The following is a 453,511-nucleotide window of genomic DNA, read 5'->3' as shown; positions in this document are numbered from 1 at the left end:
GGTCGGGCGACAGCGTCGCCACCTCGGTCGTCAAAGCGGTGGGCCTGCAACCGGCCGGGACCGAGAACCGCACGTTCAACTACCTGGACCTGGTGAAGGTCCTCGCCGCCGACAATCTCAACCCGGCGCCGCTGGGCTATGTCGGCGGATCCGATGTCTTCCAGTCGATCACTCCCGCGGCTGCCCAGGGGATCGCCGCGGCATTCAACGCGTTCCCCAGCGGAGCCGGCCGACCCTTGGTGATCATGCACGCCCTCGACGGGGCGCTGGCCACTGTGGGTCCGGGGGACACCGCATTTCCGTGGCGGCGGCAGTCCGCTCTGGTGCAGTGGTATGTCGAGACCTCCGGTTCGCCTGCGCCGGCAGCCAATTGGCTCGCCACCGCGCACCGAGCGGTGGCACCGTATTCGGTCGGCGGGTACGTGAACTACCTCGAAGCCAACCAGCCCGCGTCGCGCTATTTCGGCGCGAACCTGCCGCGGCTGGCCGCCATTCGGCAGAAATATGATCCGGGCCGGATCATGTTCTCGGGCTTGAACTTCTGAGTGAGAGTGCGATGGACGAGACCGGTCCGCAGACGCCGGCGGGCGCAGCGGCGACGCTCGCGGAAACCGGATTCCCGGCAAGACCACCGACACAGGCCTAGCCTCGAGACGTCGAGTTTCACCTGCCGTGTGGACGAGTGAAGGAACTGAGCATGCGAGCAACCGTGATGTATGGGGCTGGTGACGTGCGGGTCGAAGATGTGCCCGACCCGATCCTGAAGGAGCCGACCGACGCCATCGTGCGCGTCACCCGCGCCTGTATCTGTGGCAGCGACCTGTGGCCGTACCAGTCGATGCCGCACAAGGACGGCGGGCGCCGGATGGGCCACGAGTTCATCGGCATCGTCGAGGACGTCGGCTCCGACGTGTCCGGCTTGCGCAGTGGAGACCTCGTCGTGGCCCCGTTCGTCTGGGCTGACAACACCTGCGACTTCTGCCGAGAAGGGCTGCAGACGTCGTGCCGCCATGGCGGTGGGTGGGGTGCGCCCGGCGTCGACGCCGGCCAGGGCGAGGCCGTGCGCGTCCCGCAAGCGCAGGGCACGTTGGTGAAGCTCCCGGTGGCCGAGGACGCCGCGTTGATGCCGTCCCTGCTGACCCTGTCGGACGTGTTCTGCACCGGTCACCACGGCGTGGTGACCGCCGGGGTGGGGCCGGGCTCATCGGTGACGGTCATCGGCGACGGTGCGGTCGGGTTGTGCGCGGTGCTGGCCGCCAAGCGGCTGGGCGCCGAGCAGATCATTCTCAACGGACGTCACCAGGTCCGAACCGACCTGGGCCGCGAGTTCGGCGCCACCGACGTCGTCGCCGAACGCGGCGACGAAGCCGTCGAGAAAATCCGCGAGCTGACCGGCGGTGACGGCACCCATGCGGTGATCGAATGCGTCGGTACCGAGCCCTCGGTCGCCACCGCTCTGGACGCGGTCCGCTCCGGTGGCCGGGTGAGTCGGCTCGGGGTGTCTCAATACACCGAGGTGCCAATGGGTTTCGGAACGTTCTTCCGCAACGTGACGCTCACCGGCGGAGTGGCGCCGGCGCGTGCCTACATCGAGGAACTCATGCCCGACGTTCTCGACGGCACCATCGAACCCGGCCGGGTGTTCGACCGCACCGTAGGCCTCGACGAAACCCCCGACGGATACCGGGCGATGGCCGACCGTGAAGCGCTCAAGGTGTTGATCGAGCCATGACACCGCTGCTGCAGGATCGCGACGACCGCGGGGTGGTCACGCTGACACTGAACCGGCCCCAGGCGTTCAACGCGCTGTCGGAGGCGATGCTGACCGCGCTCGGTGAGGCCGTCGAGGCGCTGGCCGAGGACGAAACCGTGCGCGCGGTGGTGCTCGGTGCATCCGGCAAGGCGTTCTGCGCGGGCCATGACCTGAAAGAAATGCGGGCCGAGCCGTCCCTGGAGTACTACGAGCGGTTGTTCGCCCAATGCACCGCGGTGATGCTGTCGATTCAGCGGCTGCCGGTACCGGTGATCGCGCGAGTCCAGGGGCTCGCGACGGCAGCAGGCTGCCAGCTCGTCGCGATGTGTGACCTCGCGGTGGCCAGTGAGGACGCCCGCTTTGCGGTCAGCGGCGTCAACGTCGGGCTGTTCTGTGCCACCCCGGGCGTGGCGCTCTCTCGCAACGTGCCGCGCAAGGCCGCGTTCGAGATGCTTGTCACGGGCGAATTCGTCTCTGCGGCAGAGGCCGAACGGCTTGGCCTGGTCAATCGGGTTGCGGTGCCGGATGCCCTGGACGACGAGATCGAAGCGCTCGTCGCCAGCATCGTCGCGAAACCCCGAGTCGCTGTTGCGATGGGCAAGGCCTTGTTCTACCGCCAGATCGAGGTCGACATCCGATCGGCCTACGCCGACGCCGCTGCGACCATGGCCTGCAACATGATGGACCCGACTGCACTCGAAGGTGTGCAGGCATTCATCGACAAGCGCCCACCGATGTGGCCGGGCGTCAGCGGCGTTGCAACTCGATGACCGGGATGACGCGGTCGGTCTTTTCCTGGTATTCGCCGAATCCGGGTGCCTTCTCGACGATGCGTGGATAGGCCGCGTCACGCTCGTCCCGTGGCATCTCCCGTGCCCGCACGTCGTAGGCGTCAGTACCGATTTCGATGTGAGCATCCGGATGCGCACGCAGGTTGTGTAGCCACGCGGGGTCGACATCGGCGCCGGCGTACGAACCGACGATGGCGAGCTTTCCGTCGAGGTCGAATGCCATCACCGGATTGACACGCTCTTTGCCGGATTTGGCCCCGGTGGTGTGCAGCAGGAGCAGTGTCGCACCTTCGAACGGTCCGCCGACCTTGCCTCCGTTGGCTCGGAACTCGGCGATGATCTTGTCATTCCAGTTGTCGGTCATGACTTCTTTCCTACGCCTCGGGGCCGCGACGGTGCGCTCAGATCACGAAATCGCCGTCGTGGTGATGTGCACGGACGAGGTCAGGGTCTGATGTACCGGGCAGCGCTCGGCGATGTCCATGAGACGCTGGCGCTGGGTGTCGTCGAGCTCGCCGACCAACTCGATCTCGCGATCGACATGGTCGATCATGCCCTTGGTGGTCTCGCAGTCGGCGCAGTCTTTGGCATGAATGCGTGAGTGCCGCAACGATACTCGCACCTGTTCAAGCGGCCAGCCCTTCCGGTTGGCATACATCCGCACCGTCATCGACGTACAGGCGCCCAGGCCGGCCAACACCAGGTCATAGGGATTCGGGCCGGCATCGTCGCCCACCGGAAGAGGTTCGTCGGCGACGAGTTGGTGACGTCCGGCGGTGATCTGCTGGGTGTAGGTCCCGGTGTGTGCTTCCGTGACGGTCACGGTGGCGGGCTCGGCTTGTCCAGATGTCATGCGACTCTCCTGATCAGGTCGTCCGATCGATTCGGGTGGGATCGTCGCACGGAGAACCGCCTAAATCGCCTCAGTTGCCCGATCGACGCGGGGTGGTGTTCAACCATTGATCGCTTGGCGCCGCGCACAAGCGTTCAGTCCGCCAACACGATTTCGGCCGCTGCCAACCGGTCCGGATCACCGATGATGTCGATGACGCGAATCCGCCCGTCCTGGATGTCAAGGCGCAGTAGGGACTTCAGCCGGCCATCTGGGGCGATGACGATACCGGCGGCGCCGTCGACGACGGCGACCTCGCCGCCCCGCGCGACCGCGGCGAACATCTTCGACTCCTCGACGAACTCCTGTGCGCCGCGCAGCTCGGTGGGGATCCGCCCGCCGACGAGCACGCGGTCGACGCGGCGCAGCACATCGGGGTCCAGGATGGCCAGCAGTGCCTCCAGGTTGCCCTGCTGCGAGGCAGCCAGGAAAGACCGGGCGATGTCGAGGTGCTCGGCAGTGGGGCGGGTCGCGGGGAGCTCAGCACCGTGAACGCGGGCGCGGGCCCGGCTGGCCAGTTTCTTGGCGGCCGCCGGTGTGCAGTCGAGCAGCGTGGCGATCGCGTCGAAAGGTATGGCGAAGGCGTCGTGCAGCACGAACGCGACGCGTTGGGCAGGTGAGAGCCGGCCGAGCACCACGAGCAGCGCACGGCCCACCGACTCGGCCATGGCCACCTGCTCGTCGGCTGCGGGGGAGACGGCGTCGGGAAGCAGTTCTTCGCCGCCGAGGACTTCGGCGCGTCGCTTCTGTTCGCGCAGCCGGTCGAGGCATTCGCGTGCGGTGACCGTGGTGAACCAAGCCGTCGGGGTGTCCACCCCCTTGATGCCGCGGCGGCTGATCTTGAGCCACGCCGCTTGGACCGCGTCCTCAGCGTCATGCACCGAGCCGAGCAGTCGATACGCCACCGCGCGCAGTCGGTGCCGATCCTCCTCGAATCTTTCGGCCAGCATTTGTTGGTCGGTCATGTCGTCACCTTTCGCGCACGGCGAGCGTCAACAAGGTGAAGCCCTTGGCAATCGAACATCGGAGGCGACCATCATGACCCTACAACTCGGTTTGATCGCGACGTTGATCGTCGCTGTCACCATCGTGGCCAACGCGGTGATGGCGCTCGCCGACCTCGTCGGCGCGAGTTTCGTGCTGGCCAACTCGGCGGAAGTCGGCGTCGGAAGGACCTGGGTTCCGGTGCTCGGACTTCTCAAGGGCGCGGGGGCCGTCGGACTGCTCGTGGGTCTGGTCGCGTTCCCACCGCTCGGCATCGCCGCCGCGGTCGGATTGGTGGCATTTTTCATCGGCGCGGTGATCACCCACATCCGCGCGCAGGTGTTCTACAACATCGCGTTCCCGGCGGCGTTCCTCGTCCTCGCGGTCCTGTCGCTGGCGGCCTTTCTCGCGGGCTGACCACCTGAACCGGACAACCGAAAAGGCCCCACCCCGCGTGGGATGGAGCCTTTTCAGATCGGCGTATGGAGTTTGGTGTACGGCTCAGGCGCTGCGGCGGATGCCCCGCTTGAGCAAGAGCTCGCGTTCGGACTCGCTCAACCCGCCCCAGATGCCGTACGGCTCACCGACAGCAAGAGCGTGGGAACGGCACTGGGTGATCACGGGGCAGCTGCGGCACATCTCCTTGGCGCGGAGCTCACGCTGAGCCCGAGCCCGTCCGCGTTCACCATCGGGGTGGAAGAACATCGACGAATCGACACCACGGCAAAGTCCCTGCATTTGCCAATCCCAGATATCCGCATTGGGTCCGGGAAGCTGCTGCGGCTGCGGCATATGGAAAACCCCTCTCTGCTCGCCCATTTCGCCAAATTGGGCGGGTATGAGTCGGTGGAACCGAACTGAGCTCGTGTCGCCGATGACCGCTCGTGCACACAAACTAGGGGGACTGAATAAAGCGAGTCAATAGGCTCACGGTGTGCTAAAGGGCATATTCGCAGGTCCAGAATTTACATCACGTTCATCGTTGTGACGCTTGGACCAGGGATCGCATGTTAAGGCCGTGGCAAGCATGTTCGGGTTTTCCCTGTTCGCGCTGGCGGGGACGCTGTGCGCTATTCGGAGCGGGCGATAGTTAGTTGACACGCCATTAACATTCACGCCACCAATTGTTAACTGATGCTTATATTGCAATATTCAATACCCGGTTCCGCCGGTATCCGGTACCCGGTGCTTGGTTCCCGCGGCCCTGCGTCGAACGCCATGTTGATAGCGTCGCGAACCGATGACTGCATTCCCGGTGGCTGTTGCGGCCCTGGCCGACGCGGCCTTCGGGGCCGACCCTGGCCAGTGGCCGCTGCCCGGCGCCACCACACCGTACGAGCGCTGGCTGCGGGCCGTCGCCGCCGGCGGGCAGGGGCGCTACGGCTGTGCCCTCACCGAACTCGACGCGATCCTGCGGGCCCGGTACTCCGGCCCGCTGCTATCGCTGGCGCACAGCACCCGCGCCTCGTTTCTGCGCCAGCTCGGCGGGCACGCACGGGCCCGCGCCGCCGACGGCCGGGCGTTGGCTCACTGCGGTGAGGACCACGAGGCTGCCGCCGACGCGTTCGTCGGGCTGGCCGCCGATGCCCTCGGACTCGGCCGCTTCGGTGTCTCGGCCCGACTGCTCGATCGGGCCCGTGCCGTCGACACGCCCGACAACTCGCGTCAGCGCATCCGGCTGGAGTGGGTGAGCGCCGAGCTGGCGATGGTGCAGGGCGACGGTGCCGCGGCGGTGGAACATGCCCGTCGCGGGGTCGCGGCGGCTGCCGGTCACCGCTCGACACGCCACGCCGTCAAATCAGACGTCGTGCTGGCCGCGGCACTGTGCAGCGCCGGCGAGTTCGACGCTGCCCGCGAGGTCGCCGACGCGGCACTGCTGGCCAGCGAGAAATCCGGGCTGGTCCCGCTGCGCTGGGCTTTGGCCTGCGTGCTGGCCGACATCGGGAGCGCCGCGCACGACGCTGAACAAATATGCAGAATCCGGGACCTCAGCGCCGATACAGTGCGTCGCAGAGGCGGGGTGTGGGCCGGCGCCTAGAACCGGCCACTGATCACGGCTACCCCGCCCGGATCGTTATTGTTTAGCTCAGCCAATCGCCGCGAGTGTCGGTGCAACGTAACGCTGGAGAGATCGCCCACGATGACAAGTTCGGGAGACCGTCTCGACATTGTCGTTGCTGAGGCAGTGGCAGGTGATCGGAACGCGCTCTCGGAAGTGCTGGAGATCATTCGGCCGATCGTCGTTCGGTACGTGCGGGCGAGGGTGGGGGCGACCGAGCGTAGTGGTCTGTCAGCTGATGACGTTGCGCAGGAGGTTTGCTTGGCCGCCATAACGGCGCTGCCGCGCTACAAAGATCAGGGACGCCCGTTCCTGGCCTTTGTGTATGGCATCGCTGCGCACAAGGTTGCTGACGCGCATCGCGCGGCGGCCAGGAATCGTTCCGAGCCCACTGATGTGGTGCCCGAGCGGTTCTCCCTTGACGCGGGGCCCGAACAGTCCGCGCTCGACTCCGAGTCTTCGGAACGGATGGCCCGGCTGCTGTCGGTGTTGCCCGAGAAGCAGCGCGAGATCCTGATCCTGCGGGTCGTTGTCGGCATGAGTGCCGAAGAGACCGCCGAGGCAGTCGGCAGCACGGCCGGAGCGGTGCGTGTAGCGCAGCACCGGGCTCTGGCCCGGCTCAAGTCCGAGATCATGGCGACGGGACGTGACCATGCCTGACTTCGGCCGCTGGACCTCAAACGGTGGTGATCCGTCTCTCAACGAGATCAACAGGTCCGAGAAGTTCATCGAGGCACTGTCACTCGAGCGCCAGGTGTACGCCACCGACCGGGAAGAGGCCGAACTGGCCGTCCTGCTGGCCGGGTGGCGTGACGAGGCGCGGCGTGCACCGATGTCGGGTATCGCGACACCCCGCGAGGCCGTCGCAGCACTCAACAAGGCCACGTCCAAGGGGCGTGTGCGGATGCCGATGGCGCTGGTGGGTTCGATGGCTGCCGCGTTGCTGTGCCTCGGTGGGTTCGGGGCGGCCGTCTACGGCTCCGGACCCGGAGACGCGCTCTACGGTGTGCGCGGGCTGGTCTTCGGGTCGGCGCCGGTGACGCGCGACGTCGGCGTCGAGTTGGCGTCTAGTGAGCTCAAGCAGGTTCAGCAGCTGATCGACGAAGGGCAATGGGAGCAGGCGCAGCAGAAGCTGCAGACCCTGACCACCACAGTCGCCACCGTCGGTGACGAGCAGCGCAAGCAGGAGCTCGTCGACCAGTGGCAGCAGCTGTCGGTGAAGGTGGAGAACCGCGACCCGCACGCGACCGTGCCGCCGGATGCGCCACCGGTGGTGTTGCCCGAGGTCACCGTGACGACCTCGCCGTCGTCCCCCGTCGAGAGCCCGTCGGAACAGAGCTCGACGTCACCGACACCGACGACCGGACCCTCGACCTCGCCGACTTCACCGACGGAGACCTCACCTGGTTCGGAGACCGCCGGCCCGTCGGCGACTCCCACGCCGTCGGACACATCGGCTCCGACAACCACCCAACCTTCGCCGTCGCCCTCCTCGGCGGCCCCGACGAGCAGTGCCGAGCCGACCACGAGCGCGTCAGCCCCGGCGACGGCTCCGTCCTCGGCGCCGCGCACGACGTCGGCGCCGGCCACCTCGGCCGCTCCTGCGGCTGAGGTGCCCACCACTACCGCTGCACCGGTGGTGGAGCCCACGTCGGTGCCGTCAGCACCCCCGGCGCACAGTGCGCCGGCGGCACCTGCCGAGAAACCTGCCGAGAATGAGGGCGGCGCGAGCCGCCAAGGCCCGTCGGGAGGGCACGGCGGAGAAGCCCCGGCATTGCCGGGAATCGAGCTGCCCCTGTTGCCGGGGCTAGGCGGTGCTCAGCGGTAGCCGTCGGTGTCCGAGGTGGCCTCGTTGAGAGATGCGTCGGCGTAACCGCGGCAGTAGTCCCACGTCACATAGGCGTCGGGTTCGGGGTCGTAGGCCGGCTCGTGCGGGCGTACCGTGCCGTCGACGAGCAGCTGCAGCAGGTTGGCCCGCAGCATGTCCCAATCGTGGTAATGGTCCTGCTGGCATTCGTCACAGCAGACGACGAGACCGCGAATTCCCTTGTGCGCCAACAGCGCTTCGTATACCGCGAGATCGGCTAGATCAGCCTCGACTGCCGTCCGTTCCTGGGGGTCCAGAGGCTGGCCCGGCTCGATGGCGTCCAGAGCGGCCGACGGATCGCACGGATCGTCGGCAAACGGATCGGGCGGCAAACCAGGGGGGAGGTGGTCACGCACGGGTCCCACACTACGCAGCCGTCCTCCCATCGCGCCAGCCGTGCTGATGTGCGAGCTGACGTGCGAGGAGCGGCAACATCACTGTCAATATCCGAGCCGATAGAATCGGGTTATACGCCCCACGCCTGCCACTGGAGGCCCCACCCATGTCGATCGCTGAAAGCAGCGTTCCCATCGCCGTACCGGTGCCGACCGGCGGTGACGACCCCACCAAGGTCGCAATGCTCGGCCTCACCTTCGATGATGTGCTGCTGCTGCCCGCGGCCTCCGATGTGGTTCCCGCCGCTGCCGACACGTCGAGTCAGCTGACCCGCAACATCCGTCTGCGCGTGCCGCTGGTCAGCTCTGCGATGGACACCGTCACCGAGTCGCGGATGGCCATCGCGATGGCCCGCGCCGGCGGCATGGGCGTGCTGCACCGCAACCTGCCCGCCGCCGAGCAGGCCGCCCAGGTCGAGACGGTGAAGCGGTCGGAGGCCGGCATGGTCACCGACCCGGTCACGTGCTCGCCGACCAACACCTTGGCCGAGGTCGACGCGATGTGCGCCCGGTTCCGGATCTCCGGGCTGCCCGTTGTCGACGAGGCCGGGCAACTGGTCGGGATCATCACCAACCGCGACATGCGGTTCGAGGTGGACGAGAACAAACCGGTCGCCGAGGTGATGACCAAGCCGCCGCTGATCACCGCACAGGAAGGTGTGTCGGCCGAAGCCGCGCTGGGCCTGCTGCGCCGGCACAAGATCGAGAAGCTGCCGATCGTGGACGGTCACGGCAAGCTGACCGGCCTGATCACGGTCAAGGACTTCGTCAAGACCGAGCAGTTCCCGCTGGCCACCAAGGACAGTGACGGCCGCCTGCTGGTCGGCGCCGCGGTCGGTGTCGGTGACGACGCGTGGGCCCGGGCCATGAACTTGGTCGACGCCGGTGTCGACGTGCTGATCGTCGACACCGCTCACGCCCACAACCGGGGTGTGCTCGACATGGTGGCGCGGGTGAAACAAGCCGTGGGTGACCGCGTCGAGGTGGTCGGTGGCAACGTCGCGACCCGCGCAGCGGCCGCTGCCCTGGTGCAGGCCGGTGCCGATGCGGTCAAGGTCGGCGTCGGCCCCGGCTCGATCTGCACCACCCGCGTCGTCGCCGGTGTCGGCGCCCCACAGATCACCGCGATTCTCGAAGCCGTCGCGGCCTGCAAGCCTTACGGCGTGCCGGTGATCGCCGACGGCGGTCTGCAGTACTCCGGCGACATCGCCAAGGCACTGGCCGCCGGTGCGTCGACGGCCATGCTGGGCTCGCTTTTGGCCGGCACCGCCGAGTCGCCCGGTGAGCTGATCTTCGTCAACGGCAAGCAGTTCAAGAGCTACCGGGGCATGGGCTCATTGGGCGCCATGCAGGGGCGCGGCGGTGGCAAGTCCTACTCCAAGGACCGCTACTTCCAAGACGACGTGCTCTCCGAGGACAAGTTGGTGCCCGAGGGCATCGAGGGCCGGGTGCCGTTCCGCGGTCCGCTGGGCACGGTGATCCATCAGCTGACCGGCGGTCTGCGCGCGGCGATGGGCTACACCGGCTCGGCGACCATCGAGCAGCTGCAGCAGGCGCAGTTCGTCCAGATCACGGCGGCCGGGTTGAAGGAAAGCCACCCGCACGACATCACCATGACTGTCGAGGCCCCCAACTACTACACCCGCTGAATCGGTGGGGCAGGAGACTAAGAACACGTCATGCGCGACATGGTTGAAATCGGCATGGGCAGAACCGCCCGCCGCACCTATGAGTTGGACGACGTCACGATCGTGCCCTCGCGGCGCACCCGCTCGTCCAAGGACGTCTCGACGGCTTGGCAGCTCGATGCCTACCGGTTCGAGGTTCCGGTCGTGGCACATCCGACCGACTCCCTGGTGTCGGTGGAGTTCGCGATCGAGATGGGCCGCCTGGGCGGGCTCGGTGTGCTCAACGGCGAGGGGCTGATCGGCCGGCACGCCGATGTCGAAGACAAGATCGCGCAGGTTCTCGATGTTGCCGCGACGGCCTCGGACGACACCGCCGCCACCCGCATGCTGCAGCAGCTGCACGCGGCGCCGCTGGATCCGGAGCTGCTCGGCGCGGCGGTGGCCCGCATCCGTGAGGCCGGGGTGACCACTGCGGTCCGGGTCAGCCCGCAGAACGCCCAGGCGCTGACGCCGACGCTGGTGGCCGCAGGCATCGACCTGCTGGTCATCCAGGGCACCATCATCTCCGCCGAGCGCGTCGCGCAAGATCACGGGGGCGGCGAGCCCCTCAACTTGAAGACGTTCATCTCCGAGCTCGACGTGCCGGTGGTGGCCGGCGGCGTGCTCGACCACCGCACCGCACTGCACCTGATGCGCACCGGCGCGGCCGGGGTGATCGTCGGCTACGGCTCGACGGCCGGAGTGACCACCAGCGACGAGGTGCTGGGCATCAGCGTGCCGATGGCCACCGCGATCGCCGACGCCGCGGCCGCTCGTCGCGAGTACCTCGACGAGACCGGCGGACGGTATGTGCACGTGCTGGCCGACGGCGACATCCACACCTCGGGCGACTTGGCCAAGGCGATCGCCTGCGGTGCCGACGCGGTGGTGCTGGGCACGCCGCTCGCCATCGCCGACGAGGCGCTGGGTGGCGGGTGGTTCTGGCCGTCGGCGGCCGCGCACCCGTCGTTGCCGCGCGGTGCGCTGCTTCAGGTGGCGGTCGGCGAACGCCCCGGCCTGGCGCAGGTGCTCAACGGTCCGTCCGACGATCCGTTCGGCTCGCTGAACCTGGTCGGCGGTCTGCGCCGGTCGATGGCCAAGGCGGGCTACTGCGACCTCAAGGAATTCCAGAAGGTCGGGCTGACCGTCGGCTCGTGATGGCCGCGGCATCGAGGAATTCGTCTTTACAAGTTAGGGCCTCCTGTCTAGAAGTTACCAATCGGTAGCGTCATACTGATCACATGAAGCCTGACTATGACGTCTTGGTGATCGGTTCCGGGTTCGGCGGCAGCGTCAGTGCGCTGCGACTGACGGAGAAGGGCTATCGAGTAGGTGTACTCGAAGCCGGCCAACGGTTCGCCGATGCGGACTTCGCCAAGACCTCGTGGGATCTACGCAAGTTCCTGTGGGCGCCGAAGTTCGGCATGTACGGCATCCAGCGCATCCATCTGCTGCGCAACTGCATGATCCTGGCCGGTGCGGGTGTGGGCGGCGGCTCACTGAACTACGCCAACACCCTGTACGTGCCGCCGGACCCGTTCTTCAACGACCCGCAGTGGAAGGACATCACCGACTGGCGGGCCGAGTTGATGCCGCATTACGACCAGGCGCAGCGGATGCTCGGCGTGGTCACCAACCCGACGTTCACCGACGCCGACCGGGTCATGAAAGAGGTCGCCGACGACATGGGGTGTGGCGACACCTTCGTGCCGACGCCGGTCGGTGTGTTCTTCGGGCCCGACGGGCAGAAGACGCCCGGCAAGACCGTGCCCGACCCGTTCTTCGGCGGGGCCGGCCCCGCCCGCACCGGTTGTCTGGAGTGCGGCGAGTGCATGACCGGATGCCGCCACGGCGCCAAGAACACGCTTGTCAAGAACTACCTCGGGCTGGCGGAATCGGCTGGGGCGCAAGTGCACCCGATGACCACGGTGACGAGCTTCGAGCAGCGCCCCGACGGCTTGTGGGAAGTCAGCACCGTGCGCACCGGCAGCAAGTTGCGGCGTAAGCGCAAGACGTTCACCGCGACGCATCTGATTCTGGCCGCGGGTACGTACAACACCCAGAAGCTGCTGTTCAAGATGCGCGACACCGGAAAACTCAACCGGCTCTCGGCGCGCCTGGGCGTGCTCACCCGGACCAACTCCGAATCCATCGTCGGTGCGGGGCGGCTCTCGGTCGCGCCGGATCTGGATCTGACCCACGGCGTCGCGATCACGTCGTCGATTCACCCCACCGCCGACACCCATGTCGAACCCGTGCGGTACGGCAAGGGCTCAAATGCCATGGGTCTGCTGCAGACGTTGATGACCGACGGCGCCGGGCCGAAGGGGACCGATGTGCCGCGCTGGCGGCAGTTCTTCGACCAGGCCGGCGAGAATCCCCGCGAGCTCTTGCGCCTGCTCAACCCGAAGCAGTGGAGCGAGCGCACCGTGATCGCGCTGGTGATGCAGCACCTGGACAACTCGATCACCACGTTCACGAAGCGAGGTCCGCTGGGCGCCCGGATCATGTCGTCCAAGCAGGGCCACGGTGAGCCCAACCCGACGTGGATTCCGGTCGGTAACGAGGTCACGCGGCGCATCGCCAAGAAGATCGACGGCGTCGCCGGCGGTACGTGGGGTGAGCTGTTCAACATCCCGCTCACGGCCCACTTCCTCGGGGGTGCTGCCATCGGTGACAGTGCCGAGCACGGCGTCATCGATCCCTACCAGCGGGTGTACAACTATCCGACGCTCTATGTGATGGACGGTGCGGCCATCTCGGCGAATTTGGGGGTGAACCCGTCGTTGTCGATCACCGCGCAAGCAGAGCGGGCGGCATCGTTGTGGCCGAACAAGGGGCAGGACGACCAGCGTCCGGCGCAGAATGAGCCGTACCGGAAACTGGCGCCGATCGCGCCCGACCATCCCGTGGTGCCGGCCGAAGCGCCCGCCGGGTTGCGCCGGCTGCCGATCGAGCCCGTCAACTCAGGCGGTTAGCGCACGGCCCTTCCGGGTACTTGACCCTCGCCGGACGGCGAGGTCCGGGGGGAGGGGATGTGAGGCATGCGGCAGGCTTTTCACGACGAGTTGACGCAGCTGTGCGATCAACTCGCCGAGATGTGTGCTCTGGCGGTGAGTGCGATGCAGCGGGCCAACGAGGCGCTGCTCGAATCCGATCTGTCGCTGGCCGAGCAGGTCATCGCCGACCACGAACACATCGCCGCCTATAACCGCCGCATCGAAGAGTCGGCGTTCCGGCTGCTGGTTCTGCAGCAGCCCGTTGCCAGCGAGCTCCGCACGGTCGTCGGTTCGATGCACATCGCGGCCGATATCGACCGGATGGGCGCGCTTGCGGTGCATGTCGCCGACATCTCCCGGTTGCGCCATCCTGAGTGCGCGCTGCCGGATGAGGTCCGCGCGAGTTTCACCGACATGGGATCGCAGGCCGTGCGGCTGGCGCAGACCGCGCAGGAGGTGCTGGTATCCCGGGATCCCGAGGCTGCCGCGCGCCTGCGCGACGAGGACGACGCCGTCGACGCAGAGCACCGTCACCTGTTCACCTTGCTGCTGGACCGTCAGTGGGAGGACGGGGTGTGCTCGGCTGTCGACGTCGCGTTATTGGGCCGCTACTACGAGCGGTTCGCCGATCATGCGGTCGAGATCGGCAAGCGCGTGATCTTCGAGGCCACCGGCGGCAGGCCGCTGCACAAGAAACTGGCCTGAGCGCCTACTGCCCATCGGGGGTGGATTCCAGCAGCGCGGTGAACAAGCGGGTGAGGGCGTCGATGTCGACAGTTCCCGGCTGGAGTACCTCCTCGGTCGCGATGCCCGAGATGATGGTGACGACCAGTTGGGCGAGTGCCGCCAACTGCTTGCCGGGCAGTGACGTGCCGGCCTGCTCGACGATGTGCAGGGCTTGATCGGCCGCCGCGCGGCGACGCGCGACCAGGCGTTCCCGTAACTGCGGATCCCGGACCGCCCGCAGCCAATACTCCATCAGCACGATCTGGTACTCGGTCTGGTCGTGGATCGAGTCGAGCGTTGAGGAGCTCAATGCCGCGGCGATCGCGGCGGTGTCGCCGTGGCCGCTGTCGAGCGCGCTCGCGATGAGTGCGCCGCGACTCTCGAACTGCCGGTCCAGCAACGCCAGGAACAACTCGTCCTTGGATTCGAAGTTCGAATACACCGCGCCCTTGGTGAATCCGGCGGCGTGACCGATGGCGTCGATGGTGGCGCCGGCGAATCCCTCCGCCGCGAAAACCTTGAGCGCCGCGTCCAGGATCCGGTCGCGCACCTCGTCACGGGTGGGGCGGATGCGGGTGGGTTTGACAGCCGACATGCCCAACAGAATACTCGCTAGTATCGTATGGATACCAGTGAGTATCGAAAGGTCGGAAATGGAAGACAAGGACGACGCACAGGACGCGCCGCAGATCACTGCGGCCGGACTGGGTGTCGACGGCGAGCACGGGCCGCTGTTCTCGGACATCGACCTGGAGCTCACCGCGGGATTTCACGCCATCCAGATGCCAGGGGGATGGGGTCAGACCGCGCTGTTGCTCACGCTGGCCGGGCGTTTGGCCCCAAGCCATGGCACGGTGACCGTCTGCGGCCAGACGCGCCCGCGCGACATCCGGCGGCACTGCGCCATCGCCGCATTCGCCGACATCGACGAACTCGAGGATTCGGTCACCGTTCAGACGGTGCTCGCCGAGCAGCGGCGGTGGTTGTCCCCGTGGTATCGACGCGTGCCGGCAGACGCCGGAGAGGCCGAGCTGCGCGAGGTCTTCGGAGAACTGACGCCCCCGGCGCCTGACACCTACATCAGCGAACTGTCCGATCTCGACCTGTTCCTGCTCAAGGTCACCCTGGCGCTGTTCTCGAACCGGCCGATCCTGGTGGTCGGCGACCTCGAACAGGTACGGGACAACTGTCGGCGTGCGATCGCGGTCGAACGGCTCGGTGCGATCGCCGCGCAGCGCAGTGTGATTGTGGGAGTGACCAATCCGCTCGGCCATGAGGCTCCCGACCACGACCTGCACGATCACCGCATCCTTACCGGAAAGAACGCCTGATGCTGAAACGCCTTCGCGCAAACGGCTCATCCCCGGCTGCTGGTCTCGCCTTCGGCTCTCCGGCTGCTGGTCTCGCCTTCGGCTCGGAAATCAAACGCTTCGGCCGCAGCCGCATGACCCGTGCCGCCATCGTGGTGCTCATGCTGCTGCCGCTGGTGTACGGCGCCCTCTACCTCTGGGCGTACTGGGACCCCTTCGGCCAGGTCGACAAGATGCCGGTGGCGCTGGTCAATTCCGATCGTGGGGTGGAGGTTTCGGGCCAGCACGTCAATGCGGGCGCCGAGATCGCCAAGAGTCTGACCGACGATGCCAGCTTGAACTGGCATGTAGTGGACGAAGAACAAGCCCGTCAGGGCGTCGAGCACGGCACCTACTACTTCATGCTCGAGCTCCCACCGGACTTCAGTGAGGCGATCGCCTCACCGCTGACCGGGCAGCCCAAACGAGCCAACCTGAACGCGGTCTACAACGACGCCAACAACTACATCTCGTCGAACATCGGTCGCACCGCCATCGACCAGGTGCTCAACGCGGTGTCCACACGGATCTCCGGTCAGGCCGTCAACCAGGTGCTGTCCGTCGTGGTCAGCTCCGGTGCCGGGATCAAGCAGGCCGCCGACGGCGCGGCCCAACTTGCCGACGGCGCAGCCAAAGTCGACGACGGTGCAGGCCGGCTGGCGACGGGGCTGCACAGCGCCCGGTCCGGCTCGGCTCAATTGGCCACCGGCGCCAAGCAGCTTTCCGACGGGATCACCAAGGCCACCGATCCGCTGGTGGCGGTGACCTCCGCGCTGTCGAAGATCGGTGGCGACACCCAGAAGCTGGAAGACGGCACCGCTGCGCTGCGGCAGGCCAATGACCAGATCGGTGCCATCACCGGGGCGCAGGATTCTGCCGCGACCGCGTTGAATTCGGTGATCGACCAGCTTTCGGCCAGCCCGGACCCCATGGCCAACAACGCGGCCGGGATGCTGCGTGGCGTCCAGGACGATCTGCGCGCCCACCAGTTCACCCCGCAGATTCGCCAGCAGCTCACCGACGCCGAGAACGCGGCGATCTCGATGACGTCGTCACTGCGCAACCCGGGCAGCCCGCTGAACTCCGCGCTCGATCAGGTGGGCAGCAAGAACTCCGACCTCAACGCCAAGCTGAACCAATTGCGCGGCGGTGCCCAACAGCTCGCCAAAGGCAATGCCGAATTGGCAAGCGGTATAGCCCAACTCGATACCGGAGCCGGGCAGTTGAAAGCCGGCACCACCCAGTTACGGAGCGGATCGGCCGAATTGGCGACCAAGCTGGCCGACGGCGCCGGCCAGGTCCCTGATTGGACTCCCGCGCAGAAGGACGCGATCGCCGACACCATCGGTGGTCCCGTACACCTGCAGAACTCTGCAGAGAACGCCGCACCGAACTTCGGCACCGGTATGGCGCCGTTCTTCATCACACTGGCGTTGTTCTTCGGCGCGCTGGTGCTGTGGATGGTGTTGCGGCCGTTGCAGAACCGCCCGATCGCGGCGGAGGTGCCGGCGATCCGGGTGGTCCTCGCCAGCTACCTGCCTGCCGCGGTCATCGGGGTGTTCCAGGCGATCATCCTGTACTGCGTGGTGCGGTTCGCGCTCGGCATGCACGTGGTGCATCCGGTTGCGATGCTGGCCTTCATGATCCTGGTGTCGTGCGCCTTCGTCGCCGCGACCCAGGCGGTCAACGCCCTTGTCGGTCCCGCGGTGGGCCGGGTGCTGTTGATGGCGCTGCTGATGCTTCAGCTGGTCAGCGCCGGCGGGATGTATCCGGTGGAAACTACGTCACGGCCGTTCCAGCTGTTCCATCAGTACGACCCGATGACATACGGTGTCAACGGATTACGCCAGCTCATCCTCGGCGGAATCGATCATCGGTTGTGGCAGGCGATCGCCACGCTGTTGGTGATCTGGGTCGGTGCCCTGACCATCTCGGCCTTGTCGGCCAGGCGTAATCGACAGTGGAACATCATCAGGCTGATGCCGGCGATCAAGATGTGAGTCAGACCGCGTGCAGCAGAGCGGCATCGGCGAGCGGCCGGCTCTTGTGCCCGTGGATGTCGACGGGCACGTCGCCGGCAAGCGTCACGCGGTGCATCACCCGGCGCTGGTCGTCGTAGTCGTCGACCGCCCGGTGCTGGGTGGCCCGGTTGTCCCACATCGCGACGTCGCCGGGCGCCCAGTTCCAGCGAATAGTATTCTCCGGAAGGGTGATCCGGCGCTGCAGCAACTCCAGCAAGGTGGCTGATTCGTAGCTGTCCAAACCGAGGAATCCGCGGGTGAAGTCGCCGGCGACCAGGGTGCGCTCGCCGGTCTCCGGATGCACCCGGACCACCGGATGCTCAGTTCGGAAGTCGGGCTTCTCGAACGCGGCCCGCATCAGCTGCTGCTCCTCGCTGAGCGCAATAGATTGTGTCGCAGCGTAATCGAACCGGTTGCTGTGGACTGCCCACAGGTTCTCGGTGAAGGCTTTCAGCGGTGCGGGCAGGGCGTCGTAAGCGGCCGCGGTAGAAGCCCACAGGGTGGATCCGCCGTACTCCGGCAGTGTCACCGCTCGCAGGATCGATATGGCCGGGTAGTCGGGCACGAACGTGACATCGGTGTGCCAGCGGGTTGCCTTGGCGTACTCCGAGTCCAGCGGGGTGATCAACGGGGCGTCGTCCTGCTTGAGTGCGTGGTGTCCGACCGGCTTGCCCATCAGCCGTGCGAAGGCGTGGTGCTCCTCATCGGTGAGGCCGTGCTGGCCGCTGAAGAAGACCACCTTGTGCTCGAGTAGTGCTCGCCGGATCTCGGCGACGGTGGCCTCATCGAGGTCGCCGCCCAGCGTTACGCCGTCGATGCGGGCGCCGATACGGCTACCGAGCTTCTTGACGCTGAGAACAGGGGTGGTGGGAGCAGTCATCGCCGGGTCCTTTTCGCTGGTGGAAACACTGTAGTCAAGTGACTACAGCTGCATGTGGGCTAGTGTAGCCACATGACTACACCCACGCCACCGGCCAAGGCTGAGGCCGGTCCGGTCGGCAAGGACGAGGTGGTGGCGGCCACGCTGTCGGCAGCCGCAGAGCTGTTCGCCGAACGCGGTCCGGCCGCCACGTCGATCCGGGACATCGCCACCCGGTCCAAGGTCAACCACGGGCTGATCTACCGGCACTTCGGCACCAAGGAGCAACTGGTCGGCGCGGTGCTCGAGCATCTGGGCGGTCGGCTCACCGCGCTTCTGGACGGCGAGGTATCCGACGGAGAGATCGAACAGAACATGGACCAGCACATGCGTGTGATGGCCCGCGCCCTGCTCGACGGTTACCCGATCGGTGAACTGCAGACCCGGTTTCCGGGGGTCGACAGGCTGCTCGACGAGGTGCTGCCCCGATTCGAGGATGAGCGCAACGGCAGGCTTGCGGTCGCCAATGCCGTTGCCTTGCAGCTGGGTTGGCGTTTCTTCGAGCCGTTCCTGCGGTCAGCGGCGGGACTCGCTTCGATCAGCGACGACGAGGTGAGGACGGCGGCGGGCGCCGAGATCGCCCGGATCCTCCAGCCCGGCGCCGCCGCCGATTAGTCAGCCGCCCTTGTTGAACTCGGCCTCGACCTTCTCCCCGAGCTGCTTGTCGACGTTCTTCCAGTACTCGAACGCCCGCTCCAGCACGTGGTCGGAGACGCCCTTCGACAGGTGACCGGCGATGTTGGAGACCAGCCGGGCCCGCGCTGCGTCGTCGAGCACCTCGCGCACCATCGTCCCGGCCTGCCCCCAGTCGTCGTCCTCGGCGTGCAGGGTGTAGGCGGCGCGAACCATGTCACCGTCGGCGCGCCACAGCGACTCGGCGGTGCGGGCGGGATCGGCCTGCGGGCCGCCGTACGAGTTCGGCGCGTAGACCGGGTCGGAGACGTTCTTGATCCGCATGGCCCCGTCTTTCGAGTAGCTGTTCACCTCGACTTTCGGCGCGTTGACCGGGATCTGCTTGTAGTTGGTGCCCAGCCGGTGACGGTGGGCATCGGCATACGAGAAGTCGCGCGCCAGCAGCATCTTGTCCGGGCTCAACCCGGTCCCGGGAACCCGGTTGTTCGGTTCGAACGCCGCCTGCTCGATCTCGGTGTGGTAGTCGGTGACGTTGCGGTCGAGCGTCAAGGTGCCGACGTCGATCAGCGGATAGTCGCCGTGTGGCCACACCTTGGTCAGGTCGAAGGGGTTGAACCGGTAGTCCTTGGCCTCCTCGAACGGCATGATCTGAACCTTCAGCGACCACGTCGGAAACTCGCCGCGCTCGATCGCCGAGTACAGGTCGCGCTGGTGGGCATCGCCGTCGATGCCGGCCATCTCGTCGCCTTCCTCTTGGGTGAGAAATTCGACGCCCTGGTCGGTCTTGAAGTGATATTTGACCCAGAAGATCTCTCCGGCGGCGTTGATCCAGCTGTAGGTGTGGCTGGAGTAGCCGTTCATGTGGCGCCAGTCGCGGGGGATACCGCGATCGCCCATCAGCCAGGTGACCTGATGTGCGGATTCGGGCGACAGGGTCCAGAAGTCCCATTGCATGTCGTGATCGCGCAGGTTGTTCCCGGCGCGGCGCTTCTGCGAGCGGATGAAGTGCTGGAACTTCAGCGGGTCGCGCATGAAGAACACCGGGGTGTTGTTGCCCACCATGTCGAAGTTGCCTTCGGTGGTGTAGAACTTGGTCGCGAATCCCCGAGGGTCGCGCCAGGTGTCTGGGCTGCCGCGCTCACCGGCCACCGTCGAAAACCGGGTGAGCGTCTCGGTTTTGACGCCGGGCTGGAACAATGCGGCTTTGGTGTAGGCGCTGACGTCGTTGGTCACCTCGAAGTGACCGAATGCGCCCCCGCCCTTGGCGTGCGGCTGGCGCTCCGGAATGCGCTCCCGGTTGAACATCGCCATCTGCTCGATCAGATAGTGGTCCTGCAGCAGGATCGGTCCGTCGGGCCCGATCGTCAATGAGTGCTCATCGCTGTACACCGGGATTCCGGCGTCGGTGGTTGTCGGCTTGGGCTGGGTACCGGTCACCCCGTCGCTCCTTTCGCTGTTCAGCAGGCGGAGCTGCGCGCGTGACAGCGCCACCGCTGGAGGTACGAGTGCCGGGTACCCGCCGAGGTTCCGGTTCCAAACCCTTTCCGGGTGCCGTTTATCGCTCGGCGGGACCCGTGCGACGGCGTACCGGTTCCTTGCCGGGGGGTTGCGGCGGGGCCGGCAGCAGTGGGTGCCGGGGCTTGATGGTGACGGTGGTCGGTCCATTGGTGTTGAGCACGACGTCGTCACCGGCGTGGCGGATGGTGAGCGATCCGTCGGGGCCGTCGCGCAACGTGTAGGTGACGTTGTCGTGATGCGCGTCGACCGTCACCCGAAAACCCTTCCACAGCAACCGGAACCGCAGGCAGGAGATGCCGTCGGGAAGGTGAGGGTCCAGTGACAGGATGCCCTCGTCGTCACGCAGCCCGCCGAAACCGGCCACCAACGCGGTCCATGCCCCGGCCAGCGAGGCCATGTGCAGACCGTCGCGGGTGTTGCGGTGCAGATCGCGTAGATCGATCAGCGCGGCCTCGTAGGCGTAGTCGTGGGCCAGCTCGAGGTGACCGACCTCAGCGCACATGACCGCCTGCGTACATGCCGACAGCGACGAGTCCCGGGTGGTGCGCCGCTCGTAATAGTCGACATTGCGGGCCTTCTGTTCCGGGGTGAACGCATGGCTCTGCCATTGCATTGCCAGCACGAGGTCCGCCTGCTTGAGCACCTGGGCCGGGTAGAGCCGGACATAGGGCTCGTGCAGCAGCAGCGGGTAGGAGGTATTGGCCGAGAAATCCCACTCGGCCAACGTGGTGAAGCCCTGGCACTGCGGGTGCACACCCAACTCGTCGTCGTAGGGAATGTGGGCGGCGTCGGCGGCATCACGCCAGGCCGCGGTCTCCTCGGTGGTCACGCCCATCGCATACGAAGCGTCGGGGTGGCGGGTGCACGCGTCAGCGGCTACCCGAAGGTTGTGCGCGGCCATCAAGTTGGTGAAGATGTTGTCGCGCACCACGGCGGTGTATTCGTCGGGTCCGGTCACACCGTCCAGATGCCAGATGCCGTGGCGATCATGGTGACCCAGCGACATCCACAGCCGGGCGGTGTCCACGAGCACGGCGAGGCCACATTCCTGCTCGAGCGAGCCATCGCCGGTGACCACTCGATAGCGCTCGAAGGCGGCGGCGATGTCGGCGTTGATGTGCCATGCCGCGGTGCCCGCCGGCCAGTACGCCGAGCATTCCTCGCCCCGGATGGTGCGCCACGGGAAACTGGCTCCCTTCAAGTCCAGCTGTTGGGCGCGTTCGCGGGCCAGGTCCAAGGTCGAGGCCCGCCACCTCAGCGCGTCGGCCGCGGCTTGGGGTTTGGTGTACGTCAGTACGGGCAGCACGAAACCCTCTGTGTCCCAAAAAGCGTGGCCGTCATAGCCGGTGCCGGTCAGTCCCTTGCCCGCGATCGCCCGCCGCTCGGCGCGGGCGCTGGCCTGCAGCACGTGGAACAGCCCGAATCGCACCGCCTGCTGGCAGTCCGGGTCGCCCTCGACCTCGACGTCGGCGCAGTCCCAGAACTCGTCGAGATACGCGCGCTGAGAATCGAGGAGACCCTGCCACCCGCTGTAGCGGGCGCCCGTGATCGCTGCAGCCGCCTGATCACGCAACGCGGGACGTGATCGCAGGCTCGACCAGCCGTAGCCCAAATACTTGACGATACGTAGCTTCTGGCCGGGGCGCAGCCCGCAGATCACGGTGGTCCGGGCCAGGTCATTGCGGGCGTCGGTGTGGACCTCGACCCGGCCGGGCACCTCGACGTCATGGTCCATCGCGGCTGCCATCATCAGGCCACTGCCAACGGTGCGGTGTACCAGAAGCGCACCACTGTCGGTGTTTTCGTGATGAACGGCGTGCAGCGGGTGTTTGAGCACCGCCGAAACCCGGGGATCGTCGGAGGTCTCGGGCTGGTCTTCGTTGGTGACGAGCTCGGATTGCACCGTTACCCGGACGAATTCGTCCAGCGCCTCGACGCTGTACTCGATGGCGGCGACGCCGCGGTGCGCGAACGACACCAGCCGGGTAGAGACGACCTTGACCTGTTTGCCCGCCGGAGAACGCCAGTGGGCGTGGCGGGTCAGGGTCCCGGCGCGCAGGTCAAGGGTGCGCTCGTGATCGATCAGGTCGCCGTATCGCACGTCGAACGGCTCGTCATCGACAAGCAGGCGCAGCAGCTTGCCATTGGTGACGTCGACGACGGTCTGTCCGGCCTCGGGATAGCCGAATCCGGCTTCGGCGTAGGGCAGGGGACGGACCTCGAAAAATCCTGCCAGATAGGTGCCGGGCAAGCCGTAGGGCTCGCCTTCGTCGAGGTTGCCGCGCAGCCCGATGTGGCCGTTGGACAGCGCGAACAACGATTCGGACTGCGCCAGCAGGTTGAGGTCCAAACGGGTTTCGCGCACCTGCCAGGGCTCAACCGGATACGCGTCGTGGGTGATCATCATGCTGCTACATCAACTCCGCCAAGTCGGTGACGACGACGTCGGCGCCGTCGCGGCGCAGCTGCCCGGCCTGCCCCACCCGGTCCACGCCGACCACGAATCCGAATTCTCCGGCGCGGCCCGCCGCGACCCCGGCCAGCGCGTCCTCGAACACCGCGGCCTGGGCGGGGGAGACGCCGAGCAGTTCGGCGGCACGTAGGAAGCTGTCCGGCGCCGGCTTGCCCGGAATGTTCTCGTCGCGCATGGTCACGCCGTCCACCCGTTGCTCGATGAAGGTGTCCAATCCGGTGATCCTCAGCACCTCCTCGGTGTTGGCGCTGGACGACACCACGGCGCGGCGCAGCCCAGCTTCGGTCACGGCCTGCAGGTAACGTCGCGACCCCTCGAACACCTCGACGCCGTCCTTCTCCAGGGTCTTGTGAAACATCGCGTTCTTCCGAGTGCCCAGGCCCTCTATGGTCTCGGCGTCGGCTGGGTCATCCGGCGTCCCCTCCGGCAACTCGATCCCGCGACTGGCCAAGAAGGATCTGACACCGTCCTGGCGGCGCTTGCCGTCGACGTAGGTCAGGTAATCGACATCGATGTCGAATGCCGTGAACGGTTCACCGGTGCGTTCGGCCCGGCTTTTGAGGTACTCGTCGAACATGGCTTTCCAGGCCTTCTTGTGCACGCTGGCCGTATCGGTGAGCACGCCGTCGAGATCGAACAGGCACGCGGTGATCTGCTCGGGCAGGCCCAGCACAGCGTCCTCGCTTTCGCCGACGTCTTCTTCCATCATGCGTAATGACCGCGCGGTGTGCGGTCTTAAACACGGCTTCGGTCGCGAGCAATCCATTTGATCCGCGCGTTGTCGCCGTGAGGATCACCGTGCTGCGCGAGAGTGATTCGGGCATAGGCGCGTTCGTCGAGCGATGCTCCGCGACCCGACGAATGTCACAGCAGAGCAGTAGACATCGATTCGTGACAGATTGATCTAGTGAGTACCCTGGGCCTGTGCCTCCGACTTCCGCGGCCGGCAAGCCGGTCGAAACGCGCGTCCGTCTGTTGGAATCCGCCACGGATCTGTTCAGCCGGCAGGGCTTTGGTGCCACCGGCATCAAAGCCGTCCTCGCGGCGGCCGAGGCGCCGTACGGGTCGCTCTATCACTTCTTTCCTGGCGGCAAGCAGGAACTCGGTGCTGCTGCACTCACCTACGGCGGGGAGCGCTACCGCGACCTTTTGGAGACGGTGTACCCCGAGGAAGTCGATGTTGTCGAGGCGACAGCGGCCGCATTCCGTCAGGCCGCAGAACGGCTGGAAGGCGCCGACTACGGCTACGCCTGCCCGGTCGCCACGATCGCATTGGAGGTGGCGAACAACGACGAACTGATGCGGAGCGCCGCCGCCGAGGTATTCGAATCGTGGCTCGCGGTACTCCGGCAACGTTTCACTGCTGCCGGTATGACCGACGAACGCGCCCGCGAAGTTGCGGTGGAGATCTTCTGTCTGATCGAAGGTGCGGTCCTGCTCTCGCGCACGACACGGTCGTCGGTGCCGATGCACACCGCCGGGCGGGCCGCGGCCAATGCGGTTGCTGCCGGGCTGGCCGACGCCCCCAAGCGGCGATCGGCGCGTGGCACGGGTACCCGGGCGTCGCGCTGAATCTGGCGGATCAACCTGCCCTGAGGCGCCGGTTACCAAGTTTTCCGGCACGTCGAGCACGCTCTGACCAGCCCACTAGACTGTTGCGGTGGCTTCTCCATCACCTCGCCCTGTCCTCGTCGTCGACTTCGGCGCTCAGTACGCACAGCTGATCGCCCGCCGGGTCCGTGAGGCGCGGGTGTTCTCCGAGGTCGTCCCGCACACCGCCACGGTTGAGGAGATCAAGGCCAAGGATCCGCAGGCCATCGTCCTCTCGGGTGGGCCGGCCAGCGTGTACGCCGAGGGTGCTCCGCGCCTGGACCCTGCGCTGTTCGATATCGACGTGCCCGTGTTCGGCATCTGCTATGGCTTCCAGGCCATGGCGCAGGCGCTCGGCGGCACCGTCGAACACACCGGGACCAGCGAATATGGACGCACCGAGCTGAAGGTCACCGGCGGTGACCTGCACTCCGAGCTGCCGGCCAGTCAGCCGGTGTGGATGAGCCACGGCGACGCGGTCACCGCGGCACCGGACGGGTTCGACGTGGTCGCCTCCAGCGCGGGCGCTCCTGTCGCCGGCTTCGAGAATCGCGCCCGGCGGCTGGCCGGCGTCCAGTACCACCCCGAGGTGCTGCACTCGCCGCACGGCCAGCAGGTGCTGAGCCGGTTCCTGCACGAGTTCGCCGGCATCGGGGCGAGCTGGACCCCGGCCAACATCGCCGAGCAGTTGATCGAGGCCGTGCGCGCCCAGATCGGTGACGGTCAGGCGATCTGCGGTCTGTCCGGCGGCGTGGATTCCGCAGTGGCCGCCGCGCTGGTGCAACGTGCCATCGGGGACCGGCTCACCTGTGTTTTCGTCGACCACGGTCTACTGCGGGCGGGAGAACGGGCGCAGGTGCAGCGCGATTTCGTCGCCGCGACCGGTGCCAAGCTGGTGACCGTCGATGTCGCCGACCGTTTCCTTGAGGCTTTGACCGGCGTGACCAACCCCGAGGGCAAGCGCAAGATCATCGGCCGGGAGTTCATCCGGGCCTTCGAGGGCGCGGTGCGTGACACCCTCAGCGAGGCGGACATCGAGTTCCTGGTGCAGGGCACCCTGTACCCCGACGTGGTGGAATCCGGCGGCGGCACCGGTACGGCCAACATCAAGAGCCACCACAACGTCGGCGGTCTGCCCGACGACCTCAAGTTCAAGCTTGTCGAGCCGCTGCGGCTGCTGTTCAAGGACGAGGTACGCGCAGTGGGCCGGGAGCTCGGACTGCCCGAGGAAATCGTTGCGCGCCAACCCTTCCCGGGTCCGGGGCTTGGCATCCGCATCGTCGGCGAGGTGACGGCCGACCGGCTCGACACCCTGCGCCGCGCCGACGCGATCGCCCGGGAGGAGCTCACCGCCGCCGGCCTGGATCAGCAGATCTGGCAGTGCCCGGTGGTGCTGCTGGCCGATGTCCGTTCGGTCGGTGTGCAGGGTGATGGGCGCACCTATGGCCATCCGATCGTGCTGCGCCCGGTGTCCAGTGAAGACGCGATGACGGCGGACTGGACGCGGGTGCCTTACGAAGTGCTGGAACGGATTTCGACGCGGATCACCAACGAGGTACCCGAGGTCAACCGGGTGGTGCTGGATGTCACCAGCAAGCCGCCGGGCACCATCGAGTGGGAGTGATCAGCGCCGAGAGTCCCCGCGCCAACGAAAACTGTTGACGTACTTGCCCATATCCAAGGCAAGGTCCAAGTTGGCGCCGGACGGAATTCCCGGGCCGAAATCCGGACCGTAGGCATGATATGGACCGGTTGCTACGGCGATCAGGGCCAGATCGTCTTTCACCGCGGCCAGAATGACCACCCGCATCCTCAGGTAGCCACCGGTGGCGTTCTGTGGCCAGCTGTCGAGGACCATGCCGTACCCGGGTTGATAGCCGACCATGGCATTGGGAATCTCGTAGTCCAGATCTGCGTCGGGGTAGGTGTCCTCGACCAGAGCGGTGGAGATTTCCTTCGGCGTCTGCCCGGCCGCGGGCTTGCCGATGAGCTGCATCGTGCCACCGTCCCCGGCCAGGAAATCCGCTGTCACACCCTCGTCGGTGGTGGTGACCGAGTAGGCCGCGCCGGAGGCGGGATACGCGACCGAGAACGCGCCGTCCGGGGCGGTGAATCGAGGATTGGTCGCCACGGGCTCCATGGTCGGTGGGCTGCCACAATCCGGCGGGCATACGTAGCGCGCGGGCGGAGTGCTGACCGATGCCGACAGACCGACCAAGGCAGCCGCCACCAGCGTGACCCCGACCGCCCATGCCCCCAGCAATCGCCGATCGTCGGCTCGGTGCGGTGGTCGCGACAACGCCCGGATCGCTGTTCCACAGTTCAGGCAGAACGTCATATCCGGAACGGTGTGACCGCACTGCCCGCACAGCATCGACTCGTCGGCGTTGACCGCGTCGTGTGCCTCGTACAGCAAGGCCAGTTGCAGCCCGACTCGCAATGCCAGCAGTGCCAGCGCCATCACGACGAAATGCACTGCCAGGACCCATAACTGTGACACCGGCGCGACGTCGATCAGACCCAGGACGGCATAGCATGCCGGAATGACCGCGATGGTCAGTACCAAACCCGCCCGCACGTGGTTCGGACGGTGCGGCGCACCGGTCGACGCCGGGGTGAACCACAGGGCGATGCCGACGGCAGCGCCGGCGGCCGCGGCGGTCAACGGCACCGCCACGCCCTGGATTCCGGCCTGGACCAACAGCCCGCTCAACGGGCGGTCATGGTCCACCATTCCGTCGTCGAACTGAGGGGCCAATCGGCTCAGGGTGGCGGCCGCGGTGAAGGCCAGCGCGCCCAAGGCGCCGATGACGAAGCCGTCCAATGATTCTCGTGTTCGCGTCCCGGCCGATCGGATCACCACTGCCGGGGTGAGCATCAGCAGCATGGCCCCGAGTGGTATCCCCAGGCCGTCCCTGACGATCCGGAACCGCGGGATGTCGACGCCCATCGCCATGTCGTACTCGCGGGCTACCGCGGTTCCGGTCATCAGTGTCCAGACGACACCCAACCCGACGCCAAGGGCGGCGGTCAGGAGCAGAGTGCGGGTCGGAACACTCTTGAGAACAAGGGATCGCCACAGATAGGCGACGAACAGCAGAGGCACTCCGAACGCGGCGAACGCGTTCATCGCCGCGGGCAGTCGCAGCAGGGCGCAAACGACCACCGCGACCAGGAGCGCGCCGAGCGCGAGCCGGAACGGTGCGCGCGAACGCTCGGGCAACTGTGGGAACAGCGAACTGACCACCGACGGCCGTAGCAGGTGCTCGCGTCCTGCGCAGTAGGCCCGGCTTCGCAACCACCGGGGCCCATCGCCCGACGGGGACAGGTATGCCCCGCACCGGCCGCAGTAGCTGCCCGCCGGAACATGTGTTCGGCACGCCCGGCATTCGACGTCAGTCACGGGCGCGGCGGCCGGGTCCCGGTGGCGCTATTGCCGATGTGGGCTGCCGATCCCATGGCGCCCGGTGGGCGGTGCCGGCGGTTCGACATGGGTGGGCGTGAAGCGGTTGGCGCCACCGGGGGTGACCTGCTTCTCGGTGGGCGCCGCAGGCGGCGTTGTCGTGGTTGTCGTTGTGGTGGTCGGGGAGGGGCTCGTGGTCTCGGGCGCCTTCTCGCCGGTACCGCAAGCGCTCAGCCCGACCATCCCTATGATCGCGGCGGCGGCTGCGAGGCGACATGTTGATCGGCGTGATCTCATGATTCGTCCTAACTGTCCCCCGGCGGGCGGTTCAGAAGCAGCATCTGAATCGGTTTGCTGGCAAACGTTAACCCAATGCGGGCCGACATGGGCGTCAATTGCCGGTTTTCCTTTCCGGGACTGCCCTCACCTGCGGCGCATCAGCGATCCGGGTCTCCACGCCAGCGGAAGCTGTTGACGTATTTACCCATGTCCAGTGCCAACTGCAGGTTGGCGCCCGAGGGTTTACTGGCGCCGGATCCGGGGCCGAATTCGCGGTATGGCCCGACGGCTGACGCGACCAGCGCGAGGTCGTCTTTGACCGCGACCAACACCAGGACCCGCATCCGCATGTAGTTGCTCGTGGCGCCCTGGGGCCAGCAATCGGCGACCAGGCCGAAACCCGGTTGGTAGCCCACCATCGCGTTGGGGATGGTGTAGGCGGTCTTGGTATCGGGAAACGTCTTCTCGACAAGAGAATTGGCGATGTCCTCGGCGCTGCGCCCGCCGGCCTGCTCACTGAACAGCTGCAGCATGCCACCGTCGCCTGCCTGGAATTCCGCGGTGACACCGGTCGGGTTGGTGGTGACCTTGTACGCCGAGGAGGACACGGGGTACGAGACCGAGAAGCTCTGGTCGGGGGCGGTGAACACCGGATTGATCGCCACCGGCCGCCCGGTGGGCGGCGTTCCGCAGTCGGGAGGACACATGTAACGGGCCGGGGATTCGCTGGTCGTGTGGGAGATCCAGGCCAGTACACCGGCCACCAGGGCGATTCCGGTGACCAGGACGGCCAGCAGTTTCAGCGCTGAGGTGCCGCGGACGGCCCGGGTTCTGCCCGTCGAAACAGGTACCGCATAGCCGGGAAAGAACGTGCTCATCCGGCGTCCGACCCCGGATCACGCACGGGGCGGTTCTCGCGGCGTTCTTCCCGGGACGTGCGTGAGGACGCGTGCGTGGCCGCGCCGCAGTGGGGACAGAACGACATGTCGGGCACGACATGGCCGCACCGTGGGCAGAAGATGGGTTGGTCGGAAGCGATCTCGTCCTGAGCTTCGTGCAGCAGTGCCAGATGCAGGCCCACGCGCAATGCCAAGACCGCCAGCAAGGCAACCGTGATGTGCACAGACAATTGGACCCACTGCGGGATGCGGGCCACGTCGACCAAACCCAGTGCCGCGTAGACGATCAGTACGGCGAACGCGCAGGAGAACATCACCAGCCGGACGTACCCGACGTGTTTGTCGACCTTGGTGGGCGGGCGGGTGAACCACAACGCCGCACCGATCAGTCCCCCGATGGAGGCTGCGGTCAACGGCACTGCGATACCACGGATCCCGGCTTCGACGAGCAGCCCGGACAGTGGACGGTTGTGTGCAATCATCCCGGTGGTCAGCTGTGGCGCCAGCCGGGTCAGCGTGGCCGCCGCGGTGAAGGCCGTCGCACCGAGCGCGCCGATCATGAAGCCGTCCAGGGATTCCCGGCTCGCCGGGCGCGACAGTCGGACGACGACGGCGGGCACCAGCATCAGGATGGCACCGCCCAGCGGAATCCCCAAGCCGTTGCGCATGATCCGCGATCCGGTGATACCCGCGCCGAGCGGGACGCCGTAGGACTTGGCCATGACGTGGCCGGTGAGCAGCACCCAGCCCACGCCCAGCGCGACTCCCAACACGGCGGTCAGCACCAGGTTGGCGCGGTGCAGGTCGCGGAAGGCGTCGGACTCATAGAGATAAATCAGGAAGAGCAACGGAATGCCCAGCGCCGCGACGGCGATCAGGGCCGCGGGCAGGCGCAACAGCGCACACGCCACCAACGCGGCGAGCAGTACCAGCATCGCGACGCGGAACGGCGTGCGCGATTGATGCGACAGGTGTGGGAACAACGAGCTGGCTATCGACGGGCGCAGCAGATGTTCGTCGGGTGCGACACAGGATGCGCTGAGGCGCAACCATTCCGGCCCGTCTCCCTGCTCCTTGTCGAGCGGCACCCCGCACAGGCCGCAGTACTTGCCGTCGGGCACGTCGACCTTGCAGACGCGGCATTCGGTGGTCGGGACGTCAGTGCCCTCAGGCGTGTCGGTCATCGGTTCGCCTTCTGCAGGACGAGGAGATTCTTGACGAGGTTCTCTACGTTGGGTGTGCCCAACCCGGTCGCCATGTCGTAGCCGGGTGCGGCGCTGGCCACCGCGTTGCCACCGAGAGTGATGTCGCGGAAAGCCGGAAGCGGTGCCCCCTTGGCGATGCGGTACAGCATCGGGTTGAGATCGCCGAGCGCACGGCCACCGTTGGCGGTCAGGTACTGATTCATCACCGCAGCCATCGCGGCCCACAGCGGTGCGGATTGTGAGGTGCCGCCACCGACCAGAACCTGGCCGTTCAGCACGATCTTCACGCCGGTGAACGGATCGGCGACAGCCGAAATGTCGGGGGTCAGCCGTTTCTGGTCGCCACCGGATTCGGTGCTACCGGGTGCGGAAAGCCCGCGCTGCCAGTCCGGGCGGTCGAACAGCGAGGACACTCCGCCGCCGGTGCCCTGCGACAGCGGGACGTCGAACCAGGCCTGTTCGGCCAGCCAGTCGCCATCGGCGTCGGTCGACAGCGTCGTGCCGCCGACGTCGGTCATCTCCGGCAGCGAGGCCACCGAGTCCAGGCCGACGTCGTCCTGGCCTGGCGCGGACGACCAGTCTTGTCCGCCTTTGCATTCCAGGCCGGCCAGGTCTCCGCTGGCGTTGAAGGCCGTGGTGCCGTGGGTGTGTGCGGTGGCCAGCGCCGAGCGAACCGGGGCGAGGTCGGCGGCGGTGATCAGCTTGTCGCAGCCCCAGCCGATCGAGAAGCTCCACACCGCACCGGGGAATTGCTGGTCGGCTGACTCCAGCATCTTGCCGATCTTCTCGTAGGCGCCGTCGCCCTGAACGGTCGGCCGGGCGTTGACCACGACCTTCTGCGCATCCGGCGCGATGGCATGGGCGACCTGCAGATCCATGGTGGTCTCACCGCGCGGTGCACTCGGTTGCCCGCCGACCACCGTGGGGGTGAACCTGGGTAGGTCGAAGGTGGTGGCGAACGTGTCCAGATCGGACTGGTCGAAACCGTCGAATGCGAAGAACACGATGGTGGCGCCCTTGCCGGTGAACCCCTGTTTCGCCAGATTGGCGAGGTTGTAGGTGTTGAGCACGCCCTGTGGTGTCAACCCTTGGTCCGGGACATCGGTGGGCAGGTTCCGCAGGTCGGGCAATGACATCCGGTGCGGCGTGTAGCCCAGGATGCGGCCGACCTCGCTGACCTCTGCGGTCAGCGGTTCGGGCACCGAGGGTTGTTGCGGTGAGGCATAGAACTCCTGACCTCGCCGCCCCCGGTAGTCGTGGATGTTCACGCCGAAAGCGGTTGCCATGTCGGAGGATCGACCTTCGGTGATCGCCCAGGCGTCACCGGGCCGCCAGCGCACCGACAGTGCGTGCTGCTGGGCCCAGTCGAACAGGGCCGTCGGCCGAGCGGCATGGTGCAGCGTCATGGTGAGCTGCGCCGAACCGTTGTCGGCCGGGCCGAGATCGGTTGAGGCGGAGAGCAGTTGGGCGTACGGGCCGCTTATCTGAGCGGACCCGTACGCCCGGTCACCCGTGGTGGGAGTGGCTCGCAGGTCGGAGACCAGCAGGGCACTGAACAGGATCAGGGCCAGTAACGCCCGGGTGGGGGCGTGGTTCATCCCGGCCATGGGTGAACGACCGACTTTCTGTTGCTCCGCGTTCAGTTGTCGCCGGGAATGGCGGTCGGTGCAGGCGGTGCCTTCACACCGGGGGTGAAGAGATTGCCGCCGGTGGGGTTGATCGACTTCTCGGTGGGCTCGACCGATGGCGGCGGAGCGGGAGTGGCCGGCGGCGTGGTGGTTGTGGTCGTCGTCGTGGTGGTCGGTGTGGTGGTCTCGGGACCTTTCTCCTCGGTACCGCACGCCGCGGTGAACGAGATCATCCCGATGACTGCCGCACCGCCCGCGATGACGGTGAGCCGACGAGTCAACTGCCCAGACTTCATGATGTTGTCCTCACTGTCCCCCGTGCTGTTATAGAGCTGGCCTTCGGCGAATCGCGGTGGATCCCCACTACTTGCAACGCAAATCGTGGCCCAGCCCCATCCCGAAGAGGGTTCTGGTGAACGGAACTCTAACCGAAGGCGTGCGCGGTCGCAGAACCATTGCGACCGGTACGGCTTGCCGTAGCGGCGACCGTCGCCCGCAGCTTGACGCTGTCGGAGGCTGGGTGTTTACTCGAGCCATCGAACATATATTCGAAAACGGCTGATGCGGGAGGTGTTCTTGTGACTGTTGTGGCAGAACGGGAATTGCACCTGCTTACCCGCTCTGAGCAGGTAGAACACCTCCGCCGCAAGATCGCCTCGGTGTCGGGAAAGGTCGGCCCGGCGCATCGCGGCGCACCTCGCTCCACGGCGGTGATATCGCCTCCGGAATCTTTGCTGTCGCCGTCTGAAACCCTGGTTGACGCGTTGCCCGAGGGCCTACCGGCGATGCTGCCACGCGGGTCCGTCGCGGTGGCCGTGGGTGCCCGGTCGCTGTCGCTGGGCATGGTGGCGGCGGTGACGGCGGGGGGCGGGCATGCGGTGATCATCGGCCAGCCCGATGTCGGCTTGCTGGCCGCGGTGGAGATGGGTGCCGATCTGAGCCGCCTCGCGGTGATCCCCGATCCAGGTGCCGATCCTGTCGAGGTGGCTTCGGTGCTGATGGACGGGATGGATCTGGTGGTGCTCGGGCTGGGCGGGCGCTCGGTGCCGCCGAGCCGGGCCCGGGTGATGGTGGCGCGGGCTCGGCAGAAGGGCTGCACTCTGCTGGTCACCGACGGTGACTGGCAGGGGGCGTCGGCTCGGCTGGAGGCGCGGGTATCCGGCTACGAGGTGGTCGGTGCCGGTCAGGACATCCCGATGCCCGGCCGTGGCCGGATCAGCCGGGTCCGGCTGGCCATGCGTGCCAGGGGCCGGGGCGTCGGCTCGGGTCGTGCGGCAGGCGGGTAGCTCATGCCCGCGGATTCCAGGGTGCTGGCTCTCTGGTGTATGGACTGGCCGGCGGTGGCCGCGGCCACGGCGGCAGGTTTGACGTCGACGGTGCCGGTCGCGGTCACTTTGGCCAACCGGGTGATCGCCTGCTCGGCATCGGCGCGCGCGGCCGGGGTCCGGCGTGGGCTGCGTCGCCGTGAGGCGCAGGGCCGGTGCCCGCAACTGCATGTCGTCACCGCCGATCCGGCCAGGGACGCCCGCCATTTCGAAAACGTGACGCTGGCAGTCGATGATCTGGTGCCGCGTGCCGAGGTGCTGCGTCCGGGGCTGCTGGTGCTTTCGGTACGTGGCGCGGCACGGTACTTCGGGTCCGAACCGGTTGCGGCCGAACGATTGATCGATGCCGTCGCCGCGGCCGGGGCCGAATGTCAGGTCGGCATCGCCGATCAGCTTTCCACCGCGGTCTTCGCCGCCCGGGCGGGGTGCATCGTCGAACCCGGGGGCGACGCGCGGTTTCTGTCCGGTCTGTCGATCAGGCAACTGTCCACTGAACCGGCCCTGGCCGCCCCGGGCCGCGAGGACTTGGCAGACCTGTTGTGGCGGATGGGTATCCGAACCCTCGGGCAGTTCGCCGAGTTGTCCCGCACCGACGTCGCCTCCCGGTTCGGAGCCGACGCGGTGACGGCGCACCGGTTCGCCTGCGGGGAGCCGGATCGGGGGCCTTCCGGAAGGGATCCGGCCGCCGAACTCGACGCGGTGATGAACTGTGACCCGCCGATCGAGAGGGTGGATGCCGCAGCGTTCGCGGGGCGGTCACTGGCCAGTGATCTGCACCGTTGCCTTGAGTCGGCGGGGGTGGGCTGCACCCGGTTGGCCATCCACGCCGTCACCACCAACGGTGAAGAGCTGGAACGGGTCTGGCGATGTGCCGAACCACTGACCGAGGATGCCACCGCCGACCGGGTTCGTTGGCAGCTGGACGGCTGGCTGAACCGGCGCACCATTGATCGGCCTAGTGCGCCCCTCGTCATGTTGCGCTTGCGCCCGGTGGAGGTGGTGTCGGCGGCGGCACTGCAGCTGCCGTTGTGGGGCGGCCTGGGAGAGGAGGATCGGCTGCGGGCCCGACGGGCGCTGCTGCGGGTCCAGGGTCTGCTCGGACAGGAGGCGGTTCAGGTTCCGGTGCTCAGTGGCGGGCGTGGGCCGGCCGAACGCATCACCTTCACCCCCCTGGGGGATGAGCCGGTGCCGCGAGCCGATCCTCGGCAACCCTGGCCCGGTCAACTGCCCGAGCCCTCGCCGACCGTGTTGCTCGACGACCCGGTGGAACTGCTTGATGGACAAGGAAATCCGGTGCGTGTCACCAGCCGCGGGTTGTTCTCCACCGATCCGGCGCAACTGACCGGTGCGGGCCGCCGGGACGGCAGGTTGCGCTGGTGGGCCGGCCCATGGCCGGTCGACGAGCGGTGGTGGGATCCGGAGAACCGAGGGGCCGGACGTACGGCGCGGGTCCAGGTGCTGCTGGGCTCTGGAGATAGGGAAGGGGGAGATCTTGCCCTGCTGCTGTGTTACCGGCAGCGCCGGTGGTATCTGGAGGGTGCCTATGAATGAGTGCCGTGGCGGGCTCAGCCCATTCGCTGGGCGAATTCCCCGACCCGGCTGATGAATCGGTCGAAGAACACCGTCGGGTCGACTTCGGTGCCGATCAGCGCGTTGGGTGGGCGGCCCCAGTGTCCGCGCCAGTCGGCCACCGTCATACCGCGGGTCAGCGTTCCGGCCAGCTCGACATCGACCGTGGTTTCCCGGTAGCTCACCAGTTCCGGGTCCAGGGCGACGGCAGCGGCCAGGGGATCGTGCAGGTGTGCCAGGTACCCGTCGCCGGTGTCGAAGTGGAACTCGAAGTAGAACCGCATGGCGTCCTCGAGCACGCGGATCAACGGATTGTCCGCGCTCGACCGGGTGCCCCGCTCGTCGAGCACGCTCATCGGCGCCGAAGGTGAGCCGGCTGCGGCCGCCAACCGGTTCAGCAGTGCGGGCGTCATCGCGATGTTCTCGGTCAGATTGAGGCCCAACACGATTGGCACATGTGCCGCGTCGTCGAGACCCCAGGCGGCGTTCCAACCACTGAACACCTCGGCGGCGGACTCGGGGTCGACGCTGACGTTCCACTCCGACACCGGGGTGGTATTGCCCCGGTAGTCGAACGCACCGCCCATGATCACCAGCCGACGCAACAGCTTGGGCAGGGCGGGTTCGGCGCGCATGGCCAGTGCCAGGTTGGTCAGCGGCCCGGTGGCCAGCCCGATCAACTCACCCGGGTATGCGCGGGCGGCGCGTACCCAGGCCTCGGCGGCATCGTGCGCGGTGAGCATCCGGTCGCTGCTCGGCAACTGCGCATATCCCAGGCCCTGCGGCCCGTGGGTGTCCTCAGCGGTGCGCAGGGGTGCGCTCAACGGCTGCTCGGCCCCCTTGGAGACCGGGATCCCTGCCACCCCGCACAGCTCCAGCAGCCCGAGGTTGTTGGCGCAGACCTGTTGCACCGGAACGTTTCCCGCCGTGGAGGCGATACCGACCAATTCGGCCTCAGGGCTGGCGAACAGATATGCCAGCGCCATGGCATCGTCGACACCGGTATCGACGTCGGCGAACACGGGAATTGCGGAGGACGTCACCGTGTCAACGATAAGCCAACGACAGGACGCAGATCGGTTACCAGTGCACCCCGGGCACCAACCGCACCGCGCGCTTGACCGGGCGCGTCACAGCGCGCGGGACCCGCAAGTTACGGCTGCTGCGGGCGGGCCGCTTCGGCCGTCGTAGCGCCTCACCGCCATCCGGTATATCGGTGCCGCCGGCGCTGAGCCCTTGCGCGGCCGCCGAGTCCGGATAGCCCAGATACAGCTGGTGCAGCACACGGCGAGACAGTTTCGGGGTGAGGTAGTTACCGAAATCCGCCACGGTGCCCAGCGGGGTGTCGATCCGGGCCGGCTTGTCCACCAAGCCTCGCACCACCATGGCCGCGGCGTGTTCAGCCGAGATCGGCGGCACCGGGTTGAGCTTGCGTGACGGTGCGATCATCGGCGTCTTCACCAGGGGCATATGGATATTGGTGAAGGTGATGTGATCCGAGAGGGTCTCGGTGCCCACCACTTCGGAGAACGCATCCAGTGCGGCCTTGGACGGCAGGTAGGCACTGTATTTCGGGGTGTTGGCCTGCACCCCGGCGCTGGACACGTTGACCACGTGGCCGAACCGGCGTTCGCGCCAGTGCGGCAGCAGTGCCAGCACCATACGGACCGAACCGAAGTAGTTGACTGCCATCACCCGCTCGTAATCGTGCAACCGGTCCGTCGAGTTGGTCACCGAGCGGCGGATGGACCGACCGGCGTTGTTCACCAGGTAGTCGACGTGGTCGAAGCGGCCGAGGATGTCCTTGACCGTGTGCTCGACCGACGCCGAATCGGTGACGTCGCAGGTGAATGCGTAGGCCTGCCCGCCGTTCGCGCGGATCTCGGCGACCAGGTCGTCGAGCGCCTCACCGTTGCGGGCCAGGGCGAAGACGCACGCGCCGCGCTCGGCGACGGCGATTGCCGAGGCCCGGCCGATGCCGCTGGAGGCACCGGTGATGATGACGTGCTTGCCGACCAGGGGACCGGCCGGGTCGTCGCGCCGCGCTCGGTCTGGATCGAGGTGCTCGGCCCAGTACCACCACAGTTTCGGTGCATACGAGCCGAATTCGGGTACGGCGATCCCGGTGCCGCGCAAGGCGTCGGTGGTGTTGTCCGCGGTGAAGGTGGGCCGCAACTCGACCACGTCGAGCACGTCGCCTGGGATGCCCAGCTGGGTGGCGACGATGTTGCGCACCGCCTTGACCCGGCCCCGTGCCCGCACCACCGGTGCCGCTGTGGCCCGCGGCAGCGAGCCGCGCAGCGGCGGTAGTCCCGCCTCGGCGGCCACCCCGCGGTAGATGTCGCGCAGCCCGGTGGTCTTCGGCGCGGTCAGGTGGAACGTCTCACCGTCCTTGCCTTCGACATGCATCAGCGCGACCATCGCTTCAACCACAAAGTCCACCGGCACGACGTTGGTCCGGCCCGAATCCGGCAGCATCATCGGCGTGAACTTGGGCAGCGCGGCCAGCCGGGCCAGTACTCCGAAGAAGTAGTAGGGGCCGTCGATCTTGTCCATCTCGCCGGTCTGCGAATCGCCGACCACAACCGCCGGCCGGTACACCCGGTAGCGCAGTCCCGGCGCCGAGCGCACCAGCAGTTCGGCCTCGAACTTGGTCCGGTGATACGGCGTGGGTAGGTCCTGGGCGACGTCGAAATCGGCCTCGGTGAACACTCCCCGGTGGTTGCCGGCCACCGCGATCGAGGACACGTGGTGCAGCGTGGCGTCCAGGCGCCGAGCCAGTTCGATCACCGCGCGGGTGCCCTCGACGTTGGCGGCCCGCTGCTCGGATTCACCGACGGTCATGTCGTAGATGGCCGCGCAGTGCACCACATGTGAGACATCGCCCAGGTCGGCGATATCGGTGTCGGAGAGCCCAAGGTCAGCTGCCGTCAGGTCGCCGACCAGCGGTTTCACCCGCTCGTCCCAGTGTTGGGCCAGCCTCTCGAACCGCGTCAACGATTCCCGGCGCACCAACACCCACACTTCGGCGCCGGGATCGCGGGACAGGATCCGGGTGATCACTCGGCGGCCGATAAACCCGGTACCGCCGGTAACGACATAACGCATGCGAGCCATCGTGGCCCGAGATTGAGCAAACGTCAACAGGGGCGGTCACCTCAACTATCGTCGGCACCCATGCCCCTCAATCCGGACGCCATAGGCGAGAAGACCGATCCGATTCCGTTCGAATGGACCGACCGCGACACCCTGCTGTATGCCATCGGCGTCGGTGCGGGAACCGACGACCTCGCCTTCACTACCGAGAACAGCCACGAGATCGAGCAGCAGGTGCTGCCGACGTATGCGGTGATCGCTTGCTCGGCGTTCCCGGCCGCTCTGAAGATCGGCACCTTCAACTTCAGCATGCTGCTGCACGGCTCTCAGGAGATCCGCCTGCACCGACCGTTGCCTCCCGCCGGAAAACTGACCGTGGTCTCCGAGGTCGCCGACATCCAGGACAAGGGGGAGGGCAAGAACGCGGTGGTCATGCTCAAGGGCATCGGGACCGATCCGGCCACCGGCGAGGTGGTCGCGGAAACCCTTACGACCGTGGTGATTCGGGGTGAAGGGGGATTCGGCGGCCAGCCCGGGAAGCGCCCGGAGGCACCGCAGATTCCCGACCGTGCGCCGGACGCCCAGGTGGCGTTGCCCACCCGCGAGGACCAAGCGCTGATCTATCGCCTCTCGGGGGACCGTAACCCGTTGCACAGTGATCCGTGGTTCGCACAGAATCTCGCCGGGTTCCCGAAGCCGATCCTGCACGGGCTGTGCACCTATGGGGTGGCCGGGCGAGCGCTGGTGGCCGAACTCGGCGGCGGTGACGCCACGAAGGTTCATGCGGTGGCCGCGCGATTCAGTTCGCCGGTGTTTCCGGGCGAGACGCTCACGACGTCGATCTGGCGTACCGAACCGGGCCGGGCGGTGTTCCGCACCGAGGCGGCCGGGCCCGACGGTGGTGACGCCCGCCTCGTCCTGGAGGACGGTGTCGCCGAGTATTCCGGCTGATCCGGGCAATTTCGTAGAAGCCCTGCACGCCGGGTAGTGGGTTGACAGGATCGAGCCACTACGTCGCACGGCGCGGTGCGGGATGGGTGGTGGCAGATGACGCGGACGAACCTGGTCGTTGGATATCTGGCCACCCCCGGAGGGGCCGATGCGTTGGCCTTGGCAGTCCGGTTCGCCCGGACTCTGGATGCCGAGATCAACATCTGCATCGTGCTGCCGCCCGACACCGCGCCACCGGGCACCGTGCCCAAAGGCGGTGGCTACGAAGACGTCGTCGCCGGGCAGGCGCAGCGCTGGCTGGACGATGCGCGGGCCCTGGTGCCCGACGATGTTGTGGCACACACACATCTCAGCTTTGACGAGTCGTTCACCGACGGCCTGATCCGCGAAGCGCTGCGGTTGCACACGAGCGCGATCGTGGTGGGCGGTGCGGGCGGGGGACTGGCCGGCAGTTTCTCGCTGGGCTCGGTGGTCAACGAGTTGCTGCACTCCGCGCCGCTGCCGGTTGCGGTGGCGCCGCGCGGGACACGCTTCTCCAAAGTTCAGCGGGTGCATGAGATCACGTGCGCCATCGGTCAACGGCAGGGCTCGGATTTGTTGCTCGACACCGCGGTACGGGCCAGCCGGGCCGCGGGTGTGCCGCTTCGGCTGGTGTCGCTGGTGGCGCTGGACCCTGCCTTCGGCTCGCTGCGTGGCGACGCCGAGGCGGTGCGGGGGCGTGCGCGCGCGCATGCCGAACGGACCCTGGATGCGGCCAGAGACGAACTGCCGGCTGATTTTCCGGTGACGTCCACCATTGTGAACGGTCCAACCGTCGAAGCGGCCGTCGAGCAGTTGGCTTGGGATGACGGCGACATCATCATGGTCGGATCCAGCCGGCTCTCCGCGCCGCGCCGGATCTTCCTCGGTTCCACGGCAGCGAAGATGTTGCGGGTGTTGGACGTACCCATGGTGGTTGTGCCTCGCGACGAACTGAAAGACGGCGAGGACAAGTCATGAGCGAGTCCGCATCGGAACACGAGTCCCACCGCAAGCTCGAGGAGGCCGAACACTCAGCGGGGTTGGTGTCCAAGGGGCTGGCCGCAGGCAAGGTCGGCACGTTGTCTGGGGCGATCCTCGGGATCTCGTGTGTGGCACCCGGATACACGCTGACCGCCAGCATCGGCCTGATCGTCGCGGCGGTCGGTCTGAAGATGCCCGCGATCTTCATCGCCGGGTTCATCCCGATGTTCCTGACCGCCTACGCCTATCGCGAACTGAACTCGCGCGCGCCTGACTGCGGTGCGTCGTTCACCTGGTCCACCAAGGCATTTGGCCCGTACGTCGGATGGATGTGCGGCTGGGGCATGGTGGTTGCGTCCATCATCGTGCTGTCCAATCTCGCCGCCATCGCCGTCGAGTTCTTCTATCTGTTCATCGCCCGGATCGCCAACGAGCCCTCGATCGCCGAGCTCGCCGACAACAAGGCCATCAACATCGTCACCACACTGGTGTTTTTGGCCATTGCGACCGCCATCGCCAGTAGAGGCATCACCACCAGTGAGCGGGTGCAGTACGTACTGGTCGGTTTCCAGATGGTGGTGCTGCTCGCATTCGCGGTCATGGCCTTCGTCCGGGTGGGGCGCGGTGACGCGCCGGCCGGGTTGTCGTTCGACCTGGACTGGTTCAACCCGTTCAGCGGGCTCGCCTTGAGCGCCTTCGTAGTTGGTGTCACGGGATCGATCTTCGCGTTCTGGGGCTGGGACACCTGCCTGACGCTGGGGGAGGAATCGAAGGACCCGACGAAGGTGCCGGGCCGGGCCGGGCTGCTGTGCGTGCTGTCCATCCTCGCGACGTATCTGCTGATCGCGGTCGCGGTCATGATGTATGCCGGTGTCGGGGAAACCGATCTCGGGCTGGGCAACCCGGACAATGCCGAGAACGTGTTCGCCGCGCTGGCGGATCCGGTGCTGGGAACGTGGGCCGGCCCCTTGCTGTTCCTGGCGATACTGGCCTCGTCGGTGGCCAGCCTGCAGACCACATTCCTTCCTGCCGCACGGGCGATGCTCGCGATGGGGGCCTACAAAGCCTTCCCGTCACGCTTCGCCGAGGTCAGTCCGCGCTACCTGGTGCCGAGCTTCGCGACCATCACCGCGGGCGTGATCACCGGCGTTTTCTACACGGTGGTGAGCCTGCTGTCAGAGAGCGCCCTGCTGGATACCATTGCCGCCCTTGGCATCATGATCTGCTGGTACTACGGCATCACAGCGTTCGCATGTGTCTGGTATTTCCGCCGTGAGTTGTTCACCAACGCCCACAACCTGGTGTTCAAATTCCTGTTTCCACTCCTCGGCGGAATCGTGTTGGCGGCGGTGTTCGTCATCTCCATCGGCGAGAGCATGAACCCGGACAACGCCAGCGGTGCGGCGATCGGCGGCATCGGCCTGGTGTTCTTCATCGGCTTCGGCGTGCTGCTGCTCGGTGCCGTGCTCATGCTCGTCTGGCGGTCGGTGAATCCGGCCTTCTTCCAGGGCGAGACGCTGCGCTACGACACCCCGTCGCTCGTGGAGTAGACGCGCGGGCTATCCGGCCGCGTCGCCGGTGCCGGATCTGTCCGGCCGGTTGTGGGCCAACTCGAACGGGTCGAGCAGGTCCCACGCCCCTCCGATGAATTGCTGCTTGACGCGGGCAGCCGGGTCTTCCAGATTGATCAAGTCGGCGATGATGTCGTAGCCGTAGTACACCGCCGAGCCGGGCGGAGTGGTCTTGATGAGCTCCATGACAATGGTCTGTCGGGCATCGCGGGCGGCGTCGTCATCGCCCAGTGCCGGGGCCAGCTTGGGCAGAATCTTGCTGACGGGGATCACCGCGTTGACCCACGGCACGATCTGGCTGCCCCGGTAGATCTGCTCGGTGGCTTCCCGCACAAAGGGGGCGAGCGGATCGGGGGAAGCGTCGAGCAGCGCCTGACGGAGCTCCATGATCGGATCGGGGAAGTCCGTCGGCGCCGGATCATCGGACCGGAACGGGTTGGGGTTCCACGCCGTATCACCGCTCGGACTGTCGGCCTGGGTCTGTACCGCACCAATCTTCGGTGTGGCCAAGGTCTTGCTCTCCGGCTGCGCGACGGCCTCGCTCTCGGCCTTTGGCTTGGGCGCGGCGGCCTGCTTGGGGTTGAACAGGTCCTTGAGCTTGGCGACCTCGCCGGCCTCGAACTCCTCGGCGCTGGGCTTCGGCTTGGGCTTGACCGCTACCGGCCTGGCGGGCTTGGCAGCCTGAACGGTCTTGGTGACGCGGGCGGCCGTTTTCTCGATCTTGGCGGCCTGCTTGTCGACGGCTTCCTTGACGCTGTCCTTTACGGTGGACAACGGCTTGGGCCGCTTGGCCTCAGCGCGCTTGGGCCCGGCTTTGACGTGCTGTGAGGTGCTGCTGGTCGACCCTGTGGCAGAGCCGTCGGTCGAATCGGCGTGGGCGGTGCCCTGACCGGCCACGGCGATCGCCGCCCCGACTCCTGCCGCTACTGCGACACCACCGACATAGCCGATGTACTTGGTTGACGGTGACGTCGACGCCATTACTTGTCCTCTCACAGCCGATCCCCAGCCCACGGGCATCGTAGGGGGTGGCGGCGTGATCGGCATCACGAGGTATCTACACGCCGGAGCCGGGTTCGCCGGCCGAGGAGGCGATGCGGCTGTTGGCGGTGCTGGGCACCCAGCGCATGGACGTACCCGGCCGAGCCTGTTCTTCCGTCTGTACCCGCCGCTTGAGTTTCATGGCGTGCTTCTCGACGAGGAACCAACTCGCTGCCGCCAGTGGAATGGTGAGCGCGGTCGCGACGACAAAGAACACCCCGGGTGGCAACCAGGTCAGCCCGATCATCGCCAGCAGTTGTTGGACCGGCCAGCCGTAGATGTAGATGCCGTACGAGATGTCGTTGCGCAGTTGTGGCCGAAACCGTTTCAGCAACGCGCCGGACACGACGACCGCGTACGCCAATGGCAGTGCGGCGAAAACACGGTAGTTCGGCAGCAGGCCGGCGGCCACGACCAGGAGTACGCACAGCGCGACCAACGGCCAGTTCGCGGGGAGCCTGTCGCGGAACTGATAGAGCAGGGCACCGGCGCTGAACGTCAACGCGAAACGGGTCACCATCTGTGGAATCGTCTCGACCGCGAGCACGGGGTAACCCACCGCGGCAGCGCCGATCAGCGAGATGACGAACGCCGTCGGGATGGTCCAGCGCTTGCTCATCAGCCCGGCCACGCCCAGCACGGCGACCGCGGCGTAGCAGATCAGCTCGAAGATCAACGTCCACAGCGGTCCGTCCCAGACCCCGGGCCATGGCACTCCCAAGGGCGTGCCGTCGATGTCGCCGTGAAAGACGTTCAGCAGGCCGTTGTTGAGTGCCCAGGAGAGCTGTGACGAGAACGCCAGCGGTTCCCCATGCTGTACGAGCACGCCGATGGGCGCGATGACGAACGCGACGACGAAGACGCAGACCCACAGGCCCGGAAAAATCCGCAGCAACCGCGCCGCCAAATATTCACGCAGCTGGGCCGCCGCATCCAACTCGAAGTGATCAGGTATCCCGAGATCACGAAGAAGCCGTCGACCCACACTTCAGTGAGCAACTGGGTGAAGGGGCCACTCATCCGGCGGCCCGTAAGCGGCCACGAGTGCTGCATGATCACCATCGAGGCGAAGATGAGCCGCCAGACGTTGAGTGCGTTGGCGTGCGGATCGAAGACCGTGCCGAGTACCTTGGCCCGTTGCCTCTCAAGCTGCGACGCCATTCGCGAATATTACTGCCACTGGCTAATGGCGCAGTGTGGAACCGCGCGAACATTTGGGAATTTCGAACATGCGTTCGATACACTGATCTGGTGGGTTGGCACAACGGGCCGCCGAGCTGGTCGGAGATGGAGCGGGTGCTTACCGGCAAGCCGCGCCGTTCCGGCCTGCCCTTGGAGCCCGCGGGTGACGGCGGCGACAGCCCGGCCTGGTCACGTAAGCGCGGTAGCTATCAGCCGCCGGAGCTTGACCGGCCGCGAACCTCGGTGCCGTATGCCGAGCTGCACGCGCATTCGGCGTACAGCTTTCTCGACGGCGCGAGTACGCCGGAGGAATTGGTAGAGGAGGCGGCGCGGCTGAACCTGCGGGCGGTCGCGCTGACCGATCATGACGGGCTCTATGGCGTGGTCCGATTCGCCGAGGCGGCCCGGGAGTTGGACATGGCCACGGTGTTCGGTGCCGAACTGTCGTTGGGCAACGTTCCCCGCACCGAAGACCCCGATCCGCCCGGCCCGCATCTGCTCGTGCTGGCCCGCGGGCCGGAGGGCTATCGGCGGTTGTCCCGCGAGATCGCCAAGGCGCACCTGGCCGGTGGTGAGAAGGGCAAACCCCGGTACGATTTCGACGGCCTCACCGAGGCTGCCGGCGGGCACTGGCACATCCTCACGGGATGTCGTAAAGGCCATGTCCGCCAAGCGCTCTCGGAAGGCGGTCCGGAGGCGGCAGCTGCCGCACTGGCTGATCTGGTGGACCGCTTCGGGGCCGGCCGGGTCAGCGTCGAGCTCACCCATCACGGCCATCCGTGTGACGACGAACGCAATGCCGTGCTGGCCGGGTTGGCCCGGCGGTTCGGACTGCCGCTGGTGGCCACCACCGGTGCGCACTTCGCGACCCCTGACCGGGGTCGGCTGGCCATGGCGATGGCCGCGATCCGGGCCCGCAACTCGATGGACACCGCGGCGGGCTGGCTGGCTCCCCTCGGTGGGTCTCATCTGCGCTCGGGGGAGGAGATGGCACGGCGGTTCGGTGCCGAGATCGTGACGGCCGCAGCGGAACTCGGTGAGCAGTGCGCCTTCGGGCTGGCGCTCATCGCCCCGCAGTTGCCGCCGTTCGACGTCCCGGCCGGGCATACCGAAGACAGCTGGCTGCGGCATCTGGTCATGGCGGGTGCGGCCGAACGGTACGGTCCCGTCGAAAGCGCAACCAAGGCCTACGCGCAGATCGAGCACGAGCTGCGCATCATCGAGCAGTTGAAGTTTCCTGGCTATTTTCTTGTGGTACATGACATCACCCGGTTCTGCCGGGAGAACAACATCCTGTGCCAGGGCCGGGGCTCGGCGGCCAACTCGGCGGTCTGCTATGCGCTGAAGGTCACCAACGTCGACCCGATCGCCAACGAGCTGCTGTTCGAACGTTTTCTGTCCCCGGCGCGTGACGGACCACCCGACATCGACATCGACATCGAATCGGACTTGCGCGAGAACGTCATTCAGTACGTCTATGAACGCTACGGCCGGGACTACGCCGCCCAGGTCGCCAACGTCATCACCTACCGCGGGCGCAGTGCGGTCCGCGATATGGCCCGGGCGCTGGGATTTTCCCAGGGGCAGCAGGATGCCTGGAGCAAGCAGCTCAGCCGGTGGAACGGACGTCCGGACTCGCCGGAGGCGGAAGACATCCCGCAACCGGTGATCGAGTTGGCCACCCAGATCGCCAACCTGCCCCGGCACCTCGGCATCCATTCGGGCGGCATGGTGATCTGCGACCGTCCGATCGCCGACGTGTGCCCGGTGGAGTGGGCGCGCATGGCCAACCGCAGCGTGTTGCAGTGGGACAAAGATGACTGTGCGGCAATAGGTTTGGTGAAGTTCGACCTACTGGGCCTCGGAATGCTCTCGGCGTTGCACTACGCGATCGACCTGCTGGCCGAGCACAAGGGCCTCACCGTCGACCTGGCCAAGCTGGACCTGTCCGAGTCGGCGGTCTACGAGATGCTGCAGAAAGCCGACTCTGTCGGGGTGTTCCAGGTGGAATCGCGCGCGCAGATGGCCACTCTGCCCCGGCTCAAGCCGCGCAAGTTCTACGACCTGGTGGTCGAGGTGGCGCTGATCCGTCCCGGCCCGATCCAGGGTGGCTCGGTGCACCCCTACATCAAGCGCCGCAACGGGTTGGAGGAAGTCACCTACGAGCATCCCTCGATGAAAGCCGCGCTGAAAAAGACTCTGGGGGTACCGCTGTTCCAGGAGCAGCTCATGCAATTGGCGGTCGATTGTGCGGGTTTCAGCCCGGCCGAGGCCGATCAGTTGCGCCGGGCGATGGGTTCCAAGCGCTCCACCGACAAGATGCGGCGGCTGCGCAGCCGGTTCTACGACGGCATGCGAGACCTCCACGGCATCACCGGCGAGGTGGCCGAGCGGATCTACGAGAAGCTGGAGGCGTTCGCCAATTTCGGCTTCCCGGAAAGTCATTCGCTGAGCTTCGCGTCACTGGTCTTCTATTCGTCGTGGTTCAAACTGCACCATCCGGCGGCGTTCTGCGCGGCCCTGCTGCGGGCCCAGCCGATGGGGTTCTATTCCCCGCAGTCCCTGGTCGCCGACGCGCGGCGACACGGGGTGGTGGTGCACGGCCCCGACGTCAACGCGTCCTTGGCGTACGCGACGCTGGAGAACGCCGGTATGGAGGTGCGGCTGGGGTTGGGCAGCGTCCGCCACATCGGTGACGAGCTGGCCCAGCGGTTGATCGACGAACGAAATGCCAACGGGCCGTTCACCACCCTGATCGACCTGACCAACCGGGTACAGCTGTCGGTGCCGCAGACCGAGGCGCTGGCCACCGCCGGGGCGCTGGGGTGTTTCGGGATCAGCCGGCGCGAGGCCCTGTGGGCCGCCGGCGCGGCGGCCACCGAGCGACCGGACCGGTTGCCCGGGGTGGGGACCTCGTCGCATGTCCCGGCCTTGCCGGGGATGAGCGCTCTGGAACTGTCGGCGGCCGACGTGTGGGCCACCGGCGTCTCGCCGGACAGCTATCCCACCCAGTACCTGCGAGCCGACCTCGACGCGCTGGGAGTGATTCCCGCGGACAAGTTGCTGGATGTCGTCGACGGAACCCGGATCCTGGTTGCCGGGGCGGTAACTCACCGGCAGCGGCCGGCCACCGCGCAGGGGGTGACCTTCATGAACCTGGAAGACGAGACCGGGATGGTCAACGTGCTGTGCGCGCCGGGGGTGTGGGCGCGCTACCGCAAGCTGGCCCAGACCGCGCCGGCGCTGGTGGTCCGCGGCATCGTGCAGAACGCCAGCGGTGCGGTCACCGTGATCGCCGACCGGATGGGCCCGGTCCAGCTGAGGGTCGGTTCCCGGTCACGCGACTTCCGTTGAGCTCTGTGAGACAGCGCAGGTGTCACGGAGCTGTCGCACTTACCAGACGGGGTGGTTGCTGCGAAATACCCCGTCGGGATCTCGGTGGTGTTTGACCTCCCGCAGCCGGGCGAGCGTGCCTGCGTCGAAGGCGTCGGCCGCGCTTTGTTCCGGCGTGAGGAAGTTGAACGGGACCTTGGCGGTGTTGACCGGTGCCAGCGTGTCGAGTAACGCGTTGGTCCGGTCTTTTCAGGGCGGCCTCGCTGGTCGAGTCCGGCTGCATACCAAGGAAACTGACGAGGTAAGGAGCTGCGACCGGTCCCGCGGCACTATCCGACGGCCGTTGCAGCGCTCCGCCGAGGTGGCGGATCTGAACGGTCATCAGTGGTTCGATCGGCTGCGTGACCAGCGCATCGACGAATTGGTCGGTCAAGTCGTCGACGAGGGTGGCCTCTTGCCGTGAGGGTGCCGGCTCCGTGGGTTCATCGGTGATGCCTCCGATCTCGGCGACCGGAAGCACTGTCCGGGTATCCGAAAGCTTTCCCTCGATGCGGTCGAACGGTTGTAGCAGAGGTGCCACCGCCTCCGCCGTCCCGAGGTAGGTCAGGTCGATGCGTACGAGTGGGGGAGCGCCCGGGAACCGGGTCAGACTGCACCAGGTCGTCAGCTGGTCGGGCGCTGACGTGGCGACCTGACGAAACGCCGAAATGACGGCCGCTGTGTGGCTCGCCGGCCAGGTCATGGTGCCGCCGTACACGGATGGTGCTGGTTTGAGGGCGAATTCGATCGAGGTGACGAATGCGTAGTCACCGCCGCCGCCGCGCAGAGCCCAGAACAAGTCAGGTTCGCTGGTGCCGGTCACGGTCAGACGTTCCGCGTCGGCGGTGATGACTTCGAAAGCGCTCACGCTGTCGGCCGCCCATCCGTACTTTCGGCCGAACCAGCTGAGGCCGCCGCCGAGCAGGTACCCGGTGACACCGACAACGGGTGCGCTACCGGCCACCCCGGTCAGGCCCGCGGGGCCGGCGAGTGCCTGCACCTCGGCCCAGGACACACCCGGACCGACCCGGGCGGTACGGGTGGCGGTGTCCACGTGGGTCGAGTTCAGTGCGGCTGTGCGGGCCAGGATCGTGCCGGCCATCGCATTCGAGGCGCCGTGCCCGTTGGGCTGTACCGCTATCGGCACACCGACCTTTCGCGCGAAGCGGATCAGGGCCGCCGCGTCGTCGACGTCGGCAACGTCGACCACCGCCTGTACCGACTGATCGACCGCCAGATTCCACGGCGCCCGGGCGGCGTCGAAGCCGGGATCGCCGCTCAACAGCACCCGCCCGCGCACCGCTGAGCGGAGACCGGCCAGCCCTTCCGCTCGCGGGCCGGAACAACCCACCGACGCCGCGGCGAGGGCCAGTCCGCTGCCGATCAAGAGGCTTCGACGACTGAACGCCGCATCCGTCATCGTCATTTCCTCAGTTTCAGTTCGTATTTCTCATCGGGAGTCGCAACACCGGATACGGTCAGCTCGCCCCTGGCTTCGGCGTACTCTCCGGTTCCGCCGGTAATTGCCATGGTGAAAGGCGCAAGGGTGTGCGGAGTCAGGCTGCGAGCGAAAATCTGACCCTCGTCGAGCTGAATCGTCAGTTCGCAATAGGTCATCGGTTCATCCGGTGTCACATTGGTGAAAAAGCACGCGCCACCGTCGTATCCGACCTGTTTGCCGTTCACCGAAAGGATGTCGGAGAAGATATCCATGTCACCGACATCCATGCCGGGCTTGCCGAAGTCGTGCTTGGCCACCTGGTCGTTCTTCACCTCCAGGGTGAGCGCGACCGGCTCCGGAGTGGCCCGGCTGTCGGGAGCGTCGATGACAAACCACGAACCGATAGCCGCCGCGGCCAGAACCATCACGGCGAGACTTCCGAAAATGGTTACTTTCATCCGTCCCGTCATATGTGCCTCCTGCATAAGGCGAAACCATTCAGGCGCGCTTTTGCGCACCTGGGACAACCATGCTTCATGGCACTTCTTGTCGTCCAACATCGAAATGTGCTGACTGCTATCATTTTTAGTTATGGAGCTGCGGCAGCTGGAATACTTTGTGGCCGTCGCAGAAGAGGGCAGCTTCACCAAGGCGGCCGCACGAATGCACATCGCGCAGTCTGGGGTGAGTGCTCAAATCCTGCTGCTGGAACGCGAACTCGGTCAGCGGCTGTTCGACAGGTCGCGATCACCGGTGCGGCTCACCAAGGTCGGCACCGCCCTGATGACCCACGCCCGGGCCGCGCTGGCCGCTGTGACCGATGCCAAGCAAGTTGCCGATGAGTACAGCGCCGCGTTGCGTGGGCATGTCAGCGTCGGCCTCGCGGCATCGTCGTCGCTCGCCTTCGATCTGGTCGACATGCTCGCGGAGTTTCACCGCGAACATCCGATGGTCGAAATCGCTCTGCTTGAGGCCAACACCGACGATCTCGTCAACGGTTTGCTCGACGGACGCCATGACATGGCGATCATTTCGCCGCCCGCGACGGTGCCCGCGGACCTTCGGCTGCAAGTGGTCGCGGACGAGTCGATTGTCGCGGCGGTGAGTCCGGACCATCCGTTGTCGGAGTACACGAGCGTGTCTCTCGAGGAGCTGAGTGGCCATCCGCTGATCACGTTTTCGTCGATGATCGGTACCCGTAGCACCATCGACGCCGCCTTCAGCGCCGTCGGGCTTGAACCTCAGGTAGGTATCGAGGCGAGTGATCCCAACGTGCTTGCCGAACTGGCCAGTGGGGGACTGGGCGTCGCGCTGGTGCCGGAGCCGTACGCGCGGGCCCGCGGCCACAGGCTGCATGTCATGCCGATCTCCGGCCGGAATCTACGCGGGACTCTCGCGTTGGTGTGGAACAACGCCAGGAAACCGACTGCCAGTGCCGCTCGTTTGATCGACCACGCCCGGCGGTCGTTGCAGTCAGGTCAGACGCTGTCGCCCTGATCCTCGGTGCTCTGCGTGCTTTCCGTGAGCCCGTTTCGCAACAACGACCATGCCAGTCGCCTCGCCGCAGTGGCCCGCTCCTGCAGCAGCCGCTGGACCGCCGGGATCGGGTTCGGTTCGGGAGTGCGCCCCTCGACCACGTCGGAGTGCACGTCCTCGGCGACCTGGATCGCCATCAGCACCGCATCGTTGACCCGGTTCAGCGCGTCCTGCAGGCGGTCGTCCTGGCTGAGCAGGTGGGCGTTGTCCAGCTCCACCGAGACGTCGTTCACCACCTGGCTGATCTGTTCGAAGAGCGCGTTCATCGCGGCTTCGCGCTCGGCACGGTCCGGGTTGCGCAATTGCGTCGCAGCTTCGTTCCACAGTGTCGCGAGCATCCGGGTGTGCGCGCCGACCGCCCGCGACATCTCGATCATGGCTTGCTTCTGCAGTTGTTCGAGCAGGTTGTTGCGCTCGATCCGGGCCAGTTCCTGCTGAGCCACCAGCTCGGCGTGGTGCAGTTTCTGCTGGGACTCCATCTGGGCCCGATGCCATTTCTGGTTCAAGGCGATTTCGAGCGCCGACCGTTCGTCGGCGGCCGCCAGCTCGCGGCGTAGCCGTTCGTCGGCTTGGGCGCGGTCGTAACGGGCCTGACGCTGGATGGTGAGGATCAGCCACATCGTCACCATCACGACGACGAAGACGACGGCACCGAAGAACCACTCGGCCTTGCTTCCCGACTCTCCCGGGCCGAACACCAAGTATCCGACGATGGCCAGGCCGACCAGGGCGGCGCACACCAGCCAGCCGATGCTGACCTTGGTCATGCCGGCTTTGGTGTCGATCGACGTGGCGTCGGGGATCCGGTCTGGATGCACTGCAGCCACCCGCATGGGCTCGGTTGTTTCGCCGATCTCGCTGTAATCCAACGGGGCACCCCCTGAAGGCTCAGCGACCCTAGTCGATTCAGTTAGTCCGGCCATGTCGACCTCCCGTCGGCCAAGCCTGCCACCGTGCGGCGTTCAGAGTAAGGCCATCCTCGGCGGCGGATGCTACCGGCCGGTGGCATCGGCATTCGCATACCCTGTTTTTCGCGATTCTTCAAGTGCCCCTAGCGATGACGGACCGCGTCGAAACCGCTAGTGTCATCCCGAACTCAACCGCGAGCGGCGGCGAATCGGACCATCAGACCGAGCAGTCGGCCGTTCACCATGTATCTATTGCACTCGCTGGAGAATTGAGGCCTCATGGGACAAAAAGCGACACTGGAAGGTGATTCGGCGGTCATCGTCAGTCTGTCGGAAGCGGCGATGCACATGTACTCGGCCGCCATCGACGCACTGCCGTTCCCCGAGGACAAGAAGTTCCACAAGCGCGCCGACGTCGTCCTGTCCGGCCTGCGCAAGCTGCGGGCTTCCCTGACCGAGGCGGCCAGCAGCGACCGTCCTTCGCCCGCGGTCATCGTGGCGCTCAGCGGAGTCCGTCAGCGGTACGACTCCCTGATGGCGCACGCCGCTGCGGCGCCGGGATCCTCTCTGGGGCAGCAGATCTACGTCACGCGTGTCCACGCCAAGCTGTCGGCCCAGGAAGTCGCCAACGGCGCCGGGCTGCGCGACGGCCTGCTCGACGAGCTCGAAGCCGGCGCAACGCCGACCGATGCCGAGGCGCAGAAGATCCGCGACACCATTGCCGCGCTCGGCGGGTTGCCCGGCGACGATCACGGTATCCACGCCGTGCCCAACCCGGTCGACTACGCCTCGGCCGACGATTCCCAGGTCAACGGCTGGGAGCCCGTGGTGGTCTCGGAGAACGCCGGCTGATCGGCCCGTGCGCCGGCGCCTCGGCGGCGTCGGCGCGCAACGTTCATCGGTTAGCTGAGTTCTACTGCGGCGCACGATGATTGAAGCTCCCCAGCAAACTGCTGGGGAGCTTCTCTGTTGGGTGGCGCGGTAGTCTCGCGGACATGACAGCCGAACCAGCCCTGAACCTGACCGTCGACGAGCTCCTCACCACCACCCGCTCGGTGCGCAAACGGCTCGACTTCTCAAAGCCGGTGTCGCGAGAGGTGATCATGGAGTGTCTCGACCTGGCCCTACAGGCCCCCACAGGGTCGAATGCACAAGGCTGGCAATGGGTTTTCGTGGAGGATCCGGCAAAGAAGAAGGCGCTGGCCGACATTTACCGGGCCAACGCCAACCCGTATCTCGACCAACCGAAGCCGGAGCGCGGGGACATCCGCGATGAGCAGATCGGCGCGGTGATGAGCTCGGCCCGCTACCTGGCCGACAACTTCGAGAAGGCGCCGGTGCTGATGGTGCCGTGCCTTGAGGGGCGTCCCGACGGTGCGCCCGCCGGGATGAGCGCGTCCTTCTGGGGTTCGCTGCTGCCCGCGGTGTGGAGCTTCATGCTGGCGCTGCGCTCCCGGGGCCTGGGGTCGGCCTGGACGACCCTGCACCTGCTCGGGGAAGGGGAGAAGCAGGCCGCCGAACTATTGGGGATCCCGTTCGATCGGTACTCCCAGGCGGGCCTGTTCCCGATCGCCTACACCGTGGGCACCGACTTCAAGAAGGCCAAGCGTCTTCCGGCCGAGCAGTTCTCGCACTGGGACAGCTGGTGACTCGGGGAGCACTGAGACGGCTGTTGCCCCCGATGTAATTGTGAAGCCGGTGTATGAACTCTCTGTGAGATTCGGGCGTGGGCCGCGGGGCGGCCCACGCCCGAGGCGTAACTAGACCCCGCCGGCGAACCCGTGTTGACGCCACGCCTCATAAGCGGCAACTGCCGCGGCATTCGACAGATTCAATGACCGTCTGCCGTCGAGCATCGGAATACGCACCTGTGCGGTGATATTCGGGTCGGCCAGAGTGTGCGCGTCCAGGCCGGTGGGTTCCGGGCCGAACATCAAAACGTCGCCCGGTTGGTAGGCGATGTCCGCGAATGAGGTCGACGCGTGCGCGGTGAACGCGTAAACCCGGGCCGGCATCAATACCCGCCACGCGGCCGCCAGATCGGCGTGCACGGTCACCGATGCCAGGTCGTGGTAGTCGAGGCCGGCGCGGCGCAGCTTGGGCTCGGAAAGGTCGAAGCCCAACGGCTCGACCAGGTGCAGCTCGCACCCGGTGCCCGCCACCATCCTGATCGCATTGCCGGTGTTGGGTGCGATGCGCGGCGAAAAGAACAACACCCGAAACATCCGACGATGATCGTACGAAGGCCGGCCGCCGGGCCAATCGGGTTGCAAATGCGGGCGAAATCGGCACCCGTAATCGGAACCGCAAATCGGCACACGATCGGCAAGGATGGCGCTGTTTGCTCGATTACCACACAACTGCGCTACAGCTCGGTCACGAACTCTGTCTGTTCAGTAAGAATTGTGGAAACGCTCGCGGGAGACTGTCATACTCGTGCAATTGCCAAGGCGTTTGACGCCCGCCCCAGCGTGGGCGGAAACAGCAGGAAGTCTTATGAATCACGCCCCACGAGTGAATTGCGGCCACGCAGCCGGTAGTGCGGTTGGGCGCCGATGACTGCCTTTACGCAGCTGAAACAGGCTGACGGCACCCTCGTCGAATTCTCCCCAGCACCATCGGCTCCGGCCAAGCGCCCCTCGCGTTGGTCGCCGGCGAACTGGCCGGTCACGCGGAAAGTCCTTGCCATCGTCGTCGTGCCGTTGATCCTGGCGGCCACATTCGGTGGCTTGCGCATCTATGCCAGTGCCAGCGCTGCCGGAGACCTGCGGCTGGCGGCCGACCGCGCCGAGCTGATCCCCGACATCGACAGCTACATGGCTGCGATGGAGGGCGTGCTGATCGCCGCCACCGAAGGTGGTGACGGGGAGTCGGCCATGTCGACGTTCAAAGAGCGCAAATCCGACCTGCAGCAACGGGTGGATGCCACTGACCTGCCCGAAGACGTCGATCAGGCGGTGGCCGGCCTGCTCGGTAAGGGCCAGCAACTCGTCGACGCGGTGATGTCCAATTCGATCGACCTGCGGCAGCGCATTCTCGATTACGGTCCGCTGCTGCTGACCGGCGAAGCCGCCATCACCGGTTCGGTGCACAGCAATCAGCAGTCGGTCCAGGCCCAGGTCGAGGCATTGGCTCGCGCGGTCGGTGCCCGTGGGCAGATGGCGATCCAGCGGATGCTGGTCATCCGCGGCGGTGATGAGCCGGAGCCGTTGCTGCGCACCTCGATGATCACGATGGCCGGCACCGAGCCGTCCACGGTCGCGGCGTTGACGAAGGTGCTCGGGGGTGGCTCCGAGGAGGCGGCCACGCTGCGCGCCGAGATGGTCAAGCGCATGGCGATGATGTCCAATCCCGCTATCCCGCTCGTCGGGAACCCGGACATGCTGGCCTCGCTGGACGCGACCAACAAGATCGCCGGGAAGATCATCGAAGACACCACGACGTCGATCCCGGCCGCCGTGGAGGCCCAGGCCGCCGACGCCCGCAACGACGCCATCCGCGACGCCATTCTGGTGGCGACCGCGATCGTCAGCGCCATGGTCATCGTCTTGCTGGTGGCCCGATCGCTGGTGCGCCCGCTGCGCACGCTGCGTGACAGCGCGCTCAAGGTGGCCCACCAGGACCTGGCCAAGGAGATCGAACGCGTCCGAGCCGGTGGCGAGCTGGTGCCGGTCAACCCGATCCCGGTGCAAACCACCGAAGAGGTCGGGCAGGTGGCCCATGCCGTCGACGAACTGCACGAGCAGGCGGTGTTCCTGGCCGGCGAGCAGGCTCAGCTGCAGCTTCAGGTCTCGGACATGTTCGAGACGCTGTCACGGCGCAGCCGCTCCTTGGTCGACCAGCAGTTGTCGCTCATCGATCAACTCGAGCGCAACGAGGACGACCCGGAACGTCTGGAGAGCCTCTTCCGGCTCGACCACCTGGCTGCCCGCATGCGCCGGAACGGCGCGAACCTGCTGGTGCTGTCCGGTTCCAAGCTCGCCCGCGAGCACAGCCGGCCGGTGCCGCTGGCGACGGTGATCAACGCCGCCGCCTCGGAAGTCGAGGATTACACCCGCGTCGTCACCGCGTCGGTGGCCGACGTGGAGATCACCGGCGCCGCAGCCGGTGACCTGATCCACCTGCTGGCCGAGCTGCTCGACAACGCCCTGCGCTATTCGCCACCGATCTCGCAGGTGCGGGTATCGGCTGTGCATGCGGCCAAGGGCGCGTTGGTGATCGAGGTCAGTGACGTCGGCCTGGGCATGACCGAGGCCGACCTGCGGGTCGCCAACACCCGTCTGCAGTCCGGCGGTGAGGTCAACCCCTACACCGCGCGTCACATGGGTCTGTTCGTGGTCGGGCGGCTGGCCACCCAGCACGGCCTGGTGGTGCGGCTTCGCAGCACCGTCGCCGAAGAACCGAGCTCAGGCACCACGGCTGGGGTGTACATCCCGGCCGCGCTGCTGGCCCGCGACGGGGGCGACCCGATCGACGAGCTGCCCTACGGCAGGCCCGTCGACGCCCACGCCGGGATTTCGACCGCGCTGTCGTTGGATTCCGATCCGGCCGACACGGCGGGGTTCGGCTCCGAATCGGCCGAGCCCCACGTCAACGGCGCGGAGGTGCCGTTCGACCTGCTGCCGCAGCGCAGCCCCGGCGCCAGCGGGATCTCGGAGCTGCCGGGCACCCTCGCCCCGCAACCGGAACCGGAACCGCAAGCCGAGGCGCCGGTCGAGGAACCTGAGGACGAGCCGGTCAGCGAGTGGCCACAGCAATGGCCGGTGCACACCGAAGAGAGTGCCGCGCTGGCCAAGGGCGAAGTCAAGGGTGAGGCCAGCCCGCCGGCCGCTGACGCGGACGACGCGGAGGCCGGACGTCAGACCCCCACCAACACCTCGTCGTTCTTCGCGTCCCGCGGGCAGGCCGCCGCCTACGGCGTCAACGGTGTCAACGGTCTGAACGGTGCGGCTCATCAAACCGCGCCGGAACCCGAGGCGCCTGTCGAGCCCGCAGCCCACACCGAGAGTCCCGACGTTCAGGGCGACTCCATCTATCAGTCGATGGTCTCCGAATTCGAGATCGACCCGACGACCCACGTGCGCAGCGCCGACCTGGACTGGAAGACGGTCTGGGAGAAGGGCTGGTCGGTGGCCGCGGCCGCACAGGACGCGCCCGTCGAGCAGCACACCGAGGAGGGGCTGCCCATGCGTACGCCGGGCGCTCGCCTGGTGCCCGGCGGCGTGGCCGCAGCCGTGGGAGCCGGCGGCGAGTCCAACGGCCGTCACCGCAACGGTGGAGTACACCGTAACGACGACAGCTTCGAGACGGTAGCATCGGCAGACGAACCTGACAGCGGCATGTTCGCGGCGTTCAAACCGCGTGATCCCGAGGCTGTCCGTACGAGCACCAGCAACCTTTTCGGAGGCGTGCACGCCGGTCGGTCGCATGCCCGTGAGACCAGAGGAACCGATAACGAATGACCCGTCCGACCCAGCGCGACTCCCTGGACTGGCTCGTGTCCAAGTTCGCCCGCGAGGTTTCCGGGGTGTCCCACGCGGTGCTGGTTTCGGCCGACGGACTGTTGATGGCGGCCAGCGAACACATGCCGGTGGAGCGGGCGGATCAACTCGCCGCGGTCTCCTCCGGCCTGGCCAGCCTCGCCACGGGCGCATCCCAGTTGTTCAACGGCGGTCACGTGATGCAGTCGGTGGTCGAGATGGAGAACGGTTACCTGCTGCTGATGCGGGTGGGCGACGGCTCCAACCTGGCCACGCTGACCGCCCCGTCATGTGACATCGGACAGGTCGGCTACGAAATGGCGATCTTGGTCGAGCGGGTCGGCGCGGTGGTGCAGTCGTCGCGCCGTACGCCGCAGCCGTCCTGAGTCCTCTGTCCCCTTCTGCCTTCGCGAGGTGCCTGTGGACGAACCAGAACCCACCGATCGACCGAGTTTGGTGCGGCCGTACACGTTGACGGCCGGCCGTACGGACTCGCGCGTGCACCTTCCGCTGGAAGCGCCGGTGCAAAAAACCGACACGACGCGCGAACCGCGTTGGACGGGGCACGATGTGCGCGCGCAGATCGTAGAGTTGTGCACCGGCACCCCTTCGGTTGCCGAGATTGCCGCACATTTATCCCTCCCGCTCGGCGTGGCGCGCGTGCTGATCGGGGACCTGGTGACGCAGGGTTATCTACGGGTGGAAGCCACCCTCGACGACTCGGCTAGCTTCGACGAACGCCGCGAATTGATTGGAAGGACCCTGCGTGGCCTACGAGCACTCTGAACCCCGCTCGGCCTCCGGCGGTGGCGCCCCCCGACGTGGGGCCGCCTCGACGAAGATCGTCATCTCAGGCGGGTTCGGCGCAGGCAAGACGACCTTCGTCGGTGCGGTCTCCGAGATCATGCCGCTGCGCACAGAAGCGTTGGTTACCAACGTGTCTGAGGGCGTCGACGCCCTGGACGGCACCCCGGACAAGCGCACCACCACGGTCGCGATGGACTTCGGCAGGATCACCCTGGACGAGGACCTGGTGCTCTACCTGTTCGGCACGCCCGGCCAGCGCAGGTTCTGGTTCATGTGGGACGACCTGGTGCGCGGTGCGATCGGCGCGATCATCCTGGTCGACGTGCGCCGGCTGCAGGACAGCTTCGCCGCAGTCGACTTCTTCGAGGCCCGCAAGCTGCCGTTCATCGTCGCGGTCAACGAGTTCGACGATGCGCCAAAGCATCCCACTCAGGCCGTGCGCAAGGCGCTGGCCCTGCCGGAGCACATTCCGGTGGTGGCCGTCGATGCCCGTGACCGCAACTCGGCCAAGGCCGCACTGATCGCGGTAACCGAATACTCGTTGAGCACGCTGTCCGCGTTGCCCGGCTGAGGCGTGGCAGCCGACGAGACCACCTGGGCGGACCGTGAATTCACCGGTGTGGACTTCCGTGCCGAGGAATACGACGGAGTTCTGAGCCGGTTGCGCACCGAGCGGGTGGTGTTCACCGAGTGCGACTTCAGCGGTGTGGACATGTCCGAGTCGAAGCATCTCGGCTCGGCGTTCCGCAATTGCACGTTCCGCCGCGCCACACTCTGGCACAGCGAGTTCACCAACTGCAGTCTGCTCGGTTCGGTATTCAGCGAGTGCCGGCTGCGGCCGATCAAGATCGTGGAATCGGACCTGACCCTGACCGTGCTCGGCGGCTGCGACCTGCGCGGCGTCGACCTGTCGGACTGTCGCTTGCGAGAGGCCAGCCTGGTCGGGGTTGATCTGCGCAAAGCGGTGCTACGGCAGGCGGATCTGACCGGCGCGCGGGTGCAGGACGCGAAGCTCGACGAGGCCGATCTACGCGGCGCGCGCGTCGACCCCACCTTCTGGACCACCGCGAAACTGCGCGGTGCCAAGATCGACATCGCCCAGGCGCTGGCTTATTCCGCCGCCCATGGTCTCGACGTCCACGGCGGGTAAGACTCACTCACCGCTCTCGCACGCCGTTTGTCACGCCAGAGTGACTGCCGTCGTCCAGTGTCACGCCAGCGTGGCAGCCCGATTTGCTTTGTCACGCCAGAGTGGCGCCCGAAGCCGAGCGCCACTCTGGCGTGACAAAGACAACGACAAAGACAACGACAAAGAGCGGGCGATACTCAGCCGGCCTTCAGCCGGATCCGCCAGCGCACGAAGCCGGTGTAGACGATGCAGAGCAGCAGCAGGATGCCGATGTTGACCAGCCACACGGTCGGGGTGTGCTTCCAGTGCGAGTCGGCGGGCAGCAGTGGCGGCGGCACCAGGCGGGTCAGGTCGATGGTCGACGCGGACGCCGCGAAACCCCAGCGCGCCGGAGTGATCCACGACAGCTGATCGAGCACCACGCGGTCCGTCACCGGGATCATGCCGCCGGAGAACACCAACTGGCTCATCACGGTGACCACCAGCAGGGGCATGATCTGCTCGGCGGAGCGGGCCAGTGCCGACAGCGCCAGGCCCACCATCGCCGAGGCCACACACGTCATGGAGATGTCGATGAACAGCTCCAGGTTGCGGCCGCTGATGAAGGCCCCGCTCTCGGCGGAGCCCGGGCCCCAGCCCTTTCCGATGATCGTGATCACCGTGACGATGGCGGACTGGAGCACCGCGAACACGGCGAAGACCGCGATCTTCGCAAGCAGGTAGGCCGTGGTCGACAGGCCGACTGCCTGCTCACGACGGAAGATGGCCTGCTCGCCGATCAGCGCCCGGATGGTCAGCGCGGTGCCCATGAAGATGGCACCGACGTTGAGCATCACCAGGATCTGGCCCGGCTCGTTGGGTGCGGCGCCGCCCTGGACGGCCGGCACCGGCAGGCCGAACCCGACATCACCGGGTACCGACAGCGACAGCACGCCCATGATGAACGGCAGCATCAACAGGAATGCGGTGTAGCCGCGGTCGGACACGATCAGCCTGACTTGGCGCCGGGCGATCGTGGACAGCTGCCGGAACAGGCTGGTCTTGGCCGGCTCGCCCAGGTCGCCGGGCTGTGCCGACGACGCCGCGGCCGCGGGCGCCGGACCGGTCCGGGCCAGATACTTGCGGTTGGCCTCGGCCGGGTCGCCGGCGACGGTGCTGAAGATGTCGGCCCAGTTGGTGGTGCCGAGCTCAGGGCCGATCTGGTCGGGTGGGCCGCAGAACGCGGTCTTGCCGCCGGGGGCAAGCAACAGCACCTGATCGCACACGTCGAGGTAGGTCAAGGAGTGCGTGACGACCAGCACCACGCGGCCGGCGTCGGCCAGCTGGCGCAGCATCGTCATCACCTGGCGGTCGAGCGCGGGGTCCAGACCCGAGGTGGGCTCGTCGAGGATCAGCAGCGACGGGCCGGTCAGCAGTTCGAGCGCGACCGAGGCGCGCTTGCGCTGCCCGCCGGACAGCTTGTCGACCCGGGTGTCGAGATGCTTGGTCATCTCGAGCTCCTCGAGCACCTGCATGACGACCTGTTCGCGGTCTTCCTTCGTGGTGTCCGGCGGCAGTCGCAGCTCGGCGGCGTACATCAGGGCCTGCCGGACGGTGAGCTGGCCGTGCACCACGTCGTCCTGGGGGACCATGCCGATCCGGGACCGCAGCGAGGCGTACTCGGCGTGCACGTCGTGGCCCTCGAACGTGATGGTGCCGCTGGTCGGATGTGTGTAGCCGGCGACCTGTTTGGCGAACGTCGACTTGCCCGCACCCGACGGGCCGATCACGGCGGTGAGGGTGCCGGGCCTGGCATCGACGGAGATGTTGTCGAGCAGCGTCTTGTTGCCCTCGATGGTCCACGTCAGTCCGCGCACCTCGAGGCCGCCGGTGCGGGTGTCGGCCTCGGTCTCGCTGCGGCGCACCAGGGTGCCGCCGGTGAACACCAGGTCGACGTTGCCGATGGTGACCACGTCACCGTCGTGCAGCACCGCGGACTCCACTCGGGCGCCGTTGACGAACGTGCCGTTGATGCTGCGCTCGTCACGGATCTCGGTGCCGCCGGTCATCGGGATCAACGTCGCGTGATGCCGCGAGGCCAGCACGTCGGGGATGACGATGTCGTTGTCGGTCGCGCGGCCGATCTTCACCGCACCTGCGGGCGCCGGCGCGGTGCGCCCTGGCCGCAGGATCTTCATCATGCTGGTGGCGATGTTGCCGCCGGCTTCGCTGCTGCCGCGAGCCGAGCCGGCGGCCGGTGCCATCGAGGTCGGTGCCGCGGACGGGTTCGGGGCGCTGCGGACCGGCTGGGACTGATAGGCCTGTGGCCCGCTGGGGTGGCCGGTCTGCGGACCGCTCGGGTAGCCGGTCTGCGGGCCGCTCGGGTACCCGCCCTGGGGTCCGCTGGGATATCCGGTGGGTGCGGTGGGGTAGCGCGGCTGCGGCCCCGAGGAGTAACCGGGACGCGGCGCCGCGGGCGGCTGACCGTATTGCGGACGCCCGGGTGCGGCGGCCTGAGTGGGCCAGGCGCCGCTGGGCCGGTTGCCGACGGGTACGGCCGCGGTCGGGGTCCGGCCGACCGACCCCTGGTGTCGTCCGACCTCGAACGTCAACTGGGGCCCGTCCGGGTTACCGATGTTGACGACCTGGCCATCGTGGATGTCGATCGAGGGCACCCGACGGCCGTTGGCATACATGCCGTTGAGGCTGCCGTTGTCGATCGCGACCCAACGACCTTGGTCGAAGCGCAGCACCAGGTGCGCGCGTGAGATCAGCGGGTGGGCAATGCGGACGTCGGCGCGGAGGTCTCGGCCGATGACGACATCGTTGCCCGGGGCAAAGGTACGGGTCGATCCGTCGTAACGAACGGTCAGCGCAGGGCTCATCGCGCTCAACTCTATCGGTAGTTCTCACCGGGGCTGGGCCGTTGCGGAGGTGTCGCGGCGTGTGACGATGGCTCACATGGTTTCTGAAGGGGCGCAGAAGACGGCCGGCCGGGTGCTCGGCGTGCTGCGGACGCTCGGCACGATGCTGGCCGGGGCGGCGGTGGTGTGGTTGGTGTGGGCGGCAGTGTTGGGTGCCTGGGCGAGGTTGGGCGCGGCACGCAGCACCGGCGAAAGCGCCTGGTACGTCGTCGGCCTGCACCGGTGGGGCGAGGCCCTGCCCAACCGCATGGCGCTGATCGTGGGCATCGTCGCGGTGGTGCTGATCGCCGCGATGGCCTACAGCGTCTGGCGCGGCCACACGGGCCGGGATCTGGCGGCTACGCCGGCCGGAACCGCGGGCGTGGCTGCGCTGCTGGTCATGGCTTACGTCACCCAGGGCATTCCGGCGTTCTACCGCGCAGCGATGGACAACTCACCGGTGACCGCGGCTCTGCCGGCCGGGATGGCGTCGTGGTGGTTGGGGCTGGCCGGAGTGGCGGCGACCTTCCTGGCGGCACGGGCTTTCCCTCTGTTGGAGCGCACCGCGGTGAAGTTGCTGGCTGTCGGCGCAGCGATCGCGGTGGTGGTTGCCGCGGTGGTGACGGTGGGCGCGTTTCGCGCGGGCGACGACGCGCGCTTCCTCGATGCGACGACGGCGCCGGCTACCGGTGTGCCCGCCGTGCCCGACGCGCTGGGCAAGCGAACGTTCACGGTGTCTGTGCCCGACGCCTTCGAGGGGGACAAGCACGAGCCCGGCCGCCAGATCGTGGCTGCGGGAGCCGGTTTCGTGGTCTACGGCGATCACCGCATCACCGCGTACGGCGCCGACGGCAAGGAACGCTGGCACTTCGCGCGCACCGGACCCGGCGGCGTGACGGTCAACGGCATGCGGGTGTTCGACAACGGGGCCACGGTGGTGGCCTTCGTCGACAAGGGTCTGGTGGGACTCGACGCCACCACGGGCGAGCGGCTGTGGGCCAATGCCGACGACCAGATGATGTACGCGCTGGCCGAAGTTCCCGGCTACAACCTGGAAGCGCCATTCGTGGTGTATCGCGACGACCGGGTGTGGGTGCGCTTCGACACTCGCACCGGCGCCCCGAAGTGGTCGGTGCCCGCACCGCACGCTGATTGCGCCTTCCCGCCGCGCGCGGTGGACACCCGTGCGTGGTTGGTGTCGGTGGTGCAATGTCCGTCCGAGCAGGGCAACGCGATCCGGGTGCTCGCACTCAACCCCGACAACGGCGAAACCGTCTGGGACCACGAGGTGTTCAAGGGGCAGGCCGACGCCACCGCGGTGGCCACCCCGGCCAATGCGGTGGGCATCTTCGTTCAGTTCGGTGGGGCCGGTGCACCGCCCGGGATCTCCTACGTCAACGTCGTGGACAAGACGGTGACCGCGCTGCCGGAGCGCGGCACGGGCGAACCTTCACTCGGCCCGGGTGACGACTTCCTGTTCTCCGGCCGCGACGGCGGCCGTCAGCTACTGCTGTTCGGTCCCGACGGCAAGCAGAGATGCGCCGGCGCCCAAGGCATCCGCGGCAGCCAGACCCGCCTGGTGGGACAGGGGGGAGGCTTGGCGTACTTGTCGTTCGCGAACGGCTTCACCCTCGCGGACAGCTCAGATCAGGGCTCGTTGCGCACCTTCGACGCGAAAACCTGTGCTCAGACCTCGGCTGTGCCCGCGGCGTCGGTCGAGGGTTTCGTCCCGGTGCCGGGTGCGGTGCTGGTCCTGCGGCGTGACGGGCAGTCCCTGCAGATCGACGGGTACACCGGCTAGGCGGGCGTATTGGCAAGGGCCGGAACGGCTTCTTCCGGGTAGCGGTCCTGGGCGTCCCAGACGTCGGCGGTCTGCACCGCCCAGAACACCGCGAACAGCACGATGAGAATGAGTTCGACGGTGATCACGCCGAAGTGCCAGCCGAGGACCAGCAGCACGACGCCGGCCACGATCGTGATGAGCATGAGCGCTGCGATGGTGGCGTAGAACCGCGCCAGGTGCTGGCGCACGGCCGCCCTGGCATAGCACGCGTGGTAGACCGCCACCAGGGTGATGGCCAGAAACATTGCCACGGAGGCGATTACGTGTGCGTGCTGGGCGAACCAGCCCCACAGCATCAGCGGCGCCCCGGCCACGGAAATGACCAGCAGCGCCGCCGGAAGCCACTTTTCCACCCGCAACAGCGCGGTGGCGATGGTCTTCCACAGGGTGGCGGCCTCGGCGCAGGAAGGCTCGGACGCCACCGGTGGCTCTTGCGGTCGCCGCCAGCGGCCCAGCGCCAGATACATTCCGGTGCCCGCGGCGACGGCCACGAACAGCGCGGCGACGTTGTTGGCGACGCCGCCGAAGGGGTCGGCGACGGTGGGAAGCCACGGCCGGCACAGGTCACCGGGGCCGGTGGGCACCAACGCCACGATGAAGGCCATGAACCCGGAGTAGTTCAGCAGCGCGTCTTCACCGATGCGGCTGCCTTTGTAGGCGATCAGGCAGATTCCGATCGCGCACAACGAGGCCAGGAAAACCGCGTGTGTGCGGGTGTAGAAGAACGCGCTGATGGACCCCTGCGGGCAAGTGTCCGCCCACGTCAATGCCAGTGAGGTCAACAGGAACACCACCAGCGCAACGAGTCCGACGCGCACATAGCGGTAGGTCACCATGGTGTCGCTGGGGTCGTTACCAACCATGGAGCTATTAGCTCACGAGCGAGTCCGGGGCCCCCGTCACCACGCAGTGGGTATGGCGGTAGATCGTGGGCATGCACTCATTGCAGTGCGTGCACAGCGATTTCACGGAACCCTTTTCGCTTTCGGCCTTGATCCGGTTGAGCAGGTCCGGCTCGGCCAGCAGTGCGCGGCCCATCGCGACGAAGTCGAAGCCCGCCGCCATCGCCCGGTCCATGGTCTCGCGGTTGGTGATGCCGCCCAGCAGGATGATCGGCATGGTCAGCTCGGCGCGGAATTTTTCGGCGTCACGCATCAAATACGCCTCGTGATACGGATATTCGCGGAAGAACTTGTTGCCGCTCATCCGGATACCCCAGCTGATCGGGGGTTTGAAGTTCGCCGCGAACTCCTTGACCGGGGCGCCGCCACGGAACAGGTACATGGGGTTGACCAGCGAGCTGCCCGCGGTGAGTTCGATGGCATCCAGCCCGCCGTCCTCCTCGAGCCACTTCGCTGTCTGCAGGGACTCGTCGATCGGGATGCCGCCGCGGACTCCGTCGCTCATGTTGAGTTTGGCGATGACGGCGATCTTGCGGTCACCGTGTTTGTCGACGGCGTCGCGCACCGCGCGCACCACTCCACGGGCCACCTTCGCCCGGTTTTCCAGCGATCCGCCGAACTCGTCGGTGCGGCGGTTGATCAGCGGGGACAGGAACGAACTGGCCAGGTAGTTGTGGCCGAGGTGCACCTCGACGGCGTCGAATCCGGAGTCGATGGCCAGCCGTGCGGCGTTGGCGTGTGCGGCGGTGACGTCACGAATGTCGTCGATCGATGCCTTCTTGGCGAATCGCATCGACAGCGGGTTGAAGAACCGCACCGGCGCCAGCGCCGGGGCCTTGTTGGTTCGGGAGTTGGCCACCGGCCCGGCGTGGCCGATCTGGGCGCTGATGGCCGCGCCCTCGGCATGGATGGTCTCGGTGAGCTCGGTCAGGCCGGGCACGGCCTCGGGCCGCATCCAGATCTGCCAGCCGTCGGTGCGGCCACCGGGGGCCACCGCGCAGTAGGCCACGGTGGTCATGCCGACGCCTCCGGCCGCGGGCAGGCGGTGGTAGTTGATCAAATCCTCGGTGACCAGCGCGTCAGGCGTGGACGCTTCGAAGGTGGCGGCCTTGATGATGCGGTTACGCAGCGTCACGGGGCCGAGTTTGGCCTCACTGAAAACATCAGTGAACACATTGGGCTGAGTGTTCATAGGTGGAGCTTGCCACGCCACCTGACACAATGGCACCCGTGGGTGCGATTGTTTTGGACGGTAAGGCCACGCGTGACGAGATCTTCGTCGACCTCAAACAGCGCGTAGCGAAGTTGGCCGAAGCGGGGCGGACGCCCGGGCTGGGCACCGTGCTGGTCGGCGACGACCCCGGATCGCAGGCCTATGTGCGCGGCAAGCATGCCGACTGCGCCAAGGTCGGCATCAACTCGATCCGCCGCGACCTGCCCGCCGATATCACGCAGGCCCAGCTCGACGCGACCATCGACGAGCTCAACGCCAATCCGGACTGCACGGGCTACATCGTGCAGCTGCCGCTGCCCAAGCACCTCGATGAGAACGCCGCGCTCGAGCGCATCGATCCGGCCAAGGACGCCGATGGCCTGCACCCGACCAATCTGGGCCGGCTGGTGCTCGGCAAGGACGCGCCGCTGCCCTGCACCCCGCGCGGCATCGTGCACCTGCTGCGCCGGTTCGAGGTGCCGATCGCCGGGGCTCATGTCGTGGTGATCGGCCGCGGCGTCACCGTAGGTCGGCCGATGGGCTTGCTGCTGACCCGGCGGTCGGAGAACGCCACCGTGACGCTGTGCCATACCGGCACCCGTGACCTGCCCGCGTTGACCCGGCAGGCCGACATCATCATCGCCGCGGTGGGTGTGCCGCACATGGTGACCGCGGACATGGTCAAGCCGGGCGCGGCCGTCGTCGACGTCGGCGTGAGCCGGGTGGACGGCAAGCTCACCGGTGACGTCGCCCCGGACGTCTGGGACGTGGCCGGGCACGTGTCGCCCAACCCGGGTGGCGTCGGCCCGCTGACGCGGGCATTCCTGCTGACCAATGTCGTCGAGCTCGAAGAGTCGAAACTGGCGTGACGGCAAAGGAGTTCGTCCGCAAGGTGGTCGCCGGGCAGTGGCCGATCCTGGTGGTTGGGCTGATCTTCATCGCGGCGTTCGTCTTGGTGGTGGCGGGCTACTGGCGCCGCGGTGCGCTCATCATCGGTATCGGGGTGGGGGCGGCGGCAGCGCTGCGGTTGGCCCTGACCGATGACCGGGCCGGTCTTCTGGTGGTGCGCTCGCGCACCATCGACTTCGCGACGACGGCGACGGTGAGTGCGGCGGTGCTCTACATCGCCTGGACCATCGACCCGCTCGGTACCAGCTAGCAGGCGGCTTCGAACAACGCCACCCACTGTGGGGCGGCTGCGACGATCGGCTCTGGCCGACCTTCCGATCTTCACAGTAAATGCCCAGGAGGCAAGATTGCCCATTGGGCAATTTTTCGCCTACCGTGGTCGGCATGACCGGACTGCGGGAACGCAAGAAGCTCGACACCCGACGGGCGCTCAGTGATGCGGCTCTGGCCCTGGCGTTCGAGCGGGGACTGGAGAACATCACCCGTGAGGACATCGCCAGCCTGGCGGGTGTCTCACTGCGTACGTTCACCAACTACTTCGCCGGCAAGTACGACGCGCTCGCGTACCGACAACAGGAACGCATGCGCCGCAGCATCGATCTGCTGCGGTCGCGCCCGGCCGGCGAGCCGTTGTGGACCGCCATCACCGAATCGGTGATGGCCCCGCTGGACGCTGACTTCGATGACGTCTACGGCGCAGAGAACGCGATACCGACTCGCCGGCAACTGGCCGAGGTTCGCAAACTGCTGATGATCCCGGAAATTCGCGACGCCACATTCCGGGGGCTGAACGAGGAGTGGGTAGCCGCGATCGCTGAGCGGACCGGAACCGATCCCGAACGGGACATGTATCCGCGTTTGGTCGCCGCGGTAGTGCGGGCGGTCGGTGACGTGGTGATGGACGAGTACGGGAATGCCGATCCGCCAGTGGCTTTCGCCGGATTGCTTCGCAAGGGGTTCGCGGCGGTAGCCGCGGGCCTGCCCGAACCGGGAAGGAACTCATGAACGAGCACAGGGTGGACGTCGTCATCTCAGGTGCCGGCCCCAACGGGCTGTTGGTGGCAGGGGAGTTGGCCTTGGCCGGGGTGCGGCCCCTGGTGTTGGAGCGGCTGCCCGAGCCCAGCGCGGAGCTCAAGGCCAACGGCATTGTGGGACAGGCCAATCGGGTGCTCGATCTGCGCGGACTCTATCAGACGCTCAGCGGTGCGGGCGCGGTACCGGAGCCGATGAACGGCTATATCTTCGCCGGCATGCAGGTGCCGTTCGTCGACGTGGTCGACAACCCGATGTACGGCATGCTGATTCAGCAACCCCGGGTGGTGCGACAACTCGTGGACTGGGTGCGGGGCCTGGGCGTCGAAATCCGTTGGGGGAATGAACTCGTCGACTTCGAGCAGGGGGCCGAAGGCGTCGTTCTGCACGTGTCCGCACCAGGGGGTGACTACCGGCTGCCGGCTACCTACCTCGTCGGCGCCGACGGCGGCCGCAGCCCCGTGCGCAAGAGGGCCGGCATCGAGTTTCCCGGTCTGACCACCGACGTGGTGGCCCGGGTGGCGCACGTCAGCCTGCCTGAGGAATTCCGGACCGCGCCGGGATGCCTCGACATCCCCGCCGTAGGCCGCATACCGTTCGGGCACAACAGATTCGATGGCGGAGTATTGATCTATGCCGAGTTCCAGGAGGGGCGTTCCATGCTCGGAACCGTCGAATACGGTTCCGTTCTTCCCGACGACGTACCAGAGCTGACGATCGATGAGCTGCGCGAGAGCGTGAAGCGCGTGGTGGGTGCCGACCTGCCGATCGCGCCGCCGGACGGACCGGGTCCGCATGCCCTGCGGCGGATCAACGGCCAGAACACCCGTCAGGCCGCGCAGTACCGGGCGGGCAACGTCTTCCTGGTCGGGGACGCGGCCCACGTGCACTCGGCCATGGGTGGCCCAGGGCTCAACCTCGGCCTGCAGGACGCGATGAATCTGGGATGGAAACTGGGCGCGACGGTGCGGGGTTGGGCTCCGCAGGGGCTGCTGGACAGTTACCACAGTGAGCGTTGGCCGGCGGGGCAGCGGGTGATGATGCACTCCATGGCCCAAGCCGCCCTGATGGCTTCCGGTCCCGAAGTCACCGCGCTGCGAACGCTTTTCGGTGAACTGCTGGCGACCCCGGACGGCGCGGCCCACATCGCCGGATTGTTGGCCGGTTCCGATGTCCGCTACGACGTCGGTGACGGCCACCGGCTGTCCGGGTTCTTCGTGCCTGATTTCGTGCTGGACGATGGGCGTCGGGTCGCCGAGCTGCTGCGCTCGGGCCGGCCGCTACTGCTCGACCTGTCGGCAGGCGACTACGGCGACGTCGTTCACCGGTGGCGTGACCGGGTGGACTTCGAAGTGGCGACGACGCCCGCGGCAGATCGGCCCGCCGCAGCCCTGCTGATGCGGCCCGACGGCTACGTCGCCTGGGCGGCAGACGAATTCGATGAAAATGGGCTACGGGCGGCGTGCGCGCGCTGGTTCGGCCCGGAGGTCGAGGCGTCCGCGCTCAGCGCCTGAGGGTGCCTCAGCCGAGGGTGGCCCTGATCCCGACCGTCACGTAGGGCAGCGCCAGTCCCGACGTATTGGCCAGCGCCGGATGGGTGGCAAGCAGTTCGCGCACCTGCTCCAGCGTCCGGGTGCGCACCTGCTCCGGTGAGGTGATGCAGTAGCTGCGGGAGGCCACCAGGTCGATGAGGGCCTGGGGCGTCAGGTAACTCGTCCACTCCACCTGATGACGTTCGATCTCGCCGAACGGCTCAGCCAGCGTCACCTCGTTGTTGAACGGGTCGTGTTCGGGGCCGATGATGCGGCCCAGGTCCTTGACCCAACCGGAGCGTTCGTCGCGGGTGTTCCACACCAGGCCCAGCCGGCCGCCGGGGCGCAGCACTCGGCTGACCTCCTTGACGGCCCGCTCAGGGTCGAACCAGTGCCAGGCCTGCGCCACCAGCACGGCGTCGACACTGTTGTCGGCCAGCGGGATCTCCTCGGCCGTACCCAGCAGCGCGGGGGTGTCCGGCAGTGAGTTCGACAGCAGCTCAAGCATTTCCGGGATGGGGTCCACGGCGATCACGTCCAGCCCGCGCTCGACGAGCCGGGTGGTCAGCTTGCCGGTGCCCGCGCCCAGGTCCAGCACGTCGTGCGCCCCCTCGGGCAGCAGCCAGTCGATCGCCTCCGGCGGATACGACGGCCGGCCCCGTTCGTAGGCCGCGGCTTCCGAGCCGAAGGACAGAGAACGCTGCTTGGGAGAGCTCACCGCTGTGCCAGCTCCAGTGTGCGGCGGATCAATTTGCCGACCACTTCCGTCTCGACCAGGAAACCGTCGTGTCCGTAGGCCGAGTCGACCACGTCCAGGCCGCTACAGCCGGGCAGTAACTCGGCCAGTTCCTGCTGTAGCCGAATCGGGTACAGCCGGTCGGAGGTGATCCCACCGACGATGACGGGCACCGGACAGCTGCGCAGTGCGCTGGCGACACCGCCGCGGCCCCGGCCCACATCGTGCGTCGACAACGCATCCGAAAGGGCTACATAGGTGCCGGGATCGAACCGGCGGGCCAGCTTGCCGCCCTGGTACTCCAGGTAGCTCTGCACTCCGTAGCGTCCGCCGGCGGTCGGATCCTCGTCGCCCTGGGCGTCGTTGCGGAAACGTTCGTCGAGTTCTTCCTCGCCCCGATAGGTCAGGTGCGCGAACCGCCGGGCGATCTCCATGCCGGCCAACGGGGCCCGGTCGGTGTCGTAGTAGTCGCCGCCCTGCCAGTCCGGATCGGCCTTGATAGCGGCCACCTGGGAGCTCTGGGTACCGATCTGGTCGGCCGTGGCGCGGGCGCCGACCGCCAGCACCAGCCCGGCTCGCACTTCGTCGGGATGCCCGACGAGCCATTCCAGGGCGCGCGCTCCGCCCATCGACCCGCCGACCACCGCCGCCACCTCGGTGATGCCGAACGCGGCCAGGGCGGCGCGGTCGGCCTCAACCTGATCGCGGATGGTGATCTGGGGAAACCTTGAGCCCCAAGGCTTTCCGTCGGGTGCGAGCGAGCCGGGGCCGGTGGAGCCCTGGCAGCCGCCGAGCGCGTTGGTCGAGATCGCACACCACTGGTCGGTGTCGATCGGGGCGCCGGGTCCGGCCACCCCGTCCCACCAGCCCGCGGTCGGATGGCCGTCGCCGGCCGGTCCGGTGACGTGGGAGTCGCCGGTCAGCGCGTGCAGCACCATCACCACGTTGTCGCGCGCGGGCGACAGTTCACCCCAGCGCTGCACGGCGATCGACACATCGGGCAGGACAGTGCCGTTCTCGAGCGTCAGGTCGCCGATGCGCACGATGCACGTCTCGCCTTCGGCAGGCAAAGGGAGGGTGGACACGGCCGGTTCTTCGGTGATCGTCATGCCGGTCTTCTCTCGCCGTCCTACACCGTCGCCGGAGTCTGTGCGACGCCGCTGAACGGACGGGCCGCGGCGAATCCCTGCTCCAGGTCGGCCAGGATGTCGTCGATGCCCTCGATGCCGACCGCCAGCCGCACCAGGCCGGGGGTGACACCGGTGGACAACTGCTCCTCGGGGGAGAGCTGGGCGTGCGTGGTCGAGGCGGGGTGGATCACCAGCGAGCGCACGTCACCGATGTTGGCGACGTGGCTGTGCAGGGTCAGCGCGTTGACGAACGCCTTACCGGCCTCCACGCCACCGGCCAGTTCGAACGCCAACACGGCGCCGGTGCCTTTCGGGGCGATCTTCTGGCCCAGCTCGTACCAGGGCGAGGTGGGAAGTCCGGCGTAATTCACCGAGGTGACGCCGGAGTGCCCGGCGAGGTATTCGGCGACCTTCTGCGCATTGGCCACGTGGCGTTCAACACGCAGCGACAGCGTTTCCAATCCCTGCGCGATCAAAAAGGCGTTGAACGGCGAGAGCGCGCTGCCCAGATCGCGTAGCAGTTGCACGCGCGCCTTGAGCGCGTAGGCGGGTGCCCCGAGCTCGGCGAAGACCACGCCGTGGTAGCTCGGGTCCGGTGTGGTGAAGCCGGGGTGGCGGCCCTGCGTCCAGTCGAAGTTGCCGCTGTCGACGATCACGCCGGCGATCGCCGAACCGTGACCGCCCAGGTATTTGGTGGCCGAGTGCACCACGATGTCGGCGCCCAGCGCGATCGGCTGGATCAGGTACGGCGTGGCGATGGTGTTGTCGACGATCAGCGGGACGCCGTTCTCGTGCGCCACCGCCGAGACGCTCGGGATGTCGAGGATGTCGATCTGCGGGTTGGAGATGGACTCGGCGAAGAAGGCCGTGGTGTTGGGCCGGACGGCCGCGCGCCAGCTGTCGAGGCTGTCCGGATCTTCCACGAAGCTGACCTCGATGCCCAGCTTGGGCAGTGTGTAGTGGAACAGGTTGTAGGTGCCGCCGTAGAGCCGCGGGCTGGACACGATGTGGTCGCCGGCGCCGGCCAGGTTGAGGATGGCGAACGTCTCGGCGGCCTGGCCCGAGGACAGCAGCAGCGCGGCGACTCCGCCTTCGAGTGCGGCGATGCGCTGCTCGACCACGTCGGTGGTGGGGTTCATGATCCGCGTGTAGATGTTGCCCGGCTCGGCCAGGCCGAACAGGGCGGCGGCGTGATCGGTGTCGCGGAATGTGTACGACGTGGTCTGGTAGATCGGTAGGGCCCGGGCGTTGGTGGCGCTGTCCGGGGTCTGGCCGGCGTGAACCTGCTTGGTCTCGAATGACCAGTTGGCGGCGATCTCAGGGTTTGTCATGGCTGGGGTATCTCCTCCGGTGACGGGACGAGGAAGGTCAGGGGTGTGGTCGGCTTACCTAAGGGTTCACTGACACATACACATGGCTGGCCTCCATCAGGTTTCCCTGTCTGTCTGGGGGCCCGTACCGTCGGACCCGCGCTTGCCTTACAGCCGTGGACGACTGCTCAACCTGGTCATCACCCGGGGCACCCCACCGCGGTTGGAGGGTTGCCGGCCAGCAAGCCGGGGCTTGATGCTGACACTCATGACCGGCCTGCAGCTTATCGCAACGCGCTGAGACCGTGCCAGTCGGTTCTTCGGGGTGTTTGCCCGTTTTGTGCGAGCCGGACTGAAAAGCGTTCATCTGCGCGGGCGAAGGTAGGTGTCGGGCGCCTGAACACGAGTCAAAGTTACTGGTCAGTAATGAAAGCTGCCCCTTCGAGGCCGTTCCCGTCCTTGTAGTCTGGCCGCGACACAAGAGCAGCGAATAACCACGAGTGACAACGAGTGATCCTCGTCGAACCGAGACTGACGCCGGGAGAGCAACCATGACTGCCCAGCAGCCGACCATCATCTACACGCTGACCGACGAGGCGCCGCTGCTTGCGACGTACTCCTTCCTGCCGATCATCCGCGCCTTCGCGGAACCGGCGGGTATCGACATCCAGACCAGTGACATCTCGGTGGCGGCCCGCATCCTGGCCGAATTCGGCGACTACCTGACCGACGAGCAGAAGGTCCCCGACAACCTCGGCGAGTTGGGCCGGCTGACCCAGCTCCCCGAGACCAACATCATCAAGCTGCCCAACATCAGCGCCTCCGTCCCGCAGCTCACCGCCGCGATCAAGGAACTGCAGCAGAAGGGCTACGCCGTCCCCGACTTCCCGGGCGACCCGAAGACCGACGAGGAGAAGGCGATCCGCGATCGCTATTCAAAGATCCTCGGCAGCGCGGTGAATCCGGTTCTGCGCGAAGGTAACTCGGACCGTCGCGCCCCCAAGGCGGTCAAGGAGTACGCGCGCAAGCACCCGCACAGCATGGGCGAGTGGTCGCAGGCGTCGCGGACCCACGTGGCCACCATGAAGACCGGCGACTTCTACCACGGTGAGAAGTCGATGACGCTGGACAAGGCGCGCAACGTGCGCATGGAGCTGGAAACCAAGGGTGGCGAGACGATCGTCCTCAAGCCCGAGGTCAAGCTCGACGAGGGTGACGTCATCGACTCGATGTACATGAGCAAAAAGGCGCTCATCGAGTTCTACGAGGAGCAGATCGAGGACGCCTACAAGACGGGCGTGATGTTCTCGCTGCACGTCAAGGCGACCATGATGAAGGTCAGCCACCCGATCGTGTTCGGCCACGCCGTCAAGGTCTTCTACAAGGACGCCTTCGCCAAGCACGAGAAGCTGTTCGACGAGCTCGGCGTCAACGTCAACAACGGCCTGTCCGATCTCTACAGCAAGATCGAGGCGCTGCCGGCCTCGCAGCGTGAGGAGATCATCGAGGACCTGCACCGCTGCCACGAGCACCGCCCCGAGCTGGCCATGGTGGATTCGGCCAAGGGCATCTCGAACTTCCACTCGCCGTCCGATGTCATCGTCGACGCGTCGATGCCGGCGATGATTCGCCTCGGCGGCAAGATGTACGGCGCCGACGGCCGCACCAAGGACACCAAGGCGGTCAACCCGGAGTCCACGTTCTCGCGGATCTACCAGGAGATGATCAACTTCTGTAAGACCCACGGGCAGTTCGACCCGACCACGATGGGCACGGTGCCCAACGTCGGCCTGATGGCACAGAAGGCCGAGGAATACGGCAGCCACGACAAGACCTTCGAAATCTCCCAGGCCGGCGTCGCCAAGATCGTCGACATCGACACCGGAGAGGTACTGCTGAGCCAGGAGGTCGAAGAGGGCGACATCTGGCGCATGCCCGTCGTGAAGGACGCGCCGATCCGGGACTGGGTCAAGCTCGCCGTCAACCGCGCCCGGCTGTCCGGCATGCCGGTGGTGTTCTGGCTGGACACCGAGCGGCCGCACGAGGTCGAGCTGCGCAAGAAGGTCAAGGCCTACCTCAAGGACCACGACACCGAGGGCCTGACCATCCAGATCATGCCGCAGGTGTGGGCCATGCGGTACACCATCGAGCGTGTGATCCGCGGGCAGGACACCATCGCCGCGACCGGCAACATCCTGCGTGATTACCTGACCGATCTGTTCCCGATCCTGGAGCTGGGCACCAGCGCCAAGATGCTCTCGATCGTGCCGCTGATGGCCGGCGGCGGCCTGTACGAGACGGGCGCCGGCGGTTCGGCCCCCAAGCACGTGCATCAGCTGGTGGAGGAGAACCACCTGCGCTGGGATTCGCTCGGCGAGTTCCTCGCTCTCGGCGCCAGCCTCGAGGATCTGGGCAACAAGACCGACAACGACAAAGCCAAGGTGCTGGCCCACGCGCTCGACACCGCAACCGGAAAGTTGTTGGACGAGAACAAGTCCCCGTCACGTAAGACCGGCGAGCTGGACAACCGCGGCAGCCAGTTCTACCTCGCGCTGTACTGGGCGCAGGCGCTGGCCGAGCAGACCGAGGACAAGGAGCTGGCCGCGCACTTCGCGCCGCTGGCCAAGTCGCTCGGCGAGCACGAGCAGGCCATCGTCTCCGAACTCAATGCGGCCCAGGGCAAGCCGGCCGACATCGGTGGCTACTACTACCCGGACCCCGACAAGACCGCCGCGGTGATGCGTCCGAGCAAGACGCTCAACGACACGCTGGCGGCCTCCGCGAAGGCCTAGCCTGCGCTCAGCTCTCCGAGTCTGCGCTCAGATCGTCGAAACGCCCGATTCTTCGATCTGTGCGCAGACTGGATGCCCTGCGCGCGTGGTCGATTACCCCGTCGCGCGGGCCGGGTCGATGTGGCGATCGACGAACTCGGTGATCACCCGGGTGATGGTGTCGGGGGCTTCGAACATGGGCACGTGCCCGACGCCCTTGAGGGTGGTGACGACGGCGTCCGGCGCCAGGCTTCGGGTGAAGTGCCGGGTGAACCGCGGGGCCGGCAACACCCGGTCCTTCTCGCAGATGACGAGCTGGGTCGGGGTTCGCGAGTCGGCGATCTCCATCAGCCCCGCCGTGGTCAGGGCCTTGACCATGAGTTTGAAGTAGGCCGGGCAATGTGCCAGGTCTTCGATCAGATCGCGACGGTCGCTGTCGTTGAGCACGTCGGGCGTCGCGCTCACCGCGACATATGAAATCTGCTTGGTGAGCGGAAATTTCAGCAGCTGCTCACGCAACACCGCGGTGGACAGCACGATCGGCAGCGCTGCCATGAACTTGGCGATGATTTCGTACTTCGCCAGCGTGTGCATCGACCAGCCGCCGGCCGGGGCGATACCGGTCAGGGTGCGGGCCCGGCCACGTCGTTCCAGCTCGAAGGCCACCCAGCCGCCCAGGGAATTGCCGACGATGTGCGCGGTGGTCCAGCCGAGTTCGTCGAGGCGGCGTTCGACGTCGTCGGCCAGTGACGCGACGTCGAGGAGCAGTGGTGCGTGCGCGCCACCGTGGTGACCGGCCATGGTCGGGGCGAACACGTCGTAGCGGCCGGTCTGGGCGAGTTGCGGCGCGACGTACTTCCACACGCTCTGCGAGAGCAGGAACGGATGCAGCAGCAGGATCGGATCGCCGTCGGGAGTGCCGAGGTGGATCGGAGCACGTTCAGCCATGCCGCCAGACATTAAGGTGATACCGCCGGTACCGCAAGGCCCTGTCGGTGCCGATCGGTAGGGTCTGGGCCGTGGCATCTCCGGCACCTCTGACCGTCAGCACCATCAACGTCAACGGGATTCGCGCAGCGGTCAAGCAGCGCTCCACCGACAACCTCGGCCTGCTGCCGTGGCTGAAGGAAACCGAGGCCGACGTGGTGTGCCTGCAGGAGACCCGGGCCGACGACGAACAGCTCAGCGATGCCTTGGCGCCGGCGCTGGCCGACGGCTGGAACCTGGCTTCGGCCGTCCCGCATGTCAAGGGTCGCAACGGCGTTGCGGTGCTGTCCCGGCATCCCATCGAGGCGGCCCGGCTGCTGGTCTCCGATGAGTTCGAGGCTCACGGGCGCTACCTCGAGGTGGATACCGCGGGGGTGACGGTGGCCAGCGTCTACGTCCCCACCGGGGAGGCGGAGACGGAACGTCAGCTGGAGAAGGAACGGTTCATGGCCACCATCGCCGCCCGGATGGCCGAGCTGCTGGAGCATGATGCGGTGCTGTGCGGGGACTGGAACATCGCCCACACCGAGAACGACATCAAGAACTGGAAGGGCAACGTCAAGAAGGCGGGGTTTTTGCCCAGTGAGCGGGCCTGGCTCACCGAGCTGCTGGGCACCGGTTGGGTGGACGTGGTGCGGGTGCTGCATCCCGACGTGGCCGGACCCTACAGCTGGTGGTCATGGCGCGGTAAGGCTTTCGACAACGATGCCGGCTGGCGCATCGACTATCACCTGGCCAGCCCGACGCTGGCGGTCAAGGCCACCTCGGCGCGGGTGGACCGGGCCGAGCTGTACGCCCTGCGGTGGTCGGATCACTCACCGGTGACGGTCTGCTACGGCTGACGCCAGTTGGGCCGACGGCCCAGGTGTAGCAAGGCCTTTTCGAAATCCGTTGCCGCCGAGGCGTTGACCGCCCGGTCGAACGGAACGGCCGCCGCGTCGCGGACGTCGCCGTCGGGGATCGCCATGACCAATGGCAGCAGGGCCGTGACCACGTCGTCCGGCAGTTCGTACCGCGCGCCCATCGACGCGGCTACGTCCCACCCGTGCACGGCGTAGTCCACGAAATGGAACCCGATCGCCAGAGCGCCGGGAAACGTCGCGTTCGGCCCGAATTCGGGTAATGCGAATGTCGTCTCCATGACCCCGTCGGCGGCGAACGCGTCGAGCACGTCATGGGCGGCAGCGGTGTAGCTGCCGGCCGGGTCGGCGCGCACAGTGTCGGCCACGGTCGCGACGTCCCAGGCCGATTCATCGGCGCCCTGGCCGCGGGCTGCGGCGGCGAACCCGCGGTGCTGGACGGTCATGTGCGCCAGCAGGTCTGCCAACGTCCATCCGGCGCAGGGGGTGGGCCGGTCCAGGTCGGATGGGCGTACTGCGCCGACGACCTCGACGGAACGCAGGACGGCGAGGCGGTGTAACGGGCGTAGGTCCGTCTCAATAGTATGCATACGCTTACGATAAGCGTGAGCACATCATATGGCAACGCTTACCCTGATCCGGTGTCTCGACCCGACCTGGCGGCCATGCTGGCCCCGCTGCTGAGGGAGCTGATCGCTGCCGAGCAGCCGGTGCTCGACGCTCATGGCGTGTCGATGTGGGGCTACGTCGTACTGCTCGCCCTGGATCGCTCCGCGGTGCGGACCCAGGCTGCGTTGGCCGAGGCGATCGGGGCGGACAAGACCCGCATCATCCGCACCCTCGATGACCTGCAACAGCAGGGCTACATCGAGCGCGAAGCCGATCCCGACGACCGCCGGGTGCGACTATTGGCCATCACCGAAGCGGGGCGCGCGGTCAAGGATGCGGTCCAGCGCGAGATTCAGCGCGGGGAGGAGCGGTGGCTGGGGGAGCTGACCGCCGATGATCGGAAAGTGTTCCTGCGAGTGCTACAGCAGCTGACCCCTGAATAACCCGGATGACGTCAGTGCGAAAATCAGAAGATCATGAGTAGCGGAAGCAAACAGGTCGTATTCTCGGGCGCCCAGCCCACCTCCGACTCCCTGCACCTCGGCAATGCCCTGGGTGCCGTCACGCACTGGGCGCAGCTGCAGGACGGTTACGAGGCGTTCTTCTGCGTCGTCGACCAGCACGCCATCACCGTGCCGCAGGATCCCGAGACCCTGCGCCGCCGCACACTGGTGACGGCCGCGCAGTACCTGGCGCTCGGCATCGACCCGACGCGCAGCACCGTGTTCGTGCAGAGCCATGTGGCCGAGCACACCCAATTGGCCTGGGTGCTGGGATGTTTCACCGGTTTCGGGCAGGCCTCACGGATGACGCAGTTCAAGGACAAGTCAACCAAGCAGGGGGCGGAGGCCACCACGGTAGGCCTGTTCACCTATCCGGTGCTCATGGCCGCCGACATCCTGCTCTACGGCACCGATCTGGTCCCGGTCGGGGAGGACCAGCGTCAGCACCTCGAGCTGACGCGCGACCTGGCGCAACGCTTCAACGCCCAATTCGCGGACACATTCGTGGTGCCCGAGGCGATGATCCCCAAGACCACCGCCAAGATCTACGACCTGCAGGATCCGTCGGCGAAGATGAGCAAGTCGGCAGCCAGTGATGCCGGGCTGATCAGTCTGCTCGACGATCCGAAAGCCACCGCCAAGAAGATCCGTTCCGCGGTGACCGACAGCGAGCGCGAGATCCGGTTCGATCAGGAGAACAAGCCCGGCATCTCGAACCTGCTGACCATCCAGTCGGCGGTGACCGGTACCGATGTCGACAAGCTGGTCGAGGGCTATGCCGGCCGCGGCTACGGCGATCTCAAGAAGGAGACCGCCGAGGCGGTCGTGGAGTTCGTCACGCCGATCAAGACCCGGGTGGACGAACTGCTGGCCGACCCGGCTGAGCTGCAGTCCGTTCTGGCCGCCGGGGCAGAACACGCCCGCGAGGTGGCCGGGAAGACCCTCGCTCGGGTTTACGACAGGATAGGGTTTCTCCAGCAAACGTCGTAAACACCGGGGAGGGGTTGGCGGTGAACGAGCCGGAGAAGCCGGGATTCCTGGACCGGCTACGCGCCCGCTTTCCCTGGTTCGACCACGTCATGCGGGCCCAGGAGCGCTACAACGACTGCAACGGCAACTTCTACGCCGCCGGTATCACGTATTTCACGATCTTTGCGCTGTTCCCGCTCCTGATGGTCGGCTTCGCCGCCGGCGGCTTCCTGCTGTCGCGCCGGCCTGAGCTGTTGCAGGAAATCGAGGAACGGATCCGACAAGCGGTGTCGGGTGACCTCGGCCAGCAACTGGTCACGCTGATGGATTCAGCCATCGCCTCCCGCGGCACCGTCGGCGTGATCGGACTCGTGACCGCGGCGTGGGCGGGCCTGGGCTGGATGGCCAACCTGCGTGAGGCGCTGAGCCAGATGTGGGAGCAGCACGCCGAGACCAGCTTCGTCGGCAACAAGCTTTCGGACCTGCTCGCCCTGGTGTCGGCGTTCCTGGCGATGGTGATCACCATCGCGCTGACCGCGCTCGGCGACCCCGCGTTGATGCGTAAGGTGTTGCGCTGGATCGGTCTTCACGACGGCGTGGTCCTCGGCAGCGGGTTGCGCCTGATATCGATCGCCGTGTCCATCTCCATCTCGTGGCTGTTGTTCACCTGGATCATTTCCCGGCTACCGCGCGAACCGGTACCGTTCCGCCGGTCGATTCGGGCCGGCCTGCTGGCTGCCGTCGGCTTCGAGATCTTCAAACAGGTGGCGTCGATCTATCTGCAGTCCGTCCTGAACGGTCCGGCCGGAGCGACCTTCGGCCCGGTGCTCGGATTGATGGTGTTCGCCTATGTCACCGCGCGGTTGATCCTCTTTGCGACGGCTTGGGCGGCGACATCCAAGGAGAGCCTGGCCGAAGCGCCGGTCCTGCCACCGGGCCCCGCGCAGATCGTGACCAGGGTGCAGGTCCACGAGGGGGTAGGGGTGACCGGCGCCTTGGCCGCCGCGGCGATGGGAGCCATTGGGGCCTTGGGGCTTTCGCGGTTGCTGCGGCGCTAGGGCGTCCGGCCGCACTTGTCGCTTTGTCACGCCCGCTTTGTCACGCCTGCTTTGTCACGCCCGCTTTGTCACGCCCGCTTTGTCACGCCAGAGTGGCGCCCGACCTCGAGCGTCACGCTGGCGTGCACACCCGTCGCCCCTTGTCACGCTGGAGTGGCGCTGACGGTCGACAGCCACTCCAGCGTGACAAAGTGCAGATAGCGCTGCGGTGCTAGTGCGTGACGGCCTTGAGGCCGACGATGCAACCGATCACCCCGAGGATGAGCAGTACCTTGATCACCGAGGCGGATTCGGCGCCGGTGACCATCGCGAAGCCGACGGTGAGTGACGCGCCGATACCCACCCAGACCGCATAACTGGTGCCGGGCGGCAGGCTACGCATTGCGATGGCCAGTCCGATCATCGACAACACGAGGGCCACCCCGAAGACCACCGACGGCCAGAGTCGGGTGAAGCCTTCGGTCTTGCTCAAGGCAGTTGCCCAGACCGCTTCGAGGACACCGGAAACGATGAGAATCAGCCAAGCCATGACACACCTCCAAACATCCCGTCTTGTCGCTGGCCGGGTACGGGTGTGCCTCGTCCGGTGCCATGTGTTGGCGATCCCAATTGTAACAACGACGTAACATTGCAGGCTGTGAGCTTGGCAACCACGTGGTCTCGGTCGATCGGCCTCGATGTCCCTATTGTCAACGCGCCCATGGGTGGCGCCGCCGGGGGCCGGCTGGCCGCGGCGGTCTCCTCTGCCGGCGGCCTGGGCATGATCGGCATGGGAAGTTCGGCGACGGCAGAGCAGTTGACTGCCGAGCTGGCACAACTCGATGGGCGGCGATTCGGAATCGGCTTGGTGCACTGGGTCGCCCAGGATCGCCCGGACCTGTTCGAGGTGGCCTTGGCTGCCCGGCCGGCGCTGTTGAGCGTGAGCTTCGGAGACGACTGGGACTGGGTGCGTCGGGCCCACGACGCAGGCCTGACGGTGACGACCCAGGTGGCCACCGTCGACGCGGCCCGACGCGCAGTGGATGCCGGTGTCGATGTCCTGGTGGCGCGCGGGGCCGAAGGCGGCGGTCATGGTGAGCCGGCAATCGGCACCCTGCCGTTGCTGGCCGAGGTGCTCGACACGGTCGACGTGCCCGTACTGGCCGCCGGCGGAATCGCCTCGCCGCGTGCGGTCGCCGCGGTGCTCGCCGCCGGGGCGGGCGGGGCCTGGGTCGGCACGGCATTCGCGGCATGCGCCGAGGCGCTGACGCCGCCGTCGGCACGGGACGCCCTGCTGGCTGCCGGAAGCGAGTCCACCGAACTCACCACGGAATACGACGTCGCCGCCGGATATCGATGGCCGCCCAGCATTCCGGAGCGCGTGCTGCGCGGGTCGCCGGTCAACGCGGGACAGGGCGTCGGGCGGGTGACGGGTTCGGCCGGTGCGGCCGAGATCGTGCGATCGCTTTCCGAAGGGGCGGCACAGCTACTTGGACGGTGGCGTTGACCGGACCTGCCGAACCGCCGAGAGCGGCGGCGGTTCGGCAGGTCCCGCCCTGTATTTAACTCCAACGGCAATAACGTGTCAGCGGAATCGGCAAATTCATGATCAGTTGCTTGGTTCGGTCATGCTTGGTCGCTGAACTGAGGTTGTCGGCGCCGAGATGACGTTGCTGGATCGACTCCGGGCAGATACCGAGCCCGAACAGCCGTCGAGCAAGACAGCCCGTCGCTATGCGTGCTCGGCCTTCGCCGCACCTCGCTTCGCCTTGGCGATGAACCGGATGATCAGCGCGGCCAGGACGATCATCAGGAACGGTCCGTAGAACTCGGTATAGGTGACGCCCCGGCGCCAGTAGGCGATGAAGAACGTGAACCAGATGACATAGCTGCCGGTGAGGTGCAGGCGTTTCCACGTGGAGTACTGCATGCGCTTGGCGACCCGGTCAAATGAGGTGACGGTCATGGCGATGATGAATCCGTAGGCGATGAAATCCAGGACGAACACGCCGTGCGGGGTCGGGTCGACGACGCGGGTCTCGAACCGCTGTGAGTTCAAAACGATTGTCGCGACGATGAATCCGGCGTGGACGAGATGGGATCCGGCGAACCCGACGCCGAGATAGCGGCGGTTACGGCGGATCCACTTGGTGGTGTCGTTCGGCCACAACTGATAGAGCGACGACGCGGTGAAGGCGAGCAGGAACAGGATCGCCGATGTTCGGGCGGTGATGCGGATGCCGAGATTGGCCCCGTTCACACCGCCCACAGCCCACGCGGCGAGGGTGGAGCCGACGGCGATCGCCGCGATGAGCGACCACGTCAGTGTCCAGCCCGACAGCACGGACTCGCGAGGGGCGCGGCTGGTCGGTGTGGTGCGTTGTTCGAAGATCACGCCATCGAGTCGAACACGATTCAGGTCATCGCGTCCAACGAACGTTCTCGATGAACGTCATCTATATCGCTGATGACCCTCGCTCAGCGTGCCGGGCGACGGTTCAGTGAACGTGCTCCCATGATCAGCAGCAACACGATCACGGCGCCGACAATCGCGACGCCAACTCGCACGGGAAGTGAATCTGCCGGTGGCAGAACAGAAGCTGCCTGGGCGGCGGTCGGCTCGTCGGCCTTGGGTGCTTTCAAAGACGGATCGGGGTCGACCAGTGTTCCGACCTTGGTTCCCGGTGGGGTGGCGAAACCGTAGTCCAGCAGGCGTGCCGCCTGTTCCCACGGCGCGATCGGCACGCGGGTGCCCCTCATCAAGATGGCGACCAGGCGGCGGCCGTCGCGTTCGGCCGCCCCGACAAACGTCTGGCCGGCGTCGTCGGTGTAACCCGTCTTGCCGCCGAGGGCGCCCGGGTAGTTGTAGAGCAGCTTGTTGTCGTTCTCGACGGGGTAGGGCGGATTGCCGTCGCGCCCCGGGAAGTCGTAGGTCTGCGTCGCGACGATGTCGGCGAATGCCGGGTTCTGCCAGGCATAGCGGTAGAACAACCCGATGTCGTAGGCCGACGTGCTCATGCCCGGGCCGTCCAGACCGGAGGGGGTGGCGGCGCGGGTGTCGCGGCCTCCGAGCTTGCCGGCCAGGATGTTCAGCTTCTGCAACGCGGGATCCCAGCCGCCGAGTTGCATCGCCAGCGCGTGGGCGGCGTCGTTGCCGGAGTGCATCAGCAGGCCGTGCAGCAGATCGTTGATCGTGTAGCGGCCGCCGGGGCCGACGCCGACGCGGGTGCCCTCGGAGTTGGCGTCCTCCTGCGTACCCGCCACCACCTTGTTGAGGTTGAGTTCGTTGAGTGCGGCGGTGGCCACCAGGACCTTGATGATGCTCGCCGGACGGTGACGGCCGTGCGGGTCTCGGGCGGCGATGATGTCGCCGCTGTCCAGATCGGCCACCAGCCAGGCCTCGGCGGAGACGTCGTTGGGCAGTGGCGGGGTGTCGGGCGCAGTGATCACGCCACAGCTTGAAAGTGCCTCGCCGCCAATGGTCTTGGTGGGTACGGGTAGCGGGCCGGGAGCGGCCTCTCCCGGCTTGGGGACTTCGGAGGCATCTACGGCCGGAGGTGTCGTCACCTTGTACGGGCATTCGGGGGCCGGGTCCGCATGTGCGATACCGGCCGTCATCAAGGGTGCCGTCAGCATCGCCAGTGCCGCGAACGCGGACACAGCGCGCTGGGTAGTCCTCCGCAAGGTCGCCATCGTGACCGAAGGTTAGGCGATTCGGGGCCGTTTTCCCGTTTGCCACGCTGTGACGTGTGTGGTTTGTGTGACGATTGTGAACGGGGCACGTGGTCCGGTGGCCATGACTCCCAGGGCCGCAATCGCGCTCGTCAGCGCGGCCCGCGGGCCCGGGTTTGTGACGGCGATTCGCCGAACAGACCGCGGTACCGCGCAGCCATCCGGCCGAGTTCGCCGATGCCCCACTGGTTGGACACGGCGGCGACCGTGACCTGCCGACCGCAGGTGAGCAAGTCCGCTCGGATCCGGTGCAGGCGCATCCGAGCGATATAGGACTGTGGTGACTCCCCGAGGGTCTCTTGAAAGGCCCGGGCAAGCGTCCGTCGGGACACCCCGGCCCGTCTCGCCAGGCCTTCGATCTCCAGGCGCTTGTCGAGGTTCTGGTCGATGTACGAGCGGATCGACTCGACGATTCTCTGACGCTGCCGCAACGTGAAGGCCGGCAGTTGGGCCGGTTGCTGTGCGAGATGCCCGACGAACGCTGCGACGATGTCGGCGAGCGCGGCCGAGCCGAACTGTCCGCGCGAGCCGTCGTGCACCCCGGCCAGGTACGCGGATATCGCGCTGAGGTGGGTCAGCGCCAAGGGCTGCGGGTGGATGCCGGTACGTCGGAAAGCGTTGGGGGAGAGGCGGAGTCCATGGCGTTCGGCTTCGCGTTCCAGGGTTTCCTCACCCAAGGTGACGACCGCGTAGAGCGAGTTGACGTCGTGGAACGCCTCTTGCACATCGCCGGGGCGGAAAACTGTGACCACACCGGAGTCGATCTCCCTCAGCAGGAGTCGGTTACGGGGCGGAATCCGCAAGCCGACGGCAATCGAGACGGCATCGGCGGACAGTGGCCCACGGATCTGAACTCGGCTGTCGAAGCGCCCCGAACTGAACGCGATACCGCCGTCGGCGGCGTGAATCAGGCTGCCGCTGGGTGGTTCGCGGGAAATCTGGAACGCGCTCAGGCCGGCATCCTTGACCGCGTTGCGCAGATCCTCGAGTTGCGTGATCCGGGTCCGGACCAACGGCACGTCCATGGCGCAGCAGTGTATGACGCGAGCAGGCTGTCCCATTCTGCATAGACCGAAATTTCCGGGTCGGATGTGATTCTCACCAGCGGTCGCCGGTCTGGCCCGCTGGTCGAAGGAGATGGTGCAGCGCCATGCTGACAGTTGAAACCCCGGACCACCGAGCGATACCGAATGTCAGCGACGAGGAGTGGCGGCATTGGGGGCGCTTCGGTGAATCCGCCGAATTGCTCTACCGGGAAATCAACGCCGCACTCGTCGCCAAATACGGTCTGACGGTTCCCGACGTGCACCTGCTCAATCTGCTCAATGCAGACCCCCGCCGACATGTCCGAATGGGCGCGGTCGCCGATGCGTTGGTCCTTACTCCGAGCCGGGTGACGTGGCAGGTGGGGCGCCTGGAAACACGCGGACTGGTCCGCAGATTTCGGAGTTGCGAGGACAAGCGGGGGGTCGTAGTCGGGATCACTCGGCGGGGGCAGGATCAGCTGCGGACGGCGTTGCGCACCTACGTCATGTTGGTGCGGCAGTTTTACCTGGTGCCGCTGAACCGTGAGCAGATGAATGCTCTCGGGGAGAGCGCCGGGCGCGTCGGGTCAGCTTTGAAGAACGACGGCTAGCTCAACTCTGGCAGTTCGGCATACGCCAGCGCGGGGAAGGCGATCGTCGACATCCACAGCTTGCCTGCGGATTCGACGACTCCGGTCACGGTGCCGAAATCCGGGCGTGTGGTCTGAATTCCGGTGAGCACTTCACCGGAATCGGCGTCAAAGGCCAGCACCCAGACCTGCGGTTGAATTTGAGGTTGGAGCCGGTCGGGCAGCCGCCACAAGAGTTTCCGGATCACCGGCGCCCGAGGGGCCAGCCATTCGGCCGCGGCGTTGGGTTGGGACACCATCGCCACCCAGATCCGTCCGTCGGAGCCGGTGGAGATGTTGTCCGGATAACCCGGAAGGTTGACCGCCAGCGACGTTACGGTCCCCGCGTGCGGCCCACTCAACCAATACTTCGACAACCTGCGGCCCTGCGTTTCGGCAAACACCAGCGCCGACTCGTCGGCGGTGGCGGTCACGCCATTGGCGAAGTACAGACCTTCGACGAGCGTGGTGACGGTGCCGTCGGTGTCGAGCCGGAACAGGCTGCCCCGCCCACGCGCCTCCAGGATGGCCCCGCTGAAATGTTCGAAGTGGAACTGGCTGGTCGACTCCGTGAAATAGATTGTGCCGTCTGCAGTTTCGGTGACATTCGAGCAGAACCTCAAGGGACGGCCGTCCACTGACTGCACAAGCGTGGACAGCCGGCCCGTGGCTGTATCCAGCGCCAGCAGCCCGCGGTGGCTGTCGCAGATCAGCACCCGCCCGTCGCGGGCGACGTGCAGACCCAGCGGACGTCCACCGGTGTTGGCCATCACCGCTGCCGTTCCGTCGGGGGACACCCGCACGATGCGCCCGTCGACCAGGCCGGTCCACAGGTCTCCGGACGCGTCGAGGACCACATCCTCGGGTCCGTCGCCCGGTACCGGGACGATGGTCAGTTCGGCCGGGCCGAATTCCGGCAACTCGTCAATCGGAGGCGGAGTCCAACGGACCGGATCGATCGGGGGTTTACGAGGCACGGTGCCAGTCTGCCGTCAAAAGGGTGCTGCGGTGGAGGGCGGGGGACGGAACCAAGCCGTTAAGCGCGATTGTCCAAGATCACACCACCGAAGGAGCCGTCCCCCTGCACAAACCATAGACCAGTTGTCAACGGTCGAGCTGGACGCATGAGTCGGCCCCCTTTGGAGGAAAGGGGGCCGACCGGGATGTGGATCAGTTGCTGTTGCCGCCGTCGCCGGCCTTGTCAGCCTTGTTGGTCTTGGCATGTTTGACGGGCTTGGCTGATTTGGGCGGTTTGGTGAAGCCCTTCTTGAGGCCCTGCTTCACCTTCGCCGCCGCCGATTCCACCTTGTCGGACACCGCCGTGGCGACCTTGTTGACGGATTCGGCCGGGGTGCCAATCGGGCCGCGGCGGACCAGTTGGCGGGGTGACGGTCCGGCAGCGGGCACCCCGACGGCCGTGTCCTCCGCTGCGGCAACGAGTGTCACGGTGTCGCCGGAAGTCTTGGCCAGGGCCGGCGCTGAGTCCGGTTTGATCGCGTCTCGGATGGCGCGCGGCAGGTTGACCAAGAAGGACGGGACGGTGCCGACTTTGAACGTTGCCGGGTCATACGAGAGCAGGCCCCAGGATTCTGTCTGTGACCCGAAGAACTCGTAGCTGTAGCCGTTCAGAACGGCACCGGTCAACGTCGCCGGCGTGTTGATCAGGTTGACGACCGCGTCGGCGACATTGCCACTGCTGACCGAGTCGGCCACACCCTGCGCGCTGTCGCCTGCGGCGACGAACGCTCCTTGCAAAGTGCCGAGAACCGGAACAAGCCCTCCCACCAAGGAGGTGAGCCCGACGGAGGTGGCATCGGCGATGTTCTGGGTGATCGTCATGGGCATCTCCGCCAGTCCCAGCAACGCGAAAGCGGCCGGGACAACCGCGTACACGACGTTGATGGCGTCGAGCCCGGCCTGGTGGTAGTCGCCCGCGTTGATGTCGCCGATCACCGTCTGCAGCGCCTCGGCGATGGCGCCCGGCGTGGTGGCCAGCCCGGCAACGGCCCCTGACAGCGCGGTCGCGACGGACGTCACGTAGCCGACATCGTTGGTGATCAGTTGACGGAGTACCGGTGCCGGGTCGCTGGCGATGGCGCCACCGATTCGTGTCACGTTGCCGAACGTGTCGTTGACGAGTTTGGTCCACGCCGTGATCGGGTTGGTCGCGGCGGTCAGGTCGACAGCGACGGATTGTGTTGTGGGCGCGAGTGGTTCGGGCGGAACCGGTGACAGCGGAGTTACCGCCATGGCTCCGGCGCCGACGAGTGCAACACCGGCTGTCAGGGATGAACGGACAGCTACGTGCACGGGGCCACCTCCTTCGGGGTGTGATCTTGGACACGCAGAACCTACCTGAGAGGAACCTGATGAAAGTGCACGAATTCATGCCTGGCTTCGAACCTGTCGGGCAGGCGTTTCGGGCGGCAAGTCGCTTACCGCAGCGATCGTGCTGATCAGGGCTGCTCTACGCTCGCGTCAGCAATAAAAAACCAATCGGCTGATATTTAAGATCGCAACGAGCGCCCGGCCGTCTTAGAACTCGTTCTATCGTGGGCAGAAAGTTGCCACACACGGCTGCCGACCCGCTATCAGCTGCGAACTTAACTATCTCGACATTGACTGATCTCGCCATGGAGGTGAGTGCCAGTCGTGTCTGAGGTGCATGAGCCGGAAGCCGGCCTGAGTTACCTGCCGGTAGGCGTACCCGATTCCCGGAGTGCGGTGCTGATACGTCGACAGCTGTCCCCGATCGCGGTCACCTGCCGGCGTGACAGCGGGTCCAGATAGTGGACCCGAACCCACCCTGCGTACGTGCGTAGCGCCAATCGCATCCGCGCCCGGCCGGCGGGCGTGATCTGCGCGAGCACGCTTCGCTTATCGCGTTCGCTGGCGATCCGGCGGAGCAGCCCTTGGCCCTCCAGCCGACGGACCTGCTGGGTTACCCGGCCCGGCATCAACACCACCGCCTGGGCCAGGTCCCCCATTCGGGCTGCGCCGTCAGGGGACCGCATCAGAAAATCGAGCAGGATGACGTCGAGCAAGGACAGTGCGTGGGCGGTGTGCAAGGTGCGGTTGAGCGCGTGGTACGCGCGGATCGCGGTGTCCAGATAGCCGTGCCAGCTGAGGATTTCGAGATCATCGGCGTCTGCCCAAGTCGCTCCGGTCTCGTTGTGTCCCGTCCGATTGCAGGCATCGTCGCCTGCCTGTTCAACGCTCGCCACAGACATCTCCCGACAAGATGCAGCAACTCCTGGCAGATTGATTTTTTGATCTTGAGGCCTCACACCATAAGGCGTCTCGGAGTCCTTCGCTGACAGAATTGGGCAAGACGTGGCATCCGGTGTCCTACGAGAAGCATTACCGACCGCCGCTGTCCAGGTAGGCCGTTGGTAACCATCGTTGCAGGTAGATGTCTATGAAAGTGCGACATGGCTAACTTCGCTGGCTCATAGAACGTGTTTCAATCGCGGCGCGGGAGATGCTTGCGATCTTAAATTCATCGGCTGGCCTGCCGAGCTGTCGGTGTCGCCCGGAAAGAGGCGAGTGAACTGGGCAAATGGTCGGCCTGGGCAGATCGGGGAGGCGGCGGGTCGGCGATCCGGTTGGTGCGACATCGTGAGAAATATCGAAGTTCTCAGGTTCTTCTTAGTAGCTTTCTGACGTCCAAGATCACACCGGCGTCCAAGGGGAAGGCCAAGTGCAAGTATCGATGCGTTCATATCTCACGGCGGGGGTTGCGCTGGCCGGTGCGGGGGCGATAGCCCTCAGCCCGGTCAACCCCATCGATCCTCACATCCGCGACGTGCATGCCGTCAGCGTCTCCAACTCGGCAGTCGCACTTACGGCTACCGTTGACCCGATCACCTGGTACAACAACGTCTTTCAACGTACCGTCGCTAACGCCCAGAACCTGGTCAACGTCTTCAATGCGAACCCTGCTCCGGTATTGGCGACGGTCATCGCGAACCAGACCAAGAACGGGACCGCCGTCGCCAACGCGCTGCAGGCCTTCATCGAGAAGGCCGCCACCAATGCCGAGACGGCGGTGCCGGCCGCCTTCGAGACAATCGGCACCGATCTGGCCGATCTCGATGTCGAGGGCGCTCTCAACACCCTGCTGAACTTGCCCATCGGTGTCCTCGGAGGCACGGGCGGTTTTCTCGGGGTGATGAACAACGTGCTCCCGGTGACCACGGCGATCAAGGACTCGATCGTGAATCCCTTGGCCAACGCCCAGAAGGTGGTGATCGCGCTGTGGGGCAATGGATTGTTGAAGGGCGTGTCCATCCTGCTCACCGCGCAGAGCATCTTCGGCCCGTTGATGAGTGGGGTGGGTGCGGTGGGCGCCGCCGTTCAGGACGTGATCGATGCCGGTAAGGAAGGCGACCCGATCGGAATGGCTTCGGCCGTCGTCAATGCGCCGGCCACCATTGCCGACGGCGTCCTCAACGGCGGCTACGGTCCGACCATCAACGCTCTGCTCGTGTTTCACTACCCAGGCTTGTTGAACGGCAACCAAGTCCGGTTGCCTCTCAACCTGGGCAACATCACCGGTCCGATCCAAGGTTTCGTCAATGCTCGCGATGCCGTGGTGAAGGCACTCGGCGGCACGCTCAACCCGGTTCCCACGCCGGTGCCCGTGCCTCCGGTCGTCACCGCCGACGCGGCAGCACCGGCGAGCCTGGACGCGGCTCCGGTTTCCGCTTTGCGTGCCGCGCCTGACGAAACTGCGGACGACGAGGATGTCACGGCCTCGGACAGCCCCAAGGCCCTGTCGGCTCCTCGGCTGAAGGCAGCGGTTGGCAAGCCGTCTGATCGAATCGGCAAGTCCGTCAAGGAGATGGGGGACAGGGCGGCGTCGGATGTGAAGTCCGGTCTGAAGAAGCTCGGTGACAATGTCAGGAAGGCCCTCAAGGCCAAGCCGGGCAAACATCGTGCAAGCGCCTCGAGCGCCGGCAGCGAAAGCTAGTCCGCGACAGGCGATCGGCCCTCTCCAGAAAACCTGGAGAGGGCCGATTGCGCTGTTCGCGCCAGTTACAACAGCTTTCCCGCCTCGGTGAGTACACCGTTGAGGATTTCGTAGATGGCGTCGAACTCGGCCTGCCCACTGATCAGCGGCGGGGCCAGCTGGATCACTGGGTCGCCACGGTCGTCGGCGCGGCAGTACAAACCGGCCTCCCACAGCGCGGGTGTCAGGAAGCCGCGCAGCAGCCGTTCCGATTCCTCGTCGTTGAAGGTCTCCTTGGTGGCCTTGTCCTTGACCAGTTCGATGCCGTAGAAGAAGCCCTCGCCGCGGACATCGCCGACGATCGGCAGGTCGTAGAGCTTCTCCAACGTGGCCCGGAATGCCGGAGCGGCTTCCTTGACGTGGTCGTTGATGCCCTCGCGCTCGAAGATGTCCAGGTTGGCCATGGCGACCGCGGCCGAAACCGGATGTCCGCCAAAGGTGTAGCCGTGACCGAAGGTGGTCTTGCCGTCGTTGAACGGCTCGAACAGCCGGTCGCTGGCCACCATCGCGCCCAGCGGCGAGTAGCCCGAGGTCAGGCCCTTGGCGCTGGTGATGATGTCCGGCACATAGCCGAAATCGTCGCACGCGAACATCGAACCGATGCGGCCGTAGGCGCAGATCACCTCGTCGGATACCAGCAGAACGTCGTACTCGTCGCAGATCTCGCGGACCCGTTCGAAGTATCCGGGCGGCGGCGGGAAGCAGCCGCCGGCGTTCTGCACCGGCTCAAGGAACACCGCGGCCACGGTGTCGGGTCCTTCGAACTCGATTGCCTCGGCGATCCGGTCGGCGCAGTAGCGGCCGAACATCTTTTCGTCATGGGCGTATTCGGACGGAGCCCGGTAGAAGTTGGTGTTCGGTGCGCGGAAGCCGCCTGGAGTCAACGGTTCGAACGGCGCCTTGAAGGCTGGAATGCCGGTGATCGCCAGCGCGCCCTGCGGGGTACCGTGGTAGGCGATCGCCCGCGAAACCACCTTGTGCTTACCGGGTTTGCCGATCAGCTTGAAGTATTGCTTGGCCAGTTTCCACGCACTCTCCACGGCTTCACCACCGCCGGTGGTGAAGAACACGCGGTTCAGATCGCCGGGCGCGTAGTTGGCGACGCGCTCGGCCAATTCGATGGCCGGTGGCGTGGCGTAGGACCACAGCGGGAAGAAGGACAATTTTTCGGCCTGCTTGGCCGCGGCTTCGGCAAGTTCCTTGCGGCCGTGGCCGACCTGGACGACAAAGAGGCCGGATAGGCCGTCGATGTAGCTCTTGCCCTTGTCGTCGAAGATGTGGACACCCTCGCCACGGGTGATGATCGGCGGTGTGATGCCCTCGCCGTGGCGGGCGAAGTGCCCCCACAGGTGGCGGTTGGCTTTGGCTCCCAGTTCGGATGTTTCGGTGACGCTCATCGAGTTCCCCAATTGTATTGCTGTTTAACAAGTTTCAGATAGACGAGGGTTTCGGTGGTTATCACTCCCGGTAATGAGCGGATCTGGGTGTTGAGAAGCTCGAGCAGGCTGTCGTCATCCTCGCAGACGACTTCGCAGATGGCGTCGAAGGATCCGGCCGTCAGTACTACGTAGTCCACGGCGTCGATGGCGGACAGTTTCTCGGCCAGCTTCAGGGTGTCGCCGGTGCAGCGGATGCCGATCATCGCCTGCCGGGCGAATCCGAGTTGCAGCGGGTCGGTCACCGCGACGATCTGCATGACGCCGGCATCGACCATGCGCTGGACGCGTTGGCGCACCGCGGCCTCGGACAGGCCGACGGCCTTACCGATTCCGGCATACGAACGGCGGCCGTCGGCCTGCAGCTTCTCGATGATCGCCTTCGACAGTTCGTCGAGTTGAAAGGCGGTGCGAGAATTGCTCACGCGCAGCGGGACGGCCTGAAGGTCGGGACCATCAGGGTTGGTCATGCACAGATTGTGCACGGAATCCGTCGTTTAGGGCAACCGAATCGATGAAATCCCTCGTTCAAACCGGCCCTCAGTGCGGGATTGCGTAGATATCGGGTGGCACATCGGTTACCGTGAGGCCCCATGAGTTTGGCAGTGAATGTGACGAGCAGCTGGATCAACGGGGCGCCTGTGACGACCGCCGGGGCCACCCATCAGATAGTGGACCCGGCCACCGGCCGGCCCGTCGCCGACTACGCCCTGGCCACCCCGGCCGACGTGGACAACGCCGTCGAAGCCGCCCGCCAGGCATTCCCCGCCTGGTCCAAGGCGACGCCGGCCGAGCGCTCGGCGGTGCTGGCCAAGCTGGCAAAACTCGCCGACGAGCACGCCGACCAGCTGATCGCCGAGGAGGTCGGCCAGACCGGCAAGCCCGTCCGTCTGGCCACCGAGTTCGACGTCCCCGGCAGTGTGGACAACATCGACTTCTTCGCCGGTGCGGCCCGCCACCTCGAAGGCAAGGCCAGCGCGGAGTACTCCGGTGACCACACGTCGAGCATCCGGCGGGAAGCCGTCGGCGTCGTCGCCACCATCACGCCGTGGAACTACCCGCTGCAGATGGCGGTATGGAAGGTCATCCCGGCACTGGCTGCCGGGTGCTCCGTGGTGATCAAGCCCGCTGAGATCACCCCGCTGACCACCCTCACCCTGGCCCGCCTCGCCACCGAGGCCGGCCTGCCCGACGGTGTGTTCAACGTCGTCACCGGCGGTGGCGTCGACGTGGGCACCGCATTGGCCGGGCACCGCGACGTCGACGTCGTCACCTTCACCGGATCCACCGCCGTCGGGCGCAAGGTGATGTCGGCCGCCGCGCTGCACGGTCACCGCACCCAGCTTGAGCTCGGCGGTAAAGCGCCGTTCGTGGTGTTCGACGACGCCGACCTGGACGCCGCCATTCAGGGCGCGGTCGCCGGTTCCCTGATCAACACCGGGCAGGACTGCACGGCCGCCACCAGGGCAATCGTCGCCCGCGACCTGTACGACGACTTTGTCGCCGGCGTCGCCGAGGTGATGGGCAAGATCGTCGTCGGCGACCCGCACGATCCGGACACCGACTTGGGTCCCCTGATCTCGTTCGCGCACCGCGACAAGGTGGCCGGCATGGTGGCCCGGGCACCTGAACAGGGCGGCCGCGTGGTCACCGGTGGGGTGATTCCCGATCTGCCCGGCGCGTTCTACCGGCCCACCCTGATCGCCGACGTGGCCGAGACCTCCGAGGTGTACCGCGACGAGATCTTCGGCCCGGTGCTGACCGTGCGGCCTTTCGCTGACGACGACGACGCGATCCGGCAGGCCAATGACACCGAGTACGGCCTGGCCGCCTCGGCCTGGACTCGTGACGTGTATCGCGCCCAGCGCGCATCGCGGGAGATCAACGCCGGCTGCGTGTGGATCAACGACCACATCCCGATCATCAGCGAGATGCCGCACGGCGGTGTAGGCGCTTCGGGGTTCGGCAAGGACATGAGCGACTACTCGTTCGAGGAGTACCTCACCATCAAGCACGTGATGAGTGACATCACTGGCGTTGCCGAAAAAGGCTGGCACCGAACGATTTTCAACAAGCGCTGACCTCTGTGGGCGCGAATGTCACGCTGGAGTGGCGCTCGGGGTCGACAGCCACTCTGGCGTGACGCTCGGCGCGGCTAGTCTGGGCATGTGACCACTGCGGCGCGTACCGATGATTTCGAGGCGCTGCGGCCGCACCTGCTGGCGGTCGCCTACCGGTTGACGGGTACCTATGCCGATGCCGAAGACATCGTGCAGGACGCCTGGCTGCGCTGGCACGACAACCGCACTCAGATCGCTGACCTGCGCGCCTGGCTGACCACGGTGGTCAGCCGGCTCGGCCTGGACCGGTTACGCTCGGCCGTGCATCGGCGGGAGTCGTATTACGGGGAGTGGTTGCCAGAGCCTGTCGTCACCGGTCTCGACACGAACGACCCACTCAATGCCGTGGTGGCGGGCGAGGACGCCCGGTTCGCGGCGATGGTGGTGCTGGAGCGGCTCACCCCCGATCAGCGGGTGGCCTTCGTGTTGCACGACGGGTTCGGTGTGCCGTTCACCGAGATCGCCGATGTCCTGGGGGTCAGCGACGCATCGGCGCGCCAGCTGGCTTCGCGCGCCCGCCGCGCAGTCGCCGACAATCCGCCGCCCTCGTCGCCCGACGAATTGCACAACCAGGTCGCCGGCGAGCTGATGGCCGCGCTGGCGTCGGGGGAACTCGAAGCCGTCGTGCGGTTGCTGCACCCCGGAGTGACCTTCACCGGCGATTCGAACCGTCGGGCCCCGACCGCCGCCCGCGTCATCCACGGTCCGGACAAGGTGGCCCGGTTCATCCTCGGGCTGGCCCAGAAGTACGGGCCGAATTGGTTGGCGGGCAGCCAGTTCGCTCTCGTCAACGGGCAGTTGGGCGTCTACACGACAGGTTCGCCTGCCGGCGATGGCTATCCCGAGATGATGCCCCGGGTCACGATCTTCACCGTTCGCGACGGGTTGGTCTCCGCGGTGTGGGACATCGCCAACCCGGACAAGTTCACCGGATCGCCTCTGCGAGGTGCCCGGTGATGCCGAACGACCGGGGCACGTTGGCTCACACCTTCAGCCGAATGATGTTCCGCGGCATGGACAAAATGCGACATCGTGACGCCTTCGAAATCGGCGCGCCGACCGGGTCGGATTTCGCCGGGTTCGAGAACTACCGGCAGATCGTGTTGGTGACCTTCAAGAAATCGGGTGAGGCGATGCCCAGCCCGATCAACCACGGCGTCGCTGACGGGAAGCTGTACGTGCGCACCGATCCCTCGAGCGGGAAGGTCAAGCGCATCCGCAACAACCCGAAAGTCCTTGTGGTGGCGAGCAACCTGCGGGGTAAACCCACCGGGCCGGTGGTGGCCGGTGTGGCCCGCATCCTGTCCGAGACCGAACGCGCGCACGCCGACGCCGTGATCGCCGCCAACTGGAGTGCTCCGATGAAGCTGTTCGAGCGCAGCCTCGACTACGGCAGCCAACTGGCCGGAATCCCAACGGCTTACCTTGAGATCACGCCTGCCGCGGTGTGACCGTTACAGGACGTAGGGGATGAGCGCCCTGCGGTCGGTGGGGTACTCGGGGAACTTCTCCTGGTACCAGGTGTGGGTGCCCAATGCACGGGGAATGAGGTTGCCCGCGGTGATCAGCAGGATCGCGACCCCGGGCAACGCCCAGGTCAGGATCGCGAAACCCGACCAGGCGATGATCTCGCCCAGATAGGCCGGGCTGGTCACCAACCGGAAACCGCCGCCGAACGGGATCTTGTATTCGGCAGCTCCCGGATTGTTCTTGTCCCGCAGGTTGCGCACGATCGATTCGGAGTTGACCAGCAGCGCGAATCCGCACAGGTAGATCACCAGGCCCACCAGGAATCGCGGGTCGGTCAACCAGCCGGTGGTGTACTGACCGAAAAAGTCGTGGCTGAACAGGGTTCCGTTGAGATAGCCGTGCATAGAGGTGACGAGCATGCCCATCACGATCACCGAGATGTTGAAGGTGCCGCGCTTGCCGGGTGCCTGGCGGATCGCCAGCGGGAAGAACCAGCCGCGGTTGGCGTAGTGCAACATCCAGATCCCCGCGAGCACCAGGGATGTCGGCTCGAACCGGTGCGGCCCGGCCAGGTAGCTGATCAAGAACACCACGGTCGCGGGGATCTCCATCAGCCACCAGCCGAGCTTCGGGTTGAGGTTCAGCCCGAGTTTGGTCGACGAGAAGCGTCCGTAGGAACTCTGCGCGAAGAACCCGCCGATGATCACGAATGCCGCGAATGCAAAAGCCGCGGTCAGCACCGTGTCATAGATCGTGTTGCCGGTGTACCAGTGCATGAGTGTCCCTACCTGAGCGGGTGATTTCTGTAACGTGTTCTACCACCCGGTCTTGCCACGCGGTCACTCAGTGTCGGCCCACGGCACCCGGCACGCGTCTCCGGAGTTGAAGCCCTGCTCGGTGATGCCCAATGCCGAGTACATCCGCGACCGCATGTTCTCCACGCCGATCTGATAGGTCAGCTCGATCACGCCGTCGTCGCCGAAGCGCTGACGCAAGTCGGCGACCTGCTCGTCGGTGACGGTGTGCGGGTCGGTGGTCATGGCGTCGGCGTAGGAGATCGCGGCGCGCTCGTCATCGGTGAACAACGGGGAGGTGGCGTAGTCGTCGATCGACTTGAGTCGTTCGATGTCGAGGTTTTCCAGCCGCATCAGCATGGAGCCGAAGTCCACGCACCAGGAGCAGCCGACGGTGCGGGCGGTCCAGAACACCGCGAGCTCGCGGACGGTCGCGGGCAGCTTCTTGGAGCCGCCCTGCAACAGCATCTCGTGGACACCGTTGGCGACCAGTAGCCGTGGATGGTGTGCGGCCACCGCGAACGGCTCTGGCACCTCACCGAATTCGCGCTTGGCGTACCAGTACATGGCGCGGGTCAGCAGGCCGGCTTGTTTGGGGGTTACAGCGGGGATTCGTGTCTTGGTCTCGGTCATATCGGTTAGACGAGGCAGCCCCGCAATGTGTGACAGACCCGAGTCTGAGCTTGTGTGCGAGTTTTCGCGCGAATGTCGAACATGAGCTCAGTTTCGCTCCGAATGGAACCAGAGGCGCGCCCCCGCCGTCGTAACTGCATGCCATTTCTGGGACCGAGGCGTTGGCGGCCGGCAAGCTCAACCGCTATCAGCTGCGCACCCGGTACGACGCGGTGTACCGGGGCGTTTACGTCCCGCGGGGCACGAAGCTCACTCCTGAAGACAAGGCAATGGCGGCCTGGCTGTGGTCTGGGCGGCGCGCAACCGTGGTCGGATTATCGGCAGCCGCGCTCCATGGATCGCTGTGGATCGACGCGAAGCACCCTGCAGAATTGAATCAGGCCAGCCAGCACCGGACCGTTGGTATTCGGTTGCATTGCGATGCTCTCGCCGACGATGAGATCTGCCTGGTGCGTGGCATCAGGACCACAACTCCTCACAGAACGGCCTTCGACCTCGGCCGGCGACGTGGGCTCACGACAGCTGTGATTCCTGTGGATGCGCTGCTACAGGCGACTTCCCTGAATATCCCGGAAGTGCACCCGCTTGTGGTGCGGCACAAGGGGATGCGCGGTCTCATTCAACTCCGCGAGGTACTCGACCTTGCCGACGATGGAGCGGAGTCGCCGCAGGAGACCCGCCTGCGCCTGCTGTACACCGAGGCGGGCATGCGACCGTCGCACAGCCAGATCAACGTCTTCGACGGTTACACACTCGTCGGGCGAATCGACATGGGCTGGCCGGAGTGGAAAGTCGGTGTCCAGTACGACGGCATTCAGCACTGGACCGACCCGAGACAGCGCACCAAGGACATCGACCAGAACGTCGAATACCAGGACCTCGGCTGGCGGATCGTCCGCGTCGGTGCCGACCTGCTCCGCTATCGGCGGGGCACGATCATTGCCCGGACCATGGCCGCACTGCGGGCAGCCGGCGCCCCCTACTGACGAATCTGAGCCTGTGTTCGCGATTCGGCGAGAACCACGTACACAAGCTCAGATTCGGGGAGAGCGAAAACCTAGCGCGCGAACATCAAAGCGCGCTTGACCTCCTGGATCGCCTGGGTCACCTGGATGCCACGCGGGCAGGCCTCGGTGCAGTTGAACGTGGTGCGGCAGCGCCACACACCGTCGACCTCGTTGAGGATGTCCAACCGCTCGGCGGCTGCCTCGTCACGCGAATCGAAGATGAACCGGTGCGCGTTGACGATCGCGGCGGGACCGAAGTACGACCCCTCGCTCCAGTACACCGGGCACGACGTGGTGCAGCACGCGCACAGGATGCACTTGGTGGTGTCGTCGTAGCGGGCCCGGTCGGTGGCGCTCTGGATGCGCTCCTTGGTGGGCGGGTTGCCGCTGGTGATCAGGTACGGCTTGACGGCACGGTAGGCGTCGAAGAACGGCTCCATGTCCACCACGAGGTCCTTCTCCACGGGCAGGCCGCGGATCGGCTCGATGGTGATGGTGAGCTGCTTGCCCGCCTTCTTGGGCAGCAGGTCACGCATGAGCACCTTGCAGGCCAGCCGGTTCACCCCGTTGATCCGCATGGCGTCGCTACCGCACACCCCGTGGGCGCAGGAGCGCCGGAAGGTCAGCGTGCCGTCCAGGTAGCCCTTTACGTAGAGCAGCAGGTTCAGCAGCCGGTCAGAGGGCAGGCAGGGGACCCGGAAGCTCTGCCAGCCCGCGGCGTCGGGATTCTCGGGATTGAACCGGGCGATCTTCAGGGTGACCATGACCGCGCCGTCGGGCACGGGAGGCAGGGGCGGGTCGCCGGCTTCCGGCTTGTCGATGACAGGTGCACTCATGATCAGTACTTCCGTTCCATCGGCTCGTAGCGAGTCTGGACCACGGGCTTGTAGTCCAGCCGGATGTCGGCCAGCAGCCCGGGGCCTTCCTTGTACGCCATGGTGTGGCGCATGTAGTTGGTGTCGTCGCGGTCGGGGTAGTCCTCGCGCGCGTGGCCGCCGCGGGACTCCTTGCGGTTGAGTGCACCGACCACGGTCACCTCGGCCAGCTCCAGCAGGAAGCCCAGCTCGATGGCTTCGAGCAGGTCGCTGTTGTAGCGCTTGCCCTTGTCGTGCACCGTGATTCGCGCGTAGCGCTCCTTGAGTGCGTGGATGTCGGTCAGCGCCTGCTTGAGCGTCTCCTCGGTGCGGAACACCGCGGCGTTGTTGTCCATCGACTGCTGCAGGGCAGTGCGGATGTCGGCGACGCGCTCGTTGCCGTGCTCGGAGAGGATGTCGCCGACCCAGCCGACCACCATGTCGGCCGGGTTCTCCGGCAGGTCGACGTGGTTGTGGTTGGCGGCGTACTCGGCGGCGGCGATACCGGCGCGACGACCGAACACGTTGATGTCCAGCAGCGAGTTGGTGCCCAGGCGGTTGGCGCCGTGCACCGACACACACGCGCATTCACCGGCGGCGTACAGGCCGGGGATGACGTTGGTGTTGTCGCGCAGCACTTGGCCGTGAACGGTGGTGGGGATGCCGCCCATGACGTAGTGGCAGGTCGGGTAGACCGGCACCAGTTCCTTGACCGGGTCCACACCCAGGTAGGTGCGGGCGAACTCGGTGATGTCGGGAAGCTTGGCCTCCAACACGTCCTCGCCGAGGTGACGCACGTCGATGTAGACGTAGTCCTTGTTCGGTCCGGCGCCGCGGCCTTCGAGCACCTCGAGCACCATCGAGCGGGCGACGATGTCACGCGGCGCGAGGTCGACGATCGTCGGCGCGTAGCGCTCCATGAACCGCTCGCCCTCGCCGTTGAGCAACCGGCCGCCCTCGCCGCGCACGGCCTCGGAGATCAGGATGCCCAGGCCGGCCAGGCCGGTCGGGTGGAACTGGTGGAACTCCATGTCCTCCAAGGGAAGTCCCTTGCGGAAGATGATGCCCAGGCCGTCACCGGTCAGGGTGTGGGCGTTGGAGGTGGTCTTGTACATCCGGCCCGAACCGCCGGTGGCGAAGACGATCGCCTTGGCGTGGAAGATGTGGATGTCGCCGGTGGCCAGCTCGTAGGCGATGACGCCGGTGGCCACCGGGCCGGCCGGCGTCTCGGTGAGCGCGATGTCCAGTGCGTAGAACTCGTTGAAGAACTCCACGTCGTGCTTGACGCAGTTTTGGTACAGCGTCTGCAGGATCATGTGGCCGGTGCGGTCGGCGGCGTAACAGGCCCGGCGCACCGGGGCCTTGCCGTGGTCGCGGGTGTGACCGCCGAAGCGGCGCTGGTCGATGCGGCCCTCGGGCGTCCGGTTGAACGGCATGCCCATCTTCTCGAGGTCCAGCACCGCGTCGATGGCTTCTTTGGCCATGATCTCGACGGCGTCCTGGTCAGCGAGGTAGTCGCCACCCTTGACGGTGTCGAAGGTGTGCCACTCCCAGTTGTCCTCTTCGACGTTGGCCAGTGCGGCGCACATGCCGCCCTGGGCCGCGCCGGTGTGCGAGCGCGTCGGGTACAGCTTGGTCAGCACGGCGGTGCGGACGCGGGGACCGGCCTCGACGGCCGCGCGCATGCCTGCGCCGCCGGCGCCGACGATGACGACGTCGTAGCGGTGTTCCTGAATCATTGGTTAGCCCCCAATATTCGGGTCGAAGGTGACCAGGACGTAGGTACCCAGAACCAACGTGAACCCTGTCGCCAGCAGAAGCAACGAGTTCAGGTAGAACTTCGTCACGTTCTTACGGGCGTAGTCGCCGATGATGGTGCGCAGGCCGTTGGCCCCGTGGATCATCGCGAGCCACAGCAGGGCCATGTCCCAGATCTGCCAGAACGGCGAGGCCCAGCGCTGTGCGACGTAGTTGAAGTCGATCCGGTACACGCCGTCCTGCCACATCAGCATGATGAACAGGTGGCCGAGTGCGAGAAAGACCAGCGCCAGACCCGAGAACCGCATGAACAGCCAGGCGTACTTCTCGAAGTACGGGATCCCGCGGGGACGACGGGGCGCGCGCGGGTGGTCCAGCGCGGCAGGCCGGTCGTGCTCACGTTCCATCACCGGTGCCGGACGGCCCAGCCGCGACTCGCCCGCTCCTGGCGCGCTCACAGGAACCGCTCCGTCATGTGCATCCCGAGAACTCCTAGTGCTGCGATGAGAACCACGGCAAACACGCCGACGGCGACCGCGAGCATCTGCCGCTGGTAGCGGGGACCCTGCTGCCAGAAGTCGATGAGGATGACGCGGATGCCGTTGAGTGCGTGGAAGAGCACCGCGGCGACCAAGCCCATCTCCATCAATCCGACGATGGGCGTCTTGTACGTCTCGATGACCTCGTTGTAGGCCTGCGGGCTCACCCGGACCAACGCGGTATCGAGGACGTGTACGAACAGGAAGAAGAAGATCGTGGCACCGGTAATACGGTGCAGCACCCAGGACCACATTCCCGGATCACCGCGATAAAGGGTGCGCCGTCGTGATTTCCTGGGTTGCGGAGCCGGTACCTCCGTCTGAGTACTCATCGGGCCCTCCAACGCCATCGGTGGGACGTCTGGGACTGCCTGTCAATTAGCCCCAAACCTCGGGGCGACTCTAAACCCATTTGTAGTGGCGAACGAATTACGGTTGAGCAGTTCGACCCGCTAAACAAGGAAAAGTTAGGCTTACCTATCTTAATGTGCGGGTCGGGAATTGGGGTTTCGGAATGCATTCAGAACCTATCCTCGAGGTGATGGCATGAGCGTCGATATTGACTGGAATGTGTTGCGTAACAAGGCAATCGAGATCTCATTCCACGCCTACGCGCCCTATTCGGGCTTTTCGGTGGGGGCCGCGGCACTCGTCGACGATGGCCGGATCGTGGCCGGTTGCAATGTGGAGAATGTCTCATATGGCCTAGGTCTCTGTGCCGAGTGTGCTGTGGCCTGTGCCCTGCATTCCGGGGGCGGCGGAAGGCTCGTCGCGCTGTCGTGTGTGGGGCCGGATGGGGGCTTGCTGATGCCCTGCGGACGGTGCCGGCAGGTGTTGCTGGAGCACGGCGGGCCCGAGCTCCTGATCGACCACCCGAGCGGGGCCCGCGCGCTGCGTGAGTTACTGCCCGACGCCTTCGGGCCCGACGATCTTGAGCGCCGGTAAGGCCAAGTGGTCCAACAACTCCGGGTTACTGGCGAGTAGGTTTAGCGCTATGCCGCATCTCGACGCGCCCACCGTCATCCGGACCAAGCGTGACGGCGCAGTACTGTCCGACGCCGCGATCGATTGGGTGATCGACGGCTACACCCACGGACGGGTCGCCGACGAGCAAATGTCGGCGCTGCTGATGGCGATCTTCCTCAAGGGCATGGGCCCTGGCGAGATCACCCGATGGACCGCGGCCATGGTCGATTCCGGGGAGCGATTCGACTTCACGGACCTTCGTCGTGACGGAAAGCCGCTCGCCCTGGTGGACAAGCACTCCACCGGCGGAGTGGGCGACAAGATCACCATCCCGCTGCTGCCGGTCGTGATGGCCTGTGGCGCCAGCGTTCCGCAGGCCTCCGGGCGTGGGCTCGGACATACCGGCGGCACGCTGGACAAGCTTGAGGCTATTGCTGGATTCACCGCCGAGCTGTCGAAAGATCAGATCCGGCAACAACTTTCCGACATCGGTGCGGCGGTCTTCGCCGCAGGCGAGCTGGCGCCGGCCGACCGCAAGATCTACGCATTGCGCGACATCACCTCGACGGTCGACTCGCTGCCGCTGATCGCGAGTTCCATCATGAGCAAGAAACTGGCAGAAGGGGCGCGGTCCCTGGTGCTCGACGTCAAGGTGGGCCGCGGCGCGTTCATGAAGATCGAGGCCGAGGCACGGGAGCTGGCCGCCACCATGGTCGGGCTCGGCAAGGACTACGGGGTCCCGACCCGGGCGCTTCTGACCGACATGAACTGCCCGCTGGGCCGGGCCGTCGGAAACTCCGTGGAGATCACCGAGTCGCTGGAGGTGCTCGCCGGCGGCGGACCGTCCGACGTGGTCGCGTTGACGCTGGCGCTGGCGACGGAAATGCTCGACGCGGCCGGCATCGACGGCGCGGATCCGGCCGAGACGCTGCGCGACGGCAGCGCGATGGATCGCTTCCGTGCGCTCGTCGCGGCCCAGGGCGGGGACCTGAGCCGTCCGCTGCCGCTCGGGGCTGCCAGCGAGACCGTGACGGCCCCGCACGGCGGCTTCATGGGCGACCTCGACGCGATGGGCGTGGCAATGGCGGCCTGGCGGCTGGGTGCCGGCCGGGCGCAGCCAGGTGAGCCGGTGCAGCTGGGCGCTGGCGTGCGTATCCACCGCAAGCCAGGTGAGCCCGTCGCCGCAGGGGAGGCGCTGTTCACGCTGCATACCGAGACCGCTGACCGGCTGCCGGCGGCGTTGGCCGAACTCGACGGGGCCTGGTCCGTCGGTGACACGCCGCCTGCGCAGCGGCCACTGATCATCGACCGGATTGATTGAGCACCGCCGACAGTCGGCGGTCGCGCATGATGGGTTCATGAGTACGCCGCTGAGTCTGGAGAAGATCCAACACGCTCCCAAGGCACTGCTGCACGATCACCTGGACGGCGGATTGCGGCCGTCGACCGTGCTCGATCTGGCCGGCCGGCTGGGTTACGACGACCTGCCGGCCACCGAGGTCGACGAACTGGCCACGTTCTTCCGCACTGCCGCCCACAGCGGTTCCTTGGTGCGCTACCTGGAGCCGTTCGCCCACACGGTCGGGGTCATGCAGACTCCTGAGGCGCTGCACCGCGTCGCCTTCGAATGCGTCGAGGACCTCGCCGCGGACAACGTCGTCTACGCAGAGGTGCGGTTCGCGCCCGAATTGCACATCGATCGCGGGCTGTCGCTCGATGACGTGGTCGACGCCGTGCTCGCCGGCTTCGCCGACGGTGAGAAAGCGGTCTCGGCGGAGGGGCGCACCATAACCGTGCGCTGCCTGGTCACCGCGATGCGTCACGCCGCCCGCTCCCGTGAGATCGCCGAGCTGGCAATCCGCTTCCGGGACAAGGGAGTTGTCGGGTTCGACATCGCCGGGGCCGAAGCCGGATACCCGCCCACCCGTCACCTCGACGCGTTCGAGTACATGCGAGGCAACAACGCGCGCTTCACGATTCACGCCGGTGAGGCATTCGGCCTGCCGTCGATTCACGAGGCCATCGCGTTCTGCGGAGCCGACCGACTCGGGCACGGGGTGCGTATCGTCGACGACATCACCGAACTCGAGGACGGGACACCACACCTGGGCCGGCTGGCTTCCATCCTGCGCGACAAGCGAATTCCGCTCGAAATGTGTCCCAGCAGCAACGTGCAGACCGGGGCCGCCCCCAGCATCGCGGAGCATCCCTTCGACCGGCTGGCGCGGCTGCGGTTCCGGGTGACCGTCAATACCGACAACCGGCTGATGAGCGACACCACCATGAGCCAGGAGATGTCGCGCCTGGTCGAGGCGTTCGATTACGGCTGGAGCGATCTGGAGCGTTTCACCATCAACGCGATGAAGTCCGCCTTCATCCCGTTCGATCAACGGCTCGCGCTGATCGACGAGGTGATCAAGCCCCGTTACGCGGTGCTGGTGGGCTGAACACGGCGGGAAAATTCCACCGGGCGAAAATTCTCGCGCAAATCGGTGTAACGGCGGGGCGAGCTCTTGCGACAATCCAGCAAGCTTGACCAGCATCAAGATCAGCTGACATCGCGACCCGATACGCCCCATCCACAAGGAGCTTCTATGGCCAGACCCATCACCACCGCGTTGTCCGGAGCCGCTCTGGCAACAGCGGCGGTGTTTCTTCCGATGATGTCCGCACCCACCGCGGGCGCCGACGTGTGCGCCGGGGCTGACGGTCGCCACTTCGCCGCGGGCGGATGCACCAACATCGCCGGTGACGTCGCCGCAGGTGCTGCCATCGCCGCAGCCCACGTCCCATACGTACCGGGCGAGGTCCCTTGCTACACAGTCGAAGGCGTGCCCTACTTCACTCCTCCTGGCGATCCCTGCTGATCCTGTGGTGCCGGTTCGGCGCCGCGACATGTAAAGACCAGACATCCCCGTGTCGCAGTCCGGCTGCGGTACGGGGATGACTACAACCTAGGAGTGGTGGATGAAGTTTCTGGCATACGGACTGACGGCTGTTCTGCTGGCCTCGGTCGTCAGTTGTGGCAGGCCCGACCAGCTGCCGAACGCGGCGCCGACCCCGGAGACAGTGCGCCAGATCGCCAAGGAGGCTTACATATACGGCTTCCCGATGGTCGACTCGTACCGCATCCAGCACGCCTACTTCGTCGACAAGGCCAACCCGCAGTACAAGGGCGACTGGAATCAGCCGCACAGTATCGCCCGGGTATTCACCCCCGAGGACACCACGATCCAGACGCCCAATTCCGATACGCCCTACACGATGCTGGGCGCTGACCTCCGGGCCGAGCCGTTGGTGCTCACTGTGCCGCCGATCGAGGCGGGCCGGTATTACTCCTTGCAGTTCATCGACAGCTACACATACAACTTCGCTTACGTGGGCAGCCGTACGACCGGCAACGGCGGTGGCAAGTACCTTTTGGCTGGCCCGAGTTGGAAGGGCGACAAGCCCGCCGGCATCACCGACGTGATCCGCTCCGACACCGATTTCGCGTTGGTCATCTACCGCACCCAGTTGTTCGACCCCAATGACATCGACAACGTCAAGAAGATCCAGGGCGGTTACACCGTCGAGCCCCTCTCGGCGTTCGCCAAAAAGTCTGCGGCGACCGTCCCCGCAGTCGATTTCATCGCACCGTTGAGCCCCGACGAGCAGAAGACCTCGCCCAAGTTCTTCCAGATCCTCAACTTCATTCTGAAGTACGCGCCGGAAGTGTCGTCGGAGAAAGACCTTCGGGCGCGTTTCGCCACAATCGGCATCGCCCCGGACGGGGACTTCGACCCCGCCACGATGAGCAAGGAAACCCTGCAGGCGGTGCAGGACGGGATGGCCGATGCCTGGACCGAAGTCAACACCTTCAAGAAGGACAAGCTGGATACCGGCCAGGTGACGTCGGCCGACCTGTTCGGCACGCGGGAAGCGTTGAAGGACAACTACCTCTACCGCATGGCTGCCGCGGTGCTGGGCATCTACGGCAACACCGCACAGGAGGCCATCTACCCTGTGCTGGCCGTCGACGTGACCGGGGCACCGTTGTCCGGCGCCGGGAACTACACGGTACGGTTCGGGCCCGGCCAGCTGCCACCGGTCAACTCGTTCTGGTCGGCCACCATGTACAAGATGCCGCAGAGTCTGCTCGTCGCGAACCCGATCAACCGGTACCTGATCAACTCACCGATGTTGCCCAGCCTGGTCAAAGACCCTGACGGCGGCGTCACGATCTACGTTCAGAACCAATCGCCGGGTCCGGCGAAAGAGGCGAACTGGCTGCCCACACCGGAGGGTCCGTTCCAGATCATCCTGCGGTTGTACTGGCCCAAGGAAGAGGCCCTCAACGGCACCTGGCACGCGCCGAAGGTCACCAAGAGCTGACCGCGAGGCGGTCATGAGTTCTGGCCGCAGCCGCGGCCAGAACTCATCGCCGTGGGCTACTCCGCCCGCAGGCGCGACTCGACGAACCGTTCCAGTGCGTCCCACTGCTCGACGGCTTCGGCGTACGGGGCCTCCGGCTTGCGGGCGTTGTCGTCGCCGAGCACGTAGCTCACGAACTTGCCCAGCGCCTTGGTGCCGGCGAGCGTCTCGTCGACGGTTTTGTCCTCGGAGTAGTCGCTGACATCGCGCAGCAGCTCGACGGCCAACTCCAGCTGGTCGTGGTCGACCGCGTCGGGTCCGTCGGCGATGTCGTCGGAGATGCCGGACAGTACGTAGATGTTCTCCTCGGCGACCTCTACCCGCAGCGAGCCGTCGGTGGCCGCGGTCCGGATGTCGTCGTAGGTGGCCAGGTCCGACAGGTCGTGGTCGTGTTCGTCGGCGAGATAGCGGGCCAGTGCCCGCTCCGAGCTGAACACGCTGATGCGGCCGTTACGGCCGAGGAACACGGGATCGTCGTCGAGGTAGCAGCGCAGGGTGTAGACGGTGCCAGAACCGGTCATGATGCGGACCGGGTCGATGCCGACCTTCTGCCAGAAGTCCTCGTCGTCGCCCAGGACAGCGGTGTCGGCCGCGCTGCGTGCAGGCTCGGCCGAGGCTTCGTCGTCCTCGTCGCCGCCCTCGGCGTCGTCGGTGTCCACCGCGAGCTCGTCCTCGTCCTCTTCGGGCGCCGGCTCCTCGAGCTCGGCCTCGGCCTTCTTGACCGCGTCGGCATCGACCGACTCAGGAATGGAGACGATCTCGTCGATCGAGTCGAGCACGCCGTCCCAGCCCCGGCCGATCACGGCTTCGATCTCAGCCCAACGCTTGCGCCCGGAGCGGCCGGTGAAGCCTTCCAGCCCGCCGCCGACCGTGCCGAGCACCGGGTTGCCGTTGAAGAACTTGCTGATGGCCGGCAGCTCACACACCGAGCCGATCGCGGACACCACCACGAGGGTGCGGTGCAGGCTCGCGACGGATTCCTCGGTCGGCTTGTCGGCCACCAGGTCGGGCAGCCCGACGATGTCGTACTCACGATCCTCGGCCGGTTGCAGCTTGTGCGCGTTGGCCGCGGTCAGCTTGTCCCACTTCGGGTGGTCGGCGAGGTCGTTGTCGGTGTTGGTGCGGACGAATGCCACCAGGTCAGCGACCGATTCGAAGGCGTACAGGGCGTCACCTTCGCCCAAGAAGGCCTCCCACTCGTCGCCGGCGTCCCGCCAACGCGGAGCCCACAGTGTGTAAAGGTCGCCCTTGGTCAGCCCAAGCCGGACCGGCACGATGTCAGCAGCCATGCGGCACAGCCTAATGGGGGCTCCTGGACGCCAGTCAGGTTGTCTCCGGTTCGGAGCCCGCCGGTACATCTCTCACGCCGTGGGCCGCCAGAATCCCTGGAAGCCCTGACCGGCATTCGTGGTGCGGATGGGCGACAGCTTCACCGGATCGCCGGCCTCATTAAGTGCTCAATAACGGTCCAGTAACCACCCTGACCGGAGGCAACTACCCGTGAGCAGCAATAACGTACCGAAGAAGAGCTTCACCAAGACCGTTGCGACCATCGGACTCATCGTCCTGGCCGTGATGGTGCTGAAGGCGATCCCCAAGGCCGAGGCCGACCCGGTCGGGATCGACCCGACGGCGGACCGCTCCTTCATCGCCCAGATCAAGACCGCCGGGGTGCCGGTCGCCGACAACGAAGAGGCGATCGTCCTCGCGCTGTCGGGGTGCGAGGTCCTGGCCAACGACCCCAGCACCGGGATCGTGGAGGCCGTCGGCGGCATCCTCCACAACGAGCCGACCCTGACCCGGCAGCAGGCGGCGAAGTTCCTCGGTGCCGGAGTCAAGACCTACTGCCCGGAGCGTGCAAATCAGCTCGGACTGTCGGGTCGGTCATGATGACGACGGCAGCCAAGTTCGCGGCCAACCTGACCCTCTTCCTCGGCCTGGCGATGGCGGCTTCCGCGTGTGGCCATTCGGAGGAATGGGAGTATGGCAACCGCCACCGGGGTACCGCCCAGGATCTGATGCGCCTGGGTGTCTCGGCGGAGTCAGCGTGTAGAAGCGTGGCTGGCTATGGCTATGGCCGGACGAACGACGTGATCAATTCCCAGGACGCCTATGACGGCTGCATGGCAGGCCTTGGGCGATGACCAAGACCCTGAGATCGTCGGCAGCTTCTGCGACGATGACGACTATGACGAAGCTGTTCATCGCTCTGGTCGCGGTGGCGGGTCTGGTGCTGGCTCCGGTGGCCCATGCCCAGCCGGACGTGTTCGGCCTGATCACTCCGGATGAGAAGCAAGAGATCTGGCAGAACGGCCAGCGCAACTGTGTCACCCTCGACCAGACCGGTGGGACTGCAGACTCCGTCGGTGCCCTGATCGACCGGTACCAGACTGAAGGCTGGGATCAGGAATCGGCAATTGACATCGTTTGGGAGTCGGTCGAAGGCCGGTGCCCGGAGTACGTCGACACCGTGAAGCGGGTCGCCCGGACGTACGGTGACCCGTCGTGAAGGTTCCGGGGCCTTCGCCGCGCTGGAGCGGTATGAGTTAGCCCGATCGCTTGACAGTCAGCTAGATCCGTACGTGCCCAAGCAGATCGATGTGGTCCATGCCTGCCTGTTGCCGCCGGAGCCATGGATGGGGGTCATCGCGCACATCGTTGACGCCAAGGAGCCGATCTTCGCCGAGCGAGGTCACTTCATGGAGGCAGCGTGCGGGCGACATGTTCGGGTCTATCTAGCGGAGCCTTTCGACGTCGACCACCCGAAGGCCTGCCAAGAGTGCAAGGGCGTAGTTCAGTAGAACGCCCCATAACGACAAGAGCCCCATCGAGATCCGGTGGGGCTTTTTCGTGCCCGGGTCCGGCCTCCGCTCGTCGAGGGACTTCGTCGCCACGCTGGCTGTCACCGTGGCTGTTGTCGGTAGCAAGCCTTTACGATGCGCGACATGGCTGACCTGATCGGCTGGGCCACATCGCCCGCTGGTGTCATCACTCAGGCGGTTGTCGCACTGGTCTGCCAGTTCGTCGGCTTCCTCATCGTCATCACGGAGATCGTCCAATCCAGGAGCGACTTCCGTCAGTTGGTCGACCGGTACCGGGAGATCGAAGTCGAGATGAAGAGCAACATCAAGAAGGCGCTCGACGGGCAGACCATCAAGCAGCAAATAACCGACGGCGTCAATGCCGCCGAGGGGTTCTGGGCCAAGATGCTGGCCATCTTCTTCGCTCTCGTGATGCTTCCCACCAATGCGACCGTTGAGGTCCAGGCGGCGACCCTTCACAAGATCCACGAGCTGGTCAAGCAGGACTCCGCTCGCCAGCATCCGCTCCGTCCGTGGGTCGGTGCGCTCTTCCTGCTCGTGGGGATTATCTTCTCCTTCACCGGTCAGGTGTCGGGCGTCAAGTGACCCGCGCCAGGTTTGGTGCTCTGGGATGGCCTAGAGCGTCCATACGCTGGAGCGGTGCGGGATCTCGATGTGATCGATCGCGAGCTGAGGCTCCTGGCTCTGCTGCGGGCCAAGACCAAGGAGTCCGGCGGCAGGCCCTCGACGAGATTGATCGACCGACTGCTCGACGAGCGCCAGGCGGTGACTTCGCAGGCGGGCGCCTCGAACATATGATCGAAGCATGGGCGACCTGCAGGCCATCGGTTACGGCGGACAGCCCGTGCGCGAAGTGTTCCGCCGGGTTGACCCGCCTATCGCGGTCCTGATCGATCTGACCGCCCTCTTCCCTCGACAGCCACATGGCCGAGGTCGATATCACCCTCACGGCTTGCAGATGGCAAAAGTGGTGGAGGGTCAGCTGACGTGGTGGGCCTTATGCGAACAGGGGGCGTGGTGGGGCCTGGTGACCTATCCGATCACCCACGGTGCGCAGTGCGGCGATGTCACCCATTGGATACCGGCCTGGATGCTGAAGATGGCCTGACAATGTGCGCAAAAGTTGATTTTCAGTCCGACCTCCCGAATCCAAAAGGGCAGCTAACATCGCGCCTGAACGAGGGAGTGGAGGCGTCAAATGTCCGATAAGTCACAGGCGGGTTGGTATCCAGACCCGGACGGCAAGGGCGGTAAGCGGTACTTCGATGGAACCAACTGGGGACCCACGGCACCGCCCGCGCAGACCCTCGCATCTCCGCAGCCGAAAAAGTCAGGCTCCGGCGGCAAGGTGGTTGCAGTTGTCGTCGGAATCTTCTTCTTGCTCTTCCTGATTGGAAAATGCGGGAGTTCCAGCGACGATGACAAGTCGTCGGAATCGCAAAGCTCGGCGGCGACGAGCAGCGTAACGGTCTCCGCAGCGGCCCCTACGCCCACCGGGCCGAAGAAGCCCGATGCGACGTTTTCGACCGCCCCCAGCCCAGAAGGTGAACAAGTTAGTGCGGTGTTCGATATCAGTGACAACTTGACTGAGGGGTTGATCAAGGACGGTGCTCGATTCGAAACGATTGACATCCTCGAATACGCGAAGGCGACATATCCCAATGCCGCTTCGGTAAATGTTCAGGGTAGATTCCCGATGAAGGATGCTTACGGCAACACGACGACCGACACCGTAATCAACCTCTACTATTCAAAGTCGACAATCGATCAGATCAATTTCGATGGAGTGGATAAAGACAAGATCTGGGAGATCCGGGACTCGGGGTATGTGGCCCCCGCCTTCCAGCCTTGAGGCGCTAGGGGTTTAGAGCGCAACGCGCTCGACGGTCGCCAGGTCCAGGGCCACGTCGGAGGTCGGGACCTGGACGGCGAAGGAGGCCAGCTTCTGATCGCCGCCGTTGTGTCGACGACATTGGAGAAGTCGAGGCGATAGTTGAGCGTCGCTCCCTCGGGCAGGCCGAGGATGGCGGTCTGGGCCGGTGCTCGGAGTACGTCGACACAGTGAGGCAGGTTGCCCGGACGTACGGTGACCCGTCGTTGCAGCAGGAAATTAGCCGAGTACCGCTCGGTCACGGCGACGGACGCCGCAATGAGCTGACGGCGAAACATCGACTGGACGATTTGCAGTCCTTATTGGTGTGGCGTTAGACGAAGCATGGGAGACTGCTGCGCGTTGTCTGATACAGCAATGGGTTGGGGAGTTCGCACAGAGGGGGCCAGATCGTGGCAATGCGTTTGTACAGAACGTTGCTGACGAGTTGCATTGCGGCTGTCGCATTCGCAGGAGGCGGGGTCGCCGTCGCCGCACCCCCCGCAGTACCTCCCGGTCCGGGTGACCCTGGCTTTTGCGGTGCCCATACCAGCCCCTGGAATTGCTGGTCTGATGTTAGTCCAGCGCGTCCAGGCGAGCTGGCATTCATCAACCAAACGCTGAGGTACCGCATCGCAGGCATACCGACAGACCGCGACCGGCTGCTCCAAATAGCGCGGGGGATTTGCCAATCGCTAGCGGGAGGGACGTCCCCCAATTCCGTCGTCCAATTCCTGGCTGAGGACCTTGGGATAAGCGAGGACCAGGCAGGCCAAGGGCTTTTTATCAATGCCAAGGACATGGCCTGCTCTTGAGGGTTCGCATAGTGAGCTGACCGCGGATCTTTACGCGACTGCGAGTGAGTGCTGACGTCGTGCTGTGGCAGCATCAACAATCCGAGACACTGTGGAGTGATGCACCCCGGAGTTCTTGGCGATGCGGTTCGGTGGGTCGCCAGCATCGTGCGCCGCAATAATCTTCTCCACAACCGCAATGGGATGCCGCGTGACTTTCTCGGCGACGAGTTCAGCCGCGAGCTCGCGAGCTGCGTCGTCCGCGCTCGGACTCGCGGCTGAAGCCGCAGCCGGCGGTGCGCCGTTACGGGTCGCTGTCGTTGCTAAGGCGCGTTTCTCGGTCGTGGTGGCGCGGTTTGGGGTAGTAGTAGTAGTCGCGGGTGAGGCCATTCCGCGGGCCGCGTTACGGACCCGACGTGCAGGTTTATCTCCGATGGCGACCAGTGCGAGCGTCGCCACTCCGATCGCGAGGTCGATCACCAGCGGCAGCACCGGCGCGAGTCCGGGCCGAATACCTGCGATTACCGCGAGGTCGCGCAGCGCAACGAACGACAAGATGAACGCGCCTACTGCGAGGACCGCGGTCGCGGCAACCGCGGCGCGGTAGACCGCACCCGAGGCGGCCGTCTTGGCCAACACGGCCAGGGCGTGGACTGACAGCAGGAGGACGGTCGGCGGGACTGCGGCGACACACGCAGCGAGCCACTGAGCGACGGCGCTCGTCGAGAGGCAGGCATGTGCGACGTTGCCCGCCAGCGACAACCACGTGGCGAGGATCAGCCACGTCCAGAAGAACCGGACAGCCCGGTCGTGGTTGCGCCGGGTGATGTCGGCCTGAGTCGAAGCAATCGCGGTCATTGTTGCCTCTCCGTCAGGTCATAGGTGAACGTCAGATCGCCCATGGCCACCGTGATGCGAGCCCTTGCCCCGAGGACATTTAGGTATTCCGACAAAGTGCTGAGCAGGACGTCGCCTCGCCGCTCAAGCTGGGACACACTGCTCTGGGTGGTGTCCAGCCGAGCAGCCATTTTTGCTTGCGTCACACCTGCCTCACGCCGGATTGCGGACAACTCGATCACCTGTACATATTAACTTGAACTAATATTAGTTCTGGCTAATTCCGATCGTGAGTCGGTCGGCATGGCGCAGCGCTGCTAGAGCGCTGCAGCCCCCGGTGATGCACCGAAGTGGCTCCTCAGTGCGCGCCGAGCAACTGGCGCAGGCCGACAAGCTCGTTGGCGATCGCCTGTCAGTCGAAAGCCGCGACTGTGGCTCCATCGCGGGCCAGCGTCGTTAGGCACGTTACGGCGAGTCGTGGGAACCTTTCCCGTTTCCACCACCGCGTCGGACCGTCCACTTACGCTGCCCTGACGCGCCCAAGCCGAGGAGGAATCGGTGACCGAACCGCCGAAGTACGAGCAGCTCACTGCCGAGGTGGCCGAAGCCGAGTTGATACCGACAGGCAGGTTCCTCTCCGCAGAGGAGATCGAGCTGCTCGAAGACCTCGCCACCCGATTGCGCGCGGCGTTGATTGGTGACGGGTCCGAGGAGATCACCCGCCTGTTGCGCCGCGTGTCCGCGATCCGCACCTACGCACGCAGATCCCACGCCATCTCCACCTCGGCCACGGCGACCGGTAAGCGCCCCGCGACCCCGACCGCTACAGAGGGAGCCGCAGCCACGCCGACCCCACCGCCGGCCGGCACCGGGACGTCGAAGCGGAAAAAGAAGGGGCCGTCGCGAGGGACGCAAAGGGCCCGAACTCAGGGCTACTCCCTCCAGCTGCGCCGCATCGCCCAGGCCGGCAGACCCATGACCCCATCCGACGCGCAGACCCTGAACCGGCTTATCGCTGAATTGGAGGCACTGTCGCGCAGGGTGCCGATGGCGCGAATGCTGTACACGCAGGCGCTCGACACCCGGGCGTACCTGACAGGTGGGTCGTCCGCCCCGGACCGTGACCGCAGCGGTGTGCCGTCGGCCGGCTGGATCAGTCGGCCCCGCGGCCTGGACATGCCGCGACGTGGGGTGTCGGGCGGACTCCCGGGTACGCGGCGGGGGCACTGATCGTGACGGGCGCGGTACAGGATCGCTCCGACCAGCCGAAGAAGCGGCGCGAGTACGGCTTCTGTTCGGTGTGCCAGGCCACCGTGGTGCTGAACCGGGAGACGGGCAAGGTCCCAAACCACGAGCTGCCCGGCGGTGGGATGTGCTCCGGTAGCGGAGGTGACCGGTTCACCGGCACGCAGGAGCGCTGCGCAGTCTGCGACTTGGTCCAGGAGGTGCGAGACCGCGACGGCCGCATCGCGGTGCACAAGGCGAACGGCCAACGCTGTGAAGGGTCGGGGAAGTCGCCGGCCGGGGGGCGACGCCGCATGAACGCCACGGGTCTCTCGACCGTCACCCGTGGCGGGGCGCCGGGTCTGGGCAAGCGACGGTAACCGGCCGCAGTGTCACCCCTCCCGCCTACGCTGCCCTCACCCGACCTACGCAGAGGAGACATGGTGGCTAAACGCGCGACGCTCGAATTCCGCCGACGCACCAGCGGCGTCGACCGCGCCGAGAAGTTCGCACTCGACCTGCACCTACCGCGGAGGAGTTGCAGGCGATCAACGATCTCGTGAAAGAGCTGCGCGGCGTCGTCGCCGCCGACGACAGCAAGACCTACGCGAGGCTGCTGCGGCGGGCGAAGATCGTTCAGCGGCGCCTGACGGACCCGCGCCGCGTGAAACAGGCGATCGAGAGGGGTCGGCGCGCCAAGATGCGCGGACTAGGTGCGGCACTACCGGCCGGGATGGTCCGAAGCTCCCGACTCAGCCGTGCTGGACATGCGGTGTCGGGCGGTCTGCCGGGCCCGCGGCAAGGGCACTGACGATAGTCAGACCGCATACATTGACCGATCACGCAAGAGGAGGGGCCTGTGGCGCAGACGAAGAAGTTCAAGCAGTTCCTCGAAGAGATCGGTCAGATCGAGAGGATCCCCGGTGATCGGGAGCCCACAATCAAGGACGTCCGCCACGTCGACGACCTTGTCGTGCGACTTCGAGTCGCCGCCGAGCCGGGCGGCAAGCGGTACGGGTACCTCTACTCGAAGGCGATGGCGGTGCAGGCACGGTTGAACGGCGCCGACAGCACCGAGCCAGCAGAACAGTCGGCTACCCCATCGGCTTCGGATGCATCGCCGCAGACTCCGTACCAACGGCTCACCGCGGAGGCCGACCAAGCCGAGCCGATACCTGTCGATCGGGAACCTAACTCCGAGGAATTCGAGCTTCTCGACGGCCTCGTGGCGCGACTGAAGGGCTCGGCAGCAGCTAGCGCTGAATACATGAATCTTCACCGCCGCGCGAAGGCTGTTCTGCCACACACGCGGGGCTCCGGCGACGCCGAACCCGTCGCGCACTTGTCCGTGTCCTCCCGAGATGTGGCACCGGCGAAGAAGAAGGCGATCAGGACGGTGGGGAAGGTCCGCAAGGAGCTCTCCCGCTTCGAGGCGATCAAGCGGCCGCTCAAACCCGAGGAGCTCCTGCGGCTCGACGAGCTCGTGAACGAGACGCGCACCCTCATCGCGAAGAATCCGAACTTTGAGTCCATGCATCGCTGGGCGAAGTTGATCCACAAGAACAAGACCACGCCGACGAGGACCGTTCCGCGGCAGCCGGAGGGTCTGCGTGCGGTGCTCCCGGCGGGCCTCGTCAGGAGTCCGGGACTCGATCTGGCCAAGCGTGAGGTTCTGGGCGGGTTGCCGTCGTCGCGGCGAGGGCACTGAGACCCGCAGCGACTACCCGGGCTCGAAACCCCACGTGATCGCGCGGGCGAGGCTGGGTGAGTAGTACGCGCGGTCGGCGGTCTTCTTGAACCGCAGCGAGCCCGGGTGCTCCGGGAACAGCAGGTAGGTCGTGCCCTGCTTGACGGTCTGCGGCTTGACGAAGGGCCAAGTCAAACGCTGCCCGTCGGGGTACCGGGCCGACAGCACCTTCTCCGCATCCCCGCCGAGGCCGATGATCAGCCGTGGCCGAACGACATCCAGCTCCTCATGGAGGAAGTGCCGGCAGTTGTCGATCTCGAGCCGGTGCGAGGGCCGGTCGTCGGGCGGATGGCAGTGCACGACGTTCGTGACGAACAGCTCATCCTTCTTGAGATCGGCGATCTCCAGAGCGGCGTCGATGTACCTCCCACTCCCGCCTGTGAACGGGATGCCCGACTCCATGCACTTGCGGCACAGGCTCTGTCCGACGATGGCTACGGGGGACTCCGCCGACCCGTAACCCGGTGCCGACGCCGTGACCCCGGGCTCGTTCATCCCCGGGCACGCCCGGCACGCGCTGATCCGGTCTGCGATGAGGTCCAGCTGTCGCTGGCGGGTGTTCGCTGCCATCGCGCGATCGTCTCACCCGACTGCCGACACAGCTGGGACGAGTCGCGGCTCCCGGATCCACTCCGCGATGTCGGCACGCCGTGCGACGATCGCGGCCGTGACGCACACCGCCGAGCAGTTGCAGCTCCTGATCGACCGCTGCGAGCAGTTCCGCGGTTCCGAGGCACCGGGGGGCTACCCGAACAGCTTGGCCCTCTGCATCGTTGACAGCATCCAGTCCACGGGCGTGCGGTACGCGGCCGTGGAGAAGGTGGTCGTCCGCTACCGGGCCTACCGCCGAGACCGGGGCGGCGATCCGAACACAGACGGCGTGCCCGAGCTCCTCGACACCTTCGAGGTGACCGGCGGCCCCGAGGCCTGGGCGGAGGCGATCGGGAACGGCCACCGCACGAGCACCCGGGCCGGGGCGCCGCTCAAGGCCGTCGCGATCCTGCGAGCCGTCGAGGTCCTCGACGGCATGGGCATCACCACCACCGCGAGCCTCCGTGACGCCGCCGACGACAAGGACCGCTACGCCGAGGTGCGGAAGGCGTGGTGCGGCGTGGTCGGTCAGCGCAGCGGGATCACGTGGCGGTACGCGGGGATGCTGGCGGGCGTCGACGGGGTGAAGCCGGATCGAATGATCCGCCGGTTCGTCACGCAGTCTCTGTACCCCGGTCAGCCGCGCCGCAGCGTCGACACCGAGTTCGCCGAGGCGATCGTGAAGGCCGCGGCGGGGGAGTTGGGCCTGCCGGAGTTCGCGCTCGACCATGCGATCTGGCGGTTCCAGCGGGGACGGAAGTAGACACCCCGGCTGCGCCGACTGCCGCTTCGGCCACACGCCGTCGTGCACCCCACTTCCGTAGCGTCGCCCGCATGACGAACAACAACAGTGAAGTGACAGAAGTCGAGCGGTTCTACGCGGCGGAGGGGCCGATGGCCACGAAGGTGTTCCCGTGCGACGCGCGGTACTACCGCGAGTGCCTGATGTCCGACCGGGGCGCCGTCATCGTGTGGCTGTCCTCCGGCGACGTGGAACGCACCGCTGGTACCTACTACCTCCACGTGGGGCGTGTACGCGGCGAGGAGAACGAGGGGGTCCTCGAGATCATCTACCTCGGGGAGGTGCTGCGGTCGTACCCGGCGGGCACCTGGACGCGGTGGGAGCAGATGGAAGGCGCCGACCCGTTCACGGTCTGATCTGTCGGACCTGCTGGCTAACGTCGAATCAGCCGCAGGGAGCGGCATCTTGACTACCTTCGGGGAGGATCGACATGACCTTCGACGAGCTGCGTGCACTCATCGCCAACTCGCGTCCGGCCGACTGGCGCCGCATCAAGTCGGCGGGTCCGACCTATCGCGACCGCTTCGGTTCGTGGAGCAGCCCCGCCAACAACACGTCGGGTGTCGATCACGACAGCCACGGCGAGCTCGCCGTGTATCGCCCAGACGTCGACCTCACGATCGCGTACGGGATGCCGGAGAGCCAGCATGATCGCGACCTGAAGTTCGAGTGGTCCGAGAACTTCCCCGATTCCAAGATCCGAGAGATCAGTCTCGCCGACATCTTCTGGCGCGGGTCTCTGGTGGACCGGGTGAACTTCGTCTACGTGGACGGCGGCCGCGGCATCGTTCCGCTCGGCGGTGGGCATCAGGGCCTGCGCATCACGCAGTACGACCTCGCGGTGGCGCGGCTACTCAGCGGCATCACCGACTACCACGAGTGGGACCGGTACTTCGGCGCGGTGCCGTACGAGCTGCAGGACTGAGATGGACCTGCGGCTCGTCGATCTCCGCCGCGGTCCCGCCGACGACCGCTGGTGGACACCACCCTTCGATGAGGCCGTGACCTACGAGCACCCCGACTGGTGGAATCCGCACAACTTCGACACTGAGGACCCCTGGTACGTGCAGGTGCTGGACCACGGCGTGGAGGTGGCGCGGGTTGAGCTCAAGGAGGACGTCGACATCGAACACTACGCGAACGTGCCCGCCGTCGGCGCCGAGAGGCTGGAGGTCGCCTTCATTGAGGTGGCCACCGCGGAGTGCGGTCGTGGCGTCGGCACCCGGGTAGTGCGAGAGCTAGAACTGCGGCACCCGGGCCGTCGGCTGCTGGCGTACAGCGCGGAGGCAGACGGGTTCTGGGCCGGGCTCGGGTGGGATCCTTTCCAACATCCGGAAGGCGACTGGCGCACCTTGTTCATCCGGCCGGAGGTGCGCCGGGCGGCGGTGCGTGCCGGGTTGCGCGGTCAGGCCGCGAGTGGAACGCAGGGGAGCAGGAGGAGCGACGACGCGCCGAAGTGTGTCGGTGGCCGCCAGTACCGTCACGTCCCGTGATCCGGGACGACTTCTTCGCCGAGAGCGCTGAACCGGGGCCGTGGGGAACCCCGACCGTGGACCTGCGCGTCGACCTGTTGGAGCAGCTGCGAGCTGGCCCGGTACCCGGCTACGACAACCTGGACGTGGCGATCGCACTGACAGGTCTCGTCTGGGATGAGTTGAAGGCGTTCGGGACCGGCGGCGGGGAGCGTCTCGACGGCGAGCAGATCGCGCTCGCGCAGCGCGCGCTTAAGGCCACACTGCACCGCATCGATGTCGAGCTGGAATTCCCTTGGCGGAACTTCGAGAGCTTCAAGACCTACTGGATCAAGAACGAGTGCTCCGGCTCGTATCACGCCCGGCGCGCGCTGCTGGACGACTTCTTCGGGCCGGTGCAGCAGAAGTTGGACAAGCTGGAGGAGACCCAGTTTCGGGCGGTGAACGCCGAGGCCGTGTCGCCGCACACCAGGACCGGGTGGCCGAAGGTGGATGTGGAGCTGACGGAGCTGCGGCGCCGCTTCCGGACAGCGACCACCACGCAGGACTACCGCGACGTGGGCAACCGCTCCGTGGCGGTCCTGGAGGCCCTCAGCCGCACCGTGTACGACCCCGCGGTGCACCTGCGGGACGGAGAGACCGAGCCGCCGGCGGACAAGACGAAGCAGCGCATCGGTCGGTACGTCGAGGACTCCCTGGCCGGGAAGGATAACGAGGCGATCCGCGGTGTCGTCAACAAGGTGAGCGACCTCGCTCACAGCGTCAAGCACTCCACGGAGCCGTCGCGGCGGGAGGCAGGGATCATCGCGGACGCGGTGATCGTGCTGGCGAACATCCTGCGGCGGGTGCACCAGGACTTCTGAGCCGGCGGTCACGGTTGAATCCCATCGGCGGGGTCGACGCGCCCCGGCGTGCCCGCTGCGGCACACTGACACCGTGCATGGAAGGAGGTGGCGCGCACCTTGGTAGTTCGTGTGGACGTCGCCCCCGGGCTTCTGGAGTGGGCTGTCGAGCGTGCCGGTTGGGACGAGGAGACGATCGCCCGCCGCGCCCCGAAGTTCGAGGCGTGGCTCACCGGCGCCACGCGCCCGACGCTGAAACAGTTGGAAGAGTTCGCTCACAAGACGCACGCTCCCTTCGGCCTGCTCTTCCTGCCGGAGCCACCGAACGAACCGGTCCCGATCCCCGACATGCGCACGCTCGGTAACGCCGCGGTGCCACGGCCGTCCGCGGACCTGTTGGACACCATCTACGCCTGCCAGGCCCGGCAGGACTGGTACCGGGACTACATCCGGGACCAGGGCATGCCTGAGTTGCCGTTCGTCGGCTCCGTCACCGTCGACACCCCCGTCGTGCAAGCTGCCCAGATGATCCGCAGCGAGCTCGGCTTCAACCTCACCGACCGCACGGTGTTCGCCAACTCCGACGAAGCCCTGCGTCAGCTCATCGACCGCATCGAGAACATCGGCGTGCTGGTGATGGTCAGCGGGATCGTCGGCGGAGACACCCACCGCGCCCTCGCACCGGAGGAGTTCCGCGGCTTCGCATTGTCCGACCCGTACGCGCCGTTGATCTTCGTGAACGGCGCCGATACGAAGGCCGCGCAGATCTTCACCCTTATCCACGAGTTGGCGCACATCTGGCTCGGCGGAAGCGCGCTGTCTGACGCGGCGATGGCCTCCCGCGGCGGCGTCACCGAGGAGCTGTGGTGCAACCAGGTGGCCGCCGAAGTGCTCGTGCCGCTGTCCGCGCTGCGCGGCGACTACCAGGGCCAGCCGACGCCGCAGGAAGTCAGCCGACTCGCACGCCGGTACAAGGTGAGCACCCTGGTGATCCTCAAGCGGCTGTTCGACGCGAAGTACCTCAGCTGGGACGACTACCAGCAGCTGTACGAGGCCGAGCGCGACGCCGTGATCGCCCACGCCAAGCGCGCCCGCGGTGAGGGCGGCGGCAACTACTACAACACCCAGCCGCTGCGGTTGAGCCGGCACTTTGCCCGCGCGGTGATCGCCAGCACCTACGAGGGCGGCACGAGCTTCAGGGAGGCGTTCCAGCTGCTCGGAACACGGAAGCACGAGACTTTCACCAAGCTCGCCGACGAGATCGGGGTGGGCTGATGTACCTGGTGGACGCGAACGTGCTCATCGACGCGAAGAACCGCTACTACGCCTTCGACATCGCCCCGGGCTTCTGGAAGTGGCTGGAGGGCGCGCACACCGCAGGTCATGTGTGCAGCATCGAGGCGATCCGCGACGAACTGGTCGCAGGCGACGATGAACTCGCCGAGTGGGCGAAGGCCAACAGCGCGTTCTTCCGTCCGGTGGATCAGGCCACCACGGCGCACTTCCCGGCGCTCACCACCTGGGCGAGCTCGCAGTCGTTCACTCCCGCCGCCCTGGCCGGGTTCACCGGCAGCGCAGCCGACTACCTGCTCGTCGCGTACGCCCGCGCTCACGATCACGTCGTGGTCACCCATGAGCGCTCAGATCCCAACTCGCGTAAGCGGGTGATGATCCCCGACGCCTGCACGGCGATCGGCGTGACGTCGCTCGGCCCGTTCGAGATGATGCGCCGGACCGGCGCCACGCTCGACCTGCCCAACTAAGCCGCTGTCAGCTCTGGCGACCGGTGCCGGACAACGCAGGCGAAGGTGAACACCCCGAAGCAGTTCGTGGAGTCCCCGGACTTCGACGACGCGGTGACCGGCGCGGTCGCAGACAACCAGGGTGCGCACGAGAAGATGAGCGACTACTTCTTCACCAACGCGCCCGGCCGGACCAACCTGATCTCGGACATCGCGAAGTGGTTCTACCAGGCCGTTGCCAGCGAGACCGGCCAGGAGACGGAGTAGGGCAAATCGCGATCAGGACCGCTCACCTGGTAGTCCGTGTTCGTGGAACCACTGCTCGATCTCGGCGTCGCTGAGTGCGTCGTCGTGGACGTCGGCGGGGAGCAGGTCATCGTGCACGACTCCTCGTGGAGCGACGGGAAACGGCTGGAAGCGACCGGTCTCGATGTCGGCGACGATGTCGTACGCCTCATGCAGGACGGCGCCGAGCAGGTCGCGCGTTTTCTCCGAGTCACTCGCGCGCCTCTGGTAGCGGTGTGCTGCGTTGCCGAGTCGGCCGAAGAATTCGACCTTCGCCATCGAATCCATCAGGGGGTGACACGCGGTCCAGAGCGCGCGCACCAACCACGAGAGGGCCGCCGCGTGAGGGGTCACGACGAACTTGATCGACCCATCGTACGGATGATCGGGCATCGCCGTGACGACACACAACCCGGCGCCCTCCCAGGGGTGCCGGCTGCTTCCCGCCTCGCCGGCAGCGACAGCCTGATCGAGCGCGTGGAGCCGGGTGCGGACAGCGGCTACATCGTCAGTCACAGTGGCTCTAGCGTATTTCCAGCCGATGTGGCCACCGGTCGAATCAACGGAATGCACAGCGCATTTCCAGCAGTGAGGGTCTGGGCTCACAGCCACTGTCGCAGCTGGTCCCGCGCCTCGTCGCCCGTGATCGCCCCGGCGCCGCGCAACAACCGGTGCCACATCCGCTCCTGGGCCAGGTACCTCTCCGCCCACGCCGGCAGCCCTGGTCCGGGCAGGTCCTCGCTGTACTCGTCCACACCCATTGGACGCCCCAGCGCGTCGACCGGTTCCATCGAAATTCGATTCCGCCGCGTCACCCCGGCGCTCTGCGGCGGGTCGGCCTGGAGCGTTTGGCCCCACCAACTTCCGTCGCAAGACGGCCTGACGCCCCGCATGATCGACCTCAAGCTGATCGACTGGTTCACCATCACGGGTCGCGGTCAGGTGGTCTACTCCTCGACGACTTTCATGCTCTCGATTGACGCTAGTGACGCAGCAGCCTGATCAACATTCCGGAGCAAGGCGGCAGGCGTGAGGGTCTCTGCTTCGTAGAATGTCCTAAGTAGCTCTACATCGCTCCGAACGACGTTGTGCGCTGCAAGCATCAGGTCGACTTCAGACTCTTTGAGCTTTGCAGCGGCCTCTCTCTCGCGAGCCTCCGCTTCCCGTATGCGGGCCTCAAACTCCTTGGTGGAGACCTCCGCTTCGGTATCGCGGCGAGCACGAGCCTTCAACTCACGAGCCTCAATGGCGGCCTTGTTTGCTTCTGAGTGCTTTTTCCGAGCATTCGAGATGTTCTCCCAGAGCTTGACTGCTCGGTTGGCCACCAATACACCGGTACCGACCACTCCTACTGTGAAAGCACCAGTCCATCCGCCGGGATATTGGGCGGCTTGTTGAGCCAGAGACAGAACGATCTCCAGAGGAGATTGATAGCTGACGCGCTCTACCTGAATCTGCTGTGACAAAGAGACCGCGTTGGTGACAACTCTTCCACTTCGAAGCTGGCTTTGGCTGGGGCCAGGGTCTCCGAAGGTCTCAAAGTGGAGATGAGAAAAGGCAACGTCCAGGCCGCTCAGCACGGGCGGTGCATAGACATCCTCAGCTTCTTCTTCGTCGTCTTCTTCTGCCGCGCCCACAATATGGAAATTAAACAAGGACTCACCCTCGGGACGAACCAGCGCAGCCCGGTCCAACCCAGTCAGCACCGCGCAGACGAACAACAAGCTGTCGAGGTCTCGGAACGTCTCACCGAAGCCCGTGGCCGTTCGTAGTGAGGGCGAGTCCCGCATGGTCACATGCAGCCACTGTGTCCCTGTTTGTGTGCCGGTCGACCCGCTCGTCATGGTGCTGACCCCTGCCTCCGCCTCGAACAACTCAACATCGGCAGTAAATCAGACCGCCCAGCTCCGATCTGCTGGCCAGGCGTTGTGACTCTTCCACGCCCTGCGCATCACTCCCCTTTTGCAGAGTTCTTCTGATCACCACGTACCTCTGCCTGGGTTGGTCGCGACGCCACCACGTTGCTCCGGATCTCGACGATCCGGCCAATGAGGTCATCGCCCCACTCGTCGGAGATCATGTGGATCTCGGACTTCTCCCGGTCTTCGTGGAAACGCCACCTAAGCAACCTGAGCTTCTTGTCCGTATCGTGCTCATCGATACCGGGCCGCGCATGCAGCATCGCGTTGCGCTTCGGGCCGATCTCGATCAGTGCCTGGCCACCCGTGCGGTAGTACTCAGCGACCCGGGATCGGTGCATTTACGCGAGTACTTCACGAAGTACTCACCCATGTTGGTTGTGGTCATGCCTGCCACTCTCACGCCCTCGAAGGTCGAGCAATCCAGCTCCGGTGGCAGCAGATGGTGAAACCGAACCAGGTCAGTTATCAGCAGACCTTTGAGTTCGGGCCACCAGGAACACAACTAGGCCAACCCGGCTCAAGTAGTCAGGATCGGGTACCTGCAGCGGTATCGCATCGCCAGTCATGGCGATCAGTTTGCACTGGGCTAACTTGTCCGGATGGATCTGGTGCAGTGGCTCCCACTCGTCGGTGGTCTCGGTGTGGGATCGGTGATCGGTAACTACATCGGTGCTGGCCGAGCACGCCGCGAAGTGCGTGGCGCAGTCCTCAAGGCCATCGAGGCGACAGAAATGGCGCGGTGGGCACCGACCAGTTATCGGGAGTTTCGAACCGCTTACCGTGAGGTGGAAACTTCCGCACTCATCGCTCGCATCCCTAGAACTGCCGTCCACCACTACCTGGTTCTCGCCGAAGCCGGACGACAACTAAGTGACGAGTCCTACGAGGAGCTCAACGGTGACGAGGACTTCGGAGCTGGTGCTATCAACGGACACCTCTCTGATGTCGTTTCAGATGCCGCTGGCCTGATCACTCGGCTTGCTTGGCGTCCATGGTGGACAAGAATGCTGTTGCGTAAGGACCTGAAGGGCCTAAGAGATCGAACACTGGAGATCAGCGACGATTTCGCCGACGTCAAACGGAAGGTCGCGGTCGGCCAGCGGAATCACGGTGTCCTTCCAGGCCCGCTCGGCGAGATCCCTGGAATCAAGGTGGAGCCTCCGTCATTCCCGGAGTCACACCTGAATGAATTCCCGAGTAAGTTGCCAACCACTCAACCCGACTGACCAGTCAGCACTGCCTCCCGCAACCAGCGCCAGCCGCCGCGCGGGCCGTGACATGGCGACATGGCCGCATCACTTGGCCTCGGCCTTCGGCCCCTCGGCCTCGTCCTTCTTCGCCGCTGGTCCGCCGACGAAACCCTGCGCCTTGGACGTCACGTCCACAGCCTGCTTCATAGCATCGCCGGAGACGCCGAGGCGTCCCAGCGCTGCATACAGCACCAACGCCAAGACGAACGGAATAGACACCGCCGCTGCCTGAGGCAGCTTCGCCATTGCCGTCAGAATCACCACGCTGACTATGCCCGAGAAGCACGTGAAAGCGACCAAGCCCCAGCCGATCCGGTATCCCAGAGAGAGTCGGGCGGGCATTGCCACCTCGACGGCGGGCAGTTCCATCCAGCGGCCTGAGTCGTACAGGTGTTTCGCGCTTTGCAGGTCCTCGATGATCGTCCGTTTCTCTGCCGAATCCATAGATGCCACACGGGCTTGCAATGCACGCATGCCCTCTGCCCGCTCCTGCGCCTCTCGGACGACCTCGGGGTCTCGGGTACCGAGCGCGGCAGGAATCCCCTCGATGGTTGAGGCAAGCTTGTCAATCTGCTTATTGACCTTCCGGCGCTGACGAAGTTCATGTGCGGAGAAGCTGTCGGTCGCGCAACTGCGCAGGATCGACAGGGTCTTGTCGACAGCGAGCAGACCCTTGGTGGTGCGTCCAGCAAAACGCCGAGAACCGATCTCTGTCCAGGCAATAACGGTCGCGGCCAGAAGTCCGGCTCCAGTAGCGAGAATGCTGGATAAGGCGTCAAAGTTGCTTTGCGTCCTCGGCACAGGGTCCTGCCCGGCAGTACCCCAGAGTATCCAAACTGCAGCGACACCCACGACGGTCACGACGGCTCCAATAGCCGTCATTCGCCCCAACGGATCGGAATGTGTTGGTCGAGCAGTCCCGCCCCGATCCCGACGTCTCTTCGCCACCATGCGCGAGATTCTGACACGCCGAGGTCATGCACGACGCAACAAGCTCGCATACTCCCACCTGTGCTTATTGGGATCAACCAGGCCCCCGCCGTGGTGGTGCTTCTTCCACGCGCACAACCTGAGTTGCAAAACCAGGCCCCCCGAACGCAAGTCGGCCCCCGGGTATGGGGGTCGGAATCGCTGGCGATCCCACTGACGGCCCCCGCCGTGGTGGTGCTTCTTTCACGCGCACGACCTGACATCGAAAACTCGGCCCCCGAGCACAAGTCGACCCCCGGGTAAGGGGTCGGAATCGCTGGCCATCCCAGGCCAGGACCGCGCCCCGATACCGTCACAGCATGGAGCCAGGCCAGCGATGCGAGTGCCCGGACTGCGACTACCGCAATCCGGCCGGTCTCCTCGCCGGCCCGCCTCGGTCTGCGTCTGCTGTCTCGCCGATTGCCCGCACGTCCACGGCCCGAACGGCGTGCGTCCGGAGCGCTACACCTACACCTCAACCTGGGACGATGCCGCTAACTGCTGGGTCGGCCTCACCACCTAGTTCCCGACCCTGCGCCACCCAACGCCCAACCCGCACCAGGCGCTGGCAGGGGTACGGCAGCAGGTCGCCGCCGCGCTGCACCAGATGGCGCAGACCGGAGAACCTTCGCCAGAGCCGGCCTAAATCGTGAGGTAGCCTCACGATCAGTGTTTCGCCGGTTGGGGGATTGGCATGGCAAACGAACTTGAGGTCGACGCGGGCGGCCTACAGACAGCGGCGTCCTGCAGCGAAGCTGTTGCCGCGGGGCTGGCCAACGCCGCGTTCAGCAGCCCAGCATCTGCGCAGCCCAGCGGTGCCGGCGTCGCTGCGATCAACGCAGCGCTGTCCTCGGTGCGGCAGCGGCAGTCCGACCGGATCACCGCCCTGGCCGGCGACTTGGCGACCGGAGGCGCTCGGTACGGCACCACCGACTCCGACGGCGGCGACGCCATCAGCGCCACGGTGCGCGTGTGAGCCCAGCCGCCGGGGCCGCTTCTCCACCGACCCGCAGCGAGATCGAGGAGTGGAGCACCGCGCACCTGTCCGACGCGGCCACCACCTGGCGGACCGCGGCCGCGGGGTCCGAAAGCGCCTTCGATCAGCACCGCCAGAACGTTTCCGCCCCAGGAGGAACCACCTGGGAGGGAACCGCGAAGGACGCGGCCCTAGACCGGGTGGCCGCCGACATCGGTGTGGTCGGCCGCCAGAGCAGCCTTCTACGTGAGGCCGCCACCCTGGCTGAGAACGGCAGCTACGACATCAAGGCCGCCCTGAGCGATGCGCTGGAAGCGATCACCACAGCCGAGGCCGACGGGTTCCGCGTCGCCGAAGACCTGTCGCTGACCGACACACGCGAAGTCGACGCCGCCGCAGCGAATGCGAGGCAGACCGCGGCGAACGAACACGCGGAGGACATCCGTTGGGCCGCGCAGCAGCTGGCGGCTGCCGACAAACTCGTCGGTGACCGGCTAGAGGCCAAAGCCGCTGAACTGCAAGGAATCCGGTTCGAGGGTGAGGGTGACGGGCGCGACGGGACGGTTCGGTTCGTCGACCACGAGACCGAGGATCCCGAGACCGAGACCGACACCCGCGATGACACGGGAACCGGAGACGCGGACGATCCCGATGCGGACGCCGAGACTGGAGACGGCGACGCCCCCGTCGTGAAGGATCCGAAGGGCCAGAACGAGGACTATCCCAACCGGAACAACGACGGCACCTACCGCGGTGAGAACAGCCGCGACGGCAAGGATGCGGAGAAGGCGGCGCTCGACAAGCGGGAGGAGGACACGGGCATCACGTTGGAGCGCCAACAGGTGCGAGCCACCCATCCGGACGTGATCAACCCGAAGACCGGCAAGCCCCAGCACCGCTACTACGATGCCGTCGAGCCAACCGATGACCCCGACGAGTACATCGGCATCGAGGCGAAGTCTCACGAGGGCCTGGATCGGACGACCGATCAGGAGCGGTTCGACGACGCGGTCACCCCGGATAAACCCGCGACGGCGACCCTGGACGGGCGCGAGATCAGGATCATCGACACCGACTTGGCGTATCCGCCGGAGGGATGGGACGAGGCGCCGGCCGACTCGGGCGCTGAGTCAAGTGGGTCCGAAACGGGTGGTGCCGACGCGAAGGTGGGCGGACCGTCACTTCCACCGGGTCTAACGGATCGCGGTGCGGGCGGATTCGGCGGCGTGCACGCCGAGGGAACTGTGCCAACAGCACCGACACCAACGCCCGCGCATCACTTCCCCGATTGGGGCACGCATCTCACACCTCAGCAGATGATCGACAGCGATGACCCCGCGATGCGGGTTCTTGGTCAGCAGCTGTTAGAGCAGCAGCGGCAGCGCAGCGGCAACGTGTACGACCCCGACAGCATGGCTTAACGCAGCGCCGGATCCCGCAGGTCGATGATGTCGCCGTCAGCGGTGTAGCCCTCGACGGGGCGTAGCACGTAGCCGGGTGGGATGTCGCCGGTCTTGTAGTACGTGAAGACGATGTCCCCGGCCTCTTCGGCCTCGAACACCTCTGGGGCGCTGACCATCTCGGCGGCCTTGGGCAACTCGATCGGCACGTCGAGCGGCGGATCTCCCTCGTGCTCATGACCGATGATGTAGCGGACCCACTTCGCGCCCCACTGGTCGCCGCCGGGCTTGCGGATGTCGAGCATCATCGCCTCGGCGGTCCCGGCTGCCTGGATGAACTGCTCAGTGGCCTCGTTGCGGACATCCAGGTAGCTCTTCCCCGGCGGCAGCGGGTACAGCAGCACGAACCAGCGCTCGGCGCCGTTCAGCCGGCGCAGCGGGCTGACGAACTGCAGACGGCCAGAACCGCCGCCCTTCGACGAGGCGCCGCCACTGCTGAACTCCATCACGTGGGTCTGGACTCCCATGACGAGAACCCTACCCGGCATGGGGGTGGGGAGATGGCGGCGATCGTGGCCGTGATTGCGCCCGTCAGCTGGGACACATTGAGCCCGCATATGCCAGCGCACGCCGCTGGCTGACCGGTCAGGCCATCTCGGCATCGGCCATATACCGATACAGTGTTGCCCGGCTGACGCCGAGGTATTTGGCGATGTCCTTGGCCGTGTGCCCGTCAGTCTTCATCCGCTTCGCGGTGGTGATGTGGTCGGTGTCCTCGACCTTGCGGGGTCGCCCGAACTTCGTCCCGTTGGCGCGGGACACGGCCCGCTTCAGCGCGGTGCGCTCCTTGATCAACTCACGTTCGTACTCGGCCAGCGACCCGAGCACACCGATCATCATGCGTCCAGCGGGGGTCGATGAGTCGATGCCGTCGGTGACCGACACCAGCGTTACACCGCGGTCAGTCAGCTCCTTGACGGTCTGCAGGATGTGCAGCATGTTGCGGCCCAGTCGATCAAGCTTCCACACCACGACTGTGTCACCGTCACGCACGTAGGCCAACAGCTCAGCCAGGCCGGGCCGATCATCGCGTGCACCTGACATCACATCAGAGAACACCTTGGCCACCCCTGCAGCGGCAAGAGCCTCGTTCTGCTGATCCAAAGTCTGGGTGACGGTGCTGACCCTGGTGTAGCCGATCCGGGTGCCGCTGTGTTTGGCGGCGGCGGGTGCGAGGTCCGACTGTGTCATAAATGGTCCCAACGCCAGTTTCGGGACATCTATTTCTGAGACCAACTTTCGAGACGTCCCGACGTGGGAGTTTGTCCGCCAGGTTCAGTCACACGCTGGTATCTCAGATGTGGTCCTTTTAGAGACGGCTGCCCAGTGGACTTAACCGCTGGCCCCGAAGCCGATCGCTTCGATGTACCTGCCGGTCGCTGCACACTCGCCCCATCAGCGCTTCCACGTCGATGAAGTCGTCGCGAACGTGTGAGCCAGCGTCACAAATATTCCGGCGTTAGGGGTGAGGTGCTGTTGACGGCGGAGGCAGAGTCGGCGGAGAACTCGGGTCGCCGGGCTTCCATTCGAGCGTGCCTAGTATGCTCGCCGCGATGTATCGCTGATAGAACTCGCCGGCGTTCATGTCGCGTTGCCCCAGACTCCTCATCGAATTGCCGACAGCCACCCATCGGTCTTGACTGGGGCCATCCGGCGTTGAGACGTTGGCCTCCAATTGCCATTCGACGGCGTCGCCGTCCGGCAACCTGACGGTGACCTGCAGCGAGGTTGATTCGGCATCAGGACGCAAGGGAATCGACTTGACGTTCCGCAACAATACGGTTTGTGCGGCGTCGTCCTTGACTGTGCACGACACCGCGTCGTTTTCGAGTCGCTGCGTCAAATCGCACGAGACAGGCTCGTCGGGTACCGGCGGTCCAGGCCGGAATGGCGTACACATCAGAAGTGCACCATCAGATGCTGGAAGATCGCGCTGCAGAATACGCGCGCGAAGGTCAACAACGCTGACGGGTACTTTGCCCCAGATCTGCACCTTGTAAGTCGCGGTAGTCGGCTGTTGGCCCCCAGCGTCGACGCCCATTCGCCACAAGTCAGCACAGTCCTTACCAGGAGGCAGTTGGGGCGGGGAATACCGCGGTACACGCTGCAATGAGTCAACATCTGGTACGACCAGCGACCAGTTCCTACCATTTTCTGCGTCTGGCGGCGTATCCCTGTCCAATGGCAGCTGCATGACCTTTGCGCTGATAGGCAAAGCTTGACTCGTTGCGGTGGCGCGGCGAACAACTGTGACCGTGATAGTCAGCGCGCACACCAAAAAGATGACAGTCGCTGCAGCTCCAATAGGCTTCGACCACCGCTTCGGAGTGTTGAACTCTTGAATGAGTTCCCGGTTAACAGTCACGAACGCGCCCACTGCGATGGCCAGCAGACCAATGGCTCCCATAATGAGGACCGTAGCCGGCCACCGAAAGACGATACCGACCGTCACAAATATCGCTTCGACAGCCATAAGCAGTAGGGCGTAGAACGCGGCTCTCCTACGCAACTTCTGCGTATAGCTGGCTAGGGCTGGGTCTTCCGGCCCTTTTGGAACTTTCTGCTGCTCTTGTTCCGGGCTGTCGTCGCCGTTTGGCGACGCTGAAGTGCCTTCCATCCCGATCCCCCTTGCCAAATCCTCTCTGACCGTCGAACGATGACCGTCGGCCTTTCTCAGCGTCAGTTTATGACTCGACGCGTTTGCGTGGGCGCATATTGGTGATGGGAGCAGAGGCACAGCATTCCGGGTCCGATACGTCAGAATGGTAGCCGCGGCGCAGCACTCCGCTGTCGGGCGGAGAACTGCCGGGCTCATCGTTCCAGTATCGATTTTCGAGACTCTCTTTAATGAAGGGGAAAGGAACCTCCGGCACATTCAGCGGGGACTTGCTCGGTCAAGGCAAGAACAACTAAGGGTTGACCAGGATCTGTAAATTGCGGCGGACAAAGGAAATTGGGTCACAGGAGATGGCTCAACGCTGCGGGACGCCGCGCTCGATCGAGAACGGCTCAATCGAAAACAATGTCGCGTTGTCCGTCGCCAAGCTCCAGTGGGCGCACCAGAGCCACTTTGCGGATCAGATCTGTCCGCAAAGACGGCGCGATGCCGGGTCATCGAGAGGCGCTGGCGGCATGGCGGCCAAGAGGCCCAAGCTTGGCTCGCGAAACAAGCCACTCTGCCCTGGGGCGGCGCGGGCCTACGGCGTGGTGCCGCCCTCTGGCATCTCGAGGTCAACGGCGCGGCTACCCCGCAAACGTTGTTTGAGGACCCAGAATCTCAAAGCTTGTCGTTTGCGCCATCGAAGCCGGATCCGACCACTGGGAGTCGCCACGTACTCATTCGGGTGTCCCCGTAGCTCATCACGCAGTAGGGCGTTCAGATCTACTGCGAACCCAACGCTCATTTGACGTCGCAGATTGTCGAAGGTCTCCCAGTCTTTATCGCGTCTGGCGCGCACAGCTAGGTCGATGACGCGCTCCATTTGTGCGAAATGGTCGACGATGAAGGGGCTTGCAAAGAGCCTGACTCTCATCACGGTGTCAAGGTCGGGAGATGGCGGATCATTTCGATGTCCTCGGTCATCCCATTCATAGATCGCATGAATCCATCCCTGGAGTTTCAGGTAGGTGTTTGTCCGTTCTTGCCATAGGTTCTGTTCCCGTATCGCCGACCGCTGAGAACGGTAGGCAACAACCATGCTGACGACCGCCGTGGTGCCACTGGCCAGGACTGCGACCGCGGCAACAGCAATTTCTGCGCTGATCATCGAAGCTCTCCCCGCTCAGCAGTGGTTCGTCCACTCAGACAGTTCCGTCCTAAGTGGGGCACGACGAAATTTCAACCTTCAGCGTCTGAGGCCGTGCCACCCGGTGGGCCGGCCGGCGGACCCGGACGTCTTGTCAGGGAACGATGTCGTTGCACAGGGGATGTGGGCCGTCGGCGTTGCCCCCGGTGCCGATGTAGCCACCGCTGTTAATGCTGTACATGGCCTCCTTGCCGAGGAAGAAGGCGCTCTCGTCACTCAGGCCGTAGCGATTCATCAGCATGCGCTTGAGGTCGGTGGTGTAGTCGGCTCCACCCAAGACTGCCCTGCAGGCGAACGCGGCCTGCTCCGGCGTCCATTGACCACACTTGTCCAGTCGCTGCGGTGAACACCCAGGCCCATTGGGATTGGACGCAGGAGTTGTCACCTCTACCGAGGGTGTCGCTACCGGACTCGTCGGAGGGGCAGGCTCCGGCGCAGCAGAAGTCGGGACAGGAGGCGGTGCCGCTGTCGCCGCGGTCGGGGACGGAGTGGATGTGGTCGACGCATTGTTCGATGAGATGCCGGGGGTATTCGATTGCGAGTCTTGCCATGGCCGCCACAGCACCCCGACAACGCCGAGCAGTAGCAATACCGCCGCGACCGAGACGCCGATCAGCCACCGCCTGATGGAACTAGCAGATCTGGCCCGAGCAGCACCATCTGTTTTGGGAGTGGAACGGGACGTCCGGGCCGCTGGGGCGAGGATGGTTGAAGTTCCAGCATGTCCCGTAATTTTCTGGCCAGCGGATTCGGAGAGGGCATGGGCGAAGTCAGTACAGCCGACGAACCGATCATCAGGAATCTTGGCCAACGCGGCAGCGAGAACTGAGTCAAGTGAGCCGAGTTCGGGTCGAGCGTCAGCGAGGACGGGCGCTGGTGCATTGAGGTGTCGGCTGATGACCACGGCAGGGTTCGAGTTCGGGAAGAGCTGAGACCCGGTAAGCAGGTGGTAGGTAGTGGCGGCGAGGGCGTACTGGTCAGCCCTGCCATCCATTGGATCGCCCATGAGCTGCTCGGGTGCCGAATAGGCGACCGTGCCAACAGTCATGTTGGTAGTCGTGATGCCGCTCGTGTCATTGAGTGGTCGCGCGATACCGAAATCGGCGAGAAAAATGCTGGGGTCATCGGTATCTAGGTCGGCAACGATGATGTTGGCGGGCTTGACATCTCGGTGTAGTAAACCCTGCTTGTGGGCGTAGTCCAGTGCGCCGGCCACGGCGGTGACGATGGGCAGGACATGTCCGACCGGCATGCCTTGCGGGTAGCGCTGCTTGAGGAGATGGCTGAGGTCAGTGCCGTCGATGTACTCCATCGCGATCCACAGCTGCCCGTCGTGCTCGCCCCGGTCATGGATGCCGACAATGTGGGGATGGCGTAGTCCTGAGGCGAGGTCGGCTTCGCGGATGAACCTCTCCCGAAACGACTCATCCTGGGAGAACTCGGCGCGCAGGGCCTTTAGGGCCTCCTGGCGCGGGAGCCGGGGGTGCTGCACCACGTAGACCTCACCCATACCCCCGGAGCCGAGCAGTCGGAGCACGCGGTACCCGGCGAAGGTGTCCCCGATCGTCAGCGGCATGGGCGGATGCTAGCGACAGGCCCAGGTAGTTTGCACGACTTCAGGTAGCGGCGCGCCGACAGCAGAGCTGGGCTCAAGAGGGGCGTCGGATGCGAGGCGGTCGGGTCCGGCTGCAAGCGGCGGCCAGTCAGCCCTGATTCAGCCTCGAACGGGCCTTCCTGACGACCTCGTCGCTGAACAGGCCGGGATAGTTCAGGACAAGCTGTTCGCTGGTGAAGTCTGGGCGTGGCGGCGTCATGAGGTAGGCCAGGGTGACGAATCCGTCGGCTGGTGCGTCGGTATCGACAACCCGGCGGGTGGCCTCCACAGCCCCGTGCTGCTGCACGAGTTGGATGAAGCGGGCCGGACTGTAGCCCAGTCGCTTGGACTCTTCGATACCGCCCCACAGATCCTCTGCCAGGCCGTCAGGATCGGTCACGTGGTCATCACCTCTTTCCGAGACGTCCGGGTCGCAGCGAGCGTATGGCTTCTCACCCGATCTTGCCGGCGAAGCGCACCCGGTGGTAGGCCACGTGACCGGGGTCCGGTTTGTGCCCGCGCTTGAGAGTGAGCGTGCCTAACAGGCTGTCGTCGCTCGTGGCTCTGATCTGGAGGGTCTGGTCGATGTAGATCGCGCCGGTGTCGAATCGGACGTGGTCGTTCGGACATAGACATAGCAAGTTCTCCAGCACGTCTGGTCCGTGATGGGGAGTTCCCAAAGCACGGATGTGGGCCGCCTCTGCATAGGGACCGGCAGGCGTTTCGAGTTGAATGCCGCAAACCTGGCAGGTGTAGTCGTGGAGGTGCTTGACCTTCTCAGCGATCTTGGTGCTGCGGATAATCCGTTGAATCGTGGTTTGCACTCGGCCAGGTGGCTCCGCCGCAGACGGGTCGTCATCGCCTTCCGCAGTTTCTGCGGCGTCTATCTGGTCCTGGAGCGCGATCAGACGAAAGCGCCATATCTTGAACCCGTCAACGCCGGTTTCCTGCCAATACTCGTCGACCCTGAATAGCCCGTCGTAGCGGTACCCCCAGGACGGTGAATAGACCGGGTCACCTTCGAAGCCCCGGACGACCCGTACTGGGAGGCCATCGAGATGGCTGCGGGCCAACCCGAGATTGCCGACAGTCAGTTCTTGATCTTTGATCTGGCGCTTTGAGTTTGGGCCTTGACCGCCGTGGCCGGTGTAGATGATGACATCGCCGTTGTCCTGGTCGTCGACATAGCCACCGGACACGACGATGGACTCCGCACCGTCGGCGCCCCCGCAGATCCCGGCCTGAAGAGGCCGATGCACCCTGGCTTTGGACGCTGCGGCTCGGTCATCGAACAATGACCCCACCGGATACCCCGGGATGTGGCCGTACACGCGATCTGGCATGTCCCGGACCATAGCCGGGCCATGCGACACGAAACCCACGGGATTTGGTGTGCTCCTACCGGCATTGTCAGTTCACCACCCTATGGTGACGGGCGTGACCGCGGCTTCAACGTCCCCCGCAGACTTCCGCAGCATCGTGCTGCGCGGCCAGAATGTCGCGTCCTACAAGTTCGCGCTCGCCAAGTCAATCCTGACGTTGGCCGAGTCAGGGATCACCTCAGTGACTCTCGAAGACCTGGCGGTCCCGTTCAGCCGGGAGCTGTGCGAACATCTGACCGAGGTTGATACCCAGACGACTTCGCAGGGCAGCCGGTTCCTGGATGCCTGCCGCCACTTTAACGCGGGCCGCATCACCGAGGACGAGTTGATCACCACCACCGCGCTGCTGGGGTTCAACAACGTCATCGGCGCTTTCCACGTCGTGGACCGCTCCGATGTGAGCACCCGGTTCTTTACTGATGAACGTAATCAGTCCCTGAGGGGTATTCGCTTCACCGACGAGTTGCTCGGCCTGGCCGCCGACGCAGACACGAAGCAGCCGTTGGAGGCCGAGGCCGAATCGCGCTGGCGGCTGGTCGAGAGCACATGGCACGAGAAGCGATCGACCGGCTCGATTTTGCGAGTGGTCTACGACCGGCCCTCGGAGATGATCGTGCGCGGCATGCTTGGCCACCGCCGGTCGATCACCTGGGTGCGACCGGGTCTGAACGGATACCAGCGCAGTGCCTGCTTCTACTGCGGTGCGTCGGTGACACCGCTTCTCGGGCTTGAACATTCCGCCGATGTTGACCATTACTTTCCCCACTCCCTAATGGCCCGGGGCGTGTTCATCGACCTCGACGACATATGGAACCTTGTCTTAGCCTGCGCCACTTGCAACCGGGGACCGGCAGGCAAGTTCCATCGACTCCCGCACGGTGACTTCCTCGAACGACTCTGGACGCGCAACGAGATGCTGATCTCCAGCCACCACCCACTGCGTGAAGCGGTAATCGCGGTGACTGGCAAGACTCCAGAGGCCCGGCTTGCGTTCCTCGGGTCGGTTCAGACCCGCGCGATCGAATACGCACGGGGGGACTGGAGACCAGCAGGATGACAGAAGGCAAGCTTGTGAGAGATCTGATTCCCGAGTTGATCCGCCAGTCTGGACGAAACCCGAACGTGCGCCACATATCCGGCGACGATCTGGTCCGCGCTCTCGGAGCCAAGCTCATCGAAGAAGCTCAGGAAGCTGCCGCCGCACTCACGAACCGTGACGAACTCATCGAAGAGTTGGCCGACCTGAGCGAGGTCATCGCGGTGGTGATGAAAATTCGGGGTATCAACGTGCAGGAAGTTACTGATGCAGCCGCCGCTAAAGCCGGGCTTCGGGGACGGTTTGAGACCGGCGCATGGCTGATCAGCCCGGTCTCGGCTGGCGGTACAGATCACTCGTAGAGGTCTGCGACGTCAGCGAGACCCCGCTCCTCGACCTCGCACCTCCTCTTCTCCTCCCGGTGCCACGCCCACCGTCGGTGGATCTCTTCCCGACCCGGCTTGCCCCGATCGGCGGCGCCGGCCCGTCGATGCTGCGCGATATCGTCCGGATCGAGGGTGGCAGGCCAAAAGCCAAGTTCCCTTGCTAGTTCGGCGCGTAGGCGGCGATCCTCATCCGTACTCACTCCTGATCCTGGCCCTCCGCGGTCTCGTCTTCGGTGTCTACCTCTGCGTAACCGACCTCGTCGGTCCACCTGGCGAAGGTGACTGCGGCGCGATGGTCCGGTTCCAGGTCGCAAATGTCCTGCTCGAACTCTGCCTCGATCTCATCCGGGGTGAATACCTCGCCGTCGCTGATGCGCCGGAATGCAATCTCGGAACCAAGGCTGGTGTAGATGCCGACCAGAGACGCCTCGATGATGTACTCACGGATCGCGGCGTCGCCGTGGATGTCGTACTCCCGCTTCAATAGCTGCTCGTCGTCTAGCTCAACAATCTCTTCGCGAAGCGCTTCAACAAGCTCGTGCTCGATCCAAACGATGTCGGTGGTGGTGTCGCGGTATAGCACGGGCAAGCTCCCCAACTTTGGCCTCCGAAGAGGCGCTCTTCCGGACACCGGTCGGTGTACGGCGCTTCCTCATCCGGGCCACCCATGAACGTGGGGTTGGCGGACCGCTAGCCGGAGCTTGATGCGGCATCTCCTGAAGCTCATGGAGATCAACGGCATTCGGTCTGTCTACATTCCGGCGAGTCGTGCGGGCGGCCCTGCGGCATTGTGAGTGACGCATCAAAACGGTTAATGACGATTCACCCGGTACTTACTTGCGGCGGAGCGCGCCGAATAATCCCTGGTTAGGGGCAAGCTTCCCGCTCGAACTACCGATACGACACGGGATTGAAGCCTTCCGGGGGCTCGACATTTTCACTTCTTCTGTAGGACGACCTTCAACATTCCTGCAGCGCAGCAAGTTACTGTGCCACGTGCGCGCCGCGCGGCACCGTCGGTCCGCTCAGGTCGACTTCGCGAATTGTCGATGCAACACCTTCAATTTGATGCATGGCATGGTGCGTGATCGCCGCATCACTGGTCTGGCAATTCGCCCTCTATTCTCGCCTGCGAGGGCTTCCGCCGGAGCGAGGCTTAACGCAGTCAAGTGTGCTCTATGGGCAGCATGGGACGGATACCGTCGCCACAGGTTGGAATGCTGGGCAGGCGAGTCTGGATGCCGAGGCAGTCGCCGAAGAGGTCGCGAAGCGGCGATCGGTTCGCAACCGGATGGAGTCGAACAAACTGCCCGGTCGATCGTTCCAGGCGTGCGTACCATTTCGGCTGAGACCATTTTCCAGGTGCCGGCGACCCGCATGCCGGTCCGGACGGGCGCGTGTTCCACGGACGACCTACCAAATGCATCCCTCCATGACCAGAGCAGCGACAGCTGATGCGAGATGGACTGGCCGTGATCGGTTCCGGCGAATACCACCCCGCCGAAGGGGGCACCGCTAGGGGTCGGGGCCGTGCGGCTGCGCAAGTTCGCGTGTGTGTGCAAATACCTCTCTCGCATAGGTCTGGGGCAGGACATATAGCCCCTGTTCAGAGTGGTGTTTCCCCAAGTGGATAGGAGGGAGAGAGCAGAAGCGTTGAGAACTACTTGTAGAGGAAGTAACGGGCCTAGTGGACGAGAGGGTATGAGAGGCAAGGGCCTTGGTCATCAGGTCCTCCAGCAAGGGTGCATCCATGGCGGGGACGATGAAGCTGTCATGGACCACAAGTGGGCACCGTCCGGCCTGCTCGATCATGGCCCGCATGATTCTCACCGCGATGTCGGAGTCGGCCTTCATTAGCTCCGCACCGGCTCCTGTGCCGAAGAACTCCTTGACCCGGTAATGCTTGCGCTTGATGGCCGCAATGAGCCTCTCAGCGGCGGCCCGCAGCATCGAGGGGCTGCGATGGTCGAGGTCGTTGGCTGCACAGAGTTCTTCGTCGCTGCTGAGCACTCCGGTGATCGCGCCGATCTCAGTGCCATCGGCATTCAGTGAGATCAAGGTGGCGACCTTGGCCAGTTTGCGGCTGAAGCCCTCGACCTCGTACAGGTCGCCGGCGGGCATCGTCTTACCGGCGCGGGCGTAGACCAGGCGCATGTGGAGACTCTCGAAGTCCAGTTCGACCGTGTCGCACAACTCCCCGTCGACCAGCATCTTGATTTGAGCCCGCTTGTCCTTTGGCATCTGCTGATACGAGGAGCCCTGGTGGTAGAGACGTCCGCCCCGGCGGAAGGTCTGGTTGAAGATGCGTGTCGCGGGTGAGATGTAGAGCGCGCTGCCGTTGAGAAGGTACTGCTGGGCGGCCAGATGAGCGTTGATGGCCTTCAGCTCCTGGCGCATGCGGCGGATCTCGCCGGTGTCGGTGAATCCGATCGAGTTGCCGTCTTTGTCGCGCAGGACGATCTCGTCGCGCAGCATCGCGCCTTGGCGCGCGGTGAGGTCGACCAGATGGCCGACGATGTCCATCAGCTTCGGTGTGGCCCACATGATGGACTGCTTGCTGAGCCACCAGACGCCCTTGCGGCCTTCGGCGTACCCATGCGCGATCAGCCAGTCGACCGCTGAGACCACCTTGCGGTAGGTCATCATTTCGTCGTCCTCGTAAGCATCGAGGAAGGAGTAGTTGCGCTGTGAGCGTGAGTAGCGCAGCTCTGTGGCGGAGGTGCGCTGCTCGGCCACCAGGGAACAGGCGATGAAGGCGACGGGGAGTTGCTGGGGGACCGCCAGTCCCATCGCCTGGGCTACAGCGTGGAGCTGCCCGGTGCTCCAGCCGTTGCGTAGCGGATTGTGCCGACCGTTGAATCCGGCGGCTATGACGAAAAGAGAACGACTCACAGCGGCACGCCGAGCCGGAGGGTTGCCCGTCGAAGCTCCATCCTCCTCTCACCCGTGCCTGTCCAGCCGGCCCCGCAGATTCGCGACCTGAGGGTCGGAGTCCTCGATAGGCGCTGAGTCGGGGCGGCGAAACACCTTCTCCGCACGCACCGCAGTGATGGTGGAGACCGTGCCACGGGGAAACTCGTTGACGGCTCCATCGCCCATCAAGAACCGGTTGTGCTCCCATGCGTCTTCCGAGGTCTCCCGGGGTTCGACACGCTTCTGGGCAATGACCGTTCTGCCGTCGCTGTAGGTGTTGTCGGCCCAGTCATACGTGTTATCGGGAGTGTTCCGGTCACGCACCGCATATAAGGTTCCGGAGTAGAGCGCCTCCCACGCCCCGACCAGACTCATCTGCAAGCTGAGCGACTCATCCGGGTCCAGTCGCCCAGTACCTGCCAATTCAGCGAGGCGATACTGTGCCACCGCGAGATGACGCGTGCCCTCTGCAAAGCCATGCTTCGCGTGATCGGCGATGTTCTGTACGTCGGCATTAAGCGGCGGCCTCTTCGAAGTGCCGACGCCACTGGCAGATTCGTCGAACCCGCCCGTCCACGCAATGTGCCACGGTTCGTCCCCGCTGCAGAACCCCGCCGGGTCCGCGATCATCAGCCTCACCGGCCATTGACTGAAGAGAGTCTGAACGATTTTGATGTACTGCTCACTGGTCGGTCCATACAGCGCAGTGCCTTCGTGGACCTGTGGCTGCCTGATGTGCTGACCGGTGAGCATTTCGTCTCCTGAGAGAGCGACGCCGTGCGCCTCCAGGAACCTGTTCATCTCCTGGAACTCGATGTGGCTGTTGTCGGCGATCCGGGCTGCCAGTGCATCGACGACGTTGGAGTCGGGCGACCCCATCGCAAAGTGATGGCGGGTCACATCCTCACGAGGGGCCAGGGCGTTTCTGTCGATCTTCATTCTCAATACCAACTTTCTCGCGCACGTTCGCACGTCACGCGGTTATGCTCCGAACCCCTTGTCGGCTCGGAAGTCTGGGGGCACGTGGTCAGCGTCGCCGTCGACCACCGACTGGCGGGGCGCTTCGTGGCCGCAACGCCCGCACCCAGCGATTGGCGTGCGCGATGCCACGGAAGTCGCGGTGATACCGGATCTTGTCGCCCCGGTTGATCCAGCGACCGCACCTCCCGCAGAGACCGCGGTATTGGCGCTGAATGGCTCTGTAGGGGTGAGGGCGATCTCCACCGCCATGAGTGCGCCAATGACCCGTTGCAGCAGAGCGTGATTCGGGGTGACCCGCTGCGCGGGTGCGCTATTCGGAATGCCGGCAGGGGCCCCTCGTGTTGCTCTGTCACCAGGACCACCGCTTGGAAATCTCGCCCAGTTCGGTGAACGTGACCGTCAATTGTCCCTTAACCGCTGTCTGGGTGGTCCTCTCGCCGACTCCGGAGGTGGTAGAGATCTGGAGCATGGTGATCGCCTTGCCCGGGTTCTTCTGGACCAGCTGGCCGATGGTGTAGAGCACCGTGAAGGTCGAGGGCTTGAACTGGCCCAGGGGCTCGTCGAGGACCGTCTGGATCGCCCGGGCGTAAGGGTTCTGCTGAATCTTATTGACTGGTAGCATTGAACCGCTTTCATTGGATGGAAAGGCCTGCGGGCAAATACATCTGGGTGAAGCTCCTCTTTGGGTGGAGGTTTCGAGGCCCCCGACTTCGCGGTCGGGGGCCTCGTTCGTGTCAAAGGGTGGTCTGACGGTGACCTTCCGTCGCTTCCCGGGTTTCCTCGACGGTAGGCAACGGGCCTGCCGCACCAAGACGGCCCCGATGCTCGTTGCTACAGGGATGACCAAGACGATCAACCGGATCTGGCTCGTGCGTGACGTTCTCGATGGAGGTGATCATGCCGTGCCCTTGCGTCGATCCGTGAAGTCATAGCCTCCGTTGCGCCTACGGTCGGCGACGTTGTTCTCCGGCCAGTCCCAGCGCAGGTTCGCCAACGTGTTGTTGGTGTTGGTGTCATCCCAGTGGCAGGCCTGTTGACCTGGAGGGCATTTGCCCCTGTGCGCCATCAGGACCAGCCGATGGACCGTGTATGTCTGGCCCACGCCGTTGCGGCTCAGACGTACCCGTAGATAACCCCCGGGGTAGTCCGAGGACTGGGCGATGATTTGCTCCCGCAAATTGCGAGTCAACATACCGCCGCAACGACTACTCCTCAGACAAATTGTGCGGCGCACCGCCTTGATCCGCCCCCACGTCGATGCGGCGTAGTAACCCTCATAGCCGGGAATTGGCTTCCAAATCTCGTTGTCCTCAATGGTGCTCATTCGGGTTGCTCCAAACCTTTTGGGTGGTTTGGGCACTTTGCCCGTGTCTCGCAACGGAACTGTCCGCTGACGTGATGCGCCAATGGCGCACGCCGAGGGCGCCGGCGATCGAGGCACTTTCCTCGATCACCCATGACCGGTTCGTCCTTCTGGGCGACCGACTGGCGTCCGCGGTGTACCCCATCAGAGGTTGTGCCGCTCCAGGCGCTGCTTCAGCGCGCTGAAGGTGATGCTGGCTTCGTCGCGCTGGGCCTGCTCGATGAAGTCGGCAGCGTCCAGCAGCATCTGGGCGATCTGACGGGCCTCGGTCGGGTCGAGGTGCCGACGCGAGTAGTCGTCAGGCGCGTCGCCACCTTCGTTGAGGAAGTCGATCCAACGCTCGATCCGACCGTCCGGGAACTGGTTGCCCCAGATCTGGACCTGAGTCGAGTTGACGTCTTCCTCGCCGACGATCACGCGGTCGTTCCAGAACTGCCGGAACCAGCCGCCCATATCGACCTCGTTGGAGGCCGAGTTCATGTGCACGGCACCGGCGGGGCGGCGGAGATGCCCGAAGAAGATCCGGGTGCCGTGGTTCTCCACGGCCCTCCACTGGGCATCCCGGGCCAGTTCGTCGGCGCTGAGTTTGTGCTCCAGGCGCTCGAACTGAGCGATCTCGTCTTCGGTCAGATCGGCGGAGAAGTTGCGCCAGTTAGACGCGGTGGTCGTGCTCATGGTAGTGGTGACTCCTTCTGGTTGGGGGTGTTGGTCTGCCCGAAGGCAGGTTGGTATCCACCGCCACATCAGGGCGGTGAAGCTGGGGATTATGCGGAGATCGATGCCTTGCGCTCTGAATGCCTCGACGCCAGCGAGGTCAAAAGATGAGCCTGCTGACTCGTCAGCGCCGGGGCGGCATCTGCCAGTTCCTTGGCACGCGCACGAATGTCGGCAATGGTCTCGGCGCTGAGGGCAGCCATCAGGCCACCGCCGCCTGGGTCTGGTGCTCGTCCAGCAGAGCGTCGACCCGTGCGCGAAGATCTGCCGTCAGCGGGACGCGAGGCTTGTCCAGGAGCTGGCCGATCTTGTGCACAACAAATGCCTCGTGCATGCGCTGGCGCGCTGCAACGAGGACAGGATCGTCCGGTGCGTGATGACGGCTCAGCTGAGCGGCTTCAGCACGAGCCCGAACGTACGGGTTAGTCCCCACGGTCTGACCTCTCGGTCAGCGCCAGCACAAGGCTGTGAGTGTATGGGGTGTGTGAATGAGATCACTCTGGCGTTACAGCAATCTCAGTCAGGCAAGAATAAGACTGGCGAGCGAAGCCTGTCAACCTGTATTCCGGAGCGGAATATCTTGGGAGACAGTGACTTTAGGTACTCTGTAGGCCGATCGTTAGTCGGCTATGGGTTAAATGTCGTCGCCGACCAGCCATTCGATCTCAATGTCCCGCGAGTCGAAGCGGTAGTTGTTGCCGAACTTGGCCTTGTTGACCCTGACTAACAGAAGCGTGCGGATGACGGTGCGCTTCTCGATGAGCGTGAACTGCTCCCACTTGTCCCGGACGTCGGAGTCCATGAGCTGGCCTACCAGTGGCGTGGCGATCTCGGCGCGAGCCTTGGACTCCGCTTCCTCGATCTGCGGCTTCAGCTTGTTCTCGATGGAAGCCAGCGCGGCAGGGGAGACCTCACCGTTGGCGGCTGACTCGACGAAGGCGGCAAGACGCTTGCGCAACGTGTCGGCCTTCTCCAGTGCCTGGGCGATGTCGGCGTCGCCGGACTTGGCGAACAGTTCGGCAGCGTCAGGACGCTCCAGGCGGTTCAGGATGGTCTCGGTGACAAGAAGCTCGACGGCATCCGCACGGCGGGATGTGCACATCTTGCGGCCTCCGCACCGGTATCGGGCAGAGGGGCCGGGATTGCTTGGCGGGTTGAAGTAGCGCATGCCTTCACCGCAGACGCCGCACTTGATGACGCCACTCAGCAGATGCTTGGGCTCATGTCCGCGATGTGTGGTAACGAGGCGGGCCGGGTCGGAGAAGATGGCCAAGATGCGCTCGTGCTGCTCTGGGGTGATGTAGGGCGGCCAGTTGCCTTTCACGCGCTCGCCCTTGTCGTCGATGACCGGCTTGCCCTGATGCGTCCGCCAGCCCGCATAACTGGGTGAGGAGATCGTGCGACGGAGCGATTGAGGCTTCCATTCTTTGCGCGCGTTCTTCTGCAGCTTCGGTGTCCCGATCCCGCGATTCTCGAAGTCGCGGACGATCGCCCACACCGACTCGCCAGCCAGCACTCGCGCGAAGACCTCGGTGACGATGCCCTCTTCGTTCGGATCCTTGACCCAGCCGGTCGTACGTCCGGTGGTCGGGTCGAACTGTCGCCGGTATCCCCAAGCAGGTCGCCCACCGGGCAATCCCTTCATGGCAGCTGCCTTCTTTCCTCGGAGGACGCGGTCACGGATCATGTCGGCCTCTCGCTCGGCCAGGAGCGCGTCTAGTCCGGTGGTGAAGCGGTCGTCACCCTTGGACAGGTCGTAGAGCCTGCCGGAGTAGGACCAGAAGACCTGACGCTCTTCGCAGAGGTTGCGCAGTGTCACGTATGCGGAGAGGTCACGTTGCGCGCGGCTGGCCTCCCAGGTGACCAGGACCTGGACATCGTCAGCACCGAGCATTTCGGAGAGCTTCTTGTATTCGGGCCGGCACTTGGTCGACCACCGTGAGGCACCGCGATCGTTGTCGACGAGGACGTCGACCACCTCCCAGCCGTTGCGCGCGCACATCGCGCGGCACTCCTCTTCTTGCGATTCAACCGATCGGAACTCGCCGGTCTGGTCGCTGGAAACACGGGTGTAGATCACTGCGCGCATGTGAGTAGTATAGGGACGGTTATTGAGCACTAGCTTCGATCATGGTTTTCGGCCCGACGATCATCGCGACGTGCCCGTCCCACACCGCCAGATCACCTGGCCGCAATGTTGCGGGTGACACTGCTTTGCCGATGTCCTGCTCCTGCGCCAGCCTGGGTATGTCGAGCCCGGCTTCGTGGTAGGCCCACTGGGTCAGGCCGCTGCAGTCCAGGCCGACGCCCGGCGTGGTACCGCCCCACCGGTATGGCACGCCCAGCTGGGTCAGGGCATGGCGGACTGCGCTGGCCGCCACGGCATTGGGTGCCACGGCCGTGCTGCCGTCGGGTAACCGCAGAGCCACGCCGTCGCCGAACATGCCCGGGTCACGCAGTCCGACCGGCGCGTCAGAGCGGTCGGCACCCAGCAAGGGGGCCGGAGTCGCTGTGAAGCCGCCGGAGCCGGAGCCGGAGCCGGAGCCGGAGGAGAAGCCTGCCGAGCGCGGATACATCCCGGCCGGGGATGGCGATGCGGGAGCGGTGGCCGCCGGAGCCGGGGCGGCGCCGGCGACCGCGCCGGCGTGCCGGTCCAGTTCGGCACCCAGTTGGTCGACGACGGCCGACGCCTCGGTGATCGCACGCTGCGCTTCGCTCTGCAGCTCCTGGGCCACCCCGGGTTCATCGAGGTGCGGAGCCAATGCGGCGGCGCGCTGCTCGAAGCGGTCGATGATCGCCTGCAGTCGGATTCTGGCCTGGGCCACAGCCGAACCCGCCTCCCGGGCGGCCGTACCCAGGCCCCGCGCCCGTTCGGCCAGGCCGGCGACCTCGGCCGCGGCGTCGGAGGCGAAGTCCGAGGCCGCCGTCGCCGAGACGCCCGACCAATCACCGGCGGCCCGGTCCCACGACCGCCCGAGCGCGGCCGCGATGTCCGAAAGAGCACCGTGGGCACCGTCCATCGCGACGGCGGCCGGATTGTGGTCCGGCCAGCCGCTGCCGACGAGATCCCGCAGTTGGTAGAGCGGCGCGGCCAACGCGACCGTGGACGCAGGCACGGCTACATCCGCGGCAACAGCGCAGCGGCCCGCTGACCTGCGGAGTCGTAATCCACGGCGGTACATCGAGCGCTGACGGCGCCGGCCCCGGCGTGTACCGCGAGCGCCGCGACCGCGTCACTGTGTGCACTTACGGCCTCGACGAAGGCGGCTGTGAACCGGTCGCCGATCGGACCGAGCGCGGCCCCCGGCGACGGCATCGACCGCAGCGTGGCGGCCACGGTGAGCAGGTCGGCGGCGTGCGCGTCGAGGGCGTCGCCAAGCGCGCGGATGGCCGCCAGGTCGGCGCGCAGGTTTTCGGCGGGCATGTGGTTAGGACGCCGGCCGACGCCGATCGGTTCCACCGTGTTTCAGATCGCGGTACCGCCGCCGTCGACATGCAGCGTCGAGCCGGTGATGAACGCGGCGCGCGGCGAGGAAAGGAACAGCACCGCGTGAGCGATCTCTTCGGGGGTCGCCGTGCGGCCCAGCGGCAGTGCCCGGCCGAGTTCCTCGTTCGTGTCGCCCCATTGGGCCTCGACGCCTTCGGTGCGGGTCGGCCCCGGCGCCACACTGTTGACCCGCACACCGCCGGAACCGAATTCGGCGGCCCAGGTCCGGGTCAGTGATTCAACGGCCGCCTTGGAAGCGCTGTAGGCCGAGGCGCCCGGCACCCCTTTCGACGCGACCATCGAAGTGACGTTCACGATGCTGCCGCGGCCGCGTTCGAGCATGCCGCCCACCAGTTGGGCCACCAGGAAATAGGTGCCGCGTACGTTGGTGTCGAAGGTCTGCTCGAACGAGGCGACATCCTGCTCCACGGTGAGCGCACCCGGAAAAGCGGCGGCGTTGTTCACCAGGATGTCGAGCTGATCACATTGTCGGGCAAGGGATTGCACTGAATCGAGGTCGGCAAGGTCGGCACTGACGAAACGGACGTTCGCACCGAGTGCGGCGGCGGCGTTACGGCCCCGCTGTTCGTCTCTTCCGGTGATGGTCACGGCCGCGCCCGCACGTGCGAGCAGGCCGGCACATGCCAATCCGATGCCGGCAGTGCCGCCGGTCACCAGCGCGCGGTAGCCCTTGAGTTCATCTGTCGATTCCATTGTGTCCTTCCGTTGATTCGTCATGCGACACATCGGGTGTCGCCACCGTCGCCGAGAGCTGCCCTCAGGCGTTCGCGACTACGCGCGATGCGTGACATGACGGTTCCCAGCGGGATTTCCATGCGCGCCGCGGTTTCGGCGTAGGTCAAACCTTCGATGTCGGAGTAGTACAAGACCGTTCGGAAACCCTCTGGCAACGTCAGCACCGCGTCGCGGATCCTGCTGTCGCAGAACATGTCGAGCGCACGGTCTTCGGCTGAGCGCTCGGCAGTCGCGGAATGATGTGCGCTGCTGAGCATGTCACTGTCGGTGAAGTCGGGGACCGCGAACGCATCCGGGCGGCGGAGCTTCGTTCGGTGGGTACTGATCCACCGGTTGTGCAGGATACGGAACAGCCAGGCTCGCAGGTTGGTGCCCGGCTCGAACCGGCGGAAACCGGTGTAGGCGTTCATCAGTGTGTCCTGAACCAGATCTTCGGCATCGGCATGGCTGTGGGTGAGCCGCCGCGCGGTGCGCAACAGGGTGGGATGGAACGGCATCGCCTCCCGGACGAACCGGGCCGCCAATTGTGCGTCAGACTCGACGTCCACGCTCACGGTCATCGGACGGCCACGACAGTCATGATCAGATCTCCAGAGCTAGGGACGAGTACGAACGCCCTCTCAGCCTGGTTCGACGGCACCTGATTGCGGACCCTTGAAAACCCGTAGTCCGTGGTGCGTGGCGCCGACCGTTAAGGTCAGCGCATGGATGTACGCGTCGTCGACCACCCCCTGGCCGCCGCGCGGCTGACCACCCTCCGGGATGAGCGGACCGACAACGCTGGGTTTCGTGCCGCGCTGCGTGACTTGACCCTGATGCTGGTGTACGAGGCCACCCGGGACGCGGAGTCCGAGCAGATCGCGGTGCGTACCCCGGTCACCGAGACCACCGGTTCGCGGTTGGCCAATCCGCCGTTGCTGGTGCCGGTGCTACGGGCCGGGCTTGGGATGGTCGATCAGGCCCATGCCCTGATCCCGGAGGCACAGGTCGGTTTCGTCGGGATGGCGCGTGACGAGACGACGCATCAACCGACTCCGTACCTGGCGTCGCTGCCCGACGATCTGAGCGCGCGGTCGGTGTTCGTGCTCGACCCCATGTTGGCGACCGGCGGGTCCATGGCCTACACCATCGACTTGTTGAAGGAACGCAACGCGGTCGACATCACCGCGGTCTGTGTGGTGTGTGCGCCGCAGGGGATCGCCGCGATCGAGAAGGTCGCCCCCGGTATGCGGCTGGTCACCGCGACCATCGACGAGGGTCTCAACGAGATCGCTTACATCGTCCCGGGTCTCGGGGACGCCGGGGATCGTCAGTTCGGCCCGCGCTGAGGCGCTACCAGCGCGCCGCGGTGTCGGCCAGGTCCTGGCTGAGTTTCTGGGCATGAGCCCGGGCCGTGTTCAGGTCATCGGTCGGTGCGCAGCGGACTTCGGTGTAGGACTTGAGTTTCGGTTCGGTTCCCGACGGGCGCACGACCACCCGCACCGAGGTGTCACCGTCGCGGCCGGTGAAGATCAGGGCGTCGGTGTGCTGCTGTCCGTCTCGCTGCAACAGGTCCTCCACGGTGACAGCGATGCCGGCCAGTTCGGCCGGCGGGGCTGCGCGCAACCGGTCCATGGCTGCCGCGGCGTCATCGACGTGGCGGGTGTGCGCTCCCGTCACGTGCACGCCGTGGACCTTGGCCAGATCGTCGAGGGCGTCGAGTAGGGTGCGGCCCTGGTCGCGCAGCGCAGCGACCAGGTCGGCAGCCAGGATCGCGGCGCTGATCCCGTCCTTGTCGCGAACCGAGGCCGGGTCGACGCAATGGCCGATCGCCTCCTCGTAGGCATAGACCAGGGTGTTGCCGGGGGTCTGGGCACGGGCCAGCCACTTGAACCCGGTGAGGGTTTCGGCGTGCTGGGCACCGTGTGCTGCCGCGATCGATGCCAGCATTCGCGAAGAGACGACGGTACTGGCCACCAACGCGGCTTCGCTGACCGGACCCGGCTCAAGCTGGGACAAGATGTAATCGCCGAGTAGCCAACCCGTTTCGTCGCCGGTGAGCATGCGCCACCCATCGGGTCCGGGTACGCCGACGGCGCACCGATCGGCATCGGGGTCCAGCGCGATCGCGATCTCGGCGTCGACGTCGTCGGCCAGGGCGAGGAGCGCGTCCACGGCGCCGGGCTCCTCGGGGTTGGGGAAGCTGACGGTGGGGAAGTCCGGGTCCGGGTTGAACTGTTCCTCGACCACATGGACATCGTCGAACCCGGCCAGGGCGAGGGCGTCAAGGGCGTACTCTCCGCCGACGCCATGTAGCGGAGTAAGTGCGATCCGCACCGAACCGGTGGTGCGGCGTACCCGCGCGGCGCGTTCGAGGTAGCCGTAAACCTGGCGAAGGCCGCCGGTTTGCACTGCCGCCCTGGGAATCTCGTCGGCGTGCGGGGCACGGGTCAATGCCGCCTCGATCTCGCGATCGGTAGGGGAGATGATCTGCATGCCGCCGTCGAGAAAGACCTTGTAGCCGTTGTCCGAGGGCGGATTGTGCGATGCGGTGATCTGGACTCCGGCCACAGCGGGCAGGTGCCGGACGGTGTAGGCGACCACCGGTGTCGGCACGGAAGCCATCATGAGAAGGACCTGAAATCCCGCCGCGGCGAGGACTTCAGCGGCCGCCAAGGCGAATTCGTCGGAGCTGTGGCGAGCGTCGCGGCCCACCACCACATGTGAGCCGCCCAGGCCTCTGTCCTTGAGAACCTGCGCCAGTGCCCATGTGGTGCGCACGACGACGGCCAGGTTCATCGCATCGGGCCCGCCCCGTAACGGGCCCCGCAACCCGGCGGTGCCGAACGTCAGCGGACGGCTGAATCGACGATCGAGCTCGTCGGGACTGCAGGCGGACAGTTCGGCAGCAGTCTGCGGGTCGGGGTCGTGTGCGATCCAATCTGCGGCGGCGGTCGCGACGGAGGTCATGATCCAAGTGTGCCCGCAGCGGCGTCCGAGTACGCAAGCTTGCGCAGGACTGGTGCCACCAGCATCAACAGGTCGAACTCCAGGTCTGTCAGGTTCTCCCGCATGGTGGCGTGCAGCCACGCGTCTCGCTCGGCACGGTCGGCCTGCAGTAATGCGGCACCGGCAGCGGTGATCTCGATGAGCTGACGGCGGCGGTCGGTGTCGTCCGGGCGGCGGGCGATCAAGCCGCGGCGGACGAGTTCATTGATGCTGTCGGTCAGCGACTGTGCCCGCACGTGCAACCTGGCGCCCATCTCGGCAGGCGTGGTGGTGCCGCTGCGACTGGCCTCCCCGAGCAGTTCCAGCTGGCTCAACGTCAGACCGTGATCCGGCCGGTGCCGCCGCATCTGCCGGGCCACCGCCATCATCGCCTCACGTAGTTCTGTCGCCGACGTCGCAGCCATAAAGAAGTTATACCTTGGTATTAGATCCGCTGCTCGCATAAATCACTCGAATCGCCGCGAACATTACGAAGGAATACCTTAATATTTCAGTAGGAGGTGGGAGACTCTAATGACACGGGCGTTGCGGTGGGGACTGCTTGTCGTCGCGACCATCGCCGTCACGGTCCCGCTCAACCTCATCGGCGTCCCCTCGGCGGCACTGTTCGCCGGGCTTGCCGTGGGGATTGTGCTGGCCCTGGCCGCGTTGGCTCCGCCCCGGATGCCCCGGCCGGCTGGGGTGCTCGCGCAAGGAGTGCTCGGGGTCTACATCGGCACGATGGTCCATCGGGACGCCGTCAGCGCGATCGGTTCGAACTGGCTGATCGTGCTGGTGATCACCGTGGCCACCTTGCTGCTGAGCCTCCTCGCCGGTGGGCTGCTCGGCCTGCACCGCGATGTCAGTCCGCTGACCGGATCTCTGGCGTTGGTGGCCGGTGGTGCGTCGGGACTGGTCGCCATCGCCCGCGAACTCGGCGGTGACGATCGCGTCGTCTCCGTCATTCAATACCTGCGGGTAGCGCTCGTCACCGCAACCATTCCCCTCGTGGTGACCCTGATCTTCCATGCCGATAGGTCGCATCCGGCCCCCGCTGCGACCGAAAGCGCCTCGGCCCCTTGGTATCTGAGTGCTGTGATGCTGGCTGTCATCGTTGCGGCAGGCATCGTCGGTGGACGTTGGGCCAGGCTGCCCGGCGCGGGACTGCTGGGCCCGTTGGCGTTGACCGTGGCGTTGGAACTCTCCGGTCTGTCCTTCGGGCTGTCCGTCCCGGTTGTGCTGGTGCAGGCGGCCTACATGGTGATCGGTTGGCAGGCTGGCATCGCCTTCACCCGCGAGTCGCTACGCGCGATCGGCCGCATCCTGCCGCTGGCGCTGATCCTGATCGTGGTGCTCGGCGTGGCGACGGCGGGTCTCGGCGTGGTGCTGGCCAACGTCACCGGGGCGACTCAACTTGAGGGTTACCTCGCGACCAGCCCGGGCGGGGTCTATGCCGTGCTGGCCACCGCGGTGGAAACCGGGTCCAATGTCACCTTCATCATCGCCGCCCAGGTGGTACGTGTCCTGTTGATGTTGTTCGCCGCACCGCTGATGGCCCGGGGCATGGCCCGGCTGGGCCGCCGGTTCAACGTCGGTTCAAACCGGACAACCGCCAGGCCAGGGCCCGGCGAACGGCGGGAAGCTTGCCGGCCAGCCGCATGACGCGATTGCGGACGGGACGGAGCTTGGCGGATGCGGTGGCGAGTTCGGTGAGCCGGCTGGTCATCGTGACGACGTCGCCCGCGGCGCGGCGCCGAGTGGCGGCGTAGTCGTCGAGCACGGCGTCGCTCGCGCCGGCGAGCACTTGTGAGAGCTGCTCGCCCAGGACGACGGCATCTTCGATGCCCAGGTTCATGCCCTGTCCGCCGGCGGGGGAGTGCACGTGGGCGGCATCGCCGGCCAGCAGGATCCGGTTGTCGCGGAATTGGTCGGCGATCCGGTGATGCACGCGGAAGCGAGATCCCCACACGACGTCCTCGATCACTGCGGGTCGTGACTGAGGACCGCGCTCGTCCAGCAACGCTTGCACGAACGCGACGTCGGGATTTTGCGGCGCCTCATCGACAGTCGCGACGATGCGGTACATCTCGTCGGGTAGCGGCGCGACGACGACCAGCCCGGCCGGCGAGAAGTAGAGGATGACCTCGTGGGCGGGCACCCCGCCGGACAGGTGGACGTCGGCCAGCACGAACGATTCGGCGTACGTGCCGCCGCTGAACGCGATGCCGGCCTGGTCGCGGACCGTGCTGTGCATGCCGTCGGCACCGATCAGGTACCGGGCCCGGATCTGCCGGCCGTCGGTGAAGGTGGCGATCGCGCACTCGGCGGTCTGCCGGATCTCGCTGACCGACACCGGGCGGACGACCTTGCCGCCCAGGTTCTCCAACCGGTTGAGCAGGAACGCCTCGGTGTCGGCCTGCGAAATCATCAACGTGTACGGGTAGGGGGTCGGCAGCTTGCTGAACGGGACCGCGATCAACAGGTCGTCACGGTCCCGGATGGTGAAGGTCGGAGTGTGGACTCCCCGCGCGACCAGGTCGCCGACGACGCCGTAGGGCTCCAGAAGTTCCAGGGTGCGCGAATGCACGACGGCGGCCCGCGAGGAGTTGGTGCCCTCGGCCTGGCGGTCGACGACGGTCACGTCGTGACCGTGCTGGGTGAGCACGATGGCGGCGGTCAGCCCGACCGGTCCGGCCCCGACGATCAGGACGTCTGTAGTGGACGTTTGCATCTCCGACTCCTTTGTCAACAACCGTTGGTCAACAACTGTTGACATCAAGCTAGGCCGGTGCGGAGCTGATGTCAACAGTTGTTGACCTACACTTGTCGTCATGCGACGAGCAGCAGCCGAGACCAAGTCCGTGATCCTCGCCGCGGCTCGGGAGCGGTTCGCCGCCGACGGATACGAACGCGCCACCATCCGGGCCATCGCGGCCGACGCCGGCATCGACCCGGCGATGGTGATGCGCTATTATGGCAACAAGGAGCGGTTGTTCGCCGCGGCCGCCGAGTTCGATCTGGAGCTACCCGATCTGACCCAAGTCTCGCGCGACCGGCTCGGTGCCGTGCTGGCCGCGCACTTCCTCGAACGCTGGGAGCGTGACGAAGCGCTCCTGATCCTGTTGCGGGCCGGCGTGACCAACGAGGCCGTCGCCGAGCGGATGCGGACGATCTTCGCCGCGCAACTCGCGCCCGTCATCGCCGAGGCCACGGGCAACGCTCCCGACACCCAGGTACGGGCCAGCCTCGCGGCGTCGCAGGTGCTCGGGATGGCGCTGTGCCGCTATGTGCTGGAGTTTCCGCCCTTGGTCGCCATGGGCCGCCACGAGGTCGTCGACTGGATCGGCCCCACTCTGCAGCGGTATCTCGTCGGCTAGATCCGGTCGATCACCGAACGCAGCAACGCGCCCATCCGGGTCGCGGACTGCCGTCCGGCCTCGAGCACCTCGATGTGACTGAGCGGCTCACCCGTCATACCCGCGGCCAGGTTGGTCACCATCGAGATACCCAGTACCTGCATACCCGCCGCCCGCGCGGCGATCGTCTCGTGGACTGTCGACATGCCGACAAGATCGGCCCCGAGGGTCCGCAGCATTCGGATCTCAGCCGGCGTCTCGTAATGCGGGCCCGGCAAACCGGCGTAGACGCCCTCGGTCAGGCTCGGTTCGATCTCTCGGGCCAGTGCCCGCAGCCGGGGTGAGTACGCGTCGACGAGGTCGACGAATTGCGCCCCGACCAGGGGAGACCTTGCGGTGAGGTTGAGGTGGTCGCTGATCAACACCGGCTGCCCGACGTGATATTCGGCTCGCAGGCCGCCGGCAGCGTTGGTGAGCACGACCGTTGAAACGCCGGTGGCCGCTGCGGTCCGCACCGGATGCACCACATGCTGCAGGTCATGGCCTTCATAGGCATGGATGCGCCCGGCCAGCACCAGCACCCGGTGATCGCCGACCCGAACCGAATGCACCTGGCCACCGTGCCCCTGCGCGCTCGGTGGGGTGAAGCCCGGCAGTTCGGCCATCGGCACGGTGGCGACCGGATCGCCGAGCGCGGCCACCGCCGGTGCCCAACCCGAGCCGAGCACGACCGCCACGTCGTGACGTTCCACGCCGGTGCGCTCCGCGATGGTGGCGGCGCACGTGAGGAGCGGATCTGGCACGGCTGCCTGGAGATCGGTCACGATAGGCGAGCTTAACGGCCCTGAACACGCAGTGAGATACTGCGAGGATGCCGTCTGCCACCGCCTCTCGCAGCGTCGAGGAAGCCATCAACCGGCGTCGTGGCGACCTCGTCGAGCTCTCACATTCGATCCACGCCGAGCCGGAATTGGCCTTCGCCGAGCATCGCAGCTGCGCCAAGACGCAAGAGTTGGCCGCAGAGTACGGATTCGAGATCACCGAGCGCGCCGGTGGGCTGGACACCGCATTTCGCGCGTCCTACGGGAGCGGCCCACTGGTCATCGGAGTCTGCGCCGAATACGACGCCCTGCCCGAGATCGGGCATGCCTGTGGGCACAACATCATCGCGGCGTCGGCCGTCGGCACGGCACTGGCCCTGGCCGACGTGGCCGACGAGCTCGGCCTGACCGTGGTGCTCGTCGGAACGCCGGCCGAGGAGCTCGGCGGCGGAAAGGTTTTGCTGCTCAACGCCGGAGTGTTCGACGACATCGCCGCAACGGTCATGCTGCATCCCGGGCCGGTCGATATCGCCGCAGCCCGGTCACTGGCACTTTCCGAGGTGACAGTCGACTACACCGGTAGGGAGTCGCACGCCGCGGTCGCCCCTTACCTTGGCGTCAACGCGGGCGACGCGGTCACGGTCGCGCAGGTGGCGATCGGCCTGCTGCGTCAGCAACTGATGCCGGGGCAGATGGTGCACGGCATCGTCACCCACGGCGGGCAGGCCACCAACGTCATCCCCGGCCGGGCCGAGATGCGCTACACCATGCGGGCCACCGACATGTCCGCGCTTCGTGAGCTGGAGGACCGGATGGCGGGATGCTTTTCGGCCGGAGCGCTGGCGACCGGCTGCGAGCATCAGGTCACCGAGATCGGACCGGCCTACGCCGAACTGGCGCCCGATCCGTGGCTGTCGGAGACCGTCCGGGCCGAGATGCTGCGGCTGGGCCGTAACCCGTTGCCGGAGAACGTGGAGGCCAGCGTGCCGTTGGGCAGCACAGACATGGGAAATATCAGCCAGGTGATGCCCGGCATCCATCCGGTGATCGGGATCGACTCGGGCGGGGCCGCGATCCACCAGCCGGCGTTCACCGCGGCGGCGGCCGGGCCGAGTGCCGACAAGGCCGTGATCGAGGGCGCGATCATGTTGGCCCGCACCGTTGTTCAGCTCGCCGAGACACCGGCGCAGCGGAATCGAGTACTGCAGGCGCAGGAGGAGAGGAGGCGGGCTTCGTGAGTGTGTTGCAGCACGCTGCTGCGCGCTGGTTGTCGGCGAACTACGACGAGATGGTGTCCTGGCGACGCCATCTGCACGCCCATCCGGAGCTGGGGCGTCAAGAGTTCGCCACCACCGAGTTCGTCGCCCGCCACCTTGCCGATGCCGGGTTGAACCCCAAGGTGTTGCCCGGTGGTACCGGGCTGACGTGTGACTTCGGGCCCGAAGACGGACCGCGGATCGCGCTGCGCGCAGACATGGACGCCTTGCCGATGGCTGACCGGACCGGCGCACCCTACGCCTCGACGGTGCCCAACGTCGCGCACGCCTGCGGGCACGACGCGCACACCGCGGTGTTGTTGGGCACGGCCATGGCCTTGTCGTCGGTGCCGGAGTTGCCGGTCGGGGTGAGGCTGCTGTTCCAGGCGGCCGAGGAGCTGATGCCGGGCGGCGCGATCGACGCCATCAACGCGGGCGTGCTGAACGGGGTGAGCCGGATCTTCGCTCTGCACTGCGATCCGCGCCTGGCCGTCGGTCGGGTGGCCACGAAGCCCGGACCGATCACCTCGGCCGCAGATTCCATCGAGATCACCCTGCACTCGCCGGGCGGGCACACATCCCGGCCGCATCTGACCGGCGACCTCGTCTACGGTCTCGGCACGCTGATCACCGGGCTACCCGGCGTGCTGTCTCGTCGCATCGACCCGCGCCACGACACCGTGATGGTGTGGGGTGCGGTCAACGCCGGTGTGGCCGCCAACGCCATCCCGCAGATCGGCACCTTGGCCGGGACCATCCGCACCGCGAGCCGCGACACCTGGCTCACGCTGGAATCGATTGTGGAAGAAACGGTTACGGCGTTGCTGGCTCCGCTCAACATCGAACACAGCCTCAACTACCGGCGCGGGGTGCCGCCGGTGGTCAACGAAGAGGTGTCCACCCGCATCCTCACCCACGCCATCGAGGCGATCGGCCCCGATGTGCTCGCCGACACCCATCAGTCCGGCGGCGGCGAGGACTTCTCCTGGTATCTCGAGGACGTACCGGGTGCCATGGGCCGGCTCGGGGTGTGGAGCGGTCAGGGCCCGCAGCTGGACCTGCATCAGCCGACGTTCGACATCGACGAGCGGGCGCTCGGTGTCGGTGTGCGCACGATGGTCAACATCGTCGCCGCCTCTGGCTAGTGGTTCTTTCTGCACCGCGAGCGAGCGTGTTTGCTGGTCGACACGCCGCATTTCGCCAACATTTTGGCGTCACTCGTGGCGTACGAGCGCACATAGGCTGGGAGCATGACAGCTCCGCCCGACGACCAACTGGCATCGGCGACCAGCGCGATGCGGGAGGCCCAAACACTCGAACGTCAGCTCGGTGCCGCCCGGCTGCACGCCGAAGAGTCCGCTGCCCGGGCTGCAGCAGCCGAGGGTCGACTCGGGGCGGAGTCTCGCGATGTCGACAAACTGGAATCCCTCTCACTGACCAGGATCTGGGCTCATTTGAAGGGATCACACGCCGACGATCTGGTCCGCGAAACCGCCGAGCGTGAGTGCGCCGAGTATGACTACCTCACCCAGCGGGCCCGCGCGGACGCCGACCAACGGTACGTCGATCATCTGACCAATCGGATTGCCGCGCTGGGCGATGTCAGACTCGATTTGGAGCGAGCCTTGAACGCAAAGGAGCAGTGGCTGCGGGAAAATGATGGTCCGGGTACGGCCCGACTCATCGAAATCGCTTCAACGCGTGGTCGATTGACGGCTGAACTCGCGGAGATGGAACAGGCGAGTGCCGCCGGGCAACGAGCATTGCAGAATTTGCGCAGCGCGGCCGCGCAACTCGACAGTGCCCGGTCCTGGTCGGCCTACGACACCTGGTTCGACGGCGGCCTCATCGCCAGCATGGTCAAAGAGGACAAGCTCGACGGCGTTGCGGCGTCGTTGCGTTCGGCTGACACCGATCTCAAGAGATTCAGCACCGAGCTCGCCGACGTTCACATGGAAGGTGTGCAGCTCATCGAACTCAGCTCTTTCACAAGGGTTTTCGATGTATGGTTCGACAACTTCTTCACTGATTTCGCAGTGCGCGACCGCATCATCGAGGCCCAGGAGAAGGTCGACCAGGCCATCGCGGGTATCAAACGGATCCTTGGCGATCTCGACCGGCGGACCCGCGCTCATGCGGGAGAATTGAACCGGTTGGCTGCCGAGCGTGCGGACCTGCTGGCCTAACCCCTCGCACCGCGAGCGCGCGTGTTTGTCGCCCAACACGCCGCGCATCACCAGCGCTCCGCGCACCCTCGTCGCCGTCGGTTGTGCACAGCGCGCGATTCATCCACAGATCCGCACATTGTGTCTACCGAAGTCGTTGCGCACCAACAACGATCGTCGGCATGAACCCTCAACTGATGCAATTGTTCGACGAACAGGGCGGTGTGGCCACCAGTGGCCAGGTTTTGGCCCACCTGACGCGCCACGCATTTCAATCCGCAGTGAACTCTGGTGCGCTGGAAAGGATCTGGTACGGAATCTATTGCCGCGGCGAACCTACGGAGCGGCTCCTGTTGCACGGGCTGGATCTCGCATGTGGCCGGAAGGTGCCGCTCTGCCTGGCCAGCGCCGCAGCCGTGCACGGGTTCGACACCGAAGGTTCAGCCGACCTGCACATCCTGAATCCGCCGGGATGCCAGCTTCGCTCGGCTGACGGTTTGGTGGTGCATCGAAGGGACGGTGCGCCATTGACGTCGGTCGACGGCAGGTACGTCACCGCGCCGGCATGGACGGCCGTTGAGGTGGCCCGCTCGTTGCGCCGCCCGCGCGCGCTGGCCGCCCTGGATGCCGCGTTGCGAAGCGGCACCTGCACTCGCGCCGATCTCTGGCGCGCAGCTCTTGAACAGGCCGGGCGGCGCGGCATCGTCAACGTTCGGAACCTGATCGCCCTGGCCGATGGGCGCGCCGAGTCACCGATGGAAAGTGAAGCCCGGCTGGTGATGCTCGACGGTGGTTTGCCGGTGCCCGAATTGCAGTACGAGGTCATCGACGGCAATGGCGACGTGCGCCGGTTGGACTTCGCCTGGCCGCAGGACAAGGTTGCGGTCGAGTACGACAGCTTGGACTGGCATGGCAATCCCGATGCGTTGAACAACGATCGCAGGCGTACCGCAGCGTTGAGGGACGTCGGGTGGACCGTGATCTCGATCGTGTTCGACGATGTGCGGCACCGCGACGGCGAGATGGTGGCGCGGATAAACCGGCAGTTGGGTCACGCTCGTGCGGCGTGAGGGTGCACAGAATGCCGGCGAAATGCGGCGCGTCGGGCGGCAAACACGCACGCTCGCGGTGAAAGGTTAGGGGCCGATGTTGCGGGCGGGACGGGTGCGCAGATCGTGCACGTACTCCTCCGGCGCCCCGGCGATCTCCGCGGCGTCGGCCATCACCCCGAGATAGCGCGCCGAGGGCAAGCCGCCCTCCCAGGCGTCGACCACATAGAGCCAGGCCAGCACGGGGTCGGTGGTGGTGTCCGACGACAACCGGTCCACCCGGCAGCGGATCTTCTTGTGGAACCCGAGTTCGGAGCCCTCCCACCGGTCGAGCGAATGCTCGTCGGCCGGTGTCATGTCGTAGAGCACGACGAATACCTTGGACAGCGGGTCCTCGACGACGGTGGCGAGCGCGCCTTCCCAGCCGATGTCCTCCCCGCCAAAGGTCAACCGCCAGCCATGCAGCCACCCGGTACCCGCCATCGGCGAGTGCGGAGCCCGCTGCTGCATTTGCTCCGGGTGCATGTTCGATCCATACGCGGCATAGAGCGGCACGGTAAGACAGCTTAATCGGCGAAGTTGGTTAGGTTAGTCCCGTGGCTACCCGCATCGTGATCATCGGCGGCGGTCCCGCCGGCTATGAGGCGGCACTCGTCGCCGCTGCCCGCGGCCCTGAGGTCGCTCATGTGACCGTCGTCGACTCCGACGGCATCGGCGGTGCCTGCGTGTTGTGGGACTGCGTGCCGTCCAAGACGTTCATCGCCTCCACCGGGGTGCGTACCGAACTACGGCGCGCCCCCAACCTGGGATATTCGTTGGATTTCGAGCAGGCCAAGATCTCGTTGCCGCAGATCAACCAGCGGGTCAAACACCTCGCGACGGCACAGTCCGACGACATCGCCGAGCGCTTGCGCAGCGAGGGCATCGAGCTGATCGCGGGCCGGGGCGAACTCATCGACGACGTTCCGGGCATGGCCCAGCACCGGGTCAAGGTCACCGGACCGGACGGCGAGGTCAGCCAGCTGCCCGCCGATGTGGTGCTCATCGCCACCGGGGCCAGCCCGAGGGTGCTGCCCGGGGCCGTTCCCGACGGGGAGCGGATCCTGAACTGGCGCCAGCTCTACGACCTCGAAGCGCTGCCCGAGCATCTCGTCGTGGTCGGTTCGGGCGTCACCGGCGCCGAGTTCGTCAACGCCTACACCGAACTCGGGGTAACCGTGACGGTCGTGGCCAGCCGCGACCAGATCCTCCCGCACGAGGATTCCGACGCCGCCGCCGTTTTGGAGGAGGTGTTCTCCGAACGCGGCGTGACGCTGGTCAAGAACGCGCGCGCCCAGTCGGTGACTCGGACCGACAACGGTGTGTGCGTCACCATGGCCGACGGACGCACCGTCGACGGTAGCCATGCCCTGATGACGGTCGGTTCGGTTCCGAACACGAGTGGTCTGGGTCTGGACCGCGTCGGGATCGAGCTCGGGCCCGGCAACTACCTCAAGGTCGACCGGGTGTCGCGCACCTCGGTGCCGGGCATCTACGCGGCGGGTGATTGCACCGGCCTACTGCCGCTGGCCTCGGTGGCGGCCATGCAGGGACGCATCGCGATGTATCACGCCCTCGGTGAGGCGGTGGCCCCGATCCGGCTGCGAACCGTCGCCGCGGCGGTGTTCACCCGCCCGGAGATCGCCGCCGTCGGAGTTCCCCAGGCCGCTATCGACGACGGCTCCGTTCCGGCCCGCACCCTGACGCTGCCGCTCAACACGAACGCCCGGGCCAAGATGTCGAGCTTGCGCCGTGGTTTCGTCAAGATCTTCTGCCGTCCGGCCACCGGTGTGGTGATCGGCGGAGTGGTGGTGGCACCGATCGCTTCCGAGCTGATCCTGCCGATCGCGCTGGCCGTGCAGAACGGTATCCCGGTGGACGAGCTGGCCCAGACCTTCTCGGTGTACCCGTCGCTGTCGGGTTCGATCACCGAGGCGGCCCGGCAATTGATGAAACACGACGACCTGGACTAGAGAATCGGGCAGATCCCACGTCGTCCACGTAGCCTGGGATCGTGACTGACCCGATCTCAGCACCGGGCGACGGGCAAACCTTCCTCGGTCCGCAGCAAAGGGCGCAAGCCTGGCAACGACTCGGCAGCGAACAATTCGACGTGGTGGTGATCGGCGGCGGTGTCGTCGGCGCCGGCGCGGCTCTCGATGCGGCGACGCGGGGCCTCAAGGTCGCTCTGGTGGAGGCCCGGGATTTCGCGTCGGGCACTTCGAGTCGCAGCTCCAAGATGTTCCACGGCGGGTTGCGCTACCTCGAGCAGCTGGAGTTCGGGCTGGTTCGTGAGGCTCTCTACGAGCGTGAGCTGAGCTTGACCACGCTCGCACCGCATCTGGTCAAGCCGTTGCCGTTCCTGTTCCCGTTGACCAACCGTTGGTGGGAACGGCCCTATATCGCCGCGGGCATCTTCCTCTACGACCAGCTCGGCGGAGCGAAATCCGTTCCCGCACAAAAGCATCTGACCAAATCCGGGGCGCTGCGGTTGGCTCCGGGGCTCAAGCGCAGCTCGCTGATCGGTGGGATCCGTTACTACGACACCGTCGTCGACGACGCCCGGCACACCATGACCGTGGCCCGTACCGCGGCCCATTACGGCGCCGTGGTGCGTTCGTCGAGTCAGGTGGTGGCGCTGCTGCGCGAGGGTGATCGCGTAGTAGGCGTGACGCTGCGCGATTCCGAAGACGGTGCCACCACAGAAGTGCGGGGCCATGTCGTGGTGAATGCCACCGGGGTCTGGACCGACGAGATCCAGGCGCTGTCCAAGGAGCGCGGCCGGTTCCGGGTGCGCGCGTCCAAGGGCGTGCACATCGTGGTGCCACGCGATCGGATCGTCAGTGAGGTGGCGATCATCTTGCGCACCGAGAAGTCGGTGCTGTTCGTGATTCCGTGGGGTACACACTGGATCATCGGCACCACCGACACGGACTGGAACCTCGATCTCGCGCATCCCGCTGCGACGAAGGCCGACATCGACTACATCCTGGGCCACGTCAACACCGTGCTGGCCACCCCGCTGACCCACGACGACATCGACGGTGTGTACGCCGGGCTGCGCCCGCTGCTGGCCGGGGAGAGTGAGGAAACCTCCAAGCTCTCGCGTGAGCACGCCGTCGCGGTGCCCTCTCCGGGACTGGTGGCCATTGCCGGCGGCAAGTACACCACCTACCGCGTGATGGCGGCCGACGCCATCGACGCTGCCGCCGAGTTCATCCCGGCCCGGGTGGCCCCGTCGATCACCGCAAAGGTCCCGCTGATGGGGGCCGACGGGTATTTCGCCCTGATCAATCAAACCGAGTTCGTCGGAAAGCATTACGGGCTGCACCCGTACCGGGTCCGGCATCTGCTGGACCGATACGGCTCGCTGATCGGTGAGGTGCTCAAGATGGCGGAGGACGAGCCGGAACTGCTGGCACCCATCACCGCAGCGCCGGTCTACCTCAAGGTCGAGGCCTACTATGCCGCCGCGGCCGAGGGCGCCCTTCATCTCGAGGACATCCTGGCCCGCCGCATGCGGATCGCGATCGAATATCCGCACCGCGGCGTCGATTGTGCGCGTGAGGTGGCCGAAGTGGTTGCGCCAGTGCTGGGTTGGACCGCTGCGGACGTCGACCGGGAGGTCGCCACCTACGTCGCCCGGGTGGAGGCCGAGGTGCTGTCGCAGACGCAACCCGACGACGAGTCCGCCGACGCGCTGCGTCAAGCCGCGCCGGAGGCCCGTGCCGAGATCCTCGAGCCCGTGCCGCTCAATTGAGCAAGCCTCCGCCGCTGCCGGTACGTGACGGACTGGGGCCGGCGCGACTGCGGTTGTGGGGCGGAAATGTGCACGACGAGTTGCAGAAACGGTTCGGTCTGGGCGCGAAAGTGCTTGCCGGAGAAGTGGTTCTACCCGACGGTAAGCCTGTCGACGCGACCACGACGTTACCCGCCGGCGCGCACGTCTACTTCTACCGCGACCTGGTCGACGAGGTGGAGGTGCCGTTCGACATCCCGGTCCTGCACCGCGACGACGACATCCTGGTGGTCGACAAGCCGCACTTTCTGGCCACCATGCCCCGAGGTGGCCACGTCGCGCAGACTGCGCTGGTACGGCTGCGACGGGAACTGGACCTACCGGAGCTGAGCCCCGCGCACCGGCTGGACCGGCTGACGGCGGGCGTGTTGCTGTTCACCGTGCGCCGTGAGATCCGGGGCCGGTATCAGCGGTTGTTCGCCGAGGGCGGGACCCGCAAGACATACCTCGCTCGCTCCGACGGCGCGGCGACAGTGCGTCTGCCCGCCATCCTGCGCAGCCGGATCATCAAGCAGCGGGGGCAGTTACAGGCGTTTGAAGAGGCCGGGGAGCCCAACGCCGAGACCTACATCGAGGATCTGGGGGAGGGGTGCTATCGGCTGTCTCCCCGCACCGGCCGGACGCATCAGCTGCGGGTGCACATGGCCTCGATCGGGTTACCGATCATCGGTGATTCCTTGTATCCCAAGGTGGTCGACGTCGCACCCGATGATTTCGGCAAGCCATTACAACTGCTGGCTCAGCGCCTCGAGTTCACCGACCCGATCACCGGTGAGGACCGCGAGTTCGTCAGCTCCCGCGGATTGGGCTGAAGCCTTGCGCCGCCGGATCGCGGTGATGGTCTACTGACGGGGTGAACCGTGAGACTTTTGACCATCTGTTCGACATGACCGACCGTACCGTGATCGTCACCGGCGGCACTCGTGGCATCGGGTTGGCTCTCGCCGAAGGCTTTACGTTGGCCGGTGCGCGGGTGGTGGTGGCCAGCCGTAAGCCCGAGGCCTGCGAGCGGGCGGCCGAGCACCTGCGCGAGCTCGGGGGGCAGGCCATTGGAGTTCCCACCCACAGTGGCAACATCGATGACCTCGGCGCATTGGTGGAGCGCACGGTCGCCGAGTTCGGGGGGATCGACGTGGTGGTCAACAATGCTGCCAACGCGTTGGCGCAGCCGTTGGGCCAGATGACGCCGGAAGCGTGGGCAAAGTCTTACGAGGTGAATCTGCGCGGGCCGGTGTTTTTGGTGCAGCATGCCTTGCCGCATCTGAAGGCCAGTCCGAAGGCCGCAGTGCTGAACATGGTGTCGGTCGGGGCGTTCAACTTCGCGCCGGCCTTGTCGATCTACGCCTCGGGCAAGGCCGCGCTGATGTCGGTGACGCGCTCGATGGCTGCCGAGTTCGCCCCGCTGGGCATCAGGGTGAACGCCTTGGCGCCGGGACCGGTCGACACCGACATGATGCGCAACAACCCGCAGGAGGCCATCGACCTCATGAAGGGCGGCACTTTGATGAAGCGTCTGGCCACCCCGGACGAAATGGTGGGCGCGGCCCTGCTGATGTGTTCCGATGCCGGCAGTTACATGACCGGGCAGGTGGTCATCGTCGACGGCGGCGGCACTCCGCGATGACTGTTCCGGTGTACGACGACTTCACCGTGCCGGTCATGCTGCAGGGCGCGGACAGCACACGCGTGTGGCGCGGCCGGCGTCAGACGCTGACGATGTCGCCGGCCGGGCTCAGGTTCGAACGTCGCGGGAAGACGGTGCAGCTCGAGTGGCGCGATATCACCGGCATCGCCATGGTCAATATGAGCGGGTCCTTTCGAGTCGTCTTCAATGCGTGGGCCATCTGCGCGCAGGGTGCCGACGCGATCTACCCGCATGAGTTCGAGAAGGATTGGCCCACCGGGCAGATCGGGCGCTGGCTGGCGCACTACCGGCCCGATCTGCTGCTACCCGCCGACGGAGCGATGTTGCCGTTCGGCATACCGCGTGAGTACTACCGGTGGGTCATCCCGTTCGCTCTGCTAGCCGGGCTGGTGGGGTCGTTCATTGCGGCCAAATCGCTTCTGGGTGGACTCGGCATCATGGCGGCCATGGTCGTTCTCACGTTGCCGTTCACCTCGCCTCGGCGTTTTCGGATCGCGGGTTACATCTTCGTCACCGTCATGCTGGCTTGGCTGCTCGTGATCGGCTTCCTGGCCCTCGTGCCGATCAACGGGAAGATGCTGTGATGCTCAGCTGTGCTTCGTGAACCGATCGGACCCGCTCAGGCTGCCGGTACCGACCGACAGGATCTGGCTGCGATTCTCCACGTGCAGCGCCGTTTCCAGGCAGCCGGCATCGAGATTGGCCCACAGCACCTGCTTGGTCGATTCCAGGCCGAATTTGCCATAGCCGCATAGGGTTTCGGCGATTTCCAAGGCGGCGTCGAGGAGGTTGGCAGTGTCGTCGACGACGCGGGTGACCAAACCGAGCCGCAGCGCCTCGGCGGCGTCGACCGCTCGCGCGGTCAGGATCAGATCGAACGCCGGGCCCGCGCCGATGATCCGGGGCAAGGTGTAGCTCACTCCGATGTCGCAGCCGCCGATGCCCAGCTTGATGAACTGGGTGCAGAACTTGGCCGCCGGGCCGGCGATGCGGATATCGCTGGCCGCGGCGAGCGCGAAACCACCGCCGTAGGCGGCGCCGTTGACCGCGGCGATGACGGGCTGGCGCAGCCGGTGCAGCTTGACGGTCAGGTTGGCGATGCGCTCCTGCCAGCGCATGCCGGAGCGGGGAAACTCGGTGCCGCCGCCGGCCTCGGGCGGATTGGGGTTGCTCAGATCCAGGCCCGAGCAGAATCCGCGACCAGCACCGGTGAGGACGACGACCCGGCATTCGTTGTTCGCCGCGATCTCATCGAGAGTGGCATGCAGTGCCTCGACCAATTCGAACGACAACGCGTTGAGTTTGTCCGGCCGGTTGAGCGTGATGACGGCGATATCGGGTCGCGGGTAGGAAAGGTCAAGGGGCTGTTCCGAGTTCATAGCGGGACCCTAGCCGGTGCTGTGCCACCCGTTGACGCCAACCGCGATCATCCGCAGTTGCTTGACGGCGGTGCGGTGGATGGCCTCGACCGACTGGACATCCGCGGCGTCCTCGAGAGACTCCGCTATCGAGATCATCGCGTTGACGAAGAGATTGGCCAGGATGTTGAGATCCTCACTGCTCCAGTCCTTCAGGGCGGGGAAGCGGGCGAGGTCGATCGCGAGTTCCGAGGTGATCAGCCGGATTTCGGTGCGGATTGCGTAGCGCAACACCGATACCCCGCTGGAGCGTTCGCGGGCGATGAACCGCCAATGCTCGCGCCGGTCGTTGACACTGCCGATCAGGATCTCGGCCGAGGATTCGATGACGTGGTGCGGGTCGAGCCTGCCGGCCCGGGCGCCGCGCAGCATGTCGCGCAGCGACCGGAACGACTCATCGATGAGGACCAGGCCGAGTGCATCCATCGAATCGAAGTGCCGATAGAACGCGGCGGGCACGATGCCCGCCTCGCGGGTGACCTCCCGCAGCGACAGCGCACTGAAGCTGCGGTCCTCCAGGAGAGTGAGGGCGGCGGTGATGATGGCGCGGCGGGTGGCCTCTTTGCGTTCTTCCCTGGACAGCGTGTCCCGCGAACGCGAGGCTGACTCGGGCTTTCGCGTTCGTGACGTCGATGTTCGTGAATTGGGCGTACGTCTGTTCACTGATGTGAACCATACCACTTGCAGCAATTTTATCGTTGACACAGCCGCGTGTGCACGCGCACTGTGTACACATGTTCACTCAAACATTGACCGAAGGTGTCGGCCGCAGGCTGCTGGCCGGTCCCCGAATGAGTGCGCTCGCGAACCTGCTTACCGGTCCCCATGGAGTTGACCGCTATACCGAGCTGGTCGAACCGACCTGGACCCGCGGCGACGCCCGCGCCAAGGTGACCGCAGTGCGGCGGCAGACGCCGCGCAGCGTCACGCTGACCCTGGAGCCCAACGCGGCCTTCACCGGCTTTCGGGCAGGGCAGCACATCAACCTCTCCGTCGAGATCAACGGCCGACGTCGCACCCGGTGTTATTCACCGGCCAGTGCCGAGGGCTCCGCTTCGATCGAGCTGACCATCGGCCGTCACGACGGTGGCCTCGTATCGACCTACCTGTGCGACCACGCGTACCCGGGAATGGTGCTCGGCCTCGACTCCGTCGGCGGAGATTTCGTCTTGCCCGAGGTGCTGCCGCAGCGCATCCTGCTCGTTTCCGGCGGCAGTGGCATCACCCCGGTGCTGTCCATGCTGCGCACCCTGCGTGCACAGGCGTTCACCGGCGAGATCGCCTTCCTGCACTACGCGCGCGCAGCCGAGGAGGCCTGCTACCGCAGCGAGCTCGCGGCCATGCCCGGGATCCGGGTCCTCCACGGTTACACGCGGGATGGCGCCGGTGACCTGGACGGCTACTTCGGCCCGGCGCATCTTGCGGCCGCCTTTCCCGGTGGCACGCCCGACGCGGTGTTCGTCTGCGGTCCGCCGGCCCTCGTCGACGCCGTTCGCGAGCAGTGCCCCGATGCGCGCTCGGAGAGTTTCGTCCCACCCGTGTTCAGCCTTCCGGCTGAAGCCACCAGCGGCACGGTCGCCTTCACCGGCAGCGGCATCGAGGTGACCGACGACGGTCAGACCCTCCTGGCACAGGCTGAGGCGGCCGGCCTCAATCCCGAGAGCGGATGCCGCATGGGTATCTGCCACAGCTGCACCCGGTTCAAGAGCCGTGGTGCAGTACGCAACCTGATCACCGGCGCGGTTTCCACCGCCGACTGTGAAGAAATCCAGATCTGCGTCACCGCTCCCGTCGGTGACGTCGCCATAGACCTCTGAGTTCTCTGACGAAAGGACGTGCCATGTCCGACAAGACCTACACCCTGACCCCCGAGCAGTTCGAAGAGTTCGGCCGCGAGCTCGACGCCATCCGCGAGAAGGCGGTGGCCGATCTCGGTGAGCGCGACGCCGACTACATCCGCGGAATCATCAAGATGCAGCGCAAGCTTGAGGTCGGCGGCCGTGCCCTACTGTTCCTGCCGCCGGCCTGGCCGGTCGGCACCGTGATGCTCGGCCTGTCGAAGATCCTCGACAACATGGAGATCGGCCACAACGTCATGCACGGTCAGTACGACTGGATGGGCGATCCGGCGTTACGCGGCCAGAACTTCGAGTGGGATTCGGCCTGCCCGTCCAATCAGTGGCGGCACTCGCACAACTACATGCACCACACCTACACCAACATCGTCGACATGGACCGCGACATCGGCTACGGCATCCTGCGGATGAGCGAGGACCAGAAGTGGAGCCCGTACTACCTGGGTAATCCCTTGTACGCCTTCCTGTTGATGGTGTTCTTCCAGTACGGCGTCGCGCTGCACGAGCTGGAGACCGAGCGCATCCGCTCGGGCGAGATCCGGCTGCGAGACAAGAAGGACATGCTGCGCGAGATGTGGGCCAAGGTGCGCAAGCAGACCGTCAAGGACTACGTGGCCTTCCCGCTGCTGGCCGGGCCGTTCGCGCCATTCGTGTTCGCGGGCAACATGACTGCGAACCTGATGCGTAACGTGTGGTCCTACACCATCATCTTCTGCGGGCACTTCCCCGAGGGCACCCACGAGTTCACCATCGAGGAAACCCAGAACGAGACGCGTGGCCAGTGGTACTACCGTCAGCTGCTCGGTTCGGCGAACCTGTCCGGCGGCAAGTGGTTCCACATCTTCAGCGGCAACCTGTCGTTCCAGATCGAGCACCACCTGTTCCCGGACATCCCGGCGCACCGTTACGCCGAGATCTCCGGTGAGGTCAAGGAGATCTGCCAGCGTTACAGCCTGCCCTACAACACCGGCCCGATCCACAAGCAGTTCGCCTCGGTGGTGCGCAAGATCGTCCGGCTGGCGTTCCCATGGGGCGGCAAGCCCAAGGATCCCCAGCCGCCTGTCAAGGAGCCTGCACCCGAGCCGGTTTCGCAGCCGATCTGCGAGCCGGAGCTCGTCAACTGCTGACCGGAAGGCTGCACTGCAGCAGCACGGTGTCCAGCCATCGTCCGTGCTTGTAGCCCACCGCGCGCAGTCGCCCGGCCTCGACGAAGCCGTGCTTACGATGCAGCGCCAGCGACGCCGCCGCCTCGTCGGTGTCCACCACCACGGCGATGACCTCGCGGATGCCTGCTGCAGCGCAGCCGTCCAGAAGTCCTTGCAGCAGCAGGGTTCCGATGCCACGGCCGGCAGCCTGGGGTGCGAGGTAGATGGAGTTCTCCACGGTGTGCCGGTAGGCCGGACGCAATTTCCACGGCGAACAGTAGGCGTAGCCAACAATCTGACCGTCGAGTGTGGCGGTCAGGAACGGCAATTCGCGTTCGCGGGCGGTCGATAGGCGATGCTCCCATTCCTCGCGATGCGGTGGGATCAGCTCGAACGTGGCCACCCCGGTCTCGACGTGGTGGGCGTAGATGGCGCTGATCGCGTCGAGGTCGTCCGGTGAGGTAACGCGGACGACGGTGTTGGTCATGTTCTCACCCTAAGCTGGCGCTCAGTTGAGGGGAGCGGTTCCGATGGCCTGCGTCAAAGGCAGCCGAGCGTCACGAGCAGATCGTGGCGGCAGCGATCCGCGTGCTCAGTGACGTCGGCGTGCCGAGGTCGACCCTGCGCGCAGTCGCGGCGGAGGCGGGCATCCCGCCCGGCACCGTGCACTACGGTCATCGTCACTGTGCCGGCGCCAATGGCGCGGTCCATCGCCTACCTACCACCGCTGTCGCCCGAACGGGCCCGGCTCGCGGACGACACCTACATGGGACGGTCTACAAAGCCATTGCGGTGTACAACCACCCGTTCTGGAGAGAGCGCAAGGGAGGCGAGCTCATCGTCCTCGACGACCCGGGCAGCGGCGTGTCCGAAACCAGCCCGCCGGACAGTCCGGGGCATCTGTGTGCGCTCATCGGCGGACCTGCGGCTCGTCAGCTCGATCGGCTCAGCGCCGATGAGCGTCGGAGGGCCGTGCTGGAGGCCTGCGCGTGACGCAGGAGGTCACTCAGGTGCTGACCTGGAAAACGGGCTAGACGTCGCTTTTTTCGGATGGGTGGAAGCGGACTTGAGGGTTGCCGGGCCGCAGTACGCTCGTGCCGTGGCAGAGACTTCGTACGCGAAGTGCGGCGACCTGAGCCTGGCGTTTCAGGTGTTCGGCGACGGGCCGGTGGAGCTCGTCTTCGTCGGGCCTATGGTCTTCCACGTGGAGTTGTTCTGGGCCATGCCCCAGTTCAAGGCCTTTTTCGACCAGCTCTCCACATTCTGTCGCGTTGTGATGTTCGACAAGGCTGGAACCGGGATGTCGGACCCGATTCCGAAAGTCCGCTTGCTTGAAGAGCGGGCGGCCGAGATCGAGGCGGTCGTGGACGCTGTCGGCTTCGCAAAGCCAGTCGTATTCGGTATGAGCGAGGGCGGCCCACAGGCCATCGTGTTTGCGGCAACACGACCGGACCGCACGCGGGCGCTGATCGTCTACGGCTCGTTCGCCTCCCTGTCGAGCGCCGGATGGGACGACTTTGATCGCGACCCGGCTGAGCTGAGGGCACACATCTTGACTGAGCTTGGTGAAAGCTACACACCCTCGACGAAGCAGATCGCCCTCTTCCAGCAGATGGGCCGCGTCGCGCGTTCGGAATGGGGCAGCGGCGCAACAGCGAAAGCCATGTACCCGTCGGTGCGTTCGACGCGCCAGCTGGCCATGGTCGAGCGCATGTGTGCGAGTCCTGGGATGCTGCGAGCCGCAATGGAATCGAACCTCAGGATCGACGTACGGCCGATCCTGCCGGCACTCACCGCACCGACCCTGGTCGTCCACGCACGTGAGGACACCGCTCCGGTGCAGAACGGCCGCTACCTTGCTGACCACATTCGTGGCGCGCGCTACCTCGAAGTCGAGGGCGCAGATCACGCACCCTGGTTCACCGAGCCTGACAAGATCCTGACCGTTGTCGAGGAGTTCCTCACTGGTAGCCATGCCGCACCGCGGCAGTCCCAACGCGCCCTGCGCACCGTGCTGTTCACCGATATCGTCGCCTCGACCGAACACGTCGCGGCCACCGGCGACGAGCGGTGGCGCGCGGTGTTGCACCGTTTTGGTGAGATCGCCGCCGACCTCGCGCAAAGGTTCGGCGGCACGGTGGTCAAAAGCACGGGCGACGGCTACCTCGTCACGTTCGAGGGACCGACACAGGCCATCCGCTGTGCCGAGTCCCTGCGCACTGATGCGGAGACACTGGGCATCGAAATCCGCGCCGGGATTCACACCGGTGAATGCGAACTCCTCGGCGCCGATATCGGGGGTATCGCAGTCCACATCGCAGCGAGGATCTGCGGCCAGGCTCGTGCCGGGGACGTCCTGGTTTCCCGGACTGTGCGTGATTTGGTCGTGGGTTCGGGCACAGGATTCGAGGACCGTGGCGACGTCGAGTTGCGCGGGGTGCCCGGCACCTGGCAGCTTTTGGCGGTCGATCGCCACGGCGCGCGGGCGGGTTCGGCCGAGGCGGAGCTGGCATCAATGCCGACTCCCGACCGTCAGGCCGCGATGCGACGATCGGACCGCGCCGTGGAGGTGATTGCCAGTCGCACGCCGTGGATCCTGCGCGGGATCGCCAGACTCACTCCCGTCGCCAACCGGAGATCGGCAGAGATGCCCTGAGCTGCATTCTGGGTATCGGATTTGATGGTTGGTGAATGGGTGTTGGCGTGCCGCAGAGTAATTCAGGTCTGACAGGTCGGGCACCAGTACGTCACCCGCTCGCCGCCTTTGTCGGTCTCGATCAGCGTCCCGCACCGGCGGCAGGGCTCGCCCGCGCGGCCGTACACCCACAGTTGCCGTCCGTTCCGGGTGTCACCGGTGGTGGTGCGGTTCCAGCGGGAACGATTGAGCCACAGCATGTCCCGTGCTCGCTGCACGACACGCAAGGGATCAGTCAGTGAGCTGATTGGTGACGTCGGCAGCCGGCCGAAGACGAAACACAGTTCGTTGCAATAGACATTGCCGACACCGGCCATCACCCGCTGATCCAGCAGGGCCTGCGCCAGCGGGCGATCCGGATCGGCAGTCAGGTTGGCTGCCGCGGTGCGCGGCTCCCAGTCGGGGCCGAGTAGGTCCGGTCCGAGGTGCTCGACCGTCGCCATGTCGGCGTGTCGGTCCAGAACTTCCAGGACGCCGAGGTCGATCCCGGTGGCCCGGCTGTCGGCTGTCTCCAGCACGGCACGGATGCGATGCACCGCGACTTTGGACCAGCCGATACGCCAACTGCCCTCCATCTTGAGATGAGAGTGAATGCTGGCCGGCCCCACCCGGATGAACAAGTGCTTGCCACGACTGAGCACCTCGTCGACCACCTGGCCGGTCAGATCGACCGTCGCGTAGCGGGGAACCCTGATGTCGCAGCGGGTCAAGGTCTTTCCCGCCAGCGCGTCACGCAGCGCTGTGGCGGTGTGGAAGACGGTGTCGCCTTCGGGCATGCCCTATTCAACCAGCCGCAGAGAGTGCTCCCACAGTCGTTCCGCGTTGGACGGGTCCAGGGCATATGGCGCGACACCGGATATGCCGAACTCATCGCGACGTTCGACGACTCTCGCTTCGTTGCAATCGTCGAAGTACCGTCCGCTGACGCCTTCCAGCAGGGGCGAAGCCGCCAGCAGCACCGAGGTAGCGGCCCCCTGCTCGACGGTCTTGAGCCGGCTGCCCGCCTCCTCGAATCGTTGGGCCGCCTCCGCTCCGTAGGCGGGGTCAAGATGGCGCTGCAATGCTGTGAGGATGCCTCCCGGCATCAGAGCGTTCGCGGTGATGCCGTCGTCGGCCCAGCGGCGGGCAGCCTCGACGGCGAAGAGCACGTTGGCGGTCTTGGACTGGCCGTACGCCCCGAACGGGTCATAGTCGCGGAACGCATAGTCGATGTCGTCGAATACGACGGGGGAACGCAGGTGCCCGGACGAGCTGACCGAGACCACGCGGGCACCCCCGGCCGCGGAGAGGGCGCGGTGCAGGCCGGTGGCGAGGGCGAAGTGGCCGAGATGATTGGTCGCGAACTGTAGTTCGTGGCCGGTGGAAGACAACGTCAGGTCCTGCACGGCCATGACCCCCGCGTTGTTGACCAGGATGTGCAGCGGCCCGGACCAGGCGCGCGCGAACGACCTCACGCTGCCGAGATCGGTCAGGTCGAGGCCGCCGACCCGGATTTCGTTGTTTCCGGTCGACGCCCGCAGTTCGGCGGCGGCGCGGTCGCCGGCAGCGGTGTCACGGACGGCCAACGTCACGGCCGCTCCGGCTGCTGCGAGGGCTCGTGCCGTTTCGATTCCGATGCCCGAGGCGGCGCCGGTGACGACGGCAGAGCGCCCGGACAGGTCGACTCCGGCGATCACATCAGATGCTGTCGATGCGAAGCCGAACGGCGTGGTGATGGGAGCGGTCATGCGTGTGAAGAACAACGCATGCCCAGGCACTGTTCCCGGTTTACCGAAGCCGTAGACCGCGCGGGGTGCGGGAGAACCCGGCGCCGGTCAGCGCGTCTTGCACCGCGGCACGTTCCGCATCGACCCCGGGGTCGAGGACGGCGACCCCGTTGATCCGCTCGACCAGTAGCGAGGGCATGCGGCCCGAACTGACCAGATCGGCCAGGGCGGCTGCGGCGGCGCGTTGGGTTTCGGCATCGGAGGTGAAGCTCAGCAGGGTCCGGCCGCCGCGTTCCAGGAACCACACCAACTGCCCATCGACCAGCGCGACCAGTGCTCCGGCTTTGCGGCCCGGGCGGTGAGTGTCGTCACCGCCGCGTTCGGGCCAAGCCAGGGCCGCTCCGTAGGGGTTGGCCGGATCGGTCGCCGCGAGAACGACCGCGTGATATTCGGGCCGCTGAGGGTCGACGCCGTCGAGATACGAGCGCAACCGGTCCACGGTCGACGCGGCCGCGAATTGTGCGCCGCCGAGCGATTCCACGAAGTAGCCCCGTTGGCAGCGGCCGGCATCCTCGAATGCGCTCAACACCTTGTACAACGTGGCGAACCCGCCCGGCACACCCTCGGCCGCGGCCGCCCCTTTGGTCAGCACCCCGTGCCGGTTGAGCAGCAGCTCGGCCTGGAAATGGGCGCGTACGGTCGAAACCGGTTCTGCGGCAGGCAATGCCGACCAGCGACCGGACACCATCGGATCGGCCGCGCGGCTGTGGGGGCGTGCCACGCTGTAACGGCTCAGCCGCGGTGGGCGTTGACGCTGCCGGTGCGCGGGTGTCCCGGACCGCCGCGGACCCGACAACATCGCCCGCACCGGGGCGAAGGTGTCCCCGGTGACCCAACCGGCCCAGATAAGTTCCCACAGAGCGGCTTTCAACTCGGACTCGGTACCGTCGGCGGCGAGCTGGCGGAAGAAGTACGCGCCGCCGTGGCCGAGCGTCTCCATGATCGCCCGGTGGGTGTCGGTGAACTCGATCTCGGTGGGCGCGGGCAGCGTCAGCGGTGCGGTGTCGGCCAGATGGAACGCGACCCACCCGTCGCTGCCGCCGATCTGCCCGGCGCCCGACCACATGACCTCGCCCGAGGCCAGGAGCTCATCGAGCATGGCCGGCTGATAGTCGCGAACTCGCTGCCCGAAGACCAGGGACTCGACCGCCGATGCGGGGAGCGGGACCCCGGCCAGCTGCTCGATCACGGCGGCCAGCCCGTCGATTCCCGTGCTGTGGGCCGAGCCGACGTGCTGCCAGGACGGCAGGAACCGGCCATAGGCCGCGGTGCTGACGGGTTCGACCTGTGCCCGCAGTGCCGCCAGGGAACGACGCCGCAGGATCCGCAGCACCTCGGCGTCGCACCACTGATCGCCTGGCAGGTCGTCAACGAACTCGCCGCGCACCAGCCGGCCGTCGACGGCCATGCGCCCCAAGACATCTGCGGTCACCCGCAGGCCCAGGCCGAACCGGGCGGCGACCTCGGTGGTGGTGAACGGCCCGTGGGTGCGGGCGTAGCGGCCGATCAGGTCCCCGAGCGGATCGTCGACGGACTCGGTGAACGCCGCCGGTACGCCGACGGGCACCGGCGCCCCGACCCCGTCGCGCAGCAAGCCGATGTCTTCCACTGCCGCCCACCAGGTCTGGCCCGCGTAGGTCACCGGTAGCGCCCGTTTGGCGGCGTGCAGCCCGTCGAGCCAGCCGCCGACCGCATCGGTGGTGGCGCGGGCGGCGATCTCGGCCTCGGTCAGCGGGCCCAGCATCCGCAGTAGATCGGCCACGGCTTCGGCGTCACGTGCCGCGCGCTCCTCGGTGAGGTGCTGCAGCTGGGCTGACGTCGAGGCGACGACCGCAGGGTCCAGTAGTTCGCGCAGCTCCACCCGGCCGAGCAGTTCGGACAGCAGCACGGTGTCCAGCGCGAGTGCGGCGGCGCGCCGCTCGGCCAGCGGGCTGTCGCCCTCGTACATGAAGGCGCCGACGTAGCCGAACAGCAGTGAGGCCGCGAACGGTGAGGGGGTGGCGGTTTCGACCTCGACCACGCGCAACCGGCGCTGCGCCACGCGCCGCATCAGCTCGGTGAGCGCGGGTACGTCGTATACGTCCTGCAGGCATTCGCGCACCGTTTCCAGCACGATCGGGAAGTCCGGATACTTGCGGGCGATGTCGAGCAGTTGCGCGGCGCGTTGCCGTTGATGCCACAACGGGGAACGCTTGCCCGGGTGCCTGCGCGGCAGTAGCAAGGCTCGGGCGGCGCATTCCCGGAACCGGGAGGCGAACAACGCCGAGCCACCCACTTCGGCGGTGACGACGGGTTCCACCTCGTCGGCGTCGAACACGAAAAGATCCGCACCCGGCGGTGTTTCGCCGCTGTCGGGGAGTCGCACGATGATGCCGTCGTCGGAGGCGGTGGGCTTCTCGTCGATGCCGTAGCGCTCGCGCAGCCGTCGCCCCACCGCCAGGGCCAGCGGGCCGTGGACCCGCAAGCCGTACGGGGAGTGCAGGATCACTCGCCAGTCGCCCAGCTCGTCCCGGAAACGCTCGACCACGAAGGTGCTGTCGCTGGGAACCACGCCGGTGGCTTCCCGCTGATCGCGCAACAGCTGATAGAGGTTGTCGGTGGCGAAGCCGGCGAAACCCATCGACTGGCAGCGCTCGTCGAATTCGGTGCGGCCGAGCGCCGCGAGTTCACCGGTGAACGCGCCGACCGCCGCACCCAGCTCGGCGGGCCGGCCTACGCTGTCGCCACGCCAGAACGGCAGCCTGGCGGGCTGACCCGGTGCCGGGATGACCAGTACGCGGTCATGGGTGATCTCAGTGATCCGCCAGCTGGTGGCGCCCAGGGAGATGACGTCGCCGGGGCGTGACTCATACACCATCTCCTCGTCGAGTTCGCCTACCCGCGAGGGCTTTTCGGAATCGGTGGCCAGGTAAACGGTGAACAGCCCCCGGTCGGGGATGGCGCCACCGGACGTGACGGCCAGGCGCTGGGCACCTGGGCGGCCGGTGAGCGTGCCGTGGTCGCGGTCATACACCAGCCGTGGCCGCAGCTCGGCGAATTCGGTGGACGGATACTTCCCGGACAACAGGTCGAGGGTCGCTTCGAAGGCACTGCGCGGCAACGTGGCGAACGGGGCGCTGCGCCGGACGGCGTCGAACCACGCGTCGGCATCGACGGGCTCCAGCGCCGCGACCGCCACCGTGTGCTGGGCCAGCACGTCGAGCGGATTGGCCGGAACGTGCATGGTCTCGATGTCGCCGGTGCGCATGCGCTGCACCGTGACCGCGCAACCGATCAGGTCGGTGCGATGTTTGGGGAACAGCACACCCTGGGAGATCTCGCCGACTTGATGCCCGGCCCGCCCGATGCGTTGCAGCCCACTGGCCACCGACGGCGGCGACTCGACCTGGATCACCAGGTCGACCGCACCCATGTCGATGCCCAGCTCCAAGCTGGAGGTGGCGACGACGGCGCGCAGTCGGCCGCTCTTGAGGTCGTCTTCGACCTGTGCCCGCTGCTCCTTGCTGACCGAGCCGTGGTGGGCGCGGGCCAGTAGCGTCGGCGCACCGTTGGCTTGGCCGCTGGCCATGAGTTGGGCCGGGGCGCCGCCACCCACTTGGGGGTTGTGGTCGAGGGTGAGCTCGATTCCGGCGCGTTCGGCGTGGATCTCGTTGAGCCGCGAGGTCAGCCGCTCGGCCAGCCGCCGGGAATTGGCGAACACGATCGAGGACTGATGCGCCTCGATCAGGTCCACGATGCGTTCCTCGACGTCGGGCCAGATGCTGTTGTTGTCGAGGTTGGCCATGTCCGGTACCGGGACTTGGACGGAGAGGTCGAACGTCTTGGCGGCAGGCGGGGCGACGATGGTGGTGGGTGCCTGCCCGGACAGGAACCGGGCCACCTCCTCGGGAGGGCGCACCGTCGCCGACAACCCGATGCGCTGGGCCGGTTTGTCGAGCAGCTGATCGAGGCGTTCGAGTGAGAGGGCCAGGTGCGCACCGCGTTTGGTGGCGGCGACGGCGTGTACCTCGTCGACGATCACGGTCCGCACGGATGCCAGCGTCTCGCGAGCGGCCGAGGTGAGCATCAAAAACAGCGACTCGGGCGTGGTGATCAGGATGTCGGGCGGCTTGCTCAGCATCGCCCGCCGCTGGCTGGGCGTGGTATCCCCGGACCGGACGCCGACGCTGATCGAAGGGGCCGGCACCCCGTGCCGCTCGGCAACGCGGGTGATCCCGGTCAGCGGGGTGCGCAGGTTGCGCTCCACGTCGACGGCCAGCGCTTTGAGCGGGGACACGTAGAGCACCGTCGTGCCCGAGCGCGGTTCGGCCGATCGTGCCAGCTCATCGATGGCCCACAGGAACGCGGCCAGGGTCTTGCCGGACCCGGTTGGGGCGATGACCAGGGTGTTGTGCCCTTCAGCGATCGCGTCCCAAGCCTGCGCCTGGGCAGCCGTGGGGGCGGGGAAGGCAGCGTTGAACCACTCCCGGGTCAGGGCACTGAACCGGGCCAGCGAATCGACCGGCGTGGTGGCCACTCAGCCATACTGCCGCGCACCACCGACAAACGGGCGTCAGCGCTGGTCAGCAGCGGCCGCGCCGACCAGTTCGGCGGGCAGTCCGGGCACCCGGCCGATGGCGTCGAGCAGGGCGTGCGCGCAGGTGTCGGCGACGAAGCCGGCGTCGATCGACGGGTCCTTGAGGCGCTGTCGGCACATCTCGAAGGTCAAGGCCAGCCAGCCGTACACGGTGGCCCGCAGGTCGCGCTCCACCTTGGCGTCCAGGGGTTCGGAGACCGCGTCGGCGATGCGGCCCATGATCCGGTCGGCCTGGCGGTCGTTGTCGATGTCATCGACGCCGCGCAGTACCGGATCGGTGCGGCCCAGGCCCATATAGGCCGCCCAGGCGCCGTGCGGGTGTTCCTCGTCGTAACGGAGGTAGGCCAGCACTCCGGCGCGCAACTGGCCGAACAGGCTCTGGCCGGGCTCGGGCGGCGTGCTGGTGGCCTCGAACAAGCGCTCGCCCTCAGCCTGCACCACGGCGGCGAAGAAGGCCCGTTTGTCGGGGAAGTAGTGGTACATCAGGGCCCGCGACACCCCGGCGCGCTCGGCGATCTCGTCGATGCGGACCTCGTCGTAGGGGCGTTGGCCGAATACCTCGGCTCCCAGCGCCAGCAGCTCGTTGCGTCTGTCGGCGGGGGACAGCCGGCGTCTGGATTCGGCACCCACACCTGCAGCCTAACGCCAGCGCAGTTCAGCACCGGGGAAGCGGATCGCAGGCGTTACTTGACACATGTACAACAAGGACGGAATCCTGGTGGCATGACCACGGCGGGTGCCCGGACCCCACCCCACGAAGGGACCAAGTATCCGAAACTGCCCCATCCGCCGCGGCGGGTGCCGTTGCTCGGCGACGTGTTCGGGATGCAGCCCGACTCGTCGATGCAGAACGCGATGGGCATGGCCGAGCTCGGGCCGGTCTGCGAGTTCCGGTTCCTGGGAGCCCGGTACGTGGTCGCCTCGGGCGCCGACGCGGTCGCCGACCTCAACGACGAAGCCCGGTTCTGCAAGCATGTCGGCCCCGACATCGACGCGCTGCGGATCGTCGGCGGTGACGGGCTGTTCACGGCCTACAACGACGAACCGAACTGGCACAAGGCCCACACGTTGCTGTTGCCGGCATTCAGCCAGGCCGCGATGCGCCGCTACCACGGGGTGATGTTCGACGTCGCCGACGAGCTGACCGACCGTTGGGACCGGCGGGCTGAGCTGGGCGCCACGGTCGATGTCTCGGCCGACACGACCAGGGTGACCTTGGAGACGATCGGGCGGTGCGCGGCCGGGTACTCGTTCCGGTGCTTCCAGGACGAGACGATGCACCCGTTCGTCGCGCGCATGGTGTCCGCGCTGCTGGGTGCCGATCGCCTCGGGGTGCTGCGCGAAACGTTCCTTCCCGCGTTCGTCTACCGGCGTTACGAGCGCCGGATCCGCGGCGACGCGCAGTATCTGCACGATCTGGCCGACGACATCGTCGCCGGCCGGCGAGCAGGACCGCCGGGCCATCACGACGATCTGCTGCAGATCATGTTGGAATCCGACCTCGATGCCGCCAATATCCGTTATCAGCTGATCAACTTTCTGATCGCCGGTCACGAAACCACCTCAGGTGCATTGTCGTTCGCGCTGTACTTTCTGTCGCAACACCCCGAGGTGCTGGCGCGGGCCCGCGACGAGGTCGAGCAGGTGTGGGGCGACGAACAGCGGCCCGAGTTCGAGAAGATCGCCAAACTGCGGTACGTCCGCCGGGTTCTCGACGAATCGCTGCGGCTGCAGCCGACGGTGCCGGCCTACTATCGGGCAGCACGCCAGGACACCGTGCTCGCCGGAATCCACCCGATGCGCAAGGGAGACTGGGCGCTGGCGCTGACTTCCACGTTGCACCGCGACCCGCGCTGGGGCCCCGAACCGGACGCCTTCGATCCCGACCGATTTGCCCCGGAACAGATGCGCACTAGGCCAGGTGGTCTGTACAAGCCGTTCGGAACGGGCGAAAGATCTTGCATCGGGCGGCAATTCGCGCTTCACGAGGCGGTTCTGATGCTCGGGGTGCTGATCCGGCGCTATGACATGGTCGCCGAGCCGGAATACTCACTGCGAGTCCAGGAGCGCCTGACCATGATGCCGTCGGAATTCCGGCTCGAGCTGCACCGAAGGTAGTCGTTCGTATAGGCATGAAACGCCCCGATTCGGGGTACCGTCATCGTGGATTACACCCGCAACGTCGGCAGGTCCGCGTATGGAATGGTTCATCGCAGACGAATATTGGTTGGCCAGACAGGTGTTGCAGCGGGGGACCGCCGCGATCTATCTGGTCGCGTTCGTCGTGGCGGCCCGCCAGTTCCGCGGGCTGCTCGGCGAGCGGGGGCTGCTCCCGATACCTCGCTTCCTGGCCGCCAACTCGTTCCGACGCGCCCCGAGTCTGTTCCAGTTCCACTATTCGGACCGCTTTTTCGCCGCAGTGTGTATCGCCGGCGCTCTGATCTCCGCTGCACTGATGGCCGGATTCGGCGACCTGGTGCCACTGTGGGCCGCCATGTTGACCTGGTTGCTGGTCTGGGTGCTGTACCTGTCGATCGTCAACGTCGGCCAGACGTGGTACTCCTTCGGCTGGGAGTCGCTACTGCTCGAAGCCGGGTTCCTGGTGACGTTCCTGGGTAACGACGACGTCGGCCCGCCGCTACTGGTGCTGTGGCTGGCCCGCTGGCTGGTGTTCCGCGTGGAGTTCGGCGCCGGGTTGATCAAGCTGCGTGGCGATCCGTGCTGGCGCAAACTGACCTGCCTGTACTACCACCACGAAACCCAGCCCATGCCCGGGCCCCTGAGTTGGTTCTTCCATCATCTTCCCAAGCCTCTGCACCGAATCGAGGTGGCCGGCAACCACTTCGCCCAAATCGTCGTGCCCTTCCTGCTGTTCGCCCCGCAGCCGGTCGCGAGTTGGGCGGCGATCGTCGTCATCGTCACGCAACTGTGGCTGGTGGCGTCGGGCAACTTCGCGTGGCTCAACTGGATCACCATCGTGCTGGGGTTCAGCGCGCTCTCGGATTCGACCGCTGCGGCACTGATCCCCATACCGCACCGCGAGTTCGGCCAGGCCCCGGCGTGGTTCACCGTCGTGGTGATCGGGTTCGCGATCGCGGTGGCCTGCTTGAGTTTCTGGCCGGCCCGCAACCTCTTCTCCAAGCGCCAGCGGATGAACGCGTCCTACAACCGTTATCACCTGGTCAATTCGTACGGGGCCTTCGGAACCGTCGGCCGCACCCGCGATGAGGTGGTGTTGGAGGGCACCTCGGATGCGCACCTGGGTGATCACACGGTCTGGAAGGAATACGAATTCAAGGGCAAGCCGGGCGATGTCCATCGCCGGCCGCGCCAGTTCGCGCCCTACCACCTACGGCTCGACTGGTTGATGTGGTTCGCCGCGATTTCGCCCGCGTACGCTCAGGGCTGGCTGCGAAAGCTACTGATCAGGCTCCTGGAAAACGACCGGGATACGTTGAAGCTGTTGCGGCACAATCCGTTCCCCGATGAACCGCCGCGCTATGTTCGCGCCATGCTGTACCGCTACGAGTTCAGCACCTGGACCGAGCTGCGTCGAGATCACATTTGGTGGCGCCGCATTGCACTTGGCGTGTACGTCCCGCCGCAAACCCTGCCGTCCGGGCGCTCATCTGCCGGCGCGCAATGACCGCTGGTAGCGGCGCATCCCCGCGATCCATCGGCCGTAGTCGGAGCCCTTGTGACGGTACATGTCGAGCACCTGCGGGTGGGGGAGTACCAGGAACTGGTCCGCCCTGACCGCGTCGACGGTCGCGGCCGCGACATCGGAGGCACTGATCACCTCGCCGGACTGCACGATCGACGCCGCACCCGCAGCGGCATCCGGATTCGCCGACGTGCGCACCGCATCGAGCAGCGGGGTGTCCACCCCCAACGGGCAGACGCAGCTGACCCCGACACCGTCGTCTCCGTAGGTGATGGCCAGCCATTCGGCGAATCCGACCGCCGCGTGCTTGGTGACGGCGTATCCGGCCGCGCCGATCTGGGAGAGCAGGCCCGCCGCCGACGCGACCGACACGAAATACCCTGTACCGCGCGATTGCCATTGCGGGACAAGCAGTTGGGCCGCACGGATGTGAGACCGCAGATTGACATCCAGGATGGAGTCCCACTCCTGATCGGTGCCGAGACCCGGTGCGCCGATGATCCCGGCGTTGGCGACGTAGATGTCGACCGGGCCGAACTCGGTGGTGGTCAGCGCCTCGATGTCGGCCGTGACACCGGCGTCCGCCCGGATTCCCAGCGCCTGCCCGCCGGTGGAACGGATCGCCGCGGCGGTCTGCTCGGCTGCCTCACCGTTGAGGTCGGCGGCCACCACGCGGGCCCCTTCCGCGGCGAACGATTCGGCCAGTGCCCGGCCGATGCCTGATCCGGCGCCGGTGACGACCGCGACCGAGTTCTCAATCTGCATGCCTCCTGCTTATCCGAAATGCACACCCTGGGCCAGCGGCAGTTCCGAGGAGTAGTTGACCGTGTTGGTCGCGCGGCGCATATATGCCTTCCATGCGTCCGACCCGGATTCGCGGCCGCCGCCGGTGTGCTTCTCGCCGCCGAACGCGCCGCCGATCTCGGCGCCGGAGGTTCCGATGTTGACGTTGGCGATGCCGCAGTCTGATCCGTCGGCGGCCAGGAACCGCTCGGCCTCCCGCACGTCAGTGGTGAAGATGGCTGACGAAAGGCCTTGTGGTACCGCGTTGTTCAGTGCGATTGCATCGTCGATATCGTCGTATGTCAGCACGTAGAGGATCGGGGCGAAGGTCTCGGTGTGCACGATCTCGGTCTGTGCCGGCATCCGCACCACAGCGGGGGCGACGTAGAACGCACCCTCGTCACCCAGGTCATGCCGTTCACCGCCGAACACCTCGCCGCCGTCGGCCTCGGCCTGCTCCAGCGCCCCGACCATGTCGCGATACGCCCGGGTGTGAATGAGCGGGCCGACCAATGTGCCGTCGACACTCGGGTCACCGATGGGCAGGCTCTGATACGCCGAGACGATCCGCGACACCAGATCGTCGGCGATAGAGGAGTGCACGATCAACCGGCGCAGCGTGGTGCAGCGTTGCCCGGCAGTGCCTGCAGCGGAGAACACGATGGCCCGCACCGCGAGGTCGAGATCGGCCGAGGGAGTCACGATCGCCGCGTTGTTCCCGCCCAGCTCGAGCAGTACCTTGCCGAACCGCGCCGCTACCCGCGGCCCGACCTGTTGGCCCATCCGCACCGACCCGGTCGCGCTCAGCAGCGCGACCCGGGAATCGTCGACCAGTCGCTCACCCAACTCGCGGCCGCCGAGGATGAGCCGGGCCACCGATTTCGGCGCACCCACGTCCGCTGCGGCTCGCTCGATCAGAGCCTGGCAGGCGATCGCGGTCAGCGGGGTGAGCTCCGACGGTTTCCACACCACGGTGTCACCGCAGACCAGGGCGACCGCGGTGTTCCACGCCCACACCGCCACCGGGAAGTTGAATGCGGTGATGACGCCGACGACGCCCAGCGGGTGCCAGGTCTCCATCAACCGGTGTCCGGGGCGTTCGGAAGCGATTGTGCGCCCGTACAACTGGCGCGAGAGCCCGACGGCGAACTGGCAGATGTCGATCATCTCCTGCACCTCACCCAGTGCTTCGGAGGTGATCTTGCCCGCCTCCACCGTCACCAAGGTCGCCAGATCGGCCTTGTGCTCGACAAGCAGCTCGCCCAGCCGTGCCACCAGCGCGCCCCGCACCGGGGCCGGAGTGGTACGCCAGGACGAGAACGCCTGCGCGGCATCGGTAATCACCGCATCGACATGTTCGAGACTGTCTTCGGGGAGGGTGAACAGCACGTCGCCGCTGATCGGGGTGCTGGCGTGCAATCCGGGTCCCGGAGCGGACGGTTCCGCCAGTGCCGGCGTCGCGCCGACGGCGGTCAATGCCTGCCGCACCCGCCGACGCAGCTCCTCCGCGGTGGGCAGATCAGTCCGTTCAGTGGTGGTCATCGTGTGCCTTTCTGGTTGGCTGCGGCGCTACAGTGCGGGCCATGGGCGAAGCCGACGAATACGTGCTGGACGACACCGACCGGACCCTCGTCCGGGCGCTTGCCGCTGACGGCAGATCCACGTTGGCGCAGCTGGCGGCCGCGGCCGGGTTGTCGGTATCGGCGGTGCAGGCACGGGTGCGGCGGTTGGAGTCGCGGGGCGTCGTGACCGGATACTCCGCACGGCTCAACCCCGAGGCGCTCGGCAACATGCTCTCGGCGTTCGTCGCCATCACTCCTCTCGATCCCTCTCAACCCGATGATGCACCTGCGCGGTTGCAGCACATCCCCGAAATCGAATCGTGCCACTCGGTGGCGGGCGACGAGAGCTACATCCTGCTGGTTCGGGTCGCCTCCGCCCGGGCGTTGGAGGACCTGCTCCAGCGGATCAGGACCGCGGCCAACGTCCGCACGCGCAGCACCATCATTCTGCAGACATTTTACAGCGGACGAGACTACATTCCGTAATAAGTACGGCGTTATCCGCATTATGCCGTAAAGATTCCGTTAGCATGGTGTCATGACCGCAGTGCTGACCAACACGCCGCCCATCACACCCGAGCGGGTGCGCGCGGTCCTGGCGCGCAGCATCCTGACCGACGGCTTCGACTTCGTCCTCGATCTGGATCGTTCGCGGGGCTCGTATCTGGTAGACGCGCGCACCGGTGAACGCTTCCTGGACATGTTCACCTTCTTCGCCTCGTCGGCGCTCGGAATGAACCATCCGGCGCTGGCCGGTGAAGATTTCCGTGCCGAACTGGCCCAGGCCGCAGTCAACAAGCCGAGCAATTCCGACATCTACAGCGTGCCGATGGCCCGGTTCGTCGACACCTTCCGTCGGGTGCTCGGCGACCCGGACCTGCCGCACCTGTTCTTCGTCGACGGAGGTGCGTTGGCGGTCGAGAACGCGCTCAAGGTGGCGTTCGACTGGAAGAGCCGGCACAACGAGGCGCGGGGTATCGATCCGTCGCTGGGAGCCAAGGTGCTGCACCTGCGCGGAGCCTTCCACGGCCGCAGCGGATACACCATGTCGCTGACCAACACCGACCCCGTCAAAGTAGCTCGCTTCCCGAAGTTCGACTGGCCGCGCATCGACGCTCCCTACCTCCGTTCGGGCGCGGATATCGCTGCGCTCGAAGCTGATTCGCTACGCGCGGCCCGAGTCGCGTTCGAGACCAATCCGCACGACATCGCCTGCTTCATCGCCGAGCCGATTCAGGGTGAGGGCGGTGATCGCCATCTGCGTCCCGAGTTCTTCGCGGCGATGCGCGCGCTGTGCGACGAGTTCGATGCCCTGCTCATTTTCGACGAGGTGCAGACCGGATGCGGCATCACCGGAACTGCCTGGGCCTACCAGCAACTGGGCGTCAGCCCGGACGTGGTCGCCTTCGGGAAGAAAACTCAGGTTTGTGGGGTGATGGCCGGCCGCAGGGTCGACGACGTCGCCGACAACGTGTTCACGGTGAGCTCGCGAATCAACTCCACCTGGGGCGGCAACCTGGTGGACATGGTTCGCTCACGGCGCGTCCTGGAAGTGGTCGAGGCCGAGGACCTGTTCGGCAATGCCGCGATGACGGGCGACTACCTGCTTGGTCAGCTGCGCCTGCTGGCACACGATTTCCCCGGGACGGTCATCGACGTGCGGGGTCGCGGGCTCATGTGCGCGTTCAGCTTGCCGAGTTCCTCTGCTCGCGACCAACTGGTCCGACGGCTGTGGGACCGTCATGTCATCATGCTGCCGAGCGGGACCGACTCGGTGCGGTTCCGGCCGGCCCTGACGGTGACACGCGAGCAGATCGACGAATGCATGGCCGCGCTGAGGGATGCGCTGCGCGTGCCGTTGCCGGATTAAGGCGCTCGTTCCGCCGCTGCGGCCCGCCGCAGGATCGACTTGAGCCGGGGCAACTCGGCTCCGCCCACCAGCTCACAACCGTGGAGCTCGGCGAGTTTACGTGCCGCCGGGGTGAATTCGTTGTTGGTCACCACCATCGTCCTGGTGCAATCCTGCATCGGCGCGCCGGCCACAACCTCCTGCACGGCGCTCGCGCCGACCGGCCGTGACAGTCGCTTGCATTGCACGGCAATCCGGTTCGGCCGGTGTCCGACGATCAGATCCACACCCCAGTCCCCGGTGAGCGGTGTCATGATCACAGGCAACCCACAGGTTCGGGCCACCCGCGCCACATGGTCTTCGAACTCCAGCCCGGACATCTCAACTGCGGCCAGCTCGCGCGCGCTCGGTGTGCTGACCCCACGGAACGCGCCCAGCAAAAATCGCGGAGTGGCCGCCAACACCACGGGCACCAGGACGCCGAAGGCCAGGCACCATGCGGTGTCGACGCCGACAAGGTGACTCGCAATCGCGGCCGCTGCCCCGGCTGCGATGCAGATCTTGATCCGAAGCCGCCTCACGGCGCCGAATTTAGATGGCGCCTGTGACAAATCGGCAGACCTCCTGCCAGCCCGGCGCGCTAATCTCAACCCGTGACGAGTGACGCCGCCGCGGGAAGCCCCGAGTCGCCGATCGAGCATGCCTTTGCCGGTGGCGAGCCGCAGCGTGTCGGGTGGTTCCGGTTCTATTTCGCCGATGAGCGCTGGGAGTGGTCGCCACAGGTGGAGCGGATGCACGGCTACGAGCCGGGCACCGCGAACCCGACCACCGAGCTGGTGCTCTCACACAAGCACCCCGAAGACTACGGACAGGTTGCCGCCACCCTGCTGGAGATCCGTCGGACCTCCGGCGCGTTCAGCACCCGGCACCGCATCGTCGACACCGCCGGCGATGTCCACCACGTCGTCGTGGTCGGCGACCAGCTTTTCGACGACACCGGCACGGTGATCGGAACGCACGGCTTCTACGTCGACGTCTCACCCTCGATCTCGCGGGCAAGGGAAGAAGCCGTCACCGAGGCGGTGGCGGAGATCGCCGAGGCGCGCGGTGCCATCGAGCAGGCCAAAGGGATGTTGATGCTGATCTACCGGATCAGTGCCGATGCCGCGTTCGATTTGCTGAAGTGGCGATCGCAGGAAACCAACACCAAGCTGCGAGTGCTGGCCGAACAGCTGGCCAGAGATTTCCTGAGCCTCGATTACGCCGAGACACTCCCGAACCGAGCGATCCTGGACCGGTTGTTGCTGACGGCCCACCTGCGGGCCCGGCCGGAGGTTTAGCCTGCCCCCGTCCAGGGAAGACTCCCGGCGCTGACGCAGAGCGACAGGGAGTTGAGCAATGGCGACATGTGCCACGTGTGGCAACGACTACGACAAAGCGTTCACGGTGAGCTGGGATGGCCACTCCGAGACGTTCGACAGCATCGAGTGTGCGGCGGTTCGCGTTGCTCCAGAGTGCGCGCACTGCGGTTGCCGGATCCTCGGCCACGGCGTTCAGGCCGCGCAGACGATGTACTGCTGCGCTCACTGCGCACGCGAGTCCGGACATTCTGAACTGGTCGACCGCCAGCGCGCCGGCTGAGGGGAGTTGGGCTCATGACAGCTCCGACCTTGTCCGCACTGGCCCTGGTGTGCAGCCTCAAGCGCCGCCCGGCGCAGTCGAGTAGCGAGTTGATCGCCGACCAGGTGTGCGAGAACCTCAAGGTGCTGGGGGTGGGAACCGAATCGTTGCGATGCGCGGACTACACCATCGAGCCCGGCGTCGAAGCCGATATGGGCGGCGGCGACCAGTGGCCTCAGATCCGCGAAAAGGTGCTCGCCGCCGACATCCTGCTGCTGTCGACCCCGGTGTGGCTCGGTCATCCGTCGAGCATCGCCCAACGGGTCCTGGAACGGCTCGATGCCGAGCTGTCCAATACCGACGACGCGGGCCGCCCGGTAATGGCGGGCAAGGTGGCCCTGGTGTCAGTCGTCGGCAATGAGGACGGTGCCCACAAGACCGTCGCCGATCTCTTCCAAGGGCTCAACGACATCGGCTACACCATCCCGGCCCAGGGCTGCACGTACTGGAACGGCGAGGCCATGCACGGCACCGACTACCTGGATCTCGACGAAGTGCCCGAGCCCGTCGCTGATGCCACCGCCGCGGCAGCCCGCAACGCGGCACACCTGGCCGGGCTGCTCAAGGTGGGCCAATACCCGCGTTACGAGTGAGAGGGAGAAATGATGAAAGGTCCCGAGGACCCTGTCGACCACACCAGGACGACCCGGCCGCATGCCGGTGAGGCGATGAAGGACAACCGCAACATGCCCGCACTGGTCCTGATCGGCCTGGGAGTGGTGATGTTCGTCGCGTGCCTGTTCGGCTTCGCGACCGGCAACACCGGGGTAGGGGTGGTGCTGGCAGTCCTGGCCGCAGTGGGTCTGCTGGCCGGCGGGCTGTGGCTGGCGATCGCTCACCTCCGGGTGCGGCGCATCGAAGAACGTTGGTATGCAGAGCATCCCGAGGTGACCAGGCAGGCGCCGAACAGTTGATCTGCTGAGGAGCAAAACGCGAGATGGCCCAGCCGACGTTGGCTGGGCCATCTCTTCAATCAGGTCCGGGTCAGGGCCGCTGGTTCGCCTGCTCTCGCTGCTCGGCAGCCTTTGCCCCCGCTCGGGCCGATTCTGCTTCGGCCTCCTTCTTGGCGGCGTCCTGTTGGGCGTCCGCCTTGTCCTGCTGGGCTTTGCCCTCGCGGACAAGATCCTCGCGGCCGGTCACGGTGCCGACAGCTTCCTTGGCCTTGCCCTTGACGTCCTCGACGACGCCCTTGATGCCTTCTTCAGGTCCTGAGTTCTTCTCGGTCATGCTTACCTTTCCGCTACTTGGAGTGGATTGGTCATCCCACGCGGCTTCTCCACGCACCCCCTGGATTTCCAGGACGCCGCCGAGCTAAACGTCCCGTGACGAATTGCGGGTCGTCGGCCAAGACGTTTGCGGAATGCGCGGTTGGGTATCGAATAGAGGTGCTTTCCGGAACAAATGAATTGGCCAGCGATGTGGCCGTACAGACCGCTGCAGAGACCATTGCCGTTGGCGCCGAGAGTGTTTACCGGCCGCAGCATGATTCCTGGCTGCTCATAGCGGCACTCGAACGCGATCGCGTGGTGGCCGGCCGCCGGGTGGTGGACCTGTGTGCCGGAAGCGGTGTCGTGGCCATCGCCGCGGCCGAAATGGGCGCCAGTGCGGTTACCGCCCTGGATATTTCGCCCGACGCGGTCCGCTGCACCCAGGCCAACGCCTTGGCCGCGAAGGTGGACGTCGACGCCAGGCTCGGTTCGTGGACGCAGGCGCTGGAGCACGAACCTTACGACGTCGTGGTGTGCAACCCGCCCTATGTGCCGGTGGCGCCGGGGACCTCGGCGGAGGCACTCGTCTCGACCGGACCGATGACTTCGTGGAACGGCGGACCCGACGGCCGGCTGGTGCTCGACCCGCTGTGCCGATCGGCCGATGCCGTCCTGGCCGACGGGGGGTCGTTGTTTCTCGTCCAGTCGGAGTTCTCCGATGTCGAGCAGTCGTTGAGGCTGTTGCGCGCCAGTGGCCTGGACGCAGAGATCTATGGCACCCACCGGATTCCGTTCGGACCGGTGTTGCGGATGCAGGCGCGGTGGCTCCGGGACACGGGGCGGTGGACCGACACCAGGGCGGAAGAGGAATTGGTCGTCATCCGGGCGGACAAACCATGACCGAGCCCCGGGCAGTGCGAGTGATCCAGGGCGGGCCGATCCTCGTCGAGGGCCCGGTACGCATCGAGATGCCCGACGGAAGCGTGGTGGAATCAGACCGGTTCATGGTGGCCATCTGTACCTGCCGCCGGTCCAAGACCTATCCGTTGTGCGACACCAGCCACCGCAAGGTCAAGCGCTCAGGCAAGCGGCCGGCATAGCGAACTGCGTTCGGCCAACCAGCATTTCATCAGATGTTCGGCCAATCGGTCTTCCATGGCGCCGAACGCCCTGATCCCGAACACCACGTCGGTATCGAGCTCCGGTTCACGGCGGACCAACTCGCCCACCACGTCGTGGCGAACCACCTGCTCGTGTACGGCGTCGGCTTCGACGTGCTCACGGTAGAAGCGGATACACGCCTCTGGCGCTTCGAGCCGCTTCAAAGCGGCGACCATACGTTGCGAACCTGGCGACGAGGTGATCTCGGTGGCCGCGAAATGTCCGGCCGCGGCGCCGCGCAAGCGGCGGTGCAGGCCGAACAGCGACATGAGGTTGACCAATGCCAGGCTCTCGGCGGGCACCGTGTCGAGGTAGCCGAGGTAGCTGTCGTCCAGCTCGGCTTCCCTGAGCAAGTCGGCGAACAGGTTCTGGTGAAGGCGATCGGCTGAACCGGCGCCGTATTCGTCGTATTCGACGGCCACAAAGGCGGCCTTGGCCTGGCCGCCGAGGCGGGGGATCAGCCAGGCGTGCGGGTCACCCTCCTTGAGGTGGTACACCGAGCGGTGCACGAAGTACTCGCGCATCTGTTCCCAGCTGCCTTCGTCGCGGAGGTGATACGAAGGGCCGGTTCCGTCGACGGGCTCGACCGACAGTCGCGCCATCTCCTGTTCGGCGGTGTCGTCCGGGTCGATCGTGCCGACCTCGCGCCGGACCGCAGCCAGGAAAATCCGCTCGAACTGGGAACGCAGGTGCAAGAGCCCGGCGTTCCATTCCCAGTCCTGGTCGACTCCGGCAAAGCCCCGGTAGTGCAGTTCGTAACAGATGTACAGCGCCAGTTGCACGTCCAGCCCCAATGGGTCGGCATCGCGAAGCGGAATCCAGACCGGTTCGAGGTGGTTGTGCGGTGCGCGGTCGCCGAGCCGCTCGATCAGGGCGGCGGAGATGGGTCCCTTGGGAGAGGGAAGCCCAGGCTGCGAAAGAGTCGGAAGCGTCGTCATGGCGGATGAGGTATGCCCGCCGACGGTCGCTGGTAAACCCGTCTGGCGCAGTGCGTTTGCGATGTGGCCGGTCTATTCGATGGTGCCGGGAGCTCCCGTGCCGATCCCGTGGGCCGTGGTGACAGACCGGCCGAAAACCAGCCCGAGCACGATCATCACCAGTGCCAGACCGAAGTGAAGCCAATTGTCTGCCGTGTTCACCGGAATGAAGTTGGCCGCACTGTCCCGGTCGATGAACAGGCCGTAAAGCCACAGGACGGCGTAGATCAGACCGCCGCCGATCAGAAAGGCGCGCGCAGCACCCACGTGGCGCGCCATCAGCACGCCGGCCACGCCGAAAGCGAGGTGCACGACGTTGTGCAGCACCGAGACGCTGAACAGACCCAGCAGCATGGCTCCAGAGTGATGCCCGGCCCAGTATAGATCGCCGTAGTCGCTGGTCACGCCCGGGATGAATCCGAGCACGCCGACGATGAGGAAGAGGATCCCGACGATCAGGGCGCTCGCTTGCAGCGGGGTCCACTGCACGGGCGTGCCCGAGCTTCTTGGATTCGGAGTTCCCACGAGACGGCCCTTTCTGCGGAAGCCGCGCCGACGGGCGCGGCGGTGTGCGGTGAGTACCCGTTCCGGCCCATCCCAACCACGTCGCGCGGTTTGTTCGCGTGCCCGGCGGGGTATGTACCGCTTGTCGGAGTCGAGGTGAGCAAGATGACCAGCCCAGCCATTTTCGAGCGGGTATCCGAAGCTATCGAGGCGCAGCATCGCCGGGCCCTCCGCGAGTACGCCATCGCCGAGTTCGTGTGGTTCTGGCGTGGTGATGCGGTCATTGACTCCGCAGAGTCGCCGGTCGCCGGGTATAGCCGGCACGCAGCGTGACGTGATCCGCACCGACCCGGGCGACATCACCCCATTCCGCCAGGAACGTGCCGCGATGGCGCCAGCCGGCGATCGTGGCGATGAGCCATGGCGCATCGATATCCGTGCGCTCGTAACCCAGGTAGGACGAGCGGGTGCGCGGGCTGATCACCAGCCCTATCAATCGGGGGCTTTCCGGGTTACCGTCGCCGCCCTCGGCGAGCTTGAGCCGGACATCGATGACGGTGCCGACGGGATGGTGACCCGCGTCCAGGACGCGGAGCCCGAGCAGATTACTCAGCTGCATGGCGTCCTCCCGGAATACGAGCCACGATGTGGTCGCGCAACCAGCGCTCAACCCAATCCGCGTCGGCCGGGAGTTCGGAGTCTGTCAGTTTTACCGTGACGCCGACGGAAGCCACCTGCTGCCAGGGAATCTCGTGCAGCATCGACCGCGGCGGTGCACCGCCCAGGATGCGGGTCATCACCACTTGGCCCGAAAGGATCGCGGTGACACGCGGGGCAGGGCTGCCGGGTTCGATGTCGGCGTCGGCCTCGATGCCGTCGAGCTCCAGGTCGTCGACGATGCCGACCGGGGCGCCGTCATCGTCGAGCAGCTGTCGATCCAGCAGGTGAAGACGCGCGTCGATGATGCTCATTGACCCGCCCCTGTCACGATCATCAACGGTATGGCTGCCAGCGAGGCAGCCACGATTATCACCAGATACACCGAGCCGAACACGTTGAGCAGCCTTCCGTTCGTCTTGTCGCCCATGTACTCCGAATCGTTGGCAACGATCAGGATGGGCAGATAGGTCAGGGGAAGAGCGATGGCCGAGAACACGACCGAGTACTCCGTGACCATCACCGGGTCGACACCGGTGAACAGGACGGCGGCGCCGACGACGATGCTGACGAACATCACCACGTGGAAGCGGGACGCCGCAGCCGGACGGCGGAACTTGCCCCACGGCCAGCCGAAGAACTGCGCCAGGGTGTAGCCGCTGGAAAGGGTGGTCTCCAGGGCCGCGCCGAACGTGGCGGCCACGATACCGACGATCGCGAACGCCAAGGCCAGCTTTCCGCCGGCCTCGACAACGGGCATCACCACCTGAGACAGCGAGGTCACCTCGATCTGGCGCGGCAACAGCACCAGCGTCGCGCAGGCCGCGATGGCCACCGACAGGAGACCGCCCAGCGGGAAGCCGACCAGCACGTTGAGCCGTGACACACCGAGATCCTTTGTCTTCCAATGCTCCTCCACCGCGCCGGAGGAGAAGAAGAACACCTCGTACGGAGTCATCGCGGCGCCGAACAGGGCGATCGCGTAGTACCAGTAGGTGGCCGAGGACTCGGATTCCGGAATCACCGGCTGCATCGCCTGATGCGCCAAATCTCCCCAATGTGGTTGCAGCGCAAAGACTGCGACGGCGAACACGATGAGAGACAGTCCTGCCAAGCCGGCGGTGTTCTCCATCACCGAGAACTTGACCCGCCAGATCACCAGCCACACGGCGAACGCCGCTACCGGAATCCACAGCATGCGTCCCACGTCGGTGGCCAGCTGCAATGCCAGGGCAACACCACCGATCTCGGCCGTCAGGGTCATCAGGTTGATCAGAAACGAGGCGGTGAGATTGGCCGCAGCGGTGCGTGGGCCCAGGCGTTCCCGGATGATCTCGAACGTGGCGCGCCCGCTGACCGCCGCCACTCGACCCGCCATCTGGGCGAACAAGCAGATCCCGATGACGCCGACGACCACCACCCAGACCAGTGCCAGACCGAACCGAGAACCGACGACGGCGTTGGTCACCAGGTCGCCGATGTCGAGAAAGCCGCCGATCGCGGTCAGGATTCCCAGCGCTACCGCGAAGAACTTCTTCATCAGCGGTACCCGGTTTCCAGTGCATCCGCCGATTGCAGCAGCTGGGTCCGCAGTGCGGACAGTTCAGGTTCGGCGGCCACTTCCCGAACCCGGGCCGAGGCGGTGTTCAGCTGGCCGATCATCGTCGTCATGGCTTCGGTGAGCATCCGCTGCCGTTCCAGATCGGCCGGATCGTCCGCCTGTCGGTCGGCGATGCCCTTGAAAGCCTTGGCGACCTCGTCACGCGCATCGGAGATCTGGACACTGACCAGTTGCGGTGTGGACCGGTCCCGGATCCGGAGGTCCAGCGCGTAGGCACCGCTGCGGGCGGCGGCCACCGTCTCCTCCATTGCCTGGGCGAGTTGTCCGGACATGCCGTCTCGGTTGGCCGGGCACCGGGTCAACAGCAGTCCGAGCCCGACGACCAGCAGGGCGACGATGACCGCCGCCCGCATTCGTCGTGATCTGTCTTCTCTGTCCGCCTGCTCCGCCATGACGTCTCCCCGCCACCCGGGCAGGCCTAGTCCTCGCGGTCTTGACGGTCGAATTCGTCGAGGCCGAGATCGTCGGTGACTGCCTCGCGCTGCTCCTGCCAGTCCTGGTCGGCGGCCTCCAAGGGGGGACCGTCCAGGTCTGTCACAGCAACCTCGGAGTCGGGAACCGGTTCGCTGGGTTCACGGTCCTGCTCGAGCGCATCGGCGATGGGCACATCGTCGGGCACGTCTTCGCGGGTCATACCGGCGGGATAACCGAATGCCTTCTCGATCAAACTCTTCGCGTGTTTAAGTGAGGATTGCCCGGGTACTTCCGCGCCATGAATCAAGACCCCCCGCGATCAGTCCTCGCGTGGCACGTACACGGCTCCTGGATGGAGTCGTTCGTCGCCGGCCGGCACCGGTATCTGATCCCGGTCAACGAAGCCGGGGACGTCGACGGCCGCGGTCTTTGCGGACGCGATTGGCCGGAGGCACAGGAGATTCCGGCCGGCGAACTTCGCGATCAGGATGTCGACCTGGTGGTGCTCCAGCGGCCCGAGGAGATCGCCCTCACCGAGGAGTGGCTCGGCCGCAGACCCGGTGTCGACGTTCCGGCCATCTATGTGGAACACAACGCGCCGCGGCCCCACGCCGCCGACAGCGTGCACCCGCTCGCGGACCGCAGCGACATCCTGTTGGTCCACGTCACCGACTTCAACCGGCTGATGTGGGACAACGGGGCGGCGCCCACCCGGGTGATCCAGCACGGAATCGCCGACCCCGGCGAGTTGTACACCGGCGATGTTGCTGCGGCAGCCACCATGATCAACGAACCGCTGCGGCGCTGGCGAACCGTCGGCACCGACCTTCTCGCGGAATTGAGCAGGTCGGTACCGATCGATGTCTGGGGCATCGACACCCTGGAGCTCAACGAGCGTGACCTTCGAGGCACCGTGCGCGGCAAGGGTGACGTCGGGCACGCACGCCTGATGCATCAGATCGCCCGGCGCCGGGTCTACCTGCACACCGCACGGTGGACGTCACTGGGGTTGTCGCTCATCGAGGCCATGTTCCTGGGCATGCCGATCGTCGCGGTCGGATCGACCGCTGCGCCACTGGTGGTCCGCGCGGACGCGGGCGTGGTGAGTGCGGATGTCAAGACCCTGGCATTCGCACTGCAGGGGTTCGTCACCGACCTGGCGGCCGCTTCCGTGGCGGGAAAGGCCGCCCGCGAGTACGCGCTCGCACACTTCGGCCTGGAGCGGTTCCAGCATGACTGGGATCAGGCCATCGCTGACTGGTGCGCATGAGCGGGCAGAAGGAGGACTGTATGAAGGTCGCAATGGTGTCGGAGCACGCCAGCCCACTGGCCGCGCTCGGAGGTGTCGACGCAGGTGGGCAGAACGTGCACGTGGCCGCGTTGTCGGCCGCGCTGGCCCGGCAGGGACACGATGTCACCGTCTACACCCGCCGCGACGATCCAGCGCTGCCGCCGCGGGTGCGGACCGCCGACGGCTACACCGTGGCGCACGTCCCGGCCGGGCCTGCCGAGCACATCCCGAAAGATGAACTGCTGCAATACATGGGAGAATTCGCGAGGTTCCTGGATGCCACCTGGGCCGAAGACCGCCCCGATATCGTGCATGCCCATTTCTGGATGTCCGGGGTGGCCAGCCAACTGGCCACACGTCATCTCAACTTGCCGGCCGTGCAGACCTTCCACGCCTTGGGTGTGGTCAAACGGCGACATCAGGGTGCCGACGACACCAGCCCACCCGAGCGGCTCAAGCTGGAGGCGATGGTGGCCCGCGGCGCCACCTGGGTCGCGGCCACTTGCACGGACGAAGTCTTCGAGCTGATGCGGCTCGGCAGGTCACGATCGCGGACCTCGGTCGTGCCCTGCGGCGTGGATGTCGACCTGTTCACGCCCGACGGTCCCCGCAACCGCCGTGGGGCACCGCACCGCATCGTCAGTGTCGGACGGTTCGTGCCACGCAAGGGCTTCGATCTCGCCATCCGCGCGCTGACCACGGTTCCCGACACCGAGTTGGTGATCGTGGGCGGACCACCACGAGGCCAGCTGGCGCGGGATCCCGAGGCGTGCCGGCTGCGGCACCTGGCTGAAGAGCTCGGCGTGGCAAACCGGGTCCGGCTCTGCGGCGCGGTCGACCGCGCGCAGATGCCCGCGGTCCTGCGTTCAGCGGATGTGGTGGCATGCACGCCCTGGTACGAGCCGTTCGGCATCGTGCCGCTGGAGGCGATGGCCTGCGGTATTCCGGTGGTCGCCTCGGCGGTGGGCGGGATGCTGGACACAGTGGTGGACGACATCACCGGCCGGCTGGTGCCACCGAAACGGCCGGACCTGCTCGCTGACGCCCTCAACGCGTTGCTGCGGGACGACTTTCATCGGCAGAGCCTCGGGGCCGCCGGACGTGACCGCGCGAAATCCCGCTATTCGTGGGACCGGATCGCGGCGGATACCCTGCGAGTCTACGAACGAGTGGAACCCGCGGCCTACCTGCCGCCGCAGCCCGCGGCCGTGGGGTCGGGATCACGGATTCAGTGATGGTCGCGATCCCCGCGCTCCAGTACCGCCAGTGCCTGCTCCACCGTGGCCGGCAGGCGCCGACGATGCATCAGCACGTCAGGCAGCCGGACGACTGCTTCCGTCGCCGCCCGGGCGTGCTCGACATCGCGGGTGGCCGCACCCAACAGCCGGACCGAGGCACGAACGCAGTGGGGCAGTGGCCGGCGCAGCCAGGTGGTCAGTACGTCGTTGCGGACACTGCGGGCATCCTGGGCGGCGCTGGTCGGACGGTTCACCGACGGGTGGTGGACAGCGGTCAGCTCCGGGCAGTAGCAGAGCTCCCATCCCGATGCGGCCAGGTCGAGTGCGAGCAGTTGTTCCTCCCCCCGGAAATGGAGGATGTGACTGAAACCGCCCGCGGCCTGGAACGCGGACTTCCGGACCATCGCAGAGCAGGCCAAAAACCCGAGGATCGATGGGCCCGGCAGGTCTGCGCGGTGGCCGAGCGGGCTGGCGGCCAACTGCTGTACCAGGGGATCCTCCCTGCCGTGGGGCCAGATTTCGGTCCGTGCCGCCAGCACCGCGGTCTGCGGGAACCGATCGAAGATCTCTGCGCCGAGCGCGGGCGCGGCGGGCTCCCACCAGGAGTCGTCGTCGCAGAACGCCACGTATGGCGTGCGGCAGGCGGCCACGCCGACATTGCGGGCCACCGCACCCAGATTCGATCCGAGTTCGAGCAGAGTGACCCGATCTGGCGACTGCGCGGCGATGCGCCGCATGGTGGGGACCGATCCATCCGCGGAACCGTTGTCCGCCACAATGATCGGGCAGTCAGTGGTGGCGAGCAGCCGGGTGACGACAGAGGCCAGCTCTTCGGACCGGTTTCGGCTGGCGATCACGAACGAGACCTTGTCGGATACGCCGTCGGGGTTCAGATCAGTCATAACACGGCCGACTACCCGCTACGGCGTTGGGAAAACGCCGATGCGTGAACTCAAACGGGCGCTGGTCACCGGGGGCGGAGGTTTTCTCGGGGGCCATCTCTGTCAGCGATTGCTCGATGACGGCGTCGAGGTGCTCGCCGTCGACGACCTGTCCACGAGTGCACCCAGTGCCCAGTCACTGCTGGCTGACCGCCGTGGTTACCAGTTCATCCGCCACGACATCACCGTGCCGCTGGCCGACATTCCGTTGGTGGACACCATTTTCCATTTGGCATCCCCCGCATCTCCGGTGGACTACCAGAGTATGCCGGTGCACACCCTGCGTACCGGTGCGTTGGGGACAGGCAACGTGCTCGACATCGCCGACCGGTGCGGGGCCCGGATGGTGCTGGCATCCACCAGCGAGGTCTATGGAGATCCCCTCGAGCACCCCCAGCGCGAGACCTATTGGGGCAACGTGAATCCGGTCGGCCCACGCAGCATGTACGACGAGTCCAAGCGATTCGCCGAGGCGTTGGCCTTCGCCTACCGCAGCGAGCGCTCGACCGATATCGGGGTGGCGCGGCTGTTCAACACCTATGGGCCGCGGATGCGAGACGACGACGGTCGTATCGTGCCGACGTTCTGTCGACAGGCACTGGCCGGAGAGCCCATCACGGTCCACGGAACCGGACATCAGACCCGATCGCTGTGTTACGTCGACGACACCGTCGACGCCTTGCTGGCCATGGCCCGTGCAGATTGCACCGGCCCGATCAACATCGGAAACCCGCGGGAGCTGTCGGTACTGGAGATCGCCGAAACCATCAGGGATCTGGCCGGCAGTGATTCGCCCATCCGATTCCTGCCTGCCGCGCTCGACGATCCGCAACGACGCTGTCCCGACATCACCGAGGCGAACCACAAGCTCGGCTGGCAGCCGGCCGTCGACTGCCGGAAGGGTCTGGTCGCCACCCTCGAATGGTTTGCCCAGCAGAGTTTTTAGGAGAGAACACGTGCGGATACTCGGAATCAATGCGGTCTTTCACGACCCGGCTGCCGCACTCGTCGTCGACGGGCAGGTGGTCGCGGCGGCCGAAGAAGAGCGCTTCTCCCGCCGTAAGCACGGCAAGGAGGCGGTGGCCTTTTCCACCTGGGAACTGCCGGTGCAGTCGGCGCGATGGTGCCTGCAACAGGCGGGCCTGACGCCGTCGGACGTCGATGCGGTCGGCTACTCCTACGACCCGCGGCTGATGGACGGTCTCGACAGCGCCGATACCGCAGGCCTGGACCGGGACTGGGAGTATCTGCGAACCCTCTATGCCGAACGGGCCCCGCGGTTCCTGCAATCGGCCCTGCCCGGGCTGGACCCTGCTGCGGTGCGGTTCGTCCGGCACCATGTGGCGCACGCCGCGTCGAGTGCTTTGGCGTCTCCGCACCCGGACTGCGCAGTGCTGGTCGTCGACGGCCGCGGCGAGCGCACGTCGATGCTGGCCGGCGAGTACACCGACGGCAAGCTCGACGTACTGGCCACCCAGTCGCTCCCGCACTCACTGGGTCTGCTGTACGAGGACCTCACTCAACAGCTGGGCTTCAAGCGGTCCAGCGACGAGTACAAGGTGATGGCCATGGCGTCCTATGGGACTCCGCGGTTCGCCGATCAATTCCGCGACCTCGTCTATGCCACCGGTGATGGCGGCTTTCGCACCAAACCTGTGGCGTGGTCGTCGTTCGGCTCCGACTGGGACGACCGGGTGGACCTGGCGTGCAGCGTGCAGCTGGTGCTGGAGGAAGTGCTGCTCGAGCTGGTGCGTTGGTTGCGCGCCCATACCGATCACGAGAACCTTTGTCTGGCGGGGGGAGTGGCGCTCAACTGCGTGGCCAACTCGGTACTGCATCGCAGCGGCCTTTTCGACGACATCTGGGTCCAGCCCGCCGCCGGCGACTCCGGGACGGCGCTGGGGGCGGCGCTCTCCCTGGCCGCCGAGGCCGGTGAACCGATCGCACCGATGCCTTCGGCGGCGCTCGGGCGCAGCTGGTCCGACGAAGAGATCGAGACGGTACTGAGCGAGGCTGCCGTACCCCATGAGCGGCCCGACGACCTGGCCGCGGTCGTCGGCCAGGCATTGGCCGACGACCAGGTGATCGGTTGGTTCCAGGGCCGCTCGGAGTTCGGGCCTCGTGCCCTGGGCCGGCGCTCGCTGCTGGCAGATCCCCGCAAGAAGCAGAATCTGGACCGCCTCAACGCGGTGAAAGGCCGTGAGGAGTTCCGTCCCGTGGCCCCGATGGTGCTGGCCGAATGGGCCGGCGAAATCTTCTCCGGAGGACCGATTCCCAGCCCCTACATGCTCTTCGTCCACGACGTCGCACCCGACTGGCAGGCGCGTATCCCGGCCGTCACCCATGTCGACGGCACCGCGCGGATCCAGACCGTCGATCGCACGGATGCGCTCATGCACGCCACGATCGGCCACTTCGCCCAGCGCACCGGTGTTCCGGTGATCGTCAACACCAGCTTCAACACTGCCGGCCGCCCGATGGTCGACAGCCCCCGAGATGCATTGGAGTGCTTCGGGTCCGCGCCGATCGACATGCTGGCCATCGGTCCGTATGTGGTGAGGAGGCAGCGATGAGTTTCGCGATCGTCGTACCAACGATCGGCCGGGATTCGTTGCAGCGGCTGCTGGCCGGGCTGGAACGCTCCGATGGCCCGGCGCCGGAGGCGGTCATCGTGGTTGACGACCGTGCTGATCCCGAACCACCTCTGCGAGTGGTCACCGGCCTGCCTGTGACCGTGTTGCACAGCGGCGGCCGCGGACCGGCCGCGGCGCGCAACCTCGGCTGGCGGCATACGACGGCGCGCTGGGTCTGTTTTCTCGACGACGATGTGCAGCCGCAGCCAGATTGGCTGACCGCGCTCGCCGACGACTTACGCGAGGCCGATGGGCGCGGTGCGGCCGGGTCGCAGGCGGTGATCGACGTCCCGGTCTCTGAAGGCCGGCGCAGCACCGATGATGAGCGGCGCACCCAACGACTGGCCGATGCGCAATGGATCACCGCCGATATGGCCTATCGGCGGTCGGCGCTGGTGGAAGTCGGTGGGTTCGACGAGCGATTTCCCCGCGCCTATCGAGAGGATTCGGATCTGGGATTGCGCATCACGCTGGCCGGCCACGAGATCGTCTCGGGGTCGCGGCAGTCGCTGCATCCGGTCGCACCGGCCACGTGGATGAGCAGTGTGCGCGCACAGATCGGGAACCGCGACGACGCGTTGCTGCGACGCAAATATGGTCGCGGCTGGCGGACGGCCATCGGCGAGGGGCGGGGCCGGATGCCGGCGCACGTGCTGACCACCCTGGCTGCGCTGGCCGCTGTCACGCTGCGGAGCCCGGCAGCGTCCCGCTGGGCGCGCGCCGCTTGGCTGGTGCTGACCGCGGAGTTCGCCGGGCGTCGGTTCCTGGCCGGGCGGCGCACCGTCACCGAGGCGCTACGGATGCTGATCACCAGTGTGCTCATCCCGCCGGTCGCCGTCGCCCACCGGCTGAGGGGTGAATGTAAATACCGTGCCGCACATCGTGATCCGCCGCTTGCCGTGCTGCTGGACCGCGACGACACGATCATCGTCGACAGCCCCTACCTCAACGATCCCGCCGGCGTGCGCCCGATGATCGGCGCGGCTGAGGCGCTCGACCAATTGCGCGAACGGGGCTTGCTGTTGGCTGTGGTGTCGAACCAGTCCGGAGTCGCCAAAGGGCTCATCAGCAAGAGCCAACTCGCAGCGGTCAACGCGCAGGTGAACGCGTTGTTGGGGCCGTTCGACTCCTGGCAGGTCTGTGTGCACGACGCCGATGCGGGCTGCGCCTGCCGCAAGCCCGAACCCGGCATGGTGCGGGCGGCTGCAGAGGAACTCGGAGTCACCCCCTCCCGATGCGTACTGATCGGGGACACCGGCGGCGACGTGGCAGCAGCGCTGGCCGCGACGGCCGACGCCGTGCTGGTGCCCACGGAACGGACCCTGCCCCACGAGATTTCGCATGCGCGCGGCTACGCGAGGGTGGCACCGACCCTGCAAGCCGCAGTGGCGCTGGTACTGCGGGACGCCCGATGAAGGGGCGGCGATGACGCGGGCGTTGGTGGCCAGGCTGGACAGCGCCGGTGACGTACTCATCACCGGGCCGGCAGTTCGCGCGGTGGCGGCCGCCCACGATTCGGTGACCTTCCTGGCCGGTCCGCGGGGGCGCGCGGCAGCCGAGCTGCTGCCCGGCGTGGACGACATCATCGAATGGCAGGCTCCCTGGGTCGATTTCGACTCTCCCGAACTGACCCCGGACCATGTTCACGCGCTGATCAAGCAACTCCGCGACATCGCTCCCGATCGCGCGTTCGTGTTCACTTCGTACCACCAATCGCCACTGCCGCTGGCGCTGATCTGTCGGATGGCCGAGATCAGGTGGGTGGGCGCCATCAGCGAGGACTACCCCGGCACGCTGCTCGATCTGCGGCATCACGTCGAGGCCGGGATACCTGAGCCCGAGCGGGCGCTGTCGCTGGCCCGCGCCGCCGGGTTCGGGCTGCCGCCCGGCGACGACGGGTCGCTGACGGTCGAGGGCGTGCCGCCGTTGCCGGCCGAACTCGACGAATTGATCGGCCCGGCACCGTATGTGGTGTTTCATCCCGGGGCGGCGGTGGCGGCGCGGCAGCCGAGTGCGGCCCGCAGCGCGGCGATGGTGCGCGCGCTGACGGCAGCGGGGCGCCGGGTCGTGGTGACCGGCGGTGAGGACGAGCGCGAGCTGACCGCACACGTGGCCGACGGTATCGCGATAGACCTGGGCGGCAGGACGAGCCTGGCGACGTTGGCTGCCGTCTACACGGGGGCAGCTGTGGTGGTCGCACCCAACACCGGGCCGGCGCACCTGGCCGCCGCGGTGGGAGCTCCGGTGGTGTCGCTGTTCGCCCCGGTCGTCCCGGCAGCTCAGTGGAGTCCGTACGTGCCCAGGGTGGTGGTGCTCGGCGATCAGGAGGCACCCTGCGGCGCTACCCGAGCACGCACCTGCCCGGTGCCGGGACATCCGTGTCTGGATGGGATCACCGACGCCGAATTGATCACTGCGGTCGAAAGTTTGGGAGGTAGGAAATGATGATCGGAGAACACATCGCGTCGCTTGCCGAGGCGGTGGGCCGGGTCAGTGCCGAAACTTCCCGGCTCACGGGTTGGGGGCACCACCTGGCTGACGTGCTGACCGCCGACGGCCGCTTGCTGGCGTGTGGAAACGGAGGCAGTGCCGCCGAGGCACAACACTTGACCGCTGAGCTGGTGGGCCGGTTCAAGGATGAGCGGATGCCCTTGTCGGCCATCGCGCTGCACGCCGACACCTCGGCACTGACCGCGGTGGTCAACGACTACGGGTCCGAGGAGATGTTCGCCCGGGGCGTGCGCGCCCATGGCCGCACCGGCGATGTGTTGGTCGCCCTGTCCACGAGTGGCACCAGCCCCAACGTGCTGGCCGCCGTCAAGGCAGCACACGAGGCCGGGCTGACCGCGTGGGCGATGACCGGGCCCGCGCCCAATCCGCTTGCGGCGATGTGCGATGACGCCGTGTGCGTCGAGGCGCCGACCACCGCGACCGTCCAGGAGATCCATCTCTTGCTCGTGCACTCCCTGTGCATCGCGCTCGACGATGCGTTGCGCGACAAAGGCTGCATGCCTGCTGCGGGAGGAGGTCCGGATGAGTAAGCCATTGGTGATCGTCGGGGACAGCATGCTCGATGTGGACATCGAGGGCAGCGCCACCCGGCTCAGCCCGGAAGCCCCGGTGCCGGTCGTCGATGCCGACCGATTGTGGCAACGGCCCGGCGGCGCGGGTCTGGCTGCGGTGCTGGCTGCCCGCATCGAGTCGGGCGTGGTCTTGGTGACGGCCATCGCCGAGGACGATGACGGCCGGCGACTGACCGAGCTGCTGACCGCGGCGGGCATCACCGTGGTCGCCCTGCCGATGGCCGGGAGCACGGTGTGTAAGACCAGGATTCGAGCCTCCGGCCAGTCGATGCTGCGCCTGGATCACGGCGACGGAATCGTCGTCGGGCAGGATCTGCCCGCTTCCGTTTCCGAGGTTCTCGGTCAAGCCAGGGCGATCTGCGTCGCGGATTACGGCCGCGGCGTGAGCGCGCATCCCGGGCTGCGGCAATTGCTCGAAGACACCGCCACCCGAGTTCCACTGGTGTGGGATCCGCACCCGCGGGGTGCGCCGCCGGTACCCGGATGCTGGCTGGTGACCCCTAACCAGTCCGAGGCCCAAGGTGTTTCGGCGGAAACGCTGCGCCGACAGTGGCGCGCGCGAGCAGTCAGCGTAACGCTCGGTGATCGGGGCGCCACGGTTTCCACCGACGACGGCGGCCTCACCGACATCACCGTCCCCGTATCTCTGGCCGCCGGCTCTGCCAGGTCAGACACCTGCGGTGCGGGTGACCGGTTCGCGGTGGCGGCGACGCTCGCCCTGGCCGAAGGCAACACCACCATCCCGGCCGTCACCGAGGCGGTATCTGCGGCAAGCCGGTTCGTCGCCACGGGGGGAGCGGTCGGCGTGTCCACACCCGGCGCGATCGGAGCCAATGGCGGAACACCGGAATTCACTGCCATCCTCGGCGAGGCCGCCGAGGTGCGCGACCGTCTTCGGCGCCGTGGCGGCAGGCTCATCGCCACCGGCGGCTGCTTCGATCTGCTGCACACCGGGCACATCCGGTTGTTGCACCGAGCGCGGCAGTTGGGTGATGCATTGGTGGTGCTACTCAATTCGGACGACTCGGTCCGGGCGCTGAAAGGACCGAGCCGGCCGGTGATGGCGCAAGCCGACCGTGCCCGGGTGCTGTGCGCGCTTGCCTGTGTCGACGCCGTGGTGATCTTCGGCGAAACGTCGCCGGAGCAGCAGTTGGAGGTGTTGCGGCCCGATGTGTGGGTCAAAGGTGGCGACTACGCGGAGACCGACCTGCCGGAGGCATCGGTGGTGCGAAGCCATGGCGGAGACGTGGTTTTACTGCCGACGATCGCCGGTTACTCCTCATCCAAGTTGATCGCCGCGATGCGGTCATGACCGAAAGGGCAACTCGTGAATCTTGGCAATATCCTCATCACCGGCGGCGCCTCGGGTCTGGGTGCGGCCACAGTGGAAGCTGTTGTGCGCCATGGTGGTAGGCCTCTGGTGATCGACCGGCAGACCCCCGCCGCCGAGGTTGAGTTCCACCGCGCGGATCTGGCGGACACCGAAGCCGTGGACTCCGCGGTGCGTAGCCTGGCCGATCGGGCCGGCGGCGTCATCGACGGCGTGTTCACCGCGGCGGGCGTCGACTCGTGCGGCAAGCTGACCGATGTGCCCGCCAAGGACTGGGAGCGGGTGATCCATGTCAACCTGCTCGGGACCGTCGCGGTGATCCGTTCGGCGCTGCCTTTCCTGAAATCCAGCCACGGGCGCATCGTCACATGTGCGTCGACGCTGGGCATCAAAGCCGTCAGCGACGCTACGGCTTACTGCGCCTCGAAGTTCGGTGTCGTGGGTTTCAGCCGCGCCTTGGCCGCCGAGCTGGCGGGGGAGGTCGGGGTGACCACCCTGATTCCTGGCGGCATGTACACCTCGTTCTTCGACGGGCGTGACGAGCAGTACCTGCCGCCGCCGGACGCCAAGCTCAACGAGCCCGCCAATGTAGCGGAGACTGTGGTCTTCGCTCTTTCTCAACCCGCAGGATGTGAGGTGCGGGAGCTCGTGGTGTGTTCCTCCACGGAGTCGTCGTGGCCATGAACGACATAGTCGTCCTGCGCGCTCTGGGACTGGGCGACATGATGACTGGGTTCCCGGCACTGCGCGGCCTGCGGAGAGCTTACCCCGACGCACGTATCGTGCTGGCTGCACCGGAGCGGTTTCGTGAGCTGGCGATGCTGTCCGGTGCGGTCACCGAGGTGGACCCAACGCCAGGGCTCGGCAGGCTGAAACCGCAGGGGCGCGCGCCGGACCTGGCAGTGAACCTTCACGGCAGCGGCCCGGAGAGCATCGCGGATCTGCTCACCCTGCAACCGAAATCAATGCTCAGCCATCGGCATGCCCGATACCCGGAGTTGAGCGGGCCGCCGTGGCGCAGCGATCTGCACGAAGTCGACCGCTGGTGTCATCTGCTGGAATGGCACGGGATCGATTGTGATCGACGGGATCTGGCGATCGAGCGGCCGGCGGATTGTCCGGAGCGCTCCGGCGTGGTGGTGATCCACCCGGGTGCGGCGTTTCCGTCCCGTCGGTGGCCGGCCGAACGCTACGCGGCGGTCGCGGCAGCGTTGCGCGAAGCCGGATGCGATGTCGTGGTGACCGGCGATACCAACGAAACGGATCTGGCCCGTGGAATCGTGGAACAGGCCGGCCTCCCCGAAACCGCCATGTTGGCAGGCACCCTCGACCTCCTCGAGTTGGTGGCGCTGATCAACGATTGCCGGTTGCTCATCTGCGGTGACACCGGCGTCGGACATATCGCTACGGCAACCGGTACACCATCGGTGCTGCTGTTCGGCCCCACGCCGCCGAGCCGGTGGGGTCCGCCGGGCGACGGGCCGCACGTGGCGCTGTGGGCTGGTGATTGTGGAGATCCGCATGGAGCCGAACCCGACAGCGGCCTGCTGTTGCTCACGGTGTCAAGGGTTCTCGACGCGGTGCGCGGGGTACTGGAGGTGTCGACGTGAAGGTGGGTGTGGTCGGAGCCGGCTATGTGGGGCTGACCACCGCCGTGTGCCTGGCCGAGCGCGCGCATGACACCGTGTGCGTGGATGTGGACAGCGGCCGGGTGGCGCGGTTGGCGACGGGCGTCGCACCCGTCGATGAACCGGGGCTGGCCGAACTACTGGTTTCTGGTCTGCGCTCGGGCGCGCTCAGGTTCAGCGAGGACTACGACGAATTGGCCGACCGCGATGTGGTGTTCGTCTGTGTGCCGACCCCGAGTGGCGTCGACGGCTCGGCCGATCTGAGCGCGGTCGAGGCCGCCGTGGACAACCTTGCCGCAGTACTCGAGCCCGGTGCGGTGGTGGCCATGAAATCGACGGTCCCGGTCGGCACCACCCGCCGGGTGTCCGCGCGGCTGGGCGCGCGACAGGTCCGCGCAGTGTCCAACCCGGAGTTCCTCCGGGAAAGCCATGCCGTGTACGACTTCCGCCATCCGGATCGCATCCTGATCGGGGCGGACGACAACGCCGTGGCCGACACCATGGAAAAGCTCTACGGTGCCGCCAAAGGTGAGGCGCTGCGCATGACCCCGGAAAGTGCCGAGCTCGCCAAGTACGCCAGCAATGCCTTTCTGGCCGTCAAGATCTCGTACGCCAACTCGTTGGCCCAGCTGTGCGCCCGAGTCGGGGCGGACGTCGGCGATGTCACCCGCTGCATGGGGGCTGACATCCGGATCGGACCACACTTTCTTGCGCCCGGTCCGGGCTGGGGCGGTTCCTGTCTGCCCAAGGACACCGCCGAACTTGTGCACACCGGCCGCAGCCACGGTGTCGAACTCGCCGAGGTCTCCGCGGCTCGCGGGACCAACCGGGCGCAGTCCGGTCGCATCGTCGACGCTCTGCGGGGGATCGTGCCGGTGGATCTCGCCGACGCCAGGATCACCGCACTGGGCCTGAGTTTCAAAGCCGGAACCTGCGATGTCAGAGATTCTCCGGCGCTGGCGATCTGTGCGGACCTCAGCGGAACCGGGGCCCAAATCGCCGGCTACGACCCGGGTTTGGACATGATGGATCACGACGTGCTCCGTGGGGCGGGTATCGCGGCCGCCGATGACCCATACCTGGCCACCAAGGAAGCCGACGCCATCGTGGTCTTCACCGAATGGCCCGAGTTCCGGGAGTTGAACTGGACACGGGTCGCCGAGCGGGCGCCGGCCGCGGTGGTGGTCGACACCCGCAACGTACTCGACCCGAATTCTGTTGCCGCCGCGGGCTTGCGGTATCTGGGCAACGGAAAGCCCGGCGGATTCTGAAGCTACTGCTCAATCGCCGTGGTGCAGTTCGTGATCATGCCTGCCTGGCCACCTTCCGGATCAACCGTGCGGTCCCGCGCTCCAGGATTCCCTGACGCTGGTCGCTGTTCCTGACGCGAGCGGCGCGACGTACTGCGGCACCGATGGTCAAACCGTCGCGATAGGCCTCGACCACCCGAGGATCGACGTAGGCGCTGCGGGCGACTGCCGGAGTGTTGCCGAGAGCCTCGGCGACCTCGCGCATCACGGCGGATTCGACGCGTTTGACCACCTTGTCGTCGACCGGCGGGTCCGCATCGACGAAGGCCTCGGCCGCCAGCACCGTGCCGTGCCACGTGCGCAGATCTTTGACGGTGTAACTTTCGCCGACCATCTCTTTGAACCGGATGTTGAGATCATCGGCATGAACCTCGGTCCATTCGGACGAATTGCGGAAGGCCAGCAATCGATCACCGTTGCCTCGGCTGCGTTGCAGGGAGCGCACCGCGCGCACCACCGCCGGGTCCTCGACCATCAGTGTGCGGCGCACGCCGCTCTTGGCCGGATAGTCGAACTCGACCGCATCTGACCGCAGCGTGATGTGTTCGCGCAGCAGCGTGGCGATGCCGAAGGAGTTGTTCTCCTCGGCGTACTGGTCCCCACCGGCGCGGAAGTAGCCGAGGTCCAGTAGCCGAAGGCCCAGGGCCAGTACGCGATCGCGTCGGAGGCCGCGACGCCGCAGATCACGTGCGATGTCGTTGCGCCAGTCGGGCAACCCGGTCGACAACTCCAGCACGCGGTCGAACTTCTCCTCGCTACGTTCTGCCTGCCATTGGGGGTGATAGAGGTATTGGCGCCGGCCGGCGACGTCAGTGCCGACCGCCTGGATGTGTCCGTTGGGGTGCGGACAAATCCATACTTTTTTCCAGGCCGGCGGAATCACCAGAGCGTCGATGCGCTTCAGTGTTGCCGCGTCGGTGACCGTGTTGCCGTCGTCCTGGCGATAACTGAATCCCCGGCCGCGGCGGACCCGGTGTATGCCCGGCCCGCTGACCACACTGCGGCGCAGCCTCATTGGGGCCGCCGCACGGGTTTGGCGACCACACCTCTGTGGGTAAGCGTCAGATATGTCACCGTCGGACTGGGCACCGGGGCCTCGGCTCACTGTGTTGCACGGTCAGCGAATACCCCACGGGAGATCTGGCCACACCAGCGGCGGGCGTGCCGTGGAGTTTCGGGTGCCCGCACGAACAGAGGCACTGGCGGTAGTGAGAGCGATGACCTGTTGCCTGGCCGACTACGAGGGGCTGGACGCGGAGACGGCCGCCAATTTGGCTTTGGCCGTGGACGAAGCATGCACTGTGCTGATCGGTATGTCGTCGCCGGGGGCCGTGCTGGTGCTGGATGAAGACCCCCACGCTCGCGAACTGACCGTGCGGGTGTCCGCTGCCTGTGACAGCGTCCACAGGGATCCCGGCAGTACCGTCTTGAACGGGTTCAGTCGCCGGGTACTGGAGGCGCTCACCGAGAAAGCCGAAACTTTCGTCGACGACACTGCGCTCGGTATCGCACTGACCGTCCGTCGGCGGTGGGCCAGGGCTTAGTGCTCGGTATTCACCAGCTGCAGCGGGCGTGGTTGCTCGTGCAGCATCGACAGGGCGGCCGGAAGCTCGCTGGAGACCGGCAGTGCGCGGGCCGGATCGCATATTCGCAGCACCCGGGACACCGCAGCGCTCGGAATCAGCACCCACTCGACGTCGTCGCCGGCGTACCTGACGTTGAGTGTGTGCAGGCAGGCAAAGCAACCCGCGCCGAAGAACTCGACCGTGCTGAGGTCAAGGACGAGCTGGGCGCCCGCCCTGCTGTGCCGCATTCCGCATTCGACCAGGTCGGCGGCGTTGGACGCATCCAACTCACCATGGACACTGATCACTGCTGTCGCGGGCGATAGCCACTGGGCGCTGAATTCCGCGCGGGGGCGGTGGTTGGACGTCGGCGCCGGTTTGGCGGCATTCATTGTTGACATCGGTGACTCCATCAGTAGAAATACTGTGGTCACGTCACGCTCAGGCTCTGTGGGCTCAAAACCCCTGGGTACAGGGGGTGTCACGCTCCTGCACCCGATGACGATTCCGGGGCGGCTGTGAACTCAACCTGCACTGAACTCTACGCTGCGGCATGGTCTTGAACAAACGGTCCACGAGATTCTTAGTATCCTCAGGTCACGTCTGACACGAGGTCACTGCAGCCCCACGCGCCACATTGGCTACAAGTTTCGGAGGCGTTGGCAGGCAAAGGGATTCGCGCCGGCTCAGAGCCGACTGAGCAGAATCGCCGCTCCGCTTCCTGCGAGTTCCTCGGCGGCTTGTCGACGGCCCGTCATGGCCAGCAGCAATGCCTCGCCGGTACCGGTGACTTCCAGACCGCTGCCGTGCTCCCAGTCGATGTCGTTGGCGCGCAGCCGAAGTCCCTTGATGCGGCGCCCCGCCCCGAGCCGCGGGTTGCCGGGCACCAGCGGCAGGATTCGCTGTAACCGCTGCGGCGGCACGGTGCGGGGAAGCCCGAGTGCGCGGCGGATGTCTTGGTGGTGGACGGTGCCGTCGACCAGTCCGATCATGCCGCCGAATCCTGCCGTCAGTCCCTGCGGACGAAGGTGGTGGCTGAGGAACTCGAGCAGTTCCTCGATCGACATGGTCGAGTATTCGTCGACCCCGACCTCATTGGCGTGCACGATCCGCCCCTTGGCGAACCGCTTGAGTAGCCCGGCCCACCCTAGCTCTTCGTAGCTGATGACGTGGGCCACAACGTCTTTCACGGTCCATCCGGCACATAGTGACTCGGTCTGCCATTGCGCAGGGGTCAACGTGGCCAGAAACTCCGCGAGGTCGGCTCGCTCGTCGCGAGCGAGGTCCATCAGCGACGGTTCGGTGTTCATTGCGGCCCGCCCGGTGTTTCCGCGGTGAGCACGGCCAGGTAACGGTGCAGGTACAGGGGCCATCCGGCGTCACCGCCGACGCCGCCGGCCACCGAACGCCACCCCTCGCCGTGGCGCTCGAGGTGCCGGTGTTCCAGCTCGACGCGGGTACGCGCAGGTCCCAGGGGCACGAACCGGACTTCCACCTCACTCGTGCGATCCGGATCGGATTCGATCTGCCAGGTGGGTCCGATGTCCCACGAGAAAACGACGCGGGTCGGCGGCTCATAGACCAGGACGCGTGACCACTCACATCGGCTGCCGTCGATCCCGACGTCGTAGATGTGGCCACCGACGCGAGGTTCGAAAACGGTTTGCGCCACCGGTACCGCGAGCAGATTGTGTTCGCGCGGCTTGATTGCGTCGAACCGGTCGATGAACAAGGTGAATGCCCGGTCCACGGCAGCATCGACTACGACGCTCTTGCGGATCGGTTCGACTTCCACGGGTGTCATGTCGGCTGCGCCTCCTGTTCGACGATCTCCTGGTACGCGTGCAGCGCCCGGCCCCAAAAGCTGTCCAGCTCTGCGCGAAGCGCTGCGATGCCGTCGGGATCGACGTGGTAGACACGGCGGGTTCCGGCGGCTCGATCACAGACCAGCCCGGCAGACTTCAGCACCTTGAGGTGTTGTGAAACCGCCGGCCGACTGATCGGCAGCTCACGGGCCAACTCGCCCACGGCCAACGGGCCCGCGGCAAGTCTGCGGACGATGGCCCGGCGACTGCCGTCGGCCAGGGCGGCCCACGGATCACTCGATGGGTAAGTCACCACGAACCGTAAGTCTACGCTTACCAACCGCACCGGGTCGAGCCTGCCGAATGTTTGACCTGCGCGTAAGCGGGTATCTGGCATGCCATGAGACTCGGTGGATTGTTCGGGACGCTCGTGCTGATCTGGCTGATCATCGGTGTGGTGGCAGCGTGGCAGCGCGACTATTTCCATGGTGGATCGACCAACTGCGCGACTGCCGGTGCTGTCGCGCTGACGGTCCTTGCAGGTCCGCTCAACTACGCGGGCGTCAACCCCAAGGTGGACGAGTGCCGTCTGCCGCAACCCAGTGCGATGGCATCCATCGCGGCCGGCGAATAGAGGTCGTCATGATTGTTCTCGGCGCAGTTCTGCTCATTCTCGGTTTGATCCTCGATATGTACCTGCTCTGGGTGATCGGCGTTGTCCTGCTGGTCATCGGCGGGGTGTTCTGGCTGCTCGGAGCGATCGGGCGGCCGGTCGCAGGGCGGCGAAGCTGGTATTGACGCGTACGGCGACGAAGCCGTCACCGGCAGTCATCAACAACAAGGAGGTGCTTGATGCCGAATCCGTCGATCAAGGACGAAAAGCTCTACGAGGAGCTGCGAGAAGAAGGAAACTCGAAGGAGAAAGCCGCGCGGATCTCCAATGCCGCTGCCGCCAGGGGGCGTTCGAGCGTCGGACGTTCGGGCGGCGAGTCCGGCTCCTACGATGACTGGAAAGTCGACGATCTGCGTCACCGGGCGAAAGAGCTTGGGATCAAAGGATATTCCGACAAGAACAAGCGCGAGCTGATCGGGATGCTGCGAAACCACTGATCACGACCGCGGCCGGAAGGCCTGCCCACGGCCCCGCTGTATCAGCGGGGCCGTGGTGTGGTGTTGGAGCTGTGTCAGCGTGGGTCGGCAGCGACGGCAAACAATCTGACGTTTTTCTCGCCAGCGGAGCCCCGGAGTTCTACCGTGGAAGACAGCCCATGCAGCAGGTGGCGCGAGTAATGGCGGAAGGAGCAGCCATGCACGGCCCAAAGGACCCCGTTGACCACGCCAGGACGACCCGGCCGCATGCCGGCGAGTCGATGAAGGACAACGTCATCATGCCGGCGCTGATACTCATCCTCGTCGGGTTGGTGCTGTTCGTCGGCACGCTGGCGGCATTCGCCACCGGCCACTCCGACGTGGGTCTGACCGTAGGCACCCTGTCCGCGGCCGGATTCATCGTCGGCTCGATGTGGCTGGCGCTCGAGCACTTGAGAGTCCGCCGTATCGAGGACCGCTGGTACACAGACCATCCCGGGGTGATGCGCCAGCGGCCGAGCAGCTGAGGCCGGCGCGGCTGCTCCGCCACTCAGAATGTGGCGGCCAGTATGGCGAAATCGATTGCCAACAGCACCAAACCGATGATCGGCACCAGGATTCCGTACCGCATGCGCGCGGTGAAGATCGACACGGCGATGGTGACGATCGGCACCACCGGCGCGCCGTAGAACAGGATCCCGAACCAGAATTCGCCCGGTCCCTTATCCGCGCACACGTCGCCGGTGCATCCGGCCATGCTCATCACCGCGCCCATGCCATACAGAAACACCGCGACCGCCGCCGGGATGGTCAACACAACCAGCACCCACGTCACCGGAATCCGCATCCGTCGTCCGCCGTTGTCCTGTGTCTGCAGAGTCTGTGATTCGGTCATTGGGTTCGCATACCCAGTTTCGGGGGGTTCTGCACGGGCTATCCCTGCGCCATGGCCAGATTCGGATACACCCTGATGACCGAGCAGAGCGGCCCACGAGAGCTGGTCGACTACGCGGTGTCGGCAGAGCGGGCCGGCTTCGACTTCGAGGTGAGCAGCGACCACTTCAGCCCCTGGCTGGCCAGTCAGGGACATGCGCCCAACGCATGGGCTGTCCTGGGCGCGGTCGCCCACGCCACCCACGACGTGGACCTCTACTCCTACGTGACCTGCCCCACCATCAGGTATCACCCCGCGATCGTCGCCCAGCAGGCGGCCACGGTGCAGATCCTGTCCGGCGGCCGGTTCACCCTCGGGCTGGGAAGCGGCGAGAACCTCAACGAGCACGTCGTGGGCCAAGGCTGGCCCACGGTCGAGCGGCGGCTGGACATGTTGGCCGAGGCCATCAAATTGATCCGCGAACTGCTCAGTGGGGACCTGATCGATTTCAGGGGCGAGTTCTTCGAAGCGAACTCGGCCCGCATCTGGGATGTACCGGAAATTCCGGTGACCATTGCCGTCTCGATGACCGGCGAGAAGGCCGTCGAAAAACTTGCGGTCTCCGCCGACCATCTGATCAACGTCGCACCCGACCGGGCGATCGTGGAGGGCTGGCAGCACCGCCGGCAGGCGACCGGTGTCCTGCCCGAGGGACGTGTCATCGGTCAGATCCCGGTGTGCTGGGATCCCGATCGAGACGCAGCGGTGCAACGGGCCCATGACCAGTTCCGATGGTTCGCCGGTGGCTGGGCCGTCAACGCCGAGCTTCCCACCCCGGCCGGGTTCGCCGCGGCGACGCAGTTCGTGCGCCCTGAGGATGTGGCCGAGTCCATTCCGTGCGGACCGGACCTGGACGCGATCGTCGCGGCCGTGGCCCCCTATCTCGAAGCGGGATTCACCGACGTCGCCCTGGTCCAGATCGGCGACGAGGGCCAGCAGCGATTCCTCGACGAAGCGGCAAAGCCGCTACTGGCCGCGCTGCACGCCGAGTTCGACTGACGGCCCCGCCGACATCGGGTCACCCAGCCGCATCGCCAACGGCAGCAGCAGCCAAATGCCCACGAACGTCAACAAGGCCACCACCCCTGCGATCACCCCGGCCTCGCGCCCGGCGACCGTGTCGAAGATCAATTCGGTCACCCCGGTCATCGCGAGGCCGAGCAACACCAGCCCGAAGAATGCGCAGCGGTGGGAGGCGGAGACCAGCAGGTTCAACCGATGCCTACGGAACAGCAGGCGATGCATGCCGACGGGTGCGACCAACAGCGCGGTGGCAGCGGCCGAACACGCGACCGTCACCAGGTACAGGATCCGCATCGGCTCGTCGAGCATCGAGAACCGTTCCTGGAACGGCAGAGTCAACAACAGTCCGGTGAGCAGTTGAACGCCGGTCTGCACGACCCTCAGCTCCTGCAGGAGACTGCTCCAGTTGCGGTCCAGCCGCTCGGCTTCCGTTTCGTGGCGAGCGGTCTGGTCCCACGGCTGATCCAGCTCGGGACGGTCCGGATCCATACCGTCGATGATCCCATGCCGGTCGCAGGTTTCGGGGTGCGTCCGGGTGGGCATCCCTGGCCCGGGCGTCGCAGGCGGGACCTCGTCTGCGCGCAGAAGGGAACGGCAGTGTCAATGACGAGACGGCATCGACGATCGGCAGAGCGGCCTCGCGAGGCCAGGTTCGCGCCTGGGATACTGTCGGTCCGAGATGCCAGGAGGTGAGATGGCCGACGAACATGGCCAGTCCAAGCCGTCGAACCGCGTCGAGCGGTCGGTGGAGATTCGGGTCGCGGCCAGGTTGGAGAACCTGGCCGTAGTGCGCACGCTTGTCGCGGCCGTCGCCGCTTTCGAAGACCTCGATTTCGACGTCGTCGCCGACCTGCGCTTGGCCGTGGACGAGGCCTGCACAGCGTTGATTCGGGCAGCGGTCCCGGATGCGGCTCTGCGTTTGATCGTCGACCCGGGCGACGACGCGGTGGTGATCACCGCCTCGACGTCCTGCACCGGCTCCGCGGTGGTCGAGCCGGGCAGCTTCAGCTGGCACGTCTTGAGCTCCCTGACCGACGAAGTCAAGACTTTCACCGACGGCGACGGGCCGGAAGCCGGTCAGGTATGCGGCATCACCCTGACGACGAGGCGAGCGAGCCTGCTGCGGTGACGTCCGAATATGCGGACGTTCGCGATATGTTTCGCGAACTCAGCGGAATGCCCGAGGACTCGTCGGCTTACGAGCGCCAACGTGAGCGGATCGTCCAGCGGTGTCTGCCGCTGGCCGACCACATCGCGCGGCGCTTCGACGGCCGCGGGGAATCACGCGAGGACCTGACTCAGGTGGCGCGGGTCGGGCTGGTCAATGCGGTCAACCGGTTCGATGTCGAGGCCGGGTCAGACTTCGTGTCCTTCGCGGTGCCGACGATCATGGGGGAGGTCAGGCGCCACTTCCGGGACAACAGCTGGTCGGTGAAGGTGCCGCGCCGGCTCAAGGAGCTGCACCTGAGGCTGGGCGCGGCGACCGCGGAGCTGTCCCAACGGCTGGGGCGTGCCCCGACCGCATCCGAGCTCGCCGCAGAACTCGACATGGACCGCGAAGAGGTGATCGAAGGACTGGTTGCCGGGAGCTCATACAACACGCTGTCCATCGACAGCGGCGGTGGGGGAGACGAGGAAGCGCCGGCGATTGTGGACACGCTCGGCGATGAGGACACCGGTCTGGATCAGATAGACAACAGAGAAACGCTGCGGCCGTTGCTCGCTCAACTACCGGAGCGGGAACGCACCGTGCTGTTGCTCCGGTTCTTCGAGTCGATGACGCAGACGCAGATCGCCGAGCGTGTCGGTGTTTCGCAGATGCACGTATCGAGGCTGCTGGCGAAATCGCTAGCGCGACTTCGTGACCAACTGCAGTAGCGGAGTCTTGCCGTTGAGGGTGGACAGCGCAGCGGCCACGCTGTAGCACGTGCGTAGCGCCGAATCCGGGTCGCACACCCGCAGCAGCCGGTTCACTGCTTTGCTGGGCACCACCACCCAGTCGACATCGGCGGCCGAGCAGTGCACCTCGATGTCGGTGAGGGCGTAAAACCCCGCGGTGCCGAAGAAGTCGATTTCGCTGAGGTCGATCGCGACCCGCTCCGCCTTCGGAATGTGACGCGCTGCGTAGTCGGCGAAATCGGCTGCGTTGACGGCGTCGATGTCGCCGCGGGCGCTGATCACCGCCGTTGACGGCGGCAGCCACCGGGTGGCGAAGGCGGCCGGCGAATCGTCGGTGTGGTCGATCGGTACGCTCGTCGAGATAGCGGTCATCGGTAGCTCCATCAGTCGTAATACACGTATTCGTACTGTTGGTGCGGCGTCGATCGGCAAGGGTGGGAGTCCCCCGCGCGTATGTCGATGACGCCCGCAGCGGCTGTGAACTCAACCTGTAACGGACCCTACCGCGATCAATGTCATCCGACAATCGTCTGAGCGGATTCTTATGGTTGCAGGTCAGACTATTGCCATGTCGAAGGCCGATGCGGTCGCCGGGGTGGTACTGGCCGCCGGCGCGGGCAGTCGGTACGGGATGCCGAAAGTCCTTGCCGCAGAAGGGCAATGGCTTGATCGGGCGGTCGCCGCGCTCAATGGCGGTGGCTGCGACGACGTGATCGTGGTGCTCGGCGCGGCCGTGGTCGATGTGCCTGCGCCCGCGCGCTCCGTGGTGGCCACCGGCTGGGCCGACGGTATGAGCGCGTCGGTGCGCGACGGGCTGAACGCCGCGGGCGACGCCGAATGGATAGTCCTACACACCGTCGATACGCCTGATGTCGGCGCCGATGCGGTGGCGCGGGTCCTCTTTGCGGCACGCGGTTCCCGTTCAGGCCTGGCCCGCGCCGTCTACGACGGCCGGCCCGGACATCCCGTGGTCGTGGCCCGCAGACACCTCGCCGCGCTGGCCGCCTCGTTGCACGGCGATCAGGGGGCCAGGTCCTTCCTCGCGGGGCGCGACGACGTCAGCGCCGTGGAATGCGGTGACCTGGCCACCGGTGTCGATATCGACGAGCGCTGAGCCCTACAGCAGACCCAACCGCTCCACGGCGTGGCGTTCCTCGAGCAATTCGGCCACCGACGCGTCGATCCGGGCCCTGGAGAAGTCGTTGACCTCCAGGCCCTCCACGATCTCCCACGCGCCGTCGACCGCACGTACCGGCAGCGAGGCGACCACACCCTCAGGCACCCCGTAGACGCCGGGGGAGGGCAGTGCCACCGAGGTCCAGTCGTCGGGATCGGTGCCGTCCACCCAGTCCCGGACGTGGTCGATGGCGGCGTTGGCGGCCGACGCGGCCGACGAGGTGCCACGGGCCTCGATGATCGCGGTACCGCGGGTGGCCACGGTCGGGATGAAGTCGTTGGTCAGCCAGTCGGTGTCGGCGGCGTACTCCGAGCCCGGCCGGCCAGCGACCACCGCATGGAAGATGTCGGGGTACATGGTCGGGGAGTGATTGCCCCACACGGTCACCCGGGACACGTCCGTGACGTGAACACCCGCGTGGGCGGCAAGCGCGGCGACTGCCCGGTTGTGGTCCAGCCGGGTCAGCGCGGTGAACCGCTCAGCCGGGATGTCGGGGGCATGGGCCGCGGCCACCAGCGCATTGGTGTTCGCCGGGTTGCCCACCACGACGACGCGCACATCCGTGGCCGCGCCTGCGTTCAGGGCTTTACCCGACTCGGCGAATATCGCGGCGTTGGCCGCCAACAGATCGGCCCGCTCCATTCCCTTGCTGCGTGGCCGAGCCCCGACCAGCAGCGCGACATCGACCCCGTCGAACGCGCGCACCGGGTCGTCGTGGATCTCGATGTCGACCAGCAGATCGAAGGCGCTGTCGACCAGCTCCATGACCACGCCTTCGGCGGCGCGGACCGCCGAGGGCAGTTCCAGCAGCCGCAGCTTCACGGGCTGGCCGCGGCCCAGCAGGGCGCCCGCGCCGATGCGGAACAGCGCGGCATAACCGATCTGGCCGGCCGCGCCGGTGACCGTGACGACCTTGGGAGCGGTCACGTGTGCACCTCCAGTCCGAGCACCTGCGCGGCGTAGCGGCGAACGGTGTCCTCCGAGATGGCAGCGGCGTCCTCGAAGCCGGGGCGGCCGCGACTGCTCAGGTATCCGGTGACCGGATCGAGGATCACCTCGGCGAGCAGCTCGCCGGTGGTCGGTTCGCACACCGCCCAGGTGTAGCGGGTGTCGTCGGCCCAGCCGTCCGCGGCGTCGTGCACGTAGTCCAGGTCGTCCTCGCCCAAGTCGGTGAGTGCGGGCCGGTCGTCGACCCGGTCATCGGCGCGCAGGCCGCGCAGGTACCACTGGCCGTTGTTGATCTCTACAGGTTCCACAGCACCTCCCAGAATGCCGAAAGGCCACCTATGACACAGGATTCAGCAGAATCCGTGCCACAAGTGGCCATTCGGCTCGAACGATCTACTTGATCTCGGCGATCACGGTGCCCTGCGTGATGGCGGCACCCGCCTCGACGGCCAGACCGGTGATGACGCCGTCCTTGTGGGCCGTGACGGGGTTCTCCATCTTCATGGCCTCCAGCACCACGACGAGGTCGCCCGCGGCCACTTCCTGGCCCTCTTCGACAGCCACCTTGACCACGGTGCCCTGCATCGGTGCGGTCACCGAGTCACCGGATGCCGCCGCACCGCCGCCGGCGCCGCGCTTGCGGGCCTTGGGCTTCTTGCGGACGACACCGGGCGCAGCGCCGCCGCCACCGCCGATCGCCAGGTCGCCGGGCAGCGACACCTCCAGGCGGCGCCCGCCGACCTCGACGACGACGGTCTGGCGAGGCACGGTGTCCTCTTCCTCGATCGGATCGCCACCGGTGAACGGCTCGACCGTGTTGTTCCACTCGGTCTCGATCCAGCGGGTGTGCACGTCGAACTTCTCGCCGTCGCCGATGAAGGCGGGGTCGGCGGTCACGGCCCGGTGGAACGGGATGACCGTGGCCAGGCCTTCGACGTTGAACTCGGCCAGCGCCCGGCGCGAGCGGGCCAAGGCCTCTTCGCGGGTGGCGCCGGTGACGATCAGCTTGGCCAGCATCGAGTCGAACTGACCGCCGATGACCGAACCGGTCTCCACACCGGAGTCCATCCGGACGCCCGGGCCTGTCGGGGCCTCGAACTTGGTGACCGGGCCGGGGGCGGGCAGGAAGCCACGGCCGGCGTCCTCACCGTTGATCCGGAACTCGAAGGAGTGGCCGCGCGGGGTCGGATCCTCGGTGATGTCCAGAGCCTCGCCGTTGGCGATCTTGAACTGCTGCAGCACCAGGTCGATGCCCGAGGTCTCCTCGGTGACCGGGTGTTCCACCTGCAGGCGGGTGTTGACCTCGAGGAAGGAGATCAGGCCATCCTGGCCGACCAGGTACTCGACGGTGCCGGCACCGTAGTAGCCGGCCTCCTTGCAGATGCGCTTGGCGGACTCGTGGATCTCCTTGCGCTGCGCGTCGGTCAGGAACGGGGCCGGAGCCTCCTCGACCAGCTTCTGGAAGCGGCGCTGCAGCGAGCAGTCGCGGGTACCGGCGACGACGACGTTGCCGTGCGTATCGGCGATCACCTGAGCCTCGACGTGGCGCGGCTTGTCCAGGTAGCGCTCGACGAAGCACTCGCCGCGGCCGAACGCGGCGACGGCCTCACGGGTCGCCGACTCGAACAGCTCGGGGATCTCCTCGATGGTGCGGGCCACCTTCATGCCGCGACCGCCACCGCCGAAGGCGGCCTTGATCGCGACCGGCACGCCGAACTCCTTGGCGAACGCGACGACCTCGTCGGCGTCCTTCACCGGGTCCGGGGTGCCGGGAACCAGCGGTGCCTGGGCGCGTGCGGCGATGTGACGGGCGGTCACCTTGTCACCCAGATCGCGGATCGACTGCGGGCTCGGCCCGATCCAGATCAGCCCGGCGTCGAGCACAGCCTGGGCGAAGTCGGCGTTCTCCGACAGGAAGCCGTAGCCCGGGTGGATGGCATTGGCGCCGGACTTCGCGGCGGCGTCCAAGAGCTTCTCGAAGACCAGGTAGGACTCGGCTGAGGTCTGGCCCCCCAGAGCGAAGGCTTCATCGGCGAGCCGCACGTGCGGTGCATCGGCGTCAGGCTCGGCATACACGGCCACGCTGGCAAGTCCAGCGTCTTTGGCGGCGCGGATCACCCGGACCGCGATCTCCCCGCGATTGGCGACCAGCACCTTGGAGATCTTTGAGCTGGCGTGGTTGGCCACGGTGCCTCCTCGGCAGTTCTCTAAGAAACGTCTTTAAGAATCTATCGCGGGCAGTTTATGCGGCGCACCTTGGCGCTTGCCAAACCGGTATCGGTTACCGGCGAGTAGGTTTTGACCGATATCCGTCCGGGGCCGCATCGCTGCTGTTGACGTGGGAAATTCGCGTCTCGATGCACAGTCCGACGCCATTACTGTGAGCTCGTGGGTGCGGCGATATTGGTCATTGTCGTGGGCGTGTTGGTGGGCGGGGCGATGGCCGCCGCACCGCAGCGCATCTGGTGGCTCACGGAGTCCTGGAAGTTCAAGAACCCGGAGGCCAACGAACCGAGCGACGCGGCCTACGGGATGACCCGGGCCGGCGGGGTTTTCGTGATCCTGCTGGCGCTGTTCGTGGGCTGGTCGATCATCGACAGTGACTTCCAGCGGAAGGACCGCCGCGAGGCCGAACAACAGCGGAAGGCGGCGGAGGCCGCGTTCGTCGCGCCGCCGCCGCAGAAGCGCGGACCGCTGCCGGTGATCGGTTACTTCACCCACGAGTTCCCCAAGGGCATCGAGATCACCGTGTACTACCTGGCCCCCCGTGAATCGGTGCGGGTGGCGGTGCGCGACTCGGCAAGCCACGGTCCATTCAAGTCCAGCTACCCGTGCTACACGTCCGCCGTGTGGGGCCCGGCCACGGCCGCACCACGGCTCGTGAACCCGGAATTGTTCTGGGCGCCTGAGGAACTCGGTGCGGTGGCCAAATCCGAACGCTGCCACCCGGGCGTCGGTAGCAAGGTTCACGAAACGTCACGGTTCGTCGACGGCTCGGTGCCACCGCCGGTCGTCACCGACTCGGCCATCGTGGATAGGTACGGAACCGAGATCCTGCCGGCGGCGGCGGGCAACGTCGTCCCGAAACTCCCCGAGAAGATGTATCCGGACCCGTAACAGGTCCTCTGGCGCTCAGGCCCCGCGCAACCGTCGCTTGATCCGCGTCAGCATCGCCGACATGCCGCGCAGGCGCAGCGGGCTGATCAACGCGGCCAGGCCCAGCGCGGTGTAGAAGTCGTCGGGCACCGCGAGGATGTCATCGGCGGGTTGGCCGTCCAGACCAGCAGCCAGGATCGCGGCGAACCCACGTGTCGTCGGCGCTTCCGGGGGAGCGCTGAAGTACAGCCGCACGTTGTCCCGGTCGGACGCGTCGACGTCCAGGAACAGCGGTGACTGGCACTCGGGAACCGGCTCCATGGCCGCTTCCTCGAGATGGCTCGGCAAGGCCGGCAACTCGTTGGCGAACTCCAACAACAGCTGCAGCTTGTCCTGGCCGGCCACCTCCTGGAAGTCGGAGACGACCTCCTCCAGAGCGGCCGGCATCGTCACGGCGCGGTACCGGGATCGGGGCCGACGGCGACGGGCACCCGCACGGCGTTGCCCCACTCGGTCCACGAGCCGTCGTAGTTGCGCACTCCGGGCAGGCCGAGCAGGTAGGTCAGCACGAACCAGGTATGGCTGGAGCGCTCGCCGATGCGGCAGTACACCACCGTCTCGTCCTCGGGCTTGAGAAAACCGTAGAGCTCCGCGAGTTCGGCGCGGCTACGGAACTGCCCGCTGTCCCTGGCGGCCTTGGCCCACGGGATCGACTTCGCGGTGGGGATGTGCCCGCCGCGCAGCGCGCCCTCTTCCGGGTAGTCGGGCATGTGGGTGCGTTCGCCCGTGTACTCCTGGGGCGAGCGGACGTCGATCAACGGCTGTTTGCCGAGGATCGCGAGTACGTCGTCGCGGTAGGCGCGGATCGGGGCGTCGTTGCGCTCCACCACCGGATAGCCGCTGGACTGGCGGGTCGGCACCTCAAGGGTGGTGTCGCGGCCGTGGGAGACCCACAGGTCGCGTCCGCCGTCGAGCAGGCGCACGTCGGGGTGGCCGAACAGGGTGAACACCCACAGTGCGTAGGCAGCCCACCAGTTGCTCTTGTCGCCGTAGATGACGACGGTGTCGTCGCGGCTGATGCCCTTACGGTCCATCAACTCGGCGAACTGTTCGCCGTTGATGTAGTCACGCACATTGGGGTCGTTGAGGTCGAGATGCCAGTCGATCTTGACCGCGCCCGGGATGTGGCCGGTGTCGTAGAGCAGGACATCCTCGTCGGACTCGACGATGGCCAAACCGGGCCGACCCAGGTTGCTGGCCAGCCAATCGGCGGTGACCAGACGCTCCGGATGGGCGTACTCGGCGAGGGTGGGGCTGGGATCAGCAGGCAGCGGCACACCAAGAGCGTACCGTCGGACCGGGTATTGGCGTCTACGCGGTGAACGCGACCTCGTAGGCCACCGCGAAGCGGCGGGCACCATTGTTGGCGCGGAAGAGAGAGCCGCCGTTCTGAGACCAGGTCACCACGCGCAGCAACCGCTTACCCGGCGACAGGCGCTTGGCGATGATGTCGGCGAATGCGGCGCGCAGCCGCTCCAGGTCGCATGTCTCGAAGTCGCGTGCCACGCGAACATCCCACATTGTTTCTTCGACTGGCATCGGCCCAGTGTCAACCCGTGGTTGAGACTTTCCGGGACATGGACACGGCGTGGCGCCGGCCAAATAGGTTGCAATTTGGTCACTGCACCCGGCAGCGGTCTGACCACCGGCGCTAGAGAATCGGGCGACCACCCGTGACCGCCACTCTGGCCCCCGAAATGTAGCTGCCGTCGTCTGAAGCGAGCAGCACATAAGCCGGCGCCAGTTCAGCGGGCTGGCCGGCGCGGCCCAGCGGTGTGTCGTCTCCGAATGAGCGGACCTTCTCCGACGGCATCGTCGATGGGATCAGGGGAGTCCAGATGGGACCCGGAGCGACGCTGTTCACTCGAATCCCTTTGTCGCCCAACAATTGCGCCAAGCTTGCCGAGAAGTTGGCAATCGCGGCCTTGGTGGCGGCGTAGGGAGCCAGCGTCGGAGACGGCATGTCGGAATTGACCGATGAGCTACCGATGACGGACGAACCGGGCGCCATGTGCGGCACGGCCGCCTTGACCAAGTGGAAGTAAGCGCCGACGTTCAGCTTGAAGGTGTAATCCCATTCCTCGTCGTCGATCTCCGCCAAGGTGTCATGCGTCATCTGATACGCGGCATTGCTGACCAGGATGTCGATACCGCCCAACTCCGTCACGGTGCGGTCGACCACCGAACGGCAGTGACCCGGATCCGAGAGATCACCGGGGATCAGCACACATTTGCGCCCGGCCTGCCGCACCAATTCCGCAACCGACTCGGCGTCTTCGTCTTCGTTGAGGTAGGCGATCGCAACGTCAGCGCCCTCGCGAGCGAAGGCAATGGCCACGGCGCGGCCGATACCGCTGTCACCGCCGGTGATGAGCGCTCTCTTACCGACCAGCTTCTCTGACCCCCGGTAGCTGCTCTCGCCGCAATCGGGTACCGGGTCCATCTGTTTCTGCACGCCCGGCACCGGCTGATGTTGATCGGGAAAACCCATGACGCTGCTCCTTCCATCGACTCTGGCGCGGGTACCCGCGGATCGGCTACCAAAACGCGCGGCGACTCTGCTCGGCGCCCGGGTCCGTTTACAAACGCCCCCTCGGGGTACACCCGTTACACAAAAGAAGGAGCCGGGATGAACGCGGTGGCAACCGATCTCGCAGGCCGTAGAGCATGGTTCGAGCATCATGTGCTCGACCTCGAGGACGGGCTTCAGGTCGGAGTGTCGATCGGTGGCCGCGGGGTACCGATGGTGTTCCTACACGGTCTCGGGCTGAACCGGCGTCACTACCTGCGGCTGTTGAACCGCATCGCCGCACTCGGATTCCTCGTCATCGCGATCGACGTCGCCGGGCACGGCGATACCGCCGATTTGCCTTGCGAGGCAGTCGGATTGAATGACAGAACCGATTTGGTGCTGCGAACGCTCGATGTGCTCGGGGTTCGGCGCGCCGTTTTCTCCGGCCATTCGATGGGCGGCCGGATAGTCATCCAGCTCGCCGCGAACGCACCCGATCGAGTACTCGCGGCTCTTCTCATCGACGCCGCGGCAGGTGCTTCGTTCGATGCCGCCCTCGAGACCACCATGCGCTCGCCGCGGTTGTGGATGCGCACGGTGGCCGGGGCCGTCACCGACCTGTACCGCGACCCGATCGCGGTGAAACTCGCGGCCGTCACCCGGTACCTGCGAATGCTGACCGCGGTGTCGATGGGCAGGATGCTGCCGCACACCGGGTTCGTCGGCGCCGCCCGCGCCATGATGCGATCCGGCAAATGTGCCGTGCTGCTGCGAACGCTGCGCGATCGGGAAATCCCGACCATGGTGCTGCACGGGGAAAGTGACGGCATCGTGCCGTTCGACTGCGCCGTGGAACTGGCCGACGAAGCCGACGCGACGCTCTACCGGATACCCGGCGCCTACCATTCCTGGCTCATCAACGATCCGTGGCGGGGCGCCGATGCGGTACGGCAACTGCTGGACCGGGAACTCGGTGCCGCGCTGAGGTGCGAGGCCACGGCGGCCGGCATGAACGACTGGCGCGACGCGCAGGCCTGGGAAGAAACACTGATCGAACCTGATGCCTGGATACGCCGGCTCAGCAACGGGACCAAGACCATCGGCGCCGGCCGCCGGCATCTCGCGCCTGTCGAGATGGAACTGATCCGGCGCGCGTCGAAGGAGGTTGCCCGCATCGCCACGGCCCATTCGGCCCGAAGGCGGGTTGCCCGGACAGCCTAGGGAGTTCCCGCGTTCCACAGTTGCGCCACCGACAACCCGGCGCCGGCCAGCATTCGGCGCAGCAGCGGCAGGCTCAACCCGATCACGTTCGACGGATCTCCGTCGATGCCGTCGATGAACCACCCGCCCAACCCGTCGAGCGTGAAACCGCCTGCGACACCGAGTGGTTCGCCACTGCGGAGATAAGCCTCGAGGTCCGCGTCGGTCGGCGAACCGAAATGCACTGCGGTAATACCGGTATCGGCCGCGCGATGGACGACCGACCCGTCCCGGACGACGAGCACGGCATGACCGGAATACAGCTGAGCCGTCCGGCCTGCCATCGTCTGCCACTGTCGGCGCGCGGTGTCGACATCTCCGGGCTTGCCGCACAACTGCCCGTCGAGCAGCAGCATCGAATCACAACCGATGAGCACACAGTCGTCGGCGACCGCCGCAGGCAGGTGGGTGAACACCGCGTCGGCTTTGGCCGCGGCCAGCCCACTGACCACCTGTTCCGGTGCAGCGCCGGCCAACGACGCCATCACGGCGTCCTCGTCGACCCCGGAAACCACCACCAACGGATCGAGGCCGGCCTGGCGCAGAACGCCAAGCCGGCCTGTCGATGCCGAACCCAGGACGACCCGGGTCATTCAGTGCTGTCTCTTCTTCGCGTAAGCGCTCATCTAGCCGCTCACTAGCGCCGCATGTGGGTGCGCTCCAACAGCGTCACCCGCTGCCAGCTGAAGATCGAGTAGCGCAGCTTGTCCACCGGGTGGCCCCACAGGTTGCGGTCACGCACAGCCGGCTCGGCCGCGCCGCCGCCGGCGGTGCTGAGCACGGCCATCAGCGCGGCCATCTCCTCGTCGCTGGGCTCGCCACGCAGCACCTTGATGTGTGCCTCGTGGTCGGCCTTGACGTCTTCGGTCGCGGTCTCGTCGGACACAGTCGCCTCGTTCGCCCCGCTCACAGTCGCTGAATCGTTCGCCCCGCTCACAGTGGAATGTTCCCGTGCTTCTTCGGCGGCATCTGAATGATCTTGCGCTCAAGCAACCGCAGCGCGTTGGCCACGTAGCCGCGGGTGTGCGACGGCGGGATGACCGCGTCGACATATCCGCGCTCGGCCGCGATGTACGGGTTGACCAGGGTGTCCTCGTAGGTCTGCTGCAGCTCCAGGCGCAGCGCGTCGACATCTTGGCCGTCAGCGGCGGCCTTCTTGAGCTCGGAGCGGTACACGAAGCCCACCGCGCCCGAGGCGCCCATCACGGCGATCTGGGCGGTCGGCCAGGCCACCACCACATCGGCGCCCATGTCCTTGGAACCCATCACGCAGTACGCGCCGCCGTAGGACTTGCGGGTGATGACGGTGACCTTGGCGACCGTGGCCTCGCCGTAGGCGTAGAGCAGCTTGGCGCCGCGCCGGATGATGCCGTTGTACTCCTGGTCGGTACCGGGCAGGAAGCCGGGGACGTCGACCAACAGCACGATCGGGATGTTGAAGCAGTCGCAGGTCCGGATGAACCGGGCGGCCTTCTCCGAGGCGTTGATGTCGAGGCAGCCGGCGAACTGGGTGGGCTGGTTGGCCACGATGCCCACCGGGCGACCGTCGACGCGGCCGAAGCCGACCACGATGTTGCCGGCGTAGCCGGCCTGCACCTCGAGGAACTCGTCGTCGTCGAGGATGCGGGTGATGACCTCGTGCATGTCGTACGGCTGATTCGGCGAATCCGGGATCAGCGTGTCGAGCTCGAGGTCCTCGTCGGTGAGGGTCTCCTCGATCGAGCCCTCGACCGGGGCCACCGGGTAGTGCGGCGGCTCGGCGTAGTTGTTCGGGGGCAGGTAGCTCAGCAGGTCGCGGACGTACTCGAAGGCGTCCTGCTCACCGGAGGCGACGTAGTGCGCGGTGCCGGACTTGGCCATGTGGGTGTGGGCGCCGCCCAGCTCCTCCATGGTGACGTCCTCGCCGGTGACGGTCTTGATGACGTCCGGGCCGGTGATGAACATCTGGCTGGTCTGGTCGACCATGATGACGAAGTCGGTCAGCGCGGGGGAGTAGACGTGCCCGCCGGCCGCCGCACCCATGATCAGCGAGATCTGCGGGATCACGCCCGAGGCCTTGATGTTGTTGTGGAAGATCCGGCTGTACAGGCCGAGGGAGACCACACCCTCTTGGATGCGGGCGCCGGCGCCGTCGTTGATACCGATCAGCGGCCGGCCGGTCTTGATGGCCAGTTCCTGGACCTTGACGATCTTCTCGCCGTACACCTCACCGAGGCTGCCGCCGAACACGGTGGCGTCCTGGCTGAAGATGCAGACGTCGCGGCCGTCGATGGTGCCGTAGCCGGTGATCACACCGTCACCCAGCGGCCGGTTGTTCTCCAGGCCGAAGTTGGTGCTGCGGTGCTTGGCCAGCGCGTCGAGTTCGACGAACGACCCCTCATCGAGCAGGGCGAGGATGCGCTCCCGGGCCGTCAGCTTGCCCTTGGCGTGCACCTTCTCCACGGCGGCTTCGCCGACGGGATGCAGCGTCTCTTCGGCGCGCCTCTTCAGATCGGCCAGCTTGCCTGCAGTGGTGTGGATGTCCACCTGATGCTCGGCGGACGGCTCGGTAACGCTCGTCATGGGTCCCGATGTTATCGGTAACCCTAAGACAGGTCTAAGAGAGGTGGGCGTGGCGCGCGTCACGTTCTGTCCGGACTGAGACGTGCCCATGCTCGGGCAAATGGGTTCGCGGCGCGTGCAGGCCGGTCAGCGACCGAACTGTCAGGTGTCGAGCGCACGATCCTCGGGCAGCACTCCCATGGGACTGTCGATCACATGCTCGGTCATGCTGAGCGTGTCGCGATCGAAGTACTCACCCGTGGTCTCCCGCTTCCAGGTGGCCGGCGACCCGGCGTACAGCCCGCGCTTCGACTCCGGTGTCGATCCGCGGGTCATGGTCGAATTGGCGGCCAGCAGCGACTGATCGGGAAGGTGGCTGTCCTTCAGCATCACGGCTCGGCTGCCGACCAGTGAGTGATGTCCGACGGTTATCCGGCCGACTGTTTGTCGCTTGTGGGCGAAATCGGGCTCGTGGGTCTGCAGCAGGCACCGGTTCCCGCCGACCGCGGCGTATTCGCGCACGACGATGGTGCCGGAGCAGTCCGCATAGTGCCTGCTGCCCAGCTTCGCGCCGTAGCCGAGAAACAACGTCCCAGCCCGAGCATCGAGTTGCTGGAAGGCGGGGTGCGCCGAAATCCAATTCCACGATTCCATCGCCGCGTAGTCGTCGAAACGGACCAACCCCAACCCACGGACCACATTGAATGCTCCGATCCGAGCGCCCTCGCCCAGCTCGAACCGCCCGACGTTGCGGACAACGGTCGGACCGATCCTGGCGGTGCCGGCGATTCGATGACCGAACAACCTCAGTACCCGGTTCTTGAACGACGACGGCGGAAGTAGAAGCCAGCAAAGCATTTCCAGCATCGATACGCCTTTCTCCGCCAGGGGTGCCATGGCGGACATCGTCGGTCGGTACTGCCGAATCTACTGACGCCGCAACACTCGCAGGTTTACCGCTGCGACAGTTTGTGGGCCGTATCACGGAGGCCGCGAGATGAGGTACACCGGATATCCGTGTGGGCGCGCCTGATTCGGGGTAGATCAGGACATCGATCAAGGCGTTGATCCAACGCTCTGACAGGTGACGGGTGCGAGATCGCTTGTCGTTGCGTATGGTCGGGACGTCACGCCAGTGTTGCAGATGCTGGGTGCCCACGACCTGGATCCGTGACCAGGAACGTGATGCAAATGCCGGTACGGCGCCGGGGGACGTCCGACAAGCGAACATTGTGATGTCGCGTAATCGCGCAATCGTTGTTGTTGTTGTGGACCTCCGTGTGCCGCCAAGGGGACGGGAGCTTTCACCTGATCGCGCCAATGTCATCAACGTCATCGAGCGAACCGCCCTCCACCGGCAATCGATTTGCGCTCTCCGGCTTCGCCGGGACGGGCTATGACCGGGGCCGGAGTCTGTCGGTGCAGATCATGTGGCTGGTCGTTTCGCGATCCGTTCTGTTCCGGTGGTGGATGCCGAACCGGGTGCGGGTTGCCGTGTTGCGGGCATTCGGCGCCAGGATCGGGATCGGCGCGTTGATTCGCCACGATGTCAGGATCCACTGGCCGTGGAAGCTCGACGTGGGCGCGCATTCGTGGATCGGTGAGGGTGCGTGGATTCTGAACCTGGAGAATGTGACGATCGGATCGAATACGTGTGTCTCCCAAGAGGTTCTGCTGTGCACCGGCAGTCACGATCGGGCGAGTCCGACGTTCGAGTTCGACAACGGACCTATCGTCATAGGTGACCGGGTCTGGCTGGCTGCCCGCGCAACCGTGTTGCGGGGGGTGCGAATCGGTGACGGCGCGACCATCGCCGCGACCAGCCTTGTCTCCCGGGATGTTCCGTCCGGTCACACGCTGTTTCCGCCACGGCCGGCGAAGGGGGCCGCATGCGGGTGACGATCATCGGTATCAACTACGCGCCGGAAGTGACCGGAATAGCCCCGTACACCACCGGGATTGCCGAAGGGCTCGCCGAGCGCGGGCATGACGTCACGGTGATCACCGGGTTGCCGCACTACCCCCAGTGGCGTGTCGCCCAGGAGTACCGAGGCGTGCGCCGCTGTACCGAGGTGGTGCGAGGTGTGACTGTGCACCGCGTCGGCCATTGCGTGCCCGGCGAGCAGAGCACACTGGGCCGAATCCGGATGGAGGCCAGCTTCGGAACTGCTGTGGTCCGCCACAAGTGGAATGACCCCGATGTCGTAATCACGGTGAGCCCCGCGCTGCTGTCCGCCGCTCCCGTGGTGGCGCGGGCCCGGTTGTCGAAGACCCCGGTCGGGGTGATCGTGCAGGACGTGTACAGCAAGGGCGTGGTGGAAACCGGGGCGGTCGGAGGGCGCTCCGCCGCGGTGACCGCGCGGCTGGAATCGACCGTCCTGGGGTCGGCGACCGGCGTCGCGGTCATTCATCCGCGCTTTGCCGATTCGCTGGCCGAGATCGGCGTGCGCAGTGACGATCTGGCTGTCATCCGGAATTGGACCCATATCGACGACGCTGCCCCTGCGAGCGCACCGTCGGCAGTCCGAGAGAAGTACGGTTGGCAGCCCAACGAGACCATCGTGATGCACACCGGCAATATGGGTGTGAAGCAGGGGCTGGAAAACGTCGTTGCCGCAGGGAGACTCGTGTTCGACGTGGAGGCGGACGACCGCGACATCCGCTTTGTCCTGATCGGCGACGGTAACCAGCGCCGCATGCTCGACGCTGTCGCCCGGGACGCCGAAGCCGTGCAATTGATCGACCCGTTGCCTGACGGCGAGTTTCGCGCGGCGCTGTCTGCCGCCGACATCCTGCTCGTCAACGAGCGTCCCGGAGTGGGCGAGATGGCCGTTCCGAGCAAGCTGACGTCGTACTTCGCTGCGGCCAAGCCGATTATCGCCGCCACCGAGCCGACCAGCGGAAGCGCCGAAGAGCTTCGTGCATCTGGAGCCGGACTTGTCATCCCGCCGGGTGATCCAGAAGCCCTCGTCGAGTCGGTGCGACAGCTCGCCGGCGACGAGCAGACCCGGCAGCGATTCGGCTCCTGCGGCGCGCGATATGCCCGCGATCGCCTCGGTGCCGCCAATGCGGTAGCGCAGTACGAGAAGTGGGTGAGCGATCTGGCTTCCGCCGCCCGAGGACTACCGGCATGAACACTCAGGTAAGTCGCAACGACTGCTTTTACGCCGGACAGCCGGTCACCTATCTGGTGGGCCCGCTGGAGCGGGTGCTCCCGCCGGCCCTGCTCAAAGTGCGGCTGCAGACCATCGCTGCGGCGGGACCGCAGAACCGCCTCGGCTTGCGTCCGAGCCGAAGATCGCGGCACTGGGATTTCGATCCGGAGTGCGACGGGGTGGTGTTGACCAGCGGACCGGCCCCGGATATGGCTGACCCCGCCCGGGCGATGCTCGACTTGCTGGCCGGCGGTCCGGCGGTTCCGCCGGCTACCGCGCACATCCACATCGCGGACCGATGGCTTTTCCTGAATTTCGACCACGGTCTCGGTGGCGGACGGTTGTTCAGCGAGGTGATCGCAGCGGCCGGCTCAGAAGGCCACGGATTCAGTGAACCCGCACCCGTGGCGACCACTCGTAACCCTGGCCTGCGTGCCGTTGCCCACACCGTGCGCAAAGAACCCATGCGCATGCTGCGCGCACTGGACGAACCGCTGCGCCGCAGTGCCGCCGTGGTTCCCACCGGGCAATTCGATGAACCGGAATCGTTGGCATACGCCCGAAGTCAACCCGGCCTCCTGGAAGAGGTGCGGGCGAACCGTGACAGCTGCCTGCCACGCGCACCGCTGGCGGCCATCGTCCTATCGGCCTTTCTGGACGGATTGCGCAGCCACGGAATAACGCCGGAAGACGAGGTTGGACTCCTGGTCGACCTGGGTCGGTACCTTCCGCCCGGGGCTGGCACCTTGGCGAATTTCGTCGGCATCGCGCCCATACAGATCGCGCCACCTTACGACCCGGCCCTGGTGGCCGATGCGATAAGCGAGTACACGCACGGGCGTCGAGCCCTGGTCCGGTACGGCATGGCATATGCCGCGCGGCTCCGTACCCGTCCAGCTGAGCTTCCCCGTTGGCAGACCGACAGCCGACGGGCCCGGATCGTCGTGACCGACCATGCCAATTCGGCTGCGGCCGGCAAGATTTCCTGGGCGACAACGCCGGATGGACACCACTTTGTCCGCAAGGCGCCGGTGCGCTACTCGAACCAGATCTCGTTGGCCGTCAACCGCGTCGCCTCCGAACTGCATCTCACCGCGTCGTACTACGCGAGCACCTTCGACCCCGAGGCGATTGCCGTGGTCCTCGACCGGATCGTGGCAGCGGATTCGCCACTGGTGCGCATGGGCCAGATTGCGACAACGAGCAGTCGGGCGGGGCGGTGAGATGGTCCGGACCCCGATGCCGTCGACTCATAGTGCCTCGCGAGCGCGTTCGACAGGGGCGATCACCACCGCCGACCAGGTGTTGTCGAGTGCCAGCAATGCGCTGATGGTCTTTGCGGTGGCCCAAGTTTCACCGGCCGAGCAGTTCGGCATCGTCGCCCTGCTCGTTACGGTGGCCACCACCTGGATCGGCTTCAACCGGGGGGCGCTGGGTACCGCGCTGCTCCTGACCAGCAACATGCACCGGCGCGAGATATCGGCCGAAGGCGGGTACGCGACCAGCTGGTCGCTGCTGACATCGGTTGTCGCGGGCGCGGTATTGCTTGTCCTGTCAGGAGTTTTCGGCCAGATCTGGATCGGCGTGGCGTTCGCCGTGAGCCTGGTCGCGGTCCTGGCCCAGGATGTGCTGCGATTCGTCGCGATCGCACAAGGCAGACCACTCGCCGCGGCCGTCTGTGATGGGTTCTGGGTGGTGTGGATACTGACCGTCTACCTGATCAACCTGATCACTTCCGGGATGTCGGCGGTGATCACGGTGTACCTGTGGGGCGTGGGCGGACTCATCTCGGCGGTGGTGCTGATGCGGGTCCTGCAAACCAGGCCACGGGGTCATCGTCTCGTCGGATGGTGGCGCACGTATGACCGTGCCCGGCTGAGATTCGGAATTGTCTATGCGCTCAACCAGGTTGGTGCCACCCTCGTGACGCTGACCGTGACGGTAGTGGTGAGCGGCACCGCGGCGGCCGGGCTGCGCGGCGCGGCGACACTGTTCGGGCCGATTGCGATGCTGGTGTCGGCATTGCCGCTGGTGTTCGTTCCGCATGTCCGCCGTGCTGCGTCATCGATCGGCGAGCAGTGGCAGGTTCTCGTCAAGACTTCCATCGCGACGTCGGGTTTGACCGTGGTGGCAGGCCTGTGCCTGGCCCTCATCCCGGGCCGGCTGGGCTCGGCCATCCTGGGCGACACCTGGACGTATGCCTCGGCGCTCGTCATCTATCTCGGGATCGAATGCGCGGCAATGTGCTGGATGGTCAGCGTGTACAGCTTCTTCCAGGCGCGCGGCATGAGCAGGACGGTCTTGCAGGTCAAGCTGTTTCAGATCAGCCTGCAACTCGTTCTGTGCCTGTGCGCCGGACTTGCAGTGGGCACAGCGGTCGCCATCGCCATCTCGTTGGCCGTGGCGGGTGTCCTCGCCGCTGTGGTCGGTGTTGTGCTCGCCCGGCGCGTTGTGTGGCACGGCGCGACCGAGGCGCCGCCTGCCGACCAGGACTCTGCGGCCCAGCTGCACAAGCCGTTGGAAAAGAATGGGTTTGCCTGGCCGATGATCGATGTCCTCGAAGCGGAGATGGGAGGCCGCAGGTCCGATGTGTGAGGAGTTCACCGGTGCGGCTCGGCCGGCCGTGCTTCACGTCGTCACGCTGATCACGCCGGACGGCGCCTACGGCGGACCGGTCAGAGTGGCGTTCAACCAATCCCGACAACTGCGCGCGGCCGGTCACCGAACCCTGGTCGCGGGTGCGGTACAGGGCTATTCGACTCTTCCCAACGTGCTCAACGAGGTTCCGGTGCGACTCGCCAAGGCGCGCAGCATCATTCCCATGTTGGGATTCTCCGGATTGCTCGCTCCGGCGCTGCTCGTCTGGATGGTGCGGAACCGCAGGTCGTTCGACGTGATCCATGTGCACCTGGCGCGTGATCTGATCACCCTGCCGGCGGCCGCGGTCGCGCTGATACTACGGAAGCGCTTGATCGTGCAGACCCACGGAATGATCACCGACAGCAGCCATCCGATTGCGCCGATCCTCGATCGCATTCTGACCCGGCCGATTCTGCGTCGAGCAGCCGCCGTTCTGTATCTGACCGAAGATGAGCGGGCCGCACTGCTACGGGTGCAACCCGAGGCCGCGGTGCGGCACCTTCGCAACGGCGTTCCCGGATACGAAGGGGCGCCCGCGGCGGCCCGTGCCGACCCGACGGCCGGGGGCGTCGAGGTGCTGTACCTGGCGCGGCTGCAGGCACGGAAACGACCTGCGCTCTTCGTGGAAGCGGCCGCCCGCTTGCTGGCGGCGGGGTGCGATGCGCGGTTTACCCTGGTCGGTCCCGACGAAGGCGAGGGGGCCGAGGTTCTGGATACGATTACGCGATCCGATATCCGGTCCGACGAGATCCGTTGGGAGGGAGCGGTGCCGCCAGACCGTACGGTGCTGCGGATGGCTGCCGCGTCCATCTACGTATTGCCCTCGGTCGACGAGCCCTTCCCGATGTCGGTACTTGAGGCGATGTCGGTCGGATTGCCTGTGGTGATCACCGAGAGCTGTGGACTTGCGGACACGGTGCGTGCTTCCGGTAGCGGACTAGTGGTGGACGAATCGGAGGATGCTCTGATGGAGGCGATGCGCACGCTGATCATCGACCAACGGCTGCGGGAAAAGATGAGCGCTGCTGCGCGCCAGACGGCAGCCGCGGTCTTCAGCATGGAAGCGATCGCTCGCGACCTGACCGCTGTCTATGCGGGGGAGGCCCATTGACTCGGCGTGTGCGCGTCGGCGTGACCGTTGTCGCCACCGCCGTGGTGGTGCTTCTGCTTCTCGTGGCTGCCGTCGGCACGGTCGTGTTCCGCTACGCACCACAGGACGACTTGCGTAAGGCCGACGCGGTGTTCGTGCTCGGTGGTGAGCACGATGGCCGCGAGGACTACGGTTTTCAACTCGTCCGCGACGGCGTCGCCCCAGTGTTGGTGTTGTCCAACCCATATCGGTCGTCGGATCCGGTGATGAAAAAAGCATGCAACCGGCATCCGCCAGGTGTCGAAGTGCTGTGCGTGCCGCCGAAGCCCTCCACCACCCTCGGTGAGGCGAAGCTGATCCGGCAGTTGGCCCGCGAAAGGGGCTGGAGCACCGTGGTGATCGCCTCCTGGCAGTACCACTTACCCAGGGCCCGTTTCATCTTCGAGCATTGTTTCTCATCGTCGGCAGACTCCACCGTGATGCGCGCAGTGCCGCGCGAATACCGCCTGTCTGCCGGCTCGTGGGAGTACACCTACCTGTACCAGTTCTTCGCGTTGGGAAAGGCGGTGGTGGAATCGAAGAAGTGTGACTGAGCCGGTGCGTCACCACTTCAGCTTGTACTGGACGCCCACGAATACATACACGCTGAGATATCCGACCATGGCAAATGCGCTGCAGTACATGGCGGTTGACGCGAGTGTGCGCGCAATGCGCCTGATCGTTCGCCAGGGGTACTCGCGTAGGTCGATCGCGGCCAGGGGGAGTAACACGGTGGTGAGGGGAGCCGCCGTCACCAGCAGTCCCTCCCCGACGAGCAGGACCGGCGGCGGCGCATCCATCGTGGACTGCAGAGCGGTGAGACACCCAAGCAGCGCGCACACCACCGAGTTGATCGCAATGATGCGCCATCTGTCGGCATTTCGATACAGGTAGACGGCGGTCGGGGCGCCCACCGCAGCCCCCGCCGCAACCAGCAGCAGATCGGTGATCACGGCAGGGTGTCCTCGCCCCGCTCAGACGCCACTCGCAATCCCAGTACCGCGCCGCCGCACAGACCCGCCAACGCGCACACGGGCGCCAGCAGCAGCATCGTGAGTGCGCTCAGCGCAGGCTGGTCGATCGCGAGCGCGCTGTAGCCGCTGAGGCTTGCCGCTGCTCCGGCCGCGCCGCAGGTCAAAGACCGAAACTGTTGGTGCACCGGCCAAGTGAGGACGGCGCCCATCGCCAAACCGGAGATCGTCATCACGATCAGGGTGAGCAGAAGCAAATGGGCGGGTGTGTCCCATATGTGGATTACGAGATGGCGCACCACGGCTCCGGCTATGGCGCCCGCAATGATCCACCGCAGCTGCCAATTGCCGGCCGAACTTGAGGTCACCATCGCTGATCAGGTTAGCCGCCGATCATCGACGTCGTGGTGTGGGTTGTCACAGCATCCGTGGCGGCTGCATGCGTTTTCGCAGCGTGTGATCGAAAAGCGAGCTGAATATTGCGGTTTCGTGCCGCCCTGGCCCAAACCTGCCGGGCCGCCGACGACGACGAACTGTTAGATTGCAGACGGACCGCATAATCGATGTACGACGCCCAGGGTCGCGCGGTTGTTGTTGTAAAGAATTTCGCAGTTGCGCGTTCGAGCGGATTGCGAGGCATTCCCGCCGGCCATGGGCCGGGGAGGTGCACGACAAAAAATGACCGTCGTGACGATGCCGCGAGAAGTGTTCAACCGCACCCGATGGCAACGGCAGTACCTGGTCAACATTCTGATCACCGACGTCCTCGTGGTGTGTGCGGCGGTGGTGCTGGCGCAGTACGTCCGTTTCGGGCAAGCGCCGGACCTTTCCAGCACCGACGGATACATCACGTTCGTCTCGATACTGTTCGGCGCCATCTGGCTGGGTGCACTCTCGCTGTGTCGAACCAGGTCGCCCCGGGTGACGGGGGCCGGTGCCGAGGAGTACAAACGTGTTGCGTCTGCGTCGTTCTGGACCTTCGGCGGCATCGCGATAATCACGTTCCTGCTTCAGCTTGAGATCGCGCGCGGCTACCTTGCGGTTGCGCTGCCCACCGGCACCGTCGCCTTGTGTCTGACCAGATGGGGGTGGCGTCGGTACCTCGCCAAACAACGTGCGGAGGGGCGTTATCAGACGGCGGTGATGGCGATCGGTGACGCCGACGCGGTCTCCCATCTCGCCCAGGAGCTGACCCGTGATCCACGCGCCGGATACGCCGTTGTGGCAGTGGGTATTCCAGGCTATGGAGCACCCGTGGGCGAGCGTCTCGCGGTGGGCGATCAGGAAATCCCGATCATGGGTGGCGAGGAGCATGTCTTGGACGCCATCCGAGAATGCGGCGCCGACACGGTAGCCGTAACGGGCGTCGACCACTTCGGCTACGAGGGGATCCGGAAACTCATGTGGGACCTGGAGGCGATGGGAGTCGACCTCGTGGTGTCGCCGGGTGTGATGGACGTTTCCGGGGCGCGTCTGCAGATGCGGCCGGTAGCCGGCTTCCCGCTGGTACACGTCGAGAAGCCGCAGTACGACGGCGCGAAACGATTCGAGAAACGGGCATTTGACTTCGTGTTCGCGGCGATCGCACTCGTCGTCGCCTCCCCGGTGCTGCTGGCCGCCGCGGTCGCCATCAAGCTCGACAGCCGGGGACCGGTGTTCTACACGGCCGAACGCATCGGCATCGACGGCCGGCCGTTCGCAATGCTCAAGTTCCGGACGATGGTCTCGGATGCCGATCGTCAACTGGAGCGCCTGCAAAACCTGAACGAGAGCTCCGGCGGAGTTCACTTCAAGATCAAGGACGATCCGCGCATCACATCGGTGGGCAAGTTTCTCCGCCGGTTCAGCATCGATGAGCTCCCGCAGTTCGTCAACGTGCTCAGGCAGGAAATGAGCGTCGTCGGCCCTCGTCCACCGCTGCGACAGGAAGTCGAAACCTACGACGGCGACGTCCAGCGCAGATTGCTGGTCAAGCCGGGTATCACCGGCCTGTGGCAGGTCAGCGGACGGGCGGACCTGTCGTGGCAGGAATCGGTACGGCTGGATCTTTCCTACGTCGAGAACTGGTCGATGGTGGCCGACTTGGTCATCATCGCCAAGACCGTGCGAGCAGTGCTGCTCAGCCAGGGAGCGTACTGATCTCCAAAAGCAAATCCGCCCAATGCTTTACGGGTGTACGAGATAAGGAGAAGACGCAGTGAATCAGGCGAAGAAGAAAGCCCTGATCACCGGAATCACGGGTCAGGACGGTTCTTACCTGACCGAGTTCCTGCTCAACAAGGGTTACGAGGTGCATGGACTGATCCGTCGGTCTTCGTCCTTCAACACCGCTCGGATCGATCATCTCTACGTCGATCCACACGATCCACACGCGCAACTGTTCTTGCACTACGGCGATCTCAGCGACGGCGCACGTCTGGTGACCCTGCTGAGCACCATCGAGCCGGACGAGGTGTACAACCTGGCCGCGCAATCGCATGTGCGGGTGAGCTTCGACGAACCCGAACACACCGGTGACACCACCGGGATCGGTTCCGCACGATTGCTGGAGGCCGTGCGGATCTCGAAGGTTCCGTGCCGCTTCTATCAGGCGTCCAGTTCGGAGATGTTCGGTGGTTCACCCCCTCCGCAGAACGAACAGACAAGCTTCTATCCGCGCTCGCCCTACGGCGCGGCCAAGGTCTACTCGTACTGGATGACCCGGAATTACCGCGAGGCCTACGGGATGTTCGCCGTGAACGGCATCCTGTTCAACCACGAGTCACCGCGCCGCGGTGAGACTTTCGTGACGAGGAAGATCACCCGAGCCGCCGCGCGGATCAAGGCCGGCATCGACGAGCACCTCTATCTCGGCAACCTGGACGCGATCCGCGACTGGGGTTACGCACCGGAATACGTCGAGGGGATGTGGCGCACGTTGCAGGTCGATGAGCCCGAAGATTACGTGCTCGCGACCGGCGACCGCTACACCGTGCGCGACTTTCTCGTCGCCGCCTTCGAACATGCGGGCCTGGACTGGGAACGGCACGTCCGGTTCGACGAGCGCTACCTGCGTCCCACCGAGGTCGATGCGCTCGTCGGCGACGCCGCCAGAGCAGACCGGCTGCTCGGCTGGAGTCCCACGGTCCGCACGCCGCAACTCGCGCAGATCATGGTGGAGGCTGACATCGCGCAACTCGAATGCCTCGGCAAGCCATGGATCGACACGCCGGCCTTGGCGGGGTGGGGCTGAAATTGCTACGGGACGACTTCGTCAACACGACACATCCGCTCGACCCCGCGGCGCCGACGTACGTCGCCGGCCATCAAGGCATGGTCGGGTCCGCGATTCACCGGAAGCTGCACTCGGAGGGGTTCACCGACCTCATCGGCAGGTCACACCGCGAGTTGGATCTGACCGACCGGACGGCGACGTTCGAGTTCTTCGCGAAAACTCAACCCGCGGTGGTGATTTTGGCGGCAGCTCGGGTCGGTGGAATCCTGGCGAACAAGACCTACCCGGTGGACTTCATCTCCGAGAATCTGCGGATACAGACCAACGTGATGGACGCGGCGCTCGAATACGGCACCCAGCGTCTGCTCTTTCTCGGATCGTCATGCATCTACCCGAAGATGGCAGCGCAGCCGATCACCGAGAATGCATTGCTGACCGGCTCCCTGGAGGAGACCAACGATGCCTACGCGATCGCGAAGATCGCCGGAATCGTGGCGGTCCAGGCGGTGCGGCGGCAGTACGGCTTGCCGTGGATATCGGCCATGCCGACGAACCTGTACGGGCCCGGTGACAATTTCTCGCCCACGACCTCGCACGTCCTCCCGGCCTTGATCCGCCGGTACGAAGAAGCGAAGGAGTCGGGCAAGTCCGTGGTGACGAACTGGGGTACCGGCTCCGTGCGCCGTGAGTTCATGCACGTCGACGACATGGCGTCGGCCTGTATACACCTGCTTCGGCAGTTCGACGGGCCCCAACAGGTCAACGTCGGTACCGGGATAGACCACTCGATCCGAGAGACAGCGCAGCTCGTCGCCTCTGCAGTGGGATACGAGGGCGAGACGGCCTGGGACACCAGCAAGCCCGACGGCACTCCCCGCAAGCTGCTGGACATCAGCACCTTGCGGGACAGCGGTTGGCAACCGTCGATATCGCTGCACGACGGGATCGAGCAGACGCTGGCGTGGTATCGACAGAATCGGGCGGGCGTCAGGCGGGTGGCACTCGCCTGAGGGGCACCCGAGCCGTGGGCCTACGCTCTCGACTATGACCGCCGGGCCGCTGGTGCTGTCCGAACTGGGCTCCGACCCCGCATCGGTGCTGCGGCTCGTCACGCAATTCGACGCGCTGGAGGAGCAAGAGGTCAATGCCGACGCGGCCGTGCGGTTTGCCGCGCTGATCGCGGGATGCCCGATCGGTGTCCGTTGGCCGGGTGGCACCGCTGTCCGCTACGACGCGTCGGGACGCCTCGATCCGACCGAATCCGGGGCTGCGGCGGCAGATGGCGACGAGATCGTGGTCTGGGTGGAGCGCGAGGGCTCCGGGCATCCGTTGGACGGTGTCCTGCTCGATCGGCTGCGGCGAGTGGTGAGGCACGTCGCCGCGCGGACCGGGGTGAGCGGCACGCCGCATTTGGGCGACCCCGCTTTGCTCGAGGTCGTTGTTTCGGCCAAAGAGCATCGCGAAGACCGCGCCCGGGCCATCCGGTTGTTGGGGCTCGACGAGACCAGGCCGACGTGCGTGCTGGCGGCATCGGGGCATTCGCCCCGGGAGACGGTGCGCCTCGTCACCGGTGAGCTGGCGGCGCCGACGGTGCGATCAGCGGTGATCGGCAATGCCACGGCCATTGTGTGCCAGGGATCGTTCGACATGCGGGAGCTCTCGGACCGGCTGGAGCGCGTCATCGTCGAACAGTTCCCGGCGGTGGTGAACACCGGAACCGCATCGGGCCCGTGGATCGGCATCGGATCGGTGGGCAGTGCCTTCAGCGCGTCGACTTCGTGGCATGAAGCCGTGCGCGCGCTGCGCTTCGCATCCTCCACCGGATTCGGCAGGCGCGTGGTGGCATATGAGCGGCTCAGCTCACTGGAACTGCTCGCCGACCTCCCGATCGAACGGGTGCGACGCAATCGAGATGTGGCCCGTATCAACGAGATTGCGGCGACGCCCGCCGGAGATCTCGACGTGCGGACCACCGAGGCGTTTTTCGTCTACGGCTCGCTGCGGCGCACGGCCGCCGAACTGCACGTGCATCACAGCACCGTCGCGGCTCGGTTGGCGCGCGTGCAGGCCGCGATGGGGTGGGATTTCGAGGATCCGGTGGACCGCTTCCTGGGCACGCTCGTGTTGATGGTGCGGCGGATTTCGATGTCGTCGGCGGAACTGGCGGACGCGGACCTGCTGTAGGGCATCCGACAGCCGTCGGGTGGATCCCGGCAATAGTCCGACGCGCGGCGGGTGACGGGCATCACCCCGTTGGCCAGGATTGCGGTGCAGCCCGCAACAGACAAGGAGGCCGGCATGGCCATCATCGACCCGACCAAGACCTGGGTTCCCCTGGAAGAACGCCTGGCCGTCACCACCAACGAGCGACACCGGCAAGCGCTCAGCATCGTCCTCGAGCACATGAAGGCCGAGGCCGAGCCCGACCTGGAACGGCTCATGGCGACTCTGAGTCCCAACCCGGACTACCACTTCTGGTACGCCAATGCCGATATGGGACCCAAGACCACCGAGGGGGTGCGCGCCTACTACGAGGCATTCGTGGCCAGCGGTGCGAACCACCTCGTTCTCGAGATCGATCGCCTTGCGGTCGACGATGATCTGGTGATGACAGAAGGCTGGATGAAGATGATCTATCCGGGAGCGGCCGCCCAGGCGATCGGCGTCGAGGTCGACGACCCCGACGGCGACTACCTGCTGGTGTTCCGTCAGCTGATCAACTGGCCGATCGATGCCGACGGCCTGATCCTCGGTGAGGACGCCTACCAGACCGGTCCGGTGAGCGTGACCAAGCTGAGCTCCGAAGACCTGCCGCAGGCCTACATCGACCAGAAGCGCGCCGCCGCCCAAGCCAATGCCTGAGGCCCGGACCGATATCGCGTCGCTGCTGCTGGATCGGGTCGGTGACCAACACCTCGGCCTGCGCACCCGTGAGGCGGACTGGACATGGGACGAGGTGGTCGCCGAGTCCGCCGCACGCGGTGCGCTGGCACAGGAGATGCGGGTAGCCGGCCCGTTTCACGTCGGCGTGCTGCTGGACAACGTGCCGGACTTCGTGTTCTGGCTGGGCGGCGCCGCCCTGGCCGGGGCGAGCATCGTCGGCATCAACCCGACCCGTGGCGCCGCGGAGATGGCAGCCGAAATCCGGCTTGCCGATTGCCAATTGATCGTCACTGACGCCGCAGGGGCCGAGCGGTTGCGGAGCCTGGACCTGGGCCTGGAACCCGACCGGATCCTGGTGGTCGACGACCCGGCCTACCAAGACGCGATTTGTGCACGAAAACCCGCGGTAGGCGCGGAGAATCGTGCACAAATCGCGGCGGCGCCCGGGGTGGGCGAGGACTCGCTCATGCTGCTGCTGTTCACCTCGGGAACGACGGGAGCCTCCAAGGCGGTCATCTGCAGCCAAGGCCGACTGACCCGCATCGCGTACGCGGCCGCCGAGAAGTTCGGCCACGTGCGCCAGGACGTCGAGTACTGCTGCATGCCGCTGTTCCACGGCAACGCCATCATGGCGCTGTGGGCACCGGCGTTGTCTGTGGGGGCGACGGTCTGTCTGACGCCATCGTTCTCGGCGTCCGGGTTCCTGCCCGACGTGCGCTACTTCGGTGCCACGTTCTTCACCTACGTGGGCAAGGCCCTCGGTTACCTGATGGCCACGCCGGAACAGCCCGACGATGCGGACAATCCGCTGGTCCGAGGCTTCGGCACCGAGGCCTCGCCTGACGACCAGAACGAGTTCCGGCGCCGCTTCGGCGCCGAACTGTTCGAAGGTTACGGCTCCAGCGAAGGCGGCGGGGCTGTGGTGCTCGCCCCCGACATGCCGCCGGGTGCACTCGGCCGGCCGGCGCATCAGGGCGTCGCGATCGTCGACCCCGACTCGCTCAAGGACTGTGTGCCAGCGGTTTTCGATCAGCACGGCCGCGTTCTCAACCCCGACGACGCGGTGGGGGAGATCGTCGACAAGTTCGGCACCCGCACGTTCGAGGGCTACTACCGCAATGACGAGGCCAACGCCGAACGCATCCGCAACGGCTGGTACTGGACGGGTGATCTGGGCTATCTCGACGAGCAGGGGTTCATCTACTTCGCCGGGCGGCGCGGCGACTGGATCCGGGTGGACGGCGAGAACACCTCGGCACTCAACATCGAGCGGGTGCTGCGCCGGCACCCCGAGGTGGTGGCCGCCGGTGTGTACGCGGTGCCCGATCCGCGATCGGGTGATCAGGTGATGGCCGCCATCGAGGTGGCCGATCCCGACGGGTTCGACGCCGCGGCGTTCGTGGACTACCTGGTCGACCAGGAAGACCTGGGTACCAAGGGAATTCCGCGGTTCCTCCGGGTGTCGAAGAACCTGCCCGTCACCGGCTCCAACAAGGTGCTCAAACGGGAACTGCAGACACAGCGGTGGCACACCGACGAGGTGGTGTACCGGTGGGCGGGACGCGGAACGCCCGTGTATCGGGCCATGGGTGACGATGACAAGCAGTCGTTGGACGCCGAGTTCGCGCAGTATGGGAGGCAGCGTTACCTATGAAGTGGGATGACCAGTGTGACGTACTGATCGCCGGGTCGGGTGGTGGCGGCGTGGCCGGTGCCTACACTGCGGCCCGCGAAGGTCTGTCGGTGATCCTGGTCGAGGCCAGCGACAAATTCGGCGGCACCACGGCGTATTCCGGTGGTGGCGGGGTGTGGTTCCCGTGCAACCCGGTGCTCACCCGCGCCGGCACCGACGACACCATCGAGGATGCCCTGGAGTACTACCACGCCGTCGTCGGCGACCGCACTCCGCGGGACCTGCAAGAGACCTATGTCCGCGGCGGCGCCGGGCTGATCGAGTATCTGGAAGCCGATGACAATCTGAAGTTCGCGCCGATGCCGTGGCCCGACTATTTCGGCAAGGCGCCCAAGGCCCGCACCGACGGTCAGCGTCACATCGCCGCCCGGCCACTCAAGGTGGAGAAGGCCCCGCACCTGCGCGAGCTGGTGCGCGGCCCGCTGGATGCCGACCGGCTCGGCGCCGAACAGCCCGACGACTACTTCATCGGCGGCCGGGCCTTGATCGCCCGCTTCCTGAAAGCCATTGAGCAGTACCCGAATACGTCACTTCGGCTGAACACTGCGCTGGTGGAGTTGGTGGTCGAGGACGGCGCGGTGACCGGCGCGATCGTCGAATCCGACGGTGAGCGCCGGGCCATCCGGGTCCGCCGCGGTGTGCTGCTGGCCGCGGGCGGCTTCGAGGGCAACGACGAGCTGCGCCGCGAATACGGCGTGCCGGGCGTCGCCCGCGACACCATGGGGCCGCCGGCCAACCTCGGGCACGCCCATCAGGCCGCGATGGCCGTCGGTGCCGACGTCGATCTGATGGACCAGGCCTGGTGGTCGCCGGGCCTGACCCATCCGGACGGGCGCTCGGCGTTCGCCCTGTGGTTCACCGGCGGCATCTTCGTCGACCAGAACGGGCAGCGGTTCGTCAACGAGTCGGCGGCCTATGACCGCATCGGCCGCGCGATCCTGCCGCGGCTGGCCGACGGTTCGATGACGTTGCCGTACTGGATGATCTACGACGACCGGGAAGGTGAGATCCCACCCGTCAAGGCCACCAACGTCTCGATGGTCGACACCCAGCAGTACATCGACGCGGGGCTCTGGCACACCGCTGACACGCTGGAAGAGCTGGCAGCCAAGATCGGCGTCCCCGCCGAGAACCTGACAGCCACCGTCGAACGCTTCAACACCTTCGTCGCCTCGGGCACCGACGAGGATTTCGGTCGCGGTGACGAGGCCTACGACCGGGCCTTCTCCGGCGGCGCGTCGCCACTCGTCGCGATCGAGAACGGCCCGTTCCACGCCGCGGCTTTCGGCATCTCCGACCTCGGCACCAAGGGCGGCCTGCGTACCGACACCGCGGCCCGGGTACTCGACACCGACGGTCGGGTGATCGCCGGACTGTACGCCGCGGGCAACACGATGGCCGCCCCGAGCGGCACCGCCTACCCGGGCGGCGGAAATCCGATCGGAACGAGCATGCTGTTCAGCCACCTGGCGGTGAAAGACATGTTAGGCAGGAACCCATGAGTGACATCCGGGAAATCGACGCCGGCACGGAGATGACGCGGTTCGCCCGCGGCTGGCACTGCGTCGGCCTCGCTGACACGTTCCGCGACGGGCAGCCGCACGGCATCAACGCCTTCGGCGGCAAGCTCGTCGTCTATGCCGACTCCGCCGGCGAACTGCACGTCCTCGACTCGTACTGCAGGCACATGGGCGGTGACCTGTCGATGGGTACGGTCAAGGACGACAACCTGGCCTGCCCGTTCCACGACTGGCGATGGGGCGGCGACGGAAAATGCAAGCTGGTGCCGTACGCCAAGCGCACCCCGCGGCTGGCGCGCACCCGCAAATGGCACACCTGTGAGGTGAACGGTCAGCTGCTGGTCTGGCACGACCCGGAAGGCTCCACCCCGACCGACGAGCTGATCCCGCCCACCATTGAGGGCTACGAGGACGGCATCTGGTCGCCGTGGCAATGGAATTCGATCCTCATCGAGGGTTCGCACTGCCGGGAGATCGTCGACAACAACGTCGACATGGCGCACTTCTTCTACATTCACCACGCTTACCCGACGTACTTCAAGAATGTCATCGAAGGCCATACCGCCAGCCAGTTCATGGAGTCCAAGCCGCGCCCCGACTACGCCACCCGCGAACTTTGGGACGGCACCTATCTGCGTTCGGAGGCAACGTATTTCGGCCCCGCATACATGATCAACTGGCTGCACAACGACCTCGCCCCGGACTTCACCGTCGAGGTCGCCCTGATCAACTGCCACTACCCGGTGACGCACAACTCGTTCGTGTTGCAGTGGGGAGTCGCGGTTCAACGGAATCCCGGCCTGCCCGGGGAAAAGGCCGCGAAGCTCGCCGCTGCGATGAGCCGGTCTTTCGGTGACGGCTTCATGGAAGACGTCGAGATCTGGAAGAACAAGACGCGCATCGACAATCCGCTGCTGACCGAGGAGGACGGCCCGGTCTACCACCATCGCCGGTGGTACGAGCAGTTCTACGTCGATGTCGCCGACGTCGCGCCGGACATGACGGCGCGTTTCGAGCAAGAGGTCGACACCACGCACGCCAACGAACTGTGGCATGAGGAGGTCGCGGCCAACCTGGCGAAGCGGTAACCGGCCCCAGGTGCGAATAAGCTGACGCCCCATGGATGATCGCCGGCCGAACCGCCCACCGCTCGATGTCGTCGCCCTACGCGCCGGGTTGAGCGAGCCCTGGCGCCGTCTCGACGTCGTCGAGGAAACCGGATCCACCAACGCCGACCTGCTGGCCCGGGCGGCCGGCGGCGAGGCGATCGGGGGCGCGGTGTTGCTGGCCGAGTACCAGAACGCCGGCCGCGGCAGACACGGCAGGCAGTGGTCGGCGCCGCCCCGGTCGCAGTTGGCGTTGTCGGTCGGGGTCGACGCGTCGGGGGTGCCCGCGGACAGTTGGGGTTGGCTGCCGCTGGCCACCGGCGTCGCTGTCGTCGACGCCGTCGCCGAGGTCACCGGCGTGCGGGTCGGGTTGAAATGGCCGAACGACGTTCTGGTGGGCCCGGCCGGCGGGAAACTGGCGGGAATTCTGGCCGAGGTGGCGTCGCCGGCGCCGGTCGTCGTGGTCGGGCTCGGCCTCAACGTGTCGATGACCGCCGAGGAGGCCCCAGATGCGCGGGCCACCTCGCTGTCGCAGCTCGGTGCGGGCACGGTGGACCGCAACCCGCTGGCGCGGGCGTTGCTCCGGCATCTGGCGGTGCGGTTCGAGGGCTGGCGCGCTTCGGACCCGAAGCTGGCCGCCGACTACCGCGCCCGCAGCGTCACCATCGGCAGCGGGGTCCGCGCGATCCTTCCCGGGGACAACGAGCTGGTGGGCACGGCCGTTGACGTCGATGCGGTCGGGCGGCTGATCATCGACACCGGCACGGAACTGGTCACGGTGTCGGCCGGTGACATCACCCACCTGCGGCCAGATCAGCCGTAGAGTGCTGCCGTGGGGTACCCGGAAAATGTGCTGGCCGCCGAAGAGCAGGTGGTCCTGCATCGGCATCCGCATTGGAAACGCCTGATCGGTGCGGTTCTCGTCCTTCTTCTGATCACCGCGGCATCGGCGTTCGTCGCTGCCGTGGTCAACGCCATGGACTGGCAGGCGACCGCCAAGAACGTACTTTTCATCGTGATCGGCGCGATCTGGCTCATCGTGGTCGGCTGGCTGACGGTGTGGCCGTTCCTGAACTGGTGGACAACGCACTTCGTCATCACCGATCGGCGCGTGATGTTCCGGCACGGCCTGCTGACCCGCTCGGGCATCGATATCCCGCTCGCACGGATCAACAGCGTGGAATTCCGCCATGGGCTGACCGACCGGATGCTGCGCACCGGCACGCTGATCATCGAATCGGCGTCGCAGGATCCCTTGGAATTCCACGACATTCCGCGCGTAGAGCAGGTGCACTCACTGCTGTATCACGAAGTCTTCGACACCCTGGGGTCCGAGGAGTCGCCGAGCTGACGCGCCTTCGCGCGGCGCCCCGGCCGCCGCAGCGGGGTGACCGTGGCGGACTTGCGCTCGGAGTGTTCCTCGAGGGCTTCGACGAAGCCGCCGCCGGTGAGCGTCGACTCCAGCGCCAGATCGGGCTTGTCGACGAACTCGTCGGGAAACACCCAGCGGCGAAATGCCCAGAACCGGAACGCCATCTGCAGCAGGTTGCCCAGGATGTAGGCCGAGATGAAGTCGGCGATGTTCTCGACGGTGAGCGAGACCTCGGGGACCCGCAGACCCAGCACGTAGCTGGAGAAGTACAACGGCAGCATCGACAGCAGCACGCCGACGCCGCTGAACGCGAAGAACAGCAGAGCCTCGTGGTGGCGCTCCCGGCCACCGCGGTTCTGGAAGCTCCATTCCCGGTTGAGGATGTAGGAGGCGATGACCGCGACGATGCCGGCGATGATCTTGGCGGTGACGGGCTTGGGCTCGAGCACCGTGAGCTTGAGGGTGTAGAAGATCGCCGAATCGATGACAAACGTCGTCGCCCCGACGATCGCGAACTTGATCAGTTCGTGATGCCGCTCGGCGTAGGGACGGACGAATCGCGGCAATCGAGCGATTGTCGCATCGGCGAAGGACACAGCTAGGCAGTGTACGTAAATGCCGGTGCCGATGCCGCATCCCTGCGGACTCGGGAGCTTAACCGCAGGTCAATGCGCCGGTCATGACGAGGACACGAATCGGCGCATGACACCATAGAGGGCGTGCCGACAACTCCGAAGACGCCGCCTTCGCCCGTGAGCGGGCGTAATCCCACAGTGGCCATGATCGGCGGAGGCCAGCTCGCGAGGATGACGCATCAGGCGGCCATCGCGCTCGGGCAGACCCTGCGGGTGCTGTCCGCCGGGCCGGACGAATCCGCCGCGCAGGTCACTCCCGACGTGGTCATCGGTTCCCACACCGACCTGGACGCACTGCGCCAGGCGGCGGCCGGCGCAGCAGTGCTGACGTTCGATCACGAGCACGTACCCACTGAGCACCTGGAGACCCTGGTGGCCGAAGGGGTGACGGTCAACCCGCCGCCGCAGGCCCTGGTGCATGCCCAGGACAAGCTGCTGATGCGCCGCAAGCTGCACAGCCTGGGTGCGCCGGTGCCGCGCTTCGCCGAGATCACCTCGGTCGCCGACGTCGAGGAGTTCGTGGCCGAGATCGACGGCCCGGTGGTGATCAAGACCGTTCGCGGCGGCTACGACGGCAAGGGCGTGGTGATGGCCGACGACCTGGCGGCCGCGCGTGAGGTGGTGGCCGGTTACCTGGCCGACGGGGTCCCGGTGATGGCGGAGGAACGTGTCGCGATGCGCCGTGAACTCGCCGCGCTGGTGGCCCGCTCGCCGTTCGGGCAGGGCGCGGCCTGGCCCGTGGTCGAAACCGTCCAGCGCGACGGCATCTGCGTCGAGGTGTACGCCCCGGCGCCCGGGCTGTCCGACGAACTGGGTTCTGCCGCACAGGAACTCGGCCTGCGAGTGGCCAATGAGCTGGGTGTGGTCGGGGTACTTGCCGTGGAGTTGTTCGAGACGGTCGACGGCACACTGCTGGTCAACGAGTTGGCCATGCGCCCGCACAACTCTGGGCACTGGACCATGAACGGCGCGGTCACCAGCCAGTTCGAACAGCATCTGCGGGCGGTCCTGGATTACCCGCTCGGCGACACCTCGGCCATCGCGCCCGCTGCGGTGATGGCCAATGTGCTCGGCGCGCCCCAGGCCCCGGCGATGTCGATGGACGAGCGGCTGCATCACCTGTTCGCGCGGATCCCCGACGCGAAGGTGCACCTGTACGGCAAGGGCGAGCGGCCCGGACGAAAACTCGGGCACGTCAACATCATCGGCACGGATATGGACGAACTCCGCGAGCGTGCGGTGCGGGCCGCACACTGGTTGTCGCACGGCGAGTGGACCGACGGATGGGATGAACACGGTGACTGACGAGGCGACTTCGGGTCCCAGGGTCGGACTCATCATGGGCAGCGACAGCGACTGGTCGGTGATGTCCGACGCAGCCGACGCGCTCGCCGAGTTCGAGGTGCCGTTCGAGGTCGGTGTGGTCTCGGCGCACCGCACTCCGCAACGCATGCTCGACTACGCCAAGACCGCCGCGGGCCGGGGTGTCGAGGTGATCATCGCCGGAGCGGGAGGGGCCGCACACCTGCCCGGCATGGTCGCGTCTGCCACCCCGCTTCCGGTGATCGGGGTTCCGGTGCCGCTGGCCCGCCTCGACGGCCTGGACTCATTGCTGTCCATCGTGCAGATGCCGGCCGGAGTCCCGGTGGCCACGGTTTCGATCGGTGGCGCACGTAATGCGGGCCTGCTGGCCGTGCGGATCCTGGGTTCGGCCGATGCCGCGCTGCAGGCTCGGATGGCGAAGTTCCAGGCGGACCTGGAAACCATGGTGTTGGCCAAGGACGCTGCCTTGCGTGATCGCCTGTTGGGCGCCGACTAGAGCCGGCCTGAGTCAGTCGCCGATCAGCTCGCGAATCCGGGGCGTCAGGGATTCGATCGGTTCATCGGTGGACATCACCACGACCGCGGTGCGGCTGCTGCCGCCCCGGTAGATCGGCCAGGTCGCGGCCAGCGCTTCGGCGAGGTCCGACCGTGGGTTGGCCGAATCGCCGCGCAGCCATCGCCGCAGCACGTGGTTGTGGGCCGCGACCACGGCGTTGGCGAAGAGTTCGGCGCGCAGATCCGCCGTCCAATCTCCGGTCTGCGCGGCCCGCAGGTGCCGGGTGAACAGCCGGACATACCGTGACACCACGGCCGTTTCGAAGTCGCGCAGCGCGGGCACCGAGCGGGTGAGCCGGTACCGCGTCCGCGCGCGCTCGCCCTCGGCGAGGTAGTTCTCGAACACCGACGTGGTTGCCACGGCGATGACTTCGGCGGGCAGCGCTTCGGCCGGTGCGTTCGACAGTCTCTCGTCGGCGCGGCGCAGCAACGCCTCGTGATCCGGGAAGATCAACGCCTCTTTCGACCCGAACTGACGAAACGCGGTGGTGCGTCCGACCCCCGCCCGCGCTGCGATGTCATCGACGCTGGCGGCCTCGTAGCCACGTTCTTCGAACAGATCGAATGCCGCGCTCACCAGACGCTCCCGGGTACTGGGCAGGTCGGTCATTGGGCGCACCTCCTCGGGTACTGAGTTCCGATGGTATGGTACTGAGTACCAAAAGTAGCAGGGCGATGTACTCGAAGTGCAGTCCGGGCACGATTGAACCAAGAGAGCTAAGGAGAAGATCATGGCTGGCTGGGGCGGTAACCCATCTTTCGATCTATTTCAGCTGCCGGAGGAGCACCAGGAGCTTCGGGCGGCGATTCGCGCGCTTGCGGAGAAGGAGATCGCTCCGCACGCCGCCGACGTCGACGAGAACGCACGCTTCCCGGAGGAAGCCCTGCAGGCTCTGAACGCCTCGGGCTTCAACGCGATCCACGTGCCGGAGGAGTACGGCGGCCAGGGCGCGGACTCGGTCGCGGCCTGCATCGTGATCGAGGAAGTGGCCCGGGTGGACTGCTCGGCCTCGCTGATCCCGGCGGTGAACAAGCTCGGCACCATGGGCCTGATCCTGCGCGGCTCCGACGAGCTCAAGAAGCAGGTGCTGCCGTCGCTGGCCTCCGGCGAGGCGATGGCTTCCTACGCGCTGTCCGAGCGTGAGGCGGGCAGTGACGCGGCCGGTATGCGCACCCGCGCGAAGGCCGACGGCGACGACTGGATCCTCAACGGCACCAAGTGCTGGATCACCAACGGCGGCAAGTCGACCTGGTACACCGTGATGGCGGTAACCGATCCCGACAAGGGCGCCAACGGCATCTCGGCGTTCGTCGTGCACAAGGACGACGAAGGCTTCAGCGTCGGCCCCAAGGAGCGCAAGCTCGGGATCAAGGGCAGCCCGACCACCGAGCTCTACTTCGAGAACTGCCGCATCCCGGGCGACCGGATCATCGGTGAGCCGGGAACCGGCTTCAAGACCGCCCTGGCGACCTTGGACCACACCCGCCCGACCATCGGCGCGCAGGCCGTCGGTATCGCCCAGGGTGCGCTGGACGCGGCGATCGCCTACACCAAGGACCGCAAGCAGTTCGGAACCGCCATCGCCGATTTCCAGGCCGTGCAGTTCATGCTGGCCGACATGGCGATGAAGCTGGAGGCCGCACGCCTGATGGTCTACCACGCCGCGGCACGTGCCGAGCGGGGCGAGACCAACCTCGGCTTCATCTCGGCGGCGAGCAAGTGCTTTGCCTCCGATGTGGCCATGGAGGTCACCACCGATGCCGTGCAGCTGTTCGGCGGTGCCGGCTACACCGTGGACTTCCCGGTCGAGCGGATGATGCGCGATGCCAAGATCACCCAGATCTACGAGGGCACCAACCAGATCCAGCGCGTGGTGATGAGCCGCGCCCTGCTCAAGTAGCCTGCGCGAGAAAGTCCCCCGCAAGCGGGCGGTACCCCAGTGAAAACCCCCTTTTTCCTTGGAAATCGGGGGTTTTCACCTCTTCTGGGCAAAAGAACTCAGCCGCGGGTGACCTTCTCGGTAGTGCGACGCCGATCCTGAGTATCGGGATCGGGATTGGTCACCTGAACCAGTGACGCGCCGGCGGCGAACACCGCCAGCAGGTTCTGCACGAGCTCATCGGGGGTGTTCCAGGATGCGGTGCTCAGCACCCGGTCGGAACCGGTGAAACCCTGTGCCGCAGCGGCATTGTGGGCCGCTTCGAGCACCTCGGCGACCGATTGCCCGGCCAGCGCCGGACCCGGAACGCGTTCGGGCACAATCTGATCGCCGTGCACGCGCACCGCGGTCGCGTAGTCGGTGACGCCGATGGGCAGGTCGGCGGCCGGCTTGCCGAACGGATCCAGCGACAGCACCGCGACCTCGCCCCCGGCGACCGCGTCGTCGGCTTCGTCGAGCCGGTCGCGCGTGCACAGGGCGATGTCGGCGGGATTGTCGGAACCACCGCCCAGCACCACCTCGGCGCCGATCCACCAGACCCCGAACAGCACCGCGGCGGTCTGCCAATGCGCGGGCAGCAGCACCGCCACCCGGGTGCCCGGGCCCGCGCCCATCTCGTCGCGCAACAGGTTGGCGGTCTTGGCGGCCCAGTTGGCCATGGTCACCGTCGACAGCTCGATCCGCTCACCGGTCGCGTCGTCGTAATAGGTGATCCGTGGGCCGGCCGGGTCCGCTGCCAACAACGGATCCAGCACCGCGGCGCTGACTGTGCTCATAGCCTTGGTTCTACTCGAAGAGGATCAGTTCACACACTTGGGATCGTCCGACCCGGCGTTGAGGATCGGCGACGGCGGTGGGGGCGGACTCTGTTCGCCGGTGTCGCTGTAGGTGTCGCCGGCCGCAGCCGGATCGACGATGCCCGCGGACGGATCCATCCCGTCAGAGCCGGGACCGGTGTAGTCGGCGGCCAGCACCACCCGCACCGCACCGGCCGGCAACGTCGCATCCTCGTTGACCGGCAGCCCGCCGAGATCCTTCGACACGGCCTGTGCGCCGAGGTCGTCGCTCTTGGCGGCCAGCACTTGGCTGGTCGCCGGCGGGGCACCTTCGTGGTTGCCGGTGGCGCCGGGCACGAAGCCCTTGTTGGTCAGCACCTGGGACACCGCGGCCGCCAGGCCGTTGATGTCGGTGCCGTTGACCACCTCGACGGTGGTGTTCTCCGGGGAGTAGCTGAGCTGCTCGGTCTTGCCTTCGTCCTGGTCCTGAAGCAGGCTCGAAACCCACTGGTGCACTTCGTCGGGATCCACCCGGACCACGCTCTGCATGCCGTCGTCGCTCCAGCCGTCCTCACGCAGGATCGGGATGGTCGCGAACGCCACGCTGCCGGCGGCCAGCTTCTGCAGCTGCTCGACGAAGTTCATGATGTCCCAGCCGTCGGAGATCACCACCGAGCGCTGCACGGCATCCTGCAGCCGCCCCAGCGTTCCCGGGCTGGACAGCGTTTTGCTGGAGATCACCTCGTGGGCCAGCGAGGCCATCACCGACTGCTGGCGGGTCACCCGGTCCAGGTCACCGCGCGGCAGGTCATGACGCTGCCGAACGAAACTCAGCGCCTGCGGACCACTGAGCTTCTGCCAACCGGCCGGGAAATCGGCACCCGAAAGCGGTTCGTACACAGCGTCTTTGAGACACACGTTGACGCCGCCCAGGGCATCGGTGATCAGCGCGAAGCCGAGCAGCCCGATTTCGGCGTAGTGGTCGACGGTGACACCGGTGAGCCCGGCGACGGTCTGGATCAGTTCCTCACGGGCCGCCTCGGTGGCCTTGGGCTCGGCGACGGCCGGGTCTTCGCCCTCGACCTCCACGAGCTGCTTCATCCGGTCCAGCTTGACGTCGCCGAACACGCCGTTGATCTTCATCTTTCCCCAACCCGGCGCTTCGACATACGAATCACGGGGGATGGAGATGGCGGTGGCCGACTTCCCGTTGTTCGGGATACGGATCAGGATGATGGTGTCGGTGTTGGTCGAGACGTCGTCACCGGCGCGCAGCGTCTCCAACTCCTCGGCCGACAGCGGGTTGCCGTGCGCATCGGTACGGCTGTCCATACCGACCAGCAGGATGTCGATGGCGCCGTCCTCGCCGCCGCCGCCGAGAGCGGCGGAACTGATGTGGTTGATGCCGGATTCAAAGGAGCGGATCTGAGTCCAGGCCACCCCAGTTCCGAGCACCACGACCGACGCCGTGGCGACAGCGAGGGAGCGAAGGAGGGGGAAAGGCACCTGCCCAGGCTACTTGCGCCCCGGACGTGAGCCGGGTAACGCGGACCGGCGTGCCAGACTCGGCTCATGGCGCAACGGATTGTGATCACCGGGGCCGGAGGCATGGTCGGGCAGGTATTAGCTGATCAGGCGCGCTCCGAAGGCCGGAACGTGCTGGCCCTGACCTCTGCCGAATGTGATGTCACCAACGTCGACACGGTGCGGGGGTTCGTCGAGCCCGGCGACGTGGTGATCAATTGCGCGGCATACACGCAGGTGGATGCCGCCGAGTCCGACCCAGACAGGGCCTTGGCCGTCAACGCCTCGGGTCCCGGCAACCTCGCGACCGTGTGCGCGCGTGCCGGCGCCGAGTTGGTGCACATCTCCACCGACTACGTCTTCGGCGCATCCGCGCAACGTCGCACCCCGTATGAGATCGACGACGAAACGGGGCCGGTCAACGTCTATGGCCAGACCAAGCTGGCCGGGGAGCGGGCCGTGCTGGCCGCCAAACCCGATGCCTATGTCGTCCGCACCGCCTGGGTGTACCGCGGCGGCGACGGGAAAGACTTCGTGGCGACCATGCGCAGGTTGGCGGCCGGGGACGGTCCGGTCGACGTGGTCGCCGACCAGATCGGGTCGCCGACCTACACCGGCGACCTGGTGTCGGCGTTGCTGCAGATCGCCGACGGCGGCGTGCGGCCCGGCTTGCTGCACGCCGCCAACACCGGCCAGGCCAGCCGGTTCGACCAGGCACGCGAGACTTTCGCCGCGGTAGGTGCCGATCCCGAGCGGGTCCGGCCGGTCGGCAGTGACCGCCACCCACGGCCCGCGCCCCGCCCGGCATACACCGTCCTTTCCTCACTTCGGTCCGCCGAGGCCGGCCTGACCCCGTTGCCAGATTGGCGGGAAGCCCTGGTGGCAGCGGTGGAAAAAGAGCGCCCGGCCGGCCCGCTACCCTCTACGCCGTGACTGAGGATGCGGCCCGCCCGCTCGTTGTGGTGACGGTGACGTATTCGCCGGGCGCACACCTGGACCGTTTCCTGGCCTCTCTGTCCCTGGCCACCGATCGGCCGGTGAAAGTCATCATGGCCGACAACGGCTCGACCGACGGCGCACCCGAACAGGCCGAAAAGCGCTACCCCAACGCGCATCTGCTGCCCACCGGCAGCAACCTGGGTTACGGCAGCGCGGTCAACCGCGGCGCCCGGCAGATATCGGATGCGGAGTGCTCGGAGTTTTTCATCGTCGCCAACCCGGACGTGCAGTGGGGACCCCACTCCATCGACCTGTTGCTCGACGCGGCCCAGCGGTGGCCGCGGGCCGGGGCGCTCGGGCCGCTGGTGCGCGACCCCGACGGGTCGGTCTACCCGTCGGCGCGCCATCAGCCCAGCCTGGTCCGCGGTGGCATGCACGCCGTCGTCGGACCGTTCTGGAAGTCGAATCCGTGGACGGCGGCCTACCGCCAGGATCGCCAAGAACCCAGTGAGCGCGAGGTCGGCTGGCTGTCCGGATCGTGCCTGCTGGTGCGCCGCGCCGCCTTCGACGCCGTCGGTGGGTTCGACGAGCGCTACTTCATGTACATGGAGGATGTCGACCTCGGCGACCGGATCGCCCGGGCCGGGTGGCAGAACGTGTATGTGCCGTCGGCGGAGGTACTGCACCACAAGGGGCACTCCACCGGCCGCGACCCGGCACGCAACTTGGCCGCCCATCACCGCAGTACCTACACTTTCTTGGCTGATCGATACCCGGCGGTCTGGCAGGCGCCGTTACGGTGGACGATCCGAGGCGCGCTGGCGGCGCGTGCGGGCCTGGTGGTCGGTAGTTCTCGACGTAAACAGGGGAAAGGGCACTGACGTGATCAATCCCGCGGAGGTGGACGCTGTCGTCCTCGTCGGTGGCCGAGGAACGCGGCTGCGGCCGTTGACACTGTCGGCGCCCAAGCCGATGCTGCCGACGGCGGGCGTCCCGTTTCTGACCCATCTGCTGGCTCGCATCGCCGAGGCCGGCCTCAAGCATGTGGTGATGGGAACCTCGTACAAGGCAGAGGTTTTCGAGGAGGCGTTCGGTGACGGCTCCGACCTCGGGCTCGAAATCGAATACGTCACCGAGACCGAGGCGCTCGGCACCGGTGGTGCCATCGCCAATGTGGCGGACAAGCTGCGCTACGACACGGCCATGGTGTTCAACGGTGACGTGCTGTCGGCCGCAGACCTCAGCGCGCTGCTGGAGTCGCATGACGCTCATGGGGCCGATCTGACACTGCATCTGGTACGGGTCAGCGATCCGCGTGCGTTCGGCTGCGTGCCCACCGATGCCGACGGCCGCGTGACGGCGTTCCTGGAGAAGACCCAGGATCCGCCCACCGACCAGATCAATGCCGGCTGCTATGTGTTCAAAAAGCATGTCATCGACCAGATTCCGAAAGGCCGGCCGGTGTCGGTCGAACGCGAGGTGTTCCCCGGTCTGCTCACCGACGGGCTGAAGGTGTGCGGATACGTCGACGCCTCCTACTGGCGCGACATGGGTACGCCCGAGGATTTCGTCCGCGGTTCGGCCGATCTGGTTCGTGGCATCGCACCGTCACCGGCACTGGGCGGCCAGCGCGGTGAATCCCTGGTCCACGAAGGCGCGGCGGTCGCTCCCGGCGCCTTGTTGATCGGCGGCACCGTGGTGGGCCGCGGCGCGGAGATCGGCGCCGGCGCACGCCTTGACGGGGCGGTGATCTTCGACGGCGTACGCGTGGAAGCCGGTGCGGTGATCGAACGTTCGATCGTCGGCTTCGGCGCACGGATCGGCCCACGAGCGCTGATCCGCGATGGCGTGATCGGTGACGGCGCCGACATCGGTGCCCGATGCGAACTGCTGCGCGGCGCCCGGGTGTGGCCGGGAGTCAACATTCCCGACGGCGGTATCCGCTACTCCACTGACGTCTGAGCCGGCGCGCGTACGTCTCGTCATCGACAAAAGTGTGTTTGCCGGGCCTCGCCGCGCCTTAGGATCTTCATCGGGCGAAAGGGGAGGCCATGTCCGACTTCACGTGCAAGGGTCTACGACGCAAGGCGGTGACGCCGGTCGCGGCGTTGTTGGTGCTCGGAGGGGCTCTGGGGGTCACGGCCCCGGAGGCGGCGGCCTGGCCCGTCCCGCTGACCTGGGAGGACAACGCCTACCTCAAGGCCACGCGTGGTGTCTTTCCCGGCGATGACGACCAGTTGTTGCTGGTGGGCCGGGAGATGTGTCGCCTGCTCTACAGCGGCACACCCGCACAGGCCGTGATCGACCAGATGGCGGGCCAGTACGGCGCGACCCAGGATCAGTCCGCGGTGGCGTTGCGTGCGGCTCGCCGCACCTACTGCACGCAGGCGCCTGGTTAGGCCCTTCGCCTCGCCGCGTCGGCGAGCTGCTGGAGGCCGAAGTCGGTGCCTTCGGGCAACGCATCAAGTGGCCACCAGCGGAGGTCCAAAGACTCTTCGCTGCAGGCGATCTCGGCGTCCTCCGGGGCCCGTACCACGAACTGCATGTCGAGGTGGCGGGTCGGCACACCCAGTGAGCAGGTCACCGGGTGCACGTGCAGGGCGGCCAGGTGCGGGTCGATGGTCAACCCGGAGATGCCGGACTCCTCGGTGGCCTCGCGCAGCGCGGCAGCGCCGATATCGAGATCCGTTTCCTCGCAGTGCCCGCCGAGTTGCAGCCAGCGTCCGAAGCGGGGATGCAGGGTGAGCAATGTCTGTGTGCCGGTGTGATCGACGACGAGTGCCGAGCCGGTGATGTGGCCGGGTACGCACGCGCGCAAGCAGGCGTCGGGACGGGCGGCCAGAAACGACAGCACGGCATGACGCAGCGTGTCCTGACCGGGATCAGTTGTATCCCAATGGGTCAGCAGTTCCACGGCCGAGGTGTGCAGACTCTCGGCGCTCACTTCACCACCAGCAGGCCGTCGGTCGAGACCGGGTCGCGAGGAGGTTGCGGGTCGGCGGGGTGACCGATTGCGATGGCCCCCAAGGGTTCCCAGTCGGCAGGCAAGTCGAGTTCCGCACGCACCAGATCGCCGGCGAAGATGGTCGAGCCGATCCAGCAGCTGCCCACCTCGCGCACCGCCAGCGCCACCAGCAGAGCCTGCACGGCCGCGCCGACGGCGACGGTGAACATGGTGTGCTCGGCCTCGGTGCGGGCCGCGTCGGGATAGCTGTGAGCGCCGTCGGGGACCAGGAACGGAATCACCAATTCCGGCGCGTCGTAGAGGATCTGGCCGCGCATGAGGCGTCGTTCGACGGACTCCGGGTCGCGGCCGTCGCCGGTGAGGTCGGTGCGCCACTTGTCTTTCATCCGGTCCAGCAGGCGCATGCGGGTGGCGCCGTCCTGCACCCAGACGAAGCGCACCGGCCGGGTGTGATGTGGCGCGGGCGCGGTGAGGGCCTCGCCGACGGCGGCTTCGATGAGTGCGTGATCGACCTGTTCGTCGGAAAAGGTTCGCACCGAGCGACGCAGGAGCTGGGCTTGGTTGCGTCCCAGCTGGATTGCCTCGGCGGTGCCGAGCCAGAACAAGTCTTCCTCGCCCGCCCGTAGTAACGTGCCCGCGTTGGACCCGTCGTCGGTCAGCTCCAGCCCGCGCACCACCGCGACCGGGATCGCCGTGAGCTTGCCCTTCACCAGATCGGCCGCGGCCGCGATCTCGTCGGCCACAGCCACCTCGGTGACCAGTAATTCGTTACCGTGCCGATCGCGGGCGCCCGCGTAACCGTGCAGCACGGTGAGCCCGGAGGCGCCGATGGCGAAATCGGCCTGGCCGTTGCGCCACGCGCGGCCCATCGTGTCGGTGATCACCACACCGACGGTGACGCCGAGTAGCTCACGCAGGCCTTCGCGCAGCGCCCGGGCACTGCCGTCGGGATCCACCGGAAGCAGGGCCAATTCGTTCGAGTCGACGTTCGAACCGTCCACCCCGGCGGCGGCCTGGACCAGTCCGATGGCGTTCTCGGTGATCAGGGTTCGGCCCTTACGGGCCAGCACCCGGACGGCTTCGGCGTCGATGAGCTTGCGCCGCAAGGTGTCCCGCTCCTCCGGATCGGATGGAGCGGTGACGATGCGGCCTTCGCACTTGGAGACGATCTTACTGGTGACCACCAGCACATCGCCGTCTTTCAGCCACGGTGTCGCCGCGGCGAGCGCGGCGGCCAGGTCATCACCGGGGCGGAACTCCGGAAGCCCTGGTACCGGCAGGATCTCGACGCGGTCGGCAGATCCGTGTTCGGTGCTCACAGCGCGACGCCCGCCAGGTCCAGGCCGGACCGCACCATCTCGGCGGTGGTGGCCGGGTCCGTCATCAGCAGCGGCACCGCGCGTACCTGAACGCCCTCGATATCAGCGTGATCGCCTTCGTGCACCAGCCAGCCGTCCAGGATTCCGGTGCCCGAACGGGCGCCGAAGTGCTGTCCGACGCCTTGTGAGGTGGACTCCACACCGATGATGGACAGGCACTCATCGGCCATGCCGCGCAACGGTTTTCCGTTGATGATGGGGGAGTAGCCGATCACCGGCGCTTTGGTCGAACGCAGTGCGCCACGGATCCCGGGGATCTGCAGGATCGGCCCGATGCTCACGACGGGGTTCGACGGTGCCAGCAACACCACGTCGGCGTCCGCGATCGCCTCGGTGACCCCCGGGGCGGCCGTTGCCTGTTCTGCACCCACGAACGCGAAACTGTGCGAGGGCACCTGCGCGCGGTAGCGCACCCACCATTCCTGAAAGTGGATGGCCCGCCGTTCGCCGTCGGTGGGGTCGGTGACCACCACGTGGGTCTCACTGCGGTCATCGGTGACGGGCAACAACTGTGCCCCCGGTGACCAGCGCTTGCACAATGCCTCGGTGACCTGTGACAACGGGTAGCCGGCGCGCAGCATCTGGGTGCGGACCAGGTGGGTGGCCAGGTCCCGGTCACCCAGGCCGAACCAGTCCGGTTGCACGCCGTAGGCGGCCAGCTCTTCCTTGGCGTGCCAGGTCTCGTTCCGGTGGCCCCAGCCGCGTTCCGGATCGATGCCGCCGCCCAGGGTGTACATGCAGGTGTCGAGGTCGGGGCAGATCCGGACGCCGTGCATCCAGGCGTCGTCGCCGACGTTCACGATCGCGGTGAGTTCATGCTTGCTGTCGCCGCCGGCAAACTGGCCCAGGCCCAACAGGTGCTGTACCCCCAGCAAAAACCGGGCGCCTCCGACGCCGCCGACCAGAACGGTGATCTTCACAACGTCCGACCCTAAGCGCTGAGGGCGCGCGGATGGAAACGACGTCGTCACGGGCAGGACACGCCGATGTCGCGACGCGCCGATTTGACATTACGGGATGGTATGAATTCGCGTCCTGGCGCTTGACCCCGGCAGCTAACACGTGTGTAATCACAGATGTGTCATTTCCCGGTTGGTGACCGATTCCGGTGTCGCGGACCGAGATTCGATCAACTGTTCGAATGGGGTGACCGCACATCGCAATAGTGGGGCTCCACTTAGGATCTACGAGACCGAGTGAGGAGGCGGGGGATAATGTCTTATGAGAGCGGCGATTTCGATCGTGTGGTCCGGTTCGACAACCGGCTACTCGGCTCGGTAGACAACGCACCGCACATCAACGCCGGGCCGACACCGCTGGGAATTCCAGGACGTCCACAGCTGAGTTTGGTACCCGAGCACATCGATGTTGATCCGGAAACCGAAGACGACCAATGGCAGGAACGTGCGCTGTGCGCACAGACCGACCCGGAGGCGTTCTTCCCGGAGAAGGGCGGGTCTACCCGCGAGGCCAAGCGCATCTGCCAGGGCTGCGAAGTGAAGGACGCATGCCTGGAATACGCGCTCGCGCACGACGAGCGCTTCGGTATTTGGGGAGGGCTGTCCGAACGGGAGCGTCGCCGGCTCAAACGCGGCATCATCTGACGCTCCTGACGTCAGTCGTCGTCGATCGTTGGGTCGATGACTGACGGTTCAACTCCCAGATAGGTGGCCACCTGGGCCACCAGGATTTCATGCAGCAGATCAGCAAGCTCATCGGATCCTTTGACCCGGCGCTCGATGGGCTTGCGGAACAAGACAATTCGAGCCCGGGTCGCATTTCCTCTGACGTCGACCCCCGCCGGTATCAACCGAGCCAGGGCGATCGGTCCGTCGGCGATGACCTCAGGCGGCCATTGCACACTGTCCGGATCTTTCGGGGACATCCGCGGGATCTCATCGACGGCGACGTCGAGTTCTCTCAGCCGCGACGCCCACCGCCGTTCGATGGGTTCGTAGGCCTCCAATACCGCCATGTCGAACCTCTCGGCCCGACTGCGCCAGCCAGGAACCGAGCGTGGAAGCAGCGGCCCGCGCATATCGCGGCCGCGACGCGATCGCCATGGGTTGCGCTGGGCCACGCCGATGATCGTAACGGTTCGGGATCGGGGCCCCGCCGGCTGCGCGTGTCCGGCACCGCACAGCGACCGTCCAAAGTAATCTCTGGAGCGTGAATGTTCCCCGTCGCTGCTGCCGGCCCGGGTGCCCGCACTATGCCGTGGCGACGCTGACTTTTGTCTACTCCGACTCCACGGCGGTAGTCGGACCATTGGCCACGGTTTCTGAGCCCCACTCCTGGGATTTGTGCGTCGGCCACGCCGGCCGTATCACCGCGCCGCGCGGCTGGGAGCTGGTCCGCCACGCGGGGCCGCTACCCACCCATCCCGATGAAGACGATCTGGTGGCGCTGGCCGATGCGGTCCGCGAAGGCCAGCCCGGCGCCGTTCCCCGCCGCGGTGTGGTAGCCGGATTCTCCGATCCCACCACGGGCCTGGCGACCAGTGCGGTGACAGCGCCACCGGCGCGTCCCGCCGAGACCAACGGACGCCGTCGCGGCCACCTGCGGGTGTTGCCGGACCCCAGCGACTAGGCCTGGTTAAGACCTGATTAGACGACGGCCGGGCCACGAGTAGTGAACGTGTCGAGGCTTCCCGACGGCTAGGCTGGCGCCAACGAATCCGTTTCACAAGGAGCAATATGTCTAGGCCAGCGGCGGCTGTTCACGATGTCATCAAGGCCTATGACGTCCGGGGGCTGGTCGGGAGTCAGATCGACGAGGCGTTCGTGTCCGAAGTCGGCGGTGCCTTCGCTCGTCTGGTCCGCGCCGAGGGCGCCGCGCAGGTGGTGATCGGCTACGACATGCGGGCGAGTTCGCCGGCGCTGGCAGCCGCATTCGCAGACGGAGTCACCGCCCAGGGCCTCGACGTGGTCCGGATCGGCCTTGCTTCCACCGATCAGCTGTACTTCGCATCGGGCCTGCTGGATTGTCCGGGCGCGATGTTCACCGCGAGCCACAACCCGGCCGCCTACAACGGGATCAAGCTGTGTCGGGCCGGGGCCAAGCCGGTCGGCAAGGACACCGGGCTGGCCACCATCTCAGATGAGGTGATCGCCGGCGTGCCGGCGTTCGACGGGCCCGCCGGTTCGGTGTCCGACCGCGACGTGTTGTCGGACTACGGCAGCTTCCTTCGCTCCCTGGTCGACCTCAGCTCGCTGCGGCCGCTTCGCATCGCTGTCGACGCGGGCAACGGCATGGCCGGACACACCACTCCCGCGGTGCTCGGGCCGATCCCCGGTGCCACGGTGCTCCCGCTGTTTTTCGAACTCGACGGCAGCTTCCCCAATCACGAGGCCAATCCACTGGACCCGGCCAACCTCGTCGACCTGCAGGCCCACGTGTTGGCCACCGGCGCCGACATCGGATTGGCGTTCGACGGGGATGCCGACCGCTGCTTCGTGGTCGACGAACTCGGCCGTCCGGTGTCACCGTCGGCAGTGACCGCGCTGGTGGCAGCCCGTGAGCTCAAGCGTGAAATCGGAGCCACGGTGATTCACAATCTGATCACCTCGCGCGCCGTTCCCGAACTGGTCGTCGAGCGCGGCGGCACCCCGGTGCGCTCCCGGGTCGGACACTCCTACATCAAGGCCCTGATGGCCGAAACCGGTGCCATCTTCGGCGGGGAGCACTCGGCCCACTACTACTTCCGTGACTTCTGGGGCGCCGATTCCGGAATGCTCGCGGCCCTGCACGTGCTGGCCGCACTGGGCGAGCAGGATCGGCCGCTGTCGGAGTTCATGGCCGACTACCAGAGATACGAGGCGTCCGGGGAGATCAACTTCACCGTCGCCGACGCCCCGGCCTGTGTCGACGCCGTGCTCAAGTCGTTCGCCGGCTCGATCCAGTCCATCGACCACCTCGACGGCGTGACGGTCGACCTCGGTGACGGCCGCTGGTTCAACCTGCGCACGTCGAACACCGAACCGCTGCTGCGGCTGAACGTGGAGGCACGCACCGCCGAGGACGTCGCCGCGCTCGTCGACAGAGTTTCGGCAGAGATCCGTGGGGTGAGCGAGCCGGTGCCGTGAACGCCGTGGACGCTGCGGTCGACCTGGACGACGGCGACGGACTGCTCGCCGCCGACCGCAACGGTCTGCTGCGGGCCTCGGCCATGGCCGGCGCACAGGTGCGGGCCACCGCGGCGGCCCTGGCCGAAGGCGTGCTGGATTCGTTGCGGGCGAATCATCCACCGCGCACGGTGATTTGGGTTGCCGGTCGCGGCACCGCGGAGAACGCCGGCGCGATGCTGGCCGCCGCGCTCGGCGCGTCGGTCTCGGCGCCCATCGTGGTGGCAGCTCAGGCCCCGCCGTGGCTCGGGGCGCTGGACGTACTGATCGTGGCAGGCGACGATCCGGGCGACCCGGCTCTGGTGAATGCGGCGGCCACCGGCGTGCGCCGGGGAGCCCGGGTGCTGATCGTGGCGCCGCACGAGGGGCCGCTGCGCGACGTGGCGGCCGGCCGGGCGGTGGTGCTCGCACCCCGGCTGTGGGTGCCCGACGATTTCGGGCTGACGCGGTATCTGGCCGCCGGCCTGGCGGCACTGCATGTGGTGGATTCGGGTATGCGCGTGGATCTGGCCGCGCTTGCCGATGAACTGGACGCCGAGGCGTTGCGCAACAGCGCGGCACGAGACCTTTTCACCAACCCGGCCAAGACATTGGCCGAGCGGATGTCGGACAGCGCCGTGGTGCTCGCCGGCGACAATCCGGCCACGTTGGCACTCGCCCGGCACGGTGCGGCGGCGATGCTGCGACTGGCCGGAGAAGTGGTGGCCGCGGCCGGGCTCGGTGATGTGCTCGCCGCGATGGGCAGCGGGGCGGCCGGGGTGCCCGGGAAGCGATCGCTGTTCCATGACGAACAGATCGACGGGCCGCTCCCGCGCCGGATGCGCACCTTCGCCTTGATCACCGACAGCGAACGACAAGCGGTGAGCGCACGGGTGAGCGGCTTCGACGACGTCGCGGTGATCGGCGCCGAGGACGTGCCGGAGCCGGCCGGGGCGAGCCTGCCGGTCGGGCGCCCCGAACAACAACTGGCGATCCTGGCTGTCCGAATGGAGATGACGGCCGTGTATTTGAAACTGGTTCGAGGATAAGAAGTGCATCTGCTACGGGGAGCGGTGCGGACCTATGCCTGGGGTTCGCGCACGGCAATCGCTGAATTCACCGGAAGGCCCAGCCCGACAATCCATCCGGAGGCCGAACTCTGGCTCGGAGCGCATCCGGGCGACCCGGCGTGGCTGCAGACCGAGCACGGTGAAGAATCGCTGCTGCAGGCAGTGCACGACGACCCCGAGGGCCAATTGGGCACCGTGGCGATCGCCCGATTCGGTGATGCATTGCCTTTCCTGGTCAAGGTGCTGGCTGCCGACGAACCGTTGTCGTTGCAGGCGCACCCCAGTGCCGTCCAGGCCCGGGAGGGTTTCGACCGCGAGGACCGACTTGAGATTCCGGTGTCCTCGCCGATCCGCAACTACCGCGACCGCAGCCACAAACCCGAATTGTTGGTCGCCTTAGGGCAATTCGATGCACTGGCCGGTTTCCGGCCGGTGGATCACACCGTCGAGTTGATGCGCGCACTGGCGGTCTCGGACCTGGACCCGTTCATCAACCTGCTCTCCGATCAATCCGACGCGGACGGGTTGCGGGCGTTGTTCACCACCTGGATCACCGCGCCCCAGCCTGATCTCGACGTTTTGGTTCCAGCTGTTCTCGACGGAGCGGTGCACTACATCCGTTCCGGGGAAAAGAAATTCGCCGCCGAGGTCAAAACGGTGCTGGAGCTGGGGGAGCGCTACCCGGGCGATGCCGGCGTGCTGGCGTCCTTGTTGCTCAACCGCATCAGCCTGCAGTCCGGGGAAGGCATCTATCTTCCCGCGGGCAACCTGCACGCGTATCTGCACGGGGTCGGCGTCGAGGTGATGGCCAACTCCGACAACGTGCTGCGCGGAGGGTTGACCCCGAAGCACGTCGATGTCCCCGAACTCCTGCGGGTGCTGGACTTCACGCCCACCCCCGATGAGCGGCTGAGGCCGGAAACCCTCACGGACGGACCGGAAACCATTTACCAGACACCGGCGCAGGAATTCGCGGTTTCGGTGCTGTCGGTCGAGGGTGACCGCCTCGGTGACGAGATCGACGTGCGCTCCCACCACGACGGGCCGCAGCTGTTGTTGTGCACCGAAGGTGCGGCGGTGATCTACGCCGACGACGACAAGCTGACCGTGGAGCGCGGCGCGGCGGCGTGGGTGGCGGCGCAGGACGGCCCAATCCGGCTGACGGCCGCCGAGCCGACGAAGTTGTTCCGCGTCACCATCGGGATCTGACGGCTCAGTCGCGGGCGGCGAGGGCTGCCTCGGAGCGGTCGGGGCGACGGCGTTCGGCCAGCCAGGCCTTGATGTTGTGGCGGATCGCACGTCCGACGATCCGGGGCGGTGGTGTCAGCCAGAGGCTGTCGAGCATGCTCGTGCGCCGCAGAAACCACTCGGCCAGTACGGGATCCGTCTCAGCCGCGCCCAGGAATTGGTCGAAGAGACCGAACAGCGGGCTGAACCAGAACGCGCGGTCGCCCTCGGCCCCGTGCTTGACCTGGTCGGCGACCGAGTTCATGGTCCACACCGGGTAAGTGGTTTTCGCGGTTCGCCTCGCCAGCCGGGGAATCAGGTCCTGGGTTCCTTCTGCGAGCACCTGGCGCAGGTTGGCGGCCTGCACGGTCGACATGGTCACGCCCTGGCCGTACGTCGGATTCAGGCTGACCACCGCATCGCCGAAGGGGAAGATTCCGTCCGGGAACCGGCTGAGTTTGTCGTACCGGCGCCACTTACTGACCGGGTAGCGGTGAAAGTTCATCCCGCCCACTGCCTCGCCGGCGCGTAGCGCAGTCGCGAGGTGCGGTGGCAGGGCGGTCTCGCCCAGCCGTTTGATCCCGGCGAAATCATTCGGCGGCTCGGCCTTGGCGACGCCGAACGCCGTCACCGTCCAGATACCGTCCTCGTGGAACAACATGCCCATACCCAGACCGCTGTCGTGCGCCGCGCTGACGACGACCATCTTCTCGGTGATGAGCTCGGCCGGGATTCTGACGCGTTGCGACGCATAGGTAACGCCGACTTTGATCGATTCCTCGGGCGGTCGCTCGAAGCCCCACTGCTCCATCCACACCGGCAGCCGACTGCCGCGCCCGGACGCGTCGACCACCATGTCGGCCTCGACCTTTTCACCATCGTCGAGCACCAGCCCGGTCACTCGTGCGGCACCCGGGTCGTATTGCGGCTCGCTCACCCCGCGGCGCAGGACCTGCACGTTCGGCAAATCCGACACCCGTCGGCGTATCTGCCATTCGAGCTGCCCGCGGCTGGGCACGTAGGCGGTGAAGTTGGACTCAAGCGTCTGGCCGGTGCCGAGCAGATGGCCGCCGGCTTCGAAGTGAATAGAGCGCGGTCGGTTCTCGACCACCGGAACGTTCGCAGCCACCATGTCGCCGAGCAATCCGGGAAACAGCGCCTCCAACTCGTCGGCCCCTCGGGCCATCAGCAGGTGGACGTGCTGCCCCTGCGGGATGGCGCTGCGGTTCACCGGCTCGTCAGGCAGTTCGTCACGTTCGTAGACGGTGACGCGATCGTAGTGATCGGCAAGTACCCGCGCGGCGCACAGGCCGGCGATGCTGCCCCCGACGACGACTGCATGGTTTCGCGAAGTGTGGTGATCGGTGCTCATTAGACGGCTACGGTACTGCGAACCTGGCGTGAACCGAGCCGGAATGAGCGGCAACGTCATTTGCCATCCCTCTGCTATGGGGCCTGCAACAACTCATGGCACAATGCCGTGGCTAAGAGTGTGATGCAGCTCTCAGGTTGCTACCCTCTTCGGGAAACTCACATGTCAACGGATGGGGAAATGACGACGGTCGGCGACGCGGATGACACGGCAGAGCACTTGCACCCTCCCGTGGTGGAGGCCCTCTCCTTCGCGACGACCCGACTACGGTTCGATCCATTCATCGATATCGATTGGAACGCAACCGAGAATGCCCTCGATGCCGATGATCCTCGCTGGGAGCTCCGCGTTGATGCCAGCCCGCTAGCGGCGACCGCGTGGTACGCCGAGCAACCGCTTCAAAAGCGTGTGGACATGGGAAGATGGATTACCGCCAATACCTTCAAGGTCGGGATCCAGTTCGAGATGATCCTGATTCGCGGCGTGGTGCATTACGCGGGGAAACTGCCCAATTCCGATCCGGTTTTTCGGTATCTGATGCATGAGGTAACAGACGAATGTAACCACATTCAGATGTTTCAGGAATTCATCAATCGAAACGGTCAAGACGTTCCTGGCATGCGGCGGATGTCTCGAATCTTGGGCCCTCTCGTGGGTTTCATCAGCGGATATCTGAGTGTCCTGCTTTTCATCGGTGTGCTCGGCGGTGAACAGCCGGTGCACTTTCAGCAGACGCTTCTCTTGCGCGGGAGCCGACGAATGCCGCCGCTGTTGAACCGCATCATCTATATCCACCTGGCGGAGGAAGCCCGTCATATTTCGTTTGCCGACGACCATTTGGCTGAGCGTGTTCAGTACTCGGGGCGGTGGAAGCGGGCTGTGTACGCGGTGATGTTCCCGCTCTTCCTCCGATGGCTGATGGGTGAGATATTCACCCCGCCAAGGGCGTTCGCACGCGAATTCCAGGTGCCACGCCGAACCTTCAAGTCCGCCTACTGGCGGAGTGAATACTCGCGGCAGATGATGGCCGAGTCGGCCGCGGATGCTCGGCGAGTAGCCGATCGTCTCGGACTTCGGTCGGTCTGGTCGCGTTGGATCTGGCGGGCGCTGGGCATCGACGGTCGATTACCCCGCTACCGTGGTGAGCCGAATCGATTGTTCGAAAGTGCGACCGTCTCGCAACTTGCCGAGATTCGGACGACGGTTTGGGCTCGACTTGCCGCCACCGCGATCATGGCGGCCGTTGCCCTGGTGATCACTCCCGACGGAGCGCAGATCATCGCGGCCGCCGCTGCCGGAGCAGGGGTATGGGCGACCTACCACATACTGCGGGAGCGACGTGGTGGCGTGGTCGGCAACCAGCCGTTCGAATGGCCGCGACTTTTGGTGTGGGTGGTGGTGTGCATGGCCATGATTCCCGTCGGCGGCCTCATCGGGCTGGCGCTGGTGGTGCTCATGATCCTGGCGCTCGCCGAATTCCTGCCGACCCTCTGACGTGTGTCCGATTTCAGACCGGTTTGTGGAAGGTGTAAACCCGGTACTGAATGAAGCCGAGCTTGGACAGCCACTTCATCCAGCGGGTACCCACCGATAGAACCTTCTGCGCATCCGCTGATCCCTGCTCGCGGCAGAACTTCAATATGAAGGGGTAGGTGGGCAACGTGTTCTTCCGAATGTTGCGGTTCGCCTCGAGGACAAGGCCCGCACGCTTGCCCATGGATTTATAGCCCCGCAACGGAACGCTGCCGAGCGTGCCGTAGGACTTCGCGATCCGGGTCCGGATGACCATCCAGAACGGTGTCTTGCCGAAGAACGACAGGGTGGGCACGAAGTCCGACACCGCCAGGTAGCCGCCGGGCTTGAGCACCCGCGCCGCTTCGGCGAGGAACTTCTCGCGGGACGGGAAGTGAAAGATGCACTCGACGGCCAGGACCCGGTCGAACGAGTTGTCTTCGAACGGCAGCCGGCAGGCATCGGCTTCCACCCAGCCGATCTTGTTGCCGTCGACCGGAACGGCCTGGGCCTCGGCGGCCTGGAGCTGGCGCGGGTCGATGTTCAGGCCGGTGAGGTCCATACCGGAAAAGGTGCGGTTGATCTGCTGGATCGTCCCGCCGAAACCGCAGCCGGCGTCGAGCAGCTTCTGTCCATCGGAAACCTTTGCGGCCTCGAGCAATACGACATTCATCTGCTCCATGGCGGCGACATAGTCACCCGGCGTGCCATCCGCAGTGCTGGGGTCCTCCCAATAGCCCCAGTGCACCTGGTCCTTCCACAGCTGGCCGCTTTCACCGCCGTCCTGCCGTTCATCAATCAGCAGGTCGAAGTACGGAAGGTCGGCCACGCGCGAACCGTATCACGATCAAGGCCAAGTGTGACGTAGGTCCCATTCCTGCCCAAGGGCACAGTTGGGCGGCAGTTTGAGGGTCCTACCCGTCTGGACGCCACCGCGATGGGAACATGGCGTGACCCGGCCACGACGAGAGGCGTCACTACCTATGTCTGCCCTTCGGCGAACGAAGTCTGTCGAGCAGTCCATTGCCGACACCGACGAGCCCTCGACCCGGCTCCGCAAGAACCTCACCTGGTGGGACCTGACGGTTTTCGGGGTGTCGGTGGTGATCGGTGCCGGCATCTTCACCATCACCGCCTCCACCGCGGGGAACTTGACGGGGCCCGCGATCTCGATCGCGTTCGTGATCGCGGCTGTGGCATGCGGTTTGGCCGCCTTGTGCTATGCGGAGTTCGCCTCGACCGTGCCCGTGGCCGGCAGCGCCTACACATTCTCGTATGCCACGTTCGGTGAGTTCGCGGCATGGATCATCGGGTGGGATCTGATCCTGGAGTTCGCCGTCGCGTCAGCGGTGGTGGCCAAGGGGTGGTCGAGCTACCTCGGAACGGTGTTCGGATTCGGCGGCGGGATAGCCGATTTCGGAGGTGTGGAGGTCGACTGGGGCGCGCTGCTGATCATCGTGTTCGTGACGATCCTGCTCGCGATCGGCACCAAGGTCTCGGCGCTGTTCAGTCTGCTGATCACGGCCATCAAGGTCGGGGTGGTGTTGTTGGTGGTGGTGGTCGGCGCGTTCTACATCGACGTCGCCAACTACACCCCGTTCATCCCGCCGAACCAGGCCGGTGAGAGTGCCAGCGGGGCCGACCAGTCGTTGTTCTCATTGTTGACCGGGGCCGAGGGGAGCCACTATGGCTGGTACGGCGTGCTGGCCGGCGCCTCGATCGTGTTCTTCGCCTTCATCGGGTTCGACGTCGTCGCCACGACGGCCGAGGAGACACGCGATCCGCAACGCGACGTGCCGCGCGGCATCCTGGCCTCGCTCGGCATCGTCACGGTGCTCTATGTCGCGGTGTCGGTGGTGCTCTCGGGCATGGTGTCCTACACCGTGCTGCGGGATGCGCCGGACGGCCACGCCAACCTGGCCACGGCATTCGATGCCAACGGGGTGCACTGGGCGGCGAAGGTGATCTCGGTCGGAGCGCTGGCCGGCCTCACCACGGTGGTGATCGTGCTGATGCTCGGACAGACCCGGGTGTTGTTCGCGATGTCGCGCGACGGCCTGCTGCCCCGCAAGTTGGCCGTCACCGGTAGTCACGGGACGCCGGTCCGGATCACCGTGATCGTCGGTGCGTTGGTGGCGATCGCCGCGTCGGTGTTTCCGATGGGGCGCCTCGAAGAGATGGTCAACATCGGCACGTTGTTCGCCTTCGTCTTGGTCTCGGCGGGCGTCATCGTGCTCCGCCGGACCCGGCCCGACCTGCCGCGCGGATTCCGCGTGCCAGGGGTGCCGATCCTGCCGATCGCCGCGATCCTGGCGTGCTTGTGGCTGATGCTCAACCTGACCGGGTTGACCTGGATCCGGTTCCTGCTGTGGATGGCGATCGGCGTCCTGGTGTATTTCGCATACGGCCGGCGCCACTCTGCGCTCGCCAACCGGGGCGTCACCACCGTTTGAGCCCCGCCTCTGCGGACCCCTTCCTTCCCGACTGTCCTTCCCGACTGTCCTTCCCGACTGTGACCTGCTGCACTCATTGTGGTTTACAAATGCTGCCTCGATGTCTAGACACGCGACAATGAGGCGCATATAGTCAAGTCATCGCAGTGACAGCACTCACACAAGGAGGCTCATCGTGGTGGCCGAACTCTCGAACGGACCGGACGTCTCAGACGTCGGACAGTGGCGAGACAAGAAGCGGCATCTGTGGCTGATGGGGCTGATCGCCCCGACGGCGATCTTCGTGATGCTTCCCCTGGTGTGGGCGCTCAATCAGGCCGGTTGGCACGTCGCAGCACAGGTACCGCTGTGGATCGGACCGATCCTGCTCTACGTCCTGCTGCCGCTGCTGGATCTGCGTTTCGGCCCCGATGGGCAGAACCCGCCCGATGAGGTGATGGAGCGGCTGGAGAACGACAAGTACTACCGGTACTGCACGTACGTCTACATCCCGTTCCAGTACGCGAGCGTGATCATGGGGGCCTATCTGTTCACGGCGTCCGATCTCAGCTGGCTCGGGTTCGACGGCGGGCTGGGCTGGCCGGCCAAGATCGGCATCGCACTGTCGGTGGGTGTGCTCGGAGGGGTGGGCATCAACACCGCACACGAGATGGGGCACAAGCGCGACTCGCTGGAGCGCTGGCTGTCCAAGATCACGCTGGCCCAGACCTGGTACGGCCACTTCTACATCGAGCACAACCGTGGCCATCACGTGCGGGTGGCCACGCCCGAGGACCCCGCGTCGGCGCGCTTCGGTGAGACCTTCTGGGAGTTCTTGCCGCGCAGCGTGTTCGGCAGCCTGCGCTCCTCGTGGGAGCTGGAGGCCCAGCGACTGCGCCGCCAGGACCGCTCGCCGTGGCACTGGTCGAACGACGTGCTCAACGCCTGGGCGATGTCGGTGGTGTTCTGGGGGGCGCTGATCGCGATCTTCGGCCTCGGCGTCATCCCATTCATGCTGATTCAGGCCATCTACGGTTTCAGCCTGCTGGAGTCGGTGAACTACCTGGAGCACTACGGGCTGTTGCGGCAGAAGACCGCGAGCGGCCGGTACGAGCGCTGCGCCCCGGTCCACAGCTGGAACTCCGACCACATCGTGACCAACCTGTTCCTGTACCACCTGCAGCGTCACAGCGATCACCACGCCAATCCGACACGCCGGTACCAGACTTTGCGCAGCATCGACGGCGCACCCAACCTGCCGAGCGGCTACGCGTCGCTGATCGGGCTCACGTACCTGCCGCCGCTGTGGCGCAAGGTGATGGACCATCGGGTGCTGGAGCACTACGAGGGTGACATCACCAAGGTGAACATCGCCCCGCGGCTGCGGGAGAAGGTGTTGGCTCGGTACGGCGCCGGTGAGGGGGCCGCCGACGAGCGCTTGCGCGAGGAGCCGAGGGCTGGAGCATGAGCGCCTACGAGTGCCCCGGGTGCGGCTACGTCTACGACGAAGCGAAAGGCGCTCCGCGAGAAGGCTTCCCGGCTGGAACCGCATGGGATCGGGTGCCCGATGACTGGTGCTGCCCGGACTGCGCGGTGCGGGAGAAGATCGATTTCGAACCGATGGAGGTGAAGAAATGAGCCAGGACTACAAGCTGTTCGTCTGTGTTCAGTGCGGATTCGAGTACGACGAGGCCAAGGGATGGCCCGAGGACGGCATCGCTCCGGGCACCCGCTGGGACGAGATCCCTGATGACTGGAGCTGCCCAGACTGCGGTGCGGCGAAGGCGGATTTCGACATGGTCGAGGTTGTGCGGCCTTGACCATGTCGAGCGACGTGCTCGAAACCGGACGGGAAAGCGATATTGTCGCCCGTGTGAGTCGGCCGCGAGAAAAGCAGCGCATCCCGTACGCGGAAGCGTCGCGCGTGCTGCTGCGGGATTCGATCCTCGACGGTATGCGCGAATTGCTCCTGACCCGGGACTGGTCGGCCATCACGCTGTCGCATGTGGCGCAGGTCGCCGGAATCAGTCGCCAGACGATCTACAACGAGTTCGGGTCGCGCCAGGGCTTGGCCGAGGGATATGCCATGCGCCTGGCGGACCGGCTCGTCGACGCGGTCGACGACGCGATCAACAACAACGTCGGGGAGGTGCACGCGGCGTTCCTGGAAGGCTTCCGGGCCTTCTTTCTCGAATCCGCCGCCGATCCGCTGGTGATCTCGCTGTTGACCGGCGCTTCCAAACCCGACCTGCTGCAGATCATCACCACCGGCAGCGGGCCGATCATCAGCCGGTGCTCAGCCCGGCTGACCGGGACCTTCCAGAACAGTTGGATGAAGGCCAGCGATGAGGACGCCGGGGTACTGGCCCGGGCGATCGTGCGGCTGGCGATGAGTTACGTCTCCATGCCCCCCGAGGCCGATCATGATGTGGCCGGTGACCTGGCCCGACTCATGACGCCATTCGCAGAGCGCTACGGTGTCATAGATACCCCATAGCTGTCAGTGCGCCGCCGCTTGAATCGCATGAGCGCCTGTCCCGCGAGCCCGCAGGCTAGAGGTATCGGCACGTGGCGTGGCCGCTTGGCGCCCGCGTGCGCTGGCAAGCAATCACGAATGAAAGAGGGCTCTACATGACCGAGTTGAAGGCCGACAGCCGAAACGGCATCGACTTCAAGGTGGCCGACCTGTCTCTGGCCGATTTCGGCCGCAAGGAGATCCGCCTGGCCGAACACGAGATGCCGGGCCTGATGGCTCTGCGTCGCGAGTACCACGACGTACAGCCGCTCAAGGGTGCACGCATCTCCGGCTCATTGCACATGACCGTGCAGACCGCGGTGCTGATCGAGACGCTGGTGGCTCTCGGCGCCGAGGTTCGCTGGGCTTCCTGCAACATCTTCTCCACCCAGGATCACGCCGCGGCGGCCGTCGTCGTCGGCCCGCACGGCACTCCTGAAGAGCCCAAGGGCACCCCGGTCTTCGCCTGGAAGGGCGAAACGCTGGAGGAGTACTGGTGGGCGGCCGAGCAGATGCTCACCTGGGAGGGGGAGCCGGCGAACATGATCCTCGACGACGGCGGTGACGCCACCATGATGGTGCTGCGCGGCGCGCAGTACGAGAAGGCCGGCGTGGTGCCGCCCGCCGAGGACGACGACTCCGCGGAGTGGAAGGTCTTCCTCGGGGTGCTGCGCCAGCGCTTCGAGACCGACAAGGACAAGTGGACCAAGATCGCCGAGTCGGTCAAGGGTGTCACCGAGGAGACCACGACCGGAGTGCTGCGGCTGTATCAGTTCGCCGCCTCGGGCGAGCTCTCGTTCCCGGCAATCAACGTCAACGACTCGGTCACCAAGAGCAAGTTCGACAACAAGTACGGCACCCGCCACTCCCTGATCGACGGCATCAACCGCGGCACCGACGTGCTGATCGGCGGCAAGAAGGTGCTGATCTGCGGTTACGGCGACGTCGGCAAGGGCTGTGCCGAGTCGATGGCCGGGCAGGGCGCCCGCGTGCAGGTCACCGAGATCGACCCGATCAACGCGCTGCAGGCGCTGATGGACGGCTTCGACGTCGTGACCGTGGAGGACGCGATCTCCCAAGCCGACATCGTCGTGACCTCGACGGGCAACAAGGACATCATCCTGCTCGAGCACATGAAGGCGATGAAGGACCAGGCGATCCTGGGCAACATCGGCCACTTCGACAACGAGATCGACATGGCGGCGCTCGAGCGGTCCGGCGCCAAGCGGCTCAACATCAAGCCGCAGGTCGATCAGTGGACCTTCGAGGACGGCAAGTCGATCATCGTGCTGAGCGAGGGCCGCCTGCTCAACCTCGGAAACGCCACGGGCCACCCGTCATTCGTGATGAGCAACAGCTTCTCGAACCAGGTGATCGCCCAGATCGAGCTGTGGACCAAGAACGACGAGTACGACAACGAGGTCTACCGACTGGCCAAGCATCTCGATGAGAAGGTCGCGCGCATCCACGTCGAGGCGCTCGGCGGCACGCTGACCAAGCTCACCAAGGAGCAGGCCGAGTACATCGGCGTCGACGTCGAAGGTCCGTACAAGCCGGAGCACTACCGCTACTGAGTTCCTGAAGTAGCGTGACCAGACCCAGAACTGCCCCAAATCGGTTGATTTGGGGCAGTTTTGGCTCTGCTCGGCGAGGTTGGTGACCTCGGCTGGGTCTACTCCTTGTTGCTCTTGTCCTTGGTGGCCTTGGCTTTCGCCTTGGCCTTGGCCTTGGCCTTGGCAGGGCTGTGCGAGCTGCCCTTGTCCGAGCTCGAGGCACTGGAGTTATTGATTCCTGTGCTCGAATCCGCGGAGCTGGAGGTGGATTCGCCCGATTCCCGAGACGTGCCGGTTGCGGATCCGGTGAATCCGTTGCGGGCGTTCTTGACTGCGTCCTTGATGCCTTGGGCCAACGTACGCTGGCTCTTGCCGAACGAATTGTCGGGCCGGGTGGTCGGCGGCTTCGGCAGCACATCGAGCTTCTGCGGTGTTGTGGAGCCGGCGTTTTCGGCTGCATCGCCGGCGGGGGCCTTGGCGACGACCTCGGTCGTGGCTACAGCGTCGGCGGTCGGCAGGCTCACCGCCACCATCTTGTTCGCCGTCGTGTGGGTCAACTCGGTTGCCGCGGCCGCCTCGTCAGACGGCGTGGTGGCAGCAGTTGCGCCGTCGGCGGCCTTGTCTGCGACAGCCTCGGCACCGGTGTCTGTGCCCTGCAGCTTCTTGACGATGTCGTTGACGGCGAGGGCCTTGAGCGCTTCGCGAAGCTTTGTGACGCCGGCGCTTTCGGCGGTATCGCTGAGGATGTCGCCGGTTGCCAGCGGGTGGAGCCCGAACAGCGGGGGCTTGGGGGCGGGGGCATTTCCCTTGCCGTCCCAGTCATCCCAGCCGCTGCCGAGCAGCACGCCGACCGTCTGCGACAGGCCCTGCAGCGCGCCGATCGGGCCGACCGCCTCGCCCTTGACCGAGATGGGCAGCGCACCGAACTTGATGCCCATCCCGATGCTGTTGAAGATCGAGCCGCCGACCGACGGGATGGTGACCTTGTTGCCTTCTTCGTCGGTGTACTCGTAGGTGCTGCGATCGGTGGAGCCCGGGGTGAGCAGACCACCGAAAGCGATGTTGAGCCCGCTGACGGTGACGGTGTCCTTGATCAGGCCGGCATCGTTGATCATCGGTGCGAGGGCGTCGAGGTTGAGGGTGGCGCCGTTGAGGAACGCGTTGACCATGCCGGCCGGTACGCCCAGCAGGCTCGACAGTGCGGCCGTCGAGTCGCTGGCCTGCAGTGCGTTCGAAATCGCCATGGCGCTGTTGAACAGGGCGACCGCAGGGCTGACCACAGGGCCGGCGAATCCGATCAGGACGCCACTGAGCGGTGAGGCCAACACACTCATGACCGCCGAGAAGGTCTCGACGTCGACGCCTTCTTCCAAGAAGCTGGGGAACATGTCGAGCGCCATGCCGTGCATGCCGCCGAGCGTGTGCTTGAGCACCGCGTCCTTGGTGGCCTCGTCCGCACCGATCAGGGTGAGGCCGGTGGCCACCTTCATCACGTTCGCGGTGAACTGCTGCGACACGGCCTCGAAGCTGGACGGATCATTGAACAGCTGCTTGGCGTAACCGATCTGGTTGGCAATCGCCTGTTGAAGGCCGACGCCCGGGGCCAACAGGAAGTTGTCGCCCAGAGTCTTGCCGTTGGCTTTGGCGGTGTCGAGCGCCGCCTGCAGGGGAGCGAAGGGATCCCAGCCGGCCGTGAGTCGCACTGCGTCGGCCTGGATTTCGTGCTGGGCGCCGACAGCGATCGGGGAGATCCCCGGGGCCGCGGCAATCATCCCGGCGGCCGCGACGACAACGCCGGTTGCGGTCAGCCAGTGACGGGTTACTTCTTGCTTTGCACCCACAGCGGTGTGGGGCTGAGCAACGAGATGCACGGCATCTCCTTTCGCATCTGTAAATAATCGGACAGACCATAGCCCAACCAAGTAGTTGCGTCTGCAAAATCTGGGCAATCTACCTAGGTGGCATAAGAGTTGCCTCGGTCGAGCAATGCTGTGCTGGCGGAGAAGCGCCTGCTCGCCCGGCTTGAGCCCGTTTTGGGCTAATAATTAGACATTTTCTTATGTCGCCGCAGCGGTTGTGCTCAGCCGGCATGCGTAGGTGCACCCGCAGCCGGGAACCGTCTTCCAGCGGAGGCCGCGCGATGCCTACGTGCGATTGGAGAGGCGTTCACGAAACATCAGGTTGTCTGTCAAAAAATTTGTCAGACAACATAACTCATGCGACTCAATCCGGTGCTGTGCCCGCTGCCCGTTGCTCTCCGAACCGATCGGGGGGTTAGGGGCTACGACGGCCGAGTGTGGTGAGTGGGCCCGCGTTGTCCGGTGCGCGATGCCTGCCGGCGCCCATCATGTGTCGGGGCATCTCCGATGGCGGTACCGTCCGCACATCGACGAGGAATGAAGATTGCCCGTCGGATTACGACGTCGCGGGGCCTTGGGAGCCCGGCGTGCAACCACGGTCAGCAAACAAACAGGGCGCGGGTTTCCAGCTTCAGTTCGCGGCCGCGGCCTGCTGTTGGCGGGCGGCCTCGGCCTTGATCAGCTCGGCGATCTGGATCGCAGCCTCAAGCTCGCGGGCCTTGTCCAGATCGTCGAGCGCCGAGGGCGCACGCCAGTGCGCCACCGGGTCGATCTGGTCATCGAGCAACAGTTGCCGGCACTGACTGCGTTGGATCTTGCCGCTCGAGGTCGTCGGGATCGACAGATGCTCCACGAGCAGTACCGAATTCGGCTCGATCCCGTAGCGCTCGGTCACCGCGGCGCGGACCGACTCGGCCACCAGGGCGAGGTCGGTCGAGTCGTCTCGATTGCGTGCGACCTCTTGCACGATCACCAGCTGTTCGACAGCCCCCAGGCCGGGGGTGATCGCGAAGACCGCACCGCGGCCGGACACGAGCGTCGGATGGCAGCCCTGCACTGTGCGCTCGATGTCGTTGGGATAGTAGTTGCCGCCGCGGATGACGACGAGATCTTTGCAGCGTCCGGTGATGAACAACTCGCCCGAACGCAGGAACCCCAGATCCCCGGTGCGCAGGAACGGGCCGCCGGATGACTCGGGCAGGACCGCCGCGAATGTGTGCGCGGTTTCCTCCGGCCGCGCCCAATAGCCCCATCCGACGCTGGGGCCGGCGATCCAGATCTCACCGACTTCGTCTGCGCCGCAAGGCAGGTGGGTCACCGGATCGACGATGATCACCTCTTGGCCGCCGCGGGGCCGGCCGCACCCCACCAGCGCGACCGCAGACCGATGTCCGGGGTCGACCTCGATGACGCGGTCGGTTTGTAGTCCGGTGCGATCGACGTGCGCGACGACCGGCAGTGCGGAGTCCGACCCGCCGGACACCAGCAGGGTGGCCTCGGCGAGTCCGTACACCGGGCACAGCGCTTCTGGCCGCAACCCCGCCGGTGCGAACGCCTCGGCGAACTTCTCCAATGTGGCGGCCTGCACCGGCTCGGCGCCGTTCATCGCCACGGCCAGGTTCGACAGATCCAGCGCCGCGCGCTGCTCGGCGGTGCTCTCTTCGACGCACCGGTCATAGGCGAAGTTCGGTGCGGCGGTGAAAGTCGCGCGATGCCGCGACAGCGCTTCGAGCCAGCCCATCGGGCGTTTGACGAAGGAAGACGGTGACATCAGATGGGTGGTGCATCCGACGTAGAGCATCGACAGGATCCCGCCGATCAATCCCATGTCGTGATGCGACGGCAGCCAGAACACGCTGATCGCGGTGTCGTCGCCGTCCCACACCTGGCTGGACGTCGCGATGTTGTGCAGCAGGTTGCGGTGCGTGAGTGCGACGCCCTTCGGGGTGGTGGTGGACCCAGATGTGTACTGCACCATGGCGATTGCCCCTGGATCCAGATCGGGTGCCACCCAGTCCTGCACCGGCCCCGCGCCGTCGCCGTCCTCGTCGGTGCGGACCCACTGCAGGTCTCGCCCTTCGGCGAGTTCGTCGATCGCGGCCTTGACCTTCGACTGCGTCTCGGCGGTGGCCAAAGCGAAGCGGGCATGCGCGTCGGGCACCACCGCCGACAGTCGCGGCGCCAACCGTTCGTGCACCGGCACCGCGACAGCGCCGGCATAGATGCAACCGAAGAAACCGGCGATGGAATCCAGGCCCGGCCGACACAACACCAGTACGCGCTCACCGGCGGCGCCCAGTTTCTGCAGCGTGGACGCGATCGCCCGCGCCCGGCGATCCAGGTCGCGATAGGTCAGCTGAGTGAGGTTCTCGTCGTCGCCGTGGTAGGAGAAGCTGAACGCGACCTTGTCTTGATACGTCGCGGCCCGCTGCTGCAGCAGGTCCAGCAAGGTGGCTGCGTCCACCTGCGCAGTGGACCCTGTGTGGTGGTGCATCCGCTTCCTCATCCATCGGCGATTCCTGGGATCAGGAGACCGTACCGGAAGAAGATGCTAAGCACAGCTATCGATCGGGACGGTGGTCACTGTCGACCGATCTGGACCTGATCGGAGTTCCGTTTTCATCCGCTTGGGCAGGGCGGCGGCCGCGTGATAGCGGGCGTCGATCGAATCCTCTTGCACCGCGACGCGTCCTGGGCCGGCCCGCATCATCTCCTCTTGGAGAACAAGGCGTTTCGGCTGGGGCGACCGTTGTGCGCAGGCTTGGGGAGGGCCCCGGCACCGCGCCGGGACTCCGAAAGCGCTGCGGTGGCAGCGGCCGCGGCCATCACCGCGCTGTTGATCGAGATCTCGCCACGCATGCCAGGAGCGGCCACCATATCGCCGATCAGGTAGACGCCCGCGCCACGATCGATGGCGGGCCGGTCCTGCCAGGTGAAGCCGGGCAGATCCAGCGCGCCGGTTCGGCCCTTGGCGACGGCAGTGCGGTGAAAAGTATTGCGGCTCTGCCACTCTGGCAACACCTGTTCGGCGAAGGCGGCCAGGCGCTCGTGGGCCCCGGTGTGTGACTCGCCCTCACGCACCGGCATCTGCAGTTGGTACAGCGCTTGGCCGGCAGGCGCCACGGAGTCGTCCTGCATGCTGTAGCTCTCGTGGAAGCCACCCTCGTCCAGGTCGAAAACCAAATTGATGTCACGGCGGGCCGGCCGGACCGCGATATCGAGCAGGGCGGCGTGTCCGCTGGTCCAATCCAATGTCTGGTCGGCCAGCAGGGCACGGGCCGAGCTGATTTCGGTGGCCACGATCACCGGTCCGCCGGTCGGCAGTTCCGTCATTCGGGCGCCGCTGTGCACGGTGACGCCGAGATCGGCGGCCCGGGCTGCCATCCGGTCGATCACGGTCTGCCAGCCGCCGCGTACCCAGCGGATCGCCGGCAGGTTGGGACCGAGGACCCGCTGGAACAGGTCCCAGACGAAAGCCGCCGAGAGTCGGCCGGTATCGGCGTCGTAGGTCACCACGCTGATGGCATTGGCCATCTGCCTGGCGGTGTCCTCGCCCCATCGGCCGGCGGCCCAGGTGTGGAAGTCCACGTCGACCGGCGCCGTCAACCACTTACGGGACTGGGGCCGCAGCATCGACAGCGGGGGGAAGGCGCGGATGCGCCCGCCGGCGCGGAAGTGCAACAGGGTGGCCATGTCGACAGGCCCCGGCCAACCGAGCCCTTTGACGAAGCCGCGTTTCTTCAACCAGGCGTAGTGCGGCCCGTCGGCGTAGAAGACGTGAGCGCCGTCGTGCACTACGTAGGGGTCGCCGGTCGCTCGGGCGCGGCCGCCGAGGCGGTCGTGAGCTTCGTACAACTGCACGGGCTCCCCGGCTTCCGCGCACGCGATGGCCGCGGTCAGTCCGGCGAGGCCGCCGCCGATGACGGTGATGTGACCGTTCATGATGTTTTCCCTCCCGTTGTCGATCCAGGTCCGTCCCAGGTGAGGCGCGCGGCGATCATCTCCGCGGTGGCGCGCAGATAGTGCGGGGCGTCGATGCCCGCCGGATGCTGACCGCCGAACGTGTCGCAGATCAGCCAGAAATGTGATACCGCACTGAGCACCACCACGGCCGCGGCGTCCCAGTCCTGATCACGGTGCACCGGCCCGGCCAATTCGGCCAGTCCACGGGAGATCACCGAGAGCACTTGCAGATATTCGTTGCGGCGGAAGACTTCCAGAGCCTCCGGGGGTGCGGAGCTGTCCCGGTACAGCACCCGGGTCACGTCGCGGTTGTGGTCCAGTCTGGCCAACCCCACCTGGCACAGCAGCACGATCTTGTCCACCAACCCGGCATGCGGCGCGATCTGGTCGAGCACCGTGTTCACCGAGAAGCCCGGGTCGAAGAACTGCGCCCACTGATCGCGGTCGGCGAGGGTCTCACCGATCGCCTCATAGAGCAGTTGATCCTTCGACCGGAAATGCCGGTACAGCGACCCGGAACCAGGGGACAACCCGGCGGCGTCCTCGATCTGTGCGATGGTCGTCGCCGCGTATCCGCGCTCACCGAACAGCCGTAACGCCTCGGTGATGATGCGCTGCCGTGTCGTGCTCGCGATCGTGCACCTCCCTGTCTGCAAGCAAGTACTTGCTTGCAGACAAGCACAGCAGAAAGGGGCTGGCAGGGCAAGACCCTTTCGGCGTCAACCGCTATTGACCGCGCAGTCGCTTGCTCAAGAAACTGGATTCGGACCGATAGCCGGCCGCGCGATAGAGGTCGACAGCGCGACGGTTGGTGGAATTGACGTTGAGCGCCAACGTTTCTGCTCCGCCGTCGCGGGCCAGCCCTTCGACCGCTGCCAGCAGTGCACGACCGTAACCACGCCCGCGCGCCGTTTCGAAGACGTGGATGTCGTAGAGCCAGGCGGTGCCGGCGGATTGCCGGGGATCAGGTCCGAGCCAGGCGTAGCCCACCGCGGTCGCGGTGTCGTCGAGCGCTGTGACGAGCTGGTGGCCGGGCGTGTGCTGGCGTTGTGGCAGCAGAGCGGCGGTGGTGCGGTCGAAACGTTCTCGTGCCTGCGCTTCCGGCATATGACGGGCCAGTTCCTCCACGGATGCCGCCTGACGGGTGGCGGTGGCGACGGCATACTCGTCATCGGTCATCTGCCGCACGGACACCGCCGGGCCCGGCCCGGCGGCGCTGCGGGCGGCATGCTCGATCCGGCGTCGCAGCGCGAGCCAGTAGCCCGCATCGTCGGTGGGCAGACCGGTGCGGCCGGCATGTAGGCCCGCCCGATCGTCGACGGTTTCCCGGAGGATGTCGGCGTGGCCCGCGTGCCGGGAGGTTTCGGCGAGCATGTGGACCAGGACGTGATGCAGCGTGACGTGGCGCCGTTCCTCCGGCCAACCGGGCACCACACCCTCGTGCTCCAGGCCCAGCGCCGCGATGGTGGTGTCCGAGTGAGCGCAGGCCTGCCGGTATCGGTCGACGATCTGGACCCGGCTCTCTGCGGCGGTCGCCCACATGTCGACGGTGGGATCCTCGGCGTCGCTCAACCATCGCGGAGGGTCGGGGAACGGCCGGTCGAAAACGTAGCCGAAGTACCCGATCTCGCAGCCGGTCAGATGTTTCACCAAGCCCAGCAGATTGGTTCCGTGTGCGGTCAAGGGACGGCGTACGTGGTAATCCGACAACCCGTCCAGCTTCCAGATCAAGGCAGCGCGGGCTTCTTTCAGATAGCGGTGTAAGTCGCTCTTGAGAGAGTCGGGTGTCACGGCGCGCTCTCGGGTAGGTTGATACGTTCAGTATGTATGAAAGGCAGGCGTCTATGCCACCGGCGCGTCGCACCCAGGCCGAGCGTTCTGCGGGGACCCGGGAAGCTCTGATCTCCGCGGGCCGTCGCCTTTTTGCCACGCAGGGGTTCGCCGCGGTGACGCTGGACGGCATCGTCGCTGCCGCGGGCGTTACCCGCGGAGCGCTGTACCACCACTTTGCCGACAAGACGGCGCTTTTCGCCGAAGTATTCGAGACGGTCGAGGCGGAACTGGCGACGCGGATGGGGGAGCGTATCGCCGCGGCTGGTGCCTCGGATCCGGTCGAAGTGATGCGCCTCGGCGCCGACTTCTGGCTCGACGCCTGCTCGGACCCGGAAACCCAACGCATCGTTCTCGTGGACGCGCCTGCGGTGCTGGGATGGACCCGATGGACCGAGATCGGCAATCGCTACAACCTCGGTCTGGTCCGGGCCTTGCTCGAGGGTGCGATCGAGACCGGCCGGATACCCGCACAACCCGTGGAGGCCACGGCTCTGATGATGCTGGGTGCGATGCGCGAGGCCACGCTGTACATAGCGCTGGCCACCGATCACGAGCGGGCTCGCGAAGACGCCGGCGCGGTGATGGAGCGTCTCCTGAACGCACTCGGGGACGCCTGACCACGGCGGGGTTCGCTTTCCGCACGGCCGACCCCGACAGCGCTCGGACACTTGGGTATTGACAGCGCGAGTGATCTGACCAAAAGTGGAACCACACCGTTCCTGATTCTTTCCGGTTCGGTTGTCGATCCCGACGGAAAGGGTGACGCGTGTCTTCATGCGACGTCCGGCCGCGGACGCGGCTCGGTCACTATGGTCGGCTTCTCACACCGAATGCGTTGTCAGCAGCGCGATTACCGCTGGAGCGCGACCTGAGGCCACGGTTGCGGCGAGCCGCGCAGGTTTGGGCCGCTTCGCGTCGTCGCGGCCGCGGCCGGATGCGCGCGATGGTCGCCGCAGCCGGCGGTACTCCGACTTGGCAGGCTGTGACGCGGCCCGTGCTCCCCGGCCCTGACGGCGCGCTGGTGCGACCGTTGGCGGTGGCTACCTGCGACGTCGATCGCGCCTTGATGACCGGGCGCAGTATTTTTCCGCTACCTCTGCATCTCGGTCATGAATGTGTGGCCGAGGTGGTCGAGGTGGGCTCGGAAGTGAGCTTGGTGGCGGTCGGTGACCGAGTGGTGGTGCCGTTCCAGATCAGCTGCGGGTGCTGTACGCCGTGCCGTGCCGGCCATACGGCGAGTTGTCTCGCCGTGCCACCGACGTCGATGTACGGCTTCGGTGTGGCAGGCGGAGCGTGGGGCGGCGCACTCGCGGATCTCATGGCGGTACCGTTCGCAGACGCGATGCTGGTGCCGTTGCCGGCTGGTGTCGACCCGGTTGCGGCCGCCGGCGTGGCAGACAACATCAGCGACTGTTACCGGCAGGTCGCCCCGCATCTGCCCGGGATACTGGCCGCTGATCCGGAGGCCGAGACGCTCATCGTCGGGCGCCTGGACCCGCGCCATCCGTTCACTCCCAGCGCGGTACTGATGACCGCGCTGATCGCGCGAGCCCTGGGTGGGCGGCGGATCAGCGTGGTCGACGCTCGGCCCGTGCTGCAACAGCGCGCGGAAGAACTCGGCTTCAGCGCGTTGGACGCGCGTCGACCACGCACCTGGCCCGTCGCGCCTCTCACCGTCGACGCCACCGGAACGCCGGGTGGGTTGCGAAAAGTGCTGAGGCACACCGCACCCGACGGAACGTGTTCATGTGTCTGGTCGCTGCATCGCCGGGCGGCGGTACCTCTGGCTGCCGAATACGTTCGCAACGTCACCCTGCACGTCGGACGGGCGCACGTGCGCGCGCTCATTCCCGACGTCCTCGATCTGATGGCTCACCGACGACTGACACCGCAGGTGGTGATCTCCACCGTTGCCTCTTTCGATGATGCACCCGCGGCCTTGCGTGAGCACTGCGGCGGCGAAGCATTGAAAACCGTCCTGATCAACGAATGAACGGGCGCCCATGACCTCATCGCGAAGTTACCGTGGTGCTGCCGCGAGTGAGCGGGTACACCGGCGTCGAACCAGTCTTGTCGATGCAGCAGTCGAGGCCTTCGGCACCGTCGGCTACCGAAAGGCATCGGTGGAGAGCATCTGCTCGCTGGCCGGGGTTTCCAAGCGCTATTTCTACGAATCGTTCACCGACAGTGAAGCCCTGCTGTTGGCCACCTACGAGCGCTGCGCCGACGAAATTCACACGGCCATGGTCGATGCCGTCGCAGCTGCGGGGGACGACCTATCTGAGCAGGTGCGTGCCGCCCTCGGCGGATACTTCCGAGCCATCGACGCCGACCAGAAACGCGCACGCATCACGCTGCTGGAGATTCTGGGTGTCAGCCCGGCCGTGGACCAGGCGTGGGCAGAGCAGACACGTCGGTTCGCCGCCTCGGTCCGAGCCTTGGCTGCGCCGGCGTTGGCGGAGAGCGCAGTGCCTTCGGCGCAGCAGCAGGTCATCGCGGAGGGGATCATCGGGGCCATCACCACCACGGCGACGTTGTGGCTCCTGCAGGCTCGGCGTAGGTCGGTCAAGCAACTGGTGGATGCCACCCATCTGCTTGTCGTCACCACCATCGAGGGACTTCGCGGCTAGACGCAGCTTGCCCTTGCTTTCATACATTCGGTATGTATGATGATTACATACATACCGAATGTTTTTCTTGGCGGGGTGATGTCTGCACCCCATTTGCAGGGCAGGGCTGAAACATCCTCTGTAACAGGAAGTTCGGCTTCATGGGCCGGGCGACCGAGAAAGGCGCGATATGCCGACAACCACCCAACGTCACAAGGTCACCTTCGACAGCTCCGGCGAAACCTGTGCCGCGTGGCACTATCCCGGCCGCAACGGCGGTTGCGTCGTGATGGCCGCCGGGTTGGCGGTCATCAAGGAAGCGGGCACAGATCAGATCGCCTCGGTGCTCAACAGCGCCGGCTACAGCGTGTTGGCGTTCGACTACCGCAGGCTCGGCGAAAGTTCCGGAACCCCGAGGCAGCTCATCCGGTTTCGTGACCAGGTTGCGGACTTCCAGGCGGCCGTCGAGTTCGCCGCCGCCTTGCCGGAAGTGGACAGCCGCAAACTGGTGGTCTGGGGATTTTCGATCTCCGGTGGCCACGTGTTCACCGTCGCGGCCCGCAACCCGCAACTCGCGGCGGCCATTGCCCACGCCCCTGCCGCCGACGGATGGCAGTTGATGCCGAATGCATTGCGGCACACGACAGTACTGGGATTTCTTCGGTTGATCGGCCGGGCGATCCTCGACACTGTGGGAGAAGCGCTGGGTCGGGCTCCCTTGTTGGTGCCCCTGGCCGGCGAGCGCGGCGCGGTCGCCGCCCTCACGACGCCGGACTCTCGGAACTACGTACGCGCGCTGAACCCGGACAACCGCTATCCACAATGGACGCAGGCAGTCGCAGCGCGGTCGGCGGTAGGGGCCGGCCTGTATCGCCCGGCCCGATACGCCGCGAAGATCGCATGCCCACCGCTGGTCCTGGCCTACGACGATGACGGAGTGGCGCCGGCCGGTCAGGCCGTACGGGCCGCACGTCGAGCCCCGAACGGCCGAGTCGTGCATCTGCCCGGTGGACACTACGCAGCGTTTCTCGACGCCACCGAGCAGACTCATCGCGCCCTGCTGGCGTTTTTGGATCGAGAGCTCGGTGGCTGACATCTCGCCCCGACGTGTTGAGTGGAGGTCGGCGCTGGCCGTGAAGATCTTGAGATGGTTGGGCTGGGTTGTCGGGGCCGCGCTCATCGTGCTCGGCACCGCCCGAATCCTTTTTCCGTCGGGACGATCCCCGGAGTGGCCGCCATGACCGCATCCCTCGATACCGAGATCAGAACCGGCGGCGTGTTCTTGATCGCCTTCGGGTCCGCTTATCTGTGGGCGGTCCGGCAACCCACCATCGCGGCGGTACCGCTACGGATACTGGCCGTGATCATGGCGTTGCTCGCGGGAGTTCGGGCCATCTCGTTCGTCGAAAGTGGACCGCCACATTGGGCTTTCATAATGTCCGCGGCCGTGGAACTGCTCGCGGCGTTGCTCACCTGGTGGTACTCGACGATGGGGCATCGGGATTACCCGCGAAGGGCGGCGTCACCCTCCGGATAGGATTTGCACGAACGGTCGATCGGGGGTGCCAATGGCTGAGGAAGCCGTCATCGAAGAGTTAGCTGCCGCTGTGGAGCGCAGCCCGGAGCTGGCGGAGTTGCGGCTGCATCTGGCCACTTTGTTGATCGAACGCCAGCGCTTTGCCGAAGCGTTGACACATTGCAGTGCGGTGCTGGCCCGCGACGCCTCGAACACCAGGGCGGTGACCTTGCTGCAACAGTGCAGCGCCGGCCTGGCGGGTGCAGCCGCCCCAGCGCCGCCGGCGCCAGCCGAGCCGGCCCGCGGGTTCGACTGGACGGCCGCCGAGAAGCAGGTCGCCGACATCGTCAAGCCTGCGTTCGTCGAGGAGCCCGCCGAGGCTGTCGGCGAGAACGACTTCGACGTGGTGCAGCGCACCTCGGTCCGGCTCGCCGACATCGCCGGGATGGCCGACGTCAAGAAGCAGCTCGAGCTCTCCTTGCTCGGCCCCATCCGCAATCCCGAGCTGATGAAGGCGTTCAAGGTGTCCGCGCGTGGCGGGCTGCTGCTGTACGGCCCGCCCGGTTGCGGCAAGACCTACGTCGCCAAAGCGGTATCGGGCGAGCTCGGCGCAAATTTCTATCAGGTCGGGATCGCCGACGTGTTGTCCCGCTGGCTCGGCGAGAGCGAACACAGCGTCCGGTCGATCTTCGACAACGCGCGGCGTAACGCTCCGTGCGTGCTGTTCTTCGACGAGGTGGATGCTCTCGGCCATCGCCGTTCCGCGCTGAGCGGGTCGGCCGGGCTACGCACCGTCGTGAACGCCCTTCTGGAAGAACTGGATTCGGCCACATCGGCCAACGACGGCGTCTACGTGCTGGGTGCGACCAACGCGCCATGGGACGTCGATGCCGCGCTGCGCAGGCCCGGCCGCTTCGACCGGATGATCTTCGTGTCTCTGCCCGACGCGGAGGCCCGCGCGGCGATCATGAAGCTGCACCTGCAGGATCGGCCGGTGGAGGGCATCAACCTCGCGTCGGTGGCCAAACGGACCGACGGCTTCTCCGGAGCCGACCTGGCCCACGTATGCGATACCGCAACGCAATTGGCGATGGCCGAGTCTCTGCGCAGCGGACAGGTCAGGCCGGTTCAGATGTCCGACATCGAGACTGCGCTCGGCCAGATCCGCCCCTCGACGGGCCCCTGGTTCGAGACTGCCCGCAACGTCGTCGAGTTCAGCAACCGTGACGGCACCTACGACGACCTGGCGAAGTACATGCGGCGGAACAAGCTTCGGTGACGGCGGGCGCAGGGCCCGGTGGTGTCGCAGAGGCCTATCTGAGCACCAGGAATTACCAGCGTGCCGCCGAGGTGCTGGAGTCGGCGTTGGCCGAGGACCCCAACCATGTCGGCCTTCTGGCCCAGTACGCCCGCGCGCGCCTGGGATTGAAGGACTACCACGGTGCGGCACAGGCCGCCTATGCGGCGTTGGCCATCGTCCCGGGAGACGAACACGTCATGCGCGTGTACGCCCTCGCATTGAACGGGCAGGGCCGGCGGCAGGAAGCGTTGCAGATGGCGTGGCGGGCGGCCACGGAGAATCCGCACATCCATTCCGCGCATTACACCTACGCGAGCTTGTTGCTCGAAGCCGGGCGTCCACGCGACGCGCTGGATGTCATCGACGAAGCGCTGCGGCTACAACCGGAGTCGGCGGACGCTCTGGTGCTGCGCGGTGACATCCACCGCGCAATGCGGAGTTTCACCGCTGCCGAGGACAACTACGAGGCGGCCCTGCGGTTGGAACCCGACCACGCCTCAGCGGTCCACAATCTGGCGGTCAACCGGCTGAAATGGGGCAAGCTGACAACGTCGATCAACGGATTTCTCGGGGCGGGACGGCTGGATCCGGCGCTGGGCGAATTGGCCCGGCGCAACATCGGGGTAGCGCTGATCCGAGTGCTGCGGGTTTCCACCGCCTCCGTCATTCTCCTGGGCATCGTGTTGATCGCTGTGACGGCGACGCACGAGAAGTCCCAATCGACGCTGGTTCCAAGGATATTCATCGCCGTACTGGCGCTCGGACTGGCCGGGGTGATCGTCTGGCTGGTGCGCAGCGTGCCGCGCCCGATATTGCGGGCGGTGCTACGTGAGCGAAGCTTCCTGGCAGTGCGGCTGGGGTTCCTGGCTTTCGCGATCGTCGCCGGACTGGTCACCGCCGTGGTGGGAGCGACTCCGCTGACGGAGGTTTTCGGTCCGGTGCTGTTGTTCGGGGCGGTGTGCCTGCGCGTGTACGGGTGGTTGAGCGGTGAGTAGGGGAGCGGTTGGTCACCGCCTCCCTGGATGACGTCGCGGTCGCGTATCGGTGTGCTGCACCAATTACGCTGCTGCTGTGCTCATCGCGATCGAAGGTGTCGACGGCGCAGGCAAACGCACTTTGACGGGCGGCCTGCGGGCGGCGTTCGAGGGCGCTCACTTGTCGGTGGGCAGCCTGGCGTTCCCGCGGTACCACCGCTCCGTTCCTGCGGACCTGGCGGCCGAAGCCCTGCACGGGGCGCACGGTGACCTGGCCGACTCGGTCTATGCGATGGCCACGTTGTTCGCGCTCGACCGGGCCGGGGCCCGTGAGGAGATCGAGCACCTGCTGGCGGCCTATGACGTCGTCATCCTGGACCGCTACGTCGCCTCGAACGCGGCCTACAGCGCGGCCCGGCTGCACCAGCACGCCGACGGCGCGGCGGTGGACTGGGTGCGTGAGCTGGAATTCGAGCGCCTGAAGATGCCCGCTCCGGATTGGCAGGTGCTGCTGGACGTCCCGACCGAGCTGGCCGCGCAGCGGGCCGAGCATCGGGCCAACACCGAGGCCGATCGCGCCAAGGACGCCTATGAGCGTGACGGGGGGCTGCAGCTGCGCACCGGTCAGGTCTATGCCGCGCTGGCGGCCGCCGACTGGTGCGGCCGGTGGGCCGTCGCGGGACCGGAGGTAGATCCGGCCGCCCTCGCGATTCGGCTAAGCAGCAGATAAAGCGGAGAAACCCGCGTGTGGTACCCGGGTTTTGTCGCGATCTGGTGACACCATGGACACCATGAGGCAAAGGATCCTTGTCGTCGATGACGACCCATCGCTGGCCGAGATGCTCACCATCGTCTTGCGTGGTGAAGGATTCGACACCGCGGTCATCGGCGACGGCAGCCAGGCGCTCACCGCGGTACGTGAACTGCGACCGGATCTGGTGCTGCTGGACCTGATGCTGCCCGGCATGAACGGGATCGACGTGTGCCGCGTGCTGCGCGCCGATTCCGGCGTGCCGATCGTCATGCTGACCGCCAAGACCGACACCGTTGACGTGGTGCTGGGCCTGGAATCCGGCGCCGACGACTACGTGATGAAGCCGTTCAAGCCGAAGGAGCTGGTCGCACGCGTGCGCGCGCGGCTGCGCCGCAACGAGGACGAGCCTGCCGAGCTGCTGTCGATCAACGATGTCGAGATCGATGTGCCGGCCCACAAGGTCACCCGTCAGGGTGAGCAGATTTCGCTGACACCGCTGGAGTTCGACCTGCTCGTGGCGCTGGCACGCAAACCGCGCCAGGTGTTTACTCGTGATGTGCTGCTCGAACAGGTGTGGGGATATCGCCACCCCGCTGACACCCGTTTGGTGAACGTGCATGTCCAGCGGTTGCGGGCCAAGGTTGAGAAAGACCCGGAGAACCCGCAGGTGGTGTTGACCGTTCGAGGAGTGGGATACAAGGCCGGACCCCCGTGATCTTCAGCTCCAGACGGCGCATCCGTGGGCGCTGGGGAGGTTCCGGCCCACTGTTGCGCGGATTGGGGACACTCGGCAGGGCGCTGAGCTTGGTGTGGCGTCGTTCGCTGCAACTACGAGTGGTCACGTTGACATTGGGACTCTCGCTCGCCGTGATCCTGGTGCTCGGCTTCGTGCTGACCAGCCAGATCACCGACCGGATCCTCGAGGTCAAGGTCAAGGCTGCCACCGAGGAGGTCGAGCGCGCCCGCGTCACGGTCGGCGGCATCGTCGGCGGGGAGGAGAGCCGCTCGCTGGACAGCAGCCTGCAGCTGGCACGCAACACGTTGATCGACCGCAAGGCCGACGCTCGTGCCGACGTGGCGGGTGCGTTCGACGCGGTGCTCATCGTTCCCGGAGACGGCCCGCGCGAAGCGGCCGCGGCGGGGCCGGTGCAGCAGGTGCCGAAAGCCTTGCGCGACTTCGTCAAAGCCGGGCAGGTGAGCTACCAGTACGCCACGGTGGCCACCGACGGGTTTTCCGGGCCGGCGTTGATCGTCGGGAGCCCGGCATCCTCGTCGGTGCCCAATCTCGAGCTGTACCTGATCTTTCCGCTGAACAACGAGGAGAGCACCATCTCGTTGGTGCGCGGCACCATGGCGACCGGCGGCGTGGTGTTGTTGGGCCTGCTGGCCGCCATCGCCCTCGTGGTGGCCCGCCAGATCGTGCAGCCGGTGCGCTCGGCCTCGCGGATCGCCGAGAGGTTCGCCGAAGGACACCTCACCGAACGGATGCCGGTGCGCGGCGAGGACGACATGGCCCGGCTCGCGGTGTCGTTCAACGACATGGCCGAAAGCCTTTCGCGCCAGATCCAGCAGCTCGAGGAATTCGGTAACCTGCAGCGCCGCTTCACTTCTGACGTCAGTCATGAACTGCGTACCCCACTGACCACGGTGCGCATGGCAGCCGACTTGATTCATGACCACAGTGAGGATCTCGACCCGGCGTTGCGGCGGTCCACCGAACTGATGGTCAACGAGCTGGACCGCTTCGAGACGCTGCTGGCCGACCTGCTCGAGATCTCCCGCCACGACGCCGGTGTCGCCGAGCTGTCGGTGGAATCGGTCGATCTGCGCTCGACCGTGCAGAGCGCGCTGGACAACGTCGGGCACCTTGCTGCCGACGCCGAGGTTGAGCTGGACGTCAACATGCCCGCCGACGAGGTGATCGCCGAGGTGGATCCGCGCCGGGTGGAACGGATCCTGCGCAACCTCATCGCCAACGCCATCGACCACGCCGAACGCAAACCTGTGCGTATCCGGATGGCCGCCGATGAGGACACCGTGGCCGTCACCGTCCGCGACTACGGCGTCGGCTTGCGCCCCGGTGAGGAGAAGCTGGTGTTCAGCCGGTTCTGGCGGTCGGACCCGTCGCGGGTGCGCCGCTCCGGCGGCACCGGCCTGGGCCTGGCCATCAGCATCGAGGATGCCCGCCTGCACCAGGGCCGACTGGAGGCGTGGGGCGAGCCGGGCAAGGGCGCCTGCTTCCGTCTGACGCTGCCGCTGGTGCGTGGGCACAAGGTCACCACCAGCCCGTTGCCGCTCAAACCTGTTGCGCCGCAGCAGAAACAGCGACAGCGCTCCAACCGAGACCGGGAGCATGCGGAGGAAAGCGTGTGAAGCGCCTGCTGACGGTGGTGATCGTCGGTCTGGTAGTGCTGGTGTCCGGCTGTGCGGGAATCCCGAATTCGTCCTCCCCGCAGGCCATCGGCACGGTCGACAAACCGGCCCCACCGAACCTGCCCAAGCCGGCGCCGGGAATGGAACCCGACGTGCTGCTGCGCGAATTCCTCAAGGCCACTGCCGATCCCGCCAACCGGCATCTGGCGGCCCGGCAGTTTCTCACCGAGTCCGCTTCCAGTGCCTGGGACGACGCCGGCAGCGCGCTGTTGCTCGACCGCGTGGTGTTCACCGAAACCCGTGCCTCGGACCGGGTTTCGGTGAACATGCGGGCGGACATCCTGGGGTCGCTGTCCGACATGGGTGTGTTCGAGACAGGGGAGGGAGCATTGCCCGACCCCGGTCCCATCGAACTCGTCCAAACCCCTGGCGGCTGGCGCATCGACCGGTTGCCGAACGGGGTTTTTCTCGACTGGCAACAGTTTCAGTCGACCTACAAGCGCAACACCCTCTATTTCGTCGACCCGACCGGAACCACGGTGGTGCCCGATCCGCGCTACGTCGCGGTCTCCGATCCTGACCAACTGGCGACCGAACTGATCTCCAAACTGGTGGCAGGGCCTCGTCCGGAGATGGCCCGATCGGTGCGTAACCTGCTCGACGCACCGCTGCGGATGCGTGGTCCGGTCACCCGCGCCGACGGTGGCAAGACCGGAGTGGGCCGCGGCTACGGTGGCGCCCGCATCGACCTCGACAACCTGTCGACCACCGATCCGCACAGCCGTCAACTGCTTGCCGCACAGATCATTTGGACTCTGTCGCGGGCCGGGATCAGCGGACCCTACGTGATCAACGCCGACGGCGCCCCGCTGGATGACCGGTTCGCCGACGGCTGGGAAACCTCCGACGTCGCGGCGGCCGATCCAGGGGCGGTCCCCGGCGCGGCAGCCGGTTTGCATGCGCTCGTAGGGGGCTCGCTGGTGGCCGTCGACGGGCAGCACACCACCCCGGTGCCCGGAGCATTCGGCTCGGCGCCCAACCAGAAGTCGGCTTCGGTCTCGCGCAACGGCCAGGACGCTGCCTCGGTGGTGGTGTTGCCCGACGCGCCGGAAGCCACTGCCGCCTCGCTGTGGATGGGGCCGCTGGGCGGACCAACCGCCAAGGCCATCGAGGGGCGCACCCTCACCCGGCCCAGCTGGTCGCTCGACGAGGCGGTGTGGGTGGTGGTCGACGACGCCAACGTGGTGCGGGCCATTCGCGACGCTTCCGGTGTACCGGCCCGTATCCCGGTCGACGCTGCGGCGGTGGTCACCCGATTCCCGGGCCCGATCACGGAGCTGCAGCTCTCACGCGACGGCACCCGGGCGGCGATGGTGATCGGGGGCCAGGTGATCTTGGCCGGGATCGAGCGCACCCCCGAGGGCCAGTTCCTGCTCACCTATCCGCGGCGCCTGGGTTATGGCCTGGGCAATACCGCGGTGTCGCTGTCCTGGCGGACCGGTGACGACATCGTCGTCAGCCGGACCGATCCGGCCCACCCCGTCTCGTATGTGAATCTCGACGGCGTCAACTCCGACGGGCCTAGTCGCAATCTGGTGGTCCCGGTGGGCACCGTGGCCGCCAATCCGTCGACGGTGTACGTAGCCGACCAACGTGGCGTGTCGCAGCTGTCGGCGTCGGCCAGTGAGGATAACCCGGGGTGGGTCGATGTGCGCCCGTTGATGGTCCCGGGCGCGATGCCGGTGCTGCCCGGCTGAGCCTCGGCCCGCGCATCGCTTTCTGCACCTGGGCTGTGCCACGACGCTTGAAGCGACCGTGCGGTAGAAACCGGCGGCCATGTCACCGGGCCCGCGCAGACTGTCGGCATGCTCGACCTCGTTCTGCCGCTGGAATGCGGTGGCTGTGGAGCACCGTCGACGCGGTGGTGCGCGGCGTGTGCGGCAGAGCTGGGGGTCGGTGACGACGAGCCGCACCTGGTCGCTCCGCGCACGGATCCCGGTGTACCGGTGTTCGCGCTGGGACGCCACGCCGGTATCCGCCGGCGCGCGATCGTCGCGGTCAAAGAGCACGGCCGCGCCGACCTGATCGGGCCGTTGGCCGCCGCTCTCAACGGCGGGCTGCAGCATCTGCTGACCTGGGGCATCGTCGGCACTCCGGTGGCGGTGGTGCCGGCGCCGACTCGCCGGGCCGCGGCTCGTCGCCGCGGCGGTGATCCGGTCACCAGGATCGCTACGTCGGCCTCAGCCGGTCTGCCGGGCGTGCGCGTCGTGCCGGCGTTGCGGCTGCGCCCCTGGGTCCGCGACTCGGTGGGCCTGTCGGGCGCCGCACGGCAGCGCAACATCGCCGGTCGGGTCCGTCTGATCAGGCCCGTGGCCGGCGAAGTGGTGCTGGTCGACGACATCGTCACGACCGGAGCCACAGCGGCCGAATCCGTGCGGATGCTCGCTCAGGCCGGTGCACAGGTGTCGGCTGTGCTGGCGATTTCGCACGCGTGACGTACGGATCGTTTCGCTGTGATCAAACCCGCATGAAGAACTGAGAACACGTATTTGAAATTGGTGGCACGAGTGGGTGAACACGGACTACCGTCGGCAGCAACGACCCGTGAACGACTCACGGCGGCGCTCTGAGAAACGCAGCGCCACTTCACTGCCAGACGGTAGGAGGTGAGTACCCGACACCTTTCGCCGCTGGGTGGAGCAAACTTTCACTGCCCATCGGCACATTCCGATTCGTTGAGAAGTAGGGCACGCGCGAAGCGTGTGACAACTGAGAGAAACGAGTTGCCGAGTATGTCAACCCATTCCCCGGACACAAGCGCCACCATGGTGGTCGACCCCGACGAGCAGGTCGGCGACGCCACCCCGGAGCCGAACGCAGAGGTTGTGGTCAAGGGTCGAAACGTCGAAGTTCCAGACCATTTCCGGATCTACGTGTCGGAGAAGTTGTCGCGCCTGGAGCGGTTCGACCGCACCATCTACCTGTTCGATGTCGAACTCGACCACGAACGCAACCGCCGTCAGCGCAAGAACTGCCAGCACGTCGAGATCACTGCCCGCGGCCGTGGCCCGGTGGTCCGTGGCGAGGCCTGCGCGGACAGTTTCTACGCTGCCCTGGAGTCCGCGGCTGGCAAACTTGAGAGCAGGCTCCGCAAGAGCAAGGACCGCCGCAAGATCCACTACGGCGACAAAACACCGGTCTCGCTGGCCGAAGCCACGGCCCACGAGGCGCTGTCGGACACGCAAACCGTGCCAGACGAGCCAACCTCGGCCGTCGAAGCTCTCGACGACCACGAACCGGGCCGGATCGTGCGGGTCAAAGAACACCCGGCGAAGCCGATGACCGTCGACGACGCCCTCTACGAGATGGAGCTGGTCGGCCACGATTTCTTCCTGTTCCACGACAAAGAGAGTGACCGCCCGTCGGTGGTCTACCGCCGCCATGCCTACGACTACGGGCTGATCCGCCTGGCCTGACACGCCGCGGCCAGGGCCGGAGAAACAAAAGCGCACCTCGGAGCCTTCCGGGGTGCGTTTTTGTTTCTTCGCGCCAGCAGAACCAGCGACTTCGACCGGTCACCTACGATGGAGGCCAACAAGCCCGGCCGATCCCGACCAGGGGATCCCATCGAACCCACAGGGGAAATAGCGTGCTGTCGAAGTTGCTCCGTCTCGGTGAAGGCCGCATGGTCAAGCGCCTCAAGAAGGTGGCCGACTATGTCGACACCTTGGCCTCCGACATGGAGAAGCTCTCGGACGCCGAGCTGCGTGCCAAGACCGACGAGTTCAAGAAGCGGATCGCCGACGGGGAGGACCTCGACGACCTGCTGCCCGAGGCGTTCGCGGTCGCCCGCGAAGCCGCCTGGCGGGTGCTGTCCCAGAAGCACTTCGAGGTCCAGATCATGGGCGGCGCCGCCCTGCACTTCGGCAACGTCGCCGAGATGAAAACCGGTGAGGGCAAGACCCTGACCGCGGTGCTGCCCGCCTACCTCAACGCGCTGAGCGGTAAAGGTGTCCACGTCGTCACCGTCAACGACTACCTGGCCAAACGCGACAGCGAGTGGATGGGTCGCGTGCACCGCTTCCTCGGCCTGGACGTGGGCGTCATCCTGTCGGGCCTGACTCCCGAAGAGCGTCGCGCTGCCTACGCCGCCGACATCACCTACGGCACCAACAACGAGTTCGGCTTCGACTACCTGCGCGACAACATGGCGCACTCGGTCGACGAGATGGTCCAGCGCGGCCACAACTTCGCGATCGTCGACGAGGTCGACTCGATCCTGATCGACGAGGCCCGGACCCCGCTGATCATCTCCGGTCCGGCCGACGGCGCCTCCAACTGGTACAGCGAGTTCGCCCGGTTGGCCCCGCTGATGGAGAAAGACGTCCACTACGAGGTCGATATCCGCAAGCGCACCATCGGTGTACACGAGCTGGGTGTGGAGTTCGTCGAGGATCAGCTGGGCATCGAGAACCTCTACGAGGCCGCCAACTCGCCGCTGGTCAGCTACCTCAACAACGCCATCAAGGCCAAGGAACTGTTCCAGCGCGACAAGGACTACATCGTCCGCGACGGCGAGGTGCTGATCGTCGACGAGTTCACCGGTCGTGTGTTGCTGGGTCGCCGCTACAACGAGGGCATGCACCAGGCCATCGAGGCCAAGGAGCACGTCGAGATCAAGGCCGAGAACCAGACCCTGGCCACCATCACGCTGCAGAACTACTTCCGCCTCTACAACAAGCTGTCCGGCATGACCGGTACGGCCGAGACCGAGGCCGCCGAGCTGCACGAGATCTACAAGCTGGGCGTGGTGCCGATCCCGACCAACCGGCCGATGGTCCGTCAGGATCAGTCCGATCTGATCTACAAGACCGAGGAAGCCAAGTACATCGCGGTCGTCGACGACGTGGCCGAGCGGTACGAGAAGGGTCAGCCCGTCCTGATCGGTACCACCAGCGTCGAGCGCTCCGAGTACCTGTCGCGGCAGTTCACCAAGCGCAAGATTCCGCACAACGTGCTCAACGCGAAGTACCACGAGCAGGAGGCGAACATCATCGCCGAGGCCGGCCGGCTCGGCGCCGTCACCGTCGCCACCAACATGGCCGGTCGCGGTACCGACATCGTGCTGGGCGGCAACGCCGACTTCCTGGCCGACAAGCGCTTGCGCGAAAAGGGCCTCGACCCGGTGGAGACGCCCGAGGAGTATGAGGCGGCTTGGGACGAAACCCTCACGGCAATCAAGGAAGAGGCCAGCAAGGAGGCCGAGAAGGTCGTCGAGGCCGGCGGTCTCTACGTGCTGGGCACCGAGCGTCACGAGTCGCGGCGTATCGACAACCAGCTGCGCGGCCGCTCCGGCCGCCAGGGCGACCCGGGTGAGTCCCGGTTCTACCTGTCGCTGGGTGACGAGTTGATGCGACGGTTCAACGGCGCGACGCTGGAATCGCTGCTGACCAGGCTGAACCTGCCCGACGATGTGCCGATCGAGGCCAAGATGGTCACTCGCGCCATCAAGAGTGCGCAGACCCAGGTCGAGCAGCAGAACTTCGAGGTCCGCAAGAACGTCCTCAAGTACGACGAGGTGATGAACCAGCAGCGCAAGGTCATCTACAAGGAACGGCGGATGCTGCTGGAGGGGGAGAACCTCCAGGAACAGGCCCACGACATGCTCGTCGACGTCATCACCGCCTACGTCGACGGCGCCACCGCCGAGGGCTACGCCGAGGACTGGGACCTGGCCAAGCTGTGGGAGGCGCTCAAGACCCTGTACCCGGTCGGCATCGACCACCACGACCTGATCGACTCCGACGCGGTCGGTGAGCCCGGTGAGCTGACCCGTGACGAGTTGCTCGAGGCACTGATCAAGGATGCCGACCGCGCCTACGCCGAGCGTGAGAAGCAGCTCGAGGAGCTGGCCGGCGAGGGCGCGATGCGGCAGTTGGAGCGCAACGTTCTGCTCAACGTGATCGACCGCAAGTGGCGCGAACACCTCTACGAGATGGACTACCTCAAGGAGGGCATCGGCTTGCGGGCGATGGCCCAGCGCGATCCGCTGGTCGAGTACCAGCGCGAGGGCTACGACATGTTCGTCGGCATGCTCGACGCCCTCAAGGAGGAGTCGGTCGGGTTCCTGTTCAACGTTCAGGTCGAGGCCGCGCCGGCACCGCCCAGCGCGCAGGTCGCGCCGGTGGCGGCGCCCAGTGGGCTGGCCGAGTTTGCGGCGGCGGCCGCGGCAAAGGCCGGCGAGGCCACCTCGGCCGACGCGGAGTCTGGTGCGGTGGCCACCAAGGAGCGTCCCGCACCGGCGTTGCGCGCGAAGGGAATCGAGACCGAAGCCCCTCCGCTGACCTACACGGGACCGGCGGAAGACGGCACGGCGGAGGTGCAGCGCTCCGGCGGCGGGCGGCATTCCGCGCCGTCCGGCGGCACCCGGCGGGAGCGCCGTGAAGCGGCCCGCAAGCAGGCCAAGACCGGCCGGCCGTCCAAGTCGCACCGCAAGGGCTAACCCAACTGCAGCGCAGTGACCTGCCAACGGCCACTGCGTAATTCGATACGCCCGGCGATGGCGCGCACCCGGGCACCGCGGGTGTAGGTGGCGAACAGCTCGGCGGCCTCGGACGAGGCTGCCGGGCGCAGCCCCACCCGGCGCAGGCTGGCCGTGGTGGGGTGCCGCGGGGTGGCGGCGGCGACGACCGCGTCGAGCAGTAGCTGGCTCATCAACGACCTCAGCTGGGCCGGAGGCCTGCGCCGGTCGGCGACCTCAAGGACCCGGCGCAATGCCATATCGGCGAATTGTGCCGCGCCGGGCTGCAATTGCCGTTCCGGCTCGGGGGAGACCAGCCGCAACCGGCGCGCGGTGTGCCCGTGCAGCACGGTCGGCGCCGGGCACGTCGGCGCCCCCAGCGGCAGCGCGGGCGGCTCGCAGTCGATGACCGGAGCAACCAACGGCGAGCGCGCAGGACGCGAACGGGCGGACGGCGCGGTGAGTTTCGGGACGGGCACAGGCAGCCTCCAGCGGTCGGTATGACGGGCGACATCTGCTGGAGAGGTGCAGACCACCCCATGATCGCACGGGTTCGACGTGCCGCACTGCGGATAATCCGGTGCCTGCCGGGTATGGGTCGGTACGGGAACGGTTACCCGATTGCGTGACCGCGAGGGTGTAATTGACGCATGGCACTACCCGTGATGCGGGGTGGCCGAATCGCCGGTTAACGTGACGGGGTCCAAGGGGAGCAGAAGGGGAGGTTGGCGCCGAATGGTGAGCAGGCTGTCGGCGTCCGACGCAGCGTTCTACCACCTGGAGAACACCGCTACGCCCATGTACGTCGGCTCCTTGTCGATCCTGCGCAAGCCGCGGACCGGCTTGAGCTATGAGACATTGCTCGAGACCGTCGAGCGCCGGTTGCCGCAGATCCCGCGGTACCGGCAGAAGGTGCGCGAGGTGACGCTGGGCCTGGCCCGGCCCGTGTGGGTGGACGACGCGGATTTCGACATCACCTACCACATCAGGCGTTCGGCGCTGCCGTCTCCGGGCAGCGATGCACAACTGCACGACCTGATCGCCCGGTTGGGCTCGAGGCCGTTGGACCGGACGCGGCCGCTGTGGGAGATGTACCTGGTCGAAGGGCTGACCAAGAACCGCATCGCGATCTACACCAAAACGCATCAGGCGCTGGTCAACGGCATGCCAGCGCTGGAAATCGGGCACGTCATCGTCGACCGGACACAGAAGCCGCCCGAGTTCGGCGAGGACATCTGGATTCCCGCCCGCGAACCCAGCGACAGGCAGTTGGTGCTCGGTGCGATCGGCGAGTGGATCGCCCGGCCGACCAGCCAGCTGGCCGCCCTGCGAGACACCGTGACCGAGGTGGCCACGAGTGCCAGCGAGCTGGCCGCGGTGGGTCGTCGGGTCGCTGAGGTGGCCCGCACGGTGGCGCGTGGCACCGCGCCCAGCAGCCCGCTGAACACGCGCGTCTCGCGCAACCGCCGGTTCTCGGTGGACCAGCATCGGTTGGAGGACTACCGGCTGGTGCGCGCCCGCTACAACTGCGACATCAACGACGTCGTGCTGGCGGTCGTCGCCGGCGCGCTGCGCAACTGGCTGCTGTCGCGCGGGGAACCGGTGACCCCGACCACCACGGTGCGGGCCATGGCACCGATGTCGGTGTATCCGGACGCCGAACTGGACTCCTCGGGCCCGGGGCAGGCGATCAGCGAGGTCTCGCCGTTCCTGGTCGATCTTCCGGTCGGTGAGGGCAACGCGGTGGTGCGGCTGTCGCAGATCGCCCATGCCACCGAATCGCATCCCACCGCGGCCAGCCTGGTCGACGCGCGCACGATCGTGACCCTGTCCGGGTTTGCGCCACCGACCTTGCACGCCATGGGCATCCGTGTGGCAACCGGGTTCTCGGCGCGGTTGTTCAACCTACTGATCACGAACGTGCCCGGCGCGCAGAAGCAGATGTACATCGCTGGGACGAAGCTGCTGGAGACCTATGCGGTGCCGCCGCTGCTGCAGAACCAAGTCCTGGCGATCGGGGTCACTTCGTACGACGGCCAGTTGTATTTCGGTATCAATGCCGACCGCGACGCGATGAGCGACGTCGACGTCCTGCCGAGCCTCTTGCGGGAATCTCTCGAAGAGTTATTGGAGGCGGCTAAGTAGGTCCTGGGCAGGCTCTGGCAAATACTCGATGTATTTGACCTCGCGCTCGGTTCGCGGTCTGATGAATTCACCATGGCCACTGAGATGCGAAAAAGTAGACCCGACAAGCACACGCAAGAAGCCAAGGAAGCCACCAAGAAGGCGCTGAAGTCCCCGACGGGCGACGTGGTGCCGCACCCTGTGCTCGACGTGCCGGTCGAGCAGAAGGCCTACACCCGGCGGGCCGGTATGGACTGGGTCGTCTTCGGTGTGACCGCCGCGATCGCTGTCGCCTTCCTGATCTGGGGTTTCGTCAACACTGATTCCCTCGCTACCGCCTCGACCGCCGCTCTCGGCTGGGTGATGGCCGACGTCGGCTGGCTGTTCGTCCTCACCGCCTCCGGCTTCGTGGTGTTCGTGATCTGGCTGGCGTTGAGCCGGTACGGCAACATCCCGCTGGGACGCGACGACGATGAGCCCGAGTTCCGTACCACCTCATGGGTGGCGATGATGTTCAGCGCCGGCATGGGTATCGGCCTGATGTTCTTCGGGGTGTCGGAGCCGTTGTCGCACTTCGCGTCACCGCCGCCGGGCACCGGAGGCCCGGGCAATCCCCGGGCGGCCGAGACCGCGATGGCCACCACGATGTTCCACTGGACGCTGCATCCGTGGGCGATCTACGCCGTGGTCGGTCTGACCATTGCCTACGGCGTCTACCGCAAAGGCCGGCTGCAATTGGTCTCGGCGGCATTCGAGCCACTGCTGGGCAAACGCGCCAACGGGCCGTGGGGCAAGGTGATCGACATGCTGGCGATCTTCGCCACGCTCTTCGGTTCGGCCGCCTCGCTGGGCCTCGGCGCGCTGCAGATCCGTAGCGGCCTGCACATCGTCGCGGGCATCGGTCAGACCGGCAACGCCATCCTGATCGGCATCATCACGATCCTGACCGTGGCGTTCGTGTTGTCGGCGGTGTCGGGTGTGGCCCGCGGAATCCAGTGGCTGTCGAACATCAACATGGTGCTGGCGCTGGCCATGGCACTGTTCATCTTCCTGGTCGGCCCGACGATATTCATGCTGAACATGATTCCGACCTCCATCGGCAGTTACGTCGGGGATCTCGCGCAGATGGCGGCGCGGACCGGCGCCGAAGGCGAGGCGGTCAGCACCTGGCTGAAGAGCTGGACCATCTTCTATTGGGCGTGGTGGATCTCGTGGACCCCGTTCGTCGGGATGTTCATCGCCCGGATCTCCCGTGGCCGCACCATCCGGCAGTTCGTGACGGGCGTGCTGCTGGTGCCCAGTGTGGTGTCGGTGGTCTGGTTCTGTGTCTTCGGTGGCGCGGCCATCTTCGAGCAACAGAAGGGTGTCGACCTGGCCGGCATGGGCAGCCAGGAGCAGCAGCTGTTCAGCTTGCTCGGCGAGTATCCGATCGCGACGGTCACCAGCGTGGTGGTGATGGTGCTGGTCGCCATCTTCTTCGTGTCGGGTGCCGACGCCGCGTCGATCGTGATGGGTTCGCTGTCCGAGCGCGGAACGATCAAGCCGACCCGGCCCACGGTGATCTTCTGGGGTGTCGCCACCGGCGCGGTGGCGGCGGTGATGCTCTTGGTCGGCGGAGCCGACGCACTCAACGGCTTGCAGTCGATCACCATCATCGTGGCGGTCCCGTTCGTGTTGGTGATGATCGGGCTCGCGGTGGCGTTGGTCCGAGACCTGCGAAACGATCCGTTGGTGGTGCGTCGCCAGTACGCGGTGGAGGCCGTCAACGACGCCGTGGTCGCCGGTGTCACCCAGCACGGCGACGACTTCGTGATCGCGGTGGAGAAGGACCCGCAAGCCGACGAGGGAAAAGACGCCGAAGACCGCTAGTGTCGCGGTGTGCGCGTGTACATCCCGACGACCCTGGTCGCCTTGCAGCAGCTTGTCGCCGACGGCCACCTGCTGGTCGTGAACGGCACCGCCTTCGCGGTCACGCCGACGTTGCGGGAGGCCTACGCCGAGGGTGACGACGACGAACTCGCCGAAGTGGCGTTGCGGGAGGCCGCCTTGGCCTCACTGCGGTTGCTGGCGGGCACGGACTCAGTGTCGCAGCCGGGTCTGCCGCCGCGCCGGGCCGTGGTGGTTGCCGACGCGGATCAGGTAACCGTGCGTCCGGACCTCGACGACGCCGTCGTGCGGTTGTCCGGGCCGCTGCCGATCGACGCCGTCATCGCGGTCTACGTCGACAACGCCGACGCGGAGCCTGCGGTGCTGGCCGCCGTCGACGTCATCGACGACGCGGATCTCGGGGACGAGGACGCCGAGCTCACGGTGGGAGACGCCCAGGATCACGACCTCGCCTGGTACGCCCCGCAGGAGTTGCCGTTCCTGCTCGAGTTGCTCTGACCGACAAGGATTTTGATGCGCGCATTTGGCTTGCTGGCGTCGATGGCCGTGGTCCTGGCGAGTGTGGCGTGTTCGACCGGTGACGGCGACACGTCCTCGACGGAATCGACAGAGCCGGGCCACCCGGCGGAGTCCACGCAGGCCGCACCTCCGGCGCCGCCTGCTCCGGCCACGGCCGTCACCGACTTTCGCAACGTGAAGATCTTCGACGGCCACAGTGATCGGCTTTCGGCGCCGTCGAATGTGCGCGTGAAGGGCAACCGGATCCAGCGGATCTCCACCGAGGCGCTGCCCGACGAGCCGGGGGCCACGGTGATCGACGGGGGCGGCCGCACGCTGATGCCGGGCTTGATCGACAACCACTGGCACACGATGCTGGTGCGGCCGCCGGTGACCCAGTTGACGACCTTGGATCCGGGGTACCTCAACCTGTTGGCCGGCGCCGAGGCGACCGACACCTTGATGCGTGGGTTCACCACGGTCCGCGATCTCGGCGGCCCGAGCTTCGGTCTCAAAAAGGCCATCGACGAAGGGGTGATCAACGGTCCGCGCATCTACCCGTCGGGCGCGATCATCACCGTCACCAGCGGCCACGGTGACTTCCGTACCGCAGCGGAACTTCCGCGCAATCCGGGCGGCGTCGAGTCGCGCCAAGAGGAGCTCGGCGCCGCCATGGTCGCCGACAGTCCCGACGAGGTGCGGATGCGCACCCGCGAGCAGTTGTTCCAGGGCGCGTCGCAGATCAAACTGACCGCCGGCGGCGGGGTGTCCTCGCCGCACAGCCCGCTCGACGTCACCACTTTCACCGAGCCCGAACTGCGGGCAGCCACCGAGGCGGCAGGCAACTGGGGCACTTATGTGGCCGTGCATGCCTACACTCCGCAGACCATCCAACAGGCGATCCGCGCCGGGGTCACGTGCATCGAGCACGCTCACCTGATGGACGAGGTGACGGCGAAAGAGATGGCGGACAAGAACATCTGGCTGAGTACGCAACCCATCCCGGCCGAGATGATCGGCGCCTTCCCGCCGGGTTCCGACGAGGCGGCCAAGGCCAAGGAGATCGTCGACGGCGTCGGCAACGTCTATCAGTTGGCGCGCAAGTACAAGCTCAAGACGGCCTTCGGTACCGACATCCTGTTCTCGCCTCAGCTGGCGCCCAAACAGGGGGCACTGCTGGCGGGCTTGGGTAAGTGGTTCTCGCCGGCCGAGACGTTGACTATGGCCACCGCAACCAACGCCGAACTGCTGGCGATGTCCGGCAAGCGCAACCCGTACGCCGGAAAGTTGGGTGTGGTCGAAGAGGGCGCCCTGGCGGATCTGTTGCTGGTCGACGGCGACCCGTTGGGCAATCTGCAGTTGGTCGCCGATCCGGAACGCAACTTCAAAGTGATCATGAAGGACGGGAAAACGTACAAGAACACCTTGGTGTCCTGACCTGCGAAGCCGGGGGTACGACTGGCTACGGGCAGGTAACCTACGGTACCGTAGGTTCATGGCCAAGAACTACATCAAGGTCTCGGCCAATGTGGCCGATACCGTCAGGCCCACCATCGCCGGCGCCGATCGGCGCCCCGCGTGGAACGTCGTGCGCCGCATCGTAGGTCAGGTGACCACTCCGCTGCTGCCCGACGACTATCTCAAGCTGGCCAACCCGTTGTGGTCGGCGCGGGAGCTGCGCGGCCGGGTCGTCGAGGTTCGGCGGGAAACGTCCGACTCCGCGACCTTGGTGATCAAGCCGGGCTGGGGCTTTTCCTTCGACTATGAGCCGGGTCAGTACGTCGGCATCGGTGTGCTGATGGACGGCCGGTGGCGCTGGCGGTCGTATTCGCTGACCTCGTCACCGGAGAAGGCGCCCTCGTCGGGCTCGCGCACCATCGCGATCACGGTCAAGGCAATGCCCGAGGGCTTCCTGTCCACCCACCTGGTCGACGGCCTGCAGCCGGGCACGGTGGTGCGGCTGGCGGCGCCGCAGGGCAATTTCGTCATGCCGAATCCGGCGCCGGCCTCGGTGTTGTTCCTGACCGCGGGCTCGGGCATCACCCCGGTGATGTCGATGTTGCGTACGCTGGTGCGCCGCGATCAGATCACCGACATCGTGCATGTGCATTCGGCGCCAACGGAATCCGACGTGATGTTCGGCCCGGAGCTGGCGGCGCTGCACGATGCGCACCCGGGTTACCGGCTGTTGGTGCGCAGCACGCGGACCGAGGGCCGGCTGGATCTGTCCAGCCTGGGCGACGTGGTCGCGGATTGGCGGGAGCGTCAGGCGTGGGCGTGCGGGCCCGAAGGCATGCTGAACGATGCCGAGCGGGTGTGGGCGTCGGCCGGTATCGCCGACAATCTGCACCTGGAACGGTTCGCCGTCACGCGGGCCGCCACCCATGGCGCCGGAGGCACGGTTACCTTCGAGCGCAGCGGCAAGGAGATCGCGGTCGACGGCGCGACACCGTTGATGGACGCCGGCGAGCAGGTCGGCATCCAGATGCCATTCGGCTGCCGGATGGGCATCTGCCAGTCCTGCGTGGTGGGCTTGGTCGACGGGCACGTGCGCGACTTGCGTACCGGCGTCGAACACGAGCCCGGCACCCGGATCCAGACATGCGTTTCGGCTGCGTCCGGCGACTGTGTTCTGGACGTCTAAGCTTTACTGGCTAGTAACCTACGGAGACGTAGGTTACGCTACCGTAGGTAATTGAGAGGAGGCTGACGATGGCAATCACCGACGTTCCCGCATTCGCGCATCTCACCGATGCCGACATCGAGAACCTGGGCATCGAGCTGGACGCGATCCGGCAGGACATCGAAGACTCCCGTGGTGAGCGCGATGCGCGTTACATCCGCCGTACCATCGCGGCGCAGCGGGCGCTCGACGTCGCCGGCCGCGTCATGCTCGCGGCGAGCTCGAAGCGTTCCGCGTGGTGGGCGGGCACCATCACCCTGGGCGTGGCCAAGATCATCGAGAACATGGAGATCGGCCACAACGTCATGCACGGCCAGTGGGACTGGATGAACGATCCCGAGATTCACTCCTCGTCGTGGGAGTGGGACATGAGCGGGGCGTCCAAGCACTGGCGGTTCACCCACAACTTCATGCATCACAAGTACACCAACATCCTGGGCATGGACGACGACGTGGGCTACGGCGTCATCCGGGTCACGCGCGATGCGAAGTGGAAGCCGTTCAACCTGTACGGCAACTTGCTGTTCAACACGCTGCTCGCGATCGGTTTCGAGTGGGGCGTCGCGTTGCAGCACCTGGAGCTCGGCAAGATCTTCAAGGGCCGCGACAACCGCAATGCCACGCTGGTCCGCGTGCGCGAATTCGGGGTCAAGGCGAGCCAGCAGCTGACCAAGGACTACGTGGTGTGGCCGGCGCTGACCTCGCTGTCGCCGGGTGCCACCTTCAAGTCCACGCTCAAGGCCAATGCGGTGGCAAACGTCATCCGCAACGTGTGGGCCAACGCGGTGATCTTCTGCGGCCATTTCCCCGATGGCGCAGAGAAGTTCACCAAAACCGACATGGTCGGTGAGAGCCGCGGCCAGTGGTACCTGCGGCAGATGCTGGGCAGCGCCAACTTCGACAACGGACCGGTGCTGGCTTTCATGAGCGGCAACCTGTGCCACCAGATCGAGCACCATCTGTTCCCGGACCTGCCGAGCAACCGGTACGCCGAGATCGCGGTCCGCGTGCGGGCACTGTGCGACAAGTACGACCTGCCCTACACCACGGGTCCGTTCCTGGTGCAGTACGGCAAGACCTGGCGCACCATCGCCAAGCTGTCGCTGCCGGACCGGTTCCTGAAGGACACGGCCGACAACGCGCCGGAAACCCGCAGCGAGCGGATGTTCACCGAGCTCGAAGGCTACGGCGTCACAGATCCCGACACCGGGCGTCGCCGCGGCCTCAAGACGGCCATCGAGACCGTCCGGGGCTGGCGCCGCCGCTGAGCGCGTCGGGCAAATGCTCGGATTCCAAGCATTTGCCCGACGTACTTCCAGGTTCCTGGCAGGCGTCGTTCGTACTCTGACGCCCGTGAAGAAGATGCTTGTGGCCGCTGTGGTGTTCGGGGCCTCGACGATGCCCATGGGCGCGCTGGCCACCGGCGTCGCCGCGGCCGACGACTACACGGGCCAGAAGTACTCCGATGTGCAATCGTCACTGGCCGACGCGGGAATGAAGGGCGTCGTCGCCACCCGCGACGGCGATTCGCTGTCCGACGACGACTGCGTGGTGACGCACTCAGAGAATGCGCACTGGCACAAGGGCGACGACTTCGCCCCGGTCACCGACACCGTGCTGCTGAGCCTGAACTGCAACGCCGGCGTGGCCACGGCCAAGACGCCGGGCAATTCGGCCGCCAGCCCGGAGGGCCGCGCCGCGATCGCCGCGGCCAAACAGCAGGCCGCCGAAGAGCAGCAGCAGGCCGAGGCCGACCAGGCCAAGGCCAAGCACTGAGCTCACATGTTGAGTTCCCAGGCCTTCGGCCAGTCCTTGCCGCGCAGCGCGGCGTCGATGCCGCCGTCGACGAAGACGACCGACCCGACGAAGTAACCCGCCTCGGGGCTCAACAGGAACGCCACCAGCGCTGCCACCTCCTCGGGGCGCCCGCCCCGCCCGGCCGGGATGGTGTTGAGGAACTGCTCCATCCCCTCACCGGTCAGCGGGTCCTTGCGCCCCTCCTGGGTCATGGGAGTGTCGATGAGCCCCGGTGCGATCGCGTTGAGCCGGATGCCCTCGGCGATGTACTCCGCGGACTTGGTGCGCGCGTAATACGCCAGTGCCGCCTTGGTGGCGGGATAGGCCTGCAGCGCCGCGAAATCGCCATAGGTGGAGGCAACGGTGTTGGCGCCCACCTCGTCCCCGGCCAGGCAGGCTTCGGCCAGCTCGAGAGGCCAATTAGGTTGAGTGGTGGTCGAATTCGAGCTGATCAGTACTGCCGATGCGTTCTCGCGATCGGCCAGCAGTGGACGCAGGCCTTCCAAGAGCTCGATCGCGCCGAAGTAGTTGACGGCGATGAGCAGGTGTGCGGGACGACCGGTTGCCGCGGCCAGGCCGGCGAACGGGACGAAGCCGTCGATGCCGCCGTCGGCAAGCTCGGTCACCTCAGCGATCGCCTCCGATCGCCCGCCTCGGGTGCTGAGGTCCACGTTGACATCCGCGTCGCGCAGGTCGACGCCGATTACCCGATGTCCGTCGGACTCAAGCCTTTTCTTGGTCGCAGCGCCAATTCCGGAGGCGCTGCCGGTCAGAACGTAAGTAGCCACGCCAGCGACCATAGTGCGGCGCGGGCGTCAGTCGAGGGGATATGCCGCCCAGCGGTACACGGGACGCGGTCAGGCCTCCTTGAGGACCGCCAGCAGACGCCGCGCTGCCGCCACGCGACCGGCCGCCGGGCCGGACAATGCATCCAGGGCGCATTCCGGATCGGCGGGCGGGCCCATGTGGCCGCATCCGCGCGGGCAGTCGTCGATGGTCTCCGCCAGATCCGAGAACGCCAGGATCACGTCGTCGGGTTGGATATGGGCCAAGCCGAACGAGCGGATCCCCGGGGTGTCGATCACCCAACCGCTGCCGTCGAGCGGCAGCGCCACCGACTGGGTGGAGGTGTGCTTGCCCTTGCCCACCCCGGATACCTCGCCGGTGGCCCGATCTGCCTCCGGGACAAGGCGATTCACCAGAGTGGACTTGCCGACGCCGGAATGACCGAGGAACACCGTGACCTGATCGGTCAGCATGGGGGAGACCACGTCGAGCGGGTCTTCGCGGCCCGCGGTGACGATGGTGAGATCCAGATCGGCGAACTGTGCGGCGAACGGTTCCGGCGGGGCCAGATCGGATTTCGTCAGGCACAGAATTGGTTTCAGTCCACCGGCATAGGCGGCGATCAGGGTGCGTTCGACGAATCCGGTGCGTGGCGGCGGATCGGCCAGTGCCACCACGATCAACAGTTGGTCGGCGTTGGCGACCACCACGCGTTCGGTCGGATCGTCGTCATCGGCGGTGCGGCGCAGCACTGTTCGGCGTTCTCCGCGCCGCACGATGCGGGCCAGGGTGTCGGGCCGCCCGGACAGGTCGCCGACGATGTCGACGTCGTCACCGACCACGATCGGGGTGCGGCCCAGTTCGCGGGCCCGCATGGCGACCACGCGATGATGCGGGTCGCGGTCCAGCGCACAGCCCCAGCGGCCGCGGTCGACTGTCACCACCATGGCCGACTGGGCGTCGGCGTGGTCCGGCCGGATCTTGGTGCGCGGACGGGTACCGCGGCCCGGCCTGATCCGGACGTCGGATTCGTCGTAATCCCGCGCTCCCAAGGTGGTTTACTTCCCCCTGGTCGGCGCGTCGCCCGCCAGCATCTGGACCCACATGAGCGGGAAGTCGGGCAAGGTCTTGGCGGTGGTCGCGATGTTCTCCACCTCAACGCCCGCAACTCGCAGACCGATGATGGCGCCTGCGGTGGCCATCCGGTGGTCGGCATACGAGCGCCAGGTGCCGCCGTGCAGCGGCCGCGCGGTGATGAGCAGGCCGTCCTCGGTCTCGCGACAGTCGCCGCCGATCCCGTTGATCTCGGCGGTCAGCGCCGCCAGCCGGTCGGTCTCGTGGCCTCGCAGATGTGCGATACCCCGCAGCCGTGAGCTGGCGCCGTCGCGGGCCAGCGCGGCCAATGCGGCGACGGTGGGGGCCAGTTCACCGACATCGTGCAGGTCCGCATCAAACCCGTCGTAGCCTTCGGCGCCGCTGACTTCCAGATATGAGTCACGTTGGCGGACCGTGGCGTTCACCTTGGCGAGCAGGTCGAGGATGGTGTCGGCGGGCTGGATGCTCACCGACGGCCAGTCGGCGATGCGCACCGTTCCGCCGGTGACGATCGCGGCGGCCAGAAACGGCGTGGAGTTGGACAGATCCGGTTCGATGTTCCAGTCCCGAGCGGCGACCGGGCCGGGTGACACCCGCCAGCGATTGGGGACGGAATCGTCGACCCGCACACCGGCGTCGCGCAACATGGCCACCGTCATCGCCACGTGCGGGGCCGAGGGCACCGACGTCCCCGTGTGCACGATGGTCAGCCCGTCGGTGAACGTCGCGCCCGACAGCAACAAACCGGAGACGAACTGCGAGGAGCCCGAGGCGTCGATCTCGACGGTTCCGCCGGCCACCGAACCGTGACCGCGCACCGCGAACGGCAACGCATCTCCGTCCACATCCACGCCAAGGCCGCGCAGCGCGTCGAGCAGCGGGGCGATGGGCCGGGACCGGGCCTGTTCATCCCCGTCGAACGTCACCGCGGTGGCGCTCAGCGCGGCAACGGGCGGGAGAAATCGCAGCACCGTGCCGGCCAGGCCGCAGTCGATCCGGGCGTCGGCGGCCGGTGCGATGGCACCGCTGACCGTCAACTCGGTGTGGTCGTCTGCAGCCTCGGTGACGGTGACACCCAGGGTGCGGATGGCGTCGATCATCAGATCGGTGTCGCGGCTGCGTAACGCGCCGCGGACCGTCGAGGGCCCCTGCGCCCCGGACAGGGCGGCCAGTACGAGCGCACGGTTGGTCAGAGACTTCGAACCGGGCACCGTCACCGTGGCATCGACCGGGGTTGTCGCCGACGGAGCCGGCCAGTGCTCCGATTGCTCCTGACGTCCGCTCACGCTCTACATCCTGCCTTGTCCGCCGACTCTGCAACCATGGGCATATGTGTGGACGTTTTGCGGTGACCACCGATCCGGCGCTGCTGGCGCAGAAAATCCAGGCGATCGACGAAAGCGCGGCGAGCACGTCGGGCTCAGGTGACAAGGATGTGGCCGGCGCCAACTACAACGTGGCCCCCACCACGACCATCAGCAGCGTGGTCAAACGGCACACCGAACCTGAGGACGAGTCCACCCGCCGGGTCCGCTCGATGCGCTGGGGCCTGATCCCGCCATGGGTGAAAACCGCGGAGGACGGCGGTCCGGACACCAAGGGTCCGCTGCTGATCAACGCCCGGGCCGACAAGGTCACCAGCTCACCGGCGTTCCGCAACTCCGCCAAGAACAAGCGCTGCCTGATCCCGATGGACGGCTGGTACGAGTGGAAGCCCAATGCGGGCAAGAAAGCCAAGACGCCGTTCTACATGTACGCCGACGACGGCGAGCTGCTGTTCATGGCCGGGCTGTGGACCACCTGGCGTCCCCAGGGCGCACCGAAAGACGCGCCGCCGCTGCTCAGTTGCACGATCATCACCACTGACGCGGCCGGGCCGCTGGCCGAGATCCACGACCGGATGCCGTTGACCATAAGCGCACCGGATTGGGACCGCTGGATGGATCCCGATGCCCCGATCGACGAAGGGCTGCTGCGCGGCCACGGCGACCTGGACCGGATCGCGGTTCGCGAGGTGTCCCGGTTGGTCAACAGTGTCCGCAACAACGGTCCGGAGCTGATCGAGCCGGCCGAACCCGAAGAGATGGGGCTGTTTTGAGCGGGACGGGCCGTGGCGTCGACCCCCGTGTGGTGGACGCGATCGGTGTCGACCTGCGGTCAGCCGGATTCACCACCGACGGAGTGGGCGATCTCCTGGGCGATGCGAACGCCGCGCTGAGCCGTGGCGTGTGGTGGCCGGTGCTGCGGGTGACGCATGCCGCCCCGGCAGACCGGCAGCGCCTGGGCGTGCTGGTGCGGCTGCTGCTGCTCGGCACCGAGGAACCACCCGAGCTGGTCGAGGCGGCGTTCCCCTCGGTCAGCCTGCAGACCCTGGCCGCCAACGGCGTACTGGAATTCAGCGGCGACAAGGTTCGTGCCGCCCTGGACATTCGCCCGCACAGCGACGGCGAGCGGGATTTCTACGTGGTGTCCGATCAGGACGCAGCGGTGCGGCGCGGCCCGTTGCGGCATGATCATGTGCTCGGGATCGGCGGAGCATCGGTGTCGCTGGCCCGGGCGGTCACCCGGAACCCGGTCGGTCGTGCGCTCGACCTCGGTACCGGGTGCGGTATCCAGGCGCTGCACCTGAACGCGCATTGCGACGAGATCGTCGCGACCGACACCAACGAGCGCGCGCTGGCCCTGGCGGCCATGACGGCGCGGCTCGGTGGCATGTCATGGGACCTGCGGGGTGGCAGCCTTTTCGAACCGGTGGCCGGGGAGCGTTTCGACCTGATCGTGTCCAATCCTCCCTTCGTGGTCGGCTCGGGTGCCCGCGACTACATCTACCGAGACTCCGGTTTGGCCGGGGATACGTTGTGCCAGAGCCTGATCGAGCAGATCGGTGATCACCTGCTACCGGGCGGCACCGCGCACATCATGGCCAACTGGATCGTGCGCGCCGGATCAGATTGGCGGGAGCGGGTTTCCGGCTGGCTGGCCGGCACCGGTCTGCACGCCTGGGTGGTGCAGCGTGAGCTGGCCGACCCGGTGAGCTATGTGTCGCTGTGGCTGGCCGACGCCGGTGAAGACCTCGAGCGGCAGGCACAGCGCGGCGGGCAGTGGCTCGACTGGTTCGTCGACCAGGGCATCGCCGGCGTCGGCATGGGCATGATCTCGCTACGGGTTCCGCGCGACGGCGAAGCCCCCGAGCAGATCCTCGAGGAGATCACCGGTGCCGACGAGGCGCTCACCGGAACCGAAGTGGACGCGTTCTTCGCCCGGCGTGCCTACCTGCGCGACACCTCCGACGACGCGCTGCTGGCGGCCCGGCTCTCGACCGCGCCGGTGTTCCTCGAAGAGCAGTGCCTGCCCGGGCCCGACGGCTGGCAGCAGGTCGGCGCCGCGGTGCGCCGACCCGGTGGTCCCGCCGCGGTCATCGGGGTCGACGAGGTGCTGCGCGCGCTACTGGCCGGGTGCCGTGGGGAGGTGCCGCTGGGCACCCTGATCCAGTTGCTCGCCGCCCACCACGGCGTGGATCCCGACGCCCTGGCCCAGGCGGCACTGCCGGAGGTGCGGGAGGCGATCGGCCGCGGAATCCTTTACCAGGCTCAGTGACTGCGCTTTGCGGTAGCCACCAGATACGGGCTGGTGAACGACACCCGCCCGGTGTCATCGGCTTTCGCCTGCAGCGCGGTCCGAAACGCCGCCAGTAGCTGGTCGCGCAGGGTGGCTTCCAATCCTCCCAGCAGGTTCACGTGCATCGGTGATTCGTGTTCGAGGAAGTGCACCGCGACGTCGACGGAATCGAATTCCCATACGTGTTGGGCGGTTTCGATGCGCACATCGGTGAAGTCGGTGGCCAGCCGGGACTTCACCGTATCGAGGTTGCCCCACTGGTCCGGGGAATAGGCGGCGGGTGCGGGCGGACCGAGGGTTTCGATGATCGGGGTGGAGAACGGGCTACCCGCGCCGTCGCGCACCCACGCAGAGAAGCCGAAGACCCCACCGGGTTTCAGCAGCCGGGCCACCTCGGCCACCAGGCTGACGGGCTCGACGAAGATGATGCCCATGTTGGACACCACCGTGTCGAATCCGGCGCCGGGCAGACCGGTCTTCGCGGCGTCGGCGACAACCCACCGCACCGCGTCGGCACCGGAGCGTTCGGCGGCGATGGCGATCAACTCGGCGGTGAGATCCACGCCGGTGACCTCGGCGCCGGCCGCGGCGGCAGCCAGCGCAGCGCTTCCGGTGCCACACGCCAGGTCGACCAGCGCGGTCCCACGGACGGGTCGCAGGGTGTCGGCCGCGGTGACGACCTCACCGGCGATGACGGCGATGTGATCGGCGACGGCTTGATAGCGGCCGACAGCCCAGTTGGTGGCCAAGGATCAACCCTGGACGTATCCGGGCGGGTTCGGGGTATCCACCCACAGGTCCACCCCGAGGTCTGAACCGGGCACGCAGTCGTACACCGACAGATCGGTGACGCCGTTCGCGAGCAACACGTCCTCGCACAGCAGGCTCTGGCCGGTGAACTCCCGGGCGGGCTTGTTGAAGATGGTGTAGGCGGCGTCGGCATACACGTCGGGCTTGCGGGCCCGGCCCATCGCCTCGTCCCCGCCCAGCAGGTTCTGCACCGCGGCGGTGGCCACCAGCGTGCGCGGCCACAGCGTGTTCGACGCGATGCCGGCCTCCCGCATCTCTTCGGCGATGCCCAGGGCGCACAACGTCATTCCGAACTTGGCCATCATGTATGCGGTCGGCTTGAGCCACTCGGACTCCAGCCGGATCGGCGGCGAAAGGGTGAGGATATGCGGGTTTTCCCGGCCTTTCATGTGGGGGATACAGGCCTGTGACACCGCGTAGGTGCCGCGGATCTGAATGCCGTTCATCAGGTCGAAGCGCTTGAGCGGAACTTCCTCGATCGAGCCGAGGTTGATCGCCGAGGCGTTGTTGACGCACAGGTCGATACCGCCGAACTGCTCGACGGCCTTGGCCACCGCAGAGGCCACCGAATCGCCGTCACGCACGTCGCCGACGATCGGCAGGGCCTGTCCGCCGGCCTCCTCGATCTCTTTGGCCGCGGTGTAGATCGTGCCCTCGAGCTTGGGATGCGGTTCGGCGGTCTTGGCGACCAGTGCGATGTTGGCGCCGTCAGCAGCGGCCTTCTTGGCGATCGCCAGGCCGATACCGCGGCTGGCGCCGGAGATGAACATGGTCTTTCCGGACAAAGTCATGAGGACACGATAGGCGGGCCGAGTTGTATTGATACCGCTGGTTCGGGGGAATCACAGGGGGACGATGGAAACAGCGGGCCGGCCCGCAGGATGACGTCGGCCGCCGACACAGTGGAGGAGACATGAGTGTTGTCCCGGCAGGAACCGTCCTGACCTGTGCTCACGAGGGCTGTGGGTGCCGGGTCCGAGTCGAGTCCGAATGCCATTGCAAAGGCCCGGAAACCAACTACAAGTGCACGTGCGGCGCCGATATGGTGCCGGTCACCGAATAACTGCCGAGCGGCTCAGCCCGCGGCGTCGGGCTGCAGCGGGGGACAGTTGCCCGCCGGGTCGGCCACCAGTTCGAAATGCCACAGCTCGTTGGCGTAGATCTGGCAGAGGCCGAAGCGCGCTCCGTTGGCGATCAGCCAGTGATCGGCCTGTGGTCCCCCGACATCGACCGCCTCACCGGTCACATGCCGCGATGCGGCCGGCGTCTGCACGTACCGGCGGGCGGCCGCGAGGCTGCCGTAGGTCTGCACCGCCTGATCGAGCAGCGACTGCTGGAATTCGGCCGAACGCCAGCCTGAGTTGATCGTCATGGTCACGCCGTCGGCCGCCGCGGCATCGGCGGCGTTCTGAATGGCGGCCAACAGGCGCGGATCCAACCGGCCGATCGCCGGATTCTGCACGTCGAACGGCGTCAAGACCTGCCCGTCGGCCAGCGAACCGTCCCCCTGGGTCATCGGGACGGTGTCGTCGACGAGACGAACCTGGGGAGCGGGTGCGGACATGCCGAGCAGCGCCGCCACAGCGGCGACACTCGAGGCAACGGTTGCGCCCACCGTCATCGGCATCACTGTGCCCACCCTACTGCGCGCGCCCGCGGGCCAGTGTCTGTGTCAACTCGGCCACCAGTGCCTCGATCTCCGCCGGGTTCTTCTGGCGGTCGGGCACCCAGGCCAACGCGATCCGCGCCGGCGCCCAGGTGCTCTCGTCGATGGGCACCAACGTGAACTCCGGCGGGGAGAAGATCTTGCCGATCAGTGATTCGGGCGCATACGGCACCACCGCGACGAGACGGCGGTTGAACACCTGGGCGGCCATCTCCAGTTCGCCGCCGAATTGATTGGTGGTGCGCACGATGCGGGTCACCCCACGCGCGTTGAGCGCACGGGTGAGGCCGGCCAGCATGACGGGATTGGGCCGGGCGAAGTCGATGACCACGTCCCGATCGCGGAGCTCTTCGATAGCCACCAGTTCCTGCGCTGCCAGCGGGTCGTCGAACCGCACCGCGACCGCACCCTGAAAGGTGGCCACCACTCGGTACTGCAACCGCTTGTCGGAGGTGGGCAGATGGATCAGTCCGAGGTCGAGGTGACCGGACACCAGCTTGGCCGTCACCTCGGCGGCCGACCCGGGAACGCTGAATTCGGTCGGCACGGTCAGGCCGGCTACCGCGGTCTGGACCTGCGCCACGAAATCCGACGGCGCATAAGCGGTTGCTCCGACCCGCACCGTCGCGGCCCCCTCGGTGAACCGGACCGCGGTGGCCAACAGGTCATCGACCTGGCGCAGGATCTCCCGCGCCGGCCCGAGCATTTTGGCGCCCAGCGGCGTCAGCCGGACTTCGTGATAGTTGCGTTCGAACAGCTGCCCGCCGAGTTCTTTCTCCAGCAGCTTGATCTGCTTGCTCAGCGGCGGCGGCGTGATCCTCAGCCGGTCGGCGGCCCGCTTGAAGTGCAGTTCCTCGGCGACCGCGACGAAGTACCGGAGTCTGGTGAAGTCCATGCGGTCGTTTCCAGGCGATTCGAGGGTCAGGGTGACCCACGAATGGTACGAGACCGGCGGTCAGCGCCCCGTAAGTTGCGTGACCTGCGGCACCTCGAGCACTCCGGTGGCGATCAGCTCGTCGATCTCCGCGGCGCCCAGCCCCAACAGCTCGGCGGCGATCTCCCGGGTCTGCTCGCCGAGCAGCGGCGCTTGCCGCAGGGGCGGATCGGCGATGCGAGTCGAATGGATCTGCACGTTTTCCATCGTGAACGGCTCGGTGGCGTGCGGGTGCAGTTCCTCGCGGAACGCGCGGCGCTGCACGTAGTAGTCCCAGTCGGCGACCTCGGCGGCACGCAGTACCGCGCCGGCGGGCACCCCGGCCGTCTGCAACCGTTGCATCGCCTCGGTGACCGGGCGCGCCGACGTCCAGGCCCGCACGGCCTCGTCGATGCGATCGCGGTGGGCGTCGCGCCCGGCGCGGGTCGCCAGCCGCACGTCATCGGCCAGTTCCGGGCGGTCGATCGCCTGGCACAGTGCGCGCCAATCGGCATCGTCGCGCACGGTCACCGCGACCCAGCGGTCGTCGCCGGCGGCGGGAAACGAACCCCACGGGGCGTCGTGGACCGGGTCGGCCGCGGCATGCCCGCGGCGGGTCAGGTCATCGGCGGCGATCTCCGCGGCCAGATGGCTCAACATCACCTCGGACTGGGCGATGCTGACCGACCCGCCGGTGCCGGTCCGTTCGCGGCGCAGCAGCAGGCTCAGCGCGCCGAGCGCGCCGATGCGGGCCGCGACGTGGTCCGGGTAGACGGTGACGGTGTCGCAGAACGATTCCGGTTCGCCGGGATACACCCACAGGTCGGTGAACCCCGCGGCCGCACGCACCAAGGGGCCGTAGCCCATTCGCTTGGCCCAGGGTCCGGTAGGCCCGAACGCCGAGCTGTCCACCACCACGATCTGCGGGTTCAGTTCTCGCAGACTTCGGTAATCCATTCCCAGTGTCTCGGCCACACCCGGTTTGAAGTTCGTGAGCACCACGTCGGACTGCGCGACCAGCTGGTGCGCCAACTCACGCCCCCGCGGTGTCCGCAGGTCGACGCCGATCGAGCGCTTGTTGCGGTGGCCCGCGCCGTAGGTCTGCGACATGGCGGTGAGGTTGCCGCGCAAACCGTCGGGGAACGCCGAGTTCTCGATCTTGATGACGTCGGCGCCGAGATCCCCGAAGAGTCGTCCGGTGTCGGACCCGACGACGATCACGCCGAGATCCAGCACCCGGATCCCCTCCAGCGGCAGGCCCTCATTGCGGCGGGCGCGGCCGCCGAGCAGTGGGGCCACGCCGGTGTGAGGGCGGCCGTCCGTCAGCGGTTGGGTCCGGTTCGCGGCGTGCGCCCGGTGACCGTCGATCTCGACGACTCCCGCCGGGGCCGGTGCCGACAGGCCTGGGGCCAGCTCGATTTCGTGGAACGAGCCGCGACTGTGCACCTGCTCGGTGCCGAGGGTCTCGGCCAAGGTCAACACCGCCGCCGTCGGCACCCCGTGGCGCTGGCCCGCCACTTCCAGTTCGGCCCGGGTCTGCCCGGCGCAGAACCGCCCGATCGCGGCCATCAATTCCGGTGAGCTGAGTCGCACCCGGAGCCGGTCGAACGACGGATCGGCGAACTCGGCGGGCCGGCCCATCCACTCGAACATGCCGTGCCACTGGCGTTTTGCCAGCAGGCAGATCCGCACATGCCCGTCCTTGCAGGCGATGATCGGGTAGCGCAGACGTTCGGCATTCCAATCGCGTTGTTGCGCACTCAAGGCCAGCCCGGCCGAGGCGGTGCCCGCAGTCCCGTACGGAGGATCGAGGGTCTGCATCGCGCCGTCGAGGATCGAGAAATCGATGAGATCGCCTTCGCCGGTGCGTAATCGGTCCAGATACACGCTGATGGTCATCACCGCCGCCTGCGCTGAGGCCACGTGATAGGGCAACTGTGCCGCCGGCGGCACCACGGGCTCGCGTCCCGGGATGCCGGAGCGCGACAGCTCACTGGTGAGCGCGTGCAGCACCGGGGCGGTGGCCTGCCAGCCGCGGTAGCCGGTGTCGCGGCCGAAATCGCTGATGGACAGGATGACCAGGCCGGGGTGTTCGACGTGAATGTCACGCACGGACAGGGTTGTTTCGGCATCCGATCCAGGGCGCGTGTCCTCGATCAGAATGTCGGTGTCGGCCAGCAGGCGCACCCAGCGACGTCGTTCGCCGGGGAGCGCGGGGTCGATGACCATGGTGCCCAGGCCGTGGCGGTTGATCGCGAACCCCACCGAGTCGGGATCGATTGCGGCGCCGTCGACGAACGGGGCCGCCGGGTCCTCCGTGACGCCGGGCAGGTGCACCTGGGTCACCGTCGCGCCGAGGTCGGCCAGCAGCCGGCCGACCGCCGTCATCGGGCCACGGGACAGGTCGAGAACGCGAACGCCGGTCAGCGGCGGGTCATAGTCGTTCGGGTTGGCCATCTTTCAGCTCCGGCGGGCCTGCCGGAACGGGATGTCGCGATCGACTTCCGGCTCCTTGGCCAGGCCCAGGACACGTTCGCCGATGATGTTGCGCTGGATCTGGTCGGTGCCGCCGCCGATCGAGGTGAAGAACGCATTGAGGGTGAGGAAGTTGACGTCGTCGGACTCTGGATTCTCGGGTCCGGCGAAAAGAGCTTCGGCACCGATGATCTCGGTCTTCAGCCGGGCCTCGGCGTGCAGGATGCTCGACATGGCCAGCTTGCCCAGCGACATGACGGAGCTGGATGTGCCTTGCGCGGCAGCGGCTTTGGCCCGGGCATTGTTCAGAGAGTTCAGTTCGCGCAAGGCCAGCACATTCGCCAGGTCCTTGCGCACCGCCGGATCCTCCAGGCGGCCGTGATCGCGGGCCAGGCCGATGAGATCGTCGGCCCGGGTCCGGTTGCGTGAGCCGCGGCCGGCGTCACCCATGATCGAGCGCTCGTATGCCAGGGCGGTCTGCAGCACCTTCCAGCCGTTGCCCTCGCCGCCCAGGAGGTAGGCGTCGGACACCCTCGCGTCGGTGATGAAGACCTCGTTGAAGTGTGATTCGCCGGTGATCTGGACCAGTGGACGGACCTCGATGCCGGGCTGGCGCATCGGGATCATGAAGAAGCTCAAGCCTTTGTGCTTGGGCACGTCCCAGTCGGTGCGGGCGATCAGCAGCGCGTATTCGGCGGTGGTAGCGCCCGATGTCCACACCTTCTGGCCGTTGACCACCCACTCGTCGCCGTCTCGGACCGCGGTGGTGCGCACCGCGGCGAGATCGGATCCGGCGCCGGGCTCGCTGTAGAGCAGGCAGGTGCGGATGCGTTCGGTGAGGAAGTCACGCACCAGGTCGTTCTTGAGCTGCTCGGTGCCGAACTTGAGTGCGGTGTTGGCCGGGATGCTGTATTTGTCCTGCCGTGCCCCCGGAGCCTTGGCCGCGCGGAATTCCTGCTCGATGACCGCGGCGAGCTTGTTCGGGTAGCCCCGTCCGAACCATTCGGTGGGGAAGGTGGGTACGGCGTACCCCGCCTCGAGCACCTTCTCCAGCCAGGCCACCTTCTCCGGCGAACTGACCCACGGATTGGTGGATTTCGGCAGGCCGGACCAATTCTGGGCCAGCCAGGCACGCACCTCGGTGCGCAGTTTGTCGGCGTCGGGCAGATCATCGGCCGTCATCTTCAGGCGCCTTTCGAGGTGAGGTAGCGCTCGCGGTGCAGCCCCGAGCCGCCGAGCAGTTGCAGGCCGGTGCGGGCCCGGCGCAGGAACAGGTGTGCCGGATGCTCCCAGGTGAAGGCGATACCGCCGTGCATCTGGATCGCCGACATGGCGGTCGTGTGGTACGCCTCGGCGCAGGTAAACCCGGCCAGAGCGATTGCCCCGGGGGATTTTTCGCTTCCGGATGCCAGCTCGGCAGCGGCGTGCTGGGCGGCCGAGGTGGCCGATTCGACCTGCAGCAGTAGATCGGCCGCCATGTGTTTGAGGGCCTGGAAGCTGCCGATCGGGCGGCCGAACTGGATCCGGGTCTTGAGGTAGTCCACGGTGATGTCGAAGATGCGCCGTGCTCCGCCGACCTGTTCGCCGGCCAGCGCGATCACGGCGAGGTCGAGTGCCTGCTGTACCGCGTCCCATCCAGCGGTGCCGATGCGGCGCGCCGGCGTGGCGTCGAAGGCGTAGGTCGAAAGGGGGACGGTCGGATCGAAAACCGTTGCGGCCGTGCGTTCGAAGCCGTCGGCGTCAGGTTCGATCCGGAAAATGCCGAAGTCTCCGTCGACGCGGGCCACCACCAGGATCACGTCGGCCACCTGGCCGTGGATGACGTAGTGGGCGTTGCCGGTCAGGGTGTGATCGCCCTGCGAATCCGTTCCCGTGGTGGCGCGTACCGCGACGCCCTCCGGCGCCCAGGTTCCGCGGGAGCCGGTCAGTGCGACGGTTCCGATGGACGTCCCGTCGACCAGCCCCGGCAGCAGCGCTCGCTTGTCGTCGTCGGCGCCTGCGGATTCGATCAGGGCCGACGCCAGCACGGCGCTGGCCAAAAACGGCGCGGGCAGCAGCGCAGCCCCGGCCGCCTCGGCGACGGCCTCGAGCTCCAGCGCGCCCAGGCCGACGCCGCCGTACTCGGTTCCGACCAGCAGGCCGGTCACGCCTTGGGCTGCCAGCCGGCGCCACAACCCGCGATCGAATCCGTCCTCGGTGCTCATCACCCGGCGCACGTCCTGCTCGGTGCATTCGTCGTGCAACAAGTCCGAGACCGCGGCGGCAAGCTCCGCCCGTTCGGCCACACTGATCGTCATGTGCACCCGCCTTCCTCGTCGGGTCCATCGAATCCGGCCTGAGCCGTGGTGTAAATCACGGAATCGGACACCGGTAGGTTTCCGATTGCGACATGCTGGCCCTAGCCCCGTCGGCTGAGGTTGCGGAGCACGCCGAGCACATTGGGGATGAGCGCGGAGTCGCGGGCTTGCGAGTGTGCGGCGACCAGGTCCACTCCGAGGGTTGCCGGCGCCAGGGGCACGTACCGCACCCCGGCGATGTCGAGTGCGGCAGCCGGACCCGGCACGATCGCGACCCCTAGCCCCGCCGCCACCAACGTCACCAGGGTGGACGTCTCGGAGACCTCCTGGCGAATCCGGGGCGTAAACCCGGAATCGGCGCACAGTGAGGTGACCACGTTGCTCATCACCGACCGGCCGTGACCGGCGTGGACGACGAAGTCCTCCGGACGCAGATCGTTCACCGTCACCTCGGCGCAGTCGGCCAGCCGATGACCCGCTGGGAGCACTGCCAGCAGGCGGTCGCGCCGGATGATCTCGGTCATGATGCCGTCGCGGCTGACCGGTGGCCGCAGCAGCGCCAGATCGATCGCGCCCGTTTCCAGGGCGTCGAGCTGGGCTGGTGCCAGCATCTCGCCGCGCACGCTGACCTCGACACCGGGCAGGGATTCACCGAGGGCGCGGACCAGTTGCGGCAGTAGTGAGTAGGTGGCTGATCCGACGCAGCCGATTGCCACGCGGCCCTCGATGCCGGCTGCGATGCGGCGAGCCTCCTCGCCCGCGTCGTTCACGGCGTCGAGTACCTCCACCGTGCGCCGCAGGTAGGCGTGCCCGGCCGGGGTGAGTTCGACGCTGCGGGTGGTCCGGGCCAGTAGTGGCACTCCGAGCTCGCGTTCGAGCTGGCGGATCTGCTGGGACAGCGGCGGCTGCGCGATGTGCAGGCGCTCCGCGGCACGACCGAAGTGCAGCTCCTCGCCGACCGCCCGGAAATAACGCAGATGTCGCAATTCCATGATTAGAACTCTCTGAATATCAATAACTATATTTTGAGTATTTCACAATATTGGTCCAGCTCCATACGGTGGAATCATGACTTCCGGCCAGTCCGCCTCCCAAGTGGTGATCTGCAATCCCCTCCGCACGCCAGTCGGCCGGATGGGCGGCGCGCTCGCCGCGTTGACCGCCTGCGACCTGGCGACCCTCACGCTGAGTGAGCTGGTCGCCCGTGCCGGGCTGGGCGAACAGGACGTGGACGATGTCATCCTGGGCCAGGGCTATGCCAATGGCGAGTCGCCTGCCATCGGCCGGATTGCCGCGCTCGACGCGGGGCTGGGCACCCGGGTGCCGGGTCTGCAGGTCGACCGTCGCTGTGGATCAGGGCTGCAGGCCGTGCTCTATGCGGCCGGTCAGGTGGCCACCGGCGCCGCTCGCTTGGTCGTCGCCGGTGGTGCGGAGTCGATGTCCAACGTCGAGCACTACGCCTTGGGATTGCGCACCGGGGTGCGGCAGGGTGCCGTCGCATTGCAGGACCGGCTGGATCGTGCGCGTGAAACAGCCGGTGGTGCAAGCTATCCCATCAACGGTGGAATGATCGAGACCGCGGAGAACCTACGTCGTGAATACGGCATCTCCCGCGACGATCAGGACGAGCTCGCGGTTCGCTCGCATCGCCGCGCGGTCGCCGCACACGATGCCGGCCGCTTCGTCGACGAGATGGTCCCGGTGACCGTGCCAGGCGGTCGCGGCAAGCCCGACACCACCGTAGACCGCGACGAGCACCCGCGGGCCGACGTCACCGTCGCAGACCTGGCGGCGTTGCGCCCCATCCGAATCAAGACCGACGCCGAGGCCAGCGTCACCGCGGGCAACGCGTCGGGCCAGAATGACGGCGCCGCCATGTGCGTTGTCACGACTCGTGCTGAGGCCGAAAAGCGCGGCCTGACACCTCTTCTGGCCCTGAAGTCGTGGGCGGTCAGCGGCTGCGACCCCAAGACCATGGGAATCGGACCGGTCAGCGCCACCGCCGCGGCGTTGGACCGCGCGGACCTGACCCTCGATGAGCTCGACCTCATCGAACTCAACGAGGCCTTCGCGGTACAGGTGCTCGCGGTGTTGGCCGAATGGAAGATCGACCCACTCGACGAACGGCTCAACCCCAACGGATCCGGAATCTCACTCGGGCATCCCATCGGGGCGACGGGTGCCCGAATCCTGGCCACTGCGGCCTACGAAGCGGTCCGCCGTGAGGCCGGCCATGTGTTGGAGACCATGTGCATCGGTGGGGGACAAGGACTCGCCGCGGTTTTCGAGGTGATCCGATGACCGCCGTTGCCCTCCACCATGTCGTCACCGGGCGTGCCGACGGTCCGGTGGTCGTATTCTCCAACTCGCTGGGCTCCACCCATCGCATGTGGGATGCCCAGGTGGCGGCCTTCGAGGAACGATTTCGCGTGGTGCGCTACGACACCCGCGGCCACGGGCAGTCGCCGGCACCGGACGGGCCGTACACGATCGATGACCTCGCCGACGACCTTGTCGCCCTGTTGGATTCACTCGATGTCGCACGCGCCCACCTGGTGGGACTCTCACTGGGTGGTATGACCGTGATGCGGGTCGCCGCCCGCAATCCCGAGCGCGTCGACCGCCTGGCTGTGTTGTGCACCGGAGCGCAGCTGCCACCGGCCGCGGCGTGGACCGACCGTGCGGCCACGGTGCGCGCCGAAGGGAGTACAGCCGTCGCAGAAGCTGTCGTGGCCCGCTGGTTCACCCCCGGCTTCCCCGGCGACCGCGGCCCATGGGAGGCGATGGTGGCCGCGACACCGGCCGAAGGGTATGCCGGGTGCTGCGAGGCGATCGCGGCGCTGGATCTGCGTGCGGACCTGCCGAGGATCGGCGCACCCACATTGGCCATCGCCGGCATCGACGACACCGCGACCCCGCCGGCCAAACTGGCCGAGATCTCCGATGCCGTCCCCGGCGCGAAGCTGATCGAAGTCGCGCACGCCGCGCACCTGGCCAACGCCGAACAACCTGGCATCATCACCCCCGCCCTCATCGAGCATCTGGAGCAGCAGTCATGACCCTCAACAAGGTGGTCGGCTCGGCCGCGGAAGCGGTAGCCGACATCCCCAGTGGTTCAAGCCTTGCGGTCGGGGGATTCGGGCTGGCCGGTATCCCGTGGTTCTTGATCGGGGCGCTGCTGGAGCAGGGTGCCGGCGATCTCACGATCGTGTCCAACAACTGCGGCGTCGACGGCGCCGGTCTCGGCCTGCTCCTGGAGGCGGGCCGGATCAGCCGCGTCATCGCGTCCTACGTCGGCGAGAACAAGGAGTTCGCCCGCCAGTACCTGGCCGGCGAGCTGACCGTCGAGCTCACGCCGCAGGGCACACTCGCCGAGCGAATGCGCGCCGGCGGCAGCGGAATCGGCGCCTTCTTCACCCCGACCGGGGTCGGGACCCTGGTCGCCGACGGTGGCCTGCCATGGCGCTACCACCCCGACGGCACGGTCGCGGTGGCCTCGCCGGCCAAGGAGGTCCGCACGTTCGGCGGCAAGGAGATGGTGCTCGAGGAGTCCATCGTCACCGACTACGCCCTCGTTCGCGCAGCCGTCGTCGACAAGGCCGGCAACTGCAAATTCCATGCCGCCGCCCGCAACTTCAACCCGCCGGCGGCGATGTCGGGCCGCATCACCGTGGTCGAGGCCGAAAAAGTCGTCGAGGTCGGCGAATTGCACCCCGATGAGGTCCACCTGCCCGGCATCTTCGTCAAGCGGATCGTCGAGCTGACCCCGGAAGAGGCCGCCCACAAGGACATCGAGAAGCGCACCACTCGCGAACGAGGAGAAACCCGATGAGCTGGACTCGCGAACAGATGGCTGCGCGCGCCGCCGCCGAACTTCGTGACGGCGACTACGTCAACCTCGGTATCGGCCTGCCCACGCTGATCCCGGACTACCTGCCCGAAGGCTCGGATGTCACTCTGCACGCAGAGAACGGGATCCTCGGAGTAGGTCCGTTCCCGTACGACGACGAGGTGGACCCAGACCTGATCAATGCGGGCAAGCAGACCGTGTCGCTCGTGCCCGGCGCGTCGTTCTTCGACTCCGCGACCAGTTTCGCGATGATCCGCGGCGGTCACGTCGACGTCGCGGTGCTGGGCGGTATGCAGGTGGCCGCGAACGGTGATCTCGCCAACTGGATGGTGCCCGGCTCGATGGTCAAGGGCATGGGCGGGGCTATGGATCTGGTCAACGGCGCGGGTCGTGTCATCGTGCTGATGGATCACATGTCCAAAAGCGGTGCAGCCAAGCTTGTTTCGGCGTGCGACCTGCCGCTGACCGGTAAGGGAGTGGTCAGCCGGGTGATCACCGACCTCGGGGTCTTCGACGTCACGGGCGACGGATTCGACCTGCTCGAATTGGCTCCCGGCGTCGGATACGACCATATCGTGGCCAACACCGCCGCGCCTGTGAACTATCCTCCGCGGAGCGCGGCCAACTCTGCGCGGGACCGCACACCGAGCTTCGCGTAGATCCTTGTGAGGTGGTACTGCACGGTCTTCGGTGAGACGTACAGCTCGGCGGCCACTTCACGGTTCGTCAATCCCTTTGCGACGAGTGTGGTTACCGCGTCTTCCTGTGGCGTCAAATCGACACTGTCACGCGACCCGCGCAGCTGATGCAAGCCGCCCGCCTTGAGCTCACGCTCGCAGCGGGCCACGAAAGTCTGCGCACCGAGCGATAGATACAACTCCCGTGCGGTGCTGATCACCTCGTCCGCCTGGCGACGTTTGCCGGCCCGGCGCAGCGTCTGTCCGTAGGCGAAGTTGACCCGCGCACGGTCGTACCGCAGCGGCAGCCCGTCCAAGAGCGCGAGAGACTCCTCGAATCTGGCTCGGGCGGCAGGCAGGTCACCCATCGCGCCCAGCAGCCTGCCGCGTGCGTAACCGAGTCTGGCCATCGCCGAGCGATGCTCGCGCTTTCGGGCCTGGGCTTCGTGCGGTCGCAAGAACTCGTCCGCGGCCACCAATTTGCCTTGGAGGACAAGGGCGTTGGCCAACAGATCGGGCCACGGCCAGTAACCCGGCTCGGCCAGCGAGGTGCCCCGCGCCATCCGGGCCAGCGGTTCCAGCACGCGCCACACCTTGGCGTAGTCGGCCTCGGCCTCGGCGACGTGGGCTCGAGCGAGAATCGTCGGTATGCGGGCCATCTCGTAGTCCTGGGTGACGACGTCGGCGGCCCGCACCGCCAGGTTTGCGTCAGCCCAGTCTCCGCGAAGCGCATGGATCTGCGCCGCAGTCCATTCCAGCAACGGTGTGACGATCACGATGCCGCTCGATGCAGCCAGGTCGCGGCCCGCCCTGACGGAAGACAGTGCAGCATCCCAGTCACCGCACACGAAATGCACCCGGGCCAGCCACCCCTGCGCCCACAGCGTGATCCGTGTCGAACCTCCCAGGGCCGCTGTGGATACTGCGCTTTCGAGGTTGCTGCGAGCGGTGTCGACATCGTCTCGGATGAACTGCAGCCACCCTCGGCCCATCGTGATCCGCTGTGCCTGGGCACCGTGTCGCACCCTGGCGGCGAGTTCGTCGTAGGCTGCTGTCGCTTTGCCGGGATACCCTGCCGCGGCCAGACCGAGGCCGCGAACGGCGGCCGATTCGATCCCGGCGGGGGAGTCGCGATCGCTGAGGCGCAGCGCGGTGTCGGCCCAGGCCACCAGCTCGTCGCCGCGACAACGCACGAGCGAATGCAGAACGTACCGTTGCGCGATCAACGCGGCCGTATCGGGCTCGCGCTCGGCGTTGACGATGTCCCACGCTCGGCGCAGGCGTACCTCGGCCTCGGTAGCACGGCCGCGCAGGATGGCCAGATAGGCCAGAACCGCGTTGCGCAAGGGTGTTTCGCGTAGGCTCTCCACCGCCGGGACGAGCGCCGCGGCGGCTCCGCAGTCGCCCGCGGCCACCAGGGCGTCCACGGCAAGGGTCAGGCGCTCGTCACGCAAGAGCGGCTCCGGTGTGAGTCGACTGGCATCACGGAACAGCGAAGCCGCCCTGGCCCACGCTCCCTCGGTGCCGTGTTCCCGCGCCAGGGCCTCGATGTCGCCGGCGAGGTTCTCGTCGGGCATCGGGGCGGCGGCCACCCGGTGCCGCAAGCGACGGTCGGGGTCGTCGACTATTTCGGCAGCCCGTTGGTGCGCCTCGGCGGTGCGGTGGGCGCTCATCTGCGCCAGGATGGCGGCCCGGGTCATGGCGTCGGGCAGCTGGGGCTCGAAAGTTACGACGTGCGAGATCAACCCGGCACCGGCGACCTGGTCGATGGCGCGCAAGGGATCGGGAAGCGCAGCGAGTTCAGCGGCTTCGGCCAACGTCGCGTCGTCGCCCAGCACCGCCAGTGCCTCGAGAAGTGCCCGCCCATCCGGTCCACATGCGGCCAGCTGTCCGCGGACCCGTTCGACCACGTATCGCGGCGCCGGCAGGCTCGCATCGGGGCGTGCCCACACCGCGGCGGGCACCTCGTCGAGAAGGGCGAGGACATCGCGAGGATTACCGTGCGTGTGCCCGGTCAACGTGTCCGCCATGGTGGGATGTATGACGACGCCGCGCAGCCGCGCCAACTCGGTCACAGCCGCCGTCGGCAAGCCGGACAACGTCAGCACCTCGTCGGTGAGGCTGACGGGCACGGCGGCAACCGATGATGCGGTGAGAACGACCAGGACAGGGATGTCCCGTTGATGGCGGACCAGGGTCGAAAGTGCTTGCAGTGATTCGATATCCGCATACTCGGCGTCGTCGATTGCGAGCAGGCCGACCCCCGTCGCACGCAGGTGGTCGACAAGGTGTGCGGCAGCCTGAACCGGGTCGGCCGGAACTTCATCCTGAATCAGCTGTGCGAGCACGCCGCCCGGCAGATCGGATTCCCACGGAACCGCTCGTGCCCACCATGCGCCGTGCGCGGCGGTGAGCTCACGCACCAAGGTGGTTTTCCCGATGCCCGGCTCACCGACCACCGCGACCACGGCCGCACCGTGGTTGATCGTGGCGGCGAGGTGGTCGGCGAGTTTTGTCAGTTCGCGGTCCCGCCCCATGCAGCCGGAGGAGCCTTCGAGCACGTTTCCATGGTAAGCGGCAGCGTGTCAGCCCTGGTCGCCCCCGGCGACGTGTCAGCCTTGGTCGCCTCCGGCGACCGGGAGGACGGTGCCGGTGATATAGGAGGCCTCGTCGGACGCCAGGAAACAGATCGCCGCCGATTGCTCGTCGAGGGTTCCGTAGCGGTGCATCAGAGAAGACTCCAGTGTCTGGTCGATGTGTCCCTGGAACCACTCCCGCTCGGTGTCATCGGCGGGCTCGGGAGTGCCCCGGGAAATCCGGCGCGGGGGTGCCTCTGTGCCACCGGGGGCGGTAGCCACCACGCGTACCCCGGCGTCGGCATACTCCAGCGCCAGTGACGCGGTGATCGCGTTGATTCCTCCCTTGGCCGCCGAGTATGGGATCCGGTGGATTCCACGGGTAGCAGCCGAGGACACGTTGACGATAACACCGCCGCCGTGCGAAACCATCGCCGGCAACACCGCGCGAGACGCGAACAACGTGGTCATCAACGACCGGGTGACCTCCGCCTGGATCTCGGCTTCGGAGAACTCGGTGAATGGCTTGAAGTTGATGGCACCACCCACGTTGTTGATCAACACATCGATCCGGCCGAACTCCAAGAGTGCTTGGCGTACAACATTGTCGGCGTTCTCGTAATGTTCCAGATCGGCCGTCACCGCCAGGTTGCGCGGACCGCCGACAGCCAGTTCGTCAGCGAGTTCCTTTACGAGCTCCGATCGGTCGACGAGAACGAGCGTCCCGCCTTCGGCGCTGATGCGACGGGCGGTGTGCTCACCGATTCCCTGCGCGGCGCCGGTGATCACGACGACCTTGCCGGTGAACCGGCCGGGGGTGATGAACTTCGGTTTCCGGGCTTCGAGGTGGTCGGCCATCGCACGACGCATGGTCTGCTTCGACCGGTCGGCATGCGCGATCATCAAAGCGCGTGCGGCGCTTCGGTCCCCGCTCTCGAAGGCCTTGACGATGTCCACGTGGTCCTGGGCGCACAGCGGATGACACCATGTTGCATCGCTCAGCACCTCGCTCATGCGGCCTTTCACGCCGAGCGCCTGATATGCCTGCAGCAGATGATCGTTGCCGGTGAGGGTGAACAGATAGTCGTGGAATGCGGCATTGGTCTCGGTGTACTGCCGGGCGTCGACGAAATGATCACCCTCGACGTACGGCAGAGTCGACTCGGCAAGCAACCGGTATCCGGCGAGCTGCCCGCTGGTCAACCGCCCCAACGTCAGTTCGAGTGCGCCGAGTTCGAGGGCTTGGCGTGCTTCGAACAGCGCGTCGGACTCGTGGACCTCAGGGTGTTCCTCGCCGATCTGATAGCCGTCGGCGGTGACTGTCGGAGGCTCGGGTTGTCTGACAGCCACCGCGGCTGGGTCCGGCGCGGCCGCGCCGAAGATCTCCTGGCCCATGACAGCGCGGAAGTCCGGACCGCCGGAGGTCTCTGGAGTGGGATCGGCACCGCCGGTTTCGACGACTCCGGCCGGGCCCGTCCCGGTACCGTTGGGAGCCACCAACTGGCCGGCCACCATGCGCATTCGGTCGGTTTCGCCGTCGTCACTGCCTGTTGATGGACCGGTCCAGGCAGCAATCGCGGTCTCGGGGAACAGGTTCTGTCCCGTCACCTCGCGCGCGTCCGCAGCGGTCGGCAGTTGCTCAGCCGGAGCGGTCCGCCCGGCCGGCGCCGGGCTGGCCGTCATCGCGGGCACCGCCGGTACTGCCAGGGCGAACTTCTCGTAGAAGAAGCCACTGGGCTCGATGCCGGACCGGGCAATGTGCTTGCGTACCGCCTCCACCATCGGGGGCGGTCCGCACAGGTAGATCGCGACGTCGCCGTTGTAGAGGTGCGCCGGATCGATCAGGCTCGTGACGTACGCCTTGTCCGGCCCCTTGTTCGGCGCGGTGCTGGCCGGATCGGACACACAGTATTCCCAACTGAACCCAGGCAGATCGGCTGCCAGTCGGGCTAATTCGTCGAGTGCCACGACGTCGTCGTCGGTGGAGGCGCCATAGATCAGGTGGGCGCGGCGGTGGCTCCCGTCGTCGCGTAACCGCCGCAGTATGGACAGGATCGGAGCCAGCCCGGTGCCGCCGGCCAGCAGCAGGATCGGGCGGTCAGCCGCCCGCAGGAAGAACGAACCGTGCGGCCCGGTGAACGTCAGGGTGTCGCCGACCGCCGCCCGTTCGGTCAGATAGGTCGACATGGCGCCGCCGGGAGTCAACTTGATCAGGAACGTCAGGCGGTCGCTGTCAGGGCCGTTGCTGAACGAGTACGAGCGGGTCGCGGTACCGGCGCCGGTGTCGGTACCCGGCACAGTGATGTTCACGTACTGGCCGGGGAGAAAAGCCAATTCGGAGCGGTTCTGGATCTCGACACCGAGATGCACGGTGGTGGATGACAGGCGTTCGAGTTCGACGACCTCGGCGAGGTAACTAGCCGCTTCCGTCTTGGCGATCTCGGACGTGCTGGCGATCTGCAGCACCAGGTCCGAGCGCGGCTTCATGCAGCACGGAAGCGCGTAGCCCGCAGCCGCCTCGTCGTCGGACAGGGCATCCGAGATATAGGTGCCGCCGTCGTATTCTCCGGACTCGCACAGCGCTTTACACGTGCCGCACGCACCGTCGCGGCAGTCCAGGGGGATGTTGATGCGTTGACGGTAGGAGGCGTCGGCGACGGTCTGATCGCCGCGGCAGGTGATGAACCGGGTCACCCCGTCTTCGAAAGCCAGAGCCACCCGGTGGGTGGCCGGTTCGGATGTGACAGTCATTGGGATACCTCAGCCCGGATCAGAAGTGGTACACGTCCACCACGTGGTGGATGTAGTCGTTCTTGAGCACTACGGTCTTTCGCCGGATCAGTGGTTGCTCGCCGGAGAAGTCGATGGTGTAGAAGGACGTCCCGTAATAGGGATCTACCGTCTTGTAGCGGAAATACATGGTGTGCCAATTGAATCGGATATCCACCAGGTCGCCGCGCCGTTCGATCACCTCGACGTTGCTGATGTTGTGACTCGTGCGTGGTTCGGGAAGTGACGTCGCCGAAGATCGTTCGGTGCGGATGCGGAACACCCGATCCTCGAGTCCGCCCTTGTTGTCGTAGTAGATCAGCGAGATGTCGCGTTGCGGATCCTCGACGAGTCGATCGTCGTCGGTCCACGACGGCATCCAGTACACGACGTCGTCTGCGTAACAGGCGAGCCACTTCTCGAACTCGCGGTCGTCGAGATAACGCGCCTCGCGGTAGAGGAATTGCTCGATCGCGTTCTGGGTGATCAGCTTCGGCTGAGAGTTGACCGGGGGCTGAGTCCCGGTTCGGACCTGGGTGCTCATCGGTCAGCCTCCTCCTGTGCCAGTGCCTCGCGCATGGTCTGTAGCCAGTACCCGTGCTGGACGGGGTAGAGCCCCTCGTCCTCGTTGCGTACGCCGGCCGAGACGATGCCAGTCATACCGAGTGACTGCGCCACCGGGTCCGGGCCCGAAAGCCAGTGCTGGGCACCGCGACTCATGTCGTTCCACGGCGCGGCTGTGGCACGGAAGGTGAGCTGGCACGAGCGGAACTCTTCGAGGTCATCAGGTGTGGCCATGCCGGAGGCATTGAAAAAATCCTCGTATTGGCGGATGCGTTGGGCCCGGGCGGCGTCGCTCTCACCCTTTGGGGCGATGCAGTAGATGGTGACCTCGGTCTTGTCCGCCGCGATCGGGCGGAAATGGCGGATCTGGGTCGAGAACTGGTCCATCAGGTACAAATTCGGGTAAACGCACAGATTGCGTGAGCCCTTGACCATGAATTCGCCCTTGGCTTCGCCGTATTGGGCCTTGAGGTCGTCGAGCTTGTCCCACAGGGGGCGATCCTCGGGGTTGGCCGCCCATGTCCACAGGCACAGGTGGCCATGTGGGAATGACCAGTAGCCGCCTCCGGACTTGCCCCACCCGCCGGCGTCGAGTGCTTTGGTCTCGTTCTTCGATTCGCCGGTGCTGCGCCGTCCGGTGGTGGCAGCGTAGTTCCAGTGGGTGGCGGTGACGTGATAGCCGTCGGCACCGTTCTCGGCCTGCACCTTCCAGTTGCCGTCGTAGGTGTAGGTCGACGAACCCCTCAGTACCTCAAGGCCTTCGGGGGACTGGTCGACCAACATGTCGATCACGGTCGTGGCATCGCCGAGGTGCTCGGCCAGCGGCAGCACATCGGCGTTGAGACTGCCGAACAGGAACCCCCGGTAGCTTTCGAAGCGTGCGACCTTGGTCATGTTGTGGGAGCCGCCCGAGTTGAAGGTGTCCGGATAGCCCGCGCCCTCAGGGTCTTTGACTTTGAGCAGGGTGCCGTCGTTGCGGAACGTCCAGCCGTGGAACGGGCAGGTCAGCGTTACGCGGTTGTCGGTCTTGCGCCTGCAGACCATCGCGCCGCGATGGGCGCAGGCATTGATCAGGCAGTTGAGAGTTCCTTTTGCGTCCCGGGTGATCACCACGGGCTGACGACCGATGTACGTCGTGAAGTAATCGCCGGGGTTGGGCAGCTGGCTCTCGTGGGCAAGGTAAAGCCAGTTGCCCTCGAAGATGTGCTTCATCTCCAGCTCGAAGAGTTCTTCGTCGGTGAAGATCCGGCGGTTGGCTCGGTACACGCCGGCCTGCGGGTCATCGATCACCGCATCGGCCAACACGGTGGCCAGATGTGGGTGCGAAACCGGGACTGTAGCTGTCATTGGGGTGCCTCCAGATGAGCGCAGATGCGCGGATATCTGCACTCTGGCACGGAGTGGTCGCCGTCACACTAGGAAGTTGCCTAGTCCTGGCCTGGGCATTGATTAATGAATTTTGCCTATGAATGGGCCGTAAATGAGTCCTTGTTCCATATCTATGCCGGCGATACCGTCGATATGTCAGGAGTCACATACCCGCCCGAAATTCGACGTAGGAGGCCGCGATGGAGCTACGGCACCTGCGCTACTTCGTGGCCGTGGCCGAGACCTGCCATTTCGGCCGGGCCGCCGAGCAGTTGCACGTTGCCCAACCTGCCCTGTCCTACGCGATCCGTCAGCTCGAGGCCGAACTCGGCGTCACGTTGTTCAACCGGACCACCCGCCAGGTCTCGTTGACTGCTGCGGGGGAGTTCCTCCGGTCTGAGGCGCATCGCATCCTTGCGGGTGTGGAGGACGCCGAACGCGGTGTACGACGAATCGCGGGGGGGAGCGGCGGTGTACTGCGTCTGGGCCTCACCGGCACCGCAGCGTTCTCGCATCTGCCGCGTATCGCCCGAATCGTCAAACGTGAACTGCCCGCCGTGGCGTTGGAAATCCAAGCCGACATGTTGACGCCGGCTCAGTGTGACGGATTGCGTGGCGGCGCACTCGATCTGGGTGTCCTGCGGCCACCTGCCGTCGGGGACGGTATCGAGATGGCCACCGTCGAAGTGGAATCGCTGGTCTTGGCGGTTTCGGCCGATCACCGGCTCGCCGTGGAACCTGTTGTCTCGCTTGAAGACCTACGTTCGGAGCCGTTCATCGCATACGCCAGTCGCGACTCAGCAGTCAACGATGCAGTGCTGCGCAGTTGCCGGGCGGCCGGGTTCGTGCCGCACCGTGAACACTCGGCCCCTGGGACGGCGGTGCTGCTGGCGCTAGTGGCCGCTGGTCTCGGCGTGGCGGTGGTTCCCGAGTCGGTGCAGGCGCTGCCACTCGACGGCGTCGTGTTCCGCGATCTCGTCGACGGCGGAACCGTCGAGCTGGCGCTGGCTTGGCTCCGCGATGCAGACAACCCTTTGGTCGACGCAGTGGTCGACGTTCTCACCCCCGCGATCAGCCGTGAGCTTGCCGGCGGGCATCAGGAGGCGCTATGAAAATAACCGCGATTGAGGCGATCCCGTTCTCCATCCCGTATCTGAAGCCGCTGCGCTTCGCCTCCGGCGAAGTCCATGCCGCTGAGCACGTCCTCGTGCGGGTGCACACCGACGACGGCATCGTCGGCGTCGCCGAGGCGCCACCGCGCCCGTTCACCTACGGTGAGACGCAACCCGGCATCGTCGCAGTGATCGATCAGATATTCGCCCCCGCGCTGGTCGGCCTGTCCCTTACCGAACGGGAAGTGGCCGGCGGCCGGATGGCTCGGACCGTCGGTAACCCGACCGCCAAAGCTGCCGTCGACATGGCGATATGGGACGCGTTCGGCAGGACCTTGGGGCTTTCGGCAAGCGAACTGCTCGGCGGCTACACCGACCGCATGCGGGTCAGCCACATGCTGGGGTTCGACGAACCCGCCAAGATGGTTTCCGAGGCGCAGCAGATGCGAGATGTCCACGGCATCAGCACCTTCAAGGTCAAGGTGGGGCGGCGTCCGGTGTCGCTGGACATTGCCGTGGTGCGAGCCCTGCGGGAGCACTTCGGCGACGACGTCGAACTCTACGTGGACGGCAACCGAGGTTGGTCGGCCACCGAATCGCTGCGTGCGATGCAGGAGATGGCCGATCTCGACCTGCTCTTTGCCGAGGAACTCTGCCCTGCCGACGACGTGTTCGGAAGACGTTGGCTCGTAGAAAAACTCGACGTTCCGTTCATCGCCGACGAATCGGTGCCCACCCCTGCCGATGTGACCCGCGAGGTACTCGGCGGCTCGGCCACGGCGATCAGCATCAAAACGGCCCGCACCGGCTTCACCACCTCGTCGCGTGTCCACCACCTCGCGGAAGGGCTCGGCCTGGAGATGGTGATGGGCAACCAGATCGACGGTCAGCTCGGTACGGCGTGTGCGATCGCATTCGGTACTGCCTACGAGCGCACCTCGCGCTACGCCGGTGAACTGTCCAACTTCCTCGACATGAGCGACGACCTACTGACCGAACCGTTGCAGATCACCGACGGCCAGCTGCACCGCAGGCCCGGAGCCGGGCTCGGCGTCGACATCGACCCCGACAAGCTCGCGCGGTATCGCACCGACAACTGAACACCCTCAGTACACCCTCAGGAGACCGTCATCATGACCACTTTCGAAACGCCGCAAGCCTCGGCCGCCGCTTCGGGCGCCCAGGCCACCGAGCGATTCCACACCGACAAGTCGCCGTTCGAGGCGGTGCGCGACGTGCCCGCCGAGCGGGTCAGCGAGCTGGCGCGCGAAGTGCTCGGCGCAGTGCACGACACCATCCGCCGGCACCGGGTCACCTACGACGAGTACAACGCCCTCAAGGCGTGGCTGATCAGCGTCGGACAGGACGGCGAGTGGCCCCTGTTCCTCGACGTGTGGGTGGAGCACGTCGTCGAGGAGGTGGCGACGTCGCATCGGCACGGCAACAAGGGCAGTATCGAAGGCCCCTACTACGTGCCCGATTCACCCGAGCTGGGCGCCGATGCGACGATGCCGATGCGCGACGGTGAAGTGGGCACACGGCTGGTCTGGGAAGGCACCATCCGTTCGACCGACGGCCGTCCGCTGGCGGGCAAGGTCGAACTTTGGCACGCCGACTCCGACGGGTTCTACTCGCAGTTCGCCCCCGGCCTGCCCGAGTGGAATCTGCGCGGCAGTATCTCGACCGGGCCTGACGGCGCATTCCGGATCACCACGATCCGGCCCGCGCCCTATCAGATCCCGACCGACGGCTCGTGCGGCAAGCTCATCGCGGCCGCCGGCTGGCATGCCTGGCGTCCGGCGCACCTGCACGTGAAGGTGTCGGCGCCCGGTCACGAGCTGCTCACGGCGCAGCTGTACTTCCCCGGCGACCCACACAACGGGGACGACATCGCCACTGCTGTCAAACCCGAGCTGATGCTCGATCCGATCGCCCAGCCTGACGGCAGCGAAAAGGTGACGTACAGCTTCGTCCTGGATCCCGAAAGCTGAGTTGCGCTGTGTTGTTTCACGTGCGGATGGACGTCCGTATTCCCCACGACATGGATTCCGATACTCGAGCGCAGCTCGTCGCGCGGGAAAAGGCCTACTCGCAGCAGTTGCAGCATTCCGGGAAGTGGCCGCAGATCTGGCGGATCGTCGGTGAGTACTCGAACTACTCGATCTTCGACGTCGAGTCCAACGACGAACTGCACACCCTGATCTCGGCGTTGCCACTCTTCCCCTACATGAACATCCACGTGACGCCGTTGGCCCGGCATCCGTCCGACGTGAAGGACTCAGAGGTGACGGCCTAGGCAGGGGCGGCGATGTCGGCCGTCACCGCAGAGGTCGCGCGGATCAGGTCTTCGGGGGACAGCGCGACGTCCAATCCACGCTTGCCGGCACTGCACAGCACCTTGTCGAAGGCCAGCGCCGAGGTGTCGACGACGGTGGGCAGGCGCTTGCGCTGGCCGAGCGGCGAGATGCCACCGACCACGTAGCCGCTGGACCGCTGAGCCGCCGCGGGGTCCGCCATTTCCGCTTTGGGGACGCCCAGCGCGGCCGCGGCGGCCTTCAGTGACAGCTTCCGCGGTACGGGTATGACGGCCACCGCCAACCCTTTGGGCGTGGCGATCACGAGTGTCTTGAACACCTGCTCGGCGACGATGCCGTCGGCGGCGAGCTGGGCCACGGCCTCCTCGCCGAACGATTCGTTGCGAGGATCGTGCTGGTAGGCCACGATTTCGTGGTGAATGCCTGCCGAGACCAGAGCCGCGATCGCGGGTGTTGCTGCACGGGCCACGGCGCTCAAGGGTAGCCGGGCACGCCGGGAACACAGCGGCCCCTACATGCTGTTATTGCTCTCGACACCTGCTCAGCGCTACTTGTCGGTAGCACGCTCTAGGATCTGAAGGAGGATTCTGGTGCCAACCGTATGCCTGGAACGGCCGACGAATACCCAGTGGTATTCCGGAGCTCTTGGTGGCGCCGTGACAGAAGGGAAGGTGTTTCCCACGATGACTGACGTCGAGCAGGCTGAGCCTGACGCGCCGCAGCCGACGACCGAAACAGATGCCGAGCTCACCGCACGGTTCGAACGTGACGCCATTCCGCTGCTGGACCAGCTCTACGGCGGCGCCCTGCGGATGACCCGCAATCCCGCCGACGCCGAGGACCTGCTGCAGGAAACCATGGTCAAGGCCTACGCCGGGTTCCGGTCATTCCGTGAGGGGACCAACCTCAAGGCGTGGCTCTACCGCATCCTGACCAACACCTACATCAACAGCTACCGCAAGAAGCAGCGTCAGCCCGCCGAATATCCGACGGACGAGATCACTGACTGGCAGTTGGCATCGAATGCCGAGCATTCGTCGACCGGCCTGCGATCGGCAGAGGTCGAGGCCCTGGAGGCACTGCCCGACACCGAGATCAAGGCGGCGTTGCAGGCGTTACCCGAGGAGTTCCGGATGGCGGTGTACTACGCCGACGTCGAGGGCTTCCCCTACAAGGAGATCGCCGAAATCATGGATACACCCATCGGGACGGTGATGTCGCGACTGCACCGCGGCCGCAAGCAGCTGCGCGATCTGCTGTCCGATGTGGCCAGGGATCGCGGGTTCATCCGAGGTCAGCAGCTTGGTGCGCCGGAGGAGGTGTCGTCATGAGCGACAAGCACGATGAGGACGAGCGCTGGACCCCGCCGATCGGTCCCGTCGACCCCGAGCATCCCGACTGCGCTGCGGTGATCGCCGAGGTGTGGACGCTGCTCGACGGTGAATGCACTCCCGAAAGTCGCGACAAGCTCAAGCACCACCTCGAAGAGTGCCCGGCCTGCCTACGCCACTACGGGGTCGAGGAGCGCGTCAAGCGGCTCATCGCGGCCAAGTGCAGCGGTGAGAAGGCCCCGGAGGGCCTGCGGGAACGGCTGCGCATCCAGATCAGCCAGACCACGATCATCAGGGGCTGACCAGGCGTTCGGCCTGGTGGCCCGACGACAAACCGCCCGATCTCCGAAGGGAGTCGGGCGGTCACAGTCAGCCGAAACGGCTTAGCGCACTGCCTTCGAACCGGCGTTGGGGCGCTTGCCGTGGTTCGCCTTCGAGTGCTTGCGGTCCCGCTTCTTGCGGCCACGCTTCGCCATGATGATCCTCCAGATGGTGTAAGAACTTGCTCCCTAGTGTCTCATGACCCGGGGGCGGCGCTGACCACCCGGTGTTGTGGTTCGATATAGGCCGCAGAAGTAGTCGGGTAGCAGCCGGAGTGAAGTGGGGTGAAGATGGCCGAGGACGTTCGCGCCGAAATCGTGGCCAGTGTGCTCGAGGTCGTGGTTCACGAGGGCGATCAGATCGGTGCGGGGGACACCCTGGTGCTGCTGGAATCGATGAAGATGGAGATCCCGGTTCTCGCCGAGGTCGCCGGCACCGTGACCAAGGTCAATGTGGCCGAGGGCGACGTGATCCAGGCCGGCGATCTCATCGCGGTGATCGACTGACACCGGAGTTGGCTGATGTCAACCCTCGGTGACCTGCTCGCCGAGCACACCGTGCTGCCCGGCAGCGCGGTGGATCATCTGCATGCGGTGGTCGGGGAGTGGCAGCTGTTGGCCGACCTGTCGTTCGCCGATTACCTGATGTGGGTGCGTCGTGACGACGGGGTGCTGGTGTGCGTCGCTCAGGTGCGTCCGAACACCGCCCCGACGGTACTGCTGGCCGATTCGGTCGGCACGCTGGCCGCAGCCGCGGATCAAGACGTCATCACCACGGCTTTCGAGTCCGGTGCGATCGGGCGGGGAAGTGGTGGAGCCCAACGACATTCGCCGGACCTGCCGGGCCTGAACGTGGAAGCGGTGCCGGTGCGGCACCGCGATCATGTGGTCGCGGTGCTCACGCACCAGACCGCGTTGGCGGCCCGCCCGATGGCCAGTCCCTTGGAGGGCGCCTACCTGGATTGTGCGAGCGATCTGCTGCACATGCTGTCCGAGGGCACCTTCCCGAATGTCGGTGATCTGGCCATGTCGCGTTCCAGCCCGCGAGTGGGTGACGGGTTCATCCGGCTCGACGAGGTCGGCGATGTGGTGTTCGCCAGTCCCAACGCCATCTCGGCCTATCACCGCATGGGCCTGGCCTCCGAACTCGACGGGCACAACCTGGTCGCCATCACCCGGCCGTTGATCTCCGACCCGTTCGAGGCGCAGGAACTGGCCAACCACGTGCGGGACTCGCTGGCCGGCGGCTCCAGCATGCGCATGGAAGTCGACGCCGGCGGTGCGGCGGTGCTCTTGCGGACCCTGCCGCTGGTCGTGCATGGGGCGGCGGTCGGGGCGGCCGTCCTGATCCGGGACGTCACCGAGGTCAAGCGACGGGACCGGGCGCTGCTGAGTAAAGACGCCACCATCCGCGAGATCCACCACCGGGTCAAGAACAACCTGCAGACCGTGGCGGCCCTGTTGCGGCTGCAGGCGCGCCGGACCAACAACCTGGAGGCCCGCGAGGCGCTGATCGAATCGGTGCGACGGGTGTCCTCGATCGCTCTGGTGCACGACGCGCTGTCCATGTCGGTCGACGAAGAGGTCAACCTCGACGAGGTGATCGACCGGATCCTGCCGATCATGAACGACGTTGCCTCGGTGGACACTCCGATTCGGATCAACCGCGACGGTGCGCTCGGTGTGTTGGACGCCGACCGCGCGACGGCGTTGATCATGGTGATCACCGAGCTGGTGCAGAACGCCATCGAGCACGCCTTCGACGCGAATACACCCCAGGGTTGCGTGACGATCAAGGCTGAGCGGTCGGCCCGCTGGCTCGACGTCGTCGTGCACGACGACGGCCGCGGGGTGCCCGACGGCTTCAGCCTGGAGAAGTCCGACCGGCTGGGTCTTCAGATCGTCCGAACGCTGGTCACCGCGGAGTTGGACGGTTCCCTGGGCATGCACGAGGGTGCCTCGGGGGGAACCGATGTGGTGCTGCGGGTGCCGATCGGCCGCCGCACTCGCGGTATTCAGTAGCCGGCCCGCCCAGCGGGTTCCCAGGGTGCGCACAGCGGCACGCCAGTACCGATGAAGTAATTGCCCAGCCGTACCAATACGAAATGTGACGACAATTACGCAATTTGCTGCGGAAATTGTCGCCGAAATAAGCTACGGCCCCGACATTCGTCGGGGCCGTAGCTTGCGGCGGGTTCGGACCGAGGGTCAGACCCCGGTGCGAGCCTTGGTGCGGGCGTTGCGACGCTTGAGCGCGCGACGCTCGTCCTCGCTCATCCCGCCCCACACGCCGGCGTCCTGGCCGGAGTCCAAGGCCCAGGTGAGGCACTCAGTGGTCACGGGGCAACGGTTGCAGACCAGCTTCGCGTCGGCGATCTGAGCAAGCGCCGGGCCACTGTTTCCCACGGGGAAGAACAGCTCCGGATCTTCGTCGCGACAGACGGCCTTGTGGCGCCAATCCATAAGATCAAACTCCTCGTTAGACATGTCAAGCGTGCGCGGCGAAGCGCACTAGATTTTCTTCGGCTGTTAACGCGTGCACACGAATGTTTCTGCACTGTTGCATTGATGCTTTCACAGGCTGAACAGATGTCAATAGCATTGAGTTAACACGTGGGCAATGTCACTGGGTGGGGCGGTGACCGTACCGCTCACTCCGGTGTACTACACTCACAAATCAGCTGCGCCCTAATTCCACCTTAGCGGGTGTGTTTGCGCAGGTCAATCACTTTTCTGCGGCGGTGCGACGACGCACAGAGCCTCTGGGACCGACGTGAACGTCATGGTTTCGCGCTCGCCGACGTAATCTCCGTCAATCTGGCAGGCGACAGGCGTGTTGCTCGTCACGGTGACCGATGACACGTTGTCGTCGCGGATCAAATGCTTGGCGGCCAGGCGCGGGTTGCGGGCCACCATCTGCCGCACGAGTCGCAGATTCGCCCAGACATTCATGCTCGTGGTGGCGAACACGCCCAACCCGCTGTCGAACGTGGTGTCGGGGTTCGTCCACACCGGTCGGCTGTTGGCATAGGTCCACGGACTGGAGTTCGACACGAACGCGAAGTGCACTCCGCTGACCGGATCGCTGCCCGGCAGGTGCAGCGTCAGCGTCGGCTCCTTGCGGGCACTGGCCAGCACCTCACGCACCGCCACCCGGATGTAGCGCGAGGCGGTGACCTTGCGGCCCTTGGCGCGCTGGGCCTCTACGGCCGCCACCACGTCGCCGTCCACGCCCATCCCGGCGGTGAACACGCCCCAGCGCTCGCCGCAGTCCATCAGGCCGATGCGCCGCCACGGCCGGCCCAGCCGATACCCGCCCAGCAGGTCGACGAGCTGGTTGGTGGCCTCGATGGGGTCGGGGCTGATGCCCAGCGCCCGGGCGAAGACGTTGGCCGACCCGCCCGGGACGACCGCGACCGCGGGTGCCCGGCCGGCGTCCGGACGCGTCCCGCATTCACCCAGCACGCCGTTGACCACCTCGTTGACCGTGCCGTCGCCGCCGTGCACGATCAGCACGTCCACCCCGTCGCGGGCGGCGTCTCGGGCGATCTCGATGGCGTGACCACGGTGGTTGGTGTGTTCGACGGTCAGCGTGACCCGGCTCTCCAGCGCATGGGCGAGCAGGTCACGCCCCGCGGGGGTGGTCGAGGTGGCGTTCGGGTTGACGATCAGCACGGCACGCACGGGGCATGAGCCTAATCGGGCATCGTCCACTGCCGTTACTCGTAGAGTTGCCCGTCGAGGTAACGCCATTGGCCATTCACCCGCTCGAAACGGCTGCGTTCATGAAGGATGTGCCGGCTGCCGTGGTGGACGTACTGGGCCCGGAACTCGACCACGCCTTCGGTGTCGTGCTCACCGCCGGACTCGGTGTCGACGATCTGCAGCCGCCGCCAGGTGATGCTCTCGTCGAGGGACAGCTCGGCGGGCCGGGTGTCGGGATGCCACGAGGCCAGCAGGTAGTCGGCGGCACCGACGGCGAAGGCGCTGAACCGCGACCGCATCAGGGCGACGGCCGTGGCGGCCGGGGTGCCGGCGTGCAGCGGCCCGCAACAGTCGGCGTAGGCATGTCCGGTGCCGCAGGGGCAGTGCTCGTCGCTCGACACGCGGTCAATTATCGCTACCGGTCGCCTGCGCCGAAATCGACGTCTGGGCTGCGAATGTTGCCCGACCACAACCCTCGCGTCGATCTCGACGCTGTGAAACCAGCCGGTACCGTACTGAAGGTGACCGCACGCCCGGGAAAGCCCTGTCTACTGCTCGTCAACGGACCGAACCTCAACATGCTCGGTACCCGGCAGCCCGAGATCTATGGGTCCACCACGTTGGCGCAGATCGAGCAGCGGGTGGCCGAGGTGGCCGCCGGATTCGGTTTCGAGCTCCGCGCTGTGCAGAGCAATCACGAAGGTGTGCTGGTCGATGCCATCCAGGCCGCGCGCGGCGACTGCACCGGCATCATCATCAATCCGGCTGCCTACAGCCACACCTCGGTGGCGATCCGCGACGCGCTCAGCGCCGTCGAGCTGCCGGTGGTGGAGGTTCACCTGAGCAACATCCACACCCGCGAGACCTTTCGGCACCACTCATATGTGTCGGCTGTCGCCGAGGTGGTGATCGCCGGAGCGGGTCCGGCCGGATACGAGTATGCGGTGCGTTATCTGGCGGAGCGGCAGTCGTGATCCAGCCACCCTCGATCCGGTACGCAGGTTTCCTCACCGCCGCCGAAGGGGTGGCCGCGCTGGTCATGGCGGTCGTGCTGCTGGTGCGGGCGCTCGCCGGTGCCGATCAGCACATCGTCAGTGGTTACGGCACCGCGATCTGGTTCGTGCTGATCGGCGGCGGGGTGCTCGCCGGCGGTTGGGCACTGATCACCGCCCGGCGCTGGGGCCGTGGCATCGCGGTGCTGACCAACCTCCTGCTGCTGCCGGTGGCCTGGTATGTGATCACCTCGCACCACGTCGTGTACGGCGCGCTGGTCGGATTGCTCGCGCTGGTGACCCTCGGCCTGCTGTTCAGCCCGTCTTCGGTGGACTGGATCACCCGGCGCGGTTAGTCGGGGCGCTCGGCGGCCAGGGCGGAAAGCTCGGGGCCCGATACCCGGTAGGTGGTCCACTCGGTCTGCGGCTTGCCGCCCACGGCGTCGTACAGCGCGATGGCGTTGACGTTCCAGTTCAGCACCGCCCACGTCAGCCGGGTGTACCCGTGTTCGACGCATTCGGCGGCCAAGGTGGACAACAGCTTCCGAGCCAGGCCGCGACGCCGGAACTGTGGTCGTACGTACAGATCTTCCAGATAGAGCCCCGCGACGCCGTCCCAGGTGGAGAAGTTCAGGAACCACACCGCGGTCGCCGCGACGTGTCCGTCTACCTCCACCATGTGGGCGTGGGCCACTGGTTGGTCGCCGAAAAGCGCTGTATGCATCTGCTTTTCGGTCACAGTGCACTCATCGATGGCTCGCTCGAACTCAGCCAGCTCGCGGATCATCGCGGTGATCTCGACCTCGTCACCGGGCCGCGCCCGGCGGATCAGCTCGCTCATGTCGCCCCTAGTCCCGTCAGGATGGTCCTGAACTTGGTGGTGGTCTCGTCGACTTCGTCATCTGGATCGGATTCGGCGACGATACCGCCGCCGGCGCTGGCCAGTGCCGTGTATCGATCCGCGGACAACACGGCGCAGCGGATCGAGACCACCCAGCGCCCGTCGCCGCGGCTGTCGCACCAGCCGACGGCGCCCGCGTAAAAGCCGCGATCACCTTCCAGTTCGGAGATGAGCTCGGTGGCGCGGTCGGTCGGCACTCCGCCGACCGCCGGGGTGGGATGCAGTGCGAGTGCCAGATCGATTGCAGTGGTGTGCTTTTCGCGCAGCCGGCCGATGACGGGCGTGCTCAGGTGCCAGAGCGCGTCGGTACCGTGCAGCTCGGGCTCGTCGGCGATCTGTAGCTCTACACACAGCGGGTCCAGAGCCCGGCGCATCATGTCCACCACCAGCTGATGCTCGTGGCGGTTCTTCGCCGATGCGGCCAGTGCGGCCGCGTTGGCCGCATCGGTCCGCGGGTCTGCCGAGCGGGGTGCCGACCCGGCGAACGGCTGGCAGATCACCCGCTCGCCCTCGCGTGCCACCAGCAATTCGGGGCTCGCGCCCACCAGCGCGGTGCCGGTGTGAGCAGCTCCTGCCGCGGACAGGTCCGCCAAGTAGACCGTGGCCGCGGGATCGGCCTCGGCCAGGCGGCGCAGCACACCGCGCACATCCCACGGGCAGTCGGCGGTCAGGCGCAGCGCTCGAGCCAGGACCACCTTGTCGATCGGGTCGTGCGGGTCGCGCAGTCGGCTGATCGCTTCGGCTACCCGCTGTCGGTGCACCGGCCCCGGCGGCAGGGTTTCGCGCTGCAGCACCGACGGGAGGGGCGACGGATTCCAGAGCGGCAGTGCGTCGGCGACCTGAACCGTCTCGGGCTCGAAGAGGGCGACCGGAGCTCTCAAGTCGAAAGGTAAGGCGCCCACTACAATTGGCGTTCCGTGCCGCAGTGCGGCCTGGGCGTCGGCGATGTCGGCGAAGCCGGTGCGCATGCCCTCGCCCAGAACGGCGCCGGTCGGGCCGGCCAGCACGAACGACGGGTTCACAGCGACAGGCACGGGTTGGGGTGACCGGTCAGGCCGAGCGCGGTGATCTGGCGGATGCCGTGCTCGAAACCGCACACCGCCAGGGACGCGGGAACCATCGATACCCGAATGCCTTCGGACACCGGCAGTTCCGTCCAGCGGGTCAACATCGCGCGCGAAAAGTGACCGTGTCCGACGAACACCACATCTCGGGTGGGCACATGCTCCAGCGCCAACGCCACGGCCCGATCGGCCCGGGCGCTGACCTCCACCACGCTCTCGCCGCCGGGACAGCCGTGCGTCCACACCAGCCAATCGGGCACACTCTGGCGGATCTGCGGGGTGGTCAGCCCTTCGTAGTCGCCGTAATCCCACTCGGACAGCACAGGGTTGACCTCGTCCACGTCCAGGCCGGCCAATTCGGCGGTGTCCAGCGCGCGGCGCCGCGGACTGCTGATCACCAGCGGGTCGGACAACTGCAATTCGGCGAGCGCGGGCCGGGCCAGGATGGCTTGTTCGCGTCCGGTCTCGGTCAGGTCCTGTTCGGTGCGGCCGGTGTGCCTGCCGGTCGCCGACCACTCGGTCTCGCCGTGGCGGAGCAGGATCAGGCGGTGCAGGCGGTCGCTCACACCGGCGATTCTGCCGCACGTTCCGGCAATGCCGCCGAGAGCGTGCTTGGATGAAGGTGTGACGCGAGTATTAGCGGTCGCCAATCAAAAGGGTGGGGTAGCCAAGACGACGACGGTGGCGTCGCTGGGTGCGGCGATGTCCGAGCAGGGGCGGCGGGTACTGCTGGTCGACCTGGATCCGCAAGGTTGTCTGACGTTTTCGCTGGGTCATGACCCGGACAAGCTGCCGGTGTCGGTGCATGAGGTGTTGCTCGGGGATGTCGAGCCGGGGGCGGCGCTGGTGGAGACGGCCGAGGGGATGACGCTGCTGCCGGCCAACATCGACCTCGCGGGCTCCGAGGCCATGCTGTTGATGCGGGCCGGGCGGGAGTACGCGCTCAAGCGGGCGCTGGCCAAGGTCTCCGACGATTTCGATGTGGTGATCATCGACTGTCCGCCGTCGCTGGGTGTGTTGACACTCAACGGCCTGACCGCCGCGAACGAGGTGATCGTGCCGCTGCAGTGCGAGACTCTCGCGCACCGCGGCGTGGGCCAGTTCCTCCGCACGATCTCCGACGTGCAACAGATCACCAACCCCGATCTGACGCTGCTGGGCGCGCTGCCCACGCTCTACGATTCGCGCACCACCCACAGCCGCGACGTGCTGTTGGATGTCGCCGACCGGTACGAGCTGCCCGTGTTGGCGCCGCCGATCCCGCGCACCGTCCGGTTCGCCGAGGCCAGCGCATCGGGATCGTCGGTATTGGCCGGCCGTAAGAGCAAGGGCGGCCTGGCCTATCGCGAGCTGGCCCAGGCGCTGCTCAAACACTGGAAGTCCGGCAAGAAGTTGCCGACGTTCACGCCAGAGGTGGTGTAGGTAGCGTCTTGATCCTGTCCGTGCCCGCCCGCCTGAGCGTGTCTGGACGACGTAGCAGGTTGCCGAGGCGCGGAGCGACGAGAGGACGATCCGGATGGTTTCGGTGTTGAGGGCTGCGACGGCCACCGATCAGGGCCCGGTCCGTGCGACGAACCAGGACTCGTTGCTCGCCGACGGCATCCTGTTCGCGGTGGCCGACGGTTTCGGGCCAGAGGGGGACCACGCCAGCCGGATCGCGGTGGAGACACTGGCCGACGGATTCTCCGCCGCGCCCGATCGCGATGGGCTCGTCGGTGCGGTGCAGCGCGCTAACGAGCAGGTGTTCGCGCACGTCAGCGCGTCGGGGACGAGTTCGGGTGCCACGCTGACGGTGGTGGCGATGTTCGGCGACGAGCAGGGCGGCCCGATGGCCATCAACATCGGGGATTCGCCGTTGAACAGGATTCGCGACGGGGTCATGTGTCAGCTCACCGACGATCACAGTGTTTCGGGCGAACTCGTGCGCGCCGGTGAGATCAGCCGGGAGGAGGCCCGTTTCCACCCGCACCGCCACCTGCTGACCAGGGCGTTGGGCATCGGCCTCGTCATCCGTCCCGATTTGTTCGATCTCGACTGCCGCCCCGGTGACCGATTGTTGATCAGCAGCGACGGGTTGTTCGCCGGCGCCGAAGAAGCCGACATCGCCGTCGCCGCCACCGCTGACGAGCCGGAGGTCGCGGCGCAGCGGCTCGTTCACGTGGCCAACGATGCCGGCGGCAGCGACAACACCACGGTGATCGTGATCGACGTCGGCTGAGTCGGCGTCATGCCGCGCCGAGGGCCACCAATTCTGTGCCACGCTGCTCGAGGAGGGTGTCTCCGGCCGCCACCGGCACCACCGGGGACACGCTGGGTGCGCGTGGCAGCGCGATGTGGCGCTGCCCGGTACCGGTCTTCGGGTCGAAGATGTCGTAGCCGTCGTTGACCGGAACCAGCAGGTGTCCGGCCATCACCGTGGCCGGGCCGACCGGCAGATGCTGTCCGGACTCGTCCGCCGTGGGCGTCACGGTGAACTTGTACTGCAGGCCCGCGGTGCCGGTGGTGCTGAAGACCAGCACCGAGTCCCCGGTCCACCAGCTGATCAGGTCTCCGGTGCGGGTGGTGGTCGACTGCGGCGCGGCCGGTTTGGCCAGCGGCAGGCTGGCCAGGGTCTTGCCGGTCTCGTCGATGACGTTCACCATCGGGCGCGGGGTGGGTAGATACACCGCGGTCGTGGTGCCCGACACCGCGACCACCTTGGCGCCGGACTCGTCGGTGATGTCCTGCAGTTCGACGTAGCGCACGTCGGGGGTGTCTTCTTCGTCGGCCGGGCGTAGCAGCGTCAGCCGGATGAACTTGCTCTTCGGACACGACTCGAGCACCGACACGGCAGAGGAACTCGCCGCGGCCGACAGCTGGCGGCACACCGGTGAGGCCGGTACGTCGGGCTTGATGCGGGCGTCCAGGGCGCCGTAGGACAGCATCCGCACCATGTCCGAGCGCCACAGCTCCAGGCGACTGTCTCCGGCCGAGAGCACGGTCGAGCCGTCGGTCGACAGCCGGACTTCGGGGTCGGCGTAGGCGGTGCGGGCCGGCCCGCGCTTACCGGTCTTGCCGTCGACGGTGCTGACCTGCCCGCAGCCGCGAACGTCTGGATACACCGCGACGGCGTACTGGTACACCGAGGTCACGCCGCACAGTTCGAGGTCGCGGGCATAACTCCACAGCACTGCGCCGCTGACGGGGTCTCGTCCCTCCACAGTGGAGTCATGACCGGTCACCACCGACCCGCCGGCGAGCACGGGTTCGGTGGTCTTGGGGCTTTCGGTGGCCCACAGCTGTTGCAGACCGGTCGGCACCTCGCGGGCCGGGGTCAGATACGGAACCGGTGCGGCGGCGGGCCTGCTCATGGTGGCCCGGGCGTCGCTGGTCCACCAGATCAGGCCGGCCGCCACCGCGACGATCACGACGATTGCCGCGGCGGCCGCCATATCGCCGCGGGTGCGGCGTTCGGGTTTGACCATGGACTTGGTGCCGTCAGGTCTTCCGGCGTCAGCCCGCCGTGGCGGTCTCGGTCTTGCGCGGACGGCGCCGCCTGCGGCGACGACCCGAACTCGACGCGTCGCTCGCGGTGTCCTCCGACTCGGTCACCGGTGCCGCATCGGCACTGTCTTGCGCCGGCGCTGTGCTGCCCTCGGGGTGACCGGTGGCCGACTGGCCGCCGCGGGTACGCCGGCGGGTGCGGGTCTTGGCCCTGGCCGGACGATCACCGTCCGCCGAGGAGATGCGCTTCTCGTCGGGGCTGCGTTTGGCCGCGGACTTGCGCGGTTCACCGATCCGGCCGGTGGCGTCGCTCGGGATCCCCAGCTCTTCATAGATGTGCGGTGAGCTCGAATAGGTTTCGGCGGGCTCGGGGCAACCCAGGTTGAGCGCCTTGTCGATCATCTCCCAGCGGCTCAGTTCGTCCCAGTCGACCAGGGTGATCGCGACACCGGTCTTACCGGCACGGCCGGTGCGGCCGATTCGGTGCACGTAGGCCTGCTCGTCCTCGGGGCACTGGTAGTTGATCACGTGCGTGACGTCGTCGATGTCAATTCCGCGTGCCGCGACATCCGTCGCGACCAGCACGTCGACCGCTCCGGTGCGGAACGACTTGAGAGCCTTCTCGCGAGCGCCCTGGCCCAGGTCGCCGTGCACGGCGTCGACCTTGAACCCGCGCTCGGCGAGTTCGTCGGACACCTTCTGCGCGGTGCGCTTGGTGCGGGTGAAGATCATCGTGGCGCCGCGGCCCTCGGCCTGCAGGATCCGGCTGACCAGCTCGGACTTGTCCAGGGCATGGGCCCGGTAGGCGAACTGTTCGGTGGTGTCGTGGGTGGCCGCCGAGTGCGGGGCCTCGGCCCGGATGTGGGTCGGCTGGTTCATGAACGTGCGGGCCAGCGTGATGATCGGGTCGGGCATGGTGGCCGAGAACAGCATCGACTGCCGGTCGTCAGGGGTCAGCCGCAGGATGCGCTCGATATCGGGCAGGAAGCCCAGGTCCAGCATCTCGTCGGCTTCGTCGAGCACCAGCACGGACAGGCCGCCCAGCTGCAGGTGACCCTGCTGGGCCAGGTCGAGCAGCCGGCCCGGGGTGCCGACGACGACATCGACGCCCTTGCGCAGCGCTTCGATCTGGGGCTCGTAGGGACGTCCGCCGTAGATCGAGGTGACGGAGAACTTGCGGTGGGCGGCGGGGTCGGCGTCCACCGTCAGGTACTTGGACGCTCCGGCGAGATCGCCGTAGACCTGAATACAGAGCTCGCGGGTGGGCACCACGATCAGGGCGCGGGGAGTGCCGTTGAGCGGGCGGGTCTCGTCGCTGGAGATGCGGTGCAACAGCGGGATACCGAAGGCGTAGGTCTTGCCCATACCGGTACGGGCCTGACCGATCAGGTCGTCACCGGCCAGGGCCAGCGGCAGGGTCAGTTCTTGGATCGCAAAGGGGTGTTGAATACCGTTCTCGCTGAGTGCGCGGACGATTTCCTCGCGGACGCCGAGTTCGGCGAAGGTTTTGTTTACGTGCGTCATGGTTGGTAGAGGTGGCCTTTCACTGTCAAACCTCATGGGCATCCAGCGCACACGGAGTCTGACGGTGAAACGGTCGGGTTCGCCCGGGACAAGGTTCGTATCCTCGACGCTGCCGATCCGTTGGGCCCAGCTCCACAAGGGCGGGCCAACTGCGTGCACGCACATTTCCTGGTAGCGGTTCGGGTGCTCGAATTGTCGGCTCGAAGCCGTTACCACAACCCATTGTAGCTGGTCGCGGTGTCTGGACCGATTTGCCAGCCGATCAACCCCGTCTGACGGCGTCTAGAGTTGGCGTCATGAATTCGCCTCAGCCTGCCGCGGAACAGATCGCCAAACCGGTCGATTCGGGTGTGCCGGCGGATCACCCCGGTGTCAACGAATTGTTCGCCGTGCTGGCCTACGGCGAGGTCGCCGCGTTCTACCGGCTCACCGAAGAAGCGCGCATGGCACCGAATCTGCGAGGCCGGATCAACATGGCGAGCATGGCCGCCGCCGAGATGGGGCATTACGAGGTGCTGCGGGATGCCTTGGAGCGCAGGGGAGTTGACGTTGTCTCGGCGATGACGAAGTATGCGTCGGCCTTGGAGAACTACCACCGGATGACCACCCCCAGCACGTGGCTGGAGGCGTTGGTCAAGACCTACATCGGTGACGCGCTCGCCGCGGATTTCTACCTCGAGATCGCCGACGCCTTGCCCGAGGAGGTGGCCGGTGTGGTGCGCGCGGTGCTGTCCGAAACGGGGCATTCACAGTTCGTGGTCGCCGAGGTGCGGGCCGCGGTGACGGCCAGCGACCGTCAGCGTCACCGGCTGGCGTTGTGGGCGCGCCGACTGCTGGGCGAGGCCGTCACCCAAGCCCAGTTCGTGCTGGCCGATCATGACGAACTCGTCGATCTCGTGATGTCCAGCGGCGAGGGTCTGACCCAGTTAGCCGAGTTCTTCGGCCGGCTGCAGAACACCCACCAGTCCCGAATGCAGGAACTGGGCCTGGCGTAAGCCCGCCAGACCCAGTTCGCACTTTCCCGATTCGGTCGCTACTGCGTGCAGGTGGTGATCATCGTGTTGTTCGACTGGGCGATGAGCACGTTGCCCGCCGCATCGGTGATCGAGCAGTTGAGCTGACCCGCGACGCTGGTCGCGGTAACGGACTTGAGCGTTACCCCCGGGTTGAGCACCACGGTTTTGGCCCACGGCAGTGCCACGTTGATGTCGGTCTGCAGGGCGCCCTGCGCGTCGGTGTAGACGATCGTCACCAGATCGATCAGCTGCCGGTTGCCGGTCACCCGGTAAGTGATCGCGTTCGGGGTGGCGACGGCCGCCGGCGGTGGCGCGGCTTCGGGTGGCGCGGCCGGTGCGGGTGCCGCGGTGGCGCTGGGTGCCGGTGTCAGCGTGGTCACGGTCTCGGGTGACAACGGCGCGGTCGGGGCCGCGCGCGGCGGAACCGGTTTCGACGTGGCGTCCTGCGTCGGCTGCGCGGTCTGGGTCGGCTGAGCCGACGGTGAGGTGAGGGTGGCCGACACCGAGCCGCTGTCTCCGCCGCCGAGAATCACCACGGTGCAGATGACCGCGATCAGCAGGATGGCGCCGGCCACGCCGGCCACCCAGATCCAGCGCCGGTCGATGGGGTCTTCGTAGAACGTGACCTCGTCGTCGTAGTCGGCGTCGTAGCCGTAGTCCGCCTCGGCATCGGTGTCATAGCCGTAGTGACCGGTGTGGCCGGAGTACCCGCTCGGCTCATACGGGCGGTCCCCGAAGCGCTCGGTCGGGGTGGTGTCGTACGGCGAATAATGCCTGGTCATGCGGCTGCCCCAGTCGTCTCGTCCAATATCGGTCCTGATGCTATCGAGGCAGAAGTGACAGATGAGGTTGAGCTTCAGGCGTGTCGGTCACGGTCCGGACTCGGTTCGGTATCTGCGTTTTCGCGCACGGCGTAGCCCCCCGGGCACCGGCTGGCGGCGGCGGGCTCCGGCCGTCCACTAGCCTGCTCAGGGAAGTCGACACACGACGCGAGAAAGAAAGAAGGGTGCAGCGTGGAGGTCAAAATCGGTGTCACGGACAGCCCGCGCGAGCTGACCTTCAACAGCGCGCAGACGCCCACCGAGGTGGAGCAGCAGGTCACCGATGCGCTCGGCAAGGATTCGGGTGTGCTGGCGCTGACTGATGAGAAGGGGCGGCGCTTCCTGGTGCAGACCAGCCGGATCGCCTATGTGGAGATCGGGGCCGCCGATGTGCGCCGGGTCGGTTTCGGCGTGGGAACCGAAACCGCCTGAGATCTACGACCGGGTGAGTGGCACGTGTGACAGTCCGCCCCAGGCGAACTGCACCGTGCCATCCACGGCGGTATTCCGGTCGATCGGCCGGTCGTTGGTCAGCCAGTACCGCGCCGAGTCGACGCTGATCGCCACCAATCCGACCGCGATCATCCTGGCGCGGTGTGCCTCGAGTCCAGAATCGCGGCTGATCAGATCGAACACCGCGTCGGTGCACGCCTCGGTGGCCACTTTCACCTGCGCCGCCACCTGCGGCTCGCTGACGTAGTCGTTCTCGAAGATGAGCCGGTAGCCCTGGCTGTCGTGCTCGATGAAATCGAAGAACGCCTCGACGGCCGCGCGCAGCCGTTGCCGGTTGTCGGTTGTGGTGCGCAGCGCCTGACGCACGCCGGACACCAGGTTGTCGACGTGGCGTTGCAGCACCGCCAGGTACAGCTCGAGCTTCGACGAGAAGTGTTGATAGAGAACAGGCTTGCTCACGCCTGCGCGTTCGGCGATCTCGTCCATACCCGCCGCGTGGTAGCCACGCTCGACGAATACCTCGCTGGCGGCCGCCAACAGCTGCCCGCGCCGCTCGTCACGAGGCAGGCGGTTGCCGCGTCGACCAGCGGCCGTCGGCTTGTCACCTCTCCTCTCGGCGGTGTTGGCGAGATCGCTCATCAGGTCCTCAATCTGTATTGCTCTGGCGCACTTGGACATGATCATCCGAGCCGCTGATCGCACCGACACTACTACCGTGGCGCGCCGAATTCGTCGCGCGGTCACCGCACAAACCGGCGTGGGTTTCGAAATGACACCGGCGTGGTCACGGCATAGCTGCGCTGAGAACCGATCCACAGGAGTCTGTGCCATTCTGGTTCCCGTGACCTACGACCCGGGACGTCGCGGGGGTGGCCGTGTCCCGGCGCTGCGCAACGAGTGGCGGGAGCCGCTACGCGCTCAGCGAGATCCGATCGCCGCTGACTCAGGACGAGCGCGATCGAATCGGGACGACCACCAGCAGTGGCGTAAGCAGACATGGATCGGCCGCTTCGTGTCCACCTACGGCTGGCGCGCGTATGCGCTGCCGGTGCTCATCGTGCTGACAGTGGTGGTGATTTACCAGACCATCACCGGCACCAGCGCGCCGCACTCCGCCGAGGAGGACGAGGGTCCGGTGCAGGGACCGCCCACCATCGACGTGGCCAGCACTTCGATCATCGGCGCGCCGCCCAAGGGGCTGACCCAGTTCGACGCGAATCTGCCGACCGGCATCCTGCCCGCAGGCGGCCAGTTCACCGAGGCCGGGGCGCGGACGTGGCGGATCGTGCCGGGGACCACACCCAAGATCGGTGAGGGCACCACGAAGTCCTTCACCTACACCGTCGAGGTGGAAGACGGGGTGGACACCACTTCCTTCGGCGGTGACGAAGGTTTCGCCCAGATGGTCAGCTCGACCTTGGCCAACCCGAAGAGCTGGACCCACAACGGGTTGTTCGCGTTCACCCGGGTGGACGCGAGCAGCGGCGTCGAACCCGACTTCCGGGTGTCACTGACCTCGCCCATGACCGTGCGCGAGGGCTGCGGCTATGACATCGAGCTGGAGTCGTCGTGCTACAACCCGTCGTTCGACGGGAATCAGCCCAGAGTTTTCGTCAACGAGGCCCGCTGGGTGCGCGGCGCGGTGCCATTCCAAGGTGACATCGGCTCGTACCGGCAGTACCTGATCAACCATGAGGTTGGTCACGCCATCGGCTACCAGCGGCACGAAGCCTGCGAGGCCAACGGCAAGCTGGCGCCCATCATGATGCAGCAGACGTTCTCCACCTCGAACGACGACGCCGCGAAGTTCGACCCCGGAACCGTCAAGGCCGACGGCCTGACCTGCCGATTCAATCCCTGGCCGTATCCGATCGCCTGACGGAGCCGCCGCTGGTGCCCCAGCCGGCGACTCCCGTAGTGCCGTCTGGGTGACCGGGGCGCGGGAAGCATCAGCACCCGATTACCGTTGTGGGTACGAGCAGCTGGGACGATGAACTGACCAGAAAAACTGAGGAGACATACGGTGTCCGCGAATTTGGACGTGTCGTTACCGCCGTTGGTTGAGCCGGCCGCCGAGCTGACCCGCGAAGAAGTGACGCGCTACAGCCGGCACCTGATCATTCCGGATGTCGGCGTGATCGGGCAGAAGCGGCTGAAGAACGCCAAGGTCCTGGTGATCGGGGCCGGCGGACTGGGTTCACCGACCCTGCTCTACCTGGCCGCGGCCGGGGTGGGCACCATCGGCATCGTCGAGTTCGACGTGGTCGACGAGTCCAATCTGCAGCGCCAGATCATCCACGGCCAGTCTGACATCGGGAAGTCCAAAGCGCAGAGCGCCAAGGAGTCGGTGCAGGAGATCAATCCTTTGGTCACGGTGAACCTGCACGAGTTCCGGCTGGAGCCCGACAACGCCGTTGAGCTGTTCAGCCAGTACGACCTGATCCTGGACGGCACCGACAACTTCGCGACGCGTTACCTGGTCAACGACGCCGCGGTGCTGGCGGGCAAACCCTACGTGTGGGGCTCGATCTACCGGTTCGAAGGCCAGGTGTCGGTGTTCTGGGAGGACGCGCCCGACGGCCTCGGTCTCAATTACCGCGACCTGTATCCCGAGCCGCCGCCACCGGGCATGGTTCCCTCGTGCGCCGAAGGCGGGGTGCTGGGCATCCTGTGCGCCTCCATCGCATCAGTGATGGGAACCGAGGCCATCAAGCTCATCACCGGCATCGGCGAGCCGCTGCTGGGCCGGCTCATGGTGTACGACGCGCTGGAGATGTCGTACCGGACCATCCGGATCCGCAAGGATCCGGCCACCCCGAAGATCACCGAGCTGATCGACTACGAGGCGTTCTGCGGTGTGGTTTCCGACGCCGCCGCCGATGCGGCGGTCGGTTCTACGATCACCCCGCTGGAGCTCAAGGAACTCATCGATTCCGGGAAGCCGTTGGCGCTGATCGACGTCCGCGAACCCGTCGAGTGGGATATCAATCACATCGAGGGCGCCGAGCTCATCCCCAAGCCGTCTTTCGAGTCGGGCGATGCGTTGGCGAAGCTCGCTGTGGACCGGACCCCGGTGCTGTACTGCAAGACCGGAATTCGCTCGGCCGAGGTGCTCGCCATCGTCAAGAAGGCCGGATTTTCCGACGCGATGCATTTGCAGGGCGGAATTGTGGCCTGGGCCAAGCAACTCGAGCCCGACATGGTGATGTACTGACGGCTGGTTTGCCGGTCAACAGCTTAGGCTGAGGCTGTGAGTGTGGAACGGCCGCCGGAACATGTGCTGGCGGCGTTCGGCCTGTCCGGGGTGCGCCCGGTACCGCTCGGCTCAAGCTGGGAGGGTGGCTGGCGCTGCGGCGAAGTCGTGATGTCGATGGTGCCCGAGCACGCCCGTGCGGCGTGGTCGGCGAAGGTGCGCGAATCACTGTTCGTCGACGGGGTGCGGCTGGCGCGCCCGGTCCGTTCGACGGACGGTCGATACGTGGTGGCCGGGTGGCGGGCCGATACTTTCGTCGCCGGCACGCCCGAACCCCGTCACGACGAGGTGGTGTCGGCGGCAGTGCGATTACACGAGGCGACGGCGAATCTGGAACGGCCGCGCTTCCTCACCCAGCCCCCGGTGGCGCCGTGGGCCGATGTCGACGTGTTCATCGCCGCTGACCGGGCCGCGTGGGAGGACCGGCCGCTGCACTCGTTGCCGCCCGGCGCCCGCGTGTCGCCGGGCTCATCGGACGGCCAGCGCTCGGTGGAGCTGATCAATCAGTTGGCCGGTCTGCGCAGGCCGACCCGCAGTGCCAGCCAACTGGTACACGGCGATCTCTACGGCACAGTGCTTTTCGCGGGCACGGCGGCGCCGGGGATCACCGACATCACCCCGTACTGGCGTCCGGCGCCGTGGGCCGCGGGCGTGGTGGTGGTCGACGCGTTGTCCTGGGACGACGCCGACGACGGCCTGATCGAGCGTTGGCAGTCTCTGCCCGAATGGCCGCAGATGCTGTTGCGGGCGTTGATGTTCCGCCTGGCTGTGCACGCCCTGCATCCACGGTCCACCGCGGCCGCGTTCCCGGGCCTGGCGCGCACCGCCTCTCTGGTCCGCTTGATCCTCTAGCTCCGTTTTCTTCGGTCAGAACTGGTGCCGGTACTCGGCCAGGCGCACCCGCCCGTCCACGGCCAGCACACCCTCGGCCCGCAGCCGTTCCAACTGCCGGCCGGCCAGGTGCGGGGCCGGCCGTCCAGACGCCGTGATCACCCGATGCCAGGGCAGGTCCGAGGAATCGGTCCGCATGATCCAACCGACGATCCGCGGGCTGGAAAGCCCTGCGGCATCGGCAATGTCGCCATAGGTGCAGACCCGCCCGGCGGGGACCGCGGCGACCAGCGACCTTACGGTCTCGACCTGTTCCTCGGTGACGGCAGGCATGGCTAGCCCAGCTGCTCGAGGATCAACTTCGCGGTCTCGGCGGGTTTGGCCTGGCCGACCATGTGGTCGCAATCCCAATCCAGCAGCGTGAAATCCGCACCGAGGTGCTCTCCCAACGCATCGATGAGGCCGTCACGCGCATACGGCGGGTCGGTGCGGGTGGCACGCACCAGGACCGTGGGAGTGCCCTTGCGCGGCAGTGCAACCGGGCGGGCCAGCTCGCTCCAATACGACAACATGGCCGGAACGCTGATCCGCCACCCGTAACGACCGCCGGGCAACTCGACCAGGTGCTCGTCGAGGTCACGGTCCAACTCGGCCGGATCCACCTCGCCCCACGAACCGTCGGCCTTCTCGGCGCGCGCCTCGGCACGATCGGGATAGTCAGGTGAGGCCAACATGCTGTCGGCGATCTCTCGCATCCACTCGCCGTCGAGTTCCACGGCAGGGTCCAGCAACACCAGCCCGCTGACCAGATCCGGATGTGCGGCAGCGAGATTGAGCGCCACCGCGCCGCCGAACGAATGCCCGACCACCAGGGTCGGGCCGTCCAGCAGTGACGCCAGCGCCGCGACGTTCGCGTCGAGCGTCCACGGGGCGGCCCACGACGAGCGGCCGTGCCCGAGCAGATCCGGGGCGAGCACACTCACCCCCGGCAGGTGCTGCTCGGCCAGCGTCTTCCAACGCTGACCATGCCCGGTCAAGCCGTGGATGAGCAGGAGTTGGGGCGCCTGTTCGGGGCCGTAGCGGTAGACGTGCAACTTGTCGGCAGACATACGTTGATGCTGCCAGAGCTCAGGCTCCGCTACTTGTCGGGTCGTTCGCTCCAATCCGCTCCGCTACTTGTCGGGCTACTCGCTCCAATCCGCTCCGCTACTTGTCGGTCCCCTCTGGTGTCATGCATCCCATGACCGCACAACACCTCCAGCCCACCCTGGCTGGCACCGAGCTGCTGGCACCCGGCCGCGACGGGACGGTGCGGGTGCTGGGCGGTCCGGGCACCGGCAAGAGCACGTTGTTGATCAACACCGCGGTCGATCACATCACGGCCGGTACGGATCCCGAGTCGGTGCTGTTGCTGACCGGTTCGGCTCGAATGGGGGCGGACGCCAGGGCTGCCATCACAGCGCGGCTGCTCGGGGCGGGAACACACGGCGTGGTGCGGGAACCCCTGGTGCGCACCGTGCACTCCTATGCCTTCGCGGTGTTGCGGTTGGCGGCCCAGCGCAACGGTGACCCGCCGCCGCGGCTGATCACCACCGCCGAGCAGGACGGCATCATCCGTGAGCTGCTGGCCGGCGATCTGGAGGACGGTGTCAATTCACCCGTGGGGTGGCCCGAGCAGTTGTGGCCGGCGCTGAGCACCGCGGGTTTCGCCACCGAACTGCGCGATCTGCTGGCCCGCTGCACCGAGCGCGGGGTGGATCCGCGTGCCCTACAACGCCTCGGCCGCTCGGCCGGGCGCCCGGAATGGCTGGCGGCCGGCCGTTTTGCGCAGGCCTATGAGCAGATCATGCTGCTGCGGTCGGCAGTCGGTATGGCCGCGCCGCAGGCCACCGTGCCGGCACTGGGGGCAGCCGAGCTCGTCGGTGCGGCGTTGGATGCACTGGGGACCGACGCCGACCTGCTGGCTGCCGAACGCGCGCGGATCAGCCTGCTGTTGGTCGACGATGCACAGCACCTCGATCCGCAGGCCGCCCTACTGGTTCGGGTCTTGGCCGCCCGGGTGGGGCTGACGGTCATCGCGGGCGATCCGGACCAGTCGGTGTTCGGCTACCGGGGCGCCGATCCGGCGTTGTTGCGCGACCACAGCGACGCCACCCCGGCGATCACCTTGAGCCAGTCCTACCGCTGTGCCCCTGCCGTGGCCGCGGCGATCTCGGGCATCGCCCGCCGCCTGCCCGGTGTGGGTCCGGCCCGGGTGTTGGAGGGCAATCCTGAGCGCGGTCAGGGCGAAGTGACCTTGCGGATGGCGGCCACGCCGCATGCCGAGAACGCGTTCATCGCCGATGCCCTGCGGCGCGCCCATTTGGTCGACGGGGTGCCGTGGTCGCAGATGGCTGTCGTCGTGCGCTCGATTCCACGGGTGGGAGCTGCGCTGGCGCGAGCGCTCAGCAGCGCCGGGGTGCCCGTGCAGGCCACGGGCCCCGATCTGGGGCTCGCGCAGCAGCCCGCGGTCGCGGCTCTGCTTACCGTGTTGGAGGCGACGGCTTCCGGGCGGTTGGACGGCGACAGTGCGATCAGCCTGCTCACCGGTCCGATCGGCCGCGTCGACCCGGTGACCCTGCGGCAGCTTCGGCGCGCGTTGCGCCGCGTCGACGGTTCCACGCCGCCAAGGGATTTCACCGATCTGCTGGTGGCCGCGATCGACAGCGAGCCGGCTGGTTTGTCGGCTGAGCACGCCAAGCCGCTGCGCCGGCTGCGGTCCGTGTTGGCCGCGGCCCGCCGCAGTCAGCGTGACGGTGCCGACCCGCGCTACACCCTGTGGCAGGCCTGGAACGCCTGCCGGTTGCAGCCACGCTGGCTGGCCGCCAGCGAGCGGGGCGGCACCATCGGCGCGCAGGCCGACCGTGATCTGGACGCGGTGACAGCGTTGTTCGATGTGGCCGACCAGTACGTGAGCCGTACGGCGGGAGCGACGCTGCGCGGGCTGGTGGACCACGTGGTGACGTTGGGAACGTCCATGTCGGCTTCGGAAGCGAGCCGGCAGACCGAGGCGGTCGCGGTGCTCAGCGCCCATGCCGCACTCGGCCGGGAATGGGACTTCGTGGTGATCGCGGGCGTACAGGAAGGCTTGTGGCCCAACACCGTTCCACGGGGCGGCATCCTGGGCACGCAGCGCCTTGTCGATGTGCTCGACGGGGTGGCCGCGCCGGATGATCGTGCGGTGTCGACACGTGCGCCACTGCTCGCCGAGGAGCGGCGGCTGTTGATGGCCGCCATGGGCCGGGCCCGCACCCGGCTGCTGGTGACCGCGGTCGACAGCGACGGCGGCGACGAATCGCTGCTGCCTTCGCTCTTCTGCGCCGAACTGGCCGAAGTGGCCACCGAATACGTGCCGCTGCCGCCGTTGGCCGCGCCGCGGGTACTGCTGCCGTCGGCAGTGGTCGGCCGGCTTCGGGCGGTGGTGTGCGCGCCGGAAGGGGCGGTCGATGACGAGTCACGGTCCTGCGCGGCAACGCAGTTGGCCCGCTTGGCCGCAGCCGGGGTGCCCGGGGCCGACCCGGCGCAATGGCACACCATGACCTCGCTGTCCACGGAAGAGCCGTTGTGGTCGGATCCCGAACATGTGGTCACGCTGTCGCCGTCGACGCTGCAGATGCTCACCGACTGCCCGCTGCGCTGGTTGCTGGAGCGGCACGGTGGCAGCGACGGACGCGATGTGCGCTCCACCGTCGGATCGTTGCTGCACGCGTTGGTCTCCGATTCCGGCAAGACCGAGGGCCAGCTGATCAACGATCTGGAAAAAGTCTGGGAGGATCTGCCTTTCGAGGCGAAGTGGTATTCCGACAATGAATTGTCGCGGCACCGGGAGATGCTCGAGACCTTCACCCGGTGGCGCACCGACTCGCGGACTCAGCTGACCGAGATCGCCACGGAGATCGATGTCGACGGCGTGATCGTCGAGCCGGGGCCGGACGGGCCAGGTGTGCAGGTGCGGGGACGGCTGGACCGGCTCGAGCGGGACCAGGCGGGCCGGCTCGTCGTAGTCGATCTCAAGACCGGCAAGAGCCCCGTCACCAAGGACGATGCGCAGAAGCACGCCCAGCTCGCCACCTACCAGCTCGCGGTCGCCGCAGGGCTGTTGCCGCACGGTGACGAACCCGGTGGGGGCCGGTTGGTATACCTGGGCAAGGCGGGGGCAGCCGGCGCCACCGAACGTGAACAGGATCCGATGACACCCGATACCCGGACCGACTGGTTGGGCACCGTCGCCGCCGCCGCGGCCGCCACGGCCGGGCCGCAGTTCGCGGCCCGGGTCAACGACGGCTGCGCAAACTGCCCGGTGCGGTCGTCGTGCCCGGCCCAGGCTGTGGGGGAGCGGCCATGACGGAAACCGCGGCGGCCGGCGTGCGCTACAGCCCGGCCGAATTGTCCACTGCGCTCGGTCTTTTCCCGCCGACTGATGAGCAGGCCGCGGTGATCGCCGCGCCGCCCGGGCCGGTCGTGGTCATTGCCGGTGCGGGCGCCGGCAAGACCGAGACCATGGCCGCGCGGGTGGTCTGGTTGGTGGCCAACGGCTATGCCACGCCATCGCAGGTGCTGGGGCTGACGTTCACCCGCAAGGCCGCGGGCCAGTTGTTACGGCGGGTGCGGACCAGGCTGGCCCGCTTGGCCGGTGCCGGGCTCGCGCCTCCGGCCGGGGGTGCTGACGAGACGGCGACGGTCAGCACCTATCACGCGTTCGCCGGCACGCTGCTGCGCGAGCACGGGCTGCTGCTGCCGGTCGAACCGGACGCTCGTCTGCTCAGCGAAACGGAGCGTTGGCAGTTGGCGTTCGAGGTGGTGTGTGCGCACCCCGGCCAGCTGGCCATCGAGAAGACGCCGGCCGCCGTCACCGACATGGTGCTGCGGCTGGCCGGCGCGCTCGCCGAGCATCTGGTCGACACCGATCAGCTGCGCGATACCCACGTGGAACTCGAGCGGCTGGTGCACACCCTGCCGGCCGGGCCGTACCAGCGGGATCGCGGACCCAGCCAATGGCTGCTGAAGATGTTGGCCACCCAGACCGAACGTACCGAGCTGGTGCCGTTGATCGATGCGCTGCACCAGCGGATGCGTGCCGACAAGGTGATGGATTTCGGGATGCAGATGTCGGCCGCGGCGCGTCTCGCGTCGAGCTTCCCCCAGGTCGGCGAACAACTGCGGCAACGCTTCCGGGTGGTGCTGCTCGACGAGTACCAGGACACCGGGCACGCTCAGCGGGTGGCGTTGTCCTCATTGTTCGGCGGCGGTGTCGACGACGGCCTGGCGCTGACCGCGGTGGGGGACCCGATCCAGTCCATCTACGGCTGGCGGGGCGCGTCGGCGACGAACCTGCCCCGGTTCACCACCGACTTTCCGATGGCCGACGGAACCCCCGCGCCCACGTTGGAGTTGCGCACCAGCTGGCGCAATCCGCCCAGCGCCCTGCATCTGGCCAACGCGGTGTCGGCCGAGGCGCGCCGGCGTTCGGTGACCGTGCACGAGTTACGGCCGCGGCCGGACGCCGAGCCCGGCACCATCCGGTGTGCACTGCTCAATGATGTCGAGGCCGAACGTGACTGGGTGGCAGACCATCTGGCTCGCATCTACCACGGCGCGGTGGCTCAGGGGGCGGACACGCCCACCGCTGCGGTATTGGTCCGCCGCAACGCCGATGCCGCGCCGATGGCCGAGGCACTGAGCGTCCGCGGCGTACCGGTCGAGGTGGTCGGAGTGGCCGGGTTGTTGGCGGTGCCCGAGGTGGCCGATCTGGTCGCCATGCTGCGGCTGGTCGCCGATCCTACCGCGGGTTCGGCCGTGATGCGGGTATTGACCGGGCCGCGGTGGCGGTTCGGTGCCCGTGACATCGCCGCGTTGTGGCGGCGGGCCAGAGAATTGGATGACCGGACGGTGGGGGAGCCCAGCCCCGCCGAGATCGTGGCACAGGCCGCCCCGGACGCCGACTCTGCGTGCCTGGCCGATGCGCTCTGCGATCCGGGCGCCGCCGAGCACTACTCACCGGCGGGCTATCAGCGGATCGAGGCACTCGGGCGTGAGTTGACCATGTTGCGCGCGCATTTGAGCCATCCGCTACCCGAGTTGGTGGCCGAGGTGCGGCGGGTCACCGGCCTCGACGCTGAGGCGCGCGCCGCCCGTCCGGTCGCCTCGGGCTGGACGGGGACCGAGAACCTCGACACCTTCTGCGACCTCGTGGCCGATTTCGCCGGTCGGCCCGGCGGGTCGGTGCTCGCCTTGCTGGCCTATCTGGATGTGGCCACCGAGGTGGAAAACGGTTTGGCCCCAGCCGAACTGACGGTGTCGCAGGATCGGGTCCAGATCCTCACCGTGCACGCCGCCAAGGGGCTGGAGTGGCAGGTGGTGGCGGTGCCGCATCTGAGTGGCCGGGTGTTCCCGTCGACGGCGTCGGCGCGTACCTGGCTGACGGATCCGTCGGATCTGCCCCCGCTGCTGCGCGGTGACCGTGCCACCGAATCCGAGCTCGGTGTGCCGGTGCTCGACACATCAGACATCAACGACCGGAAGATCCTGTCCGACAAGATCTCCGATCACAAGCGCAGTCTCGAACAGCGGCGCATCGACGAGGAGCGCCGGCTGCTCTACGTCGCGATCACCCGCTCCGAGGACACCTTGCTGATCTCGGGGCACCATTGGGGCGCCACCGAAAGCAAGCCGCGTGGCCCGTCGGACTTCCTGTGTGAGATCAAATCCATCGTGGAGGACGCTGCTGCGCAGGGCCGTCCATGCGGCGAGATCGAACAGTGGGCTCCTGACCCGCCGGCCGGCGAGGTAAACCCGTTGCGAGACAAGACGGTCGAGTCCATCTGGCCCGCGGCGCCGGCCCGAGTTTCCGATGTCGACCGGGGTGCACGGTTGGTCGCGCAGGCGCTGACCGGCGGTGAGCAGCACGAGGGCGCAGATCGGGAAGGCTGGGCCGCCGACGTCGATGCCCTGCTGGCCGAGCGTGATCGTGCACCGCAGGCCGCGCCGGTCGAGCTTCCCGGTCAGCTGTCGGTCAGCACACTGGTCGAGCTCAGCCGTGATCGACAGGCCGCGTTGCAGCGCCTGCGCCGCAGGTTGCCGCAGCGGCCGGATCCGCATGCCCTGTTGGGCACTGCTTTCCACGAATGGGTGCAGCGGTTCTTCCATTCTGAGCGGTTGTTCGACCTCGATGACCTGCCCGGTGCAGTCGACAGTGACAGTGGGCGGGCCCACGCAGCTGAGTTGTCCGAGTTGCAGGACGCCTTCGTCATGTCGCCGTGGGCAGCGCGTACTCCGATCGAGGTGGAGGTGCCGTTCGACATGGCGATCGGGCAGGACCGCACCATCGTGGTGCGTGGCCGCATCGACGCGGTGTTCGCGCAGGAGGACGGCACCACCACCGTGGTGGACTGGAAGACCGGTGAGCCCCCGGCCACACCGGAAGCCATGGCGCAGGCGGCGATTCAGCTTGCGGTGTATCGCCTGGCGTGGGCGTCGCTGAGGGGTTGCCCACCGGAGTCGGTGCGGGCGGCGTTCCATTACGTGCGCTCGGGGCAGACGGTGAGTCCGGAGGAGCTTCCCGGCGAGGACGAACTCGTCGCGTTGCTGACAGACCAGGAGGCCGCCGCCCCAGGTGCTGTCCGGGAGCCGTAGCGCCGCAGGCCGGCGTCAGGTGACGGCGGTCCCCACCAGCAGGCCGATCAGATACGTGATCGCCAGCGCCAGGCCGCCACCGATCACGTTGCGCAACACGGCGCGTCCCTTCGGTGCCCCGCCCAGCCCCGCCGATACCGCCCCGGTGAGCATCAGCGCCAGCAGCACCGCCACCACGGTCACCGGAATCCGCCACGTCGTCGGCGGTACCAGGATCGCGATGAGCGGCAACAGCGCACCGATGGTGAACGACAGGGCCGAGGACGCAGCGGCCTGCCACGGATTCGTCAGTTCCGCGGGATCGATGCCCAATTCGACCTCCGCGTGCGCGGCGAAGGCATCATGGTCGGTCAGCTCCTCGGCCACCGTGCGCGCGGTGGCCGTCGACAGTCCCTTCGCCTCGTACAGAGCCGCCAGTTCGTCCAGTTCGGCAGCCGGGTCGTCGCGCAACTCGCGGCGCTCCTTGCGCAGCAACGCGCGCTCGGTGTCCCGTTGCGTGCTCACCGAGACGTACTCACCCAACGCCATCGACACCGCACCCGCGGCCAGGCCGGCGACGCCCGCGGTGAAAATCGGCGCCTTCTCCGCTGTGGCGGCCGCTACACCCACGACGATGCCGGCCGTGGAGACGATGCCGTCGTTCGCGCCCAACACCCCGGCGCGAAGCCAGTTCAATTTCGACGAGAGGGAACCGACGTGTGGCTCGGCTGGATGGTTGGGGATCGTCACAGTCCGACGATATCGGCGAAAACTGCACGCCACCAGCAACGATAGCCTTGCCAAACTCGGCGGCAGGCGGAAGGAGCTAGGAGTGGCGGTACACCCGCAACGCCGAGGTGATCATCGGAATCTGCAGTGGCAGCCGCGCGATTGCCGCGATCCGCATGGGCCACGGCTTGTCCCACCACAGCCGGACCATGTTCAGGTTGCCGGGGAACACCGCGAGGAACAGTGCGACGGCAGCCAGGGCGCCCAGGCGCCGGGTGCGGGGCACGGCCAGGAGCGCGCCGGTCGCCAATTCACCGACCCCCGAGGCATACGTGTAGAAGCGCGCGCTGCCGGGCAACTCGGCCGGAATGATCGTGTCGAAGGGTTTGGGCGCGACGAAGTGCAGTGCGCCCATGCCCAGCAGCAGGGCGGCCATGCGTTGGGCGGCGGGTGCGGCGGAGATCCGCTGAGCCTCGGGTTCGGTCATGGTTACATTGTGGCGTGCGTCTGATCGGAACGATCCCGGCACGCCCCGGGGTGCTTTGCTCGATGATGGGGTCGCGTGGCTAAAGGCAGGCTGCGGCGCCGCCTCGCCGCAATCGACTCGAACCTGACTTCGCGCCCGGACGCCGCGCTCGTCGATGTGTTGCGCATCCCGGAGCCGTTCGTCAGCCCGGCCCGCAAGATCTTCATGCGGGTGCTGTACGCGTTGGGCGCGCTGTTCGCCGCGGTGCTCATCGTCTACGCGGACCGGTACGGGTACCGCGACGTCGACAGCCTCCCGGATGAGAACAATCCGCTGTCGTTCTTGGATTGCCTGTACTACGCCACGGTGTCCTTGTCGACGACCGGCTACGGCGACATCACGCCGTATACCGACTCGGCGCGGTTGGTCAACGTCGTCGTCATCACGCCGCTGCGGGTGGCCTTCCTGATCGTCCTCATCGGTACCACCGTGGAAACCCTGACCACCCAATCCCGGCAGGCGCTGAAGATTCAGCGATGGAGGAACAAAGTGCGTAACCACACCGTCGTCGTCGGATACGGCACCAAGGGCCGGACGGCGGTCGCCGCAATGGTCGGTGACGAGGTGTCGCCGGCCGACATCGTCGTCGTTGACGAGAACGCGGCCGCGCTGGAACGGGCCAAAGGCGCAGGGCTGGTGACCGTGCACGGCGATGCCACGAATTCCAGTGTGCTGCGGCTGGCCGGTGCCCAGCACGCGAAGTCGATCATCGTCGCGGCCGACAACGACGCCAGCGCGGTCCTGGTCACCTTGACCGCCCGCGAGTTGGCGCCCAAGGCCAAGATCATCGCCGCGGTGCGGGAGTCGGACAACCTGCATCTGCTCAAGCAGTCCGGTGCTGATTCCACGGTGGTGTCGTCGGAGACCGCGGGTCGCCTGCTCGGCATCGCGACGCAGACGCCCAGCGTGGTGGAGATGATGGAGGATCTGCTGACACCGGATGCCGGATTCGCGATCGCCGAGCGTGAGGTCACGCCCAAGGAGGAGGGCGGCTCTCCGCGCCATCTGCACGACATCGTGCTGGGCGTGGTGCGTGAGGGCCGGTTGGTGCGGGTCGACGCGCCGGAGGTCGACGCGCTGGAGGCCGGCGACCGGCTGCTGTACATCCGCAGCGCGGACGCCGAGCGATGACCGTCGGCGGGCAGGAGCGCAGCGACCGGGGGACGACGCAACGCCTCACCTTCGGCCTGCGCAACGTGCCTCTGCTCTCGCGGGTCGGCGCCGACCGGGCCGACGCCCTGCGTACCGACATCGATGCCGCGACCGAGGGGTGGCGGGACGCGTTGCTGCTGCGGGTCGACCGGCGCAACCAGGTACTGATCTCCGGTGGACAGGTGGTGCTGGGCAAGGCGTCCAGCCTGGGTGGCGACAAGCCGCCAGAGCACGCGGTGTTCCTGGGCCGGTTGGCCGACGGCCGGCATGTCTGGGGTATCCGCAGCGCCCTGGAGGGGCCGGACGACCCGGACCAGCCGGTCGAGGTGCTCGATCTACGCCGGGCCGGTGAGGTGTTCGACGATGTCAGTGCGCAGTTGGTGGCGACCGCCACGGCGTTGCTGAACTGGCATGACCGAGCCCGGTTCAGCGCGGTAGACGGTGCGGTGACGCGGTCGGCGAAAGGCGGCTGGTCGCGGGTCGATCCGGTTACCGGTCACGAGGAGTTCCCGCGAATCGACCCGGCGGTGATCTGTCTGGTTCATGACGGCCATGACCGCGCGGTGCTGGCCCGGCAGACGGCATGGCCTGAGCGGTTGTTCTCGATCCTGGCCGGCTTCGTGGAGGCCGGTGAGTCGTTCGAGACCTGTGTGGCGCGAGAGATCGCCGAGGAGGTCGGCCTCACGGTCACCGATGTGCAGTATCTGGGCAGCCAGCCCTGGCCGTTTCCTCGGTCGCTGATGGTGGGCTTCCACGCGGTCGCCGATCCCGAGCAGCCGTTCTCGTTCAACGACGGCGAGATCGCCGAGGCCGACTGGTTCACCCGGGCCGAGATCCGTGAGGCACTGGATCAGGGCGACTGGAGTGCGGCGGACGGTTCCAGGTCGCGCTTGCTGCTGCCCGGGTCGATCTCGATCGCCCGCGAGATCATCGAATCCTGGGCCGCCCTGGACTGACGGTCCTCAGCCCAGCTTGGCCTTGACCTGCTTGATGGTGGGGTTGGTCAGCGTGGACCCGTCGGCGAACTTCACCGTCGGCACCACATGGTTGCCGTTGTTGACCGAGCCGACGAACTCCGCGGCGGCCGGATCCTGCTCGATGTCGACCTCGGTCCAGGCGATGCCTTCTGACTTCAGGGCCATCTTGAGTCGCGAGCAGTAGCCGCACCACGTCGTGGTGTACATGGTCAGTGCCGGAGTAGCAGTCATAGTGCACATAACGTAGCCGAAACGTCGTCTGATGCCCGCGGTGACGCAGGTCTCCCGCGGACAGCGGTAAGTTGCTAATCCGCAGTGGACGGAGCTGAACATGACCAGGTTGGTGCCGCCGGTGGCCGGCGACCCGAATGCGCTCGACGAGTTGCGGCTGCAGGTGCGGCAGTTCATCGCCGAGCAGCAGCGGGCCGGAACGATCGGCCGGTATGCCGACAGCTGGCTGACGGGTTGGGACGAGGACTTCAGCCGGGCGTTGGCCGCCCGCGGCTGGCTGGGTATGACGGTGCCCGTCGAATACGGCGGGCACGGGCGCAGTCACCAGGAACGGTTCGTGGTCACCGAGGAGCTCCTGGCGGCGGGCGCGCCGGTGGGTGCGCACTGGATCGCCGACCGGCAGATCGTTCCGTCGTTGCTGAAGTACGGCACCGAGGAGCAGCGACGAAAGTTCTTGCCGGCCATAGCCAAGGGCGAGTGCTATTTCGGTATCGGGATGAGTGAGCCGGACTCCGGTTCGGACCTGGCCAGCGTGCGCACCAAGGCGGTTCAGGTGGACGGTGGCTGGGCGATCACCGGAGCCAAGGTGTGGACGTCGGGGGCGCACCTGGCCCACGCCTTCATCTGCCTGGCCCGCAGTGCGCCGGTGGATCCGGCGCACCGCCACGACGGCCTGAGCCAGTTCATCGTCGACCTGCGCGCACCGGGTGTCGACATCCGGCCCATCATTTCGATGAACGGAAAGCATCATTTCAACGAGGTGATCCTCGACGAGGTGTTCGTGCCCGACGCCATGGTGTTCGGCACCATCGGCAACGGTTGGCAGCAGGTGACTTCGGAGCTGAGCTTCGAACGCAGCGGGCCGGAGCGTTTCCTGTCGACGTTCCCGCTGCTGGCCGACATGGCCACGCATATGCGTGACGGGTCCTTGCCGCGCCACACCGACCTGGGGCGCTACCTGGCTCGCATCACCGGCCTGCACCAGATGTCGATGGCGGTCGCCGGAGCGCTGGAGCGTCACGAACCGGCCGACACCGCCGCGGCCGTGGTCAAGGTGCTGGGCACCGCCACCGAGGGTGACATCGCTGATTTCGCCGACGTGCTCGGTGAGACCGGAGACGACGGGTACGACGCGATGCTGGCCGATGCGGTGGTCCAGCGTCCGGGATTCACCTTGCGGGGCGGCACCAACGAGGTGTTGCGCGGGGTCATCGCGCGGGGACTGGGGATGAGATGAGTGTCGACGCCGAACTGGTGGAGATGATGTCGGCGGTATTCGCCGCGCATCGCGAACAGCATGCACCCGGTGAGGCCATCGCCGAATTGTGGGGCCGGCTGGGCGAACTCGGTCTGGTGCGGTTGACCGGATCCGAGGAGACCGGCGGGAGTGGGGCCGGTTGGGCCGAGGCGGTCGAGTTGCTGCGGGCGTCCGCCTGGCACGGGGTGCAGATCCCGCTGGCCGAACACGATCTGCTGGCCTGCTGGTTGTTGGAGACCGCGGGGCGCGAGGTTGACGACGCCCGGCGCACGGCATGCCTGCTCGATGCTGACGGTTCCGCGCGGGCCGTGCCGTGGGCGTCCTACTCCGAAAAGGTGGTGCTGCTCTTCAGCGACGGCACGGGCTACCGCGTGGCCGACGTGGACACCGCGTCGCTGTCGATCACCGCCGGACACAACAACGCCGGGGAACCGCGCGACGACGTCCGCGCGGACCTCGCGACATTGACCGGAAACCCGGTGCACGCCAACGTGGCCGAACAGTTCGCACAACGCGCTGCCCTGGTGCGCGCGGTTCAGGTGTGTGCGGCGCTGGACCGGATTCTGGAGCTGTCGGTGGCGCACACCCGCGAACGCACGCAATTCGGCCGGCCGCTGGCCAAGTTTCAGGCCGTGCAGAATCTGGTGGCCGACATCGCGGCCGAATCGGCCTTGGCTCGCGCGACTACCGAGGGTGCCCTGGCCGCGGCGCTGCGATCGGACTGGTCGTCGTCACACCTGGATTTCCTTGTCGCCGTTGCACGTTCGTGTGTCGGGCATGCCACTTCGGTGGTGGTGCGCAACGCTCACCAGGTGCACGGGGCGATCGGCACCACGCACGAGCACAGATTGCACGAGTTCACCATGCCCGCCCTGTCCTGGCGTTCGGAGTACGGCTCGGTGGCTCATTGGGACCAGGTCCTGAGCGACTATGCCACCCAGGCGGGCGCCGGCAAGTTGTGGGCGTTGGTCACCGCCACCGACGGCTAGCGTCGGAATGTCGACCATATGACACCTGCTGTCATATGGGACTATGTGGTCATGTCGTTCGTTTGCCTGCTGCGGGAGGTGTCATGAGTGCCCTGTTGCGCGCTGTACGTCAACAGCGCGGTATGACGCTCGAACGGCTCGCCGAGGCAACCGGATTGACCAAGAGCTACCTGTCGAAGGTCGAACGACAGCGTTCCACTCCGTCGATCGCGGTCGCGATGAAGCTGGCCCGTGCGCTCGAGGTCGATGTCGCACAGTTGTTCTCCGAGGATCCGGCGGTCACGACGTTGGCTGTCGACCGCGCCGGTGAGCGGGGGACCAACCGGTATCAGGCGGTGGCCGCCGGGATGCTGGGAAAGTCGATGTCGCCGTTCGTCGTCCGGCCGACGCTCAAGTTCGCCGACCACCCCCACCCCGAACACGCCGGCCAGGAATTGGTGTTCGTTCATGCCGGCACCGTGGAGCTGCGGTACCAGGACGAGTTGGTGGTCCTTCAGGCCGGTGACTGCGCCTATTTCGACGCGTCCCTGCCGCACCAGATTCGGCAGCGGGGGAGCGCACCCAGCGAGGTTCTGGTGATCACCCACACCGAGTACGGCCGTAACCGCTGACGGCGCGTGCGCCGGGGGCCGGCGGACCGTCAGCATGTGAGGTTCACGTGCACCGTGGGGATCGGTTCGAAATCCGGTAGGCCGTGGATGGTGACGGTCTTGGCCTGAGGCCGGACCACGACCGTGCGGACGTTGGTCACGGTGCACGCGCTGAGCGGGCCGCTGCCCACCTTGTTGACGATCACCCGCTTGCCGTCGGCCTGTAAGCGCGCGATCGTTTCGGCTGCCGACGGGCCGGTGGGGGCGGCGGCGCTTACGGCGGCTCCCACCGTGAGCCAGCTCGCGATCGCGCCGATGGATAACGCCGCGGATGTTGCGATGTGCGTCATGGCTTTTCACTCCTTCGATGATTCGGTCTACGCTTCCAATCGTAGGACACCAAGTGTCCTAAGGGAAACGCGAATATTCGCGCCGGACGTTTCGGTCAGTTCACGGCGGTTGACTGTAGGACACAATGTGTCCTACAGTTCGTGTTGTGTCTCCGCAACCTCAACACGGAAAGGAATGCCGAGATGACCACCACGCTTGGTGATTCGAAACAAGTACTGATGCAGCGTGCGCTCGATGGGTTGTCCATCCATATCGAGGAGTCGACGCTGACGACGCGGCAGAAGCTGGCCTTGACCTGCCGGGCCTTGTTCGACGCGGGTCACGACTCCGGACTGGCCGGCCAGATCACCGCGCGAGCCGAGGAGCCGGGCACCTACTACACCCAACGCCTCGGGCTGGGCTTCGACGAGATCACCGAAGACAACCTGTTGCTGGTCGACGAGGATCTCAACGTTCTCGAAGGCGGAGGAATGGCGAACCCCGCCAATCGATTCCACAGCTGGATCTATCGTGCGCGGCCCGACGTGCAGTGCATCGTGCACACCCACCCGTTCCATGTCGCCGCACTGTCGATGCTGGAAATTCCGTTGCAGGTATCACAGATGGACATCGCCCCGCTGTATGACGATTGCGCCTTCCTGGCTGACTGGCCCGGCGTTCCGGTGGGCAACGAGGAAGGTGAGATCATCAGTGCCGCACTGGGGGACAAGAAGGCCATCCTGCTGGCCCACCACGGTCACGTGATCGCCGGAGCCAGCATCGAGGAATCGTGCTCGCTGGCGATGCTGATCGAGCGCGGCGCCAAACTGCAACTGGCTGCCATGGCGGCCGGCACGATCGCCGACCTGCCACCCCGGTTGGCGCGCGAGGCCCACGATTGGACGTTGCGGCCCAAGCGCAGCCAGGCCAATTTCGCCTACTACGCCCGACGGGCGCTCCGCAACCATCCCGACGCGCTGACCAGTTGATTCGTCCGGCCCACAACGACACGAAAAGGACACCACGATGCCCACCCACACCGAGATCCACGGAATTCTCGCCTATCCGGTGACGCCGTTCACCGAGGATCACCAGATCGACACCGGCAAGCTCGCGACACTGGTCGACCGCCTGGTCGCCGGTGGCGCACACGGGATCGTCCCCCTCGGCAGCACCGGTGAGTCGGCCTACCTCACCGAAGCCGAGTTCGACACCGTCATCGACACCACGATCAGCGTGGTCGACCGCCGGGTGCCCGTCATCATCGGCGCGTCAGATCTGACCACGGCCAACACCATTCGCCGGGCGCAGTATGCCGAGCGGGCCGGTGCCGACGCGGTGATGGTGCTGCCGATCTCGTATTGGAAACTGTCCGAACGGGAGATCGCCCAGCACTACGCGGCGATCGGGGCCGCGATCGGCATTCCGATCATGGTCTACAACAACCCGGCGACCAGTGGCATCGACATGCGACCGGAACTGCTGGTGCAGCTGTTCACCGACATCGACAACGTCACCATGGTCAAGGAATCCACCGGTGACATCACCCGCATGGAGCGCCTGTCCGAGCTCACCGACGGTCGGCTGCCGTTCTACAACGGCAGCAACCCGATGATTCTCAAGGCTTTCAAGGCCGGAGCCAGGGGCTGGTGTACTGCGGCGCCGAACCTGCTGCCACAGCCGTGCCTGGATCTCTACGCAGCGGCACAGGCTGGGGACTGGGCGAAGGCCGAGGCTGTCTACGCCGAATTCAAGCCCTTCCTGGAGTTCATCGTCGCCGGTGGTCTGCCCACGACGATCAAGGGCGGACTGGAGCTGCTGGGCCAGGGCGTCGGTGTGCCGCGGCTGCCGTTGCTCCCGCTCGACGGCGATGGTCGCGAGGAACTGCGCCGGCTCCTCGCTGTGTCGTGACCCTCACCTGCCCAACAACTTTCGGGTACGCGCTGGTGCCGCGGCCGGGATGTCGGCGAGGATGTCGGCGAGCGTGACGCCGTCGAGGCTGGCCCGCCAGGCTTGATGCGCGTCGGCCATCTTCACCGCGAGGATGCACTCGTGGCGGCACCAGGCGGCGGGAAGGGCGCCGCGGCCCTGCCGGCGGATTTCGCGGCACTCGTACGGCGGGGCCGCGCCGTCGACGGCCTCGACGATGTGCAGCAGCGTGATGTCGACCGGTGCGCGTCCCAGCCGGAACCCGCCCCGCGGACCCGTCGTCGCGGCCAGCACACCCGCACGGGTGAGCGCCTGCAACTGCTTGGCGAGGTAAGCCGCGGGCAGGTCGAAGTGCTCGGCGAGGTCGCCGGCCGATGCCGTGGTTCCAGGTTCCAGTTGGGCCAGCGACGTCGCGCAGTGCAGCGCCCACTCGGTGGCCACGGGAAGTTTCACGCCCGTTATCGTATTACAGATATTGCGGACCTATATAGTCCGTGATAGTCGGCGAACGGGACGGGAGACATCATGCGAATCGCAGTGGCGGGAGCGACGGGAAACATCGGGGCGCGCGTCGTCGCCGCCCTGCAGGCCGCAGGACACGACGTGGTGGCGATCAGTCGCTCGTCCGGCGTGGACCTGTCCACCGGGGAGGGCCTCGACGCCGCGTTGACCGGGGTGCAGGCGGTAATCGACGCGATCAGCGCCCCGCCCACCGATCGCGACAGCACCGTGGACTATCTGGGCACCGCGACCCGCAACCTGTTGGCCGCCGAGGAACGCGCCGGGGTGGCTCACCACGTGCTGCTGTCGATCGTGGGGATCCATGGCATCGACGGAAATCCGCATTACGCCGGAAAACGTGAGCAGGAGAGGCAGATCGAGGCCGGGCCAGTGCCGTGGACGATCGTGCCGGCCACCCAGTTCCACGATTTCGCCGAGATGGTGGTGGGCTGGACCGAGCAGGACGGGCGTGCCGAGATCGCGCCCCTGCTGGTTCAGCCGATCGATCCCGACGACATCGCCGCCGTGCTCGCCGAAGTCGTTGTGGGTGGTCCGCGTGGGCGCCACGTCGACGTGGCCGGGCCGCAGACCCAGGATCTGGTCGACATGGCCCGTCGGACCCTGGCCACCCGGGGCCGGGAGGTGACGTTGGTGCCGACGTGGTCGTCTGTGTTCAGTGTCGAGATGGCGGGCAACGTCCTGCTGCCCGGCGCGGACGCGCGCATCGCGCCCACCACCTTCGAACAGTGGCTGAGCCGGCAGTCCTAGCCCCGGACCACGCCGGGCCGGGAACTGTCACCGGTCTCTGACACCATGGACGCCATGCCGTTGGAGGCTCCCTCGCCCGCACTGGGCGATCTGGACGATGAGCAGCGGGAGGCAGTGCTGGCCGCCCGCGGTCCGGTGTGCGTGCTGGCCGGGGCGGGCACCGGCAAGACCCGCACCATCACCCGCCGGATCGCACATCTGGTGGCCGCCGGTCACGTCGCCCCCAGCCAGGTGCTCGCGGTGACGTTCACCGCGCGGGCCGCGGGCGAGATGCGGGGCCGGTTGCGGGCACTGGGCCAGCAGTCCGGGGTCAACACCGCCGCGGTGCAGGCGGTGACGTTCCACGCCGCCGCGCGTCGGCAGCTGCAATATTTCTGGCCGCGCCTGGTCGGCGACACCGGTTGGGAACTTCTCGACAGCAAGTTCGCCGTGGTCGCGCAAGCCGCGAACCGGGCCGGCATGCAGACCAGCACCGACGACGTCCGGGACCTGGCCGGCGAAATCGAATGGGCCAAGGCATCTTTGATCACCCCGGAGGGCTACGGCACCGCGGTGGCCAAGGTCGGCCGGGACATTCCGTTCGATGCCGCCAAGGTTGCCGCGGTCTATTCGAACTACGAGAAGCTCAAGGCCCGCCGGGACGGCTCGGCACTGCTGGATTTCGACGACCTGTTGCTGCATACCGCCGCGGCCATCGAGAACGATGCCGCCGTCGCGCAGGAATTCCGCGATCGCTACCGCTGCTTCGTCGTCGACGAGTACCAGGACGTCACGCCCCTGCAGCAGAGGGTGCTCGATGCCTGGCTGGGGGAGCGCGACGACCTCACCGTGGTCGGTGATGCCAACCAGACGATCTATTCGTTCACCGGCGCCACGCCTCGCTTCCTGTTGGACTTTTCGCGGCGCTTCCCCGACGCCGCGGTGGTCCGGCTGGAGCGTGACTACCGGTCCACGCCGCAGGTGGTGTCATTGGCCAACCGGGTGATCGCGGCCGCCCGCGGCCGGATGGCGGGCAGCAAGCTGCATCTGGTGGGTCAGCGTGACCCCGGCCCCGAGCCGAGGTTCTCCGAATATCCCGACGAGGTGGCCGAGGCCCACGCGGTTGCCCGCGATATCAAGAAGCTGATCGAAAACGGAACGGAGCCCGCCGAAATCGCGGTGCTCTACCGCATCAACGCCCAATCCGAGGTCTATGAGGAGGCGCTGACCGAGGCCGGGGTCGCCTTCCAGGTGCGCGGCGGGGAGGGTTTCTTCAGCCGTCAGGAGATCCGTCAGGCGCTGGTGGCCATGCAGCGCTTCGCCGAACGTGACATCCCCGAAGACGACCTGCCCGCGCTGGTACGCGAGCTGCTCGAACCGCTTGGGCTGACCGCTGAACCGCCGGCCGGCACCAAGGCCCGGGAACGCTGGGAGGCGTTGACGGCGTTGGCCGAGTTGGTCGACGAGGAGGTGGCGCTGCGCCCGGAGCTGGATCTGCGGGCACTGGTCGCCGAGCTGCGTCAGCGGGCCGACGCGCGGCATCCACCGGTGGTGCAGGGCGTGACGCTGGCCTCGTTGCACGCGGCCAAGGGCCTGGAGTGGGATGCGGTGTTCCTGGTCGGCCTGGCCGACAACACGCTGCCCATCTCGCATGCGCTCGCACACGGGCCGGACAGCGAGCCCGTCGAGGAGGAGCGCCGCCTGCTCTACGTCGGGGTCACCCGGGCCCGGGTGCATCTGGGGCTGAGCTGGGCGCTGGCCCGCACCCCTGGCGGACGGCAGAGCCGTCGGCCGTCGCGGTTTCTCAACGGCATCGCACCGCAGCTGCAGAACAGCACCGGCTCGGGCCCGGACCGTACGCGCCGTCAACGTGGCCCGGCCCCGCGCTGCCGGGTGTGCAATGCCGCGTTGACGACGCCGCCGGCGATCATGTTGCGCCGCTGCGAAACCTGTCCGTCGGACCTCGACGAAGAGCTGCTCGCCGAGCTCAAGGAATGGCGGCTGCGCGTCGCCAAGGAGATGAAGGTGCCGGCCTATGTGGTGTTCACCGACAACACCCTGATCGCCATCGCCGAGTCGCTGCCGGCCGACGAAGCCGCACTGGTGGCTCTTCCCGGAATCGGCGCGCGCAAGCTCGAGCAGTACGGTCCCGACGTGCTCGAGTTGGTCAAAGGCCGCCAGAATTCGTAAAGATCACGCCAAAACCGCAGGTAGAAAATATGTTGTGCGATTTGGCTGTTAGGCTTTAGCCTCGTAACACAGCTCTGGTGACGAGACGGAAGGAGGGTGCCCGCAATGGATAACAACATCGAATTCAGCGGTGTAGCGGTTGCTGGCATGCCGTTGTCCGTGCTCGCCGTCAGCGTTTCCCCGGTTGCCCCGGTGGTGCGCCGGCATGCCGCATCCGCTGCCCCCGCCGCCGCTGGATGGCCGGTCGCTGCCGCCGCTGCTATTGCACCGCAGCACAAGCGCCGCCCCGCCGCCGCGACAGGCGCGTCCGTGGATCGGAGATTCTTCTAGGAAGAGCTCCCTTCACAGCCAACAGGCCACGGACCCGCAGTCAACCGGATCCGTGGCCAAATTTTTTGGGAGTTCCACCCCGAGAAACCTGGTCACAGATCCCTCGAAGAGACAGATCGCCGACAACTACGACCAGGAAGCAGGGGGACAAACACATGTCCATTGCGATGACCGCTCCGCAGATGAGCGTCGCGCCGGTGACATGCGAACAGCGGCTACCGGCGGTGCCGTGCCACATCGGGAATCCCGATCTGTGGTTCGCCGAGAGCCCAGTCGATCTGGAGCAGGCCAAGGCGCTGTGCGCGGATTGCCCGATCCGCAACGAGTGCCTGGCCGCCGCGCTGGAACGGCAAGAGCCGTGGGGCGTTTGGGGCGGCGAGATCCTCGACCGCGGCACCATCGTGGCCCGCAAGCGGCCGCGTGGGCGTCCGCGGAAGAACGTGGCCGCGGCCTGACACCGGGCGCCGCATGAGTGGCCGGGTTGCCGCACCCGCTCACCGCCCTTTGTCACGCTGGAGTGACGCCCGAAGCCGGGCGTCACTCCAGCGTGACTTTCGCGAACAGCGAGCGCCGTCCAGGCCGCCGATTGATGGCCGAGGCTAGGCGGCTTCCTCGGTGAAGCCTGGAACAAATTGCGTGGCAATGGCTTTCACCGGCACGTGGGCGTCGAGCTGGCAGCAGATGGCCGTGATCGAGGCGATCACCCGCGCCGGGATCGCCAAATTCGCCGGGAGGTCGAGCTGGCGGGCCATCTTGATCTGCGCCACCGAATTGTCCATCTGCCCGGCAGCCATCTTCTGCAGCCACCGGCGGGTGTAGTGGAAGACGTCGACCTCGATGGGCTCGACGTACTGGCGCAGCATGTCGTTGACCTCCTCGATGGAGACCTGTTCGCCCTTCTGGATGAACCCCGCCGCTTCCATGACCGGCAGTAGCTCGTCGTAGTTCTTGTCGCGGGCCAACCGGATCATCTCGCCGAGCGCGTAAGGCAGGCCGCCGGGCAGCGGTGCCACCGCTCCGAAGTCGATCACACCCATCCGCCCGTCGGGCAACAGCATGAAGTTCCCCGGATGCGCGTCGCCGTGCATCATCTCCAGCCGATCAGGTGACCCGAAGGTCAGCTCGGTCAGCCGGGTGCCCATCAGGTCGCGCTGCTCAGGCGTCCCGTTGCGGATGATCTCCGACATCGGGATGCCTTCCATCCATTCGGCGATCACCACCTTGGGGGCGCTGGCCACGATGTGGGGGATCGCGAAATGGGGGTCGTCGGCGTAGGCCTTGGCGAAGGCCCGCTGATTGTCGGCCTCCAGCCGGTAGTCGAGCTCCATCTCGGTGCGTTCGATCAGCTCGTCGACCACGCCCTGGATGTCAGCGCCCGGGGCCAACTGCTTGAACACGCCGACCAGGCGCTGGATGGTCTTGAGGTCAGCCCGCAGGGCCTCGTCGGCGCCGGGGTACTGGATCTTGACGGCCACCTCGCGCCCGTCCGACCAGACCGCCTTGTGCACCTGGCCGATGCTCGCCGAGGCCACCGGGGTGTCATCGAATGAGGTGAAGCGCTCGCGCCACTTGGTGCCCAGCTGGGCGTCGAGCATCCGGTGCACCTTGGCGGCAGGCATCGGCGGGGCCTCGCGCTGCAGTTTGGTCAGCGCCTCGCGGTACGGCTTGCCGTACTGCTCCGGGATGGCTGCTTCCATCACCGACAGGGCCTGGCCCACCTTCATCGCGCCGCCCTTGAGCTCACCCAACACGGTGAACAGCTGTTGGGCGGCTTTGTCCATCAACTCGGCAGTGACTTCGTCCTTGGACTTGCCGGTCAGACGCTTGCCGAAGCCCAGTGCGGCCCGACCCGCCATGCCGCCGGCCAGGCCGGCGAGCTTCGCATTCCGTGCGACGCTTCCACGTTTGATGTCAGACACCAGACCATCATCCATGACTCGGCTGAATGGCCCGCAACCAACTGGCAACAAACGTTTTCAACACACACAGTCGGGGTGCCGCGACCAGCGGCGCGCGACGATCGAATACCCCTCGGAGCCGAGTTCCAGGGTGGTGTTCAGCGTCGGCGGGACTTCGGGTGCAGGCTGGTCTTCCTGGATGTGTCCGACCGCCCGGATCACCAGGTCCACCTGGTGCATGGCCACCGCTGCGGTGGCCAGGACGGTCGCCCGGCTGGCACTGCCCACGGCGCCGCGCAGCTGGGCGGCCAGGGCCGGCCAAGCCGCATCGCGATCGGTGCGGTGCAGGTCGGTGCAATGCAGGCAGCACGTCACCCCGGGAATCACCAGCGGACCTACCAGTCCGGCTCCGTCGCGGACGCATACGGACAGATGGGCGATGCCGTCGCGGTGCAGATCCTGCAGCAGCCGGGGGTCGTTGACCTGATCGTCGGCCAGCACCACCAGGTCGGTCGTGGCCGCCACGTTCCTGGTGTGCGGGTTGGTACTGCGTCTGACTTTCGCGCCGGAGCAGCGTAGGCCGTTGGCCAGCAGTTCGGACAATGGGCCGCGGCCGTGCACGCGCACGGAAGCAGAGCGGGCCCGGCGGGCTCGCCGTGCGGCCGGCGCCGTCAGCATGCCCGTGTCGGTGAGCGCGTCGATCAGTGCATCGATCGCCTCGACGTCGTCGAATGAGTCTGCCGCCGTGACCAATTCGTCGCGGGTAGCGCCGATCTGCAGCGTGCGCAGCAGGCCCGCCAGCTGATTTTGGGTCATCCCGCCAGGGGGCCGGACCAGCACCGCGCGCCGCGGATCCCAGCCGAGCTGAACCGACCCGTCGGGACGCAGCAGAATCTGCCTGTCGGCAGCGAGCACATGGCGCGTCATGCGAAGACTCTGCCACGCCGGCGGCAAGCGCCGTTTCAGTTATCCACAGGGCCCGCGAGGGTCAGTTGCCGTCCTCGTCGTTGTCGCGGCGCTCGTCCTGCTCCTTCTCCAGATCGGCCAACGCCTGCTCGAAGGCGCTGTCGATCCCGGTGGTGTCGCCGCCGATCATCCGGTCGATGAAACCGGCCGGCTCGTCGAGATCGGCCGCACTCGGCAGCAGGTCGGGGTGCTGCCACACGCCGTCGCGCGCGTCGGTGCCGACGGCCTCGGTCAGCCGTTCCCACAGGACCGCGGCCTCGCGCATCTTGCGTGGACGCAGTTCCAGGCCGACCAGGGTGGCGAAGGTCTGCTCGGCCGGCCCGCCGGTGGCGCGACGCCGGCGCAGCGTCTCGGCCAGGGCCGACGTACCGGGGATGCGGTCACCCAGTGCTGCGGTGACGACGGTCTGCACCCAGCCCTCGATGAGTGCTAGCAGGGTCTCCAGCCGCTCCAGGGCGGCTTCCTGTTCGGGCGTGGCCTTCGGCTCGAAGATGCCCTGGTTGAGCAGCTGCTCCATCTCCGACGGGTCGCCGAGGGAGGCCGGATTGAAGCCGCGGGCGAAGTCCTCGATGCCCGTCATGTCGACCTTCATGCCCTTGGCGAAGGCCTCGACCGTGCCGAGCAACTGGCTGGACAGCCACGGCACATGGCTGAACAGCCGGTGGTGGGCCGCCTCACGGGCGGCCAGGAAGGTCAGGATCTCGCTGCGCGGGCGCTCCAGCCCCTCGGCCAGCGATTCGATGGCCTCCGGCATGAGCGCCGCCACACCCTTGGGACCAAGCGGCAGGCCGACATCGGTGGAGGTCAGCACCTCGCGCGACAACTTGCCCAGCGCCTGGCCCAGCTGTGAGCCGAATGCCATGCCGCCCATCTGCGACATCATCGCCAGCAGCGGGCCGGCCATGCTCTTGGCCTCTTCCGGCAGCGCCGAGGCCCACACCGAGGAGATCTGTTCTGCCACCGGGTCGCAGAGTCGCTTCCAGGTGTCCAGGGTGTTGTCCAGCCAGTCACTGGGAGTCCAGGCCACCGTCCGGGTGGTGCCCGCGGGCAGCGGGGTAACTCCGTCGAGCCACGTCTCGGCCAGTCGCACCGCGTCGGCGACGGCGCCGGTGGTCTTCTCCGGAACCGGCGCGACGAAGCCGATCGAGTTGGACGCCAACTGGCGGGCCAGGTCGTAGTTCACCGGGCCGGATTGTTTGCCGCCGGCCATCGCGCTGCCCGCGCCGCTGAACATCTCGCCGAGCTTGGTGAAGATCTGCCCCAGGTCGCCCATGTCGAAGTTGGCTCCGCCCATGCCGAAACCGAACGGATCCGATCCCGGACCTGGTCCGGAGTTGCCGGAACCGGACCCCGAACCGGGGTCCTTCTTGTCTTTGTCTCGGTCGGGGTCGTTCCCGGCGGAGAAGCCGAAAGGCAGGTCAGCCATACCCACAACGGTACTCATGACGGGGTGTCCGGGTGTGGCTGCGGGTCACGCTGTGGGTGAACACGCTCGCGCAGGCTTTACTGTGGGCGGCGTGAACAGGCGGATTTTGACACTGCTGGTCGCACTGGTGCCGATTGTGGCGTTCGGTGTGATGCTGTCAGTGGTGACGGTGCCCTTCGTGTCGTTGGGGCCGGGTCCGACCTTCAACACGCTCGGCGAGGTCGAGGGCAAGCAGGTCGTCGACATCGAGGGGCCGGACGCGCATGTCCATCCCACCTCGGGGCACCTGAACATGACCACGGTGTCCCAGCGTGACGGCCTGACCCTGGGCCAGGCGATGGCGCTGTGGATGTCGGGCCGTGAGCAGCTGGTGCCGCGCGACCTCGTGTACCCGCCGGACAAGTCCAAGAACGAGATCGACGAGGCCAACAACTCCGACTTCAAGAAGTCCGAGGACAGCGCCGAATACGCAGCACTGTCGTTCCTGAAGTACCCGGTGGCGGTCACCGTGCAGAGCGTCACCGACCCCGGGCCGTCGGCGGGCAAGCTGCGCGACGGTGACGCGATCGACGGCGTGAACGGCACCCCGGTGGCCAACCTCGACGAGTTCCAGGCCATCTTGAAGAAGACCAAGCCGGGCGATCAGCTGGTGGTCGACTTCCGTCGCAAGAATGCGCCCCCCGGAGTCACCACCATCACGCTCGGCGACAACCCGGACCGGGACTACGGGTTTCTCGGCGTCGGTGTGCTCGATGCCCCGTGGGCTCCGTTCAGCATCGACTTCCACCTGGCCAACATCGGCGGCCCGTCGGCGGGCCTGATGTTCAGCCTGGCCGTCGTCGACAAGCTGACCACCGGCGACCTCAACGACGGCAAATTCATCGCCGGCACCGGAACCATCACCGGCGAGGGGAAAGTCGGGTCCATCGGCGGCATCACGCACAAGATGCTGGCCGCCAAGGAGGCCGGGGCAACCGTGTTCCTGGTACCGGCGGACAACTGCACCGAGGCGCGCTCGGCACCCCAGGACGGCATGGATTTGGTCAGGGTCGAGACGCTGACCCAGGCGGTCGATGCGTTGCACACGATTTCTGCCGGTGGCGAACCGCCTCGCTGCTAGACCGCACCCCGCCGGTGGATGGCTAGAGTTGTAGAAAATCGGGCGGCCCCGTCGGGCATGTCACGAGTCCACCGAGGGTGAAACGGGAGTTCGCGAGTGGGGATGCGGCCGACGGCGAGGATGCCGAAGCTGACACGACGTAGCCGGGTGCTGATCGGGCTGGCACTGGTGGCGGTGCTGGCGTTGTTGATCGGACCCCGTGTGGTCGACGGTTATGTCGACTGGTTGTGGTTCGGAGAGCTCGGGTACCGCTCCGTGTTCACCACCGTGCTGGTGACCCGGCTCATCGTGTTCCTCGTGGTGGGGCTGTTCATCGGGGCGGTGGTGTTCGCAGGTCTGGCGTTGGCCTATCGCAGCCGGCCGGTGTTCGTCCCGGCCGCCGGCCCGAACGATCCGGTGGCGCGTTACCGCACCACCGTGCTGGCCCGGTTGCGGCTGTTCGGGATCGGGGTGCCGGTCTTCATCGGCCTGTTGGCGGGGGTGATCGCGCAGAGCTACTGGGTGCGCGTGCAGTTGTTCCTGCACGGCAGCGAATTCGGCATCACCGATCCGCAGTTCGGCCGGGATCTCGGCTTCTACGCGTTCGATCTGCCGTTCTACCGCCTGGTGCTGACCTACCTGTTCGTCGCGACGTTCCTGGCGTTCGTGGCGAACCTGCTGGGGCACTACGTATTCGGCGGGATCAGGCTGACGGGGCGCAGCGGGGCGCTGAGCCGTGCCGCGCGTATCCAGCTGATCAGCCTGGTCGGCTTCCTGATCCTGCTCAAGGCATTCGCGTACTGGCTGGATCGCTACGAGCTGCTGAGCAACACCCGCGCCGCCAAACCGTTCACCGGCGCCGGCTACACCGACATCAACGCCGTGCTGCCGGCCAAGCTGATCCTGCTGGCCATCGCTTTGATCTGCGCGGTCGCGGTGTTCTCGGCGATCGTGCTGCGTGACTTGCGGATTCCGGCCATCGGCGTGGTGCTGTTGCTGCTGAGCTCCCTGGTGGTGGGGGCGGGATGGCCGCTGATCGTCGAGCAGTTCAGCGTCAAGCCCAACGCCGCTCAGAAGGAAAGCGAATACATCAGCCGCAGTATCGCCGCGACGCGGCAGGCCTATGGGCTCACCAGTGACACGGTGACGTATCGCAACTACGAGAGCAGCGGGCAGACCACGGCCGCGCAGGTCGCCGCGGATCGGGCGACGACATCGAACATCCGGCTGCTCGATCCGACGATCGTCAGCCCGGCGTTCACCCAGTTCCAGCAGGGCAAGAACTTCTACTTCTTCCCGGATCAGCTCGCCATCGACCGCTACGCCGGTCCTGACGGCAGCCTGCGCGACTACGTCGTCGCCGCCCGCGAGCTCAACCCGGACCGGTTGATCGAGAACCAGCGCGACTGGATCAACCGGCACACCGTCTACACCCACGGCAACGGCTTCATCGCCTCACCGGCCAACACCGTGCGCGGAATCGCCAACGACCCCAACCAGAACGGCGGCTATCCCGAGTTCCTGGCCAGCGTCGTCGGGGCCAACGGCAAGGTGGTCTCACCGGGTCCGGCGCCGCTGGATCAGCCCCGCGTCTACTTCGGCCCGGTGATCGCCGACACCGCGGCCGACTACGCGATCGTCGGCAAGAACGGTGATGTCGACCGCGAGTACGACTACGAGACCAACACCGACACCAAGAACTACACCTACTCGGGCACCGGAGGTGTGCCGATCGGCAACTGGCTGGCCCGTACGGTGTTCGCCGCGAAGTTCGCCGAGCGAAACTTCCTGCTGTCCAACGTGATCGGTGAGAACAGCAAGATCCTGTTCAACCGGGACCCGGCCGAACGCGTGGAGGCGGTGGCGCCGTGGCTGACCACCGACACCAGCGTGTACCCGGCAATCGTCAACAAGCGCATGGTCTGGATCGTCGACGGTTACACCACGCTGGACAACTACCCGTATTCGGAGTTGACCACGCTGTCGAGCGCGACGGCCGATTCCAACGAGGTCGCGGTCAACCGACTGGCGCCGGACAAGCAGGTGTCCTACATCCGCAACTCGGTCAAGGCCACCGTCGACGCCTACGACGGCACTGTGACGCTGTACGCCCAGGACGAAACGGATCCGGTACTCAAGGCGTGGATGAGCGTGTTCCCGGGCACCGTCAAACCCAAGTCGGACATCTCCCCGGAGTTGCAGGCGCACCTGCGTTACCCCGAGGACCTGTTCAAGGTGCAGCGGTCCCTGTTGACCAAGTACCACGTCGACGATCCGGTGAAGTTCTTCACCAACGCCGACTTCTGGAACGTTCCGCTGGATCCGAACCCGACGGCCAGCAGTTATCAGCCGCCGTTCTACATCGTCGCCAAAGACCTGGTGAACAACGATGGTTCGCCGTCGTTCCAGTTGACGAGCGCGCTGAACTGGTTGCAGCGCGAGTTCCTGGCCGCCTATGTCAGTGCCAGCTCGGATCCGTCGACTTACGGCAAGATCACCGTGCTGACCATCCCGGGTGAGGTCAAGGGCCCGAAGCAGGCCTTCAACGCGATCAGTACCGATACCGCGGTAACTCAGGACCTCGGTGTGATCGGACGCGACAACCTGAACCGGATCCGGTGGGGCAACCTGTTGACCCTGCCGGTGGCTGATGGCGGATTGCTGTATGTGGCACCGGTTTACGCGTCGCCGGGAACCAGTGATGCGGCCTCGTCGTACCCGCGCCTGATCCGCGTGGCGATGCTGTACGGCGACAAGGTCGGCTACGGCCCGACCGTCAGTGACGCCCTGACCGAACTGTTCGGGCCCGGTGCGGGCGCCACCGCCACCAACGTGGCGCCTACCGACGGCAAGCCGCAGGCGGCGCCCGGCACGCCGGAAGCCCCGCCGGCTGCCCAGCCGCCGGCCAATGCCGACGGTCAGGCTCCCCAGGTCGTCGCCCCTCCGGCTGCCGTGCCGCCAGGTGAGCCGGTGCAGCTGTCGCCGGCCAAGTCCGCTGCGCTCAAAGAGGTCGAGTCGGCCCTGTCGGCAGCGCAGGATGCGCAACGCAGCGGTGACTTCGGCAAGTACGGACAGGCGTTGCAGCGGTTGAACGATGCGATGAACAAGTTCAACACCGCCAAGTAACTCCTCCCGCGAGCAGACGCAAAATCCCCCATTTCGGCGCAGAAATGGGGGATTTTGCGTCTGCTCGCCGTGGCTTGCCGGGCACCAAGTCAACACCAAGAGGGCCCCGGCATGCTGTGCGCCGACCTTGTCCGGGCTGCTGAGCAGCATTCTTGAGAGGACCCCGATGACCCTGACCGACCTAGCCCACGACGGCCTGGACGACGCGCTGGAGGGGCTACGCGCCCATGTCGCCGCGCCGGTCGCGCTGCCGGGGGAGGCCGGCTACGAGCGGGCCACCCCGTGGAATCTGGCGGCCACCGTGCAGCCGGCCGCGGTGGTGTTGGCGTCGACCGCCTATGACATCGCCAACACGGTGGGATACGCGGCCGCCCGGGGATACCGGGTGGCTGTCCAGGCCACCGGCCACGGTGCCCTGTCGGTCGCTTCCGACACCATTCTGGTGGTGACTTCGGGCATGACCGACGTCACGGTGGACCCGGTGGCCCGCACCGCCCGGGTGGCGGCCGGGGCGACGTGGCAGCACGTGCTCGACGCGGCGGTGCCGCACGGTTTGGCCGGATTGGGCGGCTCCGCACCGGGTGTCGGTGTGGTGGGCTTCCTGACCGGCGCAGGCATCGGGCCCCTGGTCCGCAGCATCGGGTTGTCGTCGGACTACGTGCGGTCCTTCGAGTTGGTCACCGGGGCTGGGGAGTTGCTGCGCGCCACGCCCGACGAGAATGCGGAGCTGTTCTGGGGACTGCGGGGCGGGAAGTCGACGTTGGGCATCGTCACCGCTGTCGAGATCGAACTGCTGCCGATTCCGGAGTTCTACGGCGGCGCGGTGTATTTCGACGGTGCAGACGCCGCGGTGGTGCTGCGCGAGTGGAGCCGCTGGTGTGCCGACCTGCCCGAGTCCATATCGACTTCGATCGCGTTGCAACAGCTTCCGCCCCTGCCCGGGATTCCAGAGCCGTTGGCCGGGAAGTTCACCGTTGCAGTGCGCTATGCCGCCCTTGGAGACTTCGGTGAGGCCGAGCGGTTACTGGCGCCGATGCGCGCAGTCGCGACCCCGGTGCTCGATACCGTCGCGGTGATGCCCTATGCCGCTATCGGCGCCGTGCACGCCGATCCGGTGGATCCGATGCCGATCTACGAACACCACACGCTGCTGCGGGAATTGACCGCGGAGACGGTCGAGGTGCTGCTGGCCGCGGCCGGGCCTGATTCGGGCTCGGTGCAGACGATCGTCGAAGTCCGCATGCTGGGTGGGGCGCTGGCACGTGAGGCACAACACCGTAGTGCGTTCTGTCACCGCGACGCTGCTTTTGCGGTCGCCGTCATCGGTGTCCTGGTGCCGCCGGTCGCCGAGCTGGTGGTGCCACAGGCCGGAGCGCTCATCGTGGCCCTGTCACAGTGGTCCAGCGGCGGCCAGCTCGCCAATTTCGCGCCTTCAGAGGACGCGGGCAGGGCCGTCCGGGTCTACGACGACGAGACTCGGCACTGGCTGGCGGCGCTGGCGGATCGGCACGACCCGGCGGGCGTCTTCCGATGCGGCCAGGTGGTGCGTTTCGTGGGCTGATTTTCCGGCCATTTCGGCTCAGAAACCCCTCTGAGCACCCGATTTGGAGCTCTACGTAAGACCCCGGTAACCTTGTATTCGCAACGCGGGGTGGAGCAGCTCGGTAGCTCGCTGGGCTCATAACCCAGAGGTCGCAGGTTCGAATCCTGTCCCCGCTACCAAGAGGAAATGGCCCTCGGAGATCCTCTCCGGGGGCCATTTTCGTGCCGTGATCCAGCCCTCAGGCCGCGTCATGCACCGCGTGGTCGCTGCGTGCGCAGGACGAGCACTCGGGGGAGTCGATGTCGAGCTTGCCGCAACTCGGGCAGATAAAGGGAATCACAGCACCGGCCTCTCTTGTTCTGTGGCGCCACTGTGGCGCCGCGCTGCCTGCTGGTACCCCGTGCAGCGCGCATTCCAAACCTGCGTTCCTCCGTGCATCCTCACCATCAGAACCGGGTATCAGGGCGGCATGGATGCTGTGGAAGCCCTGACCTGGCCCGGCCGTGAGCTCGTCGCGCTGTATCGCCGCACGGGTGCCGACGTGCCGTTCGGGGATCCGCTGCCCTCCCATGGCACCGAGATGGAGGGTTGGTTCTGGCGGCTGACCGACGCAGCGTCAGGCCGAGTGGTGGTCGCGCTGTGCAGCAGCAATCAGCATCCGGACGGGGACTGGTCGACGTCGGCGATCGCCCTGGAGCCGGGCGCGACGGTGCGTTCTGCAGCCATCAACGGAGTGAAAGCCGATCAGCGCGATTTCGTGGTCCGTGCCGATGACGGCGGCGATGTGCTGGATGCCGACCGGTCGGGGCTGCGATTGACCGTCGACGATCTGACCGTCAACCTCACTGTGGACAATACCCAGCCGTGGCCCAAGGCTTTTGGCGGTGGCGGGGTCTTCTCCTCAGTCCCGTTCCTCAACCAGTATTGGCAGCCGTATTGCCTTGGCGGGCTGGCGTCCGGCACCGTGAAAGGTCCGGATGTCGACTGGCAATTCGATGAGGCGCGGTTGTACTGCGAACGTAACTGGGGAGCCGGCTTCCCGCAGCGCTGGTGGTGGGGCCAAGCGCACGACTTCGGCACCGACGATGTGTGCGTGGCCTTTTCCGGCGGATTGCTCGAATTGGGCCCGCTGGCACAGGAAGTCACCGGGGTGGTGGTTCGGCTCGGCCCGCGTGTGCTGCGGATAACCCCGCCGGCACCGATGGACTATCACTTCGACCGGGACAACTGGCATTGGCGGATCAGGGCTCGCACACCACAATTCGCGGTGGAACTCGACGGGCATGGCGCGGCGGGCGCGCCGCACGTGCTTCCCGTGCCGCTTCCCGCGCAACGCCGCAACATCGACTCGGACTATGAGTTCCTGGCTGGTGCGCTGCGTTGCACCGTGCGCCAGTGGGGCAAGGTCATCTTTGACGGCACCTCGCTGCTCGCCGGCCTGGAGATAGGCGACCGGCCCGCATAACCGATCACTGCTCGTAGCCGGAGTCGCTCAGCATGACGACGCCGAGACGCGATCCCATCAGCCCGATCTCCGGGTGGGCTCGCGGCAAGCAAGGACGCTGTCACGAAAACTGGTTTTCCAGACGTCGTATGTCGCACCTACTCTGGGTGGCTGCGCAAACGAAGTCTCGGGGGAGACAGGGGAGAGGTAATGACGGCGGGCCCGAGCACAGGGGAGACCGCGGCGCAGCCGCGCGCCCAGTCCAGCGCCAATGTCATCATCGCGTTGCTGGTGGGTTCGGCGTTCGTGATGATCCTCAACGAGACGATCATGAGCGTGGCGCTGCCCGCCCTGATCGTGGACCTGGATATCTCCGCGAGCACGGCGCAATGGCTGACCAGCGGGTTCCTGTTGACGATGGCGGTGGTCATCCCGATGTCGGGTTCGCTCCTGCAGCGCTACCTGGTCCGCAGCGTCTACCTGGCCTCGATGACGTTGTTCTGCACCGGCACCCTGGTGGCCGCGCTGGCGCCTGGATTCGCGGTGCTGTTGGCCGGACGGATCGTGCAGGCGTGCGGGACGGCGGTGATGATGCCGCTGCTGATGACGACGGTCATGACGCTGATCCCGGCCGACCGGCGCGGGCAGATGATGGGCACCATCTCGATCGTCATCGCCGTCGCACCGGCGATCGGTCCCACGCTCTCGGGGTTCATCTTGGGCTCGCTCGACTGGCGGTGGATGTTCTGGATCGTGCTGCCCATCGCGCTGGTCGCGCTCAGCGCCGGCATGGCCTGGCTGCGGGTCGATGACGAGCGGGAGGAACCGACCCCGATCGACCCCGTCTCGGTACCTCTGTCGGCAGTCGCCTTCGCGGGTCTGGTGTTCGGGCTGTCGCTGATGGGTGAGTCGGCTCACGGTCAGCAGTCGCTGCCGGCGTGGGTGCCGACGTCGATCGGCGCGTTGGCGATGGTGGCATTCGGTGCGCGGCAGATCCAGCTGCAGCGGGCCGACCGCGCGTTTCTCGACCTGCGCCCGTTCACCTATCGCCGGTTCTCCGTATCGCTGGGCCTGGTGATCCTCGGGTTCATGGGATTGTTCGGCGCCATCATCATGGTGCCCCTGTACGTCCAGGACGTGTTGAAGCAAAGTGCGTTGGTCGCCGGATTGGCGACCCTGCCGGGTGGGCTGCTGATGGGCTTGGCCGGCCCGCTGGTGGGGCGGGCTTATGACCGGCACGGTGCCCGGGTGCTGGTCGTGCCGGGATCGGGGCTGCTGTGCGCGTCACTGTGGGGATTCACCCTGCTGTCGGCGGCGTCTCCGGTGTGGGAACTGGTTGTGCTGCAGACGATCATGATGGTGGGCCTGTCGATGATGTTCACCCCGCTGATGACTGACGCACTCGGTGTCTTGCCCGACCGGTTCTACTCACACGGCAGTGCCATCCTGACGACGCTGCAACAGGTTGCGGGTGCGGCGGGCACTGCCTTGTTCGTCACGGTCATGACCAAGGCGTCCCACTCGGGTGGGGCCCCGGATCTTCCCGGCGTGCATGCGGCGTTCACGGTCGCAGCGATGATCAGTGTGATCGCCGTGATCACCGCGTTCTTCACCGCACCGCGCCCGAGCCCGGCAGGCGGTACCCCGACGCACTAGAGCGAATCGGGCACAATCGCACGCATGGGCAAAGTCGTGGTCATCACGGGCGCGGGTAGCGGCATCGGACGCGCGACGGCCCGGGTCCTGTTGGACGCCGGCCATCGCGTGGTGCTGGCGGGACGCCGTGCCGACGCGCTGGCGGCCGTCGCCGACGGGAACGCGAACGCTCGCGTGGTCCCGACGGATGTCACGGAGTCGGCTTCGGTGCGGGACCTGTTCGCCGATACGGTGTCGGCATTCGGGCGGGTCGACGTGTTGTTCAACAACGCAGGCATTTTCGGGCCGTCGGCGTCGATCGCCGAGATCGACGACCAACAGTGGCACGCCACGTGGCGCACCAACGTCGACGGTGCGGTGTTCTGCGCCAGGGAAGCCGCGCGCGTCATGGCCGGGCAGTTGCCCCGTGGCGGGCGAATCATCAACAACGGTTCGATCTCCGCGCATCGCCCCCGCCCGAAAAGCCTGGCCTACACCGTCACCAAACACGCGATGAGCGGGTTGACCGCGTCAATGTTGTTGGATCTGCGCGATATCGACATCTGCATCACCCAGATCGACATCGGCAACGCCGCCACCGACATGACCGCCGGATTCAGCCACCAGACCCTCCAGGCGGACGGAAGTCTGGCCGCCGAGCCGACTTTCGACGTCGAGCACGTGGCTCGTGCCGTGGCGCACCTGGTCGATCTGCCGCTGGAGGTGGCGGTGCCGTCGCTGACCGTGATGGCGCGGGCCATGCCGTACTTCGGCCGGGGCTGACGCTGAAGGCAACAGAGCCGGAGGCCTTCGGGCCACCGGCTCTGTAATAACGGGATCGCCGCTTCAGTGTTGGGCATCCTGAAGCTCGTACCGCTGGACGACTGCGATCAGCTCTTCACGAACTGACGAGTTCGGCAGTTCGTTGATCCGCGCATAGAGGCGGCGCCGCATGTTGGCGCGCTTCTGATTTGCCCGGAATTGTGCGAACGACATACTTCTCACTCCTCCAAAGTGCCCCGGATCGCGGGTACTCGTTTTGGTTGTCGGTATCCACACTTCGGGGATCGCCCGAAGAAAAGGACACCTCCATGGTCTCGCGGCGCGAACCTTAAAAGCAATTCTTAGATTGTGAATTTCGCTACAGCGCAGGCGGATTGGCCTGGTGTCCGCGGTCACACCCGCGGCTCCAGGGTGATCCCGGCCGCGCTGAGGTCGCCCCACGCCGGCCCATTCGCGGTGTGGCCTATGCTCTGTGCGGCGAACGGAGCGGCCCCAGGTGTTCTCGTCGTCACCGACCGGCGAAGGCGGCCCAGGGAAAGTTGACTGTGCAGGCGATTGTTGGCGATCCGGTTCTCGTACCGGGCGTCGAGCGGCGGGTCCGTGATGACCTGATCGGGCTGGGCGGTGTTGCCGTCGTCATGGTGGTCGTCTGTCATCTCTGGTTCGGACGAGCGCCTGGCGGCCTGGACGTCCTGCTGGTCTTGTCCGGCTTCTTCATCGGTGGTCGGGTACTTCGGGTCGTCGGCACGGCGGGCCCGAGGGCGCTGGCGACCGAGGCCGGACGGGTGGCGCGCCGGCTGGTACCGCCGCTGGTTCTCGTGGTGGCCGTCAGTGCGGTGCTCACGGCCCTCGTCCAGCCGCAGACCCGATGGGAGGCTTTCGCCGATCAGACATTGGCCGGCCTGGGCTTCTATCAGAATTGGCAATTGCTCGGCTCGGCGGACGACTATGTGCAGGCCGGTGAGGCAGTGACCCCGCTGCATCACCTGTGGGCGGTCGCGGTGCTGGGACAGTTCGCGCTCGCGTTCTTCCTGCTCGCCGGCGTCGTCACCGCGGTGACGGCACGTCGGGGTGCCGGGGCGCGGCGCATCAGCTTGATCGCGGCGTCCGGTGTCGCGGCGGCGGCATCGCTGTACTACGCGGTCACCACGCAGCCGGTCAACCCGATGCTCGCCTACTACAGCACCGCCGCCCGCGCCTGGGAGCTGTTGGCTGGAGTGCTGGCCGCGGCACTCGTGGCCGGCCCGATGGGGCGAACCCGGTGGCCCGGATGGTTGCGTGTGGGTGCGGCTGCTGTCGGCTTGCTGGCGATCCTGGTGTGCGGCGTGCTCACCGGCCGGGCCGCGCAGTCTCCGGGCATCTGGACGTTGATCCCGGTGGTGGCGACAGTGCTGGTGATCGTGAGCGGCGCCCAGGGGATGGTGCCGAGGACGATCGAATTCCTGCGCAGCGCTCCACTGGTCGCCATCGGCGCCGCGGCTTATCCGCTGTATCTGTGGCACTGGCCCCTGTTGATCTTCTGGCTGGCGACCATCAACGACGATGCCGTGGGTTTGACCGACGGCGTCGCGATTTTGCTCGGGCTGGGTGTGCTGGCGCTGCTCACCGTGCGGTGGGCTCAGCTGCCTTGGCGTCGGTGGCCGGGCGCGGGCGTGGTGTCGAGTGCGGTGGTCGTCTTGGTGGCCGCGGTGCTTGTGGCCACCTCCCTGATGTGGCAGGGCCATGTTGCGCGCGCCCGGGCCAGCGGAGCCGAACTCGGCATGCTCTCGCTCCGCGACTATCCCGGTGCGCAGGCGCTCATCGAGAATCGACCGGTCGCCAAGCTGCCAATGCGCCCGAGTGTGCTCGAGGCCGACGACGACCTTCCGCCCTCCTCGATCGACCATTGCGTCACCGGCTTCACCGGGGCCGAGGTCGTCACCTGTGTGTACGGCGATCCCAAGGGTGCCCGCACGATCGCGCTGGCCGGCGGGTCGCATTCGGAGCATTGGCTGACCGCGCTGCACGAGATCGGCAGGCACCACGGCTTCAAGGTGACCACCTACCTGAAGTTCGGCTGCCCGCTGACCACCAAGGCGCTGCCGATCATCGCCGGATCCTTCGAGCCATATCCGTCCTGCCGGACGTGGTCGGACAACGCGCTGGCGCAGATCATCGCCGACCGGCCGGATTACGTGTTCTTCACCTCGACGCGCCCGATCCTCAACAGTCCGGGCGATTACGTGCCCGACTACTACCTGGGAATCTGGGATGAGTTGTCCGCCAACGGGATTCCGATGCTCGGCATACGCGACACGCCGTGGATGATCCGCGACGGCTGGTTCTTCTCACCGGTGGACTGCCTGGCCAAGGGCGGCGACGCCGACGCTTGTGGCCTGCCCCGCGACGAGGCCCTGGCCGAGCGCAATCCCACCCTGGACCATGTGGCCGACTATCCGCTGATGAAGGTCCTCGACCTCAGTGACGCGGTGTGCCGGCCGAATATCTGCCGAGCCGTGGAGGGCAACGTGCTGGTGTACCACGATGCCCACCACCTGTCGGCTGCCTACGTTCGCACCCTCACCACCGAGTTGGCGCGGCAGATGTCGGCCGCACTCGGTTGGTGGTAACCGTTACTCGACGACGAAGACCGGAATCTGGCGGGTGGTCTTGGTCTGGTATTCGGCGTACGGCGGGTAGGCCTCGACGGCCAGCTTCCACCAGTGTTCGCGCTCGTCGCCGGACAGCTCGCGGGCGGTCAGCGACGCGGTCTTGTCGCCGTCTTGCACCGTCACCGCCGGGTTGGCCTTGACGTTGAAGTACCACGACGGGTGCTCCGGGTCGCCGCCCTTGGAGGCCACCATCGCGTAGCGGCCGTTCTCCTCGACGCGCATCAGGGGCACGTAGCGCTTCTTGCCCGACTTGGCGCCCGTGGTCGTGAACAGCACGATGGGGCGGTCCAGTACCTCGACGCCGTCGGTGGTGCCTTGTTCGAGGATGCGTTCGGTCTGTGCGCGTACCCAGTCGGTCGGGCTCAATTCGGCATGTTCAGTCACGCACCCGGCAACACCGAGCGGCGCGCCGCTATTCCGCCGGCCGCGGTTCAGGTCGGACACGGCACGACGGGCAGCGGCTGTGCGTCGGCACGCTGACCCCGCGCCAGGGTGACGTCCAGGACGAACAGTGCCAGAGCGCCGACGGCGAGCCCGGCGCCGATCCACGGCACGACCGGGTAGCCCGCCCCGGCCGTGAGGGCCAGCCCGGCCAGCCACGGCCCGAGGGCGATCCCGACGTTGAACGCGGAGGTGGTTCCGGCGGCGGTCAGTGTCGGCGCGGACGCGCCCAGCGCGAAGACCCGCGAGTTCAGCGCCGGGTTTGTACTGAACCCGGTCAGCCCGAGCAGCACACTCAGCGCGCCGACCGCCAACGCATGGTGGCTGACGATGCCGATTCCGGCCAGAACGACGCACAACCCGCCGAATCCGATCAGCAGCACTCCGTGCGGCCAGCGATCTGCCGCGTAGCCGCCCACCGCCATCCCGGCCAGCGCGCCCACGCCGTAGCCGAACAGCACCACCGGCACCCATTCGGACTTCAGGCCGCTGGTGGTGATCAGCATCGCGCCGAGATAGGTGAAGGTACCGAGCAATGCCGCGGTGCTGACCGCGGTCATGGCGTAGGACAGCCACAGCCGCGGCACCGCGAGCCCGCGCAACTCGTCGGCCATCCGCGGCGCGGTGTCGGGGCGTCCCGTCGGAACAGCCGCCAGCACCGCGCCCGCGGCCAGGGCAGACATGGCTGCGACGGCCCAGAACGCGCCGCGCCAGCCCAGGTTCTGGCCGATCCAGGTGCCTGTGGGCAGCCCGATCACGGTGGCCACAGTGAGTCCGCCTGCCACGATGCTCATCGCGCGGCCGCGCCGGTCGGGGGAGACCAGTGACATCGCGGTACCCGCGCCGACGGCCCAGAACCCGGCGTAGACGAATGCCGCGACGAACCTGAGCGCCACCAGCACGGGGTAGGAATCGGTGAGTGCACCGGCGACATGTGCCAGGACGAAGATCGTCAGAAATGCCAGCAAGGCCCGCCGGCGTGGCCAACGCAGTGTGGTGACGGCGAGAATGGGTGCGCCGATCAGCATGCCGAGCGCGAACACCGATACCAGCAGGCCGGCTTGTGGAATCGTCACACCGAGATCGGCCGACAACTCGGGAAGCAGGCCGGCGAGCATGAGTTCGCTTGTGCCCTGGGCGAATATCGCGGCACCGATGATCCAGATCGCGACCGGCATCAGAGCATCGACCCTCCGCTGGCGTCGACCCATTGACCGGTCACCCACCGGGAATCCTCGGAGGCCAGGAACGCGACGATGTCGGCGACATCGGCCGGGGTGGCGACGCGGTTGAACGGTGACTGTGCCGCTACGGCAGCCCGTCCCTCCACGGAGGCCAATCGGGCCGCATTCATGTCGGTATCGGTGCTTCCCGGCCCCACGGCGTTCACCGTGATGCCCCGTGGCGCAACGTGTTTGGCCAGAGTTGCGGTGAACGAATCGAGGGCGGCCTTGGACATCGCGTAGGCGAGCAGCTCGGGTATCCGGGAGCCGTGGGTGAACCGCGTCGAGATGTTGACGATGCGGCCGTTGTCGCGGATCCGGGACAAGCCCTGCTGGGTGATGAAGACCGGCGCGCGAGTGTTCACCGCGAAGATCTCGTCGTAGGTCGATTCGGTCAGCTCGTCGAAAGCGATTCGTCCGCCGAGTATCCCGGCATTGTTCACCAGGATGTCGAGGCCGTCGGCGTGGCCGTCGAAGGCCCGCCAGAGCTGCGATGCGTCGCCGGTGACGCCGAGCGTCGCCGAAACCGCGAACGCCTCGCCGCCGGCCTCGGCGATCTGCCGCACGGTCTGTTCGGCGGCGTCGGCGCGGCTGCCGTAGTGCACGCCGATGCGGGCGCCGTCGCGGGCCAGCCGAAGGGCGATGGCGCGGCCGATTCCCCGGCTGGCGCCGGTCACCAGGGCGGTCTTGCCGATCAGAGGGGGCATGTTGGTGCCAACCTTTCTTTAGCGGTCGATACAGAATTCGACGCTAGCACATTAGCTAGCGGTCGCTATAGAATGGCTGGATGACCCCGGTACGCGGACGGCCCCGCTCATTCGACCGCGACGCGGCCTTGGACAAGGCGATCCTGCTGTTCTGGGAGCGCGGATACGAGGCCACATCCACGCGCGATCTGAGCAACGCGCTGGGCATCGGAATCCCGAGTATCTACGCCGCTTTCGGCGACAAGCAATGCCTGTTCAACGAGGCGGTGCAGGTATACGACGAGCGCTACGGCGGGTTCATCAACGCCGCGCTGCGGGAAGAGGCCACCGCCCGCGGCGCCTTCGCCCGGATCCTCCGGCAAGCTCCGGCCCGCTATACCCGCCGCGGCCTGCCCAACGGATGCCTGATCGTCAGCGGCGACGACGGCACCGTCGATCCGGATGTGCGGGCCGCTCTGCGACGCATCCGTCGCCAGAAAACCGATGAGCTCGCCGACAAGGTCAGCGCCGACATCGCAGCCGGAGACGTGCCGGCCGACACCGATGCCCAGGCGCTGGCCCAGTACGTCATGTCCACGCTGAGCGGCATCGCCCAAGCTGCCCGCGACCGCGTTCCGCGGGCCACCCTCGACCGGGTGGCCGAGATCGCGGCCCGGGCACTGCCGTGAGCCCGGCTACCTGAGTTTCAGCACCACTTTGCCCTTGGCGCTGCGGTTTTCCAGTGACGCGATGGCCTGGGCGGCCTGCTCCAGTGGATACACCTCGGGCTGCGGTGGGGGCACCGCGCCGGAGGCCAGCAGCGGCTGCAGTTCGGCCCACTGCTCCTGCAGATAGCCGGGGTGCGAGAAGGTCCAGGCACCCCAGCCCGCGCCGATCACGTCGACGTTGTTGAGCAGCAGGCGGTTGACCTTGACCGTGGGGATCTCGCCGCCGGTGAACCCGACCACCAACAACCGTCCGCCCACGGCCAGCGAGCGCAGCGAGTCGGTGAAGCGGTCACCGCCGACCGGGTCGAGGACCACATCCACGCCGCGGCCGCCGGTGAGTTCCTTGACCGCCTCGCGGAATCCCTCGGCCAGCACCACATCCGATGCGCCTGCGGCCCGGGCGATCTCGGCCTTCTCCTCGGTCGAGACCACCGCGATGGTGCGCGCGGCGCCCAGCGCAGGGGCCAGACGCAGCGCCGAGGTGCCGATGCCGCCGGCCGCGCCGTGCACCAGCACGGTCTCGCCCTGGGTCAAACGGCCGCGGGTGCGCAGCGCGAACTGCACGGTCAGGTCGTTGAACAGGATCCCGGCGCCGGCCTCGAACGACACGGCATCCGGCAGCGGGAACACGCGCTCGGCGGGCAGGGCGACGACTTCGGCCATGCCGCCCGACAACATGGTCAGGCCGAGCACGCGGTCGCCGGCGGCGACATGGGCATCGGCCGGGGCACTGCGCACCACGCCGGCGATCTCGGCACCGGGGGTGAACGGAAGCTCCGGCTTGTACTGGTAGAGACCGCGGGTGAGCAGCGCGTCGGGGAAGGCGACTCCAGCGGCGTGGACGTCGATCACAACCTCGTCGGCGCTGGAGGGCTCGTCCACCTCGGCCACCCGCACCGCATCCGGACCGTCGAGGGTGGTGATCTGTGCTGCACGCATCGGTGTCTCCTTCTGGTGGGGTCGCCAGCCAATTGTGACAGGTGTCAAGTTGGTGGTTAGCATCACCGGATGCTCAACGCCCGCGCCGCGGTACTGCTCGACGCCGGTGCCGATCCGCAGCTCACCGACGTCCAGATTCGGGAGCCGGTTGGCGACGAGGTTCTGGTCCGAATCGAGGCGGTAGGCATCTGCCACACCGACGTAAGTGTGGCAGCACGATTCCGCAAGCTACCCATGGTGTTCGGCCACGAAGGTGCGGGCACGGTGATCCAGGTCGGACCGGAGGCCACTCCCAGGGTCGGCGACCAGGTGGTACTCACCTTCGCCAGTTGCGGCACCTGTACCAACTGTCGGGCCGACAGCCCGGCCTACTGCGAGCGCTCCACCGATCTCAACATGCGCGGTAGCCGTCGCGATGAATCCAGTGCCCTGCATCTCGACGGTGCTCCCGTCGGCGGCGGCTTCTTCGGCCAGTCCAGCTTCTGCACCTATGCGATCGCGGGCAGTCGCAACGCGGTGGTGTTGTCCGACCCGATCGACCCGGCGTTGGCCGCCCCGCTGGGATGTAGCGTGCAGACCGGGGTGGGCGCAGTGCTCAACGTGCTCGCACCGCAACCCGACGATGCGATCGTGGTGTTCGGGGCCGGAGCCGTCGGGCTCTCGGCGGTGATGGGTGCCCGTATCGCGGGCTGCCGCACCGTCGTCGCGGTCGACCCGATCGCGCAGCGGCGCACGCTGGCAACCGAACTGGGGGCTACTGCCACCATCGACCCCATAGCTTCCGACGTCGCCGCCGCCGTGCTGGAGCTGACCGGGGGAGTGGCCGGCGTAGTGGACACCACCGCCCGTCCCGACGTACTGGCCGCGGCGGTCGGGGTGCTGCGGGAGCGCGGCACGCTGGCACTGCTGGGTCTCGGCGCACTGACCGCCGAGCTGCCCGTCGCGGCGATCATGGGCAAGGGCCTGACCGTGCGCGGTGTGGTGGAGGGCGACAGCGAGCCGCAGACCTTCATCCCGCGCCTGGTCGATCTGCACCGCCGTGGCGAACTCCCGCTCGACAGAATCGTGACCCGCTACCCGTTTGCCGGCTTCGACCGGGCCTGGGCCGCCGCCAAGGCCGCTGACGTCGTCAAACCGGTGCTGATCACCGACGCGGTAGGCTCATAGAACCTCGGATTCGACCGGCAACGACGCCAATGATCGGAGCAACATGGCCCTTCCCCAGCTACCACCGGGACGCGCTGTCGAGGTGCGTGCCGTCGACGGCGTGCGGTTGCATGCCGAGGTATTCGGGCCGCAGGACGGTTACCCGATCGTGCTGGCCCACGGCATCACCTGCGCCATCGGCGTCTGGGCCCACCAGATCGCCGATTTGGCCACCGACTACCGCGTCATCGCCTACGACCACCGCGGTCACGGCCGCAGCGAGACCCCGCGCGGGCGGCACCGCTACAGCCTCAACCACCTCGCGGCCGACCTGGACGCGGTACTCGACGCCACGCTGAATCCCGGCGAAAGGGCAGTCGTCGCCGGACATTCCATGGGTGGCATCGCGATCACCTCGTGGTCGCAGCGCTACCCGGCCCGGGTGGCCGCCCGTGCCGACGCCGTCGCTCTGATCAACACCACCACCGGTGACCTGGTGCGCGACGTGAACCTGCTGCGGGTCCCGGCGCCGTTGGCGGCCACCCGGATTCGCACGGCCGGTACCGCGATCAGGACTTTGGGCGGTGCTTGGATGCCCCGGATCGCCGAGCGCCCCAACAAGCGTCTCGTCGCGCATCTGGCCGTCGGCCACGATGCCGAGCCGTGGGTCGCCGAGTTCGTCTACCGGCTGTTCGCCGAGACCCCGGCCGCCGGTCGCGGCGGGTGGGCCCGCACTCTGGTCAACGGGCTGGGCTCACAACACATCTCGGTCCGTAACCTGTCGGTGCCGACGCTGGTGATCGGCAGCGTCAAAGACCGGTTGCTGCCCATCAACGCGTCGCGCCGGATCGCGGCCGATGTCCCGAACCTCAGCGCCTTCGTCGAGGTGCCCGGAGGGCACTGCGCCATTCTGGAGTGCCCGGCACAGGTGAACGCCCAGTTGCGGGCCCTGGCCGAATCGGTGGCTTTTCCCCGGGCAGTCAGCCAGTAAGCCGGCCGGCGACTTCGGCTGCCGCGCGCTGACCGGACCGGACCGCCCCGTCGAGGAATCCTGTCCATTCATCGGCGGTTTCGGTGCCGGCCCAATGGATGGAATCCACCGGTTCGCGCAGCCACCGGCCGTACTGTGTCCACGATCCAGGCGGCACTGCGGCGGTGGGTCCACCGGGCGCGAACGGTTCTGTGCCCCAACAGTGGTCGACGTAGTCGATCGGCTTGAGCGCCGCGTCGCCGAACAGGGTGGCGAATCCGGACAGGGCCTGCTCGCGCCGTTGGTCGGCAGACAGCCGGTCGAACGTGCGGGCGTCGGTGAACCCCAACAGGATTCCGGGACCTCCGTCGCCGGGGCTGACGTCGAAGGTGATGAACACCGGGCCTTCGTCGGACAAGGCCTCGCCCGAACAGCCGTTGGCCCGCCAGAACGGTCGTTCGTAGGCGGCGTAGGCCTTGCTCAGGTTGCCCTGCGGCCAGTTCTCGGCCAGCTCGGTGTACGGCTTGGGCAGCGGCGGGTTGAACTCGATAGCTCCCCGGTGCGCCGGCGGTATCGCCACGATCACCGCACGAGCCAGTACCTCACCGGCCGGGCAACTCACCGCCACGGTGCCGTCGGGGCGGCGCTCGATGCCGCCGACGGGGGCGTCGAGCACCACCCGGTCTCCGAGTTCGTCGGACATCTTGGCCGCGATCTGCTGGGTGCCCCCGGGAAACCGGTCCTGCTGGGCTCCGTCGCGCACGTCGAGCATGCGGTCCAGCCCACCGGCGGCTTTGACGTAGCGGGCGGCGTGCAGCATCGAAACCTCGTCGGGCTCGGCACCCCAGGTCACTCGCGACATGATCGCCATGAGGTTGCGGGTGGAGGCGCCCGCACCGGCCGAACGCAACCATTTTTCGAGGCTGAGCTCATCGAGTTCGTGGGCGTTCGCGCTCTTCCACGGCTCGCTGACCTGGATGCCTCGGCACAGCCGTTCGAAGCGCCACTGGATCCGGGAGACGTCGAACAGTTCCATCATCGACAGCCGCGGGATGGTGCTGCGGTACGAGCGCACCCGGCCGTGCCACCGGATCAGGTTCTTGCCGCGGTCGTAGGTGCGCACCGTGTCGCACCCGAGTTCGTCGGCCAGCGCCAGCACCGCATCTTGGGTGGGGCCGACGAATGTGCCGCCCAGGTCGACCGGCACCTCGGCGATCGTGGTGGTCGACGAGCGTCCGCCGACGCGGTCCCGCCCCTCCAGCACCACCACCTGGTGTCCGAGTCGGACCAGGGCGCGCGCGGCGGACAGGCCGGCGAAGCCGGCGCCGACCACGACGACGTCGGTGCTCGTTGGGATGCTCACCTGTCTAGGCTCTCACGCGTGAAGGTGATGACAGCGTTGTTCGGGCCGCAGGGGGCCATCGACCGGGCCGCGGCCTTGCGTGAGGCCGGCGCCGACGGGGTGTTCACCTTCGAGGGGCCCCACGATGTGTTCACCCCCTTGACCCTGGCAGCGACGGTGGGCGGGCTGGACCTGATGACCAACGTGGCAATCGCCTTTCCCCGCAACCCGATTCACCTGGCGCACCAGGCGATCGACCACCAGATCCTGTCCGGCGGCCGCTTCACCCTGGGGCTCGGCACGCAGATCCGCACCCAGATCGAGAAGCGCTTCGGCGCGCAGTTCGACCGCCCGGTGGCTCGGATGTCCGAGTTCGTCGCGGCGTTGCGGGCGATCTTCGCCGCCTGGGAGAACCCAGACGGACTCGGCTCCTTGAATTTTAGAGGCGAGTACTACCGGCACACGCTGATGACGCCGACGTTCACGCCGCGGGACAACCCGTACGGTCCGCCGCCGATCTACGTCGGCGCGTTGGGGCCCCGGCTCACCCGGGCCACCGCGCAGTTCGCCGACGGCCTGCTGGTCATGCCGTTCGGGTCCAAGAGGTTCCTCCATGAGGCGACATTGCCGGCGGTCCGTGAGGGGCTCGCCGCCGCCGACCGCGACGCAGGGGAGCTGGCCATCGTCCCGGAGATCATCGTGTCGGCGGGAGACGATCACGACGCGGCACGGCGGCTACTGGCCTTCTACGGCTCGACCCCGGCGTACCGCCCGGTGCTGGAGGTGCACGGCTGGGGCGATTTGCAGCCCGAGCTCAATGCGCTGTCCAAACAGGGCCGGTGGCAGGAGATGGGTTCGCTGATCGACGACGAGGTGCTGCACACCATCGCCGCCTGCGGCAGCCCCGCCGACATCGCTGCCCATATCCGGGATCGGGTGGGCGGGGTGTCCGACCGGATCTGCCTGTATCAACCGGGTCCCATCGCGCTGGATTCGCTTGCCCAGATCGTTGACGCGCTGCGCGACTGAGCACCTAGGCTGGGTGGTACTCGCCGGGACCAAAGGAGGTTCGCCATGGGTGCGGTGGATCCGGAGTACACGGATGTACTCATCATCGGAGCCGGGATTTCAGGGCTGGGTGCGGCCTTCCGGGTGCACGAGAAGAGCCCTGGCCTGACGTACGCCGTGCTGGAACGCCGGGAGCGGATCGGCGGCACCTGGGACCTGTTCCGCTACCCGGGGATCCGCTCGGACAGCGACATCTTCACGTTGAGCTTCCCGTACCAGCCGTGGACCAAGCCGGAGAACGTGGCCGACGGCGACGACATCCGCGCCTATCTCACCGAGATGGCGCGCGAACACGGCATCGACCGGCACATCCGGTTCAACACCCATGTGTTGTCCGCGGATTGGGATTCGGGCACCGACACCTGGACCGTGCAGACCGAGCAGGACGGACAACCGAGGACCTACCGGTGCCGGTACCTGTTCTGCGGCACCGGCTACTACAACTACGACGAGCCCTACACCCCGGAATTCCCCGGTATCGACAGCTTCGCCGGTGAGGTGGTGCACCCGCAGTTCTGGCCCGAGTCCCTGGATTACTCCGGCAAGCGTGTGGTGGTGATCGGCAGCGGTGCCACGGCGATCAGCCTGGTGCCCGCCCTGGCCCAGCAGGCCGCCCACGTGACGATGCTGCAGCGCTCACCGACCTACATGATGTCGATGGCGCGCATCGACCCGATGGTGCAAGCCATCCGGAAGATCCTGCCGCGCAGGCTGTCTCACCAGGTGGTGCGGGCCCGCAACGCGGCGATCCATATGCTGACGTATTTCATGTTCCGCAAGGCACCCAAGTTCGGGCGCTGGCTGGTCCGCAACCGCACCATCGCCGCGCTGCCCGAGGGCTATCCCGTCGACGTGCATTTCAAGCCGCGATACAACCCGTGGGACCAGCGCATGTGCCTGGTGCTCGACGGCGACCTCTACGAGCACATCAGTGACGGCCGGGTCGATATCGTCACCGATCACATCGACCACATCGACGCCGCGGGCATCGTGTTGAAGTCGGGTGGGCGGGTCGATGCCGACGTGATCGTCACCGCGACCGGCCTGCAACTGCAAGCCCTCGGCGGGATCCGGCTGGCAGTGGACGGTCACGAGGTCAAGCCGACCGAGCGGTTCGTCTACAAGGAGTTCCTGCTCGAGGACGTGCCGAACCTGGCCTGGTGCATCGGTTACACCAACGCGTCATGGACACTGCGAGCCGACATGACCGCGCGGGCTTTCGCAAACCTCTTGGCCTACATGGGTGCTCACGGTTACACCCATGCCTATCCGCACAAGGGCGCGGTACCGATGCCCGAGAAGCGGACGTGGGATCTCGAGGCCGGCTACATCCAGCGTTCTGAGCATGCGTTGCCGCGTTCGGGCACGAAGCGGCCGTGGCACGTGCGGCACAACTACGTGCTGGACGCCATCGACCACCGTTTCGACCGCATCGACGAGTCGATGGTCTTCGGTCGTGCCCCCGTGCCTGCTCCCGCCGCCGAGGCTGCTTCCTAATCACCGCGAGCGTGCGTGTCTGTCGCCCGGCACGCCGCATTTCACCGACATTCTGCGCACGCTCGTCACGGCGTCCGGATACGAAGGCCCGTCGTCAGCGGCTGGTTTGTGGAAGCGCCGGCACGCGTTGAGTCTGCATGCTGGGCGGACAACGCGAAACAGGAGGTAAGACCGTGAGCAACGCCGTCATCGCCGTCGTCGGGATGTTCTTCGTCGGGATGGGTGTGTATGCGCTGGCGGCTCCGCAGACGATCTTGCGTCCGTTCGACTATGACCTCAGAACTGCAGCGGCCCGCGCGGAAGTCCGTGGCGTGTATGGCGGTTTCGGTCTCGCCATGGCCGCGGTGCTGGCTTACGCGGCCGTGGCGCCGGGGCACGTGCGCACCGGGATACTGATCACCGTCGGCGCCGCGCTGGCCGGAATGGCGGTCGGCCGCGCGGTCTCAGCGGTGTTCGACGAACGGACGGCCTTCTATCCCAACTGGTTCTACTGCCTGGTCGAGGCGATCGGTGCGGGCGCGCTGTTCTGGACCTCCTGAGCCGGGCCTACGTCACGCCGGCCCGTTGTCACGCCAGAGTGACTCTCACGCCCGAACGTCACGCCAGAGTGGTTCCGACGGTTCGGGCCCCCGTGCTCTGTCACGCCAGAGTGGCCGTCGACGGCGACAGCCACTCTGGCGTGACAAACGATGGGTCTACGGGGCGACGGTGAGCCAGTCGGCGAAGCCGGAGGGGTCGTGCCGGCCGAGTGCGCCGTGCTCGAACAAGCCCCATCCTTCCACCGGCGCTGCGTTGCCCTCGGTGCAAAGTGCCCGTCCGACATGGTCGATCACGCCGAATGCGGTCCGGCCGACGACTGCCGGGTCGTTCATGTCGTAGGTGCGGCGTTCGGTGAACTTCTCGCCCTTCCACACGCCGTGGATCCAGTCGGCGTCGCCGCCGTAACCGCCGCCGACGTGAATCGGCACGGGCAGTTTGGATTCCACGTCGAACCGGACCGGGGTGCCGTCCGGCGTGGTGGCCTCGATGGTGGCCCCGGTGGGAATTCGGGTGCCGGAACGGTAGTGGATCTTCACCCGTGGCCAGCCGAGCTGCTCGACGCGGCCGTCCTTGAACACCCGGCTGCAGTCGTTGAGCGAGCGGAAGCCGTTGGGCTCCTCCTGGATGATGAAGACGATCGAGAAGTCGTCGAACGCCATCGGAACATACAGCCACCACATGCCTTCGAACGGCGGGTCGGCGGGGCGTCCGGCGGGTTCGGCCTCACCGATCGGCCGGATTCCCCAAGATCGATCGCGCGAGCCGATCCAGGTTTCCGGGTCCACGTCGATGCGCTGACCGTCGATCTCCAGATAGCCGCTCCAGGAACCCAATTGGGCAAATCTCTGGGCATCGAGAGTCACCCGGTTGCCCTGACGCATCAGGTGGGGCTGTTCCTGGACGGCGTCGAAGAGCCCGTTCCAGGTGAGATCCGCGGCGATGCCCTCGGTTTCCTCGAGCACGATGCGGACCTTCTTGAGCGGCTCGGGGACCTCGACCCGGTAGGCGCCGACGTGCTGGTTGAGCCGGTCCTGGTCGATCGCGTCGGACAGGTGGACGGCTGTCTGCTCATCTCCGCGTCGTACCAGGAAATAGGCGTCCTTCACCCCGAGGTTGGGGTAGTAGCCCAGACCGGTGATGACGAAGATGTCTCCGGTGCGGTCATGGGCGTTGAAGTACGAACGGTCGTAGAAGTTCCGGTCCGACGATCCGGGCCAGGCGATCGGTTGGGGGACTTGGTGGACCGGGAATTCGTCCATCGGGCCGAGCATTTACGACTCCTCGATCAGGCGCCGCAGCAACGGCGCGTGGTAGAACATCGTTTCGACATTGTCGGGTTTCTCGGTTTCGCCGAAGTGCACCCGCCGGGCACCGGTGCGCATGAACACGCAACACCAGATGACACCTGAGTAGACGTAGAACCAGCGCAGGTCGCCGAGTTCCGCCCCGGTCAGTTCCCGGTAGGTGGCGCGGACGTCCTCCTCACGCATGACGTCCGGCAGACCCGCCAGCCCGGCCATGCCCGCCAGTTCCTGAAACACCATGTGCGCAAAGATGATCCAGGAGACATCGAGTTCACGGGGGCCGATGGTGGCCATCTCCCAGTCGAGTACGGCCGCCGGCCGGAAGTTGTCGTAGAGCACGTTGCCGATGCGGGAGTCGCCCCACGTCAGAACGGTTTCCGACGCCGCCACATCCTCGGGGAAATTGTCCTCCAGCCACGTCAGCGCGCGTTCGACCAACGGGGAACGGCCGATGTCGGGAACCGAGTACTCGTACCAGTCCTTCAGCCAGGCGAAGCGCCGGTGCAGCGGGGTCTCACCGGGCGGATCCACCTCGGACAGGTACGCGAAGCGCTCGGCGGCGTCGGGGATCGCATGCAGTTTCGCCAGTACCTCGACGGTGCGGTCTTGCAGCTCGCGCTGGCGGTCGAGGGGGGCGTCGGCGAACCAGTTGCCGCCGAAGGTGTAGGGCATGACGTCCGGGGGCACCTGTCCGTCGACCCGGTCCATCAGGAAGAACGGGGTGCCGAGCACCTCTCCGGCGGTGTCGATCCAGCGCACGTTGGGCACGGGTACGTCGGTGAGTTCGCCGACCTGGCGCATCACCTCGAACTGGTGGTCAAGACGGTAGGACGAGAACACCGGGACGTCGTCGGCGGTGGGGGCGACGCGGGCCACCCACTTCTGCTCCTTGGACTCGCCGTCTTCTTCCCAGCGGCCGGTCAGCATGATCGTCTCCGAGGACATGCCGTTGGAGTCGACCCCGCTCTCCACGGTGATTTCGGGGGTGACACCGCCGGGCATCACGGTGGACAGCCATTTCGACAGCACCGATGGCAGGGTGGTGACGTCACGGCTGGAGCGTTGCAGGTGGTCGACGTTCTCGACAGGAGCGTCCACGGCCTCGTTTGCCATTCAACTGTTCCTTACGGCCACAATTACGATACTGTTAGTAGCGTTATGAAAGCAGAGCCATCACCGCTTGGCAAGACCGCCGGAGCGGGACGTCCCCGAGACCCGCGCATCGACGCTGCCATATTGCAGGCGACTACGGACCTGCTTGTCGAAATCGGTTACGCCAACTTGACCATGGCGGCCGTCGCCGAGCGCGCCCAGACCACCAAAACCGCGCTGTACCGCCGGTGGTCGAGTAAGGCGGAGTTGGTGCACGAAGCAGTGTTTCCGGCTGCCGCGACGGCGTTGACGACGCCGGCGGGCGACATTGCCGCTGACATCCGGGCGATGATCGGTGCCGCGCGCGACGTGTTCACCAGCCCGGTGATGCGTGCGGCGCTGCCCGGTCTGGTGGCCGACGTCGTGGCCGACACCGACCTCAATGCCCGGGTGATGCAGCGGTTCGCGGGAACCTTCGTCACGGTGCGCGCCCGAATCGTCGACGGGATCATGCGCGGCGAGGTGCAACCGGATGTCGACCCGGACCGTCTGGTGGAGCTGATCGGCGGGTCGACCATGTTGCGGATGCTGCTGTGGCCCGAGCGTGAGCTCGACGACGAGTGGGTGGCGCAGACGGCGGCGATCCTGGTGCACGGGGCCACCGTCAGCAAGTGAGGTCCGACGCCTTTACCTCAGCCTGAGGACAACCCTTCCGAGTGGTCCGGAGGCTGCATAACCTGCGCTGACGTGACTCTTGCCGAACCCCGTTCAGTGACCACGCCGAGTGCGCGCACCGTCGCGTTGGGCAGTGCGGTCGGCACCACGATCGAGTGGTACGACTTCTACCTCTATGCCACGGCCGCGGCGCTGGTCTTCAAACCGCTGTTCTTCCCGAACATCTCGTCGACTGCCGGCACGTTGGCCTCGTTCGCGACCTATGCCGCGGGGTTCGGTGCCCGGCCGCTGGGTGCCCTGATATCGGGCCACTACGGAGATCGGCTGGGGCGCAAGACCGTTCTGGTCATCGCGCTGGTGGGCATGGGCCTGAGCACGTTCGCGATCGGGCTGCTGCCGACCTACGCCCAGATCGGGCTGCTCGCACCGGTACTGCTGGTGGGTCTGCGGCTGCTCCAGGGCTTGGCGGTGGGTGCCGAATGGGGTGGTGCGGCATTGCTCTCGGTGGAGCACGCACCGCCGGGTCGGCGCGGTTTGTTCGGCAGCTTCACCCAATTGGGTTCGCCGGCGGGCATGTTGCTGTCGACGGCGGTCTTCTACCTCACCCGGTCGGCCACCGGACCCGAGGCCTTCCTGGCCTACGGTTGGCGAATACCCTTCTTGCTCAGTGCCGTTCTGGTCGTCGTGGGTCTGGTGATCCGGCTCAGGCTCACCGATGCCGAGATGTTCACCCGGGTTCGGGACCGCGGCGAGGTGGCGCGGCTTCCGGTGCTGGAAGTCCTGCGCACCCAGCCGCGCAATGTGTTGATCACCACCGGACTGCGGTTCTCGCAGATCGCGTTGTTCGTCCTGTTGACCACGTATTCGTTGACCTACCTCCAGGATTCGTCGGCCGCGGGTGGTCAGGTCGGCTTGACTGCCGTACTGATCGCGTCGGCCGTCGGCCTGATCAGCACGCCGGCGTGGGCTCTGTTGTCCGACCGGATCGGCAGGCGGCCGCCATACCTGTTCGGAGCGGTGACCGGAGTGTTGGCCCTGATCCTGTTCTTCGTCGCGGCGCAGACCGGATCGCACATCGCGATCGTGTTGTCGATCGTGTTCGGCGTCAACATCGCTCACGACGCCATGTACGGGCCGCAGGCCGCCTGGTTCGGGGAACTGTTCGATACCCGGGTGCGCTACAGCGGTGCCTCGTTGGGGTATCAGATCGGCGCGGTGCTCTCGGGCGGTTTCGCACCGTTGATCGCGGCGGCCCTGCTGGTCGCCGGTGGCGGCAGCCCCTGGCTGATCGTCGGCTACTTCGCGGTGCTGACCGCGATCACCTTCACCGCCGCCTATTTCGCGCGGGAGACACATCTGGACGAGATCGGGGATGTCCGATGACCAGGATCTATCTAAACGCCTTCGACATGGCTTGCGTCGGGCACCAGTCCGCCGGTCTGTGGCGGCACCCAGAAGACCAGGGCTACCGGTACCGGGAACTCGGTTACTGGACGGAATTGGCCCGAACACTGGAGGCCGGTGGCTTCGACGCGTTGTTTCTCGCCGACGTGCTCGGCGTGTACGACGTGTACGGCGGTTCGCGCGATGCGGCGGTGGTCGACGCCGCACAGGTACCGGTCAACGACCCGACCTTGGCTGTTTCGGCGATGGCGGCGGTCACCGACACCCTGGGATTCGGTGTCACGGCGTCGCTGACCTATGAGCAGCCCTACGCACTGGCGCGCCGGTTCTCGACCCTGGATCACCTGACCGGTGGTCGGGTGGGGTGGAACATCGTCACCTCCTACCTCGACAGTGCGGCCCGGAATCTCGGTCTGGATGCCCAGATCCCGCATGACGAGCGGTACGAGATCGCCGAGGAGTACCTCGAGGTCTGCTACAAGTTGTGGGAGGCATCCTGGGAACCCGACGCCGTCGTCCGCGACCGCGAACGAGCAGTGTTCACAGATCCGGCGAAGGTCCACGACATCGAACACAAAGGGCGCTACTTCAGCGTCCCGGGGCCGTTCCTGTGCGAACCGTCTCCGCAGCGCACGCCGACGTTGTTTCAGGCGGGCGCTTCACCGCGAGGAGTCCGCTTCGCCGCGGCTCACGCGGAGGCGGTGTTCGTATCGGGCCCGACGCCCGAGATCGTGGCCAGGCCCGTCAAGGCATTGCGCACCGCAGCCGCGGAACGCGGACGAGATCCCCGGTCCATCAAGGTGTTCACGATGCTCACCCCGATCGTCGCCGAAACCCGCGAAGAGGCCGTCGCCAAGTTGCACGACTACCGGCGGTTTGTCAGCACCGAAGGCGCACTGGCGTTGTTCGGTGGCTGGACCGGGGTTGACCTGTCCGAACTCGGGGCGGACGAACCCCTGCGGTACGTCCAGACCGAGGCAAATCGCTCTGCGCTGGCATCGTTCACCACCTCCGACCGGAACTGGACGGCGGGCGAGCTGGCTCACGAGGTCGGCCTCGGTGGGCGTGGCCCGGTAGTGGTCGGCTCGCCGGCCGAGGTGGCCGACGAACTCGAACGTTGGGTGGAGGAGGCCGACGTCGACGGGTTCAACCTGGCCTATGTCACGACTCCCGGCACGTTCGTCGACTTCGCTCGCCATGTCGTGCCGGAATTACGTCGCCGCGGCCGCGTGCCCGACCGGGCCGAGCGGGTCACACTGCGCGAGCGGCTCGGAGGCGGCGGACCGTTGCTGGCCGCTGAGCACCCGGGCGCTGCCTACCGACCGCAGAGTTGGGGTTGACATGAACCATCGTTGAGGTCCGACACTGGTGTGATGAACGCCGAACATGACTGGCGGTGGCTGAGCCGGCCCGCTCACAACACGCGGGCGAGCTAGCCATGGCGGTACAACCCTTCCCCACCGAATGGCAGACCGCGCTGGTACTGGTGCCGCACCCGGACGACCCCGAATACGGGATCGGCGCGGCCGTGGCGAAGTGGACCGCTGCCGGCAAGACCGTGCATTACGCGCTGGCGTCACGCGGCGAGGTAGGTATCGCGGGGATGGCGCCCGAGGAGGCCGGACCGCTGCGGGAAGAGGAGCAGCGCCGGTCGGCGGCCATCGTGGGGGTGGACGACGTGCAGTTCTGGGAGTTTCCGGACAGCAACATCCGCAATACCCCTGAGTTGCGGGCGAAGATCGCCGAGGCCATCGCGGCGTTGCGGCCCGACGTCGTCGTCACCATCTACAGCGGCCCGAGCTGGGCGCCCGACGCTCCGAACCAGCGAGATCACATCGAGTTCGCCCACGCAGTGGCGGCTGCTCATGACTCGCTGGTCGATGCACCGGCCTGGCTCTTCGAGAACGGGCCGGAACCGACGCACTGTGAGGTGGTCGACGGTTACGTCGAGTCTGCTGTGAATTCGCTTGCCGCTCATGAGGTTTACCTGTCGGTGCTGGATCCGGACACGCCGGTGGTCGAGCAGGCGCGCCGACAGGTGGAGATGTCCACACCGGCATTGCCTGGATTCGGCGAGCGGACCGTCGGCTTCATCCTGAAACGCCATCGCTGAGCCTCGCCGGCGCCGCCTACCATCACCACTGTGCGTGCAGTGGTGTATTCCGAGTTCGGCGTGCTGCCGGCGGTGGTCGAGGTCGCTGATCCCGAGTGCCCCGACGACGGAGTGGTCGTCGATGTCGCGGCCACCGGTCTGTGTCGATCCGACTGGCATGCCTGGCGTGGCCATGATCCCGTGGCGCTGCCGATCATTCCCGGGCACGAATTCGCCGGGGTGATAGCGGCCGTCGGGGCCGGCGTCTGCGGCTGGCAGGTGGGGGATCGCGTGACGGCCCCGTTCGTGCTGGGCTGCGGGCGATGCGAGTTCTGTGCGGACGGCGACGCCCAGGTGTGCCCCGACCAGGAGCAGCCGGGCTTCACGTTGCCGGGATCGTTCGCTCAGCGGGTGGCGGTACCGCGGGCTCAGACCAATCTCGTCCGCCTGCCCGAAAGTGTCTCGTTCGCTGCGGCTGCCTCGCTGGGGTGCCGGTTCGCGACGTCGTTCCGGGCCGTGGTCACCCATGGCGCAGTAGCGCCCGGCCAATGGGTGGCAGTGTACGGCTGTGGCGGGGTCGGCCTCTCGGCGGTGATGATCGCGAAGGCGTTCGGCGCCAATGTCGTCGCGGTCGACGTGAACGAGGCCGCCTTGACGGCGGCCGGTGAGTTTGGTGCCGACGAACTCGTCGACAGCAGCGAAACGGCCGGCCTTGCCGCAGAAGTGGTGGAACGCACCGGTGGTGGCGTACACATCGGTGTTGACGCCCTTGGTCATCCGGCGCTCGCGGCAGCGTCGGTCGCGGCATTACGGCGGCGCGGGCGGCACATTCAAGTCGGCCTACTCCTCGGGGACGCGGCGCGGACCGCGTTCCCCATGGACCGGGTGATCGCGCAGGAACTCTCGATTCTCGGGTCGCACGGCATGCCCGCCGTCGACTATCCGGCAATGCTCGACCTCATCGCGTCCGGAGCGTTGGACCCGGAGCGGTTGGTGACCCGTGTGGTGGGTCTCGACGAGGCTGGTGTGGCGATGGCCGCGATGGACGAGTTGGCCGGAGCTGGGATGACGATCATCGAACCCGGGCCGTTGGCCTAGCCGTCGATCTGACCTCGGTTGCGTTGAGCCACCGCTTGATAACGTTCGCCCAGGCCGTCGAAGTCACGGCTCTGTGCCCCGGCGATATCCTGCTCGGCGGCCAGTGCGGGGGCGATCAGCGGCGTCGTACCGCGGGTATAGATCTCCTTGAGCCCGGCCATGGTCGGCCCGGGCACCTCGGCGATCTGAGCCGCGAGCTCCAGCGCGCGGCCCAACAGCGCCTCGTGCGGCACCACTTCGGTGACCAGACCCAGGCGTTCGGCGCGCGCCGCATCGACTACCTCGCCCGTCATCGACAGGCGGCGAGCCATGGCGGCACCCACTACATGCGGAAGCCGTGCCGTCATCCCACCCCCGGGCAGGATGCCGACCCGGGCGTGGGTATCGGCGAAAACCGCACGCTCGGAGGCGATCAGGAAGTCGCAACCCAGCGCCATCTCCAGTCCACCGGTGAACGTCGCTCCGTTGACCGCGCCGATGATCGGGGTACGCAGCTCGCCGGTCTTGGTGATGCAGTTGTGCAATCGGAATTGCTCGAAATACTCCATGCCGAGCGTTTGCGCCTCTTTCAGGTCGACGCCCGCGCAGAAGGCCGGGTCGGTGCCGGTGAGCACGATCGCCCGCACGGAGATGTCGGAATCGGCGGTGTCCAGCGCGGCGTAGAGTTCCTCGATCAGCTCGCGGCCCAGGGCATTCCGTGCCTGTGGGCGATTGAGGGTGAGAACCCGGACGGCGCCGTGGTCAGCGGTCAGGACAACATCGCGAGCAGACATAAAATCGCATGCTACGCCGCACATTTGTGCGAGATTGCGTCTGCTCGCGATGAGCGCTCAGCGCAGGAACACCTGGGCGTTGTTTGCCAGATCCAGCAGGGGCTGTGGCAGTGCGCCGAGTGCGAAGGTGACGGCCGCGGTGACGGTGATGACGGCGGTGGACAGTCCACTGGGGACGACGACTTCCGGTGCATCGTCGGGTGGATCGGTGAAGAACATCAGCACGATCACCCGCACGTAGAAGTACGCCGCGACGGCACTGGCGATGACGCCGACGATGACCAGGGGGATCGCGCCGCCTTCACCCGCAGCCTTGAACACCGCAAACTTGCTGACGAATCCACTGGTCAGCGGAATCCCGGCGAATGCCAGCAGGAACAGCGAAAAGACCACGCCGACAATCGGATACCGCCGGCCCAGGCCGGCCCACTGGGCCATCCCGGTGGCTTCTTCGCCGGTGCGGTTGCGGACCAGGCCGACGACCGCGAACGCGCCGAGAGTGCTGAATCCGTAGGCGAACAGATAGAACAACGTCGAGGAGACCCCGGCCGGGTTGGCCGCGATCACACCGGTGAGGATGAACCCGGAATGCGCCACCGCCGAGTAGGCCAGCATCCGTTTGACGTCGGTCTGGGTGACAGCGGTGATGGTGCCGACCACCATGGTCAGGATCGCGATCGCCCACAGCACCGGCCGCCAATCGTCGCGCAACTGGGGTAGTGCGACGTAGAAGATGCGCAGTGTCGCGCCGAACGCGGCTATCTTGGTGGCCGCGGCCATGAACGCGGTGATCGCGGTGGGGGCGCCCTGGTAGACGTCGGGGATCCACGAATGGAACGGAACGGCACCGACTTTGAACAACAGCCCGACCAGCAACAGGGCCACGCCGATCAGTGCCAGCGGGGTGTTGGGCGCTCTGGTGTCCACGGCAGTGGCGATCCCGGCCAGGTCCAGCGTCCCGGCGTAGCCGTACAGCATGGCCGCGCCGTACAGGAAGAACGCCGACGAGAACGCGCCAAGCAGAAAGTACTTGAGCGAGGCCTCTTGCGACAGCAGCCGCCGCCGGCGGGCCAGCCCGCACAGCAGGTAGAGCGGCAGTGAGAGCACTTCCAGGGCGATGAACATGGTCAGCAGATCGTCGGCGGCTCCGAACAACAGCATGCCGCCGATCGCGAACATGGTCAGCGGGAAAACTTCCGTCTGCATCACACCGGTCTTGGTGGCCAGCTGCTCGGCCACACTGCCCGGCACCGCCGATGCCTGTGGGGTGAACCCGTCGAGACCGCGGGGGCCGTCAGAAGTCTCTGCGGCCGACTGGCGTTCGGCGATGAGCAGGATTCCGAGAATGCCGACGAGCGCGATCGTCCCCTGCAGGAACAGCGCCGGGGCGTCGAGTACCACCGAACCCAGCACGGCAGGCCTGCCGGGAGTCCCGTGCAGGTCCCGGGCCAGCAGGACCACCGCCACCACGGCTGCCACCAACCCGCCCAGTGCCAGGGCAACCTGCACGCCGTAACGCGCGGGCCGCGGCAGGAAGGCCTCGACCAGCACGCCGGCCACTCCCACCCCGAAAACGATCAGCATGGGGGAGAGCAGGCCGTACTCGATGCTCGGCGTCACCATGGTCAGCGGCCCCCCTCGGCGATGGTCGGTGGTGCGCTCGGTGCCGGATCGGTCTGTCCGATGGTGGTCAATGTGTGCGCTACGGCCGGATTGATCACGTCCAGAGCGGGTTTGGGGTAGATGCCCAAAACCAGTAGCAGTGCGATCAGCGGCGCCACCACCACCAGTTCGCGTGGCACGAGATCGCGTACTTTGCCCTCGCCCTCCAGCAGACCGTCGCCGATCGGGCCGGTCATCATCCGCTGGTACATCCACAGGATGTACACCGCCGACAACACCAGCGCGGTGGCGGCGAACACCGCCACCACCGGGTAACGCATGAATGTGCCGATGAGAACCAGGAACTCACTGATGAACGGCGCCAGACCGGGCAGCGACAACGTCGCCAAGCCTGCGACCAGGAAGGTCCCCGCGAGCACCGGGGCCACCTTTTGCACACCGCCGTAAGCGTCGATCAACCGGGAACCGCGCCGCGACACCAGGAAGCCGGCGATCAGGAACAAAGCGGCCGTGGAGATCCCGTGATTGATCATGTACAGCGTCGAGCCGGCCTGGCCCTGACTGGTCATCACGAAGATGCCCAGAATGATGAAACCGAAGTGCGATATCGAGGTGTAGGCGATCAGCCGCATCACATCGGTCTGGCCGATCGCCAGGACGGCGCCGTAGACGATGCCGATCACCGCGAGCGTGATGATCAGCGGGCGGAAATACGTTGACGAATCGGGAAACAGCGGCAGGCAGTAGCGCAGCATGCCGAAGGTTCCGACCTTGTCCATGATCGCCATCATCAGCACCGCGCTGGCCGGGGTGGCCTGGACCGCGGCATCGGGCAGCCACCGGTGGAACGGCCACAGCGGAGCCTTGACCGCGAACGCGAACATGAAACCGAGGAATAGCGAGTTCGCCACGGCGGGGTCGATCACGAACTCGCCGGACGACACCGCGGCCACGATCGCCCGGAAATCGAAGGTGCCCGAATCGAACGCGTCACTACCCGCGGTCACCACGTACAGCCCGATCACAGCGGCCAGCATCACCAGACCGCCGAACAGGTTGTAGAGCAGGAACTTGACTGCCGCCTTGGAACGGTTCTCGCCGCCGAAACCCCCGATGAGGAAGTACATCGGGATCAGCATGGCCTCGAAGAACACGTAGAACAGCAGGATGTCGAGCGCCACCAGGGACATGAAGACCATGCCCTCGACGGCCAGCGTCAGCGCCAGGTAGGCCTGCACGCCCCGGCCGCCGAGCCCGGTCTGGTGTGTCGCGTCGTTCCAGCCCGCGATGATCAGCAGCGGCAGCAGCACGGCGGTGAGAACGATGAGGGCCAGCGCGATTCCGTCGATCCCGAGGATGTATCCGGTACCGAAAGACGGGATCCAGCGGTGCGATTCGACGAACTGATACTGCTCGCCGGCCGGATCGAAGCCGATGGCGATGACGCCCGCCAGACCCAGCGCCGCCAGTGAGATCACCAGTGCCAGCCATTTCGCCAGTGCCCGTTGCCCGGCCGGGAGCAGCATCACCGCTGCGGCGCCCACCGTCGGGAGCGCCCACAGCGCCGTCAGCCACGGAAATGTGCTCACCACAGTCGCACCGCCAGGATCGTCGCCACCACCAGAGCTGCCCCGCCGAGCATGGACAGCGCGTAGGACCGGGCGAAGCCGGTCTGCAGGCCGCGCAACCCGTCCGACGTTCGGCGCACCAGCGCGGCCAGACCGCCTGCGGTACCGTCGACCACCTTGTCGTCGACGGTCACCAGGGCGGCGGTCAGGGTCTGCCCGCCCCGCATGAACACCGCTTCGTTGACTGCGTCGCCGTACAGATCGCGCCGTGCCGCCACGGTCAACGCCGACCCGTCGGGCACTTCCGCCGGTACCGGCCGCTGTCCGTACATCCGGTAGGCCACCGCGATACCCACGGCGACGACCGCCAGCACGATCACGGTGACAACCCAGGCCGGGATCGCGTGGTGCGCCTCGTGCGAACCGACCACCGGCTCGAGCCAGTGCGACAGCGTGCCGCCGATGGCCAGTGCGCCACCGGAGACCACCGAGCCGACCGCGAGCAGGATCATTGGCCAGGTCATCACCGCCGGGGCCTCGTGCGGATGCGCTTCGGGGGCCCAACGCTTTTCGCCGAAGAACGTCATCAGCATCACCCGCGTCATGTAGAACGCGGTGATTCCGGCGCCGAGAATTGCCGCGCCACCGAGGATCACGCCGCGAATGCCTCCTGCACCCAGCGCCGCCTCGATGATGCTGTCCTTTGAGAAGAAGCCGGCCAATGGCGGCACTCCGATGATGGCCAGGTAGCCGAGCCCGAAGGTGGCGAAGGTGACCGGCAGGGCCTTTCGTAGCGCACCGTAGCGGCGCATGTTGACCTCGTCGTTCATCGCATGCATCACCGATCCGGCGCCGAGGAACAGGCCGGCCTTGAAGAAGCCGTGGGTGAGCAGGTGCATGATCGCGAACGCGTACCCCGCCGGCCCGAGCCCGGCAGCCAGCACCATATAGCCGATCTGGCTCATCGTGGAGGCCGCCAGCGCTTTCTTGATGTCGTCCTTGGCGCAGCCGACGATCGCACCGAACAGCAGCGTGACGGCGCCGACTATGACCACACCGGTCTGGGCGCCCGGGGCCAGGTCGAAGATCGGCCCGGAGCGCACGATCAGATAGACGCCGGCGGTGACCATGGTGGCGGCGTGGATGAGCGCCGAGACCGGTGTCGGGCCCTCCATCGCATCTCCGAGCCACGACTGCAACGGCACCTGGGCTGACTTGCCGCATGCACCCAGCAACAGCAGCAGCCCGATCACGGTGAGCGTGGCCTCGCTCAATGCCGGTGCGGCGCTGAACACCCCGGCGAACGAGATGGACCCGATGGTGGCGAACATGATCATCAACGCGATGGCCAGCCCCATGTCACCGACCCGGTTGACCACAAAGGCCTTCTTGGCCGCGGCGGCGGCCGAGGGCTTGTGTGACCAGAATCCGATCAGCAGATAGGAGGCCAGGCCCACGCCTTCCCACCCGGCGTACAGGCCGAGGTAGTTGTCGGCGAGCACGAGCAGCAGCATGGCGGCCAGGAACAGGTTGAGGTACGCGAAGAACCTTCTGCGATCCGGATCTTCGGCCATGTAGCCGATGGAGTAGATGTGGATCAGCGAGCCGACCCCGGTGATCAACAGCACGAAGCACATCGACAGCTGATCGAGCTGCAATCCGAAATCGACCTGCAGGCCCGCCACCGGCACCCAGGAGAAAAGGGATTCCTGGATCACGCGATGCTCAGCGGGGCGGCCGAGCATCTGGGCGAACAGCACGGCGCCGATCGCGAACGAGGCCAGCGCGGCAGCGCAACCCAGCAGGTGTCCCCAACGGTTCGCGCGCCGGCCGGCCAACAGCAGAATCGCCGCACCAGTGGCCGGCAGGTCGATGAGCAACCACACGAGAAGTGACATCGCGCCCTTAATGTTTCAGCAGGCTGGCGTCGTCGACCGAGGCCGAACGCCGGGTACGGAAGATGGTCATGATGATCGCCAGCCCCACCACCACCTCGCAGGCAGCGACCACCATGGTGAAGAACGCCACCACCTGACCGTCGAGATGACCGTGCATGCGGGAGAAGGAGACGAACGCCAGGTTGGCGGCGTTGAGCATGAGTTCGACGCACATGAACATCACGATGGCGTTGCGCCGCAACAGCACTCCCGACGCCCCGATTGTGAACAACAGTGCCGACAGGTACAGATAGTTGTCGGGATTCACCGCATCACCCCTCCCCGTTCGACGAGCCACTGATCGTGCGTTGCGGCAGAATCGCGCTGACCGACAACGCCGCATCGGAGCCATCGGGCAGCCGAGCCGGGACGTCGACGGCGTTGTGCCGCGCATAGACACCGGGATTGGGCAGCGGGGTCGGATGCCCGCCGGCCTGGAATCGTTCGACCGCCAATTCGCGCTGGGTCTTGCGGCGCTCGAAGCGTTCCCGGTGCGCGAGCACCATCGCGCCCAGCGCCGCGGTGATCAGCAGCGTGCTGGTCAGTTCGAACGCCCACAGATAGCGGGTGAAGATCAGCGCGGCCAGGCCTTCCACGTTGCCGCCGCTGTTGGCCTGGGCCAGGCCGGTGAAACCGGCAACCGAGACGTTGCCGATCCCGGCTATCAACAGGATGCCGAATCCGGTGCCTGCGGCCAGCGCCGCAACGCGTTGTCCACGTAGTGTCTCGGCGAACGATTCGGACAGGTCGACACCGATGAGCATCAGCACGAACAAGAACAGCATCATCACCGCGCCGGTGTAGACCACCACCTGCACCACCCCGAGGAACAACGCGTCCTGGGCGATGTAGAGCACAGCGAGCGCGATCATGGTGCAGGCCAGGAACACCGCGGAGTACACGGCTTTCGGTGCGGCCACCACCCCGATGGCCCCCAGCAGCGCGACCGTCCCCAGGACCCAGAACAGCACCGCTTCCGAGGTTGACGTGCGGGCCGCGCCATCAGCGGCGAGCCGCGAAATGTGTTCAGTAGCCAGCAGGACGACGTCGGGGCTCACTGGGCATCCTGGGCGAGTGGGCGGACCCGGCCGAGGTAGTAGTCGTCGTCGGTGCTACCCGGCGCCATCTCGTGAGGCGGCGCCTGCATGCCGGGTTGCAGCGGGGCCAGCAGTTTGTCCTTTCCCCAGATCAGGTCTGCCCGGTTGTCGTCAGCCATTTCGTACTGGTTGGTCATCGTCAGCGCACGGGTGGGGCAGGCTTCGATGCAGAGTCCGCAGCCGATGCACCGCAGATAGTTGATCTGGTACACCCGGCCGTACCGCTCGCCCGGCGAGAAGCGTTCGACTTCGGTGTTGTCGGCGCCTTCGACGAAGATGGCATCGGCCGGGCAGGCCCAGGCGCACAGCTCGCAGCCGATGCACTTTTCCAGGCCGTCGGGGTAGCGGTTGAGCTGATGCCGGCCGTGATAGCGCGGTGCGACCGGACCAGGTTTCTCCGGATACTCTTCGGTGAGCGGCTTTTTGAACATCGACCCGAAGGTGACCGCAAACCCGGCCAGGGCGTCGAGAAACTTAGGCATCAACAGCCTCCTTTCCAGCATTCGGGAGCGGCGGCACCGGATAGGCTCCGGCGCTCTGCTCCGGGATCGGCTGAATCGCTCTGCCCCGCAGTGTTTTCCACAGCGCAGCGGCCAGCACCGCGACGACGATGACCGCAGTGGTCACCAGGCCGGTGGCCCAGTTGTGGTACCCGTGCTCACGCAGGCTGTGGGTGACGGCGACGACCATGATCCAGACCAGTGACACCGGGATGAGCACCTTCCAGCCCAGCGCCATGAACTGGTCGTAGCGCAACCGGGGCAAGGTGGCGCGGAGCCAGAAGTACAGGAACATGAATGTCCACACCTTGGCGACGAACCACAACAGCGACCACCAACCGCTGTTGGCACCGTCGATCAGGTTGAACGGGAACGGTGCGTGCCAGCCGCCGAGGAACATCGTGGTGGCCAGCGCCGAGACGGTGGTCATGTTGACGTACTCGGCGAGCATGAACATCGCGAACTTCAGCGACGAGTACTCGGTGTGGAATCCGCCGACCAGCTCACCCTCGGCCTCGGGCAGATCGAAAGGCGCCCGGTTGGTTTCGCCCACCATCGAGGTCACGTACACCACGAACGAGGGCAGCAGCAGAAATACGTACCAGGTGCGGTCTTGGGCCGCCACGATGCCCGAGGTGGACATCGTGCCCGCGTAGAGGAACACCGCGGCGAACGACAACGCCATCGCGATCTCGTAGGAGATCACCTGGGCGCTCGATCGCAGGCCACCCAGCAGCGGATAGGTGGAACCCGATGCCCAGCCGGCCAATACGATGCCGTACACCCCGATCGAGGTGACGGCCAGGATGTACAGCACCGCCACGGGCAGATCAGTCAGTTGCAGTGCGGTGCGGTGACCGAACACCGATACCTCACCGCCCATCGGGATCACCGCGAACGCCATGAACGCGGGGATCACCGAGATGATCGGGGCCAGAAGGTAGATGGGCTTGTCGATGCCGGCGGGAGTCAGGCCTTCCTTGAGGGCGAGTTTGACGCCGTCGGCCAGCGATTGCAGCAGACCCCACGGGCCGACGCGGTTGGGGCCGGGTCGCATCTGCATGCGGCCCAGCACCTTACGTTCGATCAGGATGGCCGCGAGCACGGTCAGCAGCAGGAAGACGAACACCCCGAGTGCCTTCGCCAGGATCAGCCACCACGGGTCGTGGCCGAACAGCGTGGGATCGGGGTAGGTCATGAGTCGGCCCGCCCGATCTCCACCAGGGCTCCGGCCGTGACCCCGAGTTGGCGATGGATCGCCGATCCAGGGGAGTTGGTCGGCAGCCACGCCACCCGGTCAGCCATCTCGGTCACGGCCAGCGGCAAGGTGACGGTGCCGCGGTCGGTGCTGACGGCCACCAGATCTCCCGGTGGCGCACCGATTTCGGCGGCGGTCGCCTCAGACATCCGTACCACGGGGCTCACGGCGGTGCCGGCCAGGTATGGCTCGCCGTCCTGCAGACGTCCGGCGTCCAGAAGTAGACGCCAACTGGCCAGAACGGCCTGCCCGGGACCCGCGCTCGGCGGTGCTCCGGGCCCCACCGACGGTTCAGCGGGGCGTGGCCCGGCCCAGGCCCCGAGCCGGCCCAGTTCGATGTCGGCGGCTTCCGGGCCGGTCAAGCCCAGGTCGACGCCGATTTCGTCGGCCAGGTAATGCAGAACCCGTAGATCGGGAATCGCGTTGGTCTGCAACGCCGGTCTGAACGGTCGAACCCGGCCTTCCCAGTTGAGGTATGCGCCTGCCTTCTCCACCACCGGAGCCACCGGGAACACGACGTCGGCCAGTTCGGTGACCTCGCTCTCGCGCAGCTCGAGGCTCACGACGAGCGGGGCGGCCCGTAGCGCGGCCAGTGCGGCCGCCGGGTCGGGCAGGTCGGTGATCTCGACGCCGCCGACGACGAGGGCCGAGAGGGTGCCGTCGCCGGCGGCGGCGAGGATGGCGCTGGTGTCGCGGCCGGCGGTAGCCGGCAGGTCGGAGGTGTTCCACACTGCGGCGGTCTGCGCTCGGGCGTCAGCGTCATCGACGGGGCGCCCGCCCGGCAGCAGGTTCGGCAGTGCACCGGCTTCCAGGGCGCCACGCTCACCGGCACGCCGCGGAATCCAGGCGATCCGGGCACCGGTGGCCGACGAGAGTCGTAGCGCGGCGGACAACGCACCCGGGGAAGTGGCGAGTCGTTCACCGACGAGGATCACTGCGCCGGGGCGTCGCAGCCGCTCGTCGGCTTCCAGTGCATCCAGCGCGGCAGCTTCGGTCCCGGGGACTGTTGGGATGACGGTGCCCGCCATCTTGGTGAGTCCACGGCTGGCGAACGGGGCCACGGCGAGAACCTGTAGGCCGTTCTTGCGGGCGGCCTTGCGCAGCCGCAGGAAGACGATGGGGGATTCTTCTTCGGGCTCCAGCCCGACGAGCAGGACAGTGCGGGCGTTTTCCAGTTCGGCGTAGCGCAGTGTCATGGGCTGCCCGGCAATGCGGGCGGCCAGAAACTCGGCTTCCTCGCCGGAATGCGGGCGGGCCCGAAAGTCGATGTCGTTGGTGCCCAGCACCATTCGGGCAAACTTCGAGTAGGCATAGGCGTCCTGCACTGTGCAGCGCCCACCCACCAGCACTCCGGTGTTCGCGCCTGCGCCCAGCAGACCGGCCCCGGCGACCGTCAGCGCCTCCGACCACGACGCCGGCCGAAGTGCGCCGTCGTCACGGATCAACGGTGTGGTGATGCGGTCACCGGCTGTCGCATAGGTGAATGCCCACCGGCCCTTGTCGCAGTTCCACTCCTCGTTGACCTCAGGGTCGTCACCGGCCAAGCGGCGCATCACTTTTCCGCGTCGATGGTCGGTACGTTGAGCGCAGCCCGACGCGCAGTGTTCACAGACGCTCGGGCTGGAGACGAGGTCGAACGGTCGGGCCCGGAACCGATAGGCCGTCCCGGTCAGCGCGCCCACCGGGCAGATCTGCACGGTGTTGCCGGAGAAGTACGACTGGAACGGTTCGCCCGCAGCGATGCCGACCTGTTGTAGCGCACCGCGTTCCAGCAGGTCGATGAACGGGTCGCCGGCGATCTGGGCCGAGAAGCGGGTGCAGCGCGCGCACAGCACGCAGCGTTCACGGTCCAGTAGCACTTGTGAGGAGATGTTGATCGGTTTCGGGAAGGTCCGCTTGACGTCCTCGAAGCGCGTCTCGGGGCGCCCGTTGGACATGGCCTGGTTCTGGAGCGGGCATTCGCCGCCCTTGTCGCAGATCGGGCAGTCCAGCGGATGGTTGATCAGCAGCAGTTCCATCACGCCGCGCTGCGCTTTGTCAGCCGCCTCGGAGCTGAACTGGGTGCGTACCACCATGTCCGGGCTGACCGTGGTGGTGCAGGAAGCCATCGGTTTGCGCTGGCCCTCGATCTCGACCAGGCACTGTCGGCATGCCCCGACCGGATCGAGCAGCGGGTGATCGCAGAACCGGGGGATCTGGACGCCCATCAGCTCGGCGGCGCGGATCACCAACGTGCCTTTGGGGACACTGATCTGCTCACCGTCGATGGTCAGCGACACCATCTCCACCGGCGGGGTGTCCTTGGCGGGTTCAGCCAGCGTCACGTGCGGCCCCCTCTGCTCGCGGTGAGAAACATTTCAGGCACCCGCCCCTTCGGTAGCCATCAACGTCGAGGCATGCGGATCGAACGGACAACCCCCGTCCAGGTGTGCGACGTACTCGTCGCGGAAGTACTTGATGGAAGATGTGATGGGGCTGGCCGCCCCGTCTCCCAACGCGCAGAAGGACTTTCCGAAGATGCCGTCTGCGATGTCGAGCAGCTTGTCGATATCGGCCCGGGTGCCTGCACCGGTTTCCAGCCGGGCGTAGATCTGGGCCAGCCAGTACGTGCCTTCGCGACACGGTGTGCACTTGCCGCACGACTCGTGGGCGTAGAACTGGGTCCACCGGCGCACCGCCCGCACCACGCAGGTGGTCTCGTCGAAGATCTGCAGAGCCTTGGTGCCGAGCATGGAGCCGACAGACGCCATGCCTTCGTAATCCAATGGCACGTCGATGTGTTCGGCTGTCAGCAGGGGTGTCGATGATCCGCCCGGGGTCCAGAATTTCAGGGTGTGCCCGTCGCGGACACCGCCGGCGTAGCCGAGCAGTTCGCGCAGGGTGATGCCCAGCGGAGCCTCGTACTGGCCTGGCCGGTTCACGTGGCCGGAGAGCGAATACAGGGTGAAGCCAGGGGATTTCTCCGAGCCCATCGACCGGAACCAGTCCACCCCGTTCACCATGATCGGCGGCACGCTGGCGATGGACTCGACGTTGTTGACCACCGTCGGGCAGGCGTACAGTCCCGCGACGGCGGGAAACGGTGGGCGCAACCGTGGTTGGCCGCGCCGGCCCTCCAGAGAATCCAGTAGCGCGGTCTCCTCGCCACAGATGTAGGCGCCCGCGCCCGCGTGCACGGTCAGTTCGAGATCGAAACCAGAGCCCAGGATGTCGGTGCCCAGATACCCGGCCGCATACGCCTCGGCGACCGCGGCCTGCAGACGCCGCAACACCGGCACTACCTCACCGCGGACATAGATGAACGCATGACGGGCCCGGATCGCGTAGGCCGCGATGATCACGCCCTCGACCAGGAAGTGCGGTGTGGTGAGCAGCAGCGGAATGTCTTTGCAGGTACCGGGTTCGGATTCGTCGGCGTTGACCACGAGGTAGTGCGGCTTGGCCCCGGCACCTTCGTCCCCCTGTGGGATGAAAGACCACTTGGTTCCGGTCGGGAACCCGGCACCGCCGCGTCCGCGCAACCCGGAATCCTTCACCAGCGCGATCACGTCGTCCGGTGACATCGCCAGGGCTCGCTGCAGCCCGCGGTAACCGTCGTGGCGGCGGTAGGTGTCCAACGTCCACGGTTCCGGTTCGTCCCAGAATCGGCTCAGTACCGGGGTCAGCGGGGTCATGCGACCGGACCTGTCTCGGGCGTCGACATTCCGCGTTCTCTGGCCTCACGCAGGCCGGCCAGGGTGGCCGCGCCCGGGACACCACCCGAGGTGTGCGGATTGCTCAGACCGGCCAGCGTGCGTGCCGTTTCCCGGAACGTGCACAGCGGCGCTCCGCGGGTCGGTGCAGGCGGTGTCCCACCACGGAGGCCGTCCACCAGATCCCGTGCCGACGACGGTGTTTGATTGTCGTAGAACTCCCAGTTGACCATGATCACCGGGGCGTAGTCACACGCCGCGTTGCACTCGATGTGTTCCAGGGTGACGCGGCCGTCGGCGGTGGTGTCGCCGGCGCGGATGTCCAGGTGCTCCTGTAGGGCCTCCAGGATCGCGTCGCCGCCCATGATCGCGCACAACGTGTTGGTGCACACCCCGACGAGATACTCGCCCGTGGGGGTGCGCCGGTACATCGAGTAGAACGTGGCGACCGCGGTGACTTCGGCATCGGTGAGTCCCAACCGCGCTGCGCAGAAACCGATTCCGGCGGGCGTCAGGCAACCGTCCTCGGCCTGCACCAGATGCAGCAACGGCAACAGGGCCGAGCGGGCATCGGGGTAACGGGCGGTGATCTGCTCGGCGTCGACGGTGAGCCGCGCCGTCACCTCGTCCGGATACGCCGCGGGCCCGTTGATCGGCGGGCCCGGTTCATCGGGGCGCTGCCCCAGTTGAATGAACACTTCCGTCACCTGTCCACACCCCCCATGACCGGGTCTATCGACGCCACCGCGGCTATCGCGTCGGCGACCATGCCGCCCTCACACATGGCCGCCACCGCCTGCAGATTCGTGAAGGAGGGGTCCCGGTAGTGCACGCGGTAGGGGCGGGTGCCGCCGTCGGAGACCATGTGCACGCCGAGCTCGCCGCGCGGGGACTCAACCGCGACGTACACCTGGCCGGCCGGTACCCGGATTCCCTCGGTGACGAGCTTGAAGTGGTGGATCAGCCCCTCCATCGAATGGCCCATGATCTTGGCGATGTGTTCGGGGGAGTTGCCCAGTCCGTCGGGCCCGACCTTCAGATCTGCCGGCCAGGCCAGCTTCTTGTCGTTGATCATCACGGGACCGTCGCCCATCTTCTCGAGGCGGTCCACACACTGCTCGACGATCTTGAGTGACTCCCGCATCTCCTTGACGCGGATCATGTAGCGCCCGTAGGAATCGCAGCGGTCATCGGTGATCACGTCGAATTCGTAGTTCTCGTAACCGCAGTACGGCTGCGCGCGGCGCAGATCGTGGGGCAGACCGGTGGAGCGCAACACCGGTCCGGTGATTCCCAGTGCCATACACCCGGTCAGGTCGAGGTACCCGACACCCACGGTGCGGGCTTTCCAGATGTAGTTCTCGTTGAGGAGATCCTCCAAGTCGCCCAGGCGGTTCGGCAGCAGATCGAGTAGTGCCCGAACCTGGCCGACGGCACCGTCGGGCAGGTCGGCGGCCAGGCCGCCCGGCCGGATATAGGCGTGGTTCATCCGAAGACCGGTGATCGACTCGAAGACCCGCAGGATCTCCTCGCGTTCCCGGAACCCGTAAAACATGGCCGACATCGCGCCGAGTTCCATGCCGCCGGTGGCCAGGGCCACCAGGTGCGACGAGATCCGGTTGAGTTCCATGAGCATCACCCGCACGATGCTGGCGCGCTCCGGAATGTCGTCGGTGATACCCAGCAGTTTCTCCACGCCGAGGCAATACGCCGTCTCGTTGAAGAACGGCGAGAGGTAGTCCATTCGGGTGACGAACGTGACGCCCTGCGTCCAGTTGCGGTACTCCAGGTTCTTCTCGATCCCGGTATGCAGATAGCCGATACCGCAACGGGCTTCGGTGATGATCTCGCCCTCGATCTCCAGAATCAGCCGCAGCACACCGTGCGTCGACGGGTGTTGGGGACCCATGTTCACCACGATGCGTTCGCCGGCATGCTCGCGGGCCGCGGCCACCACATCGTCCCAGTCCTGTCCGCCGACCACGACCACGGGGGATTCGGTACTCATCAGTTGTAGGACCTCCGCTGATCGGGCGGCGGGATCTGCGCGCCGTGGTACTCGACGGGAATTCCGCCCAGTGGATAGTCCTTGCGCTGAGGATGGCCGACCCAGTCGTCGGGCATCTCGATCCGGGTCAACGCCGGATGTCCGTCGAACACGATGCCGAAGAAGTCGTAGGTCTCGCGTTCATGCCAATCGGTGGTCGGATAGACGCGGTACAGCGACGGGATATGCGGATCCGCGTCCGGCGCCGCCACTTCCAGCCGAATCCGCCGGTTGTGGGTGATCGACATCAGCGGGTACACCGCGTGCAGTTCTCGGTCGGTGTCGTCGGGATAGTGCACCCCGCTCACTCCGAGGCACAGCTCGAACCGCAATTGCGGGTCATCACGCAGAATGCTCGCCACAGCGGGCAGCTGGACGCGGCTGACCTCCACAGTCAGCTCGTCTCGATGAACCACCACCCGCTCGATCGAGACCGCATAGCGCTCCTCACCGAGGATTTGGGCGAGCCGGTCGACCACCTCGTCGAAATACTGGCCGTACGGCCGAGGGGAACTGCCGGGCAGTGCGACCGAGCGGACCAGTCGGCCGTAACCCGATGTGTCGCCCGTGCCCGAGGCGCCGAACATGCCGCGGCGCGTTCCGATCACCTCGGGGCCTTGGCCTGTGCCCGTGCCGTTTCCGTTGGCCGTGCTCACCGCAACAGCCCCTTGAGCTCGATGGTCGGTGTGACGGCCAACGCTGCCTGCTCGGCCTCTCGGATCGCCTCCTCGCGGTTCACCCCGAGCGGCATCTGCTGAATCTTGTCGTGCAACTTCAGAATTGCGTGCAGCAGCATCTCGGGTCGCGGCGGGCAGCCGGGCAGATAGATGTCCACCGGCACCACGTGATCGACACCCTGGACCACCGCGTAGTTGTTGAACATCCCGCCGGACGAGGCGCAAACCCCCATGGCCAGCACCCATTTCGGCTCGGCCATCTGGTCGTAGATCTGGCGCAGCACCGGGGCCATCTTCTGGCTCACCCGGCCCGCCACGATCATCAGGTCGGCCTGGCGCGGCGTCGCCGAGAAGCGCTCCATGCCGAATCGCGCGATGTCGAAACGTGGCCCGGCCGTCGACATCATCTCGATGGCGCAGCAGGCCAGACCGAAGGTGGCCGGCCACAACGACCCCTTACGCACGTAACCGGCGACAGCCTCCACGGTCGACAGCAGGATGCCACCGGGAAGACGTTCCTCTAATCCCAATTCAGGCCCCCTCGCCGCCACACATAGGCGTATGCCACGAACACCGTGAGCATGAACAGCAGCATCTCTACCAGCGCGAACAACCCGAGACTGTCGAATGCCACCGCCCACGGATAGAGAAAGACGATCTCGATGTCGAACACGATGAACAACATGGCCGTCAGGTAGTACCGGATCGGCATGCGCTGGCCGGTCACGCCGGCCGCCCCGGGCTGCATCGGCTCGATGCCGCATTCGTAGGCTTCGAGTTTGGACCGGTTGTAGCGGCGCGGGCCGATCACGAGCGCGATACCCACGGAAACCACGGCGAACGCGGCCGCGATGGCTCCGAGAACCAAGATGGGCGTATATAAATTCATGCCACTCGTCGCTCCCTCGCCTGCTTGTCGATGTGAGCTAACCCACAGCCTAGCGAGGTTTGCGGCCTGTGCCACACATTTTGGTTAGTATCGTTTCATATCGGGGCAGCGTGTCGCTGCGGCCGCAGCCATGCCGCGAAAGTCAACGGCACCAGGGCAATTCGCGGAAAGTTACTGGACCGGGGTGCGCAACAGTGACACCACCGCATCACCCAGCCGGATCGGATCGATCGGGTGTGGCACCGCAGCCTCGGCCTGTGACCAGCTAGCCAGCCAGGCGTCGTCGGGCCGCCCGGTCAGCACCAGGACGGGCGGGCAATCGGCGACCTCGTCCTTGAGTTGTTTGGCCACCCCCATGCCCCCGGCCGGGGTGGCTTCACCGTCGAGGATGGCCAGGTCGATGCCCCCGGCGTCCATCCGGGATACCACCATCGGTGCGGTGGCGATCTCGACGTACTCCAGTTCGGGCAGGTCCGGATGCACGCGTTTGCCCAGTGCGAGACGTACCTGCTCGCGGGTGCGCGGGTTGTCGCTGTACACCAGGATGTGCAGCGGCGCGGGGCCGGCCATGACGCCGATGCTACTGCGCATGGCGTCGCCGGCCGGACAACTCAGCGAATTCTGTTGTGTTGCATCAGACTCGAGTGAACACGAGTTCACCCGACAGGACGGTGGTCGGGCCTACCATTCCGAGCAGGTCGCCCGACACGCCGAAGTCGTCACGTTGTACCTCGCACTGTCCCGACAGCTGCAGTGTCCCGCCGTCGAGAACGTCTACGTCGACGGGCAACTCGACCGGCTTGGAGACTCCGCGAACCGTCAGGACGGCCGTCAACCGGATCCTCTCGTCGGACGGCTCCAAACCCGTCACCTCGACGGTGATGTCCGGATGAGTTTCGACGTCGAAAAAATCAGCTGAACGAAGGTGCGCATCACGTTTCGCGATCCCGGTGCGCACTGACGCTGCCGCGACGGTGACGCGGCCGGTGACCCCGGCACCGGCGGAGCCCTCACCGCTCAATTCGGTGAACCGCCCGGTGACGGTGGCCAGGCCCCACAGTGTTTTGTTCCGAAACGTCACCGTGGACAGATCTGGCACGAGAGTCCAGTTTCCGGCGCTGGCGGTGAGGATGTCGCTGGTCGTGGGCATGGCAGCTCCAATGCGTCGGGTCAGACAAACAGGGGTGCGATGTCCCTCGGATCGAAGTATTCGTCGATGCGGTGGATCAACGCGTCACTACCCACTTTGATCACGATGCACACCCGCAATGCGATCAACGTGCCGTCGGGTGCCGCGGCATGCAGGACATGCTGCTGGACGAATCCGCCGTCGAAGAACTGCCGATCGAGCACCTCATAGCGGCGTTCGCTGGTCCTGTCGATGAACCAGTCGATGACCTTCAGCGCACGGGTCCGGTCATTGTCCTCGGTGTCGCCGGCGTGCCACACCGAGACATCGTCGGCCCACAGTCGGGCCACGGCGGCCTTGTCGCCGCGCTCGATCGCGTCGAACAGTCGGTGCGCGACGTCGTCGACCACTGCGGCTTCGGTTGGGGGCATCATCGGCTCCTCGATAGGACTTGACCTCAACGGCTATTCAGGTTTCAGACTCGAATCATGAACTCCACGCCCGCATACTCCCTGTTCGACGAAGCCTACGAGTCCGGCACCGCGCCGTGGGTCATCGGCGAGCCGCAACCGGCCATCGTCGAGTTGGAACGCACCGGCCGCCTGGGCGGCAAGGTGCTCGACGTCGGCTGTGGTGCCGGCGAACACACCATGCTGCTGACCCGGCTCGGTTACGACGTACTCGGTATCGACTTCTCCGAAAGTGCCGTCGCCCAGGCCCGCGAGAACGCCGCGCGACGAGGCGTCGATGCGCACTTCGCCGTCGCCGACGCGACCCGCCTCGGTGAGACGGAGGGCCCGCGGTACGACACCATCGTCGACAGTGCGCTGTTCCACGTCTTCGACGACGCCGACCGGCCGCGCTACGTGGCCAGCCTGCACCGGGCTGCCCGTCCGGGTGCGACGGTGCACGTGCTTGCCCTGTCCGACGCGGGCCGCGGCTTCGGACCCCAGGTCAGCGAGGAAGTGATTCGTCGGGCCTTCTCCCAGGGCTGGGAACTGGAGGCGCTGGAGACCACGACCTACCGCGGTGTCGTCGGTGCGGCGCACGCCGAGGCAATCGGTGAGCCGGTCGGCGCCCGCGTCGACGAGCCGGCGTGGCTGGCCCGGATCCGACGCCTCTGACGGGCTCATTGTTCGTCGTAGCCCGGATGTGCGGCGGCCAGCCGTTGCCGTACCAGGGCCCGCAGACAGGCCGTGACGTCGGCGGCGCGGTCGTCGAGTTCGCCGGCCCGGATCGCCGCCGCCAGCGCGGCCTCGTCGGCGAAACCGACGCCCGCCAACGCCTCGGCGACTGGGCCGGCATCCTCGGCCAGCAGTTCGCGTTCGACCATGCGCAGGGCGTTGGCCGCCACCCGGGCCTGAAATCTGACCGGAGCCGCGACCGTGTCGGCGTCACGCACCTCGGTGTCGAGGAAGTCGGCGACCGCGGCGACGAGCTCGGCCGCGGTCGGGCGACCGTACAGGTTGCTCACCAGCTACTCCCGTCCAGTAGACACAGCAAGTCCCACTCGGTCTCGCAGACACGACGGCCGATGGTCGCCAGCTCCACCGAAGGGGTCTGTCCGCTGAGGTGCCGCTCGGCCTGGTAACGGCAGATGATGCCCCAGCGCAGCGTCGCCAGTACCAGCCACCAGCGGATGGCCGACCGGTCGAGGTTCTCCCCGCCGGCTTGTTCGTAGACGGTGAGGAAGTCCTCGATGCTGCCGAGTCCACCGGCTCCGCGGTCGGCCGGGGCCCCGAACCGCCAGGCCCGGATGCAGAACCACGCCAGGTCCTCATACACCTCGCCGAGGTGCACCAACTCCCAGTCCAACACCGCGGCCAGGCCGGAGTCGTCGACGATCACATTTCCCATCCGGAAGTCGCCGTGCACCAATCGCGGTGCCGACGGCGACGGACGGTTGGCGTCCAACCAGCGAAACACCCACTCGAAAGTGGCAGTGGTATCGCCCATTTCGTCGAGTTGTGCGCGCCACTGAGCTATCTGGTCCTGCTCGACGAGCTCGGGCAAGGCCGGCGGGTCCGCGCGATGGATCGCAGCCAGCGCCTGTGCGCACTGCGCGAGCAGCCGTGCCCGGCCCGCATCGTCGAGGTTGCGCTGAATGCGCCGCACAATCGTTTCGCCGCCGATGAAATCGCAGATCAGGAACGGATCACCCAGGGCCCCAACGGAATCGTCGGCGACCAGCACGTGGGGGACCGGGGCCCCGGCCACCGCAGCCGCCCGCTGCGCCTCGGCCTCCAGTTCCATCCCGGCGTGAACGTCATCCGGAGCACCGGTGCGCAGGATCAGCGGGCGCCGAGCGGTGCCCGTGACCGCGTCGAATGCCCAGGTGGTGCGGCTGGCGCCACCGGTCAGCTCGCGCAGGTTCTCCACGGCAACGCCGTCACCCAGGACCGGGGCGAGAACCTTGGTCAGGCCGGCGCCGAGGGCCGCAGTCACCGCTTGGCCTTGCCGAACCCGAACAGTCGCTGCGCCACCCGGCGCATCTGGATCTCCTCGGCGCCCTCGGTGATCCGGTAGCGGCGATGATGGCGGTAGATGTGCTCGAACGGTTCGTGACGGCTGTAGCCGATGCCGCCGTGAACCTGCATCGCCCGGTCGGCAGCTTCACACACCAGTCGGTTGGCCCGGTAGTTGGCCATCGAGACCTTGTCGGACACCTCCATGTGGTGGTTTTGGTCCAACTGCGTTGCGGCGTACCGGACAAGCAGCCGGACCATCTGCGCCTCGGTCTGCAATTCCACCAGTGGCCATTGCACGGCCTGGTTCACCGCCAGCGGCTTGCCGAACACCTTGCGTTCGTTGGCGTAGCCCACGGCGCGGTCGATACAGAACTGGGCGGCGCCCAAACTGCTGGCAGCCTGGCGAATCCGGTTCTCGTGCAGAAAGGTCTGGCCTACCTCCAGGCCGCGGTCCACCTCACCGAGGACCGCATCACCGGGCACCCGGACGTCGGTCAACTCGACTTCGCCGTGATCGGTTGGCATGTTGAACGTCCACCAATAGAACGGCACGGTGAATCCCGGTGTGTCCGTGGGTACCAGGAACGCCGTGATGCCACGGGCCTGGCCGGGATCACCGGAGGTTCGGGCGAAGATCAGATCGTGCGTGGCCCGGTGCACCCCGGTGTTCCACCGCTTGCGGCCGTTGATGACCCAGCCATCGCCGTCGGGTACCGCCGTGGTCTCCAACCAGGTGGCATCCGAACCGTGGTCAGGCTCGGTCAAGCCGAACGCCATGGAACGCTTGCCGGTGAGCATCGCCTCGACCCATTCCGACTTCTGGGCCTCGGTGCCGAACCGGTCCATCATGATCACCTGCGGGAAGTTGCCGACGATCGACGATTCGTCCTGCAGATCGTTGTGCAGCCCGAGGCCCTTGTGCGCCAGATGTTCCCGGATCACGGCCATGTCCAGGTTGCTGCCGTCGCGACCGCCGAACTTGGCGGGCAACCCGTACCGCAGCCAGCCTGCGGCATCGGCGCGGCGGCGCATCTCGTCGAGCAGTTCTTCCCAGGCCCGCGCGGGTATGCCGCCGTTCTCCCAGTCGGTGCGGGCATATTCGCGGCGCTGGTCGAAGTACTGCATGTGCTCGCGCTCAAGCGGCTTGATCTGGGCCTCGATGAACTCGTCCATCTCGGCCAGGACAGTGCAAAGGTGTTCGGGTAAAGCGAAATCCACGCTGATCTCTCTTTCTCGGGTTTCCAGCTCAGGTCAGAATCCGTACAACGTTCGCTTCCAGATGGTGGACAGGGTGGCAATGGCATCGGCATCGCTGACCTCGATGCCGAGCCCGGACTGGCCTACGAAGACCGTGGTGAAGTTCTCGAACAACAAAGCGATGGCGGCGCCGACGTGCTCGGGTTGCAGGCCCTGGGCGTGGCCCTGATCCTGAGCGTGCCGCACCGAGGCGATGACGATGTCGATGCCGAACCGCCGGAACTTGTTCTGCACGTCGGCGAATCGCTGTTGGGTGGCCGCGAGCTGGGCGACCGCGATCATGATGCCGATGTTCTGTTTGAAGATATTCCAGTAGCCCGTGACCACCGTGGTGAAGAACTCGGAGTCGTCGGGGGAGTCGGGCAGATGCAGGTTCAGTCCGGACGGCTCGACGACGTCGTGCAGGAACGACTCGGCCAGCGCGGCCAGCAGGTCCTCCTTGTCGGTGAAGTACCGGTAGAACACCGCCGGGCTCCTACCCGCGGCCGAGGTGATGTCGGCCAAAGTGGTTCCGTGAAAGCCGCGCTCGGCGAACAGTTTTCGGGCGGCCAACTCGATGGCGGACCGGGTCTGGCGGCCCTTTGTGCCCAGCTCGGCGGCGGTCATCGACGCCTCAGCCCAGGATCCGGTCGCCCGCGCGCAGCAGTGCGCTGGGAAGCTCGTGACCGACGGCGTCCTGTGCGATGCGCGCGGCGTCGATAGCGGCGGACAGGTCCACATCGACGGCGATGTCACTGTCGCGCAGCAGGTAGACCAGATCCTCGGTGGCGATGTTGCCGCTGGCGCCCGGCGCGAACGGGCAACCGCCCAGGCCGCCGACCGATGCGTCGAGACGGGTGATGCCGGACTGCACGGCCGCGTATGCGCTGGCCAGGCCGGCTCCACGGGTGTTGTGGAAGTGTGCGCCCAGCGGCAGGTCGCCGATCAACGGCCGGACCTTCTCGATCAGAGTGCTGACCCGTCGCGGGGTGGTGGTGCCGATGGTGTCGGCGATCGCGATCCGGTTGGCGCCGAAACCAACGGCTGCCGAGGCGATGTCGAGCACTCGCTGCGGATCGGTCGGGCCGTCGAAGGGGCAGTCCCACGCGGTGGCGATGATCACCTCCACCGAGGTGTCGCTGTCGTGCGCGATGGCCACGATGTCGGCGATCTGCGCGGTCGCCTCGGCCGAGGTGCGACCGACATTTGCGTGGGAGTGGGTGTCTGAGGCCGACACCACGTACTCGATGGAGCGCAGGCCGGCGGCGATGGCGCGTTTGGCGCCATTGGGGCTGGCCACCAGCGCGGAGAACTCCACGTCAGGAAACCTGTGCAGTTCTTCGGCGAGTTCGGCGGCGTCGGCCAGGGCCGGCACCTTCGAGGGGGATACGAACGCGGTTGCCTCCACCTCCCGCACCCCGGTGGCCACGATGGCTTCGAGGATGGCGACCTTGGCGGACAACGGGATCGGTGTCTCGATCTGCAGACCGTCCCGTAGGCACACCTCGCGGATATCGACCTTGTCGGGCAGATTCATCTCACAGCACCCCCTCGGCGTGCAGGGTTTCCAGTTCCTCAGGGCTGCGGCCGAGCAGGCCGCCGTACACCTCGTCGTTGTGCTGGCCGGGCCGGGCTGACCCGGCGTTGCGGATGGTGCCGGGTGACTCGGAGAGCACCGGGACGACGCCGGGGCCCTTGACGTTGCGCTGCACGCGCTCGTCCCAGTGGTCGGCGATCATCCCGCGGGCCCGCAGCTGCGGGTCCTGCACGACCTCGGCCACGGTGTTGATCGGCCCGCTGATCACGCCGGCCTGCGACAGGGTGTCGATGATCTCGTCGGGCTGGCGAGTGGCGGCCCAATCGCCGATGATCTTGTCCAGCTCGTCCTGATTGCGGCCCCGGGCAACATGATTGACAAACCGTTCGTCGGTCGCGAGTTCGGGGCTGCCCATGGCGGCGCACAACCGGCGGAACACGGTGTCCTGATTGGCTGCGATCACCACCCAGCTGCCGTTGGCACTCTGATAGATGTTCGACGGCGCGATGCCTTCCAGCCGAGTGCCCGACGGGCCGCGCACCACGCCGCCGACGTCGTAGTCGGGGATGGTGGATTCCTGTACCGCCAGGCAACTTTCGGTGAGCGCGGTGTCCACGATCTGGCCTTCACCGGTCACCGTCCGCCGGTACAGCGCAGCCAAGGCACCCTGGGCGGCGAACATGCCGGCCAGGCTGTCACCGAGCGACAGTGCCAGCCGAGGCGGGGGACCGCCCGGGAATCCGTTCATGTGCCGCAGCCCGCTCGACGCCTCCGCCACCGAGGCATAGCCGGCTTTGCCGGCGTCCGGCCCGGTCTGTCCGTAGCCCGACACGCGGACCAGGATGATGCCCTTGTTTCGTTCGCGCAGGACGTCGTAGCCCAGGTCCCATTTCTCCAGGGTGCCCGGGCGGAAGTTCTCCACGATGATGTCGGACTGGGCCACCAGGTCCAGGAAGAGCGCCCGGCCGGCCTCCTTGCGCAGGTCGAGAGTGACCGCCTTCTTGTTGCGGGCATGCACCGTCCAGAAGAAGTGATGCCCATCGAGTTCGGCCTGGCCCCAGGTGCGCAACGGATCCGGCGAATCGGGCAGCTCGACCTTGATCACCTCGGCACCCATGTCGCCCAGCAGTCGGCCGGCGAACGGTCCGGAGATCAGGGTGCCGAGCTCGATCACCCTGATACCGTCCAGAGCGCCGGTCGTCATAGCGAGAATCCGTGTCGGTGCAGCCAATCCGTGCAGATACCCACAGCTTGCCGCAAGGTGTCGCGCTGGTCCGGGCCCGAGTAGTAGTGGTTGGCGCCGGGGATCTCGTGCATCTCCTTGTCCGGGTGTCCGATCGCCTCGTACAGCCGACGGGTGTGGCTGGGCGTGCACGCGTCGTCGGCCAGGTTGCCGATCACCAGGGCGGGCACCGCGATGTCCGGTCCCGCCTTGACCGCGTCACCGTTGGCGTCGTCGTAGCTCCACTGCGACAGCCAACTGCGCAAGGTGCAGAATCGCGCCAGGCCGACGGGACTCATGTTGACCACCTGGGGATCACCCAGATAACACGTACCGGGTTGGCGATCGTTGGGATCGACGGTCGGATCCAGCCAGCGCGGGTCGGCCATGGTGCCGTGCACGACGAACGCGAACTCGTCATCCGGCCGGCCGGCGGCCTTCAGTTCCGCGAGCTTTTCCTTGACCCACTTGGTGATTCGCCGGTTTCGTGCGATCTGGGCCTGGTGGTACCGCTCCAGGAACTCCTGGGTGTAGGGCGGCTGGTTGGGGTTGTCCGGGTTGTAGAGATCCAGCTCAGGGTCCCGCTTGGTGGGGTCGTTCTCGTCGAGGATGGAGGCGTCCATCCATTCGGTCATGGTGCCGTGCCGGCTGATGTGGGCGGCCAGCAGCATGATTCCGTCGGCCGGGATCAGCCCCAGCTTGGTCAGGTCGGGCCCGTCGCCGGAGGGACTGGCCGTCACGGTCGGGTGTTGGGCCTGCTGTTGGTAGAACACCGACAGTGAACCGCCGCCGCTCCACCCGGCCAGCACCACCTTGTCGTAGCCCAGCCGGTTCTTGGCGTCTTTGATGCACTCGCCGAGATCTTCGACCACCTTCTCCATCAGCAGGGCCGAGTCGGTGCCGCGGAACCGGCTGTTGCAGTAGATGACATGGTGCCCGGCCCGAGCCAATGCGTTGATCATGGGCAGGTAGGCGCCGCCGCCGATCGGGTGCATGAACACCAGTACGGTGTCCGACGGCTTCTCCTTGGGTTTGAGCAGATAGCTTTCCAGCACCACCAGTTCGGCGACACCGCCGTAGACGTCGCGCACCGCTGAGTTGTTCTGGTAGGCAACCAGATACGGGATGCGGTCGTATGCGTGCTTCACAGGTGTATCGATTGTTGTCATCGCTTTCCTTGGTTCGTCGCGCAAGCGCTCATCACTAGTGCTGCCCCAGGTCGTTGGCCAGAATTTCGGCGGACGGGGTGAGACGGCGGCGCGTGTCGATGGCGATCACCGACCAGTCGACCCGGTCGTAGTCGTCGAACTTGCGGCGGGCGCGTTCCCGCGCCTTTTCGGGCGCCCCGTGGTGAACACCCTGCGGTGCATGGGACACCAGGCCGGGCGGCATCGGGATGCCGTAGAGCGACCCGCCGTGGAAGAACGCGATCTCGTCGTAGTCGACGTTGCGGTGATACCACGGGGTGCGTTCGGTGCCCGGCACGCTCTCGGCCGGCTTGGGCAGGAAGTTCATCACGTATACCCCGGTCGCCTGCATGAAGAGGTGCACGGTCGGTGGCAGGTGCACGCTCTCGGAGGTGATGACGGTGTAGTCCTCGATGTTGAAGGTGAACGGGAAGTTGTCGCCCCGCCAGCCTTCCACGTCCAGCGGATTGTGTTGGTAGAACAGCGAGGTCGGGCCTCCGTCATGAATCAACCGGACCTCGTACTCGTCCCGTCCGTCGTCGTCGATGGGTGCGGGCTCGGGGATGGTCACCTGCGCCGGGTCGAACGGGAAGTGCCGGCCCAGAGTGCCGGCCGGCGGCACCCGGAAATCGTCGGTGGCCTGAATCATCAACCACGTGCTCTCACTCTCGGGCACCTGGCGGAACGTGCAGGCTTTCGGGATGTAGACCCAGTCGCCCTCGCGGTAGCGCAGGGGGCCGAACTCCGTCTCCAGCAGGCCTGACCCCTTGTGTACGAACAACAGCAGGTCGCCGTCCACGTAGCGGACGAAGAACGGCATTTCCTCACTGCGCCGGCTCAACAGCACTTGGCAGTCGGCGTTGGAGAACATCAGTAGCGGGCCGCCTTGTGCGTCGGTGGCATCGCTGGGCTTGAGCTCACTGGACAACACATCGGTGGGCCGCAGGGGGCCGACGGTGCGGTAGGCGGTGGGATCGTTACGCCGGTACATATTCGCGGTGCGGCCCACGAATCCGCCGCGACCGAGCTCGTCGTCTTTGAGGCCGTCGAGGTCGGCATGAACCCGTTTCGGGGTCTTGCCTTTTCGCAGGTGGACGAAGGATTCCATGCTCGACTCCTGAACGGTGTGGGGCAAAAACTGAAAGTGACTTTACTTTTTATTAAGGCCGGTGACAAGGGGTGTTGTCCCCCGATCTACCGCGTTTCGGGGCGGGCGTGCCGGGGTAGCCCTGCAGCGGGCGCCGAGGCTCGCCGCTGCCCGTCGGTCTCAACGAAAGGACTCGAATGCGAAAGGAATTGGAAGGCCGCAGGGTGGGGATCCTTGCCGCCGACGGTGTGGAGCGCATCGAACTCGAACAACCCCGTGCGGCCGTTGAGAACGAGGGCGGTCACGTCGAACTGCTGTCGCTCAAAGCCGGCGAAATCCAGGCTCGCGATCACGACCTCGAACCCGCAGGCACCTTCCCCGTCGACCGCACGGTCGCCGAGGCGAAAGTCGACCAGTTCGACGCGCTGATCCTGCCCGGAGGCACCGTGAACCCCGACAAGTTGCGGCTCGATGAGACCGCGGTCGCGTTCGTCCGCGACTTCGTCCGCTCGGGCAAGCCTGTCGCGGCGATCTGTCACGGTCCCTGGACGCTGGTGGAGGCCGACGTGGTGCGCGGCCGCACGCTGACGAGCTATCCGAGTATCCGCACGGATCTCGGCAACGCCGGCGCCACCGTGGTGGACCGGGAGGTCTGTGTCGACGGGAACCTGATCACCAGCCGTTCGCCCCGCGATCTGCCGGCCTTCTGTGAGGCCATCACCGAGGTACTGGCAAGCAGTCCTGCTCAGACCTGAGGGTCGGCCCGGCGATGACTCCTCCTGCCGCGGCCGTCGCGGCCGGTGCTGAACCTGTCGGTGAGCGGTCGACCGTTCGGCAGCGCAACTTCGTGTTCCTGGCGGTGGTACTGGGCATGTTGCTGGCCGCCCTCGATCAGACGATCGTGGCCACGGCCCTGCCCACCGTCGTCGCCGATCTGGGCGGAGCCGGACACCAGGCCTGGGTGGTCACCAGCTATCTGCTCGCTTCGACGATCGTCACCGCCGTGGTGGGAAAGTTGGGCGACACGTTCGGCCGCAAGAAGGTTTTCCAGGCGGCGATTCTGCTCTTCCTGGCCGGCTCGGTCTTGTGCGGTGCGGCTGGATCGATGGGCATGCTCGTCGCGTCGAGGGCGCTGCAGGGCCTTGGCGGCGGTGCCATCACGGTGACCGCGGTGGCCGTGATCGGCGAGGTCATTCCATTACGCGACCGCGGGCGTTACCAAGGCGCGCTGGGCGCGGTCTTCGGCGTCACCACCGTCATCGGTCCGCTGCTCGGCGGCCTGTTCACCGACCATCTCAGCTGGCGGTGGGCGTTCTGGATCAATGTGCCGGTAGCCGTGGTGGTGATCGCGATCGCCGCAGTGGCCATTCCCGAATTCACCCGTACCGCAAGGCCGGTGCTCGACTACGCCGGCATCGTCCTGGTCGGCCTCGGGGCGGCCGGGCTGACGCTGGCGACGAGTTGGGGCGGCACCACGTATGCGTGGGGTTCGCTGACCATCATCGGACTGTTCGTCGGGTCGGTGGCGGCCCTGGCGGCGTTCGTGTTCGTCGAACGTGTTGCTACCGAGCCGGTTCTGCCGATTCGTCTGTTCACCAATCCGGTGTTCACCGTGTGCTGCGTGCTGTCGTTCGTGGTGGGTTTCGCGATGCTGGGCGCCCTGACGTTCCTGCCGACGTACATGCAGTTCGTCGACGGTGTCTCGGCCACCGCATCCGGGCTGCGCACCCTGCCGATGGTTGCCGGTCTGCTGGTCACCTCATTGGGCAGCGGTGTGCTTGTCGGGCGCACCGGCAAGTACCGGATCTTCCCGATCGCCGGCACGGCGATCATGGCGATCGGATTCGTGCTGCTGTCGCGGATGGATGCTGATACCTCGACGCTGACCCAGTCTGCCTACCTCCTCGTGCTGGGCAGCGGGATCGGGCTCAGCATGCAGGTGCTGATCCTCGTGGTGCAGAACACCGTCGACTTCACCGACCTGGGCGTGGCCACATCGGGGGTGACCTTCTTCCGGGCCATCGGGAGTTCTTTCGGCGCAGCGATTTTCGGCTCGCTGTTCGCCAACTTCCTGGGCGACCGGCTGCCGTCGGCGATGGCCGCCGGCGGCGCGCCTCCGGAAGCGGCCACCTCGCCTCGGGTGTTGCACGGCCTGCCGCCCGAGGTCGCTGCCCCGATCGTCGACGCCTATGCCGATTCGCTGACGCGGGTGTTCCTGTTCGCGGCGCCGTTCGCCGTCGTCGGTTTCGTGCTGGCGCTGTTCCTCAAGCAGGTGCCGCTGCGCGATACCGCGGCCACCGGGAGCACCGACTTGGGCGAGGGCTTCGGCATGCCGACCACCGAATCGCCGGAAAAGCTGCTCGAGGTCGCGATAGGCCGGCTGCTGCAACGCAGTCGCGGTATCGACCTCGAGGCCCTGGCCCGGTCCTTGTGAAGCCGGCTGGACACCGCACAACTATGGGCGCTGATCCAGATCTACCGGCACGCCGCCGCGACCGGGGTCGCGAACCTGTACGAGATCGCCGACGAGCGGCGGGTGCCGCGGCAGATTCTCGAGCCCGCATTCGACCGGCTGGTGGCGTTGGGTCTTGCCGCCCGGACCGGGCGAGAGTTCTCGCTCACCCCGGCGGGCGCGGCGGAAATCAGCTCGGCTCGCAACATCATCTCTGGCTGGCTCACCGAATCTCTCGCGCAGTCGTCCGAATTCGAGGGTCGCCCCGACCGCTTGCGGGTACAGGGCGCGCTCGACCGACTCGCTCGTGGCGTCCTGATGGAGCGGGATCCGGAGCAGGACGAGACTCGGCCGATGAAGCTGGGTCCGGCGCGGCCCCCGGCAGCCGAACCACCGACCACCCGGATGCGCGGCCCGGCGGCTCGGCCACCTCAACCACGTAAACCACCTCAACCACGTCAACCACCCCAACCGACTCCGCCGCCGACCGAACCGCCGACCCGCCCGTTCCGCCCCCGTCCGGGGCCCCGCGCAAGGGGGCCCAGGCCGCCACATCGCTAGATCATGGAGGTGCGGGGAATCTTCATCCCCAGTGCCAATGCGCCGGCCAACTCGCGGCTGGTGTCGTAGTCGAACACCACATGGCCCGACAGGACGTCGACATCGCGTTTGAAACGTTGCAGGGGACTGGACAGGAAATGGATGCTCGCCCCGCCCGCTCCCAGCAGATCGGCGATGACGGCCTTGGACTCGGACACGATGTGCGCCGCGGCCAAGCGGGCCTGCGCGCGCACCGGTTTGTCCACCGGGTCGCCGGACGCCACGATCGCTTCGATTTCGCCGACGGTGTCGGCCAACAGGGCACGCAACGCGCGCATCCGCACCTGAGCCCCGGCCAGGTGGGCCTGAGCGATCGGCTTGTCCTTCTGTATGACGCCTTCGTAGGGCAGCACGCGTTCGCCGAGGCGTTGCGCGTAGATCTCGGTGACCCGCTCGGCACTGCCCAGGGCCGGCATCGCGGCCAACAGGGCCAGCGCGGGCACCATCGGCCAGCGGTAGGCGGATCCGTCGTGTAATCCGGCCCCCGGAGCCGTGCCGGAGTAGATGTCGAGGACCTTGACCAACCGGTGCCCGGGGACGAAGACATCGGTGGCGATGGCGTCGTTGGAGCCGGTGGCCCGCATACCGTCGGTGTGCCACACGTCGGCCACCGTCACGTCGCTGATCGGCAACAGCGCCAGCGCCGGGTACAGCGCGTCGTCGGGGCCGCACAAGGCGGCGACGATGATCCAGTTCCCGTGCATGATGCCGGTGGCCCAGGACCACCTACCGGTCAGGCGGATGCCGCCGTCGACCGGCAGCCCGCGCCCCGTCGGCGCCAGCGGGGCCGGAGCCAGGAAAGGTCTGCTCGCGAACGCCTCCTGCTGGGCTTGCTCGCCGAACAGCGACAGCATCCAGTTGTGCAGCGCCAGGAAGCCGATGGTCCAGGCACTGGATGTACAGCCGTGGGCCATCCGGCGTACCGGATCCAGGATCTGTGGGAAATCCGCCTGTCGGCCGCCGTAGCGCGCGGGCACCAGGAGTTCGGTGAAACCGGATTCCACCAGGTCGGTCACCGTCGCGTCGGGTAGCCGGCGCAACTCCTCGGCTTCAGCGGCTCGCTCGGCCAGTCGCGCGACGAATTCGGCGGTGATGGAGCACTCGGAGGTGAGGGGCGAGGTCATGCGCCGAAAGTTACCATACTTTTTAGTATGGTCGTGATTCCGCGCTGGTATGAGGACGTCCGCCGGACATTTGGAATACCGGTTGGCGACGATCGCATAACCCTCTGGACACCAGTTGTGAACAGATAGGCATCAGTGTTGATCGAGTGCGGCCGGCGCCGTCCGGGGGAGGAAGGCGTTTACGCAGGTAGAGCACTTGTCGGTGGGCGATAGATAACGCCGAATTCACTTTTTTGAATCCGCAGATATGCAGTTCGACGGCGTGCCGCGGGTTTTCCCCCGTCGTGGGCGCGTGATTTACTCATGGCGCAACAACTGAATTCTTCGGTCCGCTCATCAGAGGCACCGGCTCGGGCGAGCGGGCGTGGCAGTGCAGTGACTCGGTCGCTGCGGTGTCGCTTGGCGATGTTGATCGCCGATCGCGCAAATGGCGTAGTTGACCGGAAACGGATGGATTCGCAGTATGACCTTCATTGACAAGATTCGTGGCCATTGGGCACGCCGCATGACGGTGGCGGCTGTGGCAGCGCTGTTGCTGCCTGGCTTGATCGGCGTTGCCGGCGGGTCGGCGACCGCGGGAGCCTTCTCCCGGCCGGGTCTGCCGGTGGAATACCTGATGGTCCCGTCGCCGTCGATGGGCCGCGACATCAAGATTCAGTTCCAGAGCGGTGGGCCGGGTTCGCACGCGGTGTACCTCCTCGACGGCCTGCGCGCTCAGGACGACTACAACGGCTGGGACATCAACACCAACGCGTTCGAGATGTTCCTCGACAGCGGCCTGTCGGTTGTCATGCCCGTCGGCGGTCAGTCGAGCTTCTACAGCGACTGGTACAACCAGGCCTGCGGTAAGGCCGGCTGCACCACGTACAAGTGGGAGACCTTCCTGACCAGTGAGCTGCCGCAGTGGCTGGCCGCCAACCGTGACGTCGCCGCGACCGGTAACGCCGCGATCGGCCTGTCGATGGCCGGTTCCGCCGCGCTGATCCTGGCGACGTACCACCCCGACCGGTTCATCTACGCCGGTTCGATGTCGGGCTTCCTGAACCCCTCCGAGGGCTGGTGGCCGTTCCTGATCAACATCTCCATGGGTGACGCCGGCGGCTACAAGGCCAACGACATGTGGGGCCCGACCGAGGACCCGAACAGCGCCTGGAAGCGCAACGACCCGATGGTGCAGATCCCCACGCTGGTGGCCAACAACACCCGGCTCTGGATCTACTGCGGTAACGGCCAGCCCAACGAGCTCGGCGGCGGCGACCTGCCTGCCACCTTCCTCGAAGGCCTGACCATCCGCACCAACCGGACGTTCCAGGACAACTACATCGCCGCGGGTGGCACCAACGGTGTGTTCAACTTCCCGGACGCCGGTACCCACAACTGGGCCTACTGGGGTCAGCAGTTGCAGGCCATGGTTCCGGACCTGCAGCGGGTGCTCGGCTAAGCAGCCCCCGCGAACAGACACAGAATTGCCCCAAGTCTTCGGACTTGGGGCAATTCTGTGTCTACTGGGCCGCGAGGGCCCTCACCCTAACCGGCCGAGCAGACGCAAATGTCCCCGAAACTGGCGTGTTTCGGGGACATTAGCGTCTGCTCGCGCAGAGGACGCTACTTCAATTCGGCCGAGGACAGGCCCAGCAGACGGCGGGCGACCACCAGCTGCTGGATCTGCTGAGTGCCCTCGAAGATGTCGAGGATCTTGGAGTCGCGGGCCCACTTCTCCAGCAGGGTCTGCTCGGAATAGCCCACGGTTCCGGCCATTTCGACAGCCTTGAGGGTGATGTCGCTGGCCACCCGGGCGGCCTTGGCCTTACCCATGGAGGCTTCCTTGGAGTTGGGGATGCTGTTGTCAGCCTGCCATGCGGAGCGGACGGTCAACAGGTACCCGGCCTCCCAGTCGGCCTCCATCCGCAGGAACTCCGCGGCGGCGGCACTCTGCGCGTGGGCCGGCTTGTCGTAGGAGATCTCGATGCCGGCCTCGGTCAGGATGGCGCGCAGATCCTCCAGGGCGGCGCGGGCGATCCCCACCGCCATGGCCGCCACGATCGGACGGGTGTTGTCGAAGGTCTCCATGACCCCCGCAAAACCCTTCTCCACGTGGATCTCCGGATCGCCCAGCAGGTTGTCCTTGGGAATGCGAGCGTTCTCGAAGCGGATCACCGCGGTGTCGGACGCCTTGATGCCGAGCTTGTGCTCCAGGCGCTCGACGGTCACCCCGGGGTGCTCACGCGGCACGATGAACGACTTGATCGCCGCGCGGCCCAACGATTTGTCCAGCGTCGCCCACACCACGATGTGGGTGGCCCGCGACCCCGCGGTGACGAAGATCTTCTCGCCGTTGATCACGTACTCGTCGCCGTCGAGCACCGCGGTGGTCGACACAGCCGCCGAGTCGGAGCCGAAACCGGGCTCGGTGATGGCCATCGCGGCCCACACGTCCTTGCCGAGCCGTTCGAGCTGCTCGGGTGTGGCCACCGAGGAGATGGCGGCGTTGCCCAGTCCCTGACGCGGCACCGAGAGCAGCAATGCCACGTCGCCCCAGCTGATTTCGAGGGCGTTGAGCAGCGCGGACATGTTGGCACCGTTGACGGTGACCTTCTCGCCCTTGGTGTTGGCGTCGTCGCGGAACGCCTCGGCGCCGGCGAACGAGATCGTCTTGGCTTCCGAGATGCCTTCGAACAGCGTGGCCAGCGTGTCCAGCTCGACCGGGTAGGCGTGCTCGGCGAGGTCGTACTTGCGCGAGATCGGGCGGAGCATCTCGGCGGCGCCCTGGTGGCCCTTCTCGATGACCGCCTGCAACTTGCGGGGCATTTCCAGATTGATTGCCATGATTAGTCTTTCGGTTCAAATACGCGGAACGATGGCTGGACTAAATCACCACGACACCCTCGGCGACGCCGATGGCCCGCAGATCGCGGTACCAGCGCTCGACCGGGTGTTCCTTGGTGTAACCGTGGCCGCCCAGCAGCTGCACGCCGTCCAGGCCGATCTGCATGCCCTTGTCGGTGCCGAGCTTGCGCGCCAGCGCCGCCTCACGGGCGAACGGCAGGCCCTGCTCGGCGCGCGCGGCGCCGCGCCAGGTGATCAGCCGCAGGCCGTCGAGCTCGATGGCGATGTTGGCCGTCATGAACGCCACCGACTGGCGGTGGGCGATCGGCTCGCCGAAGGCCTGGCGTTCCTTGATGTAGGGGATGACGTAGTCGAGCACGGCGTGTGAGGTGCCGACGGCCAGCGCGGCCCAGCCCAGCCGGGACAGTGCGATGGCCTCGCTGTAATCCTGGTCGGTCGCACCGTCCTCGCCCAGCAGGTTGGTCAGCGGTACCGCCACGTTGTCGAGCTCGACCTGGCCCAGTGCCGCGGCGCGGATGCCCATGCTCGGGTCAGCTTTGACCGTGAGGCCCGGTGACGACGCCTCGACGATGAACAACGCCGGCTTGCCGTTCAATTGTGCTGCCACGATGAACAATTCGGCGTCAGTTGCGGCCGGAACCAGCGATTTGACGCCGGACAGCCGGTAACCGCTGGGGGTGCGTACCGCGGTGGTCTTGAGTGCGGTGGGGTCGAACAGGGCGTGCGGTTCGGCGATCGCGACACAAGCCTGCGGCACGTTCTCGCCGGCGAATTCCTTGAGATAGGTGGCCTGCTGATCGGCGCTGCCCCAGTGGGTCAGTGATGCGGCGACACCGCCGGGTGCCAGGATCGGCAGGGCCAGGCCCATGTCGCCATAGGCCAGCGCCTCGGCGACCAGAGCGTTGGTCACGGTACTGCGGTGCTCGGCGATGCCGTCGAAGTCCTCGGGCACGTTCACAGCGGTGATGCCCAGTTCAGCGGCCTTGGCGATGAGATCCGCAGGGTAGGACGCGGCCTCGTCGGCGTCGTGCGCGGCCGGGCGCAGGATTTCCTCCGCGAACTCCCGGACCGTTTCGACGATCATCTGCTGGTCTTCGTCGGGGGTCAGATCGAAGTAGTCGGCCCCGCTGGCCTTGAGCCGGGTGGGCGCCTTGCCCAGCCCTTGGATCCGCTGGAACTGGCGCGTGGCCGCACCCGCGGTCGAAAAGACCTGCTTCACACCGTATTTCAGGCTGCGATTGAGCGGGTCCCGCAGGCCGTAGCGGTCCAGGAACTCCTGGCCGACCAGGGGCGTGATCAGCGCCAACCCGATGTCGGTCGCTGTCCGCTTGTGCTTGTGCAGTCCGACGGCGCTTTGCCGGCCGGAGCTGGAGGGACGGGATGGGGTGCCGTTCTTGGACGGCAGGGTGTTGGTCATGTCAGCTGCCTCTGTTGGTCGTGGCGACGCATCTGACCGTATCTTACTCCGGAGTAAGGTACGCCATCTGTTACCAACTTCACACCCGCCGGGACCGCATCAGCTCCGGTGTCAACCAACCGCGACAGGTGCCCTCACCTGCGCAAAGGGGCGCCGGCTTCGCAGCCGGCGCCACCCAGTCGGACCGTCGCCGCTCAGCTGGCGGAAAGCCTGGTCAGCACGGCGTCGTGCAGCAGTCCATTGGTTGCCAGCGCGCTACCCCCGTGTGCCCCGGGGGCCCCGTCGATGCTGGTGAACGTACCGCCGGCCTCGCGGATCAGGATGTCGAGCGGGGCGATGTCCCACAGCTTCACCTCGGGCTCGCAGGCGATGTCGACCGCGCCTTCGGCGACCATGCAGTACGACCAGAAGTCACCGTAGGCGCGCACCCGCCACACCGCGTCGGTGAGTTCGACGAAGCTGTCGCGGCGGTCATCCCAGCCCGTGGTGAGGTCTGAGTACGACAGGCTTGCCGAAGCGAGATCGGTAACCCCTGACACCGAGAGTTTGCGAGTCGCGCCGGCGAACGAGCCGAACGCCCCCTGTCCCAACCCTGCCCACCAGCGCCGGGCCAGGGCCGGGGCGCTCACCACGCCGACGGTCGGGACGCCGTCTTCCAGCAAGGCGATCAGCGTGCACCACACCGGGACGCCGCGGACGAAGTTCTTGGTGCCGTCGATCGGATCGATCACCCACTGGCGGCCGGTCAAAGTCGTTGTCCCGCCGAACTCTTCGCCGAACACCGTGTCGCCGGGGCGGGCGCTGGCGAGGGCGGCCCGCAACGATTCTTCGGCGCCACGGTCGGCGTCGGTGACAGGGGTCAGGTCGGGCTTGGTCTCGATGCGCAGATCCAGGGCACCGAAGCGATCCATGGTCAAGGAGTCGGCCTGGTCGGCCAATTCGAGGGCCAGCGTCAAGTCATCTGCGACGGTGTTCATGCCTCGGCTCCCACTCGTTGCGGTCCTCGCTCGTGCCTCGCTGCGATCCTTGCTCGTGTTCGCCTTCGGGTGCTCATGGGTGCAGTCCTACCATGGCCTGGTGTGGGAAATCGGCATACTCCTCTTGCTCGTGGGCGCACTGGTGGTGCTGTTGGCGCCACGGATCATGCAGCGCCGCGGAATTCGCGGTGAGATGGCGCACGGCACGTTGCTGGTCACCGGAGTGAGTCCGCGTCCGGACGCGACGGGGGAGCAGTTCGTCACGATCACCGGTGTCATCACCGGGCCGACGGTCAGCGAGCACGTCGTCTATCGGCGCATGGCCGTCGACGTGAACGAGTGGCCGGCCATGGGTGCACTGATGCCGGTGGTCTATTCGCCGGGCAACCCGGACAAGTGGGCCTTCGCACCGGACGTGCCGCCTCCGGTCTGATCAGGCGTGCCCGATCCGGAGTAGCTCGGCCACGCTGGCCAGCTTCACCCGCGGTCGGCCCAGCGACTCGCCGGCGGCGCGCTCATGCGCGTCGATCAGCTGCCAGTGCTCGCCGGTGACGAGCTTGGGCTGGTGTTCGAGCAGCCATTCGGCCAGTTCGGTGGTGTACTCCGCGCCTCGCTCGTCGACGCCGCGGGCGCGTAGGTCGTCGAGCAGGGTGTCGACGGTCTCCTGTGAATCCTTCTTGTTGCTGCCGATCACGCCGGACGGTCCGCGTTTGATCCAGCCCACCACGTATTCGTTGCGGCTGCCCTCGATTCGGCCGTCGGTGTGCGGAATCGTCCCGGAGCGTTCGTCGAACGGCAGGCCCGGTGTCGGCACGCCGCGGTAACCGACTGCCCGTACCACCAACTGGACCGGCAACTCTTCACGCTGCCCGGTGTCCTTGGCCACCACGCGGCCGTTGTCGTCGTGTACAAGTTCGTTGCGGCCCAGCACGATCGACTCGACCCGCTCCTCGCCGCGCAATTCGACGGGGGAGGTGCAGAATCGGAAAACGATGCGCCGCTTGGCTTCTCGGGGTGGCTCGTCGACATACTTGCGCAGCACCTTGATGTTCTGCTTGACGGTCTTGCCCGCCGCTTCCAGGTCGTCGTCGGTGATGCCGGCGAAATCGGCGGGGTCGAGGACGACGTCGACGTCGCCCAGCCCTTCCATGTCGCCCAACTCGCGCAGTTCCAGGGTGGTGAACGTCGCCTGCAACGGGCCCCGGCGGCCGATCACGACCACCTCTTCGACCCCGCGGGTGTCCAGTGAGGCCAGTGCGTGGTCGGCGATATCGGTGTTGGCCAGGGCTTGCGGATCGCTGACCAGGATGCGCGCCACGTCCAGTGCGACGTTGCCGTTGCCGACCACCACCGCGCGTCCGCCGGCGAGATTGGGCGCCATGCCGTCGAAATGGGGATGGGCGTTGTACCAGCCGACAAAATCGACGGCGGCCACACTGCCCGGCAACTCTTCACCGGGGATATTCAGGGCCCGGTCGGACTGCGCACCGATGGCATAGACCACCGCGTCGTAGCGCTGCGCCAATTCGCCCGGCGTGACGTGCTCGCCGACCTTGATGTTGCCGAAGAACCGGAACCGGGCGTCGGCTGCGGTCTTGTCGAACTGCGCGCTGATCGACTTGATCTTCGGATGGTCCGGGGCCACCCCTGAACGCACCAGGCCCCATGGGGTTGGCAGCATCTTCGAGCATGTCGACGCGCACATCGCGGTCGGAGTCGGGCGAATCGGCGAACTTCAGCAACGATGCGGCAGCAAAGAATCCCGAGGGGCCGGAGCCGACGATCGCTACGTGATATGGGCGCATACCCTGCCTTCTTACGAGCGGAAAAGCCGTTACAGCCCGGCTCTTGGCGTGCTGGGCCGGGTACCAACCGACTCTAAACACAGATCGTCGGCGCTGCCGCGAGTCGGAGAGAACTGCCCCCGAAATGCCGCCGGGTACCCTGAACATTCGTGGATCCAGACCGCCAAGCCGCCGTAGCCGCACTCGACACCACCCTGACGACCGTGGAGCGGGTGCTCGACATCGATGGCCTGCGCCAGCGGATCGACATGCTCGAGCAGCAGGCCTCCGATCCGAACCTCTGGGACGACCAGGCCCGTGCTCAGAAGGTCACCAGTGAGCTCTCACATGCACAGAGCGAGATGCGTCGGGTGCAGGACCTGCGTCAGCGTGTCGATGATTTGCCGGTGCTGTTCGAACTCGCCGCCGAGGAAGGCGGTGAAGAAGAGGTCGCCGAGGCCGACGCAGAGCTGGCCAAGCTGCGCGAGGAGATCGAGACCCTCGAGGTCCGCACCCTGCTCTCGGGGGAGTACGACGAACGCGAAGCCGTCGTGACCATCCGCTCCGGGGCCGGTGGCGTCGACGCCGCGGACTGGGCCGAGATGCTGATGCGGATGTACATCCGCTGGGCCGAGAAGCACGACTATCCGGTCGAGGTTTTCGACACGTCCTATGCCGAGGAGGCGGGGATCAAGAGCGCGACGTTCGCCGTGCACGCCCCGTTCGCCTACGGCACCCTCTCGGTCGAGCAGGGCACGCACCGGCTGGTGCGCATCAGCCCGTTCGACAATCAGAGCCGCCGGCAGACGTCGTTCGCCGACGTCGAGGTGCTGCCCGTCGTGGAAACCACCGACCACATCGAGATCCCGGAAGGTGACCTGCGCGTCGACGTGTACCGCTCCAGCGGTCCCGGCGGGCAGTCGGTGAACACCACCGACTCGGCGGTCCGGCTCACCCACATCCCGACCGGGATCGTGGTGACCTGTCAGAACGAGAAGTCGCAGCTGCAGAACAAGGTCGCGGCGATGCGCGTTCTGCAGGCCCGGCTCCTGGAACGCAAGCGCTTGGAGGAGCGCGCCGAGATGGACGCACTCAAGGGCGACGGCGGCAGCTCGTGGGGCAACCAGATGCGGTCCTATGTTTTGCACCCCTACCAGATGGTGAAAGACCTGCGCACGGAGTACGAGGTCGGCAACCCTGCCACGGTCCTGGACGGAGACATCGACGGATTCCTGGAAGCGGGGATCAGATGGCGCAACAGAAAAGATGAAGACGACTAACACGCTGATCGCCCTGCCGCTCGCCGACCGCTGGCACGATTTCTGGCACGGCGAGATCGGCGTCTGGATCCTGACCACGGGCCTGCGGATCGCCCTGCTGATCATCGGCGGTCTGCTCGCCGCGCGGTTCATCAACTGGGCCGCGCAACGCGTGGTGCGCCGGATCGACGCCGAATACCAGGAAAGCGATCAGCTGGTGCGCTCGGAGAGCGCCAAACACCGGCAGGCGGTTGCCTCGGTCATCTCCTGGGTGTCGGTGGCGGTGTTGTTCATCATCGTGCTCGTCGAGGTGACCGACGCTCTCGAAGTGCCCGTCGCGTCCCTGGTCGCTCCGGCCGCCGTGCTCGGTGCCGCACTGGGTTTCGGTGCCCAACGCATCGTGCAGGATCTGCTCGCCGGGTTCTTCATCATCACCGAGAAGCAGTACGGCTTCGGTGATCTGGTTCGGTTGACCATCGCGGCGGCCAACGAGGCCGAGGGCACGGTCGAGGACGTCACGCTGCGAGTCACGAAACTGCGCTCCTCAGAGGGGGAGATGTACACCGTGCCCAACGGGCAGATCGTCAAGGCGCTGAACCTGTCGAAGGACTGGGCGCGCGCCGTGGTCGACATCCCGGTGCCGGTCAGTGCTGACCTCAACCTGGTCAACGATGTGCTCAACGATGTGGCGGAGAAGGCCGCCGAAGATGGCGAGCTGTCGAAGCTGCTGCTGGACAAGCCGCAGTTGATGGGCGTGGAGAGCATCGGCCTGGACACGGTGAACCTGCGGATGGTGGCGCGCACCCTGCCGGGCAAACAGTTCGACGTCGGTAGGCGGCTGCGGGTACGGGTGGTGCGAGCGCTTCGCCGCGCCGGCGTGGTGACCTCGTCGGATGCGTCGGTCGCCGCAGCCGGAGACGTCATCCACCCGACCGCTGTCGCCGAAACCCAGGCGACGACGTCGGCGGCGGGCTCGGCACAGGAGCAGAAGAAGTGAAGTTGGACTTCACCCGGGTGGCCGATGCCGCCACCAGGCTGTGGCGCAGCCGTGTCGGCCGGCTTCGTACGTCGACGGTCGTGTTGATCGTGGTGTTCATCGCGCTGTCATGGGTGCAGCAGCAGTACGCGCCCAAACAGTCCGCTCCGCAATCGCCGGACACTCAGGTGGTGCCGCCCGGATTCGTGCCCGATCCCGACTACACCTGGGTGCCTCGCACCAAGGTGCAGCCACCGCGCACCACCACCCCGACCGAGACGCCGGAGACCACCGAAACCACGATCCCGACGACCACGACGCCGACGGAGATCCCGGAGACCACCGAGACCACCACGCCGGGCGTGCCGACGAGTCCGACGACCACGACGGTGCCGGGGGCGCCGAGGACGACGGTGATCGATCCCGACGGTCCGGGACTGATTCCGCCGATCACGTTGCCGGTATTCCCGGGGCCGGCCCCGAGCCCGGCCGTCGAGCAGCCGCAACCCGGACAGGAGTCGGTGGCACCGACATTGCCGCGATAGCCTGACCTGCCGGATGCTTACGCCCCGCTACACTGGCGTGCCGTGATGATCACCCTCGACCACGTGACGAAGCACTACAAGTCTTCGGCGCGCCCAGCGCTCGATGACGTCTCGCTGAGAATCGACAAGGGTGAGTTCGTCTTCCTGATCGGCCCGTCGGGTTCGGGCAAGTCGACGTTCATGCGGCTGCTCCTGGCGGCCGAGACGCCCACCTCCGGCGACATCCGGGTGTCCAAGTTTCACGTCAACAAGCTGGCCGGCAGGCACGTCCCGAGCCTGCGCCAGGTGATCGGCTGCGTTTTCCAGGACTTCCGGCTGCTGCAGCAGAAGACCGTGTTCGAGAACGTGGCCTTCGCCCTGGAGGTGATCGGCAAGCGCGGCGAGGTGATCAACCGCGTCGTCCCGGACGTGCTGGAGATGGTCGGCCTGTCCGGCAAGGCCAACCGGCTGCCGAGCGAACTGTCCGGCGGCGAGCAGCAGCGCGTCGCCATCGCACGGGCCTTCGTCAACCGGCCGCTGGTACTCATCGCCGACGAGCCGACCGGAAACTTGGATCCGGAGACCAGCAAGGACATCATGGACCTGCTGGAACGGATCAACCGGACCGGCACCACGGTGCTGATGGCCACCCACGACCATCACATCGTCGACTCCATGCGTCAGCGGGTCGTCGAACTCGAACTCGGCCGGCTGATCCGTGATGAGCAGCGCGGCGTCTACGGAATGGATCGCTAAGTGCGCTTCGGCTTTCTTGTCAATGAAGTTCTGACCGGGCTTCGCCGCAACGTCACCATGACGGTGGCGATGATCCTGACCACCGCGATCTCGATCGGGTTGTTCGGTGGCGGTCTGCTGGTGGTGCGTTTGGCCGACCAGTCCCGTGACATCTACCTGGACCGGGTCGAGAGCCAGGTGTTCTTGACCGACGACATCTCGGCCAACGATCCCACCTGCGACGGCGACGCCTGCAAGGCGCTGTACCGCATGATCGACGACCGCGACGACGTGCGCTCGCTGAGCTTCCTCAACCGCGAGCAGGCCTACGACGATGCGATCAAGAAGTTCCCGCAGTACAAGGATGTGGCGGGCAAGGACGCGTTCCCGGCGTCGTTCATCGTGAAGCTCAACGACCCCGAGCAGCACGAGGCCTTCGACAAGGCGATGGCCGGCCAACCCGGTGTGCTCAACGTGCTCAACCAGAAGGACCTGATCGACCGCCTGTTCGCGGTGCTCGACGGGCTCAGTAGCGTCGCGTTCGCGGTGGCGCTGGTGCAAGCGATCGGTGCGGTGCTGTTGATCGCGAACATGGTCCAGGTGGCCGCTTACACCCGGCGCACCGAGATCGGCATCATGCGCCTGGTGGGCGCCACCCGCTGGTACACCCAGCTGCCATTCCTGGTGGAGGCGATGATCGCGGCGCTGATCGGTGTGGTGATCGCCATCGTCGGGCTGATCGTGGTCCGGGCGGTGTTCCTGGAGAAAGCGCTCGACCAGTTTTATCAGTCGAATTTGATTGCCAGGGTCGACTACGCTGACGTGCTCTACTTCAGCGCACCGTGGATGCTGTTCCTCGGCCTGGCCATGTCCGGCATAACCGCGTATGTGACGCTGCGGCTCTACATACGAAGGTAGTCGTGAACTAGTGGCGACCAAGAAGTCCAGCCCCGCCGGCAACAAGCAGATCGTGGCCAGCAATCGCAAGGCGCGGCACAACTACATGATTCTCGATACCTATGAGGCCGGCATCGCGCTGATGGGCACCGAGGTCAAGAGTCTGCGCGAAGGCCAGGCGTCGCTGGCCGACGCGTTCGCCACCGTCGACGACGGTGAGATCTGGCTGCGCAATGTGCACATCGCGGAGTATCACCACGGCACCTGGACCAACCATGCGCCGCGGCGCAACCGCAAGCTGCTGCTGCACCGCAGGGAGATCGACAACCTGATCGGAAAGATCCGCGACGGCAACCTGACCTTGGTGCCGCTGTCGATGTATTTCTCCGACGGCAAGGTGAAGGTCGAACTGGCGCTGGCCCGCGGTAAACAGGCCCACGACAAGCGACAGGACCTGGCCAAGCGGGACGCCGACCGTGAGATCACCCGGGAGTTGGGCCGCCGCGCCAAGGGCATGTGACCTGGCACCGCGAGCGTGCGTGTCTGCCGGCCGACACTCCGTGTCGAGCCGGCATTCCACGCACCCTCGGCGTCCCCGAGCGACACGAAACTGCTCGGAATAATGGCTTGGCGTTGTCCGTTAGATCTGGCGTACCATTGATCGTCCTGCCGAAAGTCGGCGGGGATGCGAGGGGCTGATCGGTTTCGACTTCGCGCATCGAATCAAGGGAAGCGTGCCGGTGCAGGCAAGAGACCACCGTAAGCGTCGTTGCAACCAATTAAGCGCCGATTCCAATCAGCGCGACTACGCCCTCGCTGCCTAAGCGACGGCTGGTCTGTCAGACCGGGAGCGCCCTCGGCCCGGACCCTGGCATCAGCTAGAGGGACCCACCCACGGGTTCGGTCGCGGAATCCGTGGGGACATCAAACAGCGACTGGGATCGTCATCTCAGCTTGTTCGCGTGACTGAGAGATCCGAGTAGAGACACAGCGAACTGCGCACGGAGAAGCCTCGAGGACATGCCGTAGGACCCGGGTTCAATTCCCGGCAGCTCCACTGTTTGACCAGCGAGAATAGTACGAGTATTGGCCACGTCAGCACCACGTCAGCACCACCGACGTTTAGGATGCCCGACGTGGCCTTTATTCGTGAACGCACACGCAAGGACGGCACGCCCTACTTTTCGGTTACGTACCGGGTAGGTGGGCGCGGTAGTCGCCAGTCGTCAACCTCGTTCCCGGACAGGGGGCAGGCCGAGAAGTTCTGCGCCCTGGTAGACGCATTCGGCCCGGAAGAAGCGCTCGCGAAGGCGGGGATCTCGGACACCACTCAGGCCATGTCGGCGCTCACGGTTGCCGAGTATCTGGACAGACACATCAAGGGTCTGTCGGGTGTGGAGAAGAAAACCGTCACGGAATACAGCCGCTATCTCACCCGCGACATCGCCCCGGTGCTGGGCGCTATCCCTCTCGCGAAGCTCACCCGCGATGACGTAGCCCTGTGGGTCACCGCGATGTTTGAGGACGGCGCAGCGGGCGGCACCATTCAGAACAAGCACGGGTTTTTGTCCGGCGCTCTCAAGAGGGCTGTGCAGGACGGCCATATCGCGGCTAATCCGTGCCAGGGCGTCCGGCTACCACGCACAGAGGAGGTCGAAATGACGTTCCTCACGGGCGAGGAGTACCAGACCTTCAAGTCGTATTTCAGCGACTACTACAAGCCGTTAGTCGAGTTCCTAGTGGCGTCGGGGTGCCGGGCAAGTGAGGCCTTCGCGCTGAAGCCAACCGATGTGGATCGTGTCAACAGCACCGTGCGGATTAGTCGCGCTTGGAAGAGGGCTGGTTCCAGCTATGAACTGGGGCCGCCCAAGACGCCCAAGGCTCGACGCACCATCAATGTTAGCCCTGCGGTGCTGGACCAACTGGACTACTCGCACGACTGGTTGTTCGTTGGGTCGAATGGTGGACCGGTCCGCCTGTACTCGTGGCGGGCCAACGTGTGGATCAAGACGCGCAACAAGGCCATCGCTGATGGCTTCGGGAAGAAACCCCGCATCCACGACCTGAGGCACACCTGCGCCAGTTGGATGCTGCACGCACAGCCGCCGGTCCCATTGCAGACGGTTCAGGCCCACCTTGGGCATGAGTCGATCAAGACGACGGTTGATCGGTACGGAC

Annotated in this window: 456 protein-coding genes, 1 tRNA gene, 1 other RNA gene, 6 pseudogenes and 3 riboswitches (2 of these 467 only partly in view); of the genes and pseudogenes, 251 read left to right on the top strand and 213 right to left on the bottom strand. The window is 66.5% G+C overall.

The window, feature by feature from the left end:
• The 3 genes from K6L26_RS24570 to K6L26_RS24560 all read left to right on the top strand — a co-directional run.
• A protein-coding gene (locus K6L26_RS24570; RefSeq protein WP_221853461.1) for an FAD-binding oxidoreductase crosses the window boundary here: on the top strand, positions 1-545 show its final stretch. The gene continues 889 nt to the left of window position 1, outside the view; the window shows 545 of its 1,434 coding nt (coding positions 890-1,434); the start codon falls outside the window, past its left edge; its stop codon occupies positions 543-545.
• 152 nt (positions 546-697) lie between these two features.
• A complete protein-coding gene (locus tag K6L26_RS24565; RefSeq protein ID WP_221851830.1) occupies positions 698-1,732 on the top strand; it encodes a zinc-dependent alcohol dehydrogenase family protein in 1,035 nt (344 codons plus the stop codon).
• Entirely contained in the window at positions 1,729-2,523 is a 795-nt protein-coding gene (locus tag K6L26_RS24560) for an enoyl-CoA hydratase (protein ID WP_221851829.1), read from the top strand. Before K6L26_RS24565 ends, K6L26_RS24560 begins: the two co-directional genes overlap by 4 nt.
• On the opposite strand, the gene K6L26_RS24555 is transcribed toward K6L26_RS24560, so the two are convergent.
• From K6L26_RS24555 to K6L26_RS24545, 3 genes are all read right to left on the bottom strand, one after another.
• Positions 2,501-2,908, bottom strand: a complete 408-nt coding sequence (locus K6L26_RS24555; RefSeq protein ID WP_019342990.1) for a nitroreductase family deazaflavin-dependent oxidoreductase — start codon at positions 2,906-2,908, stop codon at positions 2,501-2,503. The two genes, K6L26_RS24560 and K6L26_RS24555, sit on opposite strands and share 23 nt — an antisense overlap.
• A 42-nt stretch (positions 2,909-2,950) precedes the next feature.
• Entirely contained in the window at positions 2,951-3,397 is a 447-nt protein-coding gene (locus K6L26_RS24550) for an OsmC family protein (RefSeq protein WP_019342991.1), read from the bottom strand.
• Between the two features lie 134 nt (positions 3,398-3,531).
• Entirely contained in the window at positions 3,532-4,401 is an 870-nt protein-coding gene (locus K6L26_RS24545) for a sigma-70 family RNA polymerase sigma factor (protein ID WP_221851827.1), read from the bottom strand.
• Positions 4,402-4,474: 73 nt separating this feature from the next.
• Between K6L26_RS24545 and K6L26_RS24540 the strand changes: the two genes are divergently transcribed.
• Positions 4,475-4,837 (top strand): DoxX family protein, encoded by a 363-nt coding sequence (locus K6L26_RS24540; RefSeq protein WP_221851825.1) that lies wholly within the window; start codon positions 4,475-4,477, stop codon positions 4,835-4,837.
• An 84-nt stretch (positions 4,838-4,921) separates the two neighbouring features.
• On the opposite strand, the gene K6L26_RS24535 is transcribed toward K6L26_RS24540, so the two are convergent.
• A complete protein-coding gene (locus tag K6L26_RS24535; protein WP_036390075.1) occupies positions 4,922-5,212 on the bottom strand; it encodes a WhiB family transcriptional regulator in 291 nt (96 codons plus the stop codon).
• Positions 5,213-5,660: 448 nt separating this feature from the next.
• Here K6L26_RS24535 and K6L26_RS24530 point away from each other — a divergent pair, with 448 nt between their 5' ends.
• The 3 genes from K6L26_RS24530 to K6L26_RS24520 all read left to right on the top strand — a co-directional run bounded on the left by K6L26_RS24530 (position 5,661) and on the right by K6L26_RS24520 (position 8,307).
• Positions 5,661-6,458 (top strand): hypothetical protein, encoded by a 798-nt coding sequence (locus K6L26_RS24530; protein ID WP_221851824.1) that lies wholly within the window; start codon positions 5,661-5,663, stop codon positions 6,456-6,458.
• Between the two features lie 102 nt (positions 6,459-6,560).
• Positions 6,561-7,139, top strand: coding sequence for a sigma-70 family RNA polymerase sigma factor (locus K6L26_RS24525; protein ID WP_221851822.1), 579 nt, complete (start codon positions 6,561-6,563; stop codon positions 7,137-7,139).
• A complete protein-coding gene (locus K6L26_RS24520) occupies positions 7,132-8,307 on the top strand; it encodes an anti-sigma-D factor RsdA (RefSeq protein ID WP_221853460.1) in 1,176 nt (391 codons plus the stop codon). The genes K6L26_RS24525 and K6L26_RS24520 overlap by 8 nt, the downstream gene beginning before the upstream one ends.
• Here K6L26_RS24520 and K6L26_RS24515 read toward each other — a convergent pair.
• Positions 8,298-8,702, bottom strand: coding sequence for a DUF5319 domain-containing protein (locus K6L26_RS24515; protein WP_003882245.1), 405 nt, complete (start codon positions 8,700-8,702; stop codon positions 8,298-8,300). The genes K6L26_RS24520 and K6L26_RS24515 overlap by 10 nt on opposite strands.
• Positions 8,703-8,848: 146 nt before the next feature.
• Here K6L26_RS24515 and guaB point away from each other — a divergent pair, with 146 nt between their 5' ends.
• The 4 genes from guaB (at position 8,849) to phoU (ending at position 14,112) form a co-directional block, all read left to right on the top strand.
• Positions 8,849-10,390, top strand: coding sequence for an IMP dehydrogenase (guaB, locus tag K6L26_RS24510; RefSeq protein ID WP_019342998.1), 1,542 nt, complete (start codon positions 8,849-8,851; stop codon positions 10,388-10,390).
• A gap of 30 nt (positions 10,391-10,420) precedes the next feature.
• Positions 10,421-11,566: a GuaB3 family IMP dehydrogenase-related protein gene (locus tag K6L26_RS24505; RefSeq protein ID WP_019342999.1), complete on the top strand. Its 1,146-nt coding sequence runs from the start codon at positions 10,421-10,423 to the stop codon at positions 11,564-11,566.
• A gap of 83 nt (positions 11,567-11,649) precedes the next feature.
• Positions 11,650-13,386 (top strand): GMC family oxidoreductase, encoded by a 1,737-nt coding sequence (locus tag K6L26_RS24500; protein WP_221851820.1) that lies wholly within the window; start codon positions 11,650-11,652, stop codon positions 13,384-13,386.
• Positions 13,387-13,452: 66 nt separating this feature from the next.
• Positions 13,453-14,112, top strand: a complete 660-nt coding sequence (phoU, locus tag K6L26_RS24495) for a phosphate signaling complex protein PhoU (protein WP_019343001.1) — start codon at positions 13,453-13,455, stop codon at positions 14,110-14,112.
• Between the two features lie 4 nt (positions 14,113-14,116).
• Here phoU and K6L26_RS24490 read toward each other — a convergent pair whose 3' ends face one another.
• Entirely contained in the window at positions 14,117-14,740 is a 624-nt protein-coding gene (locus K6L26_RS24490; protein WP_036390073.1) for a TetR/AcrR family transcriptional regulator, read from the bottom strand.
• 46 nt (positions 14,741-14,786) lie between these two features.
• Between K6L26_RS24490 and K6L26_RS24485 the strand changes: the two genes are divergently transcribed.
• Both K6L26_RS24485 and K6L26_RS24480 read left to right on the top strand, forming a co-directional pair.
• Positions 14,787-15,464 (top strand): hypothetical protein, encoded by a 678-nt coding sequence (locus K6L26_RS24485; RefSeq protein ID WP_221851818.1) that lies wholly within the window; start codon positions 14,787-14,789, stop codon positions 15,462-15,464.
• A complete protein-coding gene (locus tag K6L26_RS24480) occupies positions 15,464-17,482 on the top strand; it encodes a YhgE/Pip family protein (RefSeq protein WP_280639563.1) in 2,019 nt (672 codons plus the stop codon). Before K6L26_RS24485 ends, K6L26_RS24480 begins: the two co-directional genes overlap by 1 nt.
• 1 nt (position 17,483) lies before the next feature.
• Here the strand turns inward: K6L26_RS24480 and K6L26_RS24475 are convergent, their stop codons facing one another.
• Positions 17,484-18,383, bottom strand: a complete 900-nt coding sequence (locus K6L26_RS24475; protein WP_064897691.1) for a TauD/TfdA dioxygenase family protein — start codon at positions 18,381-18,383, stop codon at positions 17,484-17,486.
• Between the two features lie 72 nt (positions 18,384-18,455).
• On the opposite strand from K6L26_RS24475, the gene K6L26_RS24470 reads away from it, so the two are divergent.
• Positions 18,456-19,037 (top strand): TetR/AcrR family transcriptional regulator, encoded by a 582-nt coding sequence (locus K6L26_RS24470; RefSeq protein ID WP_076210926.1) that lies wholly within the window; start codon positions 18,456-18,458, stop codon positions 19,035-19,037.
• On the opposite strand, the gene K6L26_RS24465 is transcribed toward K6L26_RS24470, so the two are convergent.
• The 3 genes from K6L26_RS24465 to K6L26_RS24455 all read right to left on the bottom strand — a co-directional run bounded on the left by K6L26_RS24465 (position 19,038) and on the right by K6L26_RS24455 (position 23,719).
• Entirely contained in the window at positions 19,038-20,492 is a 1,455-nt protein-coding gene (locus K6L26_RS24465; RefSeq protein ID WP_043369129.1) for a catalase, read from the bottom strand. It lies immediately after the preceding gene.
• Positions 20,493-20,610: 118 nt separating this feature from the next.
• Positions 20,611-22,977: a glycoside hydrolase family 65 protein gene (locus tag K6L26_RS24460; RefSeq protein WP_221853458.1), complete on the bottom strand. Its 2,367-nt coding sequence runs from the start codon at positions 22,975-22,977 to the stop codon at positions 20,611-20,613.
• A gap of 7 nt (positions 22,978-22,984) precedes the next feature.
• Positions 22,985-23,719 (bottom strand): beta-phosphoglucomutase family hydrolase, encoded by a 735-nt coding sequence (locus K6L26_RS24455; RefSeq protein ID WP_221853457.1) that lies wholly within the window; start codon positions 23,717-23,719, stop codon positions 22,985-22,987.
• A 251-nt stretch (positions 23,720-23,970) separates the two neighbouring features.
• Between K6L26_RS24455 and K6L26_RS24450 the strand changes: the two genes are divergently transcribed.
• A complete protein-coding gene (locus tag K6L26_RS24450) occupies positions 23,971-24,618 on the top strand; it encodes a TetR/AcrR family transcriptional regulator (RefSeq protein ID WP_221851816.1) in 648 nt (215 codons plus the stop codon).
• 88 nt (positions 24,619-24,706) lie between these two features.
• Entirely contained in the window at positions 24,707-26,260 is a 1,554-nt protein-coding gene (guaA, locus tag K6L26_RS24445) for a glutamine-hydrolyzing GMP synthase (protein WP_019346227.1), read from the top strand.
• Here the strand turns inward: guaA and K6L26_RS24440 are convergent, their stop codons facing one another.
• The 5 genes from K6L26_RS24440 to K6L26_RS24420 all read right to left on the bottom strand — a co-directional run bounded on the left by K6L26_RS24440 (position 26,261) and on the right by K6L26_RS24420 (position 32,346).
• Positions 26,261-27,883, bottom strand: a complete 1,623-nt coding sequence (locus tag K6L26_RS24440; RefSeq protein ID WP_245008635.1) for a zinc ribbon domain-containing protein — start codon at positions 27,881-27,883, stop codon at positions 26,261-26,263.
• 593 nt (positions 27,884-28,476) lie between these two features.
• Positions 28,477-29,196, bottom strand: a complete 720-nt coding sequence (locus K6L26_RS24435; RefSeq protein WP_019346877.1) for a hypothetical protein — start codon at positions 29,194-29,196, stop codon at positions 28,477-28,479.
• Positions 29,193-30,401 carry a zinc ribbon domain-containing protein gene (locus K6L26_RS24430; protein ID WP_019346876.1) on the bottom strand — a complete coding sequence of 403 codons (1,209 nt, stop codon included), beginning with the start codon at positions 30,399-30,401 and terminating at the stop codon, positions 29,193-29,195. The genes K6L26_RS24435 and K6L26_RS24430 overlap by 4 nt, the downstream gene beginning before the upstream one ends.
• Complete coding sequence (locus K6L26_RS24425) at positions 30,398-32,020, bottom strand: S53 family peptidase (RefSeq protein ID WP_435405349.1); 1,623 nt, start codon at positions 32,018-32,020, stop codon at positions 30,398-30,400. Before K6L26_RS24425 ends, K6L26_RS24430 begins: the two co-directional genes overlap by 4 nt.
• Positions 32,021-32,061: 41 nt before the next feature.
• Positions 32,062-32,346: a hypothetical protein gene (locus K6L26_RS24420; protein WP_076112210.1), complete on the bottom strand. Its 285-nt coding sequence runs from the start codon at positions 32,344-32,346 to the stop codon at positions 32,062-32,064.
• Between the two features lie 282 nt (positions 32,347-32,628).
• Between K6L26_RS24420 and K6L26_RS24415 the strand changes: the two genes are divergently transcribed.
• Positions 32,629-33,336, top strand: coding sequence for a DnaE2-dependent mutagenesis accessory factor ImuA' (locus K6L26_RS24415; protein WP_221851811.1), 708 nt, complete (start codon positions 32,629-32,631; stop codon positions 33,334-33,336).
• A gap of 3 nt (positions 33,337-33,339) precedes the next feature.
• Positions 33,340-34,926: a DNA polymerase Y family protein gene (locus K6L26_RS24410; RefSeq protein WP_221851809.1), complete on the top strand. Its 1,587-nt coding sequence runs from the start codon at positions 33,340-33,342 to the stop codon at positions 34,924-34,926.
• Positions 34,927-34,940: 14 nt separating this feature from the next.
• On the opposite strand, the gene K6L26_RS24405 is transcribed toward K6L26_RS24410, so the two are convergent.
• Positions 34,941-35,987, bottom strand: coding sequence for a nucleoside hydrolase (locus K6L26_RS24405; RefSeq protein WP_435405348.1), 1,047 nt, complete (start codon positions 35,985-35,987; stop codon positions 34,941-34,943).
• Positions 35,988-36,024: 37 nt separating this feature from the next.
• Positions 36,025-38,052, bottom strand: a complete 2,028-nt coding sequence (locus K6L26_RS24400; RefSeq protein ID WP_221851807.1) for an SDR family oxidoreductase — start codon at positions 38,050-38,052, stop codon at positions 36,025-36,027.
• A gap of 69 nt (positions 38,053-38,121) precedes the next feature.
• Here K6L26_RS24400 and K6L26_RS24395 point away from each other — a divergent pair, with 69 nt between their 5' ends.
• The 3 genes from K6L26_RS24395 (at position 38,122) to K6L26_RS24385 (ending at position 41,543) form a co-directional block, all read left to right on the top strand.
• Positions 38,122-38,991 carry a MaoC family dehydratase gene (locus tag K6L26_RS24395; protein ID WP_019346869.1) on the top strand — a complete coding sequence of 290 codons (870 nt, stop codon included), beginning with the start codon at positions 38,122-38,124 and terminating at the stop codon, positions 38,989-38,991.
• 96 nt (positions 38,992-39,087) lie between these two features.
• Entirely contained in the window at positions 39,088-39,990 is a 903-nt protein-coding gene (locus K6L26_RS24390) for a universal stress protein (RefSeq protein ID WP_221851806.1), read from the top strand.
• Entirely contained in the window at positions 39,987-41,543 is a 1,557-nt protein-coding gene (locus K6L26_RS24385) for an APC family permease (RefSeq protein ID WP_221851804.1), read from the top strand. The genes K6L26_RS24390 and K6L26_RS24385 overlap by 4 nt, the downstream gene beginning before the upstream one ends.
• Positions 41,544-41,552: 9 nt before the next feature.
• Here the strand turns inward: K6L26_RS24385 and K6L26_RS24380 are convergent, their stop codons facing one another.
• Positions 41,553-42,545: a hypothetical protein gene (locus tag K6L26_RS24380; protein ID WP_221851802.1), complete on the bottom strand. Its 993-nt coding sequence runs from the start codon at positions 42,543-42,545 to the stop codon at positions 41,553-41,555.
• A 76-nt stretch (positions 42,546-42,621) separates the two neighbouring features.
• Positions 42,622-43,766, bottom strand: a pseudogene (locus tag K6L26_RS24375) (acyltransferase family protein).
• 90 nt (positions 43,767-43,856) lie between these two features.
• Between K6L26_RS24375 and K6L26_RS24370 the strand changes: the two are divergent.
• On the top strand, positions 43,857-47,141 hold the full coding sequence (locus K6L26_RS24370; protein WP_221851800.1) for an error-prone DNA polymerase: 3,285 nt from the start codon (positions 43,857-43,859) through the stop codon (positions 47,139-47,141).
• Positions 47,142-47,163: 22 nt separating this feature from the next.
• Here the strand turns inward: K6L26_RS24370 and K6L26_RS32085 are convergent, their stop codons facing one another.
• Positions 47,164-48,585, bottom strand: a complete 1,422-nt coding sequence (locus K6L26_RS32085) for an FAD-binding oxidoreductase (protein WP_435405347.1) — start codon at positions 48,583-48,585, stop codon at positions 47,164-47,166.
• A complete protein-coding gene (locus K6L26_RS24360; RefSeq protein WP_145977811.1) occupies positions 48,582-49,157 on the bottom strand; it encodes an allene oxide cyclase barrel-like domain-containing protein in 576 nt (191 codons plus the stop codon). Before K6L26_RS24360 ends, K6L26_RS32085 begins: the two co-directional genes overlap by 4 nt.
• 34 nt (positions 49,158-49,191) lie before the next feature.
• Here K6L26_RS24360 and K6L26_RS24355 point away from each other — a divergent pair, with 34 nt between their 5' ends.
• On the top strand, positions 49,192-50,097 hold the full coding sequence (locus K6L26_RS24355; protein ID WP_221851798.1) for a LysR family transcriptional regulator: 906 nt from the start codon (positions 49,192-49,194) through the stop codon (positions 50,095-50,097).
• On the opposite strand, the gene K6L26_RS24350 is transcribed toward K6L26_RS24355, so the two are convergent.
• Positions 50,079-51,005: a hypothetical protein gene (locus K6L26_RS24350; protein ID WP_221851796.1), complete on the bottom strand. Its 927-nt coding sequence runs from the start codon at positions 51,003-51,005 to the stop codon at positions 50,079-50,081. The two genes, K6L26_RS24355 and K6L26_RS24350, sit on opposite strands and share 19 nt — an antisense overlap.
• A 318-nt stretch (positions 51,006-51,323) precedes the next feature.
• Here K6L26_RS24350 and K6L26_RS24345 point away from each other — a divergent pair, with 318 nt between their 5' ends.
• Complete coding sequence (locus K6L26_RS24345; RefSeq protein ID WP_019346511.1) at positions 51,324-51,896, top strand: hypothetical protein; 573 nt, start codon at positions 51,324-51,326, stop codon at positions 51,894-51,896.
• Between the two features lie 143 nt (positions 51,897-52,039).
• Complete coding sequence (locus tag K6L26_RS24340; protein ID WP_019346512.1) at positions 52,040-52,693, top strand: nitroreductase family protein; 654 nt, start codon at positions 52,040-52,042, stop codon at positions 52,691-52,693.
• Positions 52,694-52,804: 111 nt separating this feature from the next.
• Here the strand turns inward: K6L26_RS24340 and K6L26_RS24335 are convergent, their stop codons facing one another.
• Positions 52,805-53,269: a tRNA (cytidine(34)-2'-O)-methyltransferase gene (locus K6L26_RS24335; RefSeq protein ID WP_221851795.1), complete on the bottom strand. Its 465-nt coding sequence runs from the start codon at positions 53,267-53,269 to the stop codon at positions 52,805-52,807.
• A gap of 330 nt (positions 53,270-53,599) precedes the next feature.
• Here K6L26_RS24335 and K6L26_RS24330 point away from each other — a divergent pair, with 330 nt between their 5' ends.
• The 5 genes from K6L26_RS24330 to K6L26_RS24310 are packed head-to-tail and all read left to right on the top strand — an operon-like array spanning position 53,600 to position 58,481.
• The gene (locus tag K6L26_RS24330) at positions 53,600-56,506 is read left to right on the top strand and encodes a HAMP domain-containing sensor histidine kinase (protein ID WP_221851793.1); all 2,907 of its coding nucleotides are present in this window, start codon (positions 53,600-53,602) and stop codon (positions 56,504-56,506) included.
• Positions 56,503-56,910 (top strand): roadblock/LC7 domain-containing protein, encoded by a 408-nt coding sequence (locus tag K6L26_RS24325; protein ID WP_019346515.1) that lies wholly within the window; start codon positions 56,503-56,505, stop codon positions 56,908-56,910. Before K6L26_RS24330 ends, K6L26_RS24325 begins: the two co-directional genes overlap by 4 nt.
• Before the next feature lie 34 nt (positions 56,911-56,944).
• Positions 56,945-57,310 carry a DUF742 domain-containing protein gene (locus K6L26_RS24320; RefSeq protein ID WP_036388874.1) on the top strand — a complete coding sequence of 122 codons (366 nt, stop codon included), beginning with the start codon at positions 56,945-56,947 and terminating at the stop codon, positions 57,308-57,310.
• Positions 57,291-57,902: a GTP-binding protein gene (locus tag K6L26_RS24315; protein WP_036388873.1), complete on the top strand. Its 612-nt coding sequence runs from the start codon at positions 57,291-57,293 to the stop codon at positions 57,900-57,902. The genes K6L26_RS24320 and K6L26_RS24315 overlap by 20 nt, the downstream gene beginning before the upstream one ends.
• A gap of 3 nt (positions 57,903-57,905) precedes the next feature.
• Complete coding sequence (locus tag K6L26_RS24310; protein WP_064898119.1) at positions 57,906-58,481, top strand: pentapeptide repeat-containing protein; 576 nt, start codon at positions 57,906-57,908, stop codon at positions 58,479-58,481.
• A 176-nt stretch (positions 58,482-58,657) separates the two neighbouring features.
• Here the strand turns inward: K6L26_RS24310 and K6L26_RS24305 are convergent, their stop codons facing one another.
• Positions 58,658-61,324, bottom strand: a complete 2,667-nt coding sequence (locus tag K6L26_RS24305) for an FHA domain-containing protein (protein WP_019345091.1) — start codon at positions 61,322-61,324, stop codon at positions 58,658-58,660.
• A gap of 76 nt (positions 61,325-61,400) precedes the next feature.
• Here K6L26_RS24305 and K6L26_RS24300 point away from each other — a divergent pair, with 76 nt between their 5' ends.
• A complete protein-coding gene (locus tag K6L26_RS24300) occupies positions 61,401-63,143 on the top strand; it encodes an outer membrane protein assembly factor BamB family protein (RefSeq protein WP_221851791.1) in 1,743 nt (580 codons plus the stop codon).
• Here K6L26_RS24300 and K6L26_RS24295 read toward each other — a convergent pair.
• The gene (locus K6L26_RS24295) at positions 63,140-64,048 is read right to left on the bottom strand and encodes a diphosphate--fructose-6-phosphate 1-phosphotransferase (protein ID WP_221851789.1); all 909 of its coding nucleotides are present in this window, start codon (positions 64,046-64,048) and stop codon (positions 63,140-63,142) included. The two genes, K6L26_RS24300 and K6L26_RS24295, sit on opposite strands and share 4 nt — an antisense overlap.
• A 7-nt stretch (positions 64,049-64,055) precedes the next feature.
• Positions 64,056-65,279, bottom strand: a complete 1,224-nt coding sequence (locus K6L26_RS24290; RefSeq protein ID WP_221851788.1) for an NADH:flavin oxidoreductase — start codon at positions 65,277-65,279, stop codon at positions 64,056-64,058.
• Positions 65,280-65,317: 38 nt separating this feature from the next.
• Between K6L26_RS24290 and K6L26_RS24285 the strand changes: the two genes are divergently transcribed.
• The 4 genes from K6L26_RS24285 (at position 65,318) to K6L26_RS24270 (ending at position 68,755) form a co-directional block, all read left to right on the top strand.
• Positions 65,318-66,169, top strand: coding sequence for a bifunctional methylenetetrahydrofolate dehydrogenase/methenyltetrahydrofolate cyclohydrolase (locus K6L26_RS24285; protein WP_221851786.1), 852 nt, complete (start codon positions 65,318-65,320; stop codon positions 66,167-66,169).
• A complete protein-coding gene (locus K6L26_RS24280) occupies positions 66,166-66,459 on the top strand; it encodes a DUF3017 domain-containing protein (RefSeq protein ID WP_019348871.1) in 294 nt (97 codons plus the stop codon). Before K6L26_RS24285 ends, K6L26_RS24280 begins: the two co-directional genes overlap by 4 nt.
• A 134-nt stretch (positions 66,460-66,593) precedes the next feature.
• Positions 66,594-67,214: an acyl-CoA-like ligand-binding transcription factor gene (locus K6L26_RS24275; protein WP_047036423.1), complete on the top strand. Its 621-nt coding sequence runs from the start codon at positions 66,594-66,596 to the stop codon at positions 67,212-67,214.
• A complete protein-coding gene (locus tag K6L26_RS24270) occupies positions 67,211-68,755 on the top strand; it encodes an FAD-dependent monooxygenase (protein ID WP_221851784.1) in 1,545 nt (514 codons plus the stop codon). Before K6L26_RS24275 ends, K6L26_RS24270 begins: the two co-directional genes overlap by 4 nt.
• Before the next feature lie 7 nt (positions 68,756-68,762).
• Here K6L26_RS24270 and K6L26_RS24265 read toward each other — a convergent pair whose 3' ends face one another.
• The 3 genes from K6L26_RS24265 to K6L26_RS24255 are packed head-to-tail and all read right to left on the bottom strand — an operon-like array spanning position 68,763 to position 71,970.
• The gene (locus K6L26_RS24265) at positions 68,763-69,491 is read right to left on the bottom strand and encodes a class I SAM-dependent methyltransferase (RefSeq protein WP_019343009.1); all 729 of its coding nucleotides are present in this window, start codon (positions 69,489-69,491) and stop codon (positions 68,763-68,765) included.
• A complete protein-coding gene (gene metX, locus K6L26_RS24260; RefSeq protein WP_076210237.1) occupies positions 69,488-70,618 on the bottom strand; it encodes a homoserine O-acetyltransferase MetX in 1,131 nt (376 codons plus the stop codon). Before metX ends, K6L26_RS24265 begins: the two co-directional genes overlap by 4 nt.
• A 20-nt stretch (positions 70,619-70,638) precedes the next feature.
• Positions 70,639-71,970 (bottom strand): bifunctional o-acetylhomoserine/o-acetylserine sulfhydrylase, encoded by a 1,332-nt coding sequence (locus K6L26_RS24255; protein WP_047036425.1) that lies wholly within the window; start codon positions 71,968-71,970, stop codon positions 70,639-70,641.
• 133 nt (positions 71,971-72,103) lie between these two features.
• A riboswitch (SAM riboswitch) is annotated at positions 72,104-72,223 on the bottom strand.
• Positions 72,224-72,500: 277 nt separating this feature from the next.
• Here K6L26_RS24255 and K6L26_RS24250 point away from each other — a divergent pair.
• Entirely contained in the window at positions 72,501-74,741 is a 2,241-nt protein-coding gene (locus tag K6L26_RS24250; RefSeq protein ID WP_064898133.1) for an NADP-dependent isocitrate dehydrogenase, read from the top strand.
• Between the two features lie 93 nt (positions 74,742-74,834).
• On the opposite strand, the gene K6L26_RS24245 is transcribed toward K6L26_RS24250, so the two are convergent.
• Entirely contained in the window at positions 74,835-75,668 is an 834-nt protein-coding gene (locus K6L26_RS24245) for an epoxide hydrolase EphH (protein ID WP_043367590.1), read from the bottom strand.
• Positions 75,669-75,757: 89 nt separating this feature from the next.
• Here K6L26_RS24245 and K6L26_RS24240 point away from each other — a divergent pair, with 89 nt between their 5' ends.
• A complete protein-coding gene (locus K6L26_RS24240; protein ID WP_036390037.1) occupies positions 75,758-76,549 on the top strand; it encodes an exodeoxyribonuclease III in 792 nt (263 codons plus the stop codon).
• Here K6L26_RS24240 and K6L26_RS24235 read toward each other — a convergent pair.
• Positions 76,540-77,157, bottom strand: a complete 618-nt coding sequence (locus K6L26_RS24235) for a TIGR03086 family metal-binding protein (protein ID WP_019343015.1) — start codon at positions 77,155-77,157, stop codon at positions 76,540-76,542. The two genes, K6L26_RS24240 and K6L26_RS24235, sit on opposite strands and share 10 nt — an antisense overlap.
• Before the next feature lie 75 nt (positions 77,158-77,232).
• Between K6L26_RS24235 and K6L26_RS24230 the strand changes: the two genes are divergently transcribed.
• From K6L26_RS24230 to yhjD, 3 genes are read left to right on the top strand one after another with little or no spacing between them, the layout of a single operon-like run.
• The gene (locus tag K6L26_RS24230; protein WP_019343016.1) at positions 77,233-77,619 is read left to right on the top strand and encodes a MarR family winged helix-turn-helix transcriptional regulator; all 387 of its coding nucleotides are present in this window, start codon (positions 77,233-77,235) and stop codon (positions 77,617-77,619) included.
• A gap of 33 nt (positions 77,620-77,652) precedes the next feature.
• Positions 77,653-78,669 carry a tryptophan--tRNA ligase gene (gene trpS / locus K6L26_RS24225; RefSeq protein WP_036388859.1) on the top strand — a complete coding sequence of 339 codons (1,017 nt, stop codon included), beginning with the start codon at positions 77,653-77,655 and terminating at the stop codon, positions 78,667-78,669.
• Positions 78,670-78,689: 20 nt separating this feature from the next.
• Positions 78,690-79,706: an inner membrane protein YhjD gene (gene yhjD / locus K6L26_RS24220; protein ID WP_076210229.1), complete on the top strand. Its 1,017-nt coding sequence runs from the start codon at positions 78,690-78,692 to the stop codon at positions 79,704-79,706.
• A gap of 211 nt (positions 79,707-79,917) precedes the next feature.
• Here the strand turns inward: yhjD and K6L26_RS24215 are convergent, their stop codons facing one another.
• Complete coding sequence (locus tag K6L26_RS24215) at positions 79,918-80,235, bottom strand: DMT family transporter (RefSeq protein WP_036388858.1); 318 nt, start codon at positions 80,233-80,235, stop codon at positions 79,918-79,920.
• 12 nt (positions 80,236-80,247) lie between these two features.
• Positions 80,248-80,312, bottom strand: a riboswitch (guanidine-III (ykkC-III) riboswitch).
• Positions 80,313-80,334: 22 nt separating this feature from the next.
• Between K6L26_RS24215 and K6L26_RS24210 the strand changes: the two genes are divergently transcribed.
• Positions 80,335-81,192, top strand: coding sequence for a nitronate monooxygenase (locus tag K6L26_RS24210; RefSeq protein ID WP_221851783.1), 858 nt, complete (start codon positions 80,335-80,337; stop codon positions 81,190-81,192).
• Positions 81,193-81,417: 225 nt separating this feature from the next.
• On the opposite strand, the gene K6L26_RS24205 is transcribed toward K6L26_RS24210, so the two are convergent.
• From K6L26_RS24205 to K6L26_RS24195, 3 genes are all read right to left on the bottom strand, one after another.
• Positions 81,418-82,080 (bottom strand): hypothetical protein, encoded by a 663-nt coding sequence (locus K6L26_RS24205; RefSeq protein ID WP_064894782.1) that lies wholly within the window; start codon positions 82,078-82,080, stop codon positions 81,418-81,420.
• Between the two features lie 83 nt (positions 82,081-82,163).
• Complete coding sequence (locus K6L26_RS24200) at positions 82,164-83,378, bottom strand: D-alanyl-D-alanine carboxypeptidase (RefSeq protein WP_043368682.1); 1,215 nt, start codon at positions 83,376-83,378, stop codon at positions 82,164-82,166.
• 131 nt (positions 83,379-83,509) lie between these two features.
• On the bottom strand, positions 83,510-84,442 hold the full coding sequence (locus tag K6L26_RS24195) for an AraC family transcriptional regulator (protein ID WP_076213175.1): 933 nt from the start codon (positions 84,440-84,442) through the stop codon (positions 83,510-83,512).
• 125 nt (positions 84,443-84,567) lie between these two features.
• Here K6L26_RS24195 and K6L26_RS24190 point away from each other — a divergent pair, with 125 nt between their 5' ends.
• Positions 84,568-85,053 (top strand): MarR family winged helix-turn-helix transcriptional regulator, encoded by a 486-nt coding sequence (locus tag K6L26_RS24190; protein ID WP_221851782.1) that lies wholly within the window; start codon positions 84,568-84,570, stop codon positions 85,051-85,053.
• On the opposite strand, the gene K6L26_RS24185 is transcribed toward K6L26_RS24190, so the two are convergent.
• The 3 genes from K6L26_RS24185 to K6L26_RS24175 all read right to left on the bottom strand — a co-directional run bounded on the left by K6L26_RS24185 (position 85,050) and on the right by K6L26_RS24175 (position 88,295).
• Positions 85,050-86,048 carry an SMP-30/gluconolactonase/LRE family protein gene (locus K6L26_RS24185; protein WP_221851781.1) on the bottom strand — a complete coding sequence of 333 codons (999 nt, stop codon included), beginning with the start codon at positions 86,046-86,048 and terminating at the stop codon, positions 85,050-85,052. The two genes, K6L26_RS24190 and K6L26_RS24185, sit on opposite strands and share 4 nt — an antisense overlap.
• Before the next feature lie 193 nt (positions 86,049-86,241).
• Complete coding sequence (locus tag K6L26_RS24180) at positions 86,242-87,381, bottom strand: hypothetical protein (protein ID WP_221851779.1); 1,140 nt, start codon at positions 87,379-87,381, stop codon at positions 86,242-86,244.
• A 377-nt stretch (positions 87,382-87,758) separates the two neighbouring features.
• A complete protein-coding gene (locus K6L26_RS24175) occupies positions 87,759-88,295 on the bottom strand; it encodes a MarR family winged helix-turn-helix transcriptional regulator (RefSeq protein WP_047036472.1) in 537 nt (178 codons plus the stop codon).
• A gap of 488 nt (positions 88,296-88,783) precedes the next feature.
• Between K6L26_RS24175 and K6L26_RS24170 the strand changes: the two genes are divergently transcribed.
• The gene (locus tag K6L26_RS24170) at positions 88,784-90,043 is read left to right on the top strand and encodes a hypothetical protein (protein WP_221851777.1); all 1,260 of its coding nucleotides are present in this window, start codon (positions 88,784-88,786) and stop codon (positions 90,041-90,043) included.
• Between the two features lie 65 nt (positions 90,044-90,108).
• Here the strand turns inward: K6L26_RS24170 and K6L26_RS24165 are convergent, their stop codons facing one another.
• Together K6L26_RS24165 and K6L26_RS24160 are read right to left on the bottom strand one after the other, a co-directional pair.
• Complete coding sequence (locus K6L26_RS24165; protein ID WP_221851775.1) at positions 90,109-91,479, bottom strand: aspartate aminotransferase family protein; 1,371 nt, start codon at positions 91,477-91,479, stop codon at positions 90,109-90,111.
• The gene (locus K6L26_RS24160; RefSeq protein WP_036390034.1) at positions 91,476-91,988 is read right to left on the bottom strand and encodes an Lrp/AsnC family transcriptional regulator; all 513 of its coding nucleotides are present in this window, start codon (positions 91,986-91,988) and stop codon (positions 91,476-91,478) included. The genes K6L26_RS24165 and K6L26_RS24160 overlap by 4 nt, the downstream gene beginning before the upstream one ends.
• A 123-nt stretch (positions 91,989-92,111) precedes the next feature.
• On the opposite strand from K6L26_RS24160, the gene K6L26_RS24155 reads away from it, so the two are divergent.
• From K6L26_RS24155 to K6L26_RS24145, 3 genes are all read left to right on the top strand, one after another.
• Positions 92,112-93,599, top strand: coding sequence for a gamma-aminobutyraldehyde dehydrogenase (locus K6L26_RS24155; protein ID WP_221851773.1), 1,488 nt, complete (start codon positions 92,112-92,114; stop codon positions 93,597-93,599).
• An 87-nt stretch (positions 93,600-93,686) separates the two neighbouring features.
• Complete coding sequence (locus K6L26_RS24150; RefSeq protein ID WP_221851771.1) at positions 93,687-94,595, top strand: sigma-70 family RNA polymerase sigma factor; 909 nt, start codon at positions 93,687-93,689, stop codon at positions 94,593-94,595.
• Positions 94,595-95,089, top strand: coding sequence for a PPOX class F420-dependent oxidoreductase (locus K6L26_RS24145; protein ID WP_019345700.1), 495 nt, complete (start codon positions 94,595-94,597; stop codon positions 95,087-95,089). Before K6L26_RS24150 ends, K6L26_RS24145 begins: the two co-directional genes overlap by 1 nt.
• Positions 95,090-95,092: 3 nt before the next feature.
• Here the strand turns inward: K6L26_RS24145 and K6L26_RS24140 are convergent, their stop codons facing one another.
• Entirely contained in the window at positions 95,093-95,884 is a 792-nt protein-coding gene (locus K6L26_RS24140) for a phosphatidylethanolamine N-methyltransferase family domain-containing protein (RefSeq protein WP_019345701.1), read from the bottom strand.
• Positions 95,885-95,947: 63 nt separating this feature from the next.
• Positions 95,948-96,568, bottom strand: a pseudogene (locus K6L26_RS24135) (carboxymuconolactone decarboxylase family protein); the annotation flags it as partial.
• A 128-nt stretch (positions 96,569-96,696) separates the two neighbouring features.
• Here K6L26_RS24135 and K6L26_RS24130 point away from each other — a divergent pair.
• Complete coding sequence (locus tag K6L26_RS24130; protein WP_019345703.1) at positions 96,697-97,521, top strand: putative endonuclease domain-containing protein; 825 nt, start codon at positions 96,697-96,699, stop codon at positions 97,519-97,521.
• A gap of 71 nt (positions 97,522-97,592) precedes the next feature.
• Here K6L26_RS24130 and K6L26_RS24125 read toward each other — a convergent pair whose 3' ends face one another.
• Genes K6L26_RS24125 through sdhC form a run of 4 tightly spaced genes read right to left on the bottom strand, consistent with a single transcriptional unit; the run spans position 97,593 to position 101,025 of the window.
• Positions 97,593-98,378, bottom strand: coding sequence for a succinate dehydrogenase iron-sulfur subunit (locus K6L26_RS24125; protein WP_019345704.1), 786 nt, complete (start codon positions 98,376-98,378; stop codon positions 97,593-97,595).
• Between the two features lie 2 nt (positions 98,379-98,380).
• Entirely contained in the window at positions 98,381-100,135 is a 1,755-nt protein-coding gene (gene sdhA, locus K6L26_RS24120) for a succinate dehydrogenase flavoprotein subunit (RefSeq protein ID WP_019345705.1), read from the bottom strand.
• A 3-nt stretch (positions 100,136-100,138) separates the two neighbouring features.
• Positions 100,139-100,561 carry a succinate dehydrogenase hydrophobic membrane anchor subunit gene (locus K6L26_RS24115; RefSeq protein WP_003882378.1) on the bottom strand — a complete coding sequence of 141 codons (423 nt, stop codon included), beginning with the start codon at positions 100,559-100,561 and terminating at the stop codon, positions 100,139-100,141.
• Positions 100,562-100,608: 47 nt separating this feature from the next.
• Positions 100,609-101,025: a succinate dehydrogenase, cytochrome b556 subunit gene (gene sdhC, locus K6L26_RS24110; RefSeq protein ID WP_076112156.1), complete on the bottom strand. Its 417-nt coding sequence runs from the start codon at positions 101,023-101,025 to the stop codon at positions 100,609-100,611.
• A 214-nt stretch (positions 101,026-101,239) separates the two neighbouring features.
• On the opposite strand from sdhC, the gene K6L26_RS24105 reads away from it, so the two are divergent.
• The 5 genes from K6L26_RS24105 to K6L26_RS24085 all read left to right on the top strand — a co-directional run bounded on the left by K6L26_RS24105 (position 101,240) and on the right by K6L26_RS24085 (position 106,033).
• Positions 101,240-101,638 carry a cytidine deaminase gene (locus K6L26_RS24105; RefSeq protein WP_085140938.1) on the top strand — a complete coding sequence of 133 codons (399 nt, stop codon included), beginning with the start codon at positions 101,240-101,242 and terminating at the stop codon, positions 101,636-101,638.
• 49 nt (positions 101,639-101,687) lie between these two features.
• The gene (locus tag K6L26_RS24100; RefSeq protein WP_085140939.1) at positions 101,688-102,980 is read left to right on the top strand and encodes a thymidine phosphorylase; all 1,293 of its coding nucleotides are present in this window, start codon (positions 101,688-101,690) and stop codon (positions 102,978-102,980) included.
• Between the two features lie 37 nt (positions 102,981-103,017).
• Positions 103,018-104,106 carry an adenosine deaminase gene (locus tag K6L26_RS24095; protein WP_019345708.1) on the top strand — a complete coding sequence of 363 codons (1,089 nt, stop codon included), beginning with the start codon at positions 103,018-103,020 and terminating at the stop codon, positions 104,104-104,106.
• 147 nt (positions 104,107-104,253) lie between these two features.
• On the top strand, positions 104,254-104,526 hold the full coding sequence (locus K6L26_RS24090; protein ID WP_019345709.1) for a hypothetical protein: 273 nt from the start codon (positions 104,254-104,256) through the stop codon (positions 104,524-104,526).
• Between the two features lie 100 nt (positions 104,527-104,626).
• On the top strand, positions 104,627-106,033 hold the full coding sequence (locus tag K6L26_RS24085) for a DUF1254 domain-containing protein (RefSeq protein ID WP_221851770.1): 1,407 nt from the start codon (positions 104,627-104,629) through the stop codon (positions 106,031-106,033).
• 56 nt (positions 106,034-106,089) lie between these two features.
• Here the strand turns inward: K6L26_RS24085 and satS are convergent, their stop codons facing one another.
• Positions 106,090-107,361, bottom strand: coding sequence for a protein export chaperone SatS (satS, locus tag K6L26_RS24080; protein ID WP_019345855.1), 1,272 nt, complete (start codon positions 107,359-107,361; stop codon positions 106,090-106,092).
• A gap of 211 nt (positions 107,362-107,572) precedes the next feature.
• On the opposite strand from satS, the gene K6L26_RS24075 reads away from it, so the two are divergent.
• The 9 genes from K6L26_RS24075 (at position 107,573) to K6L26_RS32035 (ending at position 111,579) form a co-directional block, all read left to right on the top strand.
• Entirely contained in the window at positions 107,573-107,962 is a 390-nt protein-coding gene (locus tag K6L26_RS24075) for a DUF732 domain-containing protein (protein ID WP_221851768.1), read from the top strand.
• Positions 107,962-108,216 (top strand): hypothetical protein, encoded by a 255-nt coding sequence (locus tag K6L26_RS24070; RefSeq protein WP_221851766.1) that lies wholly within the window; start codon positions 107,962-107,964, stop codon positions 108,214-108,216. The genes K6L26_RS24075 and K6L26_RS24070 overlap by 1 nt, the downstream gene beginning before the upstream one ends.
• 44 nt (positions 108,217-108,260) lie before the next feature.
• Positions 108,261-108,581 carry a hypothetical protein gene (locus K6L26_RS24065; RefSeq protein ID WP_221851765.1) on the top strand — a complete coding sequence of 107 codons (321 nt, stop codon included), beginning with the start codon at positions 108,261-108,263 and terminating at the stop codon, positions 108,579-108,581.
• Positions 108,582-108,654: 73 nt separating this feature from the next.
• Entirely contained in the window at positions 108,655-108,873 is a 219-nt protein-coding gene (locus K6L26_RS24060; protein ID WP_221851763.1) for a hypothetical protein, read from the top strand.
• Between the two features lie 144 nt (positions 108,874-109,017).
• On the top strand, positions 109,018-109,479 hold the full coding sequence (locus K6L26_RS24055; protein ID WP_221851762.1) for a hypothetical protein: 462 nt from the start codon (positions 109,018-109,020) through the stop codon (positions 109,477-109,479).
• Positions 109,480-109,533: 54 nt separating this feature from the next.
• Positions 109,534-109,692, top strand: coding sequence for a hypothetical protein (locus K6L26_RS24050; protein WP_221851760.1), 159 nt, complete (start codon positions 109,534-109,536; stop codon positions 109,690-109,692).
• A 7-nt stretch (positions 109,693-109,699) separates the two neighbouring features.
• On the top strand, positions 109,700-110,002 hold the full coding sequence (locus tag K6L26_RS24045) for a hypothetical protein (RefSeq protein ID WP_221851758.1): 303 nt from the start codon (positions 109,700-109,702) through the stop codon (positions 110,000-110,002).
• Between the two features lie 90 nt (positions 110,003-110,092).
• Positions 110,093-110,746 carry a DUF2510 domain-containing protein gene (locus K6L26_RS24040; protein ID WP_221851756.1) on the top strand — a complete coding sequence of 218 codons (654 nt, stop codon included), beginning with the start codon at positions 110,093-110,095 and terminating at the stop codon, positions 110,744-110,746.
• 437 nt (positions 110,747-111,183) lie between these two features.
• Entirely contained in the window at positions 111,184-111,579 is a 396-nt protein-coding gene (locus tag K6L26_RS32035; protein ID WP_353962168.1) for a DUF732 domain-containing protein, read from the top strand.
• A 30-nt stretch (positions 111,580-111,609) separates the two neighbouring features.
• Here the strand turns inward: K6L26_RS32035 and K6L26_RS24030 are convergent, their stop codons facing one another.
• Both K6L26_RS24030 and K6L26_RS24025 read right to left on the bottom strand, forming a co-directional pair.
• On the bottom strand, positions 111,610-112,416 hold the full coding sequence (locus K6L26_RS24030; RefSeq protein ID WP_221851753.1) for a DUF2637 domain-containing protein: 807 nt from the start codon (positions 112,414-112,416) through the stop codon (positions 111,610-111,612).
• Positions 112,413-112,637, bottom strand: a complete 225-nt coding sequence (locus tag K6L26_RS24025; RefSeq protein WP_221851751.1) for a helix-turn-helix domain-containing protein — start codon at positions 112,635-112,637, stop codon at positions 112,413-112,415. The genes K6L26_RS24030 and K6L26_RS24025 overlap by 4 nt, the downstream gene beginning before the upstream one ends.
• Positions 112,638-112,953: 316 nt before the next feature.
• Here K6L26_RS24025 and K6L26_RS24020 point away from each other — a divergent pair, with 316 nt between their 5' ends.
• From K6L26_RS24020 to K6L26_RS24005, 4 genes are all read left to right on the top strand, one after another.
• On the top strand, positions 112,954-113,625 hold the full coding sequence (locus K6L26_RS24020) for a hypothetical protein (protein WP_221851749.1): 672 nt from the start codon (positions 112,954-112,956) through the stop codon (positions 113,623-113,625).
• Positions 113,626-113,627: 2 nt separating this feature from the next.
• Positions 113,628-113,999 carry a hypothetical protein gene (locus K6L26_RS24015; RefSeq protein ID WP_221851748.1) on the top strand — a complete coding sequence of 124 codons (372 nt, stop codon included), beginning with the start codon at positions 113,628-113,630 and terminating at the stop codon, positions 113,997-113,999.
• Positions 114,000-114,157: 158 nt separating this feature from the next.
• Entirely contained in the window at positions 114,158-114,430 is a 273-nt protein-coding gene (locus K6L26_RS24010) for a hypothetical protein (protein WP_221851746.1), read from the top strand.
• Positions 114,431-114,478: 48 nt separating this feature from the next.
• Complete coding sequence (locus K6L26_RS24005) at positions 114,479-115,327, top strand: hypothetical protein (RefSeq protein ID WP_221851745.1); 849 nt, start codon at positions 114,479-114,481, stop codon at positions 115,325-115,327.
• Positions 115,328-115,339: 12 nt separating this feature from the next.
• On the opposite strand, the gene K6L26_RS24000 is transcribed toward K6L26_RS24005, so the two are convergent.
• Positions 115,340-115,936, bottom strand: a complete 597-nt coding sequence (locus K6L26_RS24000) for a uracil-DNA glycosylase (RefSeq protein WP_221851743.1) — start codon at positions 115,934-115,936, stop codon at positions 115,340-115,342.
• A 97-nt stretch (positions 115,937-116,033) separates the two neighbouring features.
• On the opposite strand from K6L26_RS24000, the gene K6L26_RS23995 reads away from it, so the two are divergent.
• The 8 genes from K6L26_RS23995 (at position 116,034) to K6L26_RS23960 (ending at position 121,082) form a co-directional block, all read left to right on the top strand.
• Entirely contained in the window at positions 116,034-116,720 is a 687-nt protein-coding gene (locus K6L26_RS23995) for a DUF8548 family protein (RefSeq protein ID WP_221851741.1), read from the top strand.
• A 71-nt stretch (positions 116,721-116,791) separates the two neighbouring features.
• Positions 116,792-117,115 carry a hypothetical protein gene (locus K6L26_RS23990; RefSeq protein WP_221851739.1) on the top strand — a complete coding sequence of 108 codons (324 nt, stop codon included), beginning with the start codon at positions 116,792-116,794 and terminating at the stop codon, positions 117,113-117,115.
• A gap of 74 nt (positions 117,116-117,189) precedes the next feature.
• On the top strand, positions 117,190-117,684 hold the full coding sequence (locus K6L26_RS23985; RefSeq protein WP_221851737.1) for a hypothetical protein: 495 nt from the start codon (positions 117,190-117,192) through the stop codon (positions 117,682-117,684).
• Position 117,685: 1 nt separating this feature from the next.
• Positions 117,686-118,252 carry a GNAT family N-acetyltransferase gene (locus K6L26_RS23980; RefSeq protein WP_245008632.1) on the top strand — a complete coding sequence of 189 codons (567 nt, stop codon included), beginning with the start codon at positions 117,686-117,688 and terminating at the stop codon, positions 118,250-118,252.
• Positions 118,249-119,094, top strand: a complete 846-nt coding sequence (locus K6L26_RS23975; protein ID WP_221851735.1) for a hypothetical protein — start codon at positions 118,249-118,251, stop codon at positions 119,092-119,094. The genes K6L26_RS23980 and K6L26_RS23975 overlap by 4 nt, the downstream gene beginning before the upstream one ends.
• A gap of 99 nt (positions 119,095-119,193) precedes the next feature.
• On the top strand, positions 119,194-120,348 hold the full coding sequence (locus tag K6L26_RS23970) for an ImmA/IrrE family metallo-endopeptidase (protein WP_221851733.1): 1,155 nt from the start codon (positions 119,194-119,196) through the stop codon (positions 120,346-120,348).
• On the top strand, positions 120,348-120,836 hold the full coding sequence (locus K6L26_RS23965) for a DUF4411 family protein (protein WP_221851731.1): 489 nt from the start codon (positions 120,348-120,350) through the stop codon (positions 120,834-120,836). The genes K6L26_RS23970 and K6L26_RS23965 overlap by 1 nt, the downstream gene beginning before the upstream one ends.
• 45 nt (positions 120,837-120,881) lie before the next feature.
• On the top strand, positions 120,882-121,082 hold the full coding sequence (locus tag K6L26_RS23960) for a hypothetical protein (protein WP_245008631.1): 201 nt from the start codon (positions 120,882-120,884) through the stop codon (positions 121,080-121,082).
• A 12-nt stretch (positions 121,083-121,094) separates the two neighbouring features.
• Here K6L26_RS23960 and K6L26_RS23955 read toward each other — a convergent pair whose 3' ends face one another.
• The 4 genes from K6L26_RS23955 to K6L26_RS23940 form a co-directional block, all read right to left on the bottom strand.
• Entirely contained in the window at positions 121,095-121,616 is a 522-nt protein-coding gene (locus K6L26_RS23955) for a hypothetical protein (protein WP_221851729.1), read from the bottom strand.
• Positions 121,617-121,702: 86 nt separating this feature from the next.
• Complete coding sequence (locus K6L26_RS23950; RefSeq protein WP_221853499.1) at positions 121,703-121,891, bottom strand: hypothetical protein; 189 nt, start codon at positions 121,889-121,891, stop codon at positions 121,703-121,705.
• Between the two features lie 156 nt (positions 121,892-122,047).
• Positions 122,048-122,896, bottom strand: a complete 849-nt coding sequence (locus K6L26_RS23945) for a hypothetical protein (RefSeq protein ID WP_221851728.1) — start codon at positions 122,894-122,896, stop codon at positions 122,048-122,050.
• A gap of 155 nt (positions 122,897-123,051) precedes the next feature.
• Positions 123,052-123,360 (bottom strand): hypothetical protein, encoded by a 309-nt coding sequence (locus K6L26_RS23940; protein WP_221851726.1) that lies wholly within the window; start codon positions 123,358-123,360, stop codon positions 123,052-123,054.
• Between the two features lie 261 nt (positions 123,361-123,621).
• Between K6L26_RS23940 and K6L26_RS23935 the strand changes: the two genes are divergently transcribed.
• Positions 123,622-124,248, top strand: a complete 627-nt coding sequence (locus tag K6L26_RS23935; protein WP_221851724.1) for a hypothetical protein — start codon at positions 123,622-123,624, stop codon at positions 124,246-124,248.
• Positions 124,249-124,317: 69 nt separating this feature from the next.
• Here K6L26_RS23935 and K6L26_RS23930 read toward each other — a convergent pair whose 3' ends face one another.
• Positions 124,318-125,133, bottom strand: coding sequence for a hypothetical protein (locus K6L26_RS23930; RefSeq protein WP_221851722.1), 816 nt, complete (start codon positions 125,131-125,133; stop codon positions 124,318-124,320).
• A gap of 802 nt (positions 125,134-125,935) precedes the next feature.
• Here K6L26_RS23930 and K6L26_RS23925 point away from each other — a divergent pair.
• Both K6L26_RS23925 and K6L26_RS23920 read left to right on the top strand, forming a co-directional pair.
• Positions 125,936-126,217: a hypothetical protein gene (locus K6L26_RS23925; RefSeq protein WP_221851721.1), complete on the top strand. Its 282-nt coding sequence runs from the start codon at positions 125,936-125,938 to the stop codon at positions 126,215-126,217.
• Positions 126,214-127,638 carry a hypothetical protein gene (locus K6L26_RS23920; protein WP_221851719.1) on the top strand — a complete coding sequence of 475 codons (1,425 nt, stop codon included), beginning with the start codon at positions 126,214-126,216 and terminating at the stop codon, positions 127,636-127,638. The genes K6L26_RS23925 and K6L26_RS23920 overlap by 4 nt, the downstream gene beginning before the upstream one ends.
• Here the strand turns inward: K6L26_RS23920 and K6L26_RS23915 are convergent.
• From K6L26_RS23915 to K6L26_RS23885, 7 genes are all read right to left on the bottom strand, one after another.
• Positions 127,635-128,144 (bottom strand): hypothetical protein, encoded by a 510-nt coding sequence (locus K6L26_RS23915; protein ID WP_221851717.1) that lies wholly within the window; start codon positions 128,142-128,144, stop codon positions 127,635-127,637. The genes K6L26_RS23920 and K6L26_RS23915 overlap by 4 nt on opposite strands.
• Positions 128,145-128,262: 118 nt before the next feature.
• Positions 128,263-128,868, bottom strand: a complete 606-nt coding sequence (locus tag K6L26_RS23910; protein ID WP_221851716.1) for a recombinase family protein — start codon at positions 128,866-128,868, stop codon at positions 128,263-128,265.
• 268 nt (positions 128,869-129,136) lie between these two features.
• On the bottom strand, positions 129,137-130,294 hold the full coding sequence (locus K6L26_RS23905) for a hypothetical protein (protein ID WP_221851714.1): 1,158 nt from the start codon (positions 130,292-130,294) through the stop codon (positions 129,137-129,139).
• A gap of 580 nt (positions 130,295-130,874) precedes the next feature.
• Positions 130,875-131,444 carry a hypothetical protein gene (locus K6L26_RS23900; RefSeq protein WP_221851712.1) on the bottom strand — a complete coding sequence of 190 codons (570 nt, stop codon included), beginning with the start codon at positions 131,442-131,444 and terminating at the stop codon, positions 130,875-130,877.
• 133 nt (positions 131,445-131,577) lie between these two features.
• Positions 131,578-133,059 (bottom strand): serine/threonine-protein kinase, encoded by a 1,482-nt coding sequence (locus K6L26_RS31900; RefSeq protein WP_221851710.1) that lies wholly within the window; start codon positions 133,057-133,059, stop codon positions 131,578-131,580.
• Positions 133,060-133,186: 127 nt separating this feature from the next.
• Complete coding sequence (locus K6L26_RS23890; RefSeq protein ID WP_221851708.1) at positions 133,187-133,477, bottom strand: hypothetical protein; 291 nt, start codon at positions 133,475-133,477, stop codon at positions 133,187-133,189.
• Positions 133,478-133,529: 52 nt separating this feature from the next.
• A complete protein-coding gene (locus K6L26_RS23885; RefSeq protein ID WP_221851706.1) occupies positions 133,530-134,420 on the bottom strand; it encodes a YDG/SRA domain-containing protein in 891 nt (296 codons plus the stop codon).
• A 94-nt stretch (positions 134,421-134,514) separates the two neighbouring features.
• Between K6L26_RS23885 and K6L26_RS23880 the strand changes: the two genes are divergently transcribed.
• Positions 134,515-135,516: an HNH endonuclease family protein gene (locus K6L26_RS23880; RefSeq protein ID WP_221851705.1), complete on the top strand. Its 1,002-nt coding sequence runs from the start codon at positions 134,515-134,517 to the stop codon at positions 135,514-135,516.
• Positions 135,513-135,857 carry a nucleoside triphosphate pyrophosphohydrolase gene (locus K6L26_RS23875; RefSeq protein WP_221851703.1) on the top strand — a complete coding sequence of 115 codons (345 nt, stop codon included), beginning with the start codon at positions 135,513-135,515 and terminating at the stop codon, positions 135,855-135,857. Before K6L26_RS23880 ends, K6L26_RS23875 begins: the two co-directional genes overlap by 4 nt.
• Before the next feature lie 220 nt (positions 135,858-136,077).
• On the opposite strand, the gene K6L26_RS23870 is transcribed toward K6L26_RS23875, so the two are convergent.
• The 13 genes from K6L26_RS23870 to K6L26_RS23810 form a co-directional block, all read right to left on the bottom strand.
• The gene (locus tag K6L26_RS23870) at positions 136,078-136,464 is read right to left on the bottom strand and encodes a hypothetical protein (protein WP_221851701.1); all 387 of its coding nucleotides are present in this window, start codon (positions 136,462-136,464) and stop codon (positions 136,078-136,080) included.
• Positions 136,465-136,493: 29 nt separating this feature from the next.
• A riboswitch (SAM riboswitch) is annotated at positions 136,494-136,603 on the bottom strand.
• 793 nt (positions 136,604-137,396) lie between these two features.
• A complete protein-coding gene (locus K6L26_RS23865; protein ID WP_221851699.1) occupies positions 137,397-138,773 on the bottom strand; it encodes a hypothetical protein in 1,377 nt (458 codons plus the stop codon).
• A gap of 48 nt (positions 138,774-138,821) precedes the next feature.
• Positions 138,822-139,733: a hypothetical protein gene (locus K6L26_RS23860; RefSeq protein WP_221851698.1), complete on the bottom strand. Its 912-nt coding sequence runs from the start codon at positions 139,731-139,733 to the stop codon at positions 138,822-138,824.
• 391 nt (positions 139,734-140,124) lie between these two features.
• Positions 140,125-140,397 (bottom strand): hypothetical protein, encoded by a 273-nt coding sequence (locus K6L26_RS23855; RefSeq protein WP_221851696.1) that lies wholly within the window; start codon positions 140,395-140,397, stop codon positions 140,125-140,127.
• Positions 140,398-140,670: 273 nt separating this feature from the next.
• The gene (locus K6L26_RS23850; protein ID WP_221851694.1) at positions 140,671-141,099 is read right to left on the bottom strand and encodes an NUMOD4 domain-containing protein; all 429 of its coding nucleotides are present in this window, start codon (positions 141,097-141,099) and stop codon (positions 140,671-140,673) included.
• A 183-nt stretch (positions 141,100-141,282) separates the two neighbouring features.
• Positions 141,283-141,813 (bottom strand): hypothetical protein, encoded by a 531-nt coding sequence (locus K6L26_RS23845; protein WP_221851692.1) that lies wholly within the window; start codon positions 141,811-141,813, stop codon positions 141,283-141,285.
• Positions 141,814-141,902: 89 nt separating this feature from the next.
• Entirely contained in the window at positions 141,903-142,055 is a 153-nt protein-coding gene (locus K6L26_RS23840) for a hypothetical protein (protein ID WP_221851690.1), read from the bottom strand.
• A complete protein-coding gene (locus tag K6L26_RS23835; RefSeq protein WP_221851688.1) occupies positions 142,055-142,285 on the bottom strand; it encodes a hypothetical protein in 231 nt (76 codons plus the stop codon). The genes K6L26_RS23840 and K6L26_RS23835 overlap by 1 nt, the downstream gene beginning before the upstream one ends.
• A gap of 201 nt (positions 142,286-142,486) precedes the next feature.
• Positions 142,487-143,941: a recombinase family protein gene (locus tag K6L26_RS23830; protein WP_221851686.1), complete on the bottom strand. Its 1,455-nt coding sequence runs from the start codon at positions 143,939-143,941 to the stop codon at positions 142,487-142,489.
• 19 nt (positions 143,942-143,960) lie between these two features.
• On the bottom strand, positions 143,961-144,968 hold the full coding sequence (locus K6L26_RS23825) for a C40 family peptidase (RefSeq protein WP_221851684.1): 1,008 nt from the start codon (positions 144,966-144,968) through the stop codon (positions 143,961-143,963).
• Between the two features lie 2 nt (positions 144,969-144,970).
• Positions 144,971-145,276: a hypothetical protein gene (locus K6L26_RS23820; RefSeq protein WP_019345853.1), complete on the bottom strand. Its 306-nt coding sequence runs from the start codon at positions 145,274-145,276 to the stop codon at positions 144,971-144,973.
• A 42-nt stretch (positions 145,277-145,318) separates the two neighbouring features.
• Entirely contained in the window at positions 145,319-146,053 is a 735-nt protein-coding gene (locus K6L26_RS23815; RefSeq protein WP_019345852.1) for an SDR family NAD(P)-dependent oxidoreductase, read from the bottom strand.
• A gap of 20 nt (positions 146,054-146,073) precedes the next feature.
• Positions 146,074-146,655, bottom strand: a complete 582-nt coding sequence (locus tag K6L26_RS23810; RefSeq protein WP_019345851.1) for a sigma-70 family RNA polymerase sigma factor — start codon at positions 146,653-146,655, stop codon at positions 146,074-146,076.
• A gap of 144 nt (positions 146,656-146,799) precedes the next feature.
• Between K6L26_RS23810 and upp the strand changes: the two genes are divergently transcribed.
• Positions 146,800-147,423 (top strand): uracil phosphoribosyltransferase, encoded by a 624-nt coding sequence (upp, locus tag K6L26_RS23805; protein ID WP_019345850.1) that lies wholly within the window; start codon positions 146,800-146,802, stop codon positions 147,421-147,423.
• A gap of 4 nt (positions 147,424-147,427) precedes the next feature.
• Here the strand turns inward: upp and K6L26_RS23800 are convergent, their stop codons facing one another.
• Positions 147,428-149,044 carry a phospho-sugar mutase gene (locus tag K6L26_RS23800; protein ID WP_036388830.1) on the bottom strand — a complete coding sequence of 539 codons (1,617 nt, stop codon included), beginning with the start codon at positions 149,042-149,044 and terminating at the stop codon, positions 147,428-147,430.
• Positions 149,041-149,487 carry a MarR family winged helix-turn-helix transcriptional regulator gene (locus K6L26_RS23795; RefSeq protein ID WP_036388829.1) on the bottom strand — a complete coding sequence of 149 codons (447 nt, stop codon included), beginning with the start codon at positions 149,485-149,487 and terminating at the stop codon, positions 149,041-149,043. Before K6L26_RS23795 ends, K6L26_RS23800 begins: the two co-directional genes overlap by 4 nt.
• Positions 149,488-149,596: 109 nt before the next feature.
• Here K6L26_RS23795 and K6L26_RS23790 point away from each other — a divergent pair, with 109 nt between their 5' ends.
• Positions 149,597-150,724, top strand: a complete 1,128-nt coding sequence (locus tag K6L26_RS23790) for an AbrB family transcriptional regulator (RefSeq protein ID WP_221851682.1) — start codon at positions 149,597-149,599, stop codon at positions 150,722-150,724.
• Here K6L26_RS23790 and K6L26_RS23785 read toward each other — a convergent pair.
• On the bottom strand, positions 150,648-151,793 hold the full coding sequence (locus tag K6L26_RS23785; RefSeq protein WP_221851680.1) for an FAD-dependent oxidoreductase: 1,146 nt from the start codon (positions 151,791-151,793) through the stop codon (positions 150,648-150,650). The two genes, K6L26_RS23790 and K6L26_RS23785, sit on opposite strands and share 77 nt — an antisense overlap.
• A 100-nt stretch (positions 151,794-151,893) precedes the next feature.
• Here K6L26_RS23785 and K6L26_RS23780 point away from each other — a divergent pair, with 100 nt between their 5' ends.
• The gene (locus K6L26_RS23780) at positions 151,894-152,439 is read left to right on the top strand and encodes a TetR/AcrR family transcriptional regulator (RefSeq protein WP_221851678.1); all 546 of its coding nucleotides are present in this window, start codon (positions 151,894-151,896) and stop codon (positions 152,437-152,439) included.
• On the opposite strand, the gene K6L26_RS23775 is transcribed toward K6L26_RS23780, so the two are convergent.
• Complete coding sequence (locus tag K6L26_RS23775; RefSeq protein ID WP_019345844.1) at positions 152,436-153,242, bottom strand: purine-nucleoside phosphorylase; 807 nt, start codon at positions 153,240-153,242, stop codon at positions 152,436-152,438. The genes K6L26_RS23780 and K6L26_RS23775 overlap by 4 nt on opposite strands.
• A gap of 47 nt (positions 153,243-153,289) precedes the next feature.
• Here K6L26_RS23775 and K6L26_RS23770 point away from each other — a divergent pair, with 47 nt between their 5' ends.
• The 4 genes from K6L26_RS23770 (at position 153,290) to K6L26_RS23755 (ending at position 157,730) form a co-directional block, all read left to right on the top strand.
• Positions 153,290-154,477, top strand: coding sequence for a M20 family metallopeptidase (locus K6L26_RS23770; protein ID WP_019345843.1), 1,188 nt, complete (start codon positions 153,290-153,292; stop codon positions 154,475-154,477).
• Entirely contained in the window at positions 154,474-155,640 is a 1,167-nt protein-coding gene (locus K6L26_RS23765) for a M20 family metallopeptidase (RefSeq protein WP_019345842.1), read from the top strand. Before K6L26_RS23770 ends, K6L26_RS23765 begins: the two co-directional genes overlap by 4 nt.
• Positions 155,641-155,745: 105 nt before the next feature.
• Positions 155,746-156,681 (top strand): hypothetical protein, encoded by a 936-nt coding sequence (locus tag K6L26_RS23760; protein WP_221851677.1) that lies wholly within the window; start codon positions 155,746-155,748, stop codon positions 156,679-156,681.
• Between the two features lie 161 nt (positions 156,682-156,842).
• A complete protein-coding gene (locus tag K6L26_RS23755; protein ID WP_221851675.1) occupies positions 156,843-157,730 on the top strand; it encodes a type IV toxin-antitoxin system AbiEi family antitoxin in 888 nt (295 codons plus the stop codon).
• A 66-nt stretch (positions 157,731-157,796) separates the two neighbouring features.
• Here the strand turns inward: K6L26_RS23755 and K6L26_RS23750 are convergent, their stop codons facing one another.
• Positions 157,797-158,264 carry a gamma-glutamylcyclotransferase family protein gene (locus tag K6L26_RS23750; RefSeq protein WP_036388822.1) on the bottom strand — a complete coding sequence of 156 codons (468 nt, stop codon included), beginning with the start codon at positions 158,262-158,264 and terminating at the stop codon, positions 157,797-157,799.
• 41 nt (positions 158,265-158,305) lie between these two features.
• Here K6L26_RS23750 and K6L26_RS23745 point away from each other — a divergent pair, with 41 nt between their 5' ends.
• From K6L26_RS23745 to K6L26_RS23725, 5 genes are read left to right on the top strand one after another with little or no spacing between them, the layout of a single operon-like run.
• Positions 158,306-159,721: an NAD(P)H-quinone dehydrogenase gene (locus K6L26_RS23745; RefSeq protein WP_019345837.1), complete on the top strand. Its 1,416-nt coding sequence runs from the start codon at positions 158,306-158,308 to the stop codon at positions 159,719-159,721.
• Between the two features lie 41 nt (positions 159,722-159,762).
• Complete coding sequence (locus tag K6L26_RS23740; RefSeq protein ID WP_036388818.1) at positions 159,763-161,508, top strand: glycerol-3-phosphate dehydrogenase/oxidase; 1,746 nt, start codon at positions 159,763-159,765, stop codon at positions 161,506-161,508.
• Complete coding sequence (locus K6L26_RS23735) at positions 161,505-162,359, top strand: pseudouridine synthase (protein ID WP_221851673.1); 855 nt, start codon at positions 161,505-161,507, stop codon at positions 162,357-162,359. The genes K6L26_RS23740 and K6L26_RS23735 overlap by 4 nt, the downstream gene beginning before the upstream one ends.
• Before the next feature lie 41 nt (positions 162,360-162,400).
• A complete protein-coding gene (locus K6L26_RS23730; protein WP_221851672.1) occupies positions 162,401-163,171 on the top strand; it encodes an SDR family NAD(P)-dependent oxidoreductase in 771 nt (256 codons plus the stop codon).
• The gene (locus K6L26_RS23725; RefSeq protein ID WP_221851671.1) at positions 163,168-163,776 is read left to right on the top strand and encodes a hypothetical protein; all 609 of its coding nucleotides are present in this window, start codon (positions 163,168-163,170) and stop codon (positions 163,774-163,776) included. The genes K6L26_RS23730 and K6L26_RS23725 overlap by 4 nt, the downstream gene beginning before the upstream one ends.
• 3 nt (positions 163,777-163,779) lie before the next feature.
• On the opposite strand, the gene K6L26_RS23720 is transcribed toward K6L26_RS23725, so the two are convergent.
• Together K6L26_RS23720 and K6L26_RS23715 are read right to left on the bottom strand one after the other, a co-directional pair.
• Positions 163,780-164,571 carry an enoyl-CoA hydratase/isomerase family protein gene (locus K6L26_RS23720; protein WP_019345832.1) on the bottom strand — a complete coding sequence of 264 codons (792 nt, stop codon included), beginning with the start codon at positions 164,569-164,571 and terminating at the stop codon, positions 163,780-163,782.
• A gap of 9 nt (positions 164,572-164,580) precedes the next feature.
• Positions 164,581-165,273, bottom strand: coding sequence for a TetR family transcriptional regulator (locus K6L26_RS23715; RefSeq protein ID WP_019345831.1), 693 nt, complete (start codon positions 165,271-165,273; stop codon positions 164,581-164,583).
• Positions 165,274-165,344: 71 nt separating this feature from the next.
• Between K6L26_RS23715 and K6L26_RS23710 the strand changes: the two genes are divergently transcribed.
• On the top strand, positions 165,345-166,427 hold the full coding sequence (locus K6L26_RS23710; protein ID WP_221851669.1) for a ferredoxin reductase: 1,083 nt from the start codon (positions 165,345-165,347) through the stop codon (positions 166,425-166,427).
• A 23-nt stretch (positions 166,428-166,450) separates the two neighbouring features.
• Positions 166,451-167,593 (top strand): fatty acid desaturase family protein, encoded by a 1,143-nt coding sequence (locus K6L26_RS23705; RefSeq protein WP_221851667.1) that lies wholly within the window; start codon positions 166,451-166,453, stop codon positions 167,591-167,593.
• Here K6L26_RS23705 and K6L26_RS23700 read toward each other — a convergent pair.
• Complete coding sequence (locus K6L26_RS23700; RefSeq protein WP_221851665.1) at positions 167,583-168,098, bottom strand: GNAT family N-acetyltransferase; 516 nt, start codon at positions 168,096-168,098, stop codon at positions 167,583-167,585. The two genes, K6L26_RS23705 and K6L26_RS23700, sit on opposite strands and share 11 nt — an antisense overlap.
• Before the next feature lie 80 nt (positions 168,099-168,178).
• On the opposite strand from K6L26_RS23700, the pseudogene K6L26_RS32080 reads away from it, so the two are divergent.
• Positions 168,179-168,283: pseudogene (locus tag K6L26_RS32080) on the top strand (TetR family transcriptional regulator); the annotation flags it as partial.
• A 427-nt stretch (positions 168,284-168,710) separates the two neighbouring features.
• Positions 168,711-170,267 (top strand): adenylate/guanylate cyclase domain-containing protein, encoded by a 1,557-nt coding sequence (locus K6L26_RS23690; protein ID WP_221851663.1) that lies wholly within the window; start codon positions 168,711-168,713, stop codon positions 170,265-170,267.
• A 62-nt stretch (positions 170,268-170,329) separates the two neighbouring features.
• Here the strand turns inward: K6L26_RS23690 and nei2 are convergent, their stop codons facing one another.
• Genes nei2 through K6L26_RS23670 form a run of 4 tightly spaced genes read right to left on the bottom strand, consistent with a single transcriptional unit; the run spans position 170,330 to position 177,278 of the window.
• Complete coding sequence (gene nei2, locus K6L26_RS23685) at positions 170,330-171,082, bottom strand: endonuclease VIII Nei2 (protein ID WP_221851662.1); 753 nt, start codon at positions 171,080-171,082, stop codon at positions 170,330-170,332.
• Positions 171,083-171,085: 3 nt separating this feature from the next.
• Entirely contained in the window at positions 171,086-172,033 is a 948-nt protein-coding gene (locus K6L26_RS23680) for an SDR family NAD(P)-dependent oxidoreductase (RefSeq protein WP_221851660.1), read from the bottom strand.
• Positions 172,034-172,073: 40 nt separating this feature from the next.
• Positions 172,074-176,588: an ATP-dependent helicase gene (locus K6L26_RS23675; RefSeq protein WP_221851658.1), complete on the bottom strand. Its 4,515-nt coding sequence runs from the start codon at positions 176,586-176,588 to the stop codon at positions 172,074-172,076.
• 36 nt (positions 176,589-176,624) lie between these two features.
• Positions 176,625-177,278 carry a TetR/AcrR family transcriptional regulator gene (locus tag K6L26_RS23670; RefSeq protein WP_036388805.1) on the bottom strand — a complete coding sequence of 218 codons (654 nt, stop codon included), beginning with the start codon at positions 177,276-177,278 and terminating at the stop codon, positions 176,625-176,627.
• Between the two features lie 93 nt (positions 177,279-177,371).
• Here K6L26_RS23670 and K6L26_RS23665 point away from each other — a divergent pair, with 93 nt between their 5' ends.
• Together K6L26_RS23665 and K6L26_RS23660 are read left to right on the top strand one after the other, a co-directional pair.
• Entirely contained in the window at positions 177,372-178,766 is a 1,395-nt protein-coding gene (locus K6L26_RS23665; protein ID WP_036388804.1) for a cytochrome P450, read from the top strand.
• 79 nt (positions 178,767-178,845) lie between these two features.
• Positions 178,846-180,294, top strand: coding sequence for a lipase maturation factor family protein (locus tag K6L26_RS23660; RefSeq protein WP_221851656.1), 1,449 nt, complete (start codon positions 178,846-178,848; stop codon positions 180,292-180,294).
• Here the strand turns inward: K6L26_RS23660 and K6L26_RS23655 are convergent.
• Both K6L26_RS23655 and amaB read right to left on the bottom strand, forming a co-directional pair.
• A complete protein-coding gene (locus tag K6L26_RS23655; RefSeq protein WP_064895400.1) occupies positions 180,274-181,077 on the bottom strand; it encodes an SDR family NAD(P)-dependent oxidoreductase in 804 nt (267 codons plus the stop codon). The two genes, K6L26_RS23660 and K6L26_RS23655, sit on opposite strands and share 21 nt — an antisense overlap.
• A 9-nt stretch (positions 181,078-181,086) precedes the next feature.
• A complete protein-coding gene (amaB, locus tag K6L26_RS23650) occupies positions 181,087-182,637 on the bottom strand; it encodes an L-piperidine-6-carboxylate dehydrogenase (protein ID WP_221851655.1) in 1,551 nt (516 codons plus the stop codon).
• A gap of 41 nt (positions 182,638-182,678) precedes the next feature.
• Here amaB and K6L26_RS23645 point away from each other — a divergent pair, with 41 nt between their 5' ends.
• Entirely contained in the window at positions 182,679-183,143 is a 465-nt protein-coding gene (locus K6L26_RS23645; protein ID WP_019348603.1) for an Lrp/AsnC family transcriptional regulator, read from the top strand.
• A 52-nt stretch (positions 183,144-183,195) separates the two neighbouring features.
• Positions 183,196-184,527 (top strand): L-lysine 6-transaminase, encoded by a 1,332-nt coding sequence (gene lat / locus K6L26_RS23640; RefSeq protein WP_221851653.1) that lies wholly within the window; start codon positions 183,196-183,198, stop codon positions 184,525-184,527.
• Here lat and K6L26_RS23635 read toward each other — a convergent pair.
• Complete coding sequence (locus K6L26_RS23635) at positions 184,524-185,087, bottom strand: restriction endonuclease (RefSeq protein WP_019348601.1); 564 nt, start codon at positions 185,085-185,087, stop codon at positions 184,524-184,526. The genes lat and K6L26_RS23635 overlap by 4 nt on opposite strands.
• Positions 185,088-185,159: 72 nt before the next feature.
• Between K6L26_RS23635 and K6L26_RS23630 the strand changes: the two genes are divergently transcribed.
• Genes K6L26_RS23630 through usfY (K6L26_RS23615) form a run of 4 tightly spaced genes read left to right on the top strand, consistent with a single transcriptional unit; the run spans position 185,160 to position 187,100 of the window.
• Positions 185,160-185,846: a PAS and ANTAR domain-containing protein gene (locus K6L26_RS23630; protein ID WP_221851651.1), complete on the top strand. Its 687-nt coding sequence runs from the start codon at positions 185,160-185,162 to the stop codon at positions 185,844-185,846.
• Positions 185,847-185,904: 58 nt separating this feature from the next.
• The gene (locus K6L26_RS23625) at positions 185,905-186,147 is read left to right on the top strand and encodes a metallothionein (RefSeq protein WP_019348599.1); all 243 of its coding nucleotides are present in this window, start codon (positions 185,905-185,907) and stop codon (positions 186,145-186,147) included.
• A gap of 14 nt (positions 186,148-186,161) precedes the next feature.
• Positions 186,162-186,779 (top strand): flavodoxin family protein, encoded by a 618-nt coding sequence (locus K6L26_RS23620; RefSeq protein ID WP_047038024.1) that lies wholly within the window; start codon positions 186,162-186,164, stop codon positions 186,777-186,779.
• A gap of 12 nt (positions 186,780-186,791) precedes the next feature.
• The gene (usfY, locus tag K6L26_RS23615) at positions 186,792-187,100 is read left to right on the top strand and encodes a protein UsfY (protein ID WP_043370196.1); all 309 of its coding nucleotides are present in this window, start codon (positions 186,792-186,794) and stop codon (positions 187,098-187,100) included.
• 70 nt (positions 187,101-187,170) lie between these two features.
• Here usfY (K6L26_RS23615) and mbp1 read toward each other — a convergent pair whose 3' ends face one another.
• The gene (gene mbp1 / locus K6L26_RS23610; RefSeq protein ID WP_019347546.1) at positions 187,171-187,413 is read right to left on the bottom strand and encodes a microaggregate-binding protein 1; all 243 of its coding nucleotides are present in this window, start codon (positions 187,411-187,413) and stop codon (positions 187,171-187,173) included.
• 191 nt (positions 187,414-187,604) lie between these two features.
• Between mbp1 and K6L26_RS23605 the strand changes: the two genes are divergently transcribed.
• Both K6L26_RS23605 and K6L26_RS23600 read left to right on the top strand, forming a co-directional pair.
• Positions 187,605-188,294 carry a HemK2/MTQ2 family protein methyltransferase gene (locus tag K6L26_RS23605; protein WP_372514971.1) on the top strand — a complete coding sequence of 230 codons (690 nt, stop codon included), beginning with the start codon at positions 187,605-187,607 and terminating at the stop codon, positions 188,292-188,294.
• Positions 188,291-188,494 carry a CDGSH iron-sulfur domain-containing protein gene (locus K6L26_RS23600; RefSeq protein ID WP_019347544.1) on the top strand — a complete coding sequence of 68 codons (204 nt, stop codon included), beginning with the start codon at positions 188,291-188,293 and terminating at the stop codon, positions 188,492-188,494. The genes K6L26_RS23605 and K6L26_RS23600 overlap by 4 nt, the downstream gene beginning before the upstream one ends.
• Here K6L26_RS23600 and K6L26_RS23595 read toward each other — a convergent pair.
• From K6L26_RS23595 to K6L26_RS23565, 7 genes are all read right to left on the bottom strand, one after another.
• Positions 188,474-189,493: an iron-containing redox enzyme family protein gene (locus tag K6L26_RS23595; RefSeq protein WP_221851649.1), complete on the bottom strand. Its 1,020-nt coding sequence runs from the start codon at positions 189,491-189,493 to the stop codon at positions 188,474-188,476. The two genes, K6L26_RS23600 and K6L26_RS23595, sit on opposite strands and share 21 nt — an antisense overlap.
• Before the next feature lie 72 nt (positions 189,494-189,565).
• Positions 189,566-190,057, bottom strand: coding sequence for a DUF4383 domain-containing protein (locus tag K6L26_RS23590; RefSeq protein WP_435405346.1), 492 nt, complete (start codon positions 190,055-190,057; stop codon positions 189,566-189,568).
• A 259-nt stretch (positions 190,058-190,316) separates the two neighbouring features.
• A complete protein-coding gene (locus K6L26_RS23585; protein ID WP_019347541.1) occupies positions 190,317-190,655 on the bottom strand; it encodes a hypothetical protein in 339 nt (112 codons plus the stop codon).
• Complete coding sequence (locus tag K6L26_RS23580; protein WP_019347540.1) at positions 190,642-191,007, bottom strand: hypothetical protein; 366 nt, start codon at positions 191,005-191,007, stop codon at positions 190,642-190,644. Before K6L26_RS23580 ends, K6L26_RS23585 begins: the two co-directional genes overlap by 14 nt.
• Positions 191,004-192,233: an NRAMP family divalent metal transporter gene (locus tag K6L26_RS23575; RefSeq protein ID WP_221851648.1), complete on the bottom strand. Its 1,230-nt coding sequence runs from the start codon at positions 192,231-192,233 to the stop codon at positions 191,004-191,006. Before K6L26_RS23575 ends, K6L26_RS23580 begins: the two co-directional genes overlap by 4 nt.
• Complete coding sequence (locus K6L26_RS23570; protein ID WP_064895386.1) at positions 192,233-192,706, bottom strand: hypothetical protein; 474 nt, start codon at positions 192,704-192,706, stop codon at positions 192,233-192,235. Before K6L26_RS23570 ends, K6L26_RS23575 begins: the two co-directional genes overlap by 1 nt.
• 26 nt (positions 192,707-192,732) lie before the next feature.
• The gene (locus K6L26_RS23565) at positions 192,733-192,948 is read right to left on the bottom strand and encodes a hypothetical protein (RefSeq protein WP_019347537.1); all 216 of its coding nucleotides are present in this window, start codon (positions 192,946-192,948) and stop codon (positions 192,733-192,735) included.
• 78 nt (positions 192,949-193,026) lie between these two features.
• On the opposite strand from K6L26_RS23565, the gene K6L26_RS23560 reads away from it, so the two are divergent.
• Together K6L26_RS23560 and K6L26_RS23555 are read left to right on the top strand one after the other, a co-directional pair.
• Positions 193,027-193,998: a glycosyltransferase gene (locus K6L26_RS23560; RefSeq protein WP_047038030.1), complete on the top strand. Its 972-nt coding sequence runs from the start codon at positions 193,027-193,029 to the stop codon at positions 193,996-193,998.
• Between the two features lie 20 nt (positions 193,999-194,018).
• Positions 194,019-195,254, top strand: coding sequence for a glycosyltransferase (locus K6L26_RS23555; protein ID WP_019347535.1), 1,236 nt, complete (start codon positions 194,019-194,021; stop codon positions 195,252-195,254).
• On the opposite strand, the gene K6L26_RS23550 is transcribed toward K6L26_RS23555, so the two are convergent.
• Entirely contained in the window at positions 195,248-196,159 is a 912-nt protein-coding gene (locus K6L26_RS23550; RefSeq protein ID WP_019347534.1) for a glycosyltransferase family 2 protein, read from the bottom strand. The two genes, K6L26_RS23555 and K6L26_RS23550, sit on opposite strands and share 7 nt — an antisense overlap.
• Before the next feature lie 40 nt (positions 196,160-196,199).
• On the opposite strand from K6L26_RS23550, the gene K6L26_RS23545 reads away from it, so the two are divergent.
• The 9 genes from K6L26_RS23545 to K6L26_RS23505 are packed head-to-tail and all read left to right on the top strand — an operon-like array spanning position 196,200 to position 206,143.
• The gene (locus K6L26_RS23545) at positions 196,200-197,144 is read left to right on the top strand and encodes an NAD-dependent epimerase/dehydratase family protein (RefSeq protein ID WP_019347533.1); all 945 of its coding nucleotides are present in this window, start codon (positions 196,200-196,202) and stop codon (positions 197,142-197,144) included.
• A 10-nt stretch (positions 197,145-197,154) separates the two neighbouring features.
• A complete protein-coding gene (locus K6L26_RS23540; RefSeq protein ID WP_221851646.1) occupies positions 197,155-198,771 on the top strand; it encodes a carbamoyltransferase family protein in 1,617 nt (538 codons plus the stop codon).
• On the top strand, positions 198,768-200,246 hold the full coding sequence (locus K6L26_RS23535) for an HAD-IIIA family hydrolase (RefSeq protein ID WP_047038033.1): 1,479 nt from the start codon (positions 198,768-198,770) through the stop codon (positions 200,244-200,246). Before K6L26_RS23540 ends, K6L26_RS23535 begins: the two co-directional genes overlap by 4 nt.
• Positions 200,247-200,256: 10 nt before the next feature.
• Positions 200,257-201,276 (top strand): glycosyltransferase family 9 protein, encoded by a 1,020-nt coding sequence (locus K6L26_RS23530; protein WP_221851644.1) that lies wholly within the window; start codon positions 200,257-200,259, stop codon positions 201,274-201,276.
• Positions 201,276-201,872, top strand: coding sequence for a D-sedoheptulose-7-phosphate isomerase (locus tag K6L26_RS23525; RefSeq protein ID WP_064895426.1), 597 nt, complete (start codon positions 201,276-201,278; stop codon positions 201,870-201,872). The genes K6L26_RS23530 and K6L26_RS23525 overlap by 1 nt, the downstream gene beginning before the upstream one ends.
• Positions 201,865-203,226 (top strand): PfkB family carbohydrate kinase, encoded by a 1,362-nt coding sequence (locus tag K6L26_RS23520; RefSeq protein WP_221851643.1) that lies wholly within the window; start codon positions 201,865-201,867, stop codon positions 203,224-203,226. The genes K6L26_RS23525 and K6L26_RS23520 overlap by 8 nt, the downstream gene beginning before the upstream one ends.
• Before the next feature lie 15 nt (positions 203,227-203,241).
• Positions 203,242-203,928: an SDR family oxidoreductase gene (locus tag K6L26_RS23515; protein WP_019348494.1), complete on the top strand. Its 687-nt coding sequence runs from the start codon at positions 203,242-203,244 to the stop codon at positions 203,926-203,928.
• Entirely contained in the window at positions 203,925-204,854 is a 930-nt protein-coding gene (locus K6L26_RS23510; protein ID WP_043370741.1) for a glycosyltransferase family 9 protein, read from the top strand. The genes K6L26_RS23515 and K6L26_RS23510 overlap by 4 nt, the downstream gene beginning before the upstream one ends.
• Positions 204,851-206,143, top strand: a complete 1,293-nt coding sequence (locus K6L26_RS23505) for a UDP-glucose dehydrogenase family protein (RefSeq protein ID WP_076213088.1) — start codon at positions 204,851-204,853, stop codon at positions 206,141-206,143. The genes K6L26_RS23510 and K6L26_RS23505 overlap by 4 nt, the downstream gene beginning before the upstream one ends.
• Before the next feature lie 34 nt (positions 206,144-206,177).
• On the opposite strand, the gene K6L26_RS23500 is transcribed toward K6L26_RS23505, so the two are convergent.
• Complete coding sequence (locus K6L26_RS23500) at positions 206,178-207,197, bottom strand: DNA topoisomerase IB (RefSeq protein WP_221851641.1); 1,020 nt, start codon at positions 207,195-207,197, stop codon at positions 206,178-206,180.
• A gap of 163 nt (positions 207,198-207,360) precedes the next feature.
• On the opposite strand from K6L26_RS23500, the gene K6L26_RS23495 reads away from it, so the two are divergent.
• Positions 207,361-207,726 carry an ATP-binding protein gene (locus tag K6L26_RS23495; protein WP_131805795.1) on the top strand — a complete coding sequence of 122 codons (366 nt, stop codon included), beginning with the start codon at positions 207,361-207,363 and terminating at the stop codon, positions 207,724-207,726.
• On the opposite strand, the gene K6L26_RS23490 is transcribed toward K6L26_RS23495, so the two are convergent.
• The 4 genes from K6L26_RS23490 to K6L26_RS23475 all read right to left on the bottom strand — a co-directional run bounded on the left by K6L26_RS23490 (position 207,723) and on the right by K6L26_RS23475 (position 209,868).
• Positions 207,723-208,148 (bottom strand): STAS domain-containing protein, encoded by a 426-nt coding sequence (locus K6L26_RS23490; protein ID WP_064895365.1) that lies wholly within the window; start codon positions 208,146-208,148, stop codon positions 207,723-207,725. The two genes, K6L26_RS23495 and K6L26_RS23490, sit on opposite strands and share 4 nt — an antisense overlap.
• Before the next feature lie 285 nt (positions 208,149-208,433).
• Positions 208,434-209,057 (bottom strand): maleylpyruvate isomerase family mycothiol-dependent enzyme, encoded by a 624-nt coding sequence (locus K6L26_RS23485; RefSeq protein WP_064895362.1) that lies wholly within the window; start codon positions 209,055-209,057, stop codon positions 208,434-208,436.
• A complete protein-coding gene (locus K6L26_RS23480; RefSeq protein ID WP_064895359.1) occupies positions 209,054-209,551 on the bottom strand; it encodes an SRPBCC family protein in 498 nt (165 codons plus the stop codon). Before K6L26_RS23480 ends, K6L26_RS23485 begins: the two co-directional genes overlap by 4 nt.
• Positions 209,548-209,868 (bottom strand): ArsR/SmtB family transcription factor, encoded by a 321-nt coding sequence (locus tag K6L26_RS23475; RefSeq protein ID WP_019348839.1) that lies wholly within the window; start codon positions 209,866-209,868, stop codon positions 209,548-209,550. Before K6L26_RS23475 ends, K6L26_RS23480 begins: the two co-directional genes overlap by 4 nt.
• Positions 209,869-209,952: 84 nt before the next feature.
• On the opposite strand from K6L26_RS23475, the gene K6L26_RS23470 reads away from it, so the two are divergent.
• The 4 genes from K6L26_RS23470 (at position 209,953) to usfY (K6L26_RS23455) (ending at position 211,168) form a co-directional block, all read left to right on the top strand.
• The gene (locus K6L26_RS23470) at positions 209,953-210,186 is read left to right on the top strand and encodes a hypothetical protein (protein ID WP_019348838.1); all 234 of its coding nucleotides are present in this window, start codon (positions 209,953-209,955) and stop codon (positions 210,184-210,186) included.
• An 8-nt stretch (positions 210,187-210,194) separates the two neighbouring features.
• Positions 210,195-210,350, top strand: a complete 156-nt coding sequence (locus K6L26_RS23465) for a hypothetical protein (protein WP_019348837.1) — start codon at positions 210,195-210,197, stop codon at positions 210,348-210,350.
• 54 nt (positions 210,351-210,404) lie between these two features.
• Entirely contained in the window at positions 210,405-210,662 is a 258-nt protein-coding gene (locus K6L26_RS23460) for a DUF7218 family protein (RefSeq protein WP_036388776.1), read from the top strand.
• A 197-nt stretch (positions 210,663-210,859) separates the two neighbouring features.
• Positions 210,860-211,168, top strand: coding sequence for a protein UsfY (gene usfY, locus K6L26_RS23455; RefSeq protein ID WP_064895355.1), 309 nt, complete (start codon positions 210,860-210,862; stop codon positions 211,166-211,168).
• A gap of 23 nt (positions 211,169-211,191) precedes the next feature.
• On the opposite strand, the gene K6L26_RS23450 is transcribed toward usfY (K6L26_RS23455), so the two are convergent.
• Positions 211,192-211,536: a hypothetical protein gene (locus K6L26_RS23450; RefSeq protein WP_019348834.1), complete on the bottom strand. Its 345-nt coding sequence runs from the start codon at positions 211,534-211,536 to the stop codon at positions 211,192-211,194.
• A 51-nt stretch (positions 211,537-211,587) separates the two neighbouring features.
• Here K6L26_RS23450 and K6L26_RS23445 point away from each other — a divergent pair, with 51 nt between their 5' ends.
• Positions 211,588-212,574: an LLM class F420-dependent oxidoreductase gene (locus tag K6L26_RS23445; RefSeq protein WP_019348833.1), complete on the top strand. Its 987-nt coding sequence runs from the start codon at positions 211,588-211,590 to the stop codon at positions 212,572-212,574.
• On the opposite strand, the gene K6L26_RS23440 is transcribed toward K6L26_RS23445, so the two are convergent.
• Positions 212,542-213,087, bottom strand: a complete 546-nt coding sequence (locus K6L26_RS23440; protein ID WP_036390012.1) for a DUF6328 family protein — start codon at positions 213,085-213,087, stop codon at positions 212,542-212,544. The genes K6L26_RS23445 and K6L26_RS23440 overlap by 33 nt on opposite strands.
• 205 nt (positions 213,088-213,292) lie before the next feature.
• On the opposite strand from K6L26_RS23440, the gene K6L26_RS23435 reads away from it, so the two are divergent.
• Positions 213,293-213,727 (top strand): ATP-binding protein, encoded by a 435-nt coding sequence (locus tag K6L26_RS23435; protein ID WP_036388772.1) that lies wholly within the window; start codon positions 213,293-213,295, stop codon positions 213,725-213,727.
• Positions 213,724-214,476, top strand: coding sequence for an RNA polymerase sigma factor SigF (locus tag K6L26_RS23430; protein WP_043371037.1), 753 nt, complete (start codon positions 213,724-213,726; stop codon positions 214,474-214,476). Before K6L26_RS23435 ends, K6L26_RS23430 begins: the two co-directional genes overlap by 4 nt.
• Here the strand turns inward: K6L26_RS23430 and K6L26_RS23425 are convergent.
• Positions 214,447-214,869: an STAS domain-containing protein gene (locus K6L26_RS23425; protein WP_019348829.1), complete on the bottom strand. Its 423-nt coding sequence runs from the start codon at positions 214,867-214,869 to the stop codon at positions 214,447-214,449. The genes K6L26_RS23430 and K6L26_RS23425 overlap by 30 nt on opposite strands.
• A gap of 196 nt (positions 214,870-215,065) precedes the next feature.
• Here K6L26_RS23425 and K6L26_RS23420 point away from each other — a divergent pair, with 196 nt between their 5' ends.
• A complete protein-coding gene (locus K6L26_RS23420; protein WP_221851639.1) occupies positions 215,066-215,611 on the top strand; it encodes a nucleotidyltransferase family protein in 546 nt (181 codons plus the stop codon).
• A gap of 3 nt (positions 215,612-215,614) precedes the next feature.
• On the opposite strand, the gene K6L26_RS23415 is transcribed toward K6L26_RS23420, so the two are convergent.
• From K6L26_RS23415 to K6L26_RS23405, 3 genes are all read right to left on the bottom strand, one after another.
• Positions 215,615-216,601 (bottom strand): malate dehydrogenase, encoded by a 987-nt coding sequence (locus tag K6L26_RS23415; RefSeq protein ID WP_221851637.1) that lies wholly within the window; start codon positions 216,599-216,601, stop codon positions 215,615-215,617.
• The gene (locus tag K6L26_RS23410; protein WP_221851636.1) at positions 216,598-216,930 is read right to left on the bottom strand and encodes a hypothetical protein; all 333 of its coding nucleotides are present in this window, start codon (positions 216,928-216,930) and stop codon (positions 216,598-216,600) included. The genes K6L26_RS23415 and K6L26_RS23410 overlap by 4 nt, the downstream gene beginning before the upstream one ends.
• A gap of 85 nt (positions 216,931-217,015) precedes the next feature.
• Positions 217,016-218,809 carry an acetyl-CoA carboxylase biotin carboxylase subunit gene (locus tag K6L26_RS23405; protein ID WP_036388765.1) on the bottom strand — a complete coding sequence of 598 codons (1,794 nt, stop codon included), beginning with the start codon at positions 218,807-218,809 and terminating at the stop codon, positions 217,016-217,018.
• 201 nt (positions 218,810-219,010) lie between these two features.
• On the opposite strand from K6L26_RS23405, the gene K6L26_RS23400 reads away from it, so the two are divergent.
• Positions 219,011-219,739 (top strand): DUF6199 family natural product biosynthesis protein, encoded by a 729-nt coding sequence (locus K6L26_RS23400; RefSeq protein ID WP_064895347.1) that lies wholly within the window; start codon positions 219,011-219,013, stop codon positions 219,737-219,739.
• A gap of 15 nt (positions 219,740-219,754) precedes the next feature.
• Here the strand turns inward: K6L26_RS23400 and K6L26_RS23395 are convergent, their stop codons facing one another.
• The 4 genes from K6L26_RS23395 to K6L26_RS23380 all read right to left on the bottom strand — a co-directional run bounded on the left by K6L26_RS23395 (position 219,755) and on the right by K6L26_RS23380 (position 222,269).
• Complete coding sequence (locus tag K6L26_RS23395; protein WP_036388763.1) at positions 219,755-220,165, bottom strand: SufE family protein; 411 nt, start codon at positions 220,163-220,165, stop codon at positions 219,755-219,757.
• Between the two features lie 2 nt (positions 220,166-220,167).
• Entirely contained in the window at positions 220,168-221,055 is an 888-nt protein-coding gene (locus K6L26_RS23390) for a sulfurtransferase (RefSeq protein WP_019344639.1), read from the bottom strand.
• A gap of 34 nt (positions 221,056-221,089) precedes the next feature.
• Positions 221,090-221,317, bottom strand: coding sequence for a hypothetical protein (locus tag K6L26_RS23385; protein WP_230983367.1), 228 nt, complete (start codon positions 221,315-221,317; stop codon positions 221,090-221,092).
• A gap of 112 nt (positions 221,318-221,429) precedes the next feature.
• Positions 221,430-222,269 (bottom strand): SDR family oxidoreductase, encoded by an 840-nt coding sequence (locus K6L26_RS23380; protein ID WP_221851634.1) that lies wholly within the window; start codon positions 222,267-222,269, stop codon positions 221,430-221,432.
• A gap of 138 nt (positions 222,270-222,407) precedes the next feature.
• Here K6L26_RS23380 and K6L26_RS23375 point away from each other — a divergent pair, with 138 nt between their 5' ends.
• Positions 222,408-223,511: an alpha/beta fold hydrolase gene (locus tag K6L26_RS23375; protein ID WP_221851632.1), complete on the top strand. Its 1,104-nt coding sequence runs from the start codon at positions 222,408-222,410 to the stop codon at positions 223,509-223,511.
• Here K6L26_RS23375 and K6L26_RS23370 read toward each other — a convergent pair.
• From K6L26_RS23370 to K6L26_RS23355, 4 genes are all read right to left on the bottom strand, one after another.
• A complete protein-coding gene (locus tag K6L26_RS23370) occupies positions 223,508-224,143 on the bottom strand; it encodes a Maf family protein (protein ID WP_019344643.1) in 636 nt (211 codons plus the stop codon). The genes K6L26_RS23375 and K6L26_RS23370 overlap by 4 nt on opposite strands.
• Positions 224,144-224,187: 44 nt before the next feature.
• The gene (locus tag K6L26_RS23365; RefSeq protein WP_047038049.1) at positions 224,188-224,487 is read right to left on the bottom strand and encodes an acyl-CoA carboxylase subunit epsilon; all 300 of its coding nucleotides are present in this window, start codon (positions 224,485-224,487) and stop codon (positions 224,188-224,190) included.
• Positions 224,484-226,112, bottom strand: coding sequence for an acyl-CoA carboxylase subunit beta (locus K6L26_RS23360; protein ID WP_019345974.1), 1,629 nt, complete (start codon positions 226,110-226,112; stop codon positions 224,484-224,486). The genes K6L26_RS23365 and K6L26_RS23360 overlap by 4 nt, the downstream gene beginning before the upstream one ends.
• A gap of 141 nt (positions 226,113-226,253) precedes the next feature.
• Complete coding sequence (locus tag K6L26_RS23355; RefSeq protein WP_131721876.1) at positions 226,254-226,988, bottom strand: LbetaH domain-containing protein; 735 nt, start codon at positions 226,986-226,988, stop codon at positions 226,254-226,256.
• A gap of 531 nt (positions 226,989-227,519) precedes the next feature.
• Here K6L26_RS23355 and K6L26_RS23350 point away from each other — a divergent pair.
• Genes K6L26_RS23350 through K6L26_RS23325 form a run of 6 tightly spaced genes read left to right on the top strand, consistent with a single transcriptional unit; the run spans position 227,520 to position 233,569 of the window.
• A complete protein-coding gene (locus tag K6L26_RS23350) occupies positions 227,520-227,990 on the top strand; it encodes a DapH/DapD/GlmU-related protein (RefSeq protein ID WP_234709394.1) in 471 nt (156 codons plus the stop codon).
• On the top strand, positions 227,981-229,225 hold the full coding sequence (locus K6L26_RS23345; RefSeq protein WP_221851630.1) for a WcaI family glycosyltransferase: 1,245 nt from the start codon (positions 227,981-227,983) through the stop codon (positions 229,223-229,225). The genes K6L26_RS23350 and K6L26_RS23345 overlap by 10 nt, the downstream gene beginning before the upstream one ends.
• Entirely contained in the window at positions 229,222-230,469 is a 1,248-nt protein-coding gene (locus tag K6L26_RS23340; protein ID WP_221851629.1) for a hypothetical protein, read from the top strand. Before K6L26_RS23345 ends, K6L26_RS23340 begins: the two co-directional genes overlap by 4 nt.
• A gap of 16 nt (positions 230,470-230,485) precedes the next feature.
• Positions 230,486-231,841 (top strand): MATE family efflux transporter, encoded by a 1,356-nt coding sequence (locus K6L26_RS23335; RefSeq protein WP_131828868.1) that lies wholly within the window; start codon positions 230,486-230,488, stop codon positions 231,839-231,841.
• The gene (locus tag K6L26_RS23330) at positions 231,798-232,997 is read left to right on the top strand and encodes a glycosyltransferase (RefSeq protein ID WP_221851627.1); all 1,200 of its coding nucleotides are present in this window, start codon (positions 231,798-231,800) and stop codon (positions 232,995-232,997) included. Before K6L26_RS23335 ends, K6L26_RS23330 begins: the two co-directional genes overlap by 44 nt.
• Complete coding sequence (locus K6L26_RS23325) at positions 232,994-233,569, top strand: YdcF family protein (protein WP_047038056.1); 576 nt, start codon at positions 232,994-232,996, stop codon at positions 233,567-233,569. Before K6L26_RS23330 ends, K6L26_RS23325 begins: the two co-directional genes overlap by 4 nt.
• 9 nt (positions 233,570-233,578) lie before the next feature.
• On the opposite strand, the gene K6L26_RS23320 is transcribed toward K6L26_RS23325, so the two are convergent.
• Positions 233,579-233,968 carry a hypothetical protein gene (locus K6L26_RS23320; protein ID WP_048895678.1) on the bottom strand — a complete coding sequence of 130 codons (390 nt, stop codon included), beginning with the start codon at positions 233,966-233,968 and terminating at the stop codon, positions 233,579-233,581.
• A complete protein-coding gene (locus K6L26_RS23315; RefSeq protein WP_019348720.1) occupies positions 233,965-234,357 on the bottom strand; it encodes a hypothetical protein in 393 nt (130 codons plus the stop codon). The genes K6L26_RS23320 and K6L26_RS23315 overlap by 4 nt, the downstream gene beginning before the upstream one ends.
• Positions 234,358-234,664: 307 nt before the next feature.
• Between K6L26_RS23315 and K6L26_RS23310 the strand changes: the two genes are divergently transcribed.
• The 10 genes from K6L26_RS23310 (at position 234,665) to K6L26_RS23265 (ending at position 245,753) form a co-directional block, all read left to right on the top strand.
• Positions 234,665-236,125, top strand: a complete 1,461-nt coding sequence (locus K6L26_RS23310) for a sugar transferase (RefSeq protein ID WP_435405345.1) — start codon at positions 234,665-234,667, stop codon at positions 236,123-236,125.
• 58 nt (positions 236,126-236,183) lie between these two features.
• The gene (gene gmd, locus K6L26_RS23305; protein WP_019348722.1) at positions 236,184-237,218 is read left to right on the top strand and encodes a GDP-mannose 4,6-dehydratase; all 1,035 of its coding nucleotides are present in this window, start codon (positions 236,184-236,186) and stop codon (positions 237,216-237,218) included.
• Positions 237,215-238,210 (top strand): GDP-L-fucose synthase family protein, encoded by a 996-nt coding sequence (locus tag K6L26_RS23300; RefSeq protein WP_275084999.1) that lies wholly within the window; start codon positions 237,215-237,217, stop codon positions 238,208-238,210. Before gmd ends, K6L26_RS23300 begins: the two co-directional genes overlap by 4 nt.
• A gap of 34 nt (positions 238,211-238,244) precedes the next feature.
• The gene (locus K6L26_RS23295) at positions 238,245-239,384 is read left to right on the top strand and encodes a PucR family transcriptional regulator (RefSeq protein WP_064895322.1); all 1,140 of its coding nucleotides are present in this window, start codon (positions 238,245-238,247) and stop codon (positions 239,382-239,384) included.
• A gap of 114 nt (positions 239,385-239,498) precedes the next feature.
• The gene (locus tag K6L26_RS23290) at positions 239,499-240,062 is read left to right on the top strand and encodes a nuclear transport factor 2 family protein (RefSeq protein WP_047038117.1); all 564 of its coding nucleotides are present in this window, start codon (positions 239,499-239,501) and stop codon (positions 240,060-240,062) included.
• Positions 240,055-241,737 carry a steroid-22-oyl-CoA synthetase gene (locus tag K6L26_RS23285; protein WP_221851626.1) on the top strand — a complete coding sequence of 561 codons (1,683 nt, stop codon included), beginning with the start codon at positions 240,055-240,057 and terminating at the stop codon, positions 241,735-241,737. Before K6L26_RS23290 ends, K6L26_RS23285 begins: the two co-directional genes overlap by 8 nt.
• On the top strand, positions 241,734-243,278 hold the full coding sequence (locus tag K6L26_RS23280) for an FAD-binding protein (protein ID WP_221851624.1): 1,545 nt from the start codon (positions 241,734-241,736) through the stop codon (positions 243,276-243,278). Before K6L26_RS23285 ends, K6L26_RS23280 begins: the two co-directional genes overlap by 4 nt.
• Positions 243,275-244,384, top strand: coding sequence for a 3-ketosteroid-9-alpha-monooxygenase, oxygenase component (locus K6L26_RS23275; protein WP_047038061.1), 1,110 nt, complete (start codon positions 243,275-243,277; stop codon positions 244,382-244,384). The genes K6L26_RS23280 and K6L26_RS23275 overlap by 4 nt, the downstream gene beginning before the upstream one ends.
• 31 nt (positions 244,385-244,415) lie before the next feature.
• Positions 244,416-245,225 carry a biotin--[acetyl-CoA-carboxylase] ligase gene (locus K6L26_RS23270; protein WP_221851622.1) on the top strand — a complete coding sequence of 270 codons (810 nt, stop codon included), beginning with the start codon at positions 244,416-244,418 and terminating at the stop codon, positions 245,223-245,225.
• 9 nt (positions 245,226-245,234) lie between these two features.
• Positions 245,235-245,753 carry a PH domain-containing protein gene (locus K6L26_RS23265; protein WP_064895311.1) on the top strand — a complete coding sequence of 173 codons (519 nt, stop codon included), beginning with the start codon at positions 245,235-245,237 and terminating at the stop codon, positions 245,751-245,753.
• Here the strand turns inward: K6L26_RS23265 and K6L26_RS23260 are convergent.
• Entirely contained in the window at positions 245,708-246,370 is a 663-nt protein-coding gene (locus K6L26_RS23260; RefSeq protein ID WP_019346553.1) for a GtrA family protein, read from the bottom strand. The genes K6L26_RS23265 and K6L26_RS23260 overlap by 46 nt on opposite strands.
• A 183-nt stretch (positions 246,371-246,553) precedes the next feature.
• Between K6L26_RS23260 and K6L26_RS23255 the strand changes: the two genes are divergently transcribed.
• Together K6L26_RS23255 and purE are read left to right on the top strand one after the other, a co-directional pair.
• Positions 246,554-247,714 (top strand): 5-(carboxyamino)imidazole ribonucleotide synthase, encoded by a 1,161-nt coding sequence (locus K6L26_RS23255; protein ID WP_036390008.1) that lies wholly within the window; start codon positions 246,554-246,556, stop codon positions 247,712-247,714.
• On the top strand, positions 247,698-248,228 hold the full coding sequence (gene purE, locus K6L26_RS23250) for a 5-(carboxyamino)imidazole ribonucleotide mutase (protein WP_019346551.1): 531 nt from the start codon (positions 247,698-247,700) through the stop codon (positions 248,226-248,228). The genes K6L26_RS23255 and purE overlap by 17 nt, the downstream gene beginning before the upstream one ends.
• Before the next feature lie 12 nt (positions 248,229-248,240).
• On the opposite strand, the gene K6L26_RS23245 is transcribed toward purE, so the two are convergent.
• Positions 248,241-248,897 carry a TetR/AcrR family transcriptional regulator gene (locus K6L26_RS23245; protein WP_064895310.1) on the bottom strand — a complete coding sequence of 219 codons (657 nt, stop codon included), beginning with the start codon at positions 248,895-248,897 and terminating at the stop codon, positions 248,241-248,243.
• 121 nt (positions 248,898-249,018) lie between these two features.
• On the opposite strand from K6L26_RS23245, the gene K6L26_RS23240 reads away from it, so the two are divergent.
• Complete coding sequence (locus tag K6L26_RS23240; protein WP_019346549.1) at positions 249,019-250,188, top strand: acyl-CoA dehydrogenase; 1,170 nt, start codon at positions 249,019-249,021, stop codon at positions 250,186-250,188.
• Between the two features lie 98 nt (positions 250,189-250,286).
• Here K6L26_RS23240 and K6L26_RS23235 read toward each other — a convergent pair whose 3' ends face one another.
• Positions 250,287-251,003: a TIGR03089 family protein gene (locus K6L26_RS23235; protein WP_036388747.1), complete on the bottom strand. Its 717-nt coding sequence runs from the start codon at positions 251,001-251,003 to the stop codon at positions 250,287-250,289.
• Positions 251,004-251,027: 24 nt separating this feature from the next.
• A complete protein-coding gene (locus K6L26_RS23230; protein WP_036388745.1) occupies positions 251,028-252,509 on the bottom strand; it encodes an LCP family protein in 1,482 nt (493 codons plus the stop codon).
• A 66-nt stretch (positions 252,510-252,575) separates the two neighbouring features.
• On the opposite strand from K6L26_RS23230, the gene rfbD reads away from it, so the two are divergent.
• The 4 genes from rfbD to K6L26_RS23210 all read left to right on the top strand — a co-directional run bounded on the left by rfbD (position 252,576) and on the right by K6L26_RS23210 (position 255,865).
• Positions 252,576-253,460, top strand: coding sequence for a dTDP-4-dehydrorhamnose reductase (gene rfbD, locus K6L26_RS23225; RefSeq protein WP_221851621.1), 885 nt, complete (start codon positions 252,576-252,578; stop codon positions 253,458-253,460).
• On the top strand, positions 253,457-254,347 hold the full coding sequence (locus K6L26_RS23220; protein WP_036388743.1) for a glycosyltransferase family 2 protein: 891 nt from the start codon (positions 253,457-253,459) through the stop codon (positions 254,345-254,347). Before rfbD ends, K6L26_RS23220 begins: the two co-directional genes overlap by 4 nt.
• Position 254,348: 1 nt before the next feature.
• A complete protein-coding gene (locus K6L26_RS23215; protein WP_019348664.1) occupies positions 254,349-255,428 on the top strand; it encodes a mannose-1-phosphate guanylyltransferase in 1,080 nt (359 codons plus the stop codon).
• Between the two features lie 89 nt (positions 255,429-255,517).
• Entirely contained in the window at positions 255,518-255,865 is a 348-nt protein-coding gene (locus tag K6L26_RS23210; RefSeq protein WP_221851619.1) for a DUF732 domain-containing protein, read from the top strand.
• Here K6L26_RS23210 and K6L26_RS23205 read toward each other — a convergent pair.
• From K6L26_RS23205 to cofD, 3 genes are read right to left on the bottom strand one after another with little or no spacing between them, the layout of a single operon-like run.
• Positions 255,862-256,410 carry an NUDIX hydrolase gene (locus K6L26_RS23205; protein WP_064895296.1) on the bottom strand — a complete coding sequence of 183 codons (549 nt, stop codon included), beginning with the start codon at positions 256,408-256,410 and terminating at the stop codon, positions 255,862-255,864. The two genes, K6L26_RS23210 and K6L26_RS23205, sit on opposite strands and share 4 nt — an antisense overlap.
• The gene (locus tag K6L26_RS23200) at positions 256,407-257,750 is read right to left on the bottom strand and encodes a coenzyme F420-0:L-glutamate ligase (RefSeq protein ID WP_076213040.1); all 1,344 of its coding nucleotides are present in this window, start codon (positions 257,748-257,750) and stop codon (positions 256,407-256,409) included. Before K6L26_RS23200 ends, K6L26_RS23205 begins: the two co-directional genes overlap by 4 nt.
• Positions 257,747-258,730 (bottom strand): 2-phospho-L-lactate transferase, encoded by a 984-nt coding sequence (cofD, locus tag K6L26_RS23195; RefSeq protein ID WP_036388739.1) that lies wholly within the window; start codon positions 258,728-258,730, stop codon positions 257,747-257,749. Before cofD ends, K6L26_RS23200 begins: the two co-directional genes overlap by 4 nt.
• A 294-nt stretch (positions 258,731-259,024) precedes the next feature.
• Between cofD and K6L26_RS23190 the strand changes: the two genes are divergently transcribed.
• Positions 259,025-259,414 carry a WhiB family transcriptional regulator gene (locus K6L26_RS23190; protein WP_019348659.1) on the top strand — a complete coding sequence of 130 codons (390 nt, stop codon included), beginning with the start codon at positions 259,025-259,027 and terminating at the stop codon, positions 259,412-259,414.
• A gap of 11 nt (positions 259,415-259,425) precedes the next feature.
• Here K6L26_RS23190 and K6L26_RS23185 read toward each other — a convergent pair whose 3' ends face one another.
• Positions 259,426-259,848: a metallopeptidase family protein gene (locus K6L26_RS23185; RefSeq protein ID WP_036388738.1), complete on the bottom strand. Its 423-nt coding sequence runs from the start codon at positions 259,846-259,848 to the stop codon at positions 259,426-259,428.
• Positions 259,849-259,979: 131 nt separating this feature from the next.
• Between K6L26_RS23185 and K6L26_RS23180 the strand changes: the two genes are divergently transcribed.
• The 4 genes from K6L26_RS23180 to manA all read left to right on the top strand — a co-directional run bounded on the left by K6L26_RS23180 (position 259,980) and on the right by manA (position 264,192).
• Positions 259,980-260,399 carry a DUF3499 domain-containing protein gene (locus tag K6L26_RS23180; RefSeq protein WP_221851617.1) on the top strand — a complete coding sequence of 140 codons (420 nt, stop codon included), beginning with the start codon at positions 259,980-259,982 and terminating at the stop codon, positions 260,397-260,399.
• Positions 260,400-260,506: 107 nt separating this feature from the next.
• On the top strand, positions 260,507-261,895 hold the full coding sequence (locus K6L26_RS23175; protein WP_019348656.1) for a phosphomannomutase/phosphoglucomutase: 1,389 nt from the start codon (positions 260,507-260,509) through the stop codon (positions 261,893-261,895).
• Positions 261,892-262,962 (top strand): hypothetical protein, encoded by a 1,071-nt coding sequence (locus K6L26_RS23170; protein ID WP_047038069.1) that lies wholly within the window; start codon positions 261,892-261,894, stop codon positions 262,960-262,962. Before K6L26_RS23175 ends, K6L26_RS23170 begins: the two co-directional genes overlap by 4 nt.
• Before the next feature lie 3 nt (positions 262,963-262,965).
• A complete protein-coding gene (gene manA, locus K6L26_RS23165) occupies positions 262,966-264,192 on the top strand; it encodes a mannose-6-phosphate isomerase, class I (RefSeq protein ID WP_221851616.1) in 1,227 nt (408 codons plus the stop codon).
• A gap of 4 nt (positions 264,193-264,196) precedes the next feature.
• Here the strand turns inward: manA and K6L26_RS23160 are convergent, their stop codons facing one another.
• Positions 264,197-265,582: an FAD-dependent oxidoreductase gene (locus tag K6L26_RS23160; protein ID WP_221851614.1), complete on the bottom strand. Its 1,386-nt coding sequence runs from the start codon at positions 265,580-265,582 to the stop codon at positions 264,197-264,199.
• Positions 265,583-265,762: 180 nt separating this feature from the next.
• Between K6L26_RS23160 and K6L26_RS23155 the strand changes: the two genes are divergently transcribed.
• A complete protein-coding gene (locus K6L26_RS23155) occupies positions 265,763-267,076 on the top strand; it encodes an AurF N-oxygenase family protein (RefSeq protein ID WP_221851612.1) in 1,314 nt (437 codons plus the stop codon).
• 13 nt (positions 267,077-267,089) lie between these two features.
• Here the strand turns inward: K6L26_RS23155 and K6L26_RS23150 are convergent, their stop codons facing one another.
• The gene (locus tag K6L26_RS23150; protein WP_047038076.1) at positions 267,090-267,923 is read right to left on the bottom strand and encodes a class I SAM-dependent methyltransferase; all 834 of its coding nucleotides are present in this window, start codon (positions 267,921-267,923) and stop codon (positions 267,090-267,092) included.
• A 154-nt stretch (positions 267,924-268,077) separates the two neighbouring features.
• On the opposite strand from K6L26_RS23150, the gene K6L26_RS23145 reads away from it, so the two are divergent.
• The 6 genes from K6L26_RS23145 (at position 268,078) to ahcY (ending at position 273,615) form a co-directional block, all read left to right on the top strand.
• Positions 268,078-269,547 (top strand): amino acid permease, encoded by a 1,470-nt coding sequence (locus K6L26_RS23145; protein ID WP_019346402.1) that lies wholly within the window; start codon positions 268,078-268,080, stop codon positions 269,545-269,547.
• Positions 269,548-269,800: 253 nt separating this feature from the next.
• On the top strand, positions 269,801-270,994 hold the full coding sequence (locus K6L26_RS23140; RefSeq protein WP_235624394.1) for an alkane 1-monooxygenase: 1,194 nt from the start codon (positions 269,801-269,803) through the stop codon (positions 270,992-270,994).
• Entirely contained in the window at positions 270,991-271,164 is a 174-nt protein-coding gene (locus K6L26_RS23135) for a rubredoxin (protein ID WP_019346400.1), read from the top strand. Before K6L26_RS23140 ends, K6L26_RS23135 begins: the two co-directional genes overlap by 4 nt.
• Positions 271,161-271,346: a rubredoxin gene (locus K6L26_RS23130; RefSeq protein WP_019346399.1), complete on the top strand. Its 186-nt coding sequence runs from the start codon at positions 271,161-271,163 to the stop codon at positions 271,344-271,346. Before K6L26_RS23135 ends, K6L26_RS23130 begins: the two co-directional genes overlap by 4 nt.
• 53 nt (positions 271,347-271,399) lie before the next feature.
• Positions 271,400-272,023 (top strand): TetR family transcriptional regulator AlkX, encoded by a 624-nt coding sequence (gene alkX / locus K6L26_RS23125; RefSeq protein ID WP_036390006.1) that lies wholly within the window; start codon positions 271,400-271,402, stop codon positions 272,021-272,023.
• A 134-nt stretch (positions 272,024-272,157) separates the two neighbouring features.
• Positions 272,158-273,615 (top strand): adenosylhomocysteinase, encoded by a 1,458-nt coding sequence (gene ahcY, locus K6L26_RS23120; protein ID WP_019346397.1) that lies wholly within the window; start codon positions 272,158-272,160, stop codon positions 273,613-273,615.
• Positions 273,616-273,713: 98 nt separating this feature from the next.
• Here ahcY and gjpA read toward each other — a convergent pair whose 3' ends face one another.
• From gjpA to K6L26_RS32070, 6 genes and pseudogenes are all read right to left on the bottom strand, one after another.
• Complete coding sequence (gjpA, locus tag K6L26_RS23115; RefSeq protein ID WP_221851611.1) at positions 273,714-275,465, bottom strand: outer membrane porin GjpA; 1,752 nt, start codon at positions 275,463-275,465, stop codon at positions 273,714-273,716.
• A gap of 619 nt (positions 275,466-276,084) precedes the next feature.
• Complete coding sequence (locus K6L26_RS23110; protein WP_342394401.1) at positions 276,085-277,917, bottom strand: fatty acyl-AMP ligase; 1,833 nt, start codon at positions 277,915-277,917, stop codon at positions 276,085-276,087.
• 242 nt (positions 277,918-278,159) lie between these two features.
• Positions 278,160-279,395 (bottom strand): NAD(P)-binding protein, encoded by a 1,236-nt coding sequence (locus tag K6L26_RS23105; RefSeq protein ID WP_019347585.1) that lies wholly within the window; start codon positions 279,393-279,395, stop codon positions 278,160-278,162.
• Positions 279,392-280,051 carry a TetR/AcrR family transcriptional regulator gene (locus K6L26_RS23100; protein WP_221853453.1) on the bottom strand — a complete coding sequence of 220 codons (660 nt, stop codon included), beginning with the start codon at positions 280,049-280,051 and terminating at the stop codon, positions 279,392-279,394. Before K6L26_RS23100 ends, K6L26_RS23105 begins: the two co-directional genes overlap by 4 nt.
• A gap of 91 nt (positions 280,052-280,142) precedes the next feature.
• Positions 280,143-280,523 (bottom strand): GNAT family N-acetyltransferase, encoded by a 381-nt coding sequence (locus K6L26_RS32075; protein ID WP_234709339.1) that lies wholly within the window; start codon positions 280,521-280,523, stop codon positions 280,143-280,145.
• 105 nt (positions 280,524-280,628) lie between these two features.
• Positions 280,629-281,207 (bottom strand): annotated as a pseudogene (locus tag K6L26_RS32070) (DinB family protein); the annotation flags it as partial.
• A 53-nt stretch (positions 281,208-281,260) separates the two neighbouring features.
• Between K6L26_RS32070 and K6L26_RS23090 the strand changes: the two are divergent.
• From K6L26_RS23090 to secA, 14 genes are all read left to right on the top strand, one after another.
• On the top strand, positions 281,261-281,866 hold the full coding sequence (locus K6L26_RS23090) for a TetR/AcrR family transcriptional regulator (protein ID WP_085140967.1): 606 nt from the start codon (positions 281,261-281,263) through the stop codon (positions 281,864-281,866).
• Between the two features lie 326 nt (positions 281,867-282,192).
• On the top strand, positions 282,193-283,242 hold the full coding sequence (locus K6L26_RS23085; protein WP_085980333.1) for an alcohol dehydrogenase catalytic domain-containing protein: 1,050 nt from the start codon (positions 282,193-282,195) through the stop codon (positions 283,240-283,242).
• Positions 283,243-283,252: 10 nt separating this feature from the next.
• Entirely contained in the window at positions 283,253-283,879 is a 627-nt protein-coding gene (locus K6L26_RS23080; protein ID WP_019343541.1) for a TetR/AcrR family transcriptional regulator, read from the top strand.
• Positions 283,880-284,048: 169 nt separating this feature from the next.
• The gene (locus tag K6L26_RS23075) at positions 284,049-284,951 is read left to right on the top strand and encodes an alpha/beta hydrolase (protein WP_221851608.1); all 903 of its coding nucleotides are present in this window, start codon (positions 284,049-284,051) and stop codon (positions 284,949-284,951) included.
• Positions 284,952-285,095: 144 nt separating this feature from the next.
• The gene (locus K6L26_RS23070) at positions 285,096-285,395 is read left to right on the top strand and encodes a DUF4345 family protein (protein ID WP_221851607.1); all 300 of its coding nucleotides are present in this window, start codon (positions 285,096-285,098) and stop codon (positions 285,393-285,395) included.
• A gap of 31 nt (positions 285,396-285,426) precedes the next feature.
• Complete coding sequence (locus tag K6L26_RS23065) at positions 285,427-286,653, top strand: ATP-binding protein (protein WP_221851606.1); 1,227 nt, start codon at positions 285,427-285,429, stop codon at positions 286,651-286,653.
• Complete coding sequence (locus K6L26_RS23060) at positions 286,650-287,669, top strand: tetratricopeptide repeat protein (protein ID WP_019343545.1); 1,020 nt, start codon at positions 286,650-286,652, stop codon at positions 287,667-287,669. The genes K6L26_RS23065 and K6L26_RS23060 overlap by 4 nt, the downstream gene beginning before the upstream one ends.
• A gap of 76 nt (positions 287,670-287,745) precedes the next feature.
• Positions 287,746-288,378 carry a dTMP kinase gene (locus K6L26_RS23055; protein ID WP_019343546.1) on the top strand — a complete coding sequence of 211 codons (633 nt, stop codon included), beginning with the start codon at positions 287,746-287,748 and terminating at the stop codon, positions 288,376-288,378.
• Between the two features lie 52 nt (positions 288,379-288,430).
• Positions 288,431-289,117, top strand: coding sequence for a two-component system response regulator MtrA (gene mtrA / locus K6L26_RS23050; protein ID WP_019343547.1), 687 nt, complete (start codon positions 288,431-288,433; stop codon positions 289,115-289,117).
• Entirely contained in the window at positions 289,114-290,775 is a 1,662-nt protein-coding gene (mtrB, locus tag K6L26_RS23045) for an MtrAB system histidine kinase MtrB (RefSeq protein WP_043367788.1), read from the top strand. Before mtrA ends, mtrB begins: the two co-directional genes overlap by 4 nt.
• Positions 290,772-292,532, top strand: coding sequence for an MtrAB system accessory lipoprotein LpqB (gene lpqB, locus K6L26_RS23040; protein ID WP_019343549.1), 1,761 nt, complete (start codon positions 290,772-290,774; stop codon positions 292,530-292,532). Before mtrB ends, lpqB begins: the two co-directional genes overlap by 4 nt.
• Before the next feature lie 108 nt (positions 292,533-292,640).
• The gene (locus K6L26_RS23035) at positions 292,641-293,270 is read left to right on the top strand and encodes a ComF family protein (protein WP_221851605.1); all 630 of its coding nucleotides are present in this window, start codon (positions 292,641-292,643) and stop codon (positions 293,268-293,270) included.
• 297 nt (positions 293,271-293,567) lie between these two features.
• Complete coding sequence (gene hpf / locus K6L26_RS23030) at positions 293,568-294,251, top strand: ribosome hibernation-promoting factor, HPF/YfiA family (protein ID WP_043367789.1); 684 nt, start codon at positions 293,568-293,570, stop codon at positions 294,249-294,251.
• Between the two features lie 173 nt (positions 294,252-294,424).
• Positions 294,425-297,277, top strand: a complete 2,853-nt coding sequence (secA, locus tag K6L26_RS23025) for a preprotein translocase subunit SecA (protein ID WP_047038085.1) — start codon at positions 294,425-294,427, stop codon at positions 297,275-297,277.
• Here secA and K6L26_RS23020 read toward each other — a convergent pair.
• Entirely contained in the window at positions 297,274-297,774 is a 501-nt protein-coding gene (locus K6L26_RS23020) for an Rv3235 family protein (RefSeq protein WP_085140973.1), read from the bottom strand. The two genes, secA and K6L26_RS23020, sit on opposite strands and share 4 nt — an antisense overlap.
• 256 nt (positions 297,775-298,030) lie before the next feature.
• Here K6L26_RS23020 and K6L26_RS23015 point away from each other — a divergent pair, with 256 nt between their 5' ends.
• From K6L26_RS23015 to K6L26_RS22985, 7 genes are all read left to right on the top strand, one after another.
• Complete coding sequence (locus K6L26_RS23015) at positions 298,031-299,440, top strand: WS/DGAT/MGAT family O-acyltransferase (protein ID WP_019344434.1); 1,410 nt, start codon at positions 298,031-298,033, stop codon at positions 299,438-299,440.
• 84 nt (positions 299,441-299,524) lie between these two features.
• Complete coding sequence (locus K6L26_RS23010; RefSeq protein WP_047038120.1) at positions 299,525-301,288, top strand: BCCT family transporter; 1,764 nt, start codon at positions 299,525-299,527, stop codon at positions 301,286-301,288.
• A 9-nt stretch (positions 301,289-301,297) separates the two neighbouring features.
• Positions 301,298-301,804, top strand: coding sequence for a DUF6912 family protein (locus K6L26_RS23005; RefSeq protein WP_019344432.1), 507 nt, complete (start codon positions 301,298-301,300; stop codon positions 301,802-301,804).
• A gap of 15 nt (positions 301,805-301,819) precedes the next feature.
• Complete coding sequence (locus K6L26_RS23000; protein ID WP_234709362.1) at positions 301,820-303,241, top strand: metal-dependent hydrolase family protein; 1,422 nt, start codon at positions 301,820-301,822, stop codon at positions 303,239-303,241.
• Positions 303,242-303,299: 58 nt separating this feature from the next.
• Positions 303,300-304,448, top strand: coding sequence for a ferredoxin reductase (locus tag K6L26_RS22995; protein ID WP_019344430.1), 1,149 nt, complete (start codon positions 303,300-303,302; stop codon positions 304,446-304,448).
• Between the two features lie 68 nt (positions 304,449-304,516).
• Positions 304,517-305,755, top strand: a complete 1,239-nt coding sequence (locus tag K6L26_RS22990; RefSeq protein WP_036388718.1) for a fatty acid desaturase family protein — start codon at positions 304,517-304,519, stop codon at positions 305,753-305,755.
• 94 nt (positions 305,756-305,849) lie between these two features.
• Positions 305,850-306,263, top strand: a complete 414-nt coding sequence (locus tag K6L26_RS22985; protein ID WP_174551547.1) for a hypothetical protein — start codon at positions 305,850-305,852, stop codon at positions 306,261-306,263.
• A gap of 2 nt (positions 306,264-306,265) precedes the next feature.
• On the opposite strand, the gene K6L26_RS22980 is transcribed toward K6L26_RS22985, so the two are convergent.
• The 3 genes from K6L26_RS22980 to aroA all read right to left on the bottom strand — a co-directional run bounded on the left by K6L26_RS22980 (position 306,266) and on the right by aroA (position 309,451).
• Positions 306,266-307,072 (bottom strand): SDR family oxidoreductase, encoded by an 807-nt coding sequence (locus K6L26_RS22980; protein WP_221851604.1) that lies wholly within the window; start codon positions 307,070-307,072, stop codon positions 306,266-306,268.
• 69 nt (positions 307,073-307,141) lie between these two features.
• On the bottom strand, positions 307,142-308,122 hold the full coding sequence (rsgA, locus tag K6L26_RS22975; RefSeq protein WP_019346666.1) for a ribosome small subunit-dependent GTPase A: 981 nt from the start codon (positions 308,120-308,122) through the stop codon (positions 307,142-307,144).
• A 6-nt stretch (positions 308,123-308,128) separates the two neighbouring features.
• Complete coding sequence (gene aroA, locus K6L26_RS22970; RefSeq protein ID WP_221851603.1) at positions 308,129-309,451, bottom strand: 3-phosphoshikimate 1-carboxyvinyltransferase; 1,323 nt, start codon at positions 309,449-309,451, stop codon at positions 308,129-308,131.
• Between the two features lie 44 nt (positions 309,452-309,495).
• On the opposite strand from aroA, the gene K6L26_RS22965 reads away from it, so the two are divergent.
• Positions 309,496-310,263, top strand: a complete 768-nt coding sequence (locus K6L26_RS22965; RefSeq protein ID WP_043369477.1) for an SOS response-associated peptidase — start codon at positions 309,496-309,498, stop codon at positions 310,261-310,263.
• The gene (locus K6L26_RS22960; RefSeq protein ID WP_221851602.1) at positions 310,260-311,762 is read left to right on the top strand and encodes a DUF7782 domain-containing protein; all 1,503 of its coding nucleotides are present in this window, start codon (positions 310,260-310,262) and stop codon (positions 311,760-311,762) included. The genes K6L26_RS22965 and K6L26_RS22960 overlap by 4 nt, the downstream gene beginning before the upstream one ends.
• Here the strand turns inward: K6L26_RS22960 and K6L26_RS22955 are convergent.
• Together K6L26_RS22955 and K6L26_RS22950 are read right to left on the bottom strand one after the other, a co-directional pair.
• On the bottom strand, positions 311,756-312,532 hold the full coding sequence (locus tag K6L26_RS22955) for a class I SAM-dependent methyltransferase (protein WP_221851601.1): 777 nt from the start codon (positions 312,530-312,532) through the stop codon (positions 311,756-311,758). The genes K6L26_RS22960 and K6L26_RS22955 overlap by 7 nt on opposite strands.
• 3 nt (positions 312,533-312,535) lie before the next feature.
• Positions 312,536-313,384, bottom strand: a complete 849-nt coding sequence (locus K6L26_RS22950; protein ID WP_019346661.1) for an SDR family oxidoreductase — start codon at positions 313,382-313,384, stop codon at positions 312,536-312,538.
• A gap of 122 nt (positions 313,385-313,506) precedes the next feature.
• Between K6L26_RS22950 and K6L26_RS31735 the strand changes: the two genes are divergently transcribed.
• Positions 313,507-313,656 (top strand): copper-binding metallothionein MymT, encoded by a 150-nt coding sequence (locus K6L26_RS31735; RefSeq protein ID WP_076111769.1) that lies wholly within the window; start codon positions 313,507-313,509, stop codon positions 313,654-313,656.
• Between the two features lie 12 nt (positions 313,657-313,668).
• On the opposite strand, the gene K6L26_RS22945 is transcribed toward K6L26_RS31735, so the two are convergent.
• The 6 genes from K6L26_RS22945 to K6L26_RS22920 form a co-directional block, all read right to left on the bottom strand.
• Entirely contained in the window at positions 313,669-314,214 is a 546-nt protein-coding gene (locus tag K6L26_RS22945) for a M15 family metallopeptidase (protein ID WP_036390001.1), read from the bottom strand.
• 19 nt (positions 314,215-314,233) lie between these two features.
• Positions 314,234-315,154 carry a LysR family transcriptional regulator gene (locus K6L26_RS22940; protein ID WP_019346659.1) on the bottom strand — a complete coding sequence of 307 codons (921 nt, stop codon included), beginning with the start codon at positions 315,152-315,154 and terminating at the stop codon, positions 314,234-314,236.
• A 60-nt stretch (positions 315,155-315,214) separates the two neighbouring features.
• Positions 315,215-317,629, bottom strand: a complete 2,415-nt coding sequence (locus tag K6L26_RS22935) for a CaiB/BaiF CoA-transferase family protein (RefSeq protein WP_221851600.1) — start codon at positions 317,627-317,629, stop codon at positions 315,215-315,217.
• A gap of 3 nt (positions 317,630-317,632) precedes the next feature.
• Positions 317,633-318,829: an acyl-CoA dehydrogenase family protein gene (locus K6L26_RS22930; protein ID WP_064895242.1), complete on the bottom strand. Its 1,197-nt coding sequence runs from the start codon at positions 318,827-318,829 to the stop codon at positions 317,633-317,635.
• Positions 318,830-318,831: 2 nt separating this feature from the next.
• A complete protein-coding gene (locus K6L26_RS22925) occupies positions 318,832-319,944 on the bottom strand; it encodes an acyl-CoA dehydrogenase family protein (RefSeq protein WP_064895240.1) in 1,113 nt (370 codons plus the stop codon).
• Positions 319,945-320,045: 101 nt separating this feature from the next.
• The gene (locus K6L26_RS22920; protein ID WP_064895237.1) at positions 320,046-320,936 is read right to left on the bottom strand and encodes a LysR substrate-binding domain-containing protein; all 891 of its coding nucleotides are present in this window, start codon (positions 320,934-320,936) and stop codon (positions 320,046-320,048) included.
• Positions 320,937-321,012: 76 nt separating this feature from the next.
• Between K6L26_RS22920 and K6L26_RS22915 the strand changes: the two genes are divergently transcribed.
• Genes K6L26_RS22915 through K6L26_RS22900 form a run of 4 tightly spaced genes read left to right on the top strand, consistent with a single transcriptional unit; the run spans position 321,013 to position 324,453 of the window.
• Positions 321,013-322,245 (top strand): acetyl-CoA C-acetyltransferase, encoded by a 1,233-nt coding sequence (locus tag K6L26_RS22915; RefSeq protein WP_064895235.1) that lies wholly within the window; start codon positions 321,013-321,015, stop codon positions 322,243-322,245.
• Positions 322,242-323,003: a 3-oxoadipate enol-lactonase gene (gene pcaD / locus K6L26_RS22910; protein ID WP_019347436.1), complete on the top strand. Its 762-nt coding sequence runs from the start codon at positions 322,242-322,244 to the stop codon at positions 323,001-323,003. The genes K6L26_RS22915 and pcaD overlap by 4 nt, the downstream gene beginning before the upstream one ends.
• Positions 323,000-323,776 carry a CoA transferase subunit A gene (locus tag K6L26_RS22905; RefSeq protein WP_019347435.1) on the top strand — a complete coding sequence of 259 codons (777 nt, stop codon included), beginning with the start codon at positions 323,000-323,002 and terminating at the stop codon, positions 323,774-323,776. The genes pcaD and K6L26_RS22905 overlap by 4 nt, the downstream gene beginning before the upstream one ends.
• Positions 323,773-324,453 carry a CoA transferase subunit B gene (locus K6L26_RS22900; protein WP_019347434.1) on the top strand — a complete coding sequence of 227 codons (681 nt, stop codon included), beginning with the start codon at positions 323,773-323,775 and terminating at the stop codon, positions 324,451-324,453. Before K6L26_RS22905 ends, K6L26_RS22900 begins: the two co-directional genes overlap by 4 nt.
• Here K6L26_RS22900 and K6L26_RS22895 read toward each other — a convergent pair.
• The 4 genes from K6L26_RS22895 to benA form a co-directional block, all read right to left on the bottom strand.
• Positions 324,396-327,008, bottom strand: a complete 2,613-nt coding sequence (locus K6L26_RS22895) for a helix-turn-helix transcriptional regulator (protein WP_019347433.1) — start codon at positions 327,006-327,008, stop codon at positions 324,396-324,398. The genes K6L26_RS22900 and K6L26_RS22895 overlap by 58 nt on opposite strands.
• 75 nt (positions 327,009-327,083) lie before the next feature.
• Positions 327,084-329,798 (bottom strand): benzoate 1,2-dioxygenase electron transfer component BenC, encoded by a 2,715-nt coding sequence (benC, locus tag K6L26_RS22890; RefSeq protein WP_047038092.1) that lies wholly within the window; start codon positions 329,796-329,798, stop codon positions 327,084-327,086.
• 19 nt (positions 329,799-329,817) lie between these two features.
• Complete coding sequence (gene benB / locus K6L26_RS22885) at positions 329,818-330,360, bottom strand: benzoate 1,2-dioxygenase small subunit (RefSeq protein WP_019348765.1); 543 nt, start codon at positions 330,358-330,360, stop codon at positions 329,818-329,820.
• Positions 330,357-331,727 carry a benzoate 1,2-dioxygenase large subunit gene (gene benA, locus K6L26_RS22880; RefSeq protein ID WP_043370976.1) on the bottom strand — a complete coding sequence of 457 codons (1,371 nt, stop codon included), beginning with the start codon at positions 331,725-331,727 and terminating at the stop codon, positions 330,357-330,359. Before benA ends, benB begins: the two co-directional genes overlap by 4 nt.
• A 221-nt stretch (positions 331,728-331,948) precedes the next feature.
• Between benA and K6L26_RS22875 the strand changes: the two genes are divergently transcribed.
• From K6L26_RS22875 to catC, 4 genes are read left to right on the top strand one after another with little or no spacing between them, the layout of a single operon-like run.
• The gene (locus K6L26_RS22875) at positions 331,949-332,860 is read left to right on the top strand and encodes a LysR substrate-binding domain-containing protein (protein ID WP_019348767.1); all 912 of its coding nucleotides are present in this window, start codon (positions 331,949-331,951) and stop codon (positions 332,858-332,860) included.
• A complete protein-coding gene (locus tag K6L26_RS22870) occupies positions 332,857-333,960 on the top strand; it encodes a mandelate racemase/muconate lactonizing enzyme family protein (RefSeq protein WP_064895233.1) in 1,104 nt (367 codons plus the stop codon). The genes K6L26_RS22875 and K6L26_RS22870 overlap by 4 nt, the downstream gene beginning before the upstream one ends.
• A 33-nt stretch (positions 333,961-333,993) precedes the next feature.
• On the top strand, positions 333,994-334,851 hold the full coding sequence (gene catA, locus K6L26_RS22865) for a catechol 1,2-dioxygenase (RefSeq protein WP_019348769.1): 858 nt from the start codon (positions 333,994-333,996) through the stop codon (positions 334,849-334,851).
• Positions 334,852-334,859: 8 nt separating this feature from the next.
• Complete coding sequence (gene catC, locus K6L26_RS22860) at positions 334,860-335,156, top strand: muconolactone Delta-isomerase (protein ID WP_019348770.1); 297 nt, start codon at positions 334,860-334,862, stop codon at positions 335,154-335,156.
• Here the strand turns inward: catC and ybaK are convergent.
• Complete coding sequence (gene ybaK, locus K6L26_RS22855; RefSeq protein WP_064895231.1) at positions 335,153-335,644, bottom strand: Cys-tRNA(Pro) deacylase; 492 nt, start codon at positions 335,642-335,644, stop codon at positions 335,153-335,155. The genes catC and ybaK overlap by 4 nt on opposite strands.
• A 214-nt stretch (positions 335,645-335,858) precedes the next feature.
• On the opposite strand from ybaK, the gene K6L26_RS22850 reads away from it, so the two are divergent.
• Together K6L26_RS22850 and rsrA are read left to right on the top strand one after the other, a co-directional pair.
• Positions 335,859-336,506, top strand: a complete 648-nt coding sequence (locus tag K6L26_RS22850) for a sigma-70 family RNA polymerase sigma factor (protein ID WP_019348772.1) — start codon at positions 335,859-335,861, stop codon at positions 336,504-336,506.
• Positions 336,503-336,808 carry a mycothiol system anti-sigma-R factor gene (gene rsrA, locus K6L26_RS22845; protein ID WP_019348773.1) on the top strand — a complete coding sequence of 102 codons (306 nt, stop codon included), beginning with the start codon at positions 336,503-336,505 and terminating at the stop codon, positions 336,806-336,808. Before K6L26_RS22850 ends, rsrA begins: the two co-directional genes overlap by 4 nt.
• 81 nt (positions 336,809-336,889) lie before the next feature.
• Here the strand turns inward: rsrA and K6L26_RS32065 are convergent, their stop codons facing one another.
• Positions 336,890-336,982 carry a 50S ribosomal protein bL37 gene (locus tag K6L26_RS32065; RefSeq protein WP_109749001.1) on the bottom strand — a complete coding sequence of 31 codons (93 nt, stop codon included), beginning with the start codon at positions 336,980-336,982 and terminating at the stop codon, positions 336,890-336,892.
• 135 nt (positions 336,983-337,117) lie between these two features.
• On the opposite strand from K6L26_RS32065, the gene K6L26_RS22840 reads away from it, so the two are divergent.
• The gene (locus K6L26_RS22840) at positions 337,118-337,333 is read left to right on the top strand and encodes a biotin/lipoyl-binding carrier protein (protein WP_003882798.1); all 216 of its coding nucleotides are present in this window, start codon (positions 337,118-337,120) and stop codon (positions 337,331-337,333) included.
• A gap of 15 nt (positions 337,334-337,348) precedes the next feature.
• Positions 337,349-338,848, top strand: coding sequence for a sensor histidine kinase (locus K6L26_RS22835; protein WP_064895229.1), 1,500 nt, complete (start codon positions 337,349-337,351; stop codon positions 338,846-338,848).
• A gap of 186 nt (positions 338,849-339,034) precedes the next feature.
• On the opposite strand, the gene whiB1 is transcribed toward K6L26_RS22835, so the two are convergent.
• From whiB1 to K6L26_RS22820, 3 genes are all read right to left on the bottom strand, one after another.
• Positions 339,035-339,289, bottom strand: coding sequence for a transcriptional regulator WhiB1 (gene whiB1 / locus K6L26_RS22830; protein WP_003882795.1), 255 nt, complete (start codon positions 339,287-339,289; stop codon positions 339,035-339,037).
• Positions 339,290-339,547: 258 nt separating this feature from the next.
• Complete coding sequence (locus K6L26_RS22825) at positions 339,548-340,510, bottom strand: diacylglycerol/lipid kinase family protein (RefSeq protein ID WP_064895227.1); 963 nt, start codon at positions 340,508-340,510, stop codon at positions 339,548-339,550.
• 35 nt (positions 340,511-340,545) lie between these two features.
• Positions 340,546-340,932, bottom strand: a complete 387-nt coding sequence (locus K6L26_RS22820) for a YchJ family protein (protein ID WP_036388703.1) — start codon at positions 340,930-340,932, stop codon at positions 340,546-340,548.
• Positions 340,933-341,052: 120 nt separating this feature from the next.
• Between K6L26_RS22820 and aroQ the strand changes: the two genes are divergently transcribed.
• Together aroQ and K6L26_RS22810 are read left to right on the top strand one after the other, a co-directional pair.
• On the top strand, positions 341,053-341,505 hold the full coding sequence (gene aroQ, locus K6L26_RS22815; RefSeq protein WP_081281840.1) for a type II 3-dehydroquinate dehydratase: 453 nt from the start codon (positions 341,053-341,055) through the stop codon (positions 341,503-341,505).
• Entirely contained in the window at positions 341,502-341,879 is a 378-nt protein-coding gene (locus K6L26_RS22810; RefSeq protein WP_019345074.1) for a hypothetical protein, read from the top strand. The genes aroQ and K6L26_RS22810 overlap by 4 nt, the downstream gene beginning before the upstream one ends.
• Here K6L26_RS22810 and K6L26_RS22805 read toward each other — a convergent pair.
• The 3 genes from K6L26_RS22805 to K6L26_RS22795 are packed head-to-tail and all read right to left on the bottom strand — an operon-like array spanning position 341,876 to position 344,054.
• Positions 341,876-342,364: a GNAT family N-acetyltransferase gene (locus tag K6L26_RS22805; protein ID WP_064895225.1), complete on the bottom strand. Its 489-nt coding sequence runs from the start codon at positions 342,362-342,364 to the stop codon at positions 341,876-341,878. The genes K6L26_RS22810 and K6L26_RS22805 overlap by 4 nt on opposite strands.
• Positions 342,361-343,392 (bottom strand): isochorismate synthase, encoded by a 1,032-nt coding sequence (locus tag K6L26_RS22800; RefSeq protein WP_064895418.1) that lies wholly within the window; start codon positions 343,390-343,392, stop codon positions 342,361-342,363. The genes K6L26_RS22805 and K6L26_RS22800 overlap by 4 nt, the downstream gene beginning before the upstream one ends.
• Positions 343,393-343,442: 50 nt before the next feature.
• The gene (locus K6L26_RS22795) at positions 343,443-344,054 is read right to left on the bottom strand and encodes an acid phosphatase (RefSeq protein WP_064895223.1); all 612 of its coding nucleotides are present in this window, start codon (positions 344,052-344,054) and stop codon (positions 343,443-343,445) included.
• 28 nt (positions 344,055-344,082) lie between these two features.
• Between K6L26_RS22795 and K6L26_RS22790 the strand changes: the two genes are divergently transcribed.
• Together K6L26_RS22790 and K6L26_RS22785 are read left to right on the top strand one after the other, a co-directional pair.
• Positions 344,083-344,910 carry a ParA family protein gene (locus K6L26_RS22790; RefSeq protein ID WP_174551543.1) on the top strand — a complete coding sequence of 276 codons (828 nt, stop codon included), beginning with the start codon at positions 344,083-344,085 and terminating at the stop codon, positions 344,908-344,910.
• Between the two features lie 94 nt (positions 344,911-345,004).
• On the top strand, positions 345,005-345,706 hold the full coding sequence (locus K6L26_RS22785) for a PP2C family protein-serine/threonine phosphatase (RefSeq protein WP_064895221.1): 702 nt from the start codon (positions 345,005-345,007) through the stop codon (positions 345,704-345,706).
• A 7-nt stretch (positions 345,707-345,713) separates the two neighbouring features.
• Here K6L26_RS22785 and K6L26_RS22780 read toward each other — a convergent pair whose 3' ends face one another.
• Both K6L26_RS22780 and K6L26_RS22775 read right to left on the bottom strand, forming a co-directional pair.
• Entirely contained in the window at positions 345,714-346,952 is a 1,239-nt protein-coding gene (locus tag K6L26_RS22780; RefSeq protein WP_019343151.1) for an Rv3212 family protein, read from the bottom strand.
• Between the two features lie 28 nt (positions 346,953-346,980).
• Positions 346,981-348,495 (bottom strand): DEAD/DEAH box helicase, encoded by a 1,515-nt coding sequence (locus K6L26_RS22775; protein ID WP_064895219.1) that lies wholly within the window; start codon positions 348,493-348,495, stop codon positions 346,981-346,983.
• A gap of 296 nt (positions 348,496-348,791) precedes the next feature.
• Here K6L26_RS22775 and K6L26_RS22770 point away from each other — a divergent pair, with 296 nt between their 5' ends.
• Positions 348,792-349,490 carry a ferritin-like fold-containing protein gene (locus tag K6L26_RS22770; RefSeq protein WP_019343153.1) on the top strand — a complete coding sequence of 233 codons (699 nt, stop codon included), beginning with the start codon at positions 348,792-348,794 and terminating at the stop codon, positions 349,488-349,490.
• A gap of 38 nt (positions 349,491-349,528) precedes the next feature.
• On the opposite strand, the gene K6L26_RS22765 is transcribed toward K6L26_RS22770, so the two are convergent.
• Positions 349,529-350,293 (bottom strand): hypothetical protein, encoded by a 765-nt coding sequence (locus K6L26_RS22765; protein ID WP_064895217.1) that lies wholly within the window; start codon positions 350,291-350,293, stop codon positions 349,529-349,531.
• Between the two features lie 231 nt (positions 350,294-350,524).
• Between K6L26_RS22765 and K6L26_RS22760 the strand changes: the two genes are divergently transcribed.
• The gene (locus K6L26_RS22760) at positions 350,525-350,764 is read left to right on the top strand and encodes a DUF3107 domain-containing protein (protein WP_019343155.1); all 240 of its coding nucleotides are present in this window, start codon (positions 350,525-350,527) and stop codon (positions 350,762-350,764) included.
• 3 nt (positions 350,765-350,767) lie between these two features.
• Here the strand turns inward: K6L26_RS22760 and K6L26_RS22755 are convergent, their stop codons facing one another.
• Entirely contained in the window at positions 350,768-351,424 is a 657-nt protein-coding gene (locus K6L26_RS22755) for an HTH-type transcriptional activator FasR (RefSeq protein ID WP_036389995.1), read from the bottom strand.
• Between the two features lie 202 nt (positions 351,425-351,626).
• Here K6L26_RS22755 and K6L26_RS22750 point away from each other — a divergent pair, with 202 nt between their 5' ends.
• The 3 genes from K6L26_RS22750 to K6L26_RS22740 all read left to right on the top strand — a co-directional run bounded on the left by K6L26_RS22750 (position 351,627) and on the right by K6L26_RS22740 (position 354,890).
• Positions 351,627-352,664 carry a DUF3152 domain-containing protein gene (locus tag K6L26_RS22750; protein ID WP_019343157.1) on the top strand — a complete coding sequence of 346 codons (1,038 nt, stop codon included), beginning with the start codon at positions 351,627-351,629 and terminating at the stop codon, positions 352,662-352,664.
• Between the two features lie 156 nt (positions 352,665-352,820).
• Complete coding sequence (moeZ, locus tag K6L26_RS22745; RefSeq protein WP_085980311.1) at positions 352,821-353,999, top strand: adenylyltransferase/sulfurtransferase MoeZ; 1,179 nt, start codon at positions 352,821-352,823, stop codon at positions 353,997-353,999.
• A gap of 36 nt (positions 354,000-354,035) precedes the next feature.
• Entirely contained in the window at positions 354,036-354,890 is an 855-nt protein-coding gene (locus K6L26_RS22740; RefSeq protein WP_064895215.1) for a TIGR02569 family protein, read from the top strand.
• 15 nt (positions 354,891-354,905) lie between these two features.
• Here K6L26_RS22740 and K6L26_RS22735 read toward each other — a convergent pair whose 3' ends face one another.
• On the bottom strand, positions 354,906-355,202 hold the full coding sequence (locus K6L26_RS22735; RefSeq protein ID WP_064895213.1) for an MGMT family protein: 297 nt from the start codon (positions 355,200-355,202) through the stop codon (positions 354,906-354,908).
• A 2-nt stretch (positions 355,203-355,204) separates the two neighbouring features.
• The gene (locus K6L26_RS22730) at positions 355,205-355,978 is read right to left on the bottom strand and encodes an alpha/beta hydrolase (RefSeq protein ID WP_064895211.1); all 774 of its coding nucleotides are present in this window, start codon (positions 355,976-355,978) and stop codon (positions 355,205-355,207) included.
• Between the two features lie 131 nt (positions 355,979-356,109).
• On the opposite strand from K6L26_RS22730, the gene K6L26_RS22725 reads away from it, so the two are divergent.
• Together K6L26_RS22725 and K6L26_RS22720 are read left to right on the top strand one after the other, a co-directional pair.
• A complete protein-coding gene (locus tag K6L26_RS22725) occupies positions 356,110-359,253 on the top strand; it encodes an ATP-dependent helicase (RefSeq protein ID WP_064895208.1) in 3,144 nt (1,047 codons plus the stop codon).
• On the top strand, positions 359,250-362,540 hold the full coding sequence (locus K6L26_RS22720; protein WP_064895206.1) for an ATP-dependent helicase: 3,291 nt from the start codon (positions 359,250-359,252) through the stop codon (positions 362,538-362,540). Before K6L26_RS22725 ends, K6L26_RS22720 begins: the two co-directional genes overlap by 4 nt.
• A gap of 15 nt (positions 362,541-362,555) precedes the next feature.
• Here K6L26_RS22720 and K6L26_RS22715 read toward each other — a convergent pair whose 3' ends face one another.
• Positions 362,556-363,269: a VIT1/CCC1 transporter family protein gene (locus K6L26_RS22715; RefSeq protein ID WP_019348245.1), complete on the bottom strand. Its 714-nt coding sequence runs from the start codon at positions 363,267-363,269 to the stop codon at positions 362,556-362,558.
• Positions 363,270-363,345: 76 nt separating this feature from the next.
• Positions 363,346-363,735 (bottom strand): DoxX family protein, encoded by a 390-nt coding sequence (locus K6L26_RS22710; RefSeq protein WP_064895204.1) that lies wholly within the window; start codon positions 363,733-363,735, stop codon positions 363,346-363,348.
• Positions 363,736-363,810: 75 nt separating this feature from the next.
• Here K6L26_RS22710 and K6L26_RS22705 point away from each other — a divergent pair, with 75 nt between their 5' ends.
• Both K6L26_RS22705 and nudC read left to right on the top strand, forming a co-directional pair.
• Positions 363,811-364,905, top strand: coding sequence for a potassium channel family protein (locus K6L26_RS22705; protein ID WP_064895202.1), 1,095 nt, complete (start codon positions 363,811-363,813; stop codon positions 364,903-364,905).
• Positions 364,902-365,882, top strand: coding sequence for an NAD(+) diphosphatase (nudC, locus tag K6L26_RS22700; protein ID WP_064895200.1), 981 nt, complete (start codon positions 364,902-364,904; stop codon positions 365,880-365,882). Before K6L26_RS22705 ends, nudC begins: the two co-directional genes overlap by 4 nt.
• A 6-nt stretch (positions 365,883-365,888) precedes the next feature.
• Here nudC and mrx1 read toward each other — a convergent pair whose 3' ends face one another.
• A complete protein-coding gene (gene mrx1, locus K6L26_RS22695; protein WP_043370542.1) occupies positions 365,889-366,134 on the bottom strand; it encodes a mycoredoxin Mrx1 in 246 nt (81 codons plus the stop codon).
• Positions 366,135-366,228: 94 nt separating this feature from the next.
• On the opposite strand from mrx1, the gene K6L26_RS22690 reads away from it, so the two are divergent.
• The 3 genes from K6L26_RS22690 to K6L26_RS22680 all read left to right on the top strand — a co-directional run bounded on the left by K6L26_RS22690 (position 366,229) and on the right by K6L26_RS22680 (position 368,992).
• Positions 366,229-367,371, top strand: a complete 1,143-nt coding sequence (locus K6L26_RS22690; RefSeq protein WP_064895198.1) for an acyl-CoA dehydrogenase family protein — start codon at positions 366,229-366,231, stop codon at positions 367,369-367,371.
• Complete coding sequence (locus K6L26_RS22685) at positions 367,368-368,381, top strand: acyl-CoA dehydrogenase family protein (protein WP_064895196.1); 1,014 nt, start codon at positions 367,368-367,370, stop codon at positions 368,379-368,381. The genes K6L26_RS22690 and K6L26_RS22685 overlap by 4 nt, the downstream gene beginning before the upstream one ends.
• 83 nt (positions 368,382-368,464) lie before the next feature.
• The gene (locus K6L26_RS22680) at positions 368,465-368,992 is read left to right on the top strand and encodes a helix-turn-helix domain-containing protein (RefSeq protein ID WP_221851599.1); all 528 of its coding nucleotides are present in this window, start codon (positions 368,465-368,467) and stop codon (positions 368,990-368,992) included.
• A 29-nt stretch (positions 368,993-369,021) separates the two neighbouring features.
• Here the strand turns inward: K6L26_RS22680 and K6L26_RS22675 are convergent, their stop codons facing one another.
• On the bottom strand, positions 369,022-369,321 hold the full coding sequence (locus tag K6L26_RS22675) for a hypothetical protein (protein ID WP_064895194.1): 300 nt from the start codon (positions 369,319-369,321) through the stop codon (positions 369,022-369,024).
• Positions 369,322-369,504: 183 nt separating this feature from the next.
• On the opposite strand from K6L26_RS22675, the gene K6L26_RS22670 reads away from it, so the two are divergent.
• Positions 369,505-370,290, top strand: coding sequence for an aldolase (locus tag K6L26_RS22670; RefSeq protein ID WP_036389989.1), 786 nt, complete (start codon positions 369,505-369,507; stop codon positions 370,288-370,290).
• Positions 370,291-370,327: 37 nt separating this feature from the next.
• On the top strand, positions 370,328-371,212 hold the full coding sequence (locus K6L26_RS22665) for a dihydrodipicolinate synthase family protein (RefSeq protein ID WP_064895192.1): 885 nt from the start codon (positions 370,328-370,330) through the stop codon (positions 371,210-371,212).
• Positions 371,213-371,215: 3 nt separating this feature from the next.
• On the opposite strand, the gene K6L26_RS22660 is transcribed toward K6L26_RS22665, so the two are convergent.
• On the bottom strand, positions 371,216-371,683 hold the full coding sequence (locus K6L26_RS22660) for an RrF2 family transcriptional regulator (RefSeq protein ID WP_064895190.1): 468 nt from the start codon (positions 371,681-371,683) through the stop codon (positions 371,216-371,218).
• Between the two features lie 72 nt (positions 371,684-371,755).
• Between K6L26_RS22660 and K6L26_RS22655 the strand changes: the two genes are divergently transcribed.
• From K6L26_RS22655 to K6L26_RS22640, 4 genes are all read left to right on the top strand, one after another.
• A complete protein-coding gene (locus K6L26_RS22655) occupies positions 371,756-372,499 on the top strand; it encodes an SDR family oxidoreductase (protein WP_064895188.1) in 744 nt (247 codons plus the stop codon).
• 45 nt (positions 372,500-372,544) lie between these two features.
• Entirely contained in the window at positions 372,545-374,668 is a 2,124-nt protein-coding gene (locus K6L26_RS22650) for an ATP-dependent DNA helicase UvrD2 (RefSeq protein ID WP_064895186.1), read from the top strand.
• Positions 374,669-374,773: 105 nt separating this feature from the next.
• On the top strand, positions 374,774-374,998 hold the full coding sequence (locus tag K6L26_RS22645; protein WP_234788575.1) for a hypothetical protein: 225 nt from the start codon (positions 374,774-374,776) through the stop codon (positions 374,996-374,998).
• 155 nt (positions 374,999-375,153) lie between these two features.
• Complete coding sequence (locus tag K6L26_RS22640; RefSeq protein WP_019343248.1) at positions 375,154-375,453, top strand: WhiB family transcriptional regulator; 300 nt, start codon at positions 375,154-375,156, stop codon at positions 375,451-375,453.
• 144 nt (positions 375,454-375,597) lie between these two features.
• Here the strand turns inward: K6L26_RS22640 and K6L26_RS22635 are convergent, their stop codons facing one another.
• The 3 genes from K6L26_RS22635 to K6L26_RS22625 form a co-directional block, all read right to left on the bottom strand.
• Positions 375,598-376,932, bottom strand: a complete 1,335-nt coding sequence (locus K6L26_RS22635) for a macrolide-binding ATPase MABP-1 (RefSeq protein ID WP_019343249.1) — start codon at positions 376,930-376,932, stop codon at positions 375,598-375,600.
• Positions 376,933-376,974: 42 nt separating this feature from the next.
• A complete protein-coding gene (locus tag K6L26_RS22630; protein ID WP_064894487.1) occupies positions 376,975-377,823 on the bottom strand; it encodes a hypothetical protein in 849 nt (282 codons plus the stop codon).
• Between the two features lie 61 nt (positions 377,824-377,884).
• Complete coding sequence (locus K6L26_RS22625) at positions 377,885-379,288, bottom strand: zinc-dependent metalloprotease (protein ID WP_019343251.1); 1,404 nt, start codon at positions 379,286-379,288, stop codon at positions 377,885-377,887.
• Positions 379,289-379,379: 91 nt separating this feature from the next.
• Here K6L26_RS22625 and K6L26_RS22620 point away from each other — a divergent pair, with 91 nt between their 5' ends.
• The 7 genes from K6L26_RS22620 (at position 379,380) to K6L26_RS22590 (ending at position 388,918) form a co-directional block, all read left to right on the top strand.
• A complete protein-coding gene (locus K6L26_RS22620) occupies positions 379,380-380,408 on the top strand; it encodes a YlbL family protein (protein WP_036389986.1) in 1,029 nt (342 codons plus the stop codon).
• Between the two features lie 96 nt (positions 380,409-380,504).
• Positions 380,505-383,513, top strand: coding sequence for a UPF0182 family protein (locus K6L26_RS22615; protein WP_047040555.1), 3,009 nt, complete (start codon positions 380,505-380,507; stop codon positions 383,511-383,513).
• Positions 383,514-383,679: 166 nt separating this feature from the next.
• Complete coding sequence (locus tag K6L26_RS22610; RefSeq protein WP_064894488.1) at positions 383,680-385,074, top strand: FAD-binding oxidoreductase; 1,395 nt, start codon at positions 383,680-383,682, stop codon at positions 385,072-385,074.
• 84 nt (positions 385,075-385,158) lie between these two features.
• Positions 385,159-385,235, top strand: a tRNA-Met gene (locus tag K6L26_RS22605).
• Positions 385,236-385,525: 290 nt separating this feature from the next.
• Complete coding sequence (locus K6L26_RS22600; RefSeq protein ID WP_064894489.1) at positions 385,526-386,521, top strand: tocopherol cyclase family protein; 996 nt, start codon at positions 385,526-385,528, stop codon at positions 386,519-386,521.
• 189 nt (positions 386,522-386,710) lie between these two features.
• Positions 386,711-388,156, top strand: coding sequence for a DHA2 family efflux MFS transporter permease subunit (locus K6L26_RS22595; RefSeq protein WP_064894490.1), 1,446 nt, complete (start codon positions 386,711-386,713; stop codon positions 388,154-388,156).
• A gap of 24 nt (positions 388,157-388,180) precedes the next feature.
• Positions 388,181-388,918: an SDR family oxidoreductase gene (locus K6L26_RS22590; RefSeq protein WP_207547351.1), complete on the top strand. Its 738-nt coding sequence runs from the start codon at positions 388,181-388,183 to the stop codon at positions 388,916-388,918.
• A gap of 63 nt (positions 388,919-388,981) precedes the next feature.
• Here the strand turns inward: K6L26_RS22590 and K6L26_RS22585 are convergent, their stop codons facing one another.
• Positions 388,982-389,131: a hypothetical protein gene (locus tag K6L26_RS22585; protein ID WP_019348586.1), complete on the bottom strand. Its 150-nt coding sequence runs from the start codon at positions 389,129-389,131 to the stop codon at positions 388,982-388,984.
• A 332-nt stretch (positions 389,132-389,463) separates the two neighbouring features.
• Between K6L26_RS22585 and K6L26_RS22580 the strand changes: the two genes are divergently transcribed.
• Positions 389,464-391,527 carry an acyltransferase family protein gene (locus K6L26_RS22580; protein WP_064894492.1) on the top strand — a complete coding sequence of 688 codons (2,064 nt, stop codon included), beginning with the start codon at positions 389,464-389,466 and terminating at the stop codon, positions 391,525-391,527.
• Positions 391,528-391,530: 3 nt separating this feature from the next.
• On the opposite strand, the gene K6L26_RS22575 is transcribed toward K6L26_RS22580, so the two are convergent.
• Genes K6L26_RS22575 through K6L26_RS22565 form a run of 3 tightly spaced genes read right to left on the bottom strand, consistent with a single transcriptional unit; the run spans position 391,531 to position 393,940 of the window.
• Entirely contained in the window at positions 391,531-391,953 is a 423-nt protein-coding gene (locus K6L26_RS22575; protein ID WP_036389985.1) for a nitroreductase family deazaflavin-dependent oxidoreductase, read from the bottom strand.
• A gap of 47 nt (positions 391,954-392,000) precedes the next feature.
• Complete coding sequence (locus K6L26_RS22570; protein ID WP_221851598.1) at positions 392,001-393,188, bottom strand: Cmx/CmrA family chloramphenicol efflux MFS transporter; 1,188 nt, start codon at positions 393,186-393,188, stop codon at positions 392,001-392,003.
• A complete protein-coding gene (locus tag K6L26_RS22565; RefSeq protein WP_221851596.1) occupies positions 393,188-393,940 on the bottom strand; it encodes an SDR family oxidoreductase in 753 nt (250 codons plus the stop codon). Before K6L26_RS22565 ends, K6L26_RS22570 begins: the two co-directional genes overlap by 1 nt.
• Positions 393,941-394,020: 80 nt before the next feature.
• Here K6L26_RS22565 and K6L26_RS22560 point away from each other — a divergent pair, with 80 nt between their 5' ends.
• Positions 394,021-394,608: a TetR/AcrR family transcriptional regulator gene (locus K6L26_RS22560; RefSeq protein ID WP_221851594.1), complete on the top strand. Its 588-nt coding sequence runs from the start codon at positions 394,021-394,023 to the stop codon at positions 394,606-394,608.
• Positions 394,609-394,614: 6 nt separating this feature from the next.
• On the opposite strand, the gene K6L26_RS22555 is transcribed toward K6L26_RS22560, so the two are convergent.
• Positions 394,615-395,586, bottom strand: a complete 972-nt coding sequence (locus K6L26_RS22555) for an NADPH:quinone oxidoreductase family protein (protein ID WP_076211470.1) — start codon at positions 395,584-395,586, stop codon at positions 394,615-394,617.
• Between the two features lie 69 nt (positions 395,587-395,655).
• On the opposite strand from K6L26_RS22555, the gene K6L26_RS22550 reads away from it, so the two are divergent.
• A complete protein-coding gene (locus K6L26_RS22550; RefSeq protein WP_221851593.1) occupies positions 395,656-396,753 on the top strand; it encodes an NAD(P)-dependent alcohol dehydrogenase in 1,098 nt (365 codons plus the stop codon).
• Positions 396,754-396,796: 43 nt separating this feature from the next.
• Positions 396,797-397,723 carry an alpha/beta fold hydrolase gene (locus K6L26_RS22545; RefSeq protein WP_221851591.1) on the top strand — a complete coding sequence of 309 codons (927 nt, stop codon included), beginning with the start codon at positions 396,797-396,799 and terminating at the stop codon, positions 397,721-397,723.
• Here K6L26_RS22545 and K6L26_RS22540 read toward each other — a convergent pair.
• A complete protein-coding gene (locus tag K6L26_RS22540; RefSeq protein WP_221851589.1) occupies positions 397,713-399,065 on the bottom strand; it encodes a flavin monoamine oxidase family protein in 1,353 nt (450 codons plus the stop codon). The two genes, K6L26_RS22545 and K6L26_RS22540, sit on opposite strands and share 11 nt — an antisense overlap.
• Before the next feature lie 27 nt (positions 399,066-399,092).
• Between K6L26_RS22540 and K6L26_RS22535 the strand changes: the two genes are divergently transcribed.
• The 3 genes from K6L26_RS22535 to K6L26_RS22525 all read left to right on the top strand — a co-directional run bounded on the left by K6L26_RS22535 (position 399,093) and on the right by K6L26_RS22525 (position 402,148).
• The gene (locus K6L26_RS22535; RefSeq protein WP_047040249.1) at positions 399,093-400,073 is read left to right on the top strand and encodes a TIGR03617 family F420-dependent LLM class oxidoreductase; all 981 of its coding nucleotides are present in this window, start codon (positions 399,093-399,095) and stop codon (positions 400,071-400,073) included.
• Between the two features lie 45 nt (positions 400,074-400,118).
• Positions 400,119-401,609: a flavin-containing monooxygenase gene (locus K6L26_RS22530; RefSeq protein WP_221851587.1), complete on the top strand. Its 1,491-nt coding sequence runs from the start codon at positions 400,119-400,121 to the stop codon at positions 401,607-401,609.
• A 137-nt stretch (positions 401,610-401,746) separates the two neighbouring features.
• Positions 401,747-402,148, top strand: coding sequence for a DUF4345 domain-containing protein (locus K6L26_RS22525; RefSeq protein ID WP_221851585.1), 402 nt, complete (start codon positions 401,747-401,749; stop codon positions 402,146-402,148).
• Between the two features lie 156 nt (positions 402,149-402,304).
• Here the strand turns inward: K6L26_RS22525 and K6L26_RS22520 are convergent, their stop codons facing one another.
• Together K6L26_RS22520 and K6L26_RS22515 are read right to left on the bottom strand one after the other, a co-directional pair.
• Positions 402,305-403,420, bottom strand: a complete 1,116-nt coding sequence (locus tag K6L26_RS22520; protein ID WP_221851584.1) for an Rv3169 family protein — start codon at positions 403,418-403,420, stop codon at positions 402,305-402,307.
• A complete protein-coding gene (locus tag K6L26_RS22515; protein WP_019344772.1) occupies positions 403,421-404,566 on the bottom strand; it encodes a phosphotransferase family protein in 1,146 nt (381 codons plus the stop codon). It abuts the gene before it with no gap.
• A 45-nt stretch (positions 404,567-404,611) separates the two neighbouring features.
• Between K6L26_RS22515 and K6L26_RS22510 the strand changes: the two genes are divergently transcribed.
• The 5 genes from K6L26_RS22510 (at position 404,612) to K6L26_RS22490 (ending at position 409,814) form a co-directional block, all read left to right on the top strand.
• Entirely contained in the window at positions 404,612-405,220 is a 609-nt protein-coding gene (locus tag K6L26_RS22510) for a TetR/AcrR family transcriptional regulator (RefSeq protein ID WP_043368241.1), read from the top strand.
• Positions 405,221-405,316: 96 nt separating this feature from the next.
• Positions 405,317-406,603: an MFS transporter gene (locus tag K6L26_RS22505; protein ID WP_047040201.1), complete on the top strand. Its 1,287-nt coding sequence runs from the start codon at positions 405,317-405,319 to the stop codon at positions 406,601-406,603.
• On the top strand, positions 406,600-407,964 hold the full coding sequence (locus K6L26_RS22500; protein WP_047040202.1) for an LLM class flavin-dependent oxidoreductase: 1,365 nt from the start codon (positions 406,600-406,602) through the stop codon (positions 407,962-407,964). Before K6L26_RS22505 ends, K6L26_RS22500 begins: the two co-directional genes overlap by 4 nt.
• Before the next feature lie 98 nt (positions 407,965-408,062).
• Positions 408,063-408,737: a PIG-L deacetylase family protein gene (locus tag K6L26_RS22495; RefSeq protein WP_019343204.1), complete on the top strand. Its 675-nt coding sequence runs from the start codon at positions 408,063-408,065 to the stop codon at positions 408,735-408,737.
• Positions 408,738-408,767: 30 nt separating this feature from the next.
• Entirely contained in the window at positions 408,768-409,814 is a 1,047-nt protein-coding gene (locus K6L26_RS22490; RefSeq protein WP_221851582.1) for a zinc-dependent alcohol dehydrogenase family protein, read from the top strand.
• Here K6L26_RS22490 and K6L26_RS22485 read toward each other — a convergent pair.
• The 18 genes from K6L26_RS22485 to K6L26_RS22400 all read right to left on the bottom strand — a co-directional run bounded on the left by K6L26_RS22485 (position 409,811) and on the right by K6L26_RS22400 (position 427,435).
• A complete protein-coding gene (locus K6L26_RS22485) occupies positions 409,811-410,587 on the bottom strand; it encodes an enoyl-CoA hydratase (RefSeq protein ID WP_221851580.1) in 777 nt (258 codons plus the stop codon). The two genes, K6L26_RS22490 and K6L26_RS22485, sit on opposite strands and share 4 nt — an antisense overlap.
• Before the next feature lie 57 nt (positions 410,588-410,644).
• Positions 410,645-412,210 (bottom strand): NADH-quinone oxidoreductase subunit NuoN, encoded by a 1,566-nt coding sequence (nuoN, locus tag K6L26_RS22480; RefSeq protein WP_019343201.1) that lies wholly within the window; start codon positions 412,208-412,210, stop codon positions 410,645-410,647.
• 2 nt (positions 412,211-412,212) lie between these two features.
• Entirely contained in the window at positions 412,213-413,802 is a 1,590-nt protein-coding gene (locus tag K6L26_RS22475; protein ID WP_076211449.1) for an NADH-quinone oxidoreductase subunit M, read from the bottom strand.
• On the bottom strand, positions 413,796-415,676 hold the full coding sequence (gene nuoL / locus K6L26_RS22470) for an NADH-quinone oxidoreductase subunit L (protein WP_019343199.1): 1,881 nt from the start codon (positions 415,674-415,676) through the stop codon (positions 413,796-413,798). The genes K6L26_RS22475 and nuoL overlap by 7 nt, the downstream gene beginning before the upstream one ends.
• Positions 415,677-415,683: 7 nt before the next feature.
• Positions 415,684-415,983: an NADH-quinone oxidoreductase subunit NuoK gene (gene nuoK, locus K6L26_RS22465; protein WP_036388644.1), complete on the bottom strand. Its 300-nt coding sequence runs from the start codon at positions 415,981-415,983 to the stop codon at positions 415,684-415,686.
• A 4-nt stretch (positions 415,984-415,987) separates the two neighbouring features.
• Positions 415,988-416,773: an NADH-quinone oxidoreductase subunit J gene (locus K6L26_RS22460; RefSeq protein ID WP_047040216.1), complete on the bottom strand. Its 786-nt coding sequence runs from the start codon at positions 416,771-416,773 to the stop codon at positions 415,988-415,990.
• Entirely contained in the window at positions 416,770-417,294 is a 525-nt protein-coding gene (gene nuoI, locus K6L26_RS22455) for an NADH-quinone oxidoreductase subunit NuoI (RefSeq protein WP_221851579.1), read from the bottom strand. Before nuoI ends, K6L26_RS22460 begins: the two co-directional genes overlap by 4 nt.
• Entirely contained in the window at positions 417,287-418,510 is a 1,224-nt protein-coding gene (gene nuoH, locus K6L26_RS22450; protein ID WP_221851578.1) for an NADH-quinone oxidoreductase subunit NuoH, read from the bottom strand. Before nuoH ends, nuoI begins: the two co-directional genes overlap by 8 nt.
• Positions 418,507-420,894, bottom strand: a complete 2,388-nt coding sequence (locus K6L26_RS22445) for an NADH-quinone oxidoreductase subunit G (RefSeq protein WP_221851576.1) — start codon at positions 420,892-420,894, stop codon at positions 418,507-418,509. The genes nuoH and K6L26_RS22445 overlap by 4 nt, the downstream gene beginning before the upstream one ends.
• A 33-nt stretch (positions 420,895-420,927) precedes the next feature.
• Complete coding sequence (gene nuoF, locus K6L26_RS22440; RefSeq protein WP_221851574.1) at positions 420,928-422,244, bottom strand: NADH-quinone oxidoreductase subunit NuoF; 1,317 nt, start codon at positions 422,242-422,244, stop codon at positions 420,928-420,930.
• On the bottom strand, positions 422,241-422,969 hold the full coding sequence (gene nuoE, locus K6L26_RS22435) for an NADH-quinone oxidoreductase subunit NuoE (RefSeq protein ID WP_019343192.1): 729 nt from the start codon (positions 422,967-422,969) through the stop codon (positions 422,241-422,243). The genes nuoF and nuoE overlap by 4 nt, the downstream gene beginning before the upstream one ends.
• Entirely contained in the window at positions 422,966-424,270 is a 1,305-nt protein-coding gene (nuoD, locus tag K6L26_RS22430; RefSeq protein WP_019343191.1) for an NADH dehydrogenase (quinone) subunit D, read from the bottom strand. The genes nuoE and nuoD overlap by 4 nt, the downstream gene beginning before the upstream one ends.
• Positions 424,270-424,965, bottom strand: coding sequence for an NADH-quinone oxidoreductase subunit C (locus K6L26_RS22425; protein WP_221851572.1), 696 nt, complete (start codon positions 424,963-424,965; stop codon positions 424,270-424,272). The genes nuoD and K6L26_RS22425 overlap by 1 nt, the downstream gene beginning before the upstream one ends.
• Positions 424,962-425,516, bottom strand: a complete 555-nt coding sequence (locus tag K6L26_RS22420; RefSeq protein WP_036388633.1) for a NuoB/complex I 20 kDa subunit family protein — start codon at positions 425,514-425,516, stop codon at positions 424,962-424,964. The genes K6L26_RS22425 and K6L26_RS22420 overlap by 4 nt, the downstream gene beginning before the upstream one ends.
• On the bottom strand, positions 425,507-425,875 hold the full coding sequence (locus K6L26_RS22415) for an NADH-quinone oxidoreductase subunit A (protein WP_003881436.1): 369 nt from the start codon (positions 425,873-425,875) through the stop codon (positions 425,507-425,509). Before K6L26_RS22415 ends, K6L26_RS22420 begins: the two co-directional genes overlap by 10 nt.
• 171 nt (positions 425,876-426,046) lie before the next feature.
• The gene (locus K6L26_RS22410) at positions 426,047-426,445 is read right to left on the bottom strand and encodes an Rv3143 family two-component system response regulator (RefSeq protein ID WP_043367658.1); all 399 of its coding nucleotides are present in this window, start codon (positions 426,443-426,445) and stop codon (positions 426,047-426,049) included.
• Positions 426,446-426,509: 64 nt separating this feature from the next.
• Positions 426,510-427,025 carry a YceI family protein gene (locus K6L26_RS22405; protein ID WP_047040231.1) on the bottom strand — a complete coding sequence of 172 codons (516 nt, stop codon included), beginning with the start codon at positions 427,023-427,025 and terminating at the stop codon, positions 426,510-426,512.
• A 20-nt stretch (positions 427,026-427,045) separates the two neighbouring features.
• Positions 427,046-427,435 carry a nuclear transport factor 2 family protein gene (locus K6L26_RS22400; RefSeq protein WP_047040252.1) on the bottom strand — a complete coding sequence of 130 codons (390 nt, stop codon included), beginning with the start codon at positions 427,433-427,435 and terminating at the stop codon, positions 427,046-427,048.
• A 57-nt stretch (positions 427,436-427,492) separates the two neighbouring features.
• On the opposite strand from K6L26_RS22400, the gene K6L26_RS22395 reads away from it, so the two are divergent.
• Entirely contained in the window at positions 427,493-428,128 is a 636-nt protein-coding gene (locus K6L26_RS22395) for a class I SAM-dependent methyltransferase (RefSeq protein ID WP_036388628.1), read from the top strand.
• A 5-nt stretch (positions 428,129-428,133) separates the two neighbouring features.
• On the opposite strand, the gene K6L26_RS22390 is transcribed toward K6L26_RS22395, so the two are convergent.
• The 8 genes from K6L26_RS22390 to K6L26_RS22355 are packed head-to-tail and all read right to left on the bottom strand — an operon-like array spanning position 428,134 to position 435,762.
• Entirely contained in the window at positions 428,134-428,478 is a 345-nt protein-coding gene (locus tag K6L26_RS22390; RefSeq protein ID WP_064894499.1) for a DUF6285 domain-containing protein, read from the bottom strand.
• On the bottom strand, positions 428,475-429,449 hold the full coding sequence (locus tag K6L26_RS22385) for a phosphotransferase family protein (protein WP_076211434.1): 975 nt from the start codon (positions 429,447-429,449) through the stop codon (positions 428,475-428,477). The genes K6L26_RS22390 and K6L26_RS22385 overlap by 4 nt, the downstream gene beginning before the upstream one ends.
• The gene (locus K6L26_RS22380; RefSeq protein WP_047040234.1) at positions 429,446-430,690 is read right to left on the bottom strand and encodes an acyl-CoA dehydrogenase family protein; all 1,245 of its coding nucleotides are present in this window, start codon (positions 430,688-430,690) and stop codon (positions 429,446-429,448) included. The genes K6L26_RS22385 and K6L26_RS22380 overlap by 4 nt, the downstream gene beginning before the upstream one ends.
• 33 nt (positions 430,691-430,723) lie before the next feature.
• Positions 430,724-431,335, bottom strand: coding sequence for a TetR/AcrR family transcriptional regulator (locus K6L26_RS22375; protein ID WP_221851570.1), 612 nt, complete (start codon positions 431,333-431,335; stop codon positions 430,724-430,726).
• A gap of 7 nt (positions 431,336-431,342) precedes the next feature.
• On the bottom strand, positions 431,343-432,245 hold the full coding sequence (locus K6L26_RS22370) for a hydroxymethylglutaryl-CoA lyase (RefSeq protein ID WP_047040239.1): 903 nt from the start codon (positions 432,243-432,245) through the stop codon (positions 431,343-431,345).
• A gap of 1 nt (position 432,246) precedes the next feature.
• Positions 432,247-433,449: a CaiB/BaiF CoA transferase family protein gene (locus K6L26_RS22365; RefSeq protein WP_085141021.1), complete on the bottom strand. Its 1,203-nt coding sequence runs from the start codon at positions 433,447-433,449 to the stop codon at positions 432,247-432,249.
• On the bottom strand, positions 433,446-434,636 hold the full coding sequence (locus K6L26_RS22360; protein WP_085141022.1) for an alpha/beta hydrolase family protein: 1,191 nt from the start codon (positions 434,634-434,636) through the stop codon (positions 433,446-433,448). The genes K6L26_RS22365 and K6L26_RS22360 overlap by 4 nt, the downstream gene beginning before the upstream one ends.
• Before the next feature lie 34 nt (positions 434,637-434,670).
• Positions 434,671-435,762 (bottom strand): homogentisate 1,2-dioxygenase, encoded by a 1,092-nt coding sequence (locus K6L26_RS22355; RefSeq protein ID WP_019345538.1) that lies wholly within the window; start codon positions 435,760-435,762, stop codon positions 434,671-434,673.
• A 176-nt stretch (positions 435,763-435,938) separates the two neighbouring features.
• Here K6L26_RS22355 and K6L26_RS22350 point away from each other — a divergent pair, with 176 nt between their 5' ends.
• Together K6L26_RS22350 and K6L26_RS22345 are read left to right on the top strand one after the other, a co-directional pair.
• A complete protein-coding gene (locus K6L26_RS22350; RefSeq protein WP_019345537.1) occupies positions 435,939-436,496 on the top strand; it encodes a type 1 glutamine amidotransferase domain-containing protein in 558 nt (185 codons plus the stop codon).
• A 14-nt stretch (positions 436,497-436,510) separates the two neighbouring features.
• Positions 436,511-438,754: pseudogene (locus K6L26_RS22345) on the top strand (MFS transporter).
• On the opposite strand, the gene K6L26_RS22340 reads toward K6L26_RS22345, so the two are convergent.
• On the bottom strand, positions 438,751-439,917 hold the full coding sequence (locus K6L26_RS22340) for an acyl-CoA dehydrogenase family protein (protein ID WP_019349214.1): 1,167 nt from the start codon (positions 439,915-439,917) through the stop codon (positions 438,751-438,753). The pseudogene K6L26_RS22345 and the gene K6L26_RS22340 sit on opposite strands and share 4 nt — an antisense overlap.
• 463 nt (positions 439,918-440,380) lie before the next feature.
• Between K6L26_RS22340 and K6L26_RS22335 the strand changes: the two genes are divergently transcribed.
• The gene (locus K6L26_RS22335; protein ID WP_036388612.1) at positions 440,381-441,358 is read left to right on the top strand and encodes an esterase family protein; all 978 of its coding nucleotides are present in this window, start codon (positions 440,381-440,383) and stop codon (positions 441,356-441,358) included.
• 164 nt (positions 441,359-441,522) lie between these two features.
• Here K6L26_RS22335 and K6L26_RS22330 read toward each other — a convergent pair whose 3' ends face one another.
• The 3 genes from K6L26_RS22330 to hisN all read right to left on the bottom strand — a co-directional run bounded on the left by K6L26_RS22330 (position 441,523) and on the right by hisN (position 445,158).
• Positions 441,523-442,743 carry an acyl-CoA dehydrogenase family protein gene (locus K6L26_RS22330; protein WP_036388610.1) on the bottom strand — a complete coding sequence of 407 codons (1,221 nt, stop codon included), beginning with the start codon at positions 442,741-442,743 and terminating at the stop codon, positions 441,523-441,525.
• A gap of 40 nt (positions 442,744-442,783) precedes the next feature.
• The gene (locus tag K6L26_RS22325) at positions 442,784-444,181 is read right to left on the bottom strand and encodes an acyl-CoA dehydrogenase family protein (RefSeq protein WP_221851568.1); all 1,398 of its coding nucleotides are present in this window, start codon (positions 444,179-444,181) and stop codon (positions 442,784-442,786) included.
• A 194-nt stretch (positions 444,182-444,375) separates the two neighbouring features.
• Positions 444,376-445,158: a histidinol-phosphatase gene (hisN, locus tag K6L26_RS22320; RefSeq protein WP_221851566.1), complete on the bottom strand. Its 783-nt coding sequence runs from the start codon at positions 445,156-445,158 to the stop codon at positions 444,376-444,378.
• Between the two features lie 100 nt (positions 445,159-445,258).
• Here hisN and K6L26_RS22315 point away from each other — a divergent pair, with 100 nt between their 5' ends.
• Positions 445,259-445,591, top strand: coding sequence for a hypothetical protein (locus K6L26_RS22315; protein WP_221853451.1), 333 nt, complete (start codon positions 445,259-445,261; stop codon positions 445,589-445,591).
• Here K6L26_RS22315 and K6L26_RS22310 read toward each other — a convergent pair.
• Positions 445,592-446,963 (bottom strand): annotated as a pseudogene (locus tag K6L26_RS22310) (FAD-dependent oxidoreductase).
• Positions 446,964-447,112: 149 nt separating this feature from the next.
• On the opposite strand from K6L26_RS22310, the gene prfB reads away from it, so the two are divergent.
• The 8 genes from prfB to K6L26_RS22270 form a co-directional block, all read left to right on the top strand.
• The gene (gene prfB / locus K6L26_RS22305; RefSeq protein ID WP_064896985.1) at positions 447,113-448,222 is read left to right on the top strand and encodes a peptide chain release factor 2; all 1,110 of its coding nucleotides are present in this window, start codon (positions 447,113-447,115) and stop codon (positions 448,220-448,222) included.
• Entirely contained in the window at positions 448,209-449,198 is a 990-nt protein-coding gene (locus tag K6L26_RS22300; RefSeq protein ID WP_036388604.1) for a mechanosensitive ion channel family protein, read from the top strand. Before prfB ends, K6L26_RS22300 begins: the two co-directional genes overlap by 14 nt.
• Entirely contained in the window at positions 449,195-449,722 is a 528-nt protein-coding gene (locus tag K6L26_RS22295) for an Rv3103c family proline-rich protein (RefSeq protein ID WP_051752247.1), read from the top strand. The genes K6L26_RS22300 and K6L26_RS22295 overlap by 4 nt, the downstream gene beginning before the upstream one ends.
• 45 nt (positions 449,723-449,767) lie before the next feature.
• Positions 449,768-450,457, top strand: a complete 690-nt coding sequence (gene ftsE, locus K6L26_RS22290; RefSeq protein WP_036388603.1) for a cell division ATP-binding protein FtsE — start codon at positions 449,768-449,770, stop codon at positions 450,455-450,457.
• A complete protein-coding gene (gene ftsX / locus K6L26_RS22285) occupies positions 450,458-451,354 on the top strand; it encodes a permease-like cell division protein FtsX (protein ID WP_019345966.1) in 897 nt (298 codons plus the stop codon). It begins immediately after the preceding gene.
• Between the two features lie 10 nt (positions 451,355-451,364).
• On the top strand, positions 451,365-451,853 hold the full coding sequence (gene smpB / locus K6L26_RS22280; RefSeq protein WP_019345965.1) for an SsrA-binding protein SmpB: 489 nt from the start codon (positions 451,365-451,367) through the stop codon (positions 451,851-451,853).
• Between the two features lie 171 nt (positions 451,854-452,024).
• Positions 452,025-452,393, top strand: a transfer-messenger RNA (tmRNA) gene (ssrA, locus tag K6L26_RS22275).
• 67 nt (positions 452,394-452,460) lie between these two features.
• Positions 452,461-453,511 carry the 5' portion of a tyrosine-type recombinase/integrase gene (locus K6L26_RS22270; RefSeq protein ID WP_342394400.1) on the top strand. 59 nt of this gene lie beyond the right edge of the window, so 1,051 of the gene's 1,110 nt are visible here — the first part of the coding sequence; the start codon lies at positions 452,461-452,463; its stop codon lies beyond the right edge, outside the window.

The organism is Mycobacterium farcinogenes (genome assembly GCF_019739075.1).
GTDB lineage: Bacteria > Actinomycetota > Actinomycetes > Mycobacteriales > Mycobacteriaceae > Mycobacterium > Mycobacterium senegalense.
Note: the sequence above shows the minus strand (reverse complement) of the source record. Positions and strands in the feature narration are given on the sequence as shown.

Coding starts and splice junctions, on each gene's coding strand:
- mbp1 (WP_019347546.1), bottom strand. CDS start 187,413: ATGACCGAGAAGAACTCAGGACCTGAAGAAGGCATCAAGGGCGTCGTC.
- K6L26_RS23160 (WP_221851614.1), bottom strand. CDS start 265,582: ATGAGCACCGATCACCACACTTCGCGAAACCATGCAGTCGTCGTCGGG.
- K6L26_RS24155 (WP_221851773.1), top strand. CDS start 92,112: ATGAGTTTGGCAGTGAATGTGACGAGCAGCTGGATCAACGGGGCGCCT.
- K6L26_RS23965 (WP_221851731.1), top strand. CDS start 120,348: ATGTACCTGGTGGACGCGAACGTGCTCATCGACGCGAAGAACCGCTAC.
- K6L26_RS24430 (WP_019346876.1), bottom strand. CDS start 30,401: ATGACCGACACGCCTGAGGGCACTGACGTCCCGACCACCGAATGCCGC.
- K6L26_RS23585 (WP_019347541.1), bottom strand. CDS start 190,655: ATGCAGCTGAGTAATCTGCTCGGGCTCCGCGTCCTGGACGCGGGTCAC.
- K6L26_RS22610 (WP_064894488.1), top strand. CDS start 383,680: ATGACCCTGACCGACCTAGCCCACGACGGCCTGGACGACGCGCTGGAG.
- K6L26_RS23570 (WP_064895386.1), bottom strand. CDS start 192,706: ATGGCGGAGCAGGCGGACAGAGAAGACAGATCACGACGAATGCGGGCG.
- K6L26_RS23820 (WP_019345853.1), bottom strand. CDS start 145,276: ATGCCCGCCGAAAACCTGCGCGCCGACCTGGCGGCCATCCGCGCGCTT.
- K6L26_RS22600 (WP_064894489.1), top strand. CDS start 385,526: ATGGATGCTGTGGAAGCCCTGACCTGGCCCGGCCGTGAGCTCGTCGCG.
- K6L26_RS24305 (WP_019345091.1), bottom strand. CDS start 61,324: ATGAGCCCTGCGCTGACCGTTCGTTACGACGGATCGACCCGTACCTTT.
- K6L26_RS24195 (WP_076213175.1), bottom strand. CDS start 84,442: ATGGACGTGCCGTTGGTCCGGACCCGGATCACGCAACTCGAGGATCTG.
- K6L26_RS22665 (WP_064895192.1), top strand. CDS start 370,328: ATGCCCACCCACACCGAGATCCACGGAATTCTCGCCTATCCGGTGACG.
- K6L26_RS24275 (WP_047036423.1), top strand. CDS start 66,594: ATGACCGGACTGCGGGAACGCAAGAAGCTCGACACCCGACGGGCGCTC.
- K6L26_RS23940 (WP_221851726.1), bottom strand. CDS start 123,360: ATGCACCGATCCCGGGTCGCTGAGTACTACCGCACGGGTGGCCAGGCA.
- K6L26_RS31900 (WP_221851710.1), bottom strand. CDS start 133,059: ATGCCGCTGACGATCGGGGACACCTTCGCCGGGTACCGCGTGCTCCGA.
- K6L26_RS23105 (WP_019347585.1), bottom strand. CDS start 279,395: ATGAACGGTCACATCACCGTCATCGGCGGCGGCCTCGCCGGACTGACC.
- K6L26_RS23375 (WP_221851632.1), top strand. CDS start 222,408: ATGAACGCGGTGGCAACCGATCTCGCAGGCCGTAGAGCATGGTTCGAG.
- K6L26_RS24435 (WP_019346877.1), bottom strand. CDS start 29,196: ATGAGCACGTTCTTTCCCGGCTATGCGGTACCTGTTTCGACGGGCAGA.
- K6L26_RS22780 (WP_019343151.1), bottom strand. CDS start 346,952: ATGGTCAAACCCGAACGCCGCACCCGCGGCGATATGGCGGCCGCCGCG.
- K6L26_RS24340 (WP_019346512.1), top strand. CDS start 52,040: ATGACAGCCGAACCAGCCCTGAACCTGACCGTCGACGAGCTCCTCACC.
- K6L26_RS24115 (WP_003882378.1), bottom strand. CDS start 100,561: ATGGAACGTGAGCACGACCGGCCTGCCGCGCTGGACCACCCGCGCGCG.
- K6L26_RS24125 (WP_019345704.1), bottom strand. CDS start 98,378: ATGAGTGCACCTGTCATCGACAAGCCGGAAGCCGGCGACCCGCCCCTG.
- K6L26_RS23950 (WP_221853499.1), bottom strand. CDS start 121,891: ATGGAACCGGTCGACGCGCTGGGGCGTCCAATGGGTGTGGACGAGTAC.
- K6L26_RS22515 (WP_019344772.1), bottom strand. CDS start 404,566: ATGGCAAACGAGGCCGTGGACGCTCCTGTCGAGAACGTCGACCACCTG.
- K6L26_RS22905 (WP_019347435.1), top strand. CDS start 323,000: ATGACCCTCAACAAGGTGGTCGGCTCGGCCGCGGAAGCGGTAGCCGAC.
- hpf (WP_043367789.1), top strand. CDS start 293,568: ATGTCAACCCATTCCCCGGACACAAGCGCCACCATGGTGGTCGACCCC.
- K6L26_RS23460 (WP_036388776.1), top strand. CDS start 210,405: ATGCCGAATCCGTCGATCAAGGACGAAAAGCTCTACGAGGAGCTGCGA.
- mrx1 (WP_043370542.1), bottom strand. CDS start 366,134: ATGACTGCTACTCCGGCACTGACCATGTACACCACGACGTGGTGCGGC.
- K6L26_RS23335 (WP_131828868.1), top strand. CDS start 230,486: ATGCCGTCGACTCATAGTGCCTCGCGAGCGCGTTCGACAGGGGCGATC.
- K6L26_RS24420 (WP_076112210.1), bottom strand. CDS start 32,346: ATGAAGTCTGGGCAGTTGACTCGTCGGCTCACCGTCATCGCGGGCGGT.
- phoU (WP_019343001.1), top strand. CDS start 13,453: ATGCGGCAGGCTTTTCACGACGAGTTGACGCAGCTGTGCGATCAACTC.
- K6L26_RS24520 (WP_221853460.1), top strand. CDS start 7,132: ATGCCTGACTTCGGCCGCTGGACCTCAAACGGTGGTGATCCGTCTCTC.
- K6L26_RS24325 (WP_019346515.1), top strand. CDS start 56,503: ATGACCCGTCCGACCCAGCGCGACTCCCTGGACTGGCTCGTGTCCAAG.
- K6L26_RS24255 (WP_047036425.1), bottom strand. CDS start 71,970: ATGACAAACCCTGAGATCGCCGCCAACTGGTCATTCGAGACCAAGCAG.
- K6L26_RS32085 (WP_435405347.1), bottom strand. CDS start 48,585: ATGACGATGACGGATGCGGCGTTCAGTCGTCGAAGCCTCTTGATCGGC.
- K6L26_RS23530 (WP_221851644.1), top strand. CDS start 200,257: ATGACGCGGGCGTTGGTGGCCAGGCTGGACAGCGCCGGTGACGTACTC.
- K6L26_RS24055 (WP_221851762.1), top strand. CDS start 109,018: ATGGCTGACCTGATCGGCTGGGCCACATCGCCCGCTGGTGTCATCACT.
- K6L26_RS22940 (WP_019346659.1), bottom strand. CDS start 315,154: ATGGACTTCACCAGACTCCGGTACTTCGTCGCGGTCGCCGAGGAACTG.
- K6L26_RS22995 (WP_019344430.1), top strand. CDS start 303,300: ATGGCCAAGAACTACATCAAGGTCTCGGCCAATGTGGCCGATACCGTC.
- K6L26_RS24300 (WP_221851791.1), top strand. CDS start 61,401: ATGGTTTCTGAAGGGGCGCAGAAGACGGCCGGCCGGGTGCTCGGCGTG.
- K6L26_RS23660 (WP_221851656.1), top strand. CDS start 178,846: ATGGAATGGTTCATCGCAGACGAATATTGGTTGGCCAGACAGGTGTTG.
- K6L26_RS23240 (WP_019346549.1), top strand. CDS start 249,019: ATGGCTGGCTGGGGCGGTAACCCATCTTTCGATCTATTTCAGCTGCCG.
- K6L26_RS23445 (WP_019348833.1), top strand. CDS start 211,588: ATGGCCAGATTCGGATACACCCTGATGACCGAGCAGAGCGGCCCACGA.
- K6L26_RS24395 (WP_019346869.1), top strand. CDS start 38,122: ATGCCCCTCAATCCGGACGCCATAGGCGAGAAGACCGATCCGATTCCG.
- K6L26_RS24410 (WP_221851809.1), top strand. CDS start 33,340: ATGCCCGCGGATTCCAGGGTGCTGGCTCTCTGGTGTATGGACTGGCCG.
- K6L26_RS24565 (WP_221851830.1), top strand. CDS start 698: ATGCGAGCAACCGTGATGTATGGGGCTGGTGACGTGCGGGTCGAAGAT.
- K6L26_RS22350 (WP_019345537.1), top strand. CDS start 435,939: ATGCGAAAGGAATTGGAAGGCCGCAGGGTGGGGATCCTTGCCGCCGAC.
- sdhA (WP_019345705.1), bottom strand. CDS start 100,135: ATGATTCAGGAACACCGCTACGACGTCGTCATCGTCGGCGCCGGCGGC.
- K6L26_RS24540 (WP_221851825.1), top strand. CDS start 4,475: ATGACCCTACAACTCGGTTTGATCGCGACGTTGATCGTCGCTGTCACC.
- K6L26_RS22790 (WP_174551543.1), top strand. CDS start 344,083: ATGCCGCCGAGAGCGTGCTTGGATGAAGGTGTGACGCGAGTATTAGCG.
- sdhC (WP_076112156.1), bottom strand. CDS start 101,025: ATGAGTACTCAGACGGAGGTACCGGCTCCGCAACCCAGGAAATCACGA.
- K6L26_RS23190 (WP_019348659.1), top strand. CDS start 259,025: ATGTCTTATGAGAGCGGCGATTTCGATCGTGTGGTCCGGTTCGACAAC.
- K6L26_RS22770 (WP_019343153.1), top strand. CDS start 348,792: ATGAATTCGCCTCAGCCTGCCGCGGAACAGATCGCCAAACCGGTCGAT.
- K6L26_RS23310 (WP_435405345.1), top strand. CDS start 234,665: ATGACCGTCGTGACGATGCCGCGAGAAGTGTTCAACCGCACCCGATGG.
- rsrA (WP_019348773.1), top strand. CDS start 336,503: ATGAGCGACAAGCACGATGAGGACGAGCGCTGGACCCCGCCGATCGGT.
- upp (WP_019345850.1), top strand. CDS start 146,800: ATGGATGTACGCGTCGTCGACCACCCCCTGGCCGCCGCGCGGCTGACC.
- K6L26_RS23885 (WP_221851706.1), bottom strand. CDS start 134,420: ATGCCAGATCGCGTGTACGGCCACATCCCGGGGTATCCGGTGGGGTCA.
- K6L26_RS22595 (WP_064894490.1), top strand. CDS start 386,711: ATGACGGCGGGCCCGAGCACAGGGGAGACCGCGGCGCAGCCGCGCGCC.
- K6L26_RS23855 (WP_221851696.1), bottom strand. CDS start 140,397: ATGCTACCAGTCAATAAGATTCAGCAGAACCCTTACGCCCGGGCGATC.
- K6L26_RS22925 (WP_064895240.1), bottom strand. CDS start 319,944: ATGACGATCAGTGTGGCCGAACGGGCGGAGCTTGCCGCCGCGGTCTCG.
- K6L26_RS24105 (WP_085140938.1), top strand. CDS start 101,240: ATGAGCGTCGATATTGACTGGAATGTGTTGCGTAACAAGGCAATCGAG.
- metX (WP_076210237.1), bottom strand. CDS start 70,618: ATGACGATCACCGAAGAACCGGCCGTGTCCACCCTCCCTTTGCCTGCC.
- K6L26_RS24190 (WP_221851782.1), top strand. CDS start 84,568: ATGCTGACAGTTGAAACCCCGGACCACCGAGCGATACCGAATGTCAGC.
- K6L26_RS22730 (WP_064895211.1), bottom strand. CDS start 355,978: ATGTCTGCCGACAAGTTGCACGTCTACCGCTACGGCCCCGAACAGGCG.
- K6L26_RS22835 (WP_064895229.1), top strand. CDS start 337,349: ATGTCAACCCTCGGTGACCTGCTCGCCGAGCACACCGTGCTGCCCGGC.
- K6L26_RS23990 (WP_221851739.1), top strand. CDS start 116,792: ATGACGAACAACAACAGTGAAGTGACAGAAGTCGAGCGGTTCTACGCG.
- K6L26_RS23985 (WP_221851737.1), top strand. CDS start 117,190: ATGACCTTCGACGAGCTGCGTGCACTCATCGCCAACTCGCGTCCGGCC.
- K6L26_RS22550 (WP_221851593.1), top strand. CDS start 395,656: ATGCTCAACGCCCGCGCCGCGGTACTGCTCGACGCCGGTGCCGATCCG.
- satS (WP_019345855.1), bottom strand. CDS start 107,361: ATGGCTGCTGACATCGTGCCGGTCCGGCTTGGGCTGACCAAGGGCGAC.
- K6L26_RS22325 (WP_221851568.1), bottom strand. CDS start 444,181: ATGACCAACACCCTGCCGTCCAAGAACGGCACCCCATCCCGTCCCTCC.
- K6L26_RS23470 (WP_019348838.1), top strand. CDS start 209,953: ATGAGACTCGGTGGATTGTTCGGGACGCTCGTGCTGATCTGGCTGATC.
- purE (WP_019346551.1), top strand. CDS start 247,698: ATGAACACGGTGACTGACGAGGCGACTTCGGGTCCCAGGGTCGGACTC.
- K6L26_RS23595 (WP_221851649.1), bottom strand. CDS start 189,493: ATGACGACGCTTCCGACTCTTTCGCAGCCTGGGCTTCCCTCTCCCAAG.
- usfY (WP_043370196.1), top strand. CDS start 186,792: ATGAAAGGTCCCGAGGACCCTGTCGACCACACCAGGACGACCCGGCCG.
- K6L26_RS24480 (WP_280639563.1), top strand. CDS start 15,464: ATGCTGAAACGCCTTCGCGCAAACGGCTCATCCCCGGCTGCTGGTCTC.
- K6L26_RS23645 (WP_019348603.1), top strand. CDS start 182,679: ATGGGCGAAGCCGACGAATACGTGCTGGACGACACCGACCGGACCCTC.
- K6L26_RS23350 (WP_234709394.1), top strand. CDS start 227,520: ATGTGGCTGGTCGTTTCGCGATCCGTTCTGTTCCGGTGGTGGATGCCG.
- K6L26_RS23840 (WP_221851690.1), bottom strand. CDS start 142,055: ATGGCTGCCCTCAGCGCCGAGACCATTGCCGACATTCGTGCGCGTGCC.
- K6L26_RS24330 (WP_221851793.1), top strand. CDS start 53,600: ATGACTGCCTTTACGCAGCTGAAACAGGCTGACGGCACCCTCGTCGAA.
- K6L26_RS23015 (WP_019344434.1), top strand. CDS start 298,031: ATGGTGAGCAGGCTGTCGGCGTCCGACGCAGCGTTCTACCACCTGGAG.
- K6L26_RS24230 (WP_019343016.1), top strand. CDS start 77,233: ATGCTGGCCCCGCTGCTGAGGGAGCTGATCGCTGCCGAGCAGCCGGTG.
- K6L26_RS22340 (WP_019349214.1), bottom strand. CDS start 439,917: ATGACCTCGCCCCTCACCTCCGAGTGCTCCATCACCGCCGAATTCGTC.
- K6L26_RS23130 (WP_019346399.1), top strand. CDS start 271,161: ATGAGCCAGGACTACAAGCTGTTCGTCTGTGTTCAGTGCGGATTCGAG.
- K6L26_RS22870 (WP_064895233.1), top strand. CDS start 332,857: ATGAAAATAACCGCGATTGAGGCGATCCCGTTCTCCATCCCGTATCTG.
- K6L26_RS23815 (WP_019345852.1), bottom strand. CDS start 146,053: ATGGAATCGACAGATGAACTCAAGGGCTACCGCGCGCTGGTGACCGGC.
- K6L26_RS24095 (WP_019345708.1), top strand. CDS start 103,018: ATGAGTACGCCGCTGAGTCTGGAGAAGATCCAACACGCTCCCAAGGCA.
- K6L26_RS24030 (WP_221851753.1), bottom strand. CDS start 112,416: ATGACCGCGATTGCTTCGACTCAGGCCGACATCACCCGGCGCAACCAC.
- K6L26_RS23330 (WP_221851627.1), top strand. CDS start 231,798: ATGTCCTCGAAGCGGAGATGGGAGGCCGCAGGTCCGATGTGTGAGGAG.
- K6L26_RS23485 (WP_064895362.1), bottom strand. CDS start 209,057: ATGAACACCGAACCGTCGCTGATGGACCTCGCTCGCGACGAGCGAGCC.
- K6L26_RS23235 (WP_036388747.1), bottom strand. CDS start 251,003: ATGAGCACAGTCAGCGCCGCGGTGCTGGATCCGTTGTTGGCAGCGGAC.
- K6L26_RS23705 (WP_221851667.1), top strand. CDS start 166,451: ATGTCCGACAAGACCTACACCCTGACCCCCGAGCAGTTCGAAGAGTTC.
- K6L26_RS23720 (WP_019345832.1), bottom strand. CDS start 164,571: ATGAACTCGGAACAGCCCCTTGACCTTTCCTACCCGCGACCCGATATC.
- K6L26_RS22625 (WP_019343251.1), bottom strand. CDS start 379,288: ATGGCTGACCTGCCTTTCGGCTTCTCCGCCGGGAACGACCCCGACCGA.
- K6L26_RS23135 (WP_019346400.1), top strand. CDS start 270,991: ATGAGCGCCTACGAGTGCCCCGGGTGCGGCTACGTCTACGACGAAGCG.
- K6L26_RS22495 (WP_019343204.1), top strand. CDS start 408,063: ATGGCGGTACAACCCTTCCCCACCGAATGGCAGACCGCGCTGGTACTG.
- K6L26_RS24560 (WP_221851829.1), top strand. CDS start 1,729: ATGACACCGCTGCTGCAGGATCGCGACGACCGCGGGGTGGTCACGCTG.
- K6L26_RS22655 (WP_064895188.1), top strand. CDS start 371,756: ATGCGAATCGCAGTGGCGGGAGCGACGGGAAACATCGGGGCGCGCGTC.
- K6L26_RS23070 (WP_221851607.1), top strand. CDS start 285,096: ATGACCGCATCCCTCGATACCGAGATCAGAACCGGCGGCGTGTTCTTG.
- K6L26_RS32035 (WP_353962168.1), top strand. CDS start 111,184: ATGCGTTTGTACAGAACGTTGCTGACGAGTTGCATTGCGGCTGTCGCA.
- K6L26_RS23490 (WP_064895365.1), bottom strand. CDS start 208,148: ATGTCAACAATGAATGCCGCCAAACCGGCGCCGACGTCCAACCACCGC.
- K6L26_RS22330 (WP_036388610.1), bottom strand. CDS start 442,743: ATGGCAATCAATCTGGAAATGCCCCGCAAGTTGCAGGCGGTCATCGAG.
- K6L26_RS24065 (WP_221851765.1), top strand. CDS start 108,261: ATGACGAAGCTGTTCATCGCTCTGGTCGCGGTGGCGGGTCTGGTGCTG.
- K6L26_RS22555 (WP_076211470.1), bottom strand. CDS start 395,586: ATGCGTGCAGCACAGATCACCACCCTCGACGGTCCGGATGCGGTGCGG.
- K6L26_RS23280 (WP_221851624.1), top strand. CDS start 241,734: ATGAAGTGGGATGACCAGTGTGACGTACTGATCGCCGGGTCGGGTGGT.
- K6L26_RS23795 (WP_036388829.1), bottom strand. CDS start 149,487: ATGGCTGCGACGTCGGCGACAGAACTACGTGAGGCGATGATGGCGGTG.
- K6L26_RS22560 (WP_221851594.1), top strand. CDS start 394,021: ATGACCCCGGTACGCGGACGGCCCCGCTCATTCGACCGCGACGCGGCC.
- benA (WP_043370976.1), bottom strand. CDS start 331,727: ATGACAGCTACAGTCCCGGTTTCGCACCCACATCTGGCCACCGTGTTG.
- K6L26_RS23790 (WP_221851682.1), top strand. CDS start 149,597: ATGACACGGGCGTTGCGGTGGGGACTGCTTGTCGTCGCGACCATCGCC.
- K6L26_RS22370 (WP_047040239.1), bottom strand. CDS start 432,245: ATGAATCTGCCCGACAAGGTCGATATCCGCGAGGTGTGCCTACGGGAC.
- K6L26_RS24485 (WP_221851818.1), top strand. CDS start 14,787: ATGGAAGACAAGGACGACGCACAGGACGCGCCGCAGATCACTGCGGCC.
- K6L26_RS22525 (WP_221851585.1), top strand. CDS start 401,747: ATGCTGGGCGGACAACGCGAAACAGGAGGTAAGACCGTGAGCAACGCC.
- K6L26_RS23905 (WP_221851714.1), bottom strand. CDS start 130,294: ATGGAAGGCACTTCAGCGTCGCCAAACGGCGACGACAGCCCGGAACAA.
- K6L26_RS24505 (WP_019342999.1), top strand. CDS start 10,421: ATGCGCGACATGGTTGAAATCGGCATGGGCAGAACCGCCCGCCGCACC.
- K6L26_RS22950 (WP_019346661.1), bottom strand. CDS start 313,384: ATGACTTTGTCCGGAAAGACCATGTTCATCTCCGGCGCCAGCCGCGGT.
- K6L26_RS23910 (WP_221851716.1), bottom strand. CDS start 128,868: ATGACACAGTCGGACCTCGCACCCGCCGCCGCCAAACACAGCGGCACC.
- K6L26_RS23600 (WP_019347544.1), top strand. CDS start 188,291: ATGACCGAGCCCCGGGCAGTGCGAGTGATCCAGGGCGGGCCGATCCTC.
- K6L26_RS22785 (WP_064895221.1), top strand. CDS start 345,005: ATGGTTTCGGTGTTGAGGGCTGCGACGGCCACCGATCAGGGCCCGGTC.
- K6L26_RS24295 (WP_221851789.1), bottom strand. CDS start 64,048: ATGGTTGGTAACGACCCCAGCGACACCATGGTGACCTACCGCTATGTG.
- K6L26_RS23770 (WP_019345843.1), top strand. CDS start 153,290: ATGCCGTCTGCCACCGCCTCTCGCAGCGTCGAGGAAGCCATCAACCGG.
- benC (WP_047038092.1), bottom strand. CDS start 329,798: ATGACTGTCACATCCGAACCGGCCACCCACCGGGTGGCTCTGGCTTTC.
- K6L26_RS22805 (WP_064895225.1), bottom strand. CDS start 342,364: ATGAGCGAGCTGATCCGCCGGGCGCGGCCCGGTGACGAGGTCGAGATC.
- K6L26_RS23245 (WP_064895310.1), bottom strand. CDS start 248,897: ATGACCGACCTGCCCAGTACCCGGGAGCGTCTGGTGAGCGCGGCATTC.
- K6L26_RS23900 (WP_221851712.1), bottom strand. CDS start 131,444: ATGATCAGCGCAGAAATTGCTGTTGCCGCGGTCGCAGTCCTGGCCAGT.
- usfY (WP_064895355.1), top strand. CDS start 210,860: ATGCACGGCCCAAAGGACCCCGTTGACCACGCCAGGACGACCCGGCCG.
- K6L26_RS22535 (WP_047040249.1), top strand. CDS start 399,093: ATGACAGCGTTGTTCGGGCCGCAGGGGGCCATCGACCGGGCCGCGGCC.
- nuoI (WP_221851579.1), bottom strand. CDS start 417,294: ATGCCTAAGTTTCTCGACGCCCTGGCCGGGTTTGCGGTCACCTTCGGG.
- K6L26_RS22635 (WP_019343249.1), bottom strand. CDS start 376,932: ATGGATGATGGTCTGGTGTCTGACATCAAACGTGGAAGCGTCGCACGG.
- K6L26_RS23035 (WP_221851605.1), top strand. CDS start 292,641: ATGCTCGACCTCGTTCTGCCGCTGGAATGCGGTGGCTGTGGAGCACCG.
- K6L26_RS24100 (WP_085140939.1), top strand. CDS start 101,688: ATGCCGCATCTCGACGCGCCCACCGTCATCCGGACCAAGCGTGACGGC.
- K6L26_RS22405 (WP_047040231.1), bottom strand. CDS start 427,025: ATGCCCACGACCAGCGACATCCTCACCGCCAGCGCCGGAAACTGGACT.
- K6L26_RS23285 (WP_221851626.1), top strand. CDS start 240,055: ATGCCTGAGGCCCGGACCGATATCGCGTCGCTGCTGCTGGATCGGGTC.
- K6L26_RS22800 (WP_064895418.1), bottom strand. CDS start 343,392: ATGCGCACCGGCTTCGCCGACATCGCCGACGCCCAGGCCGCACTGCGG.
- K6L26_RS23270 (WP_221851622.1), top strand. CDS start 244,416: ATGGATGATCGCCGGCCGAACCGCCCACCGCTCGATGTCGTCGCCCTA.
- K6L26_RS22640 (WP_019343248.1), top strand. CDS start 375,154: ATGTCCATTGCGATGACCGCTCCGCAGATGAGCGTCGCGCCGGTGACA.
- K6L26_RS22945 (WP_036390001.1), bottom strand. CDS start 314,214: ATGACGGTGGGCGCAACCGTTGCCTCGAGTGTCGCCGCTGTGGCGGCG.
- K6L26_RS24550 (WP_019342991.1), bottom strand. CDS start 3,397: ATGACATCTGGACAAGCCGAGCCCGCCACCGTGACCGTCACGGAAGCA.
- K6L26_RS22520 (WP_221851584.1), bottom strand. CDS start 403,420: ATGCTCGGCCCGATGGACGAATTCCCGGTCCACCAAGTCCCCCAACCG.
- K6L26_RS24045 (WP_221851758.1), top strand. CDS start 109,700: ATGGGCGACCTGCAGGCCATCGGTTACGGCGGACAGCCCGTGCGCGAA.
- ahcY (WP_019346397.1), top strand. CDS start 272,158: ATGACCGAGTTGAAGGCCGACAGCCGAAACGGCATCGACTTCAAGGTG.
- K6L26_RS24085 (WP_221851770.1), top strand. CDS start 104,627: ATGAAGTTTCTGGCATACGGACTGACGGCTGTTCTGCTGGCCTCGGTC.
- K6L26_RS22685 (WP_064895196.1), top strand. CDS start 367,368: ATGAGTGTCGACGCCGAACTGGTGGAGATGATGTCGGCGGTATTCGCC.
- K6L26_RS24140 (WP_019345701.1), bottom strand. CDS start 95,884: ATGCACTGGTACACCGGCAACACGATCTATGACACGGTGCTGACCGCG.
- K6L26_RS22935 (WP_221851600.1), bottom strand. CDS start 317,629: ATGGCCAACCCGAACGACTATGACCCGCCGCTGACCGGCGTTCGCGTT.
- K6L26_RS22355 (WP_019345538.1), bottom strand. CDS start 435,762: ATGGAATCCTTCGTCCACCTGCGAAAAGGCAAGACCCCGAAACGGGTT.
- K6L26_RS24380 (WP_221851802.1), bottom strand. CDS start 42,545: ATGGCGTCGACGTCACCGTCAACCAAGTACATCGGCTATGTCGGTGGT.
- nuoN (WP_019343201.1), bottom strand. CDS start 412,210: ATGGTGACGCCGAGCATCGAGTACGGCCTGCTCTCCCCCATGCTGATC.
- K6L26_RS22670 (WP_036389989.1), top strand. CDS start 369,505: ATGACCACCACGCTTGGTGATTCGAAACAAGTACTGATGCAGCGTGCG.
- K6L26_RS23465 (WP_019348837.1), top strand. CDS start 210,195: ATGATTGTTCTCGGCGCAGTTCTGCTCATTCTCGGTTTGATCCTCGAT.
- K6L26_RS23655 (WP_064895400.1), bottom strand. CDS start 181,077: ATGCAGATTGAGAACTCGGTCGCGGTCGTCACCGGCGCCGGATCAGGC.
- K6L26_RS23535 (WP_047038033.1), top strand. CDS start 198,768: ATGAGTTTCGCGATCGTCGTACCAACGATCGGCCGGGATTCGTTGCAG.
- K6L26_RS23925 (WP_221851721.1), top strand. CDS start 125,936: ATGGCAAACGAACTTGAGGTCGACGCGGGCGGCCTACAGACAGCGGCG.
- K6L26_RS22645 (WP_234788575.1), top strand. CDS start 374,774: ATGGATAACAACATCGAATTCAGCGGTGTAGCGGTTGCTGGCATGCCG.
- K6L26_RS23860 (WP_221851698.1), bottom strand. CDS start 139,733: ATGAAGATCGACAGAAACGCCCTGGCCCCTCGTGAGGATGTGACCCGC.
- K6L26_RS24165 (WP_221851775.1), bottom strand. CDS start 91,479: ATGAGCGTCACCGAAACATCCGAACTGGGAGCCAAAGCCAACCGCCAC.
- K6L26_RS23370 (WP_019344643.1), bottom strand. CDS start 224,143: ATGACCCGGGTCGTCCTGGGTTCGGCATCGACAGGCCGGCTTGGCGTT.
- K6L26_RS22410 (WP_043367658.1), bottom strand. CDS start 426,445: ATGGCCGGCCCCGCGCCGCTGCACATCCTGGTGTACAGCGACAACCCG.
- K6L26_RS32065 (WP_109749001.1), bottom strand. CDS start 336,982: ATGGCGAAGCGTGGCCGCAAGAAGCGGGACCGCAAGCACTCGAAGGCG.
- K6L26_RS23420 (WP_221851639.1), top strand. CDS start 215,066: ATGTCGAAGGCCGATGCGGTCGCCGGGGTGGTACTGGCCGCCGGCGCG.
- K6L26_RS23065 (WP_221851606.1), top strand. CDS start 285,427: ATGGCTGAGGAAGCCGTCATCGAAGAGTTAGCTGCCGCTGTGGAGCGC.
- K6L26_RS22400 (WP_047040252.1), bottom strand. CDS start 427,435: ATGCCCCCAACCGAAGCCGCAGTGGTCGACGACGTCGCGCACCGACTG.
- K6L26_RS23845 (WP_221851692.1), bottom strand. CDS start 141,813: ATGAGCACGACCACCGCGTCTAACTGGCGCAACTTCTCCGCCGATCTG.
- ftsE (WP_036388603.1), top strand. CDS start 449,768: ATGATCACCCTCGACCACGTGACGAAGCACTACAAGTCTTCGGCGCGC.
- K6L26_RS23000 (WP_234709362.1), top strand. CDS start 301,820: ATGCGCGCATTTGGCTTGCTGGCGTCGATGGCCGTGGTCCTGGCGAGT.
- K6L26_RS23620 (WP_047038024.1), top strand. CDS start 186,162: ATGACAGCTCCGACCTTGTCCGCACTGGCCCTGGTGTGCAGCCTCAAG.
- K6L26_RS22510 (WP_043368241.1), top strand. CDS start 404,612: ATGAAAGCAGAGCCATCACCGCTTGGCAAGACCGCCGGAGCGGGACGT.
- K6L26_RS22585 (WP_019348586.1), bottom strand. CDS start 389,131: ATGTCGTTCGCACAATTCCGGGCAAATCAGAAGCGCGCCAACATGCGG.
- K6L26_RS23175 (WP_019348656.1), top strand. CDS start 260,507: ATGTCTAGGCCAGCGGCGGCTGTTCACGATGTCATCAAGGCCTATGAC.
- K6L26_RS23580 (WP_019347540.1), bottom strand. CDS start 191,007: ATGAGCATCATCGACGCGCGTCTTCACCTGCTGGATCGACAGCTGCTC.
- K6L26_RS24170 (WP_221851777.1), top strand. CDS start 88,784: ATGCGTTCATATCTCACGGCGGGGGTTGCGCTGGCCGGTGCGGGGGCG.
- K6L26_RS23800 (WP_036388830.1), bottom strand. CDS start 149,044: ATGACCTCCGTCGCGACCGCCGCCGCAGATTGGATCGCACACGACCCC.
- K6L26_RS22765 (WP_064895217.1), bottom strand. CDS start 350,293: ATGACCAGGCATTATTCGCCGTACGACACCACCCCGACCGAGCGCTTC.
- K6L26_RS23315 (WP_019348720.1), bottom strand. CDS start 234,357: ATGGTGACCTCAAGTTCGGCCGGCAATTGGCAGCTGCGGTGGATCATT.
- K6L26_RS23560 (WP_047038030.1), top strand. CDS start 193,027: ATGAATCAAGACCCCCCGCGATCAGTCCTCGCGTGGCACGTACACGGC.
- K6L26_RS22990 (WP_036388718.1), top strand. CDS start 304,517: ATGGCAATCACCGACGTTCCCGCATTCGCGCATCTCACCGATGCCGAC.
- K6L26_RS24335 (WP_221851795.1), bottom strand. CDS start 53,269: ATGTTTCGGGTGTTGTTCTTTTCGCCGCGCATCGCACCCAACACCGGC.
- K6L26_RS24535 (WP_036390075.1), bottom strand. CDS start 5,212: ATGCCGCAGCCGCAGCAGCTTCCCGGACCCAATGCGGATATCTGGGAT.
- K6L26_RS22500 (WP_047040202.1), top strand. CDS start 406,600: ATGACCAGGATCTATCTAAACGCCTTCGACATGGCTTGCGTCGGGCAC.
- K6L26_RS24245 (WP_043367590.1), bottom strand. CDS start 75,668: ATGGCTGAACGTGCTCCGATCCACCTCGGCACTCCCGACGGCGATCCG.
- K6L26_RS23510 (WP_043370741.1), top strand. CDS start 203,925: ATGAACGACATAGTCGTCCTGCGCGCTCTGGGACTGGGCGACATGATG.
- K6L26_RS23355 (WP_131721876.1), bottom strand. CDS start 226,988: ATGGCACCCCTGGCGGAGAAAGGCGTATCGATGCTGGAAATGCTTTGC.
- K6L26_RS24475 (WP_064897691.1), bottom strand. CDS start 18,383: ATGACTGCTCCCACCACCCCTGTTCTCAGCGTCAAGAAGCTCGGTAGC.
- rfbD (WP_221851621.1), top strand. CDS start 252,576: ATGGCGCAACGGATTGTGATCACCGGGGCCGGAGGCATGGTCGGGCAG.
- K6L26_RS22920 (WP_064895237.1), bottom strand. CDS start 320,936: ATGGAATTGCGACATCTGCGTTATTTCCGGGCGGTCGGCGAGGAGCTG.
- K6L26_RS22850 (WP_019348772.1), top strand. CDS start 335,859: ATGACTGACGTCGAGCAGGCTGAGCCTGACGCGCCGCAGCCGACGACC.
- K6L26_RS22485 (WP_221851580.1), bottom strand. CDS start 410,587: ATGTCTGCTCGCGATGTTGTCCTGACCGCTGACCACGGCGCCGTCCGG.
- K6L26_RS23185 (WP_036388738.1), bottom strand. CDS start 259,848: ATGCGCGGGCCGCTGCTTCCACGCTCGGTTCCTGGCTGGCGCAGTCGG.
- K6L26_RS23625 (WP_019348599.1), top strand. CDS start 185,905: ATGGCGACATGTGCCACGTGTGGCAACGACTACGACAAAGCGTTCACG.
- K6L26_RS24215 (WP_036388858.1), bottom strand. CDS start 80,235: ATGGCTTGGCTGATTCTCATCGTTTCCGGTGTCCTCGAAGCGGTCTGG.
- K6L26_RS24500 (WP_221851820.1), top strand. CDS start 11,650: ATGAAGCCTGACTATGACGTCTTGGTGATCGGTTCCGGGTTCGGCGGC.
- K6L26_RS23700 (WP_221851665.1), bottom strand. CDS start 168,098: ATGACCAACACCGTCGTCCGCGTTACCTCACCGGACGACCTCGACGCG.
- whiB1 (WP_003882795.1), bottom strand. CDS start 339,289: ATGGATTGGCGCCACAAGGCCGTCTGTCGCGACGAAGATCCGGAGCTG.
- K6L26_RS23830 (WP_221851686.1), bottom strand. CDS start 143,941: ATGCGCGCAGTGATCTACACCCGTGTTTCCAGCGACCAGACCGGCGAG.
- K6L26_RS24530 (WP_221851824.1), top strand. CDS start 5,661: ATGACTGCATTCCCGGTGGCTGTTGCGGCCCTGGCCGACGCGGCCTTC.
- K6L26_RS22675 (WP_064895194.1), bottom strand. CDS start 369,321: ATGACGCACATCGCAACATCCGCGGCGTTATCCATCGGCGCGATCGCG.
- K6L26_RS23760 (WP_221851677.1), top strand. CDS start 155,746: ATGACAGCTCCGCCCGACGACCAACTGGCATCGGCGACCAGCGCGATG.
- K6L26_RS23360 (WP_019345974.1), bottom strand. CDS start 226,112: ATGACGAGCGTTACCGAGCCGTCCGCCGAGCATCAGGTGGACATCCAC.
- K6L26_RS23810 (WP_019345851.1), bottom strand. CDS start 146,655: ATGACCGTGAGCGTGGACGTCGAGTCTGACGCACAATTGGCGGCCCGG.
- K6L26_RS24200 (WP_043368682.1), bottom strand. CDS start 83,378: ATGGCGACCTTGCGGAGGACTACCCAGCGCGCTGTGTCCGCGTTCGCG.
- nei2 (WP_221851662.1), bottom strand. CDS start 171,082: ATGCCCGAAGGCGACACCGTCTTCCACACCGCCACAGCGCTGCGTGAC.
- pcaD (WP_019347436.1), top strand. CDS start 322,242: ATGACCGCCGTTGCCCTCCACCATGTCGTCACCGGGCGTGCCGACGGT.
- K6L26_RS23555 (WP_019347535.1), top strand. CDS start 194,019: ATGAAGGTCGCAATGGTGTCGGAGCACGCCAGCCCACTGGCCGCGCTC.
- K6L26_RS23710 (WP_221851669.1), top strand. CDS start 165,345: ATGTTCACTCAAACATTGACCGAAGGTGTCGGCCGCAGGCTGCTGGCC.
- K6L26_RS22365 (WP_085141021.1), bottom strand. CDS start 433,449: ATGACGACCGGCGCTCTGGACGGTATCAGGGTGATCGAGCTCGGCACC.
- nudC (WP_064895200.1), top strand. CDS start 364,902: ATGACCGTCGGCGGGCAGGAGCGCAGCGACCGGGGGACGACGCAACGC.
- K6L26_RS22680 (WP_221851599.1), top strand. CDS start 368,465: ATGAGTGCCCTGTTGCGCGCTGTACGTCAACAGCGCGGTATGACGCTC.
- trpS (WP_036388859.1), top strand. CDS start 77,653: ATGAGTAGCGGAAGCAAACAGGTCGTATTCTCGGGCGCCCAGCCCACC.
- K6L26_RS23385 (WP_230983367.1), bottom strand. CDS start 221,317: ATGCCAGTCGAAGAAACAATGTGGGATGTTCGCGTGGCACGCGACTTC.
- K6L26_RS22720 (WP_064895206.1), top strand. CDS start 359,250: ATGACGGAAACCGCGGCGGCCGGCGTGCGCTACAGCCCGGCCGAATTG.
- K6L26_RS23440 (WP_036390012.1), bottom strand. CDS start 213,087: ATGGATCCGGACCGTCCCGAGCTGGATCAGCCGTGGGACCAGACCGCT.
- K6L26_RS24250 (WP_064898133.1), top strand. CDS start 72,501: ATGACTGCCCAGCAGCCGACCATCATCTACACGCTGACCGACGAGGCG.
- K6L26_RS23520 (WP_221851643.1), top strand. CDS start 201,865: ATGAGTAAGCCATTGGTGATCGTCGGGGACAGCATGCTCGATGTGGAC.
- K6L26_RS24270 (WP_221851784.1), top strand. CDS start 67,211: ATGAACGAGCACAGGGTGGACGTCGTCATCTCAGGTGCCGGCCCCAAC.
- K6L26_RS24235 (WP_019343015.1), bottom strand. CDS start 77,157: ATGCATACTATTGAGACGGACCTACGCCCGTTACACCGCCTCGCCGTC.
- K6L26_RS23145 (WP_019346402.1), top strand. CDS start 268,078: ATGTCTGCCCTTCGGCGAACGAAGTCTGTCGAGCAGTCCATTGCCGAC.
- K6L26_RS22755 (WP_036389995.1), bottom strand. CDS start 351,424: ATGAGCGATCTCGCCAACACCGCCGAGAGGAGAGGTGACAAGCCGACG.
- nuoD (WP_019343191.1), bottom strand. CDS start 424,270: ATGAGTACCGAATCCCCCGTGGTCGTGGTCGGCGGACAGGACTGGGAC.
- K6L26_RS22375 (WP_221851570.1), bottom strand. CDS start 431,335: ATGACCGCCGCCGAGCTGGGCACAAAGGGCCGCCAGACCCGGTCCGCC.
- K6L26_RS23340 (WP_221851629.1), top strand. CDS start 229,222: ATGAACACTCAGGTAAGTCGCAACGACTGCTTTTACGCCGGACAGCCG.
- K6L26_RS24545 (WP_221851827.1), bottom strand. CDS start 4,401: ATGACCGACCAACAAATGCTGGCCGAAAGATTCGAGGAGGATCGGCAC.
- K6L26_RS22930 (WP_064895242.1), bottom strand. CDS start 318,829: ATGACGGCCGATGATCTGCCCGACGCCGACAAACTGCGCACCGAGGTG.
- amaB (WP_221851655.1), bottom strand. CDS start 182,637: ATGACCACCACTGAACGGACTGATCTGCCCACCGCGGAGGAGCTGCGT.
- K6L26_RS24345 (WP_019346511.1), top strand. CDS start 51,324: ATGGGACAAAAAGCGACACTGGAAGGTGATTCGGCGGTCATCGTCAGT.
- K6L26_RS23480 (WP_064895359.1), bottom strand. CDS start 209,551: ATGACACCCGTGGAAGTCGAACCGATCCGCAAGAGCGTCGTAGTCGAT.
- catA (WP_019348769.1), top strand. CDS start 333,994: ATGACCACTTTCGAAACGCCGCAAGCCTCGGCCGCCGCTTCGGGCGCC.
- K6L26_RS24090 (WP_019345709.1), top strand. CDS start 104,254: ATGGCCAGACCCATCACCACCGCGTTGTCCGGAGCCGCTCTGGCAACA.
- K6L26_RS24385 (WP_221851804.1), top strand. CDS start 39,987: ATGAGCGAGTCCGCATCGGAACACGAGTCCCACCGCAAGCTCGAGGAG.
- K6L26_RS24355 (WP_221851798.1), top strand. CDS start 49,192: ATGGAGCTGCGGCAGCTGGAATACTTTGTGGCCGTCGCAGAAGAGGGC.
- K6L26_RS24525 (WP_221851822.1), top strand. CDS start 6,561: ATGACAAGTTCGGGAGACCGTCTCGACATTGTCGTTGCTGAGGCAGTG.
- K6L26_RS23785 (WP_221851680.1), bottom strand. CDS start 151,793: ATGCAAACGTCCACTACAGACGTCCTGATCGTCGGGGCCGGACCGGTC.
- K6L26_RS22630 (WP_064894487.1), bottom strand. CDS start 377,823: ATGACGCGCCATGTGCTCGCTGCCGACAGGCAGATTCTGCTGCGTCCC.
- K6L26_RS23435 (WP_036388772.1), top strand. CDS start 213,293: ATGGCCGACGAACATGGCCAGTCCAAGCCGTCGAACCGCGTCGAGCGG.
- K6L26_RS22395 (WP_036388628.1), top strand. CDS start 427,493: ATGAACTCCACGCCCGCATACTCCCTGTTCGACGAAGCCTACGAGTCC.
- K6L26_RS22570 (WP_221851598.1), bottom strand. CDS start 393,188: ATGCCGGTCGCGATCTGGATCATCGGTGCCGCGATATTCGCCCAGGGC.
- K6L26_RS23550 (WP_019347534.1), bottom strand. CDS start 196,159: ATGACTGATCTGAACCCCGACGGCGTATCCGACAAGGTCTCGTTCGTG.
- K6L26_RS23565 (WP_019347537.1), bottom strand. CDS start 192,948: ATGACCCGCGAAGACGTGCCCGACGATGTGCCCATCGCCGATGCGCTC.
- K6L26_RS23450 (WP_019348834.1), bottom strand. CDS start 211,536: ATGACCGAATCACAGACTCTGCAGACACAGGACAACGGCGGACGACGG.
- K6L26_RS22545 (WP_221851591.1), top strand. CDS start 396,797: ATGGCCCTTCCCCAGCTACCACCGGGACGCGCTGTCGAGGTGCGTGCC.
- lat (WP_221851653.1), top strand. CDS start 183,196: ATGACCGCAGTGCTGACCAACACGCCGCCCATCACACCCGAGCGGGTG.
- K6L26_RS32075 (WP_234709339.1), bottom strand. CDS start 280,523: ATGCCGGAAGCGCAGGCACGAGAACGTTTCGACCGCACCACCGCCGCT.
- K6L26_RS22840 (WP_003882798.1), top strand. CDS start 337,118: ATGGCCGAGGACGTTCGCGCCGAAATCGTGGCCAGTGTGCTCGAGGTC.
- K6L26_RS23915 (WP_221851717.1), bottom strand. CDS start 128,144: ATGGGAGTCCAGACCCACGTGATGGAGTTCAGCAGTGGCGGCGCCTCG.
- K6L26_RS24000 (WP_221851743.1), bottom strand. CDS start 115,936: ATGGCAGCGAACACCCGCCAGCGACAGCTGGACCTCATCGCAGACCGG.
- K6L26_RS23545 (WP_019347533.1), top strand. CDS start 196,200: ATGCGTGAACTCAAACGGGCGCTGGTCACCGGGGGCGGAGGTTTTCTC.
- K6L26_RS24070 (WP_221851766.1), top strand. CDS start 107,962: ATGACGACGGCAGCCAAGTTCGCGGCCAACCTGACCCTCTTCCTCGGC.
- K6L26_RS31735 (WP_076111769.1), top strand. CDS start 313,507: ATGAGTGTTGTCCCGGCAGGAACCGTCCTGACCTGTGCTCACGAGGGC.
- K6L26_RS22590 (WP_207547351.1), top strand. CDS start 388,181: ATGGGCAAAGTCGTGGTCATCACGGGCGCGGGTAGCGGCATCGGACGC.
- K6L26_RS23255 (WP_036390008.1), top strand. CDS start 246,554: ATGATCGGCGGAGGCCAGCTCGCGAGGATGACGCATCAGGCGGCCATC.
- K6L26_RS22650 (WP_064895186.1), top strand. CDS start 372,545: ATGGACGCCATGCCGTTGGAGGCTCCCTCGCCCGCACTGGGCGATCTG.
- K6L26_RS23290 (WP_047038117.1), top strand. CDS start 239,499: ATGGCCATCATCGACCCGACCAAGACCTGGGTTCCCCTGGAAGAACGC.
- K6L26_RS24145 (WP_019345700.1), top strand. CDS start 94,595: ATGCCGAACGACCGGGGCACGTTGGCTCACACCTTCAGCCGAATGATG.
- guaB (WP_019342998.1), top strand. CDS start 8,849: ATGTCGATCGCTGAAAGCAGCGTTCCCATCGCCGTACCGGTGCCGACC.
- K6L26_RS24290 (WP_221851788.1), bottom strand. CDS start 65,279: ATGAACACTCAGCCCAATGTGTTCACTGATGTTTTCAGTGAGGCCAAA.
- K6L26_RS23780 (WP_221851678.1), top strand. CDS start 151,894: ATGCGACGAGCAGCAGCCGAGACCAAGTCCGTGATCCTCGCCGCGGCT.
- K6L26_RS23210 (WP_221851619.1), top strand. CDS start 255,518: ATGTCCGACTTCACGTGCAAGGGTCTACGACGCAAGGCGGTGACGCCG.
- benB (WP_019348765.1), bottom strand. CDS start 330,360: ATGAGCACCCAGGTCCGAACCGGGACTCAGCCCCCGGTCAACTCTCAG.
- K6L26_RS23380 (WP_221851634.1), bottom strand. CDS start 222,269: ATGGGTTTTCCCGATCAACATCAGCCGGTGCCGGGCGTGCAGAAACAG.
- hisN (WP_221851566.1), bottom strand. CDS start 445,158: ATGAACACCGTCGCAGATGACTTGACGCTGGCCCTCGAATTGGCCGAC.
- K6L26_RS22300 (WP_036388604.1), top strand. CDS start 448,209: ATGAAGACGACTAACACGCTGATCGCCCTGCCGCTCGCCGACCGCTGG.
- K6L26_RS22895 (WP_019347433.1), bottom strand. CDS start 327,008: ATGGGGCGGGACCGCGAACTGACAAAACTCGCCGACCACCTCGCCGCC.
- K6L26_RS23980 (WP_245008632.1), top strand. CDS start 117,686: ATGGACCTGCGGCTCGTCGATCTCCGCCGCGGTCCCGCCGACGACCGC.
- K6L26_RS23755 (WP_221851675.1), top strand. CDS start 156,843: ATGAACCCTCAACTGATGCAATTGTTCGACGAACAGGGCGGTGTGGCC.
- K6L26_RS22565 (WP_221851596.1), bottom strand. CDS start 393,940: ATGCCCCCTCTGATCGGCAAGACCGCCCTGGTGACCGGCGCCAGCCGG.
- nuoL (WP_019343199.1), bottom strand. CDS start 415,676: ATGTCACTTCTCGTGTGGTTGCTCATCGACCTGCCGGCCACTGGTGCG.
- K6L26_RS22725 (WP_064895208.1), top strand. CDS start 356,110: ATGACCGCACAACACCTCCAGCCCACCCTGGCTGGCACCGAGCTGCTG.
- K6L26_RS22735 (WP_064895213.1), bottom strand. CDS start 355,202: ATGCCTGCCGTCACCGAGGAACAGGTCGAGACCGTAAGGTCGCTGGTC.
- K6L26_RS23085 (WP_085980333.1), top strand. CDS start 282,193: ATGGTCGCCGCAGCCGGCGGTACTCCGACTTGGCAGGCTGTGACGCGG.
- K6L26_RS24160 (WP_036390034.1), bottom strand. CDS start 91,988: ATGACCAACCCTGATGGTCCCGACCTTCAGGCCGTCCCGCTGCGCGTG.
- K6L26_RS22965 (WP_043369477.1), top strand. CDS start 309,496: ATGTGTGGACGTTTTGCGGTGACCACCGATCCGGCGCTGCTGGCGCAG.
- K6L26_RS23140 (WP_235624394.1), top strand. CDS start 269,801: ATGGGGCTGATCGCCCCGACGGCGATCTTCGTGATGCTTCCCCTGGTG.
- nuoF (WP_221851574.1), bottom strand. CDS start 422,244: ATGACCCCGCTGACCCCGGTACTGAGCCGATTCTGGGACGAACCGGAA.
- K6L26_RS23575 (WP_221851648.1), bottom strand. CDS start 192,233: ATGAAGAAGTTCTTCGCGGTAGCGCTGGGAATCCTGACCGCGATCGGC.
- K6L26_RS23295 (WP_064895322.1), top strand. CDS start 238,245: ATGACCGCCGGGCCGCTGGTGCTGTCCGAACTGGGCTCCGACCCCGCA.
- K6L26_RS23345 (WP_221851630.1), top strand. CDS start 227,981: ATGCGGGTGACGATCATCGGTATCAACTACGCGCCGGAAGTGACCGGA.
- K6L26_RS23395 (WP_036388763.1), bottom strand. CDS start 220,165: ATGCCGGCCGCTCTGGAGGAGGTCGTCTCCGACTTCCAGGAGGTGGCC.
- K6L26_RS22900 (WP_019347434.1), top strand. CDS start 323,773: ATGAGCTGGACTCGCGAACAGATGGCTGCGCGCGCCGCCGCCGAACTT.
- K6L26_RS23155 (WP_221851612.1), top strand. CDS start 265,763: ATGACGACGGTCGGCGACGCGGATGACACGGCAGAGCACTTGCACCCT.
- K6L26_RS22875 (WP_019348767.1), top strand. CDS start 331,949: ATGGAGCTACGGCACCTGCGCTACTTCGTGGCCGTGGCCGAGACCTGC.
- K6L26_RS23680 (WP_221851660.1), bottom strand. CDS start 172,033: ATGACCGCTCCCATCACCACGCCGTTCGGCTTCGCATCGACAGCATCT.
- K6L26_RS24555 (WP_019342990.1), bottom strand. CDS start 2,908: ATGACCGACAACTGGAATGACAAGATCATCGCCGAGTTCCGAGCCAAC.
- K6L26_RS22530 (WP_221851587.1), top strand. CDS start 400,119: ATGGGTGCGGTGGATCCGGAGTACACGGATGTACTCATCATCGGAGCC.
- K6L26_RS22415 (WP_003881436.1), bottom strand. CDS start 425,875: ATGAATTTATATACGCCCATCTTGGTTCTCGGAGCCATCGCGGCCGCG.
- K6L26_RS22985 (WP_174551547.1), top strand. CDS start 305,850: ATGCTTGTGGCCGCTGTGGTGTTCGGGGCCTCGACGATGCCCATGGGC.
- K6L26_RS23725 (WP_221851671.1), top strand. CDS start 163,168: ATGACTGTTCCGGTGTACGACGACTTCACCGTGCCGGTCATGCTGCAG.
- K6L26_RS24040 (WP_221851756.1), top strand. CDS start 110,093: ATGTCCGATAAGTCACAGGCGGGTTGGTATCCAGACCCGGACGGCAAG.
- K6L26_RS22915 (WP_064895235.1), top strand. CDS start 321,013: ATGACTTCCGGCCAGTCCGCCTCCCAAGTGGTGATCTGCAATCCCCTC.
- K6L26_RS24460 (WP_221853458.1), bottom strand. CDS start 22,977: ATGATCACCCACGACGCGTATCCGGTTGAGCCCTGGCAGGTGCGCGAA.
- K6L26_RS22775 (WP_064895219.1), bottom strand. CDS start 348,495: ATGACGCACGTAAACAAAACCTTCGCCGAACTCGGCGTCCGCGAGGAA.
- K6L26_RS23935 (WP_221851724.1), top strand. CDS start 123,622: ATGGATCTGGTGCAGTGGCTCCCACTCGTCGGTGGTCTCGGTGTGGGA.
- K6L26_RS23010 (WP_047038120.1), top strand. CDS start 299,525: ATGCGAAAAAGTAGACCCGACAAGCACACGCAAGAAGCCAAGGAAGCC.
- mtrA (WP_019343547.1), top strand. CDS start 288,431: ATGGACACCATGAGGCAAAGGATCCTTGTCGTCGATGACGACCCATCG.
- K6L26_RS23500 (WP_221851641.1), bottom strand. CDS start 207,197: ATGAGGCTGCGCCGCAGTGTGGTCAGCGGGCCGGGCATACACCGGGTC.
- K6L26_RS23090 (WP_085140967.1), top strand. CDS start 281,261: ATGCCACCGGCGCGTCGCACCCAGGCCGAGCGTTCTGCGGGGACCCGG.
- K6L26_RS23850 (WP_221851694.1), bottom strand. CDS start 141,099: ATGAGCACCATTGAGGACAACGAGATTTGGAAGCCAATTCCCGGCTAT.
- K6L26_RS24470 (WP_076210926.1), top strand. CDS start 18,456: ATGACTACACCCACGCCACCGGCCAAGGCTGAGGCCGGTCCGGTCGGC.
- K6L26_RS24390 (WP_221851806.1), top strand. CDS start 39,088: ATGACGCGGACGAACCTGGTCGTTGGATATCTGGCCACCCCCGGAGGG.
- K6L26_RS22335 (WP_036388612.1), top strand. CDS start 440,381: ATGACCTTCATTGACAAGATTCGTGGCCATTGGGCACGCCGCATGACG.
- K6L26_RS23875 (WP_221851703.1), top strand. CDS start 135,513: ATGACAGAAGGCAAGCTTGTGAGAGATCTGATTCCCGAGTTGATCCGC.
- K6L26_RS23080 (WP_019343541.1), top strand. CDS start 283,253: ATGACCTCATCGCGAAGTTACCGTGGTGCTGCCGCGAGTGAGCGGGTA.
- K6L26_RS24425 (WP_435405349.1), bottom strand. CDS start 32,020: ATGAACCACGCCCCCACCCGGGCGTTACTGGCCCTGATCCTGTTCAGT.
- K6L26_RS23275 (WP_047038061.1), top strand. CDS start 243,275: ATGAGTGACATCCGGGAAATCGACGCCGGCACGGAGATGACGCGGTTC.
- K6L26_RS24400 (WP_221851807.1), bottom strand. CDS start 38,052: ATGCGTTATGTCGTTACCGGCGGTACCGGGTTTATCGGCCGCCGAGTG.
- K6L26_RS23075 (WP_221851608.1), top strand. CDS start 284,049: ATGCCGACAACCACCCAACGTCACAAGGTCACCTTCGACAGCTCCGGC.
- K6L26_RS22710 (WP_064895204.1), bottom strand. CDS start 363,735: ATGACCGAACCCGAGGCTCAGCGGATCTCCGCCGCACCCGCCGCCCAA.
- K6L26_RS22360 (WP_085141022.1), bottom strand. CDS start 434,636: ATGACAACAATCGATACACCTGTGAAGCACGCATACGACCGCATCCCG.
- K6L26_RS23525 (WP_064895426.1), top strand. CDS start 201,276: ATGATCGGAGAACACATCGCGTCGCTTGCCGAGGCGGTGGGCCGGGTC.
- K6L26_RS23425 (WP_019348829.1), bottom strand. CDS start 214,869: ATGACCGCTATCTCGACGAGCGTACCGATCGACCACACCGACGATTCG.
- K6L26_RS23665 (WP_036388804.1), top strand. CDS start 177,372: ATGACCACGGCGGGTGCCCGGACCCCACCCCACGAAGGGACCAAGTAT.
- nuoH (WP_221851578.1), bottom strand. CDS start 418,510: ATGACCTACCCCGATCCCACGCTGTTCGGCCACGACCCGTGGTGGCTG.